Source organism: Pseudomonas sp. TREG-RG-20F-10-E-6-01 (assembly GCF_022662455.1).
Lineage (GTDB): Bacteria > Pseudomonadota > Gammaproteobacteria > Pseudomonadales > Pseudomonadaceae > Aquipseudomonas.
The window spans coordinates 398668-854617 of sequence record NZ_JAKNQP010000001.1; the positions used below are offsets into that span (position 1 = coordinate 398668).

435 protein-coding genes and 2 tRNA genes (2 of these 437 running past the window's edge) are annotated in these 455950 nt (G+C 60.9%); 197 read left to right on the top strand and 240 right to left on the bottom strand.

The features are described 5' to 3' along the window. Positions 1 to 994: the 5' portion of an ABC transporter transmembrane domain-containing protein gene (locus L8K08_RS01915; protein WP_242193958.1), read on the bottom strand. Its footprint begins 794 nt before the window's first position; 994 of the gene's 1788 nt are visible here — the first part of the coding sequence; its start codon is at positions 992 to 994; its stop codon lies beyond the left edge, outside the window. Between the two features lie 258 nt (positions 995 to 1252). Between L8K08_RS01915 and L8K08_RS01920 the strand changes: the two genes are divergently transcribed. Further along, positions 1253 to 1426 (top strand): PA1571 family protein, encoded by a 174-nt coding sequence (locus L8K08_RS01920; protein ID WP_027604248.1) that lies wholly within the window; start codon positions 1253 to 1255, stop codon positions 1424 to 1426. A 54-nt stretch (positions 1427 to 1480) separates the two neighbouring features. On the opposite strand, the gene pdxB is transcribed toward L8K08_RS01920, so the two are convergent. Then, on the bottom strand, positions 1481 to 2623 hold the full coding sequence (pdxB, locus tag L8K08_RS01925; protein ID WP_242193960.1) for a 4-phosphoerythronate dehydrogenase PdxB: 1143 nt from the start codon (positions 2621 to 2623) through the stop codon (positions 1481 to 1483). Positions 2624 to 2924: 301 nt separating this feature from the next. Here pdxB and L8K08_RS01930 point away from each other — a divergent pair, with 301 nt between their 5' ends. After that, the gene (locus tag L8K08_RS01930; RefSeq protein ID WP_242193962.1) at positions 2925 to 4307 is read left to right on the top strand and encodes an MATE family efflux transporter; all 1383 of its coding nucleotides are present in this window, start codon (positions 2925 to 2927) and stop codon (positions 4305 to 4307) included. Here the strand turns inward: L8K08_RS01930 and tusA are convergent. Further along, positions 4304 to 4555: a sulfurtransferase TusA gene (gene tusA, locus L8K08_RS01935; RefSeq protein WP_145163027.1), complete on the bottom strand. Its 252-nt coding sequence runs from the start codon at positions 4553 to 4555 to the stop codon at positions 4304 to 4306. The two genes, L8K08_RS01930 and tusA, sit on opposite strands and share 4 nt — an antisense overlap. A 146-nt stretch (positions 4556 to 4701) precedes the next feature. Further along, the gene (gene rlmM / locus L8K08_RS01940) at positions 4702 to 5778 is read right to left on the bottom strand and encodes a 23S rRNA (cytidine(2498)-2'-O)-methyltransferase RlmM (protein WP_242193964.1); all 1077 of its coding nucleotides are present in this window, start codon (positions 5776 to 5778) and stop codon (positions 4702 to 4704) included. 196 nt (positions 5779 to 5974) lie between these two features. Between rlmM and acnA the strand changes: the two genes are divergently transcribed. Next, entirely contained in the window at positions 5975 to 8716 is a 2742-nt protein-coding gene (acnA, locus tag L8K08_RS01945) for an aconitate hydratase AcnA (protein ID WP_242193966.1), read from the top strand. Positions 8717 to 8788: 72 nt separating this feature from the next. On the opposite strand, the gene L8K08_RS01950 is transcribed toward acnA, so the two are convergent. Together L8K08_RS01950 and cysK are read right to left on the bottom strand one after the other, a co-directional pair. Next, the gene (locus L8K08_RS01950; protein ID WP_145163021.1) at positions 8789 to 9727 is read right to left on the bottom strand and encodes an aspartyl/asparaginyl beta-hydroxylase domain-containing protein; all 939 of its coding nucleotides are present in this window, start codon (positions 9725 to 9727) and stop codon (positions 8789 to 8791) included. A 361-nt stretch (positions 9728 to 10088) separates the two neighbouring features. Continuing rightward, positions 10089 to 11063: a cysteine synthase A gene (gene cysK, locus L8K08_RS01955; protein WP_145163016.1), complete on the bottom strand. Its 975-nt coding sequence runs from the start codon at positions 11061 to 11063 to the stop codon at positions 10089 to 10091. A 124-nt stretch (positions 11064 to 11187) separates the two neighbouring features. Between cysK and L8K08_RS01960 the strand changes: the two genes are divergently transcribed. The 4 genes from L8K08_RS01960 (at position 11188) to L8K08_RS01975 (ending at position 14691) form a co-directional block, all read left to right on the top strand. Next, the gene (locus L8K08_RS01960; protein ID WP_242193968.1) at positions 11188 to 12261 is read left to right on the top strand and encodes a DUF748 domain-containing protein; all 1074 of its coding nucleotides are present in this window, start codon (positions 11188 to 11190) and stop codon (positions 12259 to 12261) included. Between the two features lie 79 nt (positions 12262 to 12340). After that, the gene (locus L8K08_RS01965) at positions 12341 to 12523 is read left to right on the top strand and encodes a hypothetical protein (RefSeq protein ID WP_242193970.1); all 183 of its coding nucleotides are present in this window, start codon (positions 12341 to 12343) and stop codon (positions 12521 to 12523) included. Between the two features lie 144 nt (positions 12524 to 12667). Continuing rightward, on the top strand, positions 12668 to 13513 hold the full coding sequence (locus tag L8K08_RS01970) for a MoxR family ATPase (RefSeq protein WP_003210690.1): 846 nt from the start codon (positions 12668 to 12670) through the stop codon (positions 13511 to 13513). Beyond that, positions 13513 to 14691, top strand: coding sequence for a VWA domain-containing protein (locus L8K08_RS01975; RefSeq protein WP_017137401.1), 1179 nt, complete (start codon positions 13513 to 13515; stop codon positions 14689 to 14691). Before L8K08_RS01970 ends, L8K08_RS01975 begins: the two co-directional genes overlap by 1 nt. Positions 14692 to 14812: 121 nt before the next feature. Here L8K08_RS01975 and L8K08_RS01980 read toward each other — a convergent pair whose 3' ends face one another. From L8K08_RS01980 to L8K08_RS01990, 3 genes are read right to left on the bottom strand one after another with little or no spacing between them, the layout of a single operon-like run. Beyond that, positions 14813 to 15727, bottom strand: coding sequence for a biotin-dependent carboxyltransferase family protein (locus L8K08_RS01980; protein ID WP_242193973.1), 915 nt, complete (start codon positions 15725 to 15727; stop codon positions 14813 to 14815). Next, on the bottom strand, positions 15724 to 16428 hold the full coding sequence (gene pxpB, locus L8K08_RS01985) for a 5-oxoprolinase subunit PxpB (protein ID WP_242193975.1): 705 nt from the start codon (positions 16426 to 16428) through the stop codon (positions 15724 to 15726). The genes L8K08_RS01980 and pxpB overlap by 4 nt, the downstream gene beginning before the upstream one ends. After that, positions 16425 to 17165 carry a 5-oxoprolinase subunit PxpA gene (locus L8K08_RS01990; protein ID WP_242193978.1) on the bottom strand — a complete coding sequence of 247 codons (741 nt, stop codon included), beginning with the start codon at positions 17163 to 17165 and terminating at the stop codon, positions 16425 to 16427. The genes pxpB and L8K08_RS01990 overlap by 4 nt, the downstream gene beginning before the upstream one ends. A gap of 189 nt (positions 17166 to 17354) precedes the next feature. On the opposite strand from L8K08_RS01990, the gene L8K08_RS01995 reads away from it, so the two are divergent. After that, a complete protein-coding gene (locus L8K08_RS01995) occupies positions 17355 to 18275 on the top strand; it encodes a LysR family transcriptional regulator (protein ID WP_242193981.1) in 921 nt (306 codons plus the stop codon). A 108-nt stretch (positions 18276 to 18383) separates the two neighbouring features. On the opposite strand, the gene L8K08_RS02000 is transcribed toward L8K08_RS01995, so the two are convergent. Genes L8K08_RS02000 through L8K08_RS02010 form a run of 3 tightly spaced genes read right to left on the bottom strand, consistent with a single transcriptional unit; the run spans position 18384 to position 20281 of the window. Beyond that, positions 18384 to 18926, bottom strand: coding sequence for a DUF2937 family protein (locus L8K08_RS02000; RefSeq protein ID WP_145163001.1), 543 nt, complete (start codon positions 18924 to 18926; stop codon positions 18384 to 18386). 11 nt (positions 18927 to 18937) lie between these two features. Then, entirely contained in the window at positions 18938 to 19714 is a 777-nt protein-coding gene (locus L8K08_RS02005; protein ID WP_064451362.1) for a class II glutamine amidotransferase, read from the bottom strand. A 30-nt stretch (positions 19715 to 19744) separates the two neighbouring features. Then, a complete protein-coding gene (locus L8K08_RS02010; protein WP_145162999.1) occupies positions 19745 to 20281 on the bottom strand; it encodes an MFS transporter in 537 nt (178 codons plus the stop codon). Positions 20282 to 20302: 21 nt separating this feature from the next. Between L8K08_RS02010 and L8K08_RS02015 the strand changes: the two genes are divergently transcribed. Then, entirely contained in the window at positions 20303 to 22357 is a 2055-nt protein-coding gene (locus L8K08_RS02015) for a S9 family peptidase (protein ID WP_242193984.1), read from the top strand. A 70-nt stretch (positions 22358 to 22427) separates the two neighbouring features. Beyond that, entirely contained in the window at positions 22428 to 22901 is a 474-nt protein-coding gene (locus L8K08_RS02020) for a cyclic nucleotide-binding domain-containing protein (protein ID WP_242193987.1), read from the top strand. Here the strand turns inward: L8K08_RS02020 and L8K08_RS02025 are convergent. Further along, a complete protein-coding gene (locus L8K08_RS02025; protein WP_242193990.1) occupies positions 22898 to 23182 on the bottom strand; it encodes a hypothetical protein in 285 nt (94 codons plus the stop codon). The genes L8K08_RS02020 and L8K08_RS02025 overlap by 4 nt on opposite strands. Positions 23183 to 23260: 78 nt before the next feature. Here L8K08_RS02025 and L8K08_RS02030 point away from each other — a divergent pair, with 78 nt between their 5' ends. Then, the gene (locus L8K08_RS02030; RefSeq protein WP_058411058.1) at positions 23261 to 23947 is read left to right on the top strand and encodes a hypothetical protein; all 687 of its coding nucleotides are present in this window, start codon (positions 23261 to 23263) and stop codon (positions 23945 to 23947) included. 127 nt (positions 23948 to 24074) lie between these two features. Here L8K08_RS02030 and L8K08_RS02035 read toward each other — a convergent pair whose 3' ends face one another. Continuing rightward, complete coding sequence (locus L8K08_RS02035) at positions 24075 to 24995, bottom strand: ParB/Srx family N-terminal domain-containing protein (protein WP_242193993.1); 921 nt, start codon at positions 24993 to 24995, stop codon at positions 24075 to 24077. Between the two features lie 151 nt (positions 24996 to 25146). Here L8K08_RS02035 and L8K08_RS02040 point away from each other — a divergent pair, with 151 nt between their 5' ends. From L8K08_RS02040 to L8K08_RS02050, 3 genes are all read left to right on the top strand, one after another. Continuing rightward, on the top strand, positions 25147 to 25521 hold the full coding sequence (locus tag L8K08_RS02040) for a YajD family HNH nuclease (protein ID WP_003210675.1): 375 nt from the start codon (positions 25147 to 25149) through the stop codon (positions 25519 to 25521). A 161-nt stretch (positions 25522 to 25682) separates the two neighbouring features. Continuing rightward, positions 25683 to 26150 carry an RNA methyltransferase gene (locus L8K08_RS02045; protein ID WP_057975681.1) on the top strand — a complete coding sequence of 156 codons (468 nt, stop codon included), beginning with the start codon at positions 25683 to 25685 and terminating at the stop codon, positions 26148 to 26150. A 67-nt stretch (positions 26151 to 26217) separates the two neighbouring features. Further along, positions 26218 to 26568: a DUF2892 domain-containing protein gene (locus L8K08_RS02050; RefSeq protein ID WP_119739148.1), complete on the top strand. Its 351-nt coding sequence runs from the start codon at positions 26218 to 26220 to the stop codon at positions 26566 to 26568. Positions 26569 to 26713: 145 nt separating this feature from the next. Here L8K08_RS02050 and L8K08_RS02055 read toward each other — a convergent pair whose 3' ends face one another. Further along, a complete protein-coding gene (locus L8K08_RS02055) occupies positions 26714 to 27934 on the bottom strand; it encodes a hypothetical protein (RefSeq protein WP_242193996.1) in 1221 nt (406 codons plus the stop codon). A gap of 13 nt (positions 27935 to 27947) precedes the next feature. Beyond that, the gene (locus L8K08_RS02060) at positions 27948 to 28397 is read right to left on the bottom strand and encodes a YcgN family cysteine cluster protein (RefSeq protein ID WP_106576966.1); all 450 of its coding nucleotides are present in this window, start codon (positions 28395 to 28397) and stop codon (positions 27948 to 27950) included. Positions 28398 to 28550: 153 nt separating this feature from the next. Here L8K08_RS02060 and L8K08_RS02065 point away from each other — a divergent pair, with 153 nt between their 5' ends. Next, positions 28551 to 29135 carry a nitroreductase family protein gene (locus tag L8K08_RS02065; protein WP_242194000.1) on the top strand — a complete coding sequence of 195 codons (585 nt, stop codon included), beginning with the start codon at positions 28551 to 28553 and terminating at the stop codon, positions 29133 to 29135. A gap of 45 nt (positions 29136 to 29180) precedes the next feature. Here L8K08_RS02065 and L8K08_RS02070 read toward each other — a convergent pair whose 3' ends face one another. The 5 genes from L8K08_RS02070 to L8K08_RS02090 all read right to left on the bottom strand — a co-directional run bounded on the left by L8K08_RS02070 (position 29181) and on the right by L8K08_RS02090 (position 33953). Next, positions 29181 to 30113, bottom strand: a complete 933-nt coding sequence (locus L8K08_RS02070) for a D-2-hydroxyacid dehydrogenase (protein ID WP_242194002.1) — start codon at positions 30111 to 30113, stop codon at positions 29181 to 29183. Between the two features lie 107 nt (positions 30114 to 30220). After that, positions 30221 to 30514: a YcgL domain-containing protein gene (locus L8K08_RS02075; protein WP_056857316.1), complete on the bottom strand. Its 294-nt coding sequence runs from the start codon at positions 30512 to 30514 to the stop codon at positions 30221 to 30223. After that, on the bottom strand, positions 30511 to 31644 hold the full coding sequence (gene rnd / locus L8K08_RS02080; RefSeq protein ID WP_242194004.1) for a ribonuclease D: 1134 nt from the start codon (positions 31642 to 31644) through the stop codon (positions 30511 to 30513). The genes L8K08_RS02075 and rnd overlap by 4 nt, the downstream gene beginning before the upstream one ends. Before the next feature lie 122 nt (positions 31645 to 31766). Further along, on the bottom strand, positions 31767 to 32366 hold the full coding sequence (locus L8K08_RS02085) for a class I SAM-dependent methyltransferase (RefSeq protein ID WP_242194006.1): 600 nt from the start codon (positions 32364 to 32366) through the stop codon (positions 31767 to 31769). A gap of 216 nt (positions 32367 to 32582) precedes the next feature. Further along, complete coding sequence (locus L8K08_RS02090) at positions 32583 to 33953, bottom strand: glutamine synthetase family protein (protein ID WP_242194008.1); 1371 nt, start codon at positions 33951 to 33953, stop codon at positions 32583 to 32585. 401 nt (positions 33954 to 34354) lie between these two features. Here L8K08_RS02090 and L8K08_RS02095 point away from each other — a divergent pair, with 401 nt between their 5' ends. Together L8K08_RS02095 and L8K08_RS02100 are read left to right on the top strand one after the other, a co-directional pair. Further along, complete coding sequence (locus tag L8K08_RS02095) at positions 34355 to 35128, top strand: transporter substrate-binding domain-containing protein (protein WP_242194010.1); 774 nt, start codon at positions 34355 to 34357, stop codon at positions 35126 to 35128. 51 nt (positions 35129 to 35179) lie between these two features. Continuing rightward, a complete protein-coding gene (locus L8K08_RS02100) occupies positions 35180 to 36016 on the top strand; it encodes a cache domain-containing protein (protein ID WP_242194012.1) in 837 nt (278 codons plus the stop codon). 132 nt (positions 36017 to 36148) lie between these two features. Here the strand turns inward: L8K08_RS02100 and L8K08_RS02105 are convergent, their stop codons facing one another. After that, positions 36149 to 37666 carry an MDR family MFS transporter gene (locus L8K08_RS02105; RefSeq protein ID WP_242194014.1) on the bottom strand — a complete coding sequence of 506 codons (1518 nt, stop codon included), beginning with the start codon at positions 37664 to 37666 and terminating at the stop codon, positions 36149 to 36151. Positions 37667 to 37732: 66 nt separating this feature from the next. Continuing rightward, the gene (gene pobA / locus L8K08_RS02110; RefSeq protein WP_242194016.1) at positions 37733 to 38926 is read right to left on the bottom strand and encodes a 4-hydroxybenzoate 3-monooxygenase; all 1194 of its coding nucleotides are present in this window, start codon (positions 38924 to 38926) and stop codon (positions 37733 to 37735) included. Between the two features lie 180 nt (positions 38927 to 39106). Here pobA and L8K08_RS02115 point away from each other — a divergent pair, with 180 nt between their 5' ends. Further along, a complete protein-coding gene (locus tag L8K08_RS02115; protein ID WP_145162965.1) occupies positions 39107 to 39991 on the top strand; it encodes a helix-turn-helix domain-containing protein in 885 nt (294 codons plus the stop codon). Here L8K08_RS02115 and L8K08_RS02120 read toward each other — a convergent pair. Both L8K08_RS02120 and L8K08_RS02125 read right to left on the bottom strand, forming a co-directional pair. Continuing rightward, on the bottom strand, positions 39984 to 40160 hold the full coding sequence (locus tag L8K08_RS02120) for a hypothetical protein (protein ID WP_164487913.1): 177 nt from the start codon (positions 40158 to 40160) through the stop codon (positions 39984 to 39986). The genes L8K08_RS02115 and L8K08_RS02120 overlap by 8 nt on opposite strands. Positions 40161 to 40259: 99 nt before the next feature. Beyond that, a complete protein-coding gene (locus L8K08_RS02125; RefSeq protein ID WP_145162963.1) occupies positions 40260 to 41165 on the bottom strand; it encodes a LysR family transcriptional regulator in 906 nt (301 codons plus the stop codon). Between the two features lie 104 nt (positions 41166 to 41269). Here L8K08_RS02125 and L8K08_RS02130 point away from each other — a divergent pair, with 104 nt between their 5' ends. After that, positions 41270 to 42136, top strand: a complete 867-nt coding sequence (locus L8K08_RS02130) for an MBL fold metallo-hydrolase (protein ID WP_242194018.1) — start codon at positions 41270 to 41272, stop codon at positions 42134 to 42136. Positions 42137 to 42169: 33 nt separating this feature from the next. Further along, positions 42170 to 42784, top strand: a complete 615-nt coding sequence (locus tag L8K08_RS02135; RefSeq protein WP_242194020.1) for an NAD(P)-dependent oxidoreductase — start codon at positions 42170 to 42172, stop codon at positions 42782 to 42784. Positions 42785 to 42905: 121 nt separating this feature from the next. Here L8K08_RS02135 and L8K08_RS02140 read toward each other — a convergent pair whose 3' ends face one another. Beyond that, entirely contained in the window at positions 42906 to 43778 is an 873-nt protein-coding gene (locus L8K08_RS02140) for a LysR substrate-binding domain-containing protein (RefSeq protein ID WP_145162957.1), read from the bottom strand. 110 nt (positions 43779 to 43888) lie between these two features. On the opposite strand from L8K08_RS02140, the gene L8K08_RS02145 reads away from it, so the two are divergent. From L8K08_RS02145 to L8K08_RS02160, 4 genes are all read left to right on the top strand, one after another. Beyond that, positions 43889 to 45514: a 5-guanidino-2-oxopentanoate decarboxylase gene (locus tag L8K08_RS02145; RefSeq protein WP_242194022.1), complete on the top strand. Its 1626-nt coding sequence runs from the start codon at positions 43889 to 43891 to the stop codon at positions 45512 to 45514. Next, complete coding sequence (locus L8K08_RS02150; RefSeq protein WP_242194025.1) at positions 45511 to 46953, top strand: aldehyde dehydrogenase family protein; 1443 nt, start codon at positions 45511 to 45513, stop codon at positions 46951 to 46953. The genes L8K08_RS02145 and L8K08_RS02150 overlap by 4 nt, the downstream gene beginning before the upstream one ends. 219 nt (positions 46954 to 47172) lie before the next feature. Then, positions 47173 to 48360 (top strand): cyanate transporter, encoded by a 1188-nt coding sequence (locus tag L8K08_RS02155; RefSeq protein WP_242194027.1) that lies wholly within the window; start codon positions 47173 to 47175, stop codon positions 48358 to 48360. A gap of 137 nt (positions 48361 to 48497) precedes the next feature. Next, positions 48498 to 49433 (top strand): LysR family transcriptional regulator, encoded by a 936-nt coding sequence (locus tag L8K08_RS02160; protein WP_242194030.1) that lies wholly within the window; start codon positions 48498 to 48500, stop codon positions 49431 to 49433. Positions 49434 to 49436: 3 nt separating this feature from the next. Here L8K08_RS02160 and L8K08_RS02165 read toward each other — a convergent pair whose 3' ends face one another. The 3 genes from L8K08_RS02165 to L8K08_RS02175 all read right to left on the bottom strand — a co-directional run bounded on the left by L8K08_RS02165 (position 49437) and on the right by L8K08_RS02175 (position 52021). Then, entirely contained in the window at positions 49437 to 49799 is a 363-nt protein-coding gene (locus L8K08_RS02165) for a 5-carboxymethyl-2-hydroxymuconate Delta-isomerase (RefSeq protein WP_145162947.1), read from the bottom strand. 71 nt (positions 49800 to 49870) lie between these two features. After that, complete coding sequence (locus tag L8K08_RS02170) at positions 49871 to 51058, bottom strand: low temperature requirement protein A (RefSeq protein WP_242194032.1); 1188 nt, start codon at positions 51056 to 51058, stop codon at positions 49871 to 49873. Positions 51059 to 51085: 27 nt separating this feature from the next. After that, complete coding sequence (locus L8K08_RS02175) at positions 51086 to 52021, bottom strand: LysR substrate-binding domain-containing protein (RefSeq protein WP_242194034.1); 936 nt, start codon at positions 52019 to 52021, stop codon at positions 51086 to 51088. Between the two features lie 129 nt (positions 52022 to 52150). Between L8K08_RS02175 and L8K08_RS02180 the strand changes: the two genes are divergently transcribed. Then, positions 52151 to 52330 (top strand): hypothetical protein, encoded by a 180-nt coding sequence (locus tag L8K08_RS02180; protein WP_106576985.1) that lies wholly within the window; start codon positions 52151 to 52153, stop codon positions 52328 to 52330. A gap of 40 nt (positions 52331 to 52370) precedes the next feature. Further along, positions 52371 to 52763, top strand: coding sequence for a VOC family protein (locus L8K08_RS02185; RefSeq protein WP_145162941.1), 393 nt, complete (start codon positions 52371 to 52373; stop codon positions 52761 to 52763). Between the two features lie 125 nt (positions 52764 to 52888). Here the strand turns inward: L8K08_RS02185 and L8K08_RS02190 are convergent, their stop codons facing one another. Further along, positions 52889 to 53035, bottom strand: coding sequence for a hypothetical protein (locus L8K08_RS02190; RefSeq protein ID WP_242194036.1), 147 nt, complete (start codon positions 53033 to 53035; stop codon positions 52889 to 52891). A 198-nt stretch (positions 53036 to 53233) separates the two neighbouring features. On the opposite strand from L8K08_RS02190, the gene L8K08_RS02195 reads away from it, so the two are divergent. Continuing rightward, positions 53234 to 54538 (top strand): MFS transporter, encoded by a 1305-nt coding sequence (locus L8K08_RS02195; protein WP_242194038.1) that lies wholly within the window; start codon positions 53234 to 53236, stop codon positions 54536 to 54538. Then, a complete protein-coding gene (locus L8K08_RS02200) occupies positions 54538 to 55296 on the top strand; it encodes a substrate-binding domain-containing protein (RefSeq protein WP_242195033.1) in 759 nt (252 codons plus the stop codon). The genes L8K08_RS02195 and L8K08_RS02200 overlap by 1 nt, the downstream gene beginning before the upstream one ends. On the opposite strand, the gene L8K08_RS02205 is transcribed toward L8K08_RS02200, so the two are convergent. Further along, positions 55288 to 56190, bottom strand: a complete 903-nt coding sequence (locus tag L8K08_RS02205; RefSeq protein ID WP_106577295.1) for a LysR family transcriptional regulator — start codon at positions 56188 to 56190, stop codon at positions 55288 to 55290. The genes L8K08_RS02200 and L8K08_RS02205 overlap by 9 nt on opposite strands. 337 nt (positions 56191 to 56527) lie before the next feature. On the opposite strand from L8K08_RS02205, the gene L8K08_RS02210 reads away from it, so the two are divergent. The 7 genes from L8K08_RS02210 to L8K08_RS02240 all read left to right on the top strand — a co-directional run bounded on the left by L8K08_RS02210 (position 56528) and on the right by L8K08_RS02240 (position 62909). Next, complete coding sequence (locus tag L8K08_RS02210; RefSeq protein WP_242194040.1) at positions 56528 to 57379, top strand: STAS domain-containing protein; 852 nt, start codon at positions 56528 to 56530, stop codon at positions 57377 to 57379. Positions 57380 to 57381: 2 nt separating this feature from the next. Beyond that, complete coding sequence (locus L8K08_RS02215; RefSeq protein ID WP_106576990.1) at positions 57382 to 57744, top strand: STAS domain-containing protein; 363 nt, start codon at positions 57382 to 57384, stop codon at positions 57742 to 57744. Then, positions 57741 to 58145 (top strand): ATP-binding protein, encoded by a 405-nt coding sequence (locus L8K08_RS02220; RefSeq protein WP_145162933.1) that lies wholly within the window; start codon positions 57741 to 57743, stop codon positions 58143 to 58145. Before L8K08_RS02215 ends, L8K08_RS02220 begins: the two co-directional genes overlap by 4 nt. Beyond that, positions 58136 to 59143, top strand: a complete 1008-nt coding sequence (locus L8K08_RS02225) for an ATP-binding protein (protein ID WP_242194042.1) — start codon at positions 58136 to 58138, stop codon at positions 59141 to 59143. Before L8K08_RS02220 ends, L8K08_RS02225 begins: the two co-directional genes overlap by 10 nt. Further along, on the top strand, positions 59136 to 59999 hold the full coding sequence (locus L8K08_RS02230) for an ATP-binding protein (RefSeq protein WP_145162929.1): 864 nt from the start codon (positions 59136 to 59138) through the stop codon (positions 59997 to 59999). The genes L8K08_RS02225 and L8K08_RS02230 overlap by 8 nt, the downstream gene beginning before the upstream one ends. Next, positions 59989 to 61923 carry a response regulator gene (locus L8K08_RS02235; protein ID WP_242194044.1) on the top strand — a complete coding sequence of 645 codons (1935 nt, stop codon included), beginning with the start codon at positions 59989 to 59991 and terminating at the stop codon, positions 61921 to 61923. Before L8K08_RS02230 ends, L8K08_RS02235 begins: the two co-directional genes overlap by 11 nt. Positions 61924 to 62021: 98 nt before the next feature. Further along, the gene (locus L8K08_RS02240) at positions 62022 to 62909 is read left to right on the top strand and encodes a hypothetical protein (protein ID WP_242194047.1); all 888 of its coding nucleotides are present in this window, start codon (positions 62022 to 62024) and stop codon (positions 62907 to 62909) included. Positions 62910 to 62943: 34 nt separating this feature from the next. On the opposite strand, the gene L8K08_RS30235 is transcribed toward L8K08_RS02240, so the two are convergent. From L8K08_RS30235 to L8K08_RS02255, 4 genes are all read right to left on the bottom strand, one after another. Continuing rightward, positions 62944 to 63075: a hypothetical protein gene (locus tag L8K08_RS30235; protein WP_256586935.1), complete on the bottom strand. Its 132-nt coding sequence runs from the start codon at positions 63073 to 63075 to the stop codon at positions 62944 to 62946. Between the two features lie 74 nt (positions 63076 to 63149). Further along, positions 63150 to 64172, bottom strand: coding sequence for a histone deacetylase family protein (locus L8K08_RS02245; RefSeq protein WP_242194049.1), 1023 nt, complete (start codon positions 64170 to 64172; stop codon positions 63150 to 63152). An 87-nt stretch (positions 64173 to 64259) separates the two neighbouring features. Beyond that, on the bottom strand, positions 64260 to 65489 hold the full coding sequence (locus tag L8K08_RS02250) for a Zn-dependent hydrolase (RefSeq protein WP_242194051.1): 1230 nt from the start codon (positions 65487 to 65489) through the stop codon (positions 64260 to 64262). 13 nt (positions 65490 to 65502) lie between these two features. Continuing rightward, a complete protein-coding gene (locus L8K08_RS02255; protein ID WP_242194053.1) occupies positions 65503 to 66822 on the bottom strand; it encodes an MFS transporter in 1320 nt (439 codons plus the stop codon). Positions 66823 to 66979: 157 nt separating this feature from the next. On the opposite strand from L8K08_RS02255, the gene L8K08_RS02260 reads away from it, so the two are divergent. Next, positions 66980 to 67939 (top strand): LysR family transcriptional regulator, encoded by a 960-nt coding sequence (locus L8K08_RS02260; RefSeq protein WP_242194055.1) that lies wholly within the window; start codon positions 66980 to 66982, stop codon positions 67937 to 67939. Positions 67940 to 67941: 2 nt separating this feature from the next. On the opposite strand, the gene L8K08_RS02265 is transcribed toward L8K08_RS02260, so the two are convergent. From L8K08_RS02265 to L8K08_RS02285, 5 genes are all read right to left on the bottom strand, one after another. After that, a complete protein-coding gene (locus L8K08_RS02265; RefSeq protein WP_242194057.1) occupies positions 67942 to 68709 on the bottom strand; it encodes a transcriptional regulator in 768 nt (255 codons plus the stop codon). Continuing rightward, the gene (locus L8K08_RS02270) at positions 68706 to 69191 is read right to left on the bottom strand and encodes an RNA polymerase sigma factor (RefSeq protein ID WP_242195037.1); all 486 of its coding nucleotides are present in this window, start codon (positions 69189 to 69191) and stop codon (positions 68706 to 68708) included. Before L8K08_RS02270 ends, L8K08_RS02265 begins: the two co-directional genes overlap by 4 nt. A 72-nt stretch (positions 69192 to 69263) precedes the next feature. Then, positions 69264 to 69815 carry a tetratricopeptide repeat protein gene (locus L8K08_RS02275; protein WP_177410078.1) on the bottom strand — a complete coding sequence of 184 codons (552 nt, stop codon included), beginning with the start codon at positions 69813 to 69815 and terminating at the stop codon, positions 69264 to 69266. A 34-nt stretch (positions 69816 to 69849) separates the two neighbouring features. Beyond that, complete coding sequence (locus L8K08_RS02280) at positions 69850 to 70407, bottom strand: cytochrome b (RefSeq protein ID WP_242194059.1); 558 nt, start codon at positions 70405 to 70407, stop codon at positions 69850 to 69852. A gap of 173 nt (positions 70408 to 70580) precedes the next feature. Next, on the bottom strand, positions 70581 to 71207 hold the full coding sequence (locus L8K08_RS02285; RefSeq protein WP_242194061.1) for a response regulator transcription factor: 627 nt from the start codon (positions 71205 to 71207) through the stop codon (positions 70581 to 70583). A 176-nt stretch (positions 71208 to 71383) separates the two neighbouring features. Between L8K08_RS02285 and L8K08_RS02290 the strand changes: the two genes are divergently transcribed. The 3 genes from L8K08_RS02290 to L8K08_RS02300 all read left to right on the top strand — a co-directional run bounded on the left by L8K08_RS02290 (position 71384) and on the right by L8K08_RS02300 (position 78079). Further along, positions 71384 to 74995 (top strand): transporter substrate-binding domain-containing protein, encoded by a 3612-nt coding sequence (locus L8K08_RS02290; RefSeq protein WP_242194063.1) that lies wholly within the window; start codon positions 71384 to 71386, stop codon positions 74993 to 74995. A gap of 108 nt (positions 74996 to 75103) precedes the next feature. Continuing rightward, positions 75104 to 76309, top strand: coding sequence for an EAL domain-containing response regulator (locus L8K08_RS02295; RefSeq protein WP_242194065.1), 1206 nt, complete (start codon positions 75104 to 75106; stop codon positions 76307 to 76309). 144 nt (positions 76310 to 76453) lie between these two features. Further along, positions 76454 to 78079, top strand: a complete 1626-nt coding sequence (locus L8K08_RS02300; RefSeq protein WP_242194067.1) for a methyl-accepting chemotaxis protein — start codon at positions 76454 to 76456, stop codon at positions 78077 to 78079. Positions 78080 to 78172: 93 nt separating this feature from the next. Here the strand turns inward: L8K08_RS02300 and L8K08_RS02305 are convergent, their stop codons facing one another. Further along, the gene (locus tag L8K08_RS02305; protein WP_242194070.1) at positions 78173 to 78427 is read right to left on the bottom strand and encodes a hypothetical protein; all 255 of its coding nucleotides are present in this window, start codon (positions 78425 to 78427) and stop codon (positions 78173 to 78175) included. 274 nt (positions 78428 to 78701) lie between these two features. Here L8K08_RS02305 and L8K08_RS02310 point away from each other — a divergent pair, with 274 nt between their 5' ends. Beyond that, a complete protein-coding gene (locus L8K08_RS02310) occupies positions 78702 to 79928 on the top strand; it encodes an MFS transporter (RefSeq protein ID WP_242194072.1) in 1227 nt (408 codons plus the stop codon). A gap of 286 nt (positions 79929 to 80214) precedes the next feature. Here the strand turns inward: L8K08_RS02310 and L8K08_RS02315 are convergent, their stop codons facing one another. From L8K08_RS02315 to dapA, 8 genes are all read right to left on the bottom strand, one after another. Continuing rightward, on the bottom strand, positions 80215 to 80523 hold the full coding sequence (locus L8K08_RS02315) for a hypothetical protein (RefSeq protein ID WP_242194075.1): 309 nt from the start codon (positions 80521 to 80523) through the stop codon (positions 80215 to 80217). Next, positions 80513 to 81244: a DUF4225 domain-containing protein gene (locus tag L8K08_RS02320; RefSeq protein WP_242194078.1), complete on the bottom strand. Its 732-nt coding sequence runs from the start codon at positions 81242 to 81244 to the stop codon at positions 80513 to 80515. Before L8K08_RS02320 ends, L8K08_RS02315 begins: the two co-directional genes overlap by 11 nt. After that, a complete protein-coding gene (locus tag L8K08_RS02325; protein WP_124416683.1) occupies positions 81241 to 81726 on the bottom strand; it encodes an Hcp family type VI secretion system effector in 486 nt (161 codons plus the stop codon). The genes L8K08_RS02320 and L8K08_RS02325 overlap by 4 nt, the downstream gene beginning before the upstream one ends. 591 nt (positions 81727 to 82317) lie before the next feature. Further along, positions 82318 to 82407 (bottom strand) — tRNA-Ser (locus tag L8K08_RS02330). An 83-nt stretch (positions 82408 to 82490) separates the two neighbouring features. Beyond that, positions 82491 to 83204, bottom strand: a complete 714-nt coding sequence (gene purC / locus L8K08_RS02335; protein WP_016971341.1) for a phosphoribosylaminoimidazolesuccinocarboxamide synthase — start codon at positions 83202 to 83204, stop codon at positions 82491 to 82493. Positions 83205 to 83231: 27 nt separating this feature from the next. Then, positions 83232 to 83990, bottom strand: coding sequence for an MBL fold metallo-hydrolase (locus L8K08_RS02340; protein ID WP_119738968.1), 759 nt, complete (start codon positions 83988 to 83990; stop codon positions 83232 to 83234). 4 nt (positions 83991 to 83994) lie between these two features. Continuing rightward, positions 83995 to 85110, bottom strand: a complete 1116-nt coding sequence (gene bamC / locus L8K08_RS02345) for an outer membrane protein assembly factor BamC (protein WP_106577011.1) — start codon at positions 85108 to 85110, stop codon at positions 83995 to 83997. 17 nt (positions 85111 to 85127) lie between these two features. Continuing rightward, positions 85128 to 86006 (bottom strand): 4-hydroxy-tetrahydrodipicolinate synthase, encoded by an 879-nt coding sequence (gene dapA / locus L8K08_RS02350; RefSeq protein ID WP_106577012.1) that lies wholly within the window; start codon positions 86004 to 86006, stop codon positions 85128 to 85130. Positions 86007 to 86279: 273 nt separating this feature from the next. Here dapA and L8K08_RS02355 point away from each other — a divergent pair, with 273 nt between their 5' ends. Together L8K08_RS02355 and L8K08_RS02360 are read left to right on the top strand one after the other, a co-directional pair. Next, on the top strand, positions 86280 to 86840 hold the full coding sequence (locus tag L8K08_RS02355) for a glycine cleavage system protein R (RefSeq protein ID WP_003172487.1): 561 nt from the start codon (positions 86280 to 86282) through the stop codon (positions 86838 to 86840). Positions 86841 to 86854: 14 nt separating this feature from the next. After that, complete coding sequence (locus L8K08_RS02360; protein ID WP_145162901.1) at positions 86855 to 87328, top strand: peroxiredoxin; 474 nt, start codon at positions 86855 to 86857, stop codon at positions 87326 to 87328. A gap of 36 nt (positions 87329 to 87364) precedes the next feature. Here L8K08_RS02360 and L8K08_RS02365 read toward each other — a convergent pair whose 3' ends face one another. Both L8K08_RS02365 and L8K08_RS02370 read right to left on the bottom strand, forming a co-directional pair. Then, entirely contained in the window at positions 87365 to 88435 is a 1071-nt protein-coding gene (locus L8K08_RS02365) for an AI-2E family transporter (protein WP_242194081.1), read from the bottom strand. A 31-nt stretch (positions 88436 to 88466) separates the two neighbouring features. Beyond that, entirely contained in the window at positions 88467 to 88706 is a 240-nt protein-coding gene (locus L8K08_RS02370) for a sulfurtransferase TusA family protein (RefSeq protein ID WP_010212198.1), read from the bottom strand. 95 nt (positions 88707 to 88801) lie between these two features. On the opposite strand from L8K08_RS02370, the gene L8K08_RS02375 reads away from it, so the two are divergent. Continuing rightward, complete coding sequence (locus L8K08_RS02375) at positions 88802 to 90235, top strand: M48 family metalloprotease (protein ID WP_200623290.1); 1434 nt, start codon at positions 88802 to 88804, stop codon at positions 90233 to 90235. Between the two features lie 55 nt (positions 90236 to 90290). Here the strand turns inward: L8K08_RS02375 and L8K08_RS02380 are convergent, their stop codons facing one another. The 4 genes from L8K08_RS02380 to rpoE form a co-directional block, all read right to left on the bottom strand. Then, complete coding sequence (locus L8K08_RS02380; RefSeq protein ID WP_242194083.1) at positions 90291 to 91730, bottom strand: DegQ family serine endoprotease; 1440 nt, start codon at positions 91728 to 91730, stop codon at positions 90291 to 90293. 234 nt (positions 91731 to 91964) lie between these two features. Continuing rightward, on the bottom strand, positions 91965 to 92927 hold the full coding sequence (locus tag L8K08_RS02385) for a MucB/RseB C-terminal domain-containing protein (RefSeq protein ID WP_145162893.1): 963 nt from the start codon (positions 92925 to 92927) through the stop codon (positions 91965 to 91967). Positions 92928 to 92943: 16 nt separating this feature from the next. Next, complete coding sequence (locus L8K08_RS02390; RefSeq protein WP_003172479.1) at positions 92944 to 93531, bottom strand: RseA family anti-sigma factor; 588 nt, start codon at positions 93529 to 93531, stop codon at positions 92944 to 92946. Between the two features lie 32 nt (positions 93532 to 93563). Further along, the gene (rpoE, locus tag L8K08_RS02395) at positions 93564 to 94145 is read right to left on the bottom strand and encodes an RNA polymerase sigma factor RpoE (RefSeq protein WP_003172477.1); all 582 of its coding nucleotides are present in this window, start codon (positions 94143 to 94145) and stop codon (positions 93564 to 93566) included. Between the two features lie 463 nt (positions 94146 to 94608). Between rpoE and nadB the strand changes: the two genes are divergently transcribed. Then, positions 94609 to 96225 (top strand): L-aspartate oxidase, encoded by a 1617-nt coding sequence (gene nadB, locus L8K08_RS02400; protein ID WP_242194085.1) that lies wholly within the window; start codon positions 94609 to 94611, stop codon positions 96223 to 96225. Here the strand turns inward: nadB and L8K08_RS02405 are convergent. After that, entirely contained in the window at positions 96194 to 96640 is a 447-nt protein-coding gene (locus L8K08_RS02405; RefSeq protein WP_242194087.1) for a protein YgfX, read from the bottom strand. The two genes, nadB and L8K08_RS02405, sit on opposite strands and share 32 nt — an antisense overlap. Next, complete coding sequence (locus tag L8K08_RS02410; RefSeq protein ID WP_014717362.1) at positions 96624 to 96878, bottom strand: succinate dehydrogenase assembly factor 2; 255 nt, start codon at positions 96876 to 96878, stop codon at positions 96624 to 96626. Before L8K08_RS02410 ends, L8K08_RS02405 begins: the two co-directional genes overlap by 17 nt. Before the next feature lie 140 nt (positions 96879 to 97018). Between L8K08_RS02410 and L8K08_RS02415 the strand changes: the two genes are divergently transcribed. Both L8K08_RS02415 and L8K08_RS02420 read left to right on the top strand, forming a co-directional pair. After that, the gene (locus L8K08_RS02415) at positions 97019 to 97960 is read left to right on the top strand and encodes a folate-binding protein YgfZ (protein ID WP_242194089.1); all 942 of its coding nucleotides are present in this window, start codon (positions 97019 to 97021) and stop codon (positions 97958 to 97960) included. Positions 97961 to 97996: 36 nt separating this feature from the next. Next, complete coding sequence (locus tag L8K08_RS02420; protein WP_242194091.1) at positions 97997 to 98824, top strand: HDOD domain-containing protein; 828 nt, start codon at positions 97997 to 97999, stop codon at positions 98822 to 98824. Here the strand turns inward: L8K08_RS02420 and L8K08_RS02425 are convergent, their stop codons facing one another. Both L8K08_RS02425 and L8K08_RS02430 read right to left on the bottom strand, forming a co-directional pair. Then, entirely contained in the window at positions 98825 to 100210 is a 1386-nt protein-coding gene (locus tag L8K08_RS02425) for a sensor histidine kinase (RefSeq protein WP_242194093.1), read from the bottom strand. Beyond that, complete coding sequence (locus L8K08_RS02430) at positions 100203 to 100874, bottom strand: response regulator (RefSeq protein WP_083359659.1); 672 nt, start codon at positions 100872 to 100874, stop codon at positions 100203 to 100205. Before L8K08_RS02430 ends, L8K08_RS02425 begins: the two co-directional genes overlap by 8 nt. A 235-nt stretch (positions 100875 to 101109) precedes the next feature. On the opposite strand from L8K08_RS02430, the gene L8K08_RS02435 reads away from it, so the two are divergent. Genes L8K08_RS02435 through L8K08_RS02455 form a run of 5 tightly spaced genes read left to right on the top strand, consistent with a single transcriptional unit; the run spans position 101110 to position 106484 of the window. After that, positions 101110 to 102402, top strand: coding sequence for an OprD family porin (locus L8K08_RS02435; protein WP_242194095.1), 1293 nt, complete (start codon positions 101110 to 101112; stop codon positions 102400 to 102402). 27 nt (positions 102403 to 102429) lie between these two features. Then, positions 102430 to 103419: a tripartite tricarboxylate transporter substrate binding protein gene (locus L8K08_RS02440; protein WP_242195040.1), complete on the top strand. Its 990-nt coding sequence runs from the start codon at positions 102430 to 102432 to the stop codon at positions 103417 to 103419. A gap of 60 nt (positions 103420 to 103479) precedes the next feature. Further along, positions 103480 to 103938 carry a tripartite tricarboxylate transporter TctB family protein gene (locus L8K08_RS02445; protein WP_242194097.1) on the top strand — a complete coding sequence of 153 codons (459 nt, stop codon included), beginning with the start codon at positions 103480 to 103482 and terminating at the stop codon, positions 103936 to 103938. Between the two features lies 1 nt (position 103939). Next, the gene (locus L8K08_RS02450) at positions 103940 to 105454 is read left to right on the top strand and encodes a tripartite tricarboxylate transporter permease (RefSeq protein ID WP_106577026.1); all 1515 of its coding nucleotides are present in this window, start codon (positions 103940 to 103942) and stop codon (positions 105452 to 105454) included. Next, positions 105447 to 106484 (top strand): AbrB family transcriptional regulator, encoded by a 1038-nt coding sequence (locus L8K08_RS02455; protein WP_242194100.1) that lies wholly within the window; start codon positions 105447 to 105449, stop codon positions 106482 to 106484. Before L8K08_RS02450 ends, L8K08_RS02455 begins: the two co-directional genes overlap by 8 nt. A gap of 126 nt (positions 106485 to 106610) precedes the next feature. On the opposite strand, the gene ung is transcribed toward L8K08_RS02455, so the two are convergent. Continuing rightward, the gene (gene ung, locus L8K08_RS02465) at positions 106611 to 107303 is read right to left on the bottom strand and encodes a uracil-DNA glycosylase (protein WP_242194104.1); all 693 of its coding nucleotides are present in this window, start codon (positions 107301 to 107303) and stop codon (positions 106611 to 106613) included. 136 nt (positions 107304 to 107439) lie between these two features. On the opposite strand from ung, the gene L8K08_RS02470 reads away from it, so the two are divergent. Next, the gene (locus L8K08_RS02470) at positions 107440 to 108552 is read left to right on the top strand and encodes an enoyl-CoA hydratase/isomerase family protein (RefSeq protein ID WP_242194107.1); all 1113 of its coding nucleotides are present in this window, start codon (positions 107440 to 107442) and stop codon (positions 108550 to 108552) included. Positions 108553 to 108559: 7 nt separating this feature from the next. Here the strand turns inward: L8K08_RS02470 and L8K08_RS02475 are convergent, their stop codons facing one another. Continuing rightward, positions 108560 to 108988, bottom strand: a complete 429-nt coding sequence (locus tag L8K08_RS02475) for a DUF3757 domain-containing protein (RefSeq protein WP_242194109.1) — start codon at positions 108986 to 108988, stop codon at positions 108560 to 108562. Between the two features lie 161 nt (positions 108989 to 109149). After that, complete coding sequence (locus tag L8K08_RS02480) at positions 109150 to 109485, bottom strand: hypothetical protein (RefSeq protein WP_242194112.1); 336 nt, start codon at positions 109483 to 109485, stop codon at positions 109150 to 109152. A 262-nt stretch (positions 109486 to 109747) separates the two neighbouring features. Here L8K08_RS02480 and L8K08_RS02485 point away from each other — a divergent pair, with 262 nt between their 5' ends. The 7 genes from L8K08_RS02485 (at position 109748) to L8K08_RS02515 (ending at position 114871) form a co-directional block, all read left to right on the top strand. Next, positions 109748 to 111370: a methyl-accepting chemotaxis protein gene (locus L8K08_RS02485; protein ID WP_145162868.1), complete on the top strand. Its 1623-nt coding sequence runs from the start codon at positions 109748 to 109750 to the stop codon at positions 111368 to 111370. A gap of 84 nt (positions 111371 to 111454) precedes the next feature. Continuing rightward, positions 111455 to 111667, top strand: a complete 213-nt coding sequence (locus tag L8K08_RS02490) for a cysteine-rich CWC family protein (protein ID WP_145162866.1) — start codon at positions 111455 to 111457, stop codon at positions 111665 to 111667. Further along, complete coding sequence (locus L8K08_RS02495; protein ID WP_242194115.1) at positions 111667 to 112359, top strand: pseudouridine synthase; 693 nt, start codon at positions 111667 to 111669, stop codon at positions 112357 to 112359. Before L8K08_RS02490 ends, L8K08_RS02495 begins: the two co-directional genes overlap by 1 nt. 304 nt (positions 112360 to 112663) lie before the next feature. Further along, complete coding sequence (locus tag L8K08_RS02500) at positions 112664 to 113548, top strand: alpha/beta hydrolase (protein ID WP_145162862.1); 885 nt, start codon at positions 112664 to 112666, stop codon at positions 113546 to 113548. Positions 113549 to 113747: 199 nt separating this feature from the next. After that, a tRNA-Gly gene (locus L8K08_RS02505) sits at positions 113748 to 113821 on the top strand. Positions 113822 to 114016: 195 nt separating this feature from the next. Further along, complete coding sequence (locus L8K08_RS02510) at positions 114017 to 114541, top strand: DUF3833 domain-containing protein (protein WP_242194118.1); 525 nt, start codon at positions 114017 to 114019, stop codon at positions 114539 to 114541. A 24-nt stretch (positions 114542 to 114565) separates the two neighbouring features. Further along, the gene (locus L8K08_RS02515; protein WP_242194121.1) at positions 114566 to 114871 is read left to right on the top strand and encodes a DUF6482 family protein; all 306 of its coding nucleotides are present in this window, start codon (positions 114566 to 114568) and stop codon (positions 114869 to 114871) included. Here the strand turns inward: L8K08_RS02515 and L8K08_RS02520 are convergent. Then, positions 114868 to 116061 carry an MFS transporter gene (locus L8K08_RS02520; RefSeq protein WP_242194125.1) on the bottom strand — a complete coding sequence of 398 codons (1194 nt, stop codon included), beginning with the start codon at positions 116059 to 116061 and terminating at the stop codon, positions 114868 to 114870. The genes L8K08_RS02515 and L8K08_RS02520 overlap by 4 nt on opposite strands. Continuing rightward, positions 116058 to 117221, bottom strand: coding sequence for an MFS transporter (locus L8K08_RS02525; RefSeq protein ID WP_145162855.1), 1164 nt, complete (start codon positions 117219 to 117221; stop codon positions 116058 to 116060). Before L8K08_RS02525 ends, L8K08_RS02520 begins: the two co-directional genes overlap by 4 nt. Before the next feature lie 95 nt (positions 117222 to 117316). Here L8K08_RS02525 and L8K08_RS02530 point away from each other — a divergent pair, with 95 nt between their 5' ends. The 3 genes from L8K08_RS02530 (at position 117317) to L8K08_RS02540 (ending at position 119498) form a co-directional block, all read left to right on the top strand. Continuing rightward, the gene (locus L8K08_RS02530) at positions 117317 to 118210 is read left to right on the top strand and encodes a LysR family transcriptional regulator (RefSeq protein WP_145162853.1); all 894 of its coding nucleotides are present in this window, start codon (positions 117317 to 117319) and stop codon (positions 118208 to 118210) included. A 247-nt stretch (positions 118211 to 118457) separates the two neighbouring features. After that, positions 118458 to 118958 carry a methylated-DNA--[protein]-cysteine S-methyltransferase gene (locus tag L8K08_RS02535; protein ID WP_145162851.1) on the top strand — a complete coding sequence of 167 codons (501 nt, stop codon included), beginning with the start codon at positions 118458 to 118460 and terminating at the stop codon, positions 118956 to 118958. Between the two features lie 114 nt (positions 118959 to 119072). Beyond that, positions 119073 to 119498 (top strand): low affinity iron permease family protein, encoded by a 426-nt coding sequence (locus L8K08_RS02540; RefSeq protein ID WP_145162849.1) that lies wholly within the window; start codon positions 119073 to 119075, stop codon positions 119496 to 119498. Positions 119499 to 119554: 56 nt separating this feature from the next. On the opposite strand, the gene L8K08_RS02545 is transcribed toward L8K08_RS02540, so the two are convergent. The 4 genes from L8K08_RS02545 to L8K08_RS02560 form a co-directional block, all read right to left on the bottom strand. Beyond that, positions 119555 to 120082, bottom strand: coding sequence for a DUF4142 domain-containing protein (locus L8K08_RS02545; RefSeq protein ID WP_106577041.1), 528 nt, complete (start codon positions 120080 to 120082; stop codon positions 119555 to 119557). A 119-nt stretch (positions 120083 to 120201) separates the two neighbouring features. Continuing rightward, positions 120202 to 120843 (bottom strand): LysE family translocator, encoded by a 642-nt coding sequence (locus tag L8K08_RS02550; RefSeq protein WP_106577042.1) that lies wholly within the window; start codon positions 120841 to 120843, stop codon positions 120202 to 120204. 55 nt (positions 120844 to 120898) lie between these two features. Next, positions 120899 to 121309 (bottom strand): fosfomycin resistance glutathione transferase, encoded by a 411-nt coding sequence (gene fos / locus L8K08_RS02555; RefSeq protein ID WP_242194126.1) that lies wholly within the window; start codon positions 121307 to 121309, stop codon positions 120899 to 120901. Positions 121310 to 121336: 27 nt separating this feature from the next. Then, complete coding sequence (locus L8K08_RS02560; protein ID WP_242194128.1) at positions 121337 to 122251, bottom strand: LysR family transcriptional regulator; 915 nt, start codon at positions 122249 to 122251, stop codon at positions 121337 to 121339. A gap of 68 nt (positions 122252 to 122319) precedes the next feature. Here L8K08_RS02560 and L8K08_RS02565 point away from each other — a divergent pair, with 68 nt between their 5' ends. Next, the gene (locus L8K08_RS02565; protein WP_242194130.1) at positions 122320 to 122808 is read left to right on the top strand and encodes a DMT family transporter; all 489 of its coding nucleotides are present in this window, start codon (positions 122320 to 122322) and stop codon (positions 122806 to 122808) included. Here the strand turns inward: L8K08_RS02565 and L8K08_RS02570 are convergent, their stop codons facing one another. The 6 genes from L8K08_RS02570 to yiaY all read right to left on the bottom strand — a co-directional run bounded on the left by L8K08_RS02570 (position 122809) and on the right by yiaY (position 129376). Next, positions 122809 to 124140, bottom strand: coding sequence for an MFS transporter (locus tag L8K08_RS02570; protein ID WP_242194132.1), 1332 nt, complete (start codon positions 124138 to 124140; stop codon positions 122809 to 122811). A gap of 59 nt (positions 124141 to 124199) precedes the next feature. Continuing rightward, entirely contained in the window at positions 124200 to 125141 is a 942-nt protein-coding gene (locus L8K08_RS02575) for a hydroxymethylglutaryl-CoA lyase (protein WP_242194134.1), read from the bottom strand. After that, the gene (locus tag L8K08_RS02580; RefSeq protein ID WP_145162835.1) at positions 125138 to 126331 is read right to left on the bottom strand and encodes a CaiB/BaiF CoA-transferase family protein; all 1194 of its coding nucleotides are present in this window, start codon (positions 126329 to 126331) and stop codon (positions 125138 to 125140) included. The genes L8K08_RS02575 and L8K08_RS02580 overlap by 4 nt, the downstream gene beginning before the upstream one ends. Positions 126332 to 126549: 218 nt before the next feature. After that, positions 126550 to 127461, bottom strand: coding sequence for a LysR family transcriptional regulator (locus L8K08_RS02585; RefSeq protein WP_145162833.1), 912 nt, complete (start codon positions 127459 to 127461; stop codon positions 126550 to 126552). Continuing rightward, the gene (locus tag L8K08_RS02590) at positions 127461 to 128135 is read right to left on the bottom strand and encodes an NAD(P)H-binding protein (protein WP_242194135.1); all 675 of its coding nucleotides are present in this window, start codon (positions 128133 to 128135) and stop codon (positions 127461 to 127463) included. Before L8K08_RS02590 ends, L8K08_RS02585 begins: the two co-directional genes overlap by 1 nt. 92 nt (positions 128136 to 128227) lie before the next feature. Continuing rightward, the gene (gene yiaY, locus L8K08_RS02595; protein WP_145162829.1) at positions 128228 to 129376 is read right to left on the bottom strand and encodes an L-threonine dehydrogenase; all 1149 of its coding nucleotides are present in this window, start codon (positions 129374 to 129376) and stop codon (positions 128228 to 128230) included. A gap of 123 nt (positions 129377 to 129499) precedes the next feature. Here yiaY and L8K08_RS02600 point away from each other — a divergent pair, with 123 nt between their 5' ends. Next, positions 129500 to 130516 carry a DUF4917 family protein gene (locus L8K08_RS02600; protein WP_106577052.1) on the top strand — a complete coding sequence of 339 codons (1017 nt, stop codon included), beginning with the start codon at positions 129500 to 129502 and terminating at the stop codon, positions 130514 to 130516. Positions 130517 to 130657: 141 nt separating this feature from the next. On the opposite strand, the gene L8K08_RS02605 is transcribed toward L8K08_RS02600, so the two are convergent. After that, positions 130658 to 131185: an XRE family transcriptional regulator gene (locus L8K08_RS02605; RefSeq protein WP_242194137.1), complete on the bottom strand. Its 528-nt coding sequence runs from the start codon at positions 131183 to 131185 to the stop codon at positions 130658 to 130660. A gap of 160 nt (positions 131186 to 131345) precedes the next feature. On the opposite strand from L8K08_RS02605, the gene L8K08_RS02610 reads away from it, so the two are divergent. From L8K08_RS02610 to L8K08_RS02635, 6 genes are all read left to right on the top strand, one after another. Continuing rightward, positions 131346 to 132128, top strand: coding sequence for an aldolase (locus L8K08_RS02610; RefSeq protein ID WP_242194139.1), 783 nt, complete (start codon positions 131346 to 131348; stop codon positions 132126 to 132128). 27 nt (positions 132129 to 132155) lie between these two features. Continuing rightward, a complete protein-coding gene (locus tag L8K08_RS02615; protein ID WP_242194142.1) occupies positions 132156 to 133028 on the top strand; it encodes a dihydrodipicolinate synthase family protein in 873 nt (290 codons plus the stop codon). Positions 133029 to 133165: 137 nt separating this feature from the next. Next, positions 133166 to 133705 (top strand): sigma-70 family RNA polymerase sigma factor, encoded by a 540-nt coding sequence (locus L8K08_RS02620; RefSeq protein WP_242194145.1) that lies wholly within the window; start codon positions 133166 to 133168, stop codon positions 133703 to 133705. Continuing rightward, a complete protein-coding gene (locus tag L8K08_RS02625; protein WP_242194147.1) occupies positions 133702 to 134670 on the top strand; it encodes a FecR domain-containing protein in 969 nt (322 codons plus the stop codon). Before L8K08_RS02620 ends, L8K08_RS02625 begins: the two co-directional genes overlap by 4 nt. A 128-nt stretch (positions 134671 to 134798) precedes the next feature. Next, the gene (locus tag L8K08_RS02630; protein WP_242194149.1) at positions 134799 to 137357 is read left to right on the top strand and encodes a TonB-dependent receptor; all 2559 of its coding nucleotides are present in this window, start codon (positions 134799 to 134801) and stop codon (positions 137355 to 137357) included. Positions 137358 to 137621: 264 nt separating this feature from the next. Continuing rightward, the gene (locus L8K08_RS02635) at positions 137622 to 138521 is read left to right on the top strand and encodes a DMT family transporter (RefSeq protein WP_145162815.1); all 900 of its coding nucleotides are present in this window, start codon (positions 137622 to 137624) and stop codon (positions 138519 to 138521) included. Positions 138522 to 138668: 147 nt separating this feature from the next. On the opposite strand, the gene L8K08_RS02640 is transcribed toward L8K08_RS02635, so the two are convergent. From L8K08_RS02640 to L8K08_RS02655, 4 genes are all read right to left on the bottom strand, one after another. Continuing rightward, positions 138669 to 139886: an SAM-dependent methyltransferase gene (locus tag L8K08_RS02640; RefSeq protein WP_145162813.1), complete on the bottom strand. Its 1218-nt coding sequence runs from the start codon at positions 139884 to 139886 to the stop codon at positions 138669 to 138671. A gap of 223 nt (positions 139887 to 140109) precedes the next feature. Further along, complete coding sequence (locus tag L8K08_RS02645; protein ID WP_242194151.1) at positions 140110 to 140727, bottom strand: TPM domain-containing protein; 618 nt, start codon at positions 140725 to 140727, stop codon at positions 140110 to 140112. 31 nt (positions 140728 to 140758) lie between these two features. Beyond that, positions 140759 to 141490, bottom strand: coding sequence for a YgcG family protein (locus L8K08_RS02650; RefSeq protein WP_242194153.1), 732 nt, complete (start codon positions 141488 to 141490; stop codon positions 140759 to 140761). Between the two features lie 18 nt (positions 141491 to 141508). Next, entirely contained in the window at positions 141509 to 142120 is a 612-nt protein-coding gene (locus L8K08_RS02655) for a LemA family protein (RefSeq protein WP_106577060.1), read from the bottom strand. Between the two features lie 243 nt (positions 142121 to 142363). On the opposite strand from L8K08_RS02655, the gene bglX reads away from it, so the two are divergent. Beyond that, complete coding sequence (gene bglX / locus L8K08_RS02660; RefSeq protein ID WP_242194155.1) at positions 142364 to 144655, top strand: beta-glucosidase BglX; 2292 nt, start codon at positions 142364 to 142366, stop codon at positions 144653 to 144655. Positions 144656 to 144902: 247 nt separating this feature from the next. Then, entirely contained in the window at positions 144903 to 147860 is a 2958-nt protein-coding gene (locus L8K08_RS02665) for an autotransporter serine protease (RefSeq protein WP_242194157.1), read from the top strand. A 21-nt stretch (positions 147861 to 147881) separates the two neighbouring features. Here L8K08_RS02665 and L8K08_RS02670 read toward each other — a convergent pair whose 3' ends face one another. The 6 genes from L8K08_RS02670 to L8K08_RS02695 all read right to left on the bottom strand — a co-directional run bounded on the left by L8K08_RS02670 (position 147882) and on the right by L8K08_RS02695 (position 154615). Further along, positions 147882 to 149039 (bottom strand): phosphatidylserine/phosphatidylglycerophosphate/cardiolipin synthase family protein, encoded by a 1158-nt coding sequence (locus tag L8K08_RS02670; RefSeq protein ID WP_242194159.1) that lies wholly within the window; start codon positions 149037 to 149039, stop codon positions 147882 to 147884. Position 149040: 1 nt separating this feature from the next. Further along, entirely contained in the window at positions 149041 to 149622 is a 582-nt protein-coding gene (locus L8K08_RS02675) for a YceI family protein (RefSeq protein ID WP_242194161.1), read from the bottom strand. A 174-nt stretch (positions 149623 to 149796) separates the two neighbouring features. Then, complete coding sequence (locus L8K08_RS02680) at positions 149797 to 150567, bottom strand: helix-turn-helix domain-containing protein (protein ID WP_242194163.1); 771 nt, start codon at positions 150565 to 150567, stop codon at positions 149797 to 149799. A gap of 64 nt (positions 150568 to 150631) precedes the next feature. Continuing rightward, positions 150632 to 152074 (bottom strand): amidase, encoded by a 1443-nt coding sequence (locus L8K08_RS02685; RefSeq protein ID WP_242194165.1) that lies wholly within the window; start codon positions 152072 to 152074, stop codon positions 150632 to 150634. Beyond that, on the bottom strand, positions 152071 to 153381 hold the full coding sequence (locus tag L8K08_RS02690; RefSeq protein WP_242194167.1) for a citrate-proton symporter: 1311 nt from the start codon (positions 153379 to 153381) through the stop codon (positions 152071 to 152073). Before L8K08_RS02690 ends, L8K08_RS02685 begins: the two co-directional genes overlap by 4 nt. A gap of 58 nt (positions 153382 to 153439) precedes the next feature. Further along, positions 153440 to 154615, bottom strand: coding sequence for a M20 aminoacylase family protein (locus L8K08_RS02695; RefSeq protein WP_242194169.1), 1176 nt, complete (start codon positions 154613 to 154615; stop codon positions 153440 to 153442). Positions 154616 to 155147: 532 nt separating this feature from the next. On the opposite strand from L8K08_RS02695, the gene L8K08_RS02700 reads away from it, so the two are divergent. After that, positions 155148 to 155438, top strand: a complete 291-nt coding sequence (locus L8K08_RS02700) for a DUF3077 domain-containing protein (protein WP_242194171.1) — start codon at positions 155148 to 155150, stop codon at positions 155436 to 155438. 310 nt (positions 155439 to 155748) lie between these two features. Here the strand turns inward: L8K08_RS02700 and L8K08_RS02705 are convergent, their stop codons facing one another. Both L8K08_RS02705 and L8K08_RS02710 read right to left on the bottom strand, forming a co-directional pair. Further along, positions 155749 to 156063 carry an amidase gene (locus L8K08_RS02705; RefSeq protein ID WP_242194174.1) on the bottom strand — a complete coding sequence of 105 codons (315 nt, stop codon included), beginning with the start codon at positions 156061 to 156063 and terminating at the stop codon, positions 155749 to 155751. Beyond that, complete coding sequence (locus tag L8K08_RS02710; RefSeq protein WP_242195043.1) at positions 156060 to 157133, bottom strand: serine hydrolase; 1074 nt, start codon at positions 157131 to 157133, stop codon at positions 156060 to 156062. The genes L8K08_RS02705 and L8K08_RS02710 overlap by 4 nt, the downstream gene beginning before the upstream one ends. Positions 157134 to 157319: 186 nt before the next feature. Between L8K08_RS02710 and olsB the strand changes: the two genes are divergently transcribed. Then, complete coding sequence (olsB, locus tag L8K08_RS02715; protein ID WP_119738887.1) at positions 157320 to 158075, top strand: L-ornithine N(alpha)-acyltransferase; 756 nt, start codon at positions 157320 to 157322, stop codon at positions 158073 to 158075. After that, the gene (locus L8K08_RS02720; protein ID WP_242194176.1) at positions 158075 to 158866 is read left to right on the top strand and encodes a lysophospholipid acyltransferase family protein; all 792 of its coding nucleotides are present in this window, start codon (positions 158075 to 158077) and stop codon (positions 158864 to 158866) included. Before olsB ends, L8K08_RS02720 begins: the two co-directional genes overlap by 1 nt. 110 nt (positions 158867 to 158976) lie before the next feature. Here the strand turns inward: L8K08_RS02720 and L8K08_RS02725 are convergent, their stop codons facing one another. Further along, on the bottom strand, positions 158977 to 159561 hold the full coding sequence (locus L8K08_RS02725; RefSeq protein WP_145162778.1) for an ACP phosphodiesterase: 585 nt from the start codon (positions 159559 to 159561) through the stop codon (positions 158977 to 158979). A 154-nt stretch (positions 159562 to 159715) separates the two neighbouring features. Here L8K08_RS02725 and L8K08_RS02730 point away from each other — a divergent pair, with 154 nt between their 5' ends. From L8K08_RS02730 to L8K08_RS02740, 3 genes are read left to right on the top strand one after another with little or no spacing between them, the layout of a single operon-like run. Further along, positions 159716 to 160042 carry a helix-turn-helix transcriptional regulator gene (locus tag L8K08_RS02730; RefSeq protein WP_145162776.1) on the top strand — a complete coding sequence of 109 codons (327 nt, stop codon included), beginning with the start codon at positions 159716 to 159718 and terminating at the stop codon, positions 160040 to 160042. Positions 160043 to 160056: 14 nt separating this feature from the next. Then, positions 160057 to 161223, top strand: a complete 1167-nt coding sequence (locus L8K08_RS02735) for an MFS transporter (protein ID WP_017137251.1) — start codon at positions 160057 to 160059, stop codon at positions 161221 to 161223. A 31-nt stretch (positions 161224 to 161254) separates the two neighbouring features. Next, on the top strand, positions 161255 to 162310 hold the full coding sequence (locus tag L8K08_RS02740; protein WP_242194178.1) for an alkene reductase: 1056 nt from the start codon (positions 161255 to 161257) through the stop codon (positions 162308 to 162310). 385 nt (positions 162311 to 162695) lie between these two features. On the opposite strand, the gene L8K08_RS02745 is transcribed toward L8K08_RS02740, so the two are convergent. After that, on the bottom strand, positions 162696 to 163328 hold the full coding sequence (locus L8K08_RS02745) for a TetR family transcriptional regulator (RefSeq protein WP_027604391.1): 633 nt from the start codon (positions 163326 to 163328) through the stop codon (positions 162696 to 162698). Positions 163329 to 163614: 286 nt separating this feature from the next. Here L8K08_RS02745 and L8K08_RS02750 point away from each other — a divergent pair, with 286 nt between their 5' ends. The 7 genes from L8K08_RS02750 (at position 163615) to L8K08_RS02780 (ending at position 175650) form a co-directional block, all read left to right on the top strand. Next, a complete protein-coding gene (locus tag L8K08_RS02750) occupies positions 163615 to 164763 on the top strand; it encodes an efflux RND transporter periplasmic adaptor subunit (protein ID WP_242194181.1) in 1149 nt (382 codons plus the stop codon). A gap of 3 nt (positions 164764 to 164766) precedes the next feature. Then, the gene (locus tag L8K08_RS02755; RefSeq protein WP_242194184.1) at positions 164767 to 167931 is read left to right on the top strand and encodes an efflux RND transporter permease subunit; all 3165 of its coding nucleotides are present in this window, start codon (positions 164767 to 164769) and stop codon (positions 167929 to 167931) included. Then, a complete protein-coding gene (gene adeC / locus L8K08_RS02760) occupies positions 167928 to 169385 on the top strand; it encodes an AdeC/AdeK/OprM family multidrug efflux complex outer membrane factor (RefSeq protein WP_119738870.1) in 1458 nt (485 codons plus the stop codon). Before L8K08_RS02755 ends, adeC begins: the two co-directional genes overlap by 4 nt. A gap of 314 nt (positions 169386 to 169699) precedes the next feature. After that, complete coding sequence (locus L8K08_RS02765; RefSeq protein ID WP_242194187.1) at positions 169700 to 171397, top strand: molecular chaperone HscC; 1698 nt, start codon at positions 169700 to 169702, stop codon at positions 171395 to 171397. Between the two features lie 11 nt (positions 171398 to 171408). Then, positions 171409 to 173028, top strand: a complete 1620-nt coding sequence (locus tag L8K08_RS02770; RefSeq protein ID WP_242194190.1) for a J domain-containing protein — start codon at positions 171409 to 171411, stop codon at positions 173026 to 173028. A gap of 152 nt (positions 173029 to 173180) precedes the next feature. Then, the gene (locus tag L8K08_RS02775; protein ID WP_242194192.1) at positions 173181 to 174431 is read left to right on the top strand and encodes an OprD family porin; all 1251 of its coding nucleotides are present in this window, start codon (positions 173181 to 173183) and stop codon (positions 174429 to 174431) included. Between the two features lie 334 nt (positions 174432 to 174765). After that, entirely contained in the window at positions 174766 to 175650 is an 885-nt protein-coding gene (locus tag L8K08_RS02780) for a polysaccharide deacetylase family protein (RefSeq protein WP_242194194.1), read from the top strand. A gap of 114 nt (positions 175651 to 175764) precedes the next feature. On the opposite strand, the gene pcaC is transcribed toward L8K08_RS02780, so the two are convergent. The 11 genes from pcaC to pcaR all read right to left on the bottom strand — a co-directional run bounded on the left by pcaC (position 175765) and on the right by pcaR (position 186644). Beyond that, positions 175765 to 176160, bottom strand: coding sequence for a 4-carboxymuconolactone decarboxylase (gene pcaC / locus L8K08_RS02785; protein ID WP_242194196.1), 396 nt, complete (start codon positions 176158 to 176160; stop codon positions 175765 to 175767). A gap of 72 nt (positions 176161 to 176232) precedes the next feature. Continuing rightward, positions 176233 to 177024 (bottom strand): 3-oxoadipate enol-lactonase, encoded by a 792-nt coding sequence (gene pcaD, locus L8K08_RS02790; protein ID WP_145162758.1) that lies wholly within the window; start codon positions 177022 to 177024, stop codon positions 176233 to 176235. A gap of 10 nt (positions 177025 to 177034) precedes the next feature. Then, a complete protein-coding gene (locus tag L8K08_RS02795) occupies positions 177035 to 178399 on the bottom strand; it encodes a 3-carboxy-cis,cis-muconate cycloisomerase (protein ID WP_242194197.1) in 1365 nt (454 codons plus the stop codon). A 9-nt stretch (positions 178400 to 178408) separates the two neighbouring features. Further along, positions 178409 to 179704 carry an MFS family transporter gene (locus tag L8K08_RS02800; RefSeq protein WP_145162753.1) on the bottom strand — a complete coding sequence of 432 codons (1296 nt, stop codon included), beginning with the start codon at positions 179702 to 179704 and terminating at the stop codon, positions 178409 to 178411. 185 nt (positions 179705 to 179889) lie between these two features. Further along, positions 179890 to 180456, bottom strand: a complete 567-nt coding sequence (gene pcaG / locus L8K08_RS02805) for a protocatechuate 3,4-dioxygenase subunit alpha (protein WP_145162751.1) — start codon at positions 180454 to 180456, stop codon at positions 179890 to 179892. A 1-nt stretch (position 180457) separates the two neighbouring features. Then, positions 180458 to 181162, bottom strand: coding sequence for a protocatechuate 3,4-dioxygenase subunit beta (pcaH, locus tag L8K08_RS02810; RefSeq protein ID WP_145162748.1), 705 nt, complete (start codon positions 181160 to 181162; stop codon positions 180458 to 180460). Between the two features lie 17 nt (positions 181163 to 181179). Next, a complete protein-coding gene (gene pcaF, locus L8K08_RS02815; protein ID WP_242195045.1) occupies positions 181180 to 182382 on the bottom strand; it encodes a 3-oxoadipyl-CoA thiolase in 1203 nt (400 codons plus the stop codon). Beyond that, a complete protein-coding gene (locus L8K08_RS02820; RefSeq protein WP_242194199.1) occupies positions 182379 to 183161 on the bottom strand; it encodes a CoA-transferase subunit beta in 783 nt (260 codons plus the stop codon). The genes pcaF and L8K08_RS02820 overlap by 4 nt, the downstream gene beginning before the upstream one ends. Then, a complete protein-coding gene (locus tag L8K08_RS02825; RefSeq protein WP_242194203.1) occupies positions 183158 to 184015 on the bottom strand; it encodes a CoA transferase subunit A in 858 nt (285 codons plus the stop codon). Before L8K08_RS02825 ends, L8K08_RS02820 begins: the two co-directional genes overlap by 4 nt. Positions 184016 to 184315: 300 nt before the next feature. Then, positions 184316 to 185656: an MFS transporter gene (locus L8K08_RS02830; RefSeq protein WP_242194206.1), complete on the bottom strand. Its 1341-nt coding sequence runs from the start codon at positions 185654 to 185656 to the stop codon at positions 184316 to 184318. Positions 185657 to 185801: 145 nt separating this feature from the next. Continuing rightward, positions 185802 to 186644, bottom strand: a complete 843-nt coding sequence (gene pcaR, locus L8K08_RS02835) for a pca regulon transcriptional regulator PcaR (RefSeq protein WP_145162733.1) — start codon at positions 186642 to 186644, stop codon at positions 185802 to 185804. Between pcaR and L8K08_RS02840 the strand changes: the two genes are divergently transcribed. The 3 genes from L8K08_RS02840 to L8K08_RS02850 all read left to right on the top strand — a co-directional run bounded on the left by L8K08_RS02840 (position 186633) and on the right by L8K08_RS02850 (position 189211). Continuing rightward, on the top strand, positions 186633 to 186920 hold the full coding sequence (locus tag L8K08_RS02840) for a hypothetical protein (protein ID WP_145162730.1): 288 nt from the start codon (positions 186633 to 186635) through the stop codon (positions 186918 to 186920). The two genes, pcaR and L8K08_RS02840, sit on opposite strands and share 12 nt — an antisense overlap. Before the next feature lie 292 nt (positions 186921 to 187212). Further along, a complete protein-coding gene (locus L8K08_RS02845) occupies positions 187213 to 187413 on the top strand; it encodes a hypothetical protein (RefSeq protein WP_057701255.1) in 201 nt (66 codons plus the stop codon). A 322-nt stretch (positions 187414 to 187735) separates the two neighbouring features. Beyond that, positions 187736 to 189211, top strand: coding sequence for an inorganic phosphate transporter (locus tag L8K08_RS02850; protein WP_200623568.1), 1476 nt, complete (start codon positions 187736 to 187738; stop codon positions 189209 to 189211). A gap of 930 nt (positions 189212 to 190141) precedes the next feature. Here the strand turns inward: L8K08_RS02850 and ccoM are convergent. Next, positions 190142 to 190258 carry a cytochrome c oxidase subunit CcoM gene (ccoM, locus tag L8K08_RS30240; RefSeq protein ID WP_017137226.1) on the bottom strand — a complete coding sequence of 39 codons (117 nt, stop codon included), beginning with the start codon at positions 190256 to 190258 and terminating at the stop codon, positions 190142 to 190144. A 143-nt stretch (positions 190259 to 190401) separates the two neighbouring features. Further along, positions 190402 to 190596, bottom strand: coding sequence for a hypothetical protein (locus L8K08_RS02855; RefSeq protein WP_145162038.1), 195 nt, complete (start codon positions 190594 to 190596; stop codon positions 190402 to 190404). Positions 190597 to 190696: 100 nt separating this feature from the next. Between L8K08_RS02855 and L8K08_RS02860 the strand changes: the two genes are divergently transcribed. The 3 genes from L8K08_RS02860 to L8K08_RS02870 all read left to right on the top strand — a co-directional run bounded on the left by L8K08_RS02860 (position 190697) and on the right by L8K08_RS02870 (position 193309). Next, positions 190697 to 191569 carry a LysR substrate-binding domain-containing protein gene (locus tag L8K08_RS02860; protein WP_242194209.1) on the top strand — a complete coding sequence of 291 codons (873 nt, stop codon included), beginning with the start codon at positions 190697 to 190699 and terminating at the stop codon, positions 191567 to 191569. 91 nt (positions 191570 to 191660) lie between these two features. After that, on the top strand, positions 191661 to 192131 hold the full coding sequence (locus tag L8K08_RS02865) for a RidA family protein (protein WP_242194213.1): 471 nt from the start codon (positions 191661 to 191663) through the stop codon (positions 192129 to 192131). Continuing rightward, positions 192128 to 193309, top strand: a complete 1182-nt coding sequence (locus L8K08_RS02870) for an aminotransferase class V-fold PLP-dependent enzyme (RefSeq protein WP_242194215.1) — start codon at positions 192128 to 192130, stop codon at positions 193307 to 193309. Before L8K08_RS02865 ends, L8K08_RS02870 begins: the two co-directional genes overlap by 4 nt. Here the strand turns inward: L8K08_RS02870 and L8K08_RS02875 are convergent. Beyond that, positions 193306 to 193647, bottom strand: coding sequence for an aspartate-semialdehyde dehydrogenase (locus L8K08_RS02875; protein WP_145162025.1), 342 nt, complete (start codon positions 193645 to 193647; stop codon positions 193306 to 193308). The genes L8K08_RS02870 and L8K08_RS02875 overlap by 4 nt on opposite strands. Positions 193648 to 193866: 219 nt before the next feature. Between L8K08_RS02875 and rapA the strand changes: the two genes are divergently transcribed. Then, positions 193867 to 196713 carry an RNA polymerase-associated protein RapA gene (rapA, locus tag L8K08_RS02880; RefSeq protein WP_145162022.1) on the top strand — a complete coding sequence of 949 codons (2847 nt, stop codon included), beginning with the start codon at positions 193867 to 193869 and terminating at the stop codon, positions 196711 to 196713. 150 nt (positions 196714 to 196863) lie between these two features. On the opposite strand, the gene L8K08_RS02885 is transcribed toward rapA, so the two are convergent. Further along, a complete protein-coding gene (locus L8K08_RS02885; protein WP_242194217.1) occupies positions 196864 to 198210 on the bottom strand; it encodes an MFS transporter in 1347 nt (448 codons plus the stop codon). A 251-nt stretch (positions 198211 to 198461) separates the two neighbouring features. On the opposite strand from L8K08_RS02885, the gene L8K08_RS02890 reads away from it, so the two are divergent. Both L8K08_RS02890 and L8K08_RS02895 read left to right on the top strand, forming a co-directional pair. Then, positions 198462 to 198827, top strand: coding sequence for a YkgJ family cysteine cluster protein (locus L8K08_RS02890; protein ID WP_242194219.1), 366 nt, complete (start codon positions 198462 to 198464; stop codon positions 198825 to 198827). A 139-nt stretch (positions 198828 to 198966) separates the two neighbouring features. Then, positions 198967 to 201231: a bifunctional diguanylate cyclase/phosphodiesterase gene (locus L8K08_RS02895; protein WP_242194221.1), complete on the top strand. Its 2265-nt coding sequence runs from the start codon at positions 198967 to 198969 to the stop codon at positions 201229 to 201231. Positions 201232 to 201667: 436 nt separating this feature from the next. Here the strand turns inward: L8K08_RS02895 and L8K08_RS02900 are convergent, their stop codons facing one another. Both L8K08_RS02900 and L8K08_RS02905 read right to left on the bottom strand, forming a co-directional pair. Then, positions 201668 to 201970: a DUF2288 domain-containing protein gene (locus L8K08_RS02900; RefSeq protein WP_017530446.1), complete on the bottom strand. Its 303-nt coding sequence runs from the start codon at positions 201968 to 201970 to the stop codon at positions 201668 to 201670. Further along, positions 201967 to 202173, bottom strand: a complete 207-nt coding sequence (locus tag L8K08_RS02905; RefSeq protein WP_242194223.1) for a hypothetical protein — start codon at positions 202171 to 202173, stop codon at positions 201967 to 201969. The genes L8K08_RS02900 and L8K08_RS02905 overlap by 4 nt, the downstream gene beginning before the upstream one ends. A 138-nt stretch (positions 202174 to 202311) precedes the next feature. Here L8K08_RS02905 and L8K08_RS02910 point away from each other — a divergent pair, with 138 nt between their 5' ends. The 9 genes from L8K08_RS02910 (at position 202312) to L8K08_RS02950 (ending at position 210024) form a co-directional block, all read left to right on the top strand. Further along, positions 202312 to 203439, top strand: coding sequence for a branched-chain amino acid ABC transporter substrate-binding protein (locus tag L8K08_RS02910; RefSeq protein WP_145162009.1), 1128 nt, complete (start codon positions 202312 to 202314; stop codon positions 203437 to 203439). Positions 203440 to 203666: 227 nt separating this feature from the next. Beyond that, positions 203667 to 204590, top strand: a complete 924-nt coding sequence (gene livH, locus L8K08_RS02915) for a high-affinity branched-chain amino acid ABC transporter permease LivH (RefSeq protein WP_106577104.1) — start codon at positions 203667 to 203669, stop codon at positions 204588 to 204590. Then, on the top strand, positions 204587 to 205840 hold the full coding sequence (locus L8K08_RS02920) for a high-affinity branched-chain amino acid ABC transporter permease LivM (protein ID WP_064451210.1): 1254 nt from the start codon (positions 204587 to 204589) through the stop codon (positions 205838 to 205840). The genes livH and L8K08_RS02920 overlap by 4 nt, the downstream gene beginning before the upstream one ends. Then, complete coding sequence (livG, locus tag L8K08_RS02925) at positions 205837 to 206604, top strand: high-affinity branched-chain amino acid ABC transporter ATP-binding protein LivG (RefSeq protein WP_242194225.1); 768 nt, start codon at positions 205837 to 205839, stop codon at positions 206602 to 206604. Before L8K08_RS02920 ends, livG begins: the two co-directional genes overlap by 4 nt. Position 206605: 1 nt before the next feature. After that, a complete protein-coding gene (locus tag L8K08_RS02930) occupies positions 206606 to 207307 on the top strand; it encodes an ABC transporter ATP-binding protein (RefSeq protein ID WP_010212366.1) in 702 nt (233 codons plus the stop codon). 260 nt (positions 207308 to 207567) lie between these two features. Further along, a complete protein-coding gene (locus L8K08_RS02935; RefSeq protein ID WP_145162006.1) occupies positions 207568 to 207867 on the top strand; it encodes a DUF2282 domain-containing protein in 300 nt (99 codons plus the stop codon). 23 nt (positions 207868 to 207890) lie between these two features. After that, on the top strand, positions 207891 to 208769 hold the full coding sequence (locus tag L8K08_RS02940; RefSeq protein WP_242194227.1) for a DUF692 domain-containing protein: 879 nt from the start codon (positions 207891 to 207893) through the stop codon (positions 208767 to 208769). Continuing rightward, the gene (locus tag L8K08_RS02945) at positions 208766 to 209542 is read left to right on the top strand and encodes a DNA-binding domain-containing protein (protein ID WP_242194230.1); all 777 of its coding nucleotides are present in this window, start codon (positions 208766 to 208768) and stop codon (positions 209540 to 209542) included. The genes L8K08_RS02940 and L8K08_RS02945 overlap by 4 nt, the downstream gene beginning before the upstream one ends. After that, positions 209539 to 210024, top strand: coding sequence for a DoxX family protein (locus L8K08_RS02950; protein ID WP_145161998.1), 486 nt, complete (start codon positions 209539 to 209541; stop codon positions 210022 to 210024). The genes L8K08_RS02945 and L8K08_RS02950 overlap by 4 nt, the downstream gene beginning before the upstream one ends. Here L8K08_RS02950 and L8K08_RS02955 read toward each other — a convergent pair. Then, complete coding sequence (locus L8K08_RS02955; RefSeq protein WP_242194233.1) at positions 210015 to 210929, bottom strand: LysR family transcriptional regulator; 915 nt, start codon at positions 210927 to 210929, stop codon at positions 210015 to 210017. The two genes, L8K08_RS02950 and L8K08_RS02955, sit on opposite strands and share 10 nt — an antisense overlap. 103 nt (positions 210930 to 211032) lie before the next feature. Here L8K08_RS02955 and L8K08_RS02960 point away from each other — a divergent pair, with 103 nt between their 5' ends. From L8K08_RS02960 to L8K08_RS02970, 3 genes are all read left to right on the top strand, one after another. Continuing rightward, complete coding sequence (locus L8K08_RS02960; protein WP_242194236.1) at positions 211033 to 211632, top strand: short chain dehydrogenase; 600 nt, start codon at positions 211033 to 211035, stop codon at positions 211630 to 211632. 97 nt (positions 211633 to 211729) lie between these two features. Next, the gene (locus tag L8K08_RS02965; RefSeq protein WP_106577112.1) at positions 211730 to 212401 is read left to right on the top strand and encodes a hypothetical protein; all 672 of its coding nucleotides are present in this window, start codon (positions 211730 to 211732) and stop codon (positions 212399 to 212401) included. Between the two features lie 106 nt (positions 212402 to 212507). After that, complete coding sequence (locus tag L8K08_RS02970) at positions 212508 to 214121, top strand: NAD(P)/FAD-dependent oxidoreductase (RefSeq protein ID WP_179606714.1); 1614 nt, start codon at positions 212508 to 212510, stop codon at positions 214119 to 214121. Between the two features lie 136 nt (positions 214122 to 214257). Here the strand turns inward: L8K08_RS02970 and L8K08_RS02975 are convergent, their stop codons facing one another. Then, entirely contained in the window at positions 214258 to 215352 is a 1095-nt protein-coding gene (locus L8K08_RS02975) for a PLP-dependent cysteine synthase family protein (RefSeq protein ID WP_242194240.1), read from the bottom strand. 216 nt (positions 215353 to 215568) lie between these two features. Here L8K08_RS02975 and nhaA point away from each other — a divergent pair, with 216 nt between their 5' ends. Both nhaA and L8K08_RS02985 read left to right on the top strand, forming a co-directional pair. Beyond that, on the top strand, positions 215569 to 216744 hold the full coding sequence (gene nhaA / locus L8K08_RS02980) for a Na+/H+ antiporter NhaA (RefSeq protein WP_242194242.1): 1176 nt from the start codon (positions 215569 to 215571) through the stop codon (positions 216742 to 216744). Positions 216745 to 216940: 196 nt separating this feature from the next. Beyond that, positions 216941 to 218563, top strand: coding sequence for a methyl-accepting chemotaxis protein (locus tag L8K08_RS02985; protein ID WP_242194245.1), 1623 nt, complete (start codon positions 216941 to 216943; stop codon positions 218561 to 218563). Between the two features lie 88 nt (positions 218564 to 218651). Here L8K08_RS02985 and L8K08_RS02990 read toward each other — a convergent pair whose 3' ends face one another. From L8K08_RS02990 to dinG, 6 genes are all read right to left on the bottom strand, one after another. Then, positions 218652 to 219116 (bottom strand): glycine zipper 2TM domain-containing protein, encoded by a 465-nt coding sequence (locus L8K08_RS02990; protein ID WP_003189251.1) that lies wholly within the window; start codon positions 219114 to 219116, stop codon positions 218652 to 218654. A gap of 266 nt (positions 219117 to 219382) precedes the next feature. Further along, the gene (gene pdxH, locus L8K08_RS02995; RefSeq protein ID WP_106577117.1) at positions 219383 to 220030 is read right to left on the bottom strand and encodes a pyridoxamine 5'-phosphate oxidase; all 648 of its coding nucleotides are present in this window, start codon (positions 220028 to 220030) and stop codon (positions 219383 to 219385) included. Between the two features lie 27 nt (positions 220031 to 220057). After that, complete coding sequence (locus tag L8K08_RS03000; protein WP_242194247.1) at positions 220058 to 221218, bottom strand: OmpA family protein; 1161 nt, start codon at positions 221216 to 221218, stop codon at positions 220058 to 220060. 143 nt (positions 221219 to 221361) lie between these two features. Next, a complete protein-coding gene (locus L8K08_RS03005) occupies positions 221362 to 222507 on the bottom strand; it encodes a serine hydrolase domain-containing protein (RefSeq protein ID WP_242194249.1) in 1146 nt (381 codons plus the stop codon). Between the two features lie 82 nt (positions 222508 to 222589). Next, complete coding sequence (locus tag L8K08_RS03010) at positions 222590 to 224887, bottom strand: beta-galactosidase (RefSeq protein WP_242194251.1); 2298 nt, start codon at positions 224885 to 224887, stop codon at positions 222590 to 222592. 98 nt (positions 224888 to 224985) lie between these two features. Continuing rightward, complete coding sequence (dinG, locus tag L8K08_RS03015) at positions 224986 to 227130, bottom strand: ATP-dependent DNA helicase DinG (RefSeq protein WP_119738807.1); 2145 nt, start codon at positions 227128 to 227130, stop codon at positions 224986 to 224988. A gap of 99 nt (positions 227131 to 227229) precedes the next feature. Between dinG and L8K08_RS03020 the strand changes: the two genes are divergently transcribed. Next, complete coding sequence (locus L8K08_RS03020; protein ID WP_119738805.1) at positions 227230 to 227694, top strand: CopD family protein; 465 nt, start codon at positions 227230 to 227232, stop codon at positions 227692 to 227694. Positions 227695 to 227847: 153 nt separating this feature from the next. Here the strand turns inward: L8K08_RS03020 and L8K08_RS03025 are convergent, their stop codons facing one another. From L8K08_RS03025 to L8K08_RS03035, 3 genes are all read right to left on the bottom strand, one after another. After that, positions 227848 to 228606, bottom strand: coding sequence for a collagen-like protein (locus L8K08_RS03025; RefSeq protein WP_242194253.1), 759 nt, complete (start codon positions 228604 to 228606; stop codon positions 227848 to 227850). Further along, complete coding sequence (locus L8K08_RS03030; RefSeq protein ID WP_145161953.1) at positions 228599 to 228892, bottom strand: DUF1145 domain-containing protein; 294 nt, start codon at positions 228890 to 228892, stop codon at positions 228599 to 228601. The genes L8K08_RS03025 and L8K08_RS03030 overlap by 8 nt, the downstream gene beginning before the upstream one ends. Before the next feature lie 160 nt (positions 228893 to 229052). Continuing rightward, on the bottom strand, positions 229053 to 229748 hold the full coding sequence (locus L8K08_RS03035) for an OmpA family protein (protein ID WP_145161951.1): 696 nt from the start codon (positions 229746 to 229748) through the stop codon (positions 229053 to 229055). A gap of 190 nt (positions 229749 to 229938) precedes the next feature. Here L8K08_RS03035 and L8K08_RS03040 point away from each other — a divergent pair, with 190 nt between their 5' ends. Genes L8K08_RS03040 through L8K08_RS03055 form a run of 4 tightly spaced genes read left to right on the top strand, consistent with a single transcriptional unit; the run spans position 229939 to position 231610 of the window. After that, positions 229939 to 230436 carry a DUF6231 family protein gene (locus L8K08_RS03040; protein ID WP_145161948.1) on the top strand — a complete coding sequence of 166 codons (498 nt, stop codon included), beginning with the start codon at positions 229939 to 229941 and terminating at the stop codon, positions 230434 to 230436. Positions 230437 to 230438: 2 nt separating this feature from the next. Next, on the top strand, positions 230439 to 230909 hold the full coding sequence (locus L8K08_RS03045; protein WP_145161945.1) for a YchJ family protein: 471 nt from the start codon (positions 230439 to 230441) through the stop codon (positions 230907 to 230909). A 21-nt stretch (positions 230910 to 230930) separates the two neighbouring features. Then, on the top strand, positions 230931 to 231413 hold the full coding sequence (locus L8K08_RS03050) for an LEA type 2 family protein (RefSeq protein ID WP_106577128.1): 483 nt from the start codon (positions 230931 to 230933) through the stop codon (positions 231411 to 231413). Next, positions 231410 to 231610, top strand: a complete 201-nt coding sequence (locus L8K08_RS03055; protein WP_003189235.1) for an SEC-C metal-binding domain-containing protein — start codon at positions 231410 to 231412, stop codon at positions 231608 to 231610. The genes L8K08_RS03050 and L8K08_RS03055 overlap by 4 nt, the downstream gene beginning before the upstream one ends. Before the next feature lie 127 nt (positions 231611 to 231737). Here L8K08_RS03055 and L8K08_RS03060 read toward each other — a convergent pair whose 3' ends face one another. Together L8K08_RS03060 and L8K08_RS03065 are read right to left on the bottom strand one after the other, a co-directional pair. Continuing rightward, positions 231738 to 233159, bottom strand: a complete 1422-nt coding sequence (locus tag L8K08_RS03060) for an ATP-binding protein (protein ID WP_242194255.1) — start codon at positions 233157 to 233159, stop codon at positions 231738 to 231740. After that, complete coding sequence (locus L8K08_RS03065) at positions 233156 to 233866, bottom strand: response regulator (RefSeq protein ID WP_145161938.1); 711 nt, start codon at positions 233864 to 233866, stop codon at positions 233156 to 233158. Before L8K08_RS03065 ends, L8K08_RS03060 begins: the two co-directional genes overlap by 4 nt. Positions 233867 to 234062: 196 nt before the next feature. Here L8K08_RS03065 and L8K08_RS03070 point away from each other — a divergent pair, with 196 nt between their 5' ends. The 15 genes from L8K08_RS03070 (at position 234063) to pdeM (ending at position 251608) form a co-directional block, all read left to right on the top strand. Continuing rightward, entirely contained in the window at positions 234063 to 234557 is a 495-nt protein-coding gene (locus tag L8K08_RS03070) for a TonB-dependent receptor plug domain-containing protein (protein WP_277933494.1), read from the top strand. 32 nt (positions 234558 to 234589) lie between these two features. Beyond that, the gene (locus tag L8K08_RS03075) at positions 234590 to 235705 is read left to right on the top strand and encodes an ABC transporter substrate-binding protein (protein ID WP_242194257.1); all 1116 of its coding nucleotides are present in this window, start codon (positions 234590 to 234592) and stop codon (positions 235703 to 235705) included. Positions 235706 to 235862: 157 nt separating this feature from the next. Next, positions 235863 to 236921 (top strand): iron ABC transporter permease, encoded by a 1059-nt coding sequence (locus L8K08_RS03080; protein WP_242194259.1) that lies wholly within the window; start codon positions 235863 to 235865, stop codon positions 236919 to 236921. After that, positions 236918 to 237703 carry an ABC transporter ATP-binding protein gene (locus L8K08_RS03085; RefSeq protein WP_242194261.1) on the top strand — a complete coding sequence of 262 codons (786 nt, stop codon included), beginning with the start codon at positions 236918 to 236920 and terminating at the stop codon, positions 237701 to 237703. The genes L8K08_RS03080 and L8K08_RS03085 overlap by 4 nt, the downstream gene beginning before the upstream one ends. 93 nt (positions 237704 to 237796) lie before the next feature. Further along, positions 237797 to 238441 (top strand): glutathione S-transferase N-terminal domain-containing protein, encoded by a 645-nt coding sequence (locus L8K08_RS03090; protein ID WP_242194263.1) that lies wholly within the window; start codon positions 237797 to 237799, stop codon positions 238439 to 238441. A gap of 209 nt (positions 238442 to 238650) precedes the next feature. Beyond that, entirely contained in the window at positions 238651 to 241092 is a 2442-nt protein-coding gene (locus tag L8K08_RS03095) for a penicillin acylase family protein (protein WP_242194266.1), read from the top strand. A 201-nt stretch (positions 241093 to 241293) separates the two neighbouring features. Further along, positions 241294 to 242298, top strand: coding sequence for a ligase-associated DNA damage response exonuclease (locus L8K08_RS03100; protein WP_145161921.1), 1005 nt, complete (start codon positions 241294 to 241296; stop codon positions 242296 to 242298). After that, on the top strand, positions 242295 to 243929 hold the full coding sequence (locus tag L8K08_RS03105; RefSeq protein ID WP_242194268.1) for an ATP-dependent DNA ligase: 1635 nt from the start codon (positions 242295 to 242297) through the stop codon (positions 243927 to 243929). The genes L8K08_RS03100 and L8K08_RS03105 overlap by 4 nt, the downstream gene beginning before the upstream one ends. 311 nt (positions 243930 to 244240) lie before the next feature. Continuing rightward, positions 244241 to 245020, top strand: coding sequence for a transporter substrate-binding domain-containing protein (locus tag L8K08_RS03110; protein WP_106577139.1), 780 nt, complete (start codon positions 244241 to 244243; stop codon positions 245018 to 245020). Positions 245021 to 245078: 58 nt separating this feature from the next. Beyond that, a complete protein-coding gene (locus L8K08_RS03115) occupies positions 245079 to 245807 on the top strand; it encodes an ABC transporter permease (RefSeq protein WP_106577140.1) in 729 nt (242 codons plus the stop codon). After that, positions 245804 to 246514, top strand: a complete 711-nt coding sequence (locus tag L8K08_RS03120) for an ABC transporter permease (RefSeq protein ID WP_145161917.1) — start codon at positions 245804 to 245806, stop codon at positions 246512 to 246514. The genes L8K08_RS03115 and L8K08_RS03120 overlap by 4 nt, the downstream gene beginning before the upstream one ends. A gap of 9 nt (positions 246515 to 246523) precedes the next feature. Beyond that, entirely contained in the window at positions 246524 to 247642 is a 1119-nt protein-coding gene (locus L8K08_RS03125; RefSeq protein ID WP_242194270.1) for a succinylglutamate desuccinylase/aspartoacylase family protein, read from the top strand. Between the two features lie 13 nt (positions 247643 to 247655). Then, positions 247656 to 248420: an ATP-binding cassette domain-containing protein gene (locus tag L8K08_RS03130; RefSeq protein WP_106577143.1), complete on the top strand. Its 765-nt coding sequence runs from the start codon at positions 247656 to 247658 to the stop codon at positions 248418 to 248420. 57 nt (positions 248421 to 248477) lie between these two features. Then, positions 248478 to 250958, top strand: a complete 2481-nt coding sequence (locus L8K08_RS03135) for a ligase-associated DNA damage response DEXH box helicase (protein WP_242194272.1) — start codon at positions 248478 to 248480, stop codon at positions 250956 to 250958. Next, positions 250958 to 251608, top strand: a complete 651-nt coding sequence (gene pdeM, locus L8K08_RS03140) for a ligase-associated DNA damage response endonuclease PdeM (RefSeq protein ID WP_242194273.1) — start codon at positions 250958 to 250960, stop codon at positions 251606 to 251608. Before L8K08_RS03135 ends, pdeM begins: the two co-directional genes overlap by 1 nt. Positions 251609 to 251638: 30 nt before the next feature. On the opposite strand, the gene L8K08_RS03145 is transcribed toward pdeM, so the two are convergent. Both L8K08_RS03145 and dcd read right to left on the bottom strand, forming a co-directional pair. Beyond that, entirely contained in the window at positions 251639 to 251839 is a 201-nt protein-coding gene (locus L8K08_RS03145; protein ID WP_106577146.1) for a hypothetical protein, read from the bottom strand. 107 nt (positions 251840 to 251946) lie between these two features. Next, positions 251947 to 252513, bottom strand: a complete 567-nt coding sequence (gene dcd, locus L8K08_RS03150; RefSeq protein WP_106577147.1) for a dCTP deaminase — start codon at positions 252511 to 252513, stop codon at positions 251947 to 251949. A gap of 389 nt (positions 252514 to 252902) precedes the next feature. Here dcd and L8K08_RS03155 point away from each other — a divergent pair, with 389 nt between their 5' ends. Next, positions 252903 to 253112: a cold-shock protein gene (locus L8K08_RS03155; protein WP_002554837.1), complete on the top strand. Its 210-nt coding sequence runs from the start codon at positions 252903 to 252905 to the stop codon at positions 253110 to 253112. A gap of 206 nt (positions 253113 to 253318) precedes the next feature. Here the strand turns inward: L8K08_RS03155 and rpoS are convergent, their stop codons facing one another. The 8 genes from rpoS to L8K08_RS03195 all read right to left on the bottom strand — a co-directional run bounded on the left by rpoS (position 253319) and on the right by L8K08_RS03195 (position 260526). Next, positions 253319 to 254329 carry an RNA polymerase sigma factor RpoS gene (gene rpoS, locus L8K08_RS03160; RefSeq protein WP_016974430.1) on the bottom strand — a complete coding sequence of 337 codons (1011 nt, stop codon included), beginning with the start codon at positions 254327 to 254329 and terminating at the stop codon, positions 253319 to 253321. A 106-nt stretch (positions 254330 to 254435) separates the two neighbouring features. Further along, positions 254436 to 255272: a peptidoglycan DD-metalloendopeptidase family protein gene (locus L8K08_RS03165; protein WP_145161907.1), complete on the bottom strand. Its 837-nt coding sequence runs from the start codon at positions 255270 to 255272 to the stop codon at positions 254436 to 254438. A gap of 209 nt (positions 255273 to 255481) precedes the next feature. Then, positions 255482 to 256117 carry a protein-L-isoaspartate(D-aspartate) O-methyltransferase gene (locus L8K08_RS03170; protein WP_169850588.1) on the bottom strand — a complete coding sequence of 212 codons (636 nt, stop codon included), beginning with the start codon at positions 256115 to 256117 and terminating at the stop codon, positions 255482 to 255484. Between the two features lie 41 nt (positions 256118 to 256158). Then, positions 256159 to 256908 (bottom strand): 5'/3'-nucleotidase SurE, encoded by a 750-nt coding sequence (gene surE, locus L8K08_RS03175; protein ID WP_145161904.1) that lies wholly within the window; start codon positions 256906 to 256908, stop codon positions 256159 to 256161. Further along, positions 256896 to 257954, bottom strand: coding sequence for a tRNA pseudouridine(13) synthase TruD (truD, locus tag L8K08_RS03180; protein WP_242194275.1), 1059 nt, complete (start codon positions 257952 to 257954; stop codon positions 256896 to 256898). The genes surE and truD overlap by 13 nt, the downstream gene beginning before the upstream one ends. Beyond that, positions 257951 to 258424 (bottom strand): 2-C-methyl-D-erythritol 2,4-cyclodiphosphate synthase, encoded by a 474-nt coding sequence (gene ispF / locus L8K08_RS03185; protein WP_012722614.1) that lies wholly within the window; start codon positions 258422 to 258424, stop codon positions 257951 to 257953. The genes truD and ispF overlap by 4 nt, the downstream gene beginning before the upstream one ends. A 54-nt stretch (positions 258425 to 258478) precedes the next feature. Then, the gene (gene fghA / locus L8K08_RS03190; RefSeq protein ID WP_242195048.1) at positions 258479 to 259330 is read right to left on the bottom strand and encodes an S-formylglutathione hydrolase; all 852 of its coding nucleotides are present in this window, start codon (positions 259328 to 259330) and stop codon (positions 258479 to 258481) included. 83 nt (positions 259331 to 259413) lie between these two features. Continuing rightward, on the bottom strand, positions 259414 to 260526 hold the full coding sequence (locus tag L8K08_RS03195; RefSeq protein WP_025855143.1) for an S-(hydroxymethyl)glutathione dehydrogenase/class III alcohol dehydrogenase: 1113 nt from the start codon (positions 260524 to 260526) through the stop codon (positions 259414 to 259416). A 109-nt stretch (positions 260527 to 260635) separates the two neighbouring features. Here L8K08_RS03195 and L8K08_RS03200 point away from each other — a divergent pair, with 109 nt between their 5' ends. Then, complete coding sequence (locus L8K08_RS03200) at positions 260636 to 261532, top strand: LysR substrate-binding domain-containing protein (RefSeq protein WP_242194277.1); 897 nt, start codon at positions 260636 to 260638, stop codon at positions 261530 to 261532. Positions 261533 to 261643: 111 nt separating this feature from the next. Here the strand turns inward: L8K08_RS03200 and ispD are convergent, their stop codons facing one another. From ispD to rpsB, 23 genes are all read right to left on the bottom strand, one after another. Continuing rightward, positions 261644 to 262351 (bottom strand): 2-C-methyl-D-erythritol 4-phosphate cytidylyltransferase, encoded by a 708-nt coding sequence (gene ispD, locus L8K08_RS03205; RefSeq protein WP_242194279.1) that lies wholly within the window; start codon positions 262349 to 262351, stop codon positions 261644 to 261646. Beyond that, on the bottom strand, positions 262348 to 262626 hold the full coding sequence (gene ftsB / locus L8K08_RS03210; RefSeq protein WP_017137157.1) for a cell division protein FtsB: 279 nt from the start codon (positions 262624 to 262626) through the stop codon (positions 262348 to 262350). The genes ispD and ftsB overlap by 4 nt, the downstream gene beginning before the upstream one ends. A gap of 171 nt (positions 262627 to 262797) precedes the next feature. After that, entirely contained in the window at positions 262798 to 264087 is a 1290-nt protein-coding gene (gene eno / locus L8K08_RS03215; protein ID WP_106577156.1) for a phosphopyruvate hydratase, read from the bottom strand. Positions 264088 to 264244: 157 nt separating this feature from the next. After that, positions 264245 to 265090, bottom strand: coding sequence for a 3-deoxy-8-phosphooctulonate synthase (kdsA, locus tag L8K08_RS03220; protein WP_010212442.1), 846 nt, complete (start codon positions 265088 to 265090; stop codon positions 264245 to 264247). A gap of 5 nt (positions 265091 to 265095) precedes the next feature. Then, on the bottom strand, positions 265096 to 266727 hold the full coding sequence (locus L8K08_RS03225; RefSeq protein ID WP_106577157.1) for a CTP synthase: 1632 nt from the start codon (positions 266725 to 266727) through the stop codon (positions 265096 to 265098). A gap of 273 nt (positions 266728 to 267000) precedes the next feature. Continuing rightward, positions 267001 to 268320: a tRNA lysidine(34) synthetase TilS gene (gene tilS, locus L8K08_RS03230; protein WP_242194281.1), complete on the bottom strand. Its 1320-nt coding sequence runs from the start codon at positions 268318 to 268320 to the stop codon at positions 267001 to 267003. 208 nt (positions 268321 to 268528) lie between these two features. Beyond that, positions 268529 to 269476 (bottom strand): acetyl-CoA carboxylase carboxyltransferase subunit alpha, encoded by a 948-nt coding sequence (locus L8K08_RS03235; RefSeq protein ID WP_106577159.1) that lies wholly within the window; start codon positions 269474 to 269476, stop codon positions 268529 to 268531. Positions 269477 to 269605: 129 nt separating this feature from the next. After that, positions 269606 to 273127 carry a DNA polymerase III subunit alpha gene (dnaE, locus tag L8K08_RS03240; protein WP_242194282.1) on the bottom strand — a complete coding sequence of 1174 codons (3522 nt, stop codon included), beginning with the start codon at positions 273125 to 273127 and terminating at the stop codon, positions 269606 to 269608. 76 nt (positions 273128 to 273203) lie between these two features. Next, on the bottom strand, positions 273204 to 273836 hold the full coding sequence (gene rnhB, locus L8K08_RS03245; RefSeq protein WP_145161887.1) for a ribonuclease HII: 633 nt from the start codon (positions 273834 to 273836) through the stop codon (positions 273204 to 273206). Continuing rightward, positions 273833 to 274972, bottom strand: a complete 1140-nt coding sequence (gene lpxB, locus L8K08_RS03250) for a lipid-A-disaccharide synthase (RefSeq protein WP_242194284.1) — start codon at positions 274970 to 274972, stop codon at positions 273833 to 273835. The genes rnhB and lpxB overlap by 4 nt, the downstream gene beginning before the upstream one ends. 2 nt (positions 274973 to 274974) lie before the next feature. Further along, a complete protein-coding gene (gene lpxA, locus L8K08_RS03255; protein ID WP_242194287.1) occupies positions 274975 to 275751 on the bottom strand; it encodes an acyl-ACP--UDP-N-acetylglucosamine O-acyltransferase in 777 nt (258 codons plus the stop codon). Next, a complete protein-coding gene (fabZ, locus tag L8K08_RS03260) occupies positions 275748 to 276188 on the bottom strand; it encodes a 3-hydroxyacyl-ACP dehydratase FabZ (protein ID WP_016976866.1) in 441 nt (146 codons plus the stop codon). The genes lpxA and fabZ overlap by 4 nt, the downstream gene beginning before the upstream one ends. 111 nt (positions 276189 to 276299) lie before the next feature. Next, positions 276300 to 277355, bottom strand: a complete 1056-nt coding sequence (gene lpxD, locus L8K08_RS03265; RefSeq protein WP_242194289.1) for a UDP-3-O-(3-hydroxymyristoyl)glucosamine N-acyltransferase — start codon at positions 277353 to 277355, stop codon at positions 276300 to 276302. Positions 277356 to 277358: 3 nt separating this feature from the next. Then, positions 277359 to 277862 carry an OmpH family outer membrane protein gene (locus L8K08_RS03270; RefSeq protein WP_003189173.1) on the bottom strand — a complete coding sequence of 168 codons (504 nt, stop codon included), beginning with the start codon at positions 277860 to 277862 and terminating at the stop codon, positions 277359 to 277361. 45 nt (positions 277863 to 277907) lie between these two features. Beyond that, on the bottom strand, positions 277908 to 280298 hold the full coding sequence (gene bamA, locus L8K08_RS03275) for an outer membrane protein assembly factor BamA (protein ID WP_145161876.1): 2391 nt from the start codon (positions 280296 to 280298) through the stop codon (positions 277908 to 277910). A 74-nt stretch (positions 280299 to 280372) separates the two neighbouring features. Further along, a complete protein-coding gene (gene rseP, locus L8K08_RS03280) occupies positions 280373 to 281725 on the bottom strand; it encodes a sigma E protease regulator RseP (protein WP_242194291.1) in 1353 nt (450 codons plus the stop codon). 53 nt (positions 281726 to 281778) lie between these two features. Further along, positions 281779 to 282969, bottom strand: a complete 1191-nt coding sequence (gene ispC / locus L8K08_RS03285) for a 1-deoxy-D-xylulose-5-phosphate reductoisomerase (RefSeq protein ID WP_242194293.1) — start codon at positions 282967 to 282969, stop codon at positions 281779 to 281781. After that, the gene (locus tag L8K08_RS03290; RefSeq protein WP_145161870.1) at positions 282966 to 283775 is read right to left on the bottom strand and encodes a phosphatidate cytidylyltransferase; all 810 of its coding nucleotides are present in this window, start codon (positions 283773 to 283775) and stop codon (positions 282966 to 282968) included. Before L8K08_RS03290 ends, ispC begins: the two co-directional genes overlap by 4 nt. Next, complete coding sequence (gene uppS / locus L8K08_RS03295; protein WP_017137143.1) at positions 283776 to 284531, bottom strand: polyprenyl diphosphate synthase; 756 nt, start codon at positions 284529 to 284531, stop codon at positions 283776 to 283778. A 17-nt stretch (positions 284532 to 284548) separates the two neighbouring features. Then, positions 284549 to 285106: a ribosome recycling factor gene (gene frr, locus L8K08_RS03300; RefSeq protein ID WP_106577169.1), complete on the bottom strand. Its 558-nt coding sequence runs from the start codon at positions 285104 to 285106 to the stop codon at positions 284549 to 284551. Further along, the gene (gene pyrH / locus L8K08_RS03305; protein WP_003172271.1) at positions 285103 to 285846 is read right to left on the bottom strand and encodes a UMP kinase; all 744 of its coding nucleotides are present in this window, start codon (positions 285844 to 285846) and stop codon (positions 285103 to 285105) included. Before pyrH ends, frr begins: the two co-directional genes overlap by 4 nt. A gap of 212 nt (positions 285847 to 286058) precedes the next feature. After that, positions 286059 to 286922, bottom strand: a complete 864-nt coding sequence (gene tsf / locus L8K08_RS03310; protein WP_083359812.1) for a translation elongation factor Ts — start codon at positions 286920 to 286922, stop codon at positions 286059 to 286061. Between the two features lie 191 nt (positions 286923 to 287113). Then, on the bottom strand, positions 287114 to 287851 hold the full coding sequence (gene rpsB / locus L8K08_RS03315; protein ID WP_003219330.1) for a 30S ribosomal protein S2: 738 nt from the start codon (positions 287849 to 287851) through the stop codon (positions 287114 to 287116). A gap of 385 nt (positions 287852 to 288236) precedes the next feature. Here rpsB and map point away from each other — a divergent pair, with 385 nt between their 5' ends. From map to dapC, 3 genes are all read left to right on the top strand, one after another. Continuing rightward, positions 288237 to 289019, top strand: a complete 783-nt coding sequence (gene map, locus L8K08_RS03320; RefSeq protein WP_073522657.1) for a type I methionyl aminopeptidase — start codon at positions 288237 to 288239, stop codon at positions 289017 to 289019. A 67-nt stretch (positions 289020 to 289086) separates the two neighbouring features. After that, complete coding sequence (locus L8K08_RS03325) at positions 289087 to 291789, top strand: [protein-PII] uridylyltransferase (protein ID WP_242194295.1); 2703 nt, start codon at positions 289087 to 289089, stop codon at positions 291787 to 291789. A 143-nt stretch (positions 291790 to 291932) separates the two neighbouring features. Then, complete coding sequence (gene dapC / locus L8K08_RS03330; RefSeq protein ID WP_145161862.1) at positions 291933 to 293132, top strand: succinyldiaminopimelate transaminase; 1200 nt, start codon at positions 291933 to 291935, stop codon at positions 293130 to 293132. A 10-nt stretch (positions 293133 to 293142) separates the two neighbouring features. On the opposite strand, the gene L8K08_RS03335 is transcribed toward dapC, so the two are convergent. Further along, positions 293143 to 294786, bottom strand: coding sequence for a Na+/H+ antiporter (locus L8K08_RS03335; protein WP_145161859.1), 1644 nt, complete (start codon positions 294784 to 294786; stop codon positions 293143 to 293145). A gap of 293 nt (positions 294787 to 295079) precedes the next feature. On the opposite strand from L8K08_RS03335, the gene L8K08_RS03340 reads away from it, so the two are divergent. From L8K08_RS03340 to L8K08_RS03355, 4 genes are all read left to right on the top strand, one after another. Beyond that, positions 295080 to 295388 (top strand): arsenate reductase, encoded by a 309-nt coding sequence (locus L8K08_RS03340; protein ID WP_231982825.1) that lies wholly within the window; start codon positions 295080 to 295082, stop codon positions 295386 to 295388. 31 nt (positions 295389 to 295419) lie between these two features. Continuing rightward, entirely contained in the window at positions 295420 to 296454 is a 1035-nt protein-coding gene (dapD, locus tag L8K08_RS03345; RefSeq protein WP_242194298.1) for a 2,3,4,5-tetrahydropyridine-2,6-dicarboxylate N-succinyltransferase, read from the top strand. Positions 296455 to 296521: 67 nt separating this feature from the next. Next, positions 296522 to 297727: a cysteine desulfurase gene (locus tag L8K08_RS03350; RefSeq protein WP_242194299.1), complete on the top strand. Its 1206-nt coding sequence runs from the start codon at positions 296522 to 296524 to the stop codon at positions 297725 to 297727. Beyond that, a complete protein-coding gene (locus L8K08_RS03355; RefSeq protein WP_242194301.1) occupies positions 297724 to 298137 on the top strand; it encodes a SufE family protein in 414 nt (137 codons plus the stop codon). The genes L8K08_RS03350 and L8K08_RS03355 overlap by 4 nt, the downstream gene beginning before the upstream one ends. A 116-nt stretch (positions 298138 to 298253) precedes the next feature. On the opposite strand, the gene tcdA is transcribed toward L8K08_RS03355, so the two are convergent. After that, positions 298254 to 299069: a tRNA cyclic N6-threonylcarbamoyladenosine(37) synthase TcdA gene (gene tcdA, locus L8K08_RS03360; RefSeq protein ID WP_242195051.1), complete on the bottom strand. Its 816-nt coding sequence runs from the start codon at positions 299067 to 299069 to the stop codon at positions 298254 to 298256. Positions 299070 to 299280: 211 nt separating this feature from the next. Here tcdA and L8K08_RS03365 point away from each other — a divergent pair, with 211 nt between their 5' ends. From L8K08_RS03365 to L8K08_RS03380, 4 genes are all read left to right on the top strand, one after another. After that, entirely contained in the window at positions 299281 to 301872 is a 2592-nt protein-coding gene (locus L8K08_RS03365; protein WP_242194303.1) for a glycosyltransferase, read from the top strand. A gap of 252 nt (positions 301873 to 302124) precedes the next feature. Next, positions 302125 to 303276: a succinyl-diaminopimelate desuccinylase gene (dapE, locus tag L8K08_RS03370; protein ID WP_145161842.1), complete on the top strand. Its 1152-nt coding sequence runs from the start codon at positions 302125 to 302127 to the stop codon at positions 303274 to 303276. Continuing rightward, the gene (locus L8K08_RS03375) at positions 303276 to 304085 is read left to right on the top strand and encodes a putative RNA methyltransferase (protein WP_145161839.1); all 810 of its coding nucleotides are present in this window, start codon (positions 303276 to 303278) and stop codon (positions 304083 to 304085) included. The genes dapE and L8K08_RS03375 overlap by 1 nt, the downstream gene beginning before the upstream one ends. Before the next feature lie 54 nt (positions 304086 to 304139). Next, positions 304140 to 304517, top strand: a complete 378-nt coding sequence (locus L8K08_RS03380; RefSeq protein ID WP_058425300.1) for a hypothetical protein — start codon at positions 304140 to 304142, stop codon at positions 304515 to 304517. Between the two features lie 141 nt (positions 304518 to 304658). Here L8K08_RS03380 and L8K08_RS03385 read toward each other — a convergent pair whose 3' ends face one another. Beyond that, positions 304659 to 304868 carry a cold-shock protein gene (locus L8K08_RS03385; RefSeq protein WP_032891681.1) on the bottom strand — a complete coding sequence of 70 codons (210 nt, stop codon included), beginning with the start codon at positions 304866 to 304868 and terminating at the stop codon, positions 304659 to 304661. 181 nt (positions 304869 to 305049) lie between these two features. Between L8K08_RS03385 and plsB the strand changes: the two genes are divergently transcribed. Genes plsB through L8K08_RS03400 form a run of 3 tightly spaced genes read left to right on the top strand, consistent with a single transcriptional unit; the run spans position 305050 to position 308735 of the window. Beyond that, complete coding sequence (gene plsB / locus L8K08_RS03390) at positions 305050 to 307569, top strand: glycerol-3-phosphate 1-O-acyltransferase PlsB (protein ID WP_242194307.1); 2520 nt, start codon at positions 305050 to 305052, stop codon at positions 307567 to 307569. A 51-nt stretch (positions 307570 to 307620) separates the two neighbouring features. Continuing rightward, complete coding sequence (locus tag L8K08_RS03395; protein WP_242194310.1) at positions 307621 to 308016, top strand: YbaY family lipoprotein; 396 nt, start codon at positions 307621 to 307623, stop codon at positions 308014 to 308016. A 29-nt stretch (positions 308017 to 308045) separates the two neighbouring features. Continuing rightward, the gene (locus tag L8K08_RS03400; RefSeq protein ID WP_242194311.1) at positions 308046 to 308735 is read left to right on the top strand and encodes a DUF4197 domain-containing protein; all 690 of its coding nucleotides are present in this window, start codon (positions 308046 to 308048) and stop codon (positions 308733 to 308735) included. A gap of 65 nt (positions 308736 to 308800) precedes the next feature. Here L8K08_RS03400 and L8K08_RS03405 read toward each other — a convergent pair whose 3' ends face one another. From L8K08_RS03405 to L8K08_RS03415, 3 genes are read right to left on the bottom strand one after another with little or no spacing between them, the layout of a single operon-like run. Further along, positions 308801 to 309397: a LysE family transporter gene (locus L8K08_RS03405; protein WP_242194313.1), complete on the bottom strand. Its 597-nt coding sequence runs from the start codon at positions 309395 to 309397 to the stop codon at positions 308801 to 308803. A 2-nt stretch (positions 309398 to 309399) separates the two neighbouring features. Next, positions 309400 to 312465, bottom strand: a complete 3066-nt coding sequence (locus L8K08_RS03410; RefSeq protein ID WP_242194315.1) for an efflux RND transporter permease subunit — start codon at positions 312463 to 312465, stop codon at positions 309400 to 309402. A 6-nt stretch (positions 312466 to 312471) separates the two neighbouring features. Further along, positions 312472 to 313575: an efflux RND transporter periplasmic adaptor subunit gene (locus tag L8K08_RS03415; protein WP_242194317.1), complete on the bottom strand. Its 1104-nt coding sequence runs from the start codon at positions 313573 to 313575 to the stop codon at positions 312472 to 312474. 93 nt (positions 313576 to 313668) lie between these two features. On the opposite strand from L8K08_RS03415, the gene L8K08_RS03420 reads away from it, so the two are divergent. After that, positions 313669 to 314304 (top strand): TetR/AcrR family transcriptional regulator, encoded by a 636-nt coding sequence (locus tag L8K08_RS03420; RefSeq protein ID WP_242194319.1) that lies wholly within the window; start codon positions 313669 to 313671, stop codon positions 314302 to 314304. 115 nt (positions 314305 to 314419) lie between these two features. Here the strand turns inward: L8K08_RS03420 and L8K08_RS03425 are convergent, their stop codons facing one another. Further along, positions 314420 to 315202 (bottom strand): class I SAM-dependent methyltransferase, encoded by a 783-nt coding sequence (locus L8K08_RS03425; protein WP_145161817.1) that lies wholly within the window; start codon positions 315200 to 315202, stop codon positions 314420 to 314422. Positions 315203 to 315298: 96 nt separating this feature from the next. Between L8K08_RS03425 and L8K08_RS03430 the strand changes: the two genes are divergently transcribed. Next, positions 315299 to 315919, top strand: a complete 621-nt coding sequence (locus tag L8K08_RS03430) for an energy transducer TonB (RefSeq protein ID WP_145161814.1) — start codon at positions 315299 to 315301, stop codon at positions 315917 to 315919. 3 nt (positions 315920 to 315922) lie between these two features. Here L8K08_RS03430 and L8K08_RS03435 read toward each other — a convergent pair whose 3' ends face one another. The 7 genes from L8K08_RS03435 to ppc all read right to left on the bottom strand — a co-directional run bounded on the left by L8K08_RS03435 (position 315923) and on the right by ppc (position 323165). Continuing rightward, positions 315923 to 316621 (bottom strand): extensin family protein, encoded by a 699-nt coding sequence (locus L8K08_RS03435; RefSeq protein WP_242194322.1) that lies wholly within the window; start codon positions 316619 to 316621, stop codon positions 315923 to 315925. 3 nt (positions 316622 to 316624) lie between these two features. Continuing rightward, the gene (locus tag L8K08_RS03440) at positions 316625 to 317452 is read right to left on the bottom strand and encodes an isocitrate lyase/phosphoenolpyruvate mutase family protein (protein WP_106577192.1); all 828 of its coding nucleotides are present in this window, start codon (positions 317450 to 317452) and stop codon (positions 316625 to 316627) included. 27 nt (positions 317453 to 317479) lie between these two features. Next, complete coding sequence (locus tag L8K08_RS03445; RefSeq protein ID WP_242194325.1) at positions 317480 to 318340, bottom strand: DUF72 domain-containing protein; 861 nt, start codon at positions 318338 to 318340, stop codon at positions 317480 to 317482. Continuing rightward, positions 318340 to 318654 (bottom strand): hypothetical protein, encoded by a 315-nt coding sequence (locus L8K08_RS03450; RefSeq protein ID WP_106577194.1) that lies wholly within the window; start codon positions 318652 to 318654, stop codon positions 318340 to 318342. The genes L8K08_RS03445 and L8K08_RS03450 overlap by 1 nt, the downstream gene beginning before the upstream one ends. Before the next feature lie 160 nt (positions 318655 to 318814). Next, on the bottom strand, positions 318815 to 319501 hold the full coding sequence (gene tsaB, locus L8K08_RS03455) for a tRNA (adenosine(37)-N6)-threonylcarbamoyltransferase complex dimerization subunit type 1 TsaB (protein WP_242194327.1): 687 nt from the start codon (positions 319499 to 319501) through the stop codon (positions 318815 to 318817). A gap of 90 nt (positions 319502 to 319591) precedes the next feature. Beyond that, entirely contained in the window at positions 319592 to 320239 is a 648-nt protein-coding gene (gene adk / locus L8K08_RS03460; RefSeq protein ID WP_145161799.1) for an adenylate kinase, read from the bottom strand. A 280-nt stretch (positions 320240 to 320519) separates the two neighbouring features. Next, entirely contained in the window at positions 320520 to 323165 is a 2646-nt protein-coding gene (gene ppc / locus L8K08_RS03465) for a phosphoenolpyruvate carboxylase (RefSeq protein ID WP_242194329.1), read from the bottom strand. A gap of 184 nt (positions 323166 to 323349) precedes the next feature. Between ppc and L8K08_RS03470 the strand changes: the two genes are divergently transcribed. The 3 genes from L8K08_RS03470 (at position 323350) to L8K08_RS03480 (ending at position 325244) form a co-directional block, all read left to right on the top strand. Further along, positions 323350 to 323694: a pilin assembly protein gene (locus L8K08_RS03470; protein WP_145161793.1), complete on the top strand. Its 345-nt coding sequence runs from the start codon at positions 323350 to 323352 to the stop codon at positions 323692 to 323694. Between the two features lie 283 nt (positions 323695 to 323977). Further along, complete coding sequence (locus L8K08_RS03475) at positions 323978 to 324403, top strand: DUF4398 domain-containing protein (protein WP_145161788.1); 426 nt, start codon at positions 323978 to 323980, stop codon at positions 324401 to 324403. A gap of 55 nt (positions 324404 to 324458) precedes the next feature. Continuing rightward, positions 324459 to 325244, top strand: coding sequence for an OmpA family protein (locus L8K08_RS03480; RefSeq protein ID WP_106577200.1), 786 nt, complete (start codon positions 324459 to 324461; stop codon positions 325242 to 325244). A 50-nt stretch (positions 325245 to 325294) separates the two neighbouring features. Here L8K08_RS03480 and L8K08_RS03485 read toward each other — a convergent pair whose 3' ends face one another. The 15 genes from L8K08_RS03485 to L8K08_RS03555 form a co-directional block, all read right to left on the bottom strand. Next, complete coding sequence (locus L8K08_RS03485) at positions 325295 to 325579, bottom strand: hypothetical protein (RefSeq protein WP_242194332.1); 285 nt, start codon at positions 325577 to 325579, stop codon at positions 325295 to 325297. A 125-nt stretch (positions 325580 to 325704) separates the two neighbouring features. Continuing rightward, positions 325705 to 326031 (bottom strand): hypothetical protein, encoded by a 327-nt coding sequence (locus L8K08_RS03490; protein WP_242194334.1) that lies wholly within the window; start codon positions 326029 to 326031, stop codon positions 325705 to 325707. Continuing rightward, positions 326028 to 326933: an alpha/beta hydrolase gene (locus tag L8K08_RS03495; protein WP_145161785.1), complete on the bottom strand. Its 906-nt coding sequence runs from the start codon at positions 326931 to 326933 to the stop codon at positions 326028 to 326030. The genes L8K08_RS03490 and L8K08_RS03495 overlap by 4 nt, the downstream gene beginning before the upstream one ends. A 112-nt stretch (positions 326934 to 327045) precedes the next feature. Continuing rightward, entirely contained in the window at positions 327046 to 328323 is a 1278-nt protein-coding gene (locus tag L8K08_RS03500; protein WP_106577204.1) for a flavohemoglobin expression-modulating QEGLA motif protein, read from the bottom strand. 21 nt (positions 328324 to 328344) lie between these two features. Then, complete coding sequence (locus L8K08_RS03505) at positions 328345 to 328905, bottom strand: hypothetical protein (protein ID WP_242194336.1); 561 nt, start codon at positions 328903 to 328905, stop codon at positions 328345 to 328347. A 128-nt stretch (positions 328906 to 329033) separates the two neighbouring features. Next, positions 329034 to 329750, bottom strand: coding sequence for a TetR family transcriptional regulator (locus tag L8K08_RS03510; RefSeq protein ID WP_145161779.1), 717 nt, complete (start codon positions 329748 to 329750; stop codon positions 329034 to 329036). A 152-nt stretch (positions 329751 to 329902) separates the two neighbouring features. Then, on the bottom strand, positions 329903 to 331405 hold the full coding sequence (lysS, locus tag L8K08_RS03515) for a lysine--tRNA ligase (RefSeq protein ID WP_145161776.1): 1503 nt from the start codon (positions 331403 to 331405) through the stop codon (positions 329903 to 329905). A 109-nt stretch (positions 331406 to 331514) separates the two neighbouring features. Further along, positions 331515 to 332610, bottom strand: a protein-coding gene (prfB, locus tag L8K08_RS03520) for a peptide chain release factor 2 (protein WP_096236834.1) whose coding sequence is annotated in 2 segments (ribosomal slippage) — positions 331515 to 332537 and positions 332539 to 332610 — 1095 coding nt in all. Because the reading frame shifts where the segments join, the coding sequence is not laid out codon by codon here. A 235-nt stretch (positions 332611 to 332845) separates the two neighbouring features. Then, positions 332846 to 333847, bottom strand: coding sequence for a PleD family two-component system response regulator (locus L8K08_RS03525; RefSeq protein ID WP_145161774.1), 1002 nt, complete (start codon positions 333845 to 333847; stop codon positions 332846 to 332848). A 51-nt stretch (positions 333848 to 333898) separates the two neighbouring features. Continuing rightward, positions 333899 to 334909, bottom strand: a complete 1011-nt coding sequence (locus L8K08_RS03530; protein WP_242194338.1) for a chemotaxis response regulator protein-glutamate methylesterase — start codon at positions 334907 to 334909, stop codon at positions 333899 to 333901. Further along, entirely contained in the window at positions 334906 to 337185 is a 2280-nt protein-coding gene (locus tag L8K08_RS03535; protein WP_242194340.1) for a hybrid sensor histidine kinase/response regulator, read from the bottom strand. Before L8K08_RS03535 ends, L8K08_RS03530 begins: the two co-directional genes overlap by 4 nt. Next, positions 337182 to 337883, bottom strand: coding sequence for a chemotaxis protein CheW (locus L8K08_RS03540; RefSeq protein WP_145161758.1), 702 nt, complete (start codon positions 337881 to 337883; stop codon positions 337182 to 337184). Before L8K08_RS03540 ends, L8K08_RS03535 begins: the two co-directional genes overlap by 4 nt. Continuing rightward, positions 337880 to 339139: a protein-glutamate O-methyltransferase CheR gene (locus L8K08_RS03545; protein WP_242194342.1), complete on the bottom strand. Its 1260-nt coding sequence runs from the start codon at positions 339137 to 339139 to the stop codon at positions 337880 to 337882. Before L8K08_RS03545 ends, L8K08_RS03540 begins: the two co-directional genes overlap by 4 nt. After that, entirely contained in the window at positions 339136 to 339648 is a 513-nt protein-coding gene (locus L8K08_RS03550; RefSeq protein WP_242194344.1) for a chemotaxis protein CheW, read from the bottom strand. The genes L8K08_RS03545 and L8K08_RS03550 overlap by 4 nt, the downstream gene beginning before the upstream one ends. Then, on the bottom strand, positions 339648 to 341270 hold the full coding sequence (locus L8K08_RS03555) for a methyl-accepting chemotaxis protein (RefSeq protein ID WP_242194347.1): 1623 nt from the start codon (positions 341268 to 341270) through the stop codon (positions 339648 to 339650). The genes L8K08_RS03550 and L8K08_RS03555 overlap by 1 nt, the downstream gene beginning before the upstream one ends. Before the next feature lie 347 nt (positions 341271 to 341617). Between L8K08_RS03555 and L8K08_RS03560 the strand changes: the two genes are divergently transcribed. Continuing rightward, entirely contained in the window at positions 341618 to 343243 is a 1626-nt protein-coding gene (locus L8K08_RS03560) for a glucan biosynthesis protein D (protein WP_242194350.1), read from the top strand. Between the two features lie 50 nt (positions 343244 to 343293). Here the strand turns inward: L8K08_RS03560 and L8K08_RS03565 are convergent, their stop codons facing one another. The 3 genes from L8K08_RS03565 to L8K08_RS03575 form a co-directional block, all read right to left on the bottom strand. After that, positions 343294 to 343479 (bottom strand): hypothetical protein, encoded by a 186-nt coding sequence (locus tag L8K08_RS03565; protein ID WP_106577224.1) that lies wholly within the window; start codon positions 343477 to 343479, stop codon positions 343294 to 343296. Between the two features lie 302 nt (positions 343480 to 343781). Then, positions 343782 to 344888: an NADH:flavin oxidoreductase/NADH oxidase gene (locus L8K08_RS03570; RefSeq protein WP_106577225.1), complete on the bottom strand. Its 1107-nt coding sequence runs from the start codon at positions 344886 to 344888 to the stop codon at positions 343782 to 343784. 126 nt (positions 344889 to 345014) lie between these two features. Beyond that, positions 345015 to 346916 carry a potassium transporter Kup gene (locus L8K08_RS03575; RefSeq protein ID WP_145161742.1) on the bottom strand — a complete coding sequence of 634 codons (1902 nt, stop codon included), beginning with the start codon at positions 346914 to 346916 and terminating at the stop codon, positions 345015 to 345017. A gap of 406 nt (positions 346917 to 347322) precedes the next feature. Here L8K08_RS03575 and L8K08_RS03580 point away from each other — a divergent pair, with 406 nt between their 5' ends. From L8K08_RS03580 to tsaA, 7 genes are all read left to right on the top strand, one after another. Then, on the top strand, positions 347323 to 347646 hold the full coding sequence (locus tag L8K08_RS03580) for a type II toxin-antitoxin system RelE/ParE family toxin (RefSeq protein ID WP_145161739.1): 324 nt from the start codon (positions 347323 to 347325) through the stop codon (positions 347644 to 347646). Next, the gene (locus tag L8K08_RS03585; RefSeq protein WP_145161736.1) at positions 347643 to 347978 is read left to right on the top strand and encodes an addiction module antidote protein; all 336 of its coding nucleotides are present in this window, start codon (positions 347643 to 347645) and stop codon (positions 347976 to 347978) included. The genes L8K08_RS03580 and L8K08_RS03585 overlap by 4 nt, the downstream gene beginning before the upstream one ends. 193 nt (positions 347979 to 348171) lie before the next feature. Then, positions 348172 to 349500 (top strand): 30S ribosomal protein S12 methylthiotransferase RimO, encoded by a 1329-nt coding sequence (rimO, locus tag L8K08_RS03590; RefSeq protein ID WP_177410084.1) that lies wholly within the window; start codon positions 348172 to 348174, stop codon positions 349498 to 349500. A 99-nt stretch (positions 349501 to 349599) separates the two neighbouring features. Then, positions 349600 to 350067: a GNAT family N-acetyltransferase gene (locus L8K08_RS03595; protein ID WP_106577228.1), complete on the top strand. Its 468-nt coding sequence runs from the start codon at positions 349600 to 349602 to the stop codon at positions 350065 to 350067. 211 nt (positions 350068 to 350278) lie between these two features. After that, positions 350279 to 350989, top strand: coding sequence for an rRNA pseudouridine synthase (locus L8K08_RS03600; RefSeq protein WP_242194352.1), 711 nt, complete (start codon positions 350279 to 350281; stop codon positions 350987 to 350989). Positions 350990 to 351057: 68 nt separating this feature from the next. Next, positions 351058 to 351519, top strand: coding sequence for a DUF1456 family protein (locus L8K08_RS03605; RefSeq protein ID WP_003189058.1), 462 nt, complete (start codon positions 351058 to 351060; stop codon positions 351517 to 351519). 3 nt (positions 351520 to 351522) lie between these two features. After that, entirely contained in the window at positions 351523 to 352218 is a 696-nt protein-coding gene (gene tsaA / locus L8K08_RS03610) for a tRNA (N6-threonylcarbamoyladenosine(37)-N6)-methyltransferase TrmO (protein WP_242194354.1), read from the top strand. A 130-nt stretch (positions 352219 to 352348) separates the two neighbouring features. Here tsaA and fpr read toward each other — a convergent pair whose 3' ends face one another. Continuing rightward, positions 352349 to 353128 (bottom strand): ferredoxin-NADP reductase, encoded by a 780-nt coding sequence (gene fpr / locus L8K08_RS03615; protein ID WP_003189055.1) that lies wholly within the window; start codon positions 353126 to 353128, stop codon positions 352349 to 352351. A 124-nt stretch (positions 353129 to 353252) separates the two neighbouring features. Here fpr and L8K08_RS03620 point away from each other — a divergent pair, with 124 nt between their 5' ends. Next, the gene (locus L8K08_RS03620) at positions 353253 to 354179 is read left to right on the top strand and encodes a LysR family transcriptional regulator (RefSeq protein ID WP_169368331.1); all 927 of its coding nucleotides are present in this window, start codon (positions 353253 to 353255) and stop codon (positions 354177 to 354179) included. Positions 354180 to 354183: 4 nt separating this feature from the next. Here L8K08_RS03620 and L8K08_RS03625 read toward each other — a convergent pair whose 3' ends face one another. From L8K08_RS03625 to L8K08_RS03635, 3 genes are all read right to left on the bottom strand, one after another. Next, the gene (locus L8K08_RS03625; protein WP_094949927.1) at positions 354184 to 354546 is read right to left on the bottom strand and encodes a diacylglycerol kinase; all 363 of its coding nucleotides are present in this window, start codon (positions 354544 to 354546) and stop codon (positions 354184 to 354186) included. A 75-nt stretch (positions 354547 to 354621) separates the two neighbouring features. Continuing rightward, positions 354622 to 355272 carry a response regulator transcription factor ErdR gene (gene erdR / locus L8K08_RS03630; protein ID WP_106577231.1) on the bottom strand — a complete coding sequence of 217 codons (651 nt, stop codon included), beginning with the start codon at positions 355270 to 355272 and terminating at the stop codon, positions 354622 to 354624. Positions 355273 to 355523: 251 nt separating this feature from the next. After that, positions 355524 to 356243, bottom strand: a complete 720-nt coding sequence (locus tag L8K08_RS03635; protein ID WP_242194356.1) for a tRNA-uridine aminocarboxypropyltransferase — start codon at positions 356241 to 356243, stop codon at positions 355524 to 355526. Positions 356244 to 356441: 198 nt separating this feature from the next. Between L8K08_RS03635 and L8K08_RS03640 the strand changes: the two genes are divergently transcribed. Continuing rightward, complete coding sequence (locus tag L8K08_RS03640) at positions 356442 to 356882, top strand: PA3611 family quorum-sensing-regulated virulence factor (protein ID WP_106577233.1); 441 nt, start codon at positions 356442 to 356444, stop codon at positions 356880 to 356882. Between the two features lie 378 nt (positions 356883 to 357260). Further along, positions 357261 to 358373, top strand: coding sequence for a TIGR00730 family Rossman fold protein (locus tag L8K08_RS03645; RefSeq protein ID WP_145161636.1), 1113 nt, complete (start codon positions 357261 to 357263; stop codon positions 358371 to 358373). 197 nt (positions 358374 to 358570) lie between these two features. On the opposite strand, the gene recX is transcribed toward L8K08_RS03645, so the two are convergent. From recX to L8K08_RS03760, 24 genes are all read right to left on the bottom strand, one after another. Then, positions 358571 to 359038 (bottom strand): recombination regulator RecX, encoded by a 468-nt coding sequence (gene recX, locus L8K08_RS03650; RefSeq protein WP_242194359.1) that lies wholly within the window; start codon positions 359036 to 359038, stop codon positions 358571 to 358573. An 8-nt stretch (positions 359039 to 359046) separates the two neighbouring features. Next, the gene (gene recA, locus L8K08_RS03655) at positions 359047 to 360105 is read right to left on the bottom strand and encodes a recombinase RecA (protein ID WP_003189042.1); all 1059 of its coding nucleotides are present in this window, start codon (positions 360103 to 360105) and stop codon (positions 359047 to 359049) included. A gap of 83 nt (positions 360106 to 360188) precedes the next feature. Then, a complete protein-coding gene (locus L8K08_RS03660) occupies positions 360189 to 360689 on the bottom strand; it encodes a CinA family protein (RefSeq protein WP_106577235.1) in 501 nt (166 codons plus the stop codon). Between the two features lie 82 nt (positions 360690 to 360771). Next, on the bottom strand, positions 360772 to 361251 hold the full coding sequence (locus tag L8K08_RS03665; protein ID WP_242194362.1) for a lysis system i-spanin subunit Rz: 480 nt from the start codon (positions 361249 to 361251) through the stop codon (positions 360772 to 360774). Then, a complete protein-coding gene (locus L8K08_RS03670; RefSeq protein ID WP_242194364.1) occupies positions 361239 to 361796 on the bottom strand; it encodes a glycoside hydrolase family 19 protein in 558 nt (185 codons plus the stop codon). Before L8K08_RS03670 ends, L8K08_RS03665 begins: the two co-directional genes overlap by 13 nt. A 6-nt stretch (positions 361797 to 361802) precedes the next feature. Then, positions 361803 to 362810 carry a contractile injection system protein, VgrG/Pvc8 family gene (locus L8K08_RS03675; RefSeq protein WP_106577238.1) on the bottom strand — a complete coding sequence of 336 codons (1008 nt, stop codon included), beginning with the start codon at positions 362808 to 362810 and terminating at the stop codon, positions 361803 to 361805. Between the two features lie 9 nt (positions 362811 to 362819). Next, positions 362820 to 363032 carry a tail protein X gene (locus L8K08_RS03680; RefSeq protein WP_242194365.1) on the bottom strand — a complete coding sequence of 71 codons (213 nt, stop codon included), beginning with the start codon at positions 363030 to 363032 and terminating at the stop codon, positions 362820 to 362822. Beyond that, the gene (locus L8K08_RS03685; RefSeq protein WP_242194367.1) at positions 363025 to 363408 is read right to left on the bottom strand and encodes a phage tail protein; all 384 of its coding nucleotides are present in this window, start codon (positions 363406 to 363408) and stop codon (positions 363025 to 363027) included. The genes L8K08_RS03680 and L8K08_RS03685 overlap by 8 nt, the downstream gene beginning before the upstream one ends. After that, positions 363408 to 365621 carry a phage tail tape measure protein gene (locus L8K08_RS03690; RefSeq protein WP_242194370.1) on the bottom strand — a complete coding sequence of 738 codons (2214 nt, stop codon included), beginning with the start codon at positions 365619 to 365621 and terminating at the stop codon, positions 363408 to 363410. Before L8K08_RS03690 ends, L8K08_RS03685 begins: the two co-directional genes overlap by 1 nt. Positions 365622 to 365627: 6 nt before the next feature. Continuing rightward, entirely contained in the window at positions 365628 to 365753 is a 126-nt protein-coding gene (locus tag L8K08_RS30245) for a hypothetical protein (RefSeq protein WP_017844653.1), read from the bottom strand. After that, the gene (locus L8K08_RS03695; RefSeq protein WP_145161622.1) at positions 365750 to 366322 is read right to left on the bottom strand and encodes a phage tail assembly protein; all 573 of its coding nucleotides are present in this window, start codon (positions 366320 to 366322) and stop codon (positions 365750 to 365752) included. The genes L8K08_RS30245 and L8K08_RS03695 overlap by 4 nt, the downstream gene beginning before the upstream one ends. A gap of 182 nt (positions 366323 to 366504) precedes the next feature. After that, on the bottom strand, positions 366505 to 367011 hold the full coding sequence (locus tag L8K08_RS03700) for a phage major tail tube protein (RefSeq protein WP_242194372.1): 507 nt from the start codon (positions 367009 to 367011) through the stop codon (positions 366505 to 366507). Beyond that, positions 367011 to 368177: a phage tail protein gene (locus L8K08_RS03705; RefSeq protein ID WP_242194374.1), complete on the bottom strand. Its 1167-nt coding sequence runs from the start codon at positions 368175 to 368177 to the stop codon at positions 367011 to 367013. The genes L8K08_RS03700 and L8K08_RS03705 overlap by 1 nt, the downstream gene beginning before the upstream one ends. A gap of 2 nt (positions 368178 to 368179) precedes the next feature. Then, positions 368180 to 368353, bottom strand: coding sequence for a hypothetical protein (locus L8K08_RS03710; RefSeq protein ID WP_177410080.1), 174 nt, complete (start codon positions 368351 to 368353; stop codon positions 368180 to 368182). 99 nt (positions 368354 to 368452) lie between these two features. Beyond that, positions 368453 to 368878, bottom strand: coding sequence for a tail fiber assembly protein (locus tag L8K08_RS03715; protein WP_242194376.1), 426 nt, complete (start codon positions 368876 to 368878; stop codon positions 368453 to 368455). 14 nt (positions 368879 to 368892) lie between these two features. Continuing rightward, positions 368893 to 370839: a phage tail protein gene (locus tag L8K08_RS03720; protein WP_242194378.1), complete on the bottom strand. Its 1947-nt coding sequence runs from the start codon at positions 370837 to 370839 to the stop codon at positions 368893 to 368895. Continuing rightward, positions 370840 to 371469: a phage tail protein I gene (locus tag L8K08_RS03725; RefSeq protein WP_242194381.1), complete on the bottom strand. Its 630-nt coding sequence runs from the start codon at positions 371467 to 371469 to the stop codon at positions 370840 to 370842. Continuing rightward, positions 371466 to 372461 (bottom strand): baseplate J/gp47 family protein, encoded by a 996-nt coding sequence (locus tag L8K08_RS03730; protein WP_242194384.1) that lies wholly within the window; start codon positions 372459 to 372461, stop codon positions 371466 to 371468. Before L8K08_RS03730 ends, L8K08_RS03725 begins: the two co-directional genes overlap by 4 nt. Then, on the bottom strand, positions 372458 to 372790 hold the full coding sequence (locus L8K08_RS03735; RefSeq protein ID WP_106577249.1) for a phage baseplate protein: 333 nt from the start codon (positions 372788 to 372790) through the stop codon (positions 372458 to 372460). The genes L8K08_RS03730 and L8K08_RS03735 overlap by 4 nt, the downstream gene beginning before the upstream one ends. Positions 372791 to 372799: 9 nt before the next feature. Then, entirely contained in the window at positions 372800 to 373411 is a 612-nt protein-coding gene (locus L8K08_RS03740) for a phage baseplate assembly protein V (RefSeq protein WP_106577250.1), read from the bottom strand. A gap of 3 nt (positions 373412 to 373414) precedes the next feature. After that, positions 373415 to 373930: a hypothetical protein gene (locus L8K08_RS03745; RefSeq protein WP_242194386.1), complete on the bottom strand. Its 516-nt coding sequence runs from the start codon at positions 373928 to 373930 to the stop codon at positions 373415 to 373417. A 23-nt stretch (positions 373931 to 373953) separates the two neighbouring features. Beyond that, positions 373954 to 374292 (bottom strand): phage holin family protein, encoded by a 339-nt coding sequence (locus L8K08_RS03750; RefSeq protein WP_106577252.1) that lies wholly within the window; start codon positions 374290 to 374292, stop codon positions 373954 to 373956. A gap of 290 nt (positions 374293 to 374582) precedes the next feature. Then, the gene (locus L8K08_RS03755; RefSeq protein WP_242194388.1) at positions 374583 to 374909 is read right to left on the bottom strand and encodes a hypothetical protein; all 327 of its coding nucleotides are present in this window, start codon (positions 374907 to 374909) and stop codon (positions 374583 to 374585) included. Continuing rightward, positions 374888 to 375622, bottom strand: coding sequence for an XRE family transcriptional regulator (locus L8K08_RS03760; RefSeq protein ID WP_242194389.1), 735 nt, complete (start codon positions 375620 to 375622; stop codon positions 374888 to 374890). The genes L8K08_RS03755 and L8K08_RS03760 overlap by 22 nt, the downstream gene beginning before the upstream one ends. Positions 375623 to 375809: 187 nt before the next feature. Between L8K08_RS03760 and L8K08_RS03765 the strand changes: the two genes are divergently transcribed. The 5 genes from L8K08_RS03765 (at position 375810) to fdxA (ending at position 380845) form a co-directional block, all read left to right on the top strand. Continuing rightward, positions 375810 to 376535, top strand: coding sequence for a zeta toxin family protein (locus tag L8K08_RS03765; RefSeq protein ID WP_242195054.1), 726 nt, complete (start codon positions 375810 to 375812; stop codon positions 376533 to 376535). Further along, positions 376532 to 376699, top strand: a complete 168-nt coding sequence (locus L8K08_RS03770) for a hypothetical protein (protein WP_242194391.1) — start codon at positions 376532 to 376534, stop codon at positions 376697 to 376699. Before L8K08_RS03765 ends, L8K08_RS03770 begins: the two co-directional genes overlap by 4 nt. Positions 376700 to 377138: 439 nt before the next feature. After that, a complete protein-coding gene (locus tag L8K08_RS03775; protein ID WP_242194393.1) occupies positions 377139 to 377414 on the top strand; it encodes a DUF3077 domain-containing protein in 276 nt (91 codons plus the stop codon). Between the two features lie 373 nt (positions 377415 to 377787). Beyond that, positions 377788 to 380379: a DNA mismatch repair protein MutS gene (gene mutS / locus L8K08_RS03780; RefSeq protein ID WP_242194395.1), complete on the top strand. Its 2592-nt coding sequence runs from the start codon at positions 377788 to 377790 to the stop codon at positions 380377 to 380379. Between the two features lie 142 nt (positions 380380 to 380521). Continuing rightward, positions 380522 to 380845, top strand: coding sequence for a ferredoxin FdxA (gene fdxA, locus L8K08_RS03785; protein ID WP_003208688.1), 324 nt, complete (start codon positions 380522 to 380524; stop codon positions 380843 to 380845). Positions 380846 to 381342: 497 nt separating this feature from the next. Here fdxA and apbC read toward each other — a convergent pair whose 3' ends face one another. Further along, complete coding sequence (gene apbC / locus L8K08_RS03790) at positions 381343 to 382437, bottom strand: iron-sulfur cluster carrier protein ApbC (RefSeq protein ID WP_242194397.1); 1095 nt, start codon at positions 382435 to 382437, stop codon at positions 381343 to 381345. 172 nt (positions 382438 to 382609) lie between these two features. Between apbC and metG the strand changes: the two genes are divergently transcribed. The 4 genes from metG (at position 382610) to L8K08_RS03810 (ending at position 387122) form a co-directional block, all read left to right on the top strand. After that, the gene (gene metG, locus L8K08_RS03795) at positions 382610 to 384661 is read left to right on the top strand and encodes a methionine--tRNA ligase (RefSeq protein ID WP_145161581.1); all 2052 of its coding nucleotides are present in this window, start codon (positions 382610 to 382612) and stop codon (positions 384659 to 384661) included. Positions 384662 to 384931: 270 nt separating this feature from the next. Beyond that, a complete protein-coding gene (gene rsxB / locus L8K08_RS03800) occupies positions 384932 to 386095 on the top strand; it encodes an electron transport complex subunit RsxB (RefSeq protein ID WP_242194399.1) in 1164 nt (387 codons plus the stop codon). Between the two features lie 98 nt (positions 386096 to 386193). Continuing rightward, positions 386194 to 386832: an endonuclease III gene (gene nth, locus L8K08_RS03805; RefSeq protein ID WP_106577263.1), complete on the top strand. Its 639-nt coding sequence runs from the start codon at positions 386194 to 386196 to the stop codon at positions 386830 to 386832. 107 nt (positions 386833 to 386939) lie between these two features. Then, positions 386940 to 387122, top strand: coding sequence for a hypothetical protein (locus L8K08_RS03810; protein WP_145161575.1), 183 nt, complete (start codon positions 386940 to 386942; stop codon positions 387120 to 387122). A 69-nt stretch (positions 387123 to 387191) separates the two neighbouring features. On the opposite strand, the gene L8K08_RS03815 is transcribed toward L8K08_RS03810, so the two are convergent. The 4 genes from L8K08_RS03815 to L8K08_RS03830 all read right to left on the bottom strand — a co-directional run bounded on the left by L8K08_RS03815 (position 387192) and on the right by L8K08_RS03830 (position 390711). After that, positions 387192 to 387824 (bottom strand): response regulator transcription factor, encoded by a 633-nt coding sequence (locus tag L8K08_RS03815; protein ID WP_106577265.1) that lies wholly within the window; start codon positions 387822 to 387824, stop codon positions 387192 to 387194. Continuing rightward, complete coding sequence (locus L8K08_RS03820) at positions 387817 to 388170, bottom strand: hypothetical protein (protein WP_242194402.1); 354 nt, start codon at positions 388168 to 388170, stop codon at positions 387817 to 387819. The genes L8K08_RS03815 and L8K08_RS03820 overlap by 8 nt, the downstream gene beginning before the upstream one ends. 285 nt (positions 388171 to 388455) lie before the next feature. Next, a complete protein-coding gene (locus L8K08_RS03825) occupies positions 388456 to 389673 on the bottom strand; it encodes an argininosuccinate synthase (RefSeq protein ID WP_242194404.1) in 1218 nt (405 codons plus the stop codon). A gap of 129 nt (positions 389674 to 389802) precedes the next feature. Then, positions 389803 to 390711 carry an OmpA family protein gene (locus L8K08_RS03830; protein WP_242194407.1) on the bottom strand — a complete coding sequence of 303 codons (909 nt, stop codon included), beginning with the start codon at positions 390709 to 390711 and terminating at the stop codon, positions 389803 to 389805. A gap of 156 nt (positions 390712 to 390867) precedes the next feature. Here L8K08_RS03830 and pyrC point away from each other — a divergent pair, with 156 nt between their 5' ends. Both pyrC and rnt read left to right on the top strand, forming a co-directional pair. After that, the gene (gene pyrC, locus L8K08_RS03835; protein WP_242194408.1) at positions 390868 to 391914 is read left to right on the top strand and encodes a dihydroorotase; all 1047 of its coding nucleotides are present in this window, start codon (positions 390868 to 390870) and stop codon (positions 391912 to 391914) included. Beyond that, positions 391911 to 392582, top strand: coding sequence for a ribonuclease T (rnt, locus tag L8K08_RS03840; RefSeq protein WP_017137041.1), 672 nt, complete (start codon positions 391911 to 391913; stop codon positions 392580 to 392582). The genes pyrC and rnt overlap by 4 nt, the downstream gene beginning before the upstream one ends. Before the next feature lie 304 nt (positions 392583 to 392886). Here rnt and L8K08_RS03845 read toward each other — a convergent pair whose 3' ends face one another. Then, positions 392887 to 393489 carry a peroxiredoxin gene (locus tag L8K08_RS03845; RefSeq protein WP_057724790.1) on the bottom strand — a complete coding sequence of 201 codons (603 nt, stop codon included), beginning with the start codon at positions 393487 to 393489 and terminating at the stop codon, positions 392887 to 392889. A 242-nt stretch (positions 393490 to 393731) separates the two neighbouring features. On the opposite strand from L8K08_RS03845, the gene L8K08_RS03850 reads away from it, so the two are divergent. Both L8K08_RS03850 and bfr read left to right on the top strand, forming a co-directional pair. Further along, on the top strand, positions 393732 to 393950 hold the full coding sequence (locus L8K08_RS03850) for a bacterioferritin-associated ferredoxin (protein ID WP_078047118.1): 219 nt from the start codon (positions 393732 to 393734) through the stop codon (positions 393948 to 393950). Between the two features lie 200 nt (positions 393951 to 394150). Next, on the top strand, positions 394151 to 394621 hold the full coding sequence (gene bfr, locus L8K08_RS03855; protein ID WP_106577268.1) for a bacterioferritin: 471 nt from the start codon (positions 394151 to 394153) through the stop codon (positions 394619 to 394621). A gap of 102 nt (positions 394622 to 394723) precedes the next feature. Here the strand turns inward: bfr and grxD are convergent, their stop codons facing one another. Next, positions 394724 to 395062: a Grx4 family monothiol glutaredoxin gene (grxD, locus tag L8K08_RS03860; RefSeq protein WP_106577269.1), complete on the bottom strand. Its 339-nt coding sequence runs from the start codon at positions 395060 to 395062 to the stop codon at positions 394724 to 394726. Positions 395063 to 395148: 86 nt separating this feature from the next. Next, positions 395149 to 397257 carry a molybdopterin oxidoreductase family protein gene (locus L8K08_RS03865; RefSeq protein WP_242194411.1) on the bottom strand — a complete coding sequence of 703 codons (2109 nt, stop codon included), beginning with the start codon at positions 397255 to 397257 and terminating at the stop codon, positions 395149 to 395151. 423 nt (positions 397258 to 397680) lie between these two features. On the opposite strand from L8K08_RS03865, the gene argF reads away from it, so the two are divergent. Both argF and L8K08_RS03875 read left to right on the top strand, forming a co-directional pair. After that, entirely contained in the window at positions 397681 to 398601 is a 921-nt protein-coding gene (gene argF, locus L8K08_RS03870; RefSeq protein ID WP_145161561.1) for an ornithine carbamoyltransferase, read from the top strand. Next, on the top strand, positions 398598 to 399707 hold the full coding sequence (locus L8K08_RS03875; RefSeq protein WP_242194413.1) for an ABC transporter ATP-binding protein: 1110 nt from the start codon (positions 398598 to 398600) through the stop codon (positions 399705 to 399707). The genes argF and L8K08_RS03875 overlap by 4 nt, the downstream gene beginning before the upstream one ends. Positions 399708 to 399855: 148 nt before the next feature. Here L8K08_RS03875 and ybaK read toward each other — a convergent pair whose 3' ends face one another. Next, a complete protein-coding gene (ybaK, locus tag L8K08_RS03880) occupies positions 399856 to 400326 on the bottom strand; it encodes a Cys-tRNA(Pro) deacylase (RefSeq protein WP_106577272.1) in 471 nt (156 codons plus the stop codon). A gap of 326 nt (positions 400327 to 400652) precedes the next feature. On the opposite strand from ybaK, the gene L8K08_RS03885 reads away from it, so the two are divergent. The 4 genes from L8K08_RS03885 (at position 400653) to glpD (ending at position 405729) form a co-directional block, all read left to right on the top strand. After that, positions 400653 to 401507, top strand: coding sequence for an MIP/aquaporin family protein (locus L8K08_RS03885; protein ID WP_145161555.1), 855 nt, complete (start codon positions 400653 to 400655; stop codon positions 401505 to 401507). An 80-nt stretch (positions 401508 to 401587) separates the two neighbouring features. Then, the gene (glpK, locus tag L8K08_RS03890) at positions 401588 to 403093 is read left to right on the top strand and encodes a glycerol kinase GlpK (protein ID WP_242194415.1); all 1506 of its coding nucleotides are present in this window, start codon (positions 401588 to 401590) and stop codon (positions 403091 to 403093) included. A gap of 95 nt (positions 403094 to 403188) precedes the next feature. Beyond that, positions 403189 to 403944, top strand: a complete 756-nt coding sequence (locus L8K08_RS03895; protein ID WP_242194417.1) for a DeoR/GlpR family transcriptional regulator — start codon at positions 403189 to 403191, stop codon at positions 403942 to 403944. 246 nt (positions 403945 to 404190) lie between these two features. Beyond that, positions 404191 to 405729, top strand: a complete 1539-nt coding sequence (gene glpD, locus L8K08_RS03900; protein WP_242194419.1) for a glycerol-3-phosphate dehydrogenase — start codon at positions 404191 to 404193, stop codon at positions 405727 to 405729. A gap of 48 nt (positions 405730 to 405777) precedes the next feature. Here the strand turns inward: glpD and L8K08_RS03905 are convergent, their stop codons facing one another. Continuing rightward, on the bottom strand, positions 405778 to 406503 hold the full coding sequence (locus L8K08_RS03905; RefSeq protein ID WP_242194422.1) for a tetratricopeptide repeat protein: 726 nt from the start codon (positions 406501 to 406503) through the stop codon (positions 405778 to 405780). 121 nt (positions 406504 to 406624) lie between these two features. Between L8K08_RS03905 and L8K08_RS03910 the strand changes: the two genes are divergently transcribed. The 8 genes from L8K08_RS03910 (at position 406625) to L8K08_RS03945 (ending at position 416837) form a co-directional block, all read left to right on the top strand. Then, a complete protein-coding gene (locus L8K08_RS03910) occupies positions 406625 to 408946 on the top strand; it encodes a TonB-dependent siderophore receptor (RefSeq protein WP_242194425.1) in 2322 nt (773 codons plus the stop codon). 862 nt (positions 408947 to 409808) lie between these two features. Further along, a complete protein-coding gene (locus L8K08_RS03915) occupies positions 409809 to 410735 on the top strand; it encodes a glutamate/aspartate ABC transporter substrate-binding protein (RefSeq protein WP_145161533.1) in 927 nt (308 codons plus the stop codon). Positions 410736 to 410929: 194 nt separating this feature from the next. Then, entirely contained in the window at positions 410930 to 411676 is a 747-nt protein-coding gene (locus L8K08_RS03920; protein ID WP_003208731.1) for an amino acid ABC transporter permease, read from the top strand. After that, on the top strand, positions 411676 to 412347 hold the full coding sequence (locus L8K08_RS03925; protein ID WP_106579410.1) for an ABC transporter permease subunit: 672 nt from the start codon (positions 411676 to 411678) through the stop codon (positions 412345 to 412347). Before L8K08_RS03920 ends, L8K08_RS03925 begins: the two co-directional genes overlap by 1 nt. Further along, positions 412344 to 413078, top strand: a complete 735-nt coding sequence (locus L8K08_RS03930) for an amino acid ABC transporter ATP-binding protein (RefSeq protein ID WP_012722475.1) — start codon at positions 412344 to 412346, stop codon at positions 413076 to 413078. Before L8K08_RS03925 ends, L8K08_RS03930 begins: the two co-directional genes overlap by 4 nt. Positions 413079 to 413251: 173 nt before the next feature. Next, on the top strand, positions 413252 to 415153 hold the full coding sequence (locus tag L8K08_RS03935; protein WP_242194427.1) for a sensor histidine kinase: 1902 nt from the start codon (positions 413252 to 413254) through the stop codon (positions 415151 to 415153). Next, the gene (locus L8K08_RS03940) at positions 415150 to 416499 is read left to right on the top strand and encodes a sigma-54 dependent transcriptional regulator (protein ID WP_145161527.1); all 1350 of its coding nucleotides are present in this window, start codon (positions 415150 to 415152) and stop codon (positions 416497 to 416499) included. Before L8K08_RS03935 ends, L8K08_RS03940 begins: the two co-directional genes overlap by 4 nt. Then, positions 416499 to 416837, top strand: coding sequence for a GlpM family protein (locus L8K08_RS03945; protein WP_242194429.1), 339 nt, complete (start codon positions 416499 to 416501; stop codon positions 416835 to 416837). The genes L8K08_RS03940 and L8K08_RS03945 overlap by 1 nt, the downstream gene beginning before the upstream one ends. Before the next feature lie 132 nt (positions 416838 to 416969). On the opposite strand, the gene L8K08_RS03950 is transcribed toward L8K08_RS03945, so the two are convergent. Genes L8K08_RS03950 through L8K08_RS03975 form a run of 6 tightly spaced genes read right to left on the bottom strand, consistent with a single transcriptional unit; the run spans position 416970 to position 424223 of the window. Then, the gene (locus L8K08_RS03950) at positions 416970 to 418367 is read right to left on the bottom strand and encodes a sigma-54 dependent transcriptional regulator (protein WP_145161521.1); all 1398 of its coding nucleotides are present in this window, start codon (positions 418365 to 418367) and stop codon (positions 416970 to 416972) included. Beyond that, positions 418357 to 420135 carry a HAMP domain-containing sensor histidine kinase gene (locus tag L8K08_RS03955; protein ID WP_145161518.1) on the bottom strand — a complete coding sequence of 593 codons (1779 nt, stop codon included), beginning with the start codon at positions 420133 to 420135 and terminating at the stop codon, positions 418357 to 418359. The genes L8K08_RS03950 and L8K08_RS03955 overlap by 11 nt, the downstream gene beginning before the upstream one ends. Next, the gene (locus tag L8K08_RS03960) at positions 420135 to 421259 is read right to left on the bottom strand and encodes a GNAT family N-acetyltransferase (protein ID WP_242194431.1); all 1125 of its coding nucleotides are present in this window, start codon (positions 421257 to 421259) and stop codon (positions 420135 to 420137) included. The genes L8K08_RS03955 and L8K08_RS03960 overlap by 1 nt, the downstream gene beginning before the upstream one ends. Positions 421260 to 421274: 15 nt before the next feature. Next, positions 421275 to 422141, bottom strand: a complete 867-nt coding sequence (locus L8K08_RS03965; protein WP_145161515.1) for an alpha/beta fold hydrolase — start codon at positions 422139 to 422141, stop codon at positions 421275 to 421277. Further along, positions 422138 to 423532: an aminotransferase class III-fold pyridoxal phosphate-dependent enzyme gene (locus L8K08_RS03970; RefSeq protein WP_106579418.1), complete on the bottom strand. Its 1395-nt coding sequence runs from the start codon at positions 423530 to 423532 to the stop codon at positions 422138 to 422140. Before L8K08_RS03970 ends, L8K08_RS03965 begins: the two co-directional genes overlap by 4 nt. After that, the gene (locus L8K08_RS03975; protein ID WP_145161512.1) at positions 423525 to 424223 is read right to left on the bottom strand and encodes an MtnX-like HAD-IB family phosphatase; all 699 of its coding nucleotides are present in this window, start codon (positions 424221 to 424223) and stop codon (positions 423525 to 423527) included. Before L8K08_RS03975 ends, L8K08_RS03970 begins: the two co-directional genes overlap by 8 nt. A gap of 241 nt (positions 424224 to 424464) precedes the next feature. Here L8K08_RS03975 and L8K08_RS03980 point away from each other — a divergent pair, with 241 nt between their 5' ends. Continuing rightward, complete coding sequence (locus L8K08_RS03980) at positions 424465 to 425235, top strand: MipA/OmpV family protein (RefSeq protein ID WP_242194434.1); 771 nt, start codon at positions 424465 to 424467, stop codon at positions 425233 to 425235. Positions 425236 to 425479: 244 nt separating this feature from the next. Here the strand turns inward: L8K08_RS03980 and L8K08_RS03985 are convergent, their stop codons facing one another. Both L8K08_RS03985 and L8K08_RS03990 read right to left on the bottom strand, forming a co-directional pair. Next, positions 425480 to 426133 (bottom strand): DsbA family oxidoreductase, encoded by a 654-nt coding sequence (locus L8K08_RS03985; RefSeq protein WP_106579421.1) that lies wholly within the window; start codon positions 426131 to 426133, stop codon positions 425480 to 425482. 55 nt (positions 426134 to 426188) lie between these two features. Continuing rightward, the gene (locus L8K08_RS03990) at positions 426189 to 427208 is read right to left on the bottom strand and encodes an alpha/beta hydrolase (RefSeq protein WP_145161506.1); all 1020 of its coding nucleotides are present in this window, start codon (positions 427206 to 427208) and stop codon (positions 426189 to 426191) included. Between the two features lie 182 nt (positions 427209 to 427390). On the opposite strand from L8K08_RS03990, the gene metR reads away from it, so the two are divergent. Beyond that, complete coding sequence (gene metR, locus L8K08_RS03995; RefSeq protein WP_057012200.1) at positions 427391 to 428308, top strand: transcriptional regulator MetR; 918 nt, start codon at positions 427391 to 427393, stop codon at positions 428306 to 428308. Between the two features lie 113 nt (positions 428309 to 428421). On the opposite strand, the gene L8K08_RS04000 is transcribed toward metR, so the two are convergent. From L8K08_RS04000 to L8K08_RS04025, 6 genes are all read right to left on the bottom strand, one after another. Further along, positions 428422 to 428928 carry a GNAT family N-acetyltransferase gene (locus L8K08_RS04000; RefSeq protein ID WP_242194436.1) on the bottom strand — a complete coding sequence of 169 codons (507 nt, stop codon included), beginning with the start codon at positions 428926 to 428928 and terminating at the stop codon, positions 428422 to 428424. Continuing rightward, a complete protein-coding gene (locus L8K08_RS04005) occupies positions 428925 to 429338 on the bottom strand; it encodes an NUDIX domain-containing protein (RefSeq protein WP_242194438.1) in 414 nt (137 codons plus the stop codon). The genes L8K08_RS04000 and L8K08_RS04005 overlap by 4 nt, the downstream gene beginning before the upstream one ends. 47 nt (positions 429339 to 429385) lie before the next feature. Beyond that, the gene (locus L8K08_RS04010; protein WP_242194439.1) at positions 429386 to 430732 is read right to left on the bottom strand and encodes an HD domain-containing phosphohydrolase; all 1347 of its coding nucleotides are present in this window, start codon (positions 430730 to 430732) and stop codon (positions 429386 to 429388) included. 168 nt (positions 430733 to 430900) lie between these two features. Further along, positions 430901 to 431173 carry a type B 50S ribosomal protein L31 gene (locus L8K08_RS04015; protein WP_242194441.1) on the bottom strand — a complete coding sequence of 91 codons (273 nt, stop codon included), beginning with the start codon at positions 431171 to 431173 and terminating at the stop codon, positions 430901 to 430903. Between the two features lie 100 nt (positions 431174 to 431273). After that, entirely contained in the window at positions 431274 to 432599 is a 1326-nt protein-coding gene (locus L8K08_RS04020; protein ID WP_145161495.1) for an APC family permease, read from the bottom strand. Positions 432600 to 432881: 282 nt separating this feature from the next. Then, positions 432882 to 433703, bottom strand: coding sequence for a carbon-nitrogen hydrolase family protein (locus L8K08_RS04025; RefSeq protein ID WP_242194444.1), 822 nt, complete (start codon positions 433701 to 433703; stop codon positions 432882 to 432884). A 93-nt stretch (positions 433704 to 433796) separates the two neighbouring features. Here L8K08_RS04025 and L8K08_RS04030 point away from each other — a divergent pair, with 93 nt between their 5' ends. From L8K08_RS04030 to L8K08_RS04050, 5 genes are all read left to right on the top strand, one after another. Next, positions 433797 to 434561: a LuxR C-terminal-related transcriptional regulator gene (locus L8K08_RS04030; RefSeq protein ID WP_242194448.1), complete on the top strand. Its 765-nt coding sequence runs from the start codon at positions 433797 to 433799 to the stop codon at positions 434559 to 434561. Between the two features lie 27 nt (positions 434562 to 434588). Beyond that, a complete protein-coding gene (locus L8K08_RS04035) occupies positions 434589 to 436208 on the top strand; it encodes an FMN-binding glutamate synthase family protein (protein ID WP_242194450.1) in 1620 nt (539 codons plus the stop codon). Positions 436209 to 436219: 11 nt separating this feature from the next. Then, positions 436220 to 436504 carry a putative quinol monooxygenase gene (locus tag L8K08_RS04040; RefSeq protein ID WP_145161484.1) on the top strand — a complete coding sequence of 95 codons (285 nt, stop codon included), beginning with the start codon at positions 436220 to 436222 and terminating at the stop codon, positions 436502 to 436504. 58 nt (positions 436505 to 436562) lie between these two features. Beyond that, the gene (locus tag L8K08_RS04045; protein ID WP_242194452.1) at positions 436563 to 436859 is read left to right on the top strand and encodes a cupin domain-containing protein; all 297 of its coding nucleotides are present in this window, start codon (positions 436563 to 436565) and stop codon (positions 436857 to 436859) included. Positions 436860 to 436991: 132 nt separating this feature from the next. Further along, positions 436992 to 438116 carry an OpgC domain-containing protein gene (locus tag L8K08_RS04050; RefSeq protein WP_242194453.1) on the top strand — a complete coding sequence of 375 codons (1125 nt, stop codon included), beginning with the start codon at positions 436992 to 436994 and terminating at the stop codon, positions 438114 to 438116. A 47-nt stretch (positions 438117 to 438163) separates the two neighbouring features. Here the strand turns inward: L8K08_RS04050 and L8K08_RS04055 are convergent, their stop codons facing one another. Continuing rightward, positions 438164 to 439576, bottom strand: a complete 1413-nt coding sequence (locus tag L8K08_RS04055) for an amino acid permease (protein WP_145161475.1) — start codon at positions 439574 to 439576, stop codon at positions 438164 to 438166. Between the two features lie 454 nt (positions 439577 to 440030). Here L8K08_RS04055 and L8K08_RS04060 point away from each other — a divergent pair, with 454 nt between their 5' ends. The 3 genes from L8K08_RS04060 (at position 440031) to L8K08_RS04070 (ending at position 453709) form a co-directional block, all read left to right on the top strand. Beyond that, positions 440031 to 445364 carry a hypothetical protein gene (locus tag L8K08_RS04060; RefSeq protein WP_242194455.1) on the top strand — a complete coding sequence of 1778 codons (5334 nt, stop codon included), beginning with the start codon at positions 440031 to 440033 and terminating at the stop codon, positions 445362 to 445364. A gap of 89 nt (positions 445365 to 445453) precedes the next feature. Beyond that, positions 445454 to 448543: a transglycosylase domain-containing protein gene (locus tag L8K08_RS04065; protein ID WP_242194458.1), complete on the top strand. Its 3090-nt coding sequence runs from the start codon at positions 445454 to 445456 to the stop codon at positions 448541 to 448543. Between the two features lie 150 nt (positions 448544 to 448693). Beyond that, positions 448694 to 453709: a DUF6543 domain-containing protein gene (locus L8K08_RS04070; protein ID WP_242194460.1), complete on the top strand. Its 5016-nt coding sequence runs from the start codon at positions 448694 to 448696 to the stop codon at positions 453707 to 453709. Between the two features lie 138 nt (positions 453710 to 453847). Here the strand turns inward: L8K08_RS04070 and L8K08_RS04075 are convergent, their stop codons facing one another. The 3 genes from L8K08_RS04075 to L8K08_RS04085 all read right to left on the bottom strand — a co-directional run. After that, entirely contained in the window at positions 453848 to 454330 is a 483-nt protein-coding gene (locus L8K08_RS04075; protein ID WP_242194461.1) for a CS1 type fimbrial major subunit, read from the bottom strand. Between the two features lie 5 nt (positions 454331 to 454335). Beyond that, a complete protein-coding gene (locus L8K08_RS04080) occupies positions 454336 to 455094 on the bottom strand; it encodes a molecular chaperone (protein ID WP_242194465.1) in 759 nt (252 codons plus the stop codon). A 69-nt stretch (positions 455095 to 455163) separates the two neighbouring features. Then, a protein-coding gene (locus tag L8K08_RS04085; protein ID WP_242194468.1) for a hypothetical protein crosses the window boundary here: on the bottom strand, positions 455164 to 455950 show its 3' portion. 458 nt of this gene lie beyond the right edge of the window; only the last 787 of its 1245 coding nucleotides appear in the window; the start codon falls outside the window, past its right edge; the stop codon is at positions 455164 to 455166.

Below are 455950 nucleotides of genomic sequence, written 5' to 3' on the forward strand. Positions count from 1 at the left end.
CGGGGGCCTGGATTTCATTGCTCGACTGCAACAACTCGCCAATCCGCTCAGCAGCACCGGCGGCGCGTTGCAGTTCGCCAAGCACTTCGCTCAACGTGCCGACCGCGCTGCCGACGATCAGGCTGTAAAACACGAACGCGGCCAACTCACCGCCGGAAATACGGCCGCCAATCACGTCCATCCCGCCGACCCACAGCATCACGCCAACGGCGCCGAGCACCAGCATGATCACCAGCGTAATCAGCCAGGCGCGTTGCACGATACGCTTGCGCGCCGTGGCAAAGGCCTCCTCCACGGTAACGGCAAAACGCTGCTCGTCCTGGACCTGATGGTTGTAGGCCTGCACGGTCTTGATCTGGCCGAGGGTCTCGGACACATAACTGCCGACGTCAGCGATGCGGTCCTGGCTCAGGCGCGAGAGGCTGCGCACACGCCGGCCGAAAATCAGGATCGGCGCCAGCACCAGTGGCAGCGCGATCACCACGATACTGGTGAGCTTGGGGTTGGTGACAAACAACAGCACGATGCCGCCGATGACCATCAGGGCATTGCGCAGGAACAGCGACAGCGAGGAGCCGATCACCGATTGCAGCAAGGTGGTGTCGGTGGTCAACCGCGACTGGATTTCCGAGCTGCGATTGTTTTCGTAAAAGCCGGGGTGCAGGTAGATCAAATGGTTGAACACCTGCCGGCGAATATCCGCCACCACCCGCTCGCCGATCCACGACACCAGGTAAAACCGCGCAAACGTACCCACGGCCAGGCCCAGCACCAGAATCATGAACAGACCGATGGACTGGTTGAGCAGGTGCGGCGACTGCGTCATGAAGCCCTGGTCGACCAGCAGGCGAATGCCCTGCCCCATGGACAAGGTGATGCCGGCCGTGACGATCAGCGCCAGCAAGGCACCCAGCGCCTGCCAACGGTAGGGCGCGATAAAGCGGCTGGCCAAGCGGATCGCACGGCGTTGAAGGACTGAGAACATGGAGGGCATCACCTGCGCAGGGGAGATAAGTATCTACACCACAACATTGGGGGAACTTGAGTAAATAACAATGAGTCAGGTTAATTATGCCCGCCGATGCTGATCTCTAGAGGTTATCGGTCTAACCCCCCGCTGGAAATTTGTATCGCTTTCTGGTGGACTGGTTGTTCGAACCGGTGACTTTGTAAGGAGTTGTAATAGCTTGGTCACGCGGGGGGCTTAATGTAAGAAACACAGTAGGTACACAACCTGATGAGGAGACAGGCCATGACCTTGCAAAACAGCAGCGATGCCAAGATTGAAGTGATCCGCCAACCGCAGCATCTGCCTTGCTCCGTGATCGACGCTCAAGGCCGCGAAGTGCAGATTACCGAAGAGATGATCCAGCAAGCGTGCCGCGAACTGGAACAGCGCCTGGTCAAGCCTGCGCAGCAAGGCTGATACGCCCGAGCTCTTTCAAACCCGGCCCCTGTGGCCGGTTTTTTATGCCGCGCGTCAGAGCAGTTCGGCGCCCAGGGCGGTGACGATCGCCGACAGCGCGGCAGAGTCGCCATTGATTCGCACCTTCAAGCCGTCAATCTCTCGGCGCTGCGGGTAATGCTTGCGCAGCAGGTCGAACGCCTTGCGCTGCTCGTCCACAGAGCCTACGAGGCTACGGCGCAAATCCGCGTCATCACGGCGCGGGTCGTACACGCTGCGGCACAAGGTCGCCAACGCCCAGGCCGGGTCGGTCGAAGCGTTCAAGTGCACCTCGGCCAGCCACGGCTGCGGCAGCAGATCACTTAGCTGGATGCTCGGCGCCTGGCCCAGATGGGCGCAGAACGCCTGATAAATCTGTGCAGTGCCGCGCTGCTTGCCGTCGAGGCTGTAACCGGCGATATGTGGGGTTGCCAGCACACACAGGTCAGCCAAATCGACATCCACTTCGGGCTCGCCTTCCCACACGTCCAACACCGCTTGCAGGTCCTCACGCTCCAGCAACACTTCACGCAGGGCAGCATTGTCCACCACCGGGCCACGGCTGGCGTTGATCAGCCAGGCGCCAGGCTTGAGGCGGTTGAGGCGCTCGCGGTCAAACAAATGCCAGGTGGAGCCGTTGCCGGATTTGGTCAGCGGCGTGTGCAGACTGATGACGTCGCACTGCTGGATGATCTGTTCGAGGCTGACGTAATCGCCGTCTTCAGCGATCTGGCGCGGCGGGTCGCACACCAGCACGTTCCAGCCCAGGCCCTTGAGCACCTTGACCAGCCGCCCGCCGACTTCACCGGCACCGACAACGCCGTAGGTGCGCTGATTGAGGTCGACGCCTTCAATTTCGGCCAGGGTCTGCAGGCTGCCCAGCACATAGTCCACCACGCCACGCGCATTGCAGCCCGGCGCGCTGGACCAGGTGATGCCGGCCTGCTTGAAGTAGTCGAGGTCCAGATGGTCGGTGCCGATGGTGCAGGTGCCGACAAACCGAACCTGTGTGCCTTCCAGCAACGCGCGATTGACGTTGGTCACCGAGCGCACTAGCAGCACGTTGGCCTGCTCGACCGTGGCGCGGTCGATGGACCGGCCTGGCACCCGGCGAATCTCGCCAAACCCTTCGAAGAATGCATCGAGCAGCGGGATATTTTCGTCGGCAACAATCAGCATGGCAGGCTCCTTTCGCGGACCAGCAGTGTACAGGGATGCGATCTGTGTAACACCGCAGATGCCGGGTGAGCAGTGCTGATGTGGGAGCCAGACTTGCCCGCGATAGCATCACCTCGGTACAGCTGATAGACCGAGGCGTCTGCATCGCAGGCAAGCCAGCTCCCACATAAGCCAGTCCACACAGGATTAATGCGGCTGCCGCAGGAGCGCTTACAAATCGCTAACACAGGTTTTTTCCTGACCGGTGCGTCAGCGCGTAGACTGCGCCGTCCTTTGCAACACTTTTACTGGACACTCGCACGTGAACACCGCCACCACCGCCCTCTCCCGCCCCGCCCGCGTCAGCCGCGAGGTGCGCAGCCTGCTGACCCTGGCCCTGCCGATCATGATCGGCCAACTCGCGACCACCGCCATGGGCTTCGTCGACGCGGTCATGGCCGGGCGTGTGAGCCCGCGAGACCTGGCAGCCGTGGCCCTGGGCAACTCGATCTGGATTCCGGTGTACCTGCTGATGACCGGCACTTTGCTGGCCACCACGCCCAAGGTCGCCCAGCGCTTCGGTGCCGGCCACTACTCCGAGATCGGCCCGCTGGTGCGTCAATCGTTGTGGCTGGCCGTGGTGGTCGGGCTCACCGCGCTGCTGATGCTGGTCAGCGCCGAGCCGATCCTGCATGCGATGAATGTCGACCCCGAGCTGATCAAACCGTGCATGGCCTACTTGCACGGCATCGCCTCCGGCATGCCGGCCATCGCCCTGTATTACGTGCTGCGCTGCTTCAGCGACGGCCTGGGTCGCACGCGGCCGAGCATGGTCATGGGTCTGTGCGGGCTGGCGCTGAATATTCCGCTGAACTACGTGTTCATTTATGGCCACTTCGGCGTGCCGGCCATGGGCGGCGTGGGTTGCGGCTGGGCCACGGCAATCGTGATGTGGGTGATGATGCTCGGCCTGGCCGCTTGGACCCGCTGGGCACCGGCCTATCAGAGCAGCGAGTTGTTCAAGCATTTCGACTGGCCAAAATGGTCGGTGATCAAGCGTGTGCTGAGCATTGGCCTGCCGATCGGCATTGCGGTGTTTGCCGAATCGAGCATCTTTGCGGTGATCGCCCTGCTGATCGGCAGCCTGGGCGCCAGCGTAGTGGCCGGGCACCAGATCGCGCTGAACTTCAGCTCGCTGGTGTTCATGATCCCTTACTCGCTGAGCATGGCCGTTACCGTGCGAGTCGGCCAGGCCCTGGGCCGTGGTGAGCCGCGTGAAGCGCGTTTTGCCGCTGGGGTCGGCATGGGCACGGCACTGACTTACGCGTGCCTGTCCTGCAGCCTGATGCTGCTGTTTCGCGAGCAGATTGCCACGATCTATACGCCTGACCCGTCGGTGATCCACGTGGCGTCGATGCTGATCGTGTTTGCGGCGCTGTTCCAGTTTTCGGACGCGATCCAGGTCACGGCCGCTGGCGCGCTGCGGGGTTATCAGGACACACGGGTGACCATGGTGCTGACCTTGTTCGCGTATTGGGGCGTGGGGTTGCCGGTGGGTTACGCGCTGGGGCTGACCGATTGGCTGGGCGCCGCCAGTGGACCCAGCGGCCTGTGGCAGGGACTGATCGTGGGCTTGAGCTGCGCCGCCGCGATGCTGGTGATCCGCCTGACACGCAGCGCGCGCCGGCGGATTCGCCTGGTTTAATCGGCCTTCTTGCGAATCCAGTACAGGTACGTACCAGCCTGTTCCTGCTGATCCACCAGTTCGTGGTCAAGGAACACGCAGAATTTGGGAATATCGCGGCGGGTGGACGGGTCGGTCGCGATCACCTTGAGCAAGCCGCCGGGCGGCAAGTCGCGGATGTGCTGGTGCAGCATCATCACCGGCTCCGGGCAGTTGAGGCCGGTGGCGTCGAGCACGGCGTCTGCCGGCAAATCGAGGGGCTGATTCATACATCACTCCTGAAACGGGCGCCGCTCAACATACGGGAGCGGGCTTGCTCGCGAAGACGCGGGCACATTCAACATAAATTTCGACTGTTATACCGCTTTCGCGAGCAAGCCCGCTCCCACATTGGTCTTGTGGTTACCTCAAGGTGTCAGCGGGACTTCTGCTTCTTCACATCCACCAGCCGACGCAAGTGGCAGGTCACTTCCTCACGGTCGTGGTACAGCTGCTTGCAGCCGATCTCAACACGAATACCACGCGCCTTGAAGCCGTCTTCAATGCGTTCCAGCAAACGCTTCACCTCGGCGTAACGCTGCTTCATCGGCAATTTCAGGTTCACCACCGCCTCACGGCAATAGCCTTCGCCAATCCAGGTTTCCAGCAGGGCCGCGTTACGCGCCGGCTTCTCGACGATATCGCAGACCATCCAGTCCACCGGCTGCTTGGGCACAAAGGTAAAGCCGTCGGCCATCAGGTGCTGAACCAGGCCGGTGTCCATCAGGCTTTCGGCCATTGGGCCGTTGTCGATGGCGGTCACCAGCATGCCACGGTTGACCAGTTGCCAGGTCCAACCGCCGGGCGCTGCGCCGAGGTCGACGCCGGTCATGTCGCTGTGCAGGCGCTCATCCCACTGGTCGCGGGGGATGAAGTGGTGCCAGGCCTCTTCCAGCTTCAGGGTGGAGCGGCTGGGCGCCTCACGCGGGAACTTGAGGCGCGGGATGCCCATCGGCCACATCGCCGAGTTGTTCGACTCGGCCAGGCCCATGAACACTTCGCGGCCGCTCTTGAAGGTCAGCAGCAGGCGCGGCTTGCTCGGGTCATCGACCAGCTTGCCGGCATTCAACAAGGCTTTGCGCAGGTGCACTTCGAATTTCTTGCAGAAGTTCGACAGTTCCTTGCCGTCGTTGGTGTCGACCATCTCCAGCCACAGGCTGCCGCACACCGGGAAGCCTTGCAGGTGCGCGAGGATCACGCTGATACGGTCTGTTTCCGGCAGGTCGATGAACACCCCGCGCGCCCACTGCCTTGGGAAGATCAGCTCGGCAAAGCGCTGGCCGTGCATCAGGCGCTGGGCGCCGTCCTCGATGGTGCAGACAAATTCGGCGCAGGCGCTGCCGGTCTTGGTCTTGGCATAGCCGGAAACGTTCAGGCGCGCGGCGTGTTCCGCGATCTCGGAACAGACTTCGCCTTCAAAACCCGGCCGGCAGTGCATAAAAAGGGTGTTCATCAACTCTCCTGGTGAATCAACCGGCATTGCGCTATCGCACTACCTGTCATGAAAACGCGCGCATGATAGCCGAGTTCGGAACCTTGGACTTAACGATAGAGTCCAGTTATTAGCCTGCTAATGAAAACAGGGCTAAGTTGAAAGCTCTGTTCGTCCCGTCAGGTCCGTAGCCGTGCGGACCATAAGGAGTCATGTAATGTCATCCCTTGATAGCCTGAGAACCCTTAAAACCGTGCAAATCGACGACAAGACTTACCACTACTTCAGCTTGCCCGAAGCCGCCAAGAGCCTGGGTGACCTGGATAAGCTGCCGATGTCCCTCAAGGTGCTGCTGGAAAACCTGCTGCGCTGGGAAGACGGCAAAACCGTCACCGGCACCGACCTCAAGGCCATCGCCGCCTGGCTCAAAGAGCGTCAGTCCGACCGCGAAATCCAATACCGCCCGGCCCGCGTGCTGATGCAAGACTTTACCGGCGTGCCCGCCGTGGTCGACCTGGCCGCTATGCGCGCCGCCGTGGCCAAGGCTGGTGGCGACCCGCAGCGCATCAACCCGCTCTCCCCCGTGGACCTGGTCATCGACCACTCGGTGATGGTTGACAAATTCGGCACCACCAGCGCGTTTGAGCAAAACGTCGACATCGAAATGCAGCGCAACGGCGAACGCTACGCCTTCCTGCGTTGGGGCCAAAGCGCCTTTGACAACTTCAGCGTGGTGCCACCGGGCACCGGCATCTGCCACCAGGTCAACCTTGAATACCTGGGCCGCACCGTGTGGACCAAGGACGAAGACGGCCGCACTTACGCCTTCCCGGACACACTGGTAGGCACCGACTCGCACACCACCATGATCAACGGCCTTGGCGTACTCGGCTGGGGCGTGGGCGGCATCGAAGCAGAAGCGGCGATGCTCGGCCAGCCGGTGTCGATGCTGATTCCGGAAGTGATCGGCTTCAAGCTCACCGGCAAACTCAAGGAAGGCATCACCGCCACCGACCTGGTGCTGACCGTGACCCAGATGCTGCGTAAAAAAGGCGTGGTGGGTAAGTTCGTCGAGTTCTACGGCGACGGCCTGGCCGACCTGCCGCTGGCCGACCGCGCCACCATCGCCAACATGGCTCCTGAATACGGCGCCACCTGCGGCTTTTTCCCGGTGGATGAAGTGACGCTGGACTACCTGCGCCTGTCCGGCCGCCCTGCCGAAACCGTCAAGCTGGTGGAGGCCTACACCAAGGCCCAGGGCCTGTGGCGCAACGCCGGCCAGGAGCCGGTGTTCACCGACACCCTGGCGCTGGACATGGGCACCGTCGAAGCCAGCCTCGCCGGGCCGAAACGCCCGCAGGACCGTGTGTCGCTGCCGAATGTGGGCCAGGCCTTCAGCGATTTCCTCGACCTGCAATTCAAACCAACCAGCAAAGAAGAAGGCCGCCTGGAAAGCGAAGGCGGCGGCGGTGTCGCCGTGGGCAACGCCGACTTGGTGGGCGAAACCGACTATGAGTACGACGGCCACACCTATCGCCTGAAAAACGGCGCCGTGGTGATTGCCGCGATTACCTCATGCACCAACACGTCCAACCCCAGCGTGATGATGGCCGCAGGCCTGGTGGCAAAAAAAGCCGTGGAAAAAGGCCTGACCAGTAAACCCTGGGTAAAAACCTCGCTGGCGCCTGGCTCCAAAGTGGTCACCGACTATTACAAGGCAGCGGGCCTCACCCAATACCTTGACCAACTGGGCTTCGACCTTGTGGGGTACGGCTGCACCACGTGCATTGGTAACTCGGGGCCATTGCCTGAACCGATCGAAAAAGCCATCCAGAAAGCCGACCTCGCCGTCGCCTCGGTGTTGTCGGGCAACCGCAATTTCGAGGGCCGCGTACACCCCCTGGTGAAAACCAACTGGCTGGCCTCGCCGCCCCTGGTGGTCGCCTACGCGTTGGCCGGTACGGTGCGCATCGACATCAGCCGCGAGCCGCTGGGCGAAGGCAAAGACGGCCAGCCGGTGTACCTGAAAGACATCTGGCCAAGCAGCCAGGAAATCGCCGACGCCGTGGCCCAAGTCAGCACCGGCATGTTCCACAAGGAATATGCCGAGGTGTTTGCCGGCGATGAGCAGTGGCAAGCGATTGAAGTGCCGCAAGCGGCGACTTACGTATGGCAGAAAGACTCTACGTACATCCAGCACCCACCGTTCTTCGACGACATCGCCGGGCCACTGCCGGTCATCGAGGACGTCAAAGGCGCCAATGTACTGGCCTTGCTGGGCGATTCGGTAACCACCGACCACATCTCCCCTGCTGGCAACATCAAGGCCGACAGCCCCGCCGGGCGCTACCTGCGCGAGCAGGGCGTGGAGCCGCGTGAATTCAACTCCTACGGCTCACGCCGGGGCAACCATGAAGTGATGATGCGCGGCACGTTTGCCAATATCCGTATCCGCAACGAAATGCTCGGCGGCGAAGAAGGCGGCAACACGCTGTACATCCCCACCGGCGAGAAAATGCCGATCTACGATGCGGCCATGAAATACCAGGCGTCGGGCACACCGCTGGTGGTGATCGCCGGCCAGGAATACGGCACCGGTTCCAGCCGCGACTGGGCAGCCAAGGGCACCAACTTGCTGGGAGTCAAGGCGGTGATCGCCGAGAGCTTCGAGCGGATTCACCGTTCCAACCTGGTGGGTATGGGCGTGCTGCCGTTGCAGTTCAAGCTGGATCAGAACCGCAAGGCGCTCAAACTCACCGGTAAGGAGAAGATCGACATTCTTGGGCTGACCCATGCCGAGATCGAGCCGCGCATGAACCTGACGTTGGTGATTACGCGTGAGGATGGCAGCAGCGAGAAAGTCGAGGTGCTGTGCCGGATCGACACCCTCAATGAAGTCGAGTACTTCAAGGCGGGCGGCATCTTGCACTATGTACTGCGCCAGTTGATCGCCTCTTAAGCAACACTGCAAAACCAATGTGGGAGGGGGCTTGCCCCCTCCCACATTTCAACCTGTGTTTAACCTTTCAAATCAGCTGAACAACCACTTCCACAGCAGCACCAGCACCACCACCGCCAGCACCGGCCGCGCAATGCGGTAGGCCTTGGGATGCTTGCGTTTCCATTGCTTGACCACGCCGCTGAACTTGTCGCTGAAGGTCTTGCTCCAGGCATACGCCTGGTTGATCCCGCCAACACGTTCATCATCCAGATTCTGCGGCGCAGTTGCGCGGCCCAACTGCATGCTGACCCAACGGTTGACGCGGGTCATGAGGCGATTGCTCAGCGGGCGTTCGATGTCGCAGAACAGGATCACGCGGGTCTGGTCGGTTTCGTTCTTCACCCAATGCACGTAGGTTTCGTCGAACATCACGTCCTCACCGTCGCGCCAGGCATAGACCTGACCATCGACGAAGATGCGGCAATCGTCGGAGTTTGGCGTGGACAACCCGAGGTGATAGCGCAGCGAACCGGCAAACGGGTCGCGGTGCGGGTTGAGGTGACTGCCGCCCGGCAACAGCGCGAACATCGCGCCCTTGACGTTGGGGATGCTGCTGACCAGGGCCACGGTTTTCGGGCACAGCGCCTCGGCCGATGGCAGCGGTTTGTCGTACCACTTGAGGTAGAAACGCTTCCAGCCCTTCTTGAAGAACGAACCGAAACCGGCGTCGTTGTTCTTTTCGGCGGCGCGGATGTAACCCTCGTCGAACAGGTGCATGGCCTCTTCGCGGATCACTTCCCAATTGTCCTTGAGCACATCCAGCTCCGGGAACTTGCTGCGGTCCAGGTACGGTTTGGACGGCACGGCCGAGAACAGGTACATCAGGGCGTTATAGGGTGCGAACAGCGCCGAATGGTTGACGAACTGACGCAACATCGGCAAACGCGCCTTGCCACGCAGGTGCACATACAGCGTGCTGCCGATAAACAACAGCAACACCGACAGTTTGGCGGCCAAAGAAAAGGTCATGCAGCAACTCCTGGAAATAAGCGCCTGGCCAACAGCCTCCCGTCGAAGGGAAACCAGACGTAGCAGCCGGCCATGATAAACACTTGGGCCATTATGCAGAAGGCCCAGGCCGACCGGCTGACATAAATCAACACCCTGAGGCCCTTGTGGCTGGCGGGTTTGTCGTGGCCTGCAGGCTGGTTGTGGCAAGAAGGCTTGTTGTGGCGAGCGGGCTTGCCCCGCGTTGGAGCGCGCAGCGCTCCCACTTCAGACGCCGCGGTGCAACTGATAAACCGCGGCGTCAGGTTTTGGGGGCTGCTTCGCAGCCCAACGCGGGGCAAGCCCGCTCGCCACGACAAGCCCTCTTGCCACGGTGAACCGATCAGGCCTGGGTTTCCTGGTCGGTGAACAAATCGCTGAACAGCATGCTCGACAGGTAGCGCTCACCGGAGTCCGGCAGGATCACCACGATGGTCTTGCCCTGCATTTCCGGTTTCTCGGCCAAACGCACGGCCACGGCCATTGCGGCGCCACAGGAAATACCGCACAAAATCCCCTCTTCCTGCATCAGGCGCAGGGCCATGGCCTTGGATTCCTCGTCGGTCACCCGCTCTACGCGGTCCACCATCGACAGATCGAGGTTTTTCGGCACAAACCCGGCGCCGATGCCCTGGATCTTGTGCGGGCTCGGCTTGATCTCTTCACCGGCCAACGCCTGGGTGATCACCGGCGAAACGATCGGCTCGACCGCCACCGACAGAATCGGCTTGCCCGCCGTGTTCTTGATATAACGCGACACGCCGGTGATGGTGCCGCCGGTGCCTACGCCCGCCACCAGCACGTCCACGGCACCATCGGTGTCATTCCAGATTTCCGGGCCGGTGGTTTTTTCGTGGATCGCCGGGTTGGCCGGGTTTTCGAACTGCGCCGGCATGAAGTAGGTGGCCGGGTCGCTGGCGACGATCTCGCCAGCCTTGTCGATCGCGCCTTTCATGCCTTTGGCCGGCTCGGTCAACACCAGCTCGGCGCCAAGCGCCTTGAGCACTTTACGCCGCTCGATGCTCATCGACGCCGGCATGGTCAGCAGCAGCTTATAGCCACGGGCGGCGGCGACAAACGCCAGGCCGATGCCGGTGTTGCCGGAAGTCGGTTCTACAATGGTCATGCCCGGCTTGAGTTTGCCGGTGCTTTCGGCGTCCCAGATCATGTTCGCGCCAATGCGGCACTTCACCGAATAACCCGGGTTACGCCCCTCGATCTTGGCCAGGATGGTCACGCCACGTGGTGCGATGCGGTTGATCTGCACCAGGGGCGTGTTACCGATGGAGTGCGCGTTGTCTGCAAAGATACGGCTCATGACGGGTCCTTAAGGCAATTTCAACAAGGCCACAAGGGTATGCCTCGGGCTGGTGGGCGTCCAGTCAGAGGAACGTTGCGCCGGTGCGCGCGGTCCATCGCCTATAACGTTGGAGAACCTGCACATGAAACGTCGCTACAGTGGGCTGCTATGGATCGTCGCCGTACTGGTGGTAGTACTGATTGCCCTGGACCTCGCCCTGCCCTACCTGGTGCGCAACTACCTGAACGACAAGCTCGCCGACATGGGTGATTACCGCGGCCAGGTCACGGATGTGGACGTGGCGCTGTGGCGCGGGGCCTATAAAATCAACGGCCTGCAGATCGTCAAAGTCGACGGCAAAGTGCCGGTTCCGTTCGTCAAAGCGCCGGTGATCGACGTGTCGGTGAGCTGGCATTCGTTGTGGTACGACCATGCGGTGGTGGCCGAGGTGCAGTTCTTCCAGCCCGAGCTGAACTTCGTCGACGGTGGCAACCAACAGGCATCGCAGACCGGTAAAGGCACCGACTGGCGTGAACAGTTGGGCAAATTGTTGCCGATCACCCTTAACGAAGTCCGCATTCAGGACGGCAAGATCGCCTTCCACAACTTCAATTCCAAGCCCGCGGTGAATATCTACGCCACCCAGGTCAACGCCAGCTTCTACAACCTGACCAATGTGGTGGACATCAAAGGCAAGCGGGACGCCACCTTTGAAGGCAAGGCGCAATTGCTCGGCCAGGCGCCACTGGAAGCCACCGCTGCTTTCGACCCGCTGAGCAACTTCGAAGACTTCGAATTCCGCTTTCGCGCCAAGGATATTCAACTCAAACGCCTGAATGACTTCGCGTCGGCGTACGGCAAGTTCGACTTCAAGGCCGGCACGGGCGATGTGGTGGTCGAAGCCCAGGCCGAAAAAGGCCAACTGAGCGGTTATATCAAGCCGCTGCTGCGCGACGTAGAGGTGTTCGACTGGAAACAGGATGTCGAAAACAAGGACAAGAATATCTTCCGCTCGATCTGGGAAGCCGTGGTCGGCGCCAGCGAGACCGTATTAAAGAACCAGAACAAAAACCAGTTTGCTACCCGCGTGGAACTCAGCGGCAGCGTGCACCAGCAAAATATCAGCGCGTTCTCGGCATTTTTGGCGATTTTGCGTAATGGTTTTATTCAGGCATTCAATGCCCGGTATGAACAACCCAAGCCCAGTGCAAACTGAGCCGCACGCCCTACCGGGAGACGGGCTATCGGTTAGCGTGCCAACGGATCAATGACAACAACGAGTAAGGACACTGAGCATGCGCATCACAGGCTGGATACTGACAATTCTTGGCTACCTCTTGGCCTATTCAGGCTTCGTGAAAATAGTGGGGTTCGCCATGCACGGCGGCCCCCTCGCCGGCATGATGATCCTCGCCGGCATCGGCACGCTGGTGTTAGCCGCGCTGGCCCTGTGGGGCGGCAGCAAGCTCAGGGACTAAGCGGAAGCGCGGGCGTACGCGTTGGAGAAAGCCGCCAAGGGTCGCGTGTGACCGGCCATTCAGAGACTGAATAACCCGTCTGCGTTCACAGTCGCCGGGGCCGCGCGGTATAGTCCGGGCATTGATGAATTCGAGGAATGACCGATGAAGTTCGAAGGCACCCAGGCCTATGTGGCTACCGATGACCTGAAACTGGCCGTCAACGCCGCCATCACCCTGGAGCGGCCGTTGCTGGTCAAGGGCGAGCCCGGCACCGGCAAGACCATGCTTGCCGAGCAACTGGCCGAATCCTTTGGCGCCAAGCTGATCACCTGGCACATCAAATCCACCACCAAGGCGCATCAGGGCCTCTACGAGTACGACGCGGTCAGCCGCCTGCGCGACTCGCAACTGGGAGTGGACAAAGTCCACGATGTGCGCAACTACCTGAAGAAGGGCAAGCTCTGGGAAGCCTTCGAGTCCGAAGAGCGGGTGATTCTGCTGATCGATGAAATCGACAAGGCCGACATCGAGTTCCCCAACGACCTGCTGCAAGAACTCGACAAGATGGAGTTCTACGTTTACGAAATCGACGAGACCATCAAGGCCAAGAAACGCCCGATCATCATCATTACCTCCAACAACGAGAAAGAGCTGCCGGACGCGTTCCTGCGCCGCTGCTTCTTCCATTACATCGCCTTCCCCGACCGCACCACCCTGCAAAAGATCGTCGACGTGCACTACCCCGACATCAAGAAAGACCTGGTCAGCGAAGCACTGGACGTGTTCTTCGACGTGCGCAAGGTGCCAGGCCTGAAGAAAAAGCCGTCCACCTCCGAGTTGGTCGACTGGCTCAAGCTGCTGATGGCCGACAACATCGGCGAAGCCGTGTTACGCGAACGCGACCCCACCAAAGCCATCCCGCCGTTGGCCGGTGCCCTGGTGAAAAACGAGCAAGACGTGCAGTTGCTGGAACGTCTGGCCTTCATGAGCCGTCGCGGTAATCGATAATGTTGCTCAACCTGTTCAATGAAATGCGCGCCGCCAAGGTGCCGGTGTCGGTGCGCGAGCTGCTCGACCTGATCAATGCGCTGAAACAGCGTGTGGTCTTCGCCGACATGGACGAGTTTTACTACTTGGCCAGGGCGATTCTGGTCAAGGACGAACGGCATTTCGACAAGTTCGACCGCGCGTTCGGTGCCTATTTCAACGGCCTGGAAAAGCTCGACGACCACCTGCAGGCGCTGATTCCCGAAGAGTGGCTGCGCAAGGAATTCGAACGCTCGTTGAGCGATGAAGAGCGTGCGCAGATCCAGTCCCTCGGTGGCCTGGACAAGCTCATCGAAGAATTCAAGAAACGTCTGGAAGAACAGAAAGAGCGCCATGCCGGCGGCAACAAGTGGATCGGCACCGGCGGCACCAGCCCGTTCGGCTCCGGCGGCTACAACCCGGAAGGCATCCGTGTGGGTGACGCCGGCAAGCGCCAGGGCAAGGCGGTAAAAGTCTGGGACCAGCGCGAGTACAAGAACCTCGACGATCAGGTGGAGCTGGGCACGCGCAACATCAAGATTGCCCTGCGCCGCCTGCGCAAGTTTGCGCGCCAGGGTGCGGCCGAAGAGCTGGACATCGACGGCACCATCGACCACACCGCCCGCGATGCCGGGCTGCTGAATATCCAGATGCGCCCGGAGCGGCGCAACACCATCAAACTGCTGTTGCTGTTCGACATCGGCGGCTCAATGGACGCCCACGTGAAGATCTGCGAAGAGCTGTTCTCCGCATGCAAGACCGAGTTCAAGCACCTAGAGTACTTCTACTTCCATAACTTCGTGTACGAGTCGGTGTGGAAGAACAACCAGCGCCGCACCTCCGAACGCACCTCCACCCAGGACTTGCTGCATAAATACGGCGCCGATTACAAAGTGATTTTTATCGGCGATGCGTCGATGGCGCCGTATGAAATCACCCAGGCCGGCGGCAGCGTCGAGCACTGGAATGAGGAGCCTGGGTACGTGTGGATGCAGCGCTTCATGGCCAAGTACAAGAAGCTGATCTGGATTAACCCGTACCCGAAAGACACGTGGGGGTATACGGCGTCGACGGGGATTGTGCGGGAGTTGGTGGAAGATCAGATGTATCCGCTGACGCTGCGGGGCCTGGAAGAAGGGATGCGCTTTCTCTCCAAGTAACTCAAACCTCCCATGCACCATAAATCCAATGTGGGAGGGGGCTTGCCCCCGATAGCAGCGCCTCAGTCAATGCATTTGGCACTCAAAGACCGCCATCGGGGGCAAGCCCCCTCCTACATTGTTAGCCTTCGCTGAAGCGCTGCAAAAAGTCCACATGCTGGCGATGCGCTGTCTCCTGCACCACCGGCGCCAAGCGCACCTTCTCCCCCGGCAAACACTGCGCCAGCCGCGCCAGCGCCAAGGGCGTCAACGCGCCTAAACGCGGGTAGCCGCCAATGGTCTGCCGATCATTGAGCAACACAATCGGCTGCCCATCCGGCGGCACCTGGATCGCTCCCAGCGGAATCCCTTCGGAGATCAACGACGGCCCCTGATACTGCAACGGCGTGCCCAGCAGACGCATGCCCATGCGGTCGGCGCGGCTGTCCAGCGCCCATTCGGTGTTGAAGGCATCGAACAAACTCTGGCCGCTGAATTGACCGATTTGTGCGCCGACAATCACGTCCAGCGGCGCAGCGGGTTGCAAATCCGCGCTACTCAACACCTTCATCGCACCGCCCGTTCCGGAATACATCAACCGCCCGCCTTCGACCAATGCCTTGCCGAAACCGTCAAGCCCGCCCAATTCCTCTCGCACCACCGTGGCGCAACTGCCCAGCACCTGCGGCGCATCAAACCCGCTTGGCGCCGCCAGGTAGGCCCGCGCGCCATTGAACGGCTGGGTAAAGCGCAAACGCTGACCCTTTTGCAGGATAAAGCTGCGTCCCGGGCTGATCGCACGCTCATCGATGTACGCGCCCAGATCCGCGCCGGCCAATGCCAGCAAGCAATACGCCTCGGCCTGCACGGTGAACCCGCCCAAGGTGATTTCCACCACTGGCGCATCCAGCGCGTTGCCCAGCAGCCAATTGGCCCAGGACATCGACACCCAGTCCAGCGCGCCACCCTGGGTCACGCCCAGGTGCCGCACGCCAAAGCGGCCGGCATCCTGCAACAGGCACAGCGGCGTGCTGGCCTCGATCAACAAGCGGCTCATGCCTGCGCCTCCAACGGCGCGTCATCGCCACCCAGGTTGATAAATTCGGCGTGGCCGACCGCCTCGAAACGCACCGTATCGCCGGGCTGCATCAGGCTGTAACCGTCGCGTTCGCGGTCGAACAGCTTGGCCGGGGTGCGACCGATCAGGTTCCACCCACCGGGCGAGACCACCGGGTACGCGGCGGTTTGCCGCTCGGCAATGCCGACGCTGCCAGCCGCCACGCGCTTTCGCGGGGTATTCAGGCGCGGCGTCGCGAGGATTTCGTCCACCAACCCCATAAACGCAAAACCGGGGGCAAAGCCGAGGGCGAACACCTGGTATTCATGGGCACTGTGGCGGCGGATCACGTCTTCAACCGACAGACCGCTGCGCTGGCTGAGCAAGCTCAGTTCCGGGCCGACACTCAGGTCGTACCACACTGGCAACACGTGACACTGGCCGCTGCCCTGGGCCTGAGGCTGCAGGTCGGCCAGCGCCTGGCCGATCAACTCCCTGGCCTGCGCCGGGCTCAACGCGGTGAGATCGTAATGCACCATCAGCGTGGTGTAGGACGGCACCAGGTCCACCAACGCTGGGCCAAAACCTTCGCGCAGACGTTGAGTGGCAGCAAGCATCCACGGCATGTTGGCTTCGGCAATCACATCAAACAGACGCACCATCAGGCAGTCGATCGCCACCACTTCAATGCGTGGCTTCATGCTGGCTTCAGCGCCTCGCGGATACGCTTCACGGCGGCCACCGAACTGGCGTTGTCGCCGTGCACACACAAGGTGTTGGCCTGCAACACCAAGGCGCTGCCATCGCTGGCGGTCAGGGCGTCGCCGCGGGAAATAGTCAGGGCCTGCTGCACGATGGTTTCGGAGTCATGGTGCACGGCGCCCGGCAACTGGCGCGAGACCAGATGCCCTTTGTGGTCGTAGGCACGGTCGGCAAAAGCCTCGAACCACAAGGTCACCCCGTACTCATCGCCCAGGGCCTGGGCCGCGCTGTTGTCGCGGGTGGCCAGCAGCATCAGCGGCAGGTCGCCATAAGCGGCCACGGCCTGGATCACTGCGCGCAATTGCGCAGGGTTGGCCATCATGTCGTTGTACATCGCGCCATGGGGTTTGACGTAGCTGACCCGCCCGCCTTGCGCACGGCAGATGCCGTCGAGGGCGCCGATCTGGTAGTGCAGCAGGTCCTGGATTTCCTGCGGTGTGTAGGCCATGGAGCGGCGGCCGAAGCCTTGCAGGTCCTGGTACGCCGGGTGCGCCCCCACTTGCACGCCGTGCTTGAAGGCCAGACTGACGGTCTTGCGCATGATGCTCGGGTCGCCGGCATGAAAGCCACACGCCACGTTGGCACAATCAATGAACGGCATGACCTCGGCGTCCAGACCCATGGTCCAGTTGCCAAAGCTTTCGCCGATGTCGCAATTCAATAGCAGACGGCTCACGGTGGGTGCTCCTCCAGGCGTTGTTTTTCAGGCGTTGTATTTTTTGTAGTGTGGGATTTTTCGTACAGAACTGGCAACTTGTCCTCACACCCCAACGACGCTTATCGTGGAATAGCTCGATTTTTGGCGTTTGCCCGGTGCGGCGTCCAACTAATAAAAACCGATCCATGCATAAGAAAAGTTGATCCCATGAATTTGAAGTTCCTCGAAACCTTCGTCTGGGTGGCCAAGCTCAAGAGCTTTCGCCTGACCGCCGAGAAGTTGTTCACCACCCAGGCCTCGATTTCCAGCCGCATTGCCGTGCTCGAGAGCGAGTTGGGTGTGAAGCTGTTTCTACGCGACTCACGCGGCGTGAGCCTGACCCCGGAAGGCTTGAAGGTGCTCGATTACGCCGAGCAGATGATGGTGACCATGCAGGGCTTGAAGCAGTCACTGGAAACCACCAGCAGCAAGGTCGGGCGGATTCGCATCGGCGCGATGGACACGGTGATTCACACCTGGCTCAGCCCCTTGGTGGCCGAATTGATGGACCACTTCCCGTTGGTGGAAATCGAATTGGTCGCCGATACCGCATTGAACCTCAGCGATCAACTGCAAAAAGGCTTCCTCGACCTGATCCTGCAAACCGACCTGCTGCGCCTGGAAACCGTGCGCAGCCTGGAACTGGCCAGCCACCCGATGGCCTGGATCGTCGCCAGCCATTCCCTCTACAACCGAGACTACGCCTCCCTCGCCGAACTGGCCCAGGAGCGCATCATCACCTACTCGAAAAATTCCCACCCGCACCAGGACGTGCTGAGCCTGATGCAGCCCAACGGCGTCGCCGCGCCGCGCATGAACTGTGTGAATTCGGTGTCGGCGATTACCCGCCTGCTGCGCGATGGCTTCGGCATCGGCGCACTGCCGCCGGTGCTGGTCAGCGAGGAACTGGCGCGCGGGGAGTTGGTGATGCTGCCGATGGGGCAGAAGCTGCCGAATTTGCAGGTGGTGGTGTCGTGGCGGGTGGGCGTGGAGTTGGTGGAGGAGATTGTCGGGCTGTGCCAGAAGGTGGTGGCCCGCTATGCCGAAGAGGTCGGCGAAGCGAATATGGTACTGACGAAACCGGATTAAACCCGTGGGAGCTGGCTTGCCTGCGATAGCGGTGTATCCGTGGCAGATGGGCAAGCTGACCCACCGCTATCGCAGGCAAGCCAGCTCCCACATTTGACCAAGCTGAGTTTAGAGGCCTTTCAGGTCTCGCTCTTCAATCGGCCGGCTCTGGCGCAGGCGCTTGCCGCCCAACACCACCCAGTCGATCAAGCGGAACAGGCATTCAATGCCGAACGACAACAGCATCGCGCCGCCCAGGCCCCAGCCCATCGCCTCCGGCGTCAGCAGGATCTGATAGCTGTAGCCATTCCAGGTTTCCAGGCGAATCGCCGGGTCCGCCGCCACCGCCACCTGCAGGGCGCGGATGTACCACGGGCCTTGCATGGCCTGGAATTGCTTGTCCAGCGCCACTTGCCGATCAAGCAGGGTGCCCAGGCTGTTGGCGTCGCTCTGGAACACCGGATCATCACTGGCGCGGTAATGCGCCACCAATGCCTGCAAATCACCGTTGAAGAACTGCCGTGCGGTGCTTTCAAACCCGCTGAGGCCGGTCTGGGCCTCGATCAGGTGGGCCTCGACGCGCTTGGCGTAGTCGTTGATGAAACCCGGCACCTGCACACCAACCAACAAGCCAATGGCAAACAGCACCAACCGCAGATAACTGAGCAGCATGGTCGATATCCTTACTCGGTAATGCCCTGGCTGACGCATTCACCGCGTCGCCACAGGCTCCATTGGCCCGGTTCGTAGCGGGTCCAGTTTTCGTTGTCGGTCAACGGCTCGGTGGCGATCACGGTGACCACGTCATTTGGCGTGGTTTCGGCCTGAAAATCGACGATCACGTCGACATCTTTCAAGCGCGCCGGGCCAAACGGTGCGCGCCGGGTGATCTGCGCCAGCTTGGTCGAGCAGTAGCAAAACAGCCAGTCACCGTCGCTGAGCAGGCAGTTGAACACGCCTTTGCTGCGGTACTCGGCGCAGGCGGCAATCAGGTCCGGCAGCACTTGTTCGATGTCCACCGGCTCGGGGAAGGCTTCGCGCACGCGGTTGAGCAGGTCGCAGAACGCGGCTTCGCTGTCGGTATCGCCCACCGGCCGGTAGAAGGTGGCACGCGGGTTGAAGTCCGCCAGCTGGCCGTTATGGGCAAAACACCAGTTGCGGCCCCACAGCTCGCGCACGAACGGGTGGGTATTGGCCAGGCTCACCTTGCCCACGTTGGCCTGGCGGATATGGCCAATCACCACTTCACTTTTGATCGGATAGCGCTGCACCAGCAGCGCGACTTCCGACTCACTGCTGGCGGCCGGGTCCTGAAACAGGCGCAGGCCACGGCCTTCATAGAACGCGATGCCCCAACCGTCGCGGTGGGGGCCGGTACGCCCGCCCCGCTGCATCAGCCCGGTAAAGCTGAACACGATGTCGGTGGGGACGTTGGCACTCATGCCCAATAATTCACACATGCCAGGGCTCTCGCTGCAGGGCGGACGACGTCAAAGGCGCGGTTCGACGCGCATTCCGCTGGCAGGCGCCGGGCGACTGAACGGCTCGTCGTCCTCGTCAACCGTCTCGGCAGCCAGGGCGGCATCGACAGCGGCCTTGCGCTCACGCCGGGCGTTGGCAGCGCGCTCGATGGGCCAGCGGATCAGCACAAACACGATATACACGCCAAACGCGATCATCGTGTACATGAACAGATCGGAAATAGCCCGCCAGGCGTTATTGCCGACATGCAGCACCAGGTCCAGGGCCGTGATCGCCACGGCCGGCGCGAACTGGGTCTTGACCGGATCGACGATGGTCGGGCTGAACAGCAGCACCGCCATCAGCAACTGCAGCGGCTCGCGCAGCCAGCGCCAGATCCAGCGGGTCATGCGCCACCACACCAACAGGCAGCCCAAAGCGGCGAAGGCGTAAAGGCCCCAAGCGGTCAGATAGTCGTTCTCGGTCATGGTGTCCATGGCAAGGTAGGCAAACAGGCGGCTATGATAACGGCTTTTGCGTGTCTCGGCTGCAATGCCTGCCACCATCCGCCAGACAGAGAGCGATCCATGCCTTCATCGACCCACATCACTGCCGCCCCGATTGCCCGCAAGGCCGAAGGCCAGGACCCGTACGCCTGGCTGCAAGCGCGTGACACGGCTGAAGTCCTCGATTACCTCAAAGCCGAAAACGCCTGGCAGGAGGCGCAACTCGCCGATCAGCAGGCGCTGCGCGAAACCCTGTTCGACGAGATCAAGGGCCGCATTCTCGAAACCGACCTGTCCCTGCCCTCGCCGTGGGGCCCGTACCTGTATTACACGCGCACCACCGCCGGTGACGAATACGCCCGCCACTACCGCTGCCGCCGCCCGGCAGATGACAGCAACACAGTGGACGACAGCAGCGAAGAATTGCTGCTCGACCCCAACGTACTCGCCAACGGCGGCTTTTTCTCGCTGGGCGCGTTCAGCATCAGCCCCGACCACCAGCGCCTGGCCTACAGCCTGGACACCAGCGGCGAAGAGATTTACACCCTGTACGTGAAGGAGTTGGCTAACGGCAAAGTCAGCGAACTGGAGTTTCAGGACTGCGACGGCAGCATGACCTGGGCCAATGACAGCCTGACCCTGTTCTTCGGCGAACTGGACGACACCCATCGCCCACACAAACTGTATCGCTACCGCCTGGATGGCACGGCGGCGCAGGAAGTGTTCCACGAGCCTGACGGACGTTTCTTCCTGCATTGCTACCGCTCCAGTTCCGAGCGCCAGTTGCTGCTGGCCCTGGGCAGCAAGACCACCAGTGAAATCTGGGCGCTGGACGCCAACCAGCCGCACCTCGACTTCACTTGCCTGGCGCCACGGGTCGAAGACCACGAATACGATGTCGACCACGGCCAGCGCAACGGCGAGTGGACCTGGTTTATTCGCAGCAACCGCGACGGTATCAACTACGCGCTGTTCGTCGCCGCCGACACCGGCAGCGTGCCCACCGAAGATCAATGGCAAAACCTGATCCCGCACAGCGACGAAGTGATGCTCGACGGCGTGAGCCTCAATGCCAGCGCGATGACCTTGAGCCTGCGTATCGGTGGCCTGCCAGTGATCGAAGTGCACCCTCAGGACGTGCCAGCCTATCGCGTCGAATTGCCCGACGCCGCCTACAGCCTTTATGTGCAAAACAGCCTGGAATTCCCTAGCGACAAAATCCGTCTGCGCTATGAAGCGCTGAACCGTCCGGCCCAGGTGCGCCAGCTGGAATTGGCGAGCGGCGCGCAAGCCGTGCTCAAGGAAACGCCGGTACTCGGCGTGTTCAACGCCGACGACTACGTCAGCCAACGCCTGTGGGCCACGTCTGCCGATGGCACCCAGGTGCCGATCAGCCTGGTGATCAAACGCGACCAACTGGGCAAACCGGTGCCGCTGTACCTCTACGGTTACGGCGCCTACGGCCACAGCCTCGACCCCTGGTTCTCGCACGCGCGCCTGAGCCTGCTGGACCGTGGCGTGGCGTTTGCCATCGCGCACGTACGCGGCGGCGGCGAACTGGGTGAAGCCTGGTACCGCAACGGCAAGCAGGCACACAAGCAGAACACCTTCAGCGACTTTATCGCCTGCGCCGAGCACCTGATCGCCGAGGGCCTGACCACCTCCAAACAACTGGCCATCAGCGGCGGCAGTGCCGGCGGCCTGTTGATCGGCGCGGTGCTCAATCAACGCCCGGAGCTGTTCCAGGCGGCGATTGCCGAAGTGCCGTTCGTCGATGTGCTCAACACCATGCTCGACCCGGAGCTGCCGCTGACCATCACCGAATATGACGAGTGGGGCAACCCTGAAGAACCAGAGGTGTACGAACGCATCAAGGCCTACGCGCCGTACGAGAACGTCAGCGCCCAGGCCTACCCGGCCCTGCTGGTGATCGCCGGCTACAACGACAGCCGCGTGCAGTACTGGGAGGCAGCCAAGTGGGTGGCCAAGCTGCGCGACACCAAGACGGACGACAACCTGCTGCTGCTCAAGACCGAACTGGGCGCCGGCCATGGTGGCATGAGCGGGCGTTATCAGGGATTACGTGATGTAGCGCTCGAATACGCATTTGTGTTCAAGGCGCTGGGCTTGATTTAAGGAACTTAGCACGGCGGTCCTGTCTGAACACACAGACCGCCTACTTGATTGATGGACCAAGATTGCAGCTATGCCTCAACCAACTTTATTGAACAATGAAATCCGCGACATGCTCATGGACTGCGGCCTGTTCGACCCTTTGCTGCCGGAAGATTTTCACGTCGCCGCCGGCTACTTCAACATCAGCAGCATTGCCCAGGGCGAAGTGATCTTCGTTGAGGGCGATGCCGGCACGTTCATGTGCATCATCCACAGCGGCCAGGTGGCCGTGCAGAAAACCAACCATGAAGGCCAGCGCCTGACCATCGCCACCCTGCGCAGTGGGCGGGCGTTTGGCGAAATGGCGGTGCTCGATGGCGAGCGGCGCTCTGCCAGTTGCCTGGCGGCCAGTGATTGCGTGCTGCTGAACCTGGGCAAGGATTCCCTGGAAAAAATGCTCAACGAAGCGCCCAGGATCGCGGCCAAGATCATCCGCGCGATTGCGATCGCCTTGTCCAAACGCCTGCGCATGGCCGACGGGCAATTGCTCTCGCAACCGTTTTAACCGCCGGGCGTCTTCGGCTTGCTGTCATTTTGCAGCAGGCCAGGCACGCTCTGGTCCTTGGGCGGCGTTGGCAACACAATCGGCACCAGCGCGGGTGAACCGCTGGCGGTGGCTTTGGGCGCCACAGGCGGTGTGACTTGCGGGTACAACGTCGGTGTCGGTGTACCCGGCGCACCGGGCGTTGGCGCGGGTGCGACCGGAACGGTTTGCACCTCCTGAGCCTGGGCCGTACCCAATGTGAGCGCGCCAAGCACAATGACCGTTAGAATGCTGCACTTCATCGATGGCTCCATGGCCTGACCGGAATGTCGTAAGGCTACTCCCAACCGCGCAAGAATGCCCTTCCCAATGAGATTTCAATGAAACGTTTCGTTCTGCTCGACACCACTCCCATCCCCGATAACGGCGGTGCCTTGTGCCTGTTCGAATACGGCGAGGATTTTGTCATCAAGATCCAGGGCGGTGACGGCGGCCAGCTGATGAACACGCGCATGCACGGCTCCGAAGACGCGCTGGCGGAAATTCCCTGCCGCAAAGTGGCCGGGCGCCCGGGTTCGCGGGTGCTGATCGGCGGTCTGGGCATGGGCTTTACCCTGGCCTCAGCGCTCAAACATCTGGGCAAGACGGCCGAAGTGGTGGTCGCCGAACTGGTGCCCGGCGTCGTGGAGTGGAACCGTGGACCCCTGGGTGAAAAGTCCGGCCGCCCGCTGCTCGACCCACGCACCGTGATCCGCATGGAAGACGTGGCCAAGGTGCTGCAGGCCGAGCCTCAAGGCTTTGACGCGATCATGCTGGATGTCGACAACGGCCCCGAAGGCCTTACGCAAAAGGCCAACAGCTGGCTCTACTCGGCTGGCGGCCTGGCTGCCTGCGCCAAAGCCCTGCGCCCCAAGGGCGTACTGGCCGTGTGGTCGGCCAGTGCCGACAAGCTGTTCAGCGACAAACTGCGCAAGGCGGGTTTCAAGGCTGAGGAAGTGCAGGTGTTTGCCCATGGCAACAAAGGCACCCGGCACACTATTTGGATCGCCGAAAAACTCAAGGGCTGAATTCCGCAGGCACCCTAAATCCCCTGTGGGAGCTGGCTTGCCTGCGATTGCGCCGCATCAGTCGATACACATGTTGACTGAGATACCGCTATCGCAGGCAAGCCAGCTCCCACATTTTTGATCGGGGTTAACTTCGGGATTTGCGGTAATCGATCACATACGGCACTTTTTTCTCGACAGTCTTCTTCAACTCGGCTTGATCCAACGAGGTCATGCCGCCCAATTGATGGGCCGTGAAGCCGCTATCGCCTACCTGTGAACCCGGCGCCAGGCTGACCATGCGCTGGGCGACGGCTTCAATCGCGTCCTTGTAACCGCCCTTCTTGTTCAGGTTGAAAGCACCCAGGTCGATCTGCGTGCGCAGCCAATTGCCCCAGTAAAACTCCAGGAATTCCGGCGCGACGGCGCCATCGTCCGGCTTGCCGTAGGCGGCCTTGCGGGTGAAATACACCAGGCTGCGGAAGGTGTCGTCCTGCAGGTTCTTGAAGCCCAGGTGCGCCGGCAGTTGCTGCGGTGACAGCGGCTGGCCGTGATCGCCCTTGAGCCAGACCTTGCGCGCTGCTTGCATACGCTGCCAGAAGGTGGCCATGTCGGGGCTGTTGCTGAAATCATCGGTCACCTTGACCCACATGTTCAGCTGCGGGCCGCCGCCTTGGACTTCCCACAAGGTGGTGAAGCTGTGGTGACCGTCGGTCAGGTACAACTGGCGACCAGGGCCGACCACGACGGTTTTCATGTCATCGGGATGCGTGCCCACCGGGTCCTTGCAACTGAAGCTGGCGGGTTGGTGCAGGTCGGCCTTTTTGGGCACCTTGTCGGCCGCGCCCTGGCCGTTGGTTTCGCAGTATTCGTCGAAGACCTTGGCCGGCTTGTCGGCAAACAGGCCCAGGCTGTAGTAAATCTGGTCAAAGCCCACGACGGCCTGGGTCGGGTGCAATTGTTCAAGGGCCACCTCGATGATCTGGCCAGGCTTGGGCGTGGAGAATGCCTGGGCTTGGGCCGCCAGGACGCTGAGTAGCAGTGCTGCGGTCCATGTGTATAAACGCATTGGTGTCAGATCCTTGAGAATGAAGTGAGCCGATACTACAAACGATTGCCACTGCAAGGCTGTACCGCAGCTGAAAAAGCCAGCAGTCATTTACCCCGCAAGCGGCTAGAATCAACCCTATCCGTGAACCCCCAAATAGCCAGGAGCCATGATGAGCTCGACCAACCCGCCCTCCCACACCGCCAAGCTGGACCGCATCCTCGCCGATGCCCAGCGTGACCGGGAAATGGGCTATCGCGACAAAGCCTTGAAGATGTACCCGCACGTGTGTGGCCGCTGCGCGCGTGAATTTGCCGGCAAGCGCTTGAGCGAACTGACCGTGCACCATCGCAACCACAACCATGATGACAACCCCCAGGACGGTTCCAACTGGGAGTTGCTGTGCCTGTATTGCCACGACAACGAGCACTCGCGCTACACCGACCAGCAGTACTTCGGCGAAGGCTCCACCAGCAGCCCAACGATTGCCAAGGCCACGCACAACCCGTTTGCGGCGTTGGCCGGGTTGATGAAAAAAGACGACTGAGGTTCGTCGTTGCCTGTTATGGCCTCTTCGCGGGCAAGCCCGCTCCCACATTTGGAACGCATTCCCCTGTGGGAGCCGGGCTTGCCCGCGATAGCGATCGCCCAAGCAACCCAACAGCCCAAGCCGTATAATCGCCGTTTTTCTCCAAGGCACCCTTCCCCGTGGGCAATAAACGCTACAGCTGCATCGGTCTGTATAACCCCAAATCCCCCGAAAACGTCGGTTCGGTGATGCGTGCCGCCGGCTGCTACGGCGTGGCCTCGGTGTTCTACACCGGCGTGCGTTACGAGCGCACCCGGGATTTCATCACCGACACCAAGAAGGTCCATCACGACATTCCCCTGATCGGCATCGACGACCTGAAAAAGATCCTGCCGCTGGGTTGCATCCCGGTCGCCGTGGAGCTGGTCGAAGGCGCCCGCCCGCTGCCCGAATACACCCATCCTGATCGCGCGTTGTACATCTTCGGCCCCGAAGACGGCTCGCTGGACAAGGAGATTCGCGACTGGTGTGAAGACGTGGTGTACATCCCGACCACCGGCTGCATGAACCTCGCCGCCACTGTCAACGTGGTGCTCTACGATCGCCTGGCCAAGGGCAACAACACCCGCTCGGGCCCCAAGTACTGATTTTTTGGGAACATCCGGCGCCTGCAAGCAGTCAGCTACATATCACTTGCCTTGTTGGAGACAGATCATGAGCGACAGCAAAATCCTGCGACCTATCATCGAACACACGCCGTTTGAAACCCAACCGCCTCAAAACGTGCACGGCTGGGAGCGCATTGGCTCGGTGGCCGGCGGCGTGATGATGGTTGGCAAAGGCCTGCGCCGTGGCGGGATCTTCGGGCTCATCCAGGTGGCGATTGGTGGCGTGGCGCTGGTGCGCGGCGTGACCGGGCGCAGCTCGCTCAAAGACAAGCTGGAACAGGGCCGCCAGGAAATGAACAGCGTGCGTACCAAAATCGAGCGCGCGGGCGAAGAGCTGAAAAACCTGAAGACCAAGGCCGAAGTCGCCGCTGAAAAAGCCACCAAAACCACCGGCTGACGCCCCTCTCCAACCTATTGGAGAGCTAAATGTGGGAGCGGGCTCGCCCGCGAAAGCGGTGTATCAGTCGACAGGTGTGCTGACTGATCCACCGTAATCGCGGGCAAGCCCGCTCCCACATTTTGGCTTTGTGTATGGCCTAAGCTCAGCGCAATAATTTGCTATCCAACACCACCGACGACTCGCCGATCACACTGTCGGCCAACTGCACAAACTCCGCCGTCGTAATGCTGTTCGCGCGCATCACCGCCTGCGCAAGGTCATCCAGCGAGCGCTTGTTGTGGGTCTTCACGCGAATCTCGCGGTCCAGCTCCTGCAACACCACCACCGCCCGCGCGACGGTCGCGCCGTTGACGTGCTCGCCACGCAACGTGGTCACGTCCTTGCCCTCTTTGCTCAAGCGCGCCTGAATCGCGGCATACCGCTCATCGGTGATCCCGCCCGCGCGGCGCAACAGCTCGATGGCGTAATACTCGCCAAGCCCTTCGCTGATCCAGTCACTGGTGTCGTGATCATTGAAGCGCCCGATCGCCTGCACCACCTCACGGATCAACGCGCTGCTGCCGTTCTCGCTGACCAGCGGCGTGCGGCTGTTGAGGTAGACCGAGTCGCGCGACGCAAACACGCCACGGCGCATCGGGTCGCTGGCCCCCACCACCAGCAGCTTGGCCGGGTGACGCGGAAACGCGGCCTCCACTTGAGGCCAGACGAAGGTCAGCAGCGTCAGCACGTCCATGCGGCGCATGGCCTGGCCCTTGGGCGAGGCTACGGTGACCTCGGTTTCGCCCAGGCGCACACGACGGCTGCCGAGGGTGCCGGCGAGCATCCAGCCAGTAGGCCGATCGAACAGGCGGGAAACGTTGTCGATGCGGAATTTGTACTTGCCGATGCGCGGCCAGGCGGTTTCGACGCTTTTCCAGCCTGCCGGCAACTCGAACGCCAGGCGCGAGACCAGCTCGACGCCGTCCTGCTGGTCGAGCCGTGCAGCCGGCACCAGGTCTTCGCCTCGGAACAACGCCCAACTCGGCGTCATCCGCGCTTCATACACGCCAGGTTTGCGCGCGTGGGTCAGGCGTACCCGGTAGCTCAGGCTGGCCTTGTCGGCGCTGGGTTGCCACAGGCCCCGGTTGCCGGTGACCGTCCACTGGCCATCGGCCTTGAAGTCGCTGTAATCACCGTCGCGGCCCAGGTCGAAATTCAGGCTGCGCACCGCCGAGCCTTGGGACAGGCTCACATGCACCTCGGCTTGATCACTCTGGGGCAGCAGTTTGACGTGATAGTCGAGGTCGACTTTCTTCGCGCACCACGCGGGCAGGCTCAGCGCCAGCAACACAAAAGAGGCCGCCAGCTTGGTTGCCACCGTCATACACACTCCTTTTTCAGCCTGCGCGGAAGATCAGGTAATCCTCCCAGTCGTCTTCGGGCACACTGCCTTCGGCGAGCATGCGACCGGACTGGGAAATGCGTTCGTGGTGCACTGCATCGCGGTCGCCGCAGACCAGGTGGTGCCACAGCGGCAGGTCCTTGCGCTCGCTGACCAGGCGATAGCCGCAGGTTGGCGGCAACCACTTGAACTGGTCGGCCTGGCCTGGCGTGAGCTGGATGCAGTCGGGCACCGAGGCGCGGCGGTTGGGGTAATCGGTGCACTGGCAGGTGTTCAGGTCGAGCAGTTTGCAGGCAATGCGCGTGTAATAAACGCTGTTGTCCTCCTCGTCCTCAAGCTTTTGCAGGCAGCACAGGCCACAGCCGTCGCACAACGACTCCCACTCCTCCTGGTCGAGGTGTTCAAGGGTTTTGCGTATCCAGAAAGGTTCGACTTTAGCGGCCATGGCTCTACATCAGTATCGGTCGGTGAAAAGGCCGCCAGTCTAGTGCCCAAGGCCTCTGGGGCCAAGCGCTTGCGACTGGCGGTGTAACAACACTTGTCAGTGCAGTAAGCGCGCAGTAGCTTTGAACGCCGAATCGCACCTCAGGAACTGCCCATGACACGCGTTGCCGACTACCCGATCCACACCCAATTTACCGAACGCTGGTCGCCTCGCGCCTTTACCGGCGAGAGCATCCCGAAAGACACCCTGCTGAGCTTTTTCGAGGCCGCGCGCTGGGCGCCATCGGCCTACAACTCGCAACCTTGGCGTTTTCTCTACGCGCGCCGTGACACGCCGGATTGGGAACGCTTCCTGGGCCTGCTGAATGAATTCAACCGTACCTGGGCGCAGCATGCGTCGGCCTTGGTGATCATCGCGTCAAAAACCGACTTCACCGCCCCCGGCGCCAGTGAAGAAACCCCGGCGCTGTGGCACACCTTCGACACCGGTTCGGCCTGGGGCCACCTGGCGTTGCAAGCCAGCCTGAGCGGCTGGCACACCCACGGCATGGCCGGTTTCGATCAGGAACTGACCCGCAAAGAACTGAAGATTCCTGAAGGCTACGCGCTGCACGCGGCGGTGGCCGTGGGCAAGCTGGGCGACAAGTCGAGCCTGCCGGAGTACCTGCAGGGCCGTGAAGCGCCCAGCCCACGCAAGCCGTTGAGCGAGCTGGTGTCCGAAGGCGACTTCAGCCTGTAAGCCTTGCTGATATCCCCTGTGGGAGCGGGCTTGCCCGCTGCCACATCAGTAACCGCGTTCGAAGCTTACTTCTGCGCGTAACGCTTGCTTGGCTTGATACGCCCGCAGGTTCTGCACAAACAACTCCACCATCATGCCCGGCGAGGTTGGCGCCGAGCTGTGCCCGGTCAGCAGCAGCCCCCACGCGGTCCAGAACGGATGGCGTTGCGGCAGCGGTTCCTGGCGGCACACGTCGATCACCGCGCCGGCCAGGTGCCCTTCTTTCAGCGCCTCGACCAGGTCAGCATCAACCACGGCCACGCCGCGGCCAACGTTGATAAACAAGCCGGTCGGCTTGAATTGCTTGAACAACGCCGCATCGTACAAATCGTGCGTGTTTGGCGTGTTAGGCAGCAGGTTGATCACGTAGTCCACCTCGCCCACCAGACGGCCCAGTTGATCCAGCCCGGCCACTTCGATAAACGGCGCCTGCTCACGCGCGGTGCTGGCGATGCCGTAGAGCTTGACGCCAAACGGCAGCAGAAAATCGGCAACGCTCTGGCCGATATCGCCGGTGCCGACGATCAACACCTTGCGCCCGGCCAGGCTCTGGCCCATGCGGTTGTCCCACTTGCGCTCAACCTGGCTGACCAGGCGCGCGAGCACTTCGCGCTCGTGGCCGAGCATGTAGGTGAGCACAAACTCGGCCATGACCTGGCCAAAAATGCCCACCGCACGGGTCAGGCGATAGTCGCGTGGCAAGCCATCGGCCAGCAGCGGCGTGATGCCCGCCCAGGTCGATTGCAGCCATTGCGGCTGGTGGCCTTGGCGCAACAGGGTGGCGAGCAGATCCGGCTGGCCAAGCCATACCGGGCAATCGGCGGCCAGGCGCGACAGTTCGGCCGAGTCGCCGCTGGTCAGCACCTCAAGGTCCGGTGCCGCTTCGCTCAGCAGCTTGGCGTAGAGCGGGTAATCCTGTTCAGCAATCAGAACACGCATGGTTCAAACCTTTCAAAAACACTGCAGACGGCCGCCCGCATCCTTACGGCCACCGCCAACGAATACGTTTGCATTGAAGAAGGTGCCCGGGTTGGGGCACTGACCGATCACATCGGGTCGTTGCGGCGCAGCAGCTCTTCGGGCAAGTGTTCGATGTACTCATCCTCGGCCGGTGGCATTTGCAGGTGGTAGCCCTGCTTGTCGAGGTTTTCCAGGACCACGGTGATGTCCTCGCGGGACAGCTTGCGCTCCGGCGTCAGGATCATCTCGAACGCAAGATGGGCCTTGCCGAAGGCCGCCATCAACGGTTCGGGCACACGCTCCAACGCGTCGCTTTTGAGCACGTAGAGGTACATCCCGTCTTTTTTCAAGCTGCGGTAGATGGAGCAAATACGTTTCAAGGCTGTTCTCCGGCAGTGGCCAGGCTGTCGAGCAGCGCCTGGCCCATCAACTCGCGGCGCCAGCCACGCAGCGAGTCTGGCAATTTATAAGACCCATCGGGGTAGCCACTTTTGACCAGGGCTTCGAGGGTTTTCTTGCGCAGCATCAGTTCCGGCGCCATGTTCAGGCGTTCGGCTTCGGCCTGGCCCAAGGCCCGCAGATGCTTGATCAGCGTGGCGGCGTCCACCGGCAGCGGCTCGGCAACCGCCGGCGGCCACTGGTCCATGGGCACGCTGCCGGCGCGCTTGATCAGGTCCAGCAGAAACTGGCCGTCCTGACGTACGGTGCGCGGGTGCATGTCTTCGATTTTGCCCAGCGCGGCAAGGTTGTCCGGCTGGGATTTGGCCAGGGGCCACAACGAGTGCTCGCGGATAATGCGGTTGCGTGGCAGGTCGCGGGCACGGGCCTGCTGCTCGCGCCAGGCGCACAGTTCACGCAGCACGGCGAGCTGGGCGCGGGACAGTTTCCACGCCAGCTTGGCGTCGCGGTACACCTCGTAGGGGTCGACTTCGCGGCGCAGGTTGGCGACCAACTCGGCGCCGTCTTCCAGCACCCAGGCGTATTTGTCGTCTGAGAGCTGCGGACGCAGGCGGATGTAGACCTCGGCCAAGTGCACCGCGTCTTCGGCGGCGTAGCTCACTTGGGTCTCGGACAACGGCCGCTGCAGCCAGTCCGAGCGCGTTTCGCCCTTGGGCAACTCGATATCCAGCACGGCCTGCACCAGGCGCGAATAGCCCATGGAGAAACCGAGGTTCAGGTAAGCCGCCGCCAATTGGGTGTCGAACAACGGCACCGGCAGGCTGCCGGTCAGGCGCAGCAACACTTCCAGGTCTTCGCTGCAGGCGTGCACCACCTTGATCACCGCCGGGTTTTCCAGCAAGGCGGCCAAGGGTTGCCAATTGTCGATGGTCAGAGGGTCGATCAGGTAAGCGCGTACGCCATCGCCGATCTGGATCAGCCCGGCAATGGGATAAAAGGTATCGACCCGCATGAATTCGGTGTCGAGGGCGACGAATGGCAACTGCTGCCATTCGGCGCAATGCTGGCCGAGGCTATCGTTGTCGCAGATCCAGTGAATATCGATGGCCACACGGCTCTCCCTTGAAGAATGGCGCGCAGTATATATCGCGAAAGACGCTTGCGAGCATCCGCAGTGCACACGCCTTCATGAAAACTCCGACAAGACAGGAAGAATAGTCCGACGGACGGGAGTTAGCTTCTCTTACGCAGTACGTAAACCCGCCACAGCTTGGAGCCCGGCAGGAACTCCTGATGGTTAAGTATTTTGAAACCGGCTTGGCGAAACTCGCCCTCGACAGGTGTGTGTGCGTTCACGGAAACGATCACGGTGTCGCGGCTGACCCGATGGAACTCGCGCAGCAGCGCCAAACGCCCTTCACTGCTGGGTACATGGCGAAACAGTTCCATACAGAAAATGCAGTCCACCGCATTGGCCGACAAGCCGATGGAAAACGCCGACCCCTGGAATGTTTTGACGCGCTTGAGCAGCGCTGCCGGGTGATGAGTGCGCGCATGGTCGAGCATCGCCTGGGAATTGTCAGAGGCCAGAATCACGCGGTTGATGTGTTCTGCCAACACCGGCCAGAACCGGCCGGAACCGCAGGCCAGGTCGAGGATCAGCCCCGGCTCGCCGGCCACTTTCAATGCCTGGCGCACCAACCGCTCATCACGCCACGCCGCTACGCGCTGGCGCAGGCGCGGCGGGCGTGTGTCGCCGCAGACCCTGGCATGCTCGCGGTCACAGCGCTCGGTGAATTCAATTTCGATGGCGGAAGGTGGTTGTGACGGCATCACGGGCTCATGTGTGTGGAACGGTAGTGAACGACCTTGAACCGCAGCTTACCCACTGCAACGTGAAAAAAAGGTCGAAGCCGTCACGGCCACCAAACACCCAAGATCCATTGTGGGAGTTGTCGAGCTTCAGCGAGGCTACGATGGCGGTGGGCCAGGCAACCCATCACTGGCTGACACACCGCTATCGCGGGCAAGCCCGGCTCCCACAGTGGATTACGCCTGGTGCAGATACCAGCGCCAGTCCTGCTCGCCTACCTCGCCCATAAACTGGCGATATTCGGCACGCTTGACCGCCAGGTACACACCCAGGAACTCACTGCCGAACGCATCCCGCGCCCAGCTTGACCCTTCCAGGGCACGCAAGGTGGTGAGCCAGTCGGTGGGCAGCAATTGTTTGGCTTGCGCATAGCCATTGCCTTCCACCGGGGCGCCGGGATCGCGTTGCTCGCGGATACCGCGATGGATACCCGCCAGGATTGCGGCGGCAGCCAGGTAAGGGTTGGCGTCAGCGCCGCAGATGCGGTGCTCGATGTGCCGGGAATTGGCCGGCCCGCCGGGCACGCGCAGGCTCACGGTGCGGTTGTCCACGCCCCAGGTGGCGGCCAGCGGTGCGTAGCTGTTGGTCTGGAAGCGGCGATAGGAGTTGGCGTTGGGGCAGAACATCAGCAACGAATCAAGCAAGGTGCTGAGCATGCCACCCACAGCCTGACGCAGCAGCGGCGTGCCGTCGGCAGCCTCACTGGCGAACAGGTTGTTGCCGTGTGCATCCGCCAGGCTGACGTGCATGTGCATGCCGGTGCCCGCGAGGTCGTCGAACGGCTTGGCCATGAAGCAGGCGGTCATCCCGTGTTTATGCGCCACGCCCTTGACCAGGCGCTTGTAGCGCACGGCTTCGTCCATGGCCTGCAACGCATCGGCGCGATGTTCCAGGGTGATTTCGACCTGGCCCGGGGCATATTCGGAGATTGCCGTGCGCGCCGGGATGCCTTGCAGTTTGCACGCACTATAAAGATCGGCGAGGAACGGCTCGATCTGCTCCAGCTCGCGCAGGCCGTACACCTGGGTCGAGCGCGGGCGATTGCCGTCCACATCCCGCGCCGGTTGTGGGCGGCCATTGCTGTCGGGTGTCTGGTCGAGCAGGTAAAACTCCAGCTCCGCCGCCATCACCGGGTAGTAACCGTCGGCTTTCAGCCCGTCGATGACCTTGGCGAGCAAATGCCGCGGGTCGGCCACGGTGGCGGGCATGCCCTCGGTGGGGTGCATGCTCACTTGCACGGCGGCCGTGGGAATCAGGCGCCACGGCATGCGCTGCAAGCTCGCGCTGATCGGATAGGCGCGGCAATCGATATCCCCGACCTCCCACACCAGCCCGGAGTTTTCCACGTCGTCGCCATTAATCGTCAGGCCGAGGATGGTGCTGGGCAACGGCCGGCCACTTTCGTACACCGCCAGCAGCTCATCGCGGTGCAGCCATTTGCCGCGCGGCACGCCGTTGTTGTCGAGGATAAACAGCTCGAACATCTCGATGTCCGGGTGCTGTTCAAGGAAAGATCGGGCTTCGTGCAGGCAGGCGAAATCACTCATGGCAAGTCTCATACGTTTGCGTCAGGCAGGAACATAGGCACCGCGCGCAGGGGCGCTGGGTCTATGAGAGAGGTCAACGTAGGAGAGCGGTATCCGGTGGGCGCGCGTGTCGGCAGTGGAACAAGGCCCAGAAGGCCAGTTCGGAAGGAAGGGCCTCGACAACCGCGGTACAGCTGGGCATTAAAGCGCCAGGCAATGTCGCGGGATGAGTGTCGGGGGAACCGTCCATGCGGGATTCACAGTGAGGTAGATGCCCGGCAGCGTCACACGCCTGCACAGGGGGTTTAAATTCAGGGTTGACGGAGTTTGGTTGCAGCTTGGCTAAACAATCGCGCCGCTTGCTACCTCGGTGCGCTCCTGGAAATAATGGCCGCCCGATCTTGCCCCAAGGACTCGACCGCATGAAAGCTCCCCTGGCCCTGTGTGTATTGGCGGGTTTGGCAACCACCGCCCTGGCCGATGCCGCGCCCTCGCGCCTCGATGAGGTGGTGCAGCGCGGCACGCTCACCGTCTGCACCACCGGCGACTACAAGCCTTACACGTCGCTGCGCGCCGATGGCCGTTATGAAGGCATCGACATTGCCATGGCCGAGTCGCTGGCCAAAAGCCTGAATGCGACGATCACGTGGGTGCCGACCACCTGGAAAACCCTGATGCCGGACTTCCTGGCTCAACGCTGTGACATCGCCGTGGGCGGTATTTCGGTGTCGATGGAGCGCCAGAAAAAGGCCTTCTTCAGCCAGGCGCTGGGTGTGGACGGCAAAATCCCGTTGGTGCGATGCGCCGATGTGCAGCGCTACCAGAGCGTCGAGCAGATCAACCAGCCGCAGGTGCGGGTGATCGAGCCGGCCGGCGGCACCAACGAAGTGTTTGCCCGCGCTCACCTGGGCCAGGCGCAGATCCGCCTGCACGACAACGTGACCATCTTCGACGAGTTGCTGGCGGGCAAGGCGGACGTGATGATCACCGACGCCAGCGAGGCGCGCTTCCAGCAAAAGCTCAAACCCGGGCTGTGCGCAGTCAACCCGCAGCAGCAGATGCAGTACAGCGAAAAGGCCTTCCTGCTGCCCCGCGATGACGTGGCGTGGAAAAGCTATGTCGACCAGTGGTTGCACTTGAGCGTCGCCACCGGGGCGTACGACGCCATCGTCAATCAATGGCTGGCGGCGCCCTGAGCCGCAGCCGTCTACGCTGTGCTCACATCAAACAATAACGAGGGATGAGTAATGAAGGGACTGCTCCGAATCACCTGGCTGCTGCTGTTGTGTTGCAGCCAGGTGCACGCGGCCACTCAGGAGGAGGACGCACAGGCCGCCAAGGCGCTGCTGACCAAGGCCTTGGCCTATTACCAGAGCAATGGCGACAAGGCGTTTGCCGCGTTCAGTCGCCAAGGGGAGTTTGTCGACCATGACCGTTATGTGTTTGTGGTCGACACCCAGGGCGTGTTGCTGGCCAGTGGCGGGCCCTCCTCGGCCTTGATCGGCCGCGATGTGTCCGAGTTGCTCGGGCCTGACTTGCAAGCCTCGTTCAAACAAGCGCTGGCGGTGCCCGAAGGCCAAGGCATCCAGCAGGCCGATTATCGCTGGCAGAACTGGAACGACGGCAAGGTTGAGCACAAGCATGTGTTTTATCAGCGCATCGGCGAGCGGATTCTGGCCGTCGGCTATTACCTGCCACGCGCCACGCCAGAGCAGGCTCGCGGTTTGCGCGACAAGGCGGTGAAAGCACTGGTCAAGGATGAAGCCGGCACGCTCAAGGCGATCAATTCGTTGCAGGGCGACTTCCTGCAGGATGACCTGTATGTGTTCGTGGTCGACCTGAATACCGGGCGCTATGTGGCCCACGGCACCAACCTGCGGCTGGTGGACACCGATTTTGCCAAGATCAGGGACCCGGACGGCAAGCCGGTGGGCGAGCCGATTTTGAAGCTGATGGCCGAGCAGGATCAGGGTGAGTACAAGTACCGCTGGAAAAACCCGGTGACCGACAGGGTCGAGAACAAACACGCATATGTGCGCAAGGCCGGGCACTTCATGGTGGCGGTCGGGTATTACAGCCCCTGATCAGGATTGGAATGCAGTCACCTGTGGGAGCTGGCTTGCCTGCGAAAGCGGTGGGTCAGTTTGCATAGCCGGCACTGATACACCGCTTTCGCAGGCAAGCCAGCTCCTACAATTTGATCTTCATCGGGTCAGTTACTTGGCCTTGTCTTCACGCCCACGCAGCACTCGGTTAGGCATCGCAATCGCCGCCGCCAACCCCAGCAACGACACCGCCGCACTCACCATCAGCAAATGCCGGAACGTCACCGCCAACTCCCCGCGCAGGGCATCCTGCGCCGGGCCGGGCGCGGCGTTCAAGCCGTCCAGCAAGACGTTGCCGGAACTGCCTTCGGCCACCAGCGCGCCGCTGGCCAAATGCGCAAAGCTCGAATCCTGCAACAGCGCCAGCAACAAGGCCGACATGCAGGCCACGCCTACGGCCCCGCCCAGGGAACGGAACAGGTTGGTGGTGCTGGTCGCCACGCCAATGTCACGCTGCTCGACCGAATTCTGCGTCCCCACCAACGACGTCGGGAACTGCATCCCCGCCGCAATCCCACACAGCAACATGAACATCGCCGTCATCCCGACCGCCTGCGGCGCACTGTAGGCCATGCCCAGAATCGCGAACGGGCTCAGCAACGCGCCGCTCAGAATCATTGGCTTATAGCGCCCGGTCACCGAGGTCATGCGCCCGGCAAAATAAGCCCCCACCGGCAGGCCGAAGGCCAGCGGCAGCAGGTGCAGCGCGGCGCTGTCCGCCCCCGAACCGGTCACCGTCTGATACCGCAGCGGCATCAACACCGTCAGGGAAATCGCCTGAAAACTGGTGAAAAAAATCGTGCACCAGCACAACACGGCGCTGCGATTGGCAAACAGGTGCATCGGCAGCAGAGGCTCGCGCGCACGGCGTTCATGCCAGACGAACACCGTAAGCGCCACCCCCGCACACACCAGCAGCCCGAGCACTTGCTGGTCGCGCCAATGATGGCCCTGGCCGATCTCGGTGATGCCCAGCAGCAAGGCCGTGAGGCCGATGATCATCAGCAAGGTGCCGACATAATCGATGATCGGCTTGCGCTGCGGCACCGGCAACCCGACCAGGGTGCGATGCGCCACATACCAGGCGCCGGCGCCCAGCGGCAGGTTGATCAGAAACACCCAACGCCAGGACAGATACTCGGTCATGTACCCGCCAAGCACCGGCCCGGCCACGCTGGCCACCGCGTACATGCTGCTGAAATAACCCTGATAACGCCCGCGCTCGCGCGGTGGAATGATGTCACCAATGATCGCCTGGCTCACCGAGATCATCCCGCCGGCGCCGATGCCCTGCAGAATGCGCGCCAGCACCAGTTGCTCCATGTTTTGCGCCATGGCGCAAAACAGCGACGCCACCGTGAACACGCCCATGCCGATCAGCATCATCGGGCGACGCCCGTACAAGTCACCGAGCTTGCCGTAAATCGGCACCGCCACCGTCATCGCCACCATGTAGCCGGAGATTACCCAGGCCAGCAGGTTGACGTCATGAAACTGCGCGGAGATGGCCGGCATGGACACGGCGACGATGGTCTGGTCCAGTGCGCCGAGGAAGATCGCCATCATCAAGGCGGCGAGCACACTGCGCACGGCGGGAACGGGTTGGGTGGGCTGGTTGAGGTTGGTCACGGCAGAACCTTCGAGCAAGGCCCACGGGCAGAAAGGGCCCGCGGGAATGCTCGATACGATAGCAGGCTACTCGATAGCTTCGTAAGCAAGCCCGACGTAATTTTCTGCAATGGTTGTGCGCCCTGCCTGCGAATCGACGAAATACGCCAGCTCACTCTCGGCGATGCGCTGGCTGAAGCCATCCGCGTCCGCAAACTGGTGCAGCATGGAGGTCATCCACCAGGAAAACCGCTCGGCCTTCCACACCCGGCGCAGGCAGATTGCCGAGTACTGCGGCAATAAGTCCACGCGCCCCTCGCGATACACCTTGAGCAGGATGCGAAACAGCGTATTCACGTCACTGGCCGCCAGGTTCAGCCCCTTGGCCCCGGTCGGCGGCACGATATGCGCCGCATCCCCGAGCAGGAACAGGCGCCCGTATTGCATCGGTTCCACCACAAAGCTGCGCAGCGGCGCGATGCTTTTTTCGATCGACGGCCCGGTCACCAACTGTGCGGCCAGGGCGCTGGGCAGGCGGGTTTTCAGCTCATCCCAGAAACGCTCATCCGACCATTCATCCAGCGCCGTTTCAGCCGGCACTTGCAGGTAATAACGGCTGCGGGTCGGCGAACGCATGCTGCACAGCGCAAAGCCGCGCGGGTGCTTGGCGTAGACCAGTTCGGCATGCACCGGTGGCGTGTCGGCAAGGACGCCCAGCCAACCAAAGGGGTAGACGCGCTCGAAAACCTTTAACGAATCAGCCGGAATGGATTGGCGCGCCACGCCATGGAAACCATCACAGCCGGCAATGTAGTCGCACTCCACACGAAAGGCTTCGCCCTGATGCTCGAAGGTCAGCCACGGTCGATCACTTTTAAGGTCATGGGGCTGCACGTTGTGCGCTTCGTACAGCGTGAGGGCGCCAGCGGCTTCACGCGCTTGCATCAGGTCGCGGGTCACTTCGGTCTGGCCGTAGATCATCACCGACCGGCCGCCGGTCAAGCCCTTGAGGTCGATATGGCTGAGCTGGCCATTGAGCGCCAGCTCGAAACCTTCATGCACCAGGCCTTCGGCGTCCATGCGCTGGCTGACGCCGGCTTCGCGCAGCAGGTCGACCATGCCTTGCTCCAGCACCCCGGCACGGATGCGGCCTTGCACGTAATCGGCCCGCTGGCGCTCTAGCACCAGGGTCTGGATACCCGCGTTGTGCAGCAGTTGACCGAGCAACAGTCCGGAGGGACCGGCGCCGATAATGGCGACTTGGGTTTTCAGCGTTTTCATTATTTTTAGGGTCCGCAAGGCTCACCCGAACGGATGAGGTGAAAGAGTTGTCATTGATCTTGTTGCTGACATTTTTCACTTGAGTGACCGCCATAAGAAGGTGAAAACTGAGACAAAGCCTGCGCTTTTTGCCAATCGGGGCGATTACCGAACCACTATCCTGAGTATCGGATTGAAACCATGACCAAAACTGCCAGTACCGCGATTCCGGTCTTCAAGCTTTACGGGGAAAGCCAGCAATGGCCGACGCCCGATTTGTTGCACTGTGAAACCATTTCCCGGCGCAGTCGGGAATACCAGTGGGAAATCCAGCCCCACCGGCACGCGGACCTGTGCCAGTTGCTGTACGTGCATAAAGGCCAGGCGCAACTGGAAATCGAAGGCCAGCGCACCACGCTCGACGAGGCGACCTTGCAGGTGCTGCCGCCCTTGTGTGTGCATGGGTTTCGGTTTGCCGAAGATGTCGAAGGGTTCATCGTGACGCTGTCAGCGCCGCTGGTCAGCCATTTGCAGACGCAGCTGGGCTCGACGGTGGACGGCTTGCAAGCCCTGGGCAACTACCCGGCGGGCAAGGACAGCGACTACCTCAACAGCCTGTTTGCGCGCCTGCAGGACGAATACGCCGATGAGCAACCGGCGCGCGACATGATGATGCACGCCTTGGTCAGCGTGCTGCTGGTGTGGATCAGCCGTCAGGCCATCCAGCGCCGCCACGCGCGCGCACCGCGAGGGCGTGAATATTTCCGGCGGTTTACCCAACTGGTCGAACAGCATTACCGCGAGCACCCCAAGATCGAAGACCTGGCACACAAGCTGGGCATCTCGGTTTCACACCTGAACGGCACGTGTCGCGAATTGGGTGGGCAACCTGCGCTGCAGATCATGCATGACCGCCAGTTGCTGGAAGCCAAGCGCCTGCTGACCTACACCAGCATGACCATCAATGAGATGTCGGAGGTGCTGGGGTTTTCCGACCCGACCAACTTCTCGCGACTGTTTCGGCGCCGGGTCGGGTTCTCGCCCAAAGCGTTCCGCGAGCAGTTGAAGGCCGAACAGCCTACCTGAGCGCGCTGAAACTGCCGGTACGCGGCAGGCACATGTCCTGATGGCAACTGACCGCAAAGGTCGGCTGCATGCGGGTCTGTTCAACCCGATAGGCAGCCGTGCCGTACAGCGCGGTAGCCAGGGCGCACAGGATGAAAATCATCAGGTACTTTCTGATTTTTAGAGTCATGGCACACCTCTGAACTGATCGACTCGGTGCTGTTTAAAGCATAGGTCAGCCAGCAAGAGTTGCCATTATTGGACGCCATTCAAGATCTTTATGTCGGGTTCAAAGGCCGACATCCCATACCGGCTCCTCAGGAAAGCGCAGCACCAGAAAATCCAGCAGGCTGCGCAGCGCCAACGGCATGTGCTTGCGCGAGGCGTACACCGCGTAAACATTCATTTGCTGGGGCTCCGCCTCGGGCAGCAAACGGATCAGTTCGCCGCTGCGGATGTAATCCCCCGCCTGATAACTGGGGAGCCGCGCCACCCCGGCCCCCGCCAATGTCACCCGTAACAGCGCGGTCGCCTCGTTAGCGCTGATATTGCCCTGTACCGCCACCGACACCGGCTCTGCGTTTTCGGTGAAGTGCCACAGGCTTTTGCCGAAGTAAGTGTGCGTCAGGCAGTTATGCTTCGCCAGGTCGTGCACGTGCTGCGGACGCGGGTGCTCCAGCAGGTAGGCCGGGGACGCGCAAATGACCGAGCGGCAGAGGGTCAGCTTGCGAGCGATCAGGTTGGGGTCCAGCTCAAAACTGGTGCGAATGGCCAGGTCGATACGCTCATCCACCAGGTTCACCGTACGGTCGAGCATCTGCAGATCGATACTGACCAACGGGTTGCGCTTGACGAACTCGGCCACGGCGTCCGCCAATTGCGCCTGGCCGAACGAGCTGCTGACACTCAGCCGTAGCTGGCCGCGCGGCGCTTCGTCCGGCTCGCTGACGGCGGCCTGCATGTCGTTGCACAACTCCAGCAACTGCCGCGCTCGGGGCAGCATTTCGCTACCCGCCGCGGTGAGGCTGAGCTTGCGCGTGGTGCGATGCATCAGCCGCGCGCCCATCCAATCCTCAAGTTCTGCCAGATAACGTGAAACGACCGGCCGCGACAGGTCCAACTGATCCGCCGCCGCCGACTGGCTACCCAGGTCGACGACCGTGACAAACACCCGCATTGCTTGAAGACGATCCATGATTTGCACGCTTTCAGAAACAAACTATGTTCAAGCATGGCATTTTTTGTGACGTTTGGTGCAACTAAGCTCTGGGCATCACTTACCTGCTGCTGGAGCTGCACATGATCTCGACGCTTAAACGATTGGCCACGGCCATGGCCGCCCTGGCATTCGCCGCCCATGCCGCGGCAGCCGATCTGACGCTGGATGCTTATAACCCTGGTACCTCGGCAATGATGCCCGTCAGCTCGGTACTGGTCAGCGGCGAGCACGACGTCATCCTCGTGAACGCGCAATTCGGCAATGCCCAAGCCGAGCAACTGGTGACAAAGATTCGCGCCAGCGGCAAGCGCCTGACCACCATCTACGTCAGTGACGGCGACCCGGATTACTACTTCGGCCTTGAAGTGCTGACGAAGGCGTTCCCCGCCGCCAAGGTGGTAGCCACCCAGCCGGTGGTCGACCATATCAAGGCCACCGCCGAGCAGAAACTCGCGTTCTGGGGCCCTAAGCTGGGTGCCGACAAACCGGCCAAAGCCATCATCCCGCAGGTGCTCCAAGGCCATAGCCTGAGCCTGGAAGGCAAGACGCTGGAAGTGGTCGGCCTGGACGGCCCGCAGCCGGACCGCACTTTCGTGTGGATTCCATCGATCAAGGCCGTGGTGGGCGGCGTTGTGGTGTTCGAGAACACCCACGTGTGGATGGCCGATACGCAAACCGCCCAGTCCCACGCTGACTGGCTGGCAACCTTGCAACGCATCGAAGACCTGAAACCGCGCACCGTGATTCCGGGTCACTACCTGGGTACACCCACTGTGCAGTCCGTGGCATTCACCGCGGGCTATATCAAAGCGTTCGATGAGGAAACCGCCAAGGCCAAGGATTCCACTGCGCTGATCGCGGCCATGAAAAAGCGTTACCCGAAACTTGAAGATGAGAGCAGCCTGGAACTCGGTGCCAAAGTCGCCAAGGGCGAAATGAAGTGGTGAATGGTTTTAAACCTTAACGTACTGGAGAGCGTCATGAGCAAGATCGCAATCATTGGTGCCACCGGCCGCGCCGGTAGCCAACTGTTGGAAGAAGCGCTGCGTCGTGGGCATACCGTCACCGCCCTTGCGCGTAATACCGGCACGCTGACCGCACGCCCGGGCGTCACCGTCAAAAAGGTCGACGCCCTGGATGCCAACGCCTTGCAACAGGCGGTCAGCGGCAGCGACGTGGTGATCAGTGCGGCGCACTTCGCCACACTGCCGGCCAGTGCGGTGATCGGCCCGGTGAAGAACGCCGGGGTGAAACGCCTGCTGGTGGTCGGCGGTGCAGGTTCGTTGTTGTTGCCGGATGGCAGCCGAGTCATCGACAGCCCTGGCTTCCCGGCAGAGTACAAGGCCGAGGCCAGCGCCGGCGCTGAATTTCTTGATGCGCTGCGCCAGGAAAAAGAGCTGGACTGGACCTTCCTGTCGCCGTCGGCGGAGTTCGTTGAGACCGAGCGCACCGGAACATTCCGCGTGGGCCAGGATGATTTGCTGGTGAGCGCGCAAGGGCGCAGCTGGATCAGCTTTGCCGACTACGCCATCGCGTTGATCGATGAAGTAGAAACGCCGAAGCACTCGCGCCAACGATTCACCGTAGGCTACTGACCCTGTAGGAGCTGGCTTGCCTGCGATAGCATCACCGCGGTATGACTGACACACCGAAGTGCCTGTATCGCAGGCAAGCCCGCTCCCACACAAGCCCGCTCCCACTTTTGGATCTGCGGTATTACGACGGTTGGGCTTGGCTCACCAGCCACTCCATCAGTGCTTCCAGCCCGGCCGAAGGCTCAGTGCCCGGCGGGTACACCAGGTAATACCCCATCCCGGTCGGCACGCGCAGTTCAAACGGTGTCGCCAGCCGCCCCGCCTTCACATCCTCGCCAATCAACGCACTGTCGCCAATCGCCACTCCCGAGCCCTGGGACGCCACCGTCATTGCCAGGTCCAGCGTTTCAAAATGATGCCCCTGGGCCAGGTTGCTCAAGCGCGTGTTCGCAGCCTTCAGCCACAACGCCCAATCGCGCTCGTCCCGCGTGGGGTGCAGCAGCACCTGGCGCTGCAAATCAGCCGGTGTGTGCAGGCTGGCGAGCAACGCCGGCGCGCAGACCGGGGTGAGTTGTTCATCGAACAAATGCCGCGCCTGCGCCGACTGCTCGGCGATGGGCGCATAGATCACCGCCGCGTCGAATTGCTCGCGGCGAAAGTCCACGGTGTAGGCCACGGTGGTGGTGAGTTCCACCGGCACGTCCGGGCGTTCCTTTTGCCACTGCATCAGGCGCGGCAGCAGCCAGCGCATCACACACGTGGAGGCCTTGAGTTGCAGGGTCTGGCGGCGGCTGCCGATCTGCTCCACCGCGTCGCCGATCAAGCCAAACACCTGCTGCGCCCGCAGCGACCACTCGCGGCCCTCTTCGGTCAGGCTCAAGCCCCGCGCCTGGCGCTGGAACAAGGCATAGCCCAAATGGCTTTCGAGCCCGGCAATCTGCCGGCTCACCGCACCTTGGGTGATGTGCAGTTGCTCGGCGGCGCGGGTGAAGTTGCAGCACTGGGCCGTGACCCAGAAGGTGTGCAGCGCGGGTAGCGGTGGCAAGCGTTTCATTGGGCGCAGCCATGACGTGGGGACATGGCTAGTATGACTTTTTATCGATTGTTGGCGCTACCGGCCTGCCGCTCCAATGGCGCCTCGAATCAACAACAAGAGCGACATGTATGGCGACCTGCGGCGAAGTATTGGTCAACCTCCTGGAACGCTACGGCGTAGACCAGGTGTTCGGCATTCCCGGCGTGCACACCGTCGAGTTGTACCGTGGCCTGGCGCGCTCGAGCATCCGTCACGTCACCCCGCGCCACGAACAGGGCGCAGGCTTCATGGCCGACGGCTATGCGCGCACCCGCGGTAAACCTGGTGTGTGTTTCATCATCACCGGCCCCGGCATGACCAACATCACCACCGCCATGGGCCAGGCCTATGCCGACTCGATCCCGATGCTGGTGATTTCCAGTGTGCAATCGCGCAGCCAATTGGGTGGCGGGCGCGGCAAGCTGCATGAGCTGCCGAACCAGAGCGCGATGATCGCGGGCGTGGCGGCGTTCTCGCACACCTTGATGTCGTCGGCGGAGTTGCCTGGCGTGCTGGCCCGCGCGTTTGCGCTGTTCCAGGCCGGGCGACCGCGCCCGGTGCACATCGAGATTCCGCTGGATGTGCTGGTCGAAAACTCCGATGCCCTGCTCGGCAGCGAGCCGGTCAGCGTGGCGCGCGCCGGTGCCGCGCCGGCGGCGGTGAAGCAGATGAGCCAGTGGCTGGCGGCAGCAAAACGCCCGCTGATCCTCGCCGGCGGCGGCGCCATCGAGGCGGCCGCCGAATTGACGCGCCTGGCCGAACGGCTTGGCGCACCGGTGGCCCTGACGATCAACGCCAAAGGCATGCTGCCGGCCGCGCACCCGTTGCTGATCGGCTCGACCCAGACGCTGGTCGCCACCCGCGCCCTGGTCGCCGAAGCCGATGTGGTGCTGGCCATCGGCACCGAACTGGCGGAAACCGATTACGACGTGACCTTCGCCGGGGGGTTCGAGATCCCCGGCGCGCTGCTGCGCATCGATATCGACCCCGACCAGACCGTGCGCAATTACCCGCCTCAGGTCGCACTGGTGGCCGATGCGCAGATCGCAGCCGAAGCGTTGTTGGCCGCGCTGGACAGCCAGGTATTGGGCGAGCGCGACCCCGACTGGGGCAGCCCACGCGTCGCACGCCTGTGGGCTGAATTGACGCGCACCTGGGACGCCGCCACCCGCGCGCAAACCCTGTTTCTCAACACCGTGCTAACGGAACTGCCCGGCGCCGTGCTGGTGGGCGACTCCACCCAACCGGTGTACAGCGGCAACCTGACCCTGAACCTCGACCACCCACGCCGCTGGTTCAATTCCTCCACCGGCTACGGCACCTTGGGCTACGCCCTGCCGGCAGCGATTGGCGCCTGGCTGGGACGCGGCGACGGGCAACCGGTGGTGTGCCTGATCGGCGACGGCGGCCTGCAATTCAGCCTGCCGGAACTGGCCAGCGCGGTCGAGGCGCGCGTGCCGGTCATCGTGCTGCTGTGGAATAACCAGGGTTACGAGGAGATCAAGAAGTACATGCTCAACCGCGCCATCGAGCCGGTTGGCGTGGATATCTACACCCCGGACTTTATCGGTGTGGCCAAAGCCTTGGGCTGCGCCGCCGAGAGCATTCAGGGTATCGCGCAGCTGCGCACGGCATTGCGCGCCGCCGCTGATCGCCAGGGGCCGACGCTGATAGAAATTGACCAGGGGTTGTGGATGCAGGAGGTCGCGGTATGAGCGCAGTATTGAACGGTGTGTTTATTGCGGGCGAATGGCGTGCAGGCCATGACGTCATCGAGGTGATTAACCCTGCCACCGAAGCCACCCTGGCCCACGTCAGCGTGGGCGATGCGAGCACCGTGGCCCAAGCGGTGGAGGCGGCCAGCGCGGCGTTCATCGACTGGTCGAAAAGCACCGGCCGGGACCGCGCCGCCGTGCTGCGCAAGATCGCCCAGGGCGTGAGCGCCCAGCGCGAGCAGCTGATGAAGTTGCAGTCGAGCAACAATGGCAAGCCGCTGTTTGAGGCCGGCATTGATGTGGACGATGTGATCGCCACCTTCGACTACTACGCCGGCATGTGCGACGACATGGACGCCGCGCAAGACCGCCCGGTGGCACTGCCCGGCGAGGACTTCAGTGCACGCCTGCGCCGCGAGCCCTGTGGTGTGGTCGGGCTGATTGTGCCGTGGAATTTCCCGATGGTGACCACCGCCTGGAAACTCGCCCCGGCCCTGGCGGCCGGATGTTGCGTGGTGCTCAAGCCATCGGAAGTCACGCCGTTGGCCGAGTTGCAACTGGCGAAGATTATTGCCCAGGCAGGGCTGCCGGCGGGTGTGTTCAACCTGGTCTGCGGCACGGGCCTGGCGGTTGGCGCACCGCTGGCCGCAGACCGCCGCGTGGCGAAGATGTCCTTCACCGGCAGTAACGCCGTCGGCGTGCAGGTGATGCAGCGTGCGGCAGAAACCATCAAAGGTGTAAGCCTTGAGCTGGGCGGTAAATCCTCGTTGCTGGTGCTCGCGGATGCCGACCTCGACCTGGCGGTGGAGCTGGCCTGTGGTGGTGGTTTTTTCAACGCCGGGCAGATGTGTTCGGCCACCAGCCGCGTGCTGGTGGCTGACAGCTTGGCGGACGCGTTCCTGCAGCGTTTGCAGACGCGGGCCGAAGGGATTCGCGTGGCAGACCCATTTGCCGATGAGGTGGAAATGGGCGCGTTGATCAACCGTGCGCAGTATCAGCGGGTGCTGGGGCATATTCAGCGTGGCATCGCAGACGGCGCGCGTTTGCTGTGCGGCGGTGAACGACCGGCCGACCTGGCAAAGGGCTATTTCATTCGCCCGACCGTGTTTACCGATGTGCCGTTGAACAGCGCGTTGTGGAACGAAGAGATCTTCGGACCGGTGCTGTGTGTACGACGTTTTACCACTGCCGAGGAAGCCATTGCCCTGGCCAATGACAGCGATTTCGGCCTGGTCGCCAGTGTGGTGAGTGCCGATGTCGACACCGCCGAACGCGTGGCCAATGCCTTGCAGGCCGGGCTTGTGTGGATCAACGCCCCGCAGGTGATCTTCCCGCAAACGGCATGGGGTGGTTACAAGCAGAGCAGCATCGGCCGTGAGTTGGGGCCTTGGGGCTTGGCGGCGTTTCAGGAGATCAAGCATGTGATCCGCGCCCTCTAGCGACTGGGATCCTTTGTGGGAGCGGGCTTGCTCGCGAAAGCGGCGCATCAGGCAATGAATCTGCGAATGACACACCGCATTCGCGAGCAAGCCCGCTCCCACATTTTGAATCGCTGTGTGCCAGTCACCTGCAATTTTTAGATAGCCCCAACGACTTTCTGATTTGCTCCCCTCCCCCCTGCGTGGCCTGATTCGCCCTTGTCTCTTCAAGGCCCGCCCATGGAAAACGTTCGCGCAACGCCCACCACCGCCGTCTGGCTGATGATCAGCGTCGTACTGGTCGCCCTGAACCTGCGCCCGTCGATGGCTGCCGTCGGTCCGCTGTTGTCATCGATTCGCGACGATGTGCCGTTGAGTTTCAGCAGCGCCGCCCTGCTGACCATGCTGCCGGTCATGGCCATGGGCCTGGCGATGTTCTTTGGCATGGGCCTGGGTAAACGCGTTGGCGAGCACCGCAGCATTGTGCTGTCGCTGCTGGTGATTGGCTTGGCCACGCTGTCGCGACTGTTTCTGGATTCGGCGCCAGGCTTGATCGTCAGCGCCATCGCTGCCGGCGTCGGTATCGCGATGATCCAGGCGTTGATGCCGGCGCTGATCAAGACACGCTTCAGCGCCAACGTCTCGCTGTTCATGGGCCTGTACGTCACCGCCATCATGGGGGGCGCGGCACTGGCCGCTTCGTTCGCGCCGTTGGTGCAGATGCAGACCGGCAGCTGGCGTATCGGTCTGGCCATCTGGGCGGCGCTCGCCCTATTGGCGCTGGTGTTCTGGTACGCCCAGCGTTCGGCAATGCCGCCACTGCCCCAGGCCGCTGCCGGCGAGCAAGAATCGTTTTTCGGCAATCGTCGCGCGTGGTTGCTGGCGATCTTCTTCGGCCTCGGCACCGCCTCCTACACCTGTGTGCTGGCGTGGCTGGCGCCCTACTACGTGGAGCAAGGCTGGAGCGAACAACATGCCGGCTTGCTGCTGGGGTTCTTGACCGCCATGGAAGTCGTGTCCGGCCTGATCACCCCGGCCATCGCCAACCGCCGTCAGGATAAACGCGGGGTAGTCGCGGTGTTGCTGGTGCTGATCATCTGCGGTTTCTGCGGCCTTATTCTCAGCCCTCAATCCCTGAGCCTGCTGTGGCCTTGCCTGCTGGGCCTGGGCATTGGCGGTCTGTTTCCGATGAGCCTGATCCTGTCCCTCGACCACTTGGACAACCCGCGCCGCGCCGGTGGCCTGACCGCGTTCGTGCAAGGCATCGGCTACCTGATTGCTGGCCTGTCGCCACTTATTGCCGGGATGATCCGCGACCAACTCGGCAGCTTCGAATGGGCCTGGTGGTCACTGACCGCCGTGATAGGGGTGATGCTGCTGATCGTCACGCGGTTCAATCCAAAGCATTACGCACGACATATCCGCTGACTTCGTATTGCCAACATTTTTTGTCCCACACCAAACATAGAAACGCCCTACAGAGCTTTCTATTGGCACGACCGTTCCGTTAAGCTTTTGCCCTTGTCGCGCGCTGCCTCAGTGCCAAGGCTTACCGGATGGAACGGATGCTAAACAGTAATTTGCTCAGAAAGCTCGATATGCAGGACTTGATGGTGTTCATCGCCGTCTACGACCAGAGCAGCGTTACCGAGGTGTCTGAAACGCTGTTCGTCAGCCAGTCCACTGTGAGTTACAGCCTGAAGAAACTGCGCACCAGTTTCGAGGATGAGCTGTTTATCAACACGCGGGCAGGCATGCGGCCTACGTACAAAGCCACGACCATGTACGGGCATGTGCAGAAGATCCTCGAGAGCATCAACCTGTGCCACGCCGGTGGCCAGGCCTTCGACCCGACGCAGAAGGCCGTGACCTTCAATGTGTGTGCGCCGGAGTACTTTGAGCAACTGATCCTGCCGCGCCTGCTGAAGAACTTCGACCGCGCCGATCTGCCAGTGATCGTCAATGTGCAAAAGCTGGAAACCGAGATTCCCGCCGAGGACTTGCGCGAAGGTCGCCTCGACCTGGTGATTTGTTTCGGCCCGAACTTTCACCGCGCCCACAAAGACTTCAAGGCCCAGATGCTGCTGGAAGATGATTTGGTGTGTGTGTTCGATAAACGCGCGACTCCGCGCGAGCCAGCGTTCAGCCTGCAATCCTTCGTCGAGCGGCGCCACGTGTTCCCCACGCCCTGGACCTCCCACACCAACATGATCGACGGCTGGCTGGCCCGCCAGGCCCACAAGCGCCAAGTGGTCGCCAGGGCCAACAGTTACAGCGCCGCGTTGAAGATGATCACCGGCACCGACTTCATCGTCACCCTGCCGCGCCGTGTGCAAAAGCTCTTGGCGCCCGCCAGCGTGTTTGGCCATTGCGAGGCGCCCAACGGGCTGCCGGGGTTCACCCTGGACATGCAGTGGAACGAAACCAGCGGCCAGGACAGCGCCAATACCTGGTTTCGTGAGCAAGTGGTGAAGGTCTGCGCCGATCAGGGGTTGTTGTAGCCCTCAGCCAATCGCGACCTTGCTGTAGGAATCGCGATCCATATCCACCAGCAGGACGCTGAGTTGAACCTGAATATCCGCCGGCCATTCGCCCTGGTCCTGCAACGCCGCCAACAGGCTTTCCGACAGCTGCTTCTTGACCTGCGGCGAGCGCCCGCTGAGCAGTGACAGCTTCAGCGCAATAAACCCGCGCGGGTTGAGTGAGGTGCCGACCTGGAACGTCTCAACCTTGACGGCGCGGCTTTTGATATCGAACTCGGAACCGAACTGCCCGGACGCCATCAGCACATTGTTGAGCCGCAACAGGGTTTTCTCGACGGCCAGGCCGGTCAGATTGGCGGTGTATTCCAGGTGCAGGTGCGGCATGAAAAGCTCCGAATAGTTGTAGGAAAAAGAGCGATACATATAGCACGCAGCCGAACCGAATCAGAACGCTTTCAGTGTGAAACTTCGATCAGGCTGCGCAGCGCACGGTTTTCCCAAACGGCTACGATCACCAGCACCGCCGTGGTCAGCGCGCCCAGCACCAAGGCCGAAAACACCTGCTGCAACCCAAGCGGCAACACCACCAGCAACATCAGCAACCCGCCGAGGTGCGACAGCGGTGGCAATGACCGGTCACTCATGACCCACTTGAACAACGCGCTGCCCACTAGAAACAACCATGGGCCGGCGATGATCGCCACCACGCCGGCCTGGCTGGCGTGGCCCGGATGCACCAGCACCAGTTCGTCGGCCACCGCGCTGACAATGATGCCGGCGACAATCAACACGTGCAGGTAGGTATAGGCAACTCGCGCCTGGCGGCCCGGGTCGGCAGAGCTGGCAATGCGGTGATGGGCGCGCTCGGCGCCGCTGTCGAAATAGATCCACCACAGCGCAATGCTGCCCACCACCGCCACCAGGAATGCGCCCAGGCCTTCCACGCTCCAGGGCAATTGGGCAAAGGTGGCGCCGGTCACCAGCAATGATTCGCCAAGGGCAATGATCACAAACAGGCCGCAGCGTTCGGCCATGTGGTTGCCTTCGACGTTCCAGTCCGCCAGGGTCGAACGCCCCAGGCCCGGTACCCAGAAATACACCGACGGCGATATCAGTTCGATCAACAGCGCCAGCGCCCAGAAGGCCAGCCGTTGTTGACCGTCGAGCAGGCTGCCGGTGATCCAGAACACGCCGGAACACAGCATCCACGCCAGGATTCGCTGAAAATTGCGAATCATGTTCAGCGACTCGCCGCGCACTGCCCACATCGCAAACAGCGTGCGTCCTACCTGCATGAACACGTAGGCGCCGGCAAACAGTACACCTCGGTCGGTAAAAGCCTTGGGAATCGAGGAAGACAGCAGCAGACCGGCCACCATCAAGCCGAACAGGCCGAGGCGGATCGGGATTTTTTCCGGATCGAGCCAGTTGGTGATCCACGACGTGAAGATCCACACCCACCACACCGCGACCATCATCAGCGCGACCTGCACCGCCCCGCCCAGGGTCAGGTGAGCCAACAGCGAATGGGACAATTGGGTCACGGCGAACACGAACACCAAGTCGAAAAACAGCTCGACCATGCCGACTTTGCCACTGTCATGACTGCCGCGCCCACGCAGCAAGGAACGGGATGGAATCATCGGTGGCACTCCCTGAAGTGGGTTATCTCAAGATTTTGTCGCGAGCACCGGCAGCATGTCGCGCTCACTCATGAACGCCTCCAGCCGCGAGCGCATCCAGCGTTCCGCCGGGTCGGTGTCGACGTGGCTGAGCCAGACCATGGACAAGTCCAGGGTCGGCGTTTCGAACGGAAAGGGCTCGCAAAACAGGTTGCCGCCAGCGGCCATGGCCTGGGCGGTGTAGTCCGGCAAGCTGGCGATCATGTCAGTGCCGGCGAGCAGCGCCGGCAGCGCACTATATTGCGGCACCGACAGCACCACATGGCGCTTGCGGCCAATTTCGGCCAGCCATTCATCGGCAAACCCGGACACGTTGGCGGTGTGGGACACCAGCACATGAGGGCGTGCGCAATATTCGTCGAGGGTCAGAGGTTTATCCGAGGCGTCGGCGCGCAACAGGCAGGAGCGTATATGCCGCAGCAGTTTACGTTTGGCGTTCGCCGGCAGGCCGCGGGTCTGGGTGATGCCGACGGTGATATCGCCGGACGCCAGCAGATCAGGAATGCGCCAGTAATCTACGTGCTGCACCACGAACACCACCAACGGCGCTTCCTGGCGCAACGCCCGCAGCAAGGGCGGCAGCAGGCCGAACTCGACGTCATCGGACAAGCCGATGCGAAAGGTCATGGTGCTCTGGGTGGGGTCGAAATCGTGGGTCAGGCTCAGGGCCGACGACAGTGAATCCAGGGCCGGCGACAGGTGCTGAATGATCTCCTCGGCGCGCGCGGTGGGTTCCATACGGTGGCCGACGCGAATAAACAGTGGGTCATTGAACAAGGTGCGCAAACGGTTGAGGGCCGAACTGATGGTCGGTTGACCGAGAAACAGCTTCTCCGCCACCCGCGTGACATTGCGCTCGAGCATCAGTGCTTCGAAGACCACCATCAGGTTGATGTCGGCCTTGCGTAATTCATTGCGATTCATCGGCACCTGCCCCTTTCCCCAAGACAAGCCGCAGTTTAGAAAGCCCGCGGGGCTGCGTCTATGTGAACACTGTTCATCCGGCGGCTTTGGGATTATAAATCAGCGCTTGAAGGCCGCAGGAACACCATCGTGCTGTTCATTATTGCCCTGGCCATTGTGGTGGCCGGGTTTTGTCTCTGGGTAGTCAAGGGGATCGCCAACCCCACGGTGAGGACGCTGACGCGGGTGTTTGTCGGCCTGTGCCTGGCAACCGTGATCGCGTTTGTGGTGTTGGCGTGGGGGGTTCCCGTCTCCGTGCTGCTTTCATGAGCCGTTGCATTCATCCACTCTCAGCAAGGACCGCCTGATCGTGAAATTTGCCTACACCATCATCTATGTACCCGACGTTGCCGCCTCTCTGATGTTTTTCGAGAAAGCCTTCGGCTTCAGTCGCCGTTTCCTGCATGAATCCGGCACCTACGGCGAGCTTGAAACCGGCGACACCACGCTCTCGTTTGCAGCGCATGAGTTGGGCGAATTGAATTTCGACGGTGGCCATGTCCAGGCACATGCTTCTAAAAGGCCGCTGGGGATGGAGGTCGGGTTTGTGACCGAAGACGTGTTCGTCGCCCATGCCAAAGCACTGGCCCACGGCGCGATAGAGCTGGCGCCACCCGCCACCAAGCCTTGGGGCCAGGTGGTGTCGTATGTGCGTTGCCCGGATGGCACGCTGGTGGAATTGTGTACGCCGATCGTAGGCTGATCGTGGCGCCAATGTAGGAGCGGGCTTGTTGGCGAAGGCGGTGAATCAGTGAGCCCATTGGTTACTGACACATTGCCTTCGCGAGCAAGCCCGCTCCCACCTTTAGACTGCGTTCGCTCATTCAATCAGGGTTTGAGCGGCCGCTCCTGATCTCGCTCGGAAAGCTCCGTACCATCGTCCGGATGCTTCCAGGTCTGCGGCTTTTCCTCTTCGGGCTGTCGCCGAGGTTGCTCATGCTCGTGCTCATCCCGGTGCTCGTGTTTGTCAGCCATTGCCACCTCCCATCCGTAAGAATTGGTCACCGCTTCAAGCATAGAACAGTGGCGAGATTTTGGACGCGCACAGCGATTGATAGCCATGACGCATCAATGTATCCAAATTACTCACTTATCATTTCTAAATGTGTCAGCCACTATCCGCGATCTTAAGCGAAACAAGCACTTTAAAAAGAACGCTGGAGACACAAAACCATGACTAGCCCTTCCCGGCCCGACTCTGCCCGCTCGAAAGTGGGTGCGGTATTCCGCGTTACTTCGGGCAACTTCCTCGAACAGTTCGACTTCTTTCTGTTCGGCTTCTACGCCACCTATATCGCCGCCGCGTTCTTCCCCGCCGCTAATGAGTTTGCGTCATTAATGATGACCTTCGCCGTGTTCGGTGCAGGCTTCCTGATGCGACCGTTGGGCGCGATCATTCTGGGTGCCTATATCGATGACGTGGGTCGCCGCAAAGGGTTGATCGTGACCCTGTCGATCATGGCCAGCGGTACGCTGTTGATCGTGTTGGTGCCGGGTTATCAAACCATTGGCCTGTGGGCGCCTTTGCTGGTGCTGCTGGGCCGCTTGCTGCAAGGCTTCTCTGCCGGTGCGGAGCTGGGCGGTGTGTCGGTTTACCTTTCCGAAATGGCCACCCCGGGCCGCAAAGGTTTCTACACCAGCTGGCAGTCGGGCAGCCAACAGATCTCCATCGTGGTCGCCGCCGCGTTGGGTTACGGCCTGAACGTGTGGATGCAACCGGCCGTGGTTGCCGATTGGGGCTGGCGCATTCCGTTCGCCATCGGTTGCATCATCATCCCGTTCATCTTCGTACTGCGGCGTAACCTGCAGGAAACCGAAGAGTTCGCCAACCGCAAGCATCGCCCGACCATGCGCGAAGTGCTGGCGACCCTGGTGAAGAACTGGACCGTGGTGATCGGCGGCATGCTGATGGTGGCGATGACCACCACCGCGTTCTACCTGATTACCGTGTACGCCCCGACCTTCGGCAAGACCGTGCTGCAACTGAGCACCTCCGACGCCCTGCTGGTGACCTTGCTGGTGGCCGTGTCGAACTTTGTCTGGCTGCCAATCGGCGGCACCCTGAGTGACCGTTTCGGCCGCAAGCCGGTGCTGGTGGCGATGACCGTGCTGACCGTGATCACCGCCTACCCGGCGCTGTCGTTTGTGGTCAACGCACCGAGCTTCGGCCACATGCTGGAAACCCTGCTGTGGTTCTCGTTCCTGTACGGCATGTACAACGGCGCGATGATCCCTGCGCTGACCGAAATCATGCCGGTGGAAGTGCGCGTGGCGGGCTTCTCGCTGGCCTATAGCCTGGCGACAGCGATCTTTGGCGGTTTCACGCCGGCGATCTCCACCTGGTTCATTCACATCACCGAAGACAAGGCCTCGCCGGCCTACTGGATGATGTTTGCCGCCTTGTGCGCGCTGTGCTCGACCCTCGCGTTGTACCGCCGCGCCAATACCCGCGGGCAGATGATGCAGGGGGCCGCATGATGAAGGCGCTGTACAAAACCCTGACCGCCCTGGCCCTCGGCGCTTTGGCGCTGACGGCCCAGGCCGAAGAGCTCAAGGTGATGACCTCCGGGGGCTTCACCGCCGCCTATAAACTGCTGGGCCCGCAATACGCCCAGCAAAGCGGCGACACCCTCGACACCATCCTCGGCCCGTCCATGGGCAAGGCGCCGGAAGCGATTCCCAACCGCCTGGCCCGTGGCGAGCACGCCGACGTGGTGATCATGGTGGGCTACGCCCTGGATGACTTGATCAAGCAGGGCAAGGTCGACAAGGCCTCGCGGGTGGAGCTGGCCGATTCGCGCATCGGCCTGGTGGTCAAGCAAGGCGCCGCCAAGCCGGCGATCGGCACCGATGCCGAGTTGAAAGCGGTGCTCAGCCAGGCCAAGTCCGTGGCGTATTCGGACAGCGCCAGCGGTGTGTATGTCGAGAAGGAGCTGTTCAAAAAGCTCGGCATGCCCGCCAAGGGCAAGATGATCGAGCGCATCCCGGTGGCTTCGGTGGTCGCCAAGGGTGAATACGAGGTGGGCCTGCAGCAGGTGGCGGAATTGCTGCCGGTGCCGGGCGTGACTTACGTCGGCAAGATCCCGGAAGACGTGCAATCGGTGACGCGCTTTGCGGCGGGCATTCCGGTCAACGCTCAACATCCGGCGCAGGCCAAGGCACTGTTGCAGTACCTGGCCTCGCCCGAGGCACAACCGCTGGTGCAATCCACCGGGTTGGACTCGGTGTCACACTGACCGAAACGGCATCTCCCGCACCAACCGTTCCAATTCCAGCGCCGCCGGTGGCAACGTCCGCCCGCGGCGCTTGATCAAGCCCACATTGCGCATCACCTGCGGTTCCACCAGCGGCACGCTTACCAGAATCGGGTGCGTGCCCGCCGGCATCGCAATCGACGGCACCATCGCCACGCCCAGCCCCGCCTCCACCAACCCGATCATCGTGGTCACGTGGTGGGTCTCGCAAATACTCGGTTTTTTCACCCGCACCCCACGCAGCGCCTGGTCCAGCAGGAAGCGGTTGCCGGAGGTTTTGTCCACGGTGATGTAGTCGTGCTCGTAGGCCTCGGCCCAGGTCACGCTCTCGCGCTCGGCCAACGGATGATCACGCCGACAGGCCAGTACGTAGCGCTCCTGCAATAACAGTTCAAATTCCACTTCGTCGGCCAGGCTGCCACTGAAACTCACGCCAAAATCCGCCTCGCCACTTTCCACCGCGTTGCACACCTCGCCGGCGCTGGCGTCCAGCACGCGCAGGCGAATCTTGGGGTACAGCTTGTGGAATTCGGAGATCACGTGGGGCATGAAGTAGTAAGCGGTGGACGGCACACAGGCGATGGTCACGTTGCCCATGCGCGTGGACGCGACGTTACTGATGCCCATCAAGGCAACATCAAGGTCGTCGAGCATGCGCTCCACTTGCGGCAGGAATGCCCGCCCGACCATGGTCAGGCTGACCCGCCGCGTGGTGCGTTCGAACAACTTCACCTCGAGGGCGGACTCAAGCTTTTCGATACGCCGGCTCAGCGCCGGCTGCGAGATGCGGATGGCCTCGGCGGCGCCGCGAAAACTGCCCTTGTCTACCACGGCGCGGAAAGCCTGGAGGTCGTTGAGGTCGAAGTTGATGATCACGGGATGGGCCAGTGTGGTCGATTTGGGGGGGCATTATCGTATGGGCTGTGGTGACGCGCCATGTATGCCTGCACGGGTTTGAATTGATAACCCGGCTACAACGATCAAGCCAGTGATATAAGCGCGTTATGTGCGCCCGCACCGCGGCGACCTGCTACCGTAACCGCGTATGACGCCGCGCGTTTACGCCAGGACGGCAACTGATTGGCTTGGATACCAACGCCGAACGTTAGCAATACAGTGGGGTTTCAACACGAAAAATCCACGAAACAATTTAAAACAACCCAACTTAGTATAAATTGCACGCGAACAACCAAAGCCGTTCAAGGAGACTCCCGTGGCAACTCTTCAAGCTCATACAATCCAGGCGCTGCAAACCCAACGCCCTGCCCTGCTGAACGAATGGATTACGAGCCTCGAGGCTTCGGGAGCCACGCGAAACGTCAAGGGTGATGACGTCAAACAGCAAGCTGGCGACTTTCTTAATCTGCTGATCGACGCGCTTCTGCAAGGCGGCTCACAGCAAATAAGCCATGAAAACTGGGCCGAAACCCGGGTCTTCCTGGAAAAGCTGTCGCACAGCCGCGCCTTGATCGGCCAGGACTCGCAACAAACCGCCAGCTTCATTTTCGCCCTTAAAGGCCCAGTGTTCACCTTGCTGCAACGTGAGTACGCCGAACAACCGGCGCAACTGGCCGAGCAACTCTGGGAAGTGTCCGAACTGCTCGATTCGCTGGGCATGCACACCATCCGCACCTTCCAGAAGTCCCGTGAGTCGGTCATCAAACGCCAGCAGGAAGAATTGCTGGAGTTGTCCACCCCCGTGGTGAAGCTGTGGGACGGCGTGCTGGCCCTGCCGATGATTGGCACCCTGGACTCGCAACGCACTCAGGTGGTCATGGAGTCGCTGCTGCAACGCATCGTCGACACCGGCTCGGAAATCGCCATTATCGACATCACCGGCGTGCCGACCGTCGACACCCTGGTGGCCCAGCACTTGCTGAAAACCGTCACCGCCATCCGCCTGATGGGTGCCGACTGCATCATCAGCGGCGTGCGCCCACAAATTGCCCAGACCATCGTGCACCTGGGTCTGGACCTGCAAGGCGTGGTGACCAAAGCCAACTTGGCGGATGCCCTGGCGCTGGCGCTCAAACGCCTGGGCGTCACCATCAGCAAGGCTGTCTAAGCATGGAACGCATCCCTATTTTGCAGATGGGCGAGTTTTTGCTCGTGACCATTCAGGTCGACATGCACGACCAGCTGGCCATGACGCTGCAGGACGACCTGTCCGAACGCATCAGCCGCACCTCGGCGCGCGGCGTGCTGATCGACATTTCGGCGCTGGACATGGTGGACTCGTTTATCGGGCGCATGATCGGCACCATTTCCGGCCTGTCACGCATCATGGACGCGCAGACCGTGCTGGTGGGCATGCAACCGGCGGTGGCCATTACCCTGGTGGAACTGGGCATGACCCTGCCCGGCGTGGCGACCGCATTGAACGTCGAGCGCGGCATGAAACTGCTGCGTGACCGGGTAGAACACTTATGAGCCAAGCCAGCAGCGGCACGCATCCCGTGCTGATCGAACAGGACGTTGTGCTGGCCAGACAATTAGTACGCAGGCTGGCCCAGGACTGCGGCATGCGCCTGATCGACCTGACCAAGCTGGTCACGGCCGTCAGTGAGTTGGCGCGCAACACCGTGGTCTACGGCGGCGGCGGGTACATGGATTGGAGCGTCGTCGAAAGAGACCATCGCCCCGGCCTGCGCCTGACCTTTCGCGATGAAGGCCCCGGCATCCCTGACCTCAAGCTGGCCCTGACCGACGGCTGGACCTCCGGCAGCGGCCTGGGCCTGGGCCTGACCGGCGCCAGGCGCCTGGTGGACGAGTTTGAACTGGACACCGCACCCGGCAAGGGCACACGCGTGACGATCACCCGATGGACCTGAATATTCCCAGCGCCTTGACCCAAGTGCTTTTGATCGAAGATGTCAGCCAAATCGGCTATGCCCGGCGCAGTGCCCAGCAGCTTGCCGAGCTGCTGGGTTTTGATGAAACCGACGCCGGGCGCGTGGCCCTGGTGGCGACCGAACTTGCCAGCAACATCCTCAAGCATGCCACCCATGGCGAGCTGCACCTGCGCGCCACGGGCAACCAGGGTGTCGAAATGATCGCCGTCGACCGTGGCCAGGGCTTCGACCTGGAAAGCTGCCTGGTGGATGGGTTCTCCACGGGCGGCACGCAAGGCATCGGCATGGGCGCCATCTCACGCGTGGCCCAGGTCTTTGATGTGCATGCCGATCATCGGGGCACCGCGATGTTGGCGCGGCTCTACCCTCGCACCTCGAACGCGCGGGATATCCGCTATGGCGTCAGCCAGCATTCCTTGCACAACGATCCGGCGTGTGGCGACGCCTGGCACCTGGCAATCGAAGCGGGCCGGTTCAGCGTGATGGTTGCCGACGGCCTGGGCCATGGCAGCGAAGCCGAGCGCGCGGCGCGCGCGGGTGAAGAGATGTTCGCCCAAGACCCCTTCCAGGACTCGACCACACTGTTCAACGACATGCATATCGGCATGAACGGCACCCGGGGCGGCGCAGTGGCCGTGGCGCAATACGACGCCGTGGCCGACCGGCTGCGTTTCACCGGCGTGGGCAATATCGGCGCCAGCCTGATTGGCTTCGGCAAGTCGCGCGGGCTGGCGTCCCACCCAGGCATCGTCGGCGTGCAGTTTCGCAAGGCGCAACCCTTCGACTACGCTCAGGTCAGCGGCCAACTGCTGATCCTTTACAGCGACGGGCTGCAGTCACGCTGGAACCTTGCGGACTATCCCGGGCTTTGCCACCGCCACCCCGCCCTGATTGCCGCCATCCTTCACCGTGATTTCTGTCGCGGCCGGGATGACGTTACCGTCTTCGTGATTGCCCTGGAGGCCATTGATGGCTGACACCATTGCTTCGCTCACTGAGCAAGTGCGACGCCTGCACCAGGAAGCCGACGCCTTGCGTACCGAGTTGGATGAGACCAACCAGGGTGTGCTGGCACTGTATGCCGAACTGGATATGCAGGCCGATCAGTTGCGTCAGGCATCAGACCTGAAAAGCCGCTTCCTATCGTACATGAGTCATGAATTTCGCACGCCCCTGGGCTCGATCCTGAGCATCACCAGCTTGCTTGCCGATGAACTCGACGGCCCTTTGAGCCCCGAGCAGCAGACCCAGGTAGGCTTTATCCGCAGCTCGGCGCGCGAGCTGCGGGAGATGGTGGACGACCTGCTGGACCTGGCCAAAATCGAGGCCGGGCGCATCACCATCTCGCCTGCCTGGTTTGACATGTTCGACCTGTTCTCGGCATTGCGCGGGATGTTCCGCCCGATCGTCGACGCCTCGTCGGTGGACCTCATCTTTGAAGAGCCCTCGGGCTTGCCCAAGCTCTACACCGATGACAAGAAGCTGGCGCAGATCCTGCGCAACTTTATCTCCAATGCCCTGAAGTTCACCCTGCAAGGTGAGGTGCGCGTGTCGGCACGCATGGAAAGCGCGCACGAAATCCGCTTTGCGGTGCAGGACACCGGTCTGGGCATTCCTGCCGAGCTGCACAACAACCTGTTCGAAGACTTTTCCCAGATCGACTCACCGCTGCAAAAGCGCCTGCGCGGCACCGGCCTGGGGCTCTCGCTGTGCAAGCGCTTTGCCGAGTTGCTCGGTGGCCGGGTCGGGGTGCAAAGCGCCCCAGGCGTTGGGTCGATGTTTTTTGTGATCATTCCTCTGTCTATCGCGGGCGGGCCTGCCGATGAATCGTGACATCCAGCTGCTGATCGTCGACGACAACGCCGCCACCCGCTATGCCCTGCGCCGGCGCCTGGAAAGCCATCATTACCGCGTGCTCGAAGCCGGCACCGGCCAAGAGGGCCTGGACCTGATCGCGAGCAAAAAGATCGACGGGCTCATCCTCGACGTCAATCTGCCGGACATGAGTGGCTTCGACATCGTACGCGCGCTGCGCGCCGACCCGGCGACCGCCCTGCTACCGGTGGTGCATGTCTCGGCTGCGTCCATCGAGACGGGCGACATCATCACCGGCCTGGACGCCGGCGCCGATGCCTACCTGATCCACCCGGTGGACCCGGACGTGCTGCTGGCGACCCTGCGCACCTTGCTGCGCGTGCGTGACACCGAATACGCCTTGCGCGAGAGCGAGGCGCGCTTTCGAGAAATCTTCTTCAACATCAGCGCGCCAATAGCCGTCATGGACCCGCAGTTGAAGGTGCATGAATGCAACCACGCGTTCGCCCAACTGATCCAGGACAACCTGAACCCTGACGCCTTGCTCGAATGCTTCGCCAGCGATCAGCACGCCGTCATCCAGGAGTTGTGCCTGCGTCTCGCCGCGGGAGAGCGCTGGAAAGGCACCTTGCAAATGCAGGTCGACGGCCAGGTGCGCGAAACCGAGTGGCAAATCTCGCCCTATCGCCGGGCCGAACTGAGCCTGGTGTTTGTCGAAGACGTCACCGAGCATCGCCATCGCGAACGCCATCAGCTGGCCGAGCTGACCAACGCCACCACGCAGTTGGCGCGCACCGAGGCGCAGTTGCTGCAGGCACAGAAGATGGACGCGCTGGGCAAACTCACCGGCGGCATCGCCCACGACTTCAACAACCTGCTGACCGGGATTATTACCAGCCTTGAGCTGATCAAAAAACGCCTCGACACTCAGCATACCGAGAAGGTCAAGGCTTATGCCGACGCCGCATTGAGCTCGGCCCTGAGCGCCGCCGGCCTGACCAATCGCCTGCTCGCGTTTGCCCGCCAGCAGCCTCTGGACACGCGCCCGGTGGATATCAACGCGCACATCCGCTCACTGGAAGAGCTGCTGGTGCGCACGATCGGCGAACATATCGCGCTCAAACTCGAGCTGACGACCCACCCGGCCGTGGCGCTGGTCGATCCGATCCAACTGGAAAGCGCAGTGCTGAACCTGGTCATCAATGCCCGCGATGCGCTGCCCAAGGGCGGCAATATCTGGGTGACCACCTACCCTGCCTACTCCAACGGCAACCTGAAACTGGAAAACGGCGCCTACATCGCGCTCTCCGTGCGCGATAACGGCGTGGGCATCGAACACAGTGTGATCGACAAGGTGTTCGACCCTTTCTTCACCACCAAACCGCTGGGCCAGGGCACCGGGCTGGGGCTGTCGACCATCTACGGCTTTGCGCGCCAGTCCGGCGGCGACGCACAGATCCGCAGCGTCACCCGCCAGGGCACCGAGGTCACCATCATGCTGCCCGCTGCCTCGGGCCCGGCGAGCGTAACCACCAAGCCCGTTGCGGCGCCCGGGCTCAGCAGCGGCGAACACGTGCTGATCGTCGAGGACATGCCTTCGGTGCGCAGCTTCGTCGCCGAGGTGCTGGTCGACGCCGGTTACCGCTGCAGCCTGGCGGCCGACGGTGATGAAGCGATCGCCACCCTGAACCAGGACACCAGCATCGACTTGTTGCTTACCGACGTGGGCCTGCCTTACATGACCGGGCGGGAATTGGCCGATGTCGCCCGAGGCCTGCGTCCTACGCTGCCGATTCTGTTCATGACCGGGTATGCGGAAAACGCGGCGAATCGCCAAAGCTTCCTGGGGGAAGGCATGGACCTGATCTCCAAACCGTTCCATATCGATGAGTTGCTGGAGAAGATCCGCCGCGGGCTGGACGGCCTGCCAGGCACCCAGTAAGGGGGACACGCAGGCCGCCCAGGCTAAATTGCAGGATGCTGTGCGGTGACAGGCTTGGTACCGTGACCGGCCTTGCAATCGGCTACCGGCACCGAACAATGACTCAACCCAATAAGAACTATCGGCCCCTGCGCCTCGCATCGTGGGCGCTCGGCCTGCTGTGCACCGCCACTTTGGGCTTTTTTGCCTGGCAAAGTTTTTACCCGGTGCGCGCCGCCGATTCGTGGAGTTATCAGGTTTTGCACACCGATGTGGCCAAGGCGGCGTCGTTGATGCCCATGGCTGACGGCTCGTTGATGGTCACCCAGGAACTCAAGGACGGGCTGGGCAGCATCGTGCACATCCGGCTGGATGGAACCCGCGACGTCGTGCTCGGCAACCTGTCCAAACCCGACGGAATGTTGGCCACGCGGGGCGGCTGGGTGTTCAGCCAGGAAACCGGCAACGCCCCCGTCAGCTTTCTCAAGGACGGCGCGGTCACCGAATTGTTCAAAGGCGAAAACGTGCAAGGCCTGTGGGATGACGGCGACTACCTCTATGCCATCGAAGACCGCAGCCATGCAGGACGCCTGCTGCGCTATCGCTGGAGTGACCAGAGCATAAGCGTAATACGCGAGGGCCTGGACCAGGCGGAGTCGATCATCCGCTGCACGGATGGCCGCATGCTCTACACCAAAAAGAAAGAAGGCAGGGTGCGCGAACTGAGCGCCGACGGCAGTGACCCGGTGGTACTGGCCAAGCTTAACCAGCCGACCTTTTTGATGTGCGATGAGCGAGGCCTGTGGGTCAATGAAGATTCCACCCACCGCGCACGCTTGTTGCTGATCGACAAACAGGGACGCCAGCAGACGATCCTTTCGTTTCTGAAAGCGCCGCAATCGATTGTGCGAACCGCAGACGGCACTTACCTGGTGGCCGAAGGGGGGCGCAACCGGGTACTCAAACTAGTGAACGACGCGCTGGCGGCGACCAGCGACGGCAAGTAGCCCTGACGCCGCCCCGCGACAGACCGAACAACGCCTACTGGCAAGTGCCGCCTTTGTGGTGCGAGCCCGTGCCGCCCACCGGATGCGTGCCCTTGGGACACGCCGCCGCGAACATCGGGGTGACCATCAAAACCACCAGCAACCCAACCAACGAAAGCTTTTTCATGCGACCCTCCGTAACGATCACGACGCGTGATGGCACAAAGATATCACGCATCCACGGAAGTTATCGCCTGCTCATTACACCCACGCCTTGGGGCCGCTGAAAAACGCCTGCGCATTGCTGTCCAGTGTTTCCAGGTGATAGCCACCCTCCTGCACAATCACGCAGGGTAAGCCCAACTGCCGGATGCATTCGCCCAAGCGCGCAAACCCTTCACGGGTCACCGCCACTTTGCTTTGTGGGTCGAGTTCGTAGATATCGAACCCCAAGGACAACACCAGCACATCCGCCGGGAACTGCTTCACCGCCGCCAAGGCCAACTCGAGTTTTTCGAAGAACACCGCTTCGCTGGCGCCATGGGCCATGGGCAGGTTGAGGTTAAAGCCTGCACCGCCAGCCACGCCGCGCTCGTCGGCAAAGCCTGCGACGCCCGGGTAGAAGTTGGTCGGGTCGCCGTGGATCGACACATACAGCACGTCGTCGCGGTCGTAGAAAATCTCCTGGATGCCTTGCCCGTGGTGCATGTCGGTGTCCAGCACGGCCACGCGCGCAAAGCCTTCGCGCAGAACCTGAGCGGCCACCGCCGCATTGTTGATGTAGCAGAAACCACCCGCCGCATCGTAACGAGCATGGTGGCCCGGCGGGCGACACAGCGCGTAGGCCGCCGGCGCGCCGTCAAGGATGTGCTTGGCGGCGGCGACAGCACTTTGCGCCGACCAATACGCCGAACGCCAGGTCAACTCGCCGACCGGGCAACTGCCATCCGCCAGGTAACGCGCAGCTTGGGCAAGGATGCCGCGCAGGGCGTTGGGTTCGCGCACGAAGATATTCGACATGACTTCGTCGCCCCAGTCTTCGGGGATCTCCTTCCAGCGTGAATGGGCTTCCTGCAAAAACGTCAGATAAGGCGCGCCGTGCACGCCAAGCAATGGTTCAAGGCCGTAGTCAGCAGGTGGCTGGATATCGAAGCCCAAGGTCTGCGCGGCCACCAGCAAGTTGCGCGCACGCTCGGGGACTTCCTGTGGCGTGCGCATCTGGCCGCGGGAGTAGTAGCTGCGCGGGTGGTGCAAGAGTTGTTCGGGGTGGAAAAACGTACGCATGAGATGCTCCTGTATAAACACCCAACCTCTGGGCACTGGCGTACCAGCGCCTGCAGTCGAATCAAGCCAGGTGTTGGCGTTGAGTCGTTAATCAGCGTGGCCAGCGCGCTGCAACACGGCGTTAAGCAACACATCGGTGCCTTGGCGCACATCCTCGGGCAGTACGTCTTCAGCTTCGTTATGGCTGAGCCCACCGACACACGGGATGAAGATCATCGCCGTCGGGCAGTACCGTGCCAGGTGAATCGCATCGTGGCCGGCGCCGCTGACGATGCGCTGCTGGCTGTAACCCAAGGCATCCACCGACGCCTGCACGCACGCCACACAATCGGCATCGAACGGCGTTGCCGGGCTGATCCAGTGCGCACTGATGCTGACCGTCAGGCCGCGCTTCTCGGCGATGGCGTGCAGGCGCGCGCGCACCTGTTGCTCCATGGCTTCAATGTCGGCGTCGCGGTGATGACGCAGGTCGACAGTGAAGGTCAGCAAGCCGGGAATGGTGTTGCGCGACGACTTGCTGATGCTCAACTCGCCGACCGTGGTCAGGCCTTCGGGGGCGAAATCGGCGGCGAGATTTTCCAGCGCCTGGATCATGTTGGCTGCGCCATACAGCGCGTCCTTGCGCAGGGACATCGGCGTGGTGCCGGCATGCGCGGCCACGCCTTCGACCCGCACGTCGAGCCAGCGGATCGCCTGGCCACCGGTCACCACGCCAATGCTCTTGGCGTTGTCCTCCAGGATCGGGCCCTGCTCGATATGGGCTTCAAAATACGCGTCCACCGCGCCACCCAAGGACCGTTCGCCGTTGTAGCCGGTGCTGCGCAACGCCTCGGCGACGCTGATGCCGGCCCCATCGGTGGTGGCCAGCGCCTGGTCGAGTGCCAGGCTGCCGGTGAACACCGCCGAACCGAGCATGGCCGGGGTGAAACGGGCGCCCTCCTCATTCGTCCACACCGCGATTTCCAGCGGCTTACGGGTTTGAATGCCGTGATCGTCAAGGCTGCGGAGCACTTCCAGGCCGGCCAGCACGCCGTAAACCCCGTCGAACCGCCCGCCTTCCGGCTGCGTGTCGAGGTGGCTGCCCATCATCACCGGGGCGGCGTCTTTGTCGGTACCGGCGCGGCGGGCGAACAGGTTGCCGATCGCATCCACGCTCAACGTCAGCCCGGCGGCGTTGCACCAATGGCTGAACAGTTCACGACCCGCCTGGTCTTCGGCACTCAAGGCCAGACGGCAACTTCCGCCACGCGCCGTGGCGCCGATCTCGGCCATGGCCATTAGGCTCGCCCACAGGCGTTGGCCATTAATCTTCAACATTACGCACGCTCCATTAGACGCTGTGGGCCATTTCAAGACGGTGGGCGGTGGCGTGGCGGCGCGACAATGCCAGTACGCACACCAGCGAGACCGCAGCGATCAGGCTGTAAAACACTGCCATGGGCCACCATTGGCCCTGGTATTCGTGGGCCAGCCACGTACCGATCAACGGCGTCAGGCCACCGGCCAGCGCGCCGCACACCTGGTAGGCCAGGGAGATCGCGGTGTAGCGCACGCGGGTTTCAAACAAGCCGCTGACAAACCCGGCGATCACCGCGTAGAACGAGGCCATGCACACCACGGCCAGGGCGATGCCGAGGATGATCAACGGCGCCTGCCCGCTGCTGACCAGCACGAACATCGGATAAGGCGAGGCCATCGCCAGCATGGTCATGGCGCACAGAAAACGCGTGGCTCCGACCTTCTCGGCCACCCAGGCAGCCAGTGGCTGAATGCAGAACTGGATGATGGCGACGACAAACAGGCATTCCAGAATCAGCGAACGCGGCAGGCCCAGTTGCTGAGTGCTGTAGGCAATCATGAAGGTGTTGGTGAAATACACGCCGGCAATGCCCAGGGTGTTGGCGCCGATGCACAACAGCAACGGGCGCCAGGCGGTTTTCAGCACGTCGATCACGGGCGCCTGGTCTTTCTGGATCGCCCGCGCTTTCTCGGCAATGGCCTTGTCTTCAAGGAATTCCGGTGACTCATTGACCCCCAGGCGAATCGCCAGGCCGACGATCAACAGCAAGGCGCTGGCCAGAAACGGCAGGCGCCAACCCCAACTGAGCAGGTCCTCTTCCGGCAACCGGGTGACCGCGCTGAACGCCAGCAGCGACAGGATCAAACCCGCCGGGCTGCCCAGTTGAGCGAAAGACGCAAAGAAGTTTCGACGACCTTTCGGCGCATGTTCGCCGGCCATCAACACCGCACCGCCCCACTCACCGCCCACGGCGATGCCTTGCACCACGCGCAGCAGCACCAGCAATACCGGCGCCGCAACGCCAATTTGAGCGTAGGTCGGCAACAGGCCGATGCACACGGTGACCACGCCCATCACCACCAAGGTGATCACCAGGGATTTCTTGCGGCCGATGCGGTCACCGATATGCCCGAACACAATGCCGCCCAACGGCCGCGCGAAGAAGCCCACGGCGAACGTGCCGAACGCCGCCATGGTGCTGAACAGTTTGTCGTCGGAAGGGAAAAACAGTTGGCCGAACACCAGCGCGGCGGCGGTGGCGTAGATGTAAAAGTCGTACCACTCGATCATGGTGCCGATAAAAGCGGCGGCCGCAGCACGGCGCGGCTGCGGCGAAGCGGAAGGCTTCATGGGGCTGGCTCCTTTGGTTATTTTTTTGGCAGGAGAATGTCGAACGCACGCGCTCTGATGGCGCTTGGTAAGGGTGATTTATCGTCGCGGGGCTATGATTAGTCAATTTTCTATTTATTATTCCAATTATAAATCCTGCTTATTATCGAGCTGCGCCATGCCCGACTTTCGCCGCGACAGTCACCCTCTGCTCAACGACCGACTGGACTGGAACCTGCTGCGCACCTTCCGGGTCATCGGCCAGGAACTGAGCATCAGCCGCGCCGCTGCGCGCCTGCACCTGACCCAGCCGGCCATCAGTCAGGCGCTCAAGCGCCTGGAAGAACAGCTGGGCTGCCAACTCATCGCCCGCCGTGGCCCGCGCTTCGCGCTCACCGAAGCGGGTGAACAGATCTTCACCATCGCCGGCGAGATGTATGGCCAGGTGTCGCAGATGAGCAATGCGCTGCAAAAACCCGGCGATGAAGTGCTCGGCAAAGTGCGTTTGCTGATGATCAGCCGGATCAACTCCGAGACCTTCGACGACTTCCTCGCCGCCTTTCACCGTGAGCATCCGCGCGTGGACCTGGAGGTGGAAGTGATGCGCAGCTCGGACATCGTCGCCGCCCTGCTGGAAAAAACCGCAACCCTGGGCCTGAGCCTTAATCGCCGGCCACAGCCACGCCTGGAACAGCACCTGTTCCTGCGCCAGCGCTATGCGTTTTTTTGCGGGCGTCACCATCCGCTGTTTGGGCGCAGCGGCTTGGCGGAAGGCGATTTGCAGTCGGAGAATTTTGTCAGTTTTACCAGCGACCAGATTGGCGGCATGTTGTCGCCGCTGACGATCTTTCGTGACCAGCAAGGGTTCAGCGGGCGCATCGTGGCGTCGTCGTCAAGCCTGGAAGAGGTGCGGCGCCTGGTGATTGCCGGTTATGGCTTGGGCTGTTTGCCGATTCATGTGGTGGCCGACGATGTAAAGCACGGGCTGCTGTGGCGGCTACCGCCGGATGACGGGATCGCCGATGTGGACATTCATCTGCTGTGGAATCGCGAGCAGAAGATGAGCCGCGCGGAGGCGGTGTTTATTGAGCGTCTTTCGGCTCGGCTGGCGGGTGCTGCTGAGGATGCCAGTCACTGATTTCAACCCGCCAACGCCCGCTCGACGCTGCCAGCCATGGCCTGCAAATCGTCGAAAGGGTTTCTACCGATCAGCATGAACCCATGGGACAGGTTGGCCCAATACACCACATTCAGGCCTCGGCGCTGCTCGGTCGCGACGGGCTGCGCGCCTCTTTTGCTAATCGTGATGCACAAGGCCAACGGCCCGTGGCGCGGGTCCAGGTAGGTCAGTTGACCGATCAGAGCGCCGTCATAATCGAGGATCTGCGCACGCCGAAACTCGGCACCGGGCAGGTCTACCGCGCGCGCGGTTAACGGCAGGCCCAGTTGTGCGCCCACGGAACGCAGTTGGGCGGCCTGCAACGCGGGATCGGCGCTGAGGTTTTCCAGGGTCTGCGGCGTGTACAAGGCCATGTACTCGGCAACCGAGGCGCGCCAGCCTTGGCCGGACTCCGCCCGTGGCCAGCTCATGAACACGCGGTCGGCGACCACACCGGCCACGGCAAACCCCGCCGCCACAGCCAGAAAACGCCGGCGACTCAAGGTGGGCGCCTGTACCGGGGGCAGCGCGTTGAGCATGGCCTGCAGGCGTTCGCCGGGGGCTTGGTCCAGCACCGCGTCGAACGCGGCCTTGAAGGGTAAATCGGCGCACTGCAAGGCCTGAAGGCGTGCGGCAAGTGCTGGGTCAGTGCTGACCTGATCGGCGATAAGCCGATGCTGTTCAGCCTCCAGCTCGCCATCCAGGTAAGCCACCAACAGTTCATCGGACACTGGGGTTATGTGCGTCATCGCCGTTCTCCGCTGGCTTGATCCTGCCGGTTTTTTGCAGGGGCGGTCTCGGCCAGCTTCAAACGCGCGGCCGCCAGCCGGCTCATTACGGTGCCCACGGGAATACGCAGCACCTCGGCAATTTCCTTGTAGGAAAGCCCTTCGACATACGCCAGAAACACCGTTTCGCGCTGCGCCTCGGGCAAGCCGTTGACGCGTTTGATCACCTGCGCGGCCAATACCTGCTCCTGCGCCTGGCGTTCGCCATCGAATGACAACGCCTGCTCTGCATCAACAAAACCCTGGCCCTGACGCACCCGTTGCGAGCGCACTTCGTTGAGCCAGATGGAATGCATGATCGCCAGCAGCCAACGGTCCAACCGCGTGCCGGCCGCGAACTGGCCGGCACGCTCCAGCGCGCGGACACAGGTAGCCTGCACGAGATCTTCGGCCAGGTGCTTTTGGCGCGACAACACCCACCCGTATCGCCACAAACGTGGCAACAGCAGGCCTAACTCGCGACGAAAATCGGCCTCGTGGGTGATGGCTGCCCCCTGCTCGCGCACTCAGTGGATTCAAGCCTGTGGCGCAGCGGCAATCGCTTCGGCCAGGTCTTCGTATTCTTCGCAGGTGGTGCTGCACAGGGCTTTGATTTTTACCAACTGCTCCTGCGCCAGGTCGACGCGCCCCTTGATCACGTAAGCCTCACCCAGGTATTCGCGAACCTGGGCGTAGTTGGGATCGAGCGCGACCGACTTCAGGTAATAACCGATGCCTTCATCGGTACGCCCAAGCTTGCGCGTGGCGTAACCGCGGTAGTTGAGGGCCTTGGCGGTGTTCGGGTTTTGCAGGGTGTCGAGCAAGGCCAGGGCCTCGTCGTAGCGCCCATCTTTGGCCAGGCGGTAGGCGTAATCGGTGCGGTCGGCATCCGAGGTGGCTTTGCTGGTTTGCAGCACGCATTTTGCGGTCTTGGTGTCCCAGACCTGGCCTTTGGGGCAATTCGGCTTGGGCGGTGCCGACTCGTCACCGGAGGCGTGGGCCTGGCCCGCGAGTAACGCGGCAGCCAGGCACGCACCGTAGAACAGCGCGGTGCGGTAAGTGACGGGGTGTGGGTGACGGTTTTTCATGGCGGTCATGCTCCGTAGCGATAGGGAGGAAACATCACTTTTGAAACACATTGCGTGAACCCGGCAGCATGCGGCGCAGCGTGCTGTCGCCCAGTACATAGTGATGCCAGAGCGCAGCCGCGGCATGCAGGCCCGCCAGCAGGATGATCGCCCAGGCCACATTGTTATGCAGGCCGCCAAGGGTGCCGCGCCATTCGTGATCGATCACGAAAGGCGCAGGAACCGCGAACAGTCCGAAAAAGTTGAAGGGTTCGCCTTGAGCCCAGCGAAACAAAAAGCCCAGGGCAATCTGCGCGAGCAACAATAGGTACAGGCAACCATGCGCCATTTTTGCGAACAGGTTAAGCGTTGGGTGACTGTCGGCCTTCGGGCGATTGCCGCCGAACAGGCGCCATACAATCCGCACGACGATCAACAGGGCCATGGCGATGCCGAGCGAGATATGTACCGATTGCAGGCCCTTGCGCAGCGGCGTGCCCTTTTCGAGGTTTTCCCAGATGTGCGCACTGGCAAACATGAAGATCACCACGGCGGCGGTGAGCCAGTGCAAAGTGCGGGTCAGGCGGTCGTAGCGGTCGGCATGGCGGTTCATGGGCGTTCCCTGGGTGATCTGTGAGGTGAACACCGCAGCGGCGCAGGTTATTCGGTGAGGCGCGAAAAATTTATTCGAAGAGGACGTGGCGCGGGTTTTGGCTATGAACAGGTACGACGCGGCGCCAGCGTTTTGCAGGGTGCATAGCCGTCACCGCTGACGAGCATCGCCGGCTAAATCAGATTATTGCGCCTGGCAATGTCAGCCAGGTCCACCACCGATTTCACATTGAGCTTGGCCAGCAATCGCGCTTTATAGCAACTCACCGTCTTGCTGCTGAGCAAAATATTCTGGGCAATGTCCTTGTTACTCATGCCTCGGGACAACTGCTGAAATACCGAGAGTTCACGGTTGGACAGCGAGGCAATCAGCTGCGCCTCATCGACTGCCAATGCGCGTTTGCGCGAAAACGCCACCACCGTTTCCGGGTAATAGACATAGCCCTTCATCACGGTTTTCATGGCCTGGGCCAGTACGCTCAGTTCATCGGTCTTGCTGATAAACCCCGAGGCCCCAGCGCTGATGCAACGCGTGGCGTAGTGCTCCGAGGAAAGCGAGGTGAGGACGATGATCCGGGTGTTCAACTCAAGCGCGCGGATTCTTTCGATCACCGCAATGCCGTCCAGGCGCGGCATGGTGATGTCCAGCAACACCAGGTCCGGGGCCAGTTGACGGACCTGGCTGATGGCGTCGACGCCATTGTCGGTCTCGCCCACCACTTCATAACCTTCCTCACTCACGAGCGTACGCAGCGCGGTCCTGATAAAAGGGTGGTCATCGACCACCAGGACTTTATACATCTGCAGCTTTCCTCGGGAATTAGTCGGGCTTTGTCGGCAATAATGCCGACAATGTAACATAGTGCTTTAGTGCCACTACCCAATTCCGGACGAGCCACTCAGCGGGTGGGCATTGGCGCTGTGCGCATAAAGCGCCGCGGTTGCGCCCTCTTTTCTACGCAGTAAGGACCTTTGATTTGAAGTTGTTCGCAGCCCTGCTGGTGTTATGGGCGAGTGCTCACATGGCATGGGCGGCCGATTCGCCCGTCACGTTAACCGTGTTGGGCCGGTCCAGCGTGCAGGAGGGCCAAGCGCATTTGAGCCGCGCCGATCTGACGTGGCTGAGTACGCAAAAACAGCTGCGTGTCGGCACGTCCGAGCCCGACTATCCGCCCTTTGATATCAACAACCACAGCAACGAATTCGAGGGCATCAGTGCGGACTACCTGGCGCTTATCGGCCAACTGCTGTCGGTACAAATCCAGGTGCAGCGCTACCCCAACCGCGGCGCGGTTATCCAGGCGCTCAAACGCGGTGAGATCGACCTGCTGGCGTCGGCCAACGATTTTGAACGCGCAGACCCGGACCTTCGCCTGTCCGAACCCTACACCCTGGACCAGCCGACACTGGTGGCGCGCACCCATGATTCGCCGTTGGTCGATCCCACCCTGGCGGGTAAAACAGTGGCCATGGTCGAACACTATTTGCCGCTGAGTACGGTTCAGGCGTTCTATCCGCACGCGACGTTCAAGCTGTATCCCTCGATCCTCAACGCCGTAGGCGCAGTGGCTTTTTCCAAGGCCGACGTTTACCTGGGGGACTCGGTCAGCGCCAGTTACCTGATCAACAAGAGTTACTTGAATAACGTGCAGCTGGTGGATTTCTCGCGCATGGAAGTCAATAACTTCTCGTTCGCCGCCACTCGCCAGAACAGTGAACTCCTGCACCTGATCAATGCGGCGCTGCAAGCCATCCCCGCCAGTGAACAGATGGCCATTGCGCGCCGTTGGAATGCTGGCGGCGTGAGCATCTCGGGCACTCATCAGGTGCAGTTCAGCGTCGAGGAACAACGCTGGCTGGCACACCATCCGCGCCTGAAAGTGGTGGTCAATGAAGACTTCTTGCCCTTCACCTTTTTTGATGAGCACGACCGTTTCCGCGGCCTGAGTGCCGACGTAATGGCCAAAATCAGCCTCAGGACCGGGTTGAAATTCGACCCGCAAAAAGGCGGCTCGGTGGATGCGATGATCACCCGTGTCAACCACGGGGAGGCTGACATGCTGGCGGCATTGACCCCAAGCCTTGATCGCGAACAACGCGTCAGTTTCAGCCGGCCGTACCTGTCCACCCCGTTTGTGCTGGTCACGCGCAACCACGCCGACAGCTCGAACAACCTGCAGGATTTGTCGGGCAAACGCCTGGCGATCATCAAGGGCAACGCCAGCCGGGAGCTGATTGAACGGCAGTTTCCGCAGGTGCGGATTGTCGAAGCGCAAAGCCTCGCCGATGCGTTTTCAATGCTCGCCAAAGGCAGTGTCGAGGCCTGTGTCAGCACCCTGGTCAGCGCACGTTATCTGATTGCCCGAAACTACCCGGATCAATTGAAGATCAGCGCAACCGTCGGCGCCCGTGCTGCGCAGTTGGCGTTTGCGGTGGATCACACCTCGCCGATATTGCTCTCGATCCTCAACAAGTCGCTGCTGAGCATCTCGCCTGAGGAAATGGACGAACTGACCAATCGCTGGCGCAGCCCGGTGGTGCTCGACGACAGCTATTGGAGCAAACACCGGGCAGCAATCCTGCAGGGCTTCGCGCTGGCGGCCGTGCTGCTGCTGAGTGCGTGTGTATGGATTGTGTTGCTGCGCCGCCAAGTGCTGCGCCGCAAGCTTGCCGAGCGGGCACTCAGTGCCAGGCTTGAATTCGATCGAGTGCTGATCAACGGCATGCCCCACCCTACTTATGTAAGGGATCGCCAGGCACGGTTGCTGATGTGCAACAAGGCTTATCGCGAGGTTTTTGGTGTTGAGGACGAGCGACAGTTGCTCGGCACCACCGTGATGCAAAGCCTGCTCTCCAGCCAGGAGCAGGCTCTGGAATATCACCGCGACTACCTCGCCGTCATGGACGCCGACGAACCCTTGCTGCGTGACCGGCAGATCGTCTTGCGCAGCGGCGAAGTGCTCACCATCTATCACTGGATTCTGCCTTTTCGCGGCAGCGAAGGCCGTGTCGACGGCCTGATCGGTGGCTGGGTCGACGTCAGTGACCGCCAGCGCCTGGTTGAACAACTGCACGCCGCCAAGCAGGAAGCCGATAACGCCAACCGGGCCAAAACCACGTTTCTGGCGACCATCAGCCACGAGATCCGCACCCCGATGAACGCCGTGCTCGGCATGCTGGAAATGGCCGCGCGCAAGTCTGAACACGGCATTTTCGACCGCGCCGCCATCGATGTAGCGTCGGGCGCTGCCAAGGAATTACTGGCGCTGATCGGCGACGTACTCGACATTGCCCGCATCGAATCCGGACGGCAAAGCCTGACGCTCGAGAGCGCAAACCCGCACCTGTTGTTGAACGCGGTGACGCGTGTGTTCGACGGCCTGGCGCGTGAAAAGGCCATCACGCTGACCTTGGAGATTGATCCGGCGGTCAACCGCAATGTGCTGATGGATGCCCTGCGCTTCAAACAAATTATTGCCAACCTGTTGAGCAATGCGATCAAGTTCACCGCCGTGGGTGAAGTGCGCATCAGCGCCCACGCGCAACCGGCTGACGCCAACCAACCGATGCAGTTATCGGTGAGTATCGTGGACACCGGCGTGGGCATCTGCGCGGCCGATCAGCAGCAGTTGTTCGCGCCGTTCAGCCAGGCCGGCAATCAGCAGCAAGGCTCCGGCCTGGGGCTGGTCATCAGCCGGTCGTTGATCGAAATGATGGGCGGCAGCCTGGTGTTAACCAGCGCCCCCGGCAAAGGCACGCAGGTTACGGTCAAGCTCGATCTGCCCGCCGCAGACCTACCTTCGCCGCCGGCCGACGTGGCGCTGGAGATGACGCCGGGCCTGTCGCTGAGCGCATTGATCGTGGATGACTACGCCGCCAATCGCCTGGTGCTGTCACAACAACTGTCCTATTTGGGCCACGACGTTCAGCAAGCCAGCGACGGCGTTCAGGCCTTGGCCTTGTGGAACGCGCAGCCGTTCGATGTGGTGGTGACAGACTGCGACATGCCAGGCATGAACGGCTATCAATTGGCCCAGGCGATTCGCCAGGCGGAGCACTCCAGAGGCGAACCCGGTTGCTTGTTGCTGGGGTTCACCGCCAACGCCGTCGCCGAAGAAAAACAGCGCTGCCTGGAGGCTGGCATGGACGACTGCCTGTTCAAGCCCATCAGCCTGGAGCAACTGAGTGCACGGCTGCAGCCACTGCAAACCGAATACTTCGACAACGAGGCGAGCACGGAGCTGACCATCGCCTCACTCGATGCCCATTTGAAAACGCTGGTTCCGGGCAAGTTATCGGCGCTGCAAACCGTGCGTGAAGAACTGCTGTCGAGCACCCGCGCCGACCTGCAACAGCTCACCGAGCTGCTGGCGTGCGGCGACCGACAGCATTTGGCTCACGTGGCTCATCGGGTCAAAGGTGGGGCAAGGCTTATCCACTACGAACAGCTGATCCTCACCTGCGAAAACCTTGAGGCCCACTGCGCGAATGGCGCAGAGCGAGCAGACCTGATTGCCTCGACCGCCGCCGTGCAAACGTGCATGCGGCAACTGCTGGCGCTGCTGCAGGAGGACTCTGCGCAGGCGTAAGCGCCAACCCGCTTAAGAAATTTCTTGCAAAGACGTAAGGGGTTTCGCCATTAAAAGGCCACCCCCTTTTGGCAAGCTAGCGTCTGAGAATTTCGATGAGCCATTCAGATGCCACTGTCCACCCTTCGCGTCCTGATCCTGGAGGACCAGCCAGTACAGCGCCGTTACGCCGTGATGCTCCTCGCTCATCTGGGCTGTACCCGCATTCTTGAAGCCTCTGGCGGCTGGGAGGCGCTGCAGTTGCTGGAAAGCAACGGGCCGGTAGACATCGCGTTCTGCGATATCTGCATGGAGGGCATGGACGGCATTACCTTCCTGCGCCGCGCAAGCCAACGGCACGCGCTGAAATCGGTGGTTATCACCAGCAGCATCGCGCTGGACTTGCGCCAGGCCATCAGCCATATGGCGACACTGCTCGGTCTGCGGGTACTCGGCCAGTTGTGCAAACCGCTGCACGAGCACGAGTTGAAAAGACTGGCGGGCAAGTACCTGGACGACGACTCGCACCCAGCCTGCCCGCTGCATGTTGCCGGTGAGACCAACGAACATCAGGTGCTCAACGCACTGGAGAACGGCGAGCTGGAGGTCTTCTATCAACCGAAATTCGACATCAGGACATTGCAGGTCACCTCCGTGGAGGCGCTTGCACGCTGGAATCATCCTGAGCGGGGCATCTTGGCGCCCGCGTCATTTATTCCAGTACTGGAACGGCACGGCCTGATGGACAGTTTGCTGTATCGCCAGATCGATCAATGCCTGACGCTGCGCAAGGAAGCACTGGCTTCTGAGGTGTCACTCACCTTCGCGGTGAATGTCAACGCGAGCCAATTTGCCAACCCGCAGATGAGTGCGCACGTGGCCCTGCTGCTCAAGCGCTTCGACGCGCCCGGTTGCAGCCTGTCGTTTGAAATGACCGAGACCGGCACACTCGACCCGGGCTCCATCAGCCTGGAAAACATGGTGCGCCTACGCATGATGGGCTGCGGGTTGTCCATCGACGACTTCGGCGGCGGTTATTCGTCATTGCAGCGCCTGTGCAGCCTGCCGTTCAACGAAATAAAAATACAGGCCGAATTTATTCGCGACCTGTCTTCGGAGCCGCGCAGTCGTGCGGCGATCTCGAGCGTCTTGTCCCTGGCGCGCGAGCTGAACATTGGTGTGGTGATTGAAGGCATTGAAACCGTTGAACAGCGCGACATCCTGATAACCCTGGGCTGTGAAACCGGCCAGGGCTACCTGCTTGCTCGCCCAATGCCTGCACACACCCTGTTGCCATGGCTGATCGGCAGAAACGCCATCACGCAGCGCTTGTGATGACGCTACACACCGGTCACCACCGCTGACTGGCGCCTTAGAAAACATTCAAACCAACTGAGAGGTGCAGCCGGTGCCTCCTGCGCTTTCGCGTGGACAACCGCAGGCTGCAACCGCTCTTTTTTCCTGTCACCGGGGGAGTTCATGAGTTTAAGAAAAATGAAAATAGCGTTGCGTTCGGCCTTTGGCTTCGGCCTGGTCGGGCTGCTCGTGGTATTGCTGGGCCTGTTCTCTTTGAGCCAGATGCGTGACATGGCTCGCCAGTCGGATGAAGTCGACAAAAACTGGCTGCCCAGCATCCTCGCCTTGGGCGACCTGCAAACCGCCGTGTCCGAGATCCGCGCCGCGACCTACCGAGTGATGCTGGTGGACAGCGCCGAGCAGGTAAAGGCCAGCCAGCGGGCTTTTTCGCAGCTGCGCGAACAGATTCAGGCCGACAACGCGCAGTACGCAAGCAAGCTCACAGTGGACGCCGAGCGAGTCACGTTCGAACGTTTCAAGTCGGCCCAGGAACAATACCTGCAGGTCCAGCAACAGGTATTGGCCCTGGCCGCCAACGGCGAACGCCCACAGGCTATCGCGCTGCTCAATGGCGAACTGATCGCTTTGGGCGACAAGCTTGGGACCGAGCTGGCGAACCTGCTGTCGATCAATATTCAGGAAGCCGACGACGCGGCCACGAGCTCCGACGCCACGTACCACGGCGCAGTGAAATGGGTATTCATCGCCATGGCACTGGCGACATTCCTCACCGCACTGCTGGCCACGCTGTTTACCCGCAGCATCGTGCTGCCCTTGCACCAGGCGGTGCGTATCGCCGAGCAAGTGGCCAAGGGCGACCTGACCGTGTCGATTGTGGTGGACGGCAACGATGAGCCTGGGCAGTTGCTGCGTGCGCTGGAAACCATGCAGTCGGACCTTCGCGAAACCATCCACCAGATTACCGACTCGTCCAATCAACTGGCGTCCGCGGCGGAAGAACTCTCGGCGGTCACTGAGGAATCCACACGGGCCTTGCACGAACAGAACGGTGAAATCGAACAGGCCGCCACGGCGGTCAACCAGATGACCGCTGCGGTGGATGAGGTCGCACGCAACGCCATCAGCACTGCCGACGCCTCCCGAGACGGTGATGCCATGGCAGGCAACGGTCGCAGCCACGTCATGGACACCGTGGAATCGATTTCTTTGCTGGCCGAGGAAGTGACGTCGGCGACCGAAGAAATCCAGAGCCTAGCCGACAGTGTTCAAGACATCACCAAAGTATTGGACGTGATCCGCGCCATTGCCGAACAAACCAACCTGCTGGCGCTGAACGCGGCCATCGAAGCCGCCCGCGCCGGTGAAGCCGGACGCGGTTTTGCCGTGGTGGCCGACGAAGTCCGGGCCCTGGCGCATCGAACCCAGCAGTCGACCCAGGAAATCGAGCAGATGGTCAGCGGGGTGCAGAAGGGTTCGACCCAGGCGGTATCGGTGATGCACAGCAGCAATGAACGCGCGCGCTCGACACTGACCGTGGCCCACTGTGCGGGCGAGTCGCTGGAGCGCATCACCCATGCGATCACGCGCATCACCGAAGGCAACCTGATCATCGCCAGCGCTTCCGAAGAGCAGGCGCAAGTGGCCCGGGAGGTGGATCGCAACCTGACGAATATCCGCGATCTGTCGGTCCAGACGGCCGCCGGGGCCAACCAGACCACCGCCGCCAGTCAGGAGCTTTCACGCCTGGCGGTTGACCTGAACACGATGATTGCGAAGTTCGTGGTTTAAGCCCGCTTCAAGCTGCTGGGACAAAACGCTGGAAACGAAAAAGCCCTGTAGCGTGTTTAGCTACAGGGCTTGTGCCTTGGCGGCGTTGTTAACTCAGCTTCCGCGTTCTCTATTGGCCTGGGAGAGGACCGAGGCAGCGAGGGATTTGGTCTGGTCGCTGTATTTATCGCTCTGAAGCGCCTTCGCTGCTTTCTCCTCCATCTCGGCGCTCGTCTGCTTGTCTGTACCGCTCTGGGCCAAGGCCGACGCGGCAAGGCTTTTGGCAAGGGCCGAGGCGATTGGATTATTGAGGGTTTGCGCCGCCAAAGTGGCCATCTTGCCGGAGGTTTTCTTGGTGTTTTTGCTCATGATGCAGGTCCTTTGCTGTGTGGGATTTCCTACCTGAAAATCGCTGGACCACGATAGTGAGTTGCAGAACGGGTCGCAACGCGCTGCCTGTAGGCAACGTTTGGGAAACCGGTACGAAAGGCGCAAGCGTGATGTAAGGCGTCTAATCGATTGCACTGATGGTTATTATCGAAACGCTCGCCTGTGTGATTGCCCAACCCGCTTCCTATAATCGCCTCCACTCTCCCTTCCCTTCGCCTGCTTCAGGCGACATGTCCCTATGGAACCCAATACCATGCCAAGCGCCAGCCCGGCTCCCAGCGGCCTTCCCGAACACAATCAACAGAGTGTCAAACAGCAGTGGCTGGCGATTCTCTCAGTCGCCGTGGGCGCTTTCGCCTTGGTGACCAGTGAGTTTCTGCCGGTGGGCGTACTCAACGACGTTGCCAGCGACCTCGGCATCAGCGCCGGCCACGCCGGCCTGATGGTGACCCTGCCCGGCATCATGGCCGCCCTCGCCGCGCCGTTACTGTCTGTCAGCATTGGCGCCATGGACCGTCGTTACCTGCTGATCGGCCTGACGCTGATCATGATCATCGCCAACTCGGTGGTGGCCTACGCCAGCGATTTCAGCTTGCTGTTGTTCGGCCGCGTACTGCTGGGTATCAGCATCGGCGGCTTCTGGGCGACAGCGATCGCCCTCAGCGGACGCCTGGCACCCAAGGGTGTGGGCGTAGCGAAGGCCACGTCGATCATCATGATGGGAGTGACGCTGGCCACCGTACTTGGCGTGCCCGTTGGCACCTGGCTCAGTGGCCTGATGGGCTGGCGCATGACCTTTCTGGTGACCGCGCTGGTGGGCGTGCCGGTGTTGCTGGCGCAGGTCCTCCTGCTGCCACGCCTTATCCCGGAAAAAGCCATTGAGGTCCGCGACCTGCCGGCCTTGTTCATCAACCCACAAGCACGGGTCGGGTTGATCGCCGTGTTGCTGATCGGGCTGGCGCATTTTGCGGCTTACACCTATGTGGCGCCCTTCTTCAAAAACAGCTCCGGCTTTGACGGCCCGACGATTGGCTCACTGCTGCTGCTTTATGGTGTGGCCGGGGTGATGGGCAATGTCTTTGCCGGTTTCGCCGCCAACCGCAGCGTCCGTTACACCTTGCTGCTGGTCGCGCTGATGATCGGCACCAGCACCGCGCTGTTCCCCTACTTCGCCACTGGCATGACCGGCGCCGCGATGTTGATCGGGCTGTGGGGCTTCGCCTTCGGCGCCTTCCCGGCCTGCGCCAGTATCTGGATGTTTGTGGTGGCACCCAAGGATGTCGAACGCGGCATGCCCCTGTTTGTTGCCTTGTTCCAAGTGATCATTGCCTTGGGTTCATTCTTTGGCGGGCGGATCGTCGATCAGATGGGCAGCGCGGTGTTGTTGAGTTTGGCGACGGCGTTGGTCGGCTGTGGGTTTGTGACGGTGTTGGTACTGGGGCGCAATGTGAGCAATAGCTTGGTGGCCCAGCCCGGCTGACCATGGAGGAATAACTGAAAAGCCTGCTGGGCGTTGAGCTCAGCAGGCTTTTTTAGTTTCTGAGGTAGCGGATTATTGGGTGGGTGTACCTGTCGGGGAATTGCGCTCCAACACAGCTTCCACTAGCGCCTGGGTGTTCTCGTTCAATAAGCGAGGTGCATGATCACCGGTGAGTGGATGTTGTCCGGGTCTTGTTGGCAAGGGTTGTTTCGATGCGAATAGCTGCGGGCAATAGGCTCGAATCCTTCTCAGTCGCTCAGGCAAGCTGGATCAGAACGCATGCAAGCTAAGGGTTGCGCATTGTTTTGCTAGGAATACATATCCCCTGAAGAAGCCAACTAATGAAAGCAATCCATCGAACCAAATCGTTATGCTCCAGAAACTCCAAGGGTGGAGAAAAAAATAATAACGAGCCGTGGCGCGCCACACTAGACTGAGCCGCCCCCCACAGTAAAACACCAACAAGGCATATCCAAAACGACTTAACAGTAAAGTTATCACCAGAATAATGCTTACTGATTGAACGCCAAAATAAAAATCCTAAAAGAGAAATAAAAAAATAAATGGTAGTGACAAGAATCTGGTCAGCGCCCATTTTCTTTATACTCTTTATATAAGACATTTATGGTGCTTATATCAGCTGCAGCATCGAGTACCAAGGCGGCTTTACTTGCGTCGACGTATCCACGCTGGTAATCGGTTCGAACATAACGAAACAGACGCCAGGAGTCAGGCTTCAACACCAATCGACCTGCTCCATATGCTGACATCAATAAATCTGCGCCTCCGTACGCCATATTTCCTTCAAACTCACCACCGCCCATTGCTTTGGCAACTTCATGGTATCCCTTGCGTAACGGCCCTTGAGTGTCCGAGCGGCCCTCCCACAAATTTCGTCCCCCCTCATAGACGTTGTTCGCTCCGTGCGCGATCAGCGGCGCTCCAGCGACCAGGCATAGCGTGCCGAAGGACACGTAGCAAATGCCTGCCCCTGTCGCGAACTGCAGTGCACCGGCAATCACCCCGACACCTTTTTGTGCGACATCCCGTGCTTGCTCAAGCAGGCTTTTTTGTTCGCTTTCCAGCTCCCTCATACCCTGCACTGAGGACCTTTTACCCTGCTCCACATCGCGGACGATGCTTCTCGCGAAAAACGCTACCTCACGGTTGAACTGCAGTCGCAGAACTCCATCTTTGATATGCCGTGCGCTTACGGTACACGCCTGGTTAGCCAGAATGCTCCCAGCACGACTGACCTGCCAAAAATCACAAGTGCCGGACCTATCGCCATCCGTTCTGTCAGTTAACGGTTTCACTCATCGCCTCCCCAAGCGCTATAGCCTGTTGTGCCAGCAAGGTGGTGAGCCCACGTGATGCTCCGATAACGAATCGCTAAATGTTCCTGTGGTTCGGCATCGTTTTGTAAAATGACATGCGGCATATCCAGCGTCAGGTCTGTGATAACACCGCCTTCAATGGAGATTGAGTAAAACTTTTGCTGCTGTCCAAAGGAAGATATTCGATAAAAGTTAATCGTACATTCAATCTCCTCTCTACTTGAAAGCGCTTGAGCGAGTAAGGGTGACGATTTATCAACATTTTTTGTGAGCACAATTGGGCGATGCGTCGGCTTGTTCACGTTGCCAATATTCGCCATGTTATGGCTGTATGAGAGCACCATGATTTCATCTAAATGGCCCGACTGACACTTATTACCTATCGATTCCTGACTTGAACAACCCGCTGAAATCAATCCTTGAACCTTACCGGTGATCGACATATAACCAGTGTTCGCCATGGGTAACCTTCTCGTACTCAATCAATCGGCTGAGTAGACTATTACAGCGATCAAGGATGCACGTGTAGGACGCGTCCGGTTCTCAGAAAAATCTGAGACTTCTGATTTCAGCGCACTGTCGTCGTCATAAATGGCGTTGAGCGCATCGGTAGGTCGGGAGTAAGCCTTTTCACGATGTAACAACACGTTATGACGAACTTACTAATCTCTGCTTTCAAACAGGATTGGGTGGCAGTTGTCCTCGGGTGTTCTGATGACCGAGGAAGATCAAGCCATTGAAGGAATGGCAAAAACTTGGCGATACCGTTCGTCAGTCGCTCACGGAGGAATGGGTATAAGTACTGAAGATCTCCGGATTGACGCTAACCGCCTGCATGAGATGCCTGATGGCTACAGCTCAAGCGACGTAGCAGCCAGGCTAATTTTTCAGGTGACTGATTAGAAAATCACCGTCGCTGGGGCGGCCTTTGATAAACCAGATCGTGATCAGGCTTATCGGAAAGCAACTGAGCGATTGAGCCTGCGGCCGATTTATAAGCCAACGCAAAAAAGCCCCGTAGCTTATTCAGCTACGGGGCTTTTTCTATGTAATGGCGGAGAGATAGGGATTCGAACCCTAGGTACCGGTGAAGGTACAACGGATTTCGAATCCGTCCCATTCGGCCACTCTGGCATCTCTCCAACGGCGCGCATCATAACAGTGTGTTTCGCGGAAGCAAACCCCAAAAGCGATTTTTTTCCGTGCTATCAGATGCTTGCGTCGATTAAAGCGGTACGCCGAGACGATTGGCGACTTCTTCGTAAGCTTCGATGACGTCACCGAGGCCCTGGCGGAAGCGGTCTTTGTCCATCTTCTTCTTGGTGTCTTTGTCCCACAGGCGGCAGCCGTCCGGGCTGAATTCGTCGCCCAGGACGATGGAGCCGTCGTGGAATACGCCGAATTCCAGCTTGAAATCGACCAGCAGCAGGCCAGCGTCGTCGAACAGTTTGCTCAACACCTCGTTGACCTTCAGCGACAGTTCTTTCATGCGTGCCAGTTGCTCAGCGGTGCCCCAACCGAATGCCACGACGTGGGATTCGTTGATGAACGGGTCGCCCTTGGCGTCGTCCTTCAGGAACAGCTCAAACGTGTAAGGGTTGAGCTTGAGGCCCTCTTCCACGCCCAGACGCTTGACCAGGCTGCCGGCGGCGTAGTTACGCACGACGCATTCAACCGGAATCATGTCGAGCTTCTTGACCAGGCATTCGTTGTCGCCCAGCAGCTTGTCGAATTGGGTCGGAATGCCGGCCGCTTCGAGTTTCTGCATGATGAAGGCGTTGAACTTGTTGTTCACCATGCCTTTGCGATCGAGCTGTTCGATGCGCTTGCCGTCGAACGCCGAGGTGTCGTTGCGAAACAGCAGGATCAGGCGGTTGGCGTCGTCGGTCTTGTACACCGACTTGGCTTTGCCGCGGTAGAGTTCTTCACGTTTTTCCATGATGGGCTCCGCTTGCTAAATGGTGGGCTAGGCGATGTGTCGCCAGTCGAGCCCTGAATCTTGATCGGCCAGTTGCAGCCAGTCCGGGTCGCACCCGAGGGTGTCGACAAAACATTGCCGGGCCAGCTGCGGCAGGTTGTTCTTGCTGCTCAGGTGGGCCAGGACCAAGTGCTGCAGGTCTTGCCAGCCCAACTCATACACCAGGTACGCCGCCTGGTGGTTATTCAAATGTCCCAGCTCGCCGCCCACTCGCTGCTTGAGGAAGTACGGATAATGACCGCGCGCCAGCAAGTCTCGACAGTGGTTGGACTCGATCATCAATGCATCGAGGTTGCGGTATCCGTCCAGCACCTTGGAACAGTAGGAACCCAGGTCGGTGAGCACGCCAAAACGTCGCTCCCCGTCGCTGAATACGTACTGCGTAGGCTCTTGGGCGTCATGCGCAACGGCAATCACATCGATGCTCAACGCACCAATCTGCAGCTGTTCGCCACCGGCCAGGAAACCTGCAGGTTCTATGGGTTTGCGCATCCCGCGCTGTGTGCCGCGACTCAGGTACACCGGAAGATTGTAGCGCCGAGACAGCAAACCCACGCCATGCACGTGGTCGGCATGTTCGTGGGTCACTAGAATCGCGCTCAGCTGCGCGGGGTGAACCCCCAGGCGCAGCAGGCGCCGCTCGGTTTCTTTTAACGAGAAACCACAATCCACCAGCACGTACGTGTCGTCGTGGGCGACCAGCGTGCCGTTCCCTTGGCTACCGCTGCCGAGAACGGCAAAACGCATTGGATCAGCCCAGGTTGTCCTGAATCACGCCCAACACTTTGCGCGCTGTTTCAGCCGGCGCAACGGTGTTGATGTTTTTCTCGACGGTGACTTGCACGCTTTCGCCCACTTTGCTCAAACGAATCTGGTAGCGCTCGGCGCGGGTTTCGACTTCTTCCTTGGTCGGCTTGCTGCCGAACAGTTTGCCGAAGAAACCTGGCTCGTCGTCTTTCTTCTCGGCTTTTTCAGCCACGTTGATGTAGTACAGACCCAAGCTACGGTTGATGTCTTCAACGCGCCATGGGCCTTTCTCCAACGCGCGGCCGACACTGGCCCAGGCGCGGTCGAGGTCTTCACCCAGGTTCAGCACCACGTTGCCGCTGCCGTCCTCGGTGAGGCTGACGCGGTTAGGCGTGTCGTAATCACGCGCAGCGAGAAGCGACACCGAACCGCCCTTCTCGGAGATACGGCTCATGCTGGCCAGCATCTCGTCGACCAGCGCGGCGTCCACGCCCATGTTGACCGAACGTGGGGTGAAATCGACAGCGGCGGTGCTGCCGGCAGGACGCTCGGCGCTGACCACGTAGACTTCACTGGTGTTGCGCTGCACGCCTGGCTCGATGCGCACACGCACACGGGCTTCGCTGTCGGCGGCTACACCGCCGGCCTGCAGGCGCTGGGCCATGTTGGCGGACAGTTCGCTGCTGCGCTGCCAGGCAGTAGTGAATTCACCGGTCTGCGGGCGTTGCTGGTCAATGCGAAAACCGTTGTCCTGGAAGAACTGCACCGCCACTGGCCAAACTTCGGCAGGTGGGCGCTGGGCGATAATCCAGCGGTTGTCGCCGCTCTTCTGCAGGCTGTAGTCGCTGGCATCAGCCACGGCCGAGATCGGCTGTGGACGTGGCACCACGTATTCACCCTTGGTGGTGTCGTCGGCAACGTTGCGCGGGATAGGCAGCAACGGGTCAAGGCGCTTGGCGACATTGACGTCCGGCGGCAGTTGCATCGGTTTGGTTGCTTGTGCTTCCAGGTAATCGCTGCCGCGGTCACGGAAGTAACCATCCGGGCCCCAAATCCAACCGCAGCCACTGGTGCTGGAGATAATCAAGGCAAGTGCGGAAAGTCCGGCCAATCGCTTCATGCGTAGTGCTTCCTCAATTAAACCAGGACGCCGGACTGGCGCAGGGCCTGTCGCAGCGGTTCGTGACAGGCTTCGCTGAGCCGGGTGAGCGGCAGACGGATACCGTCCGGCATCAAGCCCATCTCAAACAGCGCCCATTTCACGGGAATAGGGTTGGATTCAATAAACAGTGTCTTGTTGAGCGGCATCAGCTTCTCGTGGATCGCGCGGGCGGTCACGGCATCACCGGCGATGGCGGCGGCGCACAGCTCGCTCATGGCGCGCGGGGCGACGTTGGCGGTCACCGAGATGTTGCCTTTGCCCCCCAGCAGGATCAGCTCGACAGCCGTGGCGTCGTCACCGGAATACACCAGGAAGTCGCTGCTCACGCCGGCCAGGATGTCCTTGGCGCGCTGCAGGTCACCGGTGGCTTCTTTGATACCAATGATGTTCGGCACGGTGGACAGGCGGATCACGGTCTCGGCCTTCATGTCGCAGGCTGTGCGGCCGGGTACGTTGTAGAGGATCTGCGGGATATCAACGGCTTCGGCAATGGTGCGAAAGTGCTGGTACAGGCCTTCCTGGGTCGGCTTGTTGTAGTACGGGGTCACCAGCAGGCAGGCATCGGCGCCGGCTTTTTTGGCGTTTTTGGTCAGCTCGATCGCTTCACGCGTCGAGTTGGCGCCCGTACCGGCGATCACGGCGATACGGCCCGCGACGCGCTTGACCACGAATTCGATCACCTGAATGTGTTCTTCCACATCCAGTGTGGCCGACTCACCTGTGGTGCCGACCGCCACAATGGCGTTGGTGCCCTCTTGCAGGTGGAAGTCCACCAGTTTGCCCAGGCTATCCCAGTCGAGATGACCTTGTGCATCCATGGGTGTGACCAGTGCCACCATACTGCCCGCAATCATGCAACCGCTCCTGCCGGAAAAAGAGAGCCGTAATGGTACTGGCGCCAAGATGCTTGTACAAGCGAAGTACCGCCTGAGGATGCGTTCTGGGGCAACTAAACGATGGGCAATGCCATCATTGGCTCAAAGCGTGCCTTGAAGCACGCTGAAATCAGACCGATCACGCAATGAAAACGCCACCTCCTATCCCTTGGCGGCGGTTTTCGCTACCCTTCATCCTTTGATCGATACAGCCCTGACCGTATCGACCGCTCATCGTTTTAGGAAGGCTGCATGTCCACCCCCACAGTTCGCGAACAATTCCTTGTTATCAGTGCCCTCGGCGCCAACCCCATGGAGCTGACCAACGTCCTGTGCCGCGCCAGCCATGAAAACCGCTGCGCCGTCGTAACCTCCCGCCTCACGCGCCATGGCGAGTGCAGCGCGCTGGTGCTGCAGATTTCCGGCACCTGGGACGCCCTGGCGCGTCTGGAAACCGGCCTGCCGGGCCTGGCCAAGAAGCATGACTTCACCGTCAACGTAGTGCGCAGCGCCGCACTGGAAAACCGCCCGCAGGCTCTGCCTTATGTGGCATACGTCAGCTCGGCTTACCGTTCGGACATCGTCAACGAACTGTGCCAGTTCTTTATCGACCACAACGTCGAGCTCGAGAACCTGACCTGCGACACCTACCAGGCGCCACAGACCGGCGGCACCATGCTCAACGCCACGTTTACCGTGACCTTGCCGGCGGGCGTGCAGATCAGTTGGTTGCGTGACCAGTTCCTGGATTTCGCCGATGCCCTGAATCTCGACGCCTTGATCGAGCCATGGCGCCCACAGAACCCAATGTAAGGAAGTATCTATCCATGCCGGTAGTCATCGATAAACCCGTGGCCGATTTCGAAGCCCAGGCCACCAGCGGCCAGACTTTCAGCCTCGCAGCCCTCAAGGGCAAGCAAGTGGTGATCTACTTCTATCCGAAAGACAGCACGCCGGGCTGCACCACCGAAGGCCAGGGCTTTCGGGACCAGTACGCAGCGTTCAAGGCCGCCAACACCGAGGTGTTTGGCGTGTCGCGCGACAGCGTGAAGTCCCACGAAAACTTCAAGGCCAAGCAGGAATTTCCCTTCGAGCTGATCAGCGACAAGGACGAGGCGGTTTGCCAGTTGTTTGATGTGATCAAACTGAAGAAGCTTTACGGCAAGGAATACCTGGGCGTTGATCGCAGCACCTTTTTGATCGACAAGGACGGCGTGCTGCGTCAGGAATGGCGTGGCGTGAAAGTGCCAGGGCATGTGGACGCTGTTTTGGCGGCGGCGCAGGCGCTGAGCAAGGCTTGAATCGTTGGGGCGAACACCGGGTGTTCGCCCCCCTCGTTACAACAAAGGCGCCACCGCCGGTTCTTGCCGCGGCCACGCATCCAGTACGGCCTTGAACAGTGTCGCCAGGGGAATCGCAAAGAACACACCCCAAAACCCCCACAGCCCGCCAAATAACAACACCGCACAGATGATCGCCACCGGGTGCAGGTTGACAGCCTCCGAGAACAGCAACGGCACCAGTACGTTTCCGTCCAGGGTCTGGATAATGCCGTACACCGCCATCAGGTAGATGAACTGATCACTCCAGCCCCACTGGAACAGCGCAATCAACATCACCGGCACCGTTACCACCACCGCGCCGACGTAGGGCACCACCACCGACACACCCACCAGCAACGCCAGCAATGCCGCGTAGTTCAGGCCGAGTGCGACGAAAGCGATGTAGGTGACGCCCCCACAGATGACGATCTCAATGACCTTGCCGCGGATGTAATTGGCAATCTGCCGGTTCATTTCCTCCGCCACCCGGGTAATCAACGCTCGCTCACGCGGCAGGTAACCGCTTACCCAGCGGCCGATCATCGCGCGGTCCTTGAGAAAGAAGAACACCAGGATCGGCACCAGCACCAGATAGATCATGATGTTGACCAGCAACGGCAGGCTCGACAGGGAAAAGGTCAGCGCCCATTGCCCGAACTTTCCGATCTCGCCGCGCGCCACTTCGATGGCCTGCAGCACCTGCTCGTCCGACACCAGGTGCGGATAGCGTTCCGGCAACAGCAGCAACAGCGATTGCCACTTGGCGAGCATGCCCGGCAACTCGTTGAATAACGTGATCAGTTGATGCCACAGCAACGGCAGCACCACCACGATGAACACCACCAACAGCCCCATGAACAACGCAAACACCAACCCTACCGCGACCCCGCCCGGCAAACGCATACGCTCCAGCGTGGTGACCAGGCCTTGCATCAGGTAAGCCAACACCATCCCGGCCAGCACCGGTGCCAACATGCCGCCCAAGGTGAGTACGGCGGTGAAGGCCAGGAACAGCAGGACCGCCAGCACCACGGCTTCTTCATCGGAGAAGTAGCGCTGAATCCAGTCTCGTAACACTTTGAACATCAATCAACCTCGGGCGGTAGGGGCAAACGGTTCAGGCCTTGCGCAACCAATAGCGGTATACACCGGCGGCATCTTCTTCATGCAACAGGGTGTGGCCAGCCAACTTGGCAAACGTGCGGAAATCACGCTGGGAGCCTGCGTCCGTGGCGATCACCTTGAGCACTGCGCCGCTGGCCAATCGATTGAGTTCCAGCTTGGCCTTAAGCAACGGCAACGGGCAATTGAGGCCGCTGGCATCGAGTTCGGCATCAAAGGCTACAGCGTCGGTCATGGTTTTACTCCGGGCACGCGTTTGGGGTGCTTAGAATATCTGGTCCGAAGCTCAGTGTCCGGCTACAGTAAGCTCTTTGTCGAAAGGCTCTGTGCATGACTTTTTTGCGCCCTACCCTGCTGACGCTGGCCTGCCTGCTGGCCTCTCCGGGCTTCGCTGACGACCTGCCGTCACTTGGCGACGCCAGTTCTGCCATTGTCTCGCCACAACAGGAATACCAGTTGGGCCGTGCTTGGCTTGCCTACCTGCGCGGCCAGGTCTCGCAACTCAATGACCCACAACTCAAGGATTACGTGGAAACCAGCGTGTACAAGCTGGTGGAGACCAGTCAGGTCAATGACCGGCGCCTGGAGTTCATCCTGATCAACAGCCCACAACTCAACGCCTTTGCCGCCCCCGGTGGGATTGTCGGGGTCAACGGCGGTTTGTTCCTCAACGCGCAAACCGAAGGCGAATATGCTTCGGTACTCGCCCACGAATTGGCTCACTTGTCCCAGCGCCACTTCGCCCGCGGTGTGGAAGCGCAGTCGCGCATGCAGATCCCGATGATGGCCGCTTTGCTCGGCGGCATCATCGCTGCGGCAGCGGGTGCGGGTGATGCCGGCATTGCCGCGATTGCCGGCAGCCAGGCGGCAGCCATCCAGGAGCAACGCCGGTTCTCCCGTCAGAACGAACAGGAGGCTGATCGTATCGGCATTCTTAACCTGGAAAAAGCCGGTTACGACCCGCGCTCCATGCCGACCATGTTCGAACGACTGATGCGTCAATATCGCTTCGACGCCAAGCCACCGGAGTTCCTGCTGACTCACCCGGTTACCGAATCACGGATCGCCGACACCCGTAACCGCGCCGAGCAAGCCAAACCCGGCGGCAAGGAAGACAGCCTGCGCTATCAACTGATTCGCGCGCGCGTGCAGTTGCAATACGAGGATACGCCCGGTCTTGCGGCCAAACGCTTCCAGGCGCAGTTGGACGAGAACCCTAAAAACGATGTGGCTCGCTATGGCCTGGCCATCGCCCAGATCAAGGGCACTCAACTCAAGGAAGCGCGGGAAACCCTGGCACCGCTGCTGGCCAAGGCGCCCAATGACATCACGTACAACCTGGCGCAAATCGAGCTGGACATCACCAACAACCGCTTGCCGGATGCCCAGCAACGCACTGACCGGATGCTCACCCAGTACCCCGGCAACTACCCGCTCAACCAGGTGCGCGTGGACTTGTTGCTTAAGCAGAACCGAACCGCCGATGCGGAGAAAGCGTTGGATGCGTTGCTCAAATCCCGTCCCGATGACCCCGACGTCTGGTACCAGGTCGCCGAGACACGCGGACTGTCCGGCAACATCATTGGCTTGCATCAAGCCCGCGCCGAGTACTTTGCATTGGTAGGCGACTTCCAGCAGGCCATTCAGCAACTGGATTTTGCCAAGCGCCGGGCCGGCAACAACTTCCCGCTGTCGTCTCGTATCGACGCGCGCCAGCGTGAGCTGATCGAGCAGGAACGCTTGGTAAAAGGAATGATGAGCTAAATACATCGCCCACAAAAAAGCCCCGCTTTCGCGGGGCTTTTTATTGGCCTGGAAGTTACTCGGCCAGCTTGAAGGTAATGAAGCTCGCACGCCCTTGACGCAAGACACGCATCGACACCGAACGGTTCTTCGGCAGCGCCTTGGCGATGTCGGTGAACTGCTTGGTGGAGTCGATGGCCTGATTGTTCAGGTGAGTGATCACGTCACCTGGCTGCAGGCCAATCAGAGAGGCAGGGCCGTCCTGCACTTCCTTGATCACTACGCCACTTTTAAGGTCGAAGCTTTTCTTCTGCTCATCAGTCAGCTCAGCCACGGCAATGCCCAGGCGATTGCTGCTGCGCTCGGCACCCGGTTTGGCGTTGCCCAGAGCGTCCAGGGTGGCGCCCTCTTCCGGGATCGCACCAACGGTCAGCTCAACGGTCTGGCGCTTGCCATCACGAATCACTTCCAGCTTGGCTTTGCTGCCGGCCTTGAGTGCACCGACCAAGTGCGGCAGGTCAGCCGACATGATGATCGGTTGGCCATTCATGCTCAGGATCACGTCACCGACTTGCAGGCCACCTTTGGCAGCCGGGCCGTCGTCCTGGATCTGGGCGACCAGGGCACCGGCCGGCTTATCGAGACCGAACGACTCAGCCAGGTCCTTGTTCACTTCCTGGATCACTACGCCCAACCAGCCACGGCTGACCTTGCCACCGCTCTTGAGCTGGTTGGAAACGTCCATGGCCACGTCAATCGGAATAGCAAAGGACACCCCCATGAAGCCACCGGAGCGGGTATAAATCTGCGAGTTGATCCCGACCACTTCGCCCGCCAGGTTGAACAGCGGACCGCCGGAGTTACCCGGGTTGATCGGCACGTCGGTCTGGATGAATGGCACGTAGTTTTCATTTGGCAAGCTGCGGCCAATGGCACTGACGATGCCCTGGGTGACGGTATGGTCAAAGCCGAACGGTGAACCGATCGCTACTACCCACTGGCCGGCTTTCAGGTCCTGGGATTTACCCAGTTTCAGTACCGGCAAATCTTTGCCGTCGATTTTCAGCAAGGCCACGTCGGAACGTGGGTCGGTGCCGATCAGCTTGGCTTTCAACTCACTGCGATCCGCCAGGCGCACAAGAATCTCGTCGGCGTCGGCAATCACGTGGTTGTTGGTGAGGATGTAGCCGTCAGGCGAGATGATGAAGCCCGAGCCCAAGGACTGTGCCTCACGCTGACCACCGCCGCCGCCACGCGGGGAACGCTGTTGCGGCATGCCACGCTCGAAGAACTCGCGCAGCATTGGCGGCAGGCCTTCAAGATCGGGCATCTGCTGGTTCGAGACTTTGCGATCCGGCAGTTTTTGCGTGGTACTGATGTTCACCACGGCAGGCGAGGCCTGCTCCACCAGCTGGGTGAAGTCAGGCAATTCGGCCGCTTGCGCGGGCACGGCCTGACCCAGCACCAGCACCGTGGCGACTATGGATAGGTAAGACTTCAAACGTGGTATCGACATACAGCTCCCGTTACGACGAGCAGGGTTGAGCGACAGGGTTCAAGAAACGCCGAAAAGTGCGACCGACATCTTTGTTCCGCGAACAAAACAAGGCCAGGGCCGACAAGCCCTGACCTATAAAAAACATGGGGATTTTTTGCAAGTGAAAATACTGATCCTGAAGTTTCATGCTTCCAGCCTCCAACCAAGCACAGGCTCACATTGAAAGGTCAGGATGAACATAGGATTAACGACTCACGGCTTTGCGGCAGCGGTTTTTTCACCGCGCACCGACAGCGCGATGCGTTCGGCAGTGCCGATGGGGATTTCGCCCACAACGGTCACCATCACTTCACCCTCTACCGTGTTCAAGCGGCGCGATACGGCAACGGTCGGGCCCAGCTGAGTACGGGTTTCGCTCACGCTGGCACCATCGGTCGACTCAAGAAACACCGAAAAACGTGCCAGCCCATCGTCGTACATCAGGCTATCGACCGTGGACTTGGTCTGGGTATCTTTGCGTGCAGTACTGCTGGTGAGCTGAAACCCCGGAGGCAGCCAATCCAAGTGCCACGCATGGGTGGCGGGGATTTCAGGCGCCTTGCTATTGGCAAGCGCGATAGGTGCGCAATCACCGCTGGGCTGCAAGTCTCGGTCAGAGAGCGCGACCGACGTGTTCAGTCGAGTGAACTGGAAACGCTCCAACAATTGTCCCTGTTCATTAAGTAACAAGGATTTGAGCGGCAACGCAGTTTGACGATCAAGGTGCAACTCGAAACCATACCGATACTGATCGCGCGGCGTGATCGAGATAATCACCGCATTTCGACCGGCCACGCGAGATTTGCCAATGACGGCCAATTCGTAGAGTTGAGTGAGTTTTTGCGGATCAAGGGCGCGCGATGGCGCTTCGGGCGAATTACCCAGGCCGGCAACCAGAGCGCCACTGACGCATTGGGTTCGACCGTCTACCCGCACCAATTCCTGAGCTGATCCGTCGAGTTGCAAGAGCCGCTCACGGACATGCCCGTCTTGAATACGGTGCCAGATATCGTGGGTAGAGAAACTGCCGTTACGCTCGTAGACAAACGTACCTTCGAAGCTTTGCTGCTGTTCTGCACGCCCAAGTCGAGTCAGCCAGTCTTGGGCTTCGTCGGCATGGGCGGATAGTGCAAAACAACCACTGAGCAAAAGCGTAAGGAGCGGTATGGCGCGCATAGGGCTCCTTAACGGTTTAGCGGTTTTCCAGACTTGCTGCACGAGCGTATGGCAGAGCGCTTTCAGTGCCTTTCAAAGCCGATTCCTGTGCGTGTTGGCGCAGGTAGCCTGGAAGACGCTGATCCTGCCAGCCGGATTGCCCTTGAAGTACACCGTTAGCCATAGGGCCGGTGGTATCGGAGCTTTCCTTATAGCCGGCCAGCACTGCTGGACCTTTGACTTGCGGACCGGCCATGACCGGTTGCTGAGTCTGTTGGGCCAGTTCGGCACCGGCTATTTCGTCCTGGTTGTACAGGCGAACACCGGCCAGCACGGCAACAGTTACCGAAGCAGCTACTGCCAAACGACCCAGGCTACGCCATGGACCACGAGCAGCTTTTGCCGGAACGGCTTCATCAGCCAGCGCAGCAGAAACGGCCGCAGCAATATCCAGACGAGGGATTAGAAGATCCTTGTGCATCACCGCCCGAGCGACTTGGTAACGAGACCAGGTATCACGGGTTTCGGCATCATCAAATGCATTGAGCACTCGACGAAGTTCCAGTTCATCCGCTTCGTTATCCATCACTGCGGACAGCGATTCCTGCAGGGCATCACGACTCATGGCGGTTCCTCTCTTGGCTGTCGCCGCTGTCTTTAGTTTTCCTGCAACAACGGTTGCAAGGCTTTATCGATGGCTTCCCGGGCCCGGAAAATCCGTGACCTTACAGTCCCCACCGGACACTGCATGACGCTCGCAATGTCTTCGTAACTCAGACCATCGAATTCACGTAAAGTTAACGCCGTACGCAAATCTTCTGGAAGTTGCTGAATTGTGCGATGAACGGTGCCTTCAATCTCGTCGCGCAGCAATGCACGCTCCGGCGACTCGAGATCTTTGAGGCCGTGATCACCATCATAAAATTCTGCATCTTCTGAACTTACATCACTGTCCGGTGGGCGGCGGCCGCGAGACACCAGATAGTTCTTCGCCGTGTTAATGGCGATGCGGTACAGCCACGTATAAAACGCACTATCACCGCGGAAGTTGCCAAGTGCACGGTACGCCTTGATAAAGGCTTCCTGTGCAACGTCCTGCGCTTCATGGGTGTCGTGCACAAAACGCACGATCAACCCGAGAATTTTGTGCTGGTATTTCAGCACTAGCAGATCAAATGCTCGCTTGTCGCCGCGTTGAACGCGCTCGACCAGCTGCTGATCCTCTTCCTGGGTTAGCATGAACACTCCTCGTTGTACTTGGAGGAGGCTTGCATAACTAAACGATCAGGCTTGCAAACATAGACTCGGACTTTTCGCAAAAGTTCTCCCCCTCCAAGCAAGTTTCCGGCGCGCACTGATTTGGCACACACGAAAAACGCAGCACGGGCATTGCCGGCTGCGCGAATAATCTTGTCGCCGGTTTTCTGACGCGTCCAATGCTCCCGACGGGCCAATAAACTCAACGTTTTCCCAGCTTTCGGGCAACCTGCTATTGAGTCAGGGCTTATGCAAAAAGTTCCCGTCTCAATAACCAGCCGATTTTACCCAAGCTGCGCACCGTAATCTCACATTGCCACGAATGCCCGGCTATTGTGCCGCTCCCCCCCTCTATATACTAGTGGCCCGTGTGACCCTTTGATTCGCCGATCCAGGCGTCCTGTTCGCGCCACCCCTTTGGATCGCTTTTTGCGGAATCCTGCTAATGAGCCAACAGTTTCAACACGATGTCCTGGTGATCGGTAGTGGCGCGGCCGGCTTGAGCCTGGCGCTGACGCTCCCCAGCCACTTGCGCATTGCAGTCCTGAGCAAAGGCGATCTGGCCAACGGCTCGACATTCTGGGCCCAGGGCGGCGTCGCGGCAGTTCTGGACGACACTGACACCGTGCAATCCCACGTCGAAGACACCCTTAACGCCGGCGGCGGCCTGTGCAACGAAGACGCCGTACGCTTCACCGTCGAGCACAGCCGCGAAGCTATCCAATGGCTGATCGACCAGGGCGTGCCCTTCACCCGCGACGAGCATGCCGGCAGCGACGACGGCGGATTTGAATTCCACCTGACCCGCGAAGGCGGTCACAGCCATCGCCGCATCATCCATGCGGCTGACGCCACCGGTGCCGCCATTTTCAAAACCCTTCTCGAGCAGGCCCGCCAACGCCCCAACATCGAGCTGTTGGAACAACGGGTAGCCGTCGACCTGATCACCGAAAAGCGCCTGGGCCTGGCAGGCGAACGCTGCCTCGGCGCCTACGTGCTCAACCGCGCCAGCGGCGAAGTCGACACCTACGGCGCGCGCTTCACCATTCTCGCCTCGGGCGGCGCAGCCAAGGTTTATCTCTATACCAGCAACCCCGACGGTGCCTGCGGCGATGGCATTGCCATGGCGTGGCGTTCGGGCTGCCGCGTCGCGAATCTGGAATTCAACCAGTTCCACCCCACCTGCCTTTATCACCCGCAGGCCAAGAGCTTCCTGATCACCGAAGCCCTGCGCGGTGAAGGTGCGCACCTGAAACTGCCAAATGGCGAGCGCTTCATGCAACGCTTCGACCCTCGCGCTGAGCTCGCGCCGCGGGATATTGTCGCCCGCGCCATCGACCACGAGATGAAGCGCCTGGGCATCGACTGCGTCTACCTGGACATCAGCCACAAGCCCGAAGCCTTCATCAAGACCCATTTCCCCACCGTCTACGAGCGCTGCCTGGCGTTCAACATCGACATCACCCAAGGCCCGATCCCGGTAGTGCCGGCCGCGCATTACACCTGCGGCGGTGTGGTGGTGGACCAACACGGCCGCACCGACGTGCCTGGCCTGTATGCGATCGGCGAAACCAGCTTCACCGGCCTGCACGGCGCCAACCGCATGGCCAGCAACTCGCTGCTCGAATGCTTCGTCTACGCCCGCTCCGCCGCCGCCGACATCCTCGAACAACTGCCCCGCATCCCGGTACCCGCCGCCCTGCCCCGCTGGGACGCCAGCCAGGTCACCGACTCGGACGAAGACGTGATCATCGCCCACAACTGGGATGAGCTGCGCCGCTTCATGTGGGACTACGTGGGGATCGTGCGCACCAACAAGCGCCTGCAACGCGCTCAACACCGCGTGCGGTTGCTGCTGGACGAGATCGACGAGTTCTACAGCAACTATAAAGTCAGCCGTGACCTGATCGAATTGCGCAACCTGGCGCAGGTGGCGGAACTGATGATCCGCTCTGCCATGGAGCGCAAGGAGAGCCGCGGCCTGCACTACACCCTCGACTACCCGCAGATGCTGCCCGAGGCCCGGGACACTATTCTGGTGCCAGCCACCTACGGCGGCTGAACTTCAAGCGAACCCGCAGGCGCCGATGCACGTCGGCGGCCTGCGCGTCCCTGGGCACGCAGATCGAACGCACCCGCCATTCTCCCTGCACCCGATAGCGCAGCACCACGATCAACGGTAATGCCAGGCTGTCGGGACGCAGTTGCACAGGGTGCCAGCCGCGCTCATCACAAAATAGCTGCCAGCCGTCTTCGTCTCGGCGCAGACCACGAATCGACGAACGGTGGTTTAACAGGATATGACGCGGCAAAACCCACACGGCGTGAGCCAGACACAACAGAATGCCGAGGCCGTAGAACGGTAGATCCCCAAGCAGCAAGGCGCCCAACGCGAACAGCTGGGCAAGCAGATAGGCCGCCAGCAATAGCCGTGAGGCCTGCCAGCGGCATTCGAAGCGATTACTTGGGCTGGACACGATCCAGAATCATCCGAACCATGCGCTGCAGCTCCGGATCTTCAGATTCGGCGCGTTCCATGAACCAGCCGAACATGTCCTGATCTTCGCAAGTCAGCAGCCTGACGTAGAGGTCGCGGTCCACCTGATTGAGCGTCGCGTACACCTCTTTGGTGAAAGGCACCAGCAACACATCCAACTCCAGCATGCCGCGACGGCTGTGCCAGTAGAGGCGATTGATTTCTACATCTTCGACCATGGAGCGCTCCTCAAATAGAGCGCAAGTATACAGGCCCGACAGCACCGGACCAGTCGGCTTTGGTCGCACCATACGGAAACTATCCATTTGCCGGGCGCCCCTCTATGATGCACCCATGACTTTTTGACCTGCGATGACCCATGGCTGACTCCGCTTTTTTCTGCCCCTTGTCACACGAAGGCGTGCTTGCCGTCCGCGGCGCCGACGCTGCCAAGTTCCTGCAAGGGCAACTGACCTGCAACCTCAATTACCTGAGTGACACCCAGGCGAGCCTCGGCGCTCGCTGCACACAAAAAGGCCGCATGCAGTCGAGCTTTCGCATCCTGCTGCAAGGCGACGGCGTACTCCTGGCCATGGCCAGCGAACTGCTCGAACCGCAACTGGCAGATTTGAAAAAATACGCGGTGTTCTCCAAATCCAAACTCACCGACGAAAGCGCCGCCTGGGTGCGTTTCGGCCTGTCGAACGCGGATCAGGCCCTCGCCTCCCTTGGCCTTGAGCTGCCTGCCGAGACCGACAGCGTAACGCGCAGCGACACATTGATCGCCATTCGCGTTTCCCCTGGCCGCAGCGAACTCTGGGTGCCCGTCGAACACGCCGAAGCCGTGCGCGCTCAGTTGGCCACACAGCTGCAACCTGCTGACTTGAATCAATGGCTGCTGGGCCAGATCCGCGCCGGCATCGGCCAGGTCATGCCTCAGACCCGCGAACTGTTTATCCCGCAGATGCTCAACCTGCAGGCCGTCGGCGGCGTCAGCTTCAAGAAAGGCTGCTACACCGGCCAGGAAATCGTCGCGCGCATGCAATACCTGGGCAAACTCAAGCGTCGCCTGTATCGCTTGAGCCTTGATGCAACCGAATTGCCCGAGCCAGGCACCCCGCTGTTCGCGCCCAGCCACAACAGTGCTATCGGTGAGGTGGTGATTGCAGCAAAAGCTGACCAATGCGTGGAACTTCTGGCCGTGCTGCAGGCCGAAGCTGCCGACAGTGGCGATGTGCACTTAGGCACCCTGGAAGGCCCGGGCTTGCAGTTGCTCGATCTGCCTTACCAACTGGATCGCGATAAAGAGATCCAGCGTTAATCGCCGCACTTTTTTGCAGCACCCTAGAGAACATGAATGAACAAGCTGGCGGAAAAAGTCCAACAGGCTTTAGTGACGGCCATCGACAACGATGACCTGGTTCTGCCGACATTACCGGAAGTGGCCCTGAACATACGTCAGGCCGCCGAAGACCCGGAAATCAGCATCAGCCACTTGAGCAAAGTGATCGCTCGCGATACCGCCCTGTCGGCACGCCTGATCAAAGTGGTCAACAGCCCGCTGATGCGCGCGACCCAGGAAGTCACCGACCTGCATACCGCCATCACCCGGCTGGGCACCAACTACAGCAGCAACCTGGCCATTGGCCTGGTGATGGAGCAGATCTTCCACGCCCGTTCCGAAGTCGTCGATTTGAAAATGCGCGAAGTGTGGCGCCGCAGCCTGGAAGTAGCAGGTGTGAGCTATGCCTTGTGCCGCAGCCACAGCCACAGCCAGCTGAAACCTGACCAGGCAGCGCTCGGCGGTCTGGTGCATCAGATTGGCGTGCTGCCGATCCTCGCCTATGCCGAAGACCGTTACGAACTGCTCTCCGACCCGGTCAGCCTCAACCACGTGATAGAGAGCATTCACCCGCTGTTGGGCGACAAACTGCTGGGTGACTGGGATTTTCCGGAGATGCTCGCGAAGCTGCCAGGGCAATACCTGGACCTGGAACGCGACTCCGCGAGCCTGGACTACATCGACCTGGTGCAAGTCGCCGTGCTGTATTGCCACCGGGGCACCGATCATCCGCTGGCGAATGTATCGGTTGCCAGCCTGCCGGCGATCCAGAAGCTGCGCGTCGACCCCTACAGCAATGCCCTGCGTGCCGAGCTGGAAGAAGCGCGCTCGATGTTTTACTGATCAACCCGCGATAAAACTCACGCGCACCTTCAACCCCGCCAACTCGCCGTCATGCAGACTGATCTGCGCCAAGTGTGCGCGGCAGATCTCACCGACAATCGCCAGCCCCAAACCTGAGCCCATGCCCTGTTGGCTGCGGCGGTAGAAACGCTCGAATACCCGGTCCCGCTCATCCAGCGGGATGCCCGGGCCATCATCTTCCACCTCCAGAATCGCGGGCGCCGTGACCCGCAAAATCACGTTGCCTCCGGGCGGTGTGTGGGCCAGGGCGTTATCGACCAGGTTGCTCAGCAACTCGTTCAACAAGGTCGGCTCGCCCCGCAGCCACACCGGCTCATCCGCCTCCAACGCCAGCGCAACGCCGCGCGCATGCGCCAGCGGCGCCATGGCCATGCCCAATTCCCGCGCCAGTTGGCTGAGGTCGAGCAATTGCGCCCCGCCTTCGGCAATCGCTCGCGCGCCGTTTTCAATGCGTGCCAGCGACAGCAGTTGGTTGGCCAAATGGGTGAGACGGTCGGTGCCTTGGGCGGCAGTTTCCAGGGTGCTGCGCCACGTCGCCGGGGCGTCGCTGCGCAGGCCGAGTTCCAAACGCGCCTTCAGTGCCGCCAGCGGGGTGCGCAATTCGTGGGCGGCGTCGGCGATAAACTGCGCCTGGCGCTCGAACTGGCCGCGCAGGCGCTCGGTGAAGTGATTGAGGGAGCGCACCAGAGGACCGAACTCATGCTGCACTTCGACCAACGGCAATGGCCGCAAGTCGTCGGGCTGACGCTCCTCAACGGCAGTGCGCAAGCGCTCCAGCGGACGCAGCGCCGCGCTGACGGCAAACCACACCAGCAACAATGCGCCGACGGCCAACATCCCAAGGCGCAGCAAGGTGTCGGCCAGCAGGCTACGGGCCATGCTTTCGCGCGCTTCATCGGTTTCTGCAACGCGAATTTCGGCCATGCCATTCATGTTCGGTTCGGAGACAGCCTTGAGCAAACTCACCACGCGTACATGCTGGCCCTGGTAGGTGGCGTTGTAAAACCGCGCCAGCGCCGGGTAGTCGTCCGTGCGCGGCGTGCCCGGCGGCGGGCCGGGGAGGTTTTCGTAACCGGAGATCAGCTTGCGATCAATGTCATTGACCTGATAGTAAATACGCCCGGCGCTGTCGTAGGCAAAGGTGTCCAGCGCCACATAAGGCACATTCGCGCTCAGGGTGCCATCCACCTGGGTCAAGCCGGCGGCGATGGTGCGCGCTGACGCCAGCAAGGTGCGGTCGTAAGCGGTGTCGGCGGCTTCGCGCCCATTCCAGTAGGCGCTCATGCCGCTGGCGAGCATCAATACCACCAGCAACAGCGCCAGGTTCCACAGCAGGCGCCAGCGCAGGCTGCTGGGCTTATGCATCGCGGGCTTCCAGCAGATAGCCAAGGCCACGGAAAGTCACGATGGCGATAGGCTGGCCGTCGAGCTTCTTGCGCAGGCGGTGCACGTAGATTTCGATGGCGTCGGGGCTGGCCTCTTCATCCAGGCCGAACACCTGCGACGCCAATTGCTCCTTGCTCATTACCCGACCAGGGCGTGCGATCAGCGCTTCCAGCACCGCTTGCTCGCGGGAAGTCAACGTCAGCAGTTCACCACCCACGGTGAAACGCCGGGTATCGAGGTCGTAGACCAGCACGCCGCACGCTTGCTGGCGCTCACCCCCCAAGACGCTGCGGCGCAACAGCGCTTTGACCCGCGCTTCCAGCTCGGTCAACTCAAATGGCTTGGCAAGGTAGTCATCGGCGCCCAGGTTCAGGCCGTGCACGCGGTCTTTCACATCACTGCGCGCCGTCAACATCAACACAGGCAGATTTTTCCCACGCGCGCGCAGACGCGCCAACACTTCAAAACCGTCCATGCGCGGCAGCCCCACGTCGAGGATCACCACCGCATATTCCTCGCTGTTCAAGGCCAGGTCCGCGGCCACGCCATCGTGCAACACGTCGACAGTCAAACCCGTGCTCTTGAGCGCCTGGGCGACACTTTCGGCGAGTTGCAGATGGTCTTCAACCAGGAGGACACGCATGGATTTTCACCTCATTCGGGCATGGTCGACGCCACGCTTTGCGGGGCAGTTTACAGGCGCCGCCTGCCCTGTGAAGCCCGAAAACATTGAAAGGCAACTGAAAGGTTAGTGAAAGCTTCGCCCTTTAGCATCCAGCCACGGTGGGTCATGCCCGCCGAGCTACCTAATCCGTAGTGCCAGAAAAACGCCTCGAAGCGTTTTCGCAAAAATAAGAACAATAACGGAGTACACAACGATGCTGTCGACACAGCCACAGGCTTGCCCGCCTGTTCGTTTTTCTCGCCTTGCCCAGACCGCCCTTGCCAGTGCCACCGCCCTTGCCGGCTTTTCGCCACTGAGCCAGGCTGCCTTCTTCGAAGACAGCAGCGCCACCCTTGAAACCCGCAATATGTACTTCAACCGCGACTTTCGCGACGGTACCAGTGCCCAGCAATCCAAGCGTGACGAATGGGCCCAGGGGTTCATGCTCAACCTGCAATCGGGCTACACCGATGGCACTGTCGGGTTTGGCGTGGATGCGTTGGGCATGCTTGGAGTCAAGCTCGACTCCAGCCCCGACCGCACCGGCACCGGCCTGTTGCCGACCCACGACGACGGCCGCGCCGCCAACGAATACTCCAAGCTGGGCCTGACCGGCAAAGTGAAGATCTCCGCCACCGAACTGAAAATCGGCGCGCTGATCCCCGAACTGCCGATCCTCAAGCCCAACGACGGGCGCATCCTGCCGCAGACCTTCAACGGCGGCCTGCTGACCTCCAAAGAATTCAAGAACCTGGTGTTCACCGGCGGCCGTCTGGACAAGGCCAAGGACCGTGACGACACCAGCTACGAAGACATCGCCCTCAACAACAAAAACAGCCGCTTCGTCAGCGGCGCCACTGGCAAGCACTTCAACTTCGGCGGCGTGGACTACACGTTTGCCGACAAGATCACCGGCAGCTACCACTTCGCCCAGCTCGACGACGTGTACCGCCAGCACTTCCTGGGCCTTGTGGCCTCACGCCCAATGGGCCCCGGCACTTTCGGCGCCGACCTGCGCCTGGCCATCAGTGATGACACCGGCAGCGCCCGCGGCGGCAACATCGACAACACATCGCTCAACGGCCTGTTCAGCTATGCCCTCAATGGCCATAAGCTCAGCGCCGGCTACCAGCACATGTCCGGCGACAGCGCCTTTCCTTACGTGGATGGCAGCGACCCGTACCTGGTCAACTTCGTGCAGATCAACGACTTTGCCGGCGCACAGGAGCGCTCCTGGCAGGCGCGCTACGACTATGACTTCGCCAAGTTGGGCATTCCCGGCCTGAGTTTCATGAGCCGTTACCTGTCGGGTGACAACATCAGGCTTCGCAACGGCGAGACCGGCAAGGAGTGGGAGCGCAACAGCGAGATCCGCTACGTGGTGCAAAGCGGCACGCTCAAGGATGTCGCCCTGCGCCTGCGTAACGCCACCTACCGCTCCAACTATTCGGCACGTGATGCCGACGAAGTGCGCGTGCTGGTGAGCTACAGCATTGCGCTTTGGTAGTCGCAACTCATAACAACAACGACGGAGATAAACATGACCTATTCACTGCGTAAATTGGCCCTCGCCGCCGGCTGCATGCTGTTCGCCGGCCAACTGTTGGCCGCCGACGAACCCAAGCGCCCGGAGTGCATCGCCCCGGCCTCGCCCGGCGGTGGCTTTGACCTGACCTGCAAACTGGCGCAAAGCGCGCTGGTCAACGAAAAGTTGCTGAGCAAGCCGATGCGCGTCACCTACATGCCAGGTGGCGTGGGCGCGGTGGCCTATAACGCGGTGGTCGCTCAACGCCCGGCGGACGCTGGCACGCTGGTAGCCTGGTCCAGCGGTTCGCTGCTGAACCTGGCCCAAGGCAAGTTCGGTCGCTTTGATGAAAACGCCGTGCGCTGGCTCGCCGCCGTCGGCACCAGCTACGGCGCCATCGCGGTGAAAGCCGATTCGCCCTACAAAAACCTCGACGATCTGGTCAAAGCCCTGAAGAAAGATCCGGGCAGCGTCGTTATCGGTTCTGGCGGCACCGTCGGCAGCCAGGACTGGATGCAAACCGCACTGATCGCCAAGGCTGCCGGTATCAACCCGCGCGACCTGCGTTATGTGGCACTCGAAGGCGGCGGTGAAATCGCCACCGCACTGCTCGGCGGTCATATCCAGGTGGGCAGTACCGACATCTCCGACTCCATGCCGCACATCCTCAGCGGCGACATGCGCCTGCTCGCCGTGTTTGCCGAAGAGCGCCTGGACGAGCCGGAAATGAAGAACATTCCGACCGCCAAAGAGCAAGGCTACGACATCGTCTGGCCGGTGGTACGCGGCTTCTACCTCGGGCCAAAAGTCAGCGATGCCGACTACGCGTGGTGGAAAGACGCGTTCGACAAACTGCTGGCCTCCGACGAGTTCGCCAAGCTGCGTGACCAGCGTGAGCTGTTCCCGTTCGCCATGACCGGCCCGGAGCTGGACACCTACGTGAAGAAACAGGTGGCTGACTACAAAGTGCTGGCCAAAGAGTTCGGCCTGATCCAGTAATCGCCCCTCTTTTGCACGGCCGCGCCCTCCTCGACGGGCGGCGCGGCCCAGGAGTTTCACATGCTCTTACAACGCATTTTCGCCTCAGTCATGCTGCTGGTCTGCGCCGGCCTCGCGCTGATGGCGTGGCCGTATCAGGCGGCGTTTTCCTACGAGCCGGTCGGGCCTCGCGCCTACCCGCTGCTGATGCTCGGGCTGATGAGCCTGGGCCTGATCTACATGCTGTTTCGCCCACAGCCCACCAAGCACACCGAAGAAGAACCGGCCCTGGACCGCGACACGCTGATCAAGATCGGCATCTGCGTGGCGCTGTTGATCGTGTTTGCCGGCACGTTCGAGCCTCTGGGCTTCATCCTCAGCAGCATGCTGATCGGCATCCCGATGGCGCGCCTGTATGGCGGCCGCTGGTTACCCAGCGTGGTGATCGTCACCTTGATGGCAATCGGTCTTTACCTGCTGTTCGACAAAGCCATGGATGTACCGCTGCCCCTCGGCCTGCTTGAAGTTCTGGAGAACTGATATGGATACGTTCAGCTACTTGGGCCAGGGCTTCGGCGTTGCACTGACCCCTTACAACCTGGTGACTGCCCTGTGCGGCACCTTGATCGGCACGGTGGTCGGCCTGCTGCCGGGCCTGGGCCCGATCAACGGCGTGGCGCTGTTGATCCCCATCGCGTTCGCCCTGGGTCTGCCGCCGGAGTCGGCGCTGATCCTGCTCGCTGCCGTCTACCTGGGTTGCGAATACGGCGGCCGTATCAGCTCGATCCTGCTGAACATTCCCGGCGAAGCGTCCACCGTAATGACCACCCTCGACGGCTACCCCATGGCCCGCAAAGGCCTGGCCGGTGTGGCACTGTCGTTGTCGGCGTGGAGTTCGTTCATCGGTGCGTTCATTGCCACCTGCGGCATGGTGCTGTTTGCGCCGCTGCTGGCCAAATGGGCGATTGCCTTCGGCCCGGCGGAATATTTCGTACTGATGGTGTTCGCGATTGTCTGCCTCGGCGGCATGGCCGGAGACAAACCGCTGAAGACGTTCGTGGCGGCGCTGATCGGCCTGTTCCTCTCAGCCGTCGGCATCGACGCCAACAGCGGCGTGTACCGTTTTACCGGCGACAACATCCACCTCACCGACGGCATTCAGTTTGTCGTATTGGTCCTGGGTTTGTTCTCCATCAGCGAGATCCTGTTGCTGCTGGAAAAAACCCACCGCGGCCAGGAAGCGGTAAAAGCCACCGGACGCATGATGTTCAACCTGAAGGAAGCGTCTGCAGTCTTCGTGGTTAACATCCGTTGCGGCTTGCTGGGGTTCATCATGGGCGTCTTGCCGGGTGCCGGCGCGACACTCGCCTCGGCCGTTGCCTACATGACCGAAAAACGCCTGGCCGGTGCCAGCGGTAAATTCGGCCAGGGCGACATGCGCGGCCTCGCCGCTCCGGAAACCGCAATCGGCGCCTCCGCCTGCGGCGCGCTGGTGCCGATGCTGACCTTGGGCGTACCCGGTTCGGGCACCACCGCTGTGATGATCGGCGCATTGTCGCTGTACAACATCACCCCGGGCCCGCTGCTGTTCCAACAGCAACCGGACATCGTCTGGGGCCTGATCGCGTCGTTGTTTATCGCCAACATCATGCTGGTGATCCTCAACATCCCGATGATCCGCATCTTCACGCGCATCCTCGCCGTGCCGAACTGGGCGCTGGTGCCGGTGATCGCCATCATCACCGCAATCGGTGTGTATGCGGTTCACGCCACCACCTTCGACCTGTTTCTGATGGTCGGCATCGGCATCTTCGGCTACATCCTGCGCAAGCTGGACTTCCCGTTGTCGCCCGTGCTGCTGGGCTTCATCCTCGGCGGCCTGATGGAGCAGAACCTGCGCCGCGCGCTGTCGATTTCCAACGGCGCGCTGGACATCCTCTGGTCCAGCCCGATCACCTTTGGTGTGTGGGTGCTGACCGCGCTGATGCTGGCCTTCCCGCTGGTGCGCATCTACCGCAAACGTGCCCTGCAGCGTCGTGCCCTGGCCGATGTCTGAGGTCACCTTTAAGCAATGGTGGGCAACACCGCTGGTCGGCCTGGCCGGCGGTTACCTGGCCAGCCTCGTCGGCTGGCCTTTGCCTTATATGGTCGGCTCGTTGCTGGCGATTATCCTGGTGCGCTGCCTCACGCCGTGGCAGTTGGCGGAGATTCCCGGCGGGCGCAAATGCGGCCAATGGGTGGTGGGCATCGGCATCGGGCTGCACTTCACCCCGGTGGTGATCGAGCAAGTCATGAGCCACTTCGGCCTGATCTTCTTCTGCGCGCTGATCACCAGCCTGTCGAGCATTGTCGGCGTGTGGTTGATGCGCCGCAGCGGTGAAGACCGCGCCACCGCGTTCTTCTCCAGCATGCCGGGCGGTTCCGGTGAGATGGTCAACCTCGGCGCACGCAATGGCGCGGTGCTCAGCCGTGTCGCGGCGGGCCAGAGTCTGCGGGTGCTGGTGGTGGTGCTGTGCGTGCCGGCGATCTTCAAGTATTGGCTGGAAGGCGGCGCGCCGCAGTTTCATCCGGCGCCGGTGAGCTGGAGCTGGCTGGCGCTGCTGTTTGCGATAGGAGCCCTGGTCGCCTGGGGCTGGCAGCGTTTACGTCAGCCGAACCCGTGGCTGTTTGGGCCCTTGTTGGTCAGCGCAACTGCCAGCGTTGTGTGGGACTTGCACTACGGCCTGCCCGACGGCGGCAGCCAGATCGGCCAATGGTTGATCGGCAGCGGCTTGGGTTGCCATTTCAACCGTCAGTTCTTTCGCCGGGCGCCGTCATTCATGGGCCGCACCTTGATCGGCACGGCCTTGACCATGGCGCTTGCAACACTGGCGGCCGTGGGCTTGAGCGCGCTGACGCAGCTGGATTTGCGCTCACTGACCCTGGGCATGATGCCCGGCGGCATCGCCGAAATGAGCCTCACCGCCGAAACCCTGCAGCTGTCGGTGCCATTGGTAACGGCGATGCAGGTGATGCGTTTGTTGTTCGTGCTGTTTCTGGCAGAGCCGTTGTTCCGGTACTGGAACCGCCAGCCAGAAAAATCCTGAACCCTGACGCAAATCAAAATGTGGGAGCGGGCTTGCTCGCGAATGCGGTGGATCAGTCAATAAATCTGGCGACTGACACTCCGCCTTCGCGAGCAAGCTCGCTCCCACATTGGATTGCGGCAGGCCTCAAACAGGCGGCAACCGCCACTCAATCGGCGTCTCGCCATTCTGCTCAAGAAATTTATTGGTACGGCTGAAATGCCCGCAGCCCAAGAACCCACGATACGCCGACAACGGTGACGGATGCACCGACGTCAGTACCAGGTGCTTGGTCGCGTCCACCAGCTTCTGCTTGCTTTGCGCATGGGCGCCCCACAGCAGGAACACCAGGTGCGGCTGATGTTCGCTGACCACTTCGATAATCCGATCCGTGAAGAACTGCCAGCCCTTGCCCGCATGGGCGTTGGCATTGGCGCGCTCAACGGTCATGGTGGTGTTGAGCATCAGCACGCCTTGATCCGCCCAGCTTTGCAGGCAACCGTGGTTGGGAATATCGATGTTCAAGTCGCGCTTGAGTTCTTTGTAAATGTTGACCAGCGAGGGCGGCGTCGGCACGCCCGGTTGCACCGAGAAGCACAACCCGTGGGCCTGACCGGGCCCGTGGTACGGGTCCTGGCCCAGAATCACCACTTTGACCTTGTCCAAAGGCGTTGAATTGAGCGCATTGAAAATCAGCGGGCCTGGCGGGTAAATCTCTTTGCCAGCAGCGTGTTCCTGGCGCAGGAACTCGCGCAGTTGGGCCATGTAGGGCTGCTCGAACTCATCCCGCAGGGCGTGTTTCCAGCTGGGTTCGAGTTTGATACGGTCGCCTTCGGTCATGGTGTGTTCGTCGCGTAGAAAAAGAATGGGCGAACCCTAGGAAAGCAGGCCCCGCTTGTCAATTGATCTGACACACCACCGGCACTTTCCGTTGGACCGATCATACTGATCCTTCACTTTCTCGATTGAGGTCACGATGAACCTGCACTTCGAAGAGCTGACCGGCAGCGACGGCGCCCGCCTTGGCATCGCCAGCCTGGACGCTGAAAAGTCGCTCAACGCGCTTTCCTTGCCGATGATCCTGGCCCTGGCCGAGCGTCTGGATGCCTGGGCCAAAGACCCGAATATCGTTTGCGTACTGCTGCGCGGCAAAGGGCCAAAGGCCTTCTGCGCCGGCGGTGAAGTACGCAGCCTGGCCCAGGCCTGCCGTGAACGACCCGGCGTTGTGCCGGCACTGGCCGCCGATTTTTTTGCGGCGGAATACCGCCTCGACTATCGCCTGCACACGTACCCGAAACCGCTGATCTGCTGGGGCCACGGCTATGTGCTGGGCGGAGGCATGGGCCTGCTGCAAAGCGCTGCAATACGCATCGTCACCCCCAGCAGCCGTTTGGCGATGCCCGAAATCAGCATCGGCCTGTATCCGGATGTGGGCGCAAGCTGGTTCCTGTCACGCTTGCCCGGCAAGCTGGGGTTATTCCTGGGCCTCACCGGCGCGCATATGAACGGCCGCGATGCCGTGGACCTGGGCCTGGCCGACCGTTTCCTGCGCGATGACCAGCAAGACGAACTGATCGAAGGCCTGCTGCAACTGAACTGGCAGGAACAGACCGCGATGCAGCCCAACAGCCTGCTCAAGGCACTGGCCCAGGAAGCCGTCAGCCAGCAACCGGAGGCGCAGTGGCTGCCCCGCCGCGCACAGATCGATGAATGGTTGGATGTGGGCGATGTGCGCTGTGCCTGGCGCGCCTTGAACCTGTTGCGCGACCACGCCGACCCGCTGTTCAGCCGTGCCGGCAAGACGCTGGCCGAAGGCTGCCCGCTGACTGCGCATCTGGTGTGGGAACAGGTCGAGCGCGCCCGGCACTTGTCATTGGCCGAGGTCTTCCAGATGGAATACACCATGAGCCTCAATTGCTGCCGTCACCCGGAATTTGCCGAAGGCGTACGCGCACGGTTGATCGACAAGGACCAGCAACCCCATTGGCATTGGCCCGAGATCAACACGGTGCCGGAGGCTGTGGTGCAGGCGCACTTCACCAAGGTGTGGGAAGGCAGGCACCCGCTGGCGGACTTGTCCGACTACTGACAGGCAATCAATTCTGGCGCCCGACCGTAAAGGCACAATTGTCCGGCTGGCTGTCCTGACAAATGTAGACATCTTGTTCGAGTGGATCGGTGGCGAGTTCCCAATGCAGGGACTTCGTCAGCGACATCGTACTGAGGGCCCCCGGCATGTCATACCGCAACGCCAGGCTTCGCCCGCTGCCCATCCGATAAACGCAGCGGTCCAGGTAGCCGTTCTCGCGATCCTTGCCCTGGCCGGGGGTGAAGAGCGCACCGATAAACCGATCCGCGAAGTCATCGGCGTCGACCTTCGGGCTTCGCCAATGAGAGTGTTTATCCGACGCTTGAAAATAGCCGCTCACGTACTTGACCGATGAAGGGTAGGGACAGCCCTGCTCCGCATTCGCTTGCGCGATGCCGCCCACCAACAATAAGAACCAGCACACACGTTTGATCAAAGAGCATTCCATAAACCCACCGCCTCCTCAGAGACGCACAACGGCGTCCCCAGCAGTGGAATGCAGATCAAACGCTTGCGATAGCTGTTAGAAATGACAGTGCCGACGAACGGCAGGCATAAAAAAGCGGCGCCTGGGGCGCCGCTTGGGGGCATTACCTGTCAACGATGGCCGCCACCGCCGCCGCGTCCACCACCATGGCCCGGCCCGCCATTGCCCCACCGATTGTTCCAGCCCTGGCCTGGATAAGGCCGGTAAGCGGGCCGTGGGTAATAACGCGGGGCCGGTTGGTAATAGCGCGGCGCCGAATAGTAACGTGGCGGCGGCGCATAGTAGCTGCGCCCATATTGATAGTAGGCAGGGCCACCGTAGTAATAGGCCGGTGCCGGCGCGGTGTAGACCTCGGAGCGATAGTAAGTAGCACCTCCATCGTAATAAGGCACACAGGCGCAAAGGGTCAGACCGAGTAAAGCGCTGAGCAGCAGTCGTCGATACATGGCGGCCTCCTGGACCGCGGAAGAGCACCTCCAGCGACGCGGGAGGGCGGCATTCAGCTTTCACTGAATGACGAAACATCTGACATCAAAAACGGAATCTGGTGCGTTTTCGTAACGGTTTGATACATCTACTCAGGCTGTATCGATTCAGTAAATTAATCTGGATCGCAACTTTGTTGATTACCATAATGTCACTATGACATCGCATGGCGCCAGGGAGGCCCTAGCATGCACTCATCGCCACCCCGTCCGGACTCGACTCATGAAAATCTCAACCAAACTGCTGCTCTCCTTTCTCTTGTGTGCGCTGGTCACCCTAGGGGTCGGCCTGCTGGGAATCAAAGGGGTGGTTCGCCTCTCTTCGGCACTGGAGCTGACGTTCTCCAATAACTTGGTGTCGGTGAGCAACACGGCCGCCACCCTCAACGGCCTGGTCGCCCATAACCGCGGCCTGTACCGCTTGATGGATGCCAGCAAAGGCGACGTTTCCCCCCAGGATCGTGACCGTGTGCGCCAGGACATCGCCCAGGAACTCAAGCGCAGCCAGGCGTCCTACGCCACCTATCGCGCAACCCCACTGGAAGATGACGAACGGGCGGCCGGAGATAAACTCGACCAGATGTGGCCCTCCTACATCAGCAGTTCCGAACGCATCATGGCGCTGATCGACAGTGGCCAGGGCGATCAGGCCCGCACCCTGCTCAACACCACCAACAATGAACTCTTCCGCCAGGCGCGCGAGCTGATCCGCGTGATGATCGAGTCCAATAACCGCCAGATCAAAGAAGGCGCGATCGCTGCCGAGGAGCTGCGCAACAGCGCGTTGACGTGGATGATCAGCGGCATAGTGCTGGCCTTCCTCATTGCCATCATCGTTGGCATGTTGATCACCCGCCTGATCACCCGGCCCATCGCTCAGGCGGTCGAAAGCGCACAGCGCATTGCCAAGGGTGACCTGACCCAGGCCATCGTCACCGAACGCACCGACGAAGCCGGACAATTGCTGATGGCGCTGTCGGATATGCAGGGCGGCCTGAAAAGCACCCTGTTGGAAATCGCCAACGCCTCCGATCAGCTCGCGTCGGCAGCCGAAGAACTGAGCGCGGTCACCGATGAAAGCAGCCGTGGCCTGACCCGCCAGAATGATGAGATCCAACAAGCGGCCACCGCCGTCAACCAGATGACCGCAGCCGTGGACGAGGTGGCCAGCAACGCGGTCTCGACCTCTGAAGCCTCGCGCCAGGCCACCTCCGAGGCCGAAGATGGCCGCCAACAAGTGGAACAGGCAGTGTCCGGCATGAGTTCGATGGTGGTCGAGATCAACGACTCCACCCAATCGGTTGCAGACCTCGCCAGCCAAGTGCGAGAGATCGGCAAGGTCATCGATGTGATCCGTGGCATCGCCGACCAGACCAACCTGCTGGCCCTCAACGCGGCCATTGAAGCCGCCCGTGCGGGCGAGCAAGGGCGTGGTTTTGCAGTGGTCGCCGATGAAGTGCGGGCGCTGGCACACCGTACGCAGACGTCCACGGTGGATATCGAGAAGATGATTGGTGAAGTGCAGACCGGTGCCGACGATGCGGTCGCAGCGATGAACAAGAGCCTGAGCTGGGCCACCGACACCCAGGCCCTGGCGCAGAATGCCGGCGAGGCGCTGCAACGGATCACCGCCAGTGTGGCGAAGATCAATGAACGCAACCTGGTGATTGCCTCCGCCTCCGAGGAGCAGGCCCAGGTGGCGCGCGAAGTCGACCGCAATCTGCTGAACATCCAGGACCTGTCCACCCAGACGGCCGCCGGCGCCCATCAGACCAACGCCTCCAGCCAGGACCTGTCGCGCCTGGCCACTTCGTTTAAAGTATTGGTCAGCAAGTTCCAGCTCTGAGTAGCCTGGGCAGGGTCGGCCCTGTATCGTACAACGCACACCGAGACTCTACGCAAACTTGTCCGATCCAGCCCGAACCTGCCCATGACCACGCCATCACTCTGCCCCGCCTGCGGCGCCCGCAACGGCTGCGCCCTGGCTGACCCACGTACGGTCGACCAGGCCTGCTGGTGTTACAGCGTCACCATCGACCCGGCAGTACTGCAAGCCCTGCCCGACGCGTTGCGCAACAAGGCCTGCCTGTGCCCCCGATGTGCCCACGTCGATGCGCAGTTGCGCGGAGTCGAGCCGACGTAATGCGGGTTGATCGTTTCCTCAGTAACCTGCCGCGCTTCAATCGCCAGCAAGTGCGCTTGCTGCTGGTTGAGCGACGGGTGACTGTCGATGGCGTGGCGGTCAGCGATCCGCACCATGAGGTGCGTGAGTTCAGCCGCGTGTGCGTTGACAGTGAGGTGCTGCAGGCAGGTAAACCGGCGCGCTACTTCATGCTGCACAAGCCCAAGGGGTGTGTCAGCGCCACAGCGGACCCGCAGCACCCGACCGTGCTGGACTTACTCGATGAGCCGGACAAAGATGAATTGCACATTGCCGGTCGTCTGGATTTCAACACCACCGGGCTGATGCTGATCACCAACGACGGCCAATGGTCACGGCGCCTGACCCAACCGCAGACCAAGCTGCCCAAGGTTTATCGCGTGGAAACCGAACAGGCCATCACCCCGGCGTACGCGCCAACCTTCGCAGCCGGTGTGTATTTCGCGTTTGAAGACCTCACCACGCAGCCCGCCGAGCTGGCACTGCTGGGGCCAACGACTGCGCGGCTGAGCATCATTGAAGGCCGCTATCACCAGGTCAAGCGCATGTTCGGGCACTTTGATAACAAGGTCATCGGCCTGCACCGTGAGCGGATGGGGCCATTGGTGCTGGATGACTCGCTGGCGCCGGGCGAATATCGGGCACTGACTGAAAACGAAATCCTCGCGGTCTGATGACCGTTCGGCCGGTGCTGGCAATAAACCAGCTTGTTGGCTTGCGACCTGGCGTCTGTGGTGCTTGAATCAAGACGTCAGCCAAATTATGACTGGCGAGTCGCCTATAACCTCCAAGAAACACCTTGCCCCGCCCGCGCTTGATTTACGGGCCCCTCAGGCAAACAGCCCGCCCTAACAACAGCCGTCGGCCAGCCGTCATCGGACCGACATGGGTGCTCCTCTTCCAGGCGTATGCCTACCTGTCATAAAGCTCGTGCAGAGTGATCTGCGCGCCCTACCCGCTTGCCAGGAGTCTTACGACATGAGGCCAGAAATCGCTGTGTTGGATATACAGGGTCAGTATCGGGTTTACACGGAGTTCTATCGCGCGGATGCTGCTGAAAAGACCATCATCCTGGTCAACGGCTCCATGGCCACCACGGCGTCCTTCGCCCAAACCGTGAAAAGCCTGTACCCGCAGTTCAACGTGGTTTTGTACGACCAGCCCTACGCTGGCCGCTCCAAAATCCACAACCGCCACGAGCAGATGCTGACCAAAGAAGTCGAAGGCCAGATTCTGCTGGAACTCATCGACCACTTCGCCGCCGAGCACGTGCTGTCATTTTCCTGGGGCGGCGCTGCCACCCTGGTCGCCCTCGCTGCGCGCCCGCGTCGCGTGGAAAAGGCCGTGATCAGTTCGTTTTCCCCGGTGATCAACGCGCCGATGCGCGATTACCTTGAACGCGGTGTGGACTACCTCGGCAACCTCGACCGCGACCGCGTCGGCCACCTGGTCAACAGCACTATCGGCAAACACCTGCCGTCGCTGTTCAAGCGCTTCAACTACAAACACGTGAGCAGCCTGGCCGAGCACGAATACGGACAGATGCATTTTCACATCAGCCACGTGCTCAACAGCGACCGCCTGTGCTACCTCAAGGCAGCGCGGCAAATCGACATTCCAGTGCTGTTTTTGAATGGCGAATGGGACGAGTACACCAGTGCCGAGGATGCCAAGCTGTTTGGCCAGCATGTGGCCAAGAGCAGCTTCAGCACTGTTCAGGCGACCGGGCATTTTCTGGATATGGAGCACAAGGCGGCGTGTCGGGACAGCCGGGACGCGGTGGTGGGCTTTTTGAAACCACAGCGACAGGTCAGTCGTTTGCGCTACCACCAGGGCCAGACGCAGCATGCCTTTGCGATTTGAAATGAAAGCACTGCATAAACGCTCGCTTGGGCGGGAGCCGGGCTTGCCCGCGATGCAGGCACCTGTGTGTCAGTCACACCCAGGTGATGTATCGCAGGCAAGCCAGCTTCCAAGTGAGCTTGAGCGACGCAACCCACACATTTTTCGAAGAAAAACTTCAAATCCCGATGAACATCTGGTACAAAGTCAGCCGCTCTGAGCGGGTATAGTTTAATGGTAGAACAGTAGCTTCCCAAGCTTCCGACGAGGGTTCGATTCCCTCTACCCGCTCCACTCACATTTCGCGCCTACGTCAGTTACGACGCAGGTGCATAAAAAACCGGTCCTTGTGGCCGGTTTTTTTATGGGCGCGATCTGTGCATTCGTCACCTGCCGTGCGCAAACCTGTACAAATCAATATTTTTGTACAAGTATAAATACCAAGCGCTGGCGCTTCGCCGCGCACGATTACGATCACGGAGCCCGGCAATGACACGTCTGCTGATTTCATTGTTGCTGGCGTTGAGTTTGAGCAGTTGCGGCAACGTCGAGGTCGCCCACTACGCCGACCAGAAACCGCCATTGGACCTGGAGCGTTTCTTCAGCAAGCCCGTCAAGGCCTGGGGGATTTTCCAGAAGCGTTCGGGCGAAGTGGCCAAGCGCTTTGAGGTCAATATCGCCAGCCGGCGCGAGGGCAACGCGCTGATTCTGGACGAGCGCTTTCTGTACAGCGATGGCACGCGTCAGCAGCGCGTATGGACGCTGACCCCGGATGGCCCGGGGCGCTGGCGCGGTCGAGCGGGTGACGTGGTCGGCGAAGCGATCGGCGAAGTGGCGGGTAACGCACTGCGTTGGCGCTACCGGCTCAACCTGCCGGTGGACGGTTCGGTCTACGAGGTCAGTTTTGATGACTGGATGTACTTGATGGACGAAGACACGCTGATCAACCGCTCCAGCATGACCAAGCTCGGCGTCGAATGGGGCCAGGTCACGCTGTTCTTTCGTCGCCAATGAAACAACCCACCGTGAGGGTTAACCATGAACCTGAAAATGCTCACTGAATTGGCCGAGAAAAGCGAGATACGGGAGTTGGAGCTGCTGTCGCTGGAGGGTGGTTTCTACATCGCGCGGGTCAGGTTGGATCATGTCGAAATGACGCTGGTGGACGATGACGCCAAGCCCATGCGCATCGGCTCCACCACGCACTTGCGCGACCTGTTGCAGCGGGTTCCGCCGTTTCCGTGTGTGCTGGTGCAGCACAGCGTGCACGATGAAATGTGCGGTGTCCGCGAAGGGCCGATCGGCGCGTTGCGTATACCGTTTACGCTGGCCTCGCCCCTTTAAACCCCATCACGTATCCCACGCTGCACCACCCACGCCAACGGCAAGGTCACCAGCAACATCACCGCCAGCACCATCACCGCCATCGGCACACCGAGCGCATCGCCGACCCCGCCGAACACCACCGGCGCCAGCGCTCCGCCGCCAATGGTGCCGGTGTAGAACACCGCAAAGGCCTGTTCGCGTCTGCCCGCGCTCGCCAGGTCCGGGACGGCGCCGTAGAGCACAGAAGACGTGCCGTTCAGCGCCAAGCCTAGCAGCGGCAACATCACCATCAAGCCACTCAGCGGCAGGTACACGGCCGTGACGATCAACAGCGCGGTGCTGGTTTCGGTCAGCCAGACGGTTTTCATCATGCCAATGCGCGCCCCCAGGTAGCCGCAAAGTAATTTGCCGAACGCACCGCCAATGAACAGCATCGTCAGCGCCAGCCCAATGCCCGCCGTGCCAGCGCCTTTGGCTTGCAGCAGAAACGGCAGAAACGTGAGAAAGCCCATGCGCACGGCGCTGTCGAGCGTACCGGTGAGGATCAGCGCACGCAGGCCTGCGACCGAGCCCGTGCCACCGGGCGGCCGGGCTTTTTCGGTGGCACCGGACTCGCGAACTTGAGCCGGCACCAGCCACCACAGCAATCCCGCTGCCGCCAGACCGAGCAGCCCCAGCAGGGTGGCGCTGGCGCGCCAACTGACGACGGTAAGCAGCAGGCCCACCACCCCAGGAATCAGGGTTTTGCCGATATCGCCGCTGAAGTTGTACTGGGACAGCGCCTGCTTGACGCCACCACCGTCCTCATAAGCGTCGGTGATCATCGAGGAGGCCAAGGGGTGTTGGGTGCTGGCGCCCAAACCGCCCAGCAGCAACGCCAACAGCAACAAGCTCAGCGATGTGGCTTGCCCCACCAATAAATAAGCGACACCCGCAAGCGCAGTGCCACCCACCAGCAACGGCAAACGGCCCCAGCGTCGGGCGGCGCGGCTGGCTATCAGTTGGAACACGGCCATCATTGCGGAGTAGGCGCCACGTAACAGGCCGATCTGGGCGTAGGACAAGGCAAACTGCGCCTGCCAGATCGGCAGCAACACGTAGATAACGTCGGTGAGACCATCGTGTACGGCGTGAGCGCTGCAACCGGCGATCAACGCGCGGCGCCGGCTGGAGGTTTCGCGCACAGGCACGGCAACAGTGTCATTCATGGTGTCGGAACCGGCTCAGGTTTGAGGAGCTTCCAGCCCGTCAGGGCGATCAGCAGGGTCAGCAGTTGAAAACCGATAATCAGCGCCACACAGCCGGCCCAGCCCCAGCGTTCCCAGATCAATGCCGGGACGATGGCACCGCAACTGCCGCCCAGGTAATAGCACGTCAGGTAAACCCCCACGGCGCCAGACTTGCTCTCACCGGCGGTGGCACTGATGAAAGCATTGGCGGCGGCCTGGGCCAGGAACACGCCGGTGGAACTGAGCGCCAGGCCCACCACAATGCACCACAGCGAAGGCGCCAGGGTCAGCGCCGAACCACCGACACCGAGCGCGGCGGCGACCGCCAGCAGTTCGGCGTGAGGTCTGGCTTTGCTGAGGCGCCCGGCGATGGGAATCACGATCAACGCCAGCAAAAACACCATGTAAAGCGTGCCCAGCGCCGCAGGCCCGAGGTTGAACGGTGGCAGGCCAAGGTGCAAACCTGCGTAAGTAAATGCCGCAACCTGGGAGAACAACACGCAAAAACCTACGCCGTATGCCGACAGCAAAGGTCGGCGAAAAACACCTGAAGAAACCGCTCCAGGCCGTTCGCCGCGCGGTCGACTGGCGGGCAACAGAAACTGAATAAACCCACCGACCATCAGGCTCAACACCGCCAGCAGTTCGAACGCTTCGCGCCAGCCCACGTATTGCGTCATCACACCGGTGACGAAACGCCCGGCGAACCCGCCCAGTACGGTGCCCGCCACATACAGGCTGGTGACCTCGGTCACCGTCGCGCCACGCCAACGGTCGCCGATGTAAGCCACGCTGGTGGCAAACACCACCGGAATCAACATGCCCTGCACAAACCGCCACACCAGCACGTCGGCAAAACTGCTGGCGTAGGCGGTCATCAGCGCAGGAACGGCCAGCAGCAGCGCGGCCACGGCGATGACCGTGCGCTGTTCGAAGCGCCCGGTCAGCCGGCTGACAAAGGGCGCGGTGATCGCCACCGCCAGGGTGGTGACCGTGATGCTCCAGCCCGCTTCCTTGGCGCTGATATGAAACTGCGCCGCAAAGGTCGCGAGGATGCTCTGGGTGGCGTAGAGGTTCAGAAACGCCGCGCAGCCACACAGGAACAGGGCAAGACGGGCACAATGCAGGCGCGGTTTCATGAAACCTCTCGTTTTATTTTGTAACGCCTTTATAGAATGGCCGTCGGGTCTTAAACCAATACCGATTTCGAACCGATCAATACCCAAGGATCAGGATGCTCGACCTACGCAAGCTGCGTTACTTTCTGACGGTCGCCGAAGAATTGCACTTCGGCCGCGCAGCACTGCGCCTGCACCTGGCCCAACCGCCGCTGACCCGACAGATTTCAGCGCTGGAGACAGAGCTGGGGTTCAAGCTGTTTGATCGCACCAGCCGCACGGTTTCTCTCACCGCCCAGGGTCGTTCGTTCTTGCCCTACGCGCGCGGCGTGTTGGAGCAGGTTGAATTGGCACGGGTCATCGCCGGCAAACTGGCAGCGGGCACTGCAGGCCAATTGGCGCTCGGGTATGTCAGCTCGATCGCGTTGTCGGACCTGTTCAGCCAAGCGATCCAGGCCTTCGCCCAGCGCTTGCCCGATGTGCAGTTGACCTTGGTGGAGTGCGCCTCGGGCAGCCTCGGCGCGCAGGTGGCAGACGGCCGGCTGGATATCGGATTGAGTCGGCTGTTGCCGCAGACAGCAGACGTTCACGCGTTGTCGTTGGGCGAAGAGCGGCTGGTGGCCGCGGTGTCCAGCGACAGTCCGCTGGCCAAGCTGGCGCAGGTCAGCTTGACGCAACTCAGTGCGTATCCGCTGATTCTGTTCCCGGCCGACTACGGGTCGGGTCTGAACCAATCCATCGAGCACCTTTACCGCCGCCACGCCCAGCCTTTGCGCGCGGGGCCAACCGGGCGGCAGATCACCTCGATCATTGCCTTGGTGGCCGCCGCGCAAGGCGTGGCGTTGGTGCCCGCCTGTACCCAAAGCCTGATGAACAAGGGCGTGACGTATCGGCCGCTGGTGGAGGCGGATGCGTGCGCGCAATTGTTGGTATTGACGCCCGCGCAAAGGAAAAATGTATTGGCTGATGCATTTCTCGCCATCCTTGCGCAGGTGTTACACAGCCGGTAATGCCTTGGAAAACACCGTAAGACCTCGATGCAACAACACGCCGAGACGCTCATTCAACACCGACCATCGACCGTCGTCAGACGGCGTGTTCGTCTCGCGATTACGGGGATTTCAATTGGCCCGACTGGCGCCAATTGAACGGCCAGCCCTTGAGGAATTTGATCGCAAGAAACGCAGTTTCCAACCAGGCGGATGGCATTACAGTAGCGTCCTGGCTTTTAACACCCGCCCTTCGAGGAGCCCGCTCATGCCCTACGAATACACGCTCATGCCCTCCCCCGTCGGCCAGCTCACCCTGGTGGCCCGCGACGGCAAGCTCAACGCGATCCTCTGGGAACAAGAACGCGCCAACCGCGTACGCCTGGGCGAGTTGCGCGAGGCCAACGACAGCCCGGTGCTAATGGAAACCGCGCGCCAGCTACGCGAGTATTTCGCCGGCGCACGCAGCCAGTTCGAGCTGGAACTGGACTTCAACGGCACGCCTTTTCAACAGCAGGTCTGGCAGGCGCTGCTGACCATCCCGTTTGGTGAAACCCGCAGCTACAGCCAGATCGCCGAGCAAATCGGCAACCCCAAGGCCGTGCGCGCGGTGGGCGCCGCCAACGGACGTAACCCCATCTCGATCGTTGCGCCCTGCCATCGGGTAATAGGCGCCTCCGGTGGGCTGACCGGGTTCGCCGGAGGGCTTGGCGCCAAACAATATTTGCTCGCGCTGGAAGGTGGACGCCAGGCAGAACTGGGCTTGTGAGGCGAACCGCGACAAAAACGTACAACTTTGTTCACCGGCGCTTTTGTAAAAAGAAATTTCAAAGAACCGCTGCGGTCCATAATTTCATCACCCACCCCTTAAGGAAAAACGGTCATGAAATTCTCCGCAGTCTCTCAATCCTTGTCCCGCTGGGCAGGCAGCGCCCGGACGTTCTATGCGGCCGTCGCGTTGATTTTCCTGTGGAGCCTGAGCGGACCCTATTTCCACTACAACGACACCTGGCAGCTGATCATCAACACCTCGACCACCATCATCACCTTCCTGATGGTCTTCCTGATCCAGAACACACAAAACCGCGACAACGACATCCTGCATATCAAGATCGACGAACTGCTGCGCGTCTCCAAGGACGCCCAGAACGCCGTGTTGAGCCTGGATGGCCTGGACCGCAAAGAACTGGAACAACTGCGCAAGCAATACCGCAGCATCGGTGACACCGGCACGGTCAGCTTGAGCTCCAGTTGTGGTGAAAGGGTCGACGATGCGCACCCCAACAAAACCGACTTGAATCAAGCCTGAAAAAAAACGGCGGTTGGAAATCATCCAACCGCTGTTTTTCGTTTCAGGTGACGCAATCAACCGTCGCCTTGATGACCTTTACCGTAAGTCGAGGCCAGGGCACGGGCTTTTTGCAGACGCTCTTCGAGCTTGGGCAGCGTCTCGTCCACCAGCGCTTTTATCTCTGGCACATCCGACGCCGCGCCTTCTTTCTTGAACAGGGCGATGGCGTCTTCGTTTTCCTTGACCTGCTGCGCGGTGTAGGCGGCGTCGAAGGAGTCGCCGTCCTTGAGTTCAGGCATCAGGGTTTCGGCCTTGTCGACGATCTTCTCGCGCGGGGCCACGGGCAAGTCGAGCTTCTTGGCGATGGCCGCCAAATGCTGGTTGGCCAGGGTGCGTTCGTTGATGACCTCGATGGTGTAGTCCTTGATTTCCTGGGACGACGTCCTGGCGTGGGCCATGCGACTGGTTTCGATATCGGCCATCCCTTTGGCCGAAGCCTGCTCGATGAATTCAGCAGGCGACTGGGCGAAAGCATTGCTGGCGCCGAGGCCCAGCAGCATCGCGAAACTGGCGGTGCGTAACCGGATAGCCATGCGGCTCATGATGGGTTCCTCCAGGGCAAAAATAGGGGCGGGGAAATACGCCCCGCCCTGAATTCGAATTTTCAGGGCGGCAAAGGTTTAGAAAAAACTCGCCAGCGCGACGAACGGTCGTCGTCGCCTCAGGCCGGTTTGCTGCCGAACAGGCCCGGCAACGCGTGCGCCAGGGCGTTAATGGCGAAGCCGATAAACATCACGCCACACAGCCTGGTGATCAGGATTTCATGCCGCTGGTACACCGTGCGCACGCGCTGGGCGCCCACCACGCCGATCAGAATCGCGTAAGCCAGCAGGCCGCCGATGAAACTCAGCAAGATCAACGACGGCAGCATTGCCCATGTCAGCAACTCGGCCCGGCTGGACAGCAGTGCGGTAAAGGTTGCAACTGCCACCGGGTAAGCCTTGGGGTTGGTCAAGCCGAACAGAATGCCGTGCCAGAACGGATGGCGCGCGGCGCCCTGAGGCGCATCGCTGCTGCGGCGCTGGGTGCGAATCGCCCGCCAGCCGAGCCAGAACAAGTACACGCCACTGAGCACGCCCAGCACATCAAAGGCACTGCTGCCGACTTCCCGCGCGCCCACAATGGCGACCAGCGCCGTACTGCACCACACCACATCACCCAGCAAGTGCCCGCACAGAAAACCCGCCCCGGCGCGACGGCCGCGAGACGCGCCGATACCAAATACCGCCAGGACGCCCGGCCCAGGCGTAATCCCGTAGATAAAACCCGACGCGAGGACAGCTAACAGTAAGGATGGGGTCATGGACGCGACTCTGACAGACGGTTGAAGAGGTGCAGGGATTCTGCACGTTCTGGCGCTACGGGTAAAACTGCATGCCTGCATAAGGCTTGGCACGGCAGGCGTGAAGACGCGAAGCCAAGTCGCCGACATGCACCTCAAGCTTGTGCCCATCGGGGTCGAGAAAGTAGAACGAGGCACCTTCACTGCGGTTGTCGCGCCACTCCTGCACCTTGGCGTCGCGCAAGCGCGCCACCAGTGCGGCGAACTCATCGGCGGCGGCGGTGAACGCGTAATGGGTGTAATCCGCCGCAGGTGTGGTTGAACGCGAAGGATCGCGCGACAGGCACAGCCACAAACCGGGCAATGAGAGGTAGGCGCCCTGGTCCCAGGTGGCGTCGAGCTTAAGCTGCAGCAGCTCATGGTAGAAGCTGACGCTGCGGTTCAAGTCGGTCACGGCAAGGGTCAGGTGGTTGAAGCCTGAGAGCATGAGTGTTTTTTCCTGTGATCGATAGCCTTAGGACAGCACACCTTGCACCTGCCCAATCAGCCACTGCAACCCCGAATCGCCGCCCCGCCGCGCATGCCACGCCAGTTCAACGGCGAACGAGGGGATATGAAACGGTGGCGGCACGGCCAGCAGATGCTGTTGATCGATAGTGAGCAAGCCCCTGGATGACACCGTCAGAATCAGGTCGGTGCCCTGGATCAGCTGCGGCGCCACGCCCCAATGCGGCAGGCTGATTGCCACATGGCGCCGTTCACGAATCGCCGTCAACGCCCGCTCGATTTCCGGCGTGCCGCTGCCGCGCATTTCCAACAGCACGTGCGGGCGCGACAAATAGGTGGGCAGGTCAAGCACGCCACTGGGCGGCAGGCTGTTGCGGTCGACCAGGCAGGTGTAATGCTCCTCAAACAAAGGCGTGGTGCGCAGTTCGGCGGGCATATCGGGGAATACCCCGGCGGCCAGGTCGATGTCGCCGTTGAGCACGGCGTCTACCATGCCTTCACGGCTGGCCTGGACGATTTGCAGGTCGATGCCAGGGGCTTCACGGCGCAGAACGCGGACCAGCGCCGGCAGGAAAATCGCCGCGCTGTAGTCCGACATCGCCACGCGAAACCTGCGCTTGGCCGACGCCGGGTCAAACCGGTTCGGCGCCAACAGTGCTTGCACCTGGGCCAGGGCTTCAGCCAAAGGCGTCGCCAACTCCAGGGCTCGCGCCGTCGGCACCAATGTTCCGCCCTGGCGCACCAGCAAGGGGTCACCCAGCAGATCCCGCAAACGCGCCAATGCATGGCTGACTGCCGGCTGGCTCAGGTGCAGACGCTCGGCGGCGCGGGTGACGTGTTGCTCGCTGAGCAAGGCTTCCAGAATCACCAGCAGGTTGAGGTCGACGCGACGCAGATCATTCATCGGCTGCATGCTCAGCATAAGAATTTGGAATTTAAATTTGCGCGACGAATAGCCTAGAGTCCAGCAAAACCTCTGGGAGATTCGAAATGACAACGTTGCATTGGCTGGGTTTGCTGGCGCTGGCGGTGATCGCCGGGGCGGTGGTGCCGTTTCAAAGCGCAATCAACGCCAACCTCGGGCGCGGGCTCGGTCACCCGTTGTGGGCCACGCTGGCGTCACTGTTGGTGAGTATTATCGTGCTGCTGCCGGTCATTCTGGCGCTGCGTTTACCGCTGCCGAGCCTGGCGTTCATCACTCAAGCGCCGTTGTGGATGTGGGCCGGGGGTGCCTTTGGCGTGTGCTTTATTTCCCTGGCGCTGATGCTGTTGCCCAAGCTCGGCGCGTCGGGGTTCATTGCCTTGGCCATGGCCGGGCAGATTCTTGCCTCACTGTTGCTCGATCACTTCGGGCTGTTCGGCCTGGTGGAGCGCCAACTGACAACGCCCCGCGTGCTGGGGGCGCTGTTGTTGATTGGCGGCGTGGTGTTGATTCAGTTCAGCAGCACGCCTGCCCGAGCGTTGGCCGCGACAGGCTGATCAGGCCTTGTCGAGCGTGCGCAGCTTGTGTGGCAAGCCCCACAACAACAATGCCGCGGCCAACAGGGCGCACACGCCGATCACATACAGCGCCGGGGTGGTGCTGCCGGTGAGGTCCTTGATCCGCCCCACCATCACCGGGCTGACGATGCCGCCGAACTGACCGAGGGTGTTGATCACCGCGATGCCGCCGGCCGCACCGGCTCCCGCGCCCGCCAGCAGTTTGGGCGGCAAGGTCCAGAAGGTCGGGATCGAGGCGATGATGCCCGCCCCCAGCATGCCCAGGGCGATGATCAGGAACGTGGTGTGGTCGGCAAAAATCCCGGCGCTGAAAAAACCAATCGCCCCCAACACCACCAGGCCACAGACAAACTTGCGCCGCTCGCCGGTGGCGTCCGACAGCCGCCCGATCACCACCATGCTGATCGCGCCGCACACATAGGGAATCGCGGTGAGCAGGCCGATCATCACCGGGCTCTGGGTGCCGGCGCTGCGGATCAACTGCGGTGCCCAAAAGTTGAGCCCGTAGGACGCGACCTGGATCAGGAAGTAGATAAAGCCGAGCATCAAAAAGCCTGGAATGCGGATCGCCGACAGCAGCGACCCCCCGTGCTGATTCGGCTCATGCCTGGCGATTTTGCTCGACAGCAAGGTTTTCTCTGCAGGCGTCAGCCACTGCGCGTCTTCGATACGGTCTTTGAGCAACGTCAGCACCAGAAAGCCCAGGCCGATGCAGGGCAAGCCGCCGAGCAGAAACAACCAGTGCCAGCCGCGCATTTGCAACACGCCGTCCAGATGTTCCAATACCAGCCCCGAGAACGGCGCGCCGACCAACCCCGCAAAGGCCGAAGCCAGGAACAGCAGCGAGGTGATGCGCCCACGAAAGTGTTGCGGGAACCACAAGGTCAGGTAATACAGCACGCCCGGCGCGAAGCCAGCTTCCATGGCGCCGATGATGAAACGCAGGCCGTAGAACTGCCACTCGGCGGTGACAAACACCATGGCCGCCGTGGCCAGGCCCCACGACATCATGATCCGCGCGATCCAGCGCCGCGCGCCGACCTTGTACAGCATCATGTTGCTCGGCACTTCGAAGATCACATAGCCGACCACAAACAGCCCGGCGCCGAGGCCGTAAGCGGTGTCGCTCAGGCTCAGGTCGGTTTGCAGTTGGAACTTGGCGAAGCTGATGTTGATGCGGTCAAAAAACGCGAACAGGTAGCACACCATGATCAGCGGCATCAGGCGCCAGGCGACCTTGCTGACCAGGGCTTTTTCGGCATCGATCTCAGCGGCCGGGCGCGCGCCGGCCTCTAACGTATTAGTGCTCATGCTTTCTCTCCAGCGGGCTGCTCAACGGCGCCCGATTGTTTTTGTTGTCTGGTGCGGTGTTACAGCGTGGCGATGTAAGCGGGCGGCGGATGCAGGTCGCCGTTGCGCCCGGCCTTGGCCACCTGGCCGGGCAGCTCATGGCCAAGCAGCGCCGGCAGTCGGCGGGACATGTGCAACAGGTGCGGCAGGTCGATCCCGGTGGCAATCCCAACCTCCTCGCACAGGTTGACCAGGTCTTCGGTACAGATATTGCCCGACGCCCCCGGCGCGAACGGGCAGCCGCCAAGGCCGCCCAAGGCCGCATCAAATCGGCGCGCCCCCGCTTCGTAGGCCGCCAGCACATTGCACAAGCCCAGGCCGCGGGTGTTGTGAAAATGCAGGGTCAGATCGCTGGCTGGCACATGCTGCAATACACGCTTGACCAGGCGCTCAACTTGGCGCGGGTTGGCCATGCCGGTGGTGTCGGCCAGGGTGATGCCCTGGATGCCCAACGCGCGATAGGCATCGACGATTTGCAGCACGCGGTCTTCATCAATCGTGCCTTCGAACGGGCAACCGAAGGTGGTGGCGATGCTGCCGTTGAGGCGCACCGGGTAGTCGGCGGCGAAGCTGACGATGTCTTTAAAAGCCGCCAACGAGGCCTCGCAACGCATGCGCATATTGGCCAGGTTGTGGGTCTGGCTGGCGGACATCACCAGGTTCAACTCATCGGCCCGGGACTCGATGGCGCGCTGGGCGCCCTTGAGGTTGGGGATCAACGCCACATAAATTACCCCGGGCTTGCGCGCGATGCCCTGGAACACCTGCTCGCCATCACGTAACGCCGGAATGGCCTTGGGCGAGACAAATGAACCGGCTTCGATCCGCGAAAACCCGGCCAGCGACAGCTGGTCGATCAACGCGATTTTGTCGGCGGTCTCGACCCAGGTTGGCTCGATCTGCAGGCCATCGCGCGGGGACACTTCCTGCACGATCAGCGGGTCAGAATAATCGGTGATCATTGCACCACTCCCGAGGTTTTCAGGCGTTGGATATCGGTATCGGTCAGGCCGAGGCTGCCGAGGATGTCGTCGGTGTGCTGGCCCAGTGTAGGGCCTTGCCAGTTCACCGCGCCGGGGGTTTCGGACAGCTTGGGCACGATGCCGGGCATTTTTACCGACACGCCGCCAGGCAGTTCGGCATTGAGCAGCATGTCGCGCGCCTGGTAATGCGGGTCGCTGACGATATCGGCCACCGAATAGATGCGCCCGGCCGGCACCTCGGCAGCCTCCAGGGCGCTGAGCACCTGGTCGATGGGCAAGCTGCTGGTCCAGTGCGTGATCGCCGCGTCGAGCAAGCCACTTTTCGCCGCGCGGCCATCGTTATGGGCAAACTCCGGCGCGTCGGCCAGGTCGGCGCGGCCGATGGTGGTCATCAAACGCTTGTAGATCGGGTCACTGTTACCGGCGATCACCACATAGGCACCGTCGGCGGTCAGGTAGGTATTGGATGGCGCGATGCCGGGCAAGGCGCCGCCGCTGCGCTCGCGCACGTGGCCGAGCATGTCGTATTCAGGCACCAGGCTTTCCATCAGGTTGAACACGCTTTCGGCCAACGACACATCGACAATCTGCCCGTCGCCCTGCCCGGTCTTGACCCGCAGCAGCGACATCAGCGCGCCGATCACACCGTGCAGTGACGCGAGGGAATCGCCCAGGCTCACGCCCACCCGCGCCGGTGGCGAGTCCGGGTTGCCGGTGGTGTAGCGGATGCCGCCCATGGCCTCGCCGATGGCACCGAAGCCCGGGCGGTCGCGGTAGGGGCCGGTCTGGCCATAGCCAGAGATGCGCACCAGGGTCAGCTTGGGGTTGAGGGCGTGCAACACGTCCCAGCCCAGCCCGAGTTTTTCCAGGCCACCGGGGCGCAGGTTTTCGATCAGCACGTCGGCGTCGCCGAGCAATTGCTTGATCAAACCCAGGCCTTCCGGGGACTTGAGGTCCAATGCCAGGGATTTCTTGTTGCGCGATTGCAGGTACCACCACAGCGAAGTGCCTTCGTGCAGCTTTCGCCATTTACGAAGCGGATCGCCCTGACCCAGGGCTTCGATCTTGATCACCTCGGCGCCAAACTCGGCCATCAGCCGGGCGGCGAACGGCGCGGCAATCAGGGTGCCGATCTCAATCACCTTGATACCGCTCAATGGAGCCGTCATGGGGTGTGCCTCTTATTCTTGGAATGTGTGGCCAAGGCTAGAGGACAGCCGTGGGAGAAATCCAACCGTCAGTTGGCAAGCAGCGTTCGTGGATTGCGAACGGCTACGCCCTGTCGGCGCCCATCAGATCGCTCTCGCGGGCAAGCCCGGCTCCCACAGATGAGCGGGTTTCCCTGTGGGAGCCGGGCTTGCTCGCGGTGAGGCCGTGCGTGTCTGAATTACGCTTGCGTCCCGCGCAGGTATTCAAACAACAGGCGACTCACTGGCGACAGCTGCGCCTGGTCACGTATCACCACAATCAAACTGCGATCCGACCAGGCATCCGTGAGCGGCACCGCGTGCAACCCCAACGCGCGGCCGAACAGCTCGTAAGCTTTTTGCGGCAGGATGCCGATGCCCATGTTCGCCTGAACCATCCGGCACATCGCATCAAACCCTGGCACGTGGATGCGCAGGCGCAGCATCTTGCCGGCCTCGCGCGCGGCCGCGTGGGTGCGCATATTGATCGAGCTGGCGGCATGCAGGCCAACATAATCACTGTCGAGTGTTTCGGCGAACGCCAGGGTTTCGCGTGCGGCCAACGGATGCGCCGCAGGCATCAGCACCACCAGTTTGTCGTGGCGATAGGTCACGCTGGGCAGGCCTTTGGTGTCAGCGTCACTGGAACAGATCCCAAGGTCGGCCACGCCGTCCAGCACGCCCTGTACCACGCCATTGCTGGGGCGTTCTTCCAGGTCGGTTTTCACCTCGGGGTGCAGCGCGCAAAAGTCCCGCAAGTCTTCCGGCAGAAACTGAATGATCGCCGACAGATTGGCCAGCATGCGCACATATCCGCGCACGCCATGGCTGTGCTCGCCCAGTTCCAGGCCCATTTTTTCGACGTTGAACAGCATCTGCCGCGCATGGTGCAGCAGGGTTTCGCCCGCCGCCGTCAGGTCCATGCCCTTGGCCCGGCGCACAAACAGGCTGACGCCCAGCACCTGTTCCAGCTCCATCAGCCGCTTGCTCGCGGCCGACACCGCGATGGCTTCACGGGCTGCCGCGCGAGTCAACGTGCCCTCTTCAAACACCGCAACGAACAGCTGCAAGGTGATCAGATCCAGGCGACGCACCAGGCTCTTGTGCAACATCAGCTGCGCTCGGCGGCCAGGCGATTGATCTCGGCCTGCTCCACCACCGCGTTTGGCGCGCCATGGCGCACGGCCGCCAACATGGCCTGGCCGACGGTCTCGGTGCTCACTACCCAGGCGGGTTTGAGCCGACGCACAAACGTGAGCAGCGGCCCGAGCACGGAATAAAAGGATTGGTACAACGGCGTTTTCGAGCGCACGCCATGCAGCGGCTGGATCACCCCCGGCCGAAACAGGTACACCGCCTTGAACGGCAAGCGCAGCAAGGCGTTTTCGGTTTTGCCCTTGACCCGCGCCCACATCGACTTGCCCGCTTCGGAGCTGTCGGTGCCGGCGCCGGACACGTAGATAAAGGTCATCTGCGGATTGAGCCGCGCCAGGGTACTGGCCGCGACCAGGGTCAGGTCATAGGTGAGGTGGGTGTACCTGGTTTCATTCATGCCCGCCGACGAAACGCCGAGGCAGAAGAAGCACGCATCAAACCCCTGCAGCAAGTTTTCCAGTGGCTGGAAATCCAGCATGTCGCCGTGCAGCACCTGATGCAGCTTGCCGTGTTCCTGGGTCAAGGGGGTGCGGCCAACGGCGACGACTTCCTGCACATCTGCGGCCAGCAGGCACTCGCGCAGCACGCCTTGGCCGACCATGCCGGTGGCGCCGAATAACAGAACTCTCATGGGGGGACCTCAGCGGCAAGCCGCAAGCTTCGTGCTCAAGTTGAATGCAGTTGAGCCTGTAGCTTATCGCTTGCCGCGTGCGACCGCCCTCTTTAGAACGCGCTGCGGAAAATCTCCTCGATCTGGCGCTGATCGGCGCGCCGCGGGTTGGTCAGCCCACAGGCGTCCTTCAACGCATTGGTGGCCAGCAGCGGAATGTCTTGCAGCTTGGCCCCCAGCTCGCGCAAGCCGGCCGGGATTTCAACCTCCTGGGCCAACGCACGGATGGCGGCGATGGCGGCCTGGGCGCCCTCTTCCGGCGTGATGCCCTTGATGTCGGCGCCCAAGGCGCGCGCCACGTCGCTCAAGCGCTTGGCGCAGACGCTGGCGTTGAAGCTTTGTACGTGGGGCAGCAACACCGCGTTGCACACGCCATGGGGCAGGTCGTAAAGGCCGCCAAGCTGGTGGGCCATGGCGTGCACAAACCCCAGGGACGCATTGTTGAACGCCATCCCGGCGAGGAATTGCGCGTAGGCCATGTTTTCCCGCGCGACCTTGTCGCTGCCGTCGCGTACCGCCAGGCGCAGGTTGGCGCTGATCAGTTCGATTGCCTTGATCGCACAGGCGTCGGTGATCGGTGTGGCGGCGGTCGACACGTAGGCCTCGATGGCGTGGGTCAACGCGTCCATGCCGGTGGCGGCGGTCAGGCCCTTGGGCATGCCGACCATCAGCGTCGGGTCGTTGACCGACAGCAGCGGCGTGACGTTGCGGTCGACGATGGCCATTTTCACGTGGCGGGTTTCGTCGGTGATGATGCAAAAGCGCGTCATCTCACTGGCAGTACCGGCGGTGGTGTTGATGGCCACCAGCGGCAGTTGCGGCTTGCTGGATTGATCAACGCCTTCGTAGTCGCCGATATGCCCGCCATTGGTGGCGCACAAGGCGATGCCCTTGGCGCAGTCATGGGGCGAACCGCCGCCCAGCGACACCACGAAATCGCAGTGGCCGTGCTGCAACAGCGCCAGGCCTTTCTCGACGTTTTCCACATTGGGGTTGGGCTTGGCGCCGTCGTAGATCACCGAGTCGATGTCCTGCATCGCCAGCTTCTCGGCGATCATGCTGGCCACGCCCGCTTTGGCCAGGCCCGTGTCGGTGACGATCAGCGCTTTGCGAAAGCCGTAATTGCGGATGGCAACCATGGCTTCATCGAGACAGTCGGTGCCCATGATGTTGACGGCGGGAATGAAGAAGGTGCTGCTCATGGCAAATCCTCAGAGGCGTTATGCCTACAGGATCCACCTGAGTTGGCCGCGGCATCTTGATCAGGATCAACGCCAGCTCGTGATAAAGTCACCACCCAGCCGATTTCGAGTAGACCCGCCGCAATGAAGGATTTCCAGGATATTGACGCCCACCTTGAAGACTGGAGCGCGCTGCGCAGCGCTGTCGACTTCAGTGGGATTCTGATCGGCAACGGCGCGAGCCGGGTGATTTGGGAAGACTTTGCCTACGACTCGCTGTTTGAAAACGCCCGCACCGTCGAAGAAAAACCCCTCAGCCAATCCGAGCTGAGTGTGTTTGACGCCCTGCAAACCCGCAGCTTCGAGCAAGCGCTGGGCGCACTGAAAACCACCAGCCGGGTCAACAAGGCGCTGGCGGTCAGCTCGGCGGCGCCGCGTAATCGCTACTACGCGATCAAGGAAGCGCTGATCAATACCATCCACGCCGTGCATATTCCGTGGCGCCTGGTGCAGCCATCCACACTGGCGACGATCAACGCGGAACTGGCCAACTACGCCACCGTCTTCACCACCAACTACGACCTGCTCAACTACTGGGCCATCCTGCACACGCCGGGCATCGATGACCTGTTTCGCAGCGCCGACTCAAGCTTCGACCTGCGCAACACGCGCACCGACGCCACGCGCATTCTGTACCTGCACGGCGGCCTTCACTTGGTGCGTAACCTCGACGGCACCGCGCGTAAATTGCCGTCCACCGACAGCACGTTGCTGAGCAGTTTTGCGATCAACAACACGATCAAGACCCTGGACGACGTGCCGCTGTTTGTCAGCGAAGGCAAGGTGGAAGAGAAGCTCAAGACCATCCGCAGTTCGGACTACTTGTCGTTCTGTTATGAGCAGTTGCTGACCCATACGGGCGCGCTGTGCATTTTCGGCCACGACCTGGGGCCGCAGGATAAGCACTTGGTGGATGCGCTTTGCCAGGCCAGGATCACGACCCTGGCGATTTCGGTGTCGGGGCGCAGCGACGGGTTTATCCGCCAGCAGAAGCGCCGGTATTCGGAGCTGTTTGAGGGCAGCGGTGTGGAATTGAAGTTTTTTGCGGCGCGCACCCATCCGTTGGGTAATTCGGCGCTCTCGGTGCCGGTCGAGCGCTGATCCCCCGAACAAAGAAGATCAAAATGTGGGAGCGGGCTTGCTCGCGAATGCGGTGTGTCAGTCAACTTATGTGGAGCTGACACACCGCATTCGCGAGCAAGCCCGCTCCCACACTGACTGTATTCCAACCTGGAAACACGGTCATTCTTCTGAGCTGTGCACCACCACCAACAACTGCGCCTGCACCTCGCCCACCGAGCGAATCCGGTGGGGCTTTTGCGCATTGAAATGCAGCGCATCGCCGCGCGCCAGAATCACCCGTTCGCTCATGAAATCCACTTCGACCTGGCCTTCATGCACGAACAAAAACTCCTCCCCAACATGCTCCTTGAAGGTCTTGTCAGTGAATTGCGCCGGCGGGTAGATGATGAACGGCAGCAAGCTGCGCTCACTCACCTGATGGGCCAGCACCGCATAACCTGGCGCGGTGTCGGGCCGCTCGTGGCTGCGCACCAGGCTGTAGCTGTCGAGGCTGACGCTGTCTTCGCTGAACAGCTCTTCGACCTTCACGTTCAGCGCCTTGGCCAGCTTCAACGCGGCGGCGATCGACGGCGTGTTGAGCCCGCGCTCAACCTTGGACAGGTAACTCTTGGTCATCCCGGATTTTTCGGCCAGGGCTTCAAGGGTCACGCCAAGTTTTTTTCTCAATAATTTCAAACGGATAGACATGTGCTGCGTTTAATCCATGCAGAAAAGCCAAGGCTGCGCTTGCCAATGACACAAAGTGTCATATAGCATCTTTAGTGTCATTTGCGTTCACCCAACGACCTTGCGAGCAGCGGGAGAGCAGCAAACCCGACGTCCATTGAACCACCCAAGGGACACCGATATGGCCAAGACATTAGCACTCCCCAAAGACCAACTGGTCAAGCAAGCACTGATGCAGATGCAAAACACCCTGGCGGATAATACGTGGACCGACCGGCAAAAGCTGGCGCTCACGTGCCGCATCCTGTTCGAGCACGGCCACGACTCTGGTCTGGCTGGGCAGATCACCGCCCGCGGGCCAACGCCTGGCACCTATTACACGCAGCAATTGGGCCTGGGTTTTGATGAGATAACCGCCAGCAATTTGCTGCTGGTCAATGAGGACCTGGAGGTTTTGGAAGGCCACGGCATTCCCAACCCGGCCAACCGTTTTCACACCTGGGTGTACCGTGGGCGGCCGGATGTGAACTGCATCATCCATACGCACCCTACGCATATCGCCGCGCTGTCGATGCTCGAAGTGCCCCTGCAGGTGTCGCACATGGACCTCTGCCCGCTGTACGAAGACTGCGCACTTTTGGAGGCCTGGCCGGGTGTGCCGGTGGGCAATGAGGAAGGCGAGATCATCACTGCTGCGTTGGGCGACAAGCGTGCGATTTTGCTCTCGCACCACGGCCAGCTGTCCACCGGGGCGAGTATCGAGGAAGCCTGCGTGATCGCGCAGTTGATCGAACGTGCGGCCAAGTTGCAGCTGCTGGCGATGGCGGCAGGCACGATCAAGCCGATCCTGCCGGAACTTGGCCGCGAAGCGCATGACTGGATCTCCAAACCCAAGCGCCACGGCGCCGCGTTCAACTACTACGCCCGGCAGAACCTGCGACAACACGCCGATTGCCTGAACTGATTGCCCTTTTTCAAGCGGAGACTCTTTATGTCCAACCCCACTCTTCACGGCATCATCGGTTACACCATCACCCCGTTCAGCGCCGACGGCCAGCGCATTGACCTCGACGCCCTCGGCCGCTCCATCGACCGGTTGATCGACAGCGGCGTGCACGCCATCGCGCCGTTGGGCAGCACCGGCGAAGGCGCGTATTTGAGCGATGCGGAGTGGGATGAGGTCAGTGCCTACAGCCTGGCAAAAATCGCCAGACGCGTACCGACGGTCGTCAGCGTGTCCGACCTGACCACCCCCAAAGCCGTGCGTCGCGCGCGTTACGCCGAAGCCAATGGCGCCGATGTGGTGATGGTGCTGCCGGCCTCGTACTGGAAGCTCAGCGAAGCGGAAATCCTTGCCCACTACGCCGCGATTGGCGAGAGCATCGGCGTGCCGATCATGCTCTACAACAACCCGGCCACCAGCGGCACGGACATGTCGGTGGACTTGATCCTGCGCATCGTCAAGCAGGTGGCGAATGTGACCATGGTCAAGGAAAGCACCGGGGATATTCAGCGCATGCACCAGTTGCGTCGTCACAGTGACGTGCCGTTTTACAACGGCTGCAACCCGCTGGCCCTGGAAGCGTTTGCGGCAGGCGCCAAGGGTTGGTGCACGGCGGCGCCGAACCTGATCCCGAAGCTCAACCTGGATTTGTATAACGCGGTGCTGGCCAATGACCTGACACTGGCGCGGGAATTGTTCTATCGCCAGTTGCCGCTGCTGGAATTCATCCTCAAAGGCGGTTTGCCGGCGACGATCAAGGCCGGGTTGCGGTTGACCGGTCTGGAGGCGGGTGATCCACGCTTGCCGGTGTTCCCCCTGAATGAAGCCGGGATCGAGCAGTTGAAGACACTGTTGCGCTAGAGCAGTGGTCCCCGTGGGAGCTGGCTTGCCAGCGCCCACATTTTGACTGAGTGCATCGGTTATCTAGAGACAAATGACAATAGTTCTCGATATCATTCGCGGCTTTTCTACGTCGTGCTTCGTCAAGAAGGATATCCATGTCTCGTCCCAAGCCCGACCCGTTGTCGGCCGATGCCTTTCGCGGGTTTTATGCAGACATTCTGTATTTCCTGCGCAAACGCACGGACAACGCCAGCGACGCGGCGGACATGACCCAGGATGTCTTCACCCAATGGCTGGACTACCGCGACCGCGCCAAGGTCGAGCAGCCACGGGCGTTTCTGTTCCAGATGGCGCGCAATTTGCTGCGCGATCACTGGCGTAAACAGAAGGTACGGCAGAGCGTCCACTCAGACCCGGCCGCAAGGGACGCCGAGCCGGTCACCGACGAGCAAAACGACCCCATGGCCGCCGCGCAACGCTTGCAACGCCTGGAACAGTTGAAAGAAGTCCTCGCCGAGCTCTCGCCCCGCAGGCGAGAAGCCCTTATGCTGCACCGCTTCGAAGGCCTGAGCCAGGCGCAGATCGCCGAGCGCATGGGCATTTCGACCAGCATGGTGGAAAAGCACATCGCCTTGGCCCTGCTGCATTGCAAGCGACGCCTTCAACACGAACCCGGCACGGAGCAGCCAGAATGAACCGCCTGAGCGACCTTGACGCGCTGGACATCGAAGCGAGCGACTCCATCGATGCCCAAGCCGCCAGCTGGTTTGCCCGCAACCGCAGTCACATCGGGCGCGCCGACCGCAGGGCCTTTGCTGCCTGGCAGGCCGAACCCGCCCATGCGCGCGCCTATGCCGAGTTCGAGCAACTGTGGGCCGACCTCGCCCAGTTGCAGCAATTGAACAAACCGGTGCCGTTGCCCAAACGCAAGCCGTCGCTCTGGCGCCCTGCCCTGGCAGTGGCGGCCGCGCTGGTGTGCGCCGTGCTGGCCACACCTATCGGCGCACCGCGCGAGCTTTATCACAGCCAGGTTGCCGCGCATGCCAAAGGCATGCGCACCCTGAACCTGCCCGATGGCAGCACCCTCTACGTGAATGCCAACACACGCCTGCGCGTGGATTTCAGCGCCCACCAACGCATCCTTCACCTGGACAAGGGCCAACTCTACATCGACGTCGCCGCCGACAAGGAACGGCCGCTGTACGTGCAAGCCGGCGAGGCGAATGTGCGGGTGGTCGGCACCGGTTTCGATGTGCGGCGCAGCCAGCAGCAGCTGGTGGTCAGCGTCGCCCATGGCCAGGTGGCGTTCGAGCCCGACAGCAAAAGCCCGGTGAGCGTGCTCGGCGCTCAACAACGCGCTATCTACAGCTACGCCAAGGGCACAGTGCAACAACAAACCCTGAGTGCTGAAGAAGTGGCGGACTGGCGCAGCGGGCACCTGTCGTTTCGCAACCGCGACCTCGCCAGCCTGATCGACGAGCTGAGCCTTTATCGGCCGCAGGCACCGCTGCAGGTCAGCAAATCAGTGGCACACCTGAAGGTCTCGGGCAATCTGGATGTGAATGACCCGGACGCCCTGCTCAACGCACTGCCTGCCCTGCTGCCGGTGAAAACCGTGGCCTCGGCCGATGGCGTGGTGAGAATCGAACCCATCAAGTAAGACTGGCACAGCCACACTTGAGAATATTTTGCATTCGCATGTGTGGTTTTTTTGGCCTGCCCCGTCTTCCTCCCGACTGTGTTTGATACGCACACCTTTTTGGCTATTTAGCCACCCCGGGGGATTTCATGTTTCGCGCGCCTTGCCACGCTTCGCACCTGTTTGTTCGACCGACGCTGATTGCCACCTGCCTGGCGTTCAGCCTCAATGCCCAGGCCGAATCCTTCAAGCTGCAACTGCCCGCCCAGTCGCTGGCCACGTCCCTGAGCCAAGTGGCGCAGCAGGCGAAAATCCAGCTGCTGTTCGATGAAACACTGCTCAAGAACGTGCAAGCGCCGGCGCTCAATGGCGACTTCACCCCTGAAGTGGCGATTCGCAGCCTGCTCAAAAACGGCGAGTTCACCCTGATCAAGGTCGGCACCACCTACGTGGTCCGCCCCGACGAGGGCAAGACCACCCAGAGCAGCGCGATTCAGCTGGACGCACTCAGCGTGATCGGCACCGGTAACGAAGTCGACTCAAGCACCGTCAACCGCTCCACCCTCAGCCAGGCCGACATCGACCGCTACCAGTCCAATAACATCCCCAGCCTGTTGCAGACCTTGCCCGGCGTGAGCCAGGGCGGTTCGCTCAAACCCGGTGGCCAGACCATCAACATCCGTGGTTTTGGCGATGCCGAAGATGTGCCCATGACCGTCGACGGCGCCACCAAAAGCGGCTTTGAGCGCTACCAGCAAGGCACGGTGTTTATCGAGCCCGAGCTGATCAAGAGCATTGAGGTGGAGAAAGGCCCCAACTCACCGTTCACCGGCAACGGCGGCTTTGGTGGCACGGTCAACATGACCACCAAAGATGCCCCGGACCTGCTCCAGGACGGTCGCAACAGCGGCGCGATGCTCAAGTACGGCTACTCCAGCAACGACCACGAACAGGTTTACAGCGGTGCCGTGTATGGCCGCACCGACGACGGCCGTTTCGACGCGCTGGCCTACCTGACCCAGCGCGACGGCGGCGACATGAAAGTCGCCGCCAAACTGCCCAACGACAACAACGAATACCCGGTCAACCCGCAGCGCCTGCCCAACAGCGCCCAGGATGTGGACGGCAAGTTGTTCAAGGTCAACGCCCACTTGACCGAAGAGCACAGCGTCGGGCTTTCCTACTCGCGTTCCCACAGCAATCGCTGGACACCGTTTTCTGCTGCCAGCTACCCGACGCCGCCGACCCAGGCCAACATCGATCGCTACGGCTACGAAGGGGCGTTGAAGCGTTTTTTAGCCCAACGTGACACCGTCGACACCACCTGGTCGGGCAAGTACGAATACCAGCCGGTGGACAACCCGCTGGTGGACCTGACCGTCAAATATTCCCAGTCCAACACCGACCAGACCGACGAGCGCGACGCCACGGCGTTTTTCCAGCTGGCCACCGGCGGGCGCAAGATGGACACGTCCTACACCGACAAAAACCTCGACATCCGCAACGTCAGCCTGTTTGGCACCGGGCCCTTGCAGCATGCCGTCACCGTGGGTGGGCAGATCCGCAAGCACATCCGCGAAACCGAGATGTGGATGCCGGGCACCACCTACAACACGGCGCGCTACAACTACGGGCATTTCCAGCCGGGTTTCATGCCCCACGGCAAGGTCGATACGCAGAGCTTGTTTGTCCAGGATGCGGTGACCGTGGGCGATGTAACCATCACCCCGTCCCTGCGCTACGACCACGTGCGCAACCGCGGCGAAGGCAACGATGCGCCGTACTACAACAACCCGGACCCGTCGTTCGGCCACGATTACAGCGACCGCACCTACACCGGCTGGTCGCCACGCCTGGCGTTGTTCTGGAACGTCACACCGAACCTGGGGTTGTTCGCCAACTGGAGCAAAACCTGGCGCGCGCCGGTCATCGACGAGCAGTATGAAGTGCAAGGCCTGGGCAGCCGCACTGCCACCAGCGTCGACCTCGACCCGGAGCGCATCACGTCGATCACCGTGGGCAGCGTCGTCAGCTTCGATAACCTGATCGCCCACGACGACAACCTGCAAGTGCGCACCACGCTGTTCCACAACAAAGTCGAAGACGAAATCTTCAAGGCCACCGGCGTCGGCTGCCAGAACCAGGCCGTCAACGGCGGCACGATTTCCAGCGCCTGCCCGGCCGGGGCGATGCCCAATTACCGCAACATCGGCGGCCTGACCATCAAGGGCTTTGAACTCGAATCGTTCTATAACTCCACCTACTTGTTCGGCTCGGTGTCGTTCGCCTACGCCAAAGGTGATCACCGAGGCGCCTACACCAACCCATGGGGGCCGGATGTGGCGGCACGTGACATTCCACCGACCAAATGGGTGCTGGTGCTGGGCACCAATATTCCCGCCTGGGATGCCCAGGTGGGCTGGATAGGCCAGTTCGTCGGCGCCACCGACCGCTTGCCCAGCGACACATATTCCGGCGGGCCGGGCAGCAGCGTGGGCGACTTGTTCTACGACCAGTACGGTAACAAGGCCTACAACACCCAGGGACTGTTCGCCAAATGGAAACCGCAACAGGCTTACCTGAAAGGCACCGAGGTGAATGTCACCGTGGACAACCTGCTCAACAACGACTTCCGCCCGGCCCTGAGTGGCGACCGTGCCTACACCAAAGGGCGCGATGCGAAGATCAGCATTACGCGGTTCTTCTAAGGTTAGGCGCTGCGGGTGTCTGGGTTAGTCTGCACGACCGAGGCGAGCCCTTCGCAGCCTCGCTAAAGCTCGACAGCTCCCACATGGATCTCCATTCGCTCGCGATCTTCGGTGGGCGCTGTCGAGGCGGCGAAGGCGGCGGCACTGCCAACCCGAGCGTTTGCAACTGTACGGATAAATCCGCACCCAGCTGTAGGCCAGCAATCGGCGAGGGTTGTGGCTAGATGGGCTTCCCTTGAAGCCCTCTCGATTCGGGTCCCCATCATGAGCTCGCGCGAAAACACCGGCATGGCCCTTGGCCTGCTGGGCGTCATCATCTTCAGCCTCACCTTGCCGTTCACCCGCATCGTCGTGCAGGAAGTCCATCCGTTGCTCAACGGCCTGGGCCGCGCCTTGTTCGCGGCGATTCCGGCGGCGGCGCTGTTGCTGTGGCGCCGCGAGCGCTGGCCCACCTGGCGCCAGGTGCGCGGGCTGTGCCTGGTGATAGCCGGCGTGATCCTTGGCTTCCCGGTGCTGTCGGCCTGGGCCATGCAAACCTTGCCAGCCTCCCATGGCGCGCTGGTCAACGGCCTGCAGCCGCTGTGCGTGGCGCTGTATGCGGCGTGGCTGTCCCATGAGCGGCCGTCAAAAGCCTTCTGGGCCTGTGCGGCGCTGGGCAGTGCATTGGTGTTGAGTTACGCGTTGATCACCGGTGCCGGCAGTGTCCAGGCCGGTGATTTGCTGATGCTCGGCGCGATTGCCGTGGGCGGCCTGGGGTATGCCGAAGGTGGCCGCCTGGCCAAGGAAATGGGCGGCTGGCAGGTGATCTGCTGGGCGCTGGTGCTGTCGACGCCGGTGTTGATCGGCCCGGTGTGGTACCTGGCGGCGCAGCATCAAGGGGCGATTTCCACGCGTGCCTGGTGGGCGTTTGGTTACGTGTCGCTGTTCTCGCAGTTCCTGGGGTTCTTCGCCTGGTACGCCGGGTTGGCGATGGGCGGCATTGCGCGGGTCAGCCAGATCCAGTTGCTGCAGATCTTCTTCACCATCGCGTTTTCGGCGTTGTTCTTTGGTGAGCATATCGAGCCGATCACCTGGCTGTTTGCCTGCGGGGTGATCGTGACGGTGATGCTGGGGCGCAAGACGGCGGTGCAGCCAGCGCCTGCCGCCAAGGTGAACGCAATCTAATCTGAAGGCACGCATCTGTGGGAGCTGGCTTGTGTAGGAGCTGGCCTGCCTGCGATGCAGACAACTCGGTCTATCAGAAAACCGAGGTGACGCCATCGCGGGCAAGCCCGGCTCCCACACAAGCCCACTCCCACACGGGCTCTGTGTTCAGTTCAAGAACCCATCCGCGCGCAGCAGGGTTTCCAGGCAGTGTTCGCTGATCTGGTAGAACGCCTTCAGCGCCTGGATTTTCTCCAGCAACTGCGCGTTGTCCACCGGCTCGCTGCGCTTGATCGCCAGGATCATCTTGTTCTTGTTGGTGTGTTCCAACGAGATGAACTCGAACACCTTGGTCTCATAACCGCAGGCCTCAAGGTACAGCGCACGCAGGCTGTCGGTGACCATTTCCGCCTGTTGGCCCAGGTGCAGGCCGTATTGCAGCATCGGCTTGAGCAGCACCGGGCTCTGGATCTGCAGGCGAATCTGTTTGTGGCAGCACGGCGAGCACATGATGATCGACGCGCCCGAACGGATACCGGTGTGGATCGCGTAATCGGTGGCAATGTCACAGGCATGCAGCGCAATCATCACGTCCAGGTCGCTCGGCGCCACGCTGCGCACGTCACCGCACTTAAACACCAGCCCCGGGTGTTCCAGGCGTGCGGCCGCGCTGTTGCACAATGTCACCATGTCTTCGCGCAGTTCCACGCCAGTCACTTCGCCCTCGGCCTTGAGGGTGTTGCGCAGGTAATCGTGGATGGCGAAGGTCAGGTAACCCTTGCCCGAACCGAAATCGGCGACGCGCACCGGCTGGTCCAGTTTCAGCGGCGACGAGGTCAGCGCATGGCTGAACACTTCGATGAACTTGTTGATCTGTTTCCACTTGCGCGACATCGACGGGATCAGCGCCTGCTTGGCGTCGGTCACGCCCAGGTCGGCGAGGAATGGCCGGCTCAGGTCAAGAAAGCGATTTTTCTCGCGGTTGTGCTCGGCGGACGGCGCCTCACGCAGTTGCTGGGGCTTGCTTTTGAACAGCGAGCTTTTGTTCTTCTTGCTGTATTCCAGCTGGGCTTCGTCGGTCAGCGCCAGCAAATGCGCATTCTTGAACGAGGTAGGGAGCAGCGCGGCAATCGCTGCCACGCCCTCGGCCAGCGGCAAGTTCTTGGTGATATCGCGGGTCTTGTAGCGGTAGACGAAGGACAGGCAGGCCTGCTCCTTGACCTCGACCGGCTTGATGATCAGCCGTTGCAACTCGGCTTCTTCACCCACGTATTTGGCCAGCACCAGCTTGATAAACGCATTCTGCGCCAGGCTTGCGCTCAGCAGTTCGATGAACTGGGCGTGATGATCCGGCGCAGGGCGGGCAGGTTGAGCGGTGACGGACATGAACAAAAACGCCTCGGGCTGGGAATGCCGGGCATTTTAGGGGGGATGAAGGTTTAGGGCACGGGGTTATTTGATCAACGGTCGACTCGTCCAGCCTGCACAGCTGCAAATGTGGGAGGGGGCTTGCCCCCGATCGCGGTGTATCAGCTCCACATCAGTTGATTGACACACTGCCATCGGGGGCAAGCCCCCCTCCCACATTTTTGCTCCCGTGGTGTTTGGGTTATTCGAGTACGACCAGGCGGTTGGGCAGTTCATTACGGGTTTGCGTCACCGGCACATGCACCTTGAGCAACTCGCCGCAGGCCTCGATGCACGCAATAAACCCGGTCAACGTCTGCCCCTGTTTCACTTGCTGGGTGAACGCCTTGACGATGGTGTCCCAACTGCTGTCATCCATCCGCTTGGAAATGCCCTCGTCCACCAGGATTTCCACATAGCGCTCCGCCTCGCTGACAAAAATCAGCACCCCAGTGCCGCCCAGCGTGTGGTGCAGGTTCTGCTCCAGGAACTGGCGGCGCGCCAGGTTCGACGCGCGCCAATGCCGCACTGAACGCGGGATCAGACGCGTGGTGACTTTCGGCAGGCGAAACACCAGGCACAACACGATAAACGTCGCCCACTGTGCCAGCAGCAAGGTGTACATGGTCAGGTAGCCCGATAGGTAGTGCACGATGCCAGGCACCACCAGGGCGATCAGGCTGGCCCAGAGCAGCGGGATGTAGGCGTAATCATCGGCACGCGCCGCCAGCACGGTAACCAGTTCGGCATCGGTGGTTTTTTCGACCCGAGCGATCGCCTCAGCGACCTGGCGTTGCTCGTGTTCACTCAGTAGTGCCATGGTTGTAGATGCCCCTTTCTAGTTATTGTCATTACCAGCCACCCGAGGCCCCGCCACCGCCAAAACCACCGCCGCCGCCTCTGAAGCCACCACCGCCGCCGCCCCCGCCACCGCCGCCACGCCCACTGCTGCTGAGAATCGCCAGCAGGATAGCGCCAACGGGCAGGCCCAGCCGATTACACAGCCACAACACACCGATCAACAGGATGAACAAGCCGATGGAAAACCCCGGATTATCCTTGGCGAAATTTGCATCCGCCACATGCGCCGGCACGGCCAGCGGCTCGCCGCCCACCACCTGCACCATCGCCGCAACACCGTCGCTGATGCCCTGGCTGTAATTGCCGGCCTTGAACTTGGGCGCGATCACCTGGTTGATGATCACCCACGACTGCGCATCGGTCAGCACACCTTCGAGGCCATAGCCGACTTCGATGCGCAACTTGTGCTCATCACGGGCGACGATCAACAGCGCGCCATTGTCCTTGCCCTTCTGCCCGATGCCCCACTGGCGACCCAATTGGTAGCCGTAGTCTTCAATGGGCACGCCTTGCAGGTCGGGCACGGTGACCACCACGATCTGGTCGCCCGAGGTTTGCTCCAGCGTCTGCAACTGCTGGGTGATCTGCTCGCGGGTTGCCGGGTCGATCATCTGGGCGCTGTCCACCACCCGTCCGGTCAAGGCAGGGAACGTCAATGCCGCCTGGGCGGCACCCACGCAGGCCAGCAACCACAGCGCCAAGCCTATCCGTAATAAACGCATCGACACCTCAGAGAAGCCTTATTTGAACTTCACTTGCGGCGCTTTATCGGCATCGGCGCTGGTGGCTTCAAACGTGGCGCGGATCGGCAAGTCGCTGTACATCACGCTGTGCCACAGGCGGCCAGGGAAGGTACGGATTTCGGTGTTGTAAGCCTGCACGGCCTGGATAAAGTCACGGCGAGCCACGGCAATGCGGTTTTCTGTGCCTTCAAGTTGCGATTGCAGGGCCAGGAAGTTCTGGTTGGCTTTCAGGTCCGGGTAGCGCTCGGACACCACCATCAAACGGCTGAGGGCGCCGCTCAAACCATCCTGGGCTTGCTGGAACTGCTTGAGTTTTTCCGGATTGTCGAGGGTGCTGGCATCCACCTGAATCGAGGTGGCCTTGGCCCGCGCTTCGATCACGGCGGTGAGGGTATCTTGCTCATGGGCTGCGTAGCCCTTGACCACTTCCACCAGGTTGGGGATCAGGTCGGCGCGGCGCTGGTACTGGTTCTGCACCTGGCCCCAGGCCGCCTTGGCCTGTTCATCCAGAGTCGGAATGGTGTTGATGCCGCAACCGCTCAGCACTGTGCTGATCAATAGCAAAGCGGCGGCTTTCAAGCCCCAGCGGTAACCTTGTGCTGCTTGCATGGTGTTTCTCCTGCCCAAACTTGATGGAAGATGACGACTAACCCTTTAAACCACGCGCTTGGGGCATAATCCGCCGCCACCACTGGATTGCATTGAGCCAATCAGCTAAAAAGATGCCCAGCGCGAATAAGAGTTCATAAGTGTCGTGCATTTAGTGCAATAACACTCGAACAACAACATATGTTCCCCACATTTTGGCAGAGCGGCGCATTTTCGCTGTGCAGTAGCCGAAAAAGGATATTCATGAAGAAGCTGTGTTTGCTCGGCCTTGTTGCCACTCTGGCCACTCACCCCGTCTGGGCAGAAACAAAGCCTGCTGCGCTTAAAGACAAGGACGCCTTTGTCAGCGACCTGCTCAAGCAGATGACCCTGGATGAAAAGATCGGCCAATTGCGCCTGATCAGCATCGGCCCCGAAATGCCCCGCGAGCTGATCCGCAAGGAAATCGCCGCCGGCCGCATCGGCGGCACCTTCAACTCGATCACCCGCCCGGAAAACCGTCCGATGCAGGACGCGGCCATGCGCAGCCGGTTGAAGATCCCGATGTTCTTCGCCTATGACGTGATCCACGGCCACCGCACGATCTTCCCGATCAGCCTGGCCCTGGCCTCCAGCTGGGACATGGACGCCATCGGCCGCTCCGGGCGCATCGCCGCCCAGGAAGCCGCCGCCGACAGCCTCGACATCACCTTTGCGCCGATGGTCGACATCTCCCGCGACCCACGCTGGGGCCGTACGTCCGAAGGCTTTGGCGAAGACACCTACCTGGTCTCGCGCATTGCCGAGGTCATGGTCAAGGCCTTCCAGGGCGCCAGCCCCGCCAATGCCGACAGCATCATGGCCAGCGTCAAGCACTTCGCCCTGTACGGCGCGGTGGAAGGCGGTCGCGACTACAACGTGGTCGACATGAGCCCGGTCAAGATGTACCAGGACTACCTGCCGCCGTACCACGCGGCAATCAAGGCCGGCTCCGGCAGCGTGATGGTGGCGTTGAACTCGATCAACGGCGTGCCCGCCACCGCCAACACCTGGCTGATGAACGACTTGCTGCGCAAAGACTGGGGCTTCAAAGGCCTGGCCGTCAGTGACCACGGCGCGATCTTCGAGCTGATCAAGCACGGCGTGGCCAAGGACGGGCGTGAAGCCGCCAAGCTGGCGATCAAGGCCGGCATCGACATGAGCATGAACGACTCGCTGTATGGCAAGGAATTGCCCGGGCTGCTCAAGTCCGGCGAAATCGAACAGAGCGACATCGACAACGCCGTGCGCGAAGTGCTCGGTGCCAAGTACGACATGGGCCTGTTCAAAGACCCTTACCTGCGCATCGGCAAGGCCGAAGACGACCCGGCCGACACCTATGCCGAGAGCCGCCTGCACCGCGCCGACGCCCGTGATATCGCACGGCGCAGCCTGGTGCTGCTGAAAAACCAGAACGACACCCTGCCGCTGAAAAAATCCGCGACCATCGCGCTGGTCGGCCCGCTGGCCAAGGCTCCTATCGACATGATGGGCAGTTGGGCTGCCGCCGGTAAGCCTGAACAATCGGTAACCCTGCTCGACGGCATCAATGCCGTGATCGGCGAAAAAGGCAAAGTGATCTACGCGCGCGGCGCCAACATCACCAACGACAAGGCCGTGGTCGACTACCTCAACTTCCTCAACTTCGATGCGCCGGAAGTGGTGGATGACACCCGCCCAGCCCAAGTGCTGATCGACGAAGCGGTGAAAGCGGCGAAGGACGCTGACGTGGTGGTGGCGGCCGTAGGTGAGTCGCGTGGCATGTCCCACGAATCCTCGAGCCGCACCGATTTGAACATCCCGCAAAGCCAGCGCGACCTGATCAAGGCCCTCAAAGCCACCGGCAAACCGTTGGTGCTGGTGCTGTTGAACGGCCGCCCACTGTCTATTCTCGACGAGAACCAACAAGCCGACGCGATCCTCGAAACCTGGTTCGCCGGCACCGAAGGCGGCAACGCGATTGCCGACGTGCTGTTCGGTGACTACAACCCGTCGGGCAAGCTGCCGATCACCTTCCCACGTTCGGTGGGGCAGATTCCGACCTACTACAACCACCTGAGCATTGGCCGGCCCTTCACGCCGGGCAAGCCGGGCAACTACACCTCGCAATACTTCGATGACGTCACCGGGCCGCTGTTCCCGTTTGGTTATGGCCTGAGCTACACCACGTTCAGCCTGTCGGACATGGCGCTGTCGTCCACGACCCTGAACAAGACCGGCAAGCTCGACGCCAGCGTCACGCTGAAAAACACCGGCAAGGTCGACGGCGAAACCGTGGTGCAGCTGTATATCCAGGACGTGGCAGGCTCGATGATCCGCCCGGTGAAGGAGCTGAAGAACTTCCAGAAGGTCATGCTCAAGGCCGGTGAAGAGCGCACGCTGCACTTCACCATCACCGAAGAGGACCTGAAGTTCTACAACACCCAGCTCAAATTCGCCGCGGAACCGGGCCAGTTCAATGTGCAGATCGGGCTGGACTCCCAGGATGTGCAGCAGCAGACGTTCGAGTTGCTGTAATACGTGCAGCCCCCTCTTCGTGGGAGAGGGGGCTTGCGCCCGTCCCCGCCTCAGTCAGTAAAAAGTCAGCGTTCCCTCCCCGCTTCAAGCCAAGTCCTACATCACGCTCCCGGCCTACTCACGCACGCTATTGACCCGAAATAACTGTGCAGGTGTGTGGACCATGTCGCCCCCGAAAATCGCTCGTGCGCCCGCAACACAGGCGCCCGCTCAATCACCATTCAAGCCAACGGCTGTGGCCCTCTGTGTGCTCGGATGCCTGTCGAGCCTGTCGGTTCAAGCAACCAGCTACGTCGAACAAGGCCGCTTGCACGATGCAGCCAGCTGGCACAGTCCAGAGTTCAACAAAGACTGGGGGCTGGGTGCAATCGGTGCCGACCACGCCTACGCCAGGGGGTTGAGCGGCACAGGGGTGCGGGTGGGGGTTTACGATTCTGGAACCGATGTGCGCCACCCTGAATTTGCCGGCAAGCCCCATTCCGGCGTGCGCCTGGCCGACCCTGGCTGCATGAGTGAGACGGTGCTGGCCGATGGCTGTTTTTTCAGCGAGGGTGACCGTTCCGCGGTGAACGTCATCGACTCACTGCCTCCCGAAGCCTTGCTTGGCCTGGAGGAGGCCATTGCCAATGGCGACATCACCCGCGAAGAGCTTGATAACTATCTGAAAAATGTGAGCACTCAGTACAACGCTCACGGCACTCACGTTGCCGGCAGGATAGTCGCCAACCGTGATGGCTCTGGCATCCAGGGCGTGGCCTACGGCGCCCAGATGAGTGCCGTGCGCAAATTCAGTAACAGTTACCTTGGCGGGCCGGGTTTAAGCCCTTTCAGCGTCACCAACGTGACGCCTGCGGCCGTGAGCATGGCCTATGCGCAACTGCACGAACAGCAGGTACGCGTGGTCAATCACAGTTGGGGCACACCTATGCCCCTGGCGGGTGAGGCAGAACTCGACGCCTTCCTGGCCGAGATAAATCAATATCAAGAGCTCAAGGCCACAGCCGAGGGTGCAATCAAATACGGCATGTTGCAGGTATGGGCAGCGGGCAATACCGACACGGCCAACGCCTCGCCCCAAACAGCACCGTTTACCGGCGTCCATTCGAGCCTGCCCCGCGCAATCAAGGCGCTGGAGCCCTATTGGCTGACCGTGGTCAACCTCGATCAAAGCCTGACATTGAGCGATCGCTCCTACCGTTGCGGCTTCAGCAAAGACTGGTGCCTGGCCGCACCCGGAACGAATATCACCTCAGCCTGGGTGGCGGGTTCGATCACCACCGAAAACCACCATGACGCCGACGGCGAAGTCGATGGTTTCAAGGTGACCGGCGACAATCCCGCGTTCAACTACCTCACCGCCTCCGGCACCTCCATCGCCGCACCGCACGTGACCGGCGGGCTGGCTCTGCTGATGGAACGCTTCCCCTACCTCGACAACCCGCAAATCCGCGACGTGTTGCTGACCACCGCCACCGACCTGGGCGAGCCTGGCGTAGACGACGTCTATGGCTGGGGCCTGATGAACCTGAAAAAAGCCATCGATGGCCCCGGCCAACTGCGGGTCGACACCGTGGTCAATATGGACCGCCCCGCCGGCGGCGCCAGGGTCTGGCAAGGCGGCGCCTGGGACGACTGGCGTAACGACATCAGCGGCCCGGGGCACCTGGAAAAAACCGGCATCGGCTGGCTGCGCCTGAGCGGCAACAACAGCTTTGCCGGCGTCACGCTCAAAGCGGGTGTTCTGGAGCTGGACGCCACCAATAACCTCAAGGGTGACGTTAACCTCGAAGGCGGTCTGCTGCGCCTGAATGGTTTGCTGGCCGTCGAGGGCAACTACCAACAGGCCGCCGGTTCAACCCTGATGACCGGGCTGACCAGCCAGACAGCCCCGGCCAGATTGCAGGTCCAAAATCAGGCGTCCATCAACGGCGGCTCGTTGTACCTGAGTGCGCAACCCAACCACTATTACCTGGGCCAGCGTTACAGCATCCTTCAAGCCCAAGGTGAGTTGAATGGCGAATTTACCTCGGTAGACCGCCGCGAGTTCTCGCCTTTCCTCAGCGTTTCCCAGGTCAAGCAAGGCAATCACTTGCTGGTGGAGTTTGGCCGCGGTCAGTCACTGGCATCAGCGGCGCAGACTGCCAACCAACGCGCCGTCGCCAATGCTGCGGATGCTGAAACCCAACCCTCGCCGCTGCTGCAACGCCTGACCGCGCTGTTTCCCGAGCAGGCACCTGCAGCCCTGGACTCGTTGAGCGGCGAACTGCATGCCAGCACCCAAGCGGTGCTGATTGAAAACAGCCGTGTCGTGCGCCAGGCCGCACTCGACCGTCAGCGCCTGGCGCAAGACAGCCGCGACGCCGCACTCCACGCCAAGAACCAAGGCATCTGGGTGCAACTGCCGCGTCAATCCGGCCAACTCGCAGGCAACAGCAACACCACGCGCACTCACCACAACGGCACGGGCCTGCTGTTGGGGTTCGATCACACGCTGGAGCAAGGCACTCGCGTGGGCGTGGTAGCCGGCAGCGGCCGCACGGAGGTGAGGGCCGGTTCGCGTGGCAAAGCCAGCGTCGACACCTACCAATTGGCCCTGCATGCCGGCCACACGTGGGACGCGTTCGGCGTGTATGGCGGCATCGCCTATGCGCAACATGAGATCGAGACAAAACGCCGCGTCAGCTTCCCCGGCGTCGAGAACCGCCTGACCGCCACATACGCCAGCCGCACCGTGCAGGCGTTTGCCGAGGCCAACTATAGGTTCAGCCATGCCTTCTGGGACTGGCAGCCGTACCTGCAACTGGCCAATGTGCAACAGCGCAGTGAAGGCTTCAAAGAGCGCGGCGGCATGGCTGCACTGAAGGGCAAACGCTCGAAGGAAAACGTCAACCTGACCACCGGCGGTGTGCGGGTCAACCTCGACCTGGGCAAGGCGCAGATCGGCCCGTCATGGTTGAGCCTGCGTGGCGGCCTGGCTTATACCCATGCAAGCGGCGACCTGCAACCGACCACTCAGGCCGCCTGGGACGGCGGCCGCATGATGAGCGTCAGCGGCGCGCCGTTGGATCGCCTCAGCACCCGCCTGGAACTGGGCGCCACCGCGCGCCTGAGCCGCGACAGCACGTTGGACTTGGGCTTCAGCCAACAGCGCGGTGAGCGCACGCGCGACCAAAGCCTTACGGCGCAGTACAGGTTGCAGTTTTAGTCAGCAAAGGGCGGGGGCGCCCTACCCCCGCCGATCCAACAGATTCACCACCAACCGATCAATCCAGCCCCACACCCGCTGCTTGACCCGCCGCCACAACGGCCGCGACTTCCACGCCTCCAGGCTCACGGCCTGGCTCTTGGCAAAATCGCGTTCGAAACTGCCGGCCACGGCCAGCGTCAATTGCGGGTCCAGCGCTTCCAGGTTGGCTTCCAGGTTGAAGCGCAAATTCCAGTGGTCGAAATTGCACGAGCCAATGCTCACCCAATCGTCCACCAGCACCATTTTCAGGTGCAGAAAGCACGGCTGGTATTCGAAAATCTGCACACCGGCGCGCAACAACCGCGGGTAATAACGGTGCCCGGCGTAGCGCACGGACGGGTGATCGGTGCGCGGGCCGGTGAGCAGCAAACGCACATCCACCCCACGCCCCGCCGCGCGGCGCAAGGCACGGCGCACGCTCCAGGTCGGCAGAAAATACGGCGTGGCCAGCCAGATTCTTTGCTGGCCGCTGTTCAAGGCGCGGATCAGCGACTGCAGGATATCGCGGTGCTGACGCGCGTCGGCATAGGCAACGCGCCCCAGGCCTGGCCCGGTGGCCGGCACCTTGGGCAGGCGCGGCAAACCAAAATGGGTAGCGGGCTTCCATTCACGGCGAGCGGCATTGGCATGCCATTGCCGCTCGAACAGCGCTTGCCAGTCCAGCACCAGCGGGCCGCTGATTTGCACCATCACTTCATGCCATTCGGCCGTGTCTTGCCCTGGCGTCCAGAATTCATCGGTCACGCCGGTGCCGCCGATCACGGCGATGCTCTGGTCAATCAGCAACAACTTGCGGTGGTCGCGGTACAGATTGCGCATCCAGCGCCGCCAGCTCAGGCGATTGTAGAACCGCAGCTCCACGCCCGCGTCGGTCAGGCGCTTACGCAAACCCAGGGTAAACGCCAGGCTGCCGTAATCATCAAACAGGCAGCGCACCCGCACGCCGCGCTCGGCGGCGAGTACCAGCGCCTGCACCAAAGCGTCGGCGCAGGCGCCGGCTTCCACCAGGTACAACTCCAACTCGACTTGCCGCTCAGCGCGGGCAATGCCCGCCAGCATCTGCGGGAAGAAACGCGGGCCGTCGATCAGCAACTCGAAACGGTTGGCGCTGCGCCACGGGAAGACTGCGCCGCTCACGTCAGCGCGCCGTAAAAATCAGCACCGCACCCACCGGCACCGACAAACTGATCGACTTGAGCCCTGCCGCTTTGCGCAAGGTCGCCACGCCCGGCGCCAGGTCAAAGTCTTCGGCATGCAGCACCACCGGCTCCAGGGTCACCACTTGAAAGCGTCGGTCATCCAGGCGCGTGGCCAGCAGTTCGGCGCTGTAGGTTTGGGTCTTGCCGTGCAACGTCACACTCAACGGCAGGCGCAACTCCAGCTGCGCGCCGGGGGCCAGGTCGTTGATGGGTTGCAGGTTGATCTGCGCACTGATCAGCGCTTCGGGGAAGGTCTTGATGTCGAACAGGTCATTGCGCATGCGCTCATCGCGCAGCGGGATGCCACTGTTGATCGACTCCACCTCCACTTCCAACTGGGCCGCGCCCTGGCTGTCGACCTTGCCGTGCAGCACCAGAAAGCGATGCACTTCTGCAATTTCGGTGTTCTTGGTGGTGACGAACGACAGGCGTGAGGATTCGTTATCCAGGTACCAGTCGGCGTGGGCGGGCATGGCGGCACAGGTCAGCAGCGCGAAGGCCAGGGGTTTGACGTTGAACATAAAGACTCATGAGGCAAAAAACCTGGGCGAACCTTAAGCGCAATATCACAAGCGGCGCAAATCTAATGTGGGAGCTGGCTTGCCTGCGATTGCGGTGAATCAGTGAATGAATCCGCTGACTGACACACCGCTTTCGCAGGCAAGCCAGCTCCCACATTTGTTCAGCGGTGACTGTCAGGCCAGCGCCCGCTGCACATCGCGCACTGTCGCTTCCAGGCTGGCCATGTGCAGGTTCAGTACGCGCTCCACCGGCGCCTGATGCATTGGCCAGTGCAACGCCATGCTGCCGACCAGGCGCCCATTGGCCTGCACCGGCAAGGCTACTGCGCGAATCAGAAATGGCAGGCGTACCGGGTATTCCCAGTAGCCTTCGGTGCGCTGGCCAAACCCCCGGTGCTGGGTTTGCTCGCAGGTGTGCAACTGCTCATCGGCCGCCACGTGATCGCGGCCCGCCAGGCGTTGCACCTCTTCGGCGGGCAGTTGCGTCAGGCAGGCCTTGCCCATCGCCGAGTGAAACAGGCTGGCGTGCTGGCCGACGATCTGGCAATTGTTCGGATACAACTTGCGCAGCACGCTGGGGATCGCGCTTTCCATGACCTCCAGGCGCTCGCCATCAAAACAGGATAAATCCACCACCAGCCCAGTGCGTTCGCTCAATTCCAGCAGCCACGGCGCGGCGCTTTCCACCACCTGGCGCTTGAAGCGTTGCTGGGTGTCGCCGAACAAGCGCTGGGCGCGCAGGCGATAACGGCGATCGCTCAGGCCGCGATAGACCCAACCCTGCTCTTGCAGGGTCAGCAACATGCGCGACACAGTGGCCTTGGGCAAACGCGTCAGATAATGCAGCTCCTCCAACCCCAACGCCTGGTGTTCACCGAGCAATTCGACAATTGCCAGTGCGCGCTCAACCGACCGTACGGTGCCTGTCTCGGCGTGGCTGCCCATGTTCGATCTCCTTGTTGCCGGTGGATGATCATTGTTCACAGCAAGATACAGGCCCGGTTGCGCGTCAATCACCTGATTCGAGGCACGCCGGTGGCCGGCGCTGCACCCATTGCGTCAACTGCTCATGGGCGTATGCCAGTTGCAGCACCGCGCGGTCGGCCTGGGCCGGGCCGATGATCTGCAGGCCCATGGGCAAGCCGCCAGGGTTGAAACCCACCGGGATGCTCATGCTCGGCAGACCGGCGAGTGTCGGTCCGATCACCACCTCCATCCAGCGGTGGTACGTGTCCATTTCGCGCCCGCCAACGAGGCGCGGCCACGCCTGTTGTGCATCGAAAGGGAACACCTGAGCGGTGGGCAGCAACAGGAAATCGTAACGTTCGAACAACTTGACCAAGGCGCGATACCACTCGCTGCGATCCACCGACGCCTGGTACACCTGCTGGGCACTCAAGCCCAGGCCACCCTCCACTTCCCATTGCGCCTCAGGTTTGAGCAACGCACGTTTTTGCGGGTTGGCGTAGGCCGCGCCGAGATTGCCGTGCACCAGCCAATGGCGGTGCACCAACCAACTGCGCCATAGCCGCGCCAGGGAAAACTCCGGCTGGCAGCGCTCTACTTCACACCCCAGCGTGACGAAATCACCAAGGGCCGATTCGCACAGGCTCAACACGCCGTCGTCCATTGGCAGGTAGCCGTTGTAATCCCCCAGCCAACCCAGACGCGCGCCTTTGAAGTCGCGCGGCAAGGGTTCGCCGAACACTGTCGGGTCTTCTTTGGATGACAACGGCACCCGCGGGTCGTAACCGGCCTGGATGCTCAGCAACCGCGCCACATCGGTCACACTGCGGCCCATCGGGCCTTCGGTACCCAGTTGCTGCACGAACACTTCCGGCATCGGCCCGTGCGGCACGCGCCCTTGCGACGGGCGCAGGCCAAACACATTGTTGAACGCGGCCGGGTTGCGCAGTGAGCCCATCATGTCGCTGCCATCGGCCACCGGCAGCATGCGCAGCGCCAGGGCCACCGCCGCCCCGCCACTGCTGCCGCCCGCCACCAGGCGTGGGTCATACGCATTGCCGGTGGTGCCGAACAGGGTGTTGTAGGTCTGCGAGCCGAGGCCGAACTCGGGCACGTTGGTCTTGCCGATAATGATCGCGCCGCTGGCCCGCACCCGCGCCACGCTGATGGCATCTTCGCTGGGCACATGCTCGGCAAACAACGGCGAGCCCAAGGTGGTGCGCAAGCCCTTGGTGGCGGCCAGGTCCTTGATCGCCTGGGGCATGCCATGCATCCAGCCGCGCGATTGGCCCTGTGCCAGTTCGCGATCACAGGCCCGGGCCTCGGCCAGTACGGCGTCGGCGTCGCGCAACGACACCAGCGCATTCACGCGCGGATTAAAGCGCTGGATCTGCGCCAGGTACGCGTACATCACGTCTTCACACGACACTTGCCGCGCATGAATCGCCCGCGACAGCTCAGTCGCGTCCCACTCAACAATGCTCAAGGCTTCACCTCACTTGAAAACGGCAGCGCTTTGTTTGCCCGCGGTGCCTCCTGCATGCAGTAAGTGCCCAGCAGCGTCAGCACGCAAGCGAACAACACGTAAAACGATGGCGCCACTGGCGTGCCCAACACTTTGGTCAGCCAGGTGACGATCAACGGCGCAAAGCCGCCGAACACCATCACCGCCACGTTATAGGCCACCGACACGCCGGTCGAGCGCACCTCGATAGGGAACTGCTCGGCCAAGGCCGTCGGCGCCGGGCCAAAGAAACCGCCGATGGCCGTGCAGAGCAGCACTTGCATCACCAGCAAACGCTCAATCGATGGCGCGGCGGCCACCCACACATACAACGGGTAGACCATCACGAAGAAGGCCAGGGTAAAAGCCATCAACACCGGCCGCCGCCCGAGGCGATCCGAGAGCAGGCCGGACAGCGGAATCACCACGGTCATCAGCGCCACCGCAAACATCTGCACCATCAGTACTTGGTCCAGCGGCAGGCCGAGGCTTTTGTGGGCGAAGGTCGGCATATTCACCAGCACCACGTAAAACGACACCGTCGCGCCGCAAGCCAAGCCCATCGACACCAGGATGCTGCGCCGATGCTCGCGAAGCACGTCCATCAGGCTCGGCGCCGGACCCGTGGCCTGCTTGCGTGCCTGGATAAACTCTTCCGGGTCTTCCATGTGCCGGCGAATCCACAGCCCTACCGGACCGATCAGCAAACCCAATACGAACGGCACACGCCAGCCCCACAGGTCGAGGGTTTGCGGCGCAAAGAAATGCGTGGCCAGCGCGACCATCGCCGCACCACCAAACACCGCCAGGCATTGCCCCACCAACTGCCAGGAGCCATACAAACCCTTGCGATGGGCCGGTGCACTCTCCACCAGAAACGCCGTGGCACTCGCGTACTCACCGCCGGTGGCAAAGCCTTGAAGCATGCGCGCCACCACGATCAGCAACGGCGCGCCCATGCCGATGGCGGCGTAATTGGGCGCAAAGGCGATCAGCGCGATGGACACCGTCATCAGCCGGATAATCAACTGCATCGCCGCCTTGCGACCTTTGCGGTCGGAGTAGATGCCCAGCAGGATGCCGCCCACCGGGCGCATGAAAAAGCCCACGCCGAAGGTGGCCAAGGCCATCAACAGCGAGGCGTACTCGTCCTCCGAGGGGAAAAACTGCCGGGCGATGATGCTGGCCAGAAAGCCGTAAACGATGAAGTCATACCATTCCAGCGCATTGCCGATCACGGCCGCCACCACCTGGCGGGTGCGCGAAACACCGGGTTTTGAAATCTGCATGAGGAACACTCCATTCAACCGATAAGGGAAAGGGGCCAGCGGCAGAAAAAGGCGGTCGTCAGGCAGGCTTGAGCCAGCTCTCGGCCAGCGCGCCCCAGTAGGCAGCGCCGGTCAGCAGGATGTCGTCGTTGAAATCATAGGCGGGGTTATGCACCATCGGCCGCGACACGCCGTTGCCGATAAACAGGTAACTGCCGGGGCAGCGCTGCAGCATCCAGGCGAAGTCCTCGCTGCCCATCAGCGTGCGCGTGTTGCCGTCCACCGCATCGGCGCCGAGCAAGGCGACGCCGACCTGGCGGGCGAACTCGGTTTCTTCGGCATGGTTGACCAGCACCGGGTAGGCCGGGCGGTGTTCGATCTGCACTGTGCAGCCGAAGCTGGCGGCCTGGGTTTGGATGATTGCGTTGACGCGTTCCAGCATCTGCTCGCGCACCTTGGGGTTCAACGCGCGCAGGCTCAGGCGCAACAGAGCTTGTTGAGGAATCACGTTGGCGGCCTGCCCTGCTTGCAGCGCGCCGACCGTGACCACGGCGGCTTCCTGGGTGTCGATGTTGCGCGACACCACAGTCTGCAAGGCCATGACCATACTCGCCGCCGCAACCAACGGGTCCACCGTCAAATGCGGCATGGACCCGTGGCCGCCGACGCCTTCGAGGGTCACGGTGAGCAAGTCCTGCGAAGCCATCATCGGGCCGACCCGCAAGCCCAAATGCCCAGCCGGCAAGCCCGGCATATTGTGCATCCCGAACAAGCCGTCACAGGGGAAACGCTCGAGCAAACCATCGGCCAGCATCGCCTCGGCGCCGCCCTGGCCTTCTTCAGCGGGTTGGAAAATCAGGTTCAACGTACCGTCGAATTGCCGCGTCGCCGCCAGATAACGTGCGGCGCCGAGCAGCATGGTGGTGTGGCCGTCATGCCCACAGGCGTGCATGCACCCGGCGTGCTGGCTGGTGTAGGCCGCGCCAGTGTTTTCGATGATGGGCAAGGCGTCCATGTCGGCGCGAATGCCCAACGTACGCGGGCTGCTGCCATTGCGCAGCACGCCGACCACACCGGTTTTGCCGATGCCGGTGTGCACGTCATAACCCCAATTTCTCAAGGATTGCGCGACGAGCGCTGAGGTGCGGTTTTCTTCAAAACCGAGTTCGGGATGGGCGTGGATGTCTTGACGCACGGCGTGCAAGTCGCTGGCGACGTCGCTGAGCCAATCCAGAATGTGCTGGTGTGGGCGCATGGTGATTCTCCTCACAGGCGGGTGTTCCCGTTCTTGTTTGCGACACATCGTCAGCTAACCGCGATGTGGGCGGGAGGACAATCAAAGGTGGTTCCACTGGGTGGAACCTGAGGCGGACACCTAATAACCCTGTGGCGAGCAAGCTTGCTTGCGCTGGGGTGCGAAGCGCCCCTAAAAGCTGGTGACTGCTGCGCAGTCAAACGGGGCCAATCTCCCTCGCCACGCAACGCAGATTGCGGACAGCTATTGGCCACCGGTTGCGACGGCGCGTGCATAGAGTTAACCTCGCCTCCGTCGCTGCTCATCAGTGACCGGGCCTGGAAACCCGATGCTTAAGGACGCTACAGCGTCGTCAAACAATCAGCAGGCGCTTTTTTTATGCCTGCAGTTTGTGCTTTTTGGCGGCTGTACGTGGGAGACCTTCGGGTCTGCCGGGTTCCTTTTGCCTCGGTTTCCAGCCCGCGTACAGTTGCCACCCTTCGCCTGGAAACGTTAGTGGCAGCTCTTTTTGTTCATGCAAAAGGAATCAGTTATGACTAACGCAACATCAGCCGAAACCATCGGCGCCGCCACCTTCGCAGACTGCGGAGAGAACAAAAGCCATCTGAAAGTGTTCCGCGTCAACGCCGGGGTTCCGCTTGTGGAAGCCCTGGAACACGCATCCCACGTGCTCTATTACGCAAAAATGCTCTCCCTTGAAGCTGCCATGGACCCCAAGGCGGAGAAGTTTGCATTCGCCTCGCATTACCTGGGAGAAATGGGCAAGGCCATCATTGATGACCTGCTGCTGGCTATGCAGCCTGGCAGCCCAACCCCGCAGTAAGTCGTTCGCGCCCGGTGCAGTGCATCGGGCGCCTGCCTGGACCTCTCTCATTTCCAATGATTAATGCAAATCCAATGTGGGAGGGGGCTAGCTCCCGATGGCGGTGTGTCAGTCGGCTTATATATAACTGGCCCACCGTATTCGCGAGCAAGCCCGCTCCCACATTTTGAGCTCAGTACATCAGGTAGACGCGTGTACTCGGTCAAATGTGGGAGCTGGCTTGCCTGCGAAGGCATCAACTGGTTATGCCTGATGTGCCGAGGTGTCTGCATCGCAGGCAAGCCAGCTCCCACAGGGAATCCTGGGTGTGTCAGGGGTTGAGGCGACAGCCTTGCCGATCACCCATCCAGCGCGCCGTATGCGTGCGCCCCAACCCACTCGCCGTCATTTCACTGCGCTCCGGGTTGTCGCTGAAGGCGCTGGTCGGCACGTATTGCTTCACATAGCCCAGGCAATACTCGGCCGGATGGTTCTGCACATACCGGCACGAGCAATATTCCTTGGCGGTGTACGCCGCGATGATGTCGGGGAAGGCTTGCAGGTTGACGCGCTCATGCCAGACCCAGCCCAGCAACGCGAGCAACAGCAGTAGGAACAGGCTGATGAACGGGTGTCGACGAATCATGGTTGCACCGCCGCGAGCACGCGTTTGAGCAGTTCGTTGTGGCGGTAGCTGCCGTCGCGGTCATCGCCGTAACGCACGATCACCAGGTGTTCATCGGGCATCACAAACAGCGCCTGGCCCCAATGGCCGAGGGCGGCGAAGGTGTCGGCGGGCGCATCGGGCCATGGTCTTGGCGCGCCCTGGTTCAGCCACCACTGGCCGCCAGGCACGGCTTCGTCCTGGCCGGTTTTGTATTTGTCGAAGGGTTTGCGGTTGAAGGCGACCCACTCTTTAGGCAGCAATTGCTGCTCGCCCCAACGCCCATCGCGTGCCATCAGCAGGCCGACGCGCGCCAGGTCGCGGGCGGTGAGGTAGGCGTAAGAGGAGGCGACGAAGGTTTCGTCGGCGTCGGTTTCCCAAGTGGCGTTGCGAATGCCCAGCGGCTTGAACAGCGCGTCCCACGGGTAACTCATATAGGCCTTGTGGCCGAGCATGCCTTTGAGGGTGGCGGAGAGGATGTTGCTGTCGCCGCTGGAGTAACGGAAGGCTTGGCCCGGTGCCGCTGCGGCCTCGGTGTCAGCGGCGAACTCGGCCATGTCGGCGCGGCCACGGGTGTAGAGCATCGCCACCACCGAGGATTTCAGCGGGGCGTATTCGTAATCTTCCTGCCAGTCCAGGCCCGAGGCCCAGTGCAGCAGGTCGGCCATCGTCACTTTGGGGTGCTGCTTCATCGGCGGGTAGAAGCGTGCGGCGGGGTCGGTGAGTTTGAAGCGATTTTCGCCATAGGCCACGCCCAGCACGGTGGCCATCAGGCTTTTGCTGATCGACCAGGTCAGGTGCGGCGTGCTCGCGGTAGTGGGTGCAGCGTAGCGCTCATAGATGATCTCGCCGTCGCGGATCACCAGCAGCGCGTCGGTGCGAATGCCTTGGCGGGTGGCGTCGTCACGGGTTGGGAACGCATAGGCAGTCAGAGTATCGACAGCGGGGCCGGCGAGTGCTGTGCCATGTGCCCAGTCCTTGTCAGGCCAGGTGTCGGCGCGGGCGGCAACGGTGACAAACAGCAGGGCAACGCACAACAAGCCTCGGACCATGGACGCGAACTCAAGGGGGGCATTCAAGCCCGCGAGCCTAGCCGAGGCGCATGACAGATTGGCGACATCAACGGCTGTCATCTAAGCGTCACCATAACTTCATGGCGCTGACACCGAGCCTACATAGCCTGAGTTTGGACAAACAAGTCGACCGGCCGAAATGTGGCTGGCACTCGGAGATTCGCCATGACTCAGATCGCCCGCATCAGCGACACCGGCAATGAACGCCGCCTGCAAGCCGAACGCCTGATTGGCGCCAAGGCTTTGCAGGAAGCCCAGGCCCTGCGGTTCAACGTGTTCAGCGGCGAGTTCAACGCCAAGCTGAAAGGCGCGGAACTGGGTCTGGACATGGATGACTATGATGTTCACTGCAGCCACATCGGCGTGCGGGACTTGAACAGCGGTCGATTGGTCGCCACCACCCGTTTGCTCGACCACCAGGCCGCCAGCACCCTGGGCCGGTTCTACAGCGAAGAAGAATTCAGCCTGCACGGCTTGCTGCACCTGCAAGGCCCGATCCTGGAAATCGGTCGCACCTGCGTCGACCCGGCCTACCGCAACGGCGGCACCATTGCCGTGTTGTGGGGCGAGTTGGCGGAAGTCTTAAACCAGGGCGGCTACAGCTACTTGATGGGCTGCGCGAGCATCCCGATGCACGACGGCGGCATCCAGGCCCACGCGATCATGCAGCGCCTGCGCGAACGCTACCTGTGCAACGAGCACCTGCGCGCCGAGCCGAAAAAGCCACTGCCGGCACTGGACTTGCCGTCCAACGTGATCGCCGAAATGCCGCCATTGCTCAAGGCCTACATGCGCCTGGGTGCGAAGATCTGCGGCGAGCCGTGCTGGGATGAAGACTTCCAGGTGGCCGACGTGTTCATTCTGCTCAAGCGTGACGAGCTGTGCCCACGTTATGCCCGCCACTTCAAGGCGGCCATGTGATGGCCCGCCTGCGCGTGTACGGGCGCATCGCCCGGGTGCTGCTGGTGGTCGCGCTGGGGCTGAGCATGGCCAGCGTGTTTGGCGTGTTCGAGCGTTTGGGCGTGGCCAACTCGATGGTGCGCCGCCAGCGCTGGTCGCGATTCTTTATGGCGCGGCTGACCCACGCCCTGCCCTTTCGCGTGACGGTACACGGTGAGTTGCCGAAAACGCCGATGCTGTGGGTGAGCAATCACGTGTCCTGGACCGATATCCCACTGCTGGGCGCTGTGGCGCCGATGTCCTTTCTGTCCAAGGCCGAAGTGCGCACCTGGCCGGTGGCCGGCTGGTTGGCGGCCAAAGCCGGCAGCTTGTTTATCCGCCGGGGTTCGGGCGACAGCCAGTTGATCCGCAAGCAGATGACCCGTCACCTGGAGCAACAGCACCCGCTGCTGATGTTCCCCGAAGGCACCACCACGGACGGGCGCAGCCTGCGCACCTTCCACGGGCGTTTGCTGGCCAGTGCGATTGATGCCGATGTGTCGCTGCAACCGGTGGCGATTCGTTATTTGCGTGATGGGCAAGTGGACCCGCTGGCACCGTTTATTGGTGACGACGATTTGCTCTCGCACCTGATGCGCCTGTTTGCCAACGACCAGGGCGATGTGGAGATTCATGTGCTGCAGCCGATTGCGTGTGCTGGGCAGGAACGCGCGGCGCTGGCGTTCCAGGCGCAGCAGGCGGTGCAGAAGGCGTTGTTTGGGCCGTTGCCGGAGGCTGAGCAAGTGGATGCTCGACCGGCATTTGCTGCCTAAAGCGGGCACGCTCAAAAAAATGTGGGAGCGGGCTTGCTCGCGAATGCGGTCTGTCAGCAACAAATGTACTGACTGATACACCGCATTCGCGAGCAAGCCCGCTCCCACATTTAGATATCAGTAGTCAGAGAAGCTTGTGCAAACGCCTGCAACTCGGGGTAGAACAGCCGAAAGTCTTCACTCAACGGCTCATACAACACCCGCAACTCCTGCATGGCATGCCTCAATTCCTCGGGCTGGGTCAAACGCCGTGAGATCCCGCGCAACACCTGTTCCATCACCGCGAACTCGCGGTACGAACCCAACCAATCATCCGCCGCCATATAGGGTGCGATCTGCGCCAGCCGTCCGGGCAACTGCGGCTCGGCCGCCAGCACGCGGTACACCTGCGCCGTGAAGCGCTCCAGCGGCTGGTCGGCATACAGCGCCCAGTCCCGCGCCAGGCAGTGATCGAAAAACACATCCAGGACAATCCCGGCGTAGCGCTTGCGGGTCAGGCTGAAGCGTGACAACGCCTCGCCTACCAATGGGTGGCTGTCGGTGAAGCGATCAATGGAGCGATGCAACTGGATCGCCGCTTCGATTTGCGGGCTGAACTGGCCCTGCAGGCGGCCTTTGACGAAGTCACCATAGAGGCTGCCCAGCAATTGCGCAGGAAGTTGGCCGCCCAGGTGCAGATGTGCGAGATAATTCATGGCGCGCAGTCTACCACTGCCATCCATGTATCGTTATAACCCGATATACCGAAATAGCCGGTCTTAAGACCAAAAGCATATTGGTGTATCGGGATGCAACGATTTAAAGTTCGCCTCATCGCGATATAACGTTTTACGAAAACGAGCACCTGCCATGTCCATCGACCTCGACGAAATAATAAAAGCCCTGGCGCACCCAGTACGACGAGACATCCTCACCTGGCTGAAAGACCCGAAAGTGCAGTTCCCCGAGCAAGTGCACAACCACGAATACGGCATCTGCGCCGGGCAGATCGACCAGCGCTGCGGCTTGTCCCAGTCGACCGTGTCGGCCCACTTGGCGACCTTGCAACGGGCGGGTTTGATCAGCAGCCAGAAGGCCGGGCAGTGGCACTTTTTCAGACGCAATGAGGAAGTGATCCAAGCCTTTCTCACGGCGCTTACGACTGAACTTAGCGCTGAAATCATCGAACCGCTGTAACCAAGGAAACGCAAATGCCCCTCTCGCTACTCATACTGGCCCTGAGCGCCTTCGCCATCGGCACCACCGAGTTCGTCATCATGGGCTTGCTGCCCGATGTGGCGGCGGACCTGGGCGTGTCGATTCCCGGCGCCGGCTGGCTGGTCACCGGCTACGCCTTGGGCGTGGCCATCGGCGCCCCCTTCATGGCACTGGCCACCGCCAAGCTGCCACGCAAGGCCGCCCTCGTAGCGTTGATGGGCATCTTTATTGTCGGCAACCTACTCTGCGCCCTGGCCAGTGACTACAACGTGCTGATGTTTGCCCGTGTGGTCACCGCGCTGTGCCACGGTGCGTTCTTTGGTATCGGCTCGGTGGTCGCCGCCAACCTGGTGCCGGCCAACAAACGAGCATCCGCGGTCGCCTTGATGTTCACCGGCTTGACCCTGGCCAACGTACTCGGCGTGCCGCTGGGTACCGCACTGGGCCAGGAAGCCGGCTGGCGCTCGACCTTCTGGGCCGTGACGGTAATCGGCGTTGTGGCGCTGATCGGCCTGATCCGCTTTCTGCCGGCCAAGCGTGACGAAGAAAAACTCGACATGCGCGCTGAACTGGCCGCCCTCAAAGGTGCCGGCATCTGGTTGTCGCTGACCATGACCGCGCTGTTCGCCGCCTCCATGTTCACCCTCTTCACCTACGTCGCGCCGCTGCTGGGCGACGTCACCGGCGTGTCGCCCAAAGGCGTGACCTGGACCCTGCTGCTGATCGGCCTGGGCCTCACCGTGGGCAACATCATCGGCGGCAAGCTGGCGGACAAACGCCTGGCGGCGACCTTGATCGGTGTGTTCATCAGCATGGCGGTGGTGTCCACGGTGCTGACCTGGACCAGCGTCGCGGTGATCCCGACTGAAATCACCCTGTTCCTGTGGGCCACCGCCTCGTTCGCCGCCGTACCGGCGCTGCAGATCAACGTGGTGACCTTCGGCAAGGCCGCACCGAATTTAGTGTCCACTCTGAATATCGGCGCCTTCAACATCGGCAATGCCCTCGGCGCCTGGGTCGGCGGCAGTGTGATTGCCCATGGATTCGGCCTGACCAGCGTGCCATTGGCGGCTGCGGCCCTGGCGATTCTGGCCCTGCTGGTGACCCTGATTACTTTCCGTCAGAGCGGCGATGCCGACCTGGCCCCTGCGACCAACTGATCAATCCACTTAAACAGAAGGGTGTTATCCCATGACGACTATTTTCGATCCGATCAAACTGGGCGACCTGCAATTGTCCAACCGCATCATTATGGCGCCGCTGACCCGCTGCCGTGCCGATGAAGGCCGCGTACCCAACGCGCTGATGGCCGAGTACTACGTGCAACGCGCGTCTGCCGGGCTGATCCTCAGCGAAGCCACTTCCGTGACGCCGCTGGGCGTGGGCTACCCGGACACCCCGGGCATCTGGTCCAACGACCAGGTACGCGGCTGGGCCAATGTGACCAAGGCCGTGCACGGCGCGGGCGGCAAGATCTTCCTGCAACTGTGGCACGTCGGCCGCATCTCCCACGAGTCGTACCTGAACGGCGAAACCCCGGTGGCACCCAGCGCGATCCAGCCTAAGGGCCACGTGAGCCTGGTGCGTCCGCTGGCCGACTACCCGACGCCTCGTGCGCTGGAAACCGCTGAAATCGCCGATATCGTTGACGCTTACCGCGTCGGCGCCGAAAACGCCAAGGCCGCAGGCTTTGACGGCGTGGAAATCCACGGCGCCAACGGTTACCTGCTCGACCAGTTCCTGCAAAGCAGCACCAACAAGCGCACCGACAACTACGGCGGCTCCCTGGAAAACCGTGCGCGCCTGCTGCTGGAAGTGACCGACGCCGCCATCGACGTCTGGGGCGCCGGCCGCGTGGGTGTGCATCTGGCGCCGCGTGCCGACGCCCATGACATGGGCGACGACAACCTGGCCGAAACCTTCACCTACGTCGCCAGCGAACTGGGCAAGCGTGGCATCGCGTTCATCTGCTCGCGTGAAAAAGAAGCCGGCGACAGCCTCGGTCCACAGCTGAAAAAAGCCTTCGGTGGCCCGTACATTGCCAACGAACGCTTCACCAAGGACAGCGCCAATGCCTGGCTGGCCTCGGGCAAGGCAGACGCGGTGGCCTTTGGCGTACCGTTTATTGCCAACCCGGACCTGCCGGCCCGCCTGAAGGCCGACGCGCCGCTGAACGAAGCGCACCCGGAAACTTTCTACGCCAAGGGCCCGGTCGGCTACATCGACTACCCAACCCTGGCGCTTTGATCGTCTGAAACGCAAAAGCCCCGGTTCGCAAGAACCGGGGCTTTTTACTGCGCGCAGGAATACCGGAGATTGAATGTGGCAGCTGGCTTGTATGGGAGCTGGCTTGCCTGCGATAGCATCGCTGCGGTGCCTCTGGCGTACCGAGGTGCCTGCATCGCGGGCAAGCCCGGCTCCCCCCCAAGCCGCCCCAACATGTTGATTTGCGCCAGCTTTAGAAACATTCCTTCACAGGCTTGCAACAATATTGCTACAAAATACTTAGGCGGCTACCTATCAACCGGCCGCCAGCCCGTATATAAAGTCACCCCACCTTTCAGGCGCAAGGACGATCGACAGTCGCTTGTCTTTGCTGTTGACACAACTTGACGCAATTACGCATTTTGTCTTAATTGCGCAGGCTGGGGCTCAGGCGCAGCATGTCCAGCCCTGCATCAACCCAGCGCTCGGCCTCTTGATGCAACTGAAAGCTGTCGGGCACCAGAAGCCATTGGCCAATCAGCCCATTGATGTAGGCATGAATGCACACCGCACCACGGGTGGTGTCGAGATTTTCCGGAAGCTGCCCGCGATGGACCGCGTTACGCAATGTCAGGCCGATACGCAGGTTGCATTCCAGGCTATGGGTCTGGCGCTGGCGGCGCATGTCACACATTTCATCGGTGAACTCGCACTTATGAAACAAAATCTCATTAATGCGCCGGGTTTTCGGGTCCAGGGCCACCTGATGAAACAAATGAATCAACAGCTTGCGCATACAGCCAAGCGGATCGACTTCATCCTCGCTTTCACTCGCCCTGGCCAGTTCGTCCAGGGGTTCGTGCAGCGTGTCCAGCAGTGCCTGGAGCAAATCGGACTTGTTGCTGAAATGCCAGTAGATAGCACCGCGCGTCACACCGGCCAGCGCCGCGATATCCGCCAGCGTAGTGCGCGCAACGCCGCGCTCATAAAAGGCCTGTTCGGCGGCTTCGAGAATCTGGCTGCGCGTTTCCTGAGCTTCCTCTTTGGTGCGACGAACCATGGCAGTAAAACCTCAATCAGAACACTTGGGACTATCGGTAACGCAGCTTTAATAGGCGGTAACGATCATCTAAATAATTGTGGGACGACACCGTCATGGGCGCCGAACGTACTAAAATCGAGGCTTTTGGACCTGCTTTGTCAGCATTCCGCGAAGCCTGTCAAGAGTTTACAAACAACCATGAACGTAAGTATATTGCGTAGCAAGCTACTTATCTACTCACAGCTTGTTTTTTACCCTTCCACACTTCTTGTGCGCATTCTGCGCGCCTGACCCGAGGATCTTCATGCAACTTAAGCCAGCTGTTACCGCTCTGGTCACTGCCGTCGCCCTGGCATCGCTGCTCAGCGGATGTAAAAAGGAAGAAGCGGCTCCGCCCGCTCAACCCCCTCAGGTCGGCGTGGTCACCATTCAACCGCAAGCCTTTACCCTGACCTCCGAATTGCCGGGGCGTACCACCGCCTTCCGCATTGCGGAAGTTCGGCCTCAGGTCAACGGCATCATTCTCAAGCGTCTGTTCAAGGAAGGCGCCGACGTGAAGGAAGGGCAACAGCTCTACCAGATCGACCCATCGGTGTATGACGCGACCCTGAAAAGCGCACAAGCCAGCCTGACCCAGACCAAGTCCATCACCGACCGCTACAAGCAGTTGGTCGATGAGCAAGCCGTCAGCCGCCAGGAATACGACACTGCCGTCGCTAACCGCATGACTGCCGAAGCAAACGTTCAAACCGCCCAGATCAACGTGCGCTACACCAAAGTGTTCGCGCCGATCTCCGGGCGTATTGGCCGTTCTTCGGTCACCGAAGGCGCACTGGTCAGCAATGGCCAGGCCGATGCCATGGCCGTCATCCAGCAATTGGACCCGATCTATGTCGACGTCACGCAGTCTTCGGCTGAAATGCTGAAACTGCGCCGTGACCTGGAAAGCGGCCAGCTGGAAAAAGCCGGCGAAAATGCCGCCAAGGTCAAGCTGACCCTGGAAGATGGCAGCGCCTATGGCCACGACGGCAAGCTGGAATTCTCCGAAGTTTCGGTCGACCAGACCACCGGTTCCGTGACCCTGCGCGCCGTGTTCCCGAACCCTGATCACACCCTGCTGCCAGGCATGTTCGTCCACGCCCAGCTGCAAGCCGGTGTGAACAGCAAGGCCATTCTGGCCCCGCAGCAAGGCGTGACCCGTGACCTCAAGGGCATCCCGACTGCGCTGATCGTGAACAAGGACAACAAGGTCGAGCAACGTCAGCTGGTCGCCAACCGTACTGCCGGCGCCTACTGGCTGGTGGAAAAAGGCCTGGACGCCGGTGACCGCGTGATCACCGAAGGCCTGCAATTCATCAAGCCGGGCATCGAAGTCAAGGTCAAGGACGCAGACAACGCCAAACCCGCCGGCACTGCCGCAGCGCCTGCTGCCGATGCTGGTAAAGGGGAGTAATCCATGTCGAAATTTTTTATCGACCGTCCCATTTTCGCCTGGGTAATTGCCCTGGTGATCATGCTGGTCGGGGCACTGTCGATCCTGAAGTTGCCCATCAACCAATACCCGGCCATTGCGCCGACCGCCATCGACATCCAGGTGACCTACCCAGGCGCGTCTGCACAAACCGTGCAGGACACCGTGGTGCAGGTGATCGAGCAACAGCTCAACGGTATCGACAACCTGCGTTATGTTTCCTCGGACAGTAACTCCGACGGCAGCATGACCATCACCGTGACGTTCAACCAGGGTACCAACCCGGATATCGCCCAGGTTCAGGTGCAGAACAAGTTGAACCTGGCGACCCCACTGCTGCCGCAAGAAGTGCAGCAGCAGGGTATCCGCGTGACCAAGTCGGTGAAGAACTTCCTGATGGTAATCGGTCTGGTGTCGGAAGACGGCAGCATGACCAAGGACGACCTGTCCAACTACATCGTGTCCAACATCCAGGACCCGATTTCGCGGACCGCCGGTGTAGGTGACTTCCAGGTGTTCGGCTCGCAGTACGCCATGCGCATCTGGCTCGACCCGGCCAAGCTGAACAACTATCAGCTCACGCCAGTGGATGTCAGCACCGCGATCTCCGCACAGAACGTGCAGGTGGCTACCGGCCAACTCGGCGGCTTGCCTGCCGTGCCCGGCACCCAGTTGAACGCAACCATCATCGGCAAGACCCGCCTGCAGTCTGCAGAGCAGTTCGGCAATATCCTGATGAAGGTCAATACCGACGGCTCACAGGTACGCCTGAAGGATGTCGCCCGTATCGAGCTGGGCGGTCAGAACTACAGCATCGCGGCACAGTTCAACGGCAAACCGGCATCCGGCATGGCGATCAAGCTGGCGGCCGGTGCTAACGCTCTGGACACCGGCAAGGCCATCCGCGCCACCGTGGCGTCCCTGGAACCGTTCTTCCCGCCAGGCATGAAGGCGGTGGTGCCGTATGACACTACCCCGGTGGTGACCGAATCGATCTCCGGTGTGGTTGACACCCTGGTCGAAGCGATCGTGCTGGTGTTCCTGGTGATGTTCCTGTTCCTGCAGAACTTCCGCGCCACCATCATCACCACCATGACCGTACCGGTGGTATTGCTGGGTACCTTCGGGATCCTCGCTGCGTTCGGTTTCACCATCAACACCCTGACCATGTTCGGCATGATCCTGGCCATCGGCTTGCTGGTGGACGATGCCATCGTGGTGGTGGAAAACGTCGAACGAGTGATGGCCGAGGAGCACTTGTCGCCTAAAGAGGCGACGGTCAAGTCCATGGGCCAGATCCAGGGCGCCCTGGTGGGTATTGCCCTGGTGTTGTCCGCAGTACTGCTGCCGATGGCGTTCTTCGGTGGTTCCACCGGTGTGATCTACAAACAGTTCTCCATCACCATTGTTTCGGCGATGGCGTTGTCGGTACTGGTTGCCCTGATCTTCACCCCGGCCTTGTGCGCAACCATGCTCAAGCCGATCGACCCGGAAAAGCACGGCCAACCCAAGCGCGGTTTCTTCGGCTGGTTCAACCGCACGTTCGACCGTGGCGTACTGAGCTACGAACGCGGCGTCGGCAACATGATCAAGCACAAGATTCCGGCGTTCCTGGTCTATGCGCTGATCCTGGCCGGCATGATCTGGCTGTTCATGCGCATCCCCGCCGCGTTCCTGCCCGATGAAGACCAGGGCGTGATCTTCGCTCAGGTACAGACGCCGGTCGGTTCTTCGGCGGAGCGCACGCAAACCGTCATTGACGACATGCGTGCCTACCTGCTGAACGACAAGGAAGGCGAGCCAGGCGAAGGCAAAGGCGTAAAATCGGTGTTTACCGTAAACGGCTTCAACTTTGCGGGCCGTGGCCAAAGCTCTGGCCTGGCCTTCGTGATGCTCAAGTCATGGGAGGAGCGCGACGCATCCAACTCGGTATTCGAAATTGCCAAGCGCGCCCAGACTTACTTCTCTCAGACGTTCAAGGACGCCATGGTGTATGCCATCGTGCCGCCTTCGGTTCTGGAGTTGGGTAACGCCACCGGTTTCGACGTATTCCTGCAAGACCAGGGCGGCGTCGGTCACGACAAGCTGATGGCTGCGCGCAACCAGTTCCTGGGTGCAGCGGCACAAAGCAAGATCCTGGCAGGTGTGCGTCCCAACGGCGTGAACGATGAACCGCAGTACGAGCTCAGCGTCGACGACGAGAAGGCCAGCGCCCTGGGCATCAGCCTGTCAGACATTCAGCAGACCTTGGCCATCGCCCTGGGTGGCAGCTACGTCAACGACTTCATCGACCGTGGTCGCGTGAAGAAAGTGTATGTGCAGGGCGATGCTTTCAGCCGGATGTCCCCGGAAGACCTGGATAAATGGTTCGTGCGCAGCACCTCCGGGAAGATGGTGCCAATGTCGGCCATCTCGTCGGGCAAGTGGATCTACGGTTCGCCGAAGCTCTCGCGCTACAACGGTGTAGCCGCGATGGAAATCCTCGGTACTCCGGCGCCTGGCTACAGTACCGGCGATGCGATGACAGAAGTCGAGCGCATTGCCAAGGACCTGCCGGCGGGTGTCGGTTATGCGTGGACCGGCCTGTCGTATGAAGAACGCCTGTCCGGCTCCCAGGCACCTGCGCTGTACGCCCTGTCGCTGCTGGTGGTGTTCCTCTGTCTGGCAGCGCTGTACGAAAGCTGGTCGATCCCGATTGCGGTGATTCTGGTGGTGCCGCTGGGTGTGATCGGTGCGTTGATCGCCACCAGCATGCGCGGGCTGTCCAACGACGTGTTTTTCCAGGTAGGCCTGTTGGTGACGGTGGGCCTGGCGGCGAAAAACGCCATCTTGATCGTGGAGTTCGCCAAAGAGCTTCACGAACAAGGCAAAGGCATCGTCGAGTCGGCCATCGAAGCCTCTCGCATGCGTCTGCGCCCGATCATCATGACGTCCATGGCGTTCATGCTCGGCGTATTGCCGCTGGCCATCTCCTCGGGCGCAGGCTCAGGCAGCCAGCACGCGATCGGTACCGGCGTAATTGGCGGTATGATCACCGCCACCGTCCTGGCGATCTTCTGGGTGCCACTGTTCTTTGCAACCGTGTCGTCTGCTGGCGAGCGCAACAAAAAGACGGACACTACTGAAACTCCTAAAGAGGCTGGCCAATGAGCAAGTCGCTACTTTCCCTAGCCGTCACGGCATTCGTGCTCAGTGGCTGCTCGCTGATACCTGACTACCAGCGCCCCGAAGCGCCGGTGGCAGCGCAGTACCCGCAGGGGCCGGCGTATTCGTCGGCCCAGGCGCCGGGCCAGGCCGCTGCCGAGCAGGGCTGGAAGCAGTTTTTCCATGACCCTGCCCTGCAACAGCTGATCCAGACCGCGCTGGTCAACAACCGTGACCTGCGTGTCGCGGCCCTGAACATCGACGCCTATGCGGCGCAGTACCAGATCCAGCGTGCCGACCTGTTCCCGGCCATCTCGGCCACTGGCAGCGGCAGCCGCACGCGTACGCCGGCCAAGCTGTCGCAGACCGGCGAAGCGGGCATCACCAGCCAGTACTCGGCGGGCCTGGGGATCAGTTCCTATGAGCTGGACCTGTTCGGCCGCGTGCGCAGCCTCAGCGAAGAAGCACTGCAAAAGTACTTCGCCACTGAAGAAGCGCGGCGCAGCACCCAGATCAGCCTGGTGGCCAGTGTGGCCAACGCCTACCTGACCTGGCAGGCCGACAAGGAACTGCTCAAGCTGACCCAGGACACCCTCGGTGCGTTCGAGCAGAGCTACAAACTGACCTCGCGCAGCAACGAAGTCGGCGTGGCCTCGGCCCTCGACCTCAGCCAGGCGCGCACCTCGGTGGAAAACGCGCGTGTGCAACTGGCGCGCTATACACGCCAGGTGGCCCAGGACGAAAACAGCCTGACCCTGCTGCTCGGCACCGGTTTGCCGGCCAATATCGCCAGCAAGCCGCTGTCGGATGACCTGCTCAGCGAAGTGCCAGCCGGGTTGCCATCGGACCTGCTGCAACGTCGTCCCGACATTGTGCAGGCCGAGTACAACCTCAAGGCCGCCAACGCCAACATCGGCGCGGCGCGTGCAGCGTTCTTCCCGAGCATCAGCCTCACCGCCAGTGCCGGTACTGCCAGCCCAACCCTGGGCGGCCTGTTCAAGGGCGGTTCGGGCACCTGGTCGTTTGCGCCGCAGATCAACATCCCGATCTTCAACGCCGGTAGCCTGCGCGCAAGCCTGGACTACTCGAAGATCCAGAAAGAGATCAACGTGGCCAACTACGAGAAGGCCATCCAGACCGGCTTCCAGGAAGTCTCCGACGGCCTCGCCGCGCGTGCGACCTACAAGCAGCAACTGGACGCCCAGCGTGGCTTCGTCGCGGCCAACCAGGATTACTACCGCCTGGCCGAGCGTCGCTACCGCATTGGTGTCGACAGCAACCTGACGTTCCTCGACGCCCAGCGCCAGCTGTTCAGTGCCCAGCAATCGCTGATCACCGACCGTCTGGCGCAGCTCAACAGCGAGGTCAACCTGTACAAGGCCCTCGGTGGTGGCTGGAACGAGCAGACCGCGAAGAATGAGCCTGTGAAAGAAGAAGCACCGGCACTGAAGTTGTTCTAATCGTGCTGTTGTAGAGAAAACCGCTTCCCTCACCGGAAGCGGTTTTTTTATGCCTGGTGATCAGCCTCCTATCCTCGTGGCGAGCGGGCTTGCCCCGCGTTGGGACGCGAAGCGGCCCCGAACCAGGCGCCCAATTTCCACCTGGCACTACGCGGCGCCTGAATTGGGGCGGCTTCGCCACCCAACGCGGGGCAAGCCCGCTCGCCACAACCTGCCCGCTCACTACAGGAAACGGGCTTGCCTTGCTTTCTGCGGAACCTTTCAGGGTAAAATTGGTTACAGATTCTTACAGACCACAAAGGGAGCTTGTCGTAATGATCGTAGGAATCGACCTGGGCACAACCAACAGCCTGGCCGCCGTCTGGCGCGGCGATGCTACCGAAATGGTGCCCAATGCCCTTGGCCAGTTGCTGACCCCGAGTGTGGTCGGCCTGGATGACCAAGGCCGCATCCTGGTGGGCCAAGCCGCCAAGGAACGCCTGCACACCCACCCGCACCTGACCACCTCGCTGTTCAAGCGCTACATGGGCAGTGCCACCGAAGTGCGCCTGGGCGACCGCTCGTTCCGCCCCGAAGAACTCTCGGCGCTGGTGCTCAAAAGCCTGAAAGAAGACATCGAGCGCACCTACGGCCAAACCGTCACCGAAGCCGTGATCAGCGTGCCCGCCTACTTCAGCGACGGCCAACGCAAGGCCACGCGCATCGCCGGTGAACTGGCCGGGCTCAACGTTGAAAAACTCATCAACGAACCCACCGCCGCTGCGCTGGCTTACGGCCTGCACCAGCGTGACAAGGAAACCTCGTTCCTGGTGTTCGACCTCGGCGGCGGCACCTTCGACGTGTCGATCATCGAGCTGTTCGACGGCGTGATGGAAGTGCGCGCCAGCGCCGGCGACAACTTCCTGGGCGGCGAAGATTTCGACACCTTATTGCTCGAACACTTCGTCGACAGCCAGCGCAATGCCCAGGGCTTCCCGCCCACCAGCACCGTGCTGCAAGCCCTGCGCCGCGAAGCCGAGCGCGTGCGCAAAGCCTTGGGCCAGGACGACAGCGCCGAGTTCGCCCTGCGCGTTGACGGCCAGCAATGGGCCACAACCCTCACCCAGGCTGAACTCGCCAAGCTTTACACGCCCTTGCTGGAGCGCCTGCGCGCGCCGATTGAGCGCGCCCTGCGCGATGCGCGGATTCGGGTCGGCGATCTGGATGAAATCCTGCTGGTCGGCGGCACCACGCGCATGCCGCTGGTGCGCAAACTGGCCGCTGGCTTGTTCGGGCGCTTCCCGTCCATCAGCCTCGATCCGGACCAGGTGGTCGCCCACGGCGCGGCAATTCAGGCTGCGCTCAAGGCCCGTTCGGCAGCGCTGGAAGAGATCGTGCTGACCGACGTCTGCCCGTACACCCTGGGCATCGAAACCTCGAACCAATATGGCGGCCATATCGAAAGCGGGCATTACCTGCCGCTGATCGAGCGCAACAGCAGCGTGCCGGTCAGCCGGGTCAAGAGTGTGGTCACCCTCCACGACGACCAGACCCGCGTGCTGTTGAAAATCTACCAGGGCGAAAGCCGTCTGGTGAAAGACAACATCGAACTCGGCCAGCTGGAAATTCCCGTGCCCAAGCGCAAGGCCGGCGAGGTCTCGCTGGACGTGCGCTTCACCTACGACAACAACGGCTTGCTCGAGGCCCAGGTGAACATTCCGCTGACCGGCGAGCAGCATTCACTGGTGATCGAGAACAACCCCGGCGTGCTCAGCCCGCAGGAGATCCAGCAACGCCTGCAAGCCCTGGCGCTGTTGAAGATTCACCCGCGCGACCAGCAGGTCAACACCGTGCTGACCGCCCGCCTCGAACGGCTCTACCAGGAAAACCTCGGCGAGTTGCGCGAGCAACTCGGGCACTGGGCCGCGCAGTTCCAGCAAGTGCTCGACACCCAGGACGAACGCCGCATCCGTGAGGCCCGCAGCGAACTTACCCGCCAACTTGAGCAACTCGACAACGGGTTCTGGCGCTGAGAGAGAACGACATGGACTGTTGGACAGTGTTGCAACTGGCGGACGATGCCGACGAGCGCACCATCAAGCGTGCTTACGCGCGGCTGCTGAAAAGCTGCCGCCCGGACGACGACGCCCAGGGTTTCCAGCGCCTGCGTGAGGCTTACGAACAAGCGCTGCATATCGCGCGCTGGCGGGCCGAGCATGAGGACGAAGAGGTCGAAGTCATCGACGCGCCAGTGGCCGAACTGGCCGACGGCAACCCGCATGAATACGCGCAATTTGACGATACTCGCCTCGTCAGCCCTGCCCTGTTCGACCTGCCGCCCGAGCAGACGCGCGCGCAAGCGCTGATCAACGGGCTGGGCGCTCACACCCTCGACGAGCGCTGGGAACAGGCCCAGCATCAACTCTGCGCCGATGCGTTCCAGGCAGCTCTGCTGCGCCACTGTTTCGATGCCCCCGGTGAGCGTGCGGCAATTGCCGCCTGGGCGGTGCAGCACTTGGAATGGCTGACGCCTTGGCAACGTGTGGCGATGAGCCCCTGGCAACATGAGGCGCTAAGCGGCGAGCTGCTGCAGGCGTATCGCCAGGCGCTGCAGGAACAGCTGGAGCAAAAGGCCGAGCGCGAGTTCGTCAACCTGCTTAAAGCCTACAACCAGCAACCCTGGCTGCGCGTGTTCGACCTGCAACAACAATGGCAGCGCATCGTCCTGCAATTGCTCCACGACACCACGTGGAGCGTGCCGTTGTTTGAGCGCGTCTGCCAGGTCTTTGGCTGGGATGACCAGAAAGGCTTGCACCCCGAGCCCGAGTGGATGTGGCGGGGCCTGGTTGAACGCTGCGAACAGGAGAGTTTCTACGACACCCTGTTGGAAAAAGCCCACAACGGCCCGCGCAACGCACCCGACACCTTGCCCGCACGCTTGCTGCTGACGCGGATGCCGACTGCCGAACAGCTCCGTTTGGTGTCCCAGTTTGGTGATGATCAGTGGAACGCGTGCCAGCAACTGTCGCAAAAGTTTGCCTGGCGCTATCCGTCGTTACTGGAGCGCCTGCCGCAACCCGATGTATTTTTTTGGCGAAAATTTTTGCCGCGCCCGGTCTCCGGACAAACCTGGGGCAGGGTGTGGGGCGGGCTGGCCATTGCCACGTGCGTGGCCTCCATTCACCTGAAAAAAGGCCCGGTGCCGCTCGAACTCTTCATCTTCATGTTGATGACCTTCCTGCCGACCGTCGTCGCTATACGCCTCACTCAGGGCTGGGCCGCCATCACCTCGCGATTCCTCGTTGCCGACCTATGGCTGAGCGAGAGGCTGTTGCCCCAACGCTTCAACCCACGCCAATACTGGTTGGTCCTGCGCCACGGTATTCCGCAAGTGGGGATGCTGGTGATGTTCGGCTTTTTGCTCGGCGTGATGGGCATAGTGACGTACCTGGGCATGATCCTGATCCACTTGTTCAGCCACCGGCGCATGGGCACGGTCGACGAATCCTTCAATGCCAGATGGCCGTGGATCAGCGGCCTGCATTGGAGTTACTGGAGCCCCTGGCAACTGGTGTTTCTGGTGGTCATGGTGGTACTGACGCTCGCGTTCCAGCTGTACCTGCCTGCCTTTCCGTTGACCCGCCTGGTTGAATCTCGACTGTAACTTTCCCAAGGGCGGGCAGCCGATGCAGGCATGCCCGCCAACTTGCGTTCGATCATCGCCCACAAACCGCCCTGCCCCACTTTCATCACGTCCACACCGCCAAGCACCATGGCCGGCACCTGCATAACCCCAATAACAACAGGTCCAACACCATGAGCATTTTCCAACCGCGCCAGCTGTGGCTGGCGACCGCTGTCGCCAGTCTTGCACTCCCTGTCGTCGCCGAAGAACACGGCTTTCTCGAAGACGCCAGCGCCAACCTCAACCTGCGCAATTTCTTCTTCAACCGCAATTACACCAACCCGACCAAAGCCCAGGGCGGCGCGCAGGAATGGACGCAAAGTTTCATTCTCGACGCCCGTTCCGGCTTCACCCAGGGCACGCTGGGTTTGGGTATGGATGTGCTGGGGTTGTACTCACAAAAGCTTGATGGCGGGCGCGGCACCGGTGGCACTCAGCTGTTGCCGCTGGACCACGACGGCCGCCCGGCCGATAACTTCGGGCGCCTGGGAGTGGCGTTCAAGGCGCGGCTTTCCAAGACCGAGCTGAAGGTCGGCGAGTGGATGCCGGTGCTGCCGATCCTGCGCGCCGACGACGGCCGCTCCCTGCCGCAAACCCTGCGCGGCGGGCAGATCACCTCCAAGGAAATCGACGGCCTCACGCTCTACGGCGGTCAGTTCCGCGCCAACAGCCCGCGCGATGACAGCAGCATGACGGACATGTCGATGTCCGGTAAAACCGCCTTCACCTCCGACCGTTTCAACTTCCAGGGCGGCGAATATGCGTTCAACGATAAACGCACCCAGATCGGCATATGGAATGCCCAGCTCAAGGACATCTACCGCCAGCAGTACGTCAACCTGATCCACAGCCAGCCCGTGGGTGACTGGACCCTGGGCGCCAACCTCGGGTTCTTCTACGGCAAGGATGACGGCAGCGCCCGCGCGGGTGAGCTGGACAACAAGACCTGGTCCGGCCTGTTTTCTGCGCGTTACGGTGGCAACACCTTCTACGTCGGCCTGCAAAAACTCACCGGCAACAGCGCGTGGATGCGCGTCAACGGTACCAGCGGCGGCACCCTGGCCAACGACAGCTACAACGCCAGCTACGACAACGCCCAGGAAAAATCCTGGCAGGTGCGCCACGATTTCAACTTTGTCGTCCTCGGCCTCCCGGGCCTGACCCTGATGAACCGCTATATCAGCGGCAGCAACGTGCACACCGGGGCCATCACCGACGGCAAGGAGTGGGGCCGTGAGAGCGAACTGGGCTACACCGTGCAAAGCGGCGCCCTCAAGGATTTGAACGTGCGTTGGCGCAACTCCAGCATGCGCCGCGACTACAGCAACAATGAGTTCGACGAGAACCGCTTGATCGTCAGTTACCCGATCAGCCTGCTGTAGGCGTCCGTCAGTGCGAATGGCAGCCGCGACTTGATTGGTCGCGGCTGTTTTTTTGGCAAGTTGCCTGAATGGGAGCGGGAACGTTCCCCGCCAATACCTCAAAACTCACGCGCGCGCGGCAATGACCATGCCGTATTGGCAGCCGCGTGGGTCATGCACAAGGCAATGGCGACGACGACCCGAACCCCTTACGCGTGAAGCCAGCCCGCCCCTTCAAGACAGGCGGCACGATTTACCGCTGATGACAGCCGCGCTCATGCTGTATCGTGCACGCGCCCATCACCCGGCACAGGGACTCAACGACACGGATGACCAGCTCTGAACCCAGGCCGCCATGAAATACCTGATTGTCATTCTGTCGATTCTGCTCACCGGCTGCATCGGCGCGCCTATCGCGCTGACGCCGCAGACCGAACAACGCCTGCAAGCCCAGGCGCCGATCCGTTTCCTGCTGACCTTTGATGACGGCCCAAGCGCCTCGGGCTACAACAACCCGAGCCGCTCGGTGGTGGCTGACCTGGCGAATAACCCGGTATTGCCAGGCATCAAGGCGGTGTTCTTCCTGCAGACCGAAGCCTCCCGCTCAGGCGGCAGCCCGCGGGGCCGCAAGACCATGCTGCGTGAATACGCGGCGGGTCACGTGCTGGCCTTCCACACCGCCACCGGGTTTCACACCAACCACCGCTGGTTGAGCGACGCCGAGCTTGAAAGCACCCTCAGCCAGGGCGCGGCCGATATCGCCGCCATCACCGGCGCCTCACCGGCGCTGGTACGCCCGCCCTTCTGGAACTACGACAAGCGCACTTTCGCTGCCTACCAGCGCCACGGCATGCATGTGTTGCTGACCGACCTGAGTGCCAATGACGGCAAGATCTGGGGCTTCAACGGCAGCCCACGGCGCCGGGCGAATTTGTATCGGCAGCTGTCGGTGGTGCGCGAGCGCATCGCGCTGGGCGAGTTACCGACAGTGGACGGCGTGATACCGGTGGTGGTGACCTTCCATGACATCAACCGCTACACCGCGCGGCACCTGCAGGAGTACTTGCAGATCCTGATGGACAGCGCTCGGATCAACGGCATGAAGACTGCGGCCGAGCCGTTCTACACCGACCGCGCCGTGCTGGAACGCGCGGCGCTGGCGCGCACGGTCAAGGATGTGAATGAAGTGGTGCACCTGCCGGGGGTGTGGAACTGGGTATGGGATGCGGATTCCCACTGAAACCAATGTGGGAGCGGGCTTGCTCGCGAATGCGGTGGGTCAGTCAATTTATCTTTAACTGATGCACCGCATTCGCGGGCAAGCCCGCTCCCACCTTTTTGACCGTGTTTCAGTTCAGTCCTGGCGCGACTCCACGCCGAGCTCATCCCATACCGACTCGGCGAGGTGGAAGGTCGCATTCGCCGCCGGAATCCCACAATAGATCGCGCTTTGCATCAGCACTTCCTTGATCTCGGCGCGGGTCACGCCGTTGCTGGCAGCGGCGCGCAGGTGCAGTTTCAATTCTTCACTGCGGTTCATGCCGATCAACATGGCGATGGTGATCAGGCTGCGGGTGTGCCGCGGCAGGCCGGGGCGGGTCCAGATGTCACCCCAGGCGTGGCGGGTGATCATTTCCTGGAACTCGCTGTTGAATTCGGTCAGGGCATTCAGGCTGCGGTCGACATGTGCGTCGCCCAGTACTTCGCGGCGCACTTGCAGGCCGGCGGCGTAACGGTGTTTCTCGTCCACAAAAAAGCTCCTGGTTCAATTGGGTCTCGGCTCGATCACCGGTGGTGGTGGCAAGCGCGCTCGTCACACGGTTTATTCAGCCAGCAAGAACCTCAGCACCCGGTGACTGAAATCAGCCCCGGCCTGGACGTTGGACAGGTGGGCCGCATAGAACTCGGCGTACTCGGCGCCCTTCACGTGGTTCTGGATAAAGTGGCTGCCGGCCGGCGGTGTCACTGCGTCCTCGGTCCCGGCAATCACCAGGGTCGGCACCTTGATCGATGCCAGCTGCTCGCGAAAATCCGCATCGCGCACGGCGGCGCAATTGGCGGCGTAACCCTCGGGCGACGTGGCGGCGAGCATGTCGGTAATCTGCCTGGCCTGGTGCGGGTTGGCGGCGGCGAAATCGGCGGTGAACCAGCGGGCGATAGACGCATCACGCAGCGCCACCATGGCGGCCGGGCCATCGCGCAAGACCATCTCTATACGCGGGTTCCATATATCCGGCGTGCCGATCCTGGCCGCGGTGTTACACACCACCAGCCGCTGCAGACGGTCACCGGCATGGATGCCCAGCCACTGACCGATCAGGCCGCCCATGGACAGCCCACAAAAATGCGCACGCTGGATCTGCAGCGCATCCAACAGCGCGATCACGTCGTGGCCCAGTTGCTCAATGCTGTACGGCCCCTCGGTGACCAAGGACTTGCCGTGGCCACGGGTGTCGAAACGCACCACGCGAAAATGCTCGGTGAAGGCCGGAATCTGGATGTCCCACATATGCAGGTCGGTGCCCAGGGAGTTGGACAGCACCAGCACCGGCGCGTCGAGCGGGCCGTCCAGTTGGTAATGCAGTTCGCCCTCGGCGAGTTGTACAAATGGCACAGCGGTCTCCTTACGCGGTCAAGGCAAAATGATCGGCCACCGCGCGGGTGACCCACGTGTGCGCCTGGCCGAGGTAGTGGGCCGGGTCGAGCAGGCGGTCCAGTTCAGCGGCTGACAACTCGGCGGTGACCTGCGGTTCGTCGGCCAGCACTGCACGCAGATGGCGCCCGTCGGCAACGGCGCGTTTGCAGCATTGCTCCAACAGATGGTGCGCGGTTTCCCGGCCCAGGCGCTGGGCAAGCACGCTGCTGACGGCTTCGGCCAGCACCAGGCCCTGGGTCAACTCAAGGTTGCGCGCCATGCGTTCAGGGTCGACCTCCAGCCCGTCGGCCACCAGCAGCGCCTGCTGCAATGCGCCGGACACCAACCGGCAAATGTCCGGCAGGGTTTCCCATTCGGCATGCCACAGGCCAAGGCTGCGCTCATGTTCCTGAGGCATGGCGCTCAACATCGTCGCCACCAGGCCCGGCACGCGGGTCGCCGTGCTGATCAGTACGGCGGCGCCCACCGGGTTGCGCTTGTGCGGCATGGTCGATGAACCACCTTTGCCGGGCGCCGAGGGCTCGAACACTTCCGCCGCTTCGGTCTGCATCAACAAGCTGATATCACGCCCCATTTTGCCCAGGCTGCCGGCGATCAGGCCGAGCACACTGGCGAACTCCACCAGCCGGTCACGGTGGGTGTGCCAGGGTTGCTCGGGTAAATTCAATTGCAACTGCGCAGCCAGGGCTTCGGCCACCGGCATTGCCTGCTCACCCAGCGCCGCCAGCGTTCCGGACGCGCCGCCAAACTGCAGCACCAGCAGGCGCGGTTTGAGCTCGGCAAGACGCTGACGACTGCGCGTCACCGCCCCCAGCCAACCGGCGATTTTCATGCCCAGGGTCACCGGTGTCGCATGCTGCAACCAGGTGCGCCCGGCCAATGGCACGCGCGCATAACGCTGGGCCTGCACGGCAAGCGTCTCACCCAATTGCGCCAGGTCAACGTCGATCAACGCCAGCGCGCGCCGCAGTTGCAGGACCAGGCCGGTGTCCATCACATCCTGGCTGGTCGCGCCCAGATGCACATAACGTTCGGCGCCGGCGTCTTCACTGGCGATCAATTTTCCCAGCGCTTTCACCAACGGAATCGCCGAATTGCCCGCCGTGGCAATCGCCACGCCGAGCGCATCCACGTCGTACAAAGACGCCAGGCATGCCTGGGCAATCGGCGCGACGGCGGCCTGGGGAATCAAGCCGACCTGGGCCTCGGCGCGGGCCAGCGCGGCTTCAAAGTCCAGCATGCCCTGCAGACGCCCCTGGTCGCAGAACACATCGGCCATGCTGTCAGCGCTGAAGTAGGCGTCGAACAGTTGATTGCTCGTGCGCAGTGTCATAACTCTTCCTTACAGATCGTGGTGCAGATACGCCGCCTGCTTGGGCAGGCGCAGGCTGAACAGGAAAGCAATCGCCATCATCACGGTGACGTACCAATAGAAGCCGTTCTCCATGCCCATGGATTTCAGACCCAGCGCAACCACTTCAGCCGAGCCGCCGAAAATCGCGTTGGCCACCGCGTACGCCAGGCCCACGCCCAATGCACGTACCTGGGGCGGGAACATTTCGGCTTTGACCAGGCCGCTGATGGAGGTATAGAAGCTGACAATCGCCAGGGCCAGGGTGATCAGCACAAAGGCCAGGAACGGACTGCTGACGGTTTTCAGGGTCAGCAGGATCGGCACGGTGCACAGCGTGCCCAGGGCGCCGAACCACAGCATGGAATTGCGGCGGCCGATCTTGTCCGCCAGCATCCCGAACAGCGGCTGCATGCACATGTAGAGGAACAGCGCGCCGGTCATGATGTAACTGGCGGTCTTGGCATGCATCCCGGCCGTGTTCACCAGGTACTTCTGCATGTACGTGGTGAACGTGTAGAAAATCAGCGAGCCGCCGGCGGTGTAACCCAGCACCGTGATAAAGGCCGCGGTGTGATTGCGCAGCAGCGCGGTGATGCTGCCGGCGTCCTTGTGTTCGCGCATTTCCTTGGTGGTGGTCTCTTTCAAGGTGCGGCGCAGCAGTAAGGAGATGACCGCCGCGACGGCACCGACCACAAATGGAATCCGCCAGCCCCAGGCGCGCAGTTCATCTTCGCTGAGAAATTGCTGCAGGATCACCACCACCAGTACCGCGAGCAATTGCCCGCCGATCAAGGTCACGTACTGGAACGAGGCAAAGAACCCGCGCTGGCCCTTGAGGGCGACCTCACTCATGTAGGTGGCGGTGGTGCCGTACTCGCCGCCCACCGATAAGCCTTGAAACAGGCGCGCCACCAACAACAGGATTGGCGCCCAGATGCCGATGTCCTTGTAGGTCGGCAAAAACGCAATAACCAGCGAGCCGGCGCACATCATCAGCACCGCGATCATCATCGAATTCTTGCGGCCGTGCTTGTCGGCCAGACTGCCGAACACCCAGCTGCCAATAGGGCGCATCAAGAAGCCGGCAGCGAACACGCCGGCGGTGCTGAGCAGTTGTACGGTGGGGCTCTCCGACGGAAAAAACGCCGGGGCAAAATAGATGGCGCAGAAGGCATAAACGTAGAAGTCGAACCATTCGACAAGGTTGCCGGACGAGGCCCCGACAATTGCAAAAATCCGCTTGCTGCGTTCTTCTCCGGTGTAGTGAATCGTTTTTGTTGTCATGTGTTTTTCACTCAGTGGGAACGGTTATAGCCTAGACATACTTTGCAACAACCATGTTCCGCAAGCAGACTTTTGGATACTTGTCGCCTCGAAGGGTCTCATCGCGGGCAAGCCCGTTCGCACATTTTGATTGGGACACCTTTAAATGTGGGAGCAGGCTTGCCTGCGACAGGTTTTAAGCCACCTCAGTAATCGAAGAACACCGTTTCCTTATCTGTGCCCTGCAAAATCACATTCCACTGATGCACGCCGCCCGCATCCGCTTTGGCAATCAAGGTGCCGCGACGCTCAGCCGGCACACACGCCAGCAACGGGTCATCGCCATTCAACGCTTCACCGTCAAAATAAATCCGGGTCAGCAAGTGCTTCACCAGCCCACGCGCAAACACCAGCACCACCAGGTGCGGCGCCTGGGTCGTACCCGCAAGCCCTGGCACGCTGCCCGGCTTGATCGTGGTAAAGCGAAAGCGCCCTTCGGCATCTACCGGCACTCGCCCAAAGCCTTCGAAGTTGGGATCGACGGCTTTGGCCTGGTCATCTTCCGGATGATCGTATTTGCCCGCAGCATTGGCTTGCCAGACTTCAAGCATGGCGTCGTTGACGACATCACCGTTGCCGTCCACCACTTGCCCGCTGATCGCCACGCGTTCGCCAAGGGTGGCCGGCACGGTCAGGTCTTCGCGGTTCAGCCAGGTCAGGCCAATGTGGTAATACGGCCCGACGGTGTGGGACGTGGTTGCGTAAAGGCTCATCTCATTTCTCCATCGGCGTGGCGTCGCGGCCGCGCAGGACGATGTCCCAGCGGTAGCCGAGGGCATAGGAAGGAATGGTTTTTTCCAGGTCGAAGCTGGCGATCAAGCGCTGCTTGGCCGAGGTGTCCGGCACGCAGTTGTAGATCGGGTCGTACTCCAGCAATGGGTCGCCGGGGAAGTACATCTGCGTGACCAGCCGCGTCAGCACGCTGGGGCCAAACAGCGAAAAGTGGATATGCGCCGGGCGCCACGCGTTGTGGTGGTTGCCCCACGGGTAGGCGCCGGGCTTGATGGTCTGGAACTGGTACCAGCCATCCGCGTCGGTGACGGTGCGGCCGGTGCCGGTGAAGTTCGGGTCCAGTGGCGCGTCATGCAGGTCGCGCTTGTGGTTGTAGCGACCGGCGGCGTTGGCTTGCCAGATCTCCACCAGAATGCCCGGCACCGGCAGGCCGTTTTCATCCAGCACGCGGCCATGAATGATGATGCGCTCGCCCTGAGGCTCGCCCTCGTGCTGGGCAGTCAGGTCGTTGTCCTTCTCATTGACGCGTTCGGCACCGATGCTGGGGCCGGTGATCTCTGACAAGGAATGCGGCAGAAACACCAACGGCTGAGACGGCGAACGCAAGTTCGTCGACTGGTAGGCCGGGTGCAGGTAATCGGGTTGAGTGCCCGCTTGCGGGCGCCGGTATCCGGGCTTGTCACTCATGGAGCCATCCTCTCTTATTAAACGCGTTCAATCGCCAGGGCCAAACCCTGGCCGACGCCCACACACATAGTGGCCAGGCCTTTGCGGCCGCCGGTTTTTTCCAACTGGTGCAACGCCGTCAACACCAACCGCGCGCCGCTCATGCCCAGCGGGTGGCCGAGGGCAATGGCGCCGCCGTTCGGGTTCACCTGCGGGGCGTCGTCGGCGATGCCCAACTCACGCAGCACCGCCAGGCCTTGGCTGGCGAAGGCTTCGTTGAGTTCGATGACGTCAAAGTCGGTGACCGCAAGGCCCAGGCGCTCCACCAGTTTGCGCACCGCCGGCACCGGGCCGATGCCCATTACACGCGGTGCGACACCGGCACTGGCCATGCCCAACACACGGGCGCGGGCGGTGAGGCCATGTTTTTTCACGGCCTCGGCCGAGGCCAGAATCAGCGCCGCTGCGCCGTCATTCACGCCCGAGGCGTTGCCGGCGGTGACGGTCTTGTCTGGGCCATTGACTGGCTTGAGTTTGGCCAGGGCTTCCAGGGTTGTGTCCCGTGGATGCTCATCCTGCTCGACCACGGTCTCGCCCTTTTTATGCGCGACGCGCACCGGCACGATTTCTTCAGCAAAAAACCCGGCAGCTTGCGCGGCGGCGGTACGTTGCTGGCTGCGCAGGGCAAAAGCGTCCTGATCGGCGCGGGACACGTTGTAGTCATCGGCGACGTTATCGGCGGTCTGCGGCATCGCGTCCACACCGTACTGGGCCTTCATCAACGGGTTGATAAAACGCCAGCCGATGGTGGTGTCTTCAAGCTTCATGTTGCGTGAAAAGGCCGCATCAGCCTTGCCCATCACGAAGGGTGCACGGGACATCGACTCAACGCCGCCGGCAATCGCCAGCTCCATTTCGCCGCTGGCGATGGCACGGAATGCCGTGCCAATCGCGTCCATGCCCGAGGCGCACAAACGGTTGAGGGTCACGCCGGGAATGCTCTCCGGCAGGCCCGCCAACAGCAGGGCCATGCGCGCGACGTTGCGGTTGTCCTCGCCGGCCTGGTTGGCACAACCGAGGAACACTTCATCCACCGCCGCCCACTCAACCTGAGGGTTGCGCTCGATCAGGGCCTTGATCGGCAAGGCCGCCAAGTCATCGGCACGCACCGTGGACAAACCACCGCCAAAGCGGCCGATGGGCGTGCGAATGGCATCACAGATAAACACGTCACGCATCAGGCTTCTCCTGGCGCTTGGCCATGGGCGGCGGCAGTGCGGGCTTCGAGATCACGCAGGGCCTTCAGTTCGATGTCAGTCGGTGCGTCGGTGGTGCTCACCTGATCGGCAAACCGAATCGCCCAACCGGTGGCCGCGACCACTTGCTCGCGGGTGACGCCGGGGTGCAGCGCGGTGACCACAAATTCATGGCTGCCCTCTTCCGGCTCCATGATGCACAGGTCGGTAATAATCCCTACAGGGCCGGCGCCTGGCAGACCCAGGCGTTTACGTGAGTCGCCGCCTTCGCCGTGGCCGACGGAGGTGATGAAGTCCAGCTTGTCGACAAACGACCGCGCCGACTGCTTGAGGATGATCAGCACGCTCTTGGCCGAGCCGGCAATCTCCGGCGCGCCACCGGCACCCGGCAGGCGCACTTTGGGCTGGTGGTAATCGCCGACCACGGTGGTGTTGATATTGCCGAATCGGTCGACCTGGGCCGCGCCGAGAAAACCGACGTCGATGCGCCCGCCTTGCAGCCAGTAGCGGAAAATCTCGCCGGTCGGCACCACGGTGTCAGCGGTTTCAGCCAGTTCACCGTCGCCGATGGACAGCGGCAAGACGCTGGGCTTGGCGCCAATCGGGCCCGACTCGTAGATCAGCACCACGTCGGGCGACGAGGTCAGGCGCGCCAGGTTGGCAGCCTTGGAAGGCAAGCCGATGCCGACGAAGCACACCGAACCGTTCTTGAGGCGACGCGCGGCGGCGACGGTCATCATTTCGTTGGTCGAGTAAGCCATCACTTGGCCTCCTGCGCGGTGGCCAGCTTGGCCTGGAATTCACGGAAGTCGGCAGTGCCGTGGATGTATTCGTCGATCCAGGCGGTAAAGGTCCCACGATCGCGAGCGATCGGGTCCCACGCCTGATAGAAGCGGTTATCACGCTCGTTGTAGCCGTGGGCGTAGGACGGATGCGCGCCACCCGGTACGTGACACACCGCTGTCAGCGCCCAGGTCGGCAACACGCAGCTGTTCATCGGTGCGTTCAGGTCGTCCACGATCTCTTCGACGGTGACGATGCAGCGCTTGGCCGCCAGGGCCGCTTCTTTCTGCACACCGAGAATGCCCCAGAGCAACACGTTGCCCTTGCGGTCAGCCTTCTGTGCATGGATCACGGTGACGTCCGGGCGAACCGACGGCACCGCCGCCAGCACTTCGCCGGTGAACGGGCAGGTCACGGTTTTGATCAGCGGGTTGACCTTGGGCAAGTCAGAACCGGCGTAGGCGCGCAGCACCGCAAACGGCAGGCCGGATGCACCGGCGACGTAGGCATTGGCCAGGTCGGCGTGACTGTGTTCTTCGATCTCCAGCGGTTGCGGCCATTGCTTCTCGACCGCGTCGCGCAGGCGATGCAGGGAGCCTACGCCGGGGTTGCCGCCCCAGGAGAAAATCAACTTGCGGACGCAGCCGGCACCGATCAACTGGTCGTAGATCAGGTCAGGCGTCATACGCACCAGCGTCAGGTCTTTCTTGCCCTGACGAATGATTTCATGACCTGCTGCCGTAGGGATCAGGTGGGTGAAGCCTTCCAGTGCGACGGTATCGCCGTCATTCACGAATTGCTTCACCGCGTCGCGCAGCGCAAGGATTTCAGCCATGGGGTTCGGGCTCCCGGTGTTGATCGAAAAAGGCGCTGAGGTGGCGCCCAAGTGCCTGAAGATTAAGCCGGGCAAAGGGGTCGAACAATCCGATAATCGACTCAGCGTTCGATTATCGAACGGATTGTTGTCTAGCTAATCTTTCGTGCAAAGCAGCCAGTTCAGCTGCCAACCGTCAATGTGGGAGCTGGCTTGCCTGCGATGCAGACGACTCGGTCCAGCAGGCAAATTGGGTTGATGCAATCGCAGGCAAGCCAGCTCCCACATCGCCTCGTGGCTGCTACAAAATCGTGTCAGACCTCAGGTCGCGTCCGCATGGCTGACCATGCCCTTGATGACCACAGCGGCCGTGGCCAATGCCGCCGGAATCACCAGCGCCGTCAGCACCTGCTCGAAGTTCCAGCCCAACCCCAGCAAGGTTGCGCCCATCCACGCACCGAGGATCGCGCCGAAGCGGCCGATGCCGAGCATCCACGACACGCCGGTAGCGCGGCCTTGGGTCGGGTAGAAGCGTGCGGCCAGTGACGGCATCGCCGATTGCGCACCGTTGACGCACATCCCGGCAACCAGCACCAAGGTGGCCAGCAACGTGATATTGCCCAGGCTCTGCCCCACCGCGTAGGCGAACACCCCGGCGAGCAGGTAGAAAGTGCCGATGACCTTGTGCGGATTGAACCGGTCCATCGCCCAGCCCACGCCGACCGCACTCAACACGCCACCAAACTGGAAGAGCGCGCCGATAAACGCCGCCTGTTCCATGCTGGCGCCGCTGTCGCGCATCAGGGTCGGCAGCCAACTGGTCAGCAGGTACACGATCACCAGGCCCATGAAGTAGGTGAGCCACAGCAACAAGGTGCCGGCGCTGTAAGTGCCGGAGAAGATCACCGCGAACACGTTGCGCGCCTTGACGGTTTTTTGTTCGGGCACGCTGAAGCTGGTGGCGTGGGCGACGAGGTTGGGCTCGATGGGTGACAAGGTCTTGCGCACCTTGTCGGTGCCGCGATTGCGCACCACGAGATAGCGCGCCGATTCCGGCAGCCACACCAACAGCACCACCGCCAGGATCAACGGCAGAATGCCGCCAATCATCAGCAAGCTGTGCCAGCCGAACGCTGGAATCAGCTTGGCCGAGATAAATCCGCCACCGGCCATGCCCAGGTTGAACCCACAGAACATGCTGGTGACCAGCAGCGACTTGTGACGCTCGGGCGTGTACTCGGAGAGCAGCGTGGTGGCATTCGGCATCCCCGCGCCCAGGCCCAGCCCGGTGAGGAAACGCAACACCAGCAACTGGTCAACGTTAGTGCTGTAGGCCGAGGCCAGGCTGAATGCGCCAAACACCAGCACCGCACTCACCAACACCACTTTGCGCCCGAAGCGGTCGGCCAACGGGCCGGAGCCCAGCGCGCCGAAGACCATGCCGATCAGCGCGGCGCTCATCACCGGGCCGAGGCTGGCGCGGTCGATGCCCCAGTCCTGCGAGAGTGCGGGCGCGATAAAGCCCATGGCGGCGGTGTCGAGCCCGTCGAGGAAGACAATCAGGAAGCACAGGATCACCACGCGCCATTGATAGCGTGACAACGGCTGGGCATTGATAAAGGACTGCACGTCCAGGTTAGTACCGACAGAGGGCTGATTCATTATTGTTATTTCCACACCGATGGGCGGGCGAACGACCTGAGGTCGTCATTATTATTGGGCGGCGCTGACAGCGCTGCCGCACATTAATAAGCCAGGGGAAACACCGTCAATTGATCAAGCCGGGATCTGTGCGGTCATCGAACACTTAGGCAAACAGTTGCGCACTCAGCTCACGGCTGGCGCTGAGCATGCTGGGCAGGAAACGCTGCTCCAGCTCGCTGCGGCTGACCCGACCGGCGTGGGTACTCACGTTGAGCGCGGCCAGCACTTGGCCGGACGCGTCGTACACCGGCACGGCGATGGAACGCAGGCCCTGCTCCAACTCCTGGTCGACAATGCACCAGCCCTGCTGGCGTACTTGCTGCAAGCACTCGAACAAGGCGTCGGGCGTGGTCAGGGTGCGGCTGGTCTTGGTTTGCAGGTCGGCGTGGTCGAGGTAGTCCTGCAGCGAAGCATCGTCGAGTGCCGCGAGCAGGATGCGGCCCATGGACGTGCAGTACGCCGGCAAGCGCCCGCCCACCGACAAGTCCACGGAAATCAGGCGCTGGGTGGTGGCGGAACGGGCGATATAAAGGATGTCGTCGCCCTCCAGCGTCGCCATGTTGCAGGCTTCATGCAGTTGCTCGCTCATGCGATCGAGGTAAGGCTGAGCCGACACCGCCAGTGGCGTAGAGGATAAATAGGCGTGCCCTAGGGTCAGGACTTTGGGCAACAGTGAATAGGTACGCCCGTCGGTGGTGGCGTAGCCGAGCTTGATCAACGTGTGCAGGCAACGGCGCACGGCGGCGCGGGGAATTTCGGTGCGGTGGCTGATCTGGGCGATGGTCAGGTGGCGCTTGCGCTCCTGGAAGGCCTGCACCACGGCCAGGCCACGGGCCAGGGAAGTCATGAAGTCCGGATCACCGGTAAACGCCTGGATGCGCTTGGCCGGGGACGCCACGATCGGCGGCGCCACTGACGCGAAGGAGTTGCGCAATTGATCGTTCATTTCAGGGTCCTTTCTCTTATTTTCAACCGCTGGGAGGGTTGGCCGCTATTACAAGCCGCGCTGGCCAGAATGCACAAGGCGGGGTCAGTAACTTTGGGCGATTATCGGACGATCATGCGATTATCGCAATTTTTCGGCCGTGCAATGGCGCTCAACGAACCAGCACACTTCACGGATGTGCCGAAGGGATCGCTTAAGTTTGAGCAATCATCCGCCATTTATAAAAGTGCAGAACGTCGACACGGTTTTTTCGAAAAGACTGACACCTGTATGTAACAAAACCCTCACGCAACGTTGACGCTTTTTAACTTCACGACGATAGTGTTATTCAAATACGTCGCTATAATGCAACCTGTGCAGAGGTCGGCCCGGTAACAATAATCGGGATTGGAGCTCGCCAGGCTTTGCAGCGTTCGAGCATCGCCGGTCACACGTATCCGCTTAAACGTTTGCCCCTTGTGCTTCTTTCAAACTTGAACAGTTCGCCTGTTCAACTTGAAACAGCCCGAGGACGACTTTCAAGCGCGGCGCTGCACATTCAATACACTCAACTCATTTAGGTAACACTGTGACGAAAGACGAACTGCGCGCGGAACTTGAGCGCCAGGAGCAACGTTACAAGGACGTTTACGGCGGGGAAATCACCACTTACGCCGCCCAGCCTGAGCCCGAGCGCAAGCCCTGGCGCAAACGAGCCAGTTTGCTCGATCAGGCATTTGCCCAGGAAATCCAAAAGATTGAACAGGAACTCAAAACCGAAGAGCCATAAGCACTTGGATTTGAGCTTCAAGATTTTGCCACCGCCGCTGGCGCATTGCCAGCGGCGGGCAACCTGATTTAATCAGGCTCCTACAGCCTTGAACGAAATTTCGTACAAATGTTTCAAATGTGACAATTCGGTCAAAAAAACCTTCCTTTTCGACCTCCAGCTTTATAAATCAAAGACTTGCCAAAGCCCCGAAAACCCTGGGATGCGCACCTCTGCCCGGTTTTTTTTCAATGAAGATTGTTACCGATGAGCAGCTAGTGCATCGATTACTGAGGTTTTCTGGCATAATCGCGCCCCCTTACGACCGGGTCAGAAAACCTTCATGATCGATTTATTCAGCGGACTGGATGCGTGGGTTCTAGTGAGCCTATTGCTCGCCCTGGCCTTTGTCCTCGCCTTCGAGTTCATCAATGGCTTTCATGACACTGCTAACGCGGTGGCCACAGTCATCTATACCAAAGCCATGCCGCCGCACCTGGCCGTGTTCTTCTCCGGGGTGTTCAACTTCCTCGGCGTGTTGCTCGGTGGTGTCGGTGTCGCGTACGCCATCGTGCACTTGCTGCCGGTGGAGTTGCTGATCAATGTGAACACCGGCCATGGTCTGGCTATGGTCTTCTCCTTGCTGGCAGCGGCGATTACCTGGAACCTGGGCACCTGGTACTTCGGTATCCCGGCCTCCAGTTCCCACACCCTGATCGGCTCGATCCTGGGTGTCGGCCTGGCCAATGCCCTGATCAACGATATCCCGTTGGCTGATGGTGTGAACTGGCAGAAAGCGATCGATATCGGCGCGTCTCTGGTGTTCTCGCCGATGGCCGGTTTCCTGGTCGCAGCCCTGGTGCTGCTCGGCCTGAAATGGTGGCGCCCGCTGTCGAAGATGCACAAGACCCCGGACCAGCGCCGCAAGCTTGACGACAAGAAACACCCGCCGTTCTGGAACCGCCTGGTGCTGGTGATTTCCGCGATGGCCGTGAGCTTTGTGCACGGCTCCAACGATGGTCAGAAAGGTATCGGCCTGATCATGCTGGTGCTGATCGGTATCGTGCCGGCGCAGTTCGTACTCGACTTGGGCAGCACCACTTACCAGATCGAGCGCACCCGTGACGCCACCGTGCACTTGAGCCAGTTCTACCAGCGTAACAACGCCACCCTCGGCGAGTTTCTGGCGCTGGGCAAAAGCGTGAAGGATGACCTGCCGGGCAAGTTCCAGTGCAACCCGCAGCAGACCGAGCCCACCATCAGCGCGCTGATGGACACCTTGAAGGGTGTCTCGGACTACCACTCGCTGACCTCCGAGCACCGTATCGAAGTGCGCCGCTACCTGCTGTGCCTGGACGACACCGCGAAGAAAGTCGGCAAGCTGCCGGGCCTGGATGCGCGTGAGAAGTCCGATCTGGACAAGCTTCGTAAAGACCTGACGGCCACGACCGAGTACGCGCCGTTCTGGGTGATCCTGGCAGTGGCACTGGCTTTGGGCCTGGGCACTATGGTGGGTTGGAAGCGTGTGGTGCTGACCATCGGCGAGAAGATCGGCAAGCAGGGCATGACGTATGCCCAGGGCATGTCGGCGCAGATCACCACGGCGAGCATGATTGGCCTGGCCAACATCTTTAGCCTGCCGGTTTCGACTACCCACGTGTTGTCGTCCGGTGTTGCCGGGACCATGGTCGCCAATAAAAGCGGCCTGCAGGGTGGTACGGTGAAGACCATTCTGATGGCTTGGGTGTTGACCTTGCCAGCGACGGTGGGCTTGTCGGCCGGGTTGTTCTGGTTGGCGTCCAAGGCGTTGGGTAGTTGATAGGCTGCTAGGCTGCGGCTGATATAAAGAAGGCGCGATCTCTGATGGGGGTCGCGCCTTTTTTTTGGGCTGGGGTTTAGTGTGTATATCCGTTGCTGCGGTGAGGGCTGCAATGGGTTCCGCCGTTACGGCGGGTCACTTTTGAAAAGAGCCCAAAAGTAACCAAAAGGCTCTTGCCCCACCACTCGGCACCTCGCTTAGGCTCGGTGTGCCCTCACGCAGGCTTTGGAGCGTGGGCCGCCGCGATGGGCCATCCATGGCCCAACACGGCTAAACCGGCGTCCTGCCGGTTTACCCACGCTCCAAAACCTGCGTGAGGCCAGCGTGGTTTAACGGGGCGCCTAAGATCAAGATCAAGATCTACAGCACGGCGGCCTAGTAGCCGACCTGAGTGGTTAGATCAAAAGCGAAAGCGAGGCGGCCTGACAGCCGACCTGATTCTGGAACCTGAACTCAATCAAATGTGGGAGCTGGCTTGCCTGCGATGGCATCTACTGGGTGTCACTGATGCACCGAGTTGTCTGCATCGCAGGCAAGCCAGCTCCCACAGAAAAGCAAAAGCAGTGCGATGCTGGCAGCTGAACTCGGTCAACTTGTGGGAGCGGGCTTGCTCGCGAAGGCGGTGTGCCAGTGACATATGAGCTGACTGACACACCGCATTCGCGAGCAAGCCCGCTCCCACATTTGGAGCTCAGTGCATCAGATAGAGGTGTGTTGCTATGCTTTGATCCGCTTTTGCTTATACCACTCAGGTCGGCTACTAGGCCGCCGCGCTCTGCTTTTGATCTTGATCTGACAGGCCCCGTTAACCACGCCGGCAGAACGCAGGGTTGACCGCAGCAACGGATATACACCCTAAAACCGCAGCCAAAAAAAAGGGCGACCGAAGTCGCCCAAAATGCCTTGCGTGCTCATATAACCCAGAAGAACTTACGGTTCTTTACGCTTATTAGCGTCCTTCCAGATAAAAATTCCAAACCCTACAAAAAACAACACCATGAGGCTGACAGTCAACACTCCGGCAAACACCACATTATCGAAAAACATGACCGGCCTCCTGCACGTGCCCTGTTGCGATAGGGCTAAGTTAATGGAGAAGGCGGATTGGAAAATTGACGGGGATCAATGTCGCCCGCAACGGGGCGTAAAGAAGGGCAATAACTGACCTGCATCAACAGATGCAGGTTGTTTCAACGTTTTTTCGGCTTGTTCTTCGACTTTTTCTTAACTTTGCCAAGTGGCATCGCTTGCTCAAACGCCTGGCGCACTTCATTCAGGCGCTTGTCATTAAGGTCATGCACGCGTTTGGCGCGTTCGGCATTCAGGTCAATCAGCTTGTCGTCATCACTCATGGCTTGGCTTACGTCGTGGCGGGAATGGCTCAATAATGCGGCCTCCCCCGCCCAACGGCAAATCAGCGGGCGACAAAATACAGGGCTTCGCCCAAAATCGGCCCTTTCCACTCGACCCCGGAGGCGCACTCAGGTGGCACTGCACAAGGACCTTCCGCCGCTGCTGGCCCTGCGCGCCTTCGAAGCCGTCGCGCGGCACTTGAGTTTCATCAAGGCGGCGAACGAGCTGTCGGTCACCCAAAGTGCCTTGAGCCACCAGGTGCACAAACTCGAACAGCATTTGGGCAAACCGCTGTTTATCCGACGCACCCGCGCGATTGACCTGACCGCCGACGGCCAACGTTACTACGCCGAAATCCGCCCCGCCCTCGACGCCATCGCCGCCGCCACGCGCAGCCAAAAAACAGCGCCCACTGCCACGGTGCTACGCGTCGGCCTGCTGGCATCCTTCGCCACCCTGTGGCTGGCCCCACGCCTGGCTGGTTTTCTCAACCGTTACCCGCATATCCAGGTCGAGTTGCTGCCGGCGATTCAATTGGCCAACGTCGCTGCGGCCGAAGTGGATCTGGCCATCCGCTATGGCAAAGGCGATTGGCCGGACGTACAAGCCACCCGCCTGATGCCCGAAGTGATCTCACCAGTGTGCAGCCCGGCCTTCAAGGCCGGCCCACTGCACAACGGCGCGTTATTGATGGCCACCTCGCACCGGCCCTTCGAATGGACGGATTGGTCCGCGCATTATCACGTCGACCTCGAGCACCACCCCCGCGTGATGCTGCACGACTACAACATCGTGGTCGAAGCGGCTGTGGCCGGCCAAGGCATCGCCATGGGCCGGCACCGTTTGATCGAGCGCAAGCTGCAGGACGGCAGCCTGGTGGAAGCCTTCGACTGGCCGCCCTATCACAGCGAAATCGGCTACTGGCTGATCGCGCCCCAAGGCCCCGCCAGCGACGCGGCCGAATGTTTCAGCCAATGGTTGAAGGACGCCTGCCGCGACGCGTGAGTTTTTTCGATACGTCAGGTGAGATCTATCCGTTTGTCGCCCGACAGCTCAGCCAACATGCTGAAACCTTCTTGCCCCTAGAGGATTCAACATGCGCGACTCCCTTCACCAACGCGTGCAAGCCCTTGGCCTGACGCTGCCAACGCCCAGCCAGCCGGCGGCCAACTACATCAGCCATGTGATCAGCCAGAACCAGCTGTTTATCTCTGGGCAAATTCCCATGATCGATGGCAAACCCGCCTACATCGGCCGGTTAGGCGAAACCCTCAGCGATGAAGAAGGCGCCCAGGCGGCAGAGTTGGCGGCGCTGGGCCTGTTGGGGCAATTGAGCGATGCCGTCGGTGATGACCTGTCGCGCGTGGTGCGCATTCTGCGCCTGGGTGTGTTCATTGCCAGCAGCGGCGACTTCCAGCGCCAAAGCGTGGTCGCCAACGGCGCATCGAACCTGGTGGTCAACGCCCTGGGTGACAAAGGCCGGCATGTGCGGACTGCCGTCGGGGTGTCCAGCCTGCCGGCCGGCGTGGCGGTGGAGGTTGATGCGATTTTCGAGTTGCAGCCGTGAGCCCGCTCGAAGTTCAGCAGCTGCGCGACGCAACACCCGGCTGCCAGTCGGGCATCGTGCACTTTAACCACGCGGGTGCCTCGCTGCCCAGCCAGGCCACGCTGGACGCAATCATCGACCAGTTGCAACGCGAAGCCCGCGACGGCCCGATGGAGGCCGGCGAGCAGGGTGAAGTGCTGGTAGAAAAAGCCCGGCGCGCAGCCGCGCAATTGCTCAATGCGCCGACCTCGTCGATCGCGTTTGCCAGCAGCGGCTCAAGCGCCTGGAGCATGGCCTTCCAGGCCTTGGGCCCATGGCAACCTGGCGAGCGCATTCTGGTCGGTCGCCACGAATGGGGCGGCAACCTGGCGAGCATGCAACAGGCGGTGCAAGCCGGCGCACGGATAGAAGTCATTCCCTGCGATGAAACCGGCGCAGTCTGCCCAGTGGCGCTGGAGTCGATGATTGATGCCAGGGTCAAGCTGATCGACTTGACCTGGTTGCCGGCCAACGGCGGCCTGATCAACCCTGCCCAGGCGATCGGCGCAGTGGCCAGGCGCCACGCCATTCCCTATTTCATCGACGCCGGCCAAGCGGTCGGCCAACTGCCGGTGGATGTGCAGGCGCTGCACTGCGATGTGCTCAAGTCGGCCGGCCGCAAACACCTGCGTGGGCCCCGCGGCACGGCGTTACTGTATGTGCGACCGGATTTTCTCTCGCAGCTCAACCCCGCCCAGCGCGATGTGTTTTCCGCACCCTGGACCGCCGAAGGCTTCGACCTGCGCGATGACGCCCGGCGTTTTGAAACCAGCGAGGTGTCTTTTGCCTTGTTGGCTGGCTTGGGCAATGCGTTGCAGGAGGTGAATCGACGGGGAGTGGAGCACACGTGGGAAAGGGTCTTACAACTCAGTGAGCGAATCCGTGAAGCATTGCGTCAGCTGCCGGGGGTTTCCCTGCACGACCTGGGCACGGCGCACTCAGGACTGATCGCTTTCAACCTCGCAGGCTGGGACGCCTTCGAACTCAAACGCCGCCTGGGGTTGAAACGAATCAACATCGGCGCAAATGGTGTGGCCTACACACCGCTGGACATGCAGGCGCGAGGGCTGACGAGCGTTGCGCGGGTGTCGGTCAGCCCGCTCAACACCGAACATGACATTGAACGGCTGATCACCGCGCTACGCGAATTGCGTGACTAAACCTCGACGTCCACCCACAGACCCTGGCGCGGCGCATCTTCGATCAGCGGCACCACTGGCACGGTGTTGTCGGCGTTGAGCACATCGCCGGGGATCGCCAGGTGTGCTTCGGGGTCTTCGTCGGCTTCACGCCGGCGCTTCTGCTGTTCCTGCTGGCGGCGTTGTTCCTCGCGCAGCAGCAAGGTTGACTGCTCGGCATCGCCCTTTTTCAGGTCGATCGTGCTTTCGTTGGAGCCCGCTTGCACTGGCACCACGGGCGGGATATCCGGCTTCTGACGCACCGGGTCAAGTTGTGACGTGACCGGCACAACGCTGACGGGCAGCATGGGTGGCAGCATAATAATTATTCTCCTGATCAACAGGCTGTCGGCGGGTTGCAGGGCGACTTGAGCTCAAGCTCGCCAAGCTGTGACCCAGTCGACACTCGCAAGTGCCCGCCACCCGTCGATCCAGCTTTCGAACCCGCGCGTTAACGGAGTAGTTTTTGTCAGAGTCCTTTGGCTGAGGGCCTTGTTCCGTTAAGATAGTCGGCTTTTTCACGGCGGGAGTCAGGCAGCATGGCGCAGCAGTATCAACCGGGGCAACGCTGGATTAGTGACAGCGAAGCAGAGCTGGGGTTAGGCACCGTTCTGGCACAGGACGGCCGCTTGTTGACCGTGCTCTATCCGGCCACTGGCGACACTCGTCAGTATGCGCTACGGAATGCGCCCCTCACTCGCGTGAGGTTTTCGCCGGGTGATTCCATCACCCATTTCGAAGGCTGGAAAATGACCGTACAGGAAGTCGACGACGTCGATGGCCTGCTGGTTTACCACGGCCTCAATGGGCAGAACGAGCAGGTCACCCTGCCGGAAACCCAACTGTCCAACTTCATCCAGTTCCGCCTGGCCAGCGACCGTCTGTTCGCCGGCCAGATCGATCCGCTGGCCTGGTTCTCGCTGCGTTACCACACCCTGGAACACACCAGCCGCCAACTGCAGTCCTCGCTGTGGGGCTTGGGTGGCGTGCGTGCGCAACCTATTGCTCACCAACTGCACATCGCCCGTGAAGTCGCTGACCGTATCGCGCCGCGGGTATTGCTGGCTGACGAAGTGGGCCTGGGCAAGACCATCGAAGCCGGCCTGGTGATCCATCGCCAGCTGCTTTCCGGCCGCGCCAGCCGGGTGCTGATCCTGGTACCGGAAAACCTGCAGCACCAGTGGCTGGTGGAAATGCGCCGCCGCTTCAACCTGCAGGTTGCGCTGTTCGACGAAGAACGCTTCATCGAAAGCGATGCCACCAACCCGTTCGAAGACACCCAGTTGGCCCTCGTGGCCCTGGAATGGCTGGTGGACGACGAGAAGGCCCAGGACGCACTGTTCGCGGCCGGCTGGGACTTGCTGGTGGTCGACGAAGCCCACCACCTGGTCTGGCATGAAGACAAGGCCAGCCCGGAGTATTCGCTGGTCGAGCAACTTGCCGAGGTGATTCCTGGCGTGCTGCTGCTGACCGCCACCCCGGAACAACTGGGCCAGGACAGCCACTTTGCGCGCCTGCGCCTGCTGGACCCGAACCGCTTCCACGACCTGCACGCCTTCCGCGCCGAAAGCGAAAACTATCGCCCGGTGGCCGAAGCCGTGCAGGAGCTGCTGGACAAGGGCCGCCTGTCGCCGACCGCACACAAGACCATCCAGGGTTTCCTCGGCGACGAAGGTGAAGCGCTGCTCACCGCCGTCAACGATGGCGACACCGAAGCCAGTGCGCGCCTGGTGCGTGAGCTGCTTGACCGCCACGGCACCGGCCGCGTGCTGTTCCGTAACACCCGGGCTGCCGTGCAAGGTTTCCCGGAGCGCAAACTGCACGCCTACCCGCTGCCGAACCCGGACGAATACCTCGAGTTGCCGCTGGGCGAACACGCCGAGCTGTACCCGGAAGTCAGCTTCCAGTCGCAGCCGGACGTGGATGAAGAAAACCGCTGGTGGCGCTTCGACCCACGCGTGGAGTGGCTGATCGACCAGCTGAAAATGCTCAAGCGCACCAAAGTGCTGGTGATCTGCGCCCATGCCGAAACCGCCATGGACCTGGAAGACGCCCTGCGCGTGCGTTCCGGCATTCCGGCCACGGTGTTCCACGAGGGCATGAACATCCTCGAGCGTGACCGCGCCGCCGCTTACTTCGCCGACGAAGAGTTCGGCGCGCAGGTGCTGATCTGCTCGGAAATCGGCAGTGAAGGCCGCAACTTCCAGTTCTCCCACCACTTGGTGCTGTTCGACCTGCCGTCCCACCCTGACCTGCTGGAACAGCGGATCGGGCGTCTGGACCGGATCGGTCAGAAGCACGTGATCGAATTGCACGTGCCGTACCTGGAAACCAGCCCGCAGGAGCGCCTGTTCCAGTGGTACCACGAGGCGCTGAACGCGTTCCTCAACACCTGCCCGACCGGCAACGCCCTGCAACATCAGTTCGGCCCGCGTCTGCTGCCGTTGCTGGAAAACGCCGACGATGGCGAGTGGCAAGCCCTGATCGACGAGGCCCGTGCCGAGCGCGAGCGTCTGGAACAAGAGCTGCACACCGGTCGTGACCGCCTGCTGGAACTCAACTCCGGCGGCGCGGGTGAAGGCGATGCACTGGTGGAAGACATTCTTGAGCAAGACGATCAGTTCGCCCTGCCGATCTACATGGAAACCCTGTTCGACGCCTTTGGCATCGACAGCGAAGACCATTCGGAAAACGCGCTGATCCTCAAGCCCAGCGAAAAAATGCTCGACGCCAGCTTCCCGCTGGGCGACGACGAAGGTGTGACCATCACCTACGACCGTAACCAGGCGCTGTCGCGCGAAGACATGCAGTTCATCACCTGGGAACACCCGATGGTGCAGGGCGGCATGGACCTGGTGCTGTCCGGCTCGATGGGCAACACCGCCGTGGCGCTGATCAAGAACAAGGCGCTCAAGCCAGGCACCGTGTTGCTCGAATTGCTGTACGTGAGTGAAGTGGTTGCGCCGCGCTCCTTGCAACTGGGCCGCTACTTGCCACCGGCGGCCTTGCGCTGCCTGCTGGACGCCAATGGCAATGACCTGTCCGGCCGCGTGTCGTTTGAAACCCTGAACGACCAGCTCGAAAGCGTGCCACGCGCCAGCGCCAACAAGTTCGTGCAGGCTCAGCGTGACCAACTCACGCCGCGCATCAATGCCGGTGAAGAGAAGATCACCCCGCGCCACGCCGAGCGAGTGGCCGAGGCCAAGCGCCGCCTGGCGGCGGACACCGACGAAGAGCTGGCGCGCCTGACCGCGTTGCAAGCGGTCAACCCGACCGTGCGTGACAGCGAGCTGGTGGCCCTGCGTCAGCAACGCGAGCAAGGTTTGGCCATGCTCGACAAAGCGGCGCTGCGACTGGAAGCGATTCGGGTGCTGGTGGCGGGTTGATCACCGCCCTGCCCTGTTAAGAAGAAGGCCCGCGTAATGCGGGCCTTTTTTTGTTTGGCTTGAGGGCCTCATCGCGGGCAAGCCCACTCCCACAGTTGGAATGCATTCCCCTGTGGGAGCGGGCTTGCCCGCGATGGCGTCACCTCGGTATCAATCGGTAGCCGCCGCAGCCGGCACCTCAGCCGCCCCCAACCCATCCTTCATGCGCTTGGCATCGCGCACAAAACTGCGCGACGCCTGAAACAGAAACAGCAGGGTCAAAAACAGCGCCACCGGAATCAGGTACATGGCGTCATGCAGCCCCACCGCTTTATAAGCCTCGGTCATCTGCGCCGCCCCATCGGCATACATCGCCGAATGGGCAAAGTGATCAGACAGCCCGCCCACCACAATCGGCCCCATGCCGCCGCCCAACAGGTACAACCCGGCGAAGAACAGCGCCATCGCCGTGGCCCGCAGGCGCGGCTCAACCACGTCCTGAATGGCGGTGTACACGCAGGTATAGAAGTTGTAGGCGAACAACCAGCCCACACTGAACAGCGCCACAAACACACCAATCTCGATGCGTCCGGCGTGCAACGCCCACGCGGTGGTGACGGTGGAAATGATCAAGCTGCAGGCGGCGAACAACAGTCGGCCATTGGCGATTCGCTGATGGATCTTGTCGGCAATCCAGCCGCCCAATGTCAGGCCCACCAGGCCGGTGATGCCCACGATTACGCCAGTGGCAACCGCCGCCTCCTGCAACGGCATCAGGAAATAGCGCTGCAACATCGGCACCAAAAACGAGTTGCACGCATAGGTGGCGAAGTTGAAGCACAGCCCGGCCAGCACCAGCCACAGGAAGGTCGGCACCGCCAGCACGCGGCGGATCGGGCGATCGACGCGCTCCTGCGAGACCTGCACGGTTTCGGCCGCGCCGCGCTTGGGTTCCTTGATATAGAACATGAACACCGCGAGGATCAGCCCCGGCACGGCGGCGATAAAGAACGGTGCGCGCCAACTGTCGAACGCCTTGACCATCGCGCCGATGGTGAAGAACGCCAGCAGCAGGCCCAACGGCAGGCCCAGCATGAAAATACCCATGGCGCGGGCGCGACGGTGAGCGGGAAACAGGTCGCCGATCAGCGAGTTGGCCGCCGGCGCATAGCTGGCTTCGCCGATGCCAATGCCCATGCGCACCAGCAGGAAGGTCCAAAAACTGCCGACCAGGCCGTTGAGTGCGGTCAGCCCGCTCCAGGCAAACAAGCCCCAGCCCATCAGTTTGCTGCGCGAACCGGTGTCGGCCATGCGCCCCAGCGGCAAACCGGCAATGGCGTAGACGATGGTGAAGGCGGTGCCGATGATGCCGAGCTGAAAGTCGCTCAGGTGCCATTCCATACGAATGGGTTCGATGATGATCGCGGGGATGGTGCGGTCGAAGAAATTGAACAGGTTGGCCAGGAACAGCAGGAACAGAATGCGCCAGGCATTCGCCGCTTGGGTCGAGTTCTGCATGGGTCCGTCTCTTTTATTGTTATGAGAGCTGCGATGCCCGATGCATCCTGCCCGGTACCTGCAACATAGTCAGGCAGGTGCCGGTTGTCTGTAATGATTCGTAAAGCTGATAGGGCATGATTTCGCCCGGTATCACGGGACTTCGCCTACAAAAATATAAGTTCACGCCCCCCTTCCCAACGGCAACGCCAAGGATAGAATGGCGAGCCTTCCGTAACACCCACATCCTACTTTTCTTATCGATGACGCCCATGTCCGAAGCCAGTCCGTGTCTGAGTTGCGGTGCCTGCTGTTCACACTTTCGTGTGTCTTTCTTCTGGGGTGAGTGCGCCTCATCGGGGGGCACCGTGCCCGATGACCTGGTGGTGCAGATCAACCCCACGCGCGTGGCGATGATCGGCACCGACCAGAAACCCGCGCGTTGCTGCAGCCTTGAGGGTGAAGTCGGCAAAGGCACCCGTTGCACGATCTATGAGCAGCGTTCGAGCCCGTGTCGCGAGTTCGACGCGTCGTGGAGCCAGGGCGAACAGAACGTCGATTGCGACACGGCACGCGCCGCCTTTGGCTTGCCGCCCCTCGAGGCGCCTTTCGAGTTCGACCTGCCGATCAGCGCTTAGCAGCAAACGCTATGGCGAGCATGCCAAAATCATTCAGAGCAAAGTGCCATTATTCCTGGCAAATCCCGCAAGGCTTCTATACTCGAGGTCATAAGCCATTGCTGTAGGCAATGACGTACTGACTTTGACGGGACATGCTATGGAATGGCGAGGTATGTATTTTTTTACCGAGCTTCCAGATAACGGGCATTTATTACTCAATTGCAGTCATAACCCCTTTCTGGTGCTGCTGGCGTACTTGGTCGCTTGTGCAGCAGGGTTCGGAACCTTGGACATGGCCGAGCGCGTCGGCCACGTGGAAGACCCTACTGCCCGCCGCCACTGGCGCTGGCTGGGGGCGGGATGCCTGGCAGGCGGCATCTGGTCGACTCACTTCATCAGCATGCTGGCCTTTCAGGCACCTATTGCCATTCATTACGAACTGCTCATGACGTTCGCCTCGCTGGTGATCGCCCTGATTGCCTCGTTGTTTGCCATGCAAACCCTCAGTCACGCTCATTTGCGCTTTCACCAATACCTGCTGGCATCGGTATGGATGGGACTGGGCATTGCCTTGATGCACTACGTCGGCATGTCGGCCATGCGCTCCCAGGCCCAGGTGTACTTCGACTCGGGGCTGTTTTTGGCGTCGGTGGGCATCGCCATTGGCGCCAGCCTGGCCGCGTTGCTGCTGTCGTGCTACCTGCGCAACGGCACCGGGGTGTTCCATCAATTGCTCAAATACGCCGCCAGCCTGGTGCTGGGCGCCGGCATCCTGAGCATGCACTTCACCGGCATGGCTGCCATGCAAATGATGGTGCCCAACGGTGCGGACCTCGCGTTGCCACTGGACAACAACCCCATCCAGCTTGGCCTGTCCGTGGCCGTGATCACCCTGTTGGTGATCGGCAGCAGCGTCAGTGCAGCACTGGCCGACAAAAAACTGCAGCACAAGGAACGCGACCTGCGCCGGGTCAACGCGCTGCTCAGCGAACTGGACCAGGCCCGCGCCTCGCTGCAACAGGTCGCGCATTTTGATGCGCTGACCACCCTGCTCAACCGTCGCGGTTTCAATCAGATTTTCGCGGAGAAAGTCGCCGAAAAAACTGCAAGCCACGGCATGATGGCGGTGATTTTCCTCGATATCGACCACTTCAAGCGCATCAACGACAGCCTTGGGCATGATGCCGGCGACCAGTTACTCACCGTGTTGGCCGGGCATATCAAAGGGTCGGTGCGCAGCCATGACGATGTGGTCGCGCGCTTTGGCGGCGATGAGTTCTGCATTCTCATCAGCATTCACCATCGCGACGAAGCGCGGCATATGGCGCAGCGCATCATGCAGAAGATGAAAGAGCCGATCGAGCTGGCCGGCCGGCGCATGGTGATGACCACCAGCATCGGCATCAGCCTGTTCCCCGATGACGGCCTGACCTGTGAGGAGCTGCTGAAAACCGCCGACCTGGCGCTTTACCAGTCCAAAGACACCGGGCGCAACAGCCTGAACTTTTTCAGTTCTAACCTCAAAACCCGCGCGTTCCTCGAACTGCAACTGGAAGAAGAGCTGCGCGCCGCCCTGCGCACGCGCAACCAGCTGGTCCTGTTTTACCAGCCGATCTTCGACATGAAACTCGGCAAGGTTACCCGCCTGGAAGCCCTGGTGCGCTGGCAACACCCGCAACACGGGCTGCTGGCGCCGGACCGGTTTATCGCCATTGCCGAAAGCAACGGGCTGATTGCCGAACTGGACCACTGGGTATTACGCCAGGCGTGCCACGATTTGAGCCTGCTGTCTGACCGCGGCTATACCGAACTGACCATGGCCGTGAACTGCTCGGCCCTCAACCTGGCGCGTGACGAACTGGCGGATGAAATCGAAGACGCCCTGCGCTTCGCCGGCATCGCCGCCGGACGCCTGGAGTTGGAAGTCACCGAAAACGCCCTGATGGGCAACATCAGCAGCACGCTCGCGCTGTTGCGGCAAATCCGAGCACTGGGCGTGTCGCTGGCAATTGATGACTTCGGCACTGGCTACTCGTCACTGGCTTATCTCAAGCGCCTGCCGCTCAACACGCTGAAGATCGACCGTTCCTTTATCCAGGACATTCCCAAATCGACTGCCGATATCGAGATCGTCCAGGCGATTATCGGCATGGCTCACACGCTGCACCTGCACGTTGTCACCGAAGGCGTGGAAACCCAGGCGCAATTCGAACTGCTGCTCAACCATGGATGTGACTTCATTCAGGGCTACCTGCTGAGCCCAGCGGTGCCTTTGAGCGATGTGGTCGGCGTGATCCAGGGCATCCAGATGCGTAACCCGCTCTACCCTTTCAGCGTGGAAGGCAGCAAAGACACCACGCCGCCCAAAGACCTTGTCACAGGCCGTATCGGCCCACCTTCGATTGTCAGGCCAATTCGTTAACGCCGAATATTTCGGCATTTAGCCATCATTTGCCTGAAGAAGGCCGACGAACGAGCGGTTCATCAGCGTCCACGTGGTGTTGCTCATCGGATGGGGAATACCAAGGTTATTTCGTTGAATAACCATACTGGCAAGACGGCTTAGACCGAGTTGCGGCTATCGCAGGCAAGCCAGCTCCCACACTTGGAACGCATGTCAAATGTGGGAGCTGGCTTGCCTGCGATAGCGGTCTGCCAGTCACGTCAGACCGTCATCTTTGCCACACCCAGAAACAATTCCTTGAGCCTTCGGCCCCGCGCACAACTGTTCCCGTGACGCGCACGTCACCCTCACCTGTGACCTTTCTCTACGGCAAGATGCCATCACGGCGCCGGCGGTTACTCCGCTACACACTTGCAGGGGACCGAGCAGTGCACCTTTTTAGCGCATCCGTTTCTTACGCCGCCCTTTCCTGGATCAGAATCCACGGCGAAACCACCACCGCCCACAGGCTTGGATCTCTCTCGACCAGGTCCAATGCCCGCGTCGCAGACACCTCGCCAAGGCTCCCTGCAGCCAGCCACGCGGCGACTTTGTCGCGGTTATCCTCGGCCATCCCCTCGGCGGCTTCGATCAAATCCAGGCCGGCGTCGACCCACAATAGGGCACCCTTGGCAAAGAACGGCTCGAGCTCCTTCCAGGAAATTTCGGCGGTTTCACCGAGCAGCTTGGCATAGAGGGTGCTAGGTTCTTGCGTCATGGGAATTCACCTGAATAAAAAATCGGCGCAATCATAGCGTCAGGCGTCAGGCAGAAAAACCCAGTTGCAAATGAGGCACCGAACGAAAGTGTCAGGAAAGCCAAGGATTGCCCGAAACTCTGGCAGCACCCCGCCGCAATTCTGTCTTTTTCTTTCGTTAAAGCGACACCCCCGGCGTTTGCCCCCAGCAGCCAGCTTTTCAAGCGATCAACCGGCGCTCTACACTGTACCGGTACAGTTGCCAGGGCAATGCCGGGGGGATATCCGAGATATCTGATCCGGTTCTGCAGCTCACAAGGCCGCTAGAACTATAAAAAATACAACAGTAAGAGTGGAGCACTATGAATAAGGCTACTAAGCAGATTTCCAAACTGTTTGCCGCTATGGTCCTGGCTGGGGTTGCCGGCCATTCGTTCGCAGCCGACACCATCAAGATCGGTATCGCAGGTCCAAAAACCGGCCCTGTGACGCAATACGGCGACATGCAATTCATGGGTGCCAAGCAGGCAATCGCCGACATCAACGCCAAGGGCGGCGTCGACGGCAAAATGCTTGAAGCCAAAGAATACGACGACGCTTGCGATCCGAAACAAGCCGTTGCCGTAGCCAACAAAGTGGTCAACGACGGCGTCAAGTTCGTGGTCGGTCACCTTTGCTCCAGCTCCACTCAGCCAGCAACCGACATCTACGAAGACGAAGGCGTGATCATGATCACTCCGGCGGCTACCAGCCCGGAAATCACCGCCCGTGGTTATAAACTGGTATTCCGTACCATCGGCCTGGACAGCGCCCAGGGCCCGGCAGCCGGCAACTACATCGCCGACTTCGTGAAGCCAAAGGTGGTTGCCGTACTGCACGACAAACAGCAATACGGTGAAGGCATCGCGACTGCTGTTAAACAGACCCTTGAGAAGAAAGGCGTGAAAGTCGCTGTCTTCGAAGGCCTGAACGCCGGCGATAAAGACTTCTCCTCGATCATCCAGAAGCTCAAGCAAGCCAACGTCGACTTCGTCTACTACGGCGGCTACCACCCAGAGCTGGGCCTGATCCTGCGCCAAGCCAAGGAAAAAGGCCTGAACGCCAAGTTCATGGGCCCGGAAGGCGTCGGCAACGACTCCATCTCGCAAATTGCCCAGGACGCTTCCGAAGGCCTGCTGGTAACCCTGCCTAAATCCTTCGACACCGACCCTGCCAACAAAGCCATTGTTGAAGAGTTCGCCAAGAACAAACAGGACCCAACCGGTCCGTTCGTGTTCCCGGCTTACTCTGCGGTTGAAGTCATCGCCGGCGGTATCGCTGCCGCGAAGAGCGAAGACACCGCCAAGGTGGCAGCTGCCATCCACGCAGGCACTTTCAAGACCCCTACCGGCGATCTGAGCTTTGACGCCAAGGGCGACCTGAAGGACTTCAAGTTCGTGGTCTACCAATGGCACTTCGGTAAACCAAAAACCGAAGTTTCCCCTCAGTAAGCCAGGCGTACTGGTCAACAAGCCCACTGTGAGAGCAGTGGGCTTTGTTTTACGAGGTTTATGGGCCTGTCACCCGCGATCCGGGCGCTGGCTCACCTGAAAATCTTAAAACCGTCACCAGCGGTTCGCTGGCAAACGCTTTGTGCAAATGTGCTCATAGAACACAGCGCAGGGCCGGAACATGACTCCACCAGTGAAATGCGTATCGGGTTTTTAGGAGCGCTGTAATGCCTGAGATCTATCATTTTTTCCAACAGCTGGTTAATGGCCTGACCATTGGCAGCACCTATGCCTTGATAGCCATTGGCTACACAATGGTTTACGGCATCATTGGAATGATCAACTTCGCCCATGGCGAGGTGTACATGATTGGTTCCTACGTGGCCTTCATCGCCCTTGCCGGGCTGGCCATGATGGGTATCCACTCCCTGCCGCTGTTGATGACCGCCGCGTTTATCGCGTCGATTGTTGTAACCAGTGCCTACGGCTACAGCATCGAGCGGGTTGCCTATCGTCCCTTGCGTGGCAGCAACCGTTTGATCCCGCTGATTTCCGCCATCGGCATGTCGATATTCCTGCAGAACACTGTATTGCTGTCCCAGGACTCCAAGGACAAGTCCATTCCCAACCTGATTCCGGGGAGCATCTCCTTCGGCCCAGGTGGCGCACAAGAAGTGCTGATTTCCTACATGCAGATCCTGGTGTTCGTCGTCACGCTGGTGGCGATGCTGGGCCTGACGCTGTTCATTTCCCGCTCCCGTCTGGGGCGCGCCTGCCGGGCCTGCGCCGAAGACATCAAGATGGCCAACCTGCTGGGCATCAACACCAACAACATCATTGCCTTGACCTTCGTCATCGGTGCTGCGCTGGCGGCCGTCGCGGCGGTGCTGCTGAGCATGCAGTACGGCGTGATCAACCCCAACGCCGGTTTCCTGGTAGGCCTCAAGGCCTTTACCGCGGCGGTTCTGGGCGGCATCGGCAGTATTCCGGGCGCCATGCTCGGCGGTCTGGTGCTGGGCGTGGCTGAAGCCTTTGGTGCCGATATTTTCGGCGACCAATACAAGGATGTGGTGGCGTTCGGCCTGTTGGTTCTGGTGCTGTTGTTCCGTCCGACCGGCATTCTGGGCCGTCCGGAGGTTGAGAAAGTATGAGCAGATATCTTAAATCGGCGTTTTTCAGCGCCTTGCTGGTATGGGCCGTGGCCTTTCCGGTACTCGGCCTCAAGCTGAGCATTGTCGGCATCAACCTGGAAGTGCATGGCACCGGTCCCGTCACCCTGACCATCATCGCCCTGTGCTCGGTGCTGATGTTCCTGCGCGTGCTGTTCACCCAGCAGGTCGGTGCGTTGTTCAAGGGCAACCGTGGGCCATTGGTATCACCCAAGGTCAGCCAGTTCCTGACCCTGCCGCGCACCCAGCGCTACATCATCATCGGCCTGATCGTGGCCGCGTTGATCTGGCCGTTCTTCGGCTCACGCGGCGCGGTGGATATCGCGACGCTGATCCTGATCTACGTGTTGCTGGGCCTGGGCCTGAACATCGTGGTAGGCCTGGCCGGTTTGCTCGACCTGGGGTATGTGGGCTTCTACGCCGTGGGTGCCTACACCTACGCGTTGCTCTCGCATTACCTGGGCTGGGGCTTCTGGATCTGCCTGCCGCTGGCGGGTATGGCGGCGGCCACGTTCGGCTTCCTGCTGGGCTTCCCGGTGCTGCGCCTGCGTGGTGACTACCTGGCAATCGTGACCCTGGGCTTCGGTGAAATCATCCGACTGTTCCTGCGTAACCTCACCGATATCACCGGCGGCCCCAACGGCATCAGCAGCATCCCCAAGCCGACGTTCTTCGGGCTGTCGTTCGACCGCACCGCCGCCGAGGGCATGCAGACTTTCCACGAGTACTTCGGGATCGACTACAACCCGGTGAGCAAAGTGGTGTTCCTGTACCTGGTGGCGTTGTTGCTGGCACTGGCGGCACTGTTCGTGATCAACCGTCTGCTGCGCATGCCGATCGGGCGGGCGTGGGAAGCGTTGCGCGAAGATGAGATCGCCTGCCGTGCACTGGGCATGAACCCGACCGTCATCAAACTTTCGGCCTTCACCCTCGGGGCAACATTCGCCGGTTTCGCCGGCAGCTTCTTCGCGGCGCGCCAAGGCCTGGTGACCCCGGAGTCGTTCACCTTTATCGAGTCGGCGATCATCCTCGCCATCGTCGTACTGGGTGGCATGGGCTCGCAGCTGGGCGTGATCCTGGCGGCTATCGTAATGATCCTGCTGCCGGAGATGATGCGAGAGTTCAGCGAATACCGCATGTTGATGTTCGGCGCCATGATGGTGCTGATGATGATTTGGCGTCCCCAAGGTCTGCTGCCGATGCAACGCCCACACATGGAGCTGCGCAAATGAGCCGCGAGATCCTGAAAGTCGACAACTTGAGCATGCGCTTCGGCGGTTTGCTGGCGGTCAACGGCGTGGCCCTGACCGTGAAAGAGAAACAGGTGGTGGCGCTGATCGGCCCCAACGGCGCCGGCAAAACCACGGTGTTCAACTGCCTCACCGGCTTCTACAAACCGAGCGGTGGCAGCATCCTGCTGGACGGCCAGCCGATCCAGGGCCTGGCCGGCCACGAGATCGCCCGCAAGGGCGTGGTGCGCACCTTCCAGAACGTGCGGTTGTTCAAGGACATGACGGCGGTCGAGAACCTGTTGATTGCCCAGCACCGTCACTTGAACACCAACTTCTTTGCTGGCCTGTTCAAGACCCCGGCGTTTCGCAAGAGCGAGCGCGAGGCCATGGAATACGCCGAGTACTGGCTGGACAAGGTCAACCTCACCGAGTTCGCCAACCGCCCTGCCGGCACCCTGGCCTACGGTCAGCAACGTCGCCTGGAAATCGCCCGCTGCATGATGACCCGCCCGCGGATCCTCATGCTCGACGAACCGGCTGCCGGCCTGAACCCCAAGGAAACCGAGGACCTCAAGGCGCTGATCAGCGTGTTGCGTGAGGAAAACAACGCCACTGTGCTGTTGATCGAACACGACATGAAACTGGTCATGAGCATTTCCGACCACATCGTGGTGATCAACCAGGGCACGCCGCTGGCCGACGGGACACCGGAACAGATCCGCGACAATCCTGAAGTGATCAAAGCCTATTTGGGGGAAGCGTAAAATGCTGCAATTCGAAAACGTTTCCACTTTTTACGGCAAGATCCAGGCCCTGCACAGCGTCAACGTGGAAGTGCGCCAAGGTGAAATCGTCACGCTGATCGGTGCCAACGGCGCCGGCAAATCCACCTTGCTGATGACTTTGTGCGGTTCGCCGCAGGCCCACAGCGGCAGCATCCGCTACATGGGTGAAGAGCTGGTGGGGCAACAGTCCTCGCAGATCATGCGCAAGAGCATTGCAGTGGTGCCCGAAGGCCGCCGCGTGTTCTCGCGCCTGACCGTCGAGGAGAACCTGGCCATGGGCGGGTTCTTCACCGACAAGGGCGACTACCAGGAGCAGATGGACAAGGTGTTGCACCTGTTCCCCAGGCTCAAGGAACGCTTCAGCCAGCGCGGCGGCACCATGTCCGGCGGCGAGCAGCAAATGCTCGCCATTGGCCGTGCGCTGATGAGCAAGCCCAAGCTGTTGCTGTTGGACGAACCGTCCCTGGGCCTGGCCCCGATCATCATCCAGCAGATCTTCGACATCATCGAACAGCTGCGCAAGGACGGTGTAACGGTGTTCCTGGTCGAGCAAAACGCCAACCAGGCGCTGAAAATCGCCGACCGCGCCTACGTGCTGGAAAACGGCCGGGTGGTGATGCAGGGCACAGGTGAGCAGTTGCTCACGGATCCGAAGGTACGGGAGGCTTACCTCGGGGGCTAATACCATCCGGTTGCTGTATGAACTGGATCTAAATGTGGGAGCGGGCTTGCTCGCGAATGCGGTGTCTCAGTTAAGTTTCTATCGACTGACGCCCTGCATTCGCGAGCAAGCCCGCTCCCACATTTGCTTTGTGTGACGCTTAAATTTTGCGTTTCTTGAAATTATTGTCGTCGGACTTGTAACGAAATTCGCCCTGCCGCCTCTAGTGGAGTAAGCAGGCAATCAAGCTCGCTACCTCAACCCACCGCAGGAGTTACACCATGACCACTAAACTGTCCGCCGCTACCCTGATCCTGGCCCTCGGCTCTGCTCTGAGCCTGTCCGCAATGTCCAACATGGCCCACGCCGACGACGCCAAGATGGACAAATGCTTCGGCGTCGCTGAAGCCGGCAAGAACGATTGCGCTGCGGGCGCCGGCACTTCCTGCGCCGGCACCTCGAAAGTCAAAGACCAGGCCAATGCCTGGAAACTGGTCCCGGCCGGCACTTGCGCTAAAACCCCAAGCTCCACCTCGCCGACCGGTTTCGGCCAGGCAGCCGCCTTCACCGCCAAGTCCTGAAACAGCCCGCAGCCTGAGTACTGATGATGACGCTTTTACCCCAACACACGGTCTCACCGGCTCAGGTGCCCGGCCTCCCCTATCGGGCCGGGCTGGGGCTGAAGAACGAGCACTTTATTGAAGTGCTCGATACCTCGCCCGATATCGGTTTTTTTGAAGTGCACGCCGAAAACTACATGGTGGCCGGCGGGCCGTTCCATCATTACCTGGGGTTGATCCGCGAGCAGTACCCGCTGTCACTGCACGGCGTGGGCCTGTCCATCGGCGGCGAAGGCCCGCTCAACCGTGAGCACCTGGCACGGTTGGCCTTGCTGATCGAACGCTATCAACCCCACTCGTTTTCCGAACACCTGGCCTGGTCGAGCCACGGCCCGGTGTTTCTCAATGACTTGCTGCCCCTGGCCTACGACGCCGCCACACTGAACCGGGTGTGCGAGCACATCGATCAGGTGCAAAGCACGCTCAAGCGGCCGATGCTGCTGGAAAATCCATCGACCTATCTGCAATTCGAGCGCTCCACCCTGGACGAAACGGACTTCATCAGCGAGGTTATCCGCCGCACGGGCTGCGGCCTGCTGCTGGACGTCAACAACGTTTATGTGTCGTGCATCAATCACCAGCGCGAGCCGCTTTCCTACATCGACGCGCTGCCATTACACGCCGTTGGGGAGATACATCTGGCGGGTTTTGCCGAAGACACTGACAGCCTGGGCGATCGCCTGTTGATCGACGACCATGGCGCGCCCATCGATAACGCGGTATGGCAGTTATACGAACAGGTACTCACGCGCACGGGCCCAATGGCCACGCTGATCGAGCGGGATAACCAGGTGCCTGCGTTCAGTGTGCTGCATGCCGAAGCTCAACACGCCGACTGGCATCTGTCGCAGGTGAACGTATGAGCCATCACGCTGCGTTTGCCGACGCCTTGATCGATCCCGACCTGGCGTGCCCCGACGGCTTGTTCAGCCGCAATGGCGCCGACCCGGCCAGCCGTTTTGCGGTGTATCGCAACAATGTCCACAGCGCGTTGATCAACGCGTTGGCGACCGCTTACCCGGTGACCTTGCAGTTGGTCGGCGATGAGTTTTTTCGCGCCATGGCCGGCCTGTTTGTACAGGCATGCCCGCCCACCAGCCCGCTGATGAGCGAGTACGGCAGCGCGTTCGCAGGGTTTATTCAGGCCTTTGAGCCGGCGGCCAGCGTGCCCTACCTGGCTGACGTCACAAGGCTCGAGCGCTTGCGGGTTTGCGCCTACCACGCGGCAGATACCCAGCCGCTGGACCAGCAAGCCATTCTCCAAACGCTGCAAGGCCAGACAGTCCTGGGCAACCTGCGCCTGCACCTGCATCCATCCCTGGCCACCCTGAATAGCGCTTATGCGGTGGTGGCCGTTTGGGCTGCGCACCAGACCGAAGGTGGCCTGGCCACTCTGAATCCCTGGCACGCCCAAAGCGCGCTGGTGTTACGCCAAGGCTTGGCGGTCAAGGTATTCGCCATCGACAGCGGCTCGGTCGCGTTCATCGACAGCCTGAATCACGGCGCGGCACTGGAGACGGCGGTGCAGCACGCGCTTGAAGCGTCGGCGCAGTTCGACCTGAACCAATGCCTGGCCCTGTTGATCAGCCACGACGCCATCACTCATTTGCACCTGGAACAAAAGGTCTTGCCATGAACACATTCCCTTCGAGTCTGGTCAATCGGGTCATCGCACTGTTCGAGAAAATCCCCTACAGCCTGATCGCCTTTCTCGCACGATTTTCCATTGCCGCGGTGTTCTGGAAATCAGGGCAGACCAAGGTCGAGGGCTTTGCCATCGACTTGATCAGCGGCACGTTCCAATTCGGCGAGCCGCGTCTTGCGGCGTCCACACTGCCGCTGTTTCGCAGTGAATACCACGTGCCCTTGCTGTCACCGGAAGTCGCCGCGCACATGGCGGCGTTTGCCGAGCATTTCTTCCCGGTGCTGATCCTGGTGGGCTTTGCCACGCGGTTCTCGGCCCTGGCCCTGATCGGCATGACCTTGACCATTCAACTCTTCGTTTATCCGGACGCCTACCCGACCCACGGCACCTGGATCACCGTGCTGCTGCTGTTGGTCGCCAAGGGCCCGGGCTGCCTGTCCATCGACCATTTGATTGCACGCCGCTACCGCTGAAGACGGTCCAGGGCCTCGCCGCCGCGCTTAAACCAATCCACCAGGTAATCAGCCAGCACCTGGGTGCGACGCGGCAAACCACCCTGATAAGGGTGAACCAGGTACATCGGCATGCTCCGCGTCTGATAATCGCGCAGGAGCCAGCGCAATCTCCCGTCAGCCAGTTCCGCGGGTAACACGTAGGACGGCAGGCGGGCGATCCCGGCGCCAACCAGTGCGGCCTTCTTCAACAGGTTGTAATGGTTGGAGGCAAAGGTGCCACTGACCCGTACTCGCAGCAGTTCGTGCTGCTGGTGATACAGCCATTCTTCACGCCCGCTGTAGTGGCTGTTGAGCAGGCAGGTGTGCGTCGCCAGGTCTGCCGGGGTCAGCGGCTCGCCGTGTTGCTCCAGGTAGGCCGGGCTGGCGCAGGTCATTTCATGCCAGGCCAGCAGCGGTTTGGCCACCAGGCGCTCATGTTCGGTGGCGCCGGAACGCACGCCCAAGTCAAACCCATCCCGCGCCAGGTCTCGGTAGTTATTGTTCAATTCCAGTTCGATCTGCACTTGGGGGTACTGCTTGGAGAACTCCAGCAGCAAGCCATCGAAGAAGGTTTCTCCCAACGACACCGGAACCGTCATACGCACTGGCCCGGCCAAATCGTCCTTGAGCCGCGCCAATGCCTGACGGGCGCGTTCCACTTGGACCACCAGCGCCTGAGCCTGGGGCAACAGCGCTGCACCGGCTGCGGTCAGGCTGAGCTTGCGGGTGGTGCGGTGCAGCAACACCACGCAAAACTGCGCCTCCAACTGGCTGATACGCTTGGACAACTGGCCCTTGCTGCACCCCAGTTGCTCGGCCGCCAGGGTGAAACTGCCGGCTTCGATCAGAACGGCAAAGGCCGCCAGGTCATCCATCTCGCTCATGGATTGTTTCCATTTGAAAACCAAAGGTTGCCTATTAGCACGTTTATCCACCTGAAAAGCCACACTAGACTGAACCTTCACTTACCCGTGGAGGAACAGCACGATGAAAATTCTATTGATTGGCGCCAGCGGCACGGTCGGCTCGGCAGTCAAGGCAGAACTGGTTCAGCGTCACGAAGTGATCAGCATCGGTCGCACACGCGGCGATTTCCAAGTGGATATCAGTGACAGCGCGTCGATCCGCAAGCTGTTTGAGCAGACCGGCAAGTTCGATGCCCTGATCTGCGCGGCCGGTAGCGTGAATTTCGTGGCGCTGGGTGAAATGAGCGAAAGCGATTTTGAACTGGGCCTGCGCGACAAGCTGATGGGCCAGGTCAACCTGCTGCTGATCGGCCGCGAATATGCCAACGACGGCGCCTCGTTCACTTTCACCAGCGGCATCCTCAACCGTGACCCGATCCGTACCGGCGCCTCGGCCGCATTGGTCAATGGCGCAATTGACGCCTTCGTCAAAGCCGCGGCGATCGAATTGCCACGCGGCCTGCGCGTCAACGCCGTGAGCCCGACGGTCCTGCTGGAAGCCATGGGCAGCTATGCCCCGTATTTCCGCGGTTACAAACCGGCTCCGGGTGCCGACGTGGCACTGGCCTACGCCAAAAGCGTAGAAGGCTTGCAGACCGGCCAGACGTTTATCGTCGGCTGAATCCGGCGTCTGTCAGATTTGCCTGAAGCAGGGCGCTGGGGTTGTGGTGCGGCCTCAGCCTGCGTAACGTGGCGGCACTTGTTTGGAGACCCGATAAATGCGCGCCGCCCGTACCCTAGTTCTGTTTGCCCTGCTGCCTCTGTTCACCGCTTGCCAGATGTTCGAGAGCGAGCCGGCAAAGCCGTCTACCGCCGGGTTGACCCGCATGCAGGGTGAATTGACGGCCGTTGACGGCAAGCTGTTGTTCCAGCCTTGCGGTGACAAACGCAACTACGTGGTCAACGACGCCGGCGGCACCAGCATCCTGCAGGAAGCCGCCTCACTGGCTGGCCAACAGGGCGCATTGTTTGCCGACTTGCGCGGCAAGTTCTCCGGGGTTGCCACTGGCACCCAGGGGTCGGTAGAGCTGCAACAGCTTTATCGCATGGAGCGTTCGACCTCGGCCTGCAACGACCCGGACTTCAAGCGCATGGTGCTGCGCGCCAATGGTCATAAACCCGCCTGGGCGATGAATGTGACCGCCAAGGGCATGGTGCTGGAGCGCGAAGGTCAGCCACCCTTGGCGGTGCCTTTTGTGGAAGAGCAACTGGGCGACGGCCGTTTCAACCTGATGACCGAAGCCAATAACCAGCACATCGAACTCTGGGTCGCGCCGCAGCGTTGCATCGACAGCGTCAGCGGCAGCCTGCAACACATGACCGCCGAATTGCGCGTCAACGGCCAAGTGCAGCGTGGTTGCGCGGCATTCGGCGGTTCTCGCGACGACTGATTCGGCCCAACGCTGTTTTAACGTGTCGGAAAACCGCCTTTGGGGCTTATAATCGCCGGTTTGCAAAACAGCCGGCCTTTTTGTCTGCCGCCTACCGGATCCCGTCATGTTACGAATCACCGAACTCAAGCTGCCCATCGACCATCCCGAAGAAGACCTGCGGCCTGCCATCGTGCAGCGCCTGGGCATCGCCAGTGATGACCTGCTCGATTTCACCCTGTTCAAACGCAGCTATGACGCCCGCAAAAAGTCGTCGGAGCTGTGCTTCATCTACACCATCGACCTGAACGTGAAAGGCGAAGCCGCCCTGTTGCTCAAGTTCGCCGATGACCGCAACGTCAACCCGGCGCCGGATGTCAGCTACAAGGTGGTGGGTCAGGCGCCGGAAGGCCTGGTCGAACGGCCAATCGTGGTGGGGTTTGGTCCGTGCGGGATCTTCGCCGGGCTGCTGCTCGCGCAGATGGGCTTCAAGCCGATCATCCTCGAGCGCGGCAAGGAAGTGCGCCAGCGCACCAAAGACACCTGGGGCCTGTGGCGCAAAAACGTGCTCAACCCCGAGTCCAACGTGCAGTTTGGTGAAGGCGGCGCCGGGACCTTCTCCGACGGCAAACTCTACAGCCAGATCAAGGACCCGAAATTCCACGGTCGCAAGGTCCTGCACGAGTTCGTCAAGGCCGGTGCGCCGGAAGAGATCCTCTACGTCAGCAAGCCGCACATCGGCACGTTCCGCCTGACCGGCGTGGTCGAAAACATGCGCCAGCAGATCATCGCCCTGGGCGGTGAAGTGCGTTTCGAACAGCGCGTTACCGATGTGCTGATCGAAGACGGCCAGCTGAACGGCGTGGTTATCGACGGTGGCGAGCAACTGCTCTCCAAGCACGTGATCCTGGCCCTGGGCCACAGCGCCCGCGACACCTTCCGAATGCTGCACGGGCGTGGTGTGTACATGGAGGCCAAGCCGTTCTCGGTGGGCTTCAGGATTGAACACCCGCAATCGCTGATCGACGCGGCGCGCCTGGGCAAATACGCCGGGCATCCGAAACTCGGCGCGGCCGACTACAAGCTGGTGCACCACGCCAAGAACGGCCGCTCGGTCTACAGCTTCTGCATGTGCCCGGGCGGCACGGTGGTGGCGGCCACGTCCGAGCCGAACCGCGTGGTAACCAACGGCATGAGCCAGTACTCGCGTAACGAACGCAATGCCAACTCCGGCATCGTCGTCGGCATCACGCCGGAGGTGGATTACCCGGGTGGCCCGCTGGCGGGTATCGAGTTGCAGGAGCGCCTGGAGTCCCACGCCTACATCCTCGGCGGCAGCAACTACGAGGCCCCGGCGCAACTGGTGGGGGATTTCATCGCGGGCAAGCCGTCCACGGCCATCGGCAGCGTGGAACCGTCCTACAAGCCCGGTGTGTCGCTGGGTGACTTGGCCCTGGCCTTGCCGGACTTTGCCATCGAAGCAATTCGTGAAGCGTTGCCGGCGTTCGAGAAGCAGATCAAAGGCTACTCGTTGCACGATGCGGTGCTGACCGGGATCGAGACGCGCACGTCCTCGCCGCTGCGGATTACCCGTAACGAGTCGATGCAGAGCTTGAACGTGAAAGGTTTGTTCCCGGCCGGTGAAGGTGCGGGTTATGCCGGTGGGATTCTGTCAGCGGGCGTTGACGGAATTCGGATTGCCGAGGCGCTGGCGCGGGATATGTTGGGCATCGAGGCCTAAGCACTCTGTTACAGCCAACCCCGATCAAAGGTGGGAGCTGGCTTGCCTGCGATGGCGGTGGTTCAGTCGATAAGTTCGGCGACTGAGACTCTGCCATCGCAGGCAAGCCATCTCCCACATTGGTTTTTGCCGGTGTTCAGATGTTTGCGCGCAGGATTGTCTCCGGCAACGGCTCACCGCGTTCAACACTGGCCGCAACAGCCGCAATCAGCCCGCTCAACGCATAACCTTGCCCGGCGAGCCACGCCTGATCGTAGTAAGTAGTGGCGTACCGCTCTCCCCCGTCACACAAAATCGCCACGATCGACCCAGACTCCCCTGCCGCTTGCATCTGCTGGGCCGCCACCAAGGCACCGATCAGGTTAGTCCCGCTGGAACCACCGACCCGCCGCCCCAGACGCTCGGCCAGGTAATGCATGGCTGCCAGTGACAGCGCATCCGGCACCTTGACCATCGCATCAATCACCTTGGGCAAAAACGACGCCTCTACGCGTGGCCGGCCGATCCCTTCGATCCGCGAACCGCAATCCAGGCGCAAGCTGGCATCGCCCGTCTGGTAATAGTCAAAGAACACCGAGCGTTCGGCGTCGGCACACAGCACGCGGGTGCAATGCTGGCGATAGCGCACGTAACGCCCCAGGGTCGCGGTGGTGCCGCCGGTACCAGGACTGGAAATCAACCAGCTCGGCTCGGGGTAATGCTCAAAGCGCATCTGTTGAAAGATCGACTCGGCGATATTGTTGTTCGCCCGCCAGTCCGTCGCGCGCTCGGCATAGGTGAATTGATCCATGAAGTGACCGCCACTTTCCTGCGCCAACCGCTCGGACTCGGCGTAGATCTGCGTCGGATCCTTCACCAGATGGCTCTTGCCGCCATAGAAGGCGATCTGGGCAATCTTCTCCTGAGACGTGGTGGCCGGCATCACCGCAATGAACGGCAGGCCAAGCAGGCGCGCGAAATACGCTTCCGAAATGGCCGTCGACCCACTGGAGGCCTCAATCACCGGCGCGCCAGGCTTGAGCCAGCCATTACACAGCGCGTACAGAAACAGTGAACGGGCCAGCCGATGCTTCAAGCTGCCGGTGGGGTGGCTGGACTCGTCCTTGAAGTACAACTCGATACCCGGCAACCCCGGCAACGGCAAAGGGATCAGGTGCGTGTCGGCGCTGCGCTGGAAGTCCGCTTCAATGATGCGAATGGCTTCGCGGGCCCAGGTACGGTGGTCGCTCATAAGGTGCGTCTCTAAAGATTTCAGCGCCAATTTTAGGGAGTTTCCTACACTGCACACAGATACAGTGGCGACTCAAATAGACACACAATTGCTAGGCTCTGGCGCAACGCCGACCCTGCCCGCTCCTTATAACAAATAAGAATATAACTTTTGTTTTAACAACTAACGGTACGGGTTAGGGTACCCACCTATTGAACCTGGATTGGAGAGCATCCCTTGCCTCTGCGTAGCACTTTCACCCGTTTCTTCCAGCTGGAAGCCGCCAGCGGTCTGTTGTTGATCGCCGCTGCGGCCTTGGCGCTGATCATCAACAATTCACCGTTGTCGCACCTCTACAACGCCTTTCTCGACGTACCAGTGGTGGCACAGATTGGCGCGCTGAAAATCGCCAAGCCTGCCCTGCTGTGGATCAACGACGGCCTGATGGCCTTGTTCTTCCTGCTGATCGGCCTGGAGGTAAAGCGCGAGCTGCTCGATGGCCACCTGTCCAAACCCTCGCAAGTGGTACTGCCGGGCGCCGCAGCCATTGGCGGCATGGTGGTGCCGGCGCTGATCTACTGGGCGATCAACAAGAACTACCCCGCCGCACTCTCCGGCTGGGCGATCCCCATGGCCACCGACATCGCTTTTGCACTGGGCGTGCTCGCCCTGCTGGGCAAGCGCGTGCCGGTGTCGCTGAAACTGTTCCTGATGACCCTGGCCATCATTGATGACCTTGGCGCAATCATCGTCATCGCCGTGTTCTACTCCGCGGACCTGTCCGGCGCTGCTCTGGCGGGTGCAGGCGCATGCCTGATTGCCTTGATCGCGATGAACCGCCTGGGCGTGATCAAACTCGGGCCCTACCTGATCATTGGTCTGATCCTGTGGGTGTGTGTGCTCAAAAGTGGCGTGCACGCCACGCTGGCCGGCGTGACCCTGGCCTTCTGCATCCCGCTGCGCACCAAAAATGCCGAGGCCTCGCCCCTGCAGACACTGGAACACGCCCTGCACCCGTGGGTGGCCTACGCCATCCTGCCGCTGTTTGCCTTCGCCAACGCGGGCGTTTCCCTGGCCGGCGTGAGCCTGGAAAGCTTCACTCACCATGTGCCAATGGGCATCGCCGCCGGCCTGTTGATCGGCAAGACCATCGGCGTGTTCGGCCTCACCTGGCTCGCCATCAAGACCGGCCTTGCCGCGCTGCCCAGCGGCGCGAACTGGGGCCAGGTGTTCGGGGTGGCGATCCTGTGCGGTATCGGCTTTACCATGAGCCTGTTTGTCGGCTCACTGGCGTTCGTGCCGGGTGCCAGCGAATTCGCCGGGGAGGATCGAATGGGCATTCTGACCGGGTCGATCCTGGCCGCGTGTATGGGTTATGCCGTGACCGCGATGGCGAGTCGCAAGAAAGCCTGAGGGTTCTGAAGGCACCCAAAAACCCCAATCGGTGAGCCCGATTGGGGTTTTTCTCTTTCTGAAGAGGACACTTGCCTCAAACGCCTAAAGACTTTGCGCGCGCCGCCGATTAGTGATTGTGTCGCTAGCACTGTTCCTGCCAGGGACACCCGCCCGACACAGCTCTCCAACGCGTATCCAGCCGAGCGAAAATCCCATGTTCCTGAGAAATATAAGAATCGCTGCCAGAGCCTTCATTGGCTTCGCAGCTATTGCGTCGCTGAGTGTGTTTCTCGGTCTGTTCGCCCTCAAGCAGATTGGCGAAGTCCAGTCCCAGGCTGCCGACATTCAGAACAACTGGATGCAGCGTGTCAGGATTCTGGCCCTGGCCAACGCGTCGCTCGACCGTTTTCGCTTGGGCGAAATGGCGCACATCCTGTCGGCAAGCGATGCGGAGATGCAGACCTATGAAGACAAATCCGCTGGCCGCCTGAAAAGCGTCAAGGAACAGCTGACCCAATATGCCGCGCTGCTACGCACATCCGAGGAAAAATCGCGTCTGGATGTGTTCAACCAAAGCCTGGATGCCTACGCGAAGAACCATACCGAAATGCTCAAGCGCTCGCGCTCGGGCGACAAAGCCGGCGCCCGCGACTTTCTCAACAGCATTCGAGAAAGCTACGAGCAGATGACCAAGAACTTCGACCAGTTGATCGACCTCGCCAACAAAGGCGCCGAACAGGCCGGCCAAACCTCCGTAGGCGCTTACCAACATGCGGTGAGCGGCATCACCATCGTCATTTTGCTGGTCAGTGCCGGCACAGTGCTGGTGGCCTGGTTACTGACCCGCAGCATTACCGGCCCCATCATTGAAGCGGTGCAGGTGGCCGAAACCATCGCCAAGGGCGACCTCACCCATCCCATAAACCCTACGGGCAATGACGAAGCCACCCGCTTGCTGCGGGCGCAAGAAACCATGCGAAACAACCTGGTGCAGACCTTGCGGCAAATCACCGGCTCATCCAGCCAACTGGCCGCTGCTGCCGAAGAGTTGAATGCCGTCACCGCCGAGGGTAGCCGCGACCTGCAACAGCAACATGGCGAAATCGAGCAGGCAGCCACGGCCGTCACTCAGATGACCACTGCGATTGAGGAGGTTGCGCGAAACGCAGCATCGACCTCCGACCTGTCCCAGGAATCGCGCAGCATTGCGTTGAAGGGCCAACAGCGCATGGGCGAGGCATTGAATTCGATTCAAGCGCTGACCCGTGGGGTCGAGGTCAGCTCAGGGCAAGTTGGCGGCCTCGCCGAACAGGCTAAAGGCATCGGCAAAGTACTCGATGTGATCCGCACCATTGCCGAGCAAACCAACCTGCTGGCGCTTAACGCCGCCATCGAAGCTGCGCGTGCCGGTGAGGCCGGACGTGGTTTCGCCGTGGTCGCCGACGAGGTTCGTGCACTGGCCCATCGCACCGCCCAATCGACCCAGGAAATCGAGCAGATGATCGGCAGCATTCAGGCCAACACGGCCAGCACCGTCAACACCATGCTCGACAGCAGCGCCATGACTCAGCAAACCTTGGGGCTGGCCGAGCTGGCGCAACAAGCGCTGGCAGACATCCTGGCTGCCAACGATGAGATCAATGACCGCAACCTGGTGATTACCACGGCGGCGGCGGAACAAGCCGACGTTGCTCGAGCAGTCGATCGCAACTTGCTGAACATTCAGCAGCTGTCGATTCAGTCGGCAGAGGGCTCGACTCAAACGACCGCAGCCTCGCAATCCCTCGCCAGCCTGGCGCATGAGTTGAACACGATGGTCAAGCACTTCCAGGTTTGACATCACGCAGCGTGCGCGGCACACCGCGCTTGCAATAAAAAACCCCAACCGATCACTCGGTTGGGGTTTTGTATTTCAGGGCCGGCGCTTAGCGAGTAACGCGGCTGGTACCGTCAACAGTCATGATGCGTACACGGTCGCCGATGCGGAAGATTTCATTTTCCTGCACGGCTTGGACGTAGGCACGCATGCTGCCGTCGTCTTCGCGAACGGTGATTTCCACACCTTGGGTGCGGGTCAGGCCTTCTTCGGTGGCCGAGCCCAGCAGGCCGCCGGCTACGGCGCCGATCACGGCGGTAACAATGCTGCCACGGCCGCCGCCGATGGCGCTGCCGCCAACGCCGCCGATGACTGCGCCAGCAGCGCCGCCGATTGGGGTCTTGGTGCCTTCGATTTTCACTGGACGCAGGGATTCAATGGTGCCCATGCGAACGGTCTGTACACGACGCGCCTCGTCACGGGAGTACGAGTCGCCGGTCAGACTCGAGGCGCAGCCACCCAACAGCAACGACAGGGTGGTAAAGCAGGCAACTAGTAAAACGGACTTACGCATAGCATCAACTCCAAAGGACAGGTATTCATTAGACGCTGCGGCTTGGCGCCTGTCACGGCGAGTACCGCAGAAAATTGCTTTCATTCAGCCTTAGTACAGACTGCCAGCACCAGAAAAATAGACGAACGGTTGCACTCAACTGTTCCGAAGAATGTCATGGACGCGTTCATCATTATTGTAGTCGCGCAGCAGCACACGCCGAAGACTTATGGATAAAGACTTCGCCGTGGCGGGCAACATTCGAACGAGGTGACGAAAGGTGAAACTCAGGGCGCGAGGCGCTCACGAGTCCACTCGCCGGCTTGCAGGCGGTAGTTGAGGCGATCATGCAGGCGACTGGCGCGACCCTGCCAGAACTCGATGCGCTCGGGCAGCAGGCGATACCCGCCCCAATGCTCAGGGCAATCGGGTTGGATGTCGCTGAAACGCTGCTCGGTGGCCTTTAGCAAGTCTTGCAGCTCTTCGCGATCACGGATGACCCGGCTCTGCGGTGACGCCCAAGCCCCAAGACGGCTGCCCAACGGGCGGACCTGAAAATAAGCATCCGACTCTTCGGGCGTGACCTTGACCACCCGCCCTTCGATGCGCACCTGGCGCTCCAGGGTGGGCCAGAAGAAGGTCATGGCTGCAAACGGCTGTGCCGCAAGCTGTTCGCCTTTGGCACTCTGATAATTGGTGAAGAAGGTAAAACCCTGTGTATCCAGGCCCTTGAGCAGCAGGATACGACAGTGCGGACGACCGTCCTGGTCGACCGTGGCCAGAGTCATGGCATTGGCTTCCACCGGTGGCTGCTCGGTTTTCACCGCATCGGCAAACCACTGGTGGAACAATGCAAACGGCTCGCCCGGGGCCTGGGCCTCGCTCAAACCGTCCCGTGTGTAGTCACGGCGCATATCGGCCAGTGCCTGGGTCATGCGGCTTTATCCTTCTGGTTCAGCAGATCAGTTTTTCGCCTGGTCGTTTGTCGCTGGAGCGTCGGCCTTGGGTGCGGCTTTTTTCGCGGCCGGCTTGGCGGCAGCTTTTTTCGCAACGGGCTTGGCAGCGGCTTTCTTGACCGGAGCCTTTTTCGCCGGGGCGGCTTTTTTCGCAGCAGGCGCCGGTACGGGAGCGGGTGCGGTCTGCACGGCAACCATTTCCGCAACCGGTGGCTTGCCCGAGTTGTACTTGCTCAACAACGCCAACATCGTTGTACGCTGAGTGAACATGATTTCCATGCGACGGTTCAGCGCACGCCCCTGATTGCTATCGTTGGCAGCCCGCGGCATAAGGTCGCCCATGCCACGCATCATCAGGCGATCCTGCTTCAAGCCGCTGAGGCTGAAAATCGAAGCGATGGACTGCGCGCGCTCGCGGGTCAACGCCTGGCTCGCGGGCTCGGCACCATTGGTGTCGACGTGGCCTAAGACCAACACAGCGGTCTTCGGATCGCCTTCAACCGCCTTGGCCACGCGAGTGAACGGGCCCAACGTAACCGGCAGCAGCATCGCCGGGCGTTTCGGGTTGTAAGAGCCATCAACCGGGGCGATCACGACCAATACGTTCTCGCGACGCTCCAATTGCAGGTTGCTGTCCTTGATGGCCGCACGCAGGCGCGGCTCATAGTCGTCCAGCCAGGCTTGAGTGATTTTCGGGTCAGGCATCGGCACGTTGGTCACGTCGACCTTGGCCAATGGTTTTGGCTTGCTTTCGAAAGGCCACCACCATTTGGTGTCGGTGTCGGTCTTGGCGACTGCCGGGGTCGTCGGGTCTGCAGCCTTGAGGTCGGCTTTCAGATCGGCCTTGGCATCAGCCGCTTTTTCATCGGCGCTTTTAGAGGCGAACGGCCACCAGCTGGAGCCGGTCTCGGCCTTGGCTACGGGCGCAGGGGCGGCAGCAGCGGCAGGCGCTGGAGCAGCGGCGGCGGCAACCGGGGCTGCAGGCTTGGCGCCAGCGGCTGGTTTTGCATCCGGCATGGCGTCGGTTTTGGTTACTGCGTCCTTGGTAGCAGCCTTGTCTGATCCAAATGACCACCAATGCCCACCTTCGGCATCATTTTGTGGAGTTTGTGCGCAACCCGTAATTGTGAGGCACAGCGCCAGTGCCAAGGACTTGTTCGATAACATGAGATATCCACAAAATGAGAAAAAACCGGAGGGTCTGGTTGACCCGTTAAACAGACGCTTACAGAACATTAAAGTTACAAAATTTCGTTCAGCGCCTTCTTATAGTTGCCTTTGTAACAAAAAAACGTGAAACAGCAAGCTCTTTACAGACAACCGGCCAATATTCCGACCAACTTCTGTGCACGCGGGTCCATAAGTACATAAGGCCCCAGTGTATTAGTCACGAAACCAAATGCTACATCATGTTCCGGATCGGCAAAACCGACCGAACCACCCGCGCCCGGATGCCCAAACGCACGTGGGCCAAGGCCGAACGTCGCATTGGGCAAGTGCGGTTGATCCAACATGCAGCCCAAGCCGAAACGGGTTTGTGTCAATAAAGTTTTATCCGGTCCGATACTGTGTTCGCGGGTCAATTGTTCGAGCATGTCCGCTTCGAGCAAACTACCGTCCAACAGTCCGCTATAAAACCCCGCCAGGCTACGCGCATTACCGTGACCATTTGCCGCCGGCTGCTGCATGCGCCGCCATTCGGGCTTATTAGTGCTTGTCAGAATAGACGGTGGGTTGGCAAATGCACGCGTTGTCATGGCCGCAGGTTCGCGCATCATAACTTGCAATAATCGTTGAGCGGCTTCATCGCCCATATTGCCTTTGCTGCGCGCTATATGCGCAACGCGATAAAACTCTTCGTCCGCCAGGCCAACATGAAAGTCCAGCCCCAATGGCCGCGCAACCCGCGCAACAATTGATTCACCGGGCCCACGCCCGTCGGCGCGACGCAACAATTCACCGACCAGCCACCCATACGTGATGGCCTCGTAGCCGTGGCCTTGGCCGGGCGTCCACCATGGGGCTTCGGCCGCCAGGGTGTCGACCATCAGTTGCCAGTCGTAGAGGGCTTCGGCGGGGAGCATTTCGCGAATCGCCGGCAACCCGGCCTGGTGGCAGAGCAGCTGGCGCAGGGTGATGGCTTCTTTACCGGCTGCGGCAAACTCGGGCCAGTAATTGGCGACAGGGGCGTCGAGTTGCAACTTGCCCTCGGCCACCAATTGCAGGGCCGTCACGGCGGTGAAGGTCTTGGTGCAGGAAAACAGGTTGACGATGGTGTCGCTGTGCCAGGCCTCGGCACCGTCCTTGTCGGCGGTGCCGGCCCACAGGTCGACGACGGTTTCGCCGCCGATCTGGATACACAGCCCGGCACCACGCTCCTGCGGGTCATCGAACAACGCGGCGAATGCCTCACGTACCGCTTCGAACTGGAGCTCGTAATGACCCTGAATCTGCACCTAAGCCGCCTCGGAAAACACCGTAATAAGTGGCCGACATTGTTCCAGTCATTGGCGGTTTTGTGAACCCGTCAAATATGAATCAATGGCCATTTCCAGAGTGACCGCCAGCATGCCCGGCGCCCTGCCCCGCGCCTCTGCCGTCGTGCCCCGACTTGCCGGCTTCGCTCTCACGCACCCCGCTGGCGGCCTTGGCTTTTTCGGCTTCCTTGCCCAGTTGGTCGACGGCCGCCAGGTTGCTCTTGCGCACGCTGTCGACAAAGCCCTGGAACGGCACATCCGTGATGCCTACAAGGCCAAAGTGGCCGTTTTCACCGTCCAGCAGACGCCCCGTCACAGGTTGGTCCAGGTATTGGAACCAATGCACGCCGACGATCGACGACTCAGCCATGGCTTGCTTGAGGAAGTTGCTGTACGCCACGCCACGGTCTTCTTCCTTGGCCAACTGAGTCACGCCGCCCCAGAACGGACCGCGATCCGCCGAGCCGAAGTTGAATTCGGTGATCAGTACCGGCTTATCCAACGCGCGCAGGGCGGTGAAGTCGTAACCGTCCTGAGGCTTGAGGGTGTACATGTTGAAGCTCAGCACATCGCAATACTGGGCGCACGACGCCACGGCTTCCGGGGTGCTGACGGCGTAGCGGCCACCCAGCAGGAGCTGGTTGGGCGCGTGCCACTTCAACGAATCGGAGATGGTCTTGAAATAGGCATCGGCGAAGGTCTTCTGGAAGTACTTGAAGTCCGCTTCGATTTCCGGGTGCTCGGGGCTCGGCATCGGTGGCTCGAAGCCGGGGTCTTCCATCAGCTCCCAGCCCGACAGGTGAATGCCCCAGGCTTTGGAGAGGCCTTCTTCATTGCGGTATTTGTCACGCAGTTGTTTGAGGAACGCACGTTTGGCCGGCACGTCGGTGGTCATGCGCAAGGTCCCGTAGGCCAGGGCGTAACGCGATTTTGGATCGTCGCCAGGGCCGGCCCAGGCCAGCTCGTTGTCGGCAAAAAAGCCGATCAGCCACGGGTCATCGCGGTGATCGCGGGCCGCGATCGCCACCGCGCGCTCGGTGGCCATGGCGAAACGCGGGTCGAACGGGTCGGGCATGCCGCCCCACCAGTCAGTGCCGGTGCTGATGCTGGCGTAGTCACCGACAATCGACAGCGGCAAGGTGTACGGCACGCGGTCGGCGCTGGCCAAATCCTCGTCGCTCCAGTTGCCCACGGTGTTGAAACCCCAGGCTTGCAGGCGGTCCAGCGTGTGCGTGACCCAGCGCTTGTGATCAAAACCCTGCGTGTCATAGGTGCGCTGCAGGTTGGCGCCATAGAAGTCGTACCAACGCCCCACATTAAAGCCCCGGCCCTGGTCAGCGCCGTTGCCGCCACGGTTATCCGCACTGCCGTAATACTTGTCGAACGGCTCGCCGGACTTGGGCAGCGCGGCAAACATCCATTCGCGGCCGGCCACGTAGGTTTGGTTATCGTCCGGAGCAACCGTATTGACGCCCAGGGAGTAGAACGGATGGCCTTCCGGCGTCACCAGGTACCAGCGCCCGTCGCGCTTCTCGGTGCGGAAAAAGCCGCTTGCTTCGAACGCCGGGCCTTTGTTCCAGCCGCCATATTGGTCCAGGGCAGACTTGTCGCGCTCAGCCAGCCAGCCCTTGAGCTGTTGCTGCTCCTTGGCCGCTGCGGCTTTGAGTTGTTCGTCGCTGCTGACTTTTTCCGGCCAACGCGCGCGCGTGGACTGACCATACGCATCCACCAGCGCGCTGTAGGCAGCCTTCAGCACCGGCTCGCTGTCCTGCACGCCAAAGCGTTCCAGCAGGATGCTTTGGGCAGCATTGGGCTTGATCATCGACAGGGTGACCGACGCCACTTGGCTACGATCGATTGCCCCGGCGCTGCTGGCCAACAGCACACGCTGGCCCTCCACGGTAATCGGCATCGGCGGCCCGGCCTTCATGCCCTGGCTCAGCGGCGAGTTGGCCTGCAGCGGAATCAGCAGGGTTTGGGCGGGGCCGGCCGGCAGGTCGATGCGGCTGACCAGCGTCTGGCCGTCGGTGCTTTGCACCTTGACGTAGAGGGTCAGCGCCCAGTCCATGGCGCTTTGGATACGCAGGCTCATGGCGCCGGACTGCGACCAGTCCCACACGCCGGTCTGCGGGCTGAGCACCAGGCTCGGTTCGGCCGCCGGGTTGAAGGTGATGCGGCGCAGCACCTCGCCCTCAGCGGTTTGTTCGGCGTTGTATTGCGGCAGGCTCGCGTCCTGGGTCGCGACCTTGACCACATCGGCAGGCCGGACGAAATTGAACAGCGTTTGTTGCCCGGCAGGCGCGGCCATCAAGGGCGCGGCGAACAACAAGGCAAACAGAGCGGGCAGCGTGCGAATCATACGAACAAGGTTCTCCCAAACGGCCGGTGAATGGCCTGATGACGTAAAGCGTTGGCAGTGAGATAGACCACGAAGTGGGCGAATTCGCCCACAGTGGTTTAAGAAATTTCGCGCCTGAAGGGCGGCAAAGCATTGAGGATAGCCTTGCCATAGCGTTGCGTGACCAAACGGCGGTCGAGCAAGGTGATGGTGCCTCGGTCTTCCTCGGTACGCAGCAGGCGCCCGCAGGCCTGGACCAGCTTCAAGGAAGCATCCGGCACCGAGATTTCCATGAACGGGTTACCGCCACGGGCTTCGATCCATTCGGCCAAGGCCGCCTCGACCGGGTCATCCGGTACCGAGAACGGGATCTTGGCGATCACCACGTGTTCACAGTAGGCACCGGGCAAGTCCACGCCTTCGGCGAAACTGGCCAGGCCGAACAACACGCTGGAATCACCGCCATCAACACGCGCTTTGTGCTTGTTCAAGGTTTCCTGTTTGGACAGGTTGCCCTGGATGAACACCTGCTTGCGCCAGTCACGGTCAAGGCCGTCGAACACGTCCTGCATCTGTTTACGCGAGGAGAACAGCACCAGGGTGCCGCGTGAACCTTCCACCAGGTCCGGCAAGTCGCGGATGATCGCGGCGGTGTGCGCGGCCGCGTCGCGAGGGTCGGCCTTGAGGTCCGGCACTCGCAGCACACCGGCATCGGCATGGTGAAACGGGCTCGGCACCACGGCGGTGACGGCCTTCTTCGGCAGGCCGGCACGCATGCGGAAGCGGTCGAAAGTGCCCAGCGCGGTCAGCGTGGCCGAGGTCACCAGGCAGCCGTAGGCCACGTTCCACAGGTTGCGGCGCAGCATTTCGGCGGCGAGGATCGGGCTGGCGTTGACCTCGATATCAAACAGCGCACCGCTTTCGGACAAGGTCAGCCAGCGCGCCATGGGCGGGTTGTCTTCGGGGTCTTCGACGGTAAAGGCGGTCCACAGCTCCCAATTGCCCTGGGCGCGCGACAGCAGGCTGCCGAACAGGGGGTACCATTCCTCGGCCTGGTTGCTGGCGATACCGATGTTGACCTCGCCGTCCATGCCTTCCTTGAGCAGGTCGGTCAGGCGGGTGAACAGGTCGGTCAGCCGTGAGAAGCCTTTCTTCAGCTCGATACCCATTTCACGCATGTGCTCGGGGATCAAGCCGCCGACGAAGCGATGACGCGGCCGTTCGCGGCCTTCGACGTCTTCGCCGGGCTTGAAGTCGGCGACCTGCTCGCAGGCGCTGAACATGAATTGCTGCTGGGTCTTGATCTCGCGCGCCAGCTCCGGCACCTGCTCGATCAGCTTGCCCAGATCGCCGGGCAACGGGTGCTGGGCGAGCAATTTGGTCAGGTTCTTGGCGGTGGTTTCAAGCCAGTCGGCGGTGGAACGCAAACGGGTGTAGTGGGCGAAATGGCCGATGGCCTTATCGGGCAAGTGGTGCCCTTCGTCGAATACGTAAAGGGTGTCGCGCGGGTCCGGCAACACAGCGCCGCCGCCCAGGGCCAGGTCAGCCAGGACCATGTCGTGGTTGGTGACAATCACATCGACCTTGCCCATGCCCTCGCGGGCCTTGTAGAAGGCGCACTGGCCGAAGTTGGGGCAATGCCGGTTGGTGCACTGGCTGTGGTCGGTGGTCAGGCGCGCCCAGTCGGCGTCTTCCAGGGCGGTGGGCCAGCTGTCGCGGTCGCCATCCCATTTGTTGCCGGCAAGTTTCTCGATCATGCTGGTAAACAGCTTCTGGCTGACTTCATCAACCTCGATCTTGAAGCCTTCCTCTTCGAACAGCGATGCCGTGGCGGTCTGGGCGTGACCTTCCTGCAGCAATACGTCGAGCTTGGACAGGCACATGTAGCGCCCACGGCCCTTGGCCAGGGCGAAGGTGAAGTTCAGGCCGCTGTTGCGCATCAGGTCGGGCAGGTCTTTGTAGACGATCTGCTCCTGCAGGGCGACGGTGGCGGTGGCAATCACCAGGCGCTTGCCGGCGGCCTTGGCGGTAGGAATCGCGGCCAGGCTGTAGGCCACGGTTTTGCCGGTACCGGTGCCGGCCTCGACGGCCACGACCGCGGGGTCGCCACTGCGCCGACCTTCGTCGTCGGTGTCGATATCCCCGAGGACTTTGGCCACTTCGGCGATCATCAGGCGTTGGCCGTAGCGCGGTTTCAAGCTCTTGGCTTCGAGAAAACGCGAATAGGCGCCCTGGATCGTGGTTTTGAGTTCAGTGCTGATCATGGATAGTCGGGCGCAAAAAACGCTGGATAAATTTTCAGTGGTTCGGATCGGCCGCTATCATACCCCGCTAATTAATCCCGCGCAGAACGGAGTACCACAATGACCGCGTTTAGCCTCGCTTACACCCTGCATGTATTGGCCGCCCTGGTGTGGGTCGGCGGTATGTTTTTCGCCTGGATGATCCTGCGCCCCGCCGCCATGGCGGCACTTGAGGGCCCTGCCCGGCTCAAGCTGTGGGCGAATGTGTTTCAACGTTTTTTCGTGTGGGTCTGGGTGGCGGTGCTGGTTTTGCCGATCAGCGGCATCGGCCTGCTGCAACTGCGCTTCAGTGGTTTTGAGACCGCACCGCGCTATGTGCAGGTGATGATGGGCTTGTATCTGGTGATGACTGCGCTGTTTATCCGTATCCAGGCGTTGAAATTCCCGGAACTGCGCACAGCGGTAGCGGCCGAGGACTGGCCGGCGGGTGCGGCTGCGCTGGGGCAGATTCGCAAGCTGGTGGGGATTAACCTGATTATCGGCCTGGTGGTGGTGGCGATTGCTTCAGCTCGGCCGATGTTCTGAAGCTGCCGACTACAGTGGCGAGCGGGCTTGCCCGCGTTGGGCTGCGAAGCAGCCCTGAAACCAGACGGCGCGCGCATCTGTAAAAACGCGGTGGCCTTATTGGGGCTGCTTCGCAGCCCAACGCGGGGCAAGCCCGCTCGCCACAGTGATGCGTTAGAGCCTTTGGATCGTCACAGCACCCGCAGGCCCAGCCGGCCCCGGTTGCCCTTCCAGCCCTGGCCGGCCCTTCTGGCCACCATCGGCGCGGTACACCAGGCAGCCCTTGGATTGCCCACCTTTGCCCGGTTTACCGGCCGTGCCGGCCAAACCGCCCGCACCGCCATCCACCCAGACCTTGATCTGCTCGGCCGGGAAGCTCTGCGGCAGCTCGACGCGTACGGTCGCGCCCGCTGCGCCTGGCAGGCCATCACCGCCATTGTCGCCATTGGCGCCGCGCCCGGCTGAACCCCAGGTGCAGCCCGGGTCCACGCCATTGGCGCCATCCAGGCCGGCATAGCCTTGGGCCCCGGCGCCGCCACGGGCGTCCACCGACAGTTCATCAGCGGTCAGCACGTTGATGCGCAGGACCAAGTCACGCCCCGCCTTGGCGGGTCTTTCGTGGGTGCCGGGAGCACCGCGCGAAGTGATCTGGCTGCCATGTTCCAGTTGCGCATTACGCACCTGCAATTGCAGCGCGGTATTGCCGGGGGCGATGGCGATCCGCGCTTCACGGCCCAAATGCAGCTCATCCACCGTCACTTGGCTGATGGTCGCCGGAACCAGCAACGTGCCGTAATCCGCCACATCCAGGCGTTCGAGCTGCAAAACGTTGGTGCTGCTGGGCAGGCGCATCAGCGAGTTGGTTTCGACACTGACGCTCTGCGCCAGGGCAATGGGGCTGACCAACAGGGCCAACAGAAAAACCTTACGCATGATTGGCCTCCTTGTTTGCTTCATCAATAACGGCAGGCGCCGACAGGCCCCGCACATGGAACATCCCCACCAGCAGAATCTGCAGGCGGTCACGCCAGGGGTGGGCACGGTGTTTCAGGCTGCTGTTGAACAACAGCAATTCCAACAGATGAGTAAGCAACAGCAGACTGCCGGCCAGACTGACCAACAGGTGAAACGGATTGGCGAGCGGCCGGAATAAATTGACCACCACCACAACCCAGAACAGCAACGTCAAAAACTTTCCCAGCCCCCAAAACACCTTCATCCTGCATGCCCCTGCCTATTATTCTTTGGGCGCACAGTACCGACTTCTGCAGGCGATTTGCCAGTGAAGGATGAAAAAACTTGATAAAGGCACGGTTTGCTTGCGGTTTCGGCGAGGATCGCCAGCAATGCCCCTGTGGCTCCCACAGGGGCAAAGGCCGTCAGCGGTTGATTTTGATTTCCACACGACGGTTCAAGGCTCGACCGTCAGCGGTTTTGTTATCGGCCACCGGCTGACTTTCGCCCGCGCCCACCACCGATACAAAGTTGCTGCGCGGCACGCCCGCACTCACCAGGTAATCGGTTACCGAGTGCGCGCGTTTTTCCGAGAGTTTCTGGTTGTAGGCGTCTTTGCCGACGCTGTCGGTATGCCCGCTGACCCGCAGCTGTGCGCTCGGGGCTTCACGTTTGAGGCGCGTGGCGATGGTGTCGAGCTTGGTTTTGTCCGCCGCCGTCAGCTTGGCCGAGTCGAACTCAAAGTGCACATCGCGGATCACGATGGTTTCTTCCTTGACCACGACCACCTCTTCCACCACGGCCGCCACTGGCACAGGTGGGCAGCCATTGACATCAACCTGCACGCCCTTAGGCGTGCCCGGGCACTTGTCGCGGCTGTCCGGCACGCCATCGCCATCTTCGTCGCCATCACCGTGCACCCAGCAATAGGCGCCCGCCATGCCGCCGACCAGCAGCGCGCCATAACCCGCGTATGCCGAACTTTGAGTGGCGCCAATCGCTGCGCCGGTCACACCACCGACGGCTGCACAGGTGGGCCAATCGGTTTTTTGCAAACCTGCGCAACCTGTCAATACTCCGGTTAGCAGAACCAAGGGTAGAGCTGTCCGCATGATGCTCATCTGATTTCTCCTGAGGGGATCGGCGGGGGCCGACGGGTGGAGTAAAGACCGCTCTTTTCATCTGCGCCACTGCGCCGCACCCCCGTGTTTATTGGTGATCGCCCTGTGTGCAGGACTTTTGCACGCCGCCCGCTCTAGGCCCGCACGCTCAGCCGCGCTAGTCTCTAGGGTCCTGATGTGAGGATCTCTGATGACCGCTGGTATTTCTTCCCGTACGCCACAGCAAGCGCTGGCCGCCTTGCTGGATTTGCACCAGCCCAAACGCCTGTTGTTGTTGGGTGCCAGCCAGTTCCCGGCGCTGGAGGCCTTTGAGGCCGAGCACCCGGACACCCAGGTAGCGATTGCCGCGCCTGGGCCGTTACCGGCAGAACTTGCGGCGCAGCGTTTTGACCTGGCGCTGGTGGTCGATTGCCTGGAGCACCTGTCAAAACCGCAAGGCCTGACGCTGCTTGGCGGCATTCGCAACCTCAATGCCAGTCGCATTGCGGTGCTGGCAGACCTGAACGCCTGCGGCTGGAAGGAGACCGATTTTTTCTCTCTGGCGCTGCAAGCCGGTGAGCGCTTCCAGCGTGATGATCAGGTTCTGACGCTGTTTACCTATGATCTGCTTGACTATAAACAAGTGCCGGACTGGCTCAACGCCCGCTTCTGGGCCAACCCGGAAAACTTCGGAAAGTATTGGTGGTAACCATGAGTACACCCATTTGCCCGTGTGGCAGCGGCAATCTGCTGGATGCGTGCTGCGGCCATTATCACGCCGGCCACCCGGCGCCCTGCGCCACCGCGTTGATGCGTTCGCGCTATAGCGCCTACGTGCTGGGGTTGGTGGACTACCTGGTAGCCACTACTTTGCCCGCGCAACAAGCCGGACTGGACCGCGCCGCCATCGGCGCCTGGAGTGCGCAGAGCACCTGGCTCGGCCTTGAAGTGGAAAGCTCCGAAGTGTTTGGCGGCCAGCCGGAGCATGCGTTCGTGACGTTCACCGCTCGCTGGCATGACAGCACCGGGGAACACAGCCACCGCGAGCAGTCCTCTTTCGTACAGAATGAGGGGCGCTGGTACTTCATCGACCCGACAGTGGAGGTGAAGGCCGGGCGCAATGATGTATGTTTGTGCGGCAGTGGGCAGAAATTCAAGAAGTGCTGCTCCAGCTACCTCTAATCAACTGACAGGGAAAACGCCATGCTCCGGATGTACAGCTTGATGCTGGCGTTGACCCTGGGCCTCACCGGGTGCGCGTCCTGGTTCGAGGACAGCTCGCCCCCGCCTCATGTCTCCCTGGTGAAGGTTGAAGTGGTGCGCGCCAAATTGCTCGAGCAGCGCTTCAAGCTCTACTTTCGCGTGGATAACCGCGACGACGCCGACCTCACGGTGCGCGGCCTGATCTACAAAGTCAGCCTGGGCGATTTCGTGCTGACCGAAGGCGAGTCCAACGAATGGCTGACCGTACCACCGCGCGGCCATGCTTTTTTCCGGGTGAAGGTGCGAACCAACCTCTGGCCGCAGATACGCGATGTGGTACAGATGCTTAAAAACCCGAGCAAACCCGTGCCCTATCGCCTGGAAGGCGAGCTGAAAACCGGATTATTCATCGGTAATGACGTGCAGGTGAACCACAATGGCGAGATAATCCCCGGCGATTTTATTCCGGAGCGACATCGATGACTCAGCAACCCCATGTCCATGGTCCTGACTGCAACCACGATCACGACCACCATGATCATGACCACGGCCATGTCCACGGCCCGAACTGCGGCCACGCTCACCAGGAGCCGGTGCGCAACGCCCTGAAAGACGTCGGCCGCAACGATCCTTGCCCATGCGGCAGCGAGAAGAAATTCAAGAAGTGCCACGGGGCCTGATGCCCTGACCCCGCAGAAGCCGGCTTGCTATGGCGAGCGGGCTTATTGTGGCGAGCGGGCTCGCCCCGCGTTGGGCTGCGCAGCAGCCCCAATAAGATCAACGCGTTTCCTCAAACAGAACGCAATCTCAGGTTTTGGGGCTGCTTCGCACCCCAACGCGGGGCAAGCCCGCTCGCCACAACAGCAGCACCACCTCCAAGCCGCCGCCTTCCCGATTACTCAAACTCAACCGCCCCTCATGCGCCCGCGCAATCGTATGCGCAATGCTCAACCCCAACCCATACCCGCCAGTTTCGGCATTGCGTGAACCTTCCACCCGGTAAAACGGTTCCATCACCTGCTCCAACTGCTCCTGGGGAATCCCCGGGCCACGGTCACTGATGACGATCCTCAAACTGTCCGCCTGATCCTCAACCTGCACCACCACCTCGCAGCCGTAACGCACCGCGTTTTCCAGCAAGTTCTGCACACAGCGTTTGAGACTGCGCGCATACCCCGGCAGCGGCTGCTTCGCCCGGCCAATGATGGTCACGCTTTCGCCCACGTCTTCCAGGTCCGCCTGCAGGCTTTGCAGCAAGGCATTGATGTCGATGTTCTGTCGCGTCTCGTTGATTTCGCCGCTGCTGACAAAGTCCAGGGTGCTGGCCACCATGTGCTCCATTTCTTCCAGGTCGCTGCGAAAACGCTCCTGGGTGCGCGTGTCTTCGAGCATTTCCGTGCGCAGGCGCAAGCGTGTGATCGGCGAGCGCAGGTCGTGGGAAATGGCCGCAAGAAAGCGCGTGCGCTCGGCGATATTGGCGATCAGCCGTTGCTGCATCGCATTAAACGCCTGGGCGGCGCGGCGCACTTCAGTCGGGCCATCCACCGGTAACGGTGGGCGCTGGATGTCCCGACCCAGAGCCTCGGCGGCCTTGGCCAGGGCATTCAGCGGGCGGATGGCCAGGCGCACCGCCACCAGGGCGATGACCACCAGCACCAGCACCCGCAGCAAATAGATGCGCATCACGTAATCGAACCACAGGTCCAGCGGTGAGGTACTGGTCCAGCCCTGCTCTTCACTGGCGTCCACGTGCAACCAGCGCCCATCGGGCAGGCGCAGGTCGATCAGAAACTGCCCGACCACCGGCTTGGAGCTGAGTAAGGTCGAGAGCCCGGCGGTCTGCCCTTGGCCATCGACCAGCGACAGGCGTAAAAGGCTCAAGGTTTGCGCGTAGCCGGTTTTCTGCGCCAACACCTGCTTGATCAGGCGTTCGGTGGGCCGGTCGCTGTCGGTGAGCGTGCTGGGCGTGTTGCTGGCCTGGTCGCTCAAGGTCAGCCGAAAGTGCGGCGCATCAAGCAGCTGGATCAATTGCTCGGCCTGCTGCGGGTCGCTGTGCATCACGCGCACCACGTCCGCCAAACGCGTAGCGATCAGCCGTGCGGGGATTTCCAGCACCTGGCCATGACGCCGGTCGTACCAGATGCTGCTGGTCAGCGCCTGGGCCGCGAGCATGCCGCTGACCAGAATCAGCACCAGGCGCCCGAACAGCGAACGCGGCAGCAGCCTCACGCGCCCAGCACCACGTCATCGGCGGTGAGCATGTACCCCTCGTTGCGCACGGTCTTGATCAGCCCCGCCGGCAGCTGCGAGCGCAGGCGGCTGACGCACACGTCGATGGAGCGGTCGAACGGCGTGCTGTCCTTGTCGAACACATGGTTGAGCAGAAAGTCGCGGCTCAATGGGCGGTTCGGGTGCTGCAACAACAGGCGCAACACGCGGTAATCCGAATTGCCCAGGCTGACCACCACGCCTTCGGGGCTGAGCAGTTGCCGCGCCCGGGTGTCGAGTTGCCAGCCCGCGAACCGAATGCTCGGCGCCTCATCCAGGCGCGCACGGTCCGGAAAACTCTGTACCCGGCGCAACACCACCTTGATGCGCACCAGCAATTCACGCGGGTCGAAGGGTTTGGGCAGGTAGTCGTCGGCGCCGATTTCCAGACCGACGATGCGGTCGATCAACGAGCCCTTGGCCGTGAGCATCACCACCGGCGTGTTCGAGCTGACCCGCAGCTCCCGGCACAGGCTCAGGCCGTCTTCGCCGGGCAGCATCAGGTCGAGCACGATCAGGTCGATCACATTCAGCGCCAGGCGGCGGCGCATTTCCTTGCCGTCGGCGGCGGTGGACACCTGAAAGCCCGCGTCACTCAAATAGTCGCAGAGCAGTTGGCGGATTTGCGGGTCGTCATCAACGATCAACAGGTGGTCAAGCTTTGCCATGGGCAGTCAATCCGAAAACTCAAAACGCAGGAGATAGCCGAAAGCTCAGCCAGTGGTAAGCGCAAATGTAATGGAATGTTGTGGGAAACCATAATCACGCATCAGCGATACAAACCCGGGGTATGGCGGGCCGAATCGCTCTTTAGACTACCGAACCTAAATGAGAGTAATTGTAATTTAGGCTCGGGTCACCGCCATGTCACTGTCCACTCCGCACCGTCACACGCTGCACACCACCCTGGCACCGATGTTCGGCTTTCTCGCTGCCGGCAGTGTCGCACCGACTGCCTGGGCCGATGCGCGCACCGCGACGCCTGACGATTCGGTGGTGAGCCTGCCGCAAATCAAGGTCGACGGCGAAGAAACCACCTCCGCCTTCAAAGTCGACCGGGTGACCTCGGCGAAAACCAGTCAGCCGCTGCTCGACGCGCCGCAAAGCGTGACCATCGTGCCGCAGCAAGTGCTTAAAGAGCAGAACGCGCAAACCCTGCAGGAAGTGTTGCGCAACGTGCCGGGCATCACCTTCATGTCCGGTGAAGGCAACCTGGGCTGGGGCGACCTGTTTTCGATTCGCGGCTTTTCGTCCGAGCAAAGCCTGACCGTACAGCCAGGTCGGCGCATCCCTCGACGGCTTCCAGCTCTACGGCATCCCGGGCGCAGGCCGCACCCTCACCGCCAGTGTCGATTATGAGTTCTAACTTTCCCGCATCAGGAGCCTCCGCCATGTTCAAACCCCGTAACGTGCTCAAGCTCGGCGTGCTGTTCGCCGCGCTGGTGCTCGGCCATGCCGAAACCGCCGCCGCCCATGAAGTCACCGACGTGCTGGGCCGCAAGGTCGAGGTAAAGGATGACGTCGAACGCGTGGTGCTCGGCGAAGGTCGTTTGATTTCGGCATTTGCCTTGCTCGACAAGGACGCGCCGTTCCAGCGCATCGTTGGCTGGCAAAACGACTTGAAGCTGCTGGACCCGCACACCTACAACGCCTATGTGGCGAAGTTTGCGACAGTCAAAGACATCCCGTTGATCGGGCAAGCCTCCGAGCAAAGCGTCAGCGCCGAGGAAATTCTCTCGCTCAAACCTGACCTGGCGGTGTTCAGCATTTCCGGCCACGGGCCGACCGAACACAGCGCAGTGGCTGACGTGCTGGCCAAGGCGGGCATCCCGGTGTTGTTCGTCGATTTCCGTATCAACCCGGTGCAAGGCACCCACACCAGCATGATCGCGCTGGGCCAGGCGCTGGGGCGTGAAGCCCAGGCCAACGCCTTCCTGGCCTTCTATGACCAGCACATCAAAGTCATCACCGACGCCGTCGCCACGCTGCCGGCGGGGCCGCGCCCGAGCGTGTTTCTGGAACTGCTGGCCGGTGCCTGGCAGGCACCGGGGCACACCACCGGCAAAAGCGGCATGGGTGAAGTGATCAAGCTGGTCGGCGGGCGCAATATCGCCGCCGACGTGGTGCCGGGTGCGCTGGGCGATATCAGCGTCGAGTACGCGCTGAAAGCCGATCCGGACGTGTACGTGGCCACCGGCAACCACAAGCCTGGGCTGATCCTGGGCGCTGGCGTAAGCCCTGATGAAGCACGTGAGGCATTTGATCGGGTGTTAGCGCGGCCGGAGTTCGCCAATCTTCGGGCCATCCGCGAGGGCAATGCCCACGGCCTGTGGCATGACTTCTACAACTCGCCGTACAACCTGCTGGCGATCGAAGCGCTGGCCAAGTGGGTGCACCCGCAGCTGTTCGCCACGCTTGACCCGCAGGCGACCATGGAGCAAATCAACCAACAGTTCCTGGGCATGCCGTTGCAGGGTGCTTACTGGATTGACGCAAAAACCCAGTAACACTTATCGCCCTGTTGGAACGCAGTCAGTGTGGGAGCTGGCTTGCCTGCGATAGCAGAGTGTCAGCCACTGAATCAGTCGACTGATACACCGCTATCGCCGGCAAGCCAGCTCCCACATCTGGATGTTCATCGTTTGTTAAATGTGTGTGAGCCAAATGACCACTCAAACCCTCGACCTCGCAACTGCCACTCACGGCTACCGCCGCTTGCTGGCACGCCGCGCCTGGCTGCTGGCGCTACTGGGCACGGCGCTGGTCTGCGCGATGCTGGTGGACCTGGCCAGTGGCCCATCGGGCATGGGCCTGCCGGCTTTGCTCGACGGCATCCTGCACCCCTCGCACCTCGGCGCCACCGACCACGTCATCATCTGGAACGTGCGCTTGCCCTACGCGCTGATGGCCGTGCTGGTGGGCTGCGCGTTGTCGCTGGCCGGGGCTGAGATGCAGGCGATCCTGAATAACCCACTGGCCAGCCCGTTTACCCTCGGCGTGTCGTCGGCCGCCGCATTGGGCGCATCGCTGGTCATCGTGTTTCCGGTGACCACGTTGTGGGTGTCGGCCAACACGGCGATTTCCATCTCGGCCTTTATCTTCGCGGCGGCCTCGGTATTTTTGCTGCAAGCCATGTCGCGCCTGCGCGGCGCGGGCGTGGAAAGCCTGGTGTTGTTCGGCATCGCGCTGGTGTTCAGTTGCAATGCGGTCGTGGCCCTGCTGCAACTGGTCGCCACTGAAGATGTCTTGCAGCAACTGGTGTTCTGGACCTTGGGCAGCGTGACCCGGGCCAACTGGGACAAACTCGGCATCCTCGCCCTGGTCGTGGCGGTGGTGATGCCGTTTTCTTTCGCCGCCGCACCGCGCCTGACCCTGCTGCGCATGGGCGAAGACCGCGCGCAAAGCTTTGGCGTGGACGTGAAGCGCCTGCGGTTTTTCTCGTTGCTGCGTATCAGCCTGCTGTCGGCCACCGCCGTGGCGTTTGTAGGCACCATCGGTTTTATCGGTCTGGTCGGTCCGCATATCGCGCGGATTCTGGTGGGTGAAGACCAACGCTTCCTGCTGCCCGCCAGCGCCTTGACCGGCGCGTTGCTGCTGGCGCTGTCGTCGATTGCCAGCAAGCTGATCATGCCGGGCGTGATCGTGCCGGTCGGCATCGTCACCGCGTTGGTGGGCGTGCCGATTTTCGTGGTGCTGGTGTTCAAGCGCGGGAGGCAGCTATGAACCAGGGCTTATCGGTGCACAACGCCAACGTCAGTTATGGCCGGCGGCAAATCGTGCATGACCTGAGCTTGCCTACCCTGCCCCACGGCAGCCTGACCGCGCTGATCGGCCCCAATGGCGCCGGTAAGTCGACCTTGCTGCGTGCCGTGGCCGGGCTGGAAAAGATGCAAGGCGTGGTAAGGCTGGGTGCACTGGACCTGTCGTCCATGTCCGTGGCCGAGCGGGCACGCCGCGTCACGTACATGCCGCAAAACCTGCCGCCGGGCCTGAGCCTCAGCGTGATGGAAAGCGTGATCGCCGCATTGCGCGTGGCCCATGTCGAAGGCATTCCCTTGTCCAGTGAGGCCTGTCTGCGTGAAGCGTTTGAGGCGTTGCAACGCATCGGCATCGCACACCTGGCCGATCAACTGTTAAGCACTTTGTCCGGTGGCCAACGCCAGCTGGTCAGCCTCGCCCAACTCATCGCGCGCCGCCCACAGGTGATGTTGCTCGACGAGCCCACCAGCGCCCTCGACCTCAATTACCAGTTGAAGGTCATGGACTGCGTGCGTGGGCTGGTGCGCGAACACAACCTGATCGCCGTGGTGGTGCTGCACGACATCAACCTCGCCGCGCGGTTTGCCGACCACATTGCCGTGCTGCGCCAGGGCCGCTTGTACGCCAGTGGCGTAGCGGATGAGGTGCTTGACCCGGCGCTGTTTGCCGACGTTTACGGTGTGCGGGTGCGCATTGAACGGTGCTCGCAGCAGTCGTTGCAGGTGCTGGTCGATGGGGCTGTGTGAAACGCTTCTAAGGTTAGACGCAAATGTTTGATTGAATTATTGCCCTTGGATCATCACCTATACCTGCAGGCATTCGCTCATTTGGAGAGCTTCATGATCGACCTGTATTACTGGACTACCCCCAACGGTCACAAAGTTTCACTGTTCCTGGAAGAAGCCGGTCTGCCCTACAAGGTGCACCCGATCAACATCGGCCAGGGCGACCAGTTCAAACCAGACTTCCTGAAGATTGCTCCCAACAACCGTATCCCGGCCATCGTCGACCAAAGCCCGAGCGACGGCGGCGCGCCGATTTCACTGTTTGAATCCGGCGCCATCTTGCTGTACCTCGCGGAAAAAACCGGCCAGTTCCTCCCCAAATACCTGCGCGGTCGCCAGGAGGCATTGCAGTGGCTGTTCTGGCAAATGGGCGGGCTAGGGCCAATGGCCGGGCAGAACCATCATTTCAGCCAGTTCGCACCGGAAAAAATCCCCTACGCGATCAAGCGCTACGTCGATGAAACCGCGCGCCTGTATGGCGTGCTGGACCGGCGCCTGGCGGACCGCGCCTTCGTGGCGGGCGAGGACTACAGCATTGCCGACATGGCGATCTACCCGTGGATTGTTTCCCACAAGTGGCAGAGCCAGCGCCTGGAGGACTTCCCCCACGTGCAGCGTTGGTTCAACAGCATCAAGGAACGCCCGGCGACCGTTCGGGCGTATGAGCTGGTGCAGAAAGTGAATCCGCCCAAAGCCTGATCTGAAGTCTTACTCGGTCAAACTGTGGGAGCGGGCTTGCTCGCGAATGCGGTGGTTCAGTCAGACCTTCGTTGACTGACACTCCGCATTCGCGAGCAAGCCCGCTCCCACAGTTGATTTGCGCAAGACTCAAACTCCTGCTTGCGTCGTTTCGCCGCGCTCACTAACGTAGCGCCTTTAATGACGCTACCCCCCGCAGGAGCTTTGCCATGGCCTCGCCAGCCCTCTCACATTTTCTTCCCCGGTTCGGCGTTGCCGCGGCAGTGGCCAGTGCTTTAAGCCTGGCCGGTTGCCAGCTCCAGAGCACCCAGGACACCCTGCCACCCGTTGCCGGCGTGCAGCCGATCAAAGGTCTGGCACAGAATGTGTCGGTACGCCGCAATGCCCAAGGCATGCCGCTGATCGAAAGCAACACCTTCCATGACGCGCTGTTCAGCCTCGGTTACGTGCACGCCAGCGACCGCATCACGCAGATGGTCACCTTGCGCCTGCTGGCCCAGGGCCGTCTGGCGGAAATGTCCGGGCCGGAGGTGCTGGATGTCGACCGCTTCATGCGCGCGGTCAACCTGAAAAAAAGCGCCGGCGAGCTGTACAACGCGTCGTCGCCGCGCCTCAAGCGCTTCTTTGAAGTGTATGCCCGCGGCGTCAACGCCTACCTGTTCCGCTACCGCGACAAGCTGCCGCCGGACCTGGCCCAGACCGGCTACAAGCCCGAGTACTGGAAACCGGAAGATTCGGCGCTGTTGTTCTGCCTGTTGAATTTCAGCGAATCGAGCAACCTGCAAGAAGAACTCTCCTCGTTGGTGCTGGCGCAGAAAATCGGCGTCGACAAGCTCGCCTGGCTCACGCCAAGCGCGCCGGATGAGCCAATCCCGGCGGACGAGGCCGACAAGCTCAAGGGCGTGAACCTGGGCCAGATCACCGGCCTTGCGGGCCTGGAAAGCGTCGGCCAGCAGTTGAACAGCCTCAACGCCCTGGCGGTCACCACCTCCAACAACTGGGCCATCGGCCCGCAACGCAGCCGCAGCGGCAAAAGCCTGCTGGCCAGCGACCTTGCCGCCCAGCCGCAAGCGCCGTCGCCGTGGAATTACGTGCAGATCCGTGCGCCCAAATACCAGGCAGTCGGCGCCTCGATTGCCGGTCTGCCGACCCTGTTGTCCGGCTTCAACGGCAAAGTCGCGTGGAGCATGAGCGCGGTCAAGGGCGACACCCAGGACCTGTTCCTGGAAAAGGTCAAACGCCAAGGCAACGCGTTGTACTACGAGAACAACGGCAAATGGCTGCCGGCCACCGTGCGCAACGAAACCTACTTCGCCAAAGGCCAGCGGCCACTGCGTGAAGTGGTCTACGAAACTCGCCACGGCGCCCTGCTCAACAGCAGCCAGGCGCTGACCAGCGGTTTCGGCCTGGCCCTGCAAACCGCCGACTTCAAGGACGACAAGAGCCTGGACGCGTTTTTCGACCTGTCCCGTGCGCAAAACGCCGGCAAGGCGTCGGACGCGACCCGGGAAATCCGCGCCATCGCCCTGAACATGATCTTCGCCGACGCCAGCAACATCGGCTGGCAAGTCACCGGCCGCTTCCCCAACCGCCGCGAAGGCGAAGGCCTGCTGCCGTCGCCGGGCTGGGACGCGCGCTTTGACTGGGACGGCTACGCCGACGCGATGCTGCACCCGTACGATCAGGACCCGGCCCAAGGCTGGATCGGCACCGCCAACCAGCGCACCGCGCCACGCGGTTATGGCATGCAGCTGTCCAATTCCTGGGATGCACCGGAGCGCAGCGAACGCCTGGCGCAATTGGCCAATGCCGGCAAGCATGACAGCCGCAGCATGATCGCCATGCAGTACGACCAGACCACCCCCTTCGCCGCCAAGCTCAAGACCATGTTCCAGGCACCGGGCATGGCCCAGCCGTTGAAACAGGCGATTGATGCGCTGCCGGCGGCTGATGCGACCAAGGCCCGCGAGGCGCTGAATCGCCTGATGGCGTTTGATGGCCGACTGGCGCCAACGTCCGCCGACGCGGCGATCTACGAGCTGTTCCTGCAGGAAAGCACCAAGCAGATCTTCCTCGACGAACTCGGCCCGGAAAACAGCGCCAGCTGGAAAGCCTTTATCAGCAACGCCAACCTGTCCTACTCCGCCAACGCCGACCACCTGCTGGGCCGCGAAGACAGCCCGTTCTGGGACGACGTGCGCACGGCGCAAAAAGAAGACAAACCGGCGATCCTGGCCCGCAGCCTGGCCGCCGCGATCACGGCCGGCGACAGCCAATTGGGCGCCGACCACAAGGCCTGGCAGTGGGGCAAGCTGCACACCATCACCTGGAAAAACACCAACGGCCAGGTGATTCGCGGCCCGTTCGCCAGCGGCGGCGACCACAACACCCTGAACCCGGCGCCCTACCGCTGGGGCCAGGACTTCACCACCACCCAGGTGCCGGCGCTGCGCATGATTGTCGACTTCGGCCAGATTGAACCGATGATGGGCCAGGGCGGCATTGGTCAGTCCGGCAACCCGGCCAGCCCGAATTATGCGAACGGCATCGACCCGTCGCTCAAGGCGCAATACCTGAGCTTCCCGATGCAGCCGCAGAACTTTGACAAGGTGTATGGGAAAACCCGCTTGACCCTCACACCCGGCAAGTAACCCGTTTTTTCACTGAAGAAACCGGATCAAAAATGTGGGAGCGGGCTTGCTCGCGAAGGCGGTCGATCAGTCACTGAATAGTTGGCTGAACCACCGCCTTCGCGAGCAAGCCCGCTCCCACATTGACCTTATGCATTCCGATAGAACTTCTCGCCCCACCGTCCCCTCATACCTGATAAGCCCATCGCCCCCGGCACGCCCATGGACCTTGTCATCGCCCGGCCCGAAGGCCTCTACTGCCCCGCCGGAGATTTTTACATCGACCCATGGCGGCCGGTGGAACGCTCGGTCATCACCCACGCCCACGGCGACCACGCCCGCACCGGCAACGAGCACTACCTGGCCGCTGCGCCCGGTGAAGGCATTTTGCGCTCGCGCCTGGGCCAGGACATCAATCTGCAAACCCTGGCCTATGGCGAAAAACTCGTGCACCACGGCGTGACCCTGAGTTTTCACCCTGCCGGGCACGTGCTGGGTTCAGCCCAGGTGCGGCTGGAATACCAGGGCGAAGTCTGGGTCGCCTCCGGCGACTACAAAGTCGAGCCCGACGGCACCTGCGCGCCCTTCGAACCGGTGCGCTGCCACACCTTTATTACCGAATCCACGTTCGGCCTGCCGATCTACCGCTGGCAGCCCCAGGCGCAGATTTTCGCCGGGATCAATGACTGGTGGCAGGCCAACATCGCCGCCGGCAAGGCCAGCGTGTTGTTCTGTTATTCGTTCGGCAAGGCCCAGCGCATCCTGCATGGCATCGACGCCAGCATTGGCCCGATCCTCAGCCATGGCGCGGTCGAACCCTTGAACCGCGTGTACCGCGAGGCTGGGATCTACATCCCCGAAACTCTTTACGCCGGCGACTTCAAAAAGACCGACCCGTTGCTGCGCCAGGCGCTGATCATCGCCCCGCCGTCCGCAGGCGGAAGCAGTTGGATCAAGCGTTTCGGCGACTACAGCGACGCGTTCGCCAGCGGCTGGATGCGCTTGCGCGGTACGCGGCGGCGCCGCGGTGTGGACCGTGGCTTTGTGCTCTCGGACCACGCCGATTGGCCGGGGCTGTTGTGGGCCATCGAGCAGACCGGCGCCGAGCGGGTGATGGTCACCCACGGTTCTGTCGGCGTTCTGGTGCGTCACCTGCGGGAAAAAGGCCTGGATGCCCAGGGTTTCACCACCGAATACGGCGATGACGAAGAGGAGGCCAGCGCATGAAAGCCTTCGCCGAGTTGTACGCCAACCTCGACGCCACCACGTCCAGCAATGCCAAGCTCGCCGCGTTGCAGGCGTACTTTCGCCAAGCCCCGCCCGACGATGCAGCGTGGGCGGTGTATTTCCTGTCCGGCGGGCGGCCTCGGCAACTGGTGCCCACCCGTTTACTGCGCGACATGGCCACCGAAGCCTCGGGCATCGAACCGTGGTTATTTGAAGAGAGCTACCAGTCGGTCGGCGATTTGGCCGAGACCATTTCCCTGCTGTTACCCGAATCCACCTACACCTCGGAGGATGGCCTGGCGGTGTGGCTCGAAGAAAAGCTGCTGCCCCTGCGGGGTTTGCCGCCTCTGGAACTCGCCGAACGCCTGCCCGCACTGTGGGCCCAGCTGGATCAGCCGAGCCTGATGGTCTGTATCAAATTGATCACCGGCAGCTTTCGCGTCGGCGTGTCCAAACTGCTGGTCACCCGCGCCCTCGCCGCGATGGCCGACCTCGACAGCAAGCGCGTGGCGCAACGCCTGGTGGGCTACACCGACCTGTCCAATCGCCCTACGCCTGAAGGCTACCTCAAGCTGATCGCTGCCGAATCGTCCGACGAACATGCGCAACGCGGCGGGCAGCCTTATCCGTTTTTTCTGGCCCATGGGTTGTCGCAGCCGGTGGAGCAATTCGACGCCCTGCTCGGCTCCCCCGCCGACTGGCAGGTGGAATGGAAGTGGGACGGCATTCGCGCGCAGTTGGTCAAGCGTGAAGGCCGGCTGTGGGTCTGGTCGCGGGGCGAGGAGCTGGTCACCGAGCGTTTTCCCGAACTGCACAGCCTGGTCAGCGGCCTGCCGGATGGCACGGTGATCGACGGCGAAATCGTGGTGTGGAAGGACGCAGTGCAACCCTTTGCGCTGCTGCAACAGCGTATCGGCCGCAAGACCTTGAGCAAAAAGGTGCTTGAAGATGCACCGGTCGCCGTCCTCGCCTACGACCTGCTGGAGTTCGAGGGCGACGATTGGCGCAATCACACCCAGGCCGAACGCCGCACCCAACTCGAGCAGGTGATTGCCCAGTGCAACCAGCCTGTGCTGCTGCCGTCTCCTTCGCTGACGGGCACCTCTTGGGCAAACCTTGCGCAGCAACGCGAGGCGTCTCGCCAGTTGGGCGTGGAAGGCATGATGCTCAAGGCCAAGGACGGCCTGTACGGCGTGGGCCGCACCAAGGACATGGGCGTGTGGTGGAAATGGAAAGTCGACCCGTTCAGCGTCGACGCGGTGTTGATTTACGCCCAACGTGGCCATGGGCGCCGCGCCAGCCTGTATAGCGACTACACCTTTGCGGTGTGGGATGGCCCGCCCGGCACCGAACGCACGCTGGTGCCGTTCGCGAAGGCCTATTCAGGCCTGACCGACGAGGAAATGCGCAAGGTCGACGCGATTGTGCGCAAAACCACCGTGGAGAAATTCGGGCCGGTGAGCAGTGTGACGCCGAGCATGGTGTTTGAGCTGGGCTTTGAGGGCATTGCCCTGTCCAAGCGCCACAAGAGCGGGATTGCGGTGCGGTTTCCCAGAATGCTGCGGTGGCGCCAGGATAAGGCGGTGGACGAGGCGGACAATTTGGCCACGCTGCAGGACCTCCTGACCTGAAATACATCCTCATGTGGGAGCGGGCTTGCTCGCGAATACGGTGGGCCAGTGACAGATGAATTGACTGACCCGCCGCATTCGCGAGCACGCCCGCTCCCATGTCTGATTCGCGCCAAGATCCAAAATGGTGCACTGAAAAATCAATGCCCATTTTCGGGCATCTCCTACACTCTCATCTCCCTTATCCCACCTTTTAAAACAGTCATTCGGAACTATGGTGCAGAAATTGCTACTCGTGATCCGTCTGACACCGTTCAGTAACAGTCCTAAACGCGCCACAAGCGCTTATCTTGGTTTCCAGGGATTACATAATGAAAAAAGCATTGCTGACCCTTTCTGCACTGGCTCTGTGCATGGCTGCTGGTGTTGCCACAGCCAAGGAATACAAGGAATTGCGTTTTGGTGTCGATCCTTCCTACGCGCCGTTCGAATCCAAGGCCGCTGACGGCAGCCTGGTAGGCTTCGATATCGACCTGGGCAATGCGATCTGCGCCGAGCTGAAGGTCAAGTGCAAGTGGGTTGAAAGTGACTTCGACGGCATGATTCCAGGCCTGAACGCCAACAAGTTCGACGGCGTGATTTCCTCGATGACCGTGACCGAAGCCCGTGAAAAGGCGATCGACTTCTCCAACGAGCTGTTCTCCGGCCCGACGTCCCTGGTGTTCAAAAAAGGCGCGAACTTCTCCACGCCTGAGTCCCTCAAGGGCAAAACCGTGGGCTACGAGCAAGGCACCATCCAGGAAGCCTACGCCAAGGCGGTGCTGGACAAAGCCGGTGTGACCACCAAGGCCTATGCCAACCAGGACCAGGTGTATGCCGACCTGACGTCCGGTCGTCTCGACGCTTCGGTGCAAGACATGCTGCAAGCCGAACTGGGCTTTTTGAAGTCGCCGGCAGGCGCTGACTACGAAGTCAGCAAGGCCATCGACGACCCATTGCTGCCATCCAAAACGGCGGTCGGTATCAAAAAAGGTAACAAAGACCTCAAGGCCTTGCTCGATAAAGGTATCAAAGCGTTACACGATGATGGCACCTACGCCACCATCCAGAAGAAACACTTCGGCGATCTGAACCTGTACAGCGGTAAATAACACCCTGGCGCCCACCTGTTTGAGGTGGGCGCTTTTTATCGCCATAGGTCCTGAATTCATGTTTGAAGATCTTTTGCAAACCCTGGGGCTGAGCGCCTTCAGTTTGAAGGGGTTCGGCCCGCTGTTGCTGCAAGGTACGTGGATGACCGTGAAACTGTCGGTCGCCTCCCTGGCCGTCAGCGTCCTGCTCGGCTTGCTCGGCGCCAGCGCGAAACTGTCCAGCGTCAGCCTGATCCGCGTCCCCGCCCAGCTCTACACCACCTTGATTCGCGGCGTGCCCGACCTGGTGCTGATGTTGCTGATTTTCTACAGCCTGCAAATCTGGCTGACCGGTTTTACCGACTTCATGGAATGGGACTACATCGAGATCGACCCATTCAGCGCTGGGGTTATCACCCTGGGCTTCATCTACGGTGCCTACTTCACCGAGACCTTTCGCGGTGCGATCCTCGCCGTGCCGCGGGGCCAGCTGGAAGCGGCGACCGCCTACGGGCTCACGCGCGGGCAGCGGTTTCGCTTCGTGACCTTCCCGCAGATGATGCGCTTTGCCCTGCCGGGCATCGGCAACAACTGGATGGTGATGCTCAAGGCCACGGCGCTGGTGTCGATCATCGGCCTGGCGGACCTGGTCAAGGCCGCTCAAGACGCCGGCAAGAGCACCTACCAACTGTTTTACTTCCTGGTCATCGCCGCGTTGATCTACCTGCTGATCACCAGCGCGTCCAATGTCGTCCTGCGCTGGCTTGAGCGCCGTTACTCCGCTGGGTCCCGGGAGGCCGTGCGATGATCGAACTTCTGCAGCAATACTGGCGGCCCTTCCTTTATAGCGACGGCCAGCACATCACCGGGCTGGCAATGACCCTGTGGCTGCTCAGCGCGGCGCTGGTGATTGGCTTTGTGGTGTCAATCCCGCTGTCCATCGCCCGCGTGTCGCGCAAACGCTACATCCGTTGGCCGGTGCAGTTTTACACCTACCTGTTTCGTGGCACGCCGCTCTATATCCAGCTGCTGATCTGCTACACCGGGATCTACAGCATTGCGGCCGTGCGGGCGCAACCGGTGCTGGACGCGTTCTTTCGAGATGCGATGAACTGCACCATCCTCGCCTTCGCCCTGAACACCTGCGCCTACACCACCGAGATTTTCGCCGGGGCGATCCGCAGCATGGCGCATGGCGAAGTCGAGGCAGCCAAGGCTTACGGCCTGAGCGGCTGGAAGCTCTATGCCTATGTGATCATGCCGTCGGCGCTGCGCCGCTCGTTGCCGTACTACAGCAATGAAGTGATCCTGATGCTGCACTCGACCACCGTGGCATTCACCGCGACGGTGCCGGACATTCTCAAGGTGGCCCGGGACGCCAACTCGGCCACGTACATGACCTTTCAATCATTCGGCATCGCTGCGCTGATCTACCTGACCGTGACCTTTGCGCTGGTCGGGCTGTTTCGTCTGGCGGAGCGCCGTTGGCTGGCCTTTCTCGGGCCGAGCCATTAAGGAGTCGTCATGCGTCATCAGGTACATGATCTGATCGCGCCGGTGCCAGGCACGGCGCGGCAGATTCACAGTTTCCACTTCGGTCCGGAACAGGCTGAAGGCAAGGTCTACATCCAGTCATCGCTGCATGCCGACGAACTGCCGGGCATGCTGGTGGCCTGGCACCTCAAGGCCCGCCTCGCCGAGTTGGCGGCGGCCGGCAGGCTGCGCAGCGAAATCGTGTTGGTGCCAATTGCCAACCCGGTGGGCCTGGAGCAAGTGTTGATGGATATTCCGCTGGGCCGCTACGAGCTGGAAAGCGGACAGAATTTCAACCGCCGATTTGTCGACCTCAGTGAAGAGGTGGGTAACCAGGTCGAGTATTTGCTGGGGGATGACGCGCAGCACAACGCCCGTTTGATCCGTGCCGCGCTGTCCAATGCCCTCGCCCGGCAAGTGGCCGACACCCAGTTGCAATCCCAACGCCTGGTGCTGCAACGCCTGGCCTGCGATGCCGACATGGTGCTTGACCTGCATTGCGACTTCGAAGCCGTGGCGCACTTGTACACCACGCCCGAAGCCTGGCCGCAGGTGGAGCCGCTGGCACGCTACATCGGCTCGGAAGCCAACTTGCTTGCCACCGATTCCGGCGGGCAGTCCTTCGATGAATGTTTCACCCTGGTGTGGTGGCAGTTGCAGCAACGCTTTGGCGAGCGCTTCCCGATTCCCATGGGCAGCTTTTCGGTGACCGTCGAACTGCGCGGCCAGGGCGACGTCAACCATGGCCTGGCCCGTCTCGACTGCCAGGCGATCATCGACTACCTGATCCACTTCGGCGCAATTGAAGGCACCGCGGCGCCACTGCCCCCATTGCCCTACCCGGCCACCCCACTGGCGGGCGTCGAGCCTGTGACCACGCCCGTTGGCGGTTTGCTGGTCTTCAGCGCCCTGCCCGGTGAATACCTGGAGGCCGGGCAATTGATCGCCGAAATCATCGACCCCCTTACTGACCGCGTAACGCCCGTGCACTGTAAAAGCGCCGGCTTGCTTTACGCCCGTTCGCTGCGGCGCATGGCCACGGCCGGCATGGTGATCAGCCATGTCGCAGGCCATGAAGCCTACCGCAGCGGCTACCTACTTTCGCCTTGAGGATGCACGCCCCATGTACAAATTGACCGTTGAAGGCCTGCATAAAAGCTATGGCGACAATGAAGTGCTCAAAGGTGTCTCGCTCAAGGCCAAGACCGGTGATGTGATCAGTTTGATCGGCGCCAGCGGTTCGGGCAAAAGCACCTTTTTGCGCTGCATCAACTTTCTGGAAACCCCCAACGACGGCGCGATGACCCTCGACGGCCAGCAAATCCGCATGGTCAGCGACCGCCACGGCATGCGCGTGGCCGACGACGCCGAGCTGCAACGCCTGCGCACACGGCTGGCGATGGTGTTCCAGCATTTCAACCTGTGGAGCCACATGAGCGTGCTGGAGAACATCACCATGGCGCCGCGCCGGGTGCTGGGTTGCAGCAAGAAGGACGCCGAAGACCGCGCCCGTCGCTACCTCGACAAAGTCGGCTTGCCGGCGCGCGTGGCCGATCAATACCCGGCGTTTTTGTCTGGTGGCCAACAGCAACGGGTGGCCATCGCCCGCGCCCTGGCCATGGAGCCGGAGGTGATGCTGTTCGACGAGCCGACCTCGGCCCTCGACCCGGAGCTGGTCGGTGAAGTTTTGAAGGTGATCCAGGGGCTGGCCGAGGAAGGCCGCACCATGATCATGGTCACCCACGAAATGAGCTTTGCGCGCAAGGTGTCGAGCCAGGTGCTGTTCCTGCACAAGGGCCTGGTGGAAGAGCAAGGTGCGCCTGCGGATGTGCTGGGCAATCCGAAGAGCGAGCGCCTGCAGCAGTTTTTGAGCGGCAATTTGAAGTAAACCTTTGCGGCGCCTGGAGGGTCTCTGAATGAGAGCCTCCAGAGCGTCAGCCCATCCATGGCAAAACCCCTCGACTTCGCAAAACACTGGTTTGCCGCCAAGGGCTGGAAACCGTTCGCCTTTCAGAAAGCGGTATGGGCGGCGGTCAAGCAGGGTCAGTCAGGCTTGCTGCATGCCAGCACCGGCGCGGGTAAAACCTATGCACTGTGGTTTGCCGCCCTCAATCGTTTCGCCATCACTCGACCGCCCGCCACCGGCAAACGCAAACCGCCGGCTGAGCCGCTGACCGTGCTGTGGATTACACCCATGCGCGCGCTGGCCGCCGACACTGCACGCGCCCTTGAAGCGCCGCTGGCGGCCCTGCAGATTCCCTGGAGCGTCGGCCTGCGCACCGGCGATACCAGCAGCAGCGAACGCGCACGCCAAACCCGCCGCCAGCCCACCGCGCTGGTTACCACGCCGGAAAGTCTGACGTTGATGCTGGCGCGTGCCGACAGTGAATCGAGCCTGGCGCAGTTGCGCATGGTCATCGTGGATGAATGGCATGAACTGATCGGCAACAAGCGTGGCGTGCAGCTGCAACTGGCGCTGGCGCGCTTGCGGCGTTGGCATCCGGAACTGATGGTGTGGGGAATTTCGGCGACGCTGGGTAATCAGGATCACGCGTTGGAGGTTTTGGTCCCACAAGGTGGCGGTATCAACGTGCAGGGGCAAACGGCCAAAACGCTGCAGGTCGATACCTTGTTACCGCCTACCACCGAGCGTTTTCCCTGGGCCGGGCATATTGGTTTGAAGATGTTGCCGCAAGTCGTCGCCGAAGTTGACTCCAGCAGCAGTTGCCTGGTGTTTACCAACACGCGGGCGCAGTCGGAGATCTGGTATCAGGCATTGCTCGAGGCGCGCCCGGATTGGGCGGGCGTGATCGCGCTGCACCACGGCTCACTCTCGCGCGAAACGCGCGACTGGGTGGAGCGAGCCTTGAAAGACGGCCAGCTCAAAGCGGTGGTGTGCACCTCCAGCCTGGACTTGGGCGTGGATTTTCTGCCGGTAGAGCGCGTGCTGCAAATCGGCTCGGCCAAAGGCGTGGCGCGCTTGATGCAGCGTGCCGGACGTTCCGGCCACGCGCCAGGGCGGCCGTCCCGGGTGACGCTGGTGCCGACCCACAGCCTGGAGCTGGTGGAAGCAGCCGCCGCCCAGGACGCAATCGCCCAGCGGCGCATCGAAGCGCGTGAATCGCCTTACAAGCCGCTGGACGTGCTCGTACAGCATTTGGTGAGCATGGCGCTGGGCGGAGGCTTTACGCCGGACGCGCTGCTGGCGGAAGTGCGCGGGGCCTGGGCCTACCGTGACCTCACGCAAGCCGACTGGGCCTGGGCGTTGGGTTTTGTGCGCCATGGCGGATTGTCGCTGACGGCTTACCCGGATTACCGCCGCGTGGAGCCCGATGAGCACGGCGTGTGGCGCGTGCCGGATGCACGCCTGGCGCGGCGCCATCGCATGAGCGTAGGCACCATCGTCAGTGATGCGAGTATCCAGCTGAAATTCTGGAGCAAGGGCGGCGGCGGCAAGAACCTGGGCAGTGTCGAGGAAGGCTTTATCGCACGGCTCAAACCCGGTGATGGTTTCCTGTTTGCCGGGCGTTTGCTGGAGCTGGTGCGCGTGGAAAACATGACTGCTTACGTGCGTCGCAGCACCGCGAAAAGAGCCGCCGTGCCGCGTTGGAATGGCGGGCGCATGCCGCTTTCCAACGAGCTGGCGCAGGCGGTGGTCGAGCGTTTTGATGCGGCGGCGCACGGGCATTTTGACGGCCCGGAAATGCAGGCGGTGCAGCCTTTGCTGCAAACCCAGTTGCGCTGGTCGGGCCTGCCGACGCGCACGCATTTGCTGGCCGAAGCCCTGAAGTCGCGGGAGGGATGGCACGTGTTTCTTTACCCCTTCGCCGGACGCCAAGTGCATCTGGGCCTGGCCAGCCTGCTGGCGTGGCGGGTCAGCCAACAGCAGCCGGTGACCTTTTCGATTGCGGTGAATGATTACGGGCTGGAGCTGTTGAGCGCCACGCCGGTGGATTGGCCATTGCTGCTGAACGAAGCGTTGTTGAGTCCGCAAAATTTGCTGACCGACGTTATAGCCAGCCTGAATGCCGGGGAACTGGCCCTCAGGCGCTTTCGCGAGATCGCGCGCATCGCCGGGCTGGTGTTCGCGGGTTACCCCGGTGCGCCAAAAAGCACGCGACAGGTTCAGGCCTCCAGCGGGTTGTTTTTTGAAGTGTTCAAGCAATATGACCCGCAGAACCTGCTGCTGACCCAGGCCGGGGAAGAAGTCCTGCGTGACGAGTTGGATATTCGTCGGCTGGAACAGACATTGCGCCATCTGGCCGCGCTGAAACTGGACCTGTACCTGATCGAACGGCCTACACCGCTGGCCTTCCCACTGCTGGTTGAGCGGATGCGCGAGAGCATGAGTTCGGAGAAACTTTCGGAGCGCATTGCACGGATGGTCAAGGACCTGGAAAAAGTCGCGGATAACGGGAAACGCTGATGCACTGTTCGGTAATGCTTGAGGGAGAAGAGCTGTGGCTGCTGCCGGAAAAGGCCGTGTACTGGCCATCACGTCGGTGCCTGCTGATTGCCGACGTGCATTTTGGCAAGGCCTCCGCCTACCGCAGCCTTGGGCAACCCGTGCCCCAAGGCACCACGACTGAAAACCTGCAACGCCTGAACCGGCTGTTATCGGCCTTGCCGTGCGAGCAAGTTATCTTTCTCGGTGACTTCCTGCACGGCCCCGGCTCTCACGCCAGCGGCACGCTGAGCGCCTTGAGAGCCTGGCGTGAGTGCAATCGCGACCTGGGCCTGACGCTGATTCGCGGCAATCACGATAAACGCGCAGGTGACCCACCGGCCGACTTGGGCATCGAGGTGGTGCCGGAGCCTTTGCTGATGGGGCCGTTCGCCCTGCAACACGAACCGGACGCGCATGCCAGCCACCATGTACTGGCGGGGCATGTGCACCCAGTTTATCGATTGCGCGGCAGGGGCCGTCAGAGCTTGCGCCTGCCGTGCTTTCAGCTCGGGTCGCAGATCAGCCTGCTGCCGGCGTTCGGCGCCTTTACCGGGGGTTATTCAGTGGAACAGCGCGATGATCGGCAGATCTTTGTGATCGGCGATGAGGACGTATGGCCGGTGTGCTGAAGAACCGGCCATGTCTCCTGCCCTGAACGATCAGGCGACAGGCGCGGGTGGCGGCTCATCGGGGAGCGTCGGTTCACCAGGCTCGGTGGGCGGTTGCGGCCAATCTTGATCAGGTTGACCAGGGATGCCGCCTGCATACGCAGGGTCGGCCATCAGGGACCAGGCCAGAACACCAATCTGGTTGGGTTCAAGCCGGGCGAGTTCGGCGCTGATTCGCGGGTCGATCTTCATAAAGTACTCCTCAAGCGTGGCTCGGCGCGTTTTGCACGCACCGAGGCAGTACACCCAATAGAGTCACTTCCCGCAGACTAATTCCCTTAACGTGTAAGACCTTTCGATCAAGCGCGTGGGAGTGTGACGCCACGCTGGCCCTGATACTTGCCTGCACGGTCCTTGTAGGAGACTTCACAAGCCTCGTCGGACTGCAGGAACAGCATCTGTGCCACGCCTTCATTGGCGTAGATCTTGGCCGGCAACGTGGTGGTGTTGGAGAACTCCAGGGTGACGTGACCTTCCCACTCGGGCTCGAGCGGCGTCACGTTGACGATAATACCGCAACGCGCGTAGGTGCTTTTACCCAAGCAGATGGTCAGCACGTCACGCGGGATGCGGAAGAACTCCACGGTGCGCGCCAGGGCGAAGGAGTTTGGCGGGATGATGCACACGTCGCTCTTGACGTCGACGAAGCTCTTCTCGTCGAAGTTCTTCGGGTCGACGATCGCCGAGTTGATATTGGTGAACACCTTGAATTCATCGGCGCAACGCACGTCGTAGCCATAGCTGGAAACACCGTACGAAATCACCGGAGCGTCGCCGGCGCCACGGATCTGGCGTTCAACGAACGGTTCGATCATGCCGTGCTCTTGCGCCATGCGGCGAATCCACTTGTCCGATTTGATGCTCATGGCGGGTGTCCTGAATAGCGAGGTGGAAAAATTCTGTTGGGCATCTTACCGGGGCCGGCTGCGGGGTTCAAAGGGCGCGGGGCTTTTCTTGATGAATGCACCGGCTGCTGCAAGTCGCAGCCAACAGGGCCGGGGCTTATAGTGCGGTCCCCTGTGACTGTAAATACCACCGCCAGTCACGAAAATAGAGAAACCTTCGGAAATACCATTGGCACGTTCCGGAAAAAGGGTTAAGGTGGCGCCACTGTGCTGCTTGTGTCACTGAGAATCTCTACACGATATGTTGAATTTCGATCCAACCATCTCCAAGAATTTTTCCTGCTCTTTGCACTCAGTCTCGGCCAGGGCTTTTCCTGAGTCGCAGTTAACTTTGTCCAAGGAGATACACCATGTCTAATCGCCAAACTGGTACCGTTAAGTGGTTCAACGATGAAAAAGGCTTCGGCTTCATCACTCCACAATCCGGTGACGACCTGTTCGTTCACTTCAAAGCTATCCAATCCGACGGCTTCAAAAGCCTGAAAGAAGGCCAACAGGTTTCTTTCATCGCTACCCGCGGTCAGAAAGGCATGCAAGCTGAAGAAGTTCAAGTTATCTAACTTGTACTGACTTAGTCGAAAAAACCCCGCCCTCAAAAGCGGGGTTTTTTTATGCCCGGGATTTGACCCTCACGCAGACGTAATGCCGGGCACAAAAAAATGTGGGAGCGGGCTTGCTCGCGAATGCGATGGATAAGTCGGCACATCTGTCGACTGACACTCCGCATTCGCGAGCAAGCCCGCTCCCACACTTAGTCCCGCGTCGCTTATTGGAACAACGACTCACTCGACAAGCCATTCTTCTCCAGGATCTCACGCAAGCGCTTGAGGCCCTCTACCTGGATCTGCCGCACCCGCTCACGGGTCAGACCGATCTCCAGGCCTACGTCCTCCAGGGTACTGCTCTCATGGCCGCGCAGGCCGAAGCGGCGAATCACCACTTCACGCTGCTTGTCCGTGAGCTCAGACAGCCACTGGTCAATGCTTTGGGAAAGATCATCGTCCTGCAACAGTTCGCAAGGATCCGTCGGACGATCATCCGTCAGGGTGTCCAGCAGGGTTTTATCCGAATCCGGACCCAGCGAGACATCGACCGAAGACACGCGCTCGTTCAGGCCGAGCATGCGCTTAACCTCGCCTACCGGCTTTTCCAGCAGGTTGGCGATCTCTTCAGGCGAAGGTTCATGATCGAGTTTTTGTGTCAGCTCACGCGCCGCCCGCAGGTAGACGTTGAGCTCCTTGACCACATGGATCGGCAACCGGATCGTGCGGGTCTGATTCATGATCGCCCGTTCGATGGTCTGACGAATCCACCAAGTGGCATAGGTCGAAAAGCGGAAGCCCCGCTCAGGGTCGAACTTCTCCACCGCCCGGATCAAGCCCAGGTTGCCCTCCTCGATCAGGTCCAACAGCGACAGCCCACGATTGACGTAGCGTCGGGCGATTTTCACCACCAGGCGCAAGTTACTTTCAATCATGCGTTTGCGCCCAGCCGGATCGCCTTTTTGCGACAAGCGCGCAAAATGGACTTCTTCTTCGGGAGTGAGCAGAGGGGAAAAGCCGATTTCATTGAGGTACAGCTGCGTTGCGTCGAGCGCCCGCGTGTAGTCAATGTACTTGTGTTGCTTTAACGCGGTGGAGTTCTTGGATTTGGTGCGAACTGAAGGTGTAGCAGACCCTTCATCATTCGACATCGATTCCTTTTCGGTGAGTATCTCCATTTCAAGGAGAACCTCATCGTCGATGTCAAACTCCGGCGCTTCTTTACTGAGAGCCATTGTTATAGTCCTTTGGTGAGTTCGACCTCAAGCTCAAGCGACGCCTCTATCCTTGGCAACGCTGGAGCCTGTTCCTTCTACGTGAGGGAACAGGCTGTGCAACACATCAACGACGGGGAAGGAATTGCAGCGGATCTACAGGTTTCCCTTGGCGGCGAATCTCAAAGTGCAGTTTCACCCGGTCTGTACCAGTTGACCCCATTTCGGCAATTGTCTGTCCGACTTTGACTTGCTGCCCCTCCCGAACCAACAGCCTGCGGTTATGACCGTAAGCACTGACGTAGGTATCGCTGTGTTTGATGATGACCAGTTCGCCGTAGCCCCGCAAACCACTCCCGGCGTACACCACTGTCCCGTCAGACGCAGCTAAAACAGGCTGTCCCAAATCCCCGGCGATATCAATGCCTTTATTCAAACTACCGTTTGAAGAGAATTTTCCAATTAACACCCCGTTTGAAGGCCATCCCCAACCGGTCGGGGCAGGCCCTGCAGGCGGCAACGGCGCAGGCGCCGGTTTGCTCGCAACGCTAGGCGCGGCGGTGCCTGCAGGCCGGGTAATGATCGTGGTTTTGCTCGAAGACGACGGCGAAGATCCGGAATTTGTCACAACTGTCGTAGGCGTTGAACCGGTGCGCCCATCGAAACGAATGGTCTGACCTGGATGTATCGTATAGGGCACAGGAATATTGTTACGAGCTGCGAGCGCCTTGTAATCCCAGCCGTAACGGAAGGCGATCGAGAACATCGTGTCCCCCTTTCGCACTACATACTGCCCGGTGGTGACCGTCGGTTTTTGCGGCGCTGCTTTATTGCGGTCAACCACCCGCGCACCGCTCGATGGCGTGCTCGAACAGGCCGCCAATAAGGAACTCAAGACAAGGCCAAGCACCAGTCGCTGAAAGCTTGTTTTACTCATACGCTGCGCAGGACCTGTGAGACTCACCCGCCGCTCCCTTTGTGGTGGCTGAACATGAACGCCTGTATCAGGCTTGAAATATGACGCAAGTATAACTGGGCATTGGATTTTTACCGGCACACGACTGAAACGAAAAATTCATCATGTTTAAACCCCGTTTCCCATCATGTTGACTCTATAAGCCCCGCTGTAAGACACATCCCCACCCACAGAATTCACTGTTTGCGAATAAATGATCAGGCCAGCGGGCCATTGAGCAACGGTACAAAGCGCACGGCGCCCAGTACGTGCCGGGAAAAGCCTTCGTCTTCCCGGATAATGAGCATCAATTGTTGCACTTCGCCGGAGCCCACCGGGATAACCAACCGCCCGCCAGGTGCCAGTTGATCCAGCAACGCCTGCGGTACATCGGTAGCAACGGCGGTAACGATGATGCCGTTATACGGCGCCAGCGCCGGCCAGCCTTCCCAGCCATCGCCCCAGCGAAACACCACGTTACGCAGGTTGAGCTCCACCAGACGCTCCTTGGCGCGGTCCTGCAGGACCTTGATGCGCTCCACCGAGAACACCCGCTCCACCAGTTGCGACAGCACGGCAGTCTGGTAGCCCGAACCGGTGCCGATCTCCAGCACCTTGTCCAACGGCCCCGCCGCCAGCAACAGCTCACTCATGCGCGCGACCATATAAGGCTGCGAAATGGTCTGGTTGTGGCCGATGGGCAATGCGGTGTCTTCATAGGCCCGATGCGCCAGGGCTTCGTCGACAAACAGGTGGCGTGGTGTGCGCCGGATGACTTCCAGCACCTGGGCGTTCGACAGCCCTTCTTCGTACAGGCGCTGGATCAAACGCTCGCGGGTACGCTGCGAGGTCATCCCGATGCCACGGCGCAGCAGGTCGTCTTGTTCACGCGCCATCAACGCAGCCCCTCGAGCCAGCCATCGAGACTACTGAAGGCATCACTGAAAGTGCGATCAAGCTGCAACGGGGTAATCGATACATAACCTTGCATCACCGCATGAAAGTCTGTGCCCGGGCCACCGTCCTCGGCGTCGCCGGCTGCCGCAATCCAATAACCTTCCTTGCCGCGCGGATCGACCACTTTCAGGGGCGCGGCCGCACGGGCGCGATGACCCAGGCGCGTCAGTTGGATGCCGCGAATATGGTCGAGGGGCAAGTTAGGGATGTTGACGTTGAGCACTGTGCGCGGCGGCAGGTCCAGGGACCCGTGGGCCTCCACCAGCTTGCGGGCGAAATACGCCGCCGTCGCCAGGTTGTCCAACTGCCGCGAGGCAAAGGAAAAGGCGAACGAGGTGCGGCCCAGGAAACGCCCTTCAAGCGCCGCCGCCACCGTACCGGAATACAGCACGTCATCGCCCAGGTTGGCGCCGAGGTTGATGCCCGACACCACCAGGTCCGGTTCCTGCGCCAACAAGCTGTTGATCGCCAGGTGCACGCAATCGGTGGGCGTACCGTTCACGCTGATAAAGCCATTGGCCAGAACCTGCGGGTGCAACGGACGGTCGAGCGTCAGCGAACTGCTGGCGCCGCTCTTGTCCTGGTCCGGGGCAACCACCACACACTCGGCGTAATCTTCCAGCGCAGCATAAAGCGCGGCAAGGCCGGGTGCGGTGGCACCGTCATCGTTTGATATCAGAATACGCATGGGCTGTCCGTCTGCCCCACCGGCACCAGATCAACAAGCTCGCGCACCAAGACAGTGGCGAAGCATCCGGCCGGCAGGACGAATTCCAGTTGCAGAATGTCCAGCGAGGGATAATGCCACGTCAACCCGCCAATGGGCAGTCGCAGAATGCGACGTTCCTGGCTCATGCCGGCATTCACCAGCCAATCGCGCAGGTCGGCTTCACCCTCGGCGATTGCCTGTTCCAGCGCGAAGGTTGCCCCCGACGCCGGCGAATCGCCCTCGCCCCACTGCGGCCCTGTCGGGTGCAGGTCCAGAATCGCCAGGCGCGGGTCGCTGCATTCAGCCTCCCCCGCCGGGAAAAAACTGCGGCTGTCAGTAAACGCCAGCAAGTCGCCGACCTGGGCGCGCTGCCAGGACCCGTCTGCAACACGTGCCGCCAGGACTTTATTGAAGAGAAAACTACGCGCGGTAGACAGCAGCCGCGAGCGCACATTGCGCTGCTCCGGCAAGGCCTTGCGGGCCGCCCATTCACGCGCGTCCGCCACGTTGCCGCCGTTGTGGCCGAAGCGTTGGGCGCCGAAGTAGTTGGGGATGCCGTGCTGGGCAATCTGCTGCAAACGCGCGTCGATGGCGGCGGTGTCGCCAGCCAATTGGGTCAGGCGCAGGGTAAAGCCGTTGGCCGAATGCGCGCCACGCTGCAGCTTGCGTTTGTGACGGGCCATCTTGAGGATTTTGAGGGTGTCGTTCTGCGCACCGCTCATGTCCGGGTCGGCCTTGCCCGGCAGTTGCACGCTGAACCACTGGCGCGTCAACGCCTGGCGATCCTTGAGCCCGGCATAGCTGACGGTGCGCAGCGGCACGCCGGCGGCCTTGGCGATGCGCCGCGCGGCTTCTTCGGTATTCAAGCCGCGCTTTTCAACCCACAGCCACAAGTGCTCGCCGTCGCCGGTCAGCGGAATATCCAGCACTTCGTCTACCTGGAAATCTTCAGCCGTCGCTTTTAATACCGCGCTGCCCAAAGCCTCGCCGTAGGCCCGCGGGCCCAACAGTTGCAAGTCATTCATGCGCGCAGCAACAAGGCAACGGAGTGCACCGCGATGCCCTCTTCCCGTCCGGTAAACCCGAGTTTTTCGGTGGTGGTGGCTTTCACGTTGACTTGATCCAATTCAATTTGCAGATCCGCGGCAATCAGTGCGCGCATCGATTCGATATGCGGGGCCATTTTCGGTGCCTGGGCCACGATGGTGTTGTCGACATTCCCGACCTTCCAGCCCTTGGCGTGGATCAGGCCGACCACATGGCGCAGCAGGACGCGGCTGTCCGCCCCCTTGAAGGTAGGGTCGGTGTCTGGAAAGTGCTTGCCGATATCGCCCAGCGCCGCTGCGCCGAGCAAGGCATCGCTCAAGGCGTGCAATACAACGTCGCCGTCGGAATGAGCGAGCAACCCATGGTGGTGTGCAATGCGCACGCCGCCCAAGGTGATGAAATCGCCTTCAGCGAAACGGTGCACATCGTAGCCGTGGCCAATACGCATAAAAAAACGCCCCGATTTAATTCAGGGCGTGATTCTACCTACTTTTGCCTCACATTAACCGAGCAAAGCACGCCCATGATGTCGCAAATGATCTTCGATGAAGCTGGCGATAAAGAAGTAGCTGTGGTCATAGCCGGGTTGCAGGCGCAGTTCGAGCGGATGGTTGGCCGCCTTGGCCGCTTGCTGCAGGGCCTCGGGCTTGAGCTGCACGGCGAGGAAATCGTCGCGGTCGCCCTGATCCACCAGCAATGGCAACTTTTGCGAGGCCTCGCTGATCAGCGCGCAGGCGTCCCATTCACGCCATTTCGAGCGTTCTTCGCCCAAATAACGCGAGAAGGCCTTCTGGCCCCACGGGCAATCCATCGGGTTGTTGATCGGCGAAAACGCCGACACTGATAGATAGCGCCCGGGGTTGCGCAAGGCACACACCAACGCACCGTGGCCGCCCATGGAGTGGCCGCTGATGCCGCGCTTTGCCGATGCAGGGAAATGCGCTTCAACCAACGCAGGCAATTCCTGCACCACGTAGTCATGCATCCGATAGTGCTTGGCCCAAGGTTCCTGCGTGGCATTCAGGTAGAAGCCGGCCCCCAGGCCAAAATCCCAGGCATTGTCAGGGTCGCCCGGCACACCGGGCCCACGCGGGCTGGTGTCCGGAGCAACGATGATCAACCCCAGCTCGGCGGCCACACGCTGGGCACCGGCTTTTTGCATGAAGTTTTCGTCGGTGCAGGTCAAGCCGGACAGCCAGTACACCACCGGCAGCTTGCCGCCCTGCTCCGCTTGCGGCGGCAGGTAGACAGCAAAGGTCATGTCGCAACCGAGCACGTTGGAGCTGTGTTTGTAGCGTTTATGCCAGCCGCCAAAACTCTTTTGGCAGGAGATATTTTCCAGGGTCATGGGAATGCTCCCAGCGGCAAGCGGCAAACTTCAGGCTGCAGGCGGGCGTTCACCTTTTTGCAGCCTATAGCGTGCAACTTGCAGCTGCTTCAAAAGTGAATGACGGTACGAATGCTCTTGCCTTCATGCATCAGGTCAAACGCTTTGTTGATGTCTTCCAGGCCCATGGTGTGGGTGATAAACGTGTCGAGCGGGATCTCGCCGGTCTGGGCCATTTCCACGTAGCTTGGCAATTCGGTACGGCCACGCACGCCGCCGAACGCCGAACCGCGCCAGACGCGCCCGGTCACCAACTGGAATGGGCGGGTGGCGATTTCCTGGCCAGCGCCGGCCACACCAATGATCACCGACTCGCCCCAACCCTTGTGGCAGCACTCGAGGGCCGCGCGCATCAGTTGCACATTGCCGATGCACTCGAAGGAAAAGTCCACGCCACCGTCGGTCAAGTCGACGATCACGTCCTGGATGGGGCGGTCGTAGTCTTTCGGGTTGATGCAGTCGGTGGCGCCCAGTTGCTTGGCGATTTCGAACTTGGCCGGGTTGATGTCGATGGCAATGATGCGACCCGCCTTGGCCTTCACTGCGCCGATCACGGCCGACAGGCCGATACCGCCGAGGCCGAAGATCGCCACGGTATCGCCTGGCTTGACCTTGGCCGTGTTGATCACCGCACCGATGCCGGTGGTGACACCGCAACCGAGCAGGCAGACCTTTTCCAACGGCGCTTCTTTAGGGATTTTTGCCACGGAGATTTCCGGCAGCACGGTGTACTCGGAGAAGGTCGAGGTACCCATGTAGTGGAAAATCGGCTGGCCCTTGTAGGAGAACCGTGTGGTGCCATCCGGCATCAGGCCTTTGCCCTGAGTGGACCGAATGGCCTGGCACAGGTTGGTCTTGCCCGACAGGCAGAATTTGCACTTGCCGCATTCCGGCGTGTACAGCGGGATCACGTGGTCGCCGACGGCTACCGAAGTCACGCCCTCGCCGATTGCTTCAACCACCGCGCCACCTTCATGGCCGAGGATCGACGGAAAGATGCCTTCCGGGTCGGCGCCCGACAACGTGTACGCGTCGGTATGGCACACGCCGGACGCGACCACCCGCAGCAGCACCTCGCCGGCCTTGGGCATGGCGACATCGACTTCGACGATCTCAAGGGGCTTTTTCGCTTCGAAGGCTACAGCGGCGCGGGACTTGATCATCCGGGTTTCTCCAGGAAATTAAAAACTGAAGCGTTGAGTGTAAAACATGGCCCATTGATTAATAATCCGAGTGAAAGCAAAACTTTATTGCTGCACAGGGATAATCAACATGCTGGAGAACCGCTGGGAAGGCATCGACGAGTTTGTTGCGGTGGCCGAGTGCAGCCAATTCACCGCGGCGGCCGAGCGACTTGGCGTGTCTTCGTCGCACATTAGCCGGCAGGTGGCGCGCCTGGAAGAACGGCTGCAAACCCGGTTGCTCTATCGCAGCACGCGCAAGGTGACGCTGACCGAAGCCGGCCAGACCTTCCTGCAACACTGCCAACGCTTGCAGGACGGTCGCGAAGAAGCATTGCGCGCCGTCGGCGACCTCGCCAGTGAACCCAAGGGCATGTTGCGCATGACCTGCGCGGTGGCTTACGGCGAGCGCTTTATCGTGCCGCTGGTCACACGATTCATGGGCCTCTACCCGCAATTGCGCGTGGATATCGAGTTGAGCAATCGCCAGCTGGATCTGGTGCATGAAGGCCTCGACCTGGCGATCCGCCTGGGCCGCCTGCAAGACTCGCGCATGGTCGCCAGTCGCCTGGCCCCGCGGCGCATGTACCTGTGCGCGTCGCCTTCCTACCTGGCGCGGTATGGTCGGCCACACAGTCTGTCGGAATTAACTCGGCATAACTGCCTGATCGGCAGCTCGGATATCTGGCAACTGGCCCAGGACGGGCGCGAATTTTCCCAGCGGGTGCAGGGAAACTGGCGCTGCAACAGTGGGCAGGCAGTGCTGGATGCGGCGTTGCAAGGGGTTGGGCTGTGCCAGTTGCCGGACTATTACGTGCTTGAGCATTTGCACACTGGCGCGCTGGTGTCGTTGCTGGAGGCGCATCAGCCGCCGAACACGGCGGTGTGGGCGCTGTATCCACAGCAGCGGCATTTATCGCCGAAGGTCAGAAAGCTGGTGGATTTCTTGAAGGAGGGGTTGGCCGAGCGGCCGGAGTACAGCGAATAATTTGGAGCGCCTGCCTGGGCCTCATCGCAGGCAAGCCCGGCTCCCACAGCTAATCGCGTTTCGACTGTGGACGTTGGCGTGCCTGCGATGAAGTCGACGCGGTTTAACTGACTACCTGCGGTTCGCCCACCGCAACCGCAACCACTCCAGGTCTTCGGGCCGGGTCACCTTGATATTGTCCGAACGCCCTTCAATCAGGCGCGGCGCCTGGCCGGACCATTCCATTGCCGAGGCTTCGTCGGTGATGACTGCGTCCGCCACCAAGCTATCAGCCAACGCTCGATGCAAAGCGCCGAGGCGAAACATCTGCGGCGTATAGGCTTGCCAGATCAGGCTGCGGTCAACGGTTTCGACCACACGTGCGTGCTTGTCGACGCGCTTGAGCGTGTCGCGAGCGGGCACGGCCAGCAGCCCGCCGACGGGATCATCCGACAGTTCTGATAACAGGTTATCGAGGTCATCACGGCTGAGGTTAGGCCGCGCGGCGTCATGCACCAGCACCCAATCATCATCGCTGGCACCCAGCGCATTGAGTTGCAACAGCGCATTGAGTACCGAGCCCGAGCGCTCGTCACCGCCGTCCGCACGCACGATGCGTGGGTCGTTGGCGCAAGGCAGGTTCGGCCAATAAGGGTCATCGACAGCCAAACTGACTACCAGCCCTTTGAGGCCTGGATGGTCGAGAAAACAGCCGAGGCTGTGTTCGAGGATGGTGCGCCCGCCCAGTTGCAGATATTGCTTGGGACGGTCCGCAGCCATACGGGCACCAACGCCCGCGGCAGGAATCACGGCCCAGAAGGCCGGTAACACGCTACTCATTGGGCCAACTGGTAGAGGGTTTCGCCCTCTTTCACCATGCCCAGCTCATGACGCGCCCGTTCTTCAACGGTCTCCGTGCCTTTTTTCAACTCAAGCACTTCGGCATCGAGGACGCGGTTGCGCTCCAGCAGACGTTCGTTCTCGGCGTGCTGGTCGGCAATTTGCTGGGTCAACTCTTTCACCTGCGCAAAGCTGCCATTACCCACCCATAGGCGGTACTGCAGGCCAGCCAGCAACAAGAGCAAGACGAGGAACAACCAATTGGGACTGCGCATCGAAATCCGGGTATCCAGTAAAAAAAGACAGCCATGCAAAACTTTTAAAGCAACTGATAGCACGAAGCCTGGATGAACCAGGCTTGTGCTTGTTAGCCATGAGATTAGCGTCGAAATTCACGCTGCCGTGATTTTTCCGACGTAATCCGCTGACCTTTTACCATTTAACAATCAGCCGCGAAACTCGCTGCGACCGTTGTACTTGGCTTTACCTGCTAATTGCTCTTCGATACGCAGCAATTGGTTGTACTTGGAAACGCGGTCGGAACGGCACAGGGAACCGGTCTTGATCTGCCCAGCCGAGGTGCCCACGGCCAGGTCGGCAATGGTCGAGTCTTCGGTTTCGCCGGAGCGGTGGGAGATCACGGCGGTGTAGCCCGCAGCCTTGGCCATCTGGATGGCTTCCAGGGTTTCGGTCAGGGTGCCGATCTGGTTGAACTTGATCAGGATCGAGTTGGCGATCTTTTTGTCGATGCCTTCTTTCAGGATCTTGGTGTTGGTCACGAACAGGTCGTCGCCGACCAGTTGGATTTTTTCGCCGATCTTGTCGGTGAGGACTTTCCAGCCAGCCCAGTCGGACTCGTCCAGGCCGTCTTCGATGGAGATGATCGGGTAGCGTTCGGTCAGGCCTTTGAGGTAGTCGGCAAAACCTTCGGAGGTGAACACGTGGCCTTCGCCGGACAGGTTGTATTTACCGTCCTCGTAGAACTCGCTGGCGGCGCAGTCCAAGGCCAGGGTCACGTCGGTGCCCAGCTTGTAGCCAGCGTTGGCCACGGCTTCGGAGATCACTTTGAGTGCATCTTCGTTGGACGCCAGGTTCGGCGCGAAACCACCTTCGTCACCCACGGCAGTGCTCAGGCCACGGGCCTTCAGGACAGCTTTGAGGTGGTGGAAAATCTCGGTGCCCATGCGCAGGCCTTCGGAGAAGGTCTTGGCGCCAACCGGCTGCACCATGAATTCCTGGATATCGACGTTGTTATCAGCGTGCTCGCCACCGTTGATGATGTTCATCATCGGCACCGGCATCGAGTAAACACCCGGGGTGCCGTTCAGGTTGGCGATGTGTGCGTACAGCGGCAGGTCCTGGTCCTGTGCAGCAGCCTTGGCAGCGGCCAGGGACACGGCGAGGATCGCGTTGGCGCCCAGGCTGCCTTTGTTTTCGGTGCCGTCGAGCTTGATCATCGCGTGGTCCAGGGCTTTCTGGTCCAGCGGGTCCTTGCCCAGCAACAGGTCACGGATCGGGCCGTTGATGTTGGCTACAGCCTTGAGTACACCCTTGCCCAGGTAACGGCTCTTGTCGCCATCACGCAGTTCCAGTGCTTCGCGGGAACCTGTGGAAGCACCGGACGGCGCGCAGGCGCTGCCGATGATGCCATTATCGAGGAGCACGTCGGCTTCGACGGTAGGGTTGCCACGGGAGTCGAGAACTTCACGACCTTTGATGTCGACGATTTTTGCCATTGTTGTAAACACTCCAAAGTTGACGAAAACGACGCAGCTGAAGGAAATCTTTTGACCGACCGCAAGGGTGGAACAACGGGGCAGGCTTGCAGGCGACAAGGCTCAGGCCCGCAGGCCTGAGCGTAAAGCGAGGGAAAGTCTACCGGAGAAATGGCGCTTACGCGGTCTCTACCGTCGGAAAACTCTTGACCAGTTCGTCCAACTGCTTGAGCTGGGCCAGGAATGGCTCCAGCTTGTCCAGGCGCAGGGCGCATGGGCCGTCGCATTTGGCGTTGTCCGGGTCCGGGTGGGCTTCCAGGAACAGGCCCGCCAGCGACTGGCTGATGCCCGCCTTGGCCAGGTCCAGCACCTGGGCACGGCGCCCACCGGCGGAATCGGCACGACCACCGGGCATTTGCAGCGCGTGGGTTACGTCGAAGAACACCGGGTATTCGAACTGTTTCATGATGCCGAAACCGAGCATGTCCACCACGAGGTTGTTGTAGCCAAAGCTCGAACCACGCTCGCAGAGAATCAACTGGTCGTTACCCGCTTCCACGCACTTGTTCAGGATGTGTTTCATTTCCTGGGGCGCGAGGAACTGGGCCTTCTTGATATTGATCACAGCGCCGGTCTTGGCCATCGCGACCACCAGATCGGTCTGGCGCGACAGGAAGGCCGGCAACTGGATGATGTCGCACACCTCGGCGACCACGGCCGCTTGTTCCGGCTCGTGGACGTCGGTGATGATCGGCACGCCGAAGGCTTGCTTGATGTCCTGGAAGATCCGCATGCCTTCTTCAAGGCCCGGGCCGCGATAGGAAGTCACGGACGAACGGTTGGCCTTGTCGAAGCTGGCCTTGAACACGTAAGGGATACCGAGTTTCTCGGTGACCTTCACGTATTCTTCACAGACCTGCATCGCCATGTCGCGGCTTTCCAGCACGTTCATGCCGCCGAACAGCACCATGGGCTTGTCGTTGGCAATCTCGATGTCGCCAACGCGAATGATCTTCTGGGCCATCAGGGTTACGCCTTCTTCTGATGTTGCGTCAGTGCTGCTTTAACGAAACCGCTGAACAACGGGTGGCCGTCGCGCGGGGTCGAGGTGAACTCCGGGTGGAACTGGCAAGCCACGAACCACGGATGATCCGGTGCTTCAACCACTTCAACCAACTTGCCATCGCCGGAGCGACCGGAGATTTTCAGGCCGGCTTCTTTGATCTGCGGCAGCAGGTTGTTGTTCACTTCGTAGCGATGACGGTGACGCTCGACGATCACGTCCTTGCCATAGCAATCGTGAACCAGCGAGCCCGGCTCCAGCAGGCAGTCTTGCGCGCCAAGGCGCATGGTGCCGCCCAGGTCGGAGCTTTCGGTACGGGTTTCAACGGCGCCGGTGGCATCTTCCCACTCGGTGATCAGGCCCACGACCGGGTGGCCGCTGGTGTGATCGAACTCGGTGGAGTTGGCGTCTTTCCAGCCCAGCACGTTACGCGCGAACTCGATGACCGCCACTTGCATGCCCAGGCAGATACCCAGGTACGGTACTTTGTTTTCGCGAGCGTACTGGACCGCAGTGATCTTGCCTTCCACGCCACGCAGGCCGAAACCGCCGGGTACGAGGATCGCGTCAACACCTTCGAGCAGCGCGGTGCCCTGGTTCTCGATGTCTTCGGAATCGATGTAGCGCAGGTTGACCTTGGTGCGGTTGCTGATACCGGCGTGGCTCATCGCTTCGATCAGCGACTTGTACGCGTCCAGCAGTTCCATGTACTTACCGACCATGGCGATGGTGACTTCATGCTCAGGGTTGAGCTTGGCATCCACCACAGCTTCCCACTCGGACAGGTCCGCGCCGTTGCACTGCAGGCCGAAACGCTCGACCACAAAATCATCCAGGCCTTGGGAATGCAGGATGCCCGGGATCTTGTAGATGGTGTCGGCGTCTTCCAGGGCAATCACCGCACGCTCTTCAACGTTGGTGAACTGCGCAATCTTGCGACGCGAGGAAATGTCGATCGGGTGATCGGAGCGGCATACCAGCACGTCCGGCTGCAGGCCGATGGAACGCAGTTCCTTGACCGAGTGCTGGGTAGGCTTGGTTTTGGTTTCGCCGGCGGTGGCGATGTACGGCACCAGCGTCAGGTGCATCAGCATCGCGCGCTTGGCGCCGACTTCGAAGCGCAGCTGGCGGATGGCTTCGAGGAACGGTTGGGATTCGATGTCACCCACGGTGCCACCGATCTCGACCATCGCCACGTCGGCATCGCCTGCACCCTTGATGATGCGGCGCTTGATTTCGTCGGTGATGTGCGGGATCACCTGGATGGTTGCACCCAGGTAGTCACCACGGCGCTCTTTGCGCAGCACGTGCTCGTAGACACGGCCGGTGGTGAAGTTGTTGTTCTGGGTCATGGTCGTGCGGATGAACCGCTCGTAGTGGCCCAGGTCCAGGTCGGTCTCGGCGCCGTCGTGTGTGACGAACACTTCACCGTGCTGGAACGGGCTCATGGTGCCCGGGTCAACGTTGATGTACGGGTCCAGCTTGAGCATGGTGACCTTAAGTCCCCGCGCCTCCAGGATGGCCGCCAATGAAGCGGAGGCAATGCCTTTCCCCAATGAAGAAACAACACCGCCCGTGACGAATATGTAGCGCGTCATGAAAAACCCTAGAAGTCTGCGTTAAAGCGGTCCGAGCCGCCGGGGAAAGCGAAGGAAGGCCGAAGCCCCCGATCACCTGCATTAATCACAGTGCACCTTTCAAAAAAACCGCCGCGTTGTGACAGACCAGCAATGAAACACCGGTACGTTGATCGCTACACATTTTTTGGAATCGCCCAGCAAAGACTGCTTGGTAATCGGCAACTGCTGCGATTCAGTCGAATCCACAGAAGTTGTATCAAGAAGGGAGCGTAGTCTACCGGAAAGGCTCTATCAGCTCAAACCTTGATCGCAAGTCTGTGGCATCCAATCCAATTGTCCGTCACCCGGCAGCCTGGCCCACAGCCCTGCAAGGCTTGGCACAGCCAGCAATTGCTCACCCTGATAGACCAGCGGCAATCTGCCACGGACAAAGCCCGGCAGCCCACACTCATTAAGCAAGCGCTTCAAGTCGCGCCGGCCTCGAGCGGGCACTTCGATGATTTCGCCGCCCTGACGGTAACGCACCTCAAGCGGACCTTGGGGAGCCTCGCCGATAAATTTCAGTTGGCCATTGCCGGGTAACGCGAGTGGGTTTTGCGGATGCGGCCAGCTCACCGCGGCGTCGGAAAACTCCAACCATGCTGCGGGCAGCCACCAGATGCGCTCGCCGCAACGATGCAACTGGCCGTCGGCAAGGCGCCACAGCGGTTGTGCGTCAGCTTTGGCGTCGCGCAGGGAATGCCAACTGGCCCAGTGGTCGCTGTCGGGTAAACGGGTCAGAGGCGCCAGCCAGTGGCGCAAGGCATTACGTTGGCGAGCGTCGGAAAGTTCGCTTAGTGGAGCCAGAACCAACGAGGGCAGAGGCAACCAGGGAAATGGCGAAGGCTGATCGGCGGCTTGCAAGTCCATCCTCGCCAACTCGTCGAGCAGGCCCTGGGCTTCACCCAGGTGATCGGCGGTGCGCGCCAGGCTTGAAACGGCTTGAGGCCATCGCTGCGTCAACACGGGAAGCACACGATGGCGTAAGTAATTGCGCGAGAAACGTGGGTCGGCGTTGGAAGGGTCTTCGATCCACGTCAGCTGGTGCTCGTGGGCGTAGGCTTCCAATTCAGCACGCGAGGCCTCCAGCAACGGGCGCACCACGTGACCATTCGCCAGCTGGCGATGCACAGGCATTGCCGCCAGCCCGCGCACCCCTGCCCCGCGCATCAGCCGAAACAACAGGGTTTCAGCCTGATCGTCGCGATGCTGCCCGGTGAGCAACACCTCCCCTGCCCCGGTGGCTTCGGTAAACGCCTGATAACGCGCGTCACGCGCTGCACGCTCAAGGCTGGCGCCCGACTGCACTTGCACGCGCATCACCTGCAAGGGCACGCCCAAGCCGTCACACACCGCCTGGCAATGGCTGGGCCAGGCGTCGGCGGCAGCTTGCAGGCCATGGTGGACGTGGACAGCACTGAGCGGTGGAAGGCTTTCGGTGGTAGCAAGGGTGGCCAACAAGTGCAGCAGGACGGTGGAGTCCAGACCACCCGAGAATGCGATGTGCCAGGCCGGGGCATTGCGCCAGGGTGCCAAGGTTTGCAGGAGGTTGGCGGGTAGAGCCGGCTTCATAACACAGTACCGCCATCGATCTGGAACGCGATAACCCAGCATACACAAAGCAAATGTGGGAGCGGGCCTGTGTGGGCGCCGGGCTCGCCCGCGATGCAGGCAACTCGGGTTATCTGTTACACCGAGTTGATGCTATCGCAGGCAAGCCAGCGCCCACACAAGTCTGCTCCCACATTAGTACTGCATTGTCTTCACGATCAGTGTTTGATCAGAGACCGTAGCTCATCAGGCGCTCGTAACGACGGGCCAGCAGCGCCTCGTTATCGAACTTCTTGAGCATCGCCAATTGAGAACCCAGCTCAGCGCGCAGGGTGGCAGCAGCCGCAGCCGGGTCACGGTGGGCGCCGCCCAATGGCTCGGCGATCACTTTGTCCACGATGCCCAGGCCTTTGAGGCGATCAGCGGTGATGCCCATGGCTTCAGCCGCGTCCGGCGCCTTTTCGGCGGTTTTCCACAAAATCGAAGCGCAACCTTCCGGCGAGATCACCGCGTAGGTCGAATACTGCAGCATGTTCAGCTGGTCGCACACGCCAATGGCCAGTGCCCCGCCGGAACCACCTTCACCAATCACGGTGGCGATGATCGGGGTTTTCAGGCGCGCCATGACACGCAGGTTCCAGGCGATTGCTTCGCTCTGGTTGCGCTCTTCGGCGTCGATGCCTGGGTAAGCACCCGGCGTGTCGATGAAGGTCAGAATCGGCATCTTGAAGCGCTCGGCCATTTCCATCAGGCGGCAAGCCTTGCGGTAGCCTTCGGGGCGCGGCATGCCGAAGTTGCGGCGGACTTTTTCACGCACTTCACGGCCTTTCTGGTGACCGATCACCATGACCGGCTGGTCGTCCAGGCGAGCGATACCGCCCACGATGGCCGCGTCGTCGGAGAAGTGGCGGTCGCCGTGCAGCTCGTCGAACTCGGTGAAGATGTGCTGAATGTAATCCAGGGTGTACGGACGGCGCGGGTGGCGTGCCAGGCGCGCGATCTGCCAGCTGGTCAGCTTGCCGAAGATGTCCTCGGTGAGCGTGCTGCTCTTGTCTTGCAGGCGAGCGATCTCATCGCCGATATTCAGCGAATTGTCATTGCCGACCAGGCGCAATTCTTCAATCTTGGCTTGCAGGTCAGCGATCGGCTGTTCGAAATCAAGAAAATTCGGGTTCATAAGCGTCCGTCTTGGGTCGACGGCCAAGGAGTGCCTGGCCAGCCGGTTGTCTATTCGCGCCCTACCTTAAGGGAGAGGCGCGTTTAGGTCGAGATTAAATGTTCAGTCGAGATCAGACGTATCTGACCGTCAACGGTATTGGAGGAAGACGTTGTCTCGCCCGAACTGGTCACGCAAAGCTTGAATCAAGCCATCGGCGGGATCAATTCGCCACGTCTCACCAAACTGCAACATCGCCTTGGCGTCATTGCTGGTGTACTCCATGGTCACCGGGCACGCGCCACGGTGACGCTTGAGCAGGTCACCCAACCAGCGTAGCTGATCGCCTTTGAGGGCTTCGGTCTTGACCTTCAAGCGCAGGCTTTCGGCGAGGTTGGTGCGCGCGTCTTCCATGCTCATCACCCGCTTGATCCGCAGGCGCAGGCCGCCGGAGAAGTCGTCGTTGCTGACCTCCCCTTCGACGACCACCATGGCATCGGTCTGCAGCAACGACTGGGCAGAGTGGAAAGCGTCGGCAAACAATGACGCTTCGATCCGGCCCGAGCGGTCGTCGAGGGTGATAAAGCCCATCTTGTCGCCCTTCTTATTTTTCATCACGCGCAGGGCGATGATCATGCCGGCGACCGTCTGAGTGTCGCGCGCCGGTTTCAGGTCGATGATGCGCTGACGAGCGAAACGGCGGATTTCGCCTTCGTATTCGTCAATCGGGTGACCGGTGAGGTACAGGCCCAGGGTGTCTTTTTCGCCCTTGAGCCGTTCCTTGAGGGTCAACTCCTTGGCCTTGCGGTGGTTAGCGTAAACGTCCGCGTCTTCTTCAACGAACAAACCGCCAAACAGGTCGGCGTGGCCGCTATCGTGGGTGCGGGCGGTCTGTTCGGCCGCCTTGATCGCTTCTTCCATGGCGGTCAGCAGCACCGCGCGGTTGCGGTCGATATTGGCCTGATAAGCCTTGGGCTCATCATGGAAATACGGGCCAAGGCGATCGAGCGCACCGCTGCGGATCAAGCCATCGAGGGTGCGTTTGTTGATGCGTTTGAGGTCAACCCGCGCGCAGAAGTCGAACAAGTCCTTGAACGGCCCGTCCTGGCGCGCTTCGGTGATGGCTTCGACCGGGCCTTCGCCCACGCCTTTGATCGCGCCCAGGCCATAGATGATGCGGCCTTCGTCGTTCACCGTGAACTTGAACTCGGAGGCGTTCACGTCCGGCGCGTCGAGGCGCAGCTTCATGGTGCGCACTTCCTCGATCAAGGTCACGACCTTGTCGGTGTTGTGCATATCCGCCGAGAGTACCGCGGCCATGAACGGCGCCGGGTAATGGGCTTTCAGCCAGGCAGTCTGGTACGACACCAGGCCGTAGGCGGCGGAGTGGGATTTGTTGAAGCCGTAACCGGCGAACTTTTCTACCAGGTCGAAGATGTTACCGGCGAGGTCGGCGTCGATGTTGTTGGTGGCACAACCCTCAATGAAACCGCCGCGCTGCTTGGCCATTTCTTCGGGCTTTTTCTTACCCATGGCGCGACGCAACATGTCCGCGCCGCCGAGGGTGTAACCGGCCATCACCTGGGCAATCTGCATCACCTGTTCTTGATACAGGATGATGCCGTAGGTTGGCGCCAGTACCGGCTTGAGGCCTTCGTACTGATAATCCGAATGCGGGTACGCCAGCTCGGCGCGGCCGTGCTTACGGTTGATGAAGTCATCCACCATGCCCGACTGCAGCGGGCCGGGCCGGAACAGTGCCACCAGTGCGATCAAGTCTTCCAGGCAGTCGGGCTTGAGCTTTTTGATCAGCTCTTTCATGCCGCGCGACTCAAGCTGGAACACCGCCGTGGTTTCGGCTTTTTGCAGCAAGGTGTAAGTCGGTTTGTCGTCCAGCGGGATGAAGGCGATATCCAGCGGCGCTTCGTTGACCTTGGCGCGGTCGCGGTTGATCGTCTTCAGTGCCCAGTCGATGATCGTCAAGGTCCGCAGACCCAGGAAGTCGAACTTCACCAGGCCGGCGGCTTCAACGTCGTCCTTGTCGAACTGGGTTACCAGGCCGTCGCCTTCTTCATCGCAATAGATCGGCGAAAAGTCGGTGAGCTTGGTCGGTGCGATCACCACGCCACCGGCGTGTTTACCGACGTTACGCACCACACCTTCGAGCTTGCGCGCCATGTCCCAGATTTCGGCGGCCTCTTCATCGACCTTGATGAAGTCGCGCAGGATTTCTTCCTGCTCGTAGGCTTTTTCCAGGGTCATGCCGACTTCGAACGGGATCATCTTCGACAGGCGGTCCGCCAGGCCGTAGGACTTGCCCTGCACCCGCGCCACGTCACGGATTACAGCCTTGGCCGCCATGGAACCGAACGTGATGATCTGGCTTACCGCATTGCGGCCGTATTTCTCGGCCACGTACTCGATCACGCGGTCGCGGCCGTCCATGCAGAAGTCGACGTCGAAGTCGGGCATGGAGACCCGTTCCGGGTTCAGGAACCGCTCGAACAGCAGGTCATATTCCAGCGGGTCAAGGTCGGTAATCTTCTGAACGTAAGCCACCAGCGAACCGGCACCTGACCCCCGGCCAGGACCTACCGGTACGCCGTTGTTCTTGGCCCACTGGATAAAGTCCATCACGATCAGGAAGTAACCGGGGAACCCCATCTGGATGATGATATCCAGCTCGAAATTCAGTCGGTCAACGTAGACCTGGCGCTTGGCCTCGTAGTCCTCGGTGGTGTCCTTGGGCAGCAGCACGCTGAGGCGCTCTTCTAGACCATCGAAGGACACTTTGCGGAAATACTCATCGATGGTCATGCCATCGGGAATCGGGAAGTTGGGCAGGAAGTGCTTGCCCAGCTTCACTTCGATATTGCAGCGCTTGGCGATCTCGACGGAGTTTTCCAGGGCCTCGGGCAGGTCGCTGAACAGCTCCGCCATCTCGTCGGCGCTTTTGAGGTACTGCTCTTCGCTGTAGTTCTTGGAACGACGCGGGTCGTCCAGAGCCCGGCCTTCGCCGATGCACACGCGGGTTTCGTGGGCTTCGAAATCTTCCTTTTTGATAAAGCGCACATCGTTGGTTGCAACCAGCGGCGCGCCCAGCTTGTCGGCCAGCGCCACGGCGGCGTGCAGATGCTCTTCATCATTGGGGCGATTGGTGCGCTGGACTTCCAGGTAGAAACGGTCAGGGAAGACCTGCATCCACTCGCGGGCCAGCACTTCGGCTTCCTGCGGGTTGCCGCCGAGCAGCGCGATACCGATCTCACCCTCTTTGGCGGCCGAGAGCATGATCAAGCCCTCGCTCGCCTCGGCCACCCACTCGCGCTCGATGATGATCGAACCGTTGCGCTGACCGTCGATAAAGCCACGGGAAATCAATTCGGTGAGGTTGCGATAACCGATGCCGTTCATCGCCAACAGGCTGATGCGGCTCAGAGGGTTATCCGGGTCTTTGTTGGACAGCCACAGGTCGGCACCGCAAATCGGCTTGATACCGGCGCCCATGGCGTTTTTGTAGAACTTGACCAGGGAACACATGTTGTTCTGATCGGTCACCGCTACCGCAGGCATGTTCATGCCCACCAGGGTTTTGACCAGCGGTTTGATCCGTACCAGGCCGTCGACCAGGGAGTATTCAGTGTGCAGGCGCAGGTGAACGAATGAAGCCGGCATAGTGATCCTGTTCTAATACGTGGAGACAACAAGGCCCGGATTGTACCGGGCCTTGAGCAAAACATCAGCCTCGCGACTAAACCTCGATGAGGCGCTCGCGCAGCTCGTAAGCCTGGCGGACCGGGGCGAACGAGCGGCGATGGATCGGCGTGGGGCCGAGGCGAGCGAGGGCTTCCAGATGAACGGGCGTCGGATAGCCTTTATGGCCACCCATGCCGTAGCCGGGGTAGATCAACTCAAACGCGGCCATTTCACGGTCACGACTGACTTTGGCCAGGATCGAGGCGGCAGCAATAGCCGGAACCTTGCTGTCACCCTTGACCACCGCTTCTGCAGGCATCGCCAGTTTTGGGCAACGGTTACCGTCGATCATCGCCATTTTGGGCGTGATATGCAGGCCTTCCACCGCACGCTGCATGGCCAGCATGGTTGCGTGAAGGATGTTCAGCTCGTCGATTTCTTCGACTTCAGCCCGGGCAATATGCCAGCTCAGGGCTTTTTCGCAGATCTCGTCATAAAGCTTTTCGCGACGGGCTTCGGTGAGTTTTTTCGAATCGTTGAGGCCCAGGATCGGGCGGTTCGGATCGAGAATCACCGCCGCCGTGACGACGGCGCCACACAGCGGGCCGCGCCCTACTTCGTCAACCCCGGCGACCAACTCGTGCACTTGCGCGACGAGGCTGAAGTCCAGGCCCATTTGCGTCGTCATAGGGCTTCCTGTTTGTGGCCAATCAAGGTCAGCACGGCGTCTGCCGCCTGGTTCGACGCATCACGGCGCAAGGTCCGATGGATGTCGTCGAAACCACGGGTCTGTTCTTCGCCGCCGTCGATCAAGGGTAGTAGCGTTTGCGCCAGTGCCTGAGGCGTTGCATCGTCCTGCAACAATTCCGGGACCAGCAGACGCTGGGCCAACAGGTTGGGCAACGAGATGTAAGGACTTTTGACCATGCGCTTGAGAATCCAAAACGTCAGCGGCGCCAGGCGATAGGCCACGACCATCGGACGCTTGTACAACAACGCTTCCAGGGTGGCAGTGCCTGAGGCAATCAGTACCGCATCACATGCCGCCAGGGCCAGGTGCGACTGACCGTCCAGCAAGGTGACCGGCAGCGTGCGCCCTTCCAGCAGCGTTTCGATTTGTGCACGACGTTGCGGGCTGGCACATGGCAACACAAAACGAATGCCTGGCTTCAACGCCTGCAGACGTTCGGCGGCGTCAAAAAACAGCGCCCCCAGGCGACCGACTTCACCGCCGCGACTGCCCGGCATCAAGGCTACCAGCGGGCCGTCGGGCAGGCCCAGTTCGGCACGCGCAGCCGCGCGATCAGCTTGCAATGGAATGGTATCGGCCAGGGTGTGCCCGACAAACCGCACCGGCACGCCCTTCTCTTCGTAGAACCGGGCTTCGAACGGCAGCAGTGTCAGCATCAAGTCGCAGCCTTCACGGATCTTGAGCACGCGCTTCCGCCGCCACGCCCATACCGAAGGGCTGACGTAGTGCACGGTCTTGATCCCGGCCTGACGCAACTTGAGTTCGATATTGAGGGTGAAGTCCGGCGCGTCGATTCCGATAAAGACGTCAGGCTTTTCTTCGATCAAGGTTTGAATCAGCAGCTTGCGGCGAGCCAGCAGCTCGCGCAGACGCCCCAGCACTTCCACCAGCCCCATGACGGAAAGACGTTCCATGGGGAAGTAGGACGTCAGCCCTTCGGCCTGCATGAGCGGGCCGCCCACACCGATAAATTCCACCGCGGGATGCTGGGCTTTGAGGGCCCGCATCAAGCCTGCGCCGAGAATATCGCCGGAAGCTTCTCCGGCCACCAACGCGATACGCAGATTAGCCATGATCAGCGGGTGATGCCGCGAGTCGATGCCTGGATAGAGTCACGGAACACCGCGACTTCCGGGTACAACGCTGCCGGCTCGGTCAGTTCGGCCAAAGCCTGGTCAACCGTCAGACCCTGGCGGTAAACCACCTTATAGGCACGGCGCAGGGCGTGAATTGCGTCTTCACTGAACCCGCGACGGCGCATGCCTTCGAAGTTCATGCTACGCGCCTCAGCCGGGTTGCCGAATACCGTGACGAACGCCGGAACGTCCTTGCCGATCGCAGTGCCCATGCCGGAAAAGCTGTGGGCGCCGATATGGCAATACTGATGCACCAGGGTAAAGCCAGACAGGATCGCCCAATCATCAACATGCACATGGCCCGCCAACGCAGTGTTGTTGACCAGGATGCAATGGTTGCCGATGACGCTGTCGTGGCCGATGTGGGCATAGGCCATGATCAGGTTGTGATCCCCCAGCGTGGTCTCGGCACGATCCTGCACGGTGCCGCGGTGAATCGTCACGCCTTCACGGATGATGTTGTGATCACCGATTACCAGGCGCGTTTCCTCACCCTTGTACTTCATGTCCGGGGTGTCTTCGCCTACCGAGGAAAACTGGTAGATACGATTGTGTTTGCCAATGCGGGTCGGACCTTTAAGGATCACGTGTGGCCCGATGACAGTCCCCTCGCCGATTTCAACACCTGCGCCGACGATCGACCAAGGGCCGACCTCAACGTCGGCGGCCAGAACGGCCGACGGATCGATGATTGCGCGAGGGTCAATCAAACTCATAGTTTGCGTTCCGCGCAGATGATCTCAGCAGAGCACACCGGCTTGCCGTCCACCGAGGCCTGGCATTCGAACTTCCAGATCTGGCGCTTGCAGCTGATGAACTTGGCTTCCAGGATCAACTGGTCACCCGGTGTGACCGGGTTGCGAAAACGCAGCTTGTCGGAGCCCACGAAATAGTAAAGCGTGCCATCGGCAGGCTTGAGGTCGAGCATTTTGAAACCAAGGATACCGGCAGCCTGGGCCATCGCTTCGATGATCAACACGCCCGGCATGATTGGATGCGCCGGAAAGTGACCATTGAAGAACGGTTCGTTGATGCTGACATTCTTGTAGGCACGAATGCGCTTTTCCTCAATGTTGAGGTCCACTACACGGTCCACCAGCAGGAACGGGTAACGGTGAGGCAGGTATTCGCGAATCTCGTTGATGTCCATCATTTCGGGGGGAAGCCTGTAATAAAGATTGGGGGCGGGCGGACAAAACGCACGCCCCGCTAGCAAATCAAGGAGGCAGTCTAGCGGCTGTGCACACTTGATATGGAAATGGTATCAGCCTTCTGATGAAGCATTACCGCCAGGGGTCACGTCCCCAACACGCTTTTCCAGCTGTTTGAGGCGTCGAGCCATGTCGTCGAGCTGCCTCAAACGTGCTGCACTCTTGCGCCATTCAGCCGCGGGCTGCATGGCGGTACCGGAAGAATAGGCACCGGGCTCGGTAATCGAGTGCGTCACCATGGTCATGCCGGTAATGAAGACGTTGTCGCAAATCTCGATATGCCCCACCAACCCGACGCCACCTGCGAGCATGCAATGCTTGCCGATTTTGGTGCTGCCGGAAATCCCCACGCACGCGGCCATGGCGGTGTGATCGCCAATCTGTACGTTGTGGGCAATCTGGATCTGGTTGTCGAGCTTCACACCGTTACCGATGACGGTATCGGCCAAGGCGCCACGGTCCACTGCGGTATTGACGCCGATTTCCACGTCATCGCCGATCAGCACGCCGCCGACCTGGGCAATCTTGTGCCAGATGCCTTTGGAATTGGCAAAGCCAAAACCTTCGCCACCAATTACAGCACCTGACTGAATGACCACACGTTCACCGATACGCACGTCGTGGTACAGGGTGACACGCGGAGCCAGCCAGCCATCGGCACCGATCTCGCAGCGTGCGCCGATAAAGCAATGCGCACCTACTGTGACGCCGGTGGCAATGCGCGCGCCGCTCTCGATCACGGCAAACGCGCCAATGCTTGCCGCAGGGTCAACCCAAGCATCATCAGCAATGACCGCAGACGGATGAATACCGCCAGCAGCCTTTGGCTTTGGATCGAACAGGTGCGACGCCCGGGCATAAGCCAGGTAAGGATCGGCCACCACCAGCGTATCCCCGGCAAACCCTTCGGCATCAGCGGCCTTCAGCAACACGGCTGCGGCTTGGCTGTCGACCAGGTATTTACGGTATTGGGGATTTGCGAGGAAGCTCAACTGAGCTGGGCCAGCCTCCTGCAAGGTGGCTAGCCCAGTGATTTCTTTCTCCTTGGAGCCACGCAAGGTGGCTCCAAGGAACTCGGCCAACTCGCCGAGTTTGATAGTCGCGGTCATGGCTTACTTCAGCTGGTTCATGCGCTCGATCACCTGGCGGGTGATGTCGTATTGAGGCTTGACGTCGATCACGGCGCCGCGCTCGAACACCAGGTCAAAGGCACCTTTCTTGATGACTTCTTCCACGGCGCTGTCGAGTTTCGGCTTGAGCTGCTTGAGCATTTCACGGTCGGCAACAGCTTTGGCTTCGTTCAGTTCCTTGGACTGGAACTGGTAGTCACGGGCCTTTTGCTTGAACTCAAGCTCCAGACGCTCACGCTCGCCTTGCTGCATTTTGTCGCCACCGGCTACCAGACGATCCTGGATGCCTTTGGCACTGCTTTCCAGCGTTTTCAGCTTGGTCAGTTGCGGACCGAATTTTTTCTCGGCATCCACTGCGTAACGCTTGGCCGCGTCGGATTCCAGCAGAGCCATCTGATAGTTCAGGACGGCGATTTTCATTTCGGCGAAGGCCGGGGTGGTCACCAGCACGGTGGCCAGCAGAACCAATTGAGTCAACTTGCGCACGATGTACTCCTACAGAATCCGTTGTCGTTATCTTGGGTCAGACGCTTAGAACGTCTGGCCGAGGGAGAATTGGAAAATCTGGGTTTCAGCGTTATCCGGTTTCTTGATCGGCATGGCCAGAGCAAAGCTCAATGGGCCAAGCGCGGTCACCCAAGTCACACCAACGCCCACGGAGCTCGCCAGGTTGCTGAGGCTCACGTCGTTGCACTGGGTGTTGGAAACGGAACCAGGTGCCGGGTTTTTAACCTGCTCGCACTTGGAGTCGAACACGTTACCCACATCCCAGAAGACCGAAGTACGCAGGGAACGCTGATCCTTGACGAACGGCAGCGGGAACAGAATCTCCGCACCACCTTGAATCAGAACGTTACCACCGAATGGCAGCGGATCGTTGTCCGAGTCAGCCAGAGTGCCCTGGTTACCCGTCACGCTGGCGCCACGGCTCGGCGTACCACGCGGACCCAAGGTGCTGTCCTTGAAGCCACGTACCGAGTTGAAACCACCGGCATAGTAGTTCTCGTAGAACGGCAGGCCACTGGTCGAACCATAACCGTCGCCATAACCCAGCTCAGTGTGCAAGCGCATGGTGTAGTTATCGCTCAACGGCTGGAACAACTGACCACGGTAGTCGAGCTTGAAGAACGACAGGTCGCTGCCCGGCGTAGTCACTTCTGCCGTGAGGCTCTGGGAGTGACCACGGGTCGCCAGTACGCCTTTGTTCAGGGTCGATTCCGACCAACCGGCCGAAGCCTTGAAGTTCAGGAACTGGTCACCCTCTTTGCGCACGAAGTCGAAGATTTCGTCCACGGTGTACACACCGGTCTTGATCTTGTCTTGTTGCGCGGTCAGGCCAAAGGTCAGACGCGAAGTCTCGCTGATCGGGTAACCGATGTTCACACCGGCGCCGAGGCTGTCGATCGCATAGCTTGCAACGTCAACGTCGAGGTCTTTGTAGTCGGTGGTGCGGTAGAAGGCGTTGTAGCCCAGGCTCACACCGTCAGCAGTCCAGTAGGGGTCGACATAACCGAAGTTATAGCGGCTCTGGTATTCGCTTCGGGTCAGGCCGATGGAAACCTTGTTACCGGTACCCAGGAAGTTGTTCTGGGTGATCGAACCACCGAGGATCAGACCGGCGCTCTGTGCAAAACCGACGCTGGCGGTGATCGAACCCGACGCTTGTTCTTCGACGGCGTAGTTCACATCAACCTGGTCATCCACGCCCGGTACAGCCGGGGTTTCGACGTTGACTTCTTTGAAGAAGCCCAGGCGCTCAAGACGGGTCTTGGACTGGTCGATCAGGTAAGTCGACGCCCAGCCACCTTCCATTTGACGCATTTCACGACGCAGCACTTCGTCCGCAGACTTGGTGTTGCCGCGGAAGTTGATGCGGTTCACGTAGGCGCGCTTGCCCGGATCAACGACAAAGGTGATGTCCACAGTGTGGTCATCATCGTGCGGAGTCGGTACGCCGTTGACGTTGGCGAAGGTATAGCCTTCGTTACCCAGACGACGGGTGATCAGCTCGGACGTGGTGGTCATCAGCTTGCGCGAGAACACCTGGTTTTTCTGTACCAGCAACAGCGCCTTGACCTGGTCTTCAGGTACTTTCAGGTCGCCGCTGAGTTTCACGTCACGAACGGTGTACTTCTCGCCTTCGTTGACGTTGACGGTAATGTAGACGTGCTTCTTGTCCGGGGTGATGGACACCTGGGTCGAAGCGATATCCATGTTGATATAGCCACGGTCCAGGTAGTAGGAGCGCAGACGTTCCAGGTCACCCGAGAGTTTTTCACGGGCGTACTTGTCATCGTTCTTGAAGAACGACAACCAGTTGGTGGTCTTGAGTTCGAACAGATCGATCAGGTCGTCATCAGCAAACTTGGTGTTACCCACCACGTTGATGTGCTGAATGGCCGCCACGGTGCCTTCGTTGATCTTGACCTTGAGGCCAACACGGTTACGAGGCTGCGGGATCACTTCCGTTTCCACGGTCGCGGAGTAGCGACCCTGGGCAACGTACTGACGTTGCAATTCGTTACGCACACCTTCAAGGGTGGCGCGCTGGAAGATCTCGCCCTCGGCAAGGCCGGATTGCTTGAGACCCTTCATCAAGTCTTCAGTGGAGATCGCCTTGTTACCTTCGATCTCGATACTGGCGACAGAAGGTCGCTCGACGACAGTGATGACCAGGACGTTGCCTTCGCGACCCAGTTGGATATCTTGAAAGAACCCGGTTTTGAACAGCGCACGAGTGGATTCCACCAGGCGACGATCATCCGCCTGTTCCCCGACGTTCAACGGCAAGGCACCAAAGACGCTACCCGCGGAAACCCGCTGGAGGCCGTTGACGCGAATATCGGAGATAGTGAAGGACTCGGCGTGAACTTCGGCGATCATCAATACGGTGAGAACCGCAGTTAGCAGCAGACGTTTCATGAAGTCCTTTCTTATTCCAACTGGCAATAAACAAACTGCCGCAAAATGCGGCAGATTCGCAATTCAGCGAAGCGTTACAGTCGTCCCAGATCGTTGACCAGAGCTAACAACATCACTCCGACCACCAAACTGATACCGATCTGTATCCCCCAACCCTGCACCCGATCCGACAAGGGGCGACCACGCACCCACTCGACCAGATAAAACAACAGATGCCCCCCGTCCAATACTGGAATGGGCAGCAAATTCAGAACTCCAAGGCTAATACTCAGATAAGCCAGGAAATTCAGGAAATCCGCGACACCCGACTGGGCAGAAGCGCCCGCCACTTTAGCAATGGTTATCGGTCCACTCAAGTTTTTTACCGAGAGCTCGCCGAACAACATTTTCTTGAGCGATTCGAGCGTCAGCACACTCATGGTCCAAGTGCGTTTTGCACCCTCGCCAATTGCCGCCAAAGGCCCGAAGCTGACCTCACGCACCATCGATGGCGGCCACTCGACACCTTTTACACCAGCACCGAGGTAACCCCCGGCCGCCTTGGCTTCCCCGCGAACAGCCAGGGTCACAGGGACGTCGATTTGAGCACCATCGCGCTCAACTTTCAGCACAATTTTGGTATCAGGCCGTACACGCACCAGATCCACCACTTGCTGCCAGTCGCCCAGCGCCTGACCATCCAGCGCCAACAGGCGATCACCCGTTTTCAGACCTGCGGCCTGCGCCGGGCCTTTCGGGTCCAGCTCGGCGAGCACCGGCGGCAGGGCCGGACGCCACGGACGAATGCCCAGGGACTTGATCGGATCAGGCTCTTCTGCGCCTTTGAGCCAATGGTCCAGGGACAATTCACGCGGCGTCTCAGCGGTGGAATCCTGCTCGCGCACCACCACATTAATAGTGCCGCTCTCGCCCATGCGGCGAACCAACTGCAAATTGACAGCGCCCCAGCCGGTGGTGGGCTCGCCATCAATGGAAACAATTTCCTGACCGGCGATCAGTCCGGCCTTGGCCGCCATGCTGTCCGCTTCAACTGCGCCGATAACCGGGCGCACCTGTTGGCTGCCCATCATGGCCAAGACCCAGAAGAACACGATTGCCAAGAGGAAATTGGCGATCGGGCCAGCTGCGACAATAGCGATACGCTGACGAACGGTCTTACGGTTGAAGGATTGGCCCAACTGATCGACAGGCACCTCGCCTTCACGCTCGTCGAGCATCTTGACGTAGCCGCCCAGCGGAATGGCCGCAATCACGAATTCAGTGCCCCGACGGTCGTGCCAACGCAGCAGCGGCATGCCGAAACCGACGGAAAAGCGCAGCACCTTGACGCCGCAACGACGCGCGACCCAAAAGTGGCCGAATTCGTGAAAGGTTACCAGCACACCCAGAGCAACCAGGGTGCCGACAATCATGTAGAGCGCACTCATCTAATTTCTCCGCATTCCAATCCAGTGCCTGAGGACTCAAACCTGCCCACAGACTAACGCGCGTTGCGGTTCAACCACTGTTGGGCCAGGGCTCGGGCCTTTGTATCGGCCTCGAAAACTGCACCCAAATCATCCACTGCCACAACGGGCTCAAGGCTCAAAACGTCCTCGATGATACTCGCGATCTGCGGAAAGCGAATACGCCCATCAAGAAACGCCGCCACCGCCACCTCGTTGGCCGCATTGAGCACGGCCGGCGCACTGTTGCCCGCCTCTGCCGCTTGCCGGGCCAGACGCAGGCACGGGAAGCGCTGCTCGTCCGGCGCTTCGAAATCCAGGCGCGCAATGGCAAACAGGTCCAACGGCGCAACGCCGGAATCAATCCGCTCCGGCCAGGCCAGTGCATTGGCAATCGGCGTACGCATATCGGGGTTGCCCAGCTGGGCCAGAACCGAACCATCGACATAGTCGACCAGGGAATGAATCACACTTTGCGGGTGAATCACCACCTCGACCTGATCAGGCCGCGCATCGAACAACCAGCACGCCTCGATCAACTCCAGGCCTTTGTTCATCATGCTCGCCGAATCCACGGAGATTTTTCGCCCCATCGACCAGTTTGGGTGTGCACACGCCTGATCAGGCGAGACATGCTCAAGATCAGCCAGCGGAGTTTGCCGGAAAGGGCCACCGGAAGCCGTCAGGAGAATCCGCCGCACGCCAACCTGGCTCAAGCCTCGGGCAAAATCACCGGGCATGCACTGGAAGATCGCATTGTGTTCGCTGTCCAGAGGCAGCAGCACGGCGCCACTCTTGCGCACAGCCTGCATAAAGAGCGTGCCGGACATCACCAGCGCCTCTTTATTGGCCAGCAGGATCTTTTTACCGGCATCGACGGCGGCCAGCGTCGGGCGCAACCCTGCCGCTCCGACAATGGCTGCCACTACAGTGTCGACGTCAGGATCTGCCGAGACCTGGCGCAAGCCCTCCTCGCCCACCAACACGTGCGTCGCAAGGCCTGCAGACCTCAACTGATCCTGCAAGCCGCGCGCTACCGACACCTCTGGCACAACAGCGAATCTAGGCGTATGACGCACGCACAAGGCCAGCAACTCGTTCAAGCGAGAGAAGCCGGTCAGCGCAAACACCTGGTAGCGATCTGGATGGCGAGCAATCACATCCAGCGTGCTGAGCCCGACCGAGCCGGTTGCGCCCAGCACGGTCACCTGTTGCAGGCGGCTCACGAAGCCGCCATCCACAACAGCACGGCGAAGATGGGAATGGCAGCGGTAAGGCTGTCGATTCGATCCAGCACACCGCCATGACCCGGCAGCAGGTTGCTGCTGTCCTTGATCCCGGCCTGGCGCTTGAACATGCTTTCGGTGAGGTCACCCACCACGGAGATAAACACCACAACGGCGGTGCCCAACAAGGCCAGGAGGATTTCCTTCACCGACCAGTCGCGCACTACACCGACCACCAGCGTGATCAACAACGTCAATGCCAAGCCACCGTAAACGCCTTCCCAGCTCTTGCCCGGGCTGACGGCTGGCGCCAACTTGCGCTTGCCGAACGCCCGGCCGGAGAAGTAGGCACCGATGTCAGCGCCCCACACCAGCACCATCACCGCCATGATCAGCCAGTTGCCCATCGGCGAATTCTTGATTTCCACCAGCCCTTGCCAGGCCGGCAGCAGAATCAGAAGACCAATCACCAACTTGCTGGCCACGCTGGACCATTGGGCGCTGGTGCGCGGGTAGGTCAGCACCAGGAAGGTCGCAAGCGCCCACCACAGTACCGCCGCTCCCAACACCCAAGGCACGACAATGCTCGAAAGCGTATGCATGAGAAACAGCAACAGGGCCACCACAGCGGCGTAAACCACGCGCGGCAACTGCTCGTTGAAACCGGCCAGGCGTGCCCATTCCCAAGCACCCAGGGTAACGACCAGGCCGATAAACAGCGCAAAGCCGGAACCGTCGAGCAGAAAAAAACCACACAAGGCAATCGGCAGCAGGATCAGTGCTGTGATGATTCGTTGTTTAAGCATTTAAACCCGGGCTCCAGCTTCGATCTGCTCGCTCGTTTTACCGAAGCGACGCTGACGGGAAGCGAAATCGGCCAGCGCATTGCGCATGGCATCGTGTTTGAAGTCCGGCCAGAACAGGTCGGAGAAGTACAGCTCGGTGTAGGCCAGCTGCCACAGCAGGAAATTGCTGATGCGGTGCTCACCACCGGTACGGATGCACAAGTCCGGCAACGGCAGATCACCGGTTACCAGGCAGGTTTGCAACAATTCGGGCGTAATGTCGTCAGGCCGCAGATGCCCGGCCTGCACTTCGCGGGCAAGCCGCTGTGCAGCCTGAGCGATATCCCACTGACCACCGTAGTTGGCTGCAATCTGCAGCACAAAACGGTTGGAGCCGGCGGTGATAGCCTCGGCTTCGCGCATGGCCGCTTGCAGTTCCGGATGGAACCGCGAGCGATCACCAATGATGCGCAGGCTGATGTTGTTGTCGTTGAGGCGCTTGGCCTCACGACGCAACGCCTTGAAGAACAGGTCCATCAAGGCGCTGACTTCTTCGGCGGGCCGTTGCCAGTTCTCGCTGGAGAAGGCAAACAGAGTCAACACCTCAACCTTGGCCTCGGCACACACCTCAATAACAGCGCGCACCGCATCGACACCCGCCTTATGCCCGGCGACACCCGGCATAAAGCGTTTTTTCGCCCAGCGATTATTCCCATCCATGATGATCGCGACATGGCGCGGCACCACGGAGGGCACAGTCTGCTTGGTCTTTTCCATGAAGGCGTCCTGACCCCTTATACGGCCATCAGGTCCTTTTCTTTCTCTTCCGTGGCCTTGGTGATCTGGGCCTCGGCGTCTTTGGTCAGTTTGTCGATATCAGCTACGGCGCGACGCTCTTCGTCTTCGCTGATTTCTTTGTCCTTGACCAGTTTTTTGAGGTCACCCAACGCATCACGACGAATGTTGCGCACGGCAACTCGCGCATCTTCAGCAGCGCTGCGCGCCTGCTTGGTGAAGCCCTTGCGGGTTTCTTCGGTCAGAGCAGGCATGGAGATCAGCAACAACTCGCCCAGGTTGGTCGGGTTGAGGTTCAGGCCGGCGCTCTGGATGGCTTTGTCGACGGCTGCGAGCATGTTGCGCTCGAAGGCCACGACTTGCAGGGTGCGCGAGTCTTTTACGGTGATGTTGGCGACCTGGGTAATGGAGGTGTCAGTGCCGTAATACGGCACCATCACGCTGCCCAGGATGCTTGGGTGAGCCTTACCGGTACGAATCTGGCCAAAAGCATGGGCCAGAGACTCCAGGGATTTGTGCATACGCTCTTGAGCGTCTTTCTTGATTTCGTTGATCATTGTTGGCCTTCCTCGATCAGAGTCCCTTCCGCGCCGCCGTGTACGATGTTCAGCAGGGCGCCGGGCTTGTTCATGTTAAATACGCGCAGTGGCATCTTGTGGTCACGGCACAGGCAAATAGCCGTCAGGTCCATCACGCCCAGCTTGCGATCCAGTACTTCATCGTAGGTCAGATGATCGAACTTCTCGGCATGCGGGTCTTTGAATGGGTCTGCGGTGTAGACACCGTCCACCTTGGTGGCCTTGAGCACGACGTCGGCATCGATTTCGATGGCGCGCAGGCAGGCAGCCGAGTCCGTGGTGAAGAACGGGTTGCCGGTACCGGCAGCAAAGATCACTACTTCTTTGGCGTTCAGGTGACGCATGGCTTTGCGACGATCATAGTGATCGGTCACGCCAACCATGGAAATAGCCGACATCACGATCGCCGAGATATTGGCACGCTCCAGGGCGTCACGCATTGCCAGGGCGTTCATCACAGTGGCCAGCATGCCCATGTGGTCGCCAGTCACCCGATCCATGCCGGCCGCACTCAGCGCCGCGCCACGGAACAGGTTACCACCGCCAATCACCAGGCCGACCTGAACACCGATGCCGACCAATTGGCCGACTTCCAGCGCCATGCGGTCGAGCACCTTGGGATCGATCCCGAACTCTTCCGAGCCCATCAGGGCCTCGCCGCTAAGCTTGAGTAGAATGCGTTTATAGCGAGCCTGATAACCACTGCCCTGCTGAGCCATTGCGAATCTCTCCTGCGGCGTATTTTTTAAAAAATCTTGGCGAGCCGTTTACGGCTTGCGTTCACTCTAGCTGGACGCTGTCTCAGCGCCATCGGAACACGGCTTTGTAAGCCAGTTCCGAGAGGAAACCAAATAAAAATTGGTCTTCCCATTTGAAAAGAGGCTGCGCGCGTGAGCGGGCAGCCTCTTTCGGGCGACAGTTGAAAACTGTCTTATTGCTTGGCGGCAGCCAGCTGGGCAGCAACTTCTTCAGCGAAGTTGTCGACCGGCTTCTCGATGCCTTCGCCTACTTTGTAGTAAGTGAAGGAAACGATTTCAGCACCGGCTTTCTTGGCCAGTTCGCCAACCTTGATTTCAGGGTTCTTCACGAACGCCTGCTCAACCAGGCTCGCTTCAGCCAGGAACTTGCTGATACGGCCTTTGATCATGTTTTCAACGATGTTTTCTGGCTTGCCGGCGATCTTGTCAGCGTTCAGGCTCAGGAACACAGCTTTTTCGCGCTCGATTGCGTCAGCAGACACTTCCGACGGCAGCAGGAACTCTGGGTTGCTGGCCGCTACGTGCATAGCGATGTCTTTGGCCAGCTCAACGTCGCCGCCTTTGAGGGCAACCACAACGCCGATTTTGTTACCGTGCAGGTAACCGCCAACCACATCACCTTCGATGCGCGCCAGACGACGGATGTTGACGTTTTCGCCAACCTTGCCGACCAGTACCAGGCGAGCAGCTTCTTGAGCTTCGATCAACGGCTCAACAGTGGTCAGTTTGTCGGCGAACGCTTTTTCAACGCTAGCGGCAACAAATGCCTTGAAGTCGTCTTGCAGAGCCAGGAAGTCGGTCTGCGAGTTCACTTCCAGCAGAACAGCGGACTTACCGTCTTCTTTCAGAGCGATAGCGCCTTCAGCAGCTACGTTGCCTGCTTTCTTGGCAGCCTTGATGGCGCCGGAAGCACGCATGTCATCAATGGCTTTTTCGATGTCGCCGCCGGCCTTGGTCAAGGCCTTTTTGCAATCCATCATGCCTTCGCCGGTACGCTCACGCAGTTCTTTAACCAACGCTGCAGTAATCTCTGCCATTTCAAAATCCTCTTGGATAGGTTTTCAACCATTCCACCCGATCAAACGGGCGATCAATTCTTCCCGAATCACCCTTGTAGGCCGCTGCACGTTACAGAAGATGTAGCTGCGCTGCCGACAAATGGTTTTCGAGGTGGCAAAAAGGGGGCCAAGCCCCCTTTTTGCTTACTGAGTCAACGCCAGGGCGTCAGTTACTCAGCGGCAGCTACCGGAGCTTCTTCAACGAACTGCTCGGTACCGCCAGCAACGTGGTTGCGACCACGGATTACAGCGTCAGCCATCGAACCCATGTACAGCTGGATAGCGCGGATTGCGTCATCGTTGCCTGGGATGATGTAGTCAACGCCTTCCGGGCTGCTGTTGGTATCGACTACGCCGATAACAGGGATGCCCAGCTTGTTGGCTTCGGTGATCGCGATGCGCTCGTGATCAACGTCGATAACGAACAGTGCGTCAGGCAGACCGCCCATGTCCTTGATACCACCCAGGGAACGATCGAGCTTTTCCAGGTCGCGAGTGCGCATCAGCGCCTCTTTCTTGGTCAGCTTGGCGAAAGTACCGTCTTCGGCTTGCACTTCAAGGTCACGCAGACGCTTGATGGAAGCACGGATGGTTTTGAAGTTGGTCAGCATGCCGCCCAACCAGCGGTGATCGACGTACGGCGAACCGCAACGTGCTGCTTCTTCAGCAACGATCTTGCCAGCGGAACGCTTGGTGCCGACGAACAGAATCTTGTTTTTGCCCTGGGCCAGACGCTCTACGAAAGTCAGCGCTTCGTTGAACATTGGCAGGGTTTTTTCAAGGTTGATAATGTGGATCTTGTTACGCGCGCCGAAAATGTATTTACCCATTTTCGGGTTCCAGTAACGGGTCTGGTGACCGAAGTGCACACCGGCCTTCAGCATATCGCGCATGTTGACTTGGGACATGATAGTTCCTTAATAAGTCGGGTTTGGCCTCCACGTATCCCAATGACCAACCAGCGGCATTCGCCTCCGGCACCCAGGTCATCGTGTCGACACGTGTGTAGATTTAAGCTTTGCGGGGTATCCCCGGAAAGCGGCGCATTTTATACCACACGAAGGACAAAAACGAAACCCGCAATCACATTTGCCGTGATCGGCTTTTGCGTAAGCCTTTGAATAGAGCCAACATACCCCTACCTTATAGAGAGAAGCGATCGTCAGACGCTCATGGTTTGCCGCCCGCGTCTGGTAGAATCGCGTTTTTTGGGGCTTGTGCGAATTCTGCAACCTTTTGTCGCACGCCCGTAAACCGTATTGATTTCAGCGCGTCGCGCTAGAGAGAGCCTGTATGACCGTTACCTTGAAAACCGCCGAAGACATCGCAGGCATGCGCGTTGCCGGCAAACTGGCTGCCGACGTGCTGGAAATGATTGCCGAACACGTCAAGCCAGGCGTGACCACCGAAGCCCTGGACCGCATCTGCCACGACTATATTGTCGACGTGCAAAAAGCCATTCCTGCGCCGCTGAACTACAAGGGCTTCCCCAAGTCCATCTGCACCTCGATCAACCACGTGGTCTGCCACGGGATTCCAGGCGACAAGCCGTTGAAAGACGGCGACACCCTGAACATCGACGTGACCGTGATCAAAGACGGCTACCACGGCGACACCAGCCGCATGTTCCACGTCGGCACCGTGCCGGTCTGGGCCGAGCGCCTGTCGCAGGTCACCCAGGAATGCATGTACAAGGCCATCGAAATCGTCAAGCCCGGCTGCCGCCTGGGCGATATCGGTGAAGTGATCCAGAAGCACGCAGAAAAGAACGGCTTCTCGGTGGTCCGCGAATTCTGTGGCCATGGCATCGGCAAAGTATTCCACGAAGAACCGCAGATCCTGCATTACGGTCGCGCCGGCACCGGCATGGAACTCAAGGCGGGCATGACCTTCACCATCGAGCCGATGATCAACCAGGGCAAGGCCGACACCAAAGTGCTGGGCGACGGCTGGACCGCCATCACCAAGGACCGCAAGCTCTCGGCACAGTGGGAACACACCCTGCTGGTCACCGAAACCGGCTACGAGATCTTCACCTTGCGCGCAGACGACACGATTCCACGCGTTTCAGCGTAAAGGTTGCTTGGGTTTCCCCCCCCAACGGTGTTGTGACTGACTGATAGATAGAAAGGAAAGCCGATCGATGCCCCAGGTGGATCCCGAACTCTTCGACCGTGGCCAGTTCCAGGCTGAACTGGCCTTGAAGGCAAGCCCCATCTTCGCCTTCAAGAAGGCTATTCGCCAGGCCCGCGAAGTGCTCGATGCGCGCTTTCGCAGTGGCCGGGACATTCGTCGGCTGATCGAGGACCGCGCCTGGTTCGTCGACAACATCCTGCAAAAGGCCTGGGAACAGTTCAACTGGAGTGAAGACGCCGATATCGCCCTGGTGGCCGTCGGCGGCTACGGTCGCGGTGAGCTGCACCCCTACTCCGACATCGACCTGCTGATCCTGCTGGACAGCGCCGATCATGAGATCTTTCGCGATTCCATCGAGCGCTTTCTGACGCTGTTGTGGGACATCGGCCTGGAAGTCGGCCAGAGCGTTCGCTCGGTAGACGAATGCGCCGAAGAGGCGCGCGCCGACCTCACCGTCATCACCAACTTGATGGAAAGCCGCACCATTGCCGGCCCCGAGCGCCTGCGCAAGCGCATGCTGGAAGTCACCAGCACCGCGCATATGTGGCCGAGCAAGGAGTTCTTCCTGGCCAAGCGTGCCGAGCAAAAGGCCCGGCACCACAAGTACAACGACACCGAATACAACCTGGAACCCAACGTCAAAGGCTCACCGGGCGGACTGCGCGATATCCAGACCATTTTGTGGGTCGCGCGTCGCCAATACGGCACCCTGAACCTGCGCGCCCTGGCCGGCGAAGGCTTTCTGGTAGAAAGCGAAAACGCCCTGCTGGCCTCGTCCCAGGAGTTCCTGTGGAAAGTGCGCTATGCGCTGCACATGCTCGCCGGCCGCTCCGAAGACCGCCTGCTGTTCGACCACCAGCGCTCCATCGCCACCCTCCTGGGGTTTGAGGGCGAGGACGCGAAAACCAGCATCGAAAGCTTCATGCAGCAGTACTACCGGGTGGTCATGAGCATCGCTCAGCTCAGCGACCTGATCATCCAGCACTTCGAAGAAGTGATCCTGGCCCCCGAAGACGAAGCACCGCCGCAGCCGATCAACTCGCGCTTCCAACTGCACGACGGCTACATCGAGGCGCGCAACGACAACGTGTTCCGCCGCACCCCGTTCGCCATGCTGGAAATCTTCGTGCTGATGGCCCAGCAGCCGGAAATCAAAGGCGTGCGTGCCGACACCATCCGCCTGCTGCGAGAAAACCGCCATCTGATCGATGATGATTTTCGCAATGACATCCGCAACACCAGCCTGTTTATCGAGCTGTTCAAATGCAAAATCGGCATCCACCGCAACCTGCGGCGCATGAACCGATACGGCATTCTCGGGCGGTACCTGCCGGAGTTCGGCTTTATCGTCGGGCAGATGCAGCACGACCTGTTCCACATCTACACCGTAGACGCCCACACGCTGAACCTGATCAAGCACCTGCGTAAGTTGCAGTACACCCAGGTGTCAGAGAAATTCCCGCTGGCCAGCAAGCTCATGGCCAAGCTGCCCAAGCCGGAACTGATCTACCTGGCCGGCCTGTACCACGACATCGGCAAGGGCCGGCATGGCGACCACTCGGAAATCGGCGCAGTCGATGCCGAGGCGTTCTGCCAGCGCCATCAACTGCCGCTGTGGGACAGCCGCCTGATCGTCTGGCTGGTACAGAACCACCTGGTGATGTCGACCACCGCCCAGCGCAAGGACTTGTCCGACCCGCAGGTGATCCACGACTTCGCCGGCATCGTCGGTGATGAAACCCGCCTCGACTATCTCTATGTGCTGACCGTCTCCGACATCAATGCCACCAACCCGACATTGTGGAACTCCTGGCGCGCCAGCCTGCTGCGCCAGCTCTACACCGAGACCAAGCGCGCGCTGCGCCGCGGCCTGGAAAACCCGGTAGACCGCGAGGAGCAGATCCGCCGCACCCAAAGCGCGGCCCTGGATATCCTGGTGCGCGGCGGCAATGACCCGGACGACGTCGAGCAGCTGTGGTCGCAACTGGGCGACGATTACTTCCTGCGCCACACTGCCGGCGACGTGGCCTGGCACAGTGACGCGATCCTGCAGCAGCCTGCCGATGGTGGCCCACTGGTACTGATCAAGGAAACCACCCAGCGCGAATTCGAAGGCGGCACGCAGATCTTCATCTATGCGCCCGACCAGCACGACTTCTTCGCCGTGACCGTGGCGGCCATGGACCAGCTGAACCTGAACATCCATGACGCGCGGGTCATCACCTCGAGCAGCCAGTTCACCCTCGACACCTACATCGTGCTCGATACCGACGGCGACTCCATCGGCGATAACCCGGTGCGCGTGAAAAAGATCCGCGAAGGCCTGACCGAAGCGCTGCGCAACCCGGACGATTACCCGACGATCATCCAGCGTCGGGTACCGCGTCAGCTCAAGCACTTTGCCTTTGCGCCTCAGGTGACCATTTCCAACGACGCCCAGCGCCCGGTGACCGTGCTGGAGCTCAGCGCGCCGGACCGCCCCGGCTTGCTGGCGCGCATCGGCGGGATTTTCCTGGAGTTCGACCTGTCGCTGCAGAACGCCAAGATTGCGACCCTCGGCGAGCGCGTAGAGGACGTGTTCTTCATTACCGACGCCGACAACCAGCCGCTGTCCGACCCTGAACTGTGCCGACGCTTGCAGGACGCAATCGTCCAGCAACTGAGCGTGACGCAGGAACCCGGCGTCGAGCTGACGCGGCTGACGATTTGATTTCTTAACTGTGTGAACGCGATTCATGTGGGAGCTGGCTTGCCTGCGATGCGGGCACCGCGGTGTGTCTGGCGCAACGCAGCGATGCCAGCGCAGGCAAGCCAGCTCCCACAGGGTTCGTGCCCATTGCAATAGAGGCTTACATGAACAACGCCCTGAACCAGCTGCAGCCCTACCCGTTCGAGAAACTGCGCGCCCTGCTCGGCAGCGTCACGCCGAACCCGGACAAACGCCCGATTGCGCTGTCCATCGGTGAGCCCAAGCACACATCGCCGGAATTCGTTGCCAAGGCGCTGGCTGACAACCTCGACCAGATGGCCGTTTACCCGACCACGCTGGGCATCCCGGCATTGCGCGAGGCCATCGGCGCCTGGTGCGAACGCCGCTTCAACGTGCCCAAGGGTTGGCTGGACCCGGCGCGCAATATCCTGCCGGTCAACGGCACCCGTGAAGCGCTGTTTGCCTTCACCCAGACCGTGGTCAACCGCGCTGACGACGCATTGGTAGTGAGCCCGAACCCGTTCTACCAGATCTACGAAGGCGCCGCGTTCCTGGCCGGCGCTAAGCCGCATTACCTGCCGTGCCTGGACGCTAACGGCTTCAACCCGGATTTTGACGCCGTGTCGCCGGACATCTGGAAACGCTGCCAGATCCTGTTCCTGTGCTCGCCGGGCAACCCCACCGGCGCACTGATTCCGGTCGATACCCTGAAAAAGCTCATCGCCCTGGCCGACGAGTATGACTTCGTCATCGCCGCCGACGAGTGCTACAGCGAGTTGTATTTCGACGAACAAACCCCGCCGCCCGGCCTGCTCAGTGCCTGCGTCGAGCTTGGCCGTCAGGACTTCAAACGCTGCGTGGTCTTCCACAGCCTGTCCAAGCGCTCCAACCTGCCGGGCCTGCGCTCGGGCTTTGTGGCCGGCGATGCCGACATCCTCAAGGCCTTTTTGCTGTACCGCACCTACCATGGCTGCGCGATGCCGGTGCAAACCCAACGGGCGAGCATCGCGGCCTGGCAGGATGAAGCCCACGTGCTGGCCAACCGTGACCTGTACCGCGAGAAGTTTGACGCCGTGCTGGCCATTCTAAAGCCGGTGCTGGACGTACAAAGCCCGGACGGCGGGTTTTACCTGTGGCCGAACGTGAATGGCGACGACGCCGCGTTCTGCCGTGACCTGTTCGTGGAAGAACACGTGACCGTGGTGCCAGGTTCGTACCTGTCCCGGGACGTGGACGGCGTCAACCCAGGCGCCGGGCGCGTGCGCATGGCGCTGGTTGCACCGTTGGCGGAGTGTGTTGAAGCGGCCCAGCGCATTCGCGACTTCATTCAGCGCCGCCGCTGACACTTATGGGTCATTTCACATGGCCCAGATTCGCCTCGCTCATGTCCAGATCCGCCAGCACTTCACGCAAAACGTCATCACCAATCTGGTGATGACGGCTCAAGCTGTACAACTCCAACCGCTGCGCTCGCAGGGCCTTGAGGCGTAACTTGCGCTCCAACTGGTCCATCTGCAGCGCCAGCGCCTGGGCGTCGGCCGAGTCATTGAACACTTCCAACTGATGGCGATATTCCGACATCAGCCGCGCCTTCAGCTCGGCGGCCAGTGCGGCCTGAGCGGCGTCCGAGGTGTCGGTTTCGGCGGGTTCTTCCGCTTCAAGGGCATGGATCGCCGCCACGGCGGTCTTTTTCCACGCCTCGCGCACTTCGTTATGACGCTTTTCGTCGGGACTTTGCTCGATGCCGCGCAACAGCAACGGCAGCGCGATGCAAGCGGCGATCAGCGATAGCAGAATCACCCCGGCAGCGATGAAAATCAGCAGGTCCCGCTCAGGGAAGGCCTCGCCCGGCGCCAGCAGCAGGGGCACCGACATCACACCGGCCAGGGTCACCGCACCGCGCACGCCGCCGACCGTCAATAGCCAGCAGGAGCGCGCGGTCGGCACCAGGGTCAGTTCGCTTTTGCCACGCAGGCGGCGCAGTAAACCCGACAGGCGCCAGATGCTCTGCACCCAGATAAAGCGCAACACCACCAGCACCACAAAGATCGCAATCACATCCAGGCAGCGATACAGCAGGGTGGGCCACAACGTTGTCTCGTGGCTGACCACAGCCTTGATGATGTCCGGCAGTTGCAGGCCCAACAGCAGGAAGATCAGGCCATTGAAGGCAAACTCCAGCAGCGACCAGACACTGCGGTTAAGCAAGCGCGTGCTGGTCTGGCGCGGCAACAGGTCGAGCCAGCTTTGCATCATGCCCGCCGCCACCGCCGAGAGAATGCCCGATGCGCCCAGGCGCTCCGCCAATACATAGGCCGCAAACGGCAACAGCAACATGAACACCACATGCGTGGCCGGGTCATCCCAACCGCGCGCGATCATCCAGGCGCGCAAACGGCCGACCAGCCAGCTCAGCGCCACGCCAACCGCCAAACCACCCACGGCGACCAGCACAAAGGTCAGGCTGGCATCCGCCAGGGAGAACACGCCGGTCAGCGCCGCCGCCAGGGCGAACTTGAAGGTCACCAGGCCCGAGGCATCATTCATCAACGCTTCGCCCTGAAGCATGTGCATCAACGGCTTGGGCAGACGATTCTGGGCAATGGCCGACACCGCCACGGCATCCGTCGGCGATAAAACCGCCGCCAGGGCGAAGGCCACCGGCAACGGAATCGTAGGCAATATCCAATGAATGAAATAGCCAGCACCCACCACGGTGAACAGCACCAGCCCCACCGCCAACGTCAGAATCGGGCCGCGCAATCGCCAGAGCTCGCGCTTGGGCATGCGCCAGCCATCGGAGAACAACAGCGGCGGCAGGAACAGAAACAGAAACAACTCAGGGTCCAGCGCCACATGCAGCCCCAGAGTGGGCCAGGCCAGCAAAGCGCCGGCGGCGATCTGCACCAGGGGTAACGGCAGAGGAATGATGCGCCCGACCAGGCGCGAAACGCTGACCAGCATCAGCAGGATAAGAACGGTGTAGGCGGTTTGCATAAAGCGGGTTTCCCGGACAATCGACTTGCAACGACACCCATCAGGCAACAGCTGGCCGTTGAAGTGCCATATTACTCGGCTATGTTAGCCAGCCATGTTACGCGGCCATGCCGCGCCGTGGCGTTTGCACAAAAGTCGCACTGCGCCGTCAGCAAGCATGACGAGCGGCACCCAAACCTGCTGGTCATGGCATAATCCGTGACCTTTCGTTTCTACTTGGTCCAAAGGGGGGCAATTCCTTGACCGCTTCAAGCAAAACGTTGCACCTTTTCGGCATCAAAGCCTGCGACACCATGAAAAAAGCACGCACCTGGCTCGATGAGCACGCTGTGAGCTATGAGTTTCACGACTACAAAACGGCCGGTATCGACCGCGAACACTTGACCCAATGGTGCAACGAGCACGGTTGGCAGGTGGTTTTGAACCGTGCGGGCACCACCTTTCGCAAACTCGAAGACGAACGCAAAGCCGATCTCGATCAGTCGAAAGCCATTGAATTGATGCTCGCACAACCCTCGATGATCAAGCGCCCGGTGCTCGATCTCGGAGACAGAACCCTGATTGGCTTCAAGCCAGATAGTTATTCGGCGGCCCTCAAGTAGGCCAGCCTTCCATTTTTGTAGAGGTAACAGCATGTCCAATTCCCTGTTCAGCCTGGGCTTCGGCGTCGGCACTCAGAACCGCCAAGGTGCTTGGCTGGAAGTGTTTTACGCACAACCGTTGCTCAACCCGTCGGCCGACATCGTCGCAGCCATTGCGCCGATCCTGGGCTACACCGAAGGCAACCAGGCCATCACCTTCACCGTCTCCCAGGCGCTGCAACTGGCTGACGCACTCAAAGCCGTCGACGCTGCCCAAGCCGCCCTGCTGAGCCGTCTGGCGGAAAGCCACACCCCGCTGGTCGCGACCCTGCTGGCCGAAGACGCTGCGCTGACCTCCACGCCTGAGGCTTACCTCAAGCTGCACCTGCTGTCGCACCGCCTGGTCAAGCCGCACGGCCTGAGCCTGGCCGGCGTGTTCCCGCAACTGCCGAACGTGGCATGGACCAGCCAGGGCGCGATCGACATCAGCGAGCTGGCCGAACGCCAGCTGGAAGCGCGCCTGCGTGGCGAGCTGCTGGAAGTGTTCTCGGTGGACAAGTTCCCGAAAATGACCGACTACGTGGTCCCGGCCGGCGTGCGTATCGCTGATGCCGCGCGTATCCGCCTGGGTGCCTATGTGGGCGAAGGCACTACCGTGATGCACGAAGGTTTCGTCAACTTCAACGCCGGCACCGAAGGCCCGGGCATGATCGAAGGCCGCGTCTCCGCTGGCGTGTTCGTCGGCAAGGGTTCGGACCTGGGCGGCGGTTGCTCCACCATGGGCACCCTGTCGGGCGGCGGCAACATCGTGATCAAGGTTGGCGAAGGCTGCCTGATCGGCGCCAACGCCGGTATCGGTATCCCGTTGGGCGACCGTAATACCGTGGAGTCGGGCCTGTACGTCACCGCCGGCACCAAAGTCGCGCTGCTGGACGAGCAGAACCAACTGGTCAAAGTGGTCAAGGCGCGCGAGCTGGCCGGCCAACCGGACCTGCTGTTCCGCCGTAACTCCGAGACCGGTGCCGTGGAGTGCAAAACCCACAAATCGGCCATCGAACTGAACGAAGCGCTGCACGCTCACAACTAAGCAGCCACTCGATGCCACTAGCGGGTCGCGCCTTTGGGTCGGCCCGCTTATACGAGTCTTGAACACCATGCTTGTGCCCTCTCCCTGGCGCGCCGATTTTTCGGCCATCGCCACCCTGCAACGGCAAGACCAGACCTACCTGGACAACGCCGCCACCACGCAAAAACCCCAGGCCCTGTTGGATGCCATCAGCCATTACTACGCCAATGGCGCAGCCAATGTGCACCGTGCCCAACATTTGCCGGGCGCCCATGCGACCCAGGCGTTTGAAGACAGTCGCAGCAAGGTCGCGCAGTGGCTTAACGCAGGTGACAGCGGGCAAATCATCTTTACCCACGGCGCAACCTCTGCGCTGAACCTCCTGGCCTATGGCCTTGAGCACTTATTCAATGCGGGCGATGAAATTGTTATCAGCGCCCTGGAACACCACGCCAACCTGCTGCCCTGGCAGCAACTGGCCAAACGTCGCGCGCTCACGCTGGTGGTGTTGCCACTGGGTGACGACGGCGTGATTGACCTGCACGCCGCTGGCGAATTGATCGGCCCGCGCACGCGCGTCCTGGCAGTGAGCCAGCTTTCCAATGTGCTTGGCACCTGGCAGCCCTTGGACGCCTTGTTGGCGATGGCGCGGGCACACGGCGCGCTGACCGTGGTCGACGGTGCCCAGGGCATCGTGCATGGCCGCCATGATGTACAGGCGCTGGGGTGCGACTTCTACGTGTTTTCCAGCCACAAACTGTATGGCCCGGACGGCGTCGGCGTGCTGTTTGGCCGCAACGAAGCCCTGCATCACCTGCGCCACTGGCAGTTTGGCGGCGAGATGGTGCAACAGGCGGACTACCACAGCGCCAGTTTCCGCCCTGCCCCGCTGGGTTTTGAAGCGGGTACGCCACCAATCGCCAGCGTGATCGGCCTGGGTGCCAGCCTGGATTACCTGAGCTCACTGGACCCGACCGCCGTGGTCGCCCATGAAGCGGCGCTGCACGACTATCTGCTGCGCGGCCTCAAGGCACGCAATGGCATCCGCGTGTTGGGATCACCTCACGTAGCCTTGGCCAGCTTTGTGGTGGAAGGCATACACAACGCCGACCTCGCCCACCTGCTGACCGAACAGGGCATCGCCGTGCGCGCCGGCCACCATTGCGCGATGCCGTTGCTCAAGGCGATGCACTTGTCCGGGGCGATCCGCGTGTCCCTGGCGCTGTACAACGACTCCGATGACCTGGAGCGCTTCTTTGAAGCCCTCGACCAGGCGCTGGATATGTTGCGATGAGCTTGCCGGCCGAAGCCGCCGCTGCCCTGCACGCCTTTCAGGCGGTCGGCAGTTGGGAGCAGCGCGCGCGGATGCTGATGCAATGGGGCGAGCGCCTGCCAGCCTTGACCGATGAGGACAAAGTCGACGCCAACCTGGTGCAGGGCTGCGAAAGCCTGGTGTGGTTGGTGGGGCGTCTTGAGAACGGCCATTGGCAGTTCGCCGCGAGCAGCGATGCGCGGATGATTCGCGGGTTGGTGGCGCTGCTACTGGCGCGGGTCAATGGGCTGTCAGCGGCGCAGTTGCAGGCCGTTGACCTGCCCGATTGGTTTGCCCAGCTTGGCCTGTCACGGCAGCTGTCACCTTCGCGCAGTAATGGCTTGAATGCCGTCCTGCAGCGCATGCGCGAACTAAGCCATACGCGAAACTAAATGTGGGAGCGGGCTTGCTCGCGAAGGCAGAGTGTCAGTCAATACATCATTGACTGAACCACCGCATTCGCGAGCAAGCCCGCTCCCACATTTCGATCTCTGTACGGCTGTAAGATTTAGCTGGCTTTGACCCGCTCCGACGGCCTGCGCACCCCAGCCACAATCTTGTCCACCGCCTTGGTCGCCGCCACCATGCCAAACGTGGCCGTCACCATCATCACCGCGCCAAACCCGCCGGCGCAGTCCAGCTTCACCCCATCCCCAACGAAACTTTTTTGCAGACAAATGCTGCCGTCCGGCTTGGGATAGCGCAGCTGCTCGGTGGAAAACACGCACGGCACGCTGTAATGGCGGGTCACGGTGCGGGAGAAACCGTAATCGCGGCGCAACGTGGAGCGCACCTTCGAGGCCAGTGGGTCGTTAAAGGTGCGGTTCAGGTCGCACACCTGGATCAGCGTCGGGTCGATCTGCCCGCCGGCACCACCAGTGGTGATGATCTGGATCTTGCGGCGCTTGCACCAGGCAATCAGCGCAGCCTTGGCGTTGACGGCGTCGATGCAGTCGATCACGCAATCGATATTCGGCGTGATGTACTCGGCCATGGTGTCGCGGGTCACGAAGTCCGCCACCGCATGCACGGTGCAATCGGGGTTGATAGCGCGCAGGCGCTCGGCCATGACGTTTACCTTGGGCTTGCCCACGGTGCTGTCCAGCGCGTGCAACTGGCGGTTGCTGTTGCTGACGCAGACGTCGTCCAGGTCAAACAGCGAAATCTCGCCCACCCCGCAACGGGCCATGGCTTCAGCCGCCCACGAGCCTACGCCGCCGACGCCGACGATCGCCACATGGGCCGCTTTCAAGCGTTCCAGGCCTTCAATGCCATACAAGCGGGCGACGCCTGCAAACCGCGGATCTTCTGTGCTCATGACTATTACCCCAAAAACCGGCGCGCATTATGGACTACGCAGCGACAAGTTCGAAGCTTCCAGCTACAAGTAAAGAACTTAGGTGAACATTCGCGGACTAACGTCCGGCTTTTCTCTGTCTGCTGTACGCTCGGGGAAAGGCCAGTGTAGGATGCGCGCCGTTCGGCGTAAGCCGACACCTCTTTTCGTTCCACACCCTTTGGAACCCGAAATAGCCATGTCATCGCGTAAATTTGGACTCAACCTGGTGGTGGTGCTGGCAATTGCCGCGCTGTTCACCGGTTTCTGGGCGCTGATCAACCGCCCGGTCACCACACCCAACTGGCCTGAACAGATCTCCGGGTTCTCCTACTCGCCGTTCCAGCAAGGCCAGTTCCCGCAGAAAGACCAGTACCCAAGCGACGAAGAAATGCGTCGTGACCTCGAGATCATGAGCAAGCTGACGGACAACATCCGTACCTACTCGGTCGACGGCACCCTGGGCGACATCCCCAAGCTGGCGGAAGAGTTCGGCCTGCGCGTGACGCTGGGCATCTGGATCAGCCCGGACCTTGCGCGTAACGAACGCGAGATCCAGCGGGCCATCGAACTGGCCAACAGCTCACGCAGCGTCGTGCGCGTGGTGGTCGGTAACGAAGCGTTGTTCCGTGAAGAAATCACCCCAGAGGCGCTGATTGCGCTGCTCGACCGCGTGCGCGCCGCCGTGAAAGTGCCGGTGACGACGTCCGAGCAATGGCACATTTGGGAAAAGAACCCGCAACTGGCCAAGCACGTCGACCTGATCGCCGCGCACATCCTGCCGTTCTGGGAATTTATTCCGATGGACAAGGCCGGCCAATACGTACTCGACCGCGCCCGGGATCTGAAGAAACTGTTCCCGAAAAAGCCGCTGCTGCTGTCGGAGGTTGGCTGGCCGAGTAACGGCCGTATGCGCGGGGGCAATGAAACCTCGCCCGCCGACCAGGCGATTTACCTGCGTACGCTGGTCAATAAGCTCAACCGCCAGGGCTACAACTACTTCGTGATCGAGGCGTTCGACCAGCCGTGGAAAGTCAGTGACGAAGGCTCGGCCGGCGCCTATTGGGGCGTGTACAACGCCGCGCGCCAGCAGAAATTCAACTTTGAAGGCCCGGTGGTCGCAATCCCGCAATGGCGCGTGCTGGCCATCGGCTCAGTGGTGCTTGCGCTGCTGTCGCTGACCTTGCTGATGATCGACGGCTCGGCCCTGCGCCAGCGTGGCCGTACGTTCCTGACCTTTATCGCGTTCCTGTGCGGTTCGGTGCTGGTGTGGATCGGCTACGACTACAGCCAGCAATACAGCACCTGGTTCAGCGTAACCGTGGGGATCTTGTTGGCACTCGGCGCTCTCGGCGTGTTTATCGTGTTGCTGACCGAGGCCCACGAACTGGCGGAAGCGGTGTGGACCCACAAGCGCCGGCGTGAATTCCTGCCGGTGGAAGGCGATTCGGACTACCGCCCGAAAGTGTCGATTCATGTGCCGTGCTACAACGAGCCGCCAGAGATGGTCAAACAGACCCTCGACGCCCTCGCCGCCCTCGATTACCCGGACTATGAAGTCCTGATCATCGACAACAACACCAAGGACCCGGCGGTATGGGAACCGGTGCGCGACTACTGCGAAACCCTCGGCCCGCGCTTCAAGTTCTTCCACGTCTCGCCCCTGGCCGGTTTCAAGGGCGGCGCGCTGAACTACCTGATCCCGCACACCGCCAAGGACGCCGAAGTGATCGCGGTGATCGACTCGGACTACTGCGTGTCGCCCAACTGGCTCAAGCACATGGTGCCGCACTTCGCCGACCCGAAAATCGCCGTGGTGCAGTCGCCGCAGGATTACCGCGACCAGAACGAAAGCACCTTCAAGAAGCTCTGCTACGCGGAATACAAAGGCTTCTTCCATATCGGCATGGTCACCCGTAACGACCGCGACGCGATCATCCAGCACGGCACCATGACCATGACCCGTCGCTCGGTGCTCGAAGAACTTGGCTGGGCTGACTGGTGCATCTGCGAAGACGCCGAACTGGGCCTGCGCGTATTCGAGAAAGGCCTGTCGGCGGCGTATTACCACGACAGCTACGGCAAAGGCTTGATGCCCGATACCTTTATCGACTTCAAGAAGCAGCGTTTCCGCTGGGCCTACGGCGCGATTCAGATCATCAAGCGCCACACCGCCAGCCTGCTGCGCGGCAAGGGCACTGAGCTGACCCGTGGCCAGCGCTACCACTTCCTCGCAGGCTGGTTGCCGTGGGTGGCGGACGGCATGAACATCTTCTTCACCGTCGGCGCCCTGTTGTGGTCGGCGGCGATGATCATCGTGCCAACGCGGGTTGACCCGCCGCTGCTGATTTTCGCGATTCCGCCGTTGGCGCTGTTCGTGTTCAAAGTGGGCAAGATCATTTTCCTCTACCGCCGCGCGGTGGGCGTGAACTTGAAAGATGCGTTCTGCGCGGCGCTGGCCGGCCTGGCGTTGTCGCACACCATCGCCAAGGCGGTGCTTTACGGCTTCTTCACCACCAGTATTCCGTTCTTTCGGACCCCGAAAAACGCGGATAACCACGGCTTTTGGGTAGCGATCTCCGAAGCCCGCGAAGAAATGTTCATCATGCTGCTGTTGTGGGGCGCGGCGCTGGGGATCTACCTGGTGCAGGGCCTGCCGAGCAATGACATGCGCTTCTGGGTGGTGATGCTGCTGGTGCAATCGCTGCCGTACGTGGCGGCGTTGATCATGGCGTTCCTCTCGTCGCTGCCAAAACCTGCGGCGAAGGTTGAGCCGGCAACGGCTGAGTAAAAACTTGCGCAATGCACTAAACGGCGGCCCTTGGCCGCCGTTTTGCTATAAGATAACGGCCGTTTTGTGAGACTTGGCCTAGCCCTGCTTTCTGTGGGAGCCGGCTTGCCTGCGATGGCATCGCCGCGGCGTACCTGCCAGACCGCGGCGTCTGCATCGCAGGCAAGCCAGCTCCCACATTGAATCTGCGCCCATTCAGGTTGTGTATTCCACATTCGTCCTGCGCCCATAACACGCTTCCGGAGTTCCCCAATGACGGCCCATGCCGACCTTTCGCCGACCCTTCAACTCGCTATCGACCTGATCCGTCGCCCCTCGGTGACGCCGATCGACGCCGATTGCCAGAAGCTGATGATGCAGCGCCTGGGCGACGCCGGCTTTGCGCTGGAGCCGATGCGTATCGAGGACGTGGACAACTTCTGGGCCACCCACGGCAAGCACGACGGCCCGGTGTTGTGCTTTGCCGGCCACACCGACGTGGTACCGACCGGCCCGGTGGGCGCCTGGCAGAACGACCCGTTCGACGCGCTGATCGACGAAAACGGCATGCTCTGCGGCCGTGGCGCGGCAGACATGAAAGGCAGCCTGGCCGCCATGCTGGTGGCCTCCGAGCGTTTCGTCAGCGACTACCCGGACCATAAAGGCTCGGTCGCCTTCCTGATCACCAGCGATGAAGAAGGCCCGGCGCACCACGGCACCAAAGCCGTGATCGAACGCCTGGCAGCCCGCAAGGAACGCCTGGACTGGTGCATCGTCGGCGAACCGTCGAGCACCACGCTAGTGGGCGATGTGGTCAAGAACGGCCGCCGTGGCTCCCTCGGCGCCACCCTGACCGTGCGCGGCGTGCAAGGCCACGTGGCGTACCCGCACCTGGCGAAGAACCCGATCCACCTCGCCGCCCCGGCCTTGGCCGAATTGGCCGCCGAGCACTGGGACGACGGCAACACCTTCTTCCCGCCGACCAGCTTCCAGATTTCCAACCTCAATTCCGGCACCGGCGCCACCAACGTGATCCCCGGTGACCTGACGGCGGTGTTCAACTTCCGTTTCTCTACCGAGTCCACCGTCGAAGGCCTGCAACAGCGTGTTGCGGCGATTCTCGACAAGCATGGCCTGGACTGGCACGTGGAGTGGGCGCTGTCGGGCCTGCCGTTCCTCACCGAGCCCGGCGCGTTGCTGGATGCGGTGTCGGCCAGCATCAAGGCGATCACCGGGCGCGAAACCAAAGCCTCCACCAGCGGCGGCACCTCCGATGGCCGCTTCATTGCCACCCTCGGCACTCAGGTCGTGGAACTGGGCCCGGTCAACGCGACGATCCATCAGGTCAACGAGCGCATTCTGGCCAGCGACCTCGATGTGCTGACCGAAATCTATTACCAGACCCTGATCAAGTTGCTCGCCTGATGCTCGCTTGCCCCATTTGCAGCGCACCGCTCCACGCGGTGGACAATGGCGTGGCGTGCCCGGTCGGGCACCGTTTCGACCGCGCGCGCCAGGGTTACCTGAACCTGTTGCCGGTGCAGCACAAAAACAGCCGCGACCCGGGCGATAACCTCGCGATGGTCGAGGCACGCCGCGACTTCCTTAACGCCGGGCATTACGCGCCGGTGGCCAAGCGCCTGGCTGAACTGGCCGCTGAACGCGCACCGCAGCGTTGGGTGGACATCGGTTGTGGCGAGGGTTACTACACCGCGCAAATCGCCGAGGCCCTGCCCCACGCCGACGGCTATGCGTTGGACATCTCCAAGGAAGCGGTCAAGCGTGCGTGCAAGCGCAACCCGGCGCTGACCTGGTTGATTGCCAGCATGGCGCGCGTACCGCTGGCCTCGGGCAGTTGCCAATTTCTCGCCAGCGTTTTCAGCCCATTGGATTGGCAAGAGGCCAAGCGTCTGCTCAGCCCCGGCGGCGGTCTGATGAAAGTCGGCCCGACGGCCGGCCACCTGATGGAACTGCGCGAACGCCTGTACGACGAAGTGCGCGAGTACACCGACGACAAACATCTGGCCCTGGTGCCGGATGGCATGAGCCTGGCACACAGCGAAACCCTGGAATTCACCTTGAGCCTGGCCGAGCCCAATGACCGCGCCAACCTGCTGGCGATGACACCACACGGCTGGCGCGCGAGTGCCGAGCGCCGCGCCGAGGTGATCGAGGCCGCCGAGCCGCTGCAGGTCACGGTGTCGATGCGCTACGATTATTTCGTGCTTCAATAACCGACTTTTAAGCATCCGCGAATGGATTTTCGAATCCCGCAACGAGGAACATCCATGCGCCAACCTGATATCGAGATTTACCTGAAGGACGCCGACGTCGACCACAAAGCCATCGCCGCCTGGCTGGGCGCCGCGCTGGGCCCGTGCACCGACTGGGTCCAGAAGGGCCAGACCTACAAGTGCAAAGCCGGCAATGTGCCCGTCACCTGGCTGCCCAAGGCCGTAGGCAAATGGAACAGCCTGTACCTGGAAAGCGACCAGACCCCGTGGGACGACGACATCGCCTGCGCCCGCGCAGCCTTCGCCGCACTCAACGTTGAAGTGCGCTGTGCGCCGGGTACCTGGGTGGAGGAAGAAGGTGAGGAAAGCGCCGACACCTGGATTCGCATCAGCGTGGACGGTGAAGAACAGATCACCTGGAAAACGGCCTGAACCTGAAGTGTGAACCCAATCAAAATGTGGGAGCGGGCTTGCTCGCGAAAGCAGTGGGTCAGTCGCCTTTATTGTGACTGACACACCGCCTTAGCGAGCAAGCCCGCTCCCACAGGGGTTCAGCTGTGTAGCAAAATCAGGTTACAACCCCACCACATCCTCCGCCTGCAACCCCTTCTCGCCGGTCACCACGGCGTATTCCACCTGCTGGCCCTCGGCCAGTGAGCGGTGACCATCACCGCGAATGGCGCGGTAGTGCACAAACACATCCTTGCCGTCCTCGCGTTGAATAAAGCCATAGCCCTTTGCATCGTTGAACCACTTCACATTGCCGGTTTCGCGCGTTGCCATCTGTTTTGCTCCCACATGCTTTTTATTGTTGAGTCAGTCGCATTGAACTGCCGAGTATAAGACAGGCTCAAAAACGATCAACTCAAGTTTACATCGCTGCTTTTTTGCCGATTTTCGGCGAATACGGCACACTACCCGCCCGAGCGCCTGCTCGGTTTTTTCCACTTGAAGCAGCACGCCTATGACCCGCTCTCCGTTCCGCCGTCTGGTGTTTGGCACCTTGCGCCGACTGTTGTACCTCTGGGTTCGCTCGGAGACGATCAACCAGTCGTCCCTAACCCTTAACCTCGACCGCAGCCGGCCGGTGTTTTACGTCCTGCAATCGCCCTCCCTTACCGAACTGGCCGTGGTCGATACCGAGTGCACCAAGGCCGGCTTGCCGCGCCCGGTGCTGCCGGTCTCGGTAGGCCCGCAGATCGAACCCGCCGCGTTCTTCTACCTCACGCCCGAGCCGGATTGGCTCGGCCGTCAGGACAAGCGCGGCGCGCCGCCGACCCTGACCCGGCTGGTCAACACCCTGACCGAACACGCCGAAGAGAATGCACAAATCATTCCGGTCAGCGTGTTCTGGGGCCAGTCGCCCGAGAGCGAGTCCAGCCCGTGGAAACTGCTGTTTGCCGACAGCTGGGCCGTCACCGGGCGCCTGCGCCGTTTGCTGAGCATCCTGATCCTGGGTCGCAAGACCCGCGTGCAATTCTCCGCGCCTATCAACCTGCGTGAATTGATCGAGCACAATAAAGGTCACGAACGCACCGTGCGCATGGCCCAACGCATCCTGCGGGTGCACTTTCGCAACCTGAAGACCGCCGTGATCGGCCCCGACCTGTCGCACCGGCGCAACCTGGTCAAAGGCCTGGTGAACATGCCGTTGGTGCGCCAAGCCATCAGCGAAGAGGCCGAACGCGAGAAAATCTCCCCGGAAAAAGCCAAGGCCCAGGCCTTGCGCTACGGCAACGAGATCGCTTCGGACTACACCTACACCGCGATTCGCTTCCTGGAAGTGGTGCTCAGCTGGTTCTGGAACAAGATCTACGACGGCATCAAGGTCAATAACATCGAAGGCGTGCAAAAGGTTGCCCAGGGTTACGAGGTGATCTACGTACCGTGTCACCGCAGCCATATCGACTACTTGCTGCTGTCCTACCTGCTGTTCAAAAACGGCCTGACCCCGCCGCACATCGCCGCCGGTATCAACCTGAACATGCCGGTGATCGGCAGCCTGCTGCGCCGGGGCGGTGCGTTTTTCATGCGTCGCACCTTCAAGGGCAACCCGCTGTACACCTCGGTGTTCAACGAATACCTGCACACCTTGTTCACCAAGGGCTTTCCGGTGGAGTACTTCGTCGAAGGCGGACGCTCGCGCACCGGGCGCATGCTGCAACCCAAGACCGGGATGCTGGCGATTACCCTGCGCAGCTTTTTGCGCTCCTCACGTATGCCGATCGTCTTCGTGCCGGTGTACATCGGCTATGAGCGCGTGCTGGAAGGCCGCACCTACCTCGGCGAGCTGCGCGGCGCGAGCAAGAAAAAAGAGTCGATCTTCGATATTTTCAAAGTGGTTGGCGCGCTCAAGCAGCGCTTTGGCCAGGTCGCGGTCAACTTTGGCGAGCCGATCAAACTGGCCGAGTTCCTCGACGCCGAGCAACCCGACTGGCGCGCCCAGGAGCTGGGCCCGAACTACAAGCCGGCATGGCTCAACGAAACCACCAACCGCCTTGGCGAGCTGGTGGCGCGTCACTTGAACGAAGCCGCCGCGGTCAACCCGGTGAACCTGGTGGCCTTGGCGTTGCTGTCCACCACACGCCTGGCGCTGGATGAACAGGCCATGGCGCGCCAATTGGACCTGTACCTGGCGCTGCTGCGCCGCGTACCCTACTCACCGCACACCACCTTGCCGGAAGGCGATGGCCTGGCGCTGATCAAGCACGTCAAGGACATGCACCTGCTGTCGGAGCAGAGCGACGCCCTGGGTAAGATTTTGTACCTGGACGAGCAACATGCCGTCCTGATGACCTACTACCGCAACAACGTGCTGCACATCTTCGCCCTGCCGGCGTTGCTGGCGAGTTTCTTCCAGAGCAGCTCGCGCATGAGCCGCGAACAAATCCTGCGCTACACCCGTGCGCTGTACCCGTACCTGCAATCGGAGCTGTTTATCCGCTGGTCGCTGGATGAGCTGGACGCGGTGGTCGACCACTGGCTGGAGGCGTTTGTCGAACAAGGCCTGCTGCGCTTCGAGAATGAGGTGTACCTGCGCCCGGCACCGAGTTCGCGGCATTTTGTGCTGCTGACGCTGCTGTCCAAGAGCATCGCCCAGACTCTGCAACGCTTTTACATGGCGATCTCGCTGCTGCTCAACAGCGGCCAGAACACCATCAGCGCCGAAGAGCTGGAAGACCTGTGCACGATCATGGCTCAGCGCCTGTCGATCCTGCATGGCCTCAATGCCCCGGAGTTCTTCGACAAGAGCCTTTTCCGACATTTTATCCAGACGTTGCTGGAGCAAGATGTGCTGCGCCGCGATGAGGCCGGTAAGTTGAGTTATCACGACCTGCTCGGTGAGTTGGCCGAAGGTGCAGCCAAACGCGTGCTGCCCGCCGACATTCGTTTGTCGATTCGCCAGGTGGCGTTGCACCGCGTCGATGGCGCAGCCGAAACGCCGACCGAAACCGAGCCGGTAAACGCTGAAGAACGCCGCTAGATTGAACGAGGCGCCGGGCGGTTTCCGGCGCCGTTGAAAAGGAGCTGTACCATGAAAAAGATCATCCTCCTGGGCCTGACCGCCCTGCTCGGAGCCTGCCAATCCATGACCCCGAAGGCCAGCCTCGACGGCGAAGTGTTCTACCTGCAACGCATTGCGCTGCCGCCCGCCGCCACCTTGAGCGTCAGCCTGCAGGACGTGTCCTTGATGGACGCTCCGGCCGTGACCCTTGCCGAACAGAAAGGACCGGTCAAAGGCCAGGTGCCGCTGCCATTTCACCTGAGCTACGACCCGGCCCAGATCAAACCAGGCCACACGTACTCGGTCAGCGCTCGCATCGAGCTCGATGGCAAGCTAATGTTTATCACCACCGAGCGGCACGCCGTGCAACTCAACGGCCAAGACCCACAACCAATGCGTCTGCGGGTTGATGCGGTCTCACACTGATTATTCCCAGCTTGAAAAAGGAAGCGCCCATGCTCCGTAATTCTCTTCGCCTCACTGCCCTGTGCGCCGGCCTGCTGCTTGGCGCCAACGCCATGGCGGTGTCACTTGGCAGCCTGTCCCAGGGCGACGCCAGCGGCGGCCTCAAGGATGCACTGACCCAAGGCGCACAAATCGCCGTGAAACAACTGGGCGCGCCCGGTGGCTTCAGCAACAACCCGCAAGTGAAAATCGGCCTGCCCGGCAAACTCGGCAAAGTCGCCGACAAGCTGAAAATGTTCGGCATGGGTGATCAGGTCACGCAGCTCGAAACCAGCATGAACAAAGCGGCAGAAACCGCCGTGACCCAGGCTCAGCCGATCCTGGTCAATGCGGTGAAGAACATGAGCGTGACCGACGCCAAGGGCATCCTCACCGGTGGCCAGGACTCGGCCACTCAATACCTGAACAAAAGCAGCCGCGAAGAGATTCGTGCCAAGTTCCTGCCGATCGTCAAGGCCGCCACCGACAAGGTCGGCGTCGCCCAGCAATACAACGCCCTGGCCGGCAAGGCCGCAGCGTTTGGCGCGGTTGATGCCAAAAGTGCCAACGTCGAAAGCTACGTGACCGAACAGGCGCTGGACGGCCTGTTCAAGATGATCGCGCAGCAGGAAAAAACCATTCGCAAGAACCCGGCCGCGGCTGCCACCAGCCTGGCGAAGAAGGTGTTCGGCGCCCTGTAAACGCTGGCAGTAAACCTTCAATCACTGCGCCAAGGCCGCTGTTCACGGGCCTTGGCGCTGTTGTTTCAGCCCTGGATAACCGCCTGCGCCAACCGCCCAAGCATGAGCGTGGCAAAACAACAAATCGCCACGGATACCGCGCGGTTGATCTTCAGCGGGGTGAGCCACGTCTTCTGAACCCCTTCAAAGCGGCTGCCCAGCACGATCCAGGCAGACCCCACCGGCACCACCACCAACGCCAGCGTGGCCATGAACCCGGCATAGCCTTGCAACGATGCAAATGCGCTGAGCGGGGCGATGAACGAAACGATCAACAGGCCCTTGGGATTCATCACGGTGAGCCAGAAAAAATACACGCCAGAGAAGCGGTCACGGGTCGAATCGATAGCGCTGTGTTTGCGTTGCCACAGCTTGAACGAGACATACAGCAGGTAGCAGCCCGCCGCCAGTTGCGTGGTTTTCAACGCCCACGGCGAATGCGCCGCCAGATACAGCCACGCCACGCCCCACACCGAGACCTGCAACAGGTACGCCAGGCACTCGACCAGCGCCAGCGTCCACGACGCCCGATAGCCGAACAACACCCCGGCACGAAACAACAGGGTGTTGGTCGGGCCAGGGGCAAGCAGCAACAACAGTAAGGCTGAAACAGTGGCCAGCATGATTACGCGACGTCCTTCCTCACTCGGAACCACGCAGCATACAGGGCCGGCAGGAACAACAGGGTCAACGCCGTCGCCACAATCAACCCGCCCATGATCGCCACGGCCATCGGCCCGAAGAACACGCTGCGTGACAGTGGAATCATGGCCAACACCGCCGCGAGCGCCGTCAGCACAATCGGGCGGAAGCGTCGCACGGTCGCTTCAATGATCGCTTGCCAGGGTGTCAGGCCGGCCTTGATGTCTTGCTCGATCTGATCGACCAGGATCACCGAGTTGCGCATGATCATGCCCGACAAGGCGATAGTCCCGAGCATGGCGACAAACCCGAAGGGCTGGCGGAACACCAGCAGAAACAAAGTCACGCCGATAAGGCCCAGCGGAGCCGTCAGAAACACCATCGCAGTGCGTGAGAAGCTGCGCAGTTGCAGCATCAGCAAGGTCAGGACCACCACGATAAACAGCGGCACACCGGCCTTGACCGAATTCTGGCCACGCGCAGAGTCTTCAACGGTGCCGCCGACCTCCAGCAAGTAACCTTCCGGCAGTTCGGCGCGCACGCCTTCAAGGGTCGGCAGGATCTGCTGGACCAGGGTCGCCGGTTGTTCCTTGCCATAGATGTCGGCGCGCACAGTCACCGTCGGCAGGCGGTTGCGGTGCCAGATAATGCCCTCTTCGAAGCCGTACTCAAGGGTGGCAATCTGCGACAGCGCCACGCTTTTGCCGTTGTCGGTCGGCACGGCCAGGCTTGGCAACAACGACAACTCGGTGCGCTCGTGCACGGTGCCGCGCAGGAGGATTTCGATCAACTCGTTGTCCTCGCGGTACTGGCTGACGCTTGCACCAGTCAGCGAACTCTGCAGGAACTTCGACACGTTGGCGGTGCTTACACCCAGGGCGCGGGCGCGGTCCTGATCGATATTGAGGTAGACGATTTTGCTCGGCTCTTCCCAGTCCAGGTGCACGTTGACCACGTGGGTATTTTCACGAACTTTGGCCGCCACTTTGCGGGCCAGGGCACGGACCTCTTCGATGTGTTCGCCGGTCACGCGAAACTGCACCGGGTAACCCACCGGTGGACCGTTCTCCAGGCGTGTGACCCGCGAACGCAGTTCGGGGAATTGCTCGTCAAGGGTTTCGATCAGCCAGGTGCGCAGGCTTTCACGCTCTTCGATGGTCTTGGCCAGCACTACAAATTGCGCGAAGCTCGCGGCCGGCAATTGCTGGTCCAGCGGCAGGTAGAAGCGCGGCGAACCGGTGCCGACATACGCCACATAGTTGTCGATGCCGGCGTGTTCCTTGAGCAGCGCTTCCAGGCGTTTGACCTGCTCGGCGGTGTTGCTCAGGGACGCCCCTTCAGCCAGCTTGAGATCGACCATCAACTCCAGGCGGCCGGAGGCCGGGAAGAACTGTTGCGGCACAAAGCGGAACAGCGCGACCGAGCCGATAAACAACAGCAACGTCAGCACGATCACGGTTTTGCGCCGACGCACACACCATTCAACCAAACGTCGCACACGCTGATAGAACGGCGTGCCGTAGGGATCTGGCCCATCGGTGCCGTGCTTGGCGGCATGAATTTTCGCCAGGTCCGGCAGGAGTTTTTCCCCCAGGTACGGCACAAACACCACGGCGGCCACCCATGAGGCCAGCAGCGCGATGGTCACGACCTGGAAAATCGAGCGGGTGTATTCACCGGTGCTCGATTGTGCGGTGGCAATTGGCAGAAACCCTGCAGCGGTGATCAACGTACCGGTGAGCATCGGGAACGCAGTGCTGGTCCAGGCAAAGCTGGCGGCCTTGAGCCGGTCGTAGCCCTGCTCCATTTTGATCGCCATCATTTCCACGGCGATGATCGCGTCATCGACCAGCAGGCCCAGGGCCAGGACCAATGCGCCGAGGGAGATCTTGTGCAAGCCGATGCCCAGGTAATACATGGTGGCGAAGGTCATCGCCAACACCAGCGGAATCGCCAGGGCCACCACCATGCCGGTGCGCACACCGAGGGAAAAGAAGCTCACCAACAATACGATCGCCAGTGCCTCGGCGAGTACCTGGACGAATTCGCCGACGCTGGTTTTCACCGCGGCCGGTTGGTCCGACACCTTGCGCAGCTCCATGCCTGCCGGAAGGTTCTTCTGCAGGCGTGCGAATTCACCTTCGAGGGCCTTGCCCAATACCAGAATGTCGCCGCCGTCACGCATGGCCACGGCCAGCCCGATGGCGTCCGCGCCCATATAGCGCATGCGCGGTGCCGGTGGGTCGTTGAAACCCCGGTGGATATCGGCCACGTCGCCAATGCGAAAGGTGCGGTCACCGACGCGAATCGGAAAATTGCGGATCTCCTCCACCGTCTTGAAGTTGCCGGACACACGCAACTGCACACGCTCGGTCGGGGTTTCGAAGAAGCCGGCGGTAGAGACGGCGTTCTGCTCCTGCAACGCCTGCTGCACGGCGGCCAATGGCAGGCCGAGGGTGGCGAGTTTGAGGTTGGATAATTCGATCCAGATTTTTTCGTCCTGCAGGCCGAGCAGCTCGACCTTGCCCACATCCGGCACACGTTGCAGTTGAATCTGGATGCGGTCGGCGTAGTCCTTGAGCACCGCGTAGTCGAAACCGTCACCGGTCAACGCGTAGATATTGCCGAAGGTGGTGCCGAATTCATCGTTGAAAAACGGCCCCTGGATATCCGGCGGCAAGGTCTGGCGAATGTCGCTGATCTTTTTGCGCACCTGGTACCACAAGTCCGGAATCTGCGCCGAGTGCATCGCGTCGCGCGCTATGAAAGTGACTTGGGATTCACCGGGGCGCGAGAAGGAAACAATGCGCTCGTAGTCGCCGGTCTCCATGAGCTTTTTCTCGATACGCTCGGTGACTTGGCGCGAGACTTCCTGGGCCGTGGCTCCGGGCCAGTTGGTCTTGATCACCATGGCCTTGAAGGTAAACGGTGGGTCCTCGCTTTGCCCCAGCTTGGTGTAGGACAGCGTACCGACGACCGCCAGCAGGATCATCAGGAACAGTACGATCTGGCGATTACGCAACGCCCATTCGGAAAGATTGAAACCCATCGGGGACTACTCCTTGTTGGCCGCCAGATTCACCACGCGGTTGGAGCGATCCACCGGGCGCACCTGCTGGCCCTCATGGAGCACATGCACACCGGCCGCAATCACCCAATCGGTGGGGGCCAGGCCTTCCAGTACCGGCACGGTTTTTTCACCAAAGGCGCCGATCCGCACCGGCGTGCGCTTGAGCGTGTTGTCTGGCTGCACCACCCAGACGTAGGACGCGCCATTCTCTGCACTCAGCGCTGACAGCGGCACCGCCAGCGCAATCACGCCGTCAGCCTGTATGAATACGCGGGCGCTCTGGCCCAGCTCGGCCGGGACTTTGCCGCTGGTGAAGGCAACGCGGGCGGCAAAGGTGCGCGATTTTGGATCAGCAGCCGGCGACAGTTCACGGATACGCCCGGCAAAACGTTGGTCGGGCTGGCTCCATAATTCAACCGACACGGGCTGGCCGATCTTGAACCGGCCGAAACCTTGCTCCGGCAGGCTGATCAGCACTTCGCGCTCGCCATCGGTGGCCAGGGTGAAGACGGTTTGGCCGGCCGACACCACTTGGCCAACTTCCACCGCGCGCTTGGCGACCACACCGTCCTGGGGCGCGCGCAGTACGGCGTAACCGGCCTGGTTGCTGGACACGTCGAACTCGGCCTTGATCTGCTTGAGGCGTGCTTCACCGGATCGGTAGAGGTTTTCGGAATTGTCGTACTGAGAACGGCTGACCATCTGACGGTCCATCAGGGTCTTGTAGCGATCACGCTCGGCGCGCACCAGGCTCAGGTTGGCTTCGGCGGCGGCCACTTGGGCGCGCGTGGCTTCCAGTTGCAGGCGTACGTCCTGCGGATCAAGTTCGGCCAGCGGTTGGTTGGCCTTGACCCGCTCGCCCTCCTCCACCAGGCGTTTACTGACTTTGCCGCCAATGCGAAAGGCCAGGTCCGGCTCATAACGGGCACGTACCTCGCCTGGAAAGCTGTCCATCGCCTGCGCCGAGGGCTGCGGTTGCACCACCATGGCTGGACGGAGGGTGGTTTGGGCCGCTTCTTCATGGCCGCAGGCGGCCAACAGGAAGATCAGGCTGACAGGCAACGCAAGGTGCAGGAAAGTGCTGCGCATGCTGTAGGACCTTTCGCAAATGGAGCTAGGAATAATTATACTGGCCGGTATGTTATTAATACCAAACTCACCAGTCCAGTATTAAAGGTGAAAATGTCCGACAATCCTGTAAACACCAATAGCCCCGGGCGTCCCAAGGACATGGCAAAACGCCAGGCAATCCTCGAAGCCGCGAAAAATCTGTTTTTGAGCAATGGCTACGCCAGCACCAGCATGGATGCCGTGGCAATGGAGGCCGGCGTGTCGAAACTGACCGTCTACAGCCACTTCACCGACAAAGAGACGCTGTTCACCGCCGCTGTCGTGGCCACATGCGAAGAACAGTTGCCGGTGATGTATTTCGAGCTGCCCGCCGGCATGCCGGTGGAAACCGTGCTGCTGAACATCGCACGGGGCTTTCATCGGCTGATCAACAGCGAGGAGTCGGTGAACCTGCATCGCCTGATGATGACCACCGGCAATCAGGACGTGAAACTCTCACAGATCTTCTTTGAAGCCGGGCCGATGCGCATGCTGCAGGGTATGGAGCGCCTGCTCAGCCGCATCCACCAGAGCGGCGCGCTGAGCATCGACAAACCGTTTACGGCAGCCGAGCACTTCTTTTGCCTGCTCAAGGGCACGGCGAATTTCTGCTTGCTGTATGGCTGCGGCGGGCAACTGAGCGAAGAAGCCGCCGAGGCGCATGTGCAGGAGGTGGTGGGGTTGTTTATGCGGGCTTACAAGCCCTGACGCTGGGTGGTGTCTGGACCGGCGCTATCGCAGGCAAGCCAGCTCCCACAGGAGAATGCATTCCAGCATGAGAACACGGTCAACTGTGGGAGCTGGCTTGCCTGCGATGAGGCCCTCAAGGCTTGAGCGCTTTCTTCGGATAAATGTCATACCGGCTCGACTTGCCATCCAGCGCATGGCTCGGCTTTGGCCCTTCAATGCACGGCGCCTTGCGTGGACGCTTGACCACCACGCGGTGACTGGCCAAGGCCAAGGCCGCGGCGAGCAACGCCGGTGCGTCCGGGTCATCGCCCACCAGTGGCCGGAACAGGCGCATTTCCTTCTTCACTAACGCAGTTTTCTCACGATGAGGGAACATCGGGTCGAGGTAGATCACCTGCGGCGGCTCACCTTCCCAATTGCGCATCACGTCGATGGAGTTGCCCTTGAGCAACTTCATGCGCGCCACAATCGGCGCCACTTCGAAGTCGTCCGCGCCACGGGCCAGGCCGTCTTCGAGCAAGGCGCCGATCAGTGGTTGGCGCTCGATCAGGCTCATCTCGCAGCCAAGGCTGGCCAGCACGAACGCGTCCTTGCCCAGCCCCGCCGTGGCGTCCAGCACGCGTGGGCGCACGCCTTGGGCAATGCCCACCGCCTTGGCGATCATCTGCCCGCTGCCACCGCCGTATAGACGCCGGTGCGCCGCGCCACCTTCGACAAAATCCACGCGCACCGGCCCCGGTGCATCGGGCCCGAGCTGCTGCAGTTGCAGGCCGTGCTCGCCCACTTGCAGGGAAAAATCCGCCTCCTCCAGCTGCACAGGCAGGCCGAGCTGCGACGCCCACTGCTCGGCACGCGCCTGAAAACCTTCGGCCAAAGCCTCGACCCGAATGCGGCTGGCCGCTGGTTGTTCGCTCATCAATCGCTACGCTCAAAAATATTAAGGATCGGCAAACAGCGGCCGATAAAAACAACAGTCAGGTATTTTGCCAGAGCTGAGCGTCGACCGAGAAAAATGTCAGACATTCTTCCCCTAACCATCGGTGTACTGCCGACCCACAACCACTACGGCCTGCGCAATACTCAAGCGCTGGCCGGGGTGAGTCATGTGTGGCAGGACTTCTTTGCCCGGGCGCTGGCCGAGCAGCTCGGCGACACGCCGGACGCGCGCGCTGCCAAAGCACCGGCCCCCAGAGACCCGGCGGTAGAACCCAGCGAAGGCGCCGACCTGCTGTCGCAGATCCTCACCCAGCGTGAATGCGACGTGAAAGACACCGAAATAGCCCCGCCGGAACCGCTGTTCCTGCCGATCGCCGAATTCGAAACCGAGTTGCTGCCGCCACCCGCTACGCCGTTCCCGGCGCAAGAAATCGTTGCCCAACAGCGCCAGCAGAACTTTGAAAGTGGCTGGGTACGCCCGCTGGTGCTGAATGCCGGCCAGCCGCTGCCTGAGCCTGGGCCGGCGCCTGAACCGCAGCCGCTGCACCTGCCCATCGCCGAGTTCGAACTGGACTTGCTGCCGCCGCCCGCCGTGCCTTATCCAAAGGAAGAGCTGGTGGCGCAACAGAAAGCGCTCGACTTCGACTACCACTGGGCGCGCCCACTGATCCTCAACAACCTGCGCCTGGCCGCCTGAGGCTCAGCGACACACTCCCCAACGCCCCATGTCCAGATGAAAGTGGTTGCGATGAGCAGCGTTGTAGTCCGGGCTCAACACCACGTTGAAATCATCGCAGGCGCCATCGCGCACCTGGCGCAGAAACCGCGCGCTGTCGCCCGTCCCCGGCCAATCCTTGAGCACACTGATGCTGCGCCCATCCGCCAGGCGGAAGCCGGCGATATCCAGGGCATTGGCCGAGGCGTGCTGACTGAGCCGCCCGTCTGCACGGTTATACATATTGCGACAGGCGAAGCTGCCCAGGTGATCGACCCGCGTCACCGCCTGGCCAAACACCGCCTGCGCCGCAGGTTGCAGGCTATGGCGTTCGAACAGGGCAAAGGCGACGGCCAGCGGGCAACTGGCGAGAAAGCTGCTGCTCAAGGCTACGTCAGCGCCTTGTACGCGCAAGACATTGCGCAATGGGCACGCGGCATCAGCCGGGCTGTCAGCCTGATGGCTGACGCGCAAGCCCGAGGTTTTCAGCACCTCATCGCACAGCGCTGGATCATCCTGCAGGCGACCGAGCTTGAAGCGCGTGAGCAGGTTCGGCTTGGCACGCACATCCAGCGGCGCCCAGGGGTTCCACTCGGCAGGCAACGGCACCCAGCCACGCCACACGCCCACTGCAAACACACCCGCCAGCAACAGCAGCGCACCGCTCACGTTAAGAAAACGCACGGCTCAGCCCTTGAAGAATTGGTTGGCCTGGCTGAATGGCATTTTGCGCTCGGTGAAGGTAAAGGTGCCCAACTGGTAGACCTCCTGCGCAGCGCGGTAGAACTCGCCATACGCCGCCAGCGCCATGGCCGAGCCGACACTGATGCGGCGCACGCCCATCTCGCTCAACTGCGCGACGCTGAGGTTCAAGCCACCGGACATCAACACATTCACCGGTTTGGGCGCGACCGCCCTGACCACCGCCAACACGTCTTCGGCACTGCGCAACGCCGGCGCATAGAGCACGTCGGCTCCCGCCTCGGCGTAGGCCTGCAGGCGGCGAATGGTGTCAGGCAAATCCAGGCGACCGTGCAGGAGGTTTTCTGCGCGGGCCGTCAGGGTGAACGCAAATGGCAGACTGCGGGCCGCCGCAACCGCCGCCTCGACGCGCTCAACAGACAAATCAAACGGATAGATCGGGTCGACAGCAATGCCTGTGGCGTCTTCGATGGAGCCACCGACGATGCCCGTGGCGGCCGCCCGCAGGATGGTCTGGGCGCAGCCTTCGGGGGTATCGCTGAAACCGTTTTCCAGATCGGCCGCCACCGGTAGCGCGGTCGCCCGAACGATGGCTGACGCATTGCCCAGCGTGTCCTCCAGCGACAACGCACCTTCCGCATCCGGCCGCCCCAGGCTGAATGCATAACCTGCGCTGGTGGTGGCCAGGGCTTCAAAACCCAGGCTGGCGAGCATGATGGCCGAGCCGGCGTCCCACGGGTTGGGCATCACGAACGCGCGATCACGCTCGTGCAAGGCTTTGAAGGTTTCGGCGCGAAGGGTTTGGGCATCCATGTCTGACTCCTGGCGGAAAAAGGAGCCTTAGAGTAACCCCAGTTGCTCCGCTGCGGGTTCTCGATGCAAGGTCGGCAGCGGTGGCAGGCCCGGCAAACGCGCCATCAGTTGTTGATGAAAACGCAGCGCCAGTTGCGCGGCAAGGCGGTTATCCGAGGTGTGCAGGAACACATACGGCGTGCGGTCTTCCTCGATCCAACCGGCGACTTTTTCCACCCACGGCACCAGGAACGGGTCGTTGGCTTCCAGCTCCGGATGACCAATGAAACGCACTTGGGGAAACAGCGTCAGCGCGGCCGGACGCGGCGGCACCTTGGGTTTCTTCGACTGAGCGTGCAGCACGGCGGCTGAGGTAGAGGTGCAACTGAACAGCGCGCGCGGGTCGAGGCAGATTCGCTCAACGCCACGGTCACGCAGCAAACGGTTGAGGCTGCGCTCGTCATCGCCCTTGGCGAAGAACGCCTGATGGCGCACTTCCACCGCCAGCGGGCGTTCCAGTCCATCAATAAAACCGGCCAGTTCACCGAGGCGTTGGGGCGAAAAGCTCGCCGGCAGTTGCAGCCACAACGGCGCGACACGCTCACCCAACGGGCTCATCAAGCCGACAAAACTTTCCGCTGCCGGCAACTGCTCACGCAGGTCGCCACTGTGGCTGATGTCGCCGGGGAATTTGGCGGTGAAACGAAAATCGGCGGGCATGATTTCAGCCCAGCGCTGCACGGTGGCGGCCGAGGGTCGGGCATAAAACGTGGTGTTGCCTTCAACGGCGTTGAAGACTTGGGCATACAGCGAAAGGTAGTCGCTGGCGCGTGCATCGGCTGGGTACAGGTACTCGCGCCAGGCGTTTTCACTCCAGGACGGGCAACCGATAAAGTAAGGCAGACGCATCAAATATGGATGTCGAGACCCAGCACTTCCATATCCCATTCGACAAAGCCGGCAGTGGTCAGGTAGCTGGCCAGGGCTGTAGCGACGCTTTTGCTCATGGAGCGGGGGAAGACCATGTCTTGCTGACGCGCGGGAAGACCGCTGATACGCGCGCCGGCTGAACCTTGGGCGCTGGAATGAGAACTGGCATGCGACTCGGATTGGACCTCGATGAAGTCCGGCGAATCCTCGACGGAATCGTCTACCGTCACGTTCGCCTTGCGCGGCTTACGTTTGAGAGGGTAGGACTGTGAGGAGAAGCCGTCTATACGCATACATGCAGACTCGGTATCAATGATGGCAATTTAGCGGCACTTTCCGTGGTGCGCAAATGCTCTGGTGATAACTAGAACACATAATTTGTAAAAGGTTTAAAAACGGGGCCAAATTCTGACGATTGGCGAACTTTGCCCCAAATTGCCATCATTTTTGACGTCAAATAATCCCGCGCTCAGCCTTGGTCTGCGCGACTTTATCGCGCAGATAAACCGGCGCCGCCTGATCGGCCGGAATCGCTTCGCCACGCTCGAAAGCGAAGCGTGCCAGCGTCAGCAAGTCCTGGGCATGAGGCAACATCCCAGCGTCCTGACCCACCAGCTTTACGCCAATGCGCTCGCCATAACCCCAGCCAGTGCCGGCACCGAACCAGTCACCGCTGGCATCCGCCGGCAACACAGAGGACTGCGGCGATTGCACCGCTTCGACGCCCACCAGGCGCATTTCGCCAGCGTGCTCGCGGTAGCAACCCCAATAGACTTCGTCCATGCGCGCGTCGATGGCCGCGGCGACTTGCGAAGCGCCGTGTTCACGCAAGGCACGCTGGGCCAGCACTGCCAGGTTGGAGACCGGCAATACCGGACGCTCCAACGCAAAGGCCAGGCCCTGGACCACACCGATGGCAATCCGCACACCGGTGAACGCACCCGGGCCACGGCCAAAGGCAATGGCGTCGACGGCCGCGAGCGTGGTGCCCGCGTCCTCAAGCAGTTGCTTGATCATCGGCAACAGCTTCTGCGCATGCAGGCGTGGGATCACCTCGTAGTGGCTCGTTACCTTGCCATCGTGCAGCAAGGCAACGGAGCAAGCTTCAGTCGCGGTGTCCAGGGCCAGCAGGGTGCTCATGGGTGTCGGTGTCCAAGTCGAAAAAAAGTGCGCCAGTATAAACAACAACGGCCCGCAAGCGGGCCGTTGTCAGTGAAGCCGATCGATGGATCAGCTCAACGCTTGCAGCACCTTGGCGGTGATGGCTTCTACGGAGCCGACGCCAGGGATGTGGCTGTACTTCGGCTTGCCGTTGGCAGCAGACAACTTCTGGTAGAAATCCACCAGCGGCTTGGTCTGCGAATGGTAGACCGACAGGCGATGACGCACGGTTTCTTCAGTGTCGTCTTTACGCTGCACCAGGTCGTCGCCGGTGACATCGTCCTTGCCGGCCACTTTAGGCGGATTGTAGACGATGTGGTAAACGCGGCCCGAGGCTTCGTGAACACGACGACCGGCGATGCGCTGGACGATTTCTTCGTCTTCAACTGCGATTTCAACCACGGCATCCAGCTCGACGCCGGCTTTCACCAAGGCTTCGGCCTGGGGAATGGTGCGTGGGAAACCGTCGAACAGGAAGCCGTTCTTGCAGTCTTCCTGGCTGATGCGTTCCTTGACCAGGTTGATGATCAGGTCATCGGAAACCAGGCCGCCGCTGTCCATCACGCTTTTTGCGATCAGGCCCAGCTCGGTGCCGGCCTTGACGGCCGCGCGCAGCATGTCGCCGGTGGAGATTTGTGGAATGCCGAATTTTTCAGTGATGAACTTTGCCTGAGTACCTTTACCGGCCCCGGGAGCTCCCAGCAGAATGACGCGCATCGATGTGCTCCTCAATTTTTTATAGAGATGACGCTCGGATTCGCCGCGTGGGGCCAATCTCGTAAAAATATGGGTCCAGGCCGATCAAACGGCCAAAGGCTGATCAAGATACACAGCGGGCTCTATCCATACAAGCCGCCGAAAGTCGCAGGAACCCACGCCCGGCATGCGTCACAGCTCGGGTGTGCCTGAGTGCAACCTTGCCCCGCAAACGCCGACCGCCCTTTTCGGGGCGGTCGTCATGGTTTACCTGCAAGCCGTTGAGAACACGCAGAAAACTTTAACCGGTGTTGCGCAAACCGGCGGCAATACCGGCCACAGACACCAGCAGCGCCTGTTCCAGAGGGCTGTCCTGTGCGGCTTCCTGCTCACGCGAGCGCGCCAGCAACTCGGCCTGCAGCAAGTGCAACGGGTCGAGGTAGGTGTTGCGCAGACGGATGAACTCAAGGGTGTCCGGGCTATGGGCCAGCAGTTGCGACTGGCCAGTCAGGCCAAGCACCACGCTGCACGCCTGCGACAATAGGTCGCGTAAGTGCGCACCCAATGGCAGCAGGTCCGGTTGCACCAGACGCTCGTCATACAGGCGGGCAATATCGGCATCGGCCTTGGCCAGCACCATTTCCAGCATGTCGATGCGCGTGCGGAAGAACGGCCACTGCTCGCGCATCTGCCCCAGCAACTCGCCTTCACCCCGCTCCAGGGCCTTGCTGAGTGCTGCTTCCCAGCCGAGCCACGCAGGCAGCATCAAGCGGGTTTGGGTCCAGCCGAAGATCCATGGAATGGCCCGCAGGCTTTCGATCCCGCCCGCGCGGCGCTTGGCCGGGCGACTGCCGAGCGGCAAGCGGCCGAGCTCCTGCTCTGGCGTGGACTGGCGAAAGTACTCGACGAACTGCGGATTTTCCCGCACCACGGCGCGGTAGGCGCCGACACCGTCCGCTGCCAATTCATCCATCAAATGGCGCCAGGCAGGCTCCGGTGGTGGCGGTGGCAACAGCGTGGCTTCCAAGACGGCGGCCAGGTACAGGTTGAGGTTCTGCTCAGCGATGTCCGGCAAGCCGAATTTGAAGCGGATCATTTCGCCTTGCTCGGTGGTACGGAAACGCCCCGCCACCGAGCCCGGCGGCTGCGACAGGATCGCCGCGTGCGCCGGGCCGCCGCCACGGCCGACGGTGCCGCCGCGACCGTGGAACAACAGCAATTCCACCTGTTGTTCGCGGCAGATATCCACCAAGCGTTCCTGTGCCCGGTACTGTGCCCAGGCGGCGGCAGTGGTGCCGGCATCCTTGGCTGAGTCCGAGTAGCCAATCATGACTTCCTGCGGGCCTTGCAACCGCGCGCGATAGCCCGGCAATTGCAGCAGGGTTTCCATGACCGGCCCGGCGTTATCCAGGTCGGCCAGGGTTTCGAACAACGGCACCACCCGCATCGGCCGTTGCACGCCCGACTCTTTAAGCAGCAGTTGCACCGCCAGCACATCGGAGGCGGCGCCTGCCATTGAGATGACATACGAGCCGAGCGATGCAGCGGGCGCGGCGGCGATTTCCTTGCAGGTGTTCAACACCTCGGCAGTGTACGCCGACGGTTTGAAGTAGCCCGGCAGCAGCGGCCGGCGATTGGTCAGCTCCTGGGTCAGGAAACTGATGCGCGCCTCTTCGTCCCAGTCTTCATAACGACCCAAGCCCAGGTAATCGGTGATTTCGGTCATCGCCGACGAATGCCGGCTGGAATCCTGGCGCACGTCCAGGCGTACCAGAAACAGGCCAAAGGTCACCGCACGCCGCAGGCAGTCGAGCAGCGGGCCATCGGCGATCACGCCCATGCCGCACGCGTGCAGCGACTGATAACACAACTCCAGCGGGTCCAGCAGGTCACGGTTGTTCTGCAACACTTCGGCCGGCGCCGGGGTGTTGGCGGTCAGCGAGGTGTGCGCCCATTGGCGCGTGGCGCGCAGACGTTCGCGCAGTTGCTTGAGCAAGGCGCGATAAGGCTCGACGCTGTCGCCCACCTTGGCCTGCAACGCCGGGCTGGCCTGTTGCATCGACAGCTCGGACGCCAGGTGATCGATGTCGCGCAGGTACAAATCCGCCGCCATCCAACGTGCGAGCAACAGCACTTCACGGGTCACCGGTGCGGTGACATTCGGGTTGCCGTCACGGTCGCCGCCCATCCACGAAGCAAAGCGGATCGGCGCTGCCTCCAGCGGCAAGTGCAGGCCGGTAGCGGCGTGCAGGGCATGGTCGGCTTTGCGCAAGTAGTTGGGGATGGCGTGCCACAGCGAATGCTCGATCACCGCAAAGCCCCATTTTGCCTCGTCGACAGGCGTCGGGCGCACGCGGCGGATTTCTTCGGTGTGCCAGGCTTCGGCGATCAGCCGTTGCAGGCGTTCACGGATCTGTTCGCGCTCGGCACTGGTGAGGTCGCGGTGGTCCTGCAGCGCCAGTTGCGCGGCAATCGCATCGTATTTCTGAATGAGGGTGCGCCGCGCCACTTCGGTGGGGTGGGCAGTGAGGACCAGTTCAATCTCCAGTCGCGCCAACTGGCGGGCCAGCGACTCGTTGCTGTGCCCTTCGCTTTGCAGGCGGGCCAGCAACTCGGGCAACACACGGGATTCGAACGGTGCCGGTTGCGACTCATCGCGCCGGTGGATCAATTGGTATTGCTCGGCAATATTGGCCAGGTTGAGGAACTGGTTGAAGGCTCGCGCCACGGGCAGCAGTTCGTTTTCCTGCAATTGGTTCAAGCTGGCGCTGAGTTCCTCGCCGGCGGCTTGCTCGGCTACGGCTCCACGGCGGTCGGCCTTGGCGCCTTTGCGGATCTGCTCGATCTTGTCGAGAAACTCGTCGCCGTACTGCTCTCGAATGGTGTTGCCCAACAGCTCACCCAGCAGGTGAACATCCTCACGCAAGCGTGCATCGATATCACTCATCAGCCAATCTCCAGCCAGAAATCCGGGACGCGCAGGGGTTCCAGAGTGCCGCCCGCGTCGGTTTCTGACAAGACACTTTAAACCTTGTGAGTTGCAGCTAGTCTCAACAGTGAGTCGCCGCGTTAACCGCGCCGGCGGCCGGACACTCATCACCGCCTGCTACTGCGGGCTCATTGAGGTTGCCATGAAGATTCGAGAACTGGCCCAGCATTGGGAAGAGAACGCCACGGGTCGCCTGACCAAGACCGAGTACGCGATTCATCTGGATGTGGAGTCTGCCGCACGGCTGGCCGCCATTGCCGAGATGTACCCCAAGCGCCACACCGAAGAACTGCTCGGCGAGCTGATCGGCGCCGCCCTTGAAGAGCTGGAAGCGAGCTTTCCCTACGTCAAGGGCCAGCACGTGATTGCCACCGATGAAGAGGGTGATCCCCTCTACGAAGACGTGGGCCCGACGCCACGCTTTCTCACGTTGTCCCGGCGCTATCTGCATGATTTGTCAGACAGTGCTGACGAACAGCAGCACTGATACACACCTGCAAAACCTCTTTTGACCCAAGTATTCCGGGCCTTTCACGGGTCCGGAGTACCTCTGCGCGCGTCGAAAGTTCCAACTGTTAAACGCTGACCATTCAGTCAGATATTTTTTTAGGCAATTCGCCATCTTCTCTGAACTTTTGAAAAAAGCCTCCGGTCACAGCCAGTAAGCCATCACTTGGAACGGCCGTTTGAATGAGTGTCTCGAGCCTTGCCGCCGAGACCCGAACCGCCGACCGGTGCCATGGATTTTGATGTTTTTCAGGAGTTACCCAATGGAGTTGAAGACGATGAAGACCAGCACTGCCAAAACCTCGTTTAACCACCTGCGCGGGCTTAAATTGGCCGCGCTGGCAATCGGCACCAGCTTCGTTCTGGCGGGCTGCGCCGGCAACCCACCGACCGAGCAATACGCCGTGACCCAATCTGCGGTCAACAGCGCTGTAAGCGCCGGCGGCACCGAGTACGCAGCTGTGGAAATGAAGTCGGCTCAGGACAAGCTCAAAGAAGCCGAAATCGCCATGCATGACAAGAACTACGACAAGGCTCGTCAGCTGGCCGAACAAGCCGAGTGGGACGCTCGCGTTGCAGAGCGCAAAGCTCAGGCCGCCAAAGCCCAACAGGCTGTGAAGGACTCCCAGAAGGCTGTTCAGGAGCTGCGTCAGGAAGGCATGCGCCCAGCTGTTATCCAACAGCAATAAGCCAACGCCCCTGATTGCATTGCACCCGAAATCGAATTGAAAGGACGACACGACTATGCGTAAACAATTGATGATCCCTGCTCTGCTGGCGATGAGCGTTGCCCTGGCGGCCTGCTCCACCCCGCCGAACGCGAACCTGGAAAACGCACGGACCAACTTCTCGGCCCTGCAGACCAACCCACAAGCCACCAAGCTTGCGGCGCTGGAAACCAAGGACGCCAGCGACTGGCTGGACAAGGCTGACAAGGCCTACCGCGACAAGGAAGACGAGAAGAAGGTCGACCAACTGGCTTACCTGACCAACCAGCGCGTTGAAGTGGCCAAAGACACCATCGTGCTGCGTGAATCCGAAGCCAAGCTGAAAAACGCTGGCGACGAACGTGCTCGCGCCCTGCTGCAAGCCCGTGACGCCCAGATCAAGCAACTGCAAGACAGCTTGAACGCCAAGCAAACTGATCGCGGCACCCTGGTGACTTTCGGTGATGTGCTGTTCGCCACCAACAAGTCCGATCTGAAATCCAGCGGCCTGGTCAACATCACCAAGCTGGCGCAGTTCCTGCGTGACAACCCGGACCGTAAAGTGATCGTCGAAGGCTACACCGACAGCACCGGCTCCGACTCGTACAACCAGAGCCTGTCCGAGCGTCGTGCCGCTTCCGTGCAGCGCGCACTGGCTCAACAAGGCGTGGATATCTCGCGCATCGTGACCCAGGGTTACGGCAAGGAATACCCGGTTGCCGACAACGGCAGCGCCTCGGGCCGTGCCATGAACCGTCGCGTTGAAGTGACCATCTCCAACGACAACCAGCCGGTCAAGCCACGTTCTTCCGTTGCTAATTGATCGATTGAAGCAGTAAAAAAAACCCACCTTTTGGTGGGTTTTTTTATGCCTCAGACTTCGATTTTACGGCTGCTGTCATCGGCGGGCATCATGGCCTCCATGCCTTGTCGGCCCGCCATCAGTTTCTCCAGTTCCTGCGGGCCCTTCTGGTCCTCGGCGCTGCCGCCCTGAGACCCGCCCGCCGCCTTCGACAGCATGTCCATGAGCATCTTCATCGGGTCTTGTTTCTCTTGCTTCTGGGCGTCTTGAGCGCCGTCCTCGCCGCCCTGCCCCAGCTTTGCTGCGCCCTGGGCCATTTCCAACATCTTACTGATCGCGCCAATTCCACCAACCATGATCACTCTCCCGAATTTGATATACGCAAGTTAACTATCAGCAACACTGACACGTCATTCAGTGGCTTCTTACGCGATACGGTTCCAGATATTTCCGTGATCATGTGGCTGCGATGAAGCGCAGGTCACTCCTGCAGTTGCGGCGTCTCCTGGCCCATGCAACGCACGGCCTGCTTCTTGTTGTTCACCAGCACGCCGCTCAAGCCTTTTTGTTCGGTATCATACATCACCAACACACCGTCGACGCACTGCGCCACTTGCGCCGCTGGCGTGAGGGAAATTTTGTAGTCCTCGCCCGGCACCGTCTTGAGCAGGGTGAAGTCGCTGAGCAGCAACGCATCTTCCGGCTTGGCGAAGTGAAGGTAGCCGTAATACCACAGGCACCCGACGGTGCCGATGATGGTGCCGACGCCGGTGAGGATCAGCGGGATCATGTTGCGTTCTTCGCTCATTGCGGGCTCTCTGACGTGTCAACGTTAGGGTTCGGGTAGTTGGGGATTTCCCCCAGGCGGCGCAGGCCATTGAAGTGCTGCGGGTCGTCCAGATAACGCAGCATCACGGTTTGCCAGGTCTTGTCGGCAAACGTCTGCACATGGCCGCCACGCGTCAACTGCAACACCCTGGGCGGCGGCGCGGCCTGATACAGGCGAATGCCATTGGCCAGCGGCACGATCGGATCATCCAGGCTATGAAACAGCAGCTTGGGTACGCCGGTCAGTTGCGGCATGGCGTTGATCGCACTGTCAGCGTCGGGCACCAGCCAGGACAGGGGCACTTGAAACGGCCATGTTATCCAGGACGTACTCAGAGCGAATTGTCCTACGTCACGATAACTGGCGGGCACCCCGTCCAATACCAGCGCCTTGAGCTGCGGCTGGCGCTGCGGGTGCGCCGCCAGGTAATGCACAGCGAGCGCGCCACCCAGGCTTTGACCCAACACAATCAACGGTTGACCCTGGGTTTCGGGCGCCTTGTCGATCCAGTTGAACGCCGCATCAATGTCCTGGTAGATCGCCGGCAACGACGGCTTGCCTTCCGACAAACCATACCCGCGGTAGTCCAGCAGCAGCACTTGATAGCCCTGCTCCGGCAGCCACCAACTGCCCCCCAGGTGCCACGCCAGGTTGCCGCCGTTGCCGTGCAAGTGCAGCACCGTGCCTTTGACTGGCACGCCGGATTTGGCCGGCAGCCACCAGGCGTGAAGTTTTACGCCGTCGGCGGTGGTCAGGGTGACGTCGCGGTACTGCAGGTGGGCTTTTTCCGGCGTGAACGGCAGGCCGGGTTCAGGGTAGAACAGCAGCGAACTGCAGCCGTTCAATGTGAGTAGCAGGCAAAGAATGCCGAGGATTCTCATCCGTTGAAGCCTCGTAAGTGGGTTTGAAATCAGTCTTAAGATCAATAGAGATCAAAGGTGGGAGCTGGCTTGCCAGCGTCCACCTTTTGATCCGGTTTTTCAGGACTATCGCCTACAGGATATTCGAGTAATCCGCCTCGATCCGGTCCAGGCTCAAGTGGTTGAGGAAGTTGGAGAAGCACATCCACGCCGCCAGCGCGTTCATGTCGCGAAACTGCTCTGGCAGGTACTTGGGCGGCACCACCAGGCCCTCATCGACCAATTGGCGCAGGGTGCGCATGTCTTCCAGCGTGGTCTTGCCGCAGAACAGCAGCGGCACTTGTTCCAGCTTGCCTTTGCGCACGGCCAGCTGGATGTAGTTGTAGACCATGATAAAGCCCTTGAGGTAGGACAAATCCTTGGTAAACGGCAGACCGGTCGGCGTCGAGCCGCGGAAAACCCGGCTGGCATTGCCGTAGCTTTCGGCCATCTCAAAGCCTTGCTCACGGAAGAATTCGAACACCTGCAGGAAATCGGCGCCCTCCTCGACCATATGGATCGCACGGGTGCGGTTGGTCAATTTGCGCAAGCGGCTCGGGTAGGAGGCGAAGGTGATGATCTCCATCAGAATCGCCAGGCCTTCCTGGGTCACCGTGGACGACGGCGGGCCCTTGGACAGGAAGGTGCAGATCGGCTGGTTCTGACCGTTGAGTGTGGTGCCGACGTGCACCAGGCCTTCATGCACTTCCAGCGCACGCACATCGCGGTCGTTGAACATCGCATCGGCGCGGATCTTGATGTAGTCGGCGCCAGCCGCCGCGTCCGCGACAATCCCGTCGGACTCAAATACGCGGATGGTTTCTTCGGCTTCGCCAAACACCTTGTTCAGGCGGGTTTGCAGCAACGCCACTGCATCCTTGGCGGTGAGGGTCTTGGCTTCGTCCTTGAGGTCGCCACGGCCGTCGATGTTGTTCAGGTAGTCAGACAGCATCAGGCCCAAGTCGGCCAGGGTCGGGTCGCCGGCGTGGAACGCATCGGAAGCGGCGCCATACAGCTCCTGGGAGATCAGACCGAAATCCTCGGTGCCGCGCGCTTCGAGCATGCGCACCACCATGCGGTATTCACGGCACATGCGCCGCATGATCTGCCCCACCGGGCTGAACTGGCCGAGGCGGCGGGTGATGTCGCGCTCGATGTTCTGGAACTCCAGCTTGACTGCACTGGAATCGAACGACAGTGGCCGGTTCAGGTAGTAGTCGCGGTCCACGGCCGGCATCGCCTTGCCCTTGGCCTTGAGGAAACCCTGACGAATGTTCTCGTCCCACTTCACGGCGTCGAGGACGCGAATCGGTGTTTGCGCCAGCACAATGCGATCAGACAAGGTGCGTATCGTCTGCTGGTAATCGTCCACCCGGTGCTTCCTCTTTAAACGTTATTTGCCCGCGCGCTGGTAGCGCACGGCTTCAACGAACACATCGGCATTGGCCGGGTCATCCAGGTAGGCAAACACCTGGTCCATGGAGCTGTCCACCAGCACGCCGGCGCCTTCGACCGTGTCGACGGTGCTGCCGTGCAGCACGTGTTGGCCGATGGCTTGGTGGATCTGCTCAAGGTCGAGGTTGTAGACCACCAATTCAGGCTTTTTGTCGCCCTCGCTTTCAAAGTCAAAGCCGGCGAGGATGAAATGCCCACCCAACTTGTCCGGCAACGGCGCCGACAAATACCAGCGGTTGCCATGGCGCACCACGGTAAACAGGTACTCATCGCGCTGAGCCGGCTTGGCTTTAGGGTAGCTCACGGCTTTATAGCGGTGCTCGCCGACGCGCGTGATCTGCAGGTTAAGCGGCTCGCCCCAGGCATTCTTGCTCGACCAATGGCCAAGCAAGGCGGCCGACGCAGCGTCGCGCGCCGGCAGCGGGTCCTTGAAAGTCACCAGGCAACCGCTGAGCAACAGGAACGACAAGGCGATCAACGCGACATGCCAGGCTTTCATTGCGTACTCCATCAAGTGTCGGAGCTGGCTTGCCTGCGATACAGGCGCCTCGGTGCATCAGGTAATCCAAGGCGATGCTATCGCAGGCAAGCCAGCCCCCACATAAAGCGGATAGCGCACAGGGTGTGCTAGACCGAAGCCAGCACCAAATGCATATAACGCTTGAGGATCTCAAGCATCTCTTCACCGGTCAGAGGCTCTGGGCCGCCAAGCAGGCCCTGATATTCCATCCGACCGATTATCGCCGTCAACACTTTGGCATCCTGTTGCGGCTCGCGAGAACCCAAGACCTGGAAAAACTGCCCGGTGCCCTGCAACAGAATCTGCTGATGGGACCGCACCAGTTGCGCCAGACGCGGGTTGAGCAAGGCTTCCTGGCGAAAGGCCTGCTCGGCCATCAGGTGTTCGCGGCGGTTGGTCAGTTGGCGCATCACGTAGTCGGCGGTGAGCCGCGCAATGTCATCGGCCAATTGCGAGCGCGACTGCGGGCTGCCATCGCCATAGGCGACCATCTCGCGCAGCAGGCCTTCGTTGCGCACCCACAGCTTGCCCATGAAGGCGGCGCTGCGTTCTACGTATTGGGCGAAGGTATCGGTGAGCAGGTCATCGATGTCCTTGAAATAATAGGTGGTGGCCGACAACGGCACGCCCGCCTCTGCCGCCACGGCGCGGTGGCGAACGCCACGTACACCATCGCGCACGACGATGCGCATGGCCGCATCGAGAATATCCTGCCTGCGCTGCTCGCTGCCCCGCCGACTGGCCTTGCGGCCCTGGTACTGAACACTTTCAGCCACGGCAGCAGCAATGCCGGCGGCACCTTCTTGAGCCATTACGCGGTTCACGACAGATCTTCCTTTAAAGGGTGACGCGGAGCGTCACGGGCTGCGTTCCTACGCACAGTGTGGGAACGATCACCTGGCGCCGTTCTCTTGACGGCTGAATACGCCACATAAAAAAGCCGCCTTATAAAAGGCGGCTTCGGATTTCACTACGGTTACGCTTGTGGCCGCATGTGCGGGAACAAGATCACATCGCGGATCGACGGCGAGTTGGTCAACAACATCACCAACCGGTCGATGCCGATACCTTCACCGGCGGTTGGCGGCATGCCGTATTCCAGGGCGCGGACGAAGTCGGCGTCGTAGTGCATCGCCTCGTCGTCGCCAGCGTCCTTGTCGGCCACCTGGGCCATGAAGCGCTCGGCCTGGTCTTCGGCGTCGTTAAGCTCGGAATAAGCGTTGGCGATTTCGCGCCCGCCGATGAACAGCTCGAAACGGTCGGTGACGTTCGGGTTGTCATCGTTGCGACGGGCCAACGGCGACACTTCGAACGGGTACTGGGTAATGAAGTGCGGCTGCTCCAGCTTGTGCTCAACCAGCTCTTCGAAAATCATCACCTGCAATTTGCCCAGGCCTTCGAAGCCCAGCACCTTGGCGCCGGCTTTCTTGGCGATGGCGCGGGCCTTGTCGATGTCGTTCAGGTCATCGGCGGTCAGCTCAGGGTTGTACTTGAGGATCGAATCGAACACCGACAGGCGCACGAACGGCTCGCCGAAGTGGAACACCTTGTCGCCGTACGGCACGTCGGTGCTGCCCAGCACCAGCTGCGCCAGCTCGCGGAACAACTCTTCGGTCAGGTCCATGTTGTCTTCGTAGTCGGCGTAAGCCTGGTAGAACTCCAACATGGTGAATTCTGGGTTGTGACGGGTCGAGACGCCTTCGTTACGGAAGTTGCGGTTGATCTCGAACACCTTTTCGAAGCCGCCAACCACGAGACGCTTGAGGTACAGCTCAGGCGCAATGCGCAGGAACATTTCCATGTCCAGCGCGTTGTGGTGGGTTTCGAACGGCTTGGCTGCGGCACCACCGGGGATGGTTTGCAGCATCGGCGTTTCCACTTCCAGGAAGTCACGCTTCATCAGAAAGCTGCGGATGTGGGCGATGACTTGCGAACGCACGCGGAAGGTCTGGCGCACGTCTTCGTTGACGATCAGGTCAACGTAGCGCTGGCGATAGCGCTGTTCGGTGTCGGTCAGGCCGTGGTGCTTGTCCGGCAGCGGGCGCAAGGATTTGGTCAGCAGGCGCACGCTGGTCATTTCGACGTACAGGTCGCCCTTGCCGGAACGGGCCAGGGTGCCTTCAGCGGCAATGATGTCGCCCATGTCCCAGGTTTTCACCGAGGCCAGGGTTTCTTCCGGCAGGGTTTTACGGTTGACGTAGACCTGGATGCGACCGGTCATGTCCTGGATCACCATGAACGAGCCACGGTTGAGCATGATGCGACCGGCAACCTTGACCGGGATTGCAGCCTCTGCCAGCTCTTCCTTGGTCTTGTCCGCGTATTGCTTCTGCAAGGCATCGCAGTAGTTTTCGCGGCGGAAGTCGTTGGGGAAGGCATTGCCCTTGGCGCGCTCGGCAGCAAGCTTTTCCTTGCGCAGGGCGATCAGGGAGTTTTCTTCCTGTTGCAGGGCTTGCGGGTCGAGTTGTTGGTCGCTCATGTCTTTAAATTTTCCATCAGGTTCGTTGCCCCAGCCTGTGGCTGGGGATCGCGGGCAAGCCCGCTCCCACAGGGATCGAGGGGTGTCAGCCAATCCCGCATTGCATGTATTACAAGCCCGATTTCAGGCTGGCTTCCAGGTATTCGTCAATGTCGCCGTCGAGCACCTTGTCGCAGTCACTGCGTTCGATGTTAGTGCGCAGATCCTTGATCCGCGACGCATCAAGCACATACGAACGGATCTGGTGACCCCAGCCGATATCCGACTTGGTGTCTTCCAGCGCCTGGGAAGCGGCGTTGCGCTTCTGCATTTCCTGCTCGTACAACTTGGCCCGCAGCATTTTCATGGCGGTGTCCTTGTTCGCGTGCTGGGAACGTTCGTTCTGGCAGCTGACCACGGTGTTGGTCGGTACGTGGGTAATACGTACGGCCGAGTCGGTGGTGTTTACGTGCTGACCACCGGCACCGGAGGAGCGATAGGTGTCGATCCGCAGGTCGGCCGGGTTGATCTCGATTTCGACCTTGTCGTCGATCTCTGGCGAGACGAACACCGCCGAGAACGAGGTATGGCGACGGTTGCCGGAGTCGAATGGGCTCTTGCGCACCAGGCGGTGCACGCCGATCTCGGTGCGCAGCCAGCCAAAGGCGTATTCACCCTTGATGTGCACGGTCGCGCCTTTGATGCCAGCGACTTCACCGGCCGACAGCTCCATGATGGTCGCGTCGAAACCGCGTTTGTCAGCCCAGCGCAGGTACATGCGCAACAGGATGTTGGCCCAGTCCTGGGCCTCGGTGCCGCCGGAACCGGCCTGGATGTCCAGGTAGGCGTTGTTCGGGTCCATTTCGTGGCTGAACATGCGGCGGAATTCAAGCTTGGCGAGGTTTTCCTCGAGACGGGCCAGCTCGGCGACGACATCGCCCACTGCGCCTTCGTCGTTTTCTTCGACGGCCATGTCCAGCAGGTCGCGGCAATCGCCCAGACCGGTGTTCAGTTCGTCGAGCGTGTCGACGATCTGTGCCAGCGCAGCGCGCTCGCGGCCCAGTTCCTGGGCGTATTCAGGTTTGTTCCAGACAGCCGGATCTTCAAGCTCGCGATTGACTTCGGTCAGACGCTCATGCTTTTGATCGTAGTCAAAGATACCCCCGAATAGTTTCGGAGCGCTCGGACAGGTCCTTGATGGTGTTAAGGATCGGGTTGATTTCCATGGCGGGCAGCACTCGTTGGCGAACTTTTGAAAGCCGACGAGTATAACGACAAACCAGCGGGAACGGCAGCCCGCTTGGCGAAAAGGCCGGATTTGTACACAATCCAAGCCCCATGAAGATCCAAATATGGGAGGGGCTTGCCCCCGCTGGCAGCCTGTCAGTCAATGATGTTGTGACTGCCCCACCGCTATCGGGGGCTAGCCCCCTCCCACATTGAATGGGGCACGGCCTCAGGTCACTCGATACCGACCTGATTGCGCCCATTGTGCTTGGCCGTGTACAAGCCTTTATCCGCCGCCATGATCAGCTGCCGGCAATCCGTGCCCTGCACCGGCGTCAGGGTCGACAGGCCGATGCTGATGGTCAGGCTCGCGCCTTCGGCCGGGGCAATGTGCGGGATTTTCAGCGCCGCCACGGCCATGCGCAGTTTTTCTGCCACCAGGCGTGCGCCGCCCGGCGAGGTGTTCGGCAGCACCAGCGCAAACTCTTCACCGCCATAACGTGCCGGCAGATCGGAAGGACGACTGCTGGCTTCGCGGATCGTCGCAGCGACTTTGCGCAACGCTTCGTCACCTTCGACATGGCCAAAGCTGTCGTTGTAGGTCTTGAAGAAATCCACATCGATCATCAACAACGACAACTGAGTCTGGTCACGCATGGCACGACGCCATTCCAGCTCAAGGTACTCATCGAAGTGCCGGCGATTGGACAGCCCGGTAAGACCGTCGGAGTTCATCAACCGTTGCAGCACCAGATTGGTGTCCAGCAACTGCTGCTGGCTGACCCGCAGCGCCCGATACGCCGCATCCCGCTGCAACAGCGTCATGTACGAACGCGAGTGATAGCGGATGCGCGCCACCAGCTCGATGTTGTCCGGCAGCTTGACCAAATAGTCGTTGGCGCCGGCCGCGAACGCCGCGCTCTTGATCAGCGGGTCTTCCTTGGTCGACAGCACGATGATCGGGATATTCGCGGTGGCCGGATGGTTGCGGTATTCACGCACCAGCGTCAGGCCATCAAGGCCCGGCATGACCAGATCCTGCAGGATCACCGTGGGCTTGATGCGAATTGCCTGGGCAATCGCCTGATGCGGGTCGGCGCAAAAGTGGAAGTCGATGTTTTCCTCATGGGCCAGGCCGCGCCGCACCGCTTCGCCGATCATGGCCTGGTCGTCGACCAGCAACACCATGGCGGCATTTTCGTCGGTCTTGATGTCGTCGATCTGTAAATCATTCATGTGCAGTCACCTGAATTACTTTCCTGCATGCCGGCACCGCGGAGGGTTTGATCATTTTGCAAAGACCTCCAGCAATCGGGGCGCAATTCTGTCCAGTGGGCGAATTTCAACAGCGGCATCAATGGCCGCCGCCGCTTTGGGCATGCCATACACCGCCGAGCTGTGTTGATCCTGGGCGATGGTCAAATATCCTTGTTCACGCAGCAATTTGAGCCCCTGGGCGCCGTCGCGACCCATGCCGGTCAGCAATACGCCGACGGCATCGCCGTTCCAATGGCTGGCGACGCTTTCAAAAAACACGTCGATGGAAGGCCGGTAAATCTCGTTAACCGGCTCTGCGGTATAGGCCAGCGTGCCGTTTTTCAACAGGCGGATGTGGTGGTTGGTGCCGGCCAGCAAGACCACACCGCTTTGTGGCGGCTCGCCCTCACGCGCCAGGCGCACCGGCAGGCCGGACGCGCTGCTCAGCCACTCGGCCATGCCCGCGGCGAACACCTGATCCACATGCTGCACCAGCACGATGGCCGCCGAAAAGTCCCGTGGCAAACCCTTGAGCAGGATTTCCAGGGCAGCCGGCCCGCCGGCCGACGAACCAATCGCCACCAGGCTTTGACGTTTGCCGGTGCCGCGCTGGGGCGCCGTTTCGGTGCGCACCCGGCTGCCGCGCTGGCCGACCAGCCAGCCAATATTGAGGATTTTGCGCAGCAACGGCGCCGCCGCATCCTTGGCGTTGCCAACGCCCAGCGCCGGCGTATCCACCACATCCAGGGCGCCATGGCCCATGGCTTCGAACACGCGGCTGACATTGGCCTGGCGGTCCACGGTGACGATCACGATCGGGCACGGGGTCTCGGCCATGATCCGCCGCGTAGCCTCCACGCCATCCATCACCGGCATGATCAGGTCCATCAGGATCAGGTCCGGGACCACCTCGGCGCAGTGCTGCACGGCTTCCAGACCGTTGCTGGCCACCCACACCACCTGGTGCGCGGGTTCAAAACTCAAGGCGCGACGCAAGGCCTCCACCGCCATGGGCATGTCATTGACGATCGCAATCCTCATGCCCGTGCGCCCCCGATCAGTTCCATCACGGCGTCCAGCAAGGCATCGTCATGGAAACTGGCTTTAGCTAAATAATAGTCGGCGCCGGCATCCAGTCCACGACGCCGGTCTTCTTCGCGATCCTTGTACGACACCACCATCACCGGCAACGATTGCAGGCGACTGTCACGGCGCAAGAGTGTGACCAATTCAATACCGTCCATGCGAGGCATATCAATGTCAGTGATGAGCAGGTCGAAGTCTTCGGAACGCAACGCGTTCCAGCCATCCATGCCATCGACCGCGACAGCCACTTCATAACCGCGATTAAGTAACAATTTGCGTTGCAGCTCACGCACGGTGAGCGAGTCGTCCACCACCAGCACGCGTTTACGCGGTGCCTCGGTGGCCTGCTGGCTACGCCGGGCGATGCGTTCCAGGCGGCCGGTATTGAGCAGCTTGTCCACCGAACGCAGCATGTCTTCAACGTCGACGATCAACACCACCGAACCGTCGTCCAGCAAGGCGCCGGCAGAAATATCCTGAACCTTGCCGAGGCGATCATCCAGCGGCAACACCACCAGCGTGCGCTCGCCGATAAAGCGCTCCACCGCGATGCCATACACCGCATCGCGCTCGCGAATCACCACGACTTTAAGCGTCTCCTCATTGCTCTGCCCCGGCGGGCGCTGCAGCAACTGGCTGGCGGCGACCAGGCCGACGTGGCGGCCCTCGTGCCAGAAATGCTGGCGGCCTTCCAGTTGCACGATGTCATCGGGGGCCAGGTCGCACATGCGTTCGATGTGCGCCAGCGGGAACGCATAGGCTTCCTCGCCGACTTCCACCACCAGGCTGCGCACCACCGACAGGGTCAGCGGCACCTCAAGGTGGAAGCGGCTGCCGCGCCCCGCCGTCTGCTCCAGCACCACCGCGCCGCGCAGTTGGCGCACCATATGCTGCACCGCATCCAGGCCGACGCCGCGCCCGGACACTTCGGTGACCTTGTCGCGCAGGCTGAACCCCGGCAGAAACAGGAACGTCAGCAGTTCTTCTTCACTCAGGCGCTGAGCGGTTTCCAGTGGCGACAGGTGCCGGTCGACGATGGTGCCGCGCAGGCGCTCAAGATCGACGCCGTTGCCGTCGTCGCTCAACTCCAGCACCAGCAAACCTGCCTGGTGCGAGGCGCGCAGGCGGATCAGGCCCTCGGCCGGCTTACCGGCCAGCATGCGCTGCTCGGGCATTTCGATACCGTGATCGACGGCATTGCGTAAGAGGTGCGTGAGCGGTGCTTCGAGCTTTTCCAGTACGTCGCGGTCAACCTGGGTTTTTTCGCCTTCGATTTCCAGGCGCACTTGCTTGCCAAGGCTGCGGCCCAGGTCGCGGACCATACGCACTTGACCGGCCAGTACATCGGCAAACGGGCGCATGCGGCAGGCCAGCGCGGTGTCGTAAAGCACTTGGGCACGCTGCCCGGCCTGCCAGCCGAACTCGTCCAGCTCGGCGGTTTTTTCCGCCAGCAAGGCTTGGGCTTCGCTTAACAGACGCCGGGTGTCGGCCAGCGCTTCCTGGGCTTCGAGGTTCAAATCCAGGGCCTTGAGCTGGCCGTCCAATGTGTCCAGGGCGCGGGCGCTGTTGCTTTGAATGCGTTTGAGGCGCTGCATGCTCGCCAGGTAAGGCTTGAGCCGCTGGGTTTCCACCAGGGATTTACTCGACAGGTCGAGCAGGCTGTTCAAGCGCTCGGCGGTGACCCGCAGCACACGTTCGCCGCCTTCGGTCATGCGTTTGTTCTGGCGTGGCGGCTCGCTGGTCACGGGCGGCGCAGGCTCGGGTTCCGGCGGCGGCTCTTCGATAATCGGCGCCGGTGCAGATTGCGCAGGCGGCGGTGGCGCGATTTTGGCGGTCGGCTGCGACGGATCGAGCAAGCGCTCCATCAACGCCACATAAGCCTGGATATCCGCCGGGCCAACGTCGTTGCCGGGCGTGGCGATGCGCATCAGCAGGTCGGTGCCTTGCAGCAACGCGTCGATATGTTCGGGTTGCAAGTACAGGCGGCTTTCCTGGGCGCTGACCAGGCAATCCTCCATGACGTGGGCCACGCTGACCCCAGCGTCCACCCCGACAATCCGCGCCGCGCCCTTGAGCGAATGCGCGGCGCGCATGCACGCCTCCAACTGGTCGGCCTGGGTCGGGTTGCGCTCAAGCGCCAGCAGGCCGGCGCTCAGCACCTGGGTTTGCGCATCGGCTTCCAGGCTGAACAGCTCCAGCAGCGAGGCATCGCGCATCTGCTCGGGGGTCATGAGAGGCTCCGGGTCACGGCGGACAACAATTGCGCCTCGTCCAGCCAACGCAGGCTGCGGCCTTTCCACTGCAACACGCCCTGGGTGAAGCGCGCACTCGCCTGGGTGCCAGAGGCCGATGCGGCCTTCAAGGTACGCTCGTCGATGGCGTGGATGCCGTCGACTTCATCGACCGGCACCACGACCGGGCCGTCCTGCGCGGCGATGATCAACATGCGCGGCATGATGCGCCCGCCACTGGCACCGTTGCTGGTCGCGTCCAACCCCAGCAGCTCCACCAACGACAGGCATGCCACCAAGGCGCCACGCACATTGGCCACGCCAAGCAGCGCCCGGGAACGCTGGTGCGGCAGCGAATGAATCGGTTGCAGCGGCGCCACTTCGACCAGGCACCGGGTGGCGATGCCCAGCCATTCCTCGCCAAGACGGAACATCAACAAGGAACGGGTAACGATGTCTTCGTCGAGTTCAGCCACGGCATAGGCGCGCTCACCGCCCTGCTGCAAGGCGTAACGGTCGAGCAAACGGGTGGCGGCGGCGGAATACACCGAGCAGTTGCGGCAGTGAATATGCTCCGCCAGCAGCGGGCAGGACTTGTCGCCATGGATGCCGATGCGGTTCCAGCAGTCGTCAATGGCATGGGTGTCGGCCAGGGTCAGGTCCAGGCTTGCGGTGTTGAGCGCGTCGGTGCTACTCATCGTTTGGACTCACTGTCAGCTCGCTCGCTACGCGCGGCCCGCGCCTGCAAACGGCGCGCCCCCGCACTGTCGCCCTGGGACTCAAGCAACGCCGCCAGGTGCATCAAGGCCTGCGGGTGCTGCGGTTCCAGGTACAAGGCTTTTCGATAATAGCCCTGGGCTTCCAGGGCGCTGCCGGCCACATCGCTGAGCAGCCCCAGCCAATAAAACACCTGGGCGGCCGGCGGATGGTTACTCAAATACTGCTCACAGGCGGCGCGGGCTTCGGCGCTCTTGCCTTCATTGGCCAGCGTGGCGATACGGCCGAGCAAGTCGCCGGCATCCGTCTGCGGCGCCTTGATCGGCACCACCTGCGCGCTGACCGTGCTGAACGGCCGCGGCTTGACCGGAATCGGTGCGGCACTGCGCTGCGGAACCGGCGCAGGCACGGGCACGAATACCGGTTCAGGCTTGATCGGCTCGACGTGCCGACTGAAGGCAAAAGATTGCGGTATGCCAATCGAGCGCATGCCATGGCGCCCCAACAGGCTGCCTTCGGCCGGACCGATAAACAGCACGCCGTCCTGATGAGTCAGGCCCTTGAGCACATCAAAGACTTGCTTTTGGGTCGGCTGGTCAAAGTAGATCAGCAAGTTGCGGCAAAACACGAAGTCGTAGCTCGGCTCATTGGCCAGCAGGCCCGGATCGAGCAGGTTGCCGACTTGCAGGCGCACTTGTTCGCGCACCCGGTCGGCGATGCGAAAACCGTCGGCCTCCTCGGTGAAATGGCGCTCGCGAAAGTCGATGTCGCTGCCGCGAAACGAATTCTTGCCATACACGCCACGCTTGGCGCGCTCCACCGACAATGGGCTGACATCCAGGCCCAGCACCTTGAACTGATGCGGCGCCAGGCCCGCATCTAGCAGGGCCATGGCAATCGAATACGGCTCTTCGCCGGTGGAACACGGCAAGCTCAGAATACGCAGCGCGCGCATCTGCTTGATCTCGGCCAGCCGCGCCTTGGCCAGCCGCGCCAGGGTGGCAAAGGATTCGGGGTAACGGAAAAACCAGGTCTCGGGCACGATCACGGCTTCGATCAGCGCCTGCTGCTCATCACGCGAGCTCTGCAGATGCCTCCAGTAAGCCTCTGGCGTCTGCGCCTGCACAATCTGGCTGCGCTGGCGCACCGCGCGCTCGATGATCGCCTCGCCCACAGACGCGACGTCCAGGCCGATGCGTTCCTTCAAGAAGGCAAAGAAGCGCGGGTCGTTGCTCATAGACTCAGCTCGGCAGAAAACAGCGAGGTACGCACGGGCTCGGTGAGCAGTTCGTTGACACCAATCCATTGCATCAAGCCCAAGGCGTCCTCACGCACCAGCCCCAGGTAGGGTGCCTCGCGATTGTCCAGGCCATACGGCTTGAACTCCCCAAGGCCGCAGCGCAGGGTGTCGGTGGCCTGTTCCAGGATCAGCCCCAGCCAGCGCGCTTCAACCCACGGTTGCGGCTGGTAGTTGACCAGCACCAACCGCGTACTGGTGCGGGCTTGGGCCGGCGTGCCGAAGGTCAGCGCACACAGGTCGATCACCGGCACCAGCGCGCCACGGTGGGCAAAAATCCCCGCCACCCAGACCGGCGCATGTGCGATGGGTTTGAGCGGCAGGCGCGGCAGCACCTCGGCCACTTCCGTGGCTTTGAGGGCATAACGTTCGCCGCCGATGTGAAACACCAGAAACAACGCCTTTTTCGCTGCCGGGACGGCGCCGCGTTTAGCCGCGAGGTCGCTCATCAGACTTTGAAACGCGACACGCCGCTGCGCAGACCGACCGCAACCTGGCTCAATTCATCAATGGCAAAGCTGGCCTGGCGCAGGGATTCGACGGTCTGGCTGCTGGCATCGCCCAGTTGCACCAGTGCGTGGTTGATCTGCTCGGCACCGGTGGCCTGGGCCTGCATGCCTTCGTTGACCATCAACACGCGTGGCGCCAACGCCTGCACTTGATGAATGATCTGCGACAGCTGCTCGCCCACTTGCTGCACTTCGAACATGCCGCGGCGCACTTCCTCGGAGAATTTGTCCATGCCCATTACGCCGGCCGACACCGCCGACTGAATCTCGCGCACCATCTGCTCGATGTCGTAGGTGGCCACGGCGGTCTGGTCGGCCAGGCGCCGCACTTCGGTGGCAACCACGGCGAAACCGCGGCCGTATTCACCGGCCTTTTCGGCCTCGATGGCAGCGTTGAGCGACAACAGGTTGGTCTGGTCGGCGACCTTGACGATGGTCACCACCACTTGGTTGATGTTGCCGGCCTTCTCATTGAGGATCGCCAATTTGGCATTGACCAGGTCGGCGGCGCCCATCACCGAGTGCATGGTTTCTTCCATGCGCGCCAGGCCCTGTTGGCCAGAACCGGCAGCGACCGAGGCCTGGTCGGCAGCGGTGGACACTTCGGTCATGGTACGCACCAGGTCCTTGGACGTGGCGGCGATCTCGCGCGACGTTGCGCCGATCTCGGTGGTCGTTGCCGCGGTTTCGGTGGCGGTGGCCTGTTGCTGCTTGGAGGTGGCGGCAATTTCGGTGACCGAGGTGGTGACCTGCACCGACGAGCGCTGGGCCTGGGACACCAGGGCTGTCAGCTCGGTCATCATGTCGTTGAAACCGGTTTCGACGGCGCCGAATTCGTCCTTGCGCTCCAGGTTCAGGCGCTTGCTCAAATCGCCGTCACGCATGGTGCCGAGGATCGCCACGATGCGCTGCATCGGCGCCATGATGGCGCGCATCAACAGCAGGCCACACAGGCCGGCGGCGAGAATGGCCAGGGCCAGCGACACGAACATGCTGACTTTGGCAGCCGACACCGCGTCATCAATCGCCGTGGTTGCACGGTCGGCGACGTCTTTGTTCTCGGTAATGATGTCGTTGAGCTTCATGCGTCCTGCCGTCCAGGCGGGCGTCAGGTTGGCGTTGAATTCCTTGCGTGCAGCAACCAGGTCATTGCGCTGCAGGGCGTCGAGCACGATGGCCAGGCTCTTGTTATAGGCCTGGTGCAGGGCTTCGAACTTGTCGAACTCGGACTGGTCATCGCGACCGTTGATGGTGTGCTGGTAGTTGGCCATCTGCTCCCGGACACGCCCTTCAAATGACTTGAAGTCAGCCCTGTCGGCGTCGGTCAGGCCCTTGTCGTCACGCAGACCGAGCAATGCCAGGGTTTGCAGGTAGCTGTCGACCCAGGCACTGCGGATCATCGAGCTCAGATAAACCCCCGGCACCGCGTCATCGCGGACAGCCGTCTCGCTGACCTCAATCTTCAGCAACCGTGAATAAGAGACCACAACCATTGACAGCATGATCGCGATAATGACCGCAAAGCTCGCCAAAATCCGTTGGCGCAAGGTCCAGTTCTTCACAGTAATTCCTCGAAGGGCCATTCAAATGGAGGGGAGTATAGCTGAGCGGATGGCCTCATTTATCAATGGGATTTGATGTAGCGTGCACAGAATGCAAATAAATGTGGGAGGCGCTTTCCCCCGATGGCGGTGAGCCAGCTAGCGATAAGCTGACTGATACATAACTTGTTTCACATGCAAGGCCATCACGCCGCCATCAATCAATTTTCCTGCGTCGCCGAACCGCTTAAGCTATCCGGCGTCTGTTTATAGTCCGTTGCGTTTGGCCGAAGGCATGTCCGAACCGTTATTTCTGATCCAGCACGTGCCAGGAACGGCGCGGGATTTGCTCACGACAGGTTGTCTCTATGCACCGCAGGAATTTGCTTAAAGCGTCCATGGCCATTGCGGCTTACACCGGTTTATCGGCCAGTGGCCTGCTGGCCGCGCAGGCCTGGGCCGGTAACCGTGCCGCCGATGGCAAGGCCGTGGCGTTTGACTTTGAAACACTCAAAGCCCAGGCCAAACAGCTCGCCGGCACCGCGTATAAAGACACCAGGCAGGTGCTGCCGCCGACCCTGGCAAACATGACGCCGCAGAATTTCAATGCCATCGGCTACGACGGCAACCATTCGCTGTGGAAGGAATTGAACGGCCAACTCGACGTGCAGTTCTTCCACGTCGGCATGGGTTTCAAGACGCCGGTGCGCATGCACAGCGTCGACCCCAAGACCCGTGAAGCCCGCGAGGTGCATTTCCGCCCGTCGTTGTTCAACTATGAAAAGACCACGGTAGACACCAAGCAACTGACCGGCGACTTGGGTTTCTCCGGTTTCAAGCTGTTCAAGGCGCCGGAGCTGGATCGCCATGACGTGCTGTCGTTCCTTGGCGCCAGCTACTTCCGTGCGGTGGATTCCACCGGCCAGTACGGCCTTTCCGCACGCGGCCTGGCGATTGATACCTACGCGAAAAAACGCGAAGAATTCCCCGACTTTACGCAGTTCTGGTTCGAAACCCCGGCCAAGGACGCCACGCGTTTTGTGGTCTATGCCCTGCTCGACTCGCCGAGCGCTACCGGTGCCTACCGCTTCGACATTGATTGCCAGGCCACTCAGGTGGTGATGGCCATCGACGCGAACATCAATGCGCGCACCGCCATCGAACAATTGGGTATCGCGGCGATGACCAGCATGTTCAGTTGCGGCACCGTTGAGCGCCGCATGTGCGACACCATCCACCCGCAGATCCACGATTCCGACCGCCTGGCGATGTGGCGCGGCAATGGCGAGTGGATCTGCCGCCCGCTGAACAACCCGGCCACACTGCAATTCAACGCGTTCGCCGACACCGACCCGAAAGGCTTTGGCCTGGTGCAGACCGACCATGAGTTCGCCAGCTACCAGGACACCGTCGACTGGTACAGCAAGCGCCCAAGCCTGTGGGTTGAACCGACGACTGCATGGGGCGAAGGCTCGATCGACCTGTTGGAAATCCCCACCACCGGCGAAACCCTGGACAACATCGTGGCCTTCTGGACCCCGAAAAAGCCCGTGGCCGCCGGCGACTCACTCAACTATGGCTACAAGCTGTACTGGAGCGCATTGCCACCCGTGAGCACACCGCTGGCGCAAGTCGATGCCACCCGTTCAGGCATGGGCGGCTTTACCGAAGGTTGGGCACCGGGCGAGCACTATCCCGAAGTGTGGGCGCGCCGCTTTGCCGTGGACTTCAAGGGCGGCGGCCTGGACCGTCTGCCGGCCGGCACCGGCATCGAGCCTGTGGTGACTTGCTCTCACGGTGAAGTGAAAGACTTCGGCGTGCTGGTGCTCGACAACATCAAGGGCTACCGCATTCTGTTCGATTGGTACCCGACCAGCGACAGCGTGGAGCCGGTGGAATTGCGGCTGTTTATCCGCACCCAGGACCGCACCTTGAGTGAAACCTGGCTGTACCAGTACTTCCCGCCTGCACCGGACAAGCGCAAGTACACCTGACCCACAAAGTGGGGGCTGGCTAGCCAGCGCCCACACGGTCAACGCGTTGTCTAAAACCGCGACACACTCTTCATCGCCCCTATCAGATACCGCATCGCGACCTGATCGTTTTCGGTCAGGGCGCGATATTGCGCCAGCAATTCGGCCTCATCCGAACTCAACCTGCGGCCACGCAAGAACATCCTGCGGGTTAGAAAAGACGCCACCACACCCGCAACACCATAGGACTTGGCCATGGACTGTTTCTCCTGATATCGATCTAAGACTCCTGTCGCCCATCACCCACCCTCCCTGAGGCGCAATGCCTTCGCGGACACACCGACTGACTCCCTGGGCCAGAAATCAGACTTACCTTAAGCGTAGAAACAATCTCGGCACGTGTGGGATTTTTTTAGAGTATTAACTTAAATAATTCGCTTAGGTAACAAAGACCTACAGCCCTTTCGCACGCGGCAACCGCCAGCGCTGGAAGTCCTCAGAAACGCGCGCAAGAAAAAACCCACCGGGTCAGGGTGGGTTTCGGTGAATCAGGCGCTGGTCAGTCCCGCAGATCAGACTCATGAATCGGCTGATCACGATGGGTCGCCCGTTGGTACTGCGCCGGCCAGGTGGCCTGGCGGCCGCCCAAGTCATCGTCGGCATGCAACGGCCAGTACGGGTCACGCAACAGCTCACGGGCCAGGAAGATGATATCGGCCTGGCACGTGCGCAGAATGTGCTCGGCCTGGGCCGGCTCGGTGATCATGCCGACCGTGCCGGTGGCGATACCCGACTCTTTGCGCACACGCTCGGCAAAGCGCGTCTGGTAGCCGGGGCCGGTGGGGATCTCGGCGTTGGCGGCGGTGCCACCGGACGACACGTCGATCAGGTCTACGCCCAAGTCTTTGAGGCGGCGCGCCAGCTCCACGGTTTCATCCGGGTTCCAGCCGTCTTCCACCCAGTCGGTGGCCGACACGCGCACAAACAGCGGCAGCTCCTGAGGCCAGACCTCACGCACGGCCTGGGTCACTTCCAGCACCAGGCGTATGCGGTTTTCAAACGAGCCACCGTAGTGGTCCTGGCGCTGATTGCTGATGGGCGACAGGAATTGGTGCAGCAGGTAACCGTGGGCCGCATGGATTTCCACCACTTCAAAGCCAGCCGTAAGCGCGCGTTTTGCAGCGGCGACAAAGTCGGCGATCACTTGCTGGATTTGCGCATCATCCAATGGCTTGGGCTGGGTGTGGTTGGGATCAAAGGCAATCGGCGAAGGCCCAACCGGCACCCAACCGCCCTCTTCCGGCTTGACGCTGCCGTGCTTGCCGATCCACGGCCGGTGTGTGCTGGCCTTGCGCCCAGCGTGCGCCAGTTGAATGCCCGCCACTGCGCCTTGGGCAGCAATGAAACGCGTGATGCGTTGCAACGGTTCGATTTGTGCGTCGTTCCACAGGCCCAGGTCCTGGGCAGTGATGCGGCCATCGGCGGTCACGGCGGTGGCTTCGGTGAAAATCAGCCCGGCGCCGCCCACGGCGCGGCTGCCAAGGTGCACCAGGTGCCAGTCATTGGCCAGGCCATCGTCGGATGAGTACTGGCACATCGGCGAGACGGCAATCCGGTTGAGCAGGGTCAATTGACGGAGGGTGTAGGGTTCGAGCAGCTGACTCATGGCGCACCTCTTCTGGGTTCTGTGGGCACTATTCAAACAGTGCTTAGAGCCTAGTCGACAACGGTGGCTTGCATAGGGTTCAGATGGAAAACGGGAGCCGATTGCCGGCTCCCGTGCAGCAGCGGCTTACATTTCGACCTGGGTGCCCAGCTCGATCACCCGGTTGACCGGGAGTTTGAAGAAGCGCAGGTTGCCGTTGGCATTTTTCAACATGAAGGCAAACAGGCTTTCACGCCAACGGGCCATGCCCTTGATGCGCGAGGCAATCACCGTTTCGCGGCTGAGGAAGTAGGTGGTGCGCATCGGGCTGAAATCCAGGTCGTCCAGATGGCACAGCTTGAGTGCCTCGGGCACGTCCGGCTCATCGGTAAACCCGAAGTGCAGGATCACCCGGAAGAACCCTTCCCCATAGGCGTCCACCTCAAAGCGCCGCGAGGCCGGCACACGCGGGATGTCCTCGTAGACCACCGTCAGCATCACCACCTGCTCATGCAGCACCTGGTTGTGCAGCAGGTTGTGCAACAGCGCGTGGGGCACGGCGTCTGGGCGCGCGGTGAGGAACACCGCCGTGCCCTGCACGCGATGAGGCGGCTGCACGCGAATACTGCTGATGAAGATCGGCAACGGCAGGCCGCCCTCGTCGAGACGGTCCACCAACAATTGCTTGCCGCGCTTCCAGGTGGTCATCAGCACAAACAGCACGATCCCCGCCAACACCGGAAAGGCGCCGCCCTGGATGATCTTCGGCACGTTGGCCGCAAAGTACAGACCGTCCACCAACAGGCAGCAAACCAAGACCGGCACGGCGAGTATCGGCGGCCATTTCCACAACAGCAGCATCACCGCCGACACCAGGATGGTGGTCATCAGCATGGTGCCGGTCACCGCTACGCCGTACGCGGACGCCAGCGCATTGGAGGACTCGAAGCCGATCACCAGCAGGATCACGCCGACCATCAGCGACCAATTCACCGCGCCGATGTAGATCTGGCCCTGTTCGGCGCTGGAGGTGTGTTGAATGTGCATGCGCGGGATATAACCCAGCTGGATCGCCTGGCGCGTCAACGAGAACGCACCCGAAATCACCGCCTGGGAGGCAATCACCGTGGCCAGGGTGGACAACACCACCAGCGGGATCAGCGCCCAGCTCGGCGCCAGCAGGTAGAACGGGTTACGCGCGGCTTCCGGATCGCCCAACAGCATGGCGCCCTGGCCGAAATAGTTAAGCACCAGCGCCGGCAGCACCAGAATGAACCAGGCGCGAGCGATGGGTTTGCGGCCGAAGTGGCCCATGTCGGCGTACAACGCCTCGGCGCCCGTCAATGCCAGCACCACCGCACCGAGGATTGCCACACCAATACCAGGGTGAGCCTCGAAGAAACGCACGCCCCACATCGGATTCAATGCGTTGAGCACTTCAGGGTGCAGGGTGATGCCATACACACCGAGGCCGCCGAGCACCAGAAACCACGTCACCATCACTGGCCCGAACAGCTTGCCGATGCGGTCGGTGCCGTGTTTCTGGATCAGGAACAGCGCCACCAGCACCACCAGTGCGATCGGTACGACCCATTTGTCGAGGCCATCGAATGCCAACTCCAGGCCTTCAATAGCCGACAACACCGAAATCGCCGGGGTGATCATGCTGTCGCCGTAGAACAGTGCCGCGCCGCACAAGCCACACACCACCAGGAAACTGCGCAACTTCTTGCGCTCCCCTGCCGCTCGTCGCGCCAACGCCGTCAGCGCCATGATGCCGCCTTCGCCTTGGTTGTCGGCGCGCAACACGAACAGCATGTATTTGATCGACACCACCCAGATCAGCGACCAGAAGATCAGCGCCAGGATCCCCAGCACACCATCATGGTTGACCTGAACCCCGTAACCACCGGTAAACACTTCTTTAAGGGTATAGAGCGGGCTGGTACCGATATCGCCGTAAACCACCCCGACTGCCGCCACCAGCATGCCAATCGGCTTTGCATTGGAATGCTCGGCACCTGCCGCCTGACTATTTGCCTGACCCATCAACCACTCCTGCCCTTTGACCCAAGGTCTTTTATAAACAACGCGCCTAAGCTGACCGTAGCATGCGCTGTTTTACTTCTCGTAACAGACGTTTTATTGACCCAAGGGTTTTACCCATGCGCAACGGCGCGAAGCATAGCGCAGCACTCGTCGCATTTCGCTGCTCAAGTGATTCAGGGAATGCAGTCAGTCAGAGAGGAAGCGGCAATTTGCAGCCTTTTTGCCTGCATTGATCACATTTACGGCCACCCGTATATTTTTGGCCCGGCCCAGTAGTGCCGCCTTCGCGGTGTAAGCGAAAGATTCCTGACCGGCTTACCCGATCAATAAACCATGCCCCTACATGGCGCGCGCAGCCGATATAGAAACTCAATGATCGGCCTGTCTCTTTTAAGGTACATTTCTCATGTACGAAGTGAAACACGTACTGTCAGTCAATGGCGTGGATATCTACCAGGCCTGGCTGGACACCGTGCAGGACACGCGCTCAAAAGCAAGAATCACCACCAGAGTGGACCGCGCGTCCCTTGGTCACTTTGGCGCTACCGAGCCAGTGGGTGGTGGGGTCTTTGAGATGAAACTCGATTTCGGACCTGGGTTTCGCGTGTATTACGCAATCCACGATCGGCAAATTGTTTTTCTGTTGGGTGGTGGATCAAAAGCCAGGCAGCAGAACGATATCGATCAGGCTAAGGCGCTCTGGAAATCTTATAAGGTGCAGCAAAAATGACCATTCGTACTCGTTCTCATGAAGACAGCGTTCTTGAAATGCTTCGAGACGACGAAGCGTTCGCCCTCGAATATCTGTCTGTCGCGCTTGAAGAAATCGATGAAGCGGGTGGTGAAGACGCCTTCCTTGTTGCTATCCGTCGAGTGGCGGAGGCTCGTGGCGGAATGCTCAGCTTGTCGAAAAACACAGGGCTTAATAGGGCGAATCTCTACCGGTCCATCGCCGTCGGCGGCGACCCGAAGCTCTCGACTCTCTTGAAAGTGCTTCAGGCGTTAGGTGTGGGCATGTCTAAAGTTGTAGCGCACCGCGCAGAGCAAGACGTCCGGGCTTAAGAGCCTGGTAAGGATTGTGCGAATCCGCCACTGCAGCACTCGTCGCATTTCCCCGCATAAAGCTGGTCAAGTGCGTTGCCCGTCGCTAGAATTGCGCACTTTTTGATCAGAGGCGCACCAAGCGCCCGTCTACCGCCGTGTCGTGCCCGACTGGCGGCGCCATTCAATACCGAGGTTAGACATGTCCACCACCATCGCAAAAGCCAACCCCAAGGTCGGCTTTGTATCCCTGGGTTGCCCGAAGGCTCTGGTCGACTCCGAGCGCATCCTTACGCAACTGCGCATGGAAGGCTATGACGTCGTGTCCACGTATCAGGACGCCGACGTGGTGGTGGTCAACACCTGCGGCTTCATCGACTCGGCCAAGGCTGAGTCGCTGGAAGTGATCGGCGAAGCCATCAAGGAAAACGGCAAGGTCATCGTCACCGGCTGCATGGGCGTGGAAGAAGGCGCTATCCGCAACGTGCACCCAAGCGTGCTGGCCGTGACCGGCCCGCAGCAGTACGAGCAGGTGGTCAACGCCGTGCACGACGTGGTGCCGCCGCGTCAGGACCACAACCCGCTGATCGACCTGGTGCCGCCGCAAGGCATCAAGCTGACCCCGCGCCACTACGCCTACCTGAAGATTTCCGAAGGCTGCAACCACAGCTGCAGCTTCTGCATCATCCCGTCGATGCGCGGCAAGCTGGTCAGCCGCCCGGTCGGTGATGTGCTGGACGAGGCTCAGCGCCTGGTCAAATCCGGCGTCAAAGAGCTGTTGGTGATTTCCCAAGACACCAGCGCCTACGGCGTTGACGTGAAATACCGCACCGGTTTCTGGAACGGCGCGCCGGTGAAAACCCGCATGACCGAACTCTGCGAAGCCTTGAGCAGCCTGGGCGTATGGGTGCGCCTGCACTACGTTTACCCGTACCCGCACGTGGACGAACTGATCCCGTTGATGGCCGCCGGCAAGATCCTGCCGTACCTGGACATCCCGTTCCAGCACGCCAGCCCGAAAATCCTCAAGGCCATGAAACGCCCGGCCTTTGAAGACAAGACCCTGGCGCGCATCAAGAACTGGCGCGAGATCTGCCCGGAGCTGATCATCCGCTCGACCTTCATCGTCGGCTTCCCCGGCGAAACCGAAGAAGACTTCCAGTACCTGCTGGACTGGCTGACCGAAGCGCAGCTGGACCGCGTCGGCTGCTTCCAGTACTCGCCGGTCGAAGGCGCCCCCGCCAATTTGCTGGACGCTGCCATCGTACCGGATGAGGTCAAGCAAGACCGTTGGGAGCGCTTCATGGCGCACCAGCAGGCCATCAGCTCGGCACGTCTGCAACTGCGCATCGGCCGGGAAATCGAAGTGCTGATCGACGAAGTCGACGAGCAAGGCGCGGTAGGCCGTTGCTTCTTCGATGCGCCGGAAATCGACGGTAACGTGTTTATCGACGATGCCAGCGGCCTGAAGCCGGGCGACAAGGTCTGGTGCACCGTGACCGACGCCGACGAATACGACCTGTGGGCCGTCAAGCGCGACTGATCAAAAAAACCTTAAAAGCCCCGCCTCTGGACAAGATGCGGGGCTTTTTTAGGTCTATCGTTTGCCCATTGGCGTAGAAACAGGCAAGGGGCAGCGGGCATGCGTCAGCTTTCGGCAATTCATACACCCAAACTCAGCGACTTCGCGCACCTGGCGCAACTGTGGGAAGACTCGGTGCGGGCGACCCACGACTTTTTGCCGGACAGCTACATCGTGTTGCTCAAGGAGCTGGTGCTGACGCGCTACCTCGACTCGGTGATGCTGATCTGCACCAAGGACGCGCGCCAACGCATCACCGGGTTCGCCGGCGTGGCGTCAGGCAAGGTCGAAATGCTGTTTATCGACCCGCAGCACCGTGGCCAGGGCCTTGGCCGGCAACTGCTGCGTTATGCGATCGAGCACATGAACGCCGACACGCTGGACGTCAACGAACAGAACCCGCAGGCCCTGGGCTTTTACTTCAAGCAGGGCTTTGAGGTGATCGGACGGGCGGAGCATGACGGGCTGGGCCAGCCGTATCCGTTGCTGCACATGCGTTTGCGCCAGCAGCAACTGCGCAGAGGCTGACGCAACACAGAATAAAATGCGGGAGCCGGCTTGCCTGCGAACGCGGTGGCCCCATCAGCACACCTTGGCTGATACACCGCCTTCGCGAGCAAGCCAGCTCCCACATTTTGAACCGTGTATTGACCAATAAAGCCCCTGCGCTGAAATGGAGCCGGGATTAACCCGCGCCAGGCAGGTACAATAGCTGCCCCATTTTGCTACGGCCCTTGTCATGACTGACCCCATACGCCTCTCCAAACGCCTTATCGAACTGGTCGGTTGCTCCCGTCGGGAGGCTGAGCTGTTTATCGAAGGCGGCTGGGTCTCGGTGGACGGCGAAGTGATCGACGAACCGCAGTTCAAGGTCACCACCCAGAAGGTCGAGCTGGACCCAGAGGCCAAAGCCACTGCACCGGAGCCGGTGACCATTCTGCTGCACGCGCCGGCTGGCGTGGACGCGGAAACGGCGATGGCCTCGATCAGCGCCGAAACCCTGTCCGAAGAACACCGCTTCAGCAAACGCCCGCTCAAGGGCCACTTCCTGCGCCTGACCGCCAGTGCCGACCTGCAAGCCAAGGCCAGCGGCCTGCTGGTATTCACCCAGGACTGGAAGATTCTGCGCAAGTTGACCGCCGATGCCGCCAAGATCGAGCAGGAATACGTGGTGGAGGTTGAAGGCGACATGGTCGCCCACGGCCTCAATCGCCTGAACCACGGCCTGACTTACAAAGGCAAAGAGCTGCCCGCCGTGAAAGCCAGCTGGCAGAACGAAAACCGCCTGCGCTTTGCGATGAAAAACCCGCAGCCGGGCGTGATCGCGCTGTTCTGCGAAGCCGTTGGCTTGAAAGTCATCGCCATCCGCCGCATCCGCATTGGCGGCGTGTCCATCGGCAAAGTGCCGGTCGGCCAATGGCGTTACCTGTCCGGCAAAGAGAAGTTCTAAGCCGCTGCCCCTTTCTCGACGCCGCCTGAGTAGGCGGTGTCCTCAGTTGAATACCAGGATTGCCCACCATGATTCACAACGACGTACTGCGCAGCGTGCGCTACATGCTCGACATCAGCGACAACAAGATGGTCGAGATCATCAAGCTCGGCGGCATGGACGTGACCAAGGAGGACCTGCTGACCTACCTCAAGAAAGATGAGGAAGAAGGTTTTGTGTTCTGCCCGGACGACGTCATGGCGCACTTCCTTGACGGCCTGGTGATTTTCAAGCGCGGCAAGGACGAAAGCCGTCCGCCGCAGCCGATCGAAACCCCGGTGACCAACAACATCATCCTCAAGAAGCTGCGCGTGGCCTTCGAACTGAAGGAAGACGACATGCACGCGATCCTCAAGGCCGCCGAGTTCCCGGTGTCCAAGCCTGAGCTGAGCGCGCTGTTCCGCAAGTTTGGCCACACCAACTACCGCACGTGTGGCGACCAGTTGCTGCGTAACTTCCTCAAGGGCCTGACGCTGCGGGTTCGTGCGTAAACCATGAGCTACAACGTCTCCCCCGTCGGCTTCGTGCGCTCCTGCTTCAAGGAGAAGTTCGCCATCCCACGCCAACCGCAACTGGCGCCTGCCGCCCGCGGCGTGCTGGAACTGGTGGCGCCGTTCGACGGGGGTGAGGCCGTGCAGGGCCTGGAGCAGGTCAGCCATGTCTGGTTGCTGTTTCTGTTCCACCAGGCCCTGGAAGACAAGCCGCGCCTCAAAGTGCGCCCGCCGCGCCTGGGCGGCAACACGTCCATGGGTGTGTTCGCCACCCGTGCAACGCACCGCCCGAACGGCATTGGCCAGTCGGTGGTGAAGCTGGACAAGGTCGAACCCGGCCGACTGTGGATTTCCGGGATTGATCTGCTCGATGGCACGCCCGTGTTGGATATCAAGCCGTATGTGCCGTATGCCGACATTATCGAGGGCGCCACCAACAGCATCGCCAGCAGCGCACCGCCGCTAATTCCGGTGCAGTGGCTGAAGACTGCCCTGTTCCAGGCACAAGGCCATGCTGAGCGCCTTGACGAGCCCTTGGTGGCGTTGATCGAGCAGTGTTTGGCGCAGGATCCACGACCGGCATATCAAACGCCGGGGCCGGAGCGCGAATATGGCGCGCAGTTCTGGGATGTGGATGTGCGCTGGCACTATCCAGAGGCGGGCCTCATCTGTGTACTGGAAGTGCTTGCTGCTGGATAAACCGGAAAAAATGTGGGAGGGGGCTTGCCCCCGATAGCGGTGGTACATTCAACATCTCTGTTGACTGACTTGGCGCCATCGGGGGCAAGCCCCCTCCCACATTTAGATCTTCTTTGTTGCCCTGACTGTTTTACTTCTCGACGAACGCACGCTCGATCAAGTAATCACCCGGCTCACGCATACGTGGCGAAACTTTCAGGCCGAAGCTGTTCAACACTTCGCTGGTTTCGTCCAACATGCTTGGGCTGCCGCACAGCATGGCGCGGTCGTCTTCAGGGTTGATCGGTGGCAGGCCGATGTCGCTGAACAGCTTGCCACTGCGCATCAGGTCAGTCAGGCGGCCTTCGTTTTCGAATGGCTCGCGGGTCACGGTCGGGTAGTAGATCAACTTGTCACGCAGGGCCTCGCCGAAGAATTCGTTCTGCGGCAGGTGCTCGGTGATGAATTCGCGGTAGGCGACTTCGTTGACGTAACGCACGCCGTGGCACAGGATCACCTTTTCGAAACGCTCGTAGGTTTCCGGGTCCTGGATCACGCTCATGAACGGCGCGAGGCCAGTACCGGTGCTGAGCAGGTACAGGTGTTTGCCCGGCTTCAAATCGTCAAGCACCAGGGTGCCTGTCGGTTTTTTGCTGATGATGATCTCGTCGCCTTCCTTCAAGTGCTGCAATTGGGAAGTCAGCGGGCCATCGGGCACCTTGATGCTGAAGAACTCCAGATGCTCTTCCCAGTTCGGGCTGGCAATGGAGTAAGCGCGCATGAGCGGGCGGCCATTTGGCTGTTGCAGGCCGATCATCACGAACTGACCGTTCTCGAAGCGCAGGCCCGGATCGCGGGTGCACTTGAAGCTGAACAGAGTGTCGTTCCAGTGATGAACACTGAGGACACGCTCGTGGTTCATGTTGCTCATGTACGGGGGACTCCTGGAAATGGGTCTGCGCCAAGATTGAGGTGCGCAATTGCACAGCATTCTAATGGCGGCGACAATATCTGTTAACTGGATTATTAAGATAAGGGTTATCGGTTATATCGATATGCGATTTACTCTCCGTCAACTGCAAGTTTTCGTCGCCGTCGCCCAGCAGGAAAGCGTCTCACGCGCTGCTGGCCTTCTGGCCTTATCTCAATCCGCCGCCAGCACCTCGATCACCGAGCTGGAGCGTCAATCCAGCTGCCAATTATTCGACCGCGCGGGCAAACGCCTGAGCCTCAATGCCCTCGGCCATCAGCTGTTGCCGCAGGCGGTGGCACTGCTGGACCAGGCCAAGGAGATCGAAGACCTGCTCAACGGCAAGTCGGGCTTTGGCTCCCTGGCGGTTGGCGCCACCCTGACCATCGGCAATTACCTGGCCACGCTGTTGATCGGCAGCTTCATGCAGCAGCACCCCGAGAGCCAGGTGAAGCTGCATGTGCAGAACACTGCGCATATCGTGCATCAGGTAGCGCACTACGAAATTGACCTGGGTCTAATCGAAGGCGACTGCAGCCACCCGGACATCGAAGTGCAGACCTGGGTGGAAGATGAGCTGGTGGTGTTTTGCGCGCCGCAGCATCACTTGGCCAAACGCGGCGTGGCGACCATGGAAGAGTTGACCCATGAAGCCTGGATCCTGCGCGAACAAGGCTCCGGCACGCGGCTGACCTTTGACCAGGCGATGCGACATCATCGCAGCGCGCTGAATATCCGTCTGGAGCTGGAACACACCGAGGCGATCAAACGCGCGGTGGAATCGGGCTTGGGGATTGGCTGCATTTCCCGGCTGGCGCTGCGCGATGCGTTCCGCCGTGGCAGCCTGGTGCCGGTGGAAACCCCGGACCTGGACCTGGCCCGGCAGTTTTACTTCATCTGGCATAAACAGAAGTACCAGACCTCGGCAATGCGCGAGTTTCTGGAACTGTGCCGCGCCTTCACCGCCGGGGTTCAGCGCAGCGACGAGATCGTGCTGCCGAGCATCGCCTGATGCTTTAGATCAGAATCACGGCCCACACCAGGGTAATCATGGTCAGCGCCACGAATTGCGCGGCGCTGCCCATGTCCTTGGCGTTTTTCGACAGCGGGTGCAGGTCGAGGGAAATCCGGTCGATGGCCGCTTCCACCGCGGAGTTGAGCAGTTCGACGATCAGGGCCAGCAGGCACACCGCGATGAGCAAGGCTCGCTCGACCCGGCTGACGTGTAGGAAAAAGCTCAGCGGAATCAGGATCACGTTGAGCAGCACCAACTGACGGAATGCCGCCTCGCCAGTGAAAGCCGCACGCAGGCCATCCAGGGAATAGCCCCCTGCGTTGAAGATACGTTTGATACCGGTTTGACCCTTGAAAGGCGACATAGATGTAGGCAACTGAACCAAAGTAGTGGGGAAACTAGATCACGCAAAGTCAAAAAAGCGTGAATCGGCAATGTCTTAGTGCTGCGAAATTGACTCAAGTTGTTGCAAGAGCAGCGCCGCCTGAGTACGCGTGCGCACGCCCAGCTTGCGAAAAATCGCCGTCACATGGGCCTTGATGGTCGCTTCCGACACGCTCAATTCGTAAGCAATCTGCTTGTTCAGCAAGCCTTCGCAGACCATGGTCAACACCCGAAATTGCTGGGGCGTCAGGCTGGCGAGGCCATCACGGGCGGCCTTGGCTTCGTCGGACACGTTGATTTCTTCAAACGCTTGCGGCGGCCAGGACACATCGCCGTCAAGCACGGTACGCACGGCTTTCTGGATCGCTTCCATTGAACTGGACTTGGGAATGAAACCGCTGGCGCCAAACTCCTTGGAGCGCACCACCACGTCAGCTTCTTCCTGGGCCGAAACCATCACCACCGGGATCTGCGGGTATTGCCCGCGTAACAGCACCAGCCCGGAAAAACCGTAGGCGCCGGGCATGTTCAGGTCGAGCAGCACCAGGTCCCAGTCGGATTTTTCGGTGAGTCGTGCTTCCAGCTCGGCAATGCTGGCCACTTCAACCAGTCGCACGTCCGGGCCAAGGCCCAGGGTTACCGCCTGATGCAGCGCACTGCGAAACAGCGGGTGGTCATCGGCTATCAGGATTTCGTATGTGGCCATTGATTAAATGATCCTGTTTTTTATGGCAGCCCTGACGGGTTCAGGGTTCGCCAGTACACAAGGCAACGGCCAGGCAGCCACCGCCAAGGGCAGGCTCAGCGTCAAAAACACCTGCAACGACGCTGAAAATTCACGGTTACGCTCCAATCGGCGCCCAGCATGCCCAGCGTAGCCTGGGGGGTCAAGCACTACGCCCGTGGGCATTTTAGCGAGTTGCAGGTTTACAGTGCCATCATGCAAACGTCGTCTGGTCATACCGCCGGGACGTGGGGCGAGAGGCGCGCATGAACGCTGTCCGACGGGTCCAGCGGCAACAGGAACTTGGCCGCCAGGTAATGGGTGCTGAATACGTCAAGGTAAGCATCCAGCACTTCACTGGCCGCCTGATCGCTGGCCAGCTCCAGGCACAGCGCCGCGACTTCGGCGGTGCAAAAATGATCATCCCGCTTGGAGCGGCGCAGCTTGTAGCGCGACAGCTGTTCAGGCGCCAGGCTCAACACGGGCAAGTGCTCAAGGTAGGGGCTCTTGCGGAACATCTTGCGCGCTTCACTCCAGGTACCATCCAGCAGGATGAACAACGGGCGCTTGCCCTCCTCCACCTTCACCTCACTGACAACCCGCTCTGGCGCGACGAATTCGCCGGGAAACACGATGTAGGGTTGCCACTGCGGGTCGGCCAGCAGGGTCAGCAACGCGGGATCGACCTCGGTGCGCGACCAGGCGAACGCGGTGGTGTCGTCAATCACATCGGCAATCAGCCAGCCTGTGTTGCTCGGCTTCATCGGCTCCACATCGTGCATCAGCAGGCACATCGCCGAACGCGCCTCTACCTGCGGCCGCCAGGCACACAGGCAATATTCGGGAATCACCCGGCAGCCGGGGCAACGTTCGGCGCGCGAACCTCGGTTGAGGAACGGGCGCACGGCCCGCGCCAGCCGCTGGGTACGCAAGCGGGAAACGGCATGGCTCATCGGGTGCAACCCGTAGAAGGCAAAATCGACACTGGGGGAACTCGAGACAGGCTTAAGTGGCGGCAGTTTACCAGAGCCGCCGGCACTTCTGAGCGATACGCCTGGCTGTAGTGGCAGGCGCTCACCTATAATTGCGCGCCACTGAACGCACAGCGCAGTGGCTGGTCTATGCACCAGTAACCGAATCAGGAGATTTTCATGCTGCGTTCCATGCTGCGTCTTGTTGCCCCATCCGTCGCCCTCGCGCTGGTATTGCCCATGGGCGCCCACGCGGCCTCGCTGCTGGAGGCCCAAATGAACAGGAAGCTGCAAAGCGTCGCGGCCGAAAGCAACAAGGACCTGCCCCGGGAAATCGATGAAAAAACCCTGGAAGTAGCCTACACCGTTGAAGGCATGCAGCTGATCGATCACCTCAGCGTGCAGCCTGACCGTGCCGAACAGATGCGCGCCAACCCCAAGGCCGTGTATTTCCAGCTGGGTCAAAGCGTGTGCCTGAACAAGGGTTACCGCGAGTTGATGGCCAAGGGTGCCGTGATGCGCTATGACATCTCCGAGAACAAGACCAACCGCCCGGTGGCGTCGGTCAAGTTCGTCGAAGCCGATTGCCCGGCACCTGCCGCAGCGAAGAAGAAAAAGTAACGATTGCTCGACCATCGCGCGCTGCTGTCCTGTGGCGCGCACTTCCCTCGCTGCCTATGCTTGCCGACGACTAAACTGCTTGATGTGCGGCCAATAACCGGTTGCCAGCCAAGGGTTTTTCGGCTCATGATCAAGTCATCCCGACCGCCTGCCCCGCGCATTTTCCACGCCGTTCTGTAACATTTTCAGGGCAAAAGAGGGTTGCCCTCCTGCGACTTGCAGTGCAAAGGTTTCCAAATCACAAGGAACATACAGAGCCCGCTTCGCCGCTCGGTGCATACCGTGCAATGCCCCTGGCGTGCAGCGACACATGCAGTGTCGTGGCCGCGGACGAATACCTCGCCGAGGGCCCAGGTTCTGTGAAGAAGGAGAAGTTGAATGCCTTACGAATCGAATGACCGTCTGCTCCGTCATTTTGAAGAACACGGGACCGACCTCACTCAGCAGGTCGACGCGCAACTCCAGCTGGTCGCGCCCAGCAGCCCGAACATTCCCCTTTATCGCGACATGATCCTCACCGTTCTGCGCATGGCCCAGGACGATCGCAACCGTTGGAACGCCAAAATCACCTTGCAGGCGATCCGCGAGCTGGACAATGCCTTCCGCGTGCTCGAACAGTTCAAGGACCGCCGCAAGGTGACCGTGTTCGGCTCGGCACGCACACCGGTTGAAAGCCCGTTGTACGCCCTGGCCCGGGAAGTCGGCGCCCAGCTGGCGCAATCGGACCTGATGGTGATCACCGGCGGTGGCGGCGGCATCATGGCGGCAGCCCACGAAGGCGCCGGCCTGGAACACAGCCTGGGGTTCAACATTACCCTGCCGTTTGAGCAGCACGCCAACCCGACCATCGACGGCACTGAGAACCTGCTGTCCTTCCACTTCTTCTTTACCCGCAAGCTGTTTTTCGTCAAGGAAGCCGATGCGCTGGTGTTGTGCCCGGGCGGGTTCGGCACCCTGGATGAAGCGCTTGAAGTGCTCACCCTGATCCAGACCGGCAAAAGCCCACTGGTGCCAGTGGTACTGCTGGATGCTCCGGGCGGCGGCTTTTGGCAAGGCGCTTTGGACTTTATCCGCAGCCAGCTGGAAGCCAATCGCTATATCCTGCCCACCGACCTCAAGCTGGTCCGACTGGTACACAGTGCTGAAGAAGCCGTGGACGAAATCAACCAGTTCTATGCCAACTTTCATTCCACGCGCTGGTTGAAGCGTGAGTTTGTGGTGCGCATGAACCATCCACTCAGTGAACGGGCGCTGGCTCATTTGCAAAGCGAGTTTGCCAGCCTGCGGCTGAGTGGTGAGTTCCAGCAGCTTGCCTATACCGGCGAGGAACACGATGAGCCGAGGTTCAGCCATTTGACGCGCTTGGTGTTCAACTTCAATGGCCGCGATCAAGGTCGACTGCGAGAGTTGGTGGATTACATCAACCTGCCGGAAAACTGGGCACAGGCTCAGGGGAAAGCGCAGCAGCGAGTAACGCCCGAGCCAGCATGATTTTTTGAAGGCAAAAAAAAAGGCCCACTATTTTCATAGTGGGCCTTTTTAATTTACCGAGTTCGATCAGATGCAGCAGATTCGATGTGGGAGCTGGCTTGCCTGCGATGGCATCATCGCGATCCTACTGGGAAACCGAAGCGTCCACATCGCAGTCAAGCCAGCGCCTGGATTCTAAATTTCAGCAGCTTGAAAGCTCAGTCTTCCATGTCTCGGCCGCTCAACAGGCGGCTGATCATATCCATCGAAAACCCGCGATAACTCAGGAAGCGACCTTGCTTAGCACGCTCCCTGGCATCAATCGGAAGATGGCCGGCAAACTTGCGGCGCCAGGTATCTTCCAACTGCGACTGCCAACTGATACCGCACTCACGCAGGGCGAGGTCGATATCAGCGCGTTGCAGACCGCGCTGGCTCAGCTCTTCGCGAATTCGCGCCGGGCCATAGCCGGAGCGCGCGCGGTAGGAGACAAAGCTTTCCAGGTAACGCGCTTCCGACAGAAGCCCTTCTTCCGTTAAGCGGTCGAGGGCAGTTTCGATCATCTCGGGCTCTGCACCGCGCTGACGCAGTTTACGCATCAGCTCGACTCGACCATGCTCGCGTCGAGCGAGCAGGTCCATCGCAGTGCGCCGAACGGCGACGAGTGTATCCAGTACAACAGTCATCGTTTGCTTCAGATGTCAGTGTCAGCTTCTTCGACTTCCTCAACCGGCTCACGATTGGCAGCAGCTTTCACGTCTGGCGCTGCGGTCAGCAGCTTGTCGCGAATCTGCTTCTCGAGCGTGGCGGCGATATCCGGGTTGTCTGCCAGGAACTTGGCCGAGTTGGCCTTGCCCTGACCGATCTTGCTGCCGTTGTAGGCATACCAGGCGCCGGATTTCTCGACGAAACCGTGCAACACGCCCAGGTCGATCATCTCGCCGTTCAGGTAGATACCCTTGCCGTAGAGAATCTGGAACTCAGCCTGACGGAAAGGTGGAGCCACTTTGTTCTTCACGACTTTAACGCGGGTTTCGCTGCCGACAACCTCGTCACCTTCCTTCACCGCGCCAGTACGACGGATGTCCAGACGGACCGAAGCGTAGAACTTCAACGCGTTACCACCGGTGGTGGTTTCCGGGCTGCCGAACATCACGCCGATCTTCATACGGATCTGGTTGATGAAGATCACCAGGCAGTTGGCGTTCTTGATGTTACCGGTGATTTTACGCAGCGCCTGGGACATCAGGCGGGCTTGCAGGCCCACGTGCATGTCGCCCATTTCGCCTTCAATTTCAGCTTTCGGTACCAGGGCTGCCACGGAGTCGACCACGATCACGTCGATGGCGTTGGAGCGCACCAGCATGTCGGTGATTTCCAGGGCTTGCTCACCGGTGTCCGGCTGGGAAACGAGCAGGTCGTCTACGTTGACGCCCAGTTTGCCGGCGTATTCAGGATCGAGGGCGTGCTCGGCGTCGACGAACGCGCAGGTGGCGCCCATTTTTTGCGCCTGGGCAATCACCGACAGAGTCAGAGTGGTTTTACCGGAAGATTCAGGACCGTAGATTTCGACGATACGGCCTTTTGGCAGGCCGCCAATGCCGAGCGCGATGTCCAGACCCAGAGAGCCAGTGGAAATAGCCGGGATCGCCTGACGGTCGTGATCGCCCATACGCATTACGGCACCCTTGCCGAATTGACGTTCGATCTGACCCAGGGCCGCAGCCAAGGCTTTCTTCTTGTTGTCGTCCATTAAAGTCCTCACGTAATCAATAAGGCCTGACGGCCAACACCTGTATAAGTAGACAGTATTGTTCCACAAAGATCGAAGATCGCCTACCCCTGTTTTTCTATTTCTAGTGCAGCTCGTCGCAACAAGCCCTCAAGCGCGGCTTTTACCGTTTGTCGGCGGACCTCGTCGCGGTTGCCGGGGAAGTGCGCAAGCTCGGCCGTCACCTCTTCGCCAACCCCAAACGCCAGCCAGACGGTGCCGACCGGCTTGTCCGGCGAACCGCCGTCAGGCCCGGCGACACCACTGACCGCCACGGCAAAGCGCGACAGGCTTTTTTCCTGTGCACCGCGGACCATCGCCTCCACCACTTCCTGGCTGACAGCGCCGACTTTGCCGAACAGTTTCTCCGGTACGCCCAACTGCCGGGTCTTCTGCCGGTTGGAATAGGTGACATATCCCGCCTCAAACCAGGCCGAACTGCCCGGAATCCGCGTAATCGCTTCGGCAATACCGCCGCCGGTGCACGACTCGGCAGTGGTGACGTGGGCATTGAGCACCTGCAAACGGCGACCCAGTTCAGCGGCCAGTTGAGTGATTTCCTTCACGGTCGACTCCAGAAGTAGGCGGGGGATTTGCCTACCCTACAGGAGCAAATCGCACGCGCAAGCAACAGACTGGATCAAGATGCTAACGCCCGACGGCGCGCACGTACGCTTGGCAGGCACGTAAGGCGATCAGGGCGTTATCGCCGTCGTCGGTGATGGCGATAATTCGTTGAGCATGCGCCGGGTCAAGTCGGGCTCGCGGGGCTGCATGAACCACGCCGCCGGAAGTGGTGGCGGCTGGCATTGGGCAGCCGAGGGTACGGTCGGTGGCGTCGAGAAGGACTGACAACCGCACATCAGCAGTGGCCAGGCGGTCGCGCAGAGCAGCTTGATTACGCTGGGCATCAATCAATTCCTGGGCATGTTGTCGGTCGCTGGCACTGAGTTGCTGCTCCAGCGCCAGCCGTTTTTTCTGCTCTGCCTGCTGTCGAAGCGAGGCCGCATGAGCGTTTAGATCCGCCTGCTGCTCAAGCTGCGTACCATATCGCCACGCCTGCACCTGCCAAACCGCAACCACCAGCAAACACACGCCGATCAGCCGTAACCCGCCTAAGAAGCGCACAACACCGCCTTCGCCCGGGCCCACAATTGCAGACGGTGCTCCAGCCCGCTCAACCCACCGTTGATGCGTCGGGTGATGGTGGTGAACTGGTCCTTGTCGGCCAGCTCATTCAAACCGTTGCTTTGCCAGAACCACGCCGCAGATTCACACGCCCACTGCGGCTGCTCCAGCAACTCGGGCTGGCGCAGCAGGCGATCGTCGCCAAACAGCGCCTGGCTGCACGCTAGGTAATTGCGCCGACCCGTAATCTGGATCAGTCCCCGGCCCCGATACTTCTGGCCATCGCCGTCCGCTTCGGGGGTGTTGCCCAGGCGTGCGGCCAAGATGCCGGTGTCGTATTTGCTGAGGTATTGGTCGCTGCCCAACTCGCGCACGTAGCGCAGCTCACCAGATTCGTGGCCGACTTGCGCGAGGAACGCAGCGATGCGCTTGGTTTGGCCGATCTCGAACCTGGACATTGCAGTGTTCAATGCGGACAAAAAAAGGCCCGCAACAGGGCGGGCTCCGGGCAGGATTTGAACCAGTTGAGAAAGCGTTATAGCCATGGGTCCTCACTCGGCCGCGGATAAACCGTTGGCCATGATCGTGCATCGATAACTCTCGCTGCGCTTGCCACTGGAGGTCACCGTCTTGATCGACCAACGGCCGCGCATAAAGTCGGGCCACGACTCGTCCAGCAGCAACAGGCCTTCAGCGCCGAACAAGGGGTTTCCGGGGCAGATCACATTGACCTGCATCCCTTCGCGCCCCACTCGGCGCATCTCGCCCTCGGCAGCGGTTCTGGCTTCAGCCTCGTTCTGGTAACGCTGCGTCACCACCTTGAACGGCGCGATGCCCACCTGCACCACCCGTTGTTTACCGGCTGCCGCGTCCCACCAGGACGTTTGTGCGCCCAGGTAAGTAGCGCGACTGGTTTGGGTAAAGCTGGCGGTGATAAACGCGCGATCACCCGGACGATTGTCGCGGGTGATCGACAACGGCACGACCGGCAAGACCTTGCCCGACAGCGATTTTGTCTGCCCTTTGCGGCCCAGCACGTACAGCTCGTCGACAGGCTTGGCCACGGCATCGAAGCGATTGGCCAGACGCGTGAGAAACGCCATGTCACTTTCATTGGTCTGGTCGATGTGCGGGATATGCTCGCCTTCCAGATCAGGCGCCACGCGCGGTGAAAAACCGTAGCGCGTGGTCAATTGGCGAAACAGCGCACCCAGGCTGATCGGCCCGTGACTGGCGGTGCGCCGCTTCTTGAATTCGGGCTCATCAAAGGGCGCCGCCGTCGCCACCAGCACCAGACGCAGCGGGAACAGTGACGGTGTGCGCTGGGTGATTTTGAAGCGGCCCTTGTCCACCAGGCCCGACTCCCGATACCCGATGCGCAGGCCGATACGCCCGCCCAGGCTGGGCAGCCCTTCAAGGCCCTCGATGTCGAGTGTCAGCTTGAGCTGGTCGGACGTAAACCCGGCCATGTCGGTATGCTCCCACTCCAATAGCCGCTCATTGAGGAGCGCGGCATTGGCACCGTAAATCTCCACCACGGGTGTAAATCCAAGTGTCATGGTTGCTCCTTAATCCCAGGCCGTAACCGGCTGCCTGGCCACGGGCTGGGTATCCAGCTCAGGCACAATCACATTGACGCCTGCCGGCAATACCGAGCCCTGTTCGGCCAACTGCGGGTTCAAGCGCCACAGCACCTCTTCGGCGGCATCATCACAGCGACCGAGCTCGCGATAGAGCAACAGGTTGACCGAGTCACCGGCAATACTTCGAACCTTACGCATTGACGAACTCCTCCAGTACCAACACCCAATTGACCACCATGGCCGTGCCGTCATCGATCACACTGGACTGTTTTTCGTCCACCGATTTGATGGTCCACAGCCCCCAGTTCAGGCCTACGCCATCGACCAGCGGCAACGGCACACGCTGGGCTTGCAGCGCACGCAATTCGTCCATCCGCGCCATGCCCAGCGCGCGTGCAGCCTTGCCGCCGAATGACAGCGTTTCGAGCGCCTGGCCAACTTGGGTGGATTTGGGCTTGCCGGAAACGATATCCAGGCTGCCCCAACCCCCACTGCTCAAACGGTCCAGGGTGTCGTAGGCGAACCCACGGGACAGCCCGAAAATAAACGGGCCCAACGCCATTTGTTGTCGCATCACACCACTCCTGTATCGGTCAGGGCCGAGTCACGTCGCGTCGCCAGCAGGCTGTCCATCGACAGCGGCGAGAATTGCGCCTCGATCTGTTGCACCACGATCGCGGCCAGTTGTTGTGGGTTGGCCTGCTCGGGTGCGTTGATGGTGATTTGCGGCGCGAAGTTGACTTGGCGGTTGTCGGCTTGAGCGCTACTGAGGTTTTTGCTGGTCTCGCCAGGTGATGGCAGACGGTCATCGGAGCCCATCAGTTTTTCACTCAGCCAGGCGCCGATATCACTGCCGGCAAACGTACCCAGCGCGCCGCCGACCACTTTGCCGATGGCACCGCCAGCGACACCGCCCATGACCCCGCCCAGCACTGTGCCAGCCCCCGGCACCACCGAGCCGATCGCCGCCCCGGCGAGCGTGCCGAGCGCGCGGCCAACGGCCATGCCCGCAAATTCGCCAGCAAAGCCACCGGCAACACCGCCGCCGACTGACCCTACCGTGGTACCGACAGCTTTACCCAGGTTCCCCGACATCGCGCCCTGGACAAGGTCAATGCCAGCACCCGCCAGCACCACGCCAAGGGAGCCTCTTCGCGCGACCTTACTGGCTCTCGCAGTTCGTGAAGGCTTGTCTGCGGAGCGATCACCGCGCGGCGTTTCGTTGCCTTTGGGTGTGTTCTGGCTGGCTGGCGCGCTCACCTTGCCTGGTGTGGTATCGCCGCCTCCGAGAATCTTGCCGGCGACCTTCTCGAACACCTTGTCCTTCACCGCATCGAACACACCAGAAAACACCGGCCCCAGCGCCGCGCCAGCCAGCGTTACAGCGGCCGTGGTCTTGGGCAGCGCCTCGGCCAACCAGCCCACGCCCGTCACCAGCCCGGTCATCGCGGTCAACGAGGTGTCCACGATCGGCGCCAGCGCGGCATCCTTGGCGGTATCCAGACGCGTGGTGCTGGCCTCGAAGGCTTGACGACGTGCCTGTGTGGAGTCTGCGCGAACCGCTGCCGAACGCAGGACCGAGCCTTGTTCGCCAAGTGCCGACGTCGCGTACACCGACTTGTCGGCCACCAGCGTAAACGCCTGCTTTACCGTATCGATGGCGGGCACCAGGCTCAGAATCGACTGGTTGCCATCGAACAATTGAGTGGCCAACGCCGCTTGTTTCTCAGCCGGTTGCGCCTTGAGCGCTTCAAGCACCGTGAGCAGGGTCTGGGGCGCATCCTGCTGCATCCCGCCAGCGAGCAACGTGGGATCAAGCTTGAGCGCCGCCCACGCGTTGCGCTGGCTTTCAGAAGCGCCGTCGCCTTTGGCCAGGGTGCTGCTGATTTTCTCCAGCCCGACACCGGCTGCACTCTTGCTGTTGCCGGCACTGAGCAATGCCGCCGAAAGCGCCGCTGCCTGCTCGGGGCTCATGCCCGCGGCGGTGGCCGTCCCCCCTGCGCGCTGCACAATAGCGCCGATATCCGCCGCTTCTGCCTTGAGCGAAACGTGGGTGCCCAACACATTGGTCGCGTCAGCCAGGTCCCGGGTTTGCTCGCGGTCGATTTTCATCGACTCGCGCCAGCCGCCCATCATGTCGCCGGCATTTTTGACGTCGACCTTGAAGGCCGTCGCCATGATGGCTGCGTCGCGGGCGAACTGGGTCAGGTCGTCCTGACGAGCCGCGCGGTCGATATTGCCCGAGGCATCCTTGCGGTCGCTGCCGATGCCGGACCGGGCGGCCACATACTCGACCTGTGCCAGGTCCACGGCGCTTGCACCGCTCGCCGCTACCATCGGTTCCGACGCCATGGCCAAGTTGGTTTCGCGCAGTTGTTTGCGCTGGCGGCCGACAAACATCAACAACTGATCCAGGTCAGTCATCGCGGCATCCAGTGCCTGCGAGGGTTTGCGCGCCTCAGCGGGGGCTGCAGCTTTTGCAGTACCTGCGCCTTCGCTGACTTCAACTTGCCGGGCGTCCATCATCTTGAGCAGTGAGGCGTTGAACAGCTCGAGGGTATTCACCAGCCGATCCTGCCCCGCCGTAAGGAGATTGATCTCAAGGCTGGCAGTCGCCAGGGCCAACCCCAGGCTCGCGGCCTCTACCGGCATCACGCCCGAGGGCCCGGCGAGTGTTGACGCAATGGGTTTGATACTGGCTTGCGCCACTGCGGTGTCACGTGAGCCCAGCGTCAGCTCGCCTTCCGTGGCGATGGCTGACGGGCTTGCATGGTTATTGCCTGCCATACCGCTCTACTCCTGTTTGACGCCAAGGCGAGTGATCGCGATGTCGTAGCGGCGCAATGCTTTTCCGGCGTCCCAGTCGAGGATCTCCGCCTCATTGACCGAGTAAATCAGTGGCACCACATCGAGGATCACTTCGATGTCGCGCTCCGAAAGAAGTCCGCCGGTTTGTTTAAAAAATCGTCGATGCGCTCCTGCAGTTCCGTCCAGTCAGGAACGGTCAGACCGGCCAGGTCCGGAATCATCAGGCCGGTGCAATGAGCGGTAATGAATTCGGCGCGTTCTTTGTTGGTGGCGAGTTTCTTCATGGCCTTGGTAGCGCGCAGGGCAGGCATTTCCAGACTCAGTGCGGTCAGGCTGCGGCCGGCGGCATCGAGGGGCAGCAGCAGGTGCACCTGTTCATGCTGCGACGGTTCATCGCGTTCGCCGAGGAAGAACGACGCTGGACGCGTCGACATTTCGTGCACGTACTGAGCAATGCTCACGTAGTCCGGGCGCTTGAGCTGATCGAGTTCTTTTTCCGACAGGCCGGTGGCGAGTTTCGCCAGTTCAAAAAACTGGTCGTCCTCGTCATCACCGGCCCGGGCCAGCGCAGCCTTTTGCGCGGCGTAGAACAGCGGCTTGAGTTGAATCTGCTGGATCGTCGCGCCAGTGTCGGCGGTGATCGGAGACAGCAGAATGTGCAGCGGTGGCATCCAGGCCATGGGGCAATTCCTTGTTTAAGCGTTGTTGAAAGCAGCGCAAATCTAAAGCTGAGCGCGGTCGATGTGGGAGCTGGCTTGCCTGCGATGGCATCAGCTCGGTACACCAGGCACACCGAGTCGCCTGCATCGCGGGCAAGCCCGGCTCCCACATTGACTGTGCTCACTTCAGGTCACGGTAGCCCTTAAGGCATCAGCACAGCGCGGCGCGCATCGCCGAGAATGTCGACACCGTTGAGCATGAACTTCTGGGTACGCACGTCGATGTCGATCACCGGAATGCCGTTTTCCAGACGGTTGTAGGTGCGGCAGGACAGCTCCAGAGTGGTGGTGGGCTTGGTGTTCATCGCCAGCGGCGCCTCGGTCAAAGACTTCAACTTGCCACCTACGGTGTGGTAGGTGAAGAAGGTCTTGCCGTCTTGGTCCTGACCGGCTTCACGCACGTTGAGCAGGATGTCGTCACCCGGCTTCAAGCCCAGGGCCAGCATGATTTCCGGGCCCGCGCCTTGCAGCACCAGAGTCGCTCCCAGCACCTTGCCGCTCTTGGCCATTTCTTCGGCAATGAAACGGCCGCCGGTCATGGGTTCCATTTCGAACTCGATTTTCGGCGGGCTGAAGGACTCCACGGTAGCGGACAACGGCAGGCCTTGAAGGGTGGCCGCAATGGCCTGTCTTACACGGTTGGTAAACATTAGAGAACGTCCTCCAGGAACTGCTCGATGATTTCATCGCGGGCATTGAGTTGGTAAATCATGTGTTCATTCGGCGCATAGCGGCCGTAGTCGATGACGATGAACCAGGTGCCGTTCTTGTACTTCTCGACACTGTTGAGCTCCGGGTGCAGGTACACGCTGCCGCCGGGGATAGTTTCGTCGGCGACCAGGGTTTGCAGCCAGTCGTTGATGCGCTTGACCTCCTGGTCCATGAACGACTTGGTGAGGTTCTTGGCCATGGCTTTCTGGCCGGCCTTGACCAGCTTGCGGCTGATCGCATCTTCCAGGCCGACGTAGCTGATGAACTTGCCGGTGATGGAGCGGTTACCCAGCAGCGAAAAACCGCCAAGGATGGTGCGTGCGTAGTAACTCACGCCGTAGCGGTTGAGCAGGTCGCCTTCGGTGGAGGTGTCGAGGATGTTGTACTCGACCACGCGAGAAACGTCCTCGGCGAACGTCACCTGGTTGCCTGGGCTTTCCCACTGCTTGACCTTGGCCAGTGCAGCGATGGCCAGCGACGATGGCGACAGGAACACGTTCTTTTTCGCCGCCTTGGAGTACACCGACGGCATGTTGTGCACCAGCAGGCAACGGTCGAAACCGAGGTCGGCCCCGCCCAGCTCGCCGCTGTAGGTCACTTGGTCAGCAACCGAAGCATCCTTGCCATCCAGTACCACACGGGCCTTGATGCGTTTGCCGAAGGCGGCGAACTCACCGGCCACGGCTTTGGTGCCGGTGAAGCCAGGGGCGCCGATGATGGTCAGGTCTTCAGGGACGCTGCTCAGGGCAGCCAGGCCCAGTTTGCGGCCAGTGGTCGGCTCGTTGCCGCCGATCACATTGTTGAGGGTGTCGGCCGGGGTTGCGCCCTCCTCCACGATCACCACGTAGACCGGCACCTTCACCACTTTGAGGATCTGGTAGACGGCCTGGAACAGCGTGCCCGACTCAGCGCCGGTGGGGTCCAGCAGCGCCTGGGTGGTGAAGCTGTTGATGCGAAACGGCGCGTTTTTCGGGATCGACGCGTGGGCGTTCGGCGCAGTGCCGACCAGGCCGATGACGTTATCGCCCGGGCCACCCATGGCCTCGGGGGATTCGGTGGCATTCACGGTGATGCCGTTGTGCTCGAAGTTAAGAACCTCAGCCATGGTTAGTCAGCCTTCTTGGGGGTGGAGTTGAGGACGCTGGTCAGTTCCAGGCGGCCGGCGGTGCGCAGGGCGGATGCTTCGACGTCGAGCAATTCCAGTTCTTCGCCGGCGGTGGACCAGTGGCCACCTCCGATGGGGAATGGGATGAGGACGGTGTAGGTTTGGCGGTTAGCCATAGGTGGATCTCCGGGCATAAAAAAAACCGCAGCGCGGTTTTTGTTGGGTTAACGAAAAGTGAAAGCTAGAAAAGAAGACGCCCCGTCAGAGCGGGGCATTTATTGGAGTAGCGTTGAGAGCCAGGTCGGCGCCGGGGGCCGGTGCTCGCTCAAGGGAAACTCGCCAGCCTCTGGCCACTTGCGCAAGGCGCGACGATAGGCTTGCAATGCGGAGTACTGCTCAGCGGTGAGTGTGGTTTTAGACTCGTCCTCAAGCTCATCCCGGTGACGAGCTACCACGCTGTCAGTAGCCGCCAATTGAATATCACGCCAAGTGCGCTCAGAGGCAGTCAGCTCCTGGTCACTGGGAGGTGGTGGTTCAACGAGCAAAGGAAAGCCATCATCTCCCCAAGCAATGATCTTGCCCTCATATTGCCCAGCAAGCAGCTCGGCATGCCTTTCCAAGGAAATTTCTACCGCGTCTTCCGGTATGAAATCATTAATTTCGGGGTCAAAAAAACCACGATTAGCTTTTGAAGCAAACATGCCATTCCCCTTATTCAGTACCCGACGGCGATGAAAAAACCACCAAGATTTGAAAGTTTCTCGCCCGTCGTAGAGTTCATCGCGGTGGCCATAAGTGCGTTAGTCGTCATTGGCAAAACAGAGAACGTCGTTGCCCCTCCGTTTCCTAGAATGGATGCACTTAGACAGGCGGTTGGGAACGTTATTGGCAGCGTTACGGACCAGTTTCCCGACTGCGTTCCGGAAGAAACCGTGCTCCCCCATTGGGTGATCAACCCACTGGGTTCTTTCTTGTAGCCGGAATAACTGAGTGAGGCGGTGAAGTCAGAAACATGTTTTAAAGTTGCCGACCCAGCACAAAAGTAATTCGTACCCTGTACGGTTGCTTCAAGGGATGCACCGACGTTAACGACAATACTCGCGAGCGGCACCGTGGCAACGGTAGACATACTGCCACCAGCTGGAGGCACTACCGTTACAGGTGCTCCACCAACGTTTCGGAGATGGATCGTTGAGCCCGTCGGACCGGCACCAACGACCGGAAGGGTTAACGTTATTGGAGTACCGGGGTTCGCCAACACAAGGCGGCCAAAATCCTCGGCCTCGATTGTGGCCGGTTCAACGTAAATTCTAATGCCGCTTAGGTTGCCCAAAGACCGTTGCACGAACTGAGTGGACGCAGACCGCTGGCTGTTATCAAACTGTGGAACCACTGCGCTTGCAAACATATTACCGCCGCTGACGTACCACGCTCCCGCACCAGCAGCATTGTTCAGCAACGTCAGCTCAAGAATATCCCCGTAAAGCATCGGTATGCTTTTTACACTAACTGACTGTCCTGATTGCGCACCGTATATTAGATCAGTCCCAGCCCGAGTTATTGCCGCCGAAACGGTGTTGTAACAAATGACCGTAACAGTCACCCCGTTGGGCAAGTCTGCCGAAGAGGGAAGATTGACGGTGCTTGCCGCGTCACCAAACAACATGGTCACTTGACCGACGGAAGACGCGAGAATCGAACCGTTACCGTTGAAAGCAGTACTGCCCGAAAATTGCTTACCCAGGCGGCGTGCCCACTCAGTTGTCGCCAACAGCGAAGAGCTATCGAATCGTGGTGCCGACTCGGCCGTTGCCAGGCCCTTAAATGCTGGCGAGTTGAGCGGCGCAAATCCCTGCGTCACATTCTGAAACGCCAAAGGCGTAGTCCCCAGGACAATCCCCCCGTCCGTGACCAACTGCCAGATCGTATCCGCGAGCGTCGCACCTAGCTCAACCGATACCGTCATCGCCGATGTTACCTTGGCACTCGAGTCCGCATCTTTAGTACGAACCCACGCGTTGTTTGTAACAACGTAAAGCCCGTTATCTTTCGCAGCAGTCTGGTTTTTAACAAGAACCCGATCGCCCGCCACAACCGCCACACCATCAATAATTTGCGCTGAGCTCAGGGTGATATTTGCCGTAGTCGCCACGCGCACAGACTGTTTCGCATCCAGCTTGGCCAACTCATCAGCCACATAACCGGTCACCCAAGCCCGTGTCGCCTTGACCACCGTGTCATCAATCAACAACGTCACCAACGACGCGTTACTGGTCTCGAAAATCGAGCGGATATAAAACTCTTTTCCAGACCCGGACATCGCCAGCACCGGCTTGAACGACTCCGGGTATTTAACGATTGCGTAAAGCACCCCTGTGTCGGTCCAAAGCCCGGCCTCGCGCACATACCAACCACCAACCTCAGGTGGAATCGTCACTTCGGCCAACAACCAGCTCGGATTTTTCTCATCCTGAAACAGCGCGTTCAACGGCCCGCGCCACACTTCGCGCTTCAGCGCTTTTGCCGTGGCGTCGGGATTGTAGACAGCGCCATTGCCGTCACCGACTGAAATTTGCGCGAGTTTGATAGGTACGCCGGCTGCCTTACAGGCAGTTTCGTAAGCAATCCCTGCATTGGTCAGCAGGGTATAAAAGTCGGCCATTTAGGACCCCTGTGGATAAATAGTGACGGTTTCGACCGTGTAGAGTCCGCCGGCCATAAAGGCCATGCCGGACGCTTCGAGCCCCTGGATAACAATCGGATAAATAGTGGTCAGCTCACCGCAGACGGTTGCCGCACCGATGGCGTGGCTGCCAAACGCGCTCAAGCCCACCGTAACGGTAAAAATGTCGCGCTCGCTTTTGGCCTCTGCTAGACGCCGATCTAGCCTCGCGTCGATTTCTTCGCTGTACGGCAGTTCGGAATACGCCCTGATGGAAAAACTGAAAGGCTTGCCTCGCGGCGACTGCTCATACCAGGCCCGCACCTCGGGGATCAGTTGCAGGCCTTTGGCAGCATTTTCGAGTGCTGTACGGGTACCGGCCTGTCGAGCGGTTGGCCAGGCGAGCTTTACTGTTACGCGCTTTTCGGCCTCCGCAGCGGTAGCGCTCCACTCGTTTACGCCTCGGTCAGCCGCTAAATACGGTAAAAAATCGGCAGGGGTTTGCGTCGGGTCCATCAACTCGGGAAAAGGTGGCGTGACTCGCTCGAGTAACTGACCGAAACCTTGATCCAGCGCTTTTTCCAAAGGCGAACTGTTAGCAGGTAACAGGCTCGGTTTGCGCTCACTCATAACGTACGAACCTCCACTTCAACCCCGGTGCAATACGGCGCCTGGAATGCGGTGCTGATGATCGGCGCCAGGGGCTCAAGGATCTGCAGTTGCGCAGCCCCGGCACTGTGAATCGCGTAGTCAATCCAGCTCGGATCCACCCGCCCTTCCAGCCGGTGACAAGACTCCGCGTAGTCCTGCAACAGTTTCTGTGCAGCGACTTGAGTCAGCCCCGAATCCGGGCCGGCGTTGATCTTGGCGACCACGCGGATTTTGTACGGCAGGATTTGCGCACTTTGCACGCTCACTAGGTCCGTCTCCGGCCGCACATCCGGCCGTGCGAAATGGCGACGAACGCCGTCAAGTAAATCGGCGGACGGCGTGCCGTCGCCCTCACGGGAAAGCACGGTGACCATGACTTCGCCGGGCGCTGTTCGACGCCCGTTGCCATCTTTGACCTGGGCCGCATAGCCGTCCGGGTCAAAGGTGTAGCTGACCGTCACCACGCCCGGCGTCGCGCTTTGCACCTTCACCGACGGCCGCTCGCCTAGAGTGAACACCTCACGCCGATACTGCATTCGCGAACCCGCGGCCGGGGCATGTGGCGCCAGGTAGTAACGAAGGCGAGCGTCGTCATCGCTCTCCAATGTTGGCGGCACGGGCGGAAACGCTGCCGGGTCGCCGGGATCGAGCACTTGGCGCTCCAGGCCCATATCAGCCAGGCGTGCATCCAGGTTACTGCCCGTGGCCCACCACGCCAGCATCTGTTTGATGCGCGCGTTGTATTTGCGCTCGTGGGTTTGCAGCCGCACACAAAACGCTTCCAGCGCCAAGGTCAGCAGCTCGCTTTCATTGTCGAGGCTGGCATTGAGTTTGGCCGCACTTTGCGGCGCTCGGGTGGCGACGTAATCGACAACAAACGCCTTGAATTCGGCCAGCAACGGTTCGAACTCATCCACCGCGATGATGGCCGGTTCCGCCAGTTGGTTCTGGCCGGGGATCAGCATGCTCATGTCACGACCTCAAAGGATTGTTGGCGATTTTTCCAGGTGCCGGCAAAGCGCAGCAGCAGGCCCGCGCCTTGGCGGGTTGCGACGATGACCTGGGGTTGGAAGTCGCCGATGCCGTTCTGCGCGTTATAGAACGCTTGGGCGGCGTGGCTTTGGGCGAGGATCAGCAGGTCGTCGCCGAGGTTCTGGCCGAGCAGTTGCGGGATCTGCGAGCCGTACAGCGGGCGTTTTTGGCGAGTGCCCACGGGGGTGGTCAGCGCTCGGGTGGCGCGCTGCACGAATTGCAGCCAGTCATCGACGGCTGCCCCGGTGTTCCTGTCAATTCCGATCATGCGGTGTCCTTATCGGGGGCTGATGACGCGTCCTTGGTGGTCCACCACGGGGCCGCTGAAGTGTGCGCCGCCAGCATCGAGCAACAGGCTGGTGCCGCCGATTTGCAGGGTGATGCCCTGGGCGCTCATGGTCAGGCTGGCGGCGCCGACCTTGATGTCGACCTGTTCGCGGGAGCCGGTAAATGTGGTGGGGCCGTTGACCCAGTTGAACGTGTGGCTGGCGTCGTCGTAGTCGCTTTGAGTGCCGTCCCGATGGCGGCGCCGGGTCAAGCTGGCAACGCTGGAGACTGGCGGAAACTGACTACTGTTCAGGCCGAACAAGGCCACAGACTGGCCGCCACCTTCGCCGCCGCCGTAGTTGAGCAACAGGCATTGTTCGCCCACGGACGGAATGCGCGTTTCAGTCTGTGCACCGGCGCTGGGGTTGAAAAAGCGGATGGCCGGCGTGAGCAACTCACCGTGGCTGACCTTGCAGGTACTGCTGGCGGCGTCGACCTCCTGACACACGCCAATGCGGCAGAAGCTTTCGGCACGTCGGTAAAGGTCTTCAAGCTGGGTTTCCATTTCCACCAGGCGCTCGACGATCGGCCCCAATTGCATGCGTAACAGCGCGTCGAACATGGGCTACTCCGCCAGTGGTTTATATTGATCGGGGTCGTTGATGTTCGAGACTTCCCAGGTGCGGGCGAACAGCGGTTGGCCTGTGGGATCGGTGAGTAATACAGGTCCCAAGTAAAGGGTTTGGGTGAAGGAAACGGTCCAGGTGTCGTAGTCCGTTTCCGCCGTGGTGCGCACAGACGGCGCGGCGACGATATTCATCGGCAAATCACACTGTGCCTGCGGCAGCTTCCAGCGGTTATCCAGCACCAGGTCCATAAGTTGGCTGGCCAGGTCGCAGGCATCAAATGGCAATGCCCCGGGCGCAACCATGGCCTTGAGCGCAAGGGTCAACGCGTGAGCCTTGCGCCCTTCGCGAGAGCGAATGCCGGGGCCATTGCCCTCGACAGTAATCAGTACGCCGGTTTTTTCCCCGGCGCCGTTAAAGTCTTGGTGATTGCCGACCTTCAAGTCCGGGAAGGCCGCTTTTAGCGCTTCGCCAATGGCGAGGGGCAGTTGAGAGGGCTTTTCGATGAGCGTCATTTTAAGTAGCGTCCTTGCAACAGTTACTGCGGGTCCTGACGGGAGTTTTCGTTGATCCCGATGCGCTTGGCGGCCCACCGCTCATACAGGCCGATGGCTACATCGGCACCGGCCATGGCAGTCAGGCAACCGATGGCGCCGGCTGTCCAGATCGACATGCCGGCGGCGTAGCACAGCATCAGCGCTGAAACGCCGCACACCATGCAGGCCCCGGAGCGCAGGGCCAGACGGCGGATCAGCGACCAACCCCGTGCGCCCTCTTTGTCGGCGCGCCACATTTCGCCGGATACCCCGCCGATCACTGCCAATACGATGACCAGCCAGATAGGCATTTCCGCTAACGCTTGCTGTTCATTTGTCATGTCACGCCTCCTGGCTGAGCAATAGATAGTCCGTTTTTCATTTACAAATGCTTCGATAGGTAGGCATTCCAAAAAGCCCGGTCGCCCGGGCTTTTCAGTAATGCGGTCCAGATTCGGTCTTTCGGCGCTACTGGCGCGGTACGGACCTTTCCTAAGATGTTTTTCCGACCACGATCCCTGTCTGCCGGATAACTGCTTCTGGTGCTTTACGCTGCACACCCGGGTCAGTTGCCAACCCTCTGAACCGTTATTAGGCCGGTTCATCGCTGCCTGTTTTTGAAGCGTTGAAACTAAAGAGCGTCGGCATCCTTGCCGGTGTTGCCTGGCATCCCTGCCATCGCTTCGATGGCGTCCTTGCCGATGTTGCGTGCCTTCCTTGTCTTCCTTGGCAGCATCCTTGCCGCCTCCACCACCTTGTTGGCTGGCTTGAGATGAAGAATATGCACGCATGCATATACAGTCAATGCACAAATGCATTTATTTTTCTGCGAGAAATGCACGGATGCATTTTCAGCCTTGCGGGTGAAGGGTTTGCCGGTTCTTTGCAGACGAAAAAAAGCCCGCGCACTGGCGGGCTTTGTCTTACGTAAGGAGGTTAACGGGCGTACATGCCCCACCAGAATACATGGCCGAGGATGCTGATCTGCTCATCCTGGATATCCTGGAAACTGTAGTCCTCATCCGGGTGCTCATCGCGATTGAAACTGCGCAGACGAATCCCGGAAGGCAGGCGGTAGAGCTGTTTCACCCGCAACTGGCCATTGTGGTTGATGGCATACAAGTCGCCATCGACGATGTCGCCAATGCCACTCTTGCCTGCGTTCACCCCGACCGTAGCGCCGTCGCGCAGCACCGGCAACATACTGTTGCCGCGCACCGTCACGCACTTGGCCTGGTCGAACTGCACACCGTTATGCCGCAGGCTGCGCTTGCCGAACCGCAAGCTGGCCTTCTCGCTTTCCTCGATGACGAATCTTCCTGATCCAGCAGCCAATTCAACCTCGCGCAGAAAGGGGATCGACACCTCGTCATCATTAACGGGTGTGTCGTCATCCCACAGGCTTATGTCCTTGAGTTCCGAATGCATCGGGTCGCGCCCGTCATCGCGCAAAACCCCCGCCGCCGCGCGCCCGCGCAAGTGGTCGGTGCTGACGCGAAAGTACTCGGCGATGCGCGAGATATGCTTGTCCGACGGATCAACGATCTTGCCGCTGAGGATCCGCGAGAGTGTGGATTGAGGCACGCCGGTACGCCGGTGAAGCTCCGTGGGGGAGATCCGGTCGCGGTCCAGCAGTTCTCTTAAGACGATAGAAACGTTGCGTTTTTGCATAACGCGGATAATGACGGGGGATTGGGGGGTTGGCAAATGCTAATTTACATATTTAACGCATAAACAAGAATGCATTAGGGGGTTTTCGTCGAGTAGCGAGTCTTCAACCGCGTGATAGTCTCTTACACACCGCTGCTACCGATGGGGATGTTTGATTGAACAGACCGCGTGTCTCGATACTGGCAGGATGACGCCTGCAGAGATTGAGATTTCAGAAGAAGCATTGCGCTTTGCTCGCTCAAATAAGAAGTCAATTGCCAGACGCGTGGCAGACAGAGCCATCTATCCGCCGGAGGAGTCGCCAGTGTCCGTCTTCATGGCAGGATCACCTGGCGCGGGAAAAACAGAGGCTTCAATCGCTCTTGTGAATCTATTCGCTGACGCTTCCATTTTGCGAATCGATCCTGATGAACTTCGCAAAGAGTTTGCCGCCTATCAGGGGGCAAATTCATGGCTTTTCCAACGAGGCGTATCTGTTCTGGTCGAAAAAATAATCGACCACGCCTTGGACCAACGTCAGTCTTTTCTTCTCGATGGCACGCTTTCGAACTTCAAGGTCGCAAGAAGAAATATTGAACGCTCATTGAAAAAGGGAAGATTCGTACAGATCTTGTATGTGTACCAAAACCCCATGCTCGCTTGGGATTTTGTGAAAGCTCGTGAGGAGGCCGAAGGCAGAAGAATTCGTAAAGAGCATTTCATCGAGCAGTATTTTGCTGCACGTGACGTAGTGAACGCCCTTAAGCTAGAGTATGGGGGCGACGTTCATGTGGATTTGCTCATCAAGCACATCGACAATTCTGGACGACTTTACAAAGCGGGTGTGGATAAGATTGACTACCATATCCCTGAGCAGCATACACGGGCCGATCTAGAGGCCTGTCTCGGGCCACCATTAGGAGCGCATCGATGATTTCGATCAAACTGGGCTTGTCCAAAGGTGTGAAAAGCTCCTTTGCCGACTTTATTCGTGACGCAAAATCCGATCAGAAAAAGCGCATTTACAGTGAGGTTCTGACTGAGGCGACGAAGCAACAGAATCTTATAATGACGAAGGCAGAAGCGAAGAGAGCCTGACTCACAGATATTTATTAGAAGCCCGGCCTAGCACCGGGCTTTTTGTTAGCTGAATCCCAAAAAATAGCCTTTCATACTGTATTCAAAGCCTCATTCCCAGTTGCACCCACCCCTCCATCACGCTACCCCCAGTCGCTGCAAATTAAGCGACCGGGTGTGAGAACCCGAGCAAATCAAGGCGCAAAGCGCCCAAGAACCCTATCGCGGCGTTTTTTTCGTCTGCGGTATCGTTTTATGGTGGGTGTGCGTGGGAGACCTTCGGGTCTACCGGTTTCCTTGATTGCCGGTTTCTCACCCTGCGCACAGCTGCCACCCAAACCTGTGAGAAGGTTCGTGGCAGTTCCTCAAATCAAGGAATTTTCACTATGCGCTTCTACGTTTACCGCACCAAACGGCGTCACCCTTCCCGGTTCATTTCCTCCGTGCTCGGAGGTGGTTTATGAACGCTGCGCAAGATCTGACCACCCTCGGCGTCACCCCCTTCTCCTTCCACTCCGACCAACCGCTATTGCGCGTCAACTGCGGTGTTGCCCTGCACGAAGCCTTGCACCAAGCCTCCGACCTCCTACACGTTGCCAAGCAGCTCGCAGAAGATGCGGCGATGACCAGGGAGACGGACCGTTACGCCTGGGCGTCGCATTATCTGCAGGAGATGGTGAAAGCGGTGGTTGATGATGTAGCGAAGATGTTGGATTCGCCCGTCAACCATCATTAAGGGGCGACAGTAAAAAGGGCGGCGCTTATATAAAGGCGCTGCCCTTTTTTGTGTTTTACCTGGCCGTTTGCGACCTGCGAAGCGCCGACTTCACGTGTTAACCTTGCGCCCATCGCAACAAATGCTGGGCCAAGCGCCCGATGCCGTTTAGTTAAGCGCCCCCGATTGGGCACGATGTTGAGCTTTCGAACTTCAGCGATGCAGGGGCTGCGGCCTGCAGGTACAGCGCGGCGATCCCTTCGCAGCCTCGCTAAGGCTCGACAGCTCCCACATTCGGCCTGCGTCGTTTGGAAGTACGCGCTGCGCAACTGATCGACACTGGACCAAGCGCCCCCTTTGCCCCATCACTTTCAACGAATTTGCCTACTATCCAATGAGTAAAAACACCTCCGATCTGTCCTCCCATACGCCGATGATGCAACAGTACTGGCGTCTGAAAAACCAGCACCCTGATCAGTTGATGTTCTATCGCATGGGCGACTTCTACGAGATCTTCTACGAAGATGCGAAGAAAGCCGCCAAGTTGCTGGACATCACCTTGACCGCGCGCGGGCAGTCGGCGGGTCAGTCGATTCCGATGTGTGGGATCCCTTACCACTCGTTGGAAGGCTACCTGGTCAAGCTGGTGAAGCTGGGCGAGTCGGTGGTGATCTGTGAGCAGATCGGCGACCCGGCGACCAGCAAAGGGCCGGTGGAACGTCAGGTGGTGCGCATTATTACGCCGGGCACGGTGAGTGATGAGGCGTTGCTGGACGAGCGTCGTGACAACCTGATCGCGGCGGTGCTGGGCGATGAGCGTTTGTTCGGCCTGTCGGTGCTGGATATCACCAGCGGCAATTTCAGCGTGCTGGAAATCAAGGGCTGGGAGAACCTGCTGGCGGAGCTTGAGCGCATCAACCCGGTGGAGTTGTTGATTCCGGATGATTGGCCGAAGGACTTGCCGGCAGAAAAGCGTCGTGGGACCAAGCGTCGTGCGCCGTGGGATTTTGAGCGTGATTCGGCGCTGAAAAGTCTGTGCCAGCAGTTCTCGGTGCAAGACCTCAAAGGCTTCGGCTGCGAAACCCTCACCCTGGCCATCGGCGCCGCCGGTTGCCTGCTTGGTTATGCCAAGGAAACCCAGCGCACCGCCCTGCCGCATTTGCGCAGCCTGCGCCATGAGCGCCTGGACGACACCGTGGTGCTTGATGGCGCCAGCCGTCGCAACCTCGAGTTGGACACCAACCTGGCCGGTGGCCGCGACAACACGCTGCAATCGGTGGTCGACCGTTGCCAGACCGCCATGGGCAGCCGCTTGCTGACCCGCTGGCTGAACCGGCCGCTGCGCGACCTGAGCGTGCTGCAAGCGCGCCAAACCTCTATTACCTGCCTGCTGGATGGCTATCGCTTTGAAACGCTGCAGCCGCAGTTGAAGGAAATCGGCGATATCGAGCGCATCCTGGCGCGGATCGGCCTGCGTAACGCGCGGCCGCGTGACCTGGCGCGTCTGCGCGATGCCTTGAGCGCGCTGCCGCAGTTGCAAGCGGCGATGGCCCACCTCGACACGCCGCACCTGCAACAACTGGCCGTGACGGCCGGCACTTACCCGGACCTCGCGGCGCTGTTGGAAAAAGCCATCATCGACAACCCGCCGGCGATCATCCGTGACGGCGGCGTGCTGAAAACCGGTTACGACACCGAGCTGGATGAACTGCAATCGCTGAGCGAAAACGCCGGGCAATTCCTGATCGACCTGGAAGCTCGCGAAAAGGCCCGTACCGGCCTGGCCAATTTGAAGGTCGGTTACAACCGCGTGCATGGCTACTTTATTGAGTTGCCGAGCAAGCAGGCCGAGTCGGCGCCAATCGACTATCAGCGTCGCCAAACGCTCAAAGGTGCCGAGCGTTTCATCACGCCGGAGCTCAAAGAATTTGAAGACAAGGCGCTGTCGGCCAAGAGCCGCGCCCTGGCGCGCGAGAAAATGCTCTATGAAGCCCTGCTCGAAGACTTGATCAGCCGTCTGGCGCCGCTGCAGGACACCGCCGCGGCCCTGGCGGAACTGGATGTATTGAGCAACCTCGCCGAGCGCGCGCTGAACCTTGACTTGAACTGCCCGCGGTTTGTCAGCGAGCCGTGCATGCGCATCGTGCAGGGGCGTCACCCGGTGGTGGAGCAGGTGTTGACCACGCCGTTCGTCGCCAACGACCTGTCGCTGGATGACGACACCCGCATGCTGGTGATCACCGGTCCGAACATGGGCGGTAAATCCACCTACATGCGTCAGACCGCGTTGATCGTGCTGCTGGCGCATATCGGCAGCTTTGTGCCGGCGGCCAGTTGCGAGCTGTCGCTGGTCGACCGCATTTTCACGCGGATCGGTTCCAGCGATGACCTGGCCGGTGGCCGTTCGACCTTTATGGTGGAAATGAGCGAAACCGCCAACATCCTCCACAACGCGACCGAACGCAGCCTGGTTCTGATGGACGAAGTCGGCCGCGGCACCAGCACCTTCGACGGGCTGTCGCTGGCCTGGGCGGCGGCCGAGCGATTGGCGCATTTGCGCGCCTATACATTGTTCGCCACGCACTATTTCGAGCTGACCGTGCTGCCGGAAAGCGAGCCGCTGGTGGCCAACGTGCATCTCAATGCCACTGAGCACAACGAACGTATCGTGTTTCTGCACCACGTGCTTCCAGGGCCGGCAAGCCAGAGTTACGGCCTGGCCGTGGCGCAGTTGGCCGGTGTACCAGGAGATGTGATCACCCGCGCTCGCGAGCACCTCAGCCGCCTGGAAACCACGGCCTTGCCCCATGAAACCGTGGTGGCAAGCCCGAAAAAAGCCAGCAGCAAACCGGCCGCGCCGCACCAGAGCGATATGTTCGCCAGCCTGCCTCACCCGGTGCTGGATGAACTGGCCAAGCTTGACCTGGACGGCCTGACCCCGCGTAAAGCGCTAGAAATGTTATATGCACTGCAAGTTCGGATATAACGCAGACGCTTGCAAGCTGATAGAATCTCGCGCGGTTTGGGATGCTGCGGGCTTTTAGCCTGGCCTGCAGACTATCGCTCCCGAACCTCGCGAGCCCCACCACAAGGGGTTTCGCTGCCGCCGCCTGAGGAGAGAATTAGAAATGACCTTCGTCGTTACCGACAACTGCATCAAGTGCAAGTACACCGACTGCGTCGAAGTGTGTCCGGTGGACTGCTTCTACGAAGGCCCGAACTTCCTGGTTATCCATCCGGATGAGTGCATCGACTGCGCCCTGTGTGAACCAGAATGCCCGGCCGTCGCTATTTTCTCCGAGGACGAAGTCCCGGCAGAGATGCAGGAATTTATTCAGTTGAACGTCGAATTGGCGGAAATCTGGCCCAATATCACCGAACGCAAGGATCCGATGCCGGATGCCGCGGAGTGGGATGGCAAAAAGGGCAAGATTGCAGACCTCGAGCGCTGAAGCGCCGTCGCCCAATAAAAAAGGCCCCTTGCGGGCCTTTTTGCGTTTCTGCGGGGCGGGTTTTACTTTTCTACAGGCAAAAAAAGGGGCGGTATGACCCGCCCACATTTTTTCCCTAGTCCCTGTATTCCTTTTTCATCATCCTGATGAATCGCATCCTGCGACGTTCCTTCAACCATCGTTCCTTGATGGCTGTGTCAATCCGTGGACACAGGGCTGATGTTAGAGAGTTCCAAGGGAAGTTCAACGGGATCCAACGGTTGGGTTGAATAGCTTCATCGCTAAAACGACAATAAATAATTGTTATATTTCAACAAGATAAAAAAGTCTCTCGCCATTTCGAGATGTCCACGCCCGGTAAAAAACCCAAACACTTACGAAAAAGTAAGCGAATGCTTACACGCGCAAATGCGTAAAAGCGCAACAGCACCCAGTTGACCTTCCTGCGGACAAGAAAAAGCCCCGACACTGTCGAGGCTTCTTTTCCTTCAGGCTGATCAGTCGTCGCTGACGGTAATCGTCGGCATTGCCGGCGCAGCCGCTTCCTGCAGGACAATGCGCGCGCCTACATGACGGGCCAACTCCTGATAGATCATAGCGATCTGCCCATCGGGCTCAGCCGCCACGGTGGGCTTGCCGCCGTCAGCCTGTTCACGAATCTCCATCGCCAGCGGCAACGACGCCAACAGCTCAACACCATACTGGGTCGCCAGCTTCTCGCCGCCGCCTTCGCCAAACAGGTGCTCGGCATGCCCGCAATTGGAGCAGATGTGCACCGCCATGTTTTCCACGACGCCCAGCACCGGGATGTTGACCTTGCGGAACATCTCGACGCCTTTTCTCGCATCCAGCAGCGCCAGATCCTGGGGCGTGGTCACGATCACCGAGCCGGCCACCGGGACTTTCTGCGCCAGGGTCAGCTGAATGTCGCCGGTGCCTGGCGGCATGTCGATCACCAGGTAATCCAGGTCGCCCCAGGCGGTCTGGGTGACCAACTGCAGCAAGGCGCCGGACACCATCGGCCCGCGCCACACCATCGGCGTGTTGTCATCGGTGAGGAAGGCCATGGACATGACCTCGACGCCCATCGATTCAATCGGCACGAACCACTTCTGATCCTTGACCTTGGGCCGGATGCCTTCGGCGATACCGAACATCACGCCTTGGCTTGGGCCATAAATGTCGGCGTCAAGAATGCCAACGCGGGCTCCCTCGCGGGCCAGCGCCAGGGCGAGGTTGGCGGCCGTGGTGGATTTGCCCACGCCGCCCTTGCCGGATGCCACGGCGACCACGTTCTTGACGTTGGCCAAGCCTGGAACCTGCGCCTGGGCCTTGTGCGCGGCGATCACGCACTGGATGTCGAGCTTGGCCGAACGCACACCGTCGAGACCCTCGATGGCCATTTGCAGCATCTGCGCCCAACCGCTCTTGAACAGGCCGGCGGCATAACCCAGCTCCATCTGGACCGAGACCTGGTCGCCCTGCACGTCGATGGCGCGTACACAGCCGGCGCTGACCGGGTCCTGGTTCAAATAGGGGTCGGTGTATTGGCGAAGAACGGCTTCCACCGCTGCGCGATTGACGGCGCTCATGGGCTACTCCCGAAAAAAGACTGACTGAAACAGGCGGCTATCCTAACCGTTCCAGCCGCCAAGCGGCATGCTTTCGCCCCCCGGGAAGATTCAGAAACAGCGCCACGGGGTGAAATATATTTCCCGGCGCTTTATAGTGGCCGACCTCCGTTTCATCAAGTAGCCGAGCCCCATGTCCGAGCCACGCAAGATCCTCGTCACCAGCGCCCTGCCCTATGCCAATGGTTCTATCCATCTTGGCCATATGCTTGAGTACATCCAGACCGATATGTGGGTGCGCTTCCAGAAGCATCGCGGCAATCAATGCATTTATGTCTGCGCAGACGACGCCCACGGATCGGCCATCATGTTGCGCGCCGAAAAGGAAGGGATCACCCCGGAACAACTGATCGCCAATGTGCAGGCTGAACACAGCGCCGACTTTGCCGAGTTCCTGGTTGATTTCGACAATTTCCACTCGACCCACTCCGACGAAAACCGCGAGCTGTCGAGCCTGATCTACACGCGCTTGCGCGACGCCGGGCACATTGCCACGCGTTCGATCACGCAATATTTCGACCCGGAAAAGAAAATGTTCCTGGCCGACCGCTTCATCAAGGGCACCTGCCCGAAATGCGGCACTGAAGACCAGTACGGCGACAACTGCGAGAAGTGCGGTGCCACTTATGCACCGACTGACCTGAAGAACCCGCGCTCGGCCATCTCTGGCGCCATTCCGGTGCTCAAGGATTCCCAGCACTTCTTCTTCAAGCTCCCGGACTTTCAGCAGATGCTGCAAACCTGGACGCGCAGCGGCACCCTGCAAGACGCCGTGGCCAACAAGATCGCCGAATGGCTGGATGCCGGCCTGCAGCAGTGGGACATCTCCCGCGATGCGCCGTATTTCGGCTTCGAGATCCCGGACGAGCCGGGCAAGTACTTCTATGTGTGGCTGGACGCGCCAATCGGTTACATGGCCAGCTTCAAGAACCTGTGCGACCGCACGCCGGAGCTGGACTTCGATGCGTTCTGGGCCAAGGATTCCACCGCCGAGCTGTATCACTTCATCGGCAAGGACATCGTCAACTTCCACGCCCTGTTCTGGCCGGCGATGCTTGAAGGGTCGGGCTACCGCAAGCCAACCGGCATCGCCGTGCACGGCTACCTGACGGTCAACGGCCAGAAGATGTCCAAGTCCCGTGGCACCTTTATCAAGGCGCGCACCTACCTGGACCACCTGTCGCCGGAATACCTGCGCTACTACTACGCCTCCAAGCTGGGCCGTGGCGTCGATGACCTCGACCTGAACCTGGAAGACTTCGTACAGAAGGTCAACTCGGACCTGGTGGGCAAAGTCGTCAACATCGCCAGCCGTTGCGCCGGGTTTATCCATAAGGGTAATGGCGGTTTGTTGGTGGCCGAGAACGCCGCACCGGAACTGACCGAGGCCTTCCTGGCCGCCGCGCCAAGCATTGCCGACGCCTATGAAGCGCGTGACTTTGCCCGCGCGATGCGCGAAATCATGGGCCTGGCCGACCGTGCCAACGCTTGGATCGCCGACAAGGCGCCGTGGTCGCTGAACAAGCAGGAAGGCAAGCAAGCTGAAGTCCAGGCGATCTGCGCCACGGGCGTCAACCTGTTCCGCCAGCTGGTGATCTTCCTCAAGCCGGTGTTGCCATTGCTGGCCGCTGACGCCGAGGCGTTCCTGAATGTCGCGCCGCTGACCTGGAACGACCACGCCACCTTGCTCAGCAACCATCAGTTGAACGAGTTCAAGCCGCTGATGACCCGTATCGACCCCGTCAAGGTGCAGGCGATGACCGATGCTTCGAAAGAAGACCTGGTCGCCAGCCAGACCGACACCGGCGAATCGGCACCGGCCGGCAATGGCGAGTTGGCCAAAGACCCGCTCTCCCCGGAAATCGACTTCGATGCTTTTGCCGCCGTTGACCTGCGCGTTGCGCTGATCATCAAGGCCGAAGCCGTGGAGGGTGCCGACAAGCTGCTGCGCCTGACCCTGGACATCGGTGATGAGCAACGCAACGTGTTCTCCGGGATCAAGAGCGCTTACCCGGACCCGTCCAAGCTCGATGGTCGCCTGACCATGATGATTGCCAACCTCAAGCCACGGAAAATGAAGTTCGGTATTTCCGAAGGCATGGTGATGGCGGCGGGCCCTGGCGGTGAAGAGATCTACCTGTTGAGCCCTGATAGCGGTGCCAAACCGGGTCAACGGATCAAGTAAAACGATGTGGCGCGCAGCCTTGTTGTGGCAAGCAGGCTTATTGTGGCGAGCGGGCTTATTGTGGCGAGCGGGCTTGCCCCGCGTTGGGGCGCGTAGCGGCCCCTAAACCAAGCACCCGGTTCTACCTGTGGAAACCCGGTGGCCTTGGTGGGGCCGCTTCGCAGCCCAACGCGGGGCAAGCCCGCTCGCCACAAAAAAGCCGACACCCACAACCAGCGGGCTCGCCACTACAGGCCCTGTTTGTCTAACCGGCATGCCAATGATCACCCCATGACTCTGATCCAACGTATCGACGCGCTGCTGCCGCAGACCCAATGCGGCAAATGCGGGCACCCTGGCTGCAAGCCTTACGCCGAGGGCATCGCTCAGGGCGAGGCAATCAACAAGTGCCCGCCCGGTGGGCAGGAAACCATCGCCGGCCTTGCGCAGTTGCTGCGCGTGCCAGTGCTGGAACTGGACACCAGCCGAGGCGAGGCTTCCGCCCAGGTCGCCTATATTCGCGAGGCCGAGTGCATCGGCTGCACCAAATGCATCCAGGCTTGCCCGGTGGATGCGATTGTCGGCGCCGCCAAGTTGATGCACACCGTGATCATTGATGAGTGCACCGGGTGCGACCTGTGTGTGGCGCCCTGCCCTGTCGATTGCATTGAGATGCGTCCAGCCACGAGCGTGCTGCCGATTGTTGGCGGCCTGGCTGCCAATGATCAGCAGCGCCATGCGCGTGCCCTCAAGCGCGACCGGGCGCGACGGCGCTATGAGCAACGCAACGCGCGGCTGCAGCGCGAAGATGCACATAAACTCGCCGAGCGCCTGGCGCGAGCCAAACGCCCGGCACCCAGTGTGCCTGTGCACACCGACAGTGTTCAGGCAGCCCAGGATGCAGCGGTCAAGAAAGCCAAAATCACCGTGGCGATGAGTCGCGCCCAGTTGCATAAATCCTTGAAGGCATTTGGTCATCCGCCGACGTTTGAGCAACAGTCGCAGCTGATAGTCCTGCAGCAGCAGTTCGAAGCGGCAGAGCAGGCGCTCAGCGCACTGGAGGCGAACAGTTCGCCTCCACCGCCGACCGCCAAAGATCCTGAACTCAAGCGCGCGAAAATCCAGCTGGCGATGCGCCGCGCCGAATTGAAGAAGGCCCAGGACCGCAATGCTGACGAGCAGCAATTGGCAACCTTGAGTGCCGCGCTGGCCACCGCAGAGCAAACCCTGCATGACGCCGAGGCTGTCAGTGAACAGCCAAGACCTGAGTTGCAGCGTGTGGAAAAACGCCCCATCGACACTCAACTGCGCCAGCTGAAAACCGCCTTGGCTTACGCGCGCGCAGACGTCAGCAGGTTGCAACGCCAACCGCACACCACCGCGGATGAGCTGAAAGCCGCACAACACACGTTGGAGCAAGCGCAGCGCCAAGTGGACGCGCATACCGGCGATTGATCCGAGAGAGGTGCTGCCGGGCAAGGTGGCGATGGTTTATCCTGCAACGCCTGCACTTTTGAAACTACGACGACAGCCTGCAAGGAAACACCCGCCCCATGAACGCCGCAAAACGCCTGGAAATTTTCCGCAGGTTTCACGAAGACAATCCTGAGCCCAAAACCGAACTGGCCTACTCGTCGCCATTCGAGTTGCTGATTGCGGTGATTCTGTCGGCCCAATCCACGGACGTTGGCGTGAACAAGGCCACAGCCAAGCTGTACCCGGTGGCCAATACGCCGGAGGCTATTTACGCACTGGGTGTGGACGGGTTGTCGGAGTACATCAAGACCATCGGTTTGTACAACAGCAAGGCCAAGAATGTCATCGAGACCTGCCGCCTGCTCGTCGAACTGCATGGCAGCGAAGTGCCGCAGACTCGCGAAGCCCTTGAAGCGCTGCCGGGTGTGGGTCGCAAGACGGCCAACGTGGTGCTCAACACGGCGTTTCGGCAACTGACCATGGCGGTGGACACGCATATTTTTCGCGTCAGCAACCGCACCGGCATCGCTCGCGGCAAAAACGTCGTTGAGGTGGAAAAACAGCTGATGAAGTTCGTGCCCAAGCCCTATCTTCTCGATTCCCACCACTGGTTGATCCTTCATGGACGTTACGTCTGCCAGGCCCGCAAGCCTCGCTGCGGGAGCTGCCGTATCGAAGACCTGTGCGAATACAAGGACAAGACGTCCGACGATTGAGCGATCATTGGTTTTCTCGATCAGTCGATTGAAAAAATCTTTTTTACCCGTTCATGGATTATCGTTATAAGGAGCGCCAATGGCAGTCTTAGCCTGGAGTGAACCTTATGAGCACTGGCAAAGAACAACTGGATGTAGAAGACGACCTTGTTGCAGAGTCGGATGACGATGGGGACGCACCTGTTGTAGAGGTGGCCAAGACCAATTTGAGCAAACGCCGCACTATCGATAACCTTCTGGAAGAGCGACGCTTGCAAAAACAACTGGCCGATTACGATTTCGACCTCTGATCAGCCCGTTCACGACCGGAAGCCTCCCTGATGGAGGCTTTTTTTTGCCGACTATTTCTGCGCCCCGCGCTAGACCAGGCCGTTGCGTTGAGCCAACTCGATCAGGTCCACCAGGGACCGGGCATTGAGCTTGAGCAACAGGCGAGTCTTGTAGGTACTGACGGTCTTGTTGCTCAGGAACATGCCGTCGGCGATTTCCTTGTTGGTTTTGCCACGGGCCAACTGCTGCAGCACCATCATTTCGCGCCCCGACAAGCGCTCGACCATGTCCGCTTCGCTGGCGTTGCCCATAGTTGAACGCACGGAGTTGAGCGCCTGGTTGGGGAAATAGCTGTAGCCGGAGAGCACGGCCTTTATCGCGCTCAGCAACTCGGTCAGGTCCTGCTGCTTGCACACGTAGCCCGCCGCTCCCGCCTGCATGCAGCGCATGGAAAAATGCCCGGGCGCCTGGGACGTCAGTACCAACACCTTGAAAGGCGCGGGCTGCTTGGCAGACGCCAGGCGGCAAATAACTTCCAGCCCATCGAGTTTGGGAATCCCGATATCCAGTATGACAATGTCCGGTACATGTTCCCGTGCAAGTTGCAACGCATCGACACCGTTATCAGTCTCGGCAACGACTTCATAACCATGACGCTCCATTAGCATGCGCACAGCAAGACGAATGACGGGATGATCATCCACGATCAGCACTTTATTCATGAGAAAGTCCAATTTCGCTGTTCGAATTATTTAGAGCAAGCACAATAGCGTAGTCGTTTCCTAGTTGGCATAGCATTACCCCCCAAGCAACAGCAAGCAGAGACCCACCCCACAGCGATATAGGAATTAACCTACAAAAAAACATTAACTCGGACAGTTTGGGCTTTACGGAGCCTTTCAGACCTTTCCGGGGACTGACATGTTTTGAGTGAAATAACCGCCGCACAAGGGCTTCAAGGTAAACGTGCCGCACAGGACTTTCAGGAAATACCCATTGCTCATCACCCACAAGCGAATGAGCAGACGCAAAAAAACCGCCTGCATTAGTTCCTTTGAACATATTCATTTACACCCCTGTTTCCTACAGAACTTTCCGCGTCTTACATACTTTTCTTACTTGTGTAGTGAATTTTCTGTAAGACATAGTTCCTAGGCAGGTGTTAAAAATTCATTCAACAACGCAAAAGTTGAATTCGACCTAAAAAAATAAACCCATCAACTTTCATATCCGACAAAACTTAAACATTCCCCTGAGTTTTTAAACATTGTGTTCGGTTCAAGGCCCGCGACTTAATGGGCAGACAAAAAAAATGGCCCCTTAACAGGGGCCATTCTTAACAGCGCAGATCACTCAGAACAGCGTGCGACCCTTGTTGGCAGCAATGCGCATGCGCAGTGCGTTCAACTTGATGAAGCCCGCAGCATCCGCCTGGTTGTAGGCGCCGCCGTCTTCTTCAAAGGTAGCAATGTTGGCGTCGAACAGCGATTCATCGGACTTGCGGCCGGTGACGATCACGTTGCCCTTGTACAGCTTCAGGCGCACAACGCCGTTCACGTGGGCCTGGGAGGCATCGATCATCTGTTGCAGCATCAGACGCTCAGGGCTCCACCAGTAGCCGGTGTAGATCAGGCTGGCGTACTTGGGCATCAGCTCGTCTTTGAGGTGAGCCACTTCACGGTCCAGGGTGATGGACTCGATGGCGCGGTGAGCGCGCAGCATGATGGTGCCGCCTGGGGTTTCGTAGCAGCCACGGGACTTCATGCCCACGTAACGGTTCTCGACGATGTCGAGACGGCCGATACCGTGTTCGCCACCGATACGGTTCAGGGTCGCCAGCACGGTGGCCGGGGTCATTTCGACGCCGTCCAGCGCGACGATGTCGCCGTTGCGGTAGGTCAGTTCCAAGTATTGCGGCTTGTCAGGAGCGTTCTCCGGGGAGACGGTCCATTTCCACATGTCTTCTTCGTGCTCGGTCCAGGTGTCTTCCAGCACGCCGCCTTCATAGGAGATGTGCAGCAGGTTGGCGTCCATCGAGTAGGGGGACTTCTTCTTGCCATGACGCTCGATCGGGATCGCGTGCTTTTCAGCGTAATCCATCAGCTTTTCACGGGACAAAAGGTCCCACTCACGCCACGGAGCAATCACTTTCACGCCTGGTTTGAGCGCGTAGGCGCCCAGTTCGAAGCGCACCTGATCGTTGCCCTTGCCGGTCGCGCCATGGGAAATGGCGTCGGCGCCGGTTTCGTTGGCAATTTCGATCAGGCGTTTGGCGATCAGCGGACGTGCGATGGAAGTACCCAGCAGGTACTCGCCTTCGTAGACTGTGTTGGCGCGAAACATCGGGAAGACGAAATCGCGGACGAATTCTTCGCGCAGGTCGTCAATGTAGATCTCTTTCACGCCCATGGCTTGCGCCTTGGCACGTGCAGGTTCGACCTCTTCGCCCTGACCCAGGTCAGCGGTGAAGGTCACCACTTCACAGTTATAAGTATCCTGCAGCCACTTGAGGATCACCGAAGTGTCCAGGCCGCCGGAATACGCGAGAACGACCTTGTTTACGTCGGCCATGCCATCACTCCACGGGGTTGTACGGAAAGGCGTCGATTCTACCGACCAAAACCGTGAATTTACAGAGGCGCGACAGCAAATGAAGATAAAGCGACAGATTATGTCGAACGGGCGACCAAGGGTCGCACCTTAAGACGTGTGTGCCGGGTTGCTCGGTGCAGTGGCCTGCGGTGCCGGTTTCTCGGGGGCTGCCACGCGTTCCAGCTGGATATTCACGCGGCGATTGCGCGCCCGGTTGGCGGCATTCGTGTTGGGCGCCAGTGGGTAGCTTTCACCGTGAAAACGCATGGTGATCTGCGATTCGGGGATGCCATTGGCCTTGAAGTAGTCTGTGACTGCCAGGGCTCGGCGGCGCGAGACGTCACGGTTGGTCAGGCGATTGCCGCTGTTGTCCGAATGGCCATTCAACTCGATATGGTTGACGGTAGGGTCGGCTTTCATGAACGCCAGAATCACGTCCAGCTTCTTCTTCGCGGCCGCGTCCAGTTCAATACCGCCACCGGGGAAGCCAACTTCGGTCTGTTTGACCTGGTCGTAATTCATCGGCAACAGCTTTGTGGTGCACAGTTGGTAGTCGTTGTAGGCCTTGTTGAACTTGACCGGCAACAGACGAATTTCCGAGTAGCCGCCCTCGCGCCCGTAATGCCGCACGGTCGGGCTACGCCCTTCCAGCAAACCGGTGAACAGCCGCCCGGCCTGGGCCTGGGAGCTGTTGAACAATACGTCGCCACTGCCGACACGCACGGCGCCAAGGTTGATGTCACCACGGCCCGGCTGCCAGGGCGCAGCGGCGGCCAACAAGGTCGCCGAGCCCGCACCCAGCGCGCCGTTGTAGGCTTTCAGGCGAAACGTCGCTTGCTCGCCGGCCCGGCGCACGAACTCACCCGAGCCGAAATCGGTGATCGGTTGGGTGAGTCGGCACTCGAACTGATCGCCTTCCACCTTCCACTCAATATTCTCCAGACGTGTCTGGAACGTGAGGGCCATCGCAGGCAGGCTGGCAAACACACTGAGCAGGGCTAGATAATGCTGGCGCACGGGAGGCTCCACTGGTTTCTACAACACTTCAAAGCGTCATACGTCGTTAAGGCATACCCAGGGATATCGGTAGCGTCCTGCAAAACTTGATAGCGAGTGCCTGCAAGAGTCTTTTCCGGTAGCATTCCCACCAGATTGACCCGCCTGGAATCCCCAATGTCCGACCGCCTGACCCTGCTGCGTCCCGACGACTGGCATATTCATCTTCGCGATGGTGCTGCGTTACCCCAAACTGTGGCCGATGTAGCGCGCACGTTTGGCCGCGCCATCATCATGCCTAACCTGGTACCTCCGGTGCGTAATGCCGCTGAAGCCGACGCCTATCGCCAGCGCATCCTCGCTGCACGGCCGGCCGGCAGCCGATTCGAACCGTTGATGGTGCTCTACCTCACTGATCGCACCCAGCCTGACGAAATTCGCGCCGCCAAAGCGACTGGTTTCGTGCACGCCGCCAAGCTGTACCCGGCCGGCGCGACCACCAACTCCGACTCCGGCGTGACCAGTATCGACAAGATCCTGCCGGCCATCGAAGCCATGGCTGAAGTCGGTATGCCGCTGCTGATTCACGGTGAAGTCACCCGTGGCGATGTCGACGTGTTTGATCGCGAGAAGATCTTCATCGACGAGCATATGCGCCGTGTGGTCGAGCTGTTCCCGACGCTGAAAGTGGTGTTTGAACACATCACCACCGCCGACGCCGTGCAGTTTGTGACCGAGGCTTCGGCCAATGTCGGTGCGACCATCACCGCGCATCACCTGCTCTACAACCGCAACCACATGCTGGTGGGCGGGATTCGGCCGCACTTCTATTGCCTGCCGATCCTCAAGCGCAACACTCACCAAGTGGCCTTGCTGGACGCCGCGACCAGCGGCAGCCCGAAGTTCTTCCTCGGCACCGACTCCGCGCCGCATGCCCAACACGCCAAAGAAGCCGCGTGTGGCTGTGCCGGTTGCTACACCGCGTATGCGGCGATCGAGCTGTACGCCGAAGCGTTCGAACAGCGCAATGCCCTGGACAAACTTGAAGGCTTCGCCAGCCTCAATGGCCCGCGTTTCTACGGCCTGCCGGCGAATACCGACCGCATTACCCTGGTTCGTGAAGACTGGACCGCCCCTGTCAGCCTGCCGTTTGGCGAGCTGACTGTTATCCCGCTGCGCGCCGGTGAAACACTGCGCTGGCGCCTGCTGGAGGAAAGCAAGTGAGTGAAGACCATTACGATGACGAACACGAGCACAGTGGTGGCGGTTCCCGTCACCCGATGGCCGAGCGGTTTCGCGGCTATCTGCCGGTGGTCATCGACGTAGAAACCGGCGGCTTCAACTGCGCTACCGACGCCTTGCTGGAAATTGCCGCGACCACCATCGGCATGGACGAGCAGGGTTTCGTGTTTCCGGAGCACACCCACTTCTTTCGTGTCGAGCCGTTCGAAGGCGCGAACATTGAAGCAGCCGCTTTGGAGTTCACCGGGATCAAGCTCGACCACCCGCTGCGCATGGCGGTGAGTGAAGAAGCGGCGCTGACCGATATCTTCCGCGGTGTGCGCAAGGCGTTGAAGGCCAATGGCTGCAAACGCGCGATCCTGGTCGGCCACAACAGCAGCTTCGACTTGGGCTTCCTGAATGCTGCCGTGACGCGGTTGGACATGAAGCGCAACCCGTTTCACCCGTTCTCCAGCTTCGACACTGCTACCCTCGCGGGCCTGGCGTATGGCCAGACCGTACTGGCGAAAGCCTGTCAGGCAGCCGGTATCGACTTTGACGGGCGTGAAGCCCACTCGGCTCGCTACGACACCGAGAAGACGGCCGAGCTGTTCTGCGGCATCGTCAACCGCTGGAAGCAGATGGGCGGCTGGGAAGACTTCAACGACTGAGGCTTGCCCGAGCGCTGTTGTGGCGAGCGGGCTTACTGTGGCGAGCGGGCTCGCCCCGCGTTGGGCTGCGCAGCGGCCCCAGAACCAGGCAACGCGGTTCGCCAGATGAATCGCGGCGGTCTAATTGGGGCTGCTTCGCAGCCCAACGCGGGGCAAGCCCGCTCGCCACAACATACTCACTCACCACAACATACCCACTCGCCACAACAGCCCTCCAGCCACTGAACACCAGTGGCCACAGGGTCATTTCCCGCGCATAAAAAAACCGGCCTTCTCAGGCCGGTTTTTTTGCTTCGAACGTGGCTTACAGCTTGCCGGCGTTCTCGGTCAGGTAAGCCGCAACACCTTCGGTGGAAGCGGTCATGCCTTTGTCGCCTTTTTTCCAGTTGGCAGGGCAAACTTCGCCGTGCTCTTCGTGGAATTGCAGCGCGTCGACCAGACGGATCAGCTCTTCCATGTTACGGCCCAGCGGCAGGTCGTTGATGATCTGCGAGCGCACAACGCCCTTGTCGTCGATCAGGAACGCGCCACGGAAAGCCACGCCGCCTTCGGATTCAACGTCGTAGGCTTTGGCGATGTCGTGCTTCATGTCGGCAGCCATGGTGTATTTGACTTTGCCGATGCCGCCATCATTGATGGCGGTGTTGCGCCAGGCGTTGTGAGTGAAATGGGAGTCGATGGAAACGGCTACCACTTCAACGTTGCGCGCCTTGAAATCGTCCATGCGGTGGTCCAGAGCGATCAGCTCCGACGGGCAGACGAAGGTGAAGTCCAGCGGGTAGAAGAACACCAGGCCGTATTTGCCTTTGATGGCTTCAGACAGTTTGAAGCTGTCTACGATTTCGCCATTGCCGAGGACGGCAGGTACGTCGAAATCCGGGGCTTGTTTGCCGACGAGTACGCTCATTGGTTATCTCCTGATGCAGGGGTGACGATTGAAGTAAAAGGACCGGCCCAGTCTGACGAGCATAAGCGACAGCCCTGTGACGCGGTCACGCTTCGTGAAGACCGACCATCATACACTGAAAAAACCGTTCGTCAGTGGGTGGCCAGGCCAGGGCAATACCCTATGAAACTACTTTGACAATCATTCTCGTTAACATTAAGATCCATCGCACTTAAGCCTTAAACCCGCGATGGTTCTCCCTTATGTATGTCTGCCTCTGCACTGGCGTCACCGACGGACAAATCCGCGAAGCAATCTACGAAGGTTGCTGCAGCTACAAGGAAGTACGTGAAACCACCGGCGTTGCCAGCCAGTGCGGTAAATGTGCTTGCCTCGCCAAGCAAGTGGTACGGGAAACCCTGACGCAGCTGCAAACCGCTCAGTCAGCGCTGCCCTACTCAGCAGAATTTACACACGCTTAAATAGCGTGTTTTGAAGAACCGGACTTAGTGTCCGGTTTTTTTATGCCCGTAATTCAATTAGTTAGCGTCAAGACGCGGAACACAAACATTCTTATTCCGATTAATTTTCATTTATTATTCAATAACTTAGGTTTGACACTAGGGATTTCGCCGCTCAAACTCCGCCTTATATACAGCTATTACAGGGCAGGACCCCAGTCATGAAAGGCGACATCTCAGTCATCCAGCAACTCAATAAAATCCTTGCCAATGAACTGGTCGCGATTAATCAGTACTTTCTGCATGCACGCATGTATGACGATTGGGGCCTGGAAAAGCTCGGCAAGCGTGAATACAAAGAATCCATCAAGGCCATGAAAGACGCGGACGCGCTGATCAAGCGCATCCTGTTCCTGGAAGGCCTGCCGAACGTGCAGGATCTGGGCAAGCTGAACATCGGCGAGCACACCCAGGAAATGATCATCAGCGACCTGAAGTTCGAACAGAAAAGCCACAGCGACCTCAAGGCCGCCATTGCACACTGCGAAACCAAGGGCGATTTCGGCAGCCGTGAACTGCTCGAAGACATTCTGGAAGACCAGGAAGAACACATCGACTGGCTGGAAACCCAGCTGGGCCTGATCGACAAAGTCAGTCTGGAAAACTACCTGCAATCGCAGATGGGTGAATAACCCGTAGCCAACAGGCCATAAAAAAGCCCCGCTCTCTTTCGAGAAGCGGGGCTTTTTATTGACTGACGCATTGCAGACGCCGGCTCGCCGACGCCTGCAGGATTACGCGTCGGTCTTGGCGGCGGCGTTTGCCGCGGCTTCTTTGATCAGCGCTTGCAGCGAACCATCCGCAGCCATCTCAGTGATGATGTCACTGCCGCCGACCAGCTCACCGGCTACCCACAATTGTGGGAACGTTGGCCAGTTGGCGTACTTCGGCAGGTTGGCGCGGATTTCAGGGTTTTGCAGGATATCCACGTAGGCGAATTTCTCGCCGCACTGCATGATGGCCTGGGAAGCCTTCGCGGAGAAACCGCACTGAGGAGCGTTTGGCGCGCCCTTCATGTAAAGCAGAATGGTGTTGTTGGCAATCTGCTCTTTGATCGTTTCGATGATATCCATGGAACACCTCGGCTGGAACTTTGCGACTCACAGGTCGGCACGGTGGCGCATTGTAACGCAAAATTCCAGCCCGGTGGTCGGGCGCCTCAGGCAGCCGCTACCTGCACCGGCACACCGTTGAGCGCAGCGTTGCCGGATAACTCGTCCAACTGCCGCTCGTCGGTGAGGTCATTCGCACTCGCCCCTGGCTGCCCGCTAGCGATGCTCATCTGCACGCCTGGGCGTCCATGCCCCCAGCCATGAGGCAGGCTGACCACGCCGGGCATCATGTCCAGGCTGGCCACCACTTCCACTTCGATCATGCCGATGCGCGAACTGACGCGCACCCGCTGACCATCGCGCAATTGCCGACTGGCCAAGTCATCAGGGTGCATATGCAACTGGTGCCGAGGCTTGCCCTTCACCAGACGGTGATAGTTATGCATCCACGAGTTATTGCTGCGCACATGACGACGGCCAATCAGCAGGAGTTCGTCCACCACCGGCACAGGGTGCGCCGCGAACCGCACCAAATCAGCAAGGATCACCGCCGGCGCCGCCTGCACCTGGCCGTTGGCAGTCTTCAAGCGCGTGGCGAGATTGGGCTTGAGCGGCCCCAGATCCACGCCGTGCGGATGGTCCGCCAGCATCGCCACCGATAGTTTGTGATCAGAGGCGTCACCGTAAGCCCCGGCACGCAAACCAAAGTCAATCATCTGCGCCGGCGCCATGGTCGGTTTGAGCGCCACGCCTGTCTGCGCCGCAAAGGCCTTGGCCAGGCCGACAAAGATTTCCCAGTCGTGCAGCGCGCCTGCGGGCTTGGGCAGGATTGCGCGGTTGAACCGAGTGACGTTGCGCACGGCGAACATATTGAAGGTGGTGTCGTAGTGATCGTTTTCCAGCGCCGACGTGGACGGCAGGATCAGGTCGGCGTATCGCGTGGTCTCGTTGATATAGAGGTCGATGCTGACCATAAACTCAAGCCCGTCCAGTGCCTGCTCCAACTGGCGACCGTTTGGCGTCGACAACACCGGGTTGCCGGCCACGGTCACCAAGGCGCGGATCTGACCTTCGCCTTCGGTGAGCATTTCTTCTGCCAAGGCGGACACCGGCAACTCACCGCCATATTCCGGGCGTCCGGACACGCGACTCTGCCAGCGATTGAAATGCCCGCCACCGGTTGACGCCACCAGGTCCACGGCCGGCGAGCTGCACAAGGCGCCGCCGACACGGTCCAGATTGCCGGTCACCAGATTGATCAATTGCACCAGCCAATGGCACAGCGTACCGAAGGCCTGGGTGGACACGCCCATGCGCCCGTAACACACCGCCTTGTCCGCTGCGGCAAAGTCCCGCGCCAGCTGGCGGATCTGTTCGGCAGGCACTGCGCATTGGCGGCTCATGGCTTCAGCGGTGAACCCGGTAATCGCGCGGCGCACGTCTTCAAGGCCTTCGACCGGCAAGTGGCTTTCACGCGTCAGGTTCTCGGTAAACAAGGTGTTGAGCAAGCCGAACAACAGCGCCGCATCGCCACCAGGGCGCACGAACAGATGCTGATCGGCGATCGCCGCCGTCTCGCTGCGGCGTGGATCAACCACCACCACACTGCCGCCCCGCGCCTGGATGGCCTTGAGGCGCTTCTCTACGTCAGGCACGGTCATGATGCTGCCGTTGGACGCCAGCGGGTTGCCGCCCAGGATCAGCATGAAATCGGTGTGATCGATATCCGGAATCGGCAGCAGCAGGCCGTGGCCGTACATGAGATGACTGGTGAGGTGATGTGGCAGCTGGTCCACCGAGGTCGCGGAAAACCGATTGCGCGTCTTGAGCTGCCCAAGGAAGTAGTTGCTGTGGGTCATCAGCCCATAGTTGTGCACGCTGGGGTTGCCCTGGTACACCGCCACCGCATTCTGCCCGTGCCGGGCCTGGATGCCCGCCAGGCGCTCAGCGACCAGCGTGAACGCCTCGTCCCATGGGATCGGCTGCCATTCGCTGCCCACACGTAACATGGGCTGGTGCAGGCGGTCCGGGTCGTTCTGAATGTCCTGCAACGCCACGGCCTTGGGGCAGATGTGCCCACGGCTGAAGGTGTCCAGCGGGTCACCCTTGATCGAGGTGATCGCCAGGCTGCCGTCGTCGGCTTGGGTGGTTTCCAGGGTCAGGCCGCAGATGGCTTCACACAGATGGCAGGCACGGTGGTGGAGAGTCTTGGTCATGGCCAGTCTCTTTATTGGGCTTTGGCCCAACTATGGCCCCTCACCTGAGCGCGCACCAGTAAGGTTCGCCCCGTGAATCGACAGGCATCAGGCCAGACCATGAGCAAATGTTTCAAAACCTTGCGAAGAGCCACCGAAACTGACGCAGCCTGGCCTGCGCCCGCCCCCACGCATTGCAAAAGGTCTCAGCGCCAGTGTACAAATGGCCCGCTGCTGTCAGGAATCAGTCTTCAAAAGCGCTTCAGCGCCCTTCTTGAACACCCTTAAAAACCGTAGCCCTATTGGTAAGACGCGACATTTAATTATAAGATCGCGCCTTCCCCCATTTCGTCGCCCCGTGCGGCTTTCGCCGCAGGTCTCGCCCGTTGTCACAATAAACAAGGCTTTGAGTATCTGCGGTCTGTTGCAAAAAGGTAGTTAATGATGAGCGCAAGGCACTTTCTCTCCCTGATGGATTGCACGCCCGAAGAGCTGGTCAGCGTGATCCGTCGAGGCATTGAGCTTAAAGACCTGCGTAACCGCGGCGTACTGTTCGAGCCTTTGAAAAACCGTGTGCTCGGGATGATTTTCGAGAAGTCGTCGACCCGCACCCGCGTGTCGTTCGAAGCCGGCATGATCCAGCTGGGTGGCCAAGCCATCTTTCTGTCTTCGCGCGATACCCAACTGGGCCGCGGCGAGCCGATTGCCGACGCTGCGCGCGTAATGTCGCGCATGCTCGATGCGGTGATGATCCGTACCTTCGCGCACAGCACCGTGACCGAATTTTCCGCCAACTCCCGGGTGCCGGTGATCAACGGCCTGTCCGATGACCTGCACCCCTGCCAGTTGCTGGCCGACATGCAAACCTTCCTTGAGCACCGCGGTTCGATTCAGGGCAAGACCGTGGCCTGGATCGGCGACGGCAACAACATGTGCAACAGCTATATAGAAGCGGCGATCCAGTTCGACTTCCAGCTGCGCGTTGCCTGCCCGGAAGGCTACGAGCCTGATGCACGTTTCCTGGCTCAAGCCGGCGACCGTGTCACCGTCGTGCGCGACCCGCGTGACGCGGTGATCGGCGCGCACCTGGTGAGCACCGACGTGTGGACCTCCATGGGTCAGGAAGAAGAAACCGCCAAGCGCCTGGCCCTGTTCGCACCGTACCAAGTGACCCGCGCCCTGCTCGACCTGGCCGCACCGGACGTGCTGTTCATGCACTGCCTGCCCGCCCACCGTGGCGAAGAAATCAGCCTTGACCTGCTCGACGATGAGCGTTCGGTCGCGTGGGACCAGGCCGAAAACCGCTTGCACGCCCAGAAAGCGTTGCTTGAATTTCTTGTCCCGCCGTCGTACCACCACGCATGAGCCAGCCATTACTGCTGAACCTGCGCAATCTGGCATGCGGCTATCAAGACCAACGCGTGGTGCAGAACCTCAACCTGCACCTCAACGCCGGCGACATCGGCTGCCTGCTCGGCTCATCCGGTTGCGGCAAAACCACGACCTTGCGCGCGATTGCCGGGTTTGAACCGGTGCACGAAGGTGAAATCAGCCTGGCCGGCGACGTGATCTCCAGCGCCGGCTTCACCCTCGCGCCGGAGAAACGCCGGATCGGCATGGTGTTCCAGGACTACGCACTGTTCCCGCACTTGAGCGTGGCCGACAACATCGCCTTCGGCATTCGCAAGCACCCGCAAAAAGACCGCGTGGTTGCCGAGTTGCTCGAACTGGTCAACCTGAAGAACCTGGGCAAGCGTTTTCCCCACGAGCTTTCCGGCGGTCAGCAACAACGCGTCGCCCTCGCCCGCGCCCTGGCGCCGGAGCCGCAACTGTTGCTGCTCGATGAGCCGTTCTCCAACCTCGACGGCGAACTGCGGCGCAAGCTCAGCCACGAGGTGCGCGACATTCTCAAGACACGCGGCACCAGTGCGATTCTGGTCACCCATGATCAGGAAGAAGCCTTCGCCGTGAGCGATCAGGTCGGCGTGTTCAAAGAAGGCCGCCTTGAGCAGTGGGACACGCCCTACAACCTCTATCACGAACCGCAGACGCCGTATGTCGCGAGCTTTATCGGCCAGGGTTATTTCATCCGTGGCCAGTTGAGCTCGCCGGAATCGGTCAGCACCGAACTCGGCGACCTGCGCGGTAACCGTGCCTACACGTGGCCCACGGGCGGCGCGGTGGATGTATTGCTGCGCCCGGATGACATCGTTTATGCACCGGACAGCGCGTTGAAAGCGCGGATTGTCGGCAAGACGTTCCTCGGCGCCTCGACCTTGTACCGCCTGCAATTGCCGACCGGTGCACAGTTGGAGTCGATTTTCCCAAGCCATGCGGATCATCAAGTGGGTGCGGATGTAGGGATTCGTGTGGCGGCTGAACATCTGGTGTTGTTCCAGGCGTCAGGCAGCGTTGCGGCGCAGGTTGCGCAGTCCGAGTCCGGGGTAAGGCGTTACAGCCCCGTTAACTGACGAAACCGACTCAACAGGTGGAAGCTGGCTTCTGTGGGAGCTGGCTTGCCTGCGACAGCATCACCTCGGTCTGACTGAAAGACCGAGGCGCTTGCATCGCGGGCAAGCCCGACGCCCACAGTGGCGTCATGCTCTTCAACAGTGAAATTCAGGCCCGGCCAATCGGCGCAAATGTGGCCTGGGTATGCTCAGCCAACACCGTCGCCGGCAGTTCAACTTCCAATCCCCGCCTCCCGGCACTGACAAAAATCGTTGCGAACGGCTGCGCCGTCACGTCGATAAATGTGCGCAAACGCTTTTTCTGTCCCAACGGGCTGATGCCGCCCAACAGGTAACCGGTGGAGCGTTGCGCCGCTGCGGGGTCGGCCATTTCGACCTTTTTCACCCCGGCCGCATGGGCGAGCGCCTTTAAATCCAGACTTCCGACGACCGGCACCACCGCCACCAACAATTCCCCTTTCTCACTGCTGGCCAGCAAGGTCTTGAACACCTGCGCGGGGTCGAGCCCCAACTTTTCCGCAGCCTCCAGCCCATAGGAGGCTGCCTTGGGATCATGTTCGTAACTGTGGATATGATGTTCGGCACGAACTTTTTTCAACAGGTCCAGTGCGGGGGTCATGGCTACTCCGGGCGTGGAAAACAGAGGGCCAATTCTAGGCCAAGCCCGAACAAAACGCTCTAGTGCGCCACTCCCGCAGGCGTACTGGTAGACGCAAGCGTGATCATTCATCAGACCAATAGTTCGAAAATGACCGATGGTTCACTTTCGACCTTTGACAGCCGTCATTCTTGTCTATATTTTTTCGTTTCCGAATACTGTAGGAATAGCACCTGCGGTACTCCAGCAATAAGCCATGGCCTGGATGGGGATCCTCGCCAAGGTGAAAATCGCGCAACAGCCCGTTGAGGCCGCGCGCCAAACAAGAACAACAATCGAGGTTTGCCATGACAACTGCTCTTCAACAGCCTTCACTTTCGAGCCAATGCATGGCCGAATTCCTGGGGACTGCGCTTCTGATCTTCTTCGGTACAGGATGTGTCGCTGCGCTCAAGGTCGCGGGTGCCAGCTTTGGGTTGTGGGAAATCAGTATCATCTGGGGGGTCGGCGTCAGCATGGCGATCTACCTGAGCGCCGGTATTTCCGGGGCTCACCTCAATCCGGCGGTGAGTATCGCCCTGTGCATTTTTGCCGATTTCGAAAAGCGCAAACTGCCCTTCTATATCCTCGCCCAGGTCGCCGGCGCCTTTTGCTCCGCCGCGCTGGTGTACACGCTGTACAGCAATCTCTTTTTCGATTACGAACAAACCCACCACATGGTTCGCGGCTCCCAGGCCAGCCTGGAGCTGGCGTCGGTGTTCTCCACCTACCCGCATGCCCTGCTGAGCACAGCCCAGGCGTTTCTGGTGGAAATGGTCATCACCGCCATCCTGATGGGCGTGATCATGGCCCTTACCGACGACAACAACGGCCTGCCACGCGGCCCGTTGGCCCCGCTGCTGATCGGTCTGCTGATCGCCGTGATTGGCAGTGCCATGGGCCCACTGACCGGCTTTGCGATGAACCCGGCGCGGGATTTCGGGCCCAAGCTGATGACCTTTTTCGCCGGCTGGGGTGAAATTGCCTTTACGGGCGGCCGCGATATCCCTTACTTCCTGGTTCCGATTTTCGCGCCGATTGTCGGCGCCTGCCTCGGCGCTGCGGCCTATCGCGGGCTGATTGCCCGCCATCTGCCGAGCGCCGCACCTGCTATAGATGAAACACCTGACACGGCTGTCAACGGCAAGACGCGTATTTCCTGATAGCGCCAGCCTGGTCCCACTGCCCTTTTGCGGCCCAGGCTGATTCCTTACTCTCTTATTTTCCGTCCAAGGCAATCGACATGACCGACATTCAGAATAAGAACTACATCATTGCCCTAGATCAGGGCACCACTAGTTCGCGGGCGATCATCTTTGACCGTGACGCCAACGTGGTCTGCACCGCCCAGCGCGAATTCACTCAGCATTACCCGCAAGCCGGCTGGGTCGAACATGACCCGATGGAAATTTTCGCCACCCAAAGCGCGGTGATGGTCGAGGCCCTGGCACAAGCCGGCCTGCACCATGACCAGGTCGCTGCCATCGGTATCACCAACCAGCGTGAAACCACCGTGGTCTGGGACAAGATCACCGGCCGCCCGATCTACAACGCGATCGTCTGGCAGTGCCGGCGCAGCACCGAGATCTGCCAGCAGCTCAAGCGTGATGGCCACGAGCAATACATCAACGACACCACCGGTCTGGTCACCGACCCGTACTTCTCCGGTACCAAGCTCAAGTGGATCCTCGACAACGTCGAAGGCAGCCGTGAGCGTGCGCGCAATGGCGAGCTGCTGTTCGGCACCATCGACAGCTGGCTGATCTGGAAATTTACCGGCGGCAAAACCCACGTTACCGATTACACCAACGCCTCGCGCACCATGCTCTTCAACATCCACACCCTGGAGTGGGATGCGAAGATGCTGGAGATTCTCGACGTACCGCGCGAAATGCTGCCGGAAGTGAAATCCTCGTCGGAAATCTACGGCCGTACCAAAAGCGGCATCGCCATCGGCGGCATCGCCGGTGACCAGCAAGCGGCCCTGTTCGGCCAGATGTGCGTAGAAGCGGGTCAGGCCAAGAACACCTACGGCACCGGCTGCTTCCTGCTGATGAACACCGGCGACAAGGCCGTCAAATCCCAACACGGCATGCTCACCACCATCGCCTGCGGCCCCCGCGGCGAAGTGGCCTACGCCCTGGAAGGCGCGGTATTCAACGGCGGTTCCACCGTACAGTGGCTGCGTGACGAGCTGAAAATCATCGCCGATGCTACCGACACCGAATACTTCGCCGGCAAGGTCAAAGACAGCAACGGCGTGTACCTGGTCCCGGCCTTTACCGGTCTGGGCGCTCCGTACTGGGACCCGTATGCGCGTGGCGCGCTGTTCGGCCTGACCCGTGGCGTACGGGTTGATCACATTATTCGTGCAGCCCTGGAGTCGATTGCCTACCAGACCCGCGACGTATTGGACGCCATGCAACAGGACTCCGGCGAACGCCTCAAAGCCCTGCGTGTGGACGGCGGCGCAGTCGCCAACAACTTCCTGATGCAGTTCCAGGCCGACATTCTCGGCACTCGGGTCGAGCGCCCGCAAATGCGTGAGACCACCGCCCTCGGCGCCGCTTACCTGGCCGGCCTGGCCTGTGGTTTCTGGGGCAGCCTGGACGAGTTGCGCGGCAAGGCCGTGATCGAGCGAGAGTTCGAACCCACGCTGGACGAAGCCGCCAAAGAGAAACTCTACGCCGGCTGGCAGAAAGCGGTGAGCCGTACCCGCGATTGGGAACCGCACGAAGGCGCTGAATAAGCCAAGCGCCGGACCCACATAGGGTTGTAACTGGCGGGGAGCGGCGTGCTGCGTCATCATGGGCCACTTTTGTATGGCAGCCCAAAGGACGCCCCATGAATCTGCCTCCCCGCCAGCAACAAATCCTCGAACTGGTCCGCGAACGCGGCTATGTCAGTATCGAGGAGATGGCGCAGCTATTTGTTGTCACCCCGCAAACCATCCGCCGCGATATCAACCAACTGGCGGACGCCAATCTGCTGCGCCGCTACCACGGCGGCGCGGCCTATGACTCCAGTGTCGAGAACACCGCGTACGCCATGCGTGCCGACCAGATGCGCGATGAGAAACAACGCATCAGCGAAGCCATTGCCGCACAAATTCCTGATCATGCCTCGCTGTTCATCAATATCGGTACCACCACCGAATCGATCGCGCGTGCGCTGCTCAATCACAATCACCTGAAAATCATCACCAACAACCTCAACGTCGCCACCATGCTCAGTGCCAAGGACGACTTCGACGTGCTGTTGACCGGCGGCAATGTGCGCCGTGACGGCGGTGTGGTCGGTCAGGCGAGCGTCGATTTCATCAACCAGTTCAAGGTCGACTTTGCACTGGTAGGCATCAGCGGCATCGATGAAGACGGCAGCTTGCTCGACTTTGATTATCAGGAAGTGCGGGTTTCCCAGGCGATCATTGCCAATGCACGCCAGGTGATTTTGGCCGCCGACTCGAGCAAGTTCGGGCGCAATGCCATGATTCGTTTGGGGCCGATCAGCCTGGTGGACTGTTTGGTGACCGATCAACAGCCGGTGCCAGCGTTGGTGCAGTTGTTGAACCAGCACAAGGTTCGGCTGGAAGTCGTTTAGCGCCGTTACCGGCGCCATCGGGGGCAAGCCCCCTCCCACATTGGAATGCGATCAACCTGTGGGAGGGGGCTCGCCCCCGATGGCGATCTATCTGACACCCTCATGTTCACAAATTTTCCTTTTCCAGCCCTTTGATGAGTTTTTTCAATCGAAGTCGGCTGGCTGCGCGCGCGTTTATCAGCTACTATTTTCGCAAATGAACATTAATGTTCGAATTCCAAGACGAAAAGATCGCGAGGCTAGCCGATGAACCCTTCCACCTTGCCTGCCCCACCGCTTGCCGAAGTCTATGACGTTGCCGTAATTGGTGGCGGGATCAATGGCGTCGGCATCGCAGCAGACGCAGCCGGTCGCGGTTTGTCGGTATTCCTTTGCGAAAAAGACGACTTGGCCAGCCACACGTCATCGGCCAGCAGCAAGCTGATCCACGGTGGCCTGCGTTATCTCGAACATTACGAATTCCGCCTGGTGCGCGAAGCACTGGCCGAACGCGAAGTGCTGCTGGCCAAGGCCCCGCATATCGTCAAGCAAATGCGTTTCGTGTTGCCGCACCGCCCGCACCTGCGCCCGGCGTGGATGATCCGTGCTGGCCTGTTCCTGTACGACCACTTGGGCAAGCGTGAAAAGCTCGCCGGTTCCAAGAGCCTCAAATTCGGCCCTGACAGCCCGCTGAAAAGCGAAATCACCAAAGGCTTCGAATACTCCGACTGCTGGGTCGATGACGCCCGCCTGGTGGTGTTGAACGCCATGGCCGCCCGCGAAAAAGGCGCGCATATCCACACCCAGACCCGTTGCATCAGCGCGCACCGCAACAACGGCATGTGGGAAATGAACATGGAACGCGCCGATGGCAGCCTGTTCTCGATCCGTGCCCGCGCCCTCGTGAACGCCGCCGGCCCATGGGTCGCCAAGTTCATCAAGGAAGACCTGAAGCTGGATTCGCCTTACGGCATCCGCTTGATCCAGGGCAGCCACCTGATCGTGCCGAAACTGTACGAAGGCGCCCACGCGCACATTCTGCAGAACGAGGACCAGCGCATTGTCTTCACCATTCCGTACCTCAACCACCTGACCATCATCGGCACCACCGACCGTGAATACACCGGCGACCCGGCGAAAGTAGCGATTACCGAAGGTGAAACCGACTACATGCTTAAGGTGGTAAATGCCCACTTCAAGAAGCAGCTGAGCCGCGACGACATCGTCCACACCTACTCCGGCGTGCGCCCGCTGTGCAACGACGAGTCGGATAACCCGTCGGCCATCACACGCGATTACACCTTGTCGCTGTCTGGCGGCACTGGCGAGGCGCCAATCCTGTCGGTGTTTGGCGGCAAGCTCACCACCTACCGCAAACTCGCCGAGTCGGCGATGGCTCAGCTGGCGCCGTTCTTCACACAGATGCGTCCAAGCTGGACGGCCACGGCCAGCCTGCCGGGCGGCGAGAACATGACCACGCCAGAAGCGCTGGCCGAGGCCATTCGCGCCAAGTTCAACTGGGTGCCGGCCGAGATCGCGCGTCGTTGGTCCACCACTTATGGCAGCCGCACCTGGCGCTTGCTCGAAGGTGTGCAGTCACTGGCTGACCTGGGCGATCACCTGGGTGGCGGCCTGTACACCCGCGAAATCGATTACCTGTGCGCCGAGGAATGGGCCACGCAAGCGCAGGACGTGCTGTGGCGCCGTACCAAGCTCGGGCTGTTCACCACCCCAGAGGAACAGGCCAACGTGCAGCGTTACCTGTCCAAGGTCGAGCAGAACCGCGCGAAGATCGAAGCGGCCTGATCAGTCCGTTGTGAAAAGCCCCTGCGCCGAAAGGTCCAGGGGCTTTTTTTATGCCTGCAGCGCCTGGCGCTGATACCGCAGGCCCATGTCACGAATCCCGCCGAGAGTGGAGCCCAGCAACACCGGATAAGCCGCCTGCAAAAAACCCGGTGTTGCCGTTGCCAGCGCGCGCTCCAGCCACAGGCAGGCCTGGCGCTCATCGCCGGTTTCGGCCAGCTCGGCAGCGTGGTTGTATTGCCCGCGAAAATCGCCCGCCTCGGCTGAGCGCTGATACCACTGCCGCGCCAGTTGCACATCCCTGGGCACCACGACGCCCTCATGGTGGAACCGCCCCAGCAGGTTCATCGATTTGGCGTGCCCTTTGGCCGCCGCCTGCACGAACAACTCATACGCTGCGACAAGGTCGCGCTCCACACCGCGACCGCGCGTCAGCAACTGGCCGTAGTTATACAGCCCCCAATCCAGCCCAAGGTCGCCAGCTTTGCGGTAATGCACGGCGGCGTCCGGCAGGTCGATTTCGCAACCCCAGCCATTTTCCAGGCAGCGCCCGATCATGTTGATCGCCATCGGGTGGCCCTGACGTGCGCCGATGCGAAACCAGCTCAGTGCCAACGCTTCGTCCTTTTGTATGCCCCGACCATCCAGCAGCAACTGACCCAAGATCGCCTGCGCATCGGCATCACCCAGTAGCGCAGCCTGCATCACCCAACGCGCATACGCGCGCGGGTTATCACCGATTTCACCCGATTCATTGCCTGGTCGCGTGCTCTGCATGCTCGTCTGCACTCTCTCAAACTGACAAAAATTTCATGAATCATCCTGTTACAAAGTATTACATTTGAGATCGTTTATCAATTACGATCACCTCTCAATTCCAACAACACGAGACTATTCAATGGCTACCGGGATCAGTTCTGCCCCCCATTCATCGCGGCATTTGCTCGCGTCGGCGGTGGGCTTGGCAGTGGCTGCGCAAGGAGGATTCAGCTATGCAGCGCAGACTGCAGATGACGGCACAGGTGTAATTGAGCTCGGCGCGACAAGTATCGAAGGTCAGGCCCCAAGCCAGAGCGCTTACAACCCCGTAGCGCCTTCCTCCCCCAAGTACACCGAGGCGCTGCGTGATACACCGCAGACGATTACCGTGGTGCCCAAGGAAGTCATTCATGATCAAAACCTGCTGACCCTGCGCGACGTGCTCAGCACCGTGCCGGGCATTACCTTCGGAGCCGGCGAAGGCGGCAGCGGTTACGGCGACAGCATCAACCTGCGCGGTTTCTCGGCCAGCGGCGACATCTACGTCGACGGCGTGCGCGACAGCGCGCAATACAGCCGCACCGACCCGTTCAACCTGGAACAGGTCGAAGTCGTCAGCGGCGCAAGTTCGGTGTATTCAGGTTCCGGCGCGGTCGGTGGCACCATCAACCTGGTGTCCAAGCAGCCGGAATTACACGACAAAACCACGATCAGCGCCGGCATCGGCACCGATAACTACAAGCGCACCACGCTGGACACCAATCAGCAACTCAACGACACCACCGCGTTCCGGCTCAACCTGATGGCGCATGGTAACGATGTGCCGGGCCGCGATTATGAAGATTACTCGCGCTGGGGCATTGCGCCCTCCATCGCCTTTGGCCTGGGCACGCCGACGCGCGTTACCGTCAGTTATGAACACCAGAAAGATGACAACACGCCGCAGTACGGCATCCCCATCTACAACGGCAAACCGATGCCGGGTGTGGGCTGGAGCGACTACTACGGTTACCACAACATCAATGACCAGCAGATCACCTCGGACGCGTTCAGCCTGAAACTTGAACACGACTTCAACGACGCCGTGTCAGTGCGCAACTTCACCCGCGTCGAGCGCGTGCGCCAGGACCTGCGCGCCTCCGGCCCCGAAGGTGCCCAGGCCGGCTGCCTGGCCAGCGGCACCCAGATAACGGGCGCGCCCTGCGCCGCCGGCCTCAAGCCTGGCTATTTCCAGCCAAGCGGCGGTTCGCTGGGCAACGAGCGCAACACCCAGAACAAAATGTTCACCAACCAGACTGACGTAACCAGTCACTTCAGCACGGGCTTCATCGACCACACACTGGTGACAGGCATCGCCATCAGCCGCGAGGAATACGAGGCGGATACCGGCAAATGGCTGACCAACAGCAACGGCAGCACGATCGTTCCGCCGCCGGTCAGCTTCAGCGACCCCAACTCGGACTGGACCGGCCCCGTCAACTTCACCCGTGCGGCCCACGTCGACGGTGCGCTGAACAACCGCGCCGCCTACGCCTTCGACACGCTCAAACTCAACCCGCAATGGGAAATCAACGGCGGTTTGCGTTACGAGCACAACGCCGGCAGCTCGGTCACCAATGCCTACTCCAGCACCGGCGTGGAAACGCCCGGCGTTCGCTACGGCCAAGCGGACGACCTGACGTCCTATCGCCTGGCACTGGTGTACAAACCGGTGGAAAACGGCAGTTTCTACATCGCCTACGGCAACAGCAAGACGCCGTCGCAAGCCAGCGTCAATGGTGGCTGCTTCACCCCGGCCAAAACGTCCAGCGCGCCCACCAACAACTGCAACGTTGCCCCGGAAACCGCCGTCAGCTATGAGATCGGCACCAAGTGGGACTTCCTCGACAATGCCTTGTCGGTCACCGGCGCGATCTTTCGCAATGACCGCACCAACTACAAAGTCGCCGATCCCGACCCGACCAACCTAAGCGGCACGCAGTCGCTCGACGGGAAAGCACGTGCAGACGGCGTGGCGCTCGGCCTGAGCGGTGCGATCACGGACAAGTGGAAGGTCTTCGCCAACTACACCTACTTGGATACCCGCGTATTGCGCAGCGCCAGCGACTTCACCCTGGCCACCACCGGTTTCGACGCGCAGAAAGGCGAACCGCTGCCGTTCACGCCTAAACATGCGGCCAGTCTTTGGACGGTGTACGACCTGCCCTACGACTTTCAGGTGGGCTACGGCATCACGGCGCAATCCAAGCAGTACCTGGTCAGCGCCGCCGGGGCACCGACTGCGCCGGGCTACGCCGTGCAGCGCGCGATGCTCGGCTACAAGGTCAACAAACAGCTGAACCTGCAGTTGAACGTCAACAACCTGTTCGACAAGGAATACCTGACGCGCATCCGTAACAACGGCTGGGCGGTGCCGGGTGATGGGCGTGCGGCGGTTGTTTCGGCTGACTATACGTTCTGATTGGGGGGGTGTTTTGGGGGGTATATCCGTTGTTTGGGTGATGGCTGATATGGGTTCCGCCCTTACGGCGGGCCACTTTTGAAAAGAGCCCAAAAGTAACCAAAAGGCTCTTGCCCCACCACTCGGCACCTCGCTTAGGCTCGGTGTGCCTAAGATCAAAATCAAAAGCAAAGCACGGCGGCCTGGTAGCCGACCTGATTTTGGAACCTGAACTCAATCAAATGTGGGAGCTGGGTTGCCTGCGATGGCATCAACTGGTTATGCCTGATACACCGAGGTGCCCGCATCGCAGGCAAGCCAGATCCCACAGAAAAGCCAAGCAGTGCGGTGGTGGAGGCTGAACTCGGTCAACTTGTGGGAGCGGGCTTGCTCGCGAAGGCGGTGGGTCAGCGACACATGAGCTGACTGACAAACCGCATTCGCGGGCAAGCCCGCTCCCACATTTGGATCTCTGTGCTTCAGACAGAAGTGTGTTGCTGTGCTGCTTCTACCACTCAGGTCGGCTACCACGCCGTCGTGCTCTGCGTTTGCCAAAAGTGACCCGCTGTAAGAGCGGAATCGCCAGCCGCCGTTACCGCAGCAACGCATATACACCGCCTCCCCCAAAGCCATTCGGTTTTCCGAACACCACACCCCGAACCATTCGGTTTGCCGGACCAAACCACCAAACCCCTCCCGTCACGCAAACTTAATCCCCATATAAATCAACCAGATAACCTTTTATCCCTGGTATGGCACGACTCATGCTCTACACTCCCTGACGATTGCCTGCGACGCTTCAGGAGCCGTCACGGGCATTCGCTGTACAAAAGAGAGCCGTTTAGCCGGCTTCATAAAAAAAACAAATGTCGAGGAAGTATTGATGCGCATCGTTCCCCATATCCTGGGCGCAGCTATCGCTGCTGCTCTGATCAGCACTCCAGTTTTCGCCGCCGAACTCACCGGCACACTGAAGAAAATCAACGACTCCGGCACTATCACTCTCGCTCACCGCGACAGCTCCATTCCGTTCTCCTACATCGCGGATGGCTCGGGCAAACCCGTGGGCTACTCCCACGACATTCAACTGGCCATCGTTGAAGCCCTGAAAAAAGACCTGAACAAACCCGATCTGAAGGTCAAGTACAACCTGGTCACCTCGCAAACCCGTATCCCGCTGATCCAGAACGGCACCGCGGATATCGAATGCGGCTCCACAACCAACAACGCCGAACGCGCTCAACAAGTTGATTTCACCGTCAACATGTTCGAAATCGGCACTCGCCTGCTGGTCAAGAAAGACAAGGATGGCAAGCCGTCCTACGCTGACTTTGCCGACCTGAAAGGCAAAAACGTCGTGACCACCGCCGGCACCACGTCCGAGCGCATCATCAAAGCGATGAACGCCGACAAGCAAATGGGCATGAACGTCATCTCCGCCAAAGACCACGGCGAATCCTTCCAGATGCTGGAAAGCGGCCGCGCCGTCGCCTTCATGATGGACGACGCCCTGCTCGCAGGCGAAGAAGCCAAGGCCAAGAAGCCGGACGACTGGGTCATCACCGGTACGCCACAGTCCTTCGAAGCCTATGCGTGCATGGTGCGTAAAGACGATCCAGCCTTCAAAAAGGCTGTCGATGACGCCATCGTCGGTCTGTACAAATCCGGCGAAATCAACAAGATCTACAGCAAGTGGTTCGAGAGCCCGATTCCTCCAAAAGGCCTGAACCTGAACTTCCCGATGAGCGACAAGGTTAAGGAGCTGATCGCTAACCCAAGCGACAAACCAGCCCCTGACGTAAAAATCTGATACCTGACTAAGCTTATCTCCTGAGGGAGCCAACCCTCCCTCAGGCGTCTGTTACTACCTGCTGGCTTTAATTTGGAACACTCGACCTGGCGGTTTTCGAGCCGATCGCGTGTGCCTGGCGTTCAACGTCGGGCGGGAAAGGATCTTCCCCAAGCGGGTGCTTGTACATCGATCGATCTCGAGGGGAGACCCTAATGAATTACAACTGGGACTGGGGCGTGTTCTTCAAGTCCACTGGCGTGGGCAGCGAGACTTATCTCGACTGGTACATCGCCGGCTTGGGCTGGACCATCGCCATCGCTGTCGTGGCATGGATTATCGCCTTGTTGCTGGGGTCCATTCTGGGCGTCATGCGCACCGTGCCAAACCGCATCGTATCGGGCATCGCAACCTGCTACGTGGAACTGTTTCGCAACGTGCCGCTGCTGGTTCAGCTGTTTATCTGGTACTTCCTGATACCCGATCTGCTGCCGCAAAACCTGCAGGACTGGTACAAACAAGACCTCAACCCGACTACCTCGGCCTACCTGAGCGTCGTCGTGTGCCTGGGCCTGTTCACCGCCGCCCGTGTGTGTGAACAAGTGCGTACCGGCATCCAGGCGCTGCCACGCGGCCAGGAATCTGCCGCACGCGCCATGGGCTTCAAGCTGCCGCAGATCTACTGGAACGTGCTGCTGCCTCAGGCGTACCGCATCATCATTCCGCCGCTTACCTCGGAATTCCTCAACGTGTTCAAGAACTCCTCCGTGGCGTCCTTGATCGGGTTGATGGAGCTGTTGGCACAAACCAAACAGACTGCCGAGTTCTCGGCCAACCTGTTTGAAGCCTTCACCCTGGCCACGCTGATCTACTTCACCCTGAACATGAGCCTGATGTTGCTGATGCGCGTGGTCGAGAAGAAAGTCGCGGTGCCCGGCCTGATCTCCGTGGGGGGTAAATAATGGACTTCGATTTCAGCGGCATCATCCCCGCCATTCCCGGCCTGTGGAACGGCATGGTCATGACCTTGCAGTTGATGGTCATGGGTGTGATCGGCGGTATCGCGCTGGGGACGATGCTGGCGCTGATGCGCCTGTCGTCCAGCAAACTGCTGTCGCGTCTGGCCGGCGCCTACGTGAACTACTTCCGCTCGATCCCGCTGCTGTTGGTGATCACCTGGTTCTACCTGGCGGTGCCGTTCGTGTTGCGCTGGATAACCGGCGAAGACACCCCGATCGGTGCGTTCACCTCCTGCGTCGTGGCCTTCATGATGTTCGAAGCCGCGTACTTCTGTGAAATCGTGCGGGCCGGTGTGCAGTCGATCCCCAAGGGCCAGATGGCCGCCGCACAGGCGATGGGCATGACCTATGGCCAGACCATGCGTCTGATCATCCTGCCCCAGGCGTTCCGCAAGATGACCCCGTTGCTGCTGCAACAGTCGATCATCCTGTTCCAGGACACCTCGCTGGTTTACACCGTGGGCCTGGTGGACTTCCTCAACTCCGCCCGCTCCAACGGCGACATCATTGGCCGCTCCAATGAGTTCCTGATCTTCGCCGGTGTCGTCTACTTCATCATCAGCTTTTCCGCCTCGCTGCTGGTCAAGCGTCTGCAAAAAAGGTTTGCCGTATGATCTCTATCAAGAACATCAACAAGTGGTATGGCGACTTCCAGGTGCTGACCGATTGCAGCACCGAGGTTAAAAAAGGCGAAGTGATCGTGGTGTGCGGGCCATCCGGCTCGGGTAAATCCACCCTGATCAAGTGCGTCAACGCACTGGAACCGTTCCAGAAAGGCGACGTGGTGGTGGATGGCACGTCCATCGCCGACCCGAAGACCAACCTGCCGCAACTGCGCTCGCGCGTGGGCATGGTGTTCCAGCACTTCGAACTGTTCCCGCACCTGACCATCACCGAAAACCTGACCATCGCGCAGATCAAGGTGCTCGGCCGCAGCAAGGAAGAAGCCACCAAAAAGGGCCTGCAACTGCTTGAGCGCGTCGGCCTTTCGGCTCACGCCCACAAGCACCCGGGCCAGCTTTCCGGCGGCCAGCAACAACGTGTGGCGATTGCCCGCGCCCTGGCCATGGACCCGATCGTCATGCTGTTCGACGAACCGACCTCGGCACTGGACCCTGAAATGGTCAACGAAGTGCTCGACGTGATGGTGCAACTGGCCCACGAAGGCATGACCATGATGTGCGTCACCCACGAAATGGGGTTTGCGCGCAAAGTGGCCGACCGCGTGATCTTCATGGACGCCGGCAAGATCATCGAAGACTGCCCGAAGGAGGAGTTCTTCGGCGACATCAGCGCCCGCTCCGAACGCGCGCAGCACTTCCTTGAGAAAATCCTGCAGCACTAAAACCGGCTTCGTTCTCTCTGTGGGAACCGTTTTGTGTGGGAGCTGGCTTGCCTGCGATGCAGACACCTCGGTCTATCAGTGACACCGAGGAGATCCTGTCGCCGGCAAGCCAGCTCCCACATAAACCGGTTCACGGCAGGGCTGACAGCTCTGGTTGACCCAAGGCAACTGTGATGAAATGCGACCCCAACCAATTTCGCGCCGCACCGCCATCACTTGCCGTGAAACCTCGTCTGATTCGCCAACTGTTCCTGCCGCCGTTGATCATCGCCCTGATGATCGGCTTGGGTTATATCGGCTTCTGGGTCAGTGAGTATTACGGCATCAGCACCCTCAGCGACAACGGCGAACGCCAGTTGGAGCTGCACGCGCGCACCGTCGAAAGCGAACTGAGCAAATACACCTACCTGCCCAGTCTGCTGGAGCTCGAATCCAGCGTCTCCACGCTGCTGGCCGACCCGAACCAGGAAACCCGGCAGACGGTCAATGATTACCTCGAAGGCCTGAACCGACGCAGTCGCAGTCGGGCCATCTACGTGATGGACACCACCGGCCGCGTGCTGGCCACCAGTAACTGGCGCGACGCCGACAGTTACCAGGGTGAAGACCTGTCCTTTCGCGCCTATTTCCAGAATGCCGTCCGCGGCCAGCCGGGCCGCTTCTATGGCATCGGCAGCACCAACGGCGAGCCCGGCTACTACCTGGCCCACGGCCTGGAAGAACACGGCAAGATCATCGGCGTCGCCGTGGTCAAAGTGCGCCTCGAAGCCCTCGAAGAGCGCTGGCAGCGTGCGCGCCTCGAAGCGTTCGTGAGCGACGAGAACGGCATCATCATCCTCTCCAGCGATCCGGCCCGCCGGCTCAAGGCCGTGCGCCCGCTGAGCGACGACACCAAAGAACGCCTGGCCCACAGCCTGCAATATTACTGGGCGACGCTTAACGAGCTGGAGCCGCTGGCCCGTGAGCGACTCAATGAGGGCACCGAAAAGCTGACCTTCCCGGCCAACAGCGGAGTGGTCAACGACGAGCACGAAGTCAGCTACCTCGCGCAAACCCGCCCGCTCAACGACACGCCGTGGAATTTCACCCTGCTGACGCCGCTCAATGAGCTGCGCCGCGCGGCGATCAACCAGGGCATTCTGGTCGCTGTCGCATTCGGCCTGGTGGCGTTTTTTCTGATCGCCTGGAACGAGCGCCGCAAGGTGATCGCCACACGCCTCGCCGCGCGGGAAGCCTTGCAGGAAGCCAACAGCCAGCTGGAGCGTCGGATTGCCGAACGCACCGCCGACCTGCGTGCCAGCAACGAACGGCTCAAGGGCCAGATTCGCGAACGGCGCCAGGCCGAAGAAACCTTGCGCCGCGCCCAGGACGAACTGGTGCAGGCCGGCAAACTCGCCGCCATCGGCCAGATGTCCACCAGCATCGCCCATGAGTTGAATCAGCCGCTGGCGGCGCTGCGCACACTGTCGGGCAATACCGTGCGCTTCCTCGAACGTGGCGCGCTCGACACCGCCAGTGCCAACCTCAAGACCATCAATGAACTGATCGACCGCATGGGCCGCATCACGGCCAGCCTGCGCTCGTTTGCACGGCGCGGTGATGACCAGGGCGAAGCCAACCTTGGCAAGGCTGTGGACGCCGCGTTCCAGGTGCTCGGCGCTCGTCTCGACGGCCTGCCGCTGACCGTGCACCGCGACTTCGCCAACGCTCAATTGCAGATCGACCAGACACGCCTGGAGCAGATCCTGGTCAACCTGATTGGCAACGCCCTGGACGCGATGCAGGCGCAACCTGCGCCCGAACTGTGGTTGGATGGCCAGGTGCTTGAGGGCAGGTACCGCCTGCACGTACGCGACAACGGGCATGGCATCGACCCCGAAACGCGCAAGCATTTATTCGAACCGTTCTTCACCACCAAACCCGGCGAACAAGGCCTGGGCTTGGGCCTGACCCTTTCCGCCAGCCTCGCGGCGGCCACCGGCGGCAACCTTGCCGTGGAACACCCGGCCAGCGGTGGTACTGCCTTTGTCTTGTGCCTGCCGCTGGTGGGCACTCAAAAAGCTGAGTCGACATGAATACAGACACCCCAGCCGCAAAAGACGACCTCACCGTTCTGATCGTCGAGGACGATCCCCATGTGCTGCTCGGCTGCCAACAGGCCCTGGCGCTGGAAGACATTCCCAGCGTGGGCGTGGGCAGTGCTGAAGAAGCCCTCAAGCGCATTGGCGAGAACTTTGCCGGCATCGTCATCAGCGACATTCGCCTGCCAGGCATCGACGGCCTCGAGCTGCTGACCCGCCTCAAAGCGCTGGATAAAAGCCTGCCGGTGGTGCTGATTACCGGGCACGGTGATATTTCGATGGCCGTCGGGGCCATGCGCAATGGCGCCTACGACTTCATGGAAAAACCCTTCTCCCCCGAACGCCTTGTCGACGTGGCGCGCCGCGCCCTGGAGCAACGCGGGCTGGCGCGAGAAGTGTGGTCGCTGCGCCGCCAACTGGCCGAGCGTGACTCGCTGGAGGGCCGCATCATCGGCCGCTCGCCGGCGATGCAGAACCTGCGCGAACTGATCGCCAACGTCGCCGACACCTCGGCCAACGTGCTGATCGAAGGCGAGACCGGCACCGGCAAGGAACTGGTCGCGCGCTGCCTGCATGATTTCAGCCGGCGCCATGCCCACCAGTTCGTTGCCTTGAACTGCGGCGGCCTGCCGGAAAACCTGTTCGAAAGCGAGATTTTCGGCCACGAAGCCAACGCCTTTACCGGCGCCGGCAAACGGCGCATCGGCAAGATCGAGCACGCCCACGAAGGCACGCTGTTTCTCGATGAAGTGGAAAGCATGCCGATCAACCTGCAGATCAAACTGCTGCGGGTGCTGCAGGAACGCACCCTTGAACGGCTGGGCTCGAACCAGAGCGTGGCGGTGGATTGCCGGGTGATCGCCGCCACCAAATCCGACCTCGATGAGCTGAGCCGCGCCAGCCAATTTCGCAGCGACCTTTACTACCGCCTCAACGTGGTGACCCTGGAACTGCCGCCGTTGCGCGAACGTCGCGAAGACATCCTGCAGTTGTTCGAGCACTTCCTGCAGCAATCCTCCTTGCGCTTTGATCGCACCGCGCCGGAGCTGGACAACCAGACCGTGTCGACGCTGATGAGCCACGACTGGCCAGGCAACGTGCGCGAACTGCGCAACGTCGCCGAGCGCTTTGCCCTGGGCTTGCCCGCCTTCAAGAAAAGCGGCAGCGGCAACAGCAACCACGGCCTGGCCTTCACCGAAGCGGTGGAAGCCTTCGAGCGCAACCTGCTCAACGATGCCCTGCAGCGCAGCGGCGGCAACCTGACCCAGGCCAGCCTGGAACTGGGAATGGCCAAGACCACCCTGTTCGACAAGGTCAAGAAATACGGGTTGAGCCACTGATGGATCTATTCTTGAAGGCCGCCATTGGCGCGGCGGTGGTGTTGATCCTGGCGGCGCTGGCCAAGACCAAAAACTATTACATCGCGGGGCTGGTGCCGCTGTTTCCGACCTTTGCGTTGATTGCGCACTACATCGTCGGCAAGGGCCGCTCGGTGGAGGACCTGAAGACCACCATCGTGTTTGGGATGTGGTCGATCATTCCATATTTTGTGTATTTGGCGACGCTGTATGTGATGGTCGACCGCCTGCGCCTGGAGGCGTCACTCGCCGTGGCGGCGGTGGCGTGGCTGATGGCGGCGACGGTGTTGGTGAGTGTGTGGGTTCGCCTCCATACCTGACACACCGGGGTAAAAAATGTGGGAGCTGGCTTGCCTGCGATAGCGGTCTGTCTGTGCCAGCTGAGTTGGCTGATACACCGCTATCGCAGGCAAGCCAGCTCCCACATTTGGATCAGTGGTGAACCTGATAGATCAACGCACGATCTTGTCCACTTGAATCCCCAGCTTCTTCAACCGATACCAGAAGCTTCTCTCGGAAATCCCGATCTTCGCCGCCGCCGCAGCCTGCACGCCGTTGCTCTCGTGCAACGCCGCCAGGATGTAGGTTTTCTCGACGTCCGCTAGCGCCGCGTCCAGGTCCGCAGGCACGCCAGGGTTGTCACCGAGCAGCGCCGTGACGCCGTCCTCTGCCGGTTTTGAAGCAAACAGGTAGGCCGGCAGGTCGATGTCTTCGATTACCGGTTTGGCGGCGACGATGGTTGCGCGCTCCACGCAGTTTTGCAGCTCGCGGATATTCCCCGGCCAGTTGTAAGCCGCCATGGCCTGCAAGGCCTCCGGGCTGAACCCGGTGATGCGTTTGCCGGCGGTGGCGCTCAGGGTCTGGGCGAAGTGCCGGGCCAGGGGCACGATGTCCTCGGCGCGTTCGCGCAGGGCCGGCAGCGGGATCGGAAACACATTCAGACGGTAATACAGGTCTTCGCGAAACTCTTTATTGGCCACCGCGTCCAGCAGGTTCTTGTTGGTGGCGGCGATCACCCGCACGTCCACCTTGCGCTCGCGCGGGTCGCCCACCGGCTCGATCACGCGCTCCTGCAACGCGCGCAGGATCTTGGCCTGCAACGCCAGGGGCATGTCGCCCACCTCATCCAGAAACAGCGTGCCCTTGTCGGCCTGCATAAAGCGCCCGACCCGGTCCGCCACGGCGCCGGTGAAGGCGCCCTTGCGATGGCCAAACATTTCACTTTCCAGCAAGCCTTCCGGAATCGCCGCGCAGTTGACCGCTACAAATGGCTTGTCGGCACGGCTGCCGTGTTTGTGGATCGCGCGCGCGACCATTTCCTTGCCGGTGCCGCTTTCGCCAGTCAGCAGGATGGTGGCGTTGCTGTCACGCACCGAATCGATTGCATGCAGCACTTGGCGAAACGCCGGGCTGTCACCCACCAGGCTGTCGAACTGCGCATGGTGATCGAGTTCGGCGCGCAGCCGCGCGTTGTCGCGCATGATGTCGCGAAACTGCAAGGCCTTGGCGACGGTGATGTCCAGTTCGTCGATGTCGAACGGCTTGGCAATGTAGTCATAGGCGCCGTTGCGCATCGATTGCACGGCGTTTTTCACCGTGCTGTAGGCGGTCATGACGATCACCGGCAAATCCGGAAAGCGCACTTTGATCTCGGCCAGCAGCGCCGGGCCGTCCATGCCGGGCATGCGCCAGTCACTGATCACCAGGTCGATGTCTTCCTGCTCCAGCACCTTGAGCGCGTGCAGGCCGTTGCTTGCGGTGAATACCTGAATGCCGTTCTGGCTTAGAGCCGACGACAACAAGTCGCAGAGCTTGGGCTCGTCGTCGACTACCAATACGTTATGCGTCATGACCATCCTCATCGTCGCCGTCGTCATCACCCTGGGCCGGAATGTACAGGCTGAAGGTGGCGCCGGCATCTTTCTCACTGGCACATTCAATGCTGCCGTCGTGACTTTCCATGATCGAATAGACTTTTGCCAGGCCCAGGCCCGTGCCCGAGGCCTTGGTGGTGACGAACGGTGTGAAGATCCGCTCGATCATATCCGCCGGGATGCCCTGGCCGGTGTCGGCGATGCTGATCACCGTGTTGCCGTCGACACTGCGAATGCCCAGGGTCAGGCGTCCGCCTTCGGGCATCGCGTCGATGGCGTTGAGAATCAGGTTGAGGCACGCCTGCTTGAGCTGTTTGGCATCGGCATAGATCGTCGCACCGGGTGCCTGGTCGTCAATCTGCGCGTCAATGTTATGCGTGGACAGTTCCGGGCTGCAGAAACCGAGAATCTCTTCCACCAACGCCCGCGCCGGCTGCAGCACACGCAACGGCGGGTTGGGTTTGGCAAAATCGAGGAATTCGGTGATCAGGTCGTTGATGCGGCTGACCTCGCTGATCACGTATTCCAGATGGCGCTTGTCGGTTTCCGCCAGGTCGGCGCGACGGTGCAACAGTTGGGTCGCGGTCTTGATGATGCCCAGCGGGTTGCGGATCTCGTGAGCCAGGCCCATGGCGACTTCGCCCAGGGCGTGCAGCCGATCGCGACGGCGCAACTGGGCTTCAAGGTGATGCAGCTCGCCCAGGCGCTCGGTCATGTGGTTGAAGGTGCTGCTCAACTGCGCCAGCTCATCGCCGCCACTCACCAATACGCGGTGTTCGTAATGCCCCGAGATCACCGCGTCCACGCCTTGGGACAAATCACGCAGCGGTTTGGTCAGGCGCCGCGACACCAGCACGCCGGCGCCCAGGGACAACGCCGAGCTGAGCAGGAAAATCAGCACGAACAGGTTGCTCTGATTCACCAGCCCGACCAGGCTGGTATGGCGTAGCAGGCCGCTGAAGATCACCCCTTGCAGGTCGCCGGCATCATTGAAGATGGGCCAATACAGACCGCTGTAGTTGTTGGTGAACTGCTCGCTCGGCTGCTTGGTGGCGCGCATGGCCGTTTCGACGTCCTTGGGAATGCGCGAGGGGTGGTTTTCGAAACGCTGGGTCGAGAAGATTTCGTTAAAGCCCGACGGATTGGCCAGGTACAGGCGCAGGTCGAGGGAATGCACATCGGCCACGCTGGTGAGGAAACTGCTGTCCAGGTACGTCGCCACCAACAGCAGGTAGTCGACGCCCTCCTGGGTGGTTTCGAAGGTCGAGACCACCAGGCCCGTACTCACGCCCGCCACCTGCACGGTTTGCAGGACGGCGTTGCTGGTCAGGTCGATCTGCTTGACCACATCGTCGGAGGCCGTGCTGAACACGACCTTGTGATCACTCACGCGAATCAGCGCGACCACGTCGATGTCCGTGGCGTCGGCAATGTCGGCGGTCAGCCGGTCGTGCTTGGCGGCCTGCTTGTTCGAAGGCGGGCTGGTGTAGCGCAGGAACAGCTTGGCCATGCGCGCGTTGTCATGAAGGATGTCGCCGATTTCGTCCTTGACGATCTTGGTCGACTCTTGCAGCCAGATACGCACGTTGCTGTCGAAAATCTGCGACAGCGTGGTCGCCGCCAGCTCGGCGGCGATCATGGTGGGAATAACGCTGACCAGCCAGAACGCCAGCACCAGCTTGCGCTGGACGCTCCAGCGCGAAATGGCAAAGGGGCGGGCTTTCTGGCGGGTTTTGGTGATCATCAGGTTTCGCTTATCGCAGCAGCCATGGCAGGGTCGGAACGGTCCGGTCTCAGGTACATTTTCACGAGCTTGAGCAGGCTGTTGACCAGCCGGTTACGGTGACGGAAGAACATGCTGTTGCCTTGGAACTCGCACCCCAGGCGCAGCTTACTGGCATACCCTTCCTGACCGCACTCGTACACAGGGATATTGTGCTGAATACAGTATTCGACGTTGGTCAGCCAACTGCGAAAGTACAAGTTGTATTCGCGGCTGAATGCCATGTCGTGGCCAAAAAACTTGTCGATCAGGCGGTGCTGGTCCAGCAGGATCAGATTGAACGCCACCAGGTGCTCGTCCACCCAATAAAGAACACAGACCGCACGCCCTTCAAGCCGTTCGAGGATGCCGGTGAAGTAACGCGCCGGCAAACGTTCGAACTGCAGCTGCGAGCGTTCGAGCGTGTCCTCGTACAAGCGCATGACATCCGGCAACACATCATCAATATTGCGCCGCCACTCCACGCGCGGGCCCGGCGCACGTAGTTTACGGCGCAGGTCCTTGCGCGTCGATTTGCACAACGAGCCAAGGTAGGCGTCTACCGAACCGTAGGGCACCGAGAGCAGACCGCTGGGCAAACTCGGCATGCTCTGGAAACCTGCGCTGCGGCAACTGGTCGCCCAGTGCGAGTCGTCGGTCGGTACATCTTTGACCGCCACCAGGCCAATCCCGAAGGCACTGGCATCCTGTCGCGCGGCTTGCAGCAACTGCTTGAGCAACACTGGGCGTCGCGTCTGGGGTACGCCGCTTGCAATACCTGCATCGCAACGCTCGGCTATCGGCGAGCCAATGGCATACAGCGGCAAGCGTAAAACACCCGGCCACAGTCGCTCCAGGCGTTCGGTAAAACGCTTGCCGGCGCCCGACACCGTGGTGTCGAGGCGATAATGGGTGATGAACGCGGCGGCCACTGCCACCAGCGTTTCATCTTCGTAAACCGCCAGGTAGCGCCATTTAAAGTCATCAATGGCCGCGTTTTCCACGGCGACGTAAAAATCCCAATCCTCCAGAGCACCGGGAAAACAGTCGTTCCAGGCACTGCGCTGGATGGCCCGGATAGTCGAGAAGGCTTGAGCGGTGATCACGTCGCGTCCTTAGGCTTAAGCCCGCTGTCGATAGTCTACGGGCGCCTGGATAGCCTCGGCATGTTGCTCGACAAACTCGGCGCTCAACTCGATCACGCGTCGGTATTGCAGGTCGACGGTGATCATGTGGTAGCAGTTGTCCAACAGAATCTTGGTCACGGGGCCGCCCAAATGGCGCTCCACGTAATCGGCATTCCAGCGGCTGGTGATGTCGTCCTCAATGGAGTGCAAAACCAGCGCCGGCACCTTGACCTCGGGCATGCGTTTCTTGACCACGGCGTTCATGCGGTGCAACTCGCGCACCGTAATGCCTTCCATGGTCAGCAAACCGGCTTCACTGCTCTCCCCTTCCTTCATCTGACGCTCGACGATGGCCCGCAGGCGCTCGTTCTTGATGCCGTAAGGCGGCTTCTCTTCGAAGCGGCAGATGTGTACGCCGAAAGGAATCTTCATTAACAACGGCGTCAAGAATGCCAGTTTGTTAATGCTCCAGCCGTCGTACTTCAAGGTGGTGGAATACATCAACAGCCCGGCCACTTGCCCAGGGTGTTCGGCGGCCACGTACATCGACATCACCGCGCCCATGGACAAGCCACCGACAAACACTTGCTCGTGACGTTGCTTGACCTGCACGAAGGTGTTGCGCACGCCTTCGTACCAGTCCAGCCAGCCGGTGGCCTGCAGGTCGCTGTTGTCGCCGCAATGCCCGGCCAGGGTGGGCACGTACACCGTGCAGTTACCCGCCTTGGCCAAGCCTTTGGCGACCTGACGCAATTCCGTCGGGGTGCCGGTCAGGCCGTGGATCAACAGGATCCCGACCGGACCTTCACCGAGAACGAAGCCGGCATCACCTTCACCGAGGTCGATCCCGGAGGCATTCACCGTTTGGTCGCCCGTACCAGCAGTTGCTCGAGCAGCTTCAAGCCCAGGTCGATTTCCGGGTAGCTGATTTCCAGCGACGGCGCCAGGGTGATCACGTTTTTGTAGTAGCCGCCCACGTCGAGGATCAAGCCGAGTTTCTGGCCATCGACGACCATGTCGCCCTTCATGCCTTCTTCGACCATGTAGTCCAGGGTCGCCTTGTCTGGCGTGAAGCCATCCGGGCCACAGATTTCGCAGCGCAGGGCCAGGCCCAGGCCATCGACGTCGCCGATGATCGGGAAACGTTTCTGCAGGTCTTGCAGGCCTTCCAGGAAGTATTTGCCCTTGGCCATGACCATCGCGCCGTAGTCGACTTCGCTGGTCATCTTGAACATTTCCAAACCTACCGCCGTGCCCAGTGGGTTGGAAGCGAAGGTGGAGTGCGTCGAACCTGGTGGGAAGATCTTCGGGTTGATCAACTCTTCACGGGCCCAGATGCCGCCCAGCGGGTTCAGGCCGTTGGTCAGCGCCTTGCCGAAGACGATCACGTCCGGCTGCACGTCGAAGTGCTCGATCGACCACAGTTTGCCGGTACGGTAGAAGCCCATCTGGATTTCGTCGGACACCATCAGGATGCCGTGCTGGTCCAGTACATGCTTGAGTTCGCGGTAGAAGTTCATCGGCGGGATCACGTAGCCGCCGGTGCCCTGGATCGGCTCGACGTAAAACGCTGCGTATTCGCTCTGGCCGACTTTCGGGTCCCACACGCCGTTGTATTCGGTCTCGAACAGACGGGCGAATTGCTGCACGCAGTGGCTGCCGTACTCTTCCTTGGTCATGCCTTTGGGGCCGCGGAAGTGGTACGGGAACGGGATGAACTGCGCGCGCTCGCCGAAGTGGCCGTAACGGCGACGGTAGCGGTAGCTGGAGGTGATCGACGACGCGCCGAGGGTACGGCCGTGGTAGCCGCCCTCGAAGGCGAACATCAGGCTCTTGCCGTTGGTGGCGTTACGCACAACCTTCAGGGAGTCTTCGATGGACTGCGAACCGCCGACGTTGAAGTGCACGCGACCGTCGAGGCCGAACTTCTTCTTGGCGTCGACCGCGATCATTTCCGACAGCTCGATCTTGCCTTTGTGCAGGTACTGGCTGGCGATTTGCGGCAGGGTATCGATCTGCTGTTTCAGCGCGTTGTTCAGGCGCGGGTTGGCGTAGCCGAAGTTGACGGCCGAGTACCACATTTGCAGGTCGAGGTAGGCCTGGTCTTCGGTGTCCCACACGTAGGAGCCTTCGCAACGACTGAAAATACGCGGCGGCTCGATGTAGTGAACAGTGTCGCCGTAGGAGCAGTACTTGGCTTCTTTATCCAGAAGGATCTGGTCTTCGGCAGTGGCGATACGGATATCAGACATGGTGGAAGAGTTCCTGGTTGTCAGCAGTAAAGGTGGTGGCGTTGGCCGCGATGCCCTGAGGCAGCTTGGCCAGCAATGCGGTCACTTCGGCGAAGGTGTCGAAGCGCGCGTGAGGAATGTCGTTGGCCTGGCAATAGTCGGCCAGGCTGCCTTTGGCAAAGACGAAGTCGGCGGTGGAAGCCACGCACATGTCGGACTTGCCGTCGCCAATCACCAGCACGCGCTTGTTGCGCGGGGTGGATTTGCACTTGCAGTTGCCGGAGGCGGCACGGCAGGCATCGCTGGAATACGGGAAGTCGATGCGCCAGCTGTTCTGGTCGACCTGGCGCAGGCGGTTGGCGAGGATCGGCAGCAAGGTCACGTAGTTGCGCGACAGGATGCGCGCGATGCCTTGTTCGATGCCGTCGCTGACCACTTCGATGGTCGCGCCCAGGCCCATGACGTGATCGACGAAGTCCGGGAAGTCCGGGTCGATCTCGACGCTGTCGAAGTACGCCAGCAGTTCAGCCGGGGTTGCTTTGATCAGCGCCAGTTGGCGGCTCAGGCATTCGCGGGAACCGATATGCCCATCCAGCCATTCCTGTTCGATGGTTTCCCACTCGGGGCCGGCGAAGCGTTGGAGGACGTTGTCGATGACGTCGGTTGGGGTGATGGTCCCGTCGAAGTCACACACGATATGCCAGTGGATCATTGCCTTTCCTTGAGTTGGAGGGCTTGGAGAAAATCGCGCTCTTTGCGCTTGCAGGAGGGGTAGAGCAGGGATTGTGCCAACTGGCTAAAAGCCCGCAGGGCTGGGGTTTTGGCCGATGGCCCGAGTGTTTTGTGTCGCAGGAGCTACAATTTTTGTAGCTTGCTACAAACAAGATGAGTGCTTGCGTCAGGGACGCCCTTCGCGCGTGAATGCGCGCATGTTCAGATAAGGAAATGGCTCCATGTTCAAGGTTACTTCTGCTGTATTCGCCGGTTTGCTCGGGCTGTGGGGTTTTTCCAGCACGGTATTGGCCGACGGCATTACCGGCGAAGTGGGCGCGGGTGTCAGCTATCAACCCCACGACCCTACCGGCAGCCGCTACGAAACCCGGCCGATTCCCTACTTCGATCTGGACTGGGGCAGTGTCAGCCTGGGCACCGACGACGGCCTGACCTGGAGCGCGCTGAACACCAACGGCATTACTGCCGGCCCTTACATCAATTACCTGCCGGGCCGCACGGCCAATGGTTCGCTGCGCGGCTTGCGCGATGTGTCGGACATGGCGGAAGTCGGCGGCTTCATCCAATACGCCCCGGCCGAGTTCTGGCGCGTGTACGCGCAGGTCGGCCAGGCCGTGGGCGGCGGGCGTGATCAGAGTGGCGTGCTGGGCAAACTCGGCGGCGAGCTGGGTTACCCGTTGGGTGGCGGCATCATCGGCAGCACCGGCCTGATGGCGCACTTTGCCGATGCGCGCCAGACGCAGACCTTTTTTGGCGTTGACGACAAGGAGTCTGCGGCTTCGGGCATTCGGGCCTATAACGCCAGTGCGGGTTTCCAGAACCTGACGTTGACCCAGAGTTTTGAATTCCCGCTGGACATGCACTGGTCATTGTTGACCAGCGCCAGTTGGACGCACCTGGTGGGGTCGGCGGCCAACAGCACCATCGTCAAGCAGACGGGTGATGTGAACCAGGGGCAGGTGCAGACGGCGATCAGTTACAAGTTTGAGTGATGGGCTGGATGTGGGTGGCTGGCGGCCGGCCCACCGCCTTCGCGAGCAAGCCAGCTCTCACATTTGAAGCTCAGTGCATCAGGTGTACTCGGTCAATGTGGGAGCTGGCTTGCCTGCGATAGCATCAACTGGGTATGCCTGATGTACCGAGGTGCCTGCATCGCAGGCAAGCCAGCTCCTACAGAAAAGCAGATCTGCTTTTGCTTCAATCACTCAGGATGGTACCCAAGGCCGCGAAGCCCCATCAGCCCTTGGCCTCACTGATGATCTGACGAATCGCTCCAACAAAGGCCTCAGCCGGCTGCCCCCCACTGACCGCATACTGATCGTTGAACACGATCGTCGGCACCGAAGTCACCCCTCGGGAAATCCACAGCTGCTCTTGCTCGCGCACCTCTGCGGCGTACTCATCGGAGGCCAGAATCTGCGCAGCACGGGTGACATCCAACCCAACACTTTCAGCAATAATCGCCAAGGTCGCAGGGTCGGACGGGTCTTGCCCATCGCTGAAATAAGCCTTGAACAATGCTTCCTTCAGGTTGTATTGCAGCCCTTCCAACCCGGCCCAATGCAGCAAGCGATGCGCATCAAACGTGTTGTAGATACGACTCTGCCCGTCAGTGCGAAACGCAAAGCCCAACGCCGCACCCAAGTCACGAATACGCGCACGGTTAGCCTGCGATTCCTCTGCGGTGGAGCCGTATTTTTCAGTGATGTGCTCAACGATGTTCTGCCCGATAGCCGGCATATTCGGGTTCAGCTCAAACGGCTGAAAATGAATCTCGGCCTGCACCTCGGCGCCCAGCTGGTCCAACGCCTCAGTCAGCCCGCGCAGGCCGATAATGCACCAGGGGCAAGACACGTCGCTGACGAAATCGATTTTCAGGGGAGTACTCATGGTGGGCAACCTCGCTGGCATTGATGCGCCGTAAACGTTGCACGATACACCAACTTCACAACACCTTCGAAGGCTGCCCCACATCAATCTGCGCCCAGTGCGCGGCATCTTCGCGATGGGCTTGCAGGTACGGCAACACCGCCGCCAGCAACGGCGCCTTGAACGCCTCTTGAAAACGATGCGCCAGGCCGGGAATCAACTTCAATTGGCTGCCCTGGATATGCGCGGCCAAATGCACACCGTGCATCACCGGCAGCAACGGGTCGGCAGTGCCATGCACCACCAGCGTTGGCACGCGCAATTGATTGAGCAGCGGCACACGACTGGGCTCGGCGAGGATCGCCATGATCTGGCGCTTGACCCCGTCCGGGTTGAAGGCGCGGTCGTAGGACAGCGCGGCCTGATGCAGCAACACCTGGCGATCGTCCTTCACCAACGGGCTGCCCAACGCCGCCAGCAAGTCGGCCTGTTGCTCCAGCGCCACTTCACGGTTGGGCGCGCTGCGCCGCGACAGCAACTGCACCAACGCCGCACTCGGCGCCGGCAGCCCTTCGGCGCCGGAGCTGGTCATGATCAGCGTCAGGCTCTCGACCCGTTGCGGCGCCATGGCCGCCAGGTGCTGGGCGATCATGCCGCCCATGCTCGCACCCAGCACGTGGAATTGGCGGATCTGCAACGCGTCCATCAAGCCCAGGGCATCGTCGGCCATGTCGGTCAGGGTGTAGGGCGCCGCCACCGGCAGGCCGAGTTTGTAGCGCAGCACTTCGAAGGTCAGGTTGGCACTGGCCGGTGCCTGGCGCCACGTGGACAGGCCGACGTCACGGTTGTCGTAGCGAATCACCCGAAACCCTTGTTCGCACAGCGCCACGACGACTTCGTCCGGCCAGTGGATCAACTGCCCGCCCAGGCCCATCACCAGCAGCAATGCAGGGTCGGACGCACGGCCGATGCTCTGGTAGGCAATGCTCACCTGAGCCAGGTCGACCGTTTGCGTCGGGACATTGACGTCACATCGAGAAGCCGCAAAAGACGGCAGGCCGAACAATAGAGCGGCCAGTAAACACAACACGCGCATGAAAAACACCGAAACACAGAACCCCAGTAGAGCGCGAGTCTGATGAAGTTTGTTCAAGCGCGCTGCCACAGTTGCGTGACAGTTTGATGAACGGCGCCCAGCGGTCATGATCGACACGCCTCGCAACATGAGACAAACTCACGCCATTGCTGTTTTTCACAAATCGTCTTCATGGAGAGCCCGTGCTCGAAATCCGTCACCTCAAGACCCTGCACGCCTTGCGCGAAGCCGACAGCCTGGTCGAAGCCGCCGAGCGCCTGCACCTGACGCAGTCGGCGCTGTCCCATCAGTTCAAGGAGCTGGAAGAGCGCCTGGGCATGCAGCTGTTCGTGCGCAAGACCAAGCCACTGCGCTTTACCAGCGCCGGCCTGCGCCTGCTGCAACTGGCCGACGCCACCCTGCCCTTGCTGCGCGGCGCCGAGCGCGATATTGCGCGGCTCGCCGGCGGCACCGCCGGGCGTTTGCACATGGCCATCGAGTGCCACAGCTGCTTCCAATGGCTGATGCCGACTATCGACCAGTTCCGCGATGCCTGGCCGGAAGTCGAGCTGGACCTGGCGTCCGGTTTCGCCTTCGCGCCACTGCCGGCGCTGGCGCGGGGCGACCTGGACCTGGTGGTGACTTCCGACCCGCTGGAATTGCCGGGCATCACCTACGTGCCGCTGTTCACTTACGAAGCCATGCTGGCCGTGGCCAACCAGCACGCACTGGCGAACAAATCGTACATCGTGCCCGAAGATTTGCTCACCGAGACCCTGATCACCTACCCGGTGGAACGTGATCGGCTGGACATTTTCACGCGCTTTTTAGAGCCGGCCGACGTGGAACCGGCCCAGGTGCGCACCTCGGAACTCACCGTCATGATGATGCAGCTGGTGGCCAGCGGCCGTGGTGTGTGCGGCATGCCGCATTGGGCGCTGCATGAGTACAGCTCGCGCGGTTACGTGAAGGCCAAGCGGTTGGGCGAGAAAGGGCTGTTCGCGACGTTGTATGCGGGGATTCGTGCAGACATGCTGGACGCGCCGTACATGCGCGACTTTTTGCTGACGGCCAAGGACACGTCGTTTTCCACCCTCGATGGCGTCAGCGCAGTGCGCTAGCCGACACAGGTTAAAAATGTGGGAGCTGGCTTGCCCGCGAAAGCGGTGTGTCAGTCAACTTATCTTTAACGGGTCCGCCGCCTTCGCGGGCAAGCCCGCTCCCACATTGGCCATCATCCGTCGTTCAGCTCACGCCACATGTGGATCTTGTCGAAATAATCCTCGCCCACCCGCACCGCCAGTGGCTCCAGGCCGTACTGGATGAAGCCGCAGCGCTGGTACAACGCGAACGCGGCGTCGTTGCCGGCGGTGACGGTCAGCTGAATCAACTTGAGGCGTGAGTGGCGGCGCGCCTCGCTGAGCGCCGCTTCTACCAGCTGGCGGCCCACGCCCTTCTGCTGATAAGCCTGGTTCACGTACATGCCGAACAAGGTCACCTTGTGCCGCGCTTTTTCACGGGGCTCGAACGCCAGGCCGACAATGCCGACCAATGCGCCCCCCTCAAAAGCCCCGAGCAGCCGATCCAGCGGGCTGTCGAGGCGCTTTTCCCACCAGCTCAAGGGCATCAGCGCGCGCTCCGCCACGCTGGAGGTGAACGCCTGCGGATAAGCGCCATACGCCTCAAGCATCAACGCCCGATAAGCCTCGGCGTCGTTGGCGCCAAGCGCGCGTACCATCATGCGTCGCAGGTCAGCGATGCGCGGTAAAACGGCAGGATCACGTCGCGCGTCAACGGCGCCAGTTGCAAACCGCCGTCACCGGCTGGGTCGATCCAGCGCACTTCTTCGATTTCGGCCGCGGGCGTCACCGCTACATCGATGTGCACCTGGAACAGCTCGGCGTTCACGGTGAACCCAGGCTCATTGGCGGCAGGGGCCGAGAAGTGACCAAGGTAGACGGCTTGGCTTGGCTCGATGCGCAGGTTGAGTTCCTCAAACAGCTCACGGGCCAGGGCTTGGGCCGGTTGTTCGCCGGCGTCAATCTTGCCGCCCGGTTGCATAAACGCCTGGGTGCCGCGCTTGCGCACCAGCAGGGTTTGGCCGTCGCTGCCAATCAACAGCGCTGCGGCGATGCGGATAGTGGATGTCATGTAAAAACTGCCTTGAATGCAAAGGCGCAAGGATCACAGAAAGTGCGTTATTCGCAAAGCAATCCTTCATGCCCTGTTTTGATAAACACGCTGTACCTGGCGCCTTCCATCGTCTCAAAGGCAATCAACTTGTCCACCAGCGGCAGGTTCAGCACCTTGCCGGCGTTGAGCAACAGCATGCCGTTATCGGCGTTGAGGTTGCGCGCCAGCACCATGCCCTCTTTCAGCTCGCGGGTGCCCAGCACCCTGACGCTGGGGTCGCCCAGGGTCACGTCATTGAGGTACGTGGCGCAGACTGAAACAAAATCTTCGACCATGTCAGGGTCGTAAAGGCGACCGGCGTATTTGCGGATGTAGAGCAGCGCTTCGTCGCTGTTCATCTGGCGTTCGAGGATCAGGCCTTTTTGCAGCTCGATAAAGTCCACCGCCAGTTTCAACAGGCGCGAACCTGCGGGAATCGCGTCACCCTTGAGGTGATCGGGAAAACCGCTGCCGTCCCAGCGTTCCTGATGATGGCGGATAAGCCGCGCTGCGTCTTTCATCGGTTCCAGGGTCATCAGCAACGATTCGCTCTGGGTGGCGTAAGCGCGATAACGCTCACGGTCGCTGCTGTGCAACAGGTCTGAAGGCGAGGCCATCATGCTGTCGCTCCAGCTCAACTTGCCAATGTTGTAGAGCGCGGCAGCCATGGTCAGGTCGCGGTTACTGGCCTCATCTACGCCATGGGCCACACACCAGGTGCGCACCAATTCGATGATTTGCCGGTTGGTTTGCTTGGCCCGCGGTAAGCGCAGGTTGGCCAACAACGAGAACACCTCGGTGCCCGTGGCGTAGCTGTGTTTGAGCTCTTCGTAGGCCAGGTCGAGCATATCGGCGGTTTGCTGCAATTCACTGGTGCGAGAGGCAACACGTTTTTCCAGGGTGGCGTTGAGCTGCTTGAGTTCATCGTTCTGCGCCTGGATCAGCAGCTCCAGGCGCCCACGTTCGCGCTCCGAATGCTGATGGGCCAAGGATTGACGCAGGGCCAGCAGCAGCTCTTCATCGTTCCAGGGTTTGCTCAGGTAACGATAGATCTGGCCTTCGTTAATGGCTTTGACGATCAGCGTCAGGTCGGTCTCGCCGGTCAGCAGGATGCGCACCGTGTGCGGGTGGTGTTGGTGGATATGCGCCAGCAACGAGGCACCATCCATGTCCGGCAGACGCGCGGCGCTCATCACCAGGTCAATGGGTTGAGTGGCGAGAATGCCCAGGGCATCAGCGGCGCAGGTGGCGCTGTGCAGTTCGAAGGGCTCCAGGCTGAGCAATCGCTTGAGGCTGTGCAAAACATCCGGGTGGGCGTCGATCAACAGCAGCACTGGACGGTTGGCATCGATAAAGGTCACTGACTCTCCCATGGGACACCTCGGATCGTCGATCTGCGTTCCTTACGGTCTGGGACAATGCCTCCTGGCGATTACCAGGTAGTTTAGTTGGTTTTTACAAAGTGATGGCCTTGCGATATCAACGCATAAAAAAAGCCGCTCCCAATGCTGGAGCGGCCTTTGAGGTGAAACGTGAATCCCTCACGCCTCGGCGTTTTTCGGGGTGCTGCCAAACGAAGCAAAGCGCTTGTTGAACCCGGCAATCCGGCCTTCGGCCTGAGTCTTGCGCTGCTGGCCGGTGTAGATCGGGTGCGAGGCGCTGGAGACGTCCAGCGGGATGTAAGGGTACGTGTTGCCATCGCTGTGTGTGTGGGTGCGCTCACTGTCGGCCGTGGAGCCGATCAGGAAGAACACGTCGGCGGCGGTGTCGTGGAACAGCACGGTGCGGTAGTCGGGATGGATACCAGTTTTCATAGTGCCTCCGGGGCGTTTGAGTGCAATTAATGTGTTACACAGTAACACATTAATTGCACTCAAACGAGAACCGATTGCAATAAGAATAGACCTGTCGCTTCTATGCAGCTTCCTGGAAGTCCATTTCCGGCGGCTGTTGCGAGAAGCCGCGCGTCAGGAAACCCAGGTAAACCAAGCCGATCGCCAACCACACCACGCCCAGGTAAATCGCCAGATGATCGAGGCTGACCATCAGCCACAAGTCCGCCGCGAGGCCGATGGCCGGGAACAGCAGGAACAGCATCAACTCACGCACGCCACGCGCTTTCGCGCCGATCCAGTAGTGAAAGATCACCGACAGGTTCACCAGGCTGAACGCCAGGAACGCCCCAAAGTTGATGAACGAAGTGGAGGTGGTCACGTCCAGCTTCAATGCCAGTAACGCCACAACCCCACACAACAGGATGCTGTTGACCGGTGTGCCGAAGCGCGCATGCAAGGTGCCAAAAAACGACTTGGGCAACACGCCGTCGCGCCCCATCGCGAACAACAACCGCGAACCGCTGGCCTGGGCCGACAGCCCCGAGGCGAACTGGCCGACGATCAAGCCGATCAGGAAGATCGACACAAACAGGTCACCGCCGACATTGCGCGCGATTTCGTAAGCCGCCGAATCCACATCGGCAAACTCGAACGACGGATGCGCGATCTGCACGAAATACGACACGCCAACAAAGATCAATCCGCCGATCAAGGTGATCAGCATGATCGCACGCGGAATGGTACGGCGTGGGTCGCGGGTTTCCTCGGTCAGCGTGCTGACCGCGTCAAAGCCCAGGAACGAATAGCAGGCAATCGCCGCCCCGCTCATGATCAGCGGCATGTGCATCTGGCCGTTGAAGAACGGCGCGACAGTCCACAGCGGCTTGCTCGCATCGCCCCCGATGTAATGGATGCACAGCGCGACAAACGCGATCAGCACCAGAAACTGCACCAACATCAGCAGCGCATTGATGCCATTGGCCAGTTTCAGACCGATGATATTGATCGCCGTGGTGACGCCGATAAACGCCAGCACCCAGATCCATTGCGGCACCGCAGGGAATGCCGAATGCAGGTACGCCGCCCCGATCAACCAGATGGCCATGGGCAAGAACAGGTAGTCGAGCAACACCGCCCAACCGGCGATAAAGCCCAGTTTCGGGCTGATGGCCTTGCGCACATAGCTGTAGGCGGAACCGGCCACCGGAAAGGCTGATGCCATGCGCCCGTAACTCATGGCGGTAAAGAACATCGCCACCAGGGCGGCCAGGTAAGCGGCCGGTACCATGCCGCCGGTGGATTGCGCGAGGATGCCGAAGGTGCCGAGCACAATGATCGGCGTCATATAGGCGATGCCAAACAGCACCACCGACCCTAACGACAGGGTGCGTTGCAAACGAGCCATGAGCGATTCTCCGCTGATTTATTAGATTTATGGCAGAACTGAAGTCGGTAAAGCAGATGTCATTTTTCTTATGATCAAGCGTGTTTACTGTGGCGAGCGGGCTTGATGTGGCGAGCGGGCTTGCCCCGCGTTGGGCTGCGCAGCGGCCCCATTACATTCACTGCATTTCTCCAGGCAAACCGCGGTTGCAGGTTTTAGGGCCGCTTCGCGCCCCAACGCGGGGCAAGCCCGCTCGCCACATCAAGCCCGCTCGCCACAACAGCGTGCTCGCGATAGGAATTCTCAGGGTTTAGGGATCAGCAGCTCACGCGTCCCGTCCGTGCGCTCGATCACCTCACCCGGCAATTTCAAACGCTGGTCGTCGAGGTAGCGGTAGTCCTTGCGAGCCGCCACCAGTTGGTCAAGATCCAGCTCGACGGTAAATTGCCCTTCCTCGCGCCCGGCTTCGAACAGCAGCGTGCCAATCGGGTCGACCAGGGCACTGCCGCCGGCGAACAACAGGCCGCCATCGCCCTCTTCCACACGATTGACCATCAGCGCAAACGCCTGGTTTTCCTGGGCACGCGCCATGATCGCGGTGCGGTGCGTGGGGCCGTAAGGGTCCATGTTGCCGTTGGTGACAATCAGCAGTTCGGCGCCCAGTTGCGCGTTGGCGCGGGCGGTTTCCGGGAACTCGATGTCGTAGCAGATCAACAGGCCGACGCGCACGCCGTTCCACAGGCAAGTGGCATAGCGGTCACCCGGCGTGAACACGCCGCGATCCGAGGCCCACAGGTGGGTCTTGCGATACCGCAGGGCAATGCCCTCGGGGGTGATCAGCAACGTGGTGTTATAGAATTGGCCGGCGTCGCTCTCGGCCATGCCGATCACCACGGCGATATTGCGTGCGCGGGCCGCCTCGATAACGGCCTGCACGGTCGGGCCATCCACCGGCTCGGCGATGTCGGCGACGGTCTCGGCTGACGGGAAGCCCATCAGGTGGGTTTCCGGAAATACGATCAGTTGCGTGTCGGCGGCGCAGGCAGCAATTGCCGCCAAGGCGCGCTCAAGGTTGTAAGCTGTGCCGTTATCACGACCTGCCAACTGGGCAAATTCGACCTTCATGGGAAGTCCTGTTGTTTTATCTGTGGCGCAGTATGCGCAGCCGCAACCGTCGGGGAAATCACGCCGCCGGGGTAACCCTATGGGGGTAGACGAATGACAGTCTCGCTGCAAGACATCGCCTGGCACCGTTCGGTGGGGCAAATGATAGACGCCCTCGACCAGGCCAACTTCTGGACCCAGCTCGTGCGCTTGCTGGACAACTACGTGCCGTTCGACAGCTGGGTGGTATTGCTGTTCAGCAACGCGCACCGCCCGCTGGTATTCGCCGAATGCCCGGGCGCCGACGGCACGCCGGACCAGTTGTTCCAGGACTACCTCAACGGCCTGTACCTGCTCGACCCCTTCTACATCGCCAGCCGCGAACACTCACGCACCGGGCTGTTTCGCCTGGCCGAAGTCGCGCCGGAGCACTTTGAACTCACCGAGTACTACCAGCGCTACTTCCGCCTGAACGTGGTGGCCGATGAAATCCAATTTAATTGCCACCTGCCGGATGGGCGTACCCTGTGCCTGTCCCTGGGCTCCAAACAGCGGTTTGACCCGCAGCAGATCGCCCTGCTGTCGCTGATCCAGCCCTGGGTCTTGAGTTTGCTGCGCCAGCGCCTGCCCTATGAACTCAATCAGGTCAGCGCCCCGCAGCCGCCGGTGCAAACGGATGACTGGGGCGCGCAACTCACCGCCCGCGAGCTGGATGTGGGCCGCTTGATGCTCAGCGGTTGCTCCAGCAAGGAAATCGCTCGTAAGCTGGAAATCTCCGTTGAAACCGTGAAAGTCCATAAGAAACACATGTACAGCAAGCTAGGGATCAAATCCCAGTCGGAGCTGTTCTCGATCTTTCTACAGGCGCAAAACGCCTAGCCGATGAGTGAACCCAAGGAAAACCGTATGAGCCTGTCGTTACTAAGCCGTTACGCCTTCTTTGCCGTGTGCGTCATTTTCACCCTCGCCAGCCTCCCTTTTATCGAACATGAATGGCTGTGGCCGATCACCGTGGTCACCGGCGTGCTCAGCCTGATCGGTCTGCTCGACCTGCTGCAAAGCCCCCACGCGGTGCGCCGCAACTACCCGATCCTGGGCAATATCCGTTACCTGGTGGAGGCCATCCGCCCGGAAATCCGCCAGTACCTGCTTGAATCCGACAGCGATGCGCTGCCCTTCTCACGCGCGCAACGCTCACTGGTTTATTCGCGCGCCAAGAACGAAACCGCCGACAAACCCTTCGGCACCCTGATCGACGTGTATCAATCCGGCTTCGAATTCATCAGCCACTCCATGCGCCCAGCGCCGTTGAGTGACCCGAGCGCATTTCGCGTGATGGTCGGCGGCCCGCAGTGCAAGCAGCCGTACTCGGCGTCGGTGTTCAATATCTCGGCCATGAGCTTCGGCTCGTTGAGCGCCAACGCCATTCGCGCGTTGAACCAGGGCGCCAAGCTCGGCAACTTTGCCCATGACACCGGCGAAGGCAGCATCAGCCCGTACCACCGCGAAAACGGCGGCGACCTGACCTGGGAACTGGGCAGCGGCTATTTCGGCTGCCGCACCAGCGACGGCCGCTTCGACCCGGAACGCTTCGCCGCGCAGGCGCAGAATCCGCAAGTGCGCATGATCGAAATCAAGATGAGCCAGGGCGCAAAACCCGGCCATGGCGGGATCCTGCCCAAGCACAAGGTCACCCAGGAAATTGCCGAGACGCGCGGCATCATGATGGGCGAAGACTGCATCTCGCCGTCGCGCCACAGCGCGTTTTCCACGCCGATTGAAATGATGCAGTTCATCGCCCAACTGCGCGAACTGTCCGGCGGCAAACCGGTGGGCTTCAAGTTTTGCCTGGGCCACCCGTGGGAGTTCATGGGCATTGCCAAGGCCATGCTCGAAACCGGCATCCTCCCGGACTTTATCGTGGTCGACGGCAAGGAAGGCGGCACCGGCGCCGCGCCGGTGGAGTTCACCGACCACATCGGCGTGCCGTTGCGTGAAGGTCTGCTGTTTGTGCACAACACGCTGGTGGGCCTGAACCTGCGTGACAAGATCAAGCTCGGCGCCAGCGGCAAGATCGTCAGCGCATTCGATATCGCCAGCGTCCTGGCCATTGGCGCCGACTGGGCCAACGCCGCGCGCGGCTTCATGTTTGCCATCGGCTGCATCCAGTCGCAGAGCTGCCACACCAACAAGTGCCCGACCGGCGTCGCCACCCAGGACCCGCTGCGCCAACGTGCGCTGGTGGTCCCGGACAAAGCCCAGCGCGTGTTCAACTTCCACCGCAACACCCTCAAGGCCCTGGCAGAAATGCTCGCCGCAGCCGGTCTGGATCATCCCTCGCAGCTGTCGGCCAAGCACTTGGTGCGACGCATGTCGGCGACTGAAATCAAACTGTTCTCGCAACTGCATGTGTTCCTCAAGCCCGGTGAATTGCTCACCGGTGAAGTAAATGGCCAGTTCTATTCGCGCATGTGGCAGATGGCACGCGCGGACAGTTTTGAGTCGAATGACGTCGAAGCTGCGTGAGGAGACCGGCCATGCTCAAAGTTATCGCTGAAGATTTCATCAAGCCCGAACACGTGGAAACCGTGCGCCCGTGGTATGCCGAACTGGTGGAAAAAACCCGCCTGGAACCGCTGTGTATTGCCTACGAGCTGTTTGTCGATCAGAAAGACCCCGGGCACTTCGTGTTCATCGAGCTATGGCCCGATCAGGCCGCGCTGGATGCTCACTGCCAGACCGAACACTTCACCCGACTGGTGCCGCAGATCAATGCACATCAGGCCAAGCCCTGTCGGTTCGTGTTGATGGATGCGTTCTAAATTCCTTATTGCTGCTGAACCGGACCACCGACGGCATCGTTGAAACCAGGAGATTCACATGCCGTTACTCGACTTCGCCGCCCTCGCCGGGCAACTGCCCGACAGCTGGAAATCCACGCGCCTGGGCCAGGTAGGCCCGGCGCGGATCAAGGTGTTGCGCATGGATGAGCAGGCCTACGAGGAAGAAACCCACGCTTACAACGAAGGCCTGCTGGTGATCAGCGGCCAGTTGCGCCTGAGCATCGGCGACGAGGAAATCCGCGTGCAAGCCGGCCAGATGTACCTCGTCGAAGCCGGTATCGCCCACGCCGTCCTTGCCGGTAGCCAAGGCACATTGGTGATCATTGATGTCTAGAGACATTCAGTAATACCCAGCCTTTGCAATTGCTTACAAATACCGCCAACCTGCGCCCGCCCGACGTGCGGCGTGCGACAACGCCGCCGTGCACCTGTCATTACTAAACTATTTGTTCAAGAGCCCGCTGCCATGCTGAACGGACGCGACCCGCGCATCGATTTTTTTCGGGGCCTGGCGTTGATCTTCATTTTCTGGGATCACGTCCCCCACAACCCCCTCGGCCAGATCACCCTGCGCAATATCGGGTTCAGCGACGCGGCTGAAGTCTTCGTGTTCCTTGCCGGCTACGCCTCGGTGCTGGCCTACGGCAAGGTCCTGCAGCGCGAAGGCTACTGGATGGCCTGCTTGAAGATCCTGCGGCGCACCTGGGTGTTGTACGTGGTGCACATCTTCCTGCTGGCAATGCTGATGGGCATCGTGTTTTTCGCCAACAGCCATGTGGAAACCCGCGACCTGGTCGAAGAGATGGGCCTGACGCATTTCGTCACCCACCCGCAGCAAGCGCTGGTGGATGAATTGCTGTTGCGCTTCAAGCCGAACCTGATGGACCCGCTGCCACTGTATATCGTGCTGCTGGCGGGCTTGCCGCTGGTACTGCCGCTGCTGCTGCGCAAGACCTGGGCGGTGGTCGCGGTGTCGATGGCGGTGTACCTGCTGGCGCCGCACCTGGGCTGGAACCTGGCCGCCATCGCTGACGGCGTGTGGTATTTCAACCCGGTCACCTGGCAGTTTCTGTTTATCCTGGGTGGCGCAGCGGCCATTCACGGGCAACAACCCCGCGCGCAGGATAATCGGCCACTGCTGCGCCAGCCGTTGTTCGTCACGGCGGCGGTCTACGCACTGGCGGCGGGTGTGCTCACCCTCGCCTGGCGTTGGCCTGAGGTGCACGACGCGTTGATGCCAGCGGCCTTGAGCGAACTGCTCTACCCTATCAGCAAGACCGACCTGTCACCGGTGCGACTGCTGCACTTCCTGGCGCTGGCCTACGTCACCGCCAAACTGTTGCCCGGGCGTGCCTGGACACAAAATTGGCTGGCCCAACAGACCTGCCGGATGGGGCGTTATTCGTTGGAAGTATTCTGCCTGGGCGTCTTACTGGCGCCGTTGGCGGATATGCTCAACGCCCTGGCTGGCGATGCCTTCACCATGCAAATCGTCACCGCACTGGTTGGCGCCGCCCTGATGGCCGCGCTGGGGGCCTGGCTGGAATTCAACCACCGCCTGAGCCAATCGCCGCGCGTGGCCACCGCCTGAAAAACAAAAAGCCCCGATCCCGGGGCTTTTTGTTGTGCGCCTGAACGTCAGGCTTGAGCACGCGCCGCAGCATTGATGGGCTGCAACTTGAACACGTAGAACAGCACGGTCAGCAGCACCAGGAACACCGGGCCGACATACAGCGCCACACGCGTGTCCGGGAAGTACGCCATCAGCCCAACCACCAGCACCAGGAACGCCAGCGCCAGGTACGAACTGACCGGGTACAGCCACATGCGGTACTTGAGGCCGGCTGCCTCGGCCGGGCTCAGGCTTTTGCGGAATTTAAGCTGAGCCAGCAGGATCATCAGCCAGGTCCAGATCGCGCCGAAGGTGGCGATGGACGTCACCCAGACGAAGACTTTCTCGGGGACCATGTAGTTGAGCAATACGCCCAACAGCAGCACGAAAATCGACAGCAGCAGCGCCTTGCGCGGTACGCCGTTGCTTGAGGTGGTGCCGAATGCGGCCGGGGCCTGACCGTTCTGCGCCAGGCTGTAGAGCATACGGCCGGTGCTGAAGATGCCGCCGTTGCAGGAGGACAACGCAGCCGTGATCACCACAAAGTTGATGATGCCGGCGGCGGTCTTGATGCCCAGTCGCTCGAAGGTCATCACGAACGGGCTGCCCTGGGTGCCGATTTCATTCCATGGGTAAATCGACAGAATCACGAACAACGCCCCCACGTAGAACAGCAGGATGCGCCAGAACACCGAGCCGATGGCGCTCGGGATAGTCTTCTGCGGGTTCTTCGCTTCACCGGCAGTAAGGCCGATCATCTCGACGCCCAGGTACGCGAACATCACCATTTGCAGGGACATCAACACACCGGTCACACCATTGGGCATGAAGCCGCCGTGGGCCCACAGGTTGGAAATCCCCAGCGCCACACCGTCGTTGCCGAAGCCGAACGCGATGATGCCGACGCCGCCGATCACCATGGCAATGATCGTGACGATCTTGATCAGCGCGAACCAGAACTCGAACTCACCGAATGCCTTGACCGCAATCAGGTTGATCGTGCCCATGCTGACCAGGGCCGCCAGCGCCCAGATCCAGCGCGGCACATCGGGAAACCAGACGCCCATGTAGACGGCAACGGCGGTGATTTCTGCCACGCAGGTCACCAGCCACAGGAACCAGTAGTTCCAGCCGGTCAGAAAGCCCGCCAGCGGGCCGAGGTAGTCCTGGGCATAACGGCTGAACGAACCGGCGACGGGGTTATGCACCGCCATTTCGCCGAGCGCGCGCATGATCACCAGGATCGCCAGGCCGCCAATGATGTAGGAGAGCATGATCGCCGGGCCGGCCATTTCGATGGCCTTGGCGGAACCCAGGAACAGGCCGACACCGATACAGGCGCCGAGGGCCATCAGGCGAATATGCCGTTCGCCCAGTTCACGTTTCAGCGGGCCGCCCTGAGCGGTCTCGCCATGGGGCAGCTGATTGCCAACTGGCATAGGGGTACAACCTCGTCTTGTTATTGGATATGAACCACCGAGCGTTGCGCACGCCAGGCCGGTAAGCCGGGGGCGAACTTCAACCAGGCCTGTTTCGTGGACAGGCACGTCCGGCAGCGCACAGCCTGCGGGATCGGCGGGGGTGCAGTATAAAAAGCCGACACTAGGGTCTTTCACTCTAAAAATGACTAAATTCAGCGATAAATCTTGGTAAATACGCCTTTTACAAGGAAGCATTACCTGCCTTTACGCATTTATCAGGTCATCGCGAGGGCCGCGAGTATTGCACAGTGATGGTGCAGCGTCATGCCTGGGCCGACGCCCTCTGGCCATCAACGAAGGCTCTGGCCCAAGGCTTCGAGCTCGGCCACAGGCAAATCGGAAACGTCATGATCCCCCCGCCAACGGCACTCCCTCAGGATGATGCAATTGCATCCATGCACAGGGAAAATCAATGGACACGCCTACCGAGCGCCTCGAGCAGGGCCGCACCCGACGCCAGGAGGGTGACCAGCACATGGTCACTATCCTGATCAATCATTTGAATTCCACCAGCGCCGAGCCGCTGCTGATACCGCCCCATTCGTCGCCAGGTTGCTGGCTGCAACTCTGGCGCCAGGCCATTAACCGCCCGCGCTTCATCGCCTGGGCCCGGCAACGGAACATCGACCTCGCCAGCCTGACCCTGGCCAATGGCACCCTGACAGACCGGACGCGACACACCTGGACCCTGTGGGACGACGCGCCAGGGCGCGCCCTGGCCCTTCCCCTGCTGACCATCGCCGACATACTCGACCCCGCAGCCACCGGCCTGCCATACGGGCCGATGACTGTGGGCGAGAACACGCTGCAATTGCCCGCCAGCCAGGTGCTGCGGTTTTACGGTTACCCTCAGCCGCAGACCCGGGGGCAGCGAATGATCGTCATCCAGGCCCTCGATCAACTCAATCCTTTCGCCAGCGCCAGCCCAACGCTGGCAGATGATTTCGAGCGGCTGAACCAAGACCTGCTGCAGCTGGCCGACAGCCTGGAGGCTGCTGCGAGCGAGGCGGGTTTCAACCCGCAAACCGCTCACCGCCGCAGGCTGACCCTCGACTCCGGCTCTTTTGCAGCCAACGCCCAACAAACCGGCGCAGCGCTGTTGGATTACATCACCCGTCATCAGGACTTCCTGGCGCTGGAGCCGGTTCACGGCCTGCAGCCCGGCCATTACACATTCGATCCCGATACCCGCCAGCTCACCGGCCAGCGCGCCAATGGCGCACAGGTAGCACTCGGCATCGAATGGCTTTTGCCGCTGCCATTGGCAGGCCGTCTCGAACAACTGGTCAGTGTGGCGCAACAGCTCGGCACCTCTATTCACCAGAGCGGCCAGTTCAGCGTGGCGCAGTTGCTGCAGTGCCATGACCTGGCAGTGCCCGCCACGCCAGACGCGGCCAGGGCGCTGAGCCTGCGCCTGCGCGCGTCGCAGCCTCTGCACGCGCTGCCTGTTTGCGACTTCGCCGGTGCCGATATTGCGCTGATGCAGCAACGGCACTGGCAGCGCCTGGACCATGACCGCGACCATGCCGCGGCGGCTTTGCGCACGCTGCTCGAGGGCAAAGCCGCTGACGCCGTGATTGCCACGCACGCGCCATTGCTGCAGGCCTCGGCCGGCGACGCCCATTTGCATCCGGCGCTCGCACCTGCGCCGCGCACCGAAGCGCGCAGCCTCGCCCAGCTTCTGCAAGGGCACGGTCTTGCCGTTCCACGTACCGCCGGCGACGCCCTCGGTACGCTGCAAATCCTCGAAATGACCCTGCCGCGCAGCACTCAACACGCTGACTATCGACAGGGCTTGCCCTTAACGCCTGACCAGCGTGAGACCGTGCGAAATGCGGTCAACGCCTGGCTGCCGCGCACGAGCAGCAGGCTGTTGGAATATCTGGCGGGGCCCTTGTTGGCCGAGCTGTCGCGAAGCGCGATTCGCACCCAGGCCGACCGGTTGCTCAAGCTCATGCTCAGGCGCCCTCCTGCCCGGCAACTGGGGCGACGGTTGCTGGAAGCACTGGGCGGGTACGGTCAACACCCGCACGAACACACCAACAGCGCCAGCCTTGAAAACCTGGTGCTGGCCGCGCTGATGATCGAACTCGACCCGCTGCAGGATGAACAGCGTTACGTCGTCGCGGGGTTCGACCTCGCCGAAAGCAGCCAATGGGGCCGCCCCCATGCGTCCCTGCGTGAAGACCTGGAACTGCACCTGATACGCAGCGGCGCCGTCTCGGCTGAGGCCACGCCGCTGGCCGCCCACCTGCTGCTCGCGGGGGCAGCGCCGGAGTTTTTGGTGCGAGAACTGCCGGCCACGTTGCGCTTCATGACCTCCACCCACTGGCTGGTGTTCAGCCAAGGCGTGGCGATGGCGCACAGGGTCGCGCCGGGCTCACCGCAGCACCTGAGCTACAACGATGTCATCGCCCTGGCGTCACGGGAGGACACCTCGCCCGAGCAGCAACAATGGCGCGAATACACCGCAACCCAAGGCCTGCTCGATTGGGCTGTCGCCCAGGGTGAGCTGACGCAACAGGCCGACGGCCGCTACCCGATCAGCGAGATCGACGCGGCGAAAGCCCGACTGCAAGCGCGCCTGGAGGCACTGAAAAGCGCGTTCATGACGTTCGCCAGCGACCTTCCGACGCGCCGGTCGGTGGCGCTCGACGACCTGCGAAAAGTCTTCCCGGGCCACCCCCGCATCAATACGCCCGACCTGCGCTGGGCGTTGGGGTCGCGCTTACAACTGAACCTCGGCCTGGCGTCCAACGGCCCACCCCGTTGGCATAACGTGCCTTACCTCAGCGAGCACTCCCTGGTGGACTTGCACAGCCAGGGCTGGCTGCAGCCTTTTTCGCGCCACTGGGCATCGGTTCACCCACACCTGAACCTGAACCTGATGCGCAGCGCGTTCAGCCGTCTGGGGCATGTGAATACGCTGTTCGAGGCCGCCTTCGACGCCCACATTGATCGCCTTAAACAGGCGTACGCCACCACCCTCCAGGACCTGTTGGCACAATTACCGCTGGCCGAGCGTGCCCGGCTGCCCATCGGCGAGCTGCAACTGCTGGTGCTGAGCAAGGCGGCCACCAAGCCAGAAGCCCTGGAAACCCGCGAGGAAAAAAGTGCCCGCGTCGGGCGCTTCGGCATCCTGCTGCGCTGCACCCTGCCCCACGCGACCCACGATTACGAGTTGTTCCCACTGCTCAACCGCCTGCATAAACGCAGCGGGCCCGCCCTGGTGTTTGACCTGGGCGGCAAGCCCCTGTCGGTCACCACCGGCCGACCAGGCTCGGTTCAACCCGTCAGCCGCTTGCACACCGGCAATCAACTGGCCGTCGACTGGCAAGCCTACGAAACCGGCAGCGCACCGCGGCCGAACGTGTTCTCCACCGTGGTCGTCGAGCAGCTGTGGCAGCAGGGCCCCACACCCGATGAAAGCGGCGCCCCGCGGTTCGGTTCGGCGATCCTGCGCAGCATCACCCAGGCCATTGTCGAGCGGCATTTTTTTCTCGACGTCGAAGCCGCACGACAACAGGCGCATGGCGCGTCCGCCGAAGATGAGTTTGAACGCCACCACGAAGCATTGACGCAGCGCCTCAAAATCCTCGTGCCGTTGTGGTCGTGCGGCCAGGACATCGCTTCGGGCGATCCACACCGCATGACCTATGGCAGCTACCAGTGCCTGCTCGACCTGTTCAGCCTGCTGATGCCCGCCCGCGCCTACTCGTCGGCTGGCCTGGCGGTATTGAAAAGCACTGCCCCGCTGCCAATAAAACTGCTGCAACTGGGCAAAGCGAGTACGCACCTGCTGCATGCAACCCTCAACCCCCTCGACCACATTCCCCGACTTGCCAGAGTGGCCCGCAACGGCCTGGTCAGACTGGGCATGGACGCGTGGCACACCCTGAGGCAAGCCATCGAGCAAACCCAACGCTGGACCGCCAACACGTCGTTGCGCGAGTACGTGCGCTGGCTGTCCAGGGCCGACATCGGCATCGGTGCCGTGCTGGGCGGGAGCGACTTTTCGCGCATTGTCGCGGTGATGCGCGAAAAGCAGTGGTTCGCCTTCGACCCTTTCAGCGCGAGGCCCTATGGGCCACCGCTGGCGAGCTTTCGTCTGGACAGCGCCCTGAGCGTGACACCGGTGCACTGCGTCAACGGTTACCAGGCGCGCGTCACCGAGCGCCTATTTGACACTCCGCCATTGCTGATTCCCCGCGCCACCGCCACGGATTTACTGGTTGACGGCAAGGTCATGCGCCTTGAACACAGTGCCCCGACCCACTTGGACGACCTGGCATCGCCCGCCCATTTTCGCGTAGAGCACCATTTCGACACCCGCTGCACGCCCACCCGAAGAAAACGCAATACGCCCCCCTTCATCTGCTTCACCAAACGGCTGTCTGCGTTTGCCAACTCCATTCATCAACGCCGCGTGCAAGCGCTGGAACATATCCGGATCATTCCCGCGCCCGGCCAGGGCGGTGCAAAACAGCGACTGGCGTATCACCACACCGTTTACGAAGTCAGCCGTGACGACGTCGCCTTTGAGCTGACCCAGGTCGCGGCACCGCCGTTGATCTATCGCCGCCGCACGCTGGGCACGCTTGTCGATGAACCGCAATTCGGGCTGCCCGACGACCAACTGGACAACCTTCTGGGCCATGAAACCCGGGTGGTGGAACTGCAAGGCATCGCCGAAGGCATTGATGACACGCGCATCCTGCGGGCCATGGTGTTCGAACTCTCCCGGCCTGGACCGATCCCCGGCCCACGCTGGGTTGTCGAGGCCGACACCGGTGTGTTCTATGAAGTGATCCAGACCGCCAACCCGCCAGAACTGGTCTTCGATTACCTGGACTTCAGCCAGGGCGGCGAGCACGCGCGGCTGATCCACGCCTTCTGCGATTACAAGCGCGATTACCTGGACATCGCCGAACTCATGCCCACGCAACCACTGGTGGCGCTGCCGACGCTGGAGGTGCTGTACCGGCAACTGGCGGCCCGCGGTTTTTCTGACGGCACCTTGGCGAGGCTGCGCCATACCGCCAGTACCCTGACCCCCCTCAAACAACGGGAATTATTGTTGAACGCGTCCAGCCAGGGACAGCGTCTGGATGTGCATGTCGCCGCCAAACCCTTGCAGCTGGATATATGGCCGCCACGCCCGCTAGTAGCCGGCGGCCCCAGCGCCGCGCAGATCAACGAGTACCTCGCGCAGAAAGCCCACGCCAGCACGCTGGCGTTGGTCGAAAGAACCGGAGTCGGCGCCGCCAACCTCGTTACCGATGCCGTTGACGACCTGGCGCGGTTGCGGATCGCAGCCCCCGTGGTGCTGTGGCAATACTCCCTGGTCGGGCAGCCCGACTACACCGAGATCATCCTCAAGACCGGCGCCGGCAATTGCGACCAGATGGCCCATGTCGCCCATGAACTGATCCGCACCAACGGTGGCGTCTCGCAGATATGGGGCTCGCGTCCGCCTACCCATGCCTTTGTGGTGGTCGGCAAAACGCCGTCAAGCCTGGTCGAGACCCAGGACTTCAAGGAGGACGACTGGCAAGGCCTGTGGATCTGCGACCCCTGGGCCCGGATTGCCTGCCCGGCCAATCAGTACCCGAACGCGTTCAACGAACGGGTGCGTGACTGGTCCGGCCAGCACATGTCGGTTTACTACAAGGGCCAGTGGGAGCGAATCGAAAACTCCAGCTGGCTGGCGGACTGGAACCGCGGCCTGAAACTTTCATGGAGCTAGCAAGCCCGCACACAAAATCTTCACGGCGCATCACCAGCGACTAAGCTTGAACCAAGTCCGATCAATCTGCGTGAATGGATCAATCGACTATGGGCGCTTTATGGCAGACCGATTCGAAACCCGCTGTGGTCCAGACCGACAGTGCGGATCCACCGCCATTGCCACAAAGCCCCCGCTCTCGACGCTTGTGGTGGCGGCTGATCGGGCTGGTGCTGGTGCTCGCGTTGGTGGCCCTGGGGTGGGCCGCCAGCCGGGAAATACGCACCTCGCGCCTGCAGGCTGAACACCTGAGCCCTTTTGCCGCGTCACTGAGCTACCGGGTGGAACCTGGCGCGAGTGATGCGATGGTGTATCCCGGCGAGGGTCCTTTTGACCGGCGCCTGGGCTACAGCGCGCTGAATGAATTTTTGCCACGCCTGCTCAAACGCAATTACGTGATTCAGGCACAGTCGCGGTTTTCCCCGGCGCTGATGAGCTACGCCGAGCACGGCCTGTTCGTGCCCTACGCCGAAAAGGTCCAGGCCGGCCTGACCATCACCGACTGTCGCGCGGCGCCGCTGTACGCTTTCAGTTACCCACAGCAACTCTATGCAAGCTTTGCCGCCATTCCACCGTTGGTGGTGCACAGCCTGTTGTTTATTGAAGACCGCGACCTGCTGGACCCCAAGCGTCCAATGGCCAACCCGGCGGTGGATTGGCCGCGCTTTGCCAAGGCCGCCTGGTCGCAGGTGGCCAAACTGCTGCATCTGCCAGGGCAAACCGCCGGCGGCAGCACCCTGGCCACCCAGCTTGAAAAGTATCGCCATTCGCCCGACGGCCTGACGCTGTCCGGTGGCGAAAAAATCCGCCAGATGATGTCTGCCAGCGTCCGCGCCTACCAACCGGGACCGCAGACCCTGGACAGCCGGCAGAACATCGTGCGCGACTACCTCAACAGCGTGCCGCTGTCGGCGGTGCCGGGCCATGGTGAAGTGCACGGCATGGCCGAAGGTTTACGCGTGTGGTACGGCGCCGACTTCAACCAGAGCAATGCGCTGTTGAGCGGCAACGCGCCCAAGGACCTTCCAGCAAAAGGCTTGGCGCTGCGCGAAGTGCTGTCGCTGATGATCGCCCAGCGCCGCCCTTCGCATTACCTGACCAAGGGCCGCGATGAGCTGGCGCAATTGACCGACAGCCATATCCGCCTGCTGGCACAGAACAACGTGATCGATCCGGCGCTGGCCAAGGCCGCCCTGGCCAGCCATGTCACCTACCGCGACTGGCAGCAACAACCGACGCTCCAGCCGGTGGAAACCAACAAGGCGATCAACGTTGCGCGCAGTCGCCTTGCCAGCCTGCTCAACCGTCCGCTGTATGACCTCGATCGCCTCGACCTGTCGGCCACGAGCACGCTGCAATACGACCTGCAAACCCAGGCCACCGAGTATCTCAAGCACCTGGCCGACCCCGCCTTCGCAGGGCAAATGGGCCTGCTCGGCCCGCGCTTGCTCACCCCGCAAAGCACGCCGCAAGTGCGCTACAGCTTCACCCTGTTCGAACTGACGCCCGATGGCGCACGGGTACGGGTGCAAACCGACAACACCGACCAACCTTTTGATATCAACGAAGGCAGCAAGCTGGAACTGGGCTCCACCGCCAAGCTGCGGGTGCTGACCACCTACCTGCAAATCATCACCGAGCTGCATGATCGCTACCGCGCGCAAACACCCGCCGAGTTGAAAAAAGTCGAGGTCCCCGAACAAGACCCACTGTCACGCTGGGCACTGGACTACCTGATCCAGAACCCCGACCGCGACCTGTCGAAGATGCTCGACGCGGCCCTCAACCGCACCTATTCGGCCAGCCCCGGCGAAGCGTTTTTCACCGGCGGCGGCTTGCATCACTTCCACAATTTTCGCAATGAAGACAATGGCCGCAGCCCGACCCTGCGCGATGCGCTGCGCGAGTCGATCAACCTGCCGTTCATTCGCCTGATGCGCGACCTGGTGCGCTACACCACCTACTCCGGCGAAGACAACAGCGCGCGCTTGCTCAAAGATGACAACGATCCGCGCCGTCAGGAATACCTGGCCAAGTTCGCCGACCACGAAGGCACTGCGTTCCTGCTCAAGTTCTGGAAAAAGTACCGCAACAAAGACACTCAGACACGCCTCGACACTTTCATGGACGGCCTGCACCCCACCGCGATTCGCCTGGCTGCCGTGCACCGCTACCTGCTGCCGCAGGCCAGCCAGGAGAGCTTCAACCGTTTTGTGCGCTCGCATCTGAAGACCCCCAAGCCCCCCGAAAAGCTCACGGACGAGCGCCTCGAAAAGCTCTACCAAAGCTACGGCCCCGGCGCCTACGACCTGCCGGACCAAGGCTACATCGCCAAGGTGCACCCGCTCGACCTGTGGCTGCTGGGCTATCTGCTCAACCACCCCGAAGCGACCTTCAGCGAGATCGTCAAGGCCAGCGAATTCGAACGCCAGGAAGTCTACAGCTGGCTGTTCAAGAGCCGGCACCAGAGCGCGCGCGACAGCCGCATCCGCACCATGCTGGAGATTGAAGCGTTCCTGGAAATCCATCAGCGCTGGCAGGCTGTCGGCTACCCGTTCGACCACCTGGTACCGTCGCTGGCGACCGCCATCGGCAGCTCCGGCGACCGCCCCGCCGCCCTCGCCGAACTGATGGGGATCATCCTCAACGATGGCGTGCGCATTCCGGTGCTGCGCATCGACAGCCTGCATTTTGCCGCCGGCACGCCGTATGAAACGCTCGTGATCAACGACCCCAACCGTGGCAAGCGCGTGATGCCCAGCGAAGTCGCCACGGCGCTGCGCGGTGCGCTGTCGCAGGTGGTGGACGCAGGCACGGCGAAACGCGTGGCCGGCAGTTTCAAACTGGCCGATGGCGCGCCGCTGGCCATGGGCGGCAAGACCGGCACCGGCGACAACCGCATCGAAGCCATGGGCGCGGGTGGGCGCATCCTCAGTTCCAAATCGATCAACCGTACTGCAACGTTCGTGTTCTACATCGGCGAGCATCACTTCGGCACGCTGACCGCCTTCGTCCCCGGGGCCTCGGCCGAGCATTTCACCTTCACCTCGGCATTGCCGGTGCAAGTGCTCAAAGGCATGGCGCCGATCCTGACGCCGTACCTGCAGCCGGGCACGCAGACGCTGTGTGTGGCGCGCTGAATCCAGGGTGTCAGTTATGTATTTTTCACCCTCGAATTGTTGACTGTTACGCGCTTTAAACCCCGCGTAAGCCGCTATTTTTAAAGCTTATTTTAGCCTCGACGCGTGAATAGACTCAGGGAGTCTCCACTCTCTGTTCAGGTTCACACCATGCCTACCGATTCCTCCGCCCTGCCGTTCCAGGGCCGTCATTTCGAGTTGATCCAGAACGCGTTGCCCGACTGGGTAAAGGGCACCACAGCGGCGCGAATTGGCGCGCTCAAACGCCAGGGTCTTGCATCTGCGGCGCCTTACCTCGAGACCTCGCCGGCGCAGCACGTGTCACTCAAGCGCGCCGTCGCTGACCATTGGCACGCCCAGGCAGCGCTGGACAAACGCCTCGGCCCGCTCAACGACTTGCGCGCCTTTGCCGAGCCGCTGCTCAAGCGAGCGCTGTTCACGCACTACGGCGAGGTCGATGTACGCAACACCTGGCTGCGGGTGTACGTAGACGCGTCCAATGCCTGGTGGGTGATCAACGTCAAACGAGGCGTACAAAGCAAAACCCTGTCGTTGCTGGACATGGCCCTGCATAACTTCGCCGCCGGCGACACTTTCGTCGACCACGCCTTTTTGGGCCCGGAAGACACCCGTGGTCAGCGCGACAGCCTGACGATACGTGGCCGGCCCGGTGGGCCGATACTGACGGCGCAGCGCTTCAAGGCCGTGTGTCGATCCCTGGACATCGGCGGCCTTTACCAGGCCCGGCTCCAAAGCGCGCTGGGGTTCGATCAGCCGGCGCTGGCCCGCACCGTGCGCGACGAAGTGGTCAGCCAGCTCAAGGCGGATTTGCGCAGCAGTGCGCACCTGGGCCTGCACAGCGGTCATCTGGCAAACGACGCCCATCACGCGTTGCTGAGGTTCATCGACACACCGCTGGGCCTGTCACTCGATGGCCACACCTTGAGGTGCCATACGCTGAGCCTGGCTGAGTGCGAACTGAGCGGGATTATGCTGTTCGCCACGCCTGCAGAGCACGGCTCCGCCCGTGGGCGGCTGATTGCCTGGGTGCCCCAGGACCCCGAGCATCCGCTCAAGCAGTACCCTTCGCCGATTGCCTTCGTCGAAGAGCTGACGCGTCAGTTGCACAGCGGCCCGGCGTATCAGGCGTTTTTCAGTCAATTTGTGGCGCACGCCGAGCGCGGGGTGTTTTTCTCGCGGTTGCAGTCGCGTGCACATCTGCCATTGCGCCTGCTGGACATTGACCGGGATCACCCCAACCGCGCCGCCAACCCTGCGCGAGACGACCCGTGGAACTACCTGCACCGGGTCAAGCTCAACAAGATCGTCAACGACGCCCGGGAGCTGGCGGTATCCACTGCCTACGTCGACCGGCTGGCACGCTGGGCCTGGTGGGACAACCTCGAGCAGATACTCTCGGACGTCCTCAATGCGGCCTTGCTGGTGGTCACACCGTTCGTGCCGGTGGTGGGCCAATTGATGCTGGCCTACAGCGCCTATCAACTGTGCGACGACGTTTTCGAAGGCCTCCTCGATTGGGCCCAGGGCAATGTGCAGGAAGCTGGCGAGCATGTATTGGGAGTAGCTGAAAACCTGATTCAGCTCGCCTTGTTTGCCGGTGCGGGAAAAATCGGCGAGGTCGCGCGCCTCAAACTGTCGGCGTTTGTCGAAGGCCTGCACCCGGTGCAACAGGCCGACGGCACGCTCAAATTGTGGAACCCGGACCTTGCGCCCTACGCTCAATCCAGCCCGCAGGGGCCCACGAACAAAACCCTGTTGCCACTGGAGGACCGGCACTATCATGTGCGCCACGACGCCCAGGCCGACGAGCATCGCGTGGTGCACCCGACACGTGAACAGGCGTATCAGCCCTGGGTGAGGTTCAATGCCGACGGCGCGTTTTTGCACGAAGGCGAGCAGCCGCAACGCTGGGACAGCCAGACCCTGATGCGCCGTATTGGCCCGCGTGTAAAAGACTTCAGCGACCAGCAACTGGCCGACTTGCGCATTGCCAGTGGCACCGATGAAGGCGTGCTGCGCGCGATGCACCTCTACAACCAGCCCCTGCCCCCCTTGCTGGCCGCCAGCCTTGGCCGCCTTGAAGCCCAGCGCTATCCCGAAGCCATCAGCCGCAAGGTTCGTGCAGGCACTCCGCTGCCAAACGGGCCGTCATCGGATTGGTTCCCGCAGCTCATCACCGAGCTGCCCGGCTGGCCGCAGGACAACGCCCTGAAGGTCTGCCTCAATGATGATCTGTCGGGACCGGCCCTCACCTTCGGCAACGTCAACGCAAGCCAGGCCAGCACCCTGACCCTTAGCCTGTCTCAGACGTTGTCCGGGACCCTGCCTGAACGAGTGCTGGCTTTTCTCGACGACGCCGCGATACGCAACTTGCTCAACGGCGATGTCCCCAAGGACCTTCGGCTCACCGCCCTGCGCGATCAATTGGCCGACCGGGTGCTCAGCTATGCCCCCGAGATTGCCGACAAGGTCTACAAGACCCGCGAAATCACCGACAAGCCCAGCCTCGCAACCCTGCGCAAGCCGTTCGAGTACCTGGACTCCAACGCAGCCCTTGCCCTGCTCGGCAGCGCCAGCGGCGAGGAACGCCAGGCGCTCGCGCAACGACGACTGCCGCTGCGCCTGCATAACCAGGCGCGTGAATTGGGCTTTGCCAACCAGTCGGTGCTGGCCTTCCAGGGGTTTGACTGGCCTTCGCCGTTGCCGACCCCGACCGAAAGACTGGTGCTCAACACCTTGAAGTTTCACAGCGACACCTTTGCTCGGTTGCGCATTGAAATCCGCGAACAGGCGGTGACAGGTCGCGTGCTGTGTGAAGCCGGGCCGGCGACTGCCGACACCACACGCGTGCTGATTCGCAAGGCGCGCGGCTATGAAGTGCTCGACCCTTTGACTTCACGGCCGTCAGCGCTCATCGACCTTTACGAGGCGATCCTGCAAGCCCTGCCCGCTGACCGGCGCGACGCATTGGGTATGCAAACGGGCGAAGGTCAAGCGCTCAAGCATTGGCTCAAACAGCGCATGACGTCCCTGGCCGAGCGCCGCAAAGTGCTCGCGCAACCTCCCGTGCCAATGGTCCAGGGCCGCGAAACCAGCCGCCTGCTGGGTGGCCCGGCGGCCAGCCGCTGCTCGGCATTACCCGCCCAAACCCATACCGAGCACGCCCGGCAAACCCTGCAACTGTTGTTTCCACACTTGAGCGAAGCACGCTTGAACCGATTTCTGGAGGACATTCCCCAGGCACAACTGCGCCATACCCTGAACACGCTGGTGGTGGAAAAACAGCAACTGCATGTGGACCTGATGAACTGGCAGAACTCGCTCATCCTCGGCGTCTCGGACGCCGCCGATGACCATGAAGCGAGGGTGTCCAGAAAGCACCTGGCCCATCGGATCATGCGTTGCTGGGGTGACCGGTTTGCTGAATTCACGGACGGCCGCGGTGCTGTCCAGCAAGGTGCCACACTCAACTTCAAAGGCCTGCGCCTGCCGCCCAGGCTCCCGACGCTGAGCGCCAGTTTCGAGCACGTGACATTTCTGGACGCCAGCCAGTGCGGCTTCGGCGAACGCCACAGTGATTTCCTCAAGCACTTCCCCTCCTTGCGCGGCCTCAACCTGGCTGACAATCGCCTCACGCAGGTGCCCAAGGCGCTGGAACAGATGCGTTTTCTCAAGGCGTTGAAACTGGCAGGCAACAGACTTGCACTGACGGCGGAGGACGTGACGCGGTTAAAAAAACTGCGGCGCCTGAAGAGCCTAGACCTGAGCAACAACCCTTTGACCCTGGCGCCCGACATCAGCCATATGCCCGGGTTGCACCTGCTTTACCTCCGCGGCACGCGCCTGGCTACCTGGCCCCAAGGGTTGTTCGTATACCCGCGCAATGACGCCTTTGTACTCGACCTGCGCGGCACCCGGATCAACCGCCTGCCCGAGGTCGCAGCCGGTTCCGCGCAAGGCAGAGTGGTGGCCCGCGCACGCCTGGATCGGCGCACCCTGCCGGACGAGCAACGCCTGCGCTATGAAGCTTTGCGCGTGGCCGCAGGCCTTGATCCCAACCGCACGTATGAGCCACTCGGTCACAACGCATTCTGGACGCAGGGCCTGCAAGGCGCCGATCTTCAGGACGCTCAAGCCCTGTGGCAGGCAGTGGAGCAGGAACAGGGTTCCCAGGGCTTTTTCGAAGTCATTGAAGCGCTGGAGATCGAAGGCGTTTTTGAGACTGACGCCGACCGCCAACGCTACGCCGTCAACCGCCCACTGCTGACCCAGCAGGTATGGCGCCTGCTGTGGGCAGCCCATGAAGACACCGAACTGCGTGAGCGCCTGTTCAAGATGGCGAGCTTTCCCGGCCTGTGCCCAGATGCCGGGGCACAGATTTTCAATGAAATGGGGATCGAGGTCATGGTCAGCGAGATCCGCCGTGATACCGCAACCGCCGCTGAGCTGGAAAGCCGTCTCGTCACGCTGGCCAAAGGCAGCGCCCACCTCAAACAACTGGCGAAGGCCGTGGGCCAGGAAATCGCCCGACGCCTGCGCCCGGTGGCCGAAGGGGGCCTTGGGCAGCGCTTCAGATCGCAAGTGCGCGACGGGGTGCCCGGCGAGGTTGATGAGGTGGATATTCACCTGGCCTATCAAACCGCCCTCGCCCGCCGTCTCGACCTGCCCTGGCTGAGTGATCACATGCTTTACCGGGTCAACGCGGCTGTCAGCGCTGCCCAGATCGAGCAAGCCTACAGCGTGGTGCTGGAGCTGGATGAGGGCGACGGCCTGGTCAACCAGATGCTGCTCGAACCCTGGTGGGAACAGCACCTGCGTGACGCTTACGACAGCCAGTACCGTGACAACGAGCGCGAGTTCGGCGAGCGCTTCCTGGCGCTGGATGATCTGCAAACGGCGCAGGCGCAATGGGCCAATGCCCAGGCGTTGCCGGAGCCCGAACGCGAGCGCCTTCGCGCAGCCCTCAAGCACTTGGCCGAGGCGGTGCAAGTGCCCGAAAGTGTGGTGTTCACCGCCGAGCCAATGGACGACGCGCAGTACAACCGGTTGCTCAACGACCTGGGCTACAACGAACAGGAATGGATGCGCCGCCTGACCCGCCGGGCGCTCAGCGACGCGACGGGGCGCAGCAACCGTTCCCGTTGAAGAAGGTGGCGGTGGCGCGGGGAGGTTTTTCCGTCCACCGTCTCGACGCTTGAAACGGGTCGGTGACTCGATAAAACCAGCCAGCGAATGCGTGCCTCTGGGCAAGTGGCGCTCAACCGTTACCGGTGCAAGGTCAACTCAAGGCGCAAGGAAGTCGAACACGATGTGCACCGTGCCGTAATACTCCCCGGCCATGTACCCGCCGACGGGCTTGATCGCGGCGATTTCCAACTCCGCGCGCCGGCCCACGCGCGCCTCGGCGGCATTGACGACTTCGGTACTCTCAAGGGTCAGCGGCACCTGGTTGAACAGCACCTGCAGATCAATCCGCTGGTGGCCGCTTTGCAGATAGGGCTCGGCCCCCAGCCGCGCGGCAACCGCGCCGGTGAGGTTTTTAACATCAAAATTCTTGCGCAGGCGGCTCAGCTCAGAGGTCACCAGGTTCCAGGCAAGCACTTGATCATGCCCCATCCAATCGGGCTCGGAAGGCAGCACGTAGGCCTCGTGCACCGGAATCGTCACCGAGACATCGAACGCGTGACGGGACTCAATCGCCCAGGCCTGGGCGGCCACCAATAGCAGCACTGCAAACAGCGTCAGCCTTGTGAGTTGCTTGAACATCGTCATCACCCGTTGCTGTTGACCGTGACCGGTTTTTTGTTCTGCCCTTCAATCAGCTGAAAGCCGTAGGTGCGGTCGGTTTTTTTCTCGAACACCAACTGGCGCCCGGGCAGGATGTGATGCTTGGTGGTCGGCAGGCAGTCGCTTTTTGCGGTGAGCGAACAGTCACGAAACTCATCCAGCACCACCACGCTGTTGCCGTTGTTACGCAACTGGTATTGGTTGCCTGTCTGGTTGATCTGCGTATCGAAACGCGTGGCCTTGGGCCGCACGAAAAACACCGTGCCGTAACCCGCCATGACGTTGATTCCGGCCGCGAGGCTGTCCTTGTAGTCGGCCCGTTCTTCGTCGGTGATCGCGAAGTTATCGTCCTTCTCCGGCACTACGGGAATAAAGCGCACGCGGAAATAACGCTCCTTGTCCCTCGGCCCCATGTACAACAGGCGCGTGCCCTGGCGCCCGTTGGCCGGCACGATCAGCCGCGCCGGGCTCGCCATCAGGCCGTCGCGCCGGGTGGTATTGCCATCGCTGTCGGTGAGCGATGCAACCGGCACCTCGCGATGGGTGCCATCGGCGTTGTAGACGATCTCCAGTACATCGACGCGGATGAATGCCGTGCTCGTGCCGGTGTTGGACACGCGCTTGAGATAGGAACTGCGATCCTGCTCGAGGTAGTCATACACCACCCCGACGTTGATCGCCGGGGCCGCCTGGGCGCCGAGAGCACAAAGCAACAACCCGATCGATAACACTGCCTGTTTCATGTTTGATTACGCCTCGTTAATTGAACACGGCCCGCGCGATACCCACGAGCCGGGAATGCGGATGGCCGTCTAGACCTGCGAATCCCAGACCACGGTGACCACGCCCGAATAGGTGCTCCCGGGCCGTTTGAGCATTTCGCTCATGTCGTCTCGCTGCACTTCGAAGTGCAGGGTGCCGGGCCGGTCATTGATGTAATGCAGCGGCTGAAACAGCTCGCTGCCCACGCCATCCAGGCGCAGCGCGAGTTTGTTCACCGTTTGTGCGTACTGATCGACCAGGCCGCTGGGCAAGGTCACCGCGACCTGCAGCGGCACTTCATCACCCTCGGCATTGCGCAGCCCGCAGGTGTTGCCCATGACGATCGAGCATTCGAGCTGCATCTTGAAACGCGAGCTGCTGGCGATGCGGAACGTCTGGTCGCGGTACAAACGCGCCGGTGCCCGCCCCTGGTTGAGCCAGGCTTGCCAGCCGCCCTGGGGGATCAATTCGACACGGTTGCCACCGGGCGGGATATCGACCTTGAGCGCGTGTTCCACGCTCAGCCGAAAATTGAAGGTGGCGACGGTTTCGCTGGTTTGCATCACATCGCCGATGTCGAAATCCCCGCCTGGCCCGAAGGTGTAGGTGAGGCTGCCGGCGTAATCACCGGACCTCATGTTGAGCGGGTTCGGGGTCCTGAGCTCGTAGGCGTATTCAAAATTGCTGTAGTACATCCAGGGTATGTCAGTGCCGGCCGTCACACTGCAGGCACCGGCATTCTCGGGAACGATCCAGAAAAACAACGCAAAGGACGGCGAGGCCGCCAGGTAATTCACGCCCTGGCAAGGCGCTGGCGCATGCTGCCAGTAGTAAGAC

Coding starts and splice junctions, on each gene's coding strand:
- L8K08_RS01920 (WP_027604248.1), top strand. CDS start 1,253: ATGACCTTGCAAAACAGCAGCGATGCCAAGATTGAAGTGATCCGCCAA.
- pdxB (WP_242193960.1), bottom strand. CDS start 2,623: ATGCTGATTGTTGCCGACGAAAATATCCCGCTGCTCGATGCATTCTTC.
- tusA (WP_145163027.1), bottom strand. CDS start 4,555: ATGAATCAGCCCCTCGATTTGCCGGCAGACGCCGTGCTCGACGCCACC.
- rlmM (WP_242193964.1), bottom strand. CDS start 5,778: ATGAACACCCTTTTTATGCACTGCCGGCCGGGTTTTGAAGGCGAAGTC.
- acnA (WP_242193966.1), top strand. CDS start 5,975: ATGTCATCCCTTGATAGCCTGAGAACCCTTAAAACCGTGCAAATCGAC.
- L8K08_RS01950 (WP_145163021.1), bottom strand. CDS start 9,727: ATGACCTTTTCTTTGGCCGCCAAACTGTCGGTGTTGCTGTTGTTTATC.
- cysK (WP_145163016.1), bottom strand. CDS start 11,063: ATGAGCCGTATCTTTGCAGACAACGCGCACTCCATCGGTAACACGCCC.
- L8K08_RS01960 (WP_242193968.1), top strand. CDS start 11,188: ATGAAACGTCGCTACAGTGGGCTGCTATGGATCGTCGCCGTACTGGTG.
- L8K08_RS01965 (WP_242193970.1), top strand. CDS start 12,341: ATGCGCATCACAGGCTGGATACTGACAATTCTTGGCTACCTCTTGGCC.
- L8K08_RS01970 (WP_003210690.1), top strand. CDS start 12,668: ATGAAGTTCGAAGGCACCCAGGCCTATGTGGCTACCGATGACCTGAAA.
- L8K08_RS01975 (WP_017137401.1), top strand. CDS start 13,513: ATGTTGCTCAACCTGTTCAATGAAATGCGCGCCGCCAAGGTGCCGGTG.
- L8K08_RS01980 (WP_242193973.1), bottom strand. CDS start 15,727: ATGAGCCGCTTGTTGATCGAGGCCAGCACGCCGCTGTGCCTGTTGCAG.
- pxpB (WP_242193975.1), bottom strand. CDS start 16,428: ATGAAGCCACGCATTGAAGTGGTGGCGATCGACTGCCTGATGGTGCGT.
- L8K08_RS01995 (WP_242193981.1), top strand. CDS start 17,355: ATGAATTTGAAGTTCCTCGAAACCTTCGTCTGGGTGGCCAAGCTCAAG.
- L8K08_RS02000 (WP_145163001.1), bottom strand. CDS start 18,926: ATGCTGCTCAGTTATCTGCGGTTGGTGCTGTTTGCCATTGGCTTGTTG.
- L8K08_RS02005 (WP_064451362.1), bottom strand. CDS start 19,714: ATGTGTGAATTATTGGGCATGAGTGCCAACGTCCCCACCGACATCGTG.
- L8K08_RS02010 (WP_145162999.1), bottom strand. CDS start 20,281: ATGGTGGCAGGCATTGCAGCCGAGACACGCAAAAGCCGTTATCATAGC.
- L8K08_RS02015 (WP_242193984.1), top strand. CDS start 20,303: ATGCCTTCATCGACCCACATCACTGCCGCCCCGATTGCCCGCAAGGCC.
- L8K08_RS02020 (WP_242193987.1), top strand. CDS start 22,428: ATGCCTCAACCAACTTTATTGAACAATGAAATCCGCGACATGCTCATG.
- L8K08_RS02025 (WP_242193990.1), bottom strand. CDS start 23,182: ATGAAGTGCAGCATTCTAACGGTCATTGTGCTTGGCGCGCTCACATTG.
- L8K08_RS02030 (WP_058411058.1), top strand. CDS start 23,261: ATGAAACGTTTCGTTCTGCTCGACACCACTCCCATCCCCGATAACGGC.
- L8K08_RS02035 (WP_242193993.1), bottom strand. CDS start 24,995: ATGCGTTTATACACATGGACCGCAGCACTGCTACTCAGCGTCCTGGCG.
- L8K08_RS02040 (WP_003210675.1), top strand. CDS start 25,147: ATGAGCTCGACCAACCCGCCCTCCCACACCGCCAAGCTGGACCGCATC.
- L8K08_RS02050 (WP_119739148.1), top strand. CDS start 26,218: ATGAGCGACAGCAAAATCCTGCGACCTATCATCGAACACACGCCGTTT.
- L8K08_RS02055 (WP_242193996.1), bottom strand. CDS start 27,934: ATGACGGTGGCAACCAAGCTGGCGGCCTCTTTTGTGTTGCTGGCGCTG.
- L8K08_RS02060 (WP_106576966.1), bottom strand. CDS start 28,397: ATGGCCGCTAAAGTCGAACCTTTCTGGATACGCAAAACCCTTGAACAC.
- L8K08_RS02065 (WP_242194000.1), top strand. CDS start 28,551: ATGACACGCGTTGCCGACTACCCGATCCACACCCAATTTACCGAACGC.
- L8K08_RS02070 (WP_242194002.1), bottom strand. CDS start 30,113: ATGCGTGTTCTGATTGCTGAACAGGATTACCCGCTCTACGCCAAGCTG.
- L8K08_RS02085 (WP_242194006.1), bottom strand. CDS start 32,366: ATGCCGTCACAACCACCTTCCGCCATCGAAATTGAATTCACCGAGCGC.
- L8K08_RS02090 (WP_242194008.1), bottom strand. CDS start 33,953: ATGAGTGATTTCGCCTGCCTGCACGAAGCCCGATCTTTCCTTGAACAG.
- L8K08_RS02095 (WP_242194010.1), top strand. CDS start 34,355: ATGAAAGCTCCCCTGGCCCTGTGTGTATTGGCGGGTTTGGCAACCACC.
- L8K08_RS02100 (WP_242194012.1), top strand. CDS start 35,180: ATGAAGGGACTGCTCCGAATCACCTGGCTGCTGCTGTTGTGTTGCAGC.
- pobA (WP_242194016.1), bottom strand. CDS start 38,926: ATGAAAACGCTGAAAACCCAAGTCGCCATTATCGGCGCCGGTCCCTCC.
- L8K08_RS02115 (WP_145162965.1), top strand. CDS start 39,107: ATGACCAAAACTGCCAGTACCGCGATTCCGGTCTTCAAGCTTTACGGG.
- L8K08_RS02120 (WP_164487913.1), bottom strand. CDS start 40,160: ATGACTCTAAAAATCAGAAAGTACCTGATGATTTTCATCCTGTGCGCC.
- L8K08_RS02125 (WP_145162963.1), bottom strand. CDS start 41,165: ATGGATCGTCTTCAAGCAATGCGGGTGTTTGTCACGGTCGTCGACCTG.
- L8K08_RS02130 (WP_242194018.1), top strand. CDS start 41,270: ATGATCTCGACGCTTAAACGATTGGCCACGGCCATGGCCGCCCTGGCA.
- L8K08_RS02135 (WP_242194020.1), top strand. CDS start 42,170: ATGAGCAAGATCGCAATCATTGGTGCCACCGGCCGCGCCGGTAGCCAA.
- L8K08_RS02140 (WP_145162957.1), bottom strand. CDS start 43,778: ATGAAACGCTTGCCACCGCTACCCGCGCTGCACACCTTCTGGGTCACG.
- L8K08_RS02145 (WP_242194022.1), top strand. CDS start 43,889: ATGGCGACCTGCGGCGAAGTATTGGTCAACCTCCTGGAACGCTACGGC.
- L8K08_RS02150 (WP_242194025.1), top strand. CDS start 45,511: ATGAGCGCAGTATTGAACGGTGTGTTTATTGCGGGCGAATGGCGTGCA.
- L8K08_RS02155 (WP_242194027.1), top strand. CDS start 47,173: ATGGAAAACGTTCGCGCAACGCCCACCACCGCCGTCTGGCTGATGATC.
- L8K08_RS02160 (WP_242194030.1), top strand. CDS start 48,498: ATGCTAAACAGTAATTTGCTCAGAAAGCTCGATATGCAGGACTTGATG.
- L8K08_RS02165 (WP_145162947.1), bottom strand. CDS start 49,799: ATGCCGCACCTGCACCTGGAATACACCGCCAATCTGACCGGCCTGGCC.
- L8K08_RS02170 (WP_242194032.1), bottom strand. CDS start 51,058: ATGATTCCATCCCGTTCCTTGCTGCGTGGGCGCGGCAGTCATGACAGT.
- L8K08_RS02175 (WP_242194034.1), bottom strand. CDS start 52,021: ATGAATCGCAATGAATTACGCAAGGCCGACATCAACCTGATGGTGGTC.
- L8K08_RS02190 (WP_242194036.1), bottom strand. CDS start 53,035: ATGGCTGACAAACACGAGCACCGGGATGAGCACGAGCATGAGCAACCT.
- L8K08_RS02195 (WP_242194038.1), top strand. CDS start 53,234: ATGACTAGCCCTTCCCGGCCCGACTCTGCCCGCTCGAAAGTGGGTGCG.
- L8K08_RS02200 (WP_242195033.1), top strand. CDS start 54,538: ATGAAGGCGCTGTACAAAACCCTGACCGCCCTGGCCCTCGGCGCTTTG.
- L8K08_RS02215 (WP_106576990.1), top strand. CDS start 57,382: ATGGAACGCATCCCTATTTTGCAGATGGGCGAGTTTTTGCTCGTGACC.
- L8K08_RS02220 (WP_145162933.1), top strand. CDS start 57,741: ATGAGCCAAGCCAGCAGCGGCACGCATCCCGTGCTGATCGAACAGGAC.
- L8K08_RS02225 (WP_242194042.1), top strand. CDS start 58,136: ATGGACCTGAATATTCCCAGCGCCTTGACCCAAGTGCTTTTGATCGAA.
- L8K08_RS02230 (WP_145162929.1), top strand. CDS start 59,136: ATGGCTGACACCATTGCTTCGCTCACTGAGCAAGTGCGACGCCTGCAC.
- L8K08_RS02235 (WP_242194044.1), top strand. CDS start 59,989: ATGAATCGTGACATCCAGCTGCTGATCGTCGACGACAACGCCGCCACC.
- L8K08_RS02240 (WP_242194047.1), top strand. CDS start 62,022: ATGACTCAACCCAATAAGAACTATCGGCCCCTGCGCCTCGCATCGTGG.
- L8K08_RS30235 (WP_256586935.1), bottom strand. CDS start 63,075: ATGAAAAAGCTTTCGTTGGTTGGGTTGCTGGTGGTTTTGATGGTCACC.
- L8K08_RS02245 (WP_242194049.1), bottom strand. CDS start 64,172: ATGCGTACGTTTTTCCACCCCGAACAACTCTTGCACCACCCGCGCAGC.
- L8K08_RS02250 (WP_242194051.1), bottom strand. CDS start 65,489: ATGTTGAAGATTAATGGCCAACGCCTGTGGGCGAGCCTAATGGCCATG.
- L8K08_RS02255 (WP_242194053.1), bottom strand. CDS start 66,822: ATGAAGCCTTCCGCTTCGCCGCAGCCGCGCCGTGCTGCGGCCGCCGCT.
- L8K08_RS02260 (WP_242194055.1), top strand. CDS start 66,980: ATGCCCGACTTTCGCCGCGACAGTCACCCTCTGCTCAACGACCGACTG.
- L8K08_RS02265 (WP_242194057.1), bottom strand. CDS start 68,709: ATGACGCACATAACCCCAGTGTCCGATGAACTGTTGGTGGCTTACCTG.
- L8K08_RS02275 (WP_177410078.1), bottom strand. CDS start 69,815: ATGAAAAACCGTCACCCACACCCCGTCACTTACCGCACCGCGCTGTTC.
- L8K08_RS02280 (WP_242194059.1), bottom strand. CDS start 70,407: ATGAACCGCCATGCCGACCGCTACGACCGCCTGACCCGCACTTTGCAC.
- L8K08_RS02285 (WP_242194061.1), bottom strand. CDS start 71,207: ATGTATAAAGTCCTGGTGGTCGATGACCACCCTTTTATCAGGACCGCG.
- L8K08_RS02295 (WP_242194065.1), top strand. CDS start 75,104: ATGCCACTGTCCACCCTTCGCGTCCTGATCCTGGAGGACCAGCCAGTA.
- L8K08_RS02300 (WP_242194067.1), top strand. CDS start 76,454: ATGAGTTTAAGAAAAATGAAAATAGCGTTGCGTTCGGCCTTTGGCTTC.
- L8K08_RS02305 (WP_242194070.1), bottom strand. CDS start 78,427: ATGAGCAAAAACACCAAGAAAACCTCCGGCAAGATGGCCACTTTGGCG.
- L8K08_RS02310 (WP_242194072.1), top strand. CDS start 78,702: ATGCCAAGCGCCAGCCCGGCTCCCAGCGGCCTTCCCGAACACAATCAA.
- L8K08_RS02315 (WP_242194075.1), bottom strand. CDS start 80,523: ATGGGCGCTGACCAGATTCTTGTCACTACCATTTATTTTTTTATTTCT.
- L8K08_RS02325 (WP_124416683.1), bottom strand. CDS start 81,726: ATGGCGAACACTGGTTATATGTCGATCACCGGTAAGGTTCAAGGATTG.
- purC (WP_016971341.1), bottom strand. CDS start 83,204: ATGGAAAAACGTGAAGAACTCTACCGCGGCAAAGCCAAGTCGGTGTAC.
- L8K08_RS02340 (WP_119738968.1), bottom strand. CDS start 83,990: ATGCGTTTTGCCGTTCTCGGCAGCGGTAGCCAAGGGAACGGCACGCTG.
- bamC (WP_106577011.1), bottom strand. CDS start 85,110: ATGAAGCGATTGGCCGGACTTTCCGCACTTGCCTTGATTATCTCCAGC.
- dapA (WP_106577012.1), bottom strand. CDS start 86,006: ATGATTGCGGGCAGTATGGTGGCACTGGTCACACCCATGGATGCACAA.
- L8K08_RS02355 (WP_003172487.1), top strand. CDS start 86,280: ATGTCCACCCCCACAGTTCGCGAACAATTCCTTGTTATCAGTGCCCTC.
- L8K08_RS02360 (WP_145162901.1), top strand. CDS start 86,855: ATGCCGGTAGTCATCGATAAACCCGTGGCCGATTTCGAAGCCCAGGCC.
- L8K08_RS02365 (WP_242194081.1), bottom strand. CDS start 88,435: ATGTTCAAAGTGTTACGAGACTGGATTCAGCGCTACTTCTCCGATGAA.
- L8K08_RS02370 (WP_010212198.1), bottom strand. CDS start 88,706: ATGACCGACGCTGTAGCCTTTGATGCCGAACTCGATGCCAGCGGCCTC.
- L8K08_RS02375 (WP_200623290.1), top strand. CDS start 88,802: ATGACTTTTTTGCGCCCTACCCTGCTGACGCTGGCCTGCCTGCTGGCC.
- L8K08_RS02380 (WP_242194083.1), bottom strand. CDS start 91,730: ATGTCGATACCACGTTTGAAGTCTTACCTATCCATAGTCGCCACGGTG.
- L8K08_RS02385 (WP_145162893.1), bottom strand. CDS start 92,927: ATGCGCGCCATACCGCTCCTTACGCTTTTGCTCAGTGGTTGTTTTGCA.
- L8K08_RS02390 (WP_003172479.1), bottom strand. CDS start 93,531: ATGAGTCGTGATGCCCTGCAGGAATCGCTGTCCGCAGTGATGGATAAC.
- rpoE (WP_003172477.1), bottom strand. CDS start 94,145: ATGCTAACCCAGGAAGAGGATCAGCAGCTGGTCGAGCGCGTTCAACGC.
- nadB (WP_242194085.1), top strand. CDS start 94,609: ATGAGCCAACAGTTTCAACACGATGTCCTGGTGATCGGTAGTGGCGCG.
- L8K08_RS02410 (WP_014717362.1), bottom strand. CDS start 96,878: ATGGTCGAAGATGTAGAAATCAATCGCCTCTACTGGCACAGCCGTCGC.
- L8K08_RS02415 (WP_242194089.1), top strand. CDS start 97,019: ATGGCTGACTCCGCTTTTTTCTGCCCCTTGTCACACGAAGGCGTGCTT.
- L8K08_RS02420 (WP_242194091.1), top strand. CDS start 97,997: ATGAACAAGCTGGCGGAAAAAGTCCAACAGGCTTTAGTGACGGCCATC.
- L8K08_RS02425 (WP_242194093.1), bottom strand. CDS start 100,210: ATGCATAAGCCCAGCAGCCTGCGCTGGCGCCTGCTGTGGAACCTGGCG.
- L8K08_RS02430 (WP_083359659.1), bottom strand. CDS start 100,874: ATGCGTGTCCTCCTGGTTGAAGACCATCTGCAACTCGCCGAAAGTGTC.
- L8K08_RS02435 (WP_242194095.1), top strand. CDS start 101,110: ATGCTGTCGACACAGCCACAGGCTTGCCCGCCTGTTCGTTTTTCTCGC.
- L8K08_RS02445 (WP_242194097.1), top strand. CDS start 103,480: ATGCTCTTACAACGCATTTTCGCCTCAGTCATGCTGCTGGTCTGCGCC.
- L8K08_RS02450 (WP_106577026.1), top strand. CDS start 103,940: ATGGATACGTTCAGCTACTTGGGCCAGGGCTTCGGCGTTGCACTGACC.
- L8K08_RS02455 (WP_242194100.1), top strand. CDS start 105,447: ATGTCTGAGGTCACCTTTAAGCAATGGTGGGCAACACCGCTGGTCGGC.
- ung (WP_242194104.1), bottom strand. CDS start 107,303: ATGACCGAAGGCGACCGTATCAAACTCGAACCCAGCTGGAAACACGCC.
- L8K08_RS02470 (WP_242194107.1), top strand. CDS start 107,440: ATGAACCTGCACTTCGAAGAGCTGACCGGCAGCGACGGCGCCCGCCTT.
- L8K08_RS02480 (WP_242194112.1), bottom strand. CDS start 109,485: ATGTATCGACGACTGCTGCTCAGCGCTTTACTCGGTCTGACCCTTTGC.
- L8K08_RS02485 (WP_145162868.1), top strand. CDS start 109,748: ATGAAAATCTCAACCAAACTGCTGCTCTCCTTTCTCTTGTGTGCGCTG.
- L8K08_RS02490 (WP_145162866.1), top strand. CDS start 111,455: ATGACCACGCCATCACTCTGCCCCGCCTGCGGCGCCCGCAACGGCTGC.
- L8K08_RS02495 (WP_242194115.1), top strand. CDS start 111,667: ATGCGGGTTGATCGTTTCCTCAGTAACCTGCCGCGCTTCAATCGCCAG.
- L8K08_RS02500 (WP_145162862.1), top strand. CDS start 112,664: ATGAGGCCAGAAATCGCTGTGTTGGATATACAGGGTCAGTATCGGGTT.
- L8K08_RS02510 (WP_242194118.1), top strand. CDS start 114,017: ATGACACGTCTGCTGATTTCATTGTTGCTGGCGTTGAGTTTGAGCAGT.
- L8K08_RS02515 (WP_242194121.1), top strand. CDS start 114,566: ATGAACCTGAAAATGCTCACTGAATTGGCCGAGAAAAGCGAGATACGG.
- L8K08_RS02520 (WP_242194125.1), bottom strand. CDS start 116,061: ATGAATGACACTGTTGCCGTGCCTGTGCGCGAAACCTCCAGCCGGCGC.
- L8K08_RS02525 (WP_145162855.1), bottom strand. CDS start 117,221: ATGAAACCGCGCCTGCATTGTGCCCGTCTTGCCCTGTTCCTGTGTGGC.
- L8K08_RS02530 (WP_145162853.1), top strand. CDS start 117,317: ATGCTCGACCTACGCAAGCTGCGTTACTTTCTGACGGTCGCCGAAGAA.
- L8K08_RS02535 (WP_145162851.1), top strand. CDS start 118,458: ATGCCCTACGAATACACGCTCATGCCCTCCCCCGTCGGCCAGCTCACC.
- L8K08_RS02540 (WP_145162849.1), top strand. CDS start 119,073: ATGAAATTCTCCGCAGTCTCTCAATCCTTGTCCCGCTGGGCAGGCAGC.
- L8K08_RS02545 (WP_106577041.1), bottom strand. CDS start 120,082: ATGAGCCGCATGGCTATCCGGTTACGCACCGCCAGTTTCGCGATGCTG.
- L8K08_RS02550 (WP_106577042.1), bottom strand. CDS start 120,843: ATGACCCCATCCTTACTGTTAGCTGTCCTCGCGTCGGGTTTTATCTAC.
- fos (WP_242194126.1), bottom strand. CDS start 121,309: ATGCTCTCAGGCTTCAACCACCTGACCCTTGCCGTGACCGACTTGAAC.
- L8K08_RS02560 (WP_242194128.1), bottom strand. CDS start 122,251: ATGCTGAGCATGCAGCCGATGAATGATCTGCGTCGCGTCGACCTCAAC.
- L8K08_RS02565 (WP_242194130.1), top strand. CDS start 122,320: ATGACAACGTTGCATTGGCTGGGTTTGCTGGCGCTGGCGGTGATCGCC.
- L8K08_RS02570 (WP_242194132.1), bottom strand. CDS start 124,140: ATGAGCACTAATACGTTAGAGGCCGGCGCGCGCCCGGCCGCTGAGATC.
- L8K08_RS02575 (WP_242194134.1), bottom strand. CDS start 125,141: ATGATCACCGATTATTCTGACCCGCTGATCGTGCAGGAAGTGTCCCCG.
- L8K08_RS02580 (WP_145162835.1), bottom strand. CDS start 126,331: ATGACGGCTCCATTGAGCGGTATCAAGGTGATTGAGATCGGCACCCTG.
- L8K08_RS02585 (WP_145162833.1), bottom strand. CDS start 127,461: ATGTTGCACAAGAGCCTGGTGCGTCGCCTGGATCTGATCACCTTGCAG.
- L8K08_RS02590 (WP_242194135.1), bottom strand. CDS start 128,135: ATGAGAGTTCTGTTATTCGGCGCCACCGGCATGGTCGGCCAAGGCGTG.
- yiaY (WP_145162829.1), bottom strand. CDS start 129,376: ATGAGCAGCACCTTCTTCATTCCCGCCGTCAACATCATGGGCACCGAC.
- L8K08_RS02600 (WP_106577052.1), top strand. CDS start 129,500: ATGAAGGATTTCCAGGATATTGACGCCCACCTTGAAGACTGGAGCGCG.
- L8K08_RS02605 (WP_242194137.1), bottom strand. CDS start 131,185: ATGTCTATCCGTTTGAAATTATTGAGAAAAAAACTTGGCGTGACCCTT.
- L8K08_RS02610 (WP_242194139.1), top strand. CDS start 131,346: ATGGCCAAGACATTAGCACTCCCCAAAGACCAACTGGTCAAGCAAGCA.
- L8K08_RS02615 (WP_242194142.1), top strand. CDS start 132,156: ATGTCCAACCCCACTCTTCACGGCATCATCGGTTACACCATCACCCCG.
- L8K08_RS02620 (WP_242194145.1), top strand. CDS start 133,166: ATGTCTCGTCCCAAGCCCGACCCGTTGTCGGCCGATGCCTTTCGCGGG.
- L8K08_RS02625 (WP_242194147.1), top strand. CDS start 133,702: ATGAACCGCCTGAGCGACCTTGACGCGCTGGACATCGAAGCGAGCGAC.
- L8K08_RS02630 (WP_242194149.1), top strand. CDS start 134,799: ATGTTTCGCGCGCCTTGCCACGCTTCGCACCTGTTTGTTCGACCGACG.
- L8K08_RS02635 (WP_145162815.1), top strand. CDS start 137,622: ATGAGCTCGCGCGAAAACACCGGCATGGCCCTTGGCCTGCTGGGCGTC.
- L8K08_RS02640 (WP_145162813.1), bottom strand. CDS start 139,886: ATGTCCGTCACCGCTCAACCTGCCCGCCCTGCGCCGGATCATCACGCC.
- L8K08_RS02645 (WP_242194151.1), bottom strand. CDS start 140,727: ATGGCACTACTGAGTGAACACGAGCAACGCCAGGTCGCTGAGGCGATC.
- L8K08_RS02650 (WP_242194153.1), bottom strand. CDS start 141,490: ATGCGTTTATTACGGATAGGCTTGGCGCTGTGGTTGCTGGCCTGCGTG.
- L8K08_RS02655 (WP_106577060.1), bottom strand. CDS start 142,120: ATGCAAGCAGCACAAGGTTACCGCTGGGGCTTGAAAGCCGCCGCTTTG.
- bglX (WP_242194155.1), top strand. CDS start 142,364: ATGAAGAAGCTGTGTTTGCTCGGCCTTGTTGCCACTCTGGCCACTCAC.
- L8K08_RS02675 (WP_242194161.1), bottom strand. CDS start 149,622: ATGTTCAACGTCAAACCCCTGGCCTTCGCGCTGCTGACCTGTGCCGCC.
- L8K08_RS02680 (WP_242194163.1), bottom strand. CDS start 150,567: ATGGGCAGCCACGCCGAGACAGGCACCGTACGGTCGGTTGAGCGCGCA.
- L8K08_RS02690 (WP_242194167.1), bottom strand. CDS start 153,381: ATGCAGATTTCAAAACCCGGTGTTTCGCGCACCCGCCAGGTGGTGGCG.
- L8K08_RS02695 (WP_242194169.1), bottom strand. CDS start 154,615: ATGCGCCCACACCAGCACATTCTGGATTGGCTCAGCGACGTCGCCAGC.
- L8K08_RS02700 (WP_242194171.1), top strand. CDS start 155,148: ATGACTAACGCAACATCAGCCGAAACCATCGGCGCCGCCACCTTCGCA.
- L8K08_RS02705 (WP_242194174.1), bottom strand. CDS start 156,063: ATGATTCGTCGACACCCGTTCATCAGCCTGTTCCTACTGCTGTTGCTC.
- L8K08_RS02710 (WP_242195043.1), bottom strand. CDS start 157,133: ATGGTCCGAGGCTTGTTGTGCGTTGCCCTGCTGTTTGTCACCGTTGCC.
- olsB (WP_119738887.1), top strand. CDS start 157,320: ATGACTCAGATCGCCCGCATCAGCGACACCGGCAATGAACGCCGCCTG.
- L8K08_RS02720 (WP_242194176.1), top strand. CDS start 158,075: ATGGCCCGCCTGCGCGTGTACGGGCGCATCGCCCGGGTGCTGCTGGTG.
- L8K08_RS02725 (WP_145162778.1), bottom strand. CDS start 159,561: ATGAATTATCTCGCACATCTGCACCTGGGCGGCCAACTTCCTGCGCAA.
- L8K08_RS02730 (WP_145162776.1), top strand. CDS start 159,716: ATGTCCATCGACCTCGACGAAATAATAAAAGCCCTGGCGCACCCAGTA.
- L8K08_RS02735 (WP_017137251.1), top strand. CDS start 160,057: ATGCCCCTCTCGCTACTCATACTGGCCCTGAGCGCCTTCGCCATCGGC.
- L8K08_RS02740 (WP_242194178.1), top strand. CDS start 161,255: ATGACGACTATTTTCGATCCGATCAAACTGGGCGACCTGCAATTGTCC.
- L8K08_RS02745 (WP_027604391.1), bottom strand. CDS start 163,328: ATGGTTCGTCGCACCAAAGAGGAAGCTCAGGAAACGCGCAGCCAGATT.
- L8K08_RS02750 (WP_242194181.1), top strand. CDS start 163,615: ATGCAACTTAAGCCAGCTGTTACCGCTCTGGTCACTGCCGTCGCCCTG.
- L8K08_RS02755 (WP_242194184.1), top strand. CDS start 164,767: ATGTCGAAATTTTTTATCGACCGTCCCATTTTCGCCTGGGTAATTGCC.
- adeC (WP_119738870.1), top strand. CDS start 167,928: ATGAGCAAGTCGCTACTTTCCCTAGCCGTCACGGCATTCGTGCTCAGT.
- L8K08_RS02765 (WP_242194187.1), top strand. CDS start 169,700: ATGATCGTAGGAATCGACCTGGGCACAACCAACAGCCTGGCCGCCGTC.
- L8K08_RS02770 (WP_242194190.1), top strand. CDS start 171,409: ATGGACTGTTGGACAGTGTTGCAACTGGCGGACGATGCCGACGAGCGC.
- L8K08_RS02775 (WP_242194192.1), top strand. CDS start 173,181: ATGAGCATTTTCCAACCGCGCCAGCTGTGGCTGGCGACCGCTGTCGCC.
- L8K08_RS02780 (WP_242194194.1), top strand. CDS start 174,766: ATGAAATACCTGATTGTCATTCTGTCGATTCTGCTCACCGGCTGCATC.
- L8K08_RS02795 (WP_242194197.1), bottom strand. CDS start 178,399: ATGACACTGCGCACGAGCAATCAACTGTTCGACGCCTACTTCAGCGCT.
- L8K08_RS02800 (WP_145162753.1), bottom strand. CDS start 179,704: ATGACAACAAAAACGATTCACTACACCGGAGAAGAACGCAGCAAGCGG.
- pcaG (WP_145162751.1), bottom strand. CDS start 180,456: ATGAGCCTTTACGCAACCACGTCCCACACCGTCGGGCCGTATTACCAC.
- pcaH (WP_145162748.1), bottom strand. CDS start 181,162: ATGAGTGACAAGCCCGGATACCGGCGCCCGCAAGCGGGCACTCAACCC.
- L8K08_RS02825 (WP_242194203.1), bottom strand. CDS start 184,015: ATGGCTGAAATCCTTGCGCTGCGCGACGCGGTGAAGCAATTCGTGAAT.
- L8K08_RS02830 (WP_242194206.1), bottom strand. CDS start 185,656: ATGAATCAGCCCTCTGTCGGTACTAACCTGGACGTGCAGTCCTTTATC.
- pcaR (WP_145162733.1), bottom strand. CDS start 186,644: ATGAACGATCAATTGCGCAACTCCTTCGCGTCAGTGGCGCCGCCGATC.
- L8K08_RS02850 (WP_200623568.1), top strand. CDS start 187,736: ATGATCGATTTATTCAGCGGACTGGATGCGTGGGTTCTAGTGAGCCTA.
- ccoM (WP_017137226.1), bottom strand. CDS start 190,258: ATGTTTTTCGATAATGTGGTGTTTGCCGGAGTGTTGACTGTCAGCCTC.
- L8K08_RS02865 (WP_242194213.1), top strand. CDS start 191,661: ATGCGCGACTCCCTTCACCAACGCGTGCAAGCCCTTGGCCTGACGCTG.
- L8K08_RS02875 (WP_145162025.1), bottom strand. CDS start 193,647: ATGCTGCCACCCATGCTGCCCGTCAGCGTTGTGCCGGTCACGTCACAA.
- rapA (WP_145162022.1), top strand. CDS start 193,867: ATGGCGCAGCAGTATCAACCGGGGCAACGCTGGATTAGTGACAGCGAA.
- L8K08_RS02885 (WP_242194217.1), bottom strand. CDS start 198,210: ATGCAGAACTCGACCCAAGCGGCGAATGCCTGGCGCATTCTGTTCCTG.
- L8K08_RS02890 (WP_242194219.1), top strand. CDS start 198,462: ATGTCCGAAGCCAGTCCGTGTCTGAGTTGCGGTGCCTGCTGTTCACAC.
- L8K08_RS02895 (WP_242194221.1), top strand. CDS start 198,967: ATGGAATGGCGAGGTATGTATTTTTTTACCGAGCTTCCAGATAACGGG.
- L8K08_RS02900 (WP_017530446.1), bottom strand. CDS start 201,970: ATGACGCAAGAACCTAGCACCCTCTATGCCAAGCTGCTCGGTGAAACC.
- L8K08_RS02910 (WP_145162009.1), top strand. CDS start 202,312: ATGAATAAGGCTACTAAGCAGATTTCCAAACTGTTTGCCGCTATGGTC.
- livH (WP_106577104.1), top strand. CDS start 203,667: ATGCCTGAGATCTATCATTTTTTCCAACAGCTGGTTAATGGCCTGACC.
- L8K08_RS02920 (WP_064451210.1), top strand. CDS start 204,587: ATGAGCAGATATCTTAAATCGGCGTTTTTCAGCGCCTTGCTGGTATGG.
- livG (WP_242194225.1), top strand. CDS start 205,837: ATGAGCCGCGAGATCCTGAAAGTCGACAACTTGAGCATGCGCTTCGGC.
- L8K08_RS02930 (WP_010212366.1), top strand. CDS start 206,606: ATGCTGCAATTCGAAAACGTTTCCACTTTTTACGGCAAGATCCAGGCC.
- L8K08_RS02935 (WP_145162006.1), top strand. CDS start 207,568: ATGACCACTAAACTGTCCGCCGCTACCCTGATCCTGGCCCTCGGCTCT.
- L8K08_RS02940 (WP_242194227.1), top strand. CDS start 207,891: ATGATGACGCTTTTACCCCAACACACGGTCTCACCGGCTCAGGTGCCC.
- L8K08_RS02945 (WP_242194230.1), top strand. CDS start 208,766: ATGAGCCATCACGCTGCGTTTGCCGACGCCTTGATCGATCCCGACCTG.
- L8K08_RS02950 (WP_145161998.1), top strand. CDS start 209,539: ATGAACACATTCCCTTCGAGTCTGGTCAATCGGGTCATCGCACTGTTC.
- L8K08_RS02955 (WP_242194233.1), bottom strand. CDS start 210,929: ATGAGCGAGATGGATGACCTGGCGGCCTTTGCCGTTCTGATCGAAGCC.
- L8K08_RS02960 (WP_242194236.1), top strand. CDS start 211,033: ATGAAAATTCTATTGATTGGCGCCAGCGGCACGGTCGGCTCGGCAGTC.
- L8K08_RS02965 (WP_106577112.1), top strand. CDS start 211,730: ATGCGCGCCGCCCGTACCCTAGTTCTGTTTGCCCTGCTGCCTCTGTTC.
- L8K08_RS02970 (WP_179606714.1), top strand. CDS start 212,508: ATGTTACGAATCACCGAACTCAAGCTGCCCATCGACCATCCCGAAGAA.
- L8K08_RS02975 (WP_242194240.1), bottom strand. CDS start 215,352: ATGAGCGACCACCGTACCTGGGCCCGCGAAGCCATTCGCATCATTGAA.
- L8K08_RS02985 (WP_242194245.1), top strand. CDS start 216,941: ATGTTCCTGAGAAATATAAGAATCGCTGCCAGAGCCTTCATTGGCTTC.
- L8K08_RS02990 (WP_003189251.1), bottom strand. CDS start 219,116: ATGCGTAAGTCCGTTTTACTAGTTGCCTGCTTTACCACCCTGTCGTTG.
- pdxH (WP_106577117.1), bottom strand. CDS start 220,030: ATGACCCAGGCACTGGCCGATATGCGCCGTGACTACACACGGGACGGT.
- L8K08_RS03000 (WP_242194247.1), bottom strand. CDS start 221,218: ATGTTATCGAACAAGTCCTTGGCACTGGCGCTGTGCCTCACAATTACG.
- L8K08_RS03010 (WP_242194251.1), bottom strand. CDS start 224,887: ATGATTCGCACGCTGCCCGCTCTGTTTGCCTTGTTGTTCGCCGCGCCC.
- dinG (WP_119738807.1), bottom strand. CDS start 227,130: ATGATCAGCACTGAACTCAAAACCACGATCCAGGGCGCCTATTCGCGT.
- L8K08_RS03020 (WP_119738805.1), top strand. CDS start 227,230: ATGACCGCGTTTAGCCTCGCTTACACCCTGCATGTATTGGCCGCCCTG.
- L8K08_RS03025 (WP_242194253.1), bottom strand. CDS start 228,606: ATGCGTAAGGTTTTTCTGTTGGCCCTGTTGGTCAGCCCCATTGCCCTG.
- L8K08_RS03030 (WP_145161953.1), bottom strand. CDS start 228,892: ATGAAGGTGTTTTGGGGGCTGGGAAAGTTTTTGACGTTGCTGTTCTGG.
- L8K08_RS03035 (WP_145161951.1), bottom strand. CDS start 229,748: ATGAGCATCATGCGGACAGCTCTACCCTTGGTTCTGCTAACCGGAGTA.
- L8K08_RS03040 (WP_145161948.1), top strand. CDS start 229,939: ATGACCGCTGGTATTTCTTCCCGTACGCCACAGCAAGCGCTGGCCGCC.
- L8K08_RS03045 (WP_145161945.1), top strand. CDS start 230,439: ATGAGTACACCCATTTGCCCGTGTGGCAGCGGCAATCTGCTGGATGCG.
- L8K08_RS03050 (WP_106577128.1), top strand. CDS start 230,931: ATGCTCCGGATGTACAGCTTGATGCTGGCGTTGACCCTGGGCCTCACC.
- L8K08_RS03055 (WP_003189235.1), top strand. CDS start 231,410: ATGACTCAGCAACCCCATGTCCATGGTCCTGACTGCAACCACGATCAC.
- L8K08_RS03065 (WP_145161938.1), bottom strand. CDS start 233,866: ATGGCAAAGCTTGACCACCTGTTGATCGTTGATGACGACCCGCAAATC.
- L8K08_RS03070 (WP_277933494.1), top strand. CDS start 234,063: ATGTCACTGTCCACTCCGCACCGTCACACGCTGCACACCACCCTGGCA.
- L8K08_RS03075 (WP_242194257.1), top strand. CDS start 234,590: ATGTTCAAACCCCGTAACGTGCTCAAGCTCGGCGTGCTGTTCGCCGCG.
- L8K08_RS03080 (WP_242194259.1), top strand. CDS start 235,863: ATGACCACTCAAACCCTCGACCTCGCAACTGCCACTCACGGCTACCGC.
- L8K08_RS03085 (WP_242194261.1), top strand. CDS start 236,918: ATGAACCAGGGCTTATCGGTGCACAACGCCAACGTCAGTTATGGCCGG.
- L8K08_RS03090 (WP_242194263.1), top strand. CDS start 237,797: ATGATCGACCTGTATTACTGGACTACCCCCAACGGTCACAAAGTTTCA.
- L8K08_RS03095 (WP_242194266.1), top strand. CDS start 238,651: ATGGCCTCGCCAGCCCTCTCACATTTTCTTCCCCGGTTCGGCGTTGCC.
- L8K08_RS03100 (WP_145161921.1), top strand. CDS start 241,294: ATGGACCTTGTCATCGCCCGGCCCGAAGGCCTCTACTGCCCCGCCGGA.
- L8K08_RS03105 (WP_242194268.1), top strand. CDS start 242,295: ATGAAAGCCTTCGCCGAGTTGTACGCCAACCTCGACGCCACCACGTCC.
- L8K08_RS03110 (WP_106577139.1), top strand. CDS start 244,241: ATGAAAAAAGCATTGCTGACCCTTTCTGCACTGGCTCTGTGCATGGCT.
- L8K08_RS03115 (WP_106577140.1), top strand. CDS start 245,079: ATGTTTGAAGATCTTTTGCAAACCCTGGGGCTGAGCGCCTTCAGTTTG.
- L8K08_RS03120 (WP_145161917.1), top strand. CDS start 245,804: ATGATCGAACTTCTGCAGCAATACTGGCGGCCCTTCCTTTATAGCGAC.
- L8K08_RS03125 (WP_242194270.1), top strand. CDS start 246,524: ATGCGTCATCAGGTACATGATCTGATCGCGCCGGTGCCAGGCACGGCG.
- L8K08_RS03130 (WP_106577143.1), top strand. CDS start 247,656: ATGTACAAATTGACCGTTGAAGGCCTGCATAAAAGCTATGGCGACAAT.
- L8K08_RS03135 (WP_242194272.1), top strand. CDS start 248,478: ATGGCAAAACCCCTCGACTTCGCAAAACACTGGTTTGCCGCCAAGGGC.
- pdeM (WP_242194273.1), top strand. CDS start 250,958: ATGCACTGTTCGGTAATGCTTGAGGGAGAAGAGCTGTGGCTGCTGCCG.
- L8K08_RS03145 (WP_106577146.1), bottom strand. CDS start 251,839: ATGAAGATCGACCCGCGAATCAGCGCCGAACTCGCCCGGCTTGAACCC.
- dcd (WP_106577147.1), bottom strand. CDS start 252,513: ATGAGCATCAAATCGGACAAGTGGATTCGCCGCATGGCGCAAGAGCAC.
- L8K08_RS03155 (WP_002554837.1), top strand. CDS start 252,903: ATGTCTAATCGCCAAACTGGTACCGTTAAGTGGTTCAACGATGAAAAA.
- rpoS (WP_016974430.1), bottom strand. CDS start 254,329: ATGGCTCTCAGTAAAGAAGCGCCGGAGTTTGACATCGACGATGAGGTT.
- L8K08_RS03170 (WP_169850588.1), bottom strand. CDS start 256,117: ATGACCTCGCAGCGTACCCGCGAGCGTTTGATCCAGCGCCTGTACGAA.
- surE (WP_145161904.1), bottom strand. CDS start 256,908: ATGCGTATTCTGATATCAAACGATGACGGTGCCACCGCACCCGGCCTT.
- truD (WP_242194275.1), bottom strand. CDS start 257,954: ATGAATGACTTGCAACTGTTGGGCCCGCGGGCCTACGGCGAGGCTTTG.
- ispF (WP_012722614.1), bottom strand. CDS start 258,424: ATGCGTATTGGCCACGGCTACGATGTGCACCGTTTCGCTGAAGGCGAT.
- L8K08_RS03195 (WP_025855143.1), bottom strand. CDS start 260,526: ATGATCAAGTCCCGCGCCGCTGTAGCCTTCGAAGCGAAAAAGCCCCTT.
- L8K08_RS03200 (WP_242194277.1), top strand. CDS start 260,636: ATGCTGGAGAACCGCTGGGAAGGCATCGACGAGTTTGTTGCGGTGGCC.
- ispD (WP_242194279.1), bottom strand. CDS start 262,351: ATGAGTAGCGTGTTACCGGCCTTCTGGGCCGTGATTCCTGCCGCGGGC.
- ftsB (WP_017137157.1), bottom strand. CDS start 262,626: ATGCGCAGTCCCAATTGGTTGTTCCTCGTCTTGCTCTTGTTGCTGGCT.
- eno (WP_106577156.1), bottom strand. CDS start 264,087: ATGGCAAAAATCGTCGACATCAAAGGTCGTGAAGTTCTCGACTCCCGT.
- kdsA (WP_010212442.1), bottom strand. CDS start 265,090: ATGGCCCAGAAGATCATTCGCGTTGGCGACATCGAGATTGCCAACGAC.
- L8K08_RS03225 (WP_106577157.1), bottom strand. CDS start 266,727: ATGACGCGCTACATATTCGTCACGGGCGGTGTTGTTTCTTCATTGGGG.
- tilS (WP_242194281.1), bottom strand. CDS start 268,320: ATGAAGCCGGCTCTACCCGCCAACCTCCTGCAAACCTTGGCACCCTGG.
- L8K08_RS03235 (WP_106577159.1), bottom strand. CDS start 269,476: ATGAACCCGAATTTTCTTGATTTCGAACAGCCGATCGCTGACCTGCAA.
- dnaE (WP_242194282.1), bottom strand. CDS start 273,127: ATGCCGGCTTCATTCGTTCACCTGCGCCTGCACACTGAATACTCCCTG.
- rnhB (WP_145161887.1), bottom strand. CDS start 273,836: ATGACGACGCAAATGGGCCTGGACTTCAGCCTCGTCGCGCAAGTGCAC.
- lpxB (WP_242194284.1), bottom strand. CDS start 274,972: ATGGCTAATCTGCGTATCGCGTTGGTGGCCGGAGAAGCTTCCGGCGAT.
- lpxA (WP_242194287.1), bottom strand. CDS start 275,751: ATGAGTTTGATTGACCCTCGCGCAATCATCGATCCGTCGGCCGTTCTG.
- fabZ (WP_016976866.1), bottom strand. CDS start 276,188: ATGATGGACATCAACGAGATTCGCGAATACCTGCCTCACCGTTACCCG.
- lpxD (WP_242194289.1), bottom strand. CDS start 277,355: ATGACCGCGACTATCAAACTCGGCGAGTTGGCCGAGTTCCTTGGAGCC.
- bamA (WP_145161876.1), bottom strand. CDS start 280,298: ATGAAACGTCTGCTGCTAACTGCGGTTCTCACCGTATTGATGATCGCC.
- rseP (WP_242194291.1), bottom strand. CDS start 281,725: ATGAGTGCGCTCTACATGATTGTCGGCACCCTGGTTGCTCTGGGTGTG.
- L8K08_RS03290 (WP_145161870.1), bottom strand. CDS start 283,775: ATGCTTAAACAACGAATCATCACAGCACTGATCCTGCTGCCGATTGCC.
- uppS (WP_017137143.1), bottom strand. CDS start 284,531: ATGGAAAAGACCAAGCAGACTGTGCCCTCCGTGGTGCCGCGCCATGTC.
- frr (WP_106577169.1), bottom strand. CDS start 285,106: ATGATCAACGAAATCAAGAAAGACGCTCAAGAGCGTATGCACAAATCC.
- pyrH (WP_003172271.1), bottom strand. CDS start 285,846: ATGGCTCAGCAGGGCAGTGGTTATCAGGCTCGCTATAAACGCATTCTA.
- tsf (WP_083359812.1), bottom strand. CDS start 286,922: ATGGCAGAGATTACTGCAGCGTTGGTTAAAGAACTGCGTGAGCGTACC.
- rpsB (WP_003219330.1), bottom strand. CDS start 287,851: ATGTCCCAAGTCAACATGCGCGATATGCTGAAGGCCGGTGTGCACTTC.
- map (WP_073522657.1), top strand. CDS start 288,237: ATGACCGTTACCTTGAAAACCGCCGAAGACATCGCAGGCATGCGCGTT.
- L8K08_RS03325 (WP_242194295.1), top strand. CDS start 289,087: ATGCCCCAGGTGGATCCCGAACTCTTCGACCGTGGCCAGTTCCAGGCT.
- dapC (WP_145161862.1), top strand. CDS start 291,933: ATGAACAACGCCCTGAACCAGCTGCAGCCCTACCCGTTCGAGAAACTG.
- L8K08_RS03335 (WP_145161859.1), bottom strand. CDS start 294,786: ATGCAAACCGCCTACACCGTTCTTATCCTGCTGATGCTGGTCAGCGTT.
- L8K08_RS03340 (WP_231982825.1), top strand. CDS start 295,080: ATGAAAAAAGCACGCACCTGGCTCGATGAGCACGCTGTGAGCTATGAG.
- dapD (WP_242194298.1), top strand. CDS start 295,420: ATGTCCAATTCCCTGTTCAGCCTGGGCTTCGGCGTCGGCACTCAGAAC.
- L8K08_RS03350 (WP_242194299.1), top strand. CDS start 296,522: ATGCTTGTGCCCTCTCCCTGGCGCGCCGATTTTTCGGCCATCGCCACC.
- L8K08_RS03355 (WP_242194301.1), top strand. CDS start 297,724: ATGAGCTTGCCGGCCGAAGCCGCCGCTGCCCTGCACGCCTTTCAGGCG.
- L8K08_RS03365 (WP_242194303.1), top strand. CDS start 299,281: ATGTCATCGCGTAAATTTGGACTCAACCTGGTGGTGGTGCTGGCAATT.
- dapE (WP_145161842.1), top strand. CDS start 302,125: ATGACGGCCCATGCCGACCTTTCGCCGACCCTTCAACTCGCTATCGAC.
- L8K08_RS03375 (WP_145161839.1), top strand. CDS start 303,276: ATGCTCGCTTGCCCCATTTGCAGCGCACCGCTCCACGCGGTGGACAAT.
- L8K08_RS03380 (WP_058425300.1), top strand. CDS start 304,140: ATGCGCCAACCTGATATCGAGATTTACCTGAAGGACGCCGACGTCGAC.
- L8K08_RS03385 (WP_032891681.1), bottom strand. CDS start 304,868: ATGGCAACGCGCGAAACCGGCAATGTGAAGTGGTTCAACGATGCAAAG.
- plsB (WP_242194307.1), top strand. CDS start 305,050: ATGACCCGCTCTCCGTTCCGCCGTCTGGTGTTTGGCACCTTGCGCCGA.
- L8K08_RS03395 (WP_242194310.1), top strand. CDS start 307,621: ATGAAAAAGATCATCCTCCTGGGCCTGACCGCCCTGCTCGGAGCCTGC.
- L8K08_RS03400 (WP_242194311.1), top strand. CDS start 308,046: ATGCTCCGTAATTCTCTTCGCCTCACTGCCCTGTGCGCCGGCCTGCTG.
- L8K08_RS03405 (WP_242194313.1), bottom strand. CDS start 309,397: ATGCTGGCCACTGTTTCAGCCTTACTGTTGTTGCTGCTTGCCCCTGGC.
- L8K08_RS03410 (WP_242194315.1), bottom strand. CDS start 312,465: ATGGGTTTCAATCTTTCCGAATGGGCGTTGCGTAATCGCCAGATCGTA.
- L8K08_RS03415 (WP_242194317.1), bottom strand. CDS start 313,575: ATGCGCAGCACTTTCCTGCACCTTGCGTTGCCTGTCAGCCTGATCTTC.
- L8K08_RS03420 (WP_242194319.1), top strand. CDS start 313,669: ATGTCCGACAATCCTGTAAACACCAATAGCCCCGGGCGTCCCAAGGAC.
- L8K08_RS03425 (WP_145161817.1), bottom strand. CDS start 315,202: ATGAGCGAACAACCAGCGGCCAGCCGCATTCGGGTCGAGGCTTTGGCC.
- L8K08_RS03430 (WP_145161814.1), top strand. CDS start 315,299: ATGTCAGACATTCTTCCCCTAACCATCGGTGTACTGCCGACCCACAAC.
- L8K08_RS03440 (WP_106577192.1), bottom strand. CDS start 317,452: ATGGATGCCCAAACCCTTCGCGCCGAAACCTTCAAAGCCTTGCACGAG.
- L8K08_RS03445 (WP_242194325.1), bottom strand. CDS start 318,340: ATGCGTCTGCCTTACTTTATCGGTTGCCCGTCCTGGAGTGAAAACGCC.
- L8K08_RS03450 (WP_106577194.1), bottom strand. CDS start 318,654: ATGCGTATAGACGGCTTCTCCTCACAGTCCTACCCTCTCAAACGTAAG.
- tsaB (WP_242194327.1), bottom strand. CDS start 319,501: ATGAGCACCCTGCTGGCCCTGGACACCGCGACTGAAGCTTGCTCCGTT.
- adk (WP_145161799.1), bottom strand. CDS start 320,239: ATGCGCGTCATTCTGCTGGGAGCTCCCGGGGCCGGTAAAGGTACTCAG.
- ppc (WP_242194329.1), bottom strand. CDS start 323,165: ATGAGTGATATCGATGCACGCTTGCGTGAGGATGTTCACCTGCTGGGT.
- L8K08_RS03470 (WP_145161793.1), top strand. CDS start 323,350: ATGAAGATTCGAGAACTGGCCCAGCATTGGGAAGAGAACGCCACGGGT.
- L8K08_RS03475 (WP_145161788.1), top strand. CDS start 323,978: ATGGAGTTGAAGACGATGAAGACCAGCACTGCCAAAACCTCGTTTAAC.
- L8K08_RS03480 (WP_106577200.1), top strand. CDS start 324,459: ATGCGTAAACAATTGATGATCCCTGCTCTGCTGGCGATGAGCGTTGCC.
- L8K08_RS03485 (WP_242194332.1), bottom strand. CDS start 325,579: ATGGTTGGTGGAATTGGCGCGATCAGTAAGATGTTGGAAATGGCCCAG.
- L8K08_RS03490 (WP_242194334.1), bottom strand. CDS start 326,031: ATGAGCGAAGAACGCAACATGATCCCGCTGATCCTCACCGGCGTCGGC.
- L8K08_RS03495 (WP_145161785.1), bottom strand. CDS start 326,933: ATGAGAATCCTCGGCATTCTTTGCCTGCTACTCACATTGAACGGCTGC.
- L8K08_RS03505 (WP_242194336.1), bottom strand. CDS start 328,905: ATGAAAGCCTGGCATGTCGCGTTGATCGCCTTGTCGTTCCTGTTGCTC.
- lysS (WP_145161776.1), bottom strand. CDS start 331,405: ATGAGCGACCAACAACTCGACCCGCAAGCCCTGCAACAGGAAGAAAAC.
- L8K08_RS03525 (WP_145161774.1), bottom strand. CDS start 333,847: ATGAATGATTTACAGATCGACGACATCAAGACCGACGAAAATGCCGCC.
- L8K08_RS03530 (WP_242194338.1), bottom strand. CDS start 334,909: ATGAGGATTGCGATCGTCAATGACATGCCCATGGCGGTGGAGGCCTTG.
- L8K08_RS03535 (WP_242194340.1), bottom strand. CDS start 337,185: ATGACCCCCGAGCAGATGCGCGATGCCTCGCTGCTGGAGCTGTTCAGC.
- L8K08_RS03540 (WP_145161758.1), bottom strand. CDS start 337,883: ATGAGTAGCACCGACGCGCTCAACACCGCAAGCCTGGACCTGACCCTG.
- L8K08_RS03545 (WP_242194342.1), bottom strand. CDS start 339,139: ATGAGCAACGACCCGCGCTTCTTTGCCTTCTTGAAGGAACGCATCGGC.
- L8K08_RS03550 (WP_242194344.1), bottom strand. CDS start 339,648: ATGAGCGACCTCGCGGCTAAACGCGGCGCCGTCCCGGCAGCGAAAAAG.
- L8K08_RS03560 (WP_242194350.1), top strand. CDS start 341,618: ATGCACCGCAGGAATTTGCTTAAAGCGTCCATGGCCATTGCGGCTTAC.
- L8K08_RS03565 (WP_106577224.1), bottom strand. CDS start 343,479: ATGGCCAAGTCCTATGGTGTTGCGGGTGTGGTGGCGTCTTTTCTAACC.
- L8K08_RS03570 (WP_106577225.1), bottom strand. CDS start 344,888: ATGAGTCAGCTGCTCGAACCCTACACCCTCCGTCAATTGACCCTGCTC.
- L8K08_RS03575 (WP_145161742.1), bottom strand. CDS start 346,916: ATGGGTCAGGCAAATAGTCAGGCGGCAGGTGCCGAGCATTCCAATGCA.
- L8K08_RS03580 (WP_145161739.1), top strand. CDS start 347,323: ATGTACGAAGTGAAACACGTACTGTCAGTCAATGGCGTGGATATCTAC.
- L8K08_RS03585 (WP_145161736.1), top strand. CDS start 347,643: ATGACCATTCGTACTCGTTCTCATGAAGACAGCGTTCTTGAAATGCTT.
- L8K08_RS03595 (WP_106577228.1), top strand. CDS start 349,600: ATGCGTCAGCTTTCGGCAATTCATACACCCAAACTCAGCGACTTCGCG.
- L8K08_RS03600 (WP_242194352.1), top strand. CDS start 350,279: ATGACTGACCCCATACGCCTCTCCAAACGCCTTATCGAACTGGTCGGT.
- L8K08_RS03605 (WP_003189058.1), top strand. CDS start 351,058: ATGATTCACAACGACGTACTGCGCAGCGTGCGCTACATGCTCGACATC.
- tsaA (WP_242194354.1), top strand. CDS start 351,523: ATGAGCTACAACGTCTCCCCCGTCGGCTTCGTGCGCTCCTGCTTCAAG.
- fpr (WP_003189055.1), bottom strand. CDS start 353,128: ATGAGCAACATGAACCACGAGCGTGTCCTCAGTGTTCATCACTGGAAC.
- L8K08_RS03620 (WP_169368331.1), top strand. CDS start 353,253: ATGCGATTTACTCTCCGTCAACTGCAAGTTTTCGTCGCCGTCGCCCAG.
- L8K08_RS03625 (WP_094949927.1), bottom strand. CDS start 354,546: ATGTCGCCTTTCAAGGGTCAAACCGGTATCAAACGTATCTTCAACGCA.
- erdR (WP_106577231.1), bottom strand. CDS start 355,272: ATGGCCACATACGAAATCCTGATAGCCGATGACCACCCGCTGTTTCGC.
- L8K08_RS03635 (WP_242194356.1), bottom strand. CDS start 356,243: ATGAGCCATGCCGTTTCCCGCTTGCGTACCCAGCGGCTGGCGCGGGCC.
- L8K08_RS03640 (WP_106577233.1), top strand. CDS start 356,442: ATGCTGCGTTCCATGCTGCGTCTTGTTGCCCCATCCGTCGCCCTCGCG.
- L8K08_RS03645 (WP_145161636.1), top strand. CDS start 357,261: ATGCCTTACGAATCGAATGACCGTCTGCTCCGTCATTTTGAAGAACAC.
- recX (WP_242194359.1), bottom strand. CDS start 359,038: ATGACTGTTGTACTGGATACACTCGTCGCCGTTCGGCGCACTGCGATG.
- recA (WP_003189042.1), bottom strand. CDS start 360,105: ATGGACGACAACAAGAAGAAAGCCTTGGCTGCGGCCCTGGGTCAGATC.
- L8K08_RS03670 (WP_242194364.1), bottom strand. CDS start 361,796: ATGGCTATAACGCTTTCTCAACTGGTTCAAATCCTGCCCGGAGCCCGC.
- L8K08_RS03675 (WP_106577238.1), bottom strand. CDS start 362,810: ATGACACTTGGATTTACACCCGTGGTGGAGATTTACGGTGCCAATGCC.
- L8K08_RS03680 (WP_242194365.1), bottom strand. CDS start 363,032: ATGCGTAAGGTTCGAAGTATTGCCGGTGACTCGGTCAACCTGTTGCTC.
- L8K08_RS03685 (WP_242194367.1), bottom strand. CDS start 363,408: ATGCGACAACAAATGGCGTTGGGCCCGTTTATTTTCGGGCTGTCCCGT.
- L8K08_RS03690 (WP_242194370.1), bottom strand. CDS start 365,621: ATGGCAGGCAATAACCATGCAAGCCCGTCAGCCATCGCCACGGAAGGC.
- L8K08_RS03695 (WP_145161622.1), bottom strand. CDS start 366,322: ATGGCCTGGATGCCACCGCTGCACATTCTGCTGTCTCCGATCACCGCC.
- L8K08_RS03700 (WP_242194372.1), bottom strand. CDS start 367,011: ATGTTTACCAACCGTGTAAGACAGGCCATTGCGGCCACCCTTCAAGGC.
- L8K08_RS03705 (WP_242194374.1), bottom strand. CDS start 368,177: ATGGCTGAGGTTCTTAACTTCGAGCACAACGGCATCACCGTGAATGCC.
- L8K08_RS03710 (WP_177410080.1), bottom strand. CDS start 368,353: ATGGCTAACCGCCAAACCTACACCGTCCTCATCCCATTCCCCATCGGA.
- L8K08_RS03715 (WP_242194376.1), bottom strand. CDS start 368,878: ATGTTTGCTTCAAAAGCTAATCGTGGTTTTTTTGACCCCGAAATTAAT.
- L8K08_RS03720 (WP_242194378.1), bottom strand. CDS start 370,839: ATGGCCGACTTTTATACCCTGCTGACCAATGCAGGGATTGCTTACGAA.
- L8K08_RS03725 (WP_242194381.1), bottom strand. CDS start 371,469: ATGAGTGAGCGCAAACCGAGCCTGTTACCTGCTAACAGTTCGCCTTTG.
- L8K08_RS03730 (WP_242194384.1), bottom strand. CDS start 372,461: ATGAGCATGCTGATCCCCGGCCAGAACCAACTGGCGGAACCGGCCATC.
- L8K08_RS03735 (WP_106577249.1), bottom strand. CDS start 372,790: ATGATCGGAATTGACAGGAACACCGGGGCAGCCGTCGATGACTGGCTG.
- L8K08_RS03740 (WP_106577250.1), bottom strand. CDS start 373,411: ATGTTCGACGCGCTGTTACGCATGCAATTGGGGCCGATCGTCGAGCGC.
- L8K08_RS03745 (WP_242194386.1), bottom strand. CDS start 373,930: ATGACGCTCATCGAAAAGCCCTCTCAACTGCCCCTCGCCATTGGCGAA.
- L8K08_RS03750 (WP_106577252.1), bottom strand. CDS start 374,292: ATGACAAATGAACAGCAAGCGTTAGCGGAAATGCCTATCTGGCTGGTC.
- L8K08_RS03760 (WP_242194389.1), bottom strand. CDS start 375,622: ATGCAAAAACGCAACGTTTCTATCGTCTTAAGAGAACTGCTGGACCGC.
- L8K08_RS03765 (WP_242195054.1), top strand. CDS start 375,810: ATGACGCCTGCAGAGATTGAGATTTCAGAAGAAGCATTGCGCTTTGCT.
- L8K08_RS03770 (WP_242194391.1), top strand. CDS start 376,532: ATGATTTCGATCAAACTGGGCTTGTCCAAAGGTGTGAAAAGCTCCTTT.
- L8K08_RS03775 (WP_242194393.1), top strand. CDS start 377,139: ATGAACGCTGCGCAAGATCTGACCACCCTCGGCGTCACCCCCTTCTCC.
- mutS (WP_242194395.1), top strand. CDS start 377,788: ATGAGTAAAAACACCTCCGATCTGTCCTCCCATACGCCGATGATGCAA.
- fdxA (WP_003208688.1), top strand. CDS start 380,522: ATGACCTTCGTCGTTACCGACAACTGCATCAAGTGCAAGTACACCGAC.
- apbC (WP_242194397.1), bottom strand. CDS start 382,437: ATGAGCGCCGTCAATCGCGCAGCGGTGGAAGCCGTTCTTCGCCAATAC.
- metG (WP_145161581.1), top strand. CDS start 382,610: ATGTCCGAGCCACGCAAGATCCTCGTCACCAGCGCCCTGCCCTATGCC.
- rsxB (WP_242194399.1), top strand. CDS start 384,932: ATGACTCTGATCCAACGTATCGACGCGCTGCTGCCGCAGACCCAATGC.
- nth (WP_106577263.1), top strand. CDS start 386,194: ATGAACGCCGCAAAACGCCTGGAAATTTTCCGCAGGTTTCACGAAGAC.
- L8K08_RS03810 (WP_145161575.1), top strand. CDS start 386,940: ATGAGCACTGGCAAAGAACAACTGGATGTAGAAGACGACCTTGTTGCA.
- L8K08_RS03815 (WP_106577265.1), bottom strand. CDS start 387,824: ATGAATAAAGTGCTGATCGTGGATGATCATCCCGTCATTCGTCTTGCT.
- L8K08_RS03820 (WP_242194402.1), bottom strand. CDS start 388,170: ATGAATATGTTCAAAGGAACTAATGCAGGCGGTTTTTTTGCGTCTGCT.
- L8K08_RS03825 (WP_242194404.1), bottom strand. CDS start 389,673: ATGGCCGACGTAAACAAGGTCGTTCTCGCGTATTCCGGCGGCCTGGAC.
- pyrC (WP_242194408.1), top strand. CDS start 390,868: ATGTCCGACCGCCTGACCCTGCTGCGTCCCGACGACTGGCATATTCAT.
- L8K08_RS03845 (WP_057724790.1), bottom strand. CDS start 393,489: ATGAGCGTACTCGTCGGCAAACAAGCCCCGGATTTCGACGTACCTGCC.
- L8K08_RS03850 (WP_078047118.1), top strand. CDS start 393,732: ATGTATGTCTGCCTCTGCACTGGCGTCACCGACGGACAAATCCGCGAA.
- bfr (WP_106577268.1), top strand. CDS start 394,151: ATGAAAGGCGACATCTCAGTCATCCAGCAACTCAATAAAATCCTTGCC.
- grxD (WP_106577269.1), bottom strand. CDS start 395,062: ATGGATATCATCGAAACGATCAAAGAGCAGATTGCCAACAACACCATT.
- L8K08_RS03865 (WP_242194411.1), bottom strand. CDS start 397,257: ATGACCAAGACTCTCCACCACCGTGCCTGCCATCTGTGTGAAGCCATC.
- argF (WP_145161561.1), top strand. CDS start 397,681: ATGAGCGCAAGGCACTTTCTCTCCCTGATGGATTGCACGCCCGAAGAG.
- L8K08_RS03875 (WP_242194413.1), top strand. CDS start 398,598: ATGAGCCAGCCATTACTGCTGAACCTGCGCAATCTGGCATGCGGCTAT.
- ybaK (WP_106577272.1), bottom strand. CDS start 400,326: ATGACCCCCGCACTGGACCTGTTGAAAAAAGTTCGTGCCGAACATCAT.
- L8K08_RS03885 (WP_145161555.1), top strand. CDS start 400,653: ATGACAACTGCTCTTCAACAGCCTTCACTTTCGAGCCAATGCATGGCC.
- glpK (WP_242194415.1), top strand. CDS start 401,588: ATGACCGACATTCAGAATAAGAACTACATCATTGCCCTAGATCAGGGC.
- L8K08_RS03895 (WP_242194417.1), top strand. CDS start 403,189: ATGAATCTGCCTCCCCGCCAGCAACAAATCCTCGAACTGGTCCGCGAA.
- glpD (WP_242194419.1), top strand. CDS start 404,191: ATGAACCCTTCCACCTTGCCTGCCCCACCGCTTGCCGAAGTCTATGAC.
- L8K08_RS03905 (WP_242194422.1), bottom strand. CDS start 406,503: ATGCAGAGCACGCGACCAGGCAATGAATCGGGTGAAATCGGTGATAAC.
- L8K08_RS03910 (WP_242194425.1), top strand. CDS start 406,625: ATGGCTACCGGGATCAGTTCTGCCCCCCATTCATCGCGGCATTTGCTC.
- L8K08_RS03915 (WP_145161533.1), top strand. CDS start 409,809: ATGCGCATCGTTCCCCATATCCTGGGCGCAGCTATCGCTGCTGCTCTG.
- L8K08_RS03920 (WP_003208731.1), top strand. CDS start 410,930: ATGAATTACAACTGGGACTGGGGCGTGTTCTTCAAGTCCACTGGCGTG.
- L8K08_RS03925 (WP_106579410.1), top strand. CDS start 411,676: ATGGACTTCGATTTCAGCGGCATCATCCCCGCCATTCCCGGCCTGTGG.
- L8K08_RS03930 (WP_012722475.1), top strand. CDS start 412,344: ATGATCTCTATCAAGAACATCAACAAGTGGTATGGCGACTTCCAGGTG.
- L8K08_RS03935 (WP_242194427.1), top strand. CDS start 413,252: ATGAAATGCGACCCCAACCAATTTCGCGCCGCACCGCCATCACTTGCC.
- L8K08_RS03940 (WP_145161527.1), top strand. CDS start 415,150: ATGAATACAGACACCCCAGCCGCAAAAGACGACCTCACCGTTCTGATC.
- L8K08_RS03945 (WP_242194429.1), top strand. CDS start 416,499: ATGGATCTATTCTTGAAGGCCGCCATTGGCGCGGCGGTGGTGTTGATC.
- L8K08_RS03950 (WP_145161521.1), bottom strand. CDS start 418,367: ATGACGCATAACGTATTGGTAGTCGACGACGAGCCCAAGCTCTGCGAC.
- L8K08_RS03955 (WP_145161518.1), bottom strand. CDS start 420,135: ATGATCACCAAAACCCGCCAGAAAGCCCGCCCCTTTGCCATTTCGCGC.
- L8K08_RS03970 (WP_106579418.1), bottom strand. CDS start 423,532: ATGTCTGATATCCGTATCGCCACTGCCGAAGACCAGATCCTTCTGGAT.
- L8K08_RS03975 (WP_145161512.1), bottom strand. CDS start 424,223: ATGATCCACTGGCATATCGTGTGTGACTTCGACGGGACCATCACCCCA.
- L8K08_RS03980 (WP_242194434.1), top strand. CDS start 424,465: ATGTTCAAGGTTACTTCTGCTGTATTCGCCGGTTTGCTCGGGCTGTGG.
- L8K08_RS03985 (WP_106579421.1), bottom strand. CDS start 426,133: ATGAGTACTCCCCTGAAAATCGATTTCGTCAGCGACGTGTCTTGCCCC.
- L8K08_RS03990 (WP_145161506.1), bottom strand. CDS start 427,208: ATGCGCGTGTTGTGTTTACTGGCCGCTCTATTGTTCGGCCTGCCGTCT.
- L8K08_RS04000 (WP_242194436.1), bottom strand. CDS start 428,928: ATGATGGTACGCGCGCTTGGCGCCAACGACGCCGAGGCTTATCGGGCG.
- L8K08_RS04005 (WP_242194438.1), bottom strand. CDS start 429,338: ATGACATCCACTATCCGCATCGCCGCAGCGCTGTTGATTGGCAGCGAC.
- L8K08_RS04010 (WP_242194439.1), bottom strand. CDS start 430,732: ATGGGAGAGTCAGTGACCTTTATCGATGCCAACCGTCCAGTGCTGCTG.
- L8K08_RS04015 (WP_242194441.1), bottom strand. CDS start 431,173: ATGAAAACTGGTATCCATCCCGACTACCGCACCGTGCTGTTCCACGAC.
- L8K08_RS04020 (WP_145161495.1), bottom strand. CDS start 432,599: ATGGCTCGTTTGCAACGCACCCTGTCGTTAGGGTCGGTGGTGCTGTTT.
- L8K08_RS04025 (WP_242194444.1), bottom strand. CDS start 433,703: ATGAAGGTCGAATTTGCCCAGTTGGCAGGTCGTGATAACGGCACAGCT.
- L8K08_RS04030 (WP_242194448.1), top strand. CDS start 433,797: ATGACAGTCTCGCTGCAAGACATCGCCTGGCACCGTTCGGTGGGGCAA.
- L8K08_RS04035 (WP_242194450.1), top strand. CDS start 434,589: ATGAGCCTGTCGTTACTAAGCCGTTACGCCTTCTTTGCCGTGTGCGTC.
- L8K08_RS04040 (WP_145161484.1), top strand. CDS start 436,220: ATGCTCAAAGTTATCGCTGAAGATTTCATCAAGCCCGAACACGTGGAA.
- L8K08_RS04045 (WP_242194452.1), top strand. CDS start 436,563: ATGCCGTTACTCGACTTCGCCGCCCTCGCCGGGCAACTGCCCGACAGC.
- L8K08_RS04050 (WP_242194453.1), top strand. CDS start 436,992: ATGCTGAACGGACGCGACCCGCGCATCGATTTTTTTCGGGGCCTGGCG.
- L8K08_RS04055 (WP_145161475.1), bottom strand. CDS start 439,576: ATGCCAGTTGGCAATCAGCTGCCCCATGGCGAGACCGCTCAGGGCGGC.
- L8K08_RS04060 (WP_242194455.1), top strand. CDS start 440,031: ATGGACACGCCTACCGAGCGCCTCGAGCAGGGCCGCACCCGACGCCAG.
- L8K08_RS04065 (WP_242194458.1), top strand. CDS start 445,454: ATGGGCGCTTTATGGCAGACCGATTCGAAACCCGCTGTGGTCCAGACC.
- L8K08_RS04070 (WP_242194460.1), top strand. CDS start 448,694: ATGCCTACCGATTCCTCCGCCCTGCCGTTCCAGGGCCGTCATTTCGAG.
- L8K08_RS04075 (WP_242194461.1), bottom strand. CDS start 454,330: ATGTTCAAGCAACTCACAAGGCTGACGCTGTTTGCAGTGCTGCTATTG.
- L8K08_RS04080 (WP_242194465.1), bottom strand. CDS start 455,094: ATGAAACAGGCAGTGTTATCGATCGGGTTGTTGCTTTGTGCTCTCGGC.